This is a genomic window from Nocardioides sp. Arc9.136 (assembly GCF_030506255.1).
Taxonomy (GTDB): domain Bacteria; phylum Actinomycetota; class Actinomycetes; order Propionibacteriales; family Nocardioidaceae; genus Nocardioides.
Genome location: NZ_CP113431.1, coordinates 396,067 through 848,725, shown reverse-complemented (window position 1 = coordinate 848,725; position 452,659 = coordinate 396,067). Strand labels below are relative to the sequence as shown.

Sequence of the window (452,659 nt, the reverse complement as noted above, 5' to 3'; positions counted from 1 at the left end):
ACGGCCTCCGCGAGCCGGGTGAGCGCGGGGTGCGCGGCGGGCAGGTGCCGGCCGCTGGGGAGGAACACCAGGTCCTCGTCGTGGCGCAGGGTGTCGGTGAGCGCCTCGATCAGGTAGGAGAGCGGGACCTCCTCGCCGTCGACGTCGATGACGACCCGCAGGCTGAGCCAGTCGACCCGTCCCTCGCCGGCGCCTTCCTCGTCGAGCTCGAAGCGGATCTCCGGCTCCGCCTCGGCGGCGCGGTGGACGGGCTGGACGCCGACGTCCTCCACCTCGACGAGCGGGTCCTCCCGCAGGCGGGGAAGCACCTCGCCGACGAGGGTGAGCAGCCGGCTGCCGCGCACCTCGTGACGGCCGAGCAGCGTGCCGTCCTCGGCCCGCAGCAGCTCGTCGGCGGTCCCGCCGAGCTCCAGGCGGGCCAGGTGGGCACGCTCCAGCTCGGGACGGCGGACGGCGGCGGACGCGGACGCGGACGGGTCCAGCGCGACCCGCCGTTCCTCCTCGCCGGTGCGGTAGCGCCAGTCCCAGGAGACCTCCGCGGTGCCGGGCCCCTTCCAGGCGATGGTGAGCACCAGCGCGGGCGGCTCCTCCTGGGGCAGCGGCACCGAGCCGTCGGTCGAGGCGACCGGCAGGTGCCGGCGCAGCCGCGGGAGGTGGGTCTCGACGAAGACCGAGCCCTGGGTCGCGGGGATCCGCAGCGGGTCAGGCGTCTCCAGCAGTCGCCGGACGGCCTCGGGGACCAACCGGTCGAGCGGGGCGAGCACGAGGTCGCCGGTCTTCTCGTCGAGCAGCCCGATGCCGTGCCCGCGGCGCCCGACGACGAGGAGCTCGTCCTTGCTCCACCAGCGGTCGGCGTGCCAGACGCCGACGGTCAGCTCGGCCGGCGAGGAGTCGTCACCCGCGACGCCCTCGGAACGCAGCTCCGCCGTGAGCGACAGCGGCCGCCCGAGCAGGGCCACCGAGCCGATCTCGTCCCCGCCGACCAGCTGGACGCCGGTGGCGACGGCGCGCTCGAGCATCGCCCAGAGCCCCGGCCCGAAGTCGTCGAGCGGGGACTCGCCCGAGCCGTAGAAGTGCGGCGAGCGGCGGGCGGCCGCGAGCTCGAGCAGCGGGGCGAGCTGGTCGGGGTCGTAGGTGCGCGTGTAGGAGACCTTGGTCAGGTCGTCCCAGCCGACGCCGCGGCGGACCCACGTCCCCCGGGCCCCCTTGCCCAGCGGCCGCAGCCGCAGCGAGGGCCGGCGCGCCTGCACCTGCCACGACGGCGCCCTGCGGTGGGCCGAACCGCCCTCCCCCGGCCGCTCGAGGGAGACCTCGAGGCCGAGGGGCTGGGTCGTGCCACCGGTCGTGCCGCCGTCGAGCTCGCTGAGCACGCGCTCGAGCCGCTCGCTCCACGCCGGCCCGTCGTCGGGCCCGGCCGCACCGCCGTCGCGCTGGCGGCTCACGACGAGCGCCAGCGCGGCCCCGTGCTTGCAGCGGACCCCCACCGGGCAGGTGCAGTCGCTGTAGAGCTCCCACCGGTCGGCTCCGCGGACGGCGCACAGCTCCACCTCGTAGGGCTGCGGCTCCGTGCCCTGCACGACCGCCGAGAGCACGACCTCGTCGCTGTCGTCGGAGCGCACCACGACGTCCTCGACGCGGCCCTGCGCGACGTAGGACTGCGCCCGCGCCAGGGTCGCCGCGTCGAAGGACCGGCCGACCATCTCCTCGTCCAGGTCGGGCAGGGGTGAGCTCGTCACGGGGCCCTCCTGCCTGGTGGTGGTCGCTCGGTCGGCGTCGGTGTGCATCACCGTTGCTCAACGCTTTGTAGGCGTCGATCATGCCGGGCGTCGCCGACAACCGGGCGACCGGGCGCAGGGACCTGTGGAGAAGGCACCGGGGCCGGACACACGTCGACCCGCCCTCCGGGGGGACCGAGGGCGGGCCGACGTCGTTCCGTGTCGGGGACCGGCACGTCCTCCCAGGGGACCGAGGACGGGCAGACCTCCGTGGTGGTCCGTCGACCAGCCCCCGCAGGGGACCGGGGCCGGGCGACGTTCCGGAAGGTTGTTCACCCTCCACCTGTCGCCTGGCGTCCGAGGTGTTACAGCGGGTTCGCGCCGGTCTGGACCAGCGTGCTGTCGCCGCCCGCGGAGGTGGTCACGGACGAGAACGACCTCCGGCGGGGTAGTCACGGTCAGGAAAGTCCGTGACTACCTCGCCGCCCTCGCCGCCTCGCCGCCCGTGCCGGACCATCCCGCCGACCGGTCAGCGCCCGGGAGGCCTGCCGGGCCCGTAGACCCGGATGCCGGCGGGGTCGTCGAGGTTCTGCTTGAGCTCGAAAGTACGGCGGTAGCCGGTGTGCCGGATCCGCCAGCCGTCGGCGGTCCGCACGTAGGTGTCGGTGTAGAACGCGCCACCCTCGAGGGCGAAGCGGTAGGCGTCGACGATGACCCTGTCCTGGAGGTACCAGGTGCCGGTGGCCCGGTCGCGGTCCTCGGGGTCGAGGTCGATCTCGGGGTGGTGGGCCTGGTGCAGGGTCAGCACGCCCTCGCCCATGTTGGTGCGCATGTAGTCCACGACCGAGTCGGGGTCGTCGAAGACCAGCCCGTTGTAGTCGGCGGTCGCGTCGTCGGCGAAGCAGGCGGCGAACCCGTCCCAGCTCTTGGTGTCCAAGCACCGCAGGTAGCGGTACTTCAGCCGCTCGATCGCTGCGATGTCGGTCAGCGTGCTCATGTCCATCTGCTGCATCCGGTCCGTCCTGGTGGTCATCCGAAGAACGCCTGCCCGCCGTCGAGCGGCACGGTGGCGCCGGTGAGGTAGCGCAGGTCGGGCCCGACGAGGGCGACGACCGCGCGACCGATGTCCTGCTCGGGGTCGCCGATGCGGCGCATCGGGATCGTGGCGATGAACTCCTGGGCCTCCTCCGGGTTGTTCTCGGTCCACCATTGCAGGCCGGGCGAGAGGGCGTGCGGGGCGATGGAGTTCACCCGGATCCCGTCGGGCGCCCACTCGACGGCGGCGGTGCGGGTCAGCGACCGCAGGGCCTGCTTCGCCGCGGCGTACGCGCCGTACGTCGTGGGGTCCCAGCGCACCATCGCGGAGGTGACCAGGTTGACGATCGAGCCGTCGCCGGTCGCCTTCAGGTGCGGGTGGGCGGCCCGCATCAGCGCGAACGCCGCGAACGGGCCGGTCTCGAACCCCTTGCGGAAGGCGCGGTCGCTCAGCTCCAGCAGCGTCCTGCCCTGCGCGCCGGCGTAGGCGTTGTTGACCAGCACGTCGAGCCGCCCGAACCGGGCGGCGACGGCGTCGACGACCTCCGGCAGCCGCTCGTGGTCCCCCACGTCGCAGGCGAACGGCTCGGCCTCGACGCCACGGTCGCGCACGAGCCGGCAGGTCTCCTCGAGCTTCTCGGGGGTCCGGCCGAGGACCGCGACCGAGACGCCCTCGGACGCCAGCGCGAGCGCGATGCCCTGCCCGACCCCCTGGCCGGCGCCGGTCACCAGCGCCACCCTGCCCTGCAGCGGTCGATCCGCACCCATGTGTCCTCCTGCCGTACGACGCACCTCGGGCCTCGGATCATCCGAGGCCCGAGGGGAGGGGTACGCCGCGGCGTCCCGGTGACCGGTACGCCGGCCCGGGGGTCAGCCGGAGGTCAGCCGGGGGTCAGCGGACCCGGCCGAAGAAGTGGCTGCGGGTCCAGATCTGCGCGCGGGTGACGTGCTTGCCCGAGCCGGGGGCGTGCCAGATGCGGTTGCCGCCGGCGTACACCGCGACGTGGTAGACGCCGCCGCCGTCGTGGAAGAACACCAGGTCGCCGGGGCGGGCGGCGGCGCGGCTGATCCGGCGGGTGCGGCCGACCTGGGCGCCGGAGTTGTGCGGGAGCCGCTCGCCAGCGGCGACGCGGTAGACGAACTGGGTCAGGCCCGAGCAGTCGAAGCGGTTCGGCCCGGCGGCGCCGTACGCGTAGGCGTCGCCGTTCTGGCGGCGGACGGCGCGCAGGACCTTCTGGCCGCGGGTGAGGCGGTGCTTGCGGGTCTTCTTCCGTGCGGTCGGCTGCTGGTCGACCTTGTCGCCGGTGCTCGCGCTCGTGCTGGAGGCGGGGGCGGCGCTGGCGGTGGGTGAGAGGGGGCTGACGCCGACGGCGAGGCTCAGGGTGAGCGCGGCGGTCAGGGCGACGAACAGCAGACGGGCGCGCAGCAGCGCGCCGGTGAAGGCGTGGTTCACGGTCGTTCCTCGGCGATCGCCTGCGGAAGTGGTCCTGTCGGATTCGGGCGCCGTGCCCGGCCGAGCGCTGCTCGGCTTCACCCCAAGCCCGCTCCCCTGCGTGGTGCACCAGGGGGTGGGCGTCCTGCTCGGGTCTCCCGCGCCCGTCTCTGCTTCCTGTGTCGGTGAGACCTGGCGACGTGACGGGCCTCGGCGCGGTCCAGGTCGGTGCATGGGTCGCCGCCCCGGTCTGGACCGGCGGCAGCGCCGTCCACGGTCACACCCAAGACCGCTCTCACCTAGTCGCCGCGCCCGTGACGTCCCTCACCCGTCGCCGGTTCGGAGAGGCGCGGAGTCCTCGGTACCGTCGAAGGAGATGGCTGACGACGACACCACCCGGTCCGAACCCGCGCTCGACATCGACTGGCTCAAGACCATCGCCGGAGCGCTCGCTGCGATCACGACGGCGGTGCTGCTCTCGACCCTCGGCGCGGCCGGCACGCTGCTCGGCGCCGCGCTGGGCAGCGTCGCGGCGACCGTCGGCACGGCGATCTACAGCCAGGGGCTGGCCCGCTCCCGCGCGAAGCTCGCCGCGGTCCAGGAGCAGGCCCTGAGCAAGGTCGGCGCCGCGCAGTCGGAGGTACGCCGCGCGAGCCGCCGCGACGACGCCTCCCGGCTGTCGCGCGCCGAGCAGCAGCTGGCCGAGGCCGCCGACATGCTCGACCAGGGCGAGGTGCCCGACGCGGCCGAGCCCGTCCGGTGGCGCGAGCGGCTGGCGGGGCTGCCGTGGAAGCGGATCGCCATCGCCGCCGCCGGGCTCTTCCTCGTGGTCGTCGTGGTCATCAGCGCCTTCGAGGCGCTCACCGGCCGCACCGTGTCCTCCTACACCGGCGGGTCCGACAAGGACGGCGGCACCTCCATCACCCGGATCACCGGTGGCGGGTCGTCCTCCGAGCAGGACGGCGGCGACCGCGACGGCGACCGGGATCCCGGCCAGTCGCCCCAGCAGGGCAACCCCTCCGACGGGGCGGAGCCGGACGACGGCACCGCGCCCACCGGCGAGCCGTCGGAGGAGGCGCCCACCGAGGAGCCGAGCGAGGAGCCGTCGGTCGAGCCCACCCCGCTGGCGCCGGCGCCCACGCCGTCGACCGTGCCGTCGGCGCCCGCGCCGACCGCCCCCGTCGAGTGATCGCGACGGGCTGAGCGTCCGGGCCGCGACGGGGTACCGCCGCTGCATGGCCGGCTCCCACCGCGGACACGACCGCGACCACGACACCGTCGCCGCTCTCCTCGAGCGGCACGGCACGACGTACGCCGAGGACGCCGGCATCAGCCTCGACGACAAGCCGGCGGCGTTGTGGCAGCTGCTGGTGCTGAGCCTGCTGCTGTCGGCGCGGATCAGCTCCGACATCGCGGTGGCCGCCGCCCGCGAGCTGCTCGACGCCGGCTGCACCACACCCGACCGCACCCGGGACACCCCGCGTCGTACCCTCATCGCCGCCTTCGGCCGCAGCGGCTACCGGCGCTACGACGAGCGGACCTCCACCCAGCTCGGCGAGCTCGCCGACAAGGTCCTCGACGACTGGTCCGGGGACCTGCGCAAGCTCCACGAGAAGTGCGACGACGCGGCTGCGATCGAGCAGGCGCTGCAGGAGTTCAAGGGCATCGGCCCCGCCGGCGCGGCGATCTTCCTGCGCGAGGTGCAGGGCGTGTGGCCCGATGTCGCGCCGTACGTCGACGACCTGGCCGCCCGGGGCGCCGACCGCCTGGGGCTCCCCACCTCGCCCGACGGGCTCGCCGACCTGGTTCCCGCCCAGGACCTCCCCCGCCTGGTCGCCGCCTGCGTCCGTGCGGCCCGGGACAAGGACGTGGCCGAGGACGTGCGGGACGCCTGACGGTCGACCGGGCAGGCGCACCGGCCCCGGGTACCGACCGCTCGTGCTGCTCCTCCTCGTCTACGCCGTCGGCGCCTCCCTGCCGCTCACCGCCGGCGCCCTGGTGGGCGTCCGCTGGCGGGTCCCCCAGCCCCTGCTCGCCGCTGCGCTCGCCTTCGCCGCGGGCGCGCTGATCGCGTCCGTGGCCTTCGAGCTCTTCGAGCCCAGCTACCGCGACGGCGGACCGGTGCGTGCGGGGCTGCTCTTCGCGGCGGGGGCGCTGGTCTTCACCACGGCCGACTACTTCCTCGACCGGTACGTCAGCGGCACCGTCGCCGGCTGGGCGCTGCTCGCCGGGGTCACCCTCGACGGCATCCCGGAGAACGCCGCGCTCGGTGTCTCGCTCAGCGGCTCCGGCAGCGTCGCCCTGCTCGTCGCCGTCTTCGTCAGCAACTTCCCCGAGGCGCTGGCCGGTGCCCGGACGATGCAGGACCGCGGCCGCAGCGCGCGTTCGGTCGTGGCGCTGTGGGCCGGCGCCACCGTCCTGCTCGCCGCCGCGGTGGTGCTGGGCCGGCTCGTGTTCGCCGGTGCCTCGCCGGAGGCGCTCGCCTACCCGCTCGCGTTCGCCGCAGGCGCCGTCCTGGCCTCGGTCGTCGCGACGCTCGCGCCCGAGGCGTTCGGCAAGGGCGGCCCGCTCGTCGCCCTCGGCAGCGCCGCCGGGTTCCTCACCGGCTTCCTGCTCGGCGGGTGAGGTCGCCCGCCGCCACGCCCTCGGCTCAGCCCTCCTTGAGCTGGGCGATCCGGACGTGGTTGCCGAAGGGGTCGCGCAGCCCGAAGTCGATGCCGTACGCCTGCTCGGTCGGCTCCTCGGTGAGGTCCACGCCGCGCGCCTGCAGCTCGGCGTACGTCGCGTGCGCGTCGTCGACGGCGAAGAACAGGTGGCCGCCGGCCGCGCCCTTGCTCACCATCTCGCGCACCTGCTCGGCGGTCTCCTCGCCCATCGACGGCGGGCCGGGCCGCTCGAGGAGGATCTTGCGGTCCGGGTCGCCGGGCACGCGGATCGTCAGCCAGCGCATGAAGCCGAGGTCGACGTCGCTGTCGACCTCGAGGCCGAGCTTGCCGACGTAGAAGTCGAGCGCCTGGTCCTGGTCGAGGACGTAGATGCCGGAGATGTTCAGTCGTTTCATCATGCGGCCGAACCTAGGGCCCGCCGCCGACCGCGCGCTTCTCCGAAATCGCCCTCCTGGTCGGGCGCTGGCCGGCTCAGCCGATCGGGCGCATCCACGCCCTCGCGAAGCAGCTCGGCACCGGCCCCAGCGGCCCGCGCCGGCGGTGCTGGGTCGGGGTCTCGCCCATGATGTCGCGGAAGACCCGGCTGAACGTCCCGAGGCTCGTGAACCCGACGTCGAGGCAGATCTCGGTCACGCTCCGGTCGGTGGTCCGCAGCAGCCAGGCCGCCCGCTCGACCCGGCGGCGCTGGAGGTAGCGGTGCGGCGTCTCCCCGAAGGCGGCGCGGAAAGTGCGGATGAAGTGGGACTCCGACACGTGCGCGACCCGCGCCAGCGTGGGCACGTCGAGCGGCTCGGCGTAGCTGCGGTCCATGAGGTCCCGCGCCCGGAGCAGCCGCCGGTTGGTCTCCTCGGCGGCGCGGCTCACCCGCGCGCCGCTCCCATCCCGAGCACGGCCGCGAGCCCCAGTGCGCTGCGCGGCGCGTAGGCCGTGCGCCACAGGCCGCCGTGCGCCGCGGCGTACGCCTCGTCCTGCCAGGGGTGCTCGTGGCGCGGGCCTCCCCCGGTGTGCAGGTCGTGGACCAGCAGCGCGGCCATCAGCACGTTCGACGTCGAAGGGTCGAATACCTCGACGCCGAAGCGGTGGGCGCCGGCGTACGCCGCGGCGAGGGCGCGGTTCTTGACCACCGAGCGGGTGCGGGTCGGCGGCGCGACGTTCATCGACACGGTCGCGCCCTCGTGGCGGGCCACCGTCGCGCGCCAGCGCTGAAGCCGCTTGGCGAGCGCGTAGTTGGGGCCCTGCTGCGGCACCAGCGAGTCGTTGACGCCGGGGTCGGAGTCCGGCGCGTACGGGCGGCGCAGCAGCCGTCCGCCCGATGCGGCGCGCAGGGGTCGGCCGAGCGTCTTGGCGGCCCGGGACCGGGTCTCGTACCGCTCGGTCGCCTGCTCCACCGCGTCCCGCGGCACCGCGAACACGTCCGTCGGCGTGGCGAGGAACGCCAGCGCGACGTCGTCCCTGCTGCCCAGCAGGCGGCGGCTCAGCTCGTCGACGGCGGTGCTGACGCGGACGTTGGTGGCGCCGTCGGCGTACACGTAGTTGCCGACCACCAGGGTCCCCGGCTGCTCGGCCAGCCACTCGGCCAGAGCCGGTACGTCGGCGAGCAGGTCCGCCCCGGGCGTACCGTCCTCGCCGCCGGCTGCCCGCGGCGCCACCACCGTGCCGGCGCCGGCGCTCGCGGTGTCCGCGACGCGGTCCCAGAGCCCGGCCTTGGGCAGGTCGACCGCCGCCACCCGCGCGCCCCACCGGGTCAGCGCCTGCAGCGGACCCATCTCCGAGGCGGCGCCGACCACCGCGACGGTGTGCCCCTCGAGCCGGAGCCAGTCGGGGTTGTCGAGCACCGCGCCGACCGCGTCGACCACCGACGGCTCGACCACGCCGGCCTCCACCCAGCGGTCGACCTGGCGCCTGATCTCGTCGCCACGCAGCCGGTCGCCGCGGTAGGGGAGCACGAGCTCCTCGACCGGCTCTCCGGCTCCAGGCACCTCGATGCGCTCGAAGCGCTGGGCCCCGCGCGGCCACTCGGCCAGCGGGACCTCGCCGTCCTCGCCGAGCACCCGCATCCGGTCGTGCAGCGAGTCGAGCCCCGCCCGCGCGATGCCGAGCGCGTCCTCGGGTGCCCCGAGCCCGGCCTCGACGAGCCGCCGGAAGTACTGCAGGTACTCCCCGCGCCACGCCGTCTCCCGCTCGGCCGCCCGGGCACCCACCGGGTCGGCGGCGCCCAGCGCATCGGCCACCACCGCCCGACCCACCGCGGTCGTGCTGCGCCGACCTTCGTCGTCGCTGGGGAAGACCAGTCCGTGCTGCTCGTCGACCATGGCGACATCTTGCCCCGGCACTGCAGAGCCAGCCTTCACCCCTCGGACGGTCACCCACGATCGGACAGAGGGACGGGGCTCGTCAGCAGCCGCCCGGCGCGCGGATGACCCGCGTTCGCTCAGACCAGGACGGGTCAGTACGCGAAGACGTGGGCGCTCAACACGTCGATCTCCCGACGAGGGTCTCCGAAGAAAGCCCCCAATCGGCGCGCGACCGTCTGAAAAGGACGCTCTCTCGGCGTGCCGTCCTCGCGCCAGTTGTTCCACGGGACGACGAGGAACAGGTGATGGGCGTCAGGAGCCACGTGCGCCTTCCAGAGGTCCTTCAGGTCGTGGTTGTTGGTGATGGTGCCGCCCCGCTCGACCTCGGCAACGATCCCCCGGCTCTCCTCGATTCGGTAGAAGAAGTCTGGGCGCGCTTGGGTCACCAAACCCGTCTGAGGCGTCAGCACGACCTCTTCTCTGAACCCGAGATCTCGGCACAGCAGTTGCTCGAAGTGATCTTGGATCGACTTGCTCTTGGCCCCGTGGACGTGGATGCGGGCCAGCTCGTCCCGAGTCCCCTCGATGTGTCTGAACAACTGACCAGCCAATTGGTCGACCGCAGCCAACTCCGCCGTACGACTCGGCGGAACGGTCGCCTTGACATGCCGTACGTACCCGTCCACGCGGCGCAGCTTGGCAGCCGCATCCTCGGGAAGCTAGTCGGTCGCGGACCGATCGGTTTGAGTGCGAACGACGAACGGCCCCGACACCTCGCGGTGTCGGGGCCGTCGTACGAGCGGCTAGCGGTCAGCTGCAACCGGAGGTGCTGCCGCAGCCCTCGCAGACGTAGCAGGAGCCGGCGGGGCGCATCTTGGTGCCGCAGGTGAAGCAGAGCGGCGAGTCGATCGCGGTGCCGCTGATCTTCTCCAGGAGCTCGGCCGTGGTGTGGGCCTCGCTGGCGGGCTTGGCCGGGACCTCGCGGGCCTCGGCGCCGCGGGTGTCCTTGGTCTCGACCTCGACGTCGTCGGCCACCTCGGCGTCGACGACGGCCTGGGACGTCGGGCCGGCGTCGATGAGCTCGGCGGCGCCGCCGGTCTCCTCCACCGGCTCGTACGAGCCGGTCTCGAGGTGGCGCTGGCGCTCCTCGGCGGAGTAGATGCCGAGGGCGGAGCGCTGGTCGAAGGACAGGTAGTCCAGAGCAAGGCGGCGGAAGATGTAGTCCATGATCGACTGCGCCATCCGGACGTCCGCGTCGTCGGTGAGGCCGGCCGGCTCGAAGCGCAGGTTGGTGAACTTCGAGACGTAGGTCTCCAGCGGCACGCCGTACTGCAGGCCGATCGAGACGGCGATCGAGAAGGCGTCCATCACGCCGGCCAGGGTCGAGCCCTGCTTGCCGAGCTTGAGGAAGATCTCGCCGAGCTCGCCGTCGTCGTGCGCACCCGAGGTCATGTAGCCCTCGGCGCCACCCACGGTGAACGAGGTGGTCCGCGAGACGCGGGACTTCGGCAGGCGCTTGCGGGTCGGGGCGTAGACGACCTTCTCCACGACCTTGGTCGCCGCGGCCTCGGTGGCGGCCGCCGCGTCGGCGGCGTCCTTCTTGGCCTTGCCGCCGCCGTCGGCCAGCGGCTGGCCGACCTTGCAGTTGTCCCGGTAGATGGCGGTCGCCTTCAGGCCGAGCTTCCACGACTGGAGGTAGACCTCCTCGATCTCCTCGACCGTGGCCGTCTCCGGCAGGTTGACGGTCTTGGAGATGGCACCCGAAAGGAACGGCTGGGCGGCGGCCATCATCCGCACGTGGCCCATCGGCTTGAGGGAGCGGGCGCCCATCGCGGTGTCGAAGACCTCGTAGTGCTCGGTCTTGAGGCCCGGCGCGTCGATGACGTGGCCGTGCTCGCCGATGTAGGCGACGATCGCCTCGACCTGCTCGGGCTGGTAGCCGAGCTTCTTCAGCGCCCGCGGGATCGTCTGGTTGACGATCTGCATCGAGCCGCCGCCGACGAGCTTCTTGAACTTCACCAGGGAGAAGTCGGGCTCGATGCCGGTGGTGTCGCAGTCCATCATGAAGCCGATGGTGCCGGTGGGCGCGAGCACCGAGGCCTGAGCGTTGCGGAAGCCGTTGGTCTCCCCCAGCGCGATGACGTCGGCCCACGCCTTGGTGGCGAGCTTGTGGACCTGGGCGTCGGCGATGTGGACGGTGCGGACCGCGTCGTTGGCCGCCTGGTGCTTGCGCATGACGCGCTTGTGGGCGTCGGCGTTGCGGGCGTAGCCGTTGTAGGGGCCGACGATCGCGGCGAGCTCGGCGGAGCGCTTGTAGGAGGTGCCGGTCATCAGCGAGGTGATGGTCGCGGCCATCGAGCGGCCACCCTCGGAGTCGTAGCCGAGGCCCATCGCCATCAGCAGCGCGCCGAGGTTGGCGTAGCCGATGCCGAGCTGGCGGTAGTCGACGGTGGTCTGGCCGATCGCCTCGGTCGGGAAGTCGGCGAAGCAGATGGAGATGTCCATCGCGGTGATGATGAACTCCACGGCCTTCGCGAAGAGCTCGCCGTCGAAGGTGTCGTCGTCCTTGAGGAACTTCAGCAGGTTCAGCGACGCCAGGTTGCACGAGGAGTTGTCGAGCGACATGTACTCCGAGCACGGGTTGGACGCGGTGATCCGGCCGGTCTCGGGGTTGGTGTGCCAGTCGTTGATCGTGTCGTCGTACTGCAGGCCCGGGTCGGCGCACTCCCAGGCGGCGGTGGCGATCTTGCGGAACAGGTCGCGGGCGTCGACCTTCTCGATGACCTCGCCGGTCATCCGGGCACGCAGGCCGAACTCGGTGCCGTCCTCGACCGCACGCATGAACTCGTCGGAGACGCGGACGGAGTTGTTGGCGTTCTGGTACTGCACCGAGGTGATGTCGGCGCCGCCGAGGTCCATGTCGAACCCGGCGTCGCGCAGGGCGCGGATCTTGTCCTCCTCGCGCGCCTTGGTCTGCACGAACTCCTCGATGTCGGGGTGGTCGACGTCGAGGACGACCATCTTCGCCGCGCGGCGGGTGGCGCCACCGGACTTGATGGTGCCCGCGGAGGCGTCGGCACCGCGCATGAAGGAGACGGGGCCCGAGGCGGTGCCGCCGGAGGAGAGCAGCTCCTTGGAGGAGCGGATGCGGGAGAGGTTCAGGCCGGCGCCGGAGCCGCCCTTGAAGATGAAGCCCTCCTCCTTGTACCAGTTCAGGATCGAGTCCATCGAGTCGTCGACGGAGAGGATGAAGCAGGCGGAGACCTGCTGCGGCGACGGGGTGCCGACGTTGAACCAGACGGGGCTGTTGAACGAGAAGTACTGGTGGACCAGGAGCCAGGTGAGCTCGTGCTCGAAGACCTCGGCGTCGCCCTCGGTGGCGAAGTAGCCGTGCTCGCGGCCGGCCTTGGTGTAGGTCTTGACGACCCGGTCGACGAGCTGCTTGAGGCTCGTCTCGCGGGCGTCGGTGCCGACGGCGCCGCGGAAGTACTTGGTGGTGACGATGGTCGAGGCGTTGACCGACCAGAAGTCCGGGAACTCCACGCCGCGCTGCTCGAAGACGGCCGCGCCGGTCTTCCAGTTCGTCTGGACGACGTCGCGACGCTCCCAGGTGATCTCGTCGTAGGGGTGCACGCCGGCGGTGCTGAACACCCGCTCGATCGTGAGGCGCTTGCCTGCCGCTGCGCCGCTGGTGGCTGCGCCGCTCACCGTCTCCGTCATGCCGTCTCCCTTGTCCCGTGCTGCTTCGTGTCGGCTGTGTGCTGAGTAGGTGCTGAGTCGGGCTCAGCGGTCCGTCGGTGGCTCCACGTCCATGGTGGCGGGCGCCACCGACAGTCCTGCGGGGGAAGGATTGGTGCGCCCGGCACGCAGCTTCCCCACTACGTGCCGGGCGGTCTGTGGTCAGCCCGTGGGCTGGGGCTCGTGGTCGACCGCGGGGCGGTCGGCGCGGAGCTTGGCGATCTCGTCCTCGAAGTCGTCGGCGCTCTCGAAGGCGCGGTAGACGCTCGCGAACCGCAGGTAGGCGACCTCGTCGAGCTCGCGGAGCGGGCCGAGGATGGCCAGGCCGACCTCGTGCGCCGGGATCTCCGCGGCCCCGGCGAGCCGGAGGGCGTCCTCGACCGCCTGGCCGAGGCAGGCGAGCTGGTCCTCGGTGACCGGGCGGCCCTTGCAGGCCTTCCGGACGCCGGCGACGGCCTTCTCGCGGGTGAACGGCTCGGTGGCGCCGCTGCGCTTGAGCACGGTCAGCTGCATCTGCTCGACGGTGGTGAACCGCTTCGAGCACGACGAGCAGGTACGGCGCCGGCGGATCGAGCCGCCGTCGTCGGCGACCCGGGAGTCGAGGACCCGGGTGTCGGTGCCACGGCAGTACGGGCAGTGCATGCGGGTCCTCCTTCCGGGCGCGCCTCGGACACCCTGCGAGGGGTGTGCCGGCCTGTGGATCGTCTGGGGATATCCGGCCCGTCCCTGTGTAGAACAACGGGCCTTCTGTGGGGCTTCCACCCTGGTGCTGTGCACTAGATGTGGATAACTACATCCGTGTAAGTACTAGATGTGGTGGAACCGTACGCCGGGGTGGAGCGGGGCGCAACCTGATCGGCGTGTCTCGCCGGAAGTCCGTGGGGACCGGTCCGGACCACTCCGCGTACCCGCAGGTCAGACGGCTGCACGGTCACCCGGCGACAGGCGCGGTCGCTTCCGCGGCGGCGTGCTCGGTGGCGTCGTACCGGAGCCGGAGGGTGCGCCCGCCGGTGCGCTCGGCCACCACCTCGAGGGTGTTTGGCAGGGAGGCCCGCTTGCCCGTGGTCAGGTCGCGGGCCACGACGCTCCCCCGGCGACACGGCACGGCGCTCCCCCCGAAGCCGTAGCCGCCGTCCTCGTCGCTCGCCTCCACCGCCAGGCTCCACCTGGTCCCGGGGCGGCAGTGGACGTGCGCCCGCGTGAGCCGCCTCCGCGGCCCCGGCGTGGCGACGACGACGCCGGTGCGGCGGTCGCCGACCACGACGAGGTCGTCGGCCTCGGAGTACGCCACCGAGCAGGCGCCGCCGCTCGGCGCCCCGAGGTCGAGCACGCCACCGATGCCGGAGCCGTCCACCTCGAAGGTCGTCTCGAACCCGTGCCGGCGGGCCCGCACCGACACGCGCGTGTCGTTCGTGTCGTCGACGCCCACCTCGAGCAGGTGCTCACCGCGCCAGCGCCCGTTCGCGATCCCGCGCGCCCGGACCGTCACCGTGGTGGTCTCCGGCCCGACGTCCTGGCGCAGGACGACCCGACCGTGCCGGACGCAGTCGCCGCGGACGGTGACGGTGCGCTCAGTCACGGTGCGCTCGGTGGCGGTGCGCTCGGTGGCGGCGGGGGACGTCGGGTCACCGGGCGCGGCGGTCGCCGCGGGGGCGGCGGTGGCGGTGGTGCCGGCGAGCAGGAGGGCGAGGGCGGCGAGGCGGGCGGAGCGGCTCATAGGTCCATCCTGCGCCCCGCTCAGCCCGGCGACGAGCCGTCCGACGAGCCACCCGGGACGCCGCAGATCATCGCCAGGTCGCGCCACCACGAGAGCCGGTTGGGGCGGCCGTCGTAGTCGCGGCGCTGGTTGGCGCCCGACGGCCCCGGGAGCACGAACACCTGGGCCGGACCGACGTACCAGTCCTGGACGCCGAGGTGCGGGCGACCGCGACGGCCCAGCGCCTTCGAGGCCTCGTGGGCGGCGCCCTTGCCGGTGATTGCCAGCCACTCCGGCTCCCACTGCTCCACCTGCTCGACGAGCCGGTCGATCTCCACCCAGCGCGGGTCCCAGTGCCCGACGAGGTCGGTGAGGCCGAGCGCGGTGCCGGCGACCGGCTCGGCGAGGAGGCGGTCCTCGTGCGGGGCGAGCTCGCGCGGGGTGAAGCCGGCCAGGTGGAGCGACTGCCAGAAGCTGTTGCCCGGGCCCTCGTAGTAGTGGTCGCGGTGCTTGGTGCTGGCCGCACCGGCCAGGCCGCAGAAGACCGCGACCGGCTCGGGCGCCACGATCGGCGGGAGGACCATCACCACGCGCGGCCGGTGACCAGGCCGTCGACCGGGCACACGTTCCGAGCAGGTCCCCCGCGGGCACCGGCGTCGACATGGACGCTCTGCGCGGGCTGCTCGGCCTGGTCGTGCTGGTGCTGGTGGCCGTGGCCTTCTCCAAGCACCGGCGCGGGATCTCCTGGCGCACGGTCGGGGTCGCCCTGGCCCTCCAGGTCGCCTTCGCAGCACTGGTGCTGCGGTGGGGGCCCGGCGAGCGGGCGCTGGACTGGCTCTCGGACCGGGTGGCCGCGCTCATCGGGTACGCCGAGGAGGGCACGGCCTTCGTCTTCGGCCCGCTGACCGAGGTCGGCGAGGAGGGCGAGACGGTCTTCGCGCTGTCGGTGCTGCCGGTGATCGTGTTCCTCGGCGCGCTGGTCGGGTTGCTGTACTACCTGCGGGTCGTGCAGTGGGCGACGTACGTCGTCGGCGGCGCGCTGTCCTGGCTGCTGCGGGTGAGCAAGGTGGAGTCGCTGTACGCCGGCACGGTGGTCTTCCTCGGCCAGAGCGAGGCGCCGCTGATGATCGCGCCGTACCTCCGCTCGCTGCGCAAGGGCCAGCTCTTCACCGTGATGGCCGCCGGGTTCGCCGCGGCGGCCGGCTCGACGCTCGTGGGCTACTCCCTGCTCGGCGCGCCGCTGGAGTACCTCCTGGCCGCGACCGTGATGAACGCTCCCGCCGCCCTGCTGATGGCCAAGATCATGTGGCCCGACAGCACGCCGGACGAGCCGTTCGAGGCCGCCCGCGCGGGGGACGACCGGGAGGTTCCCGACCTCGACGAGCTCGACGTGCGCAGCGTGCGCGACACCGAGTCCCGCAACGCCATCGACGCCCTCGGCCGCGGCGCGATCGCCGGCGGCCGGATCGCGGTGACGGTGGGCGCGCTGCTGATCGCCTTCATCGCCCTGATCGCGCTGGCCAACGGCATCCTGGGCGCGGTCGGCGGTTGGTTCGGCGCCGAAGGGCTGACCTTCGAGAAGATCCTCGGCTGGGCGCTCGCGCCGCTGGCCTGGCTGCTGGGCGTGCCGTGGTCGGAGGCGGTCGACGCGGGCTCGTGGATCGGTCAGAAGACCGTGCTCAACGAGTTCGTGGCGTACGCCGACTTCGGCCCGCAGGTCGACTCGCTCTCGCCGGTGACCGTCGCGGTGGTGACCTTCGCGCTGGCCGGCTTCGCCAACATCTCCTCGATCGCCATCCAGATCGGCACCATCGGCTCGCTCGCGCCCGAGCGCCGCTCGGCCGTCGCGGAGCTGGGCCTGCGGGCACTCCTGGCCGGCAGCCTCGCCAACCTGTCCAACGCCGCCATCGCGGGCGTGGTCATCGGCATCGGGACCTAGCGGCCCGACGCGGCGCGAACGGCCTCAGCCGGCGGCGACCGCGTCGGTGCGGGCGTAGGTGCCGAGCTCGAGGGTGAACCAGACGGTGGTGCCGGTGACGTCGCGCTCGGATCCCCACCGCTGGGAGAGGGCGTCGACCAGCTGCAGGCCGCGGCCGTAGACGCGCAGCGGGTCGAGGTCCTCGGAGGGGTGCGGCTCGCCGCCGACGGCGGGCTTGCCGAGGCCGCCGAGGTCGCGGACGGTCACCGTCAGCACGCCGTCGTCCAGCACGACCCGCAGCTCCGATGCCGTGCCCGCGTGGACGACCGCGTTGGTCACCAGCTCCGAGAGGCACAGCTGCGCGTCGTCGACCGGCTCGTCGTCGACGCCCCAGGCGCGTAGGTGCTCGCGGAGGAACCGCCGCGCGGCGCCCGTCGCCCGCGGGTCGCCCTCGAGCAGCACGCTGGTGGTCAGCGCGCCCTCCGGGATCGCCGGCTCCTCGGGCACCGCGTCGGAGCCCTGGCGCCCGGAGACCAGCCGGACCCGGCGTACGGCGTCCGAGGCGCGGCGGGCCAGCTCGGTGAGCGCGGCGACCCGCGCGGCGTCGAGCGCCTCGGCGTCGGAGAACCAGACCAGCAGGCCACCGATCGGCGAGCCGGTCCCCGGCAGCGGCACGGCCGCCAGCGCCCGCACCTCGCGCTCGCGCTGGGCCTCCAGCAGTGCGACGTACCGACCGGTGAAGTCCTCGAGCCGCCCGTGCACCGCCTCACCGGTCCGCACGACGGTGGTCAGCGGTACGTCGTCGTAGGCGTCGATGTGGCACCAGCGCAGGTCCGCGGGGTCGGCTGCCGCCGCGCTGTCGACGAAGCGCAGCCGGCGACCACCGCCCTCGCTCAGCGCCAGGGCGGCGCGCTGCACCCCGTCGTGGGCCCCGACCCGGGCCAGGACCGACCGGGCGACGTCGTCGACGTCGTGGGCCTGCGGGAGCGCTCCGTCCGGGTGGTACGACTGCGGAGTCGACGCACCGGGAGCTCCACCCGGCGCCGACGACGTCCCCACTTCGCCCTGCACGAGGCACAGCGTAAAGCCTCCGAGCCGATCCGGCTCGGCACGATCACCGCGTCGCGCCCGACGGGCCGGAACCGGGGGCCGACGACCTGCGGGTCGACTGCACCCGGCCGCCACCGATCAGCGATGATGTGCCACGTGGCGACGGGCAAGCGGGCGGGCGCACGGCGGGGCGACAAGCGCCGTGCCGGTTTCTCCCCGCGCCTGGCCCTCCTCGCCCTCGGCATCACCCTCCTGGTGGTCGCCTGGGGCTACCTGGTCTACGCCGCGATCGACTTCGGCGCGACCGCGCGTGGCGGCGAGTCCGGCGCGTGGGCCTTCCTCGCCCTGGCCTCGGTCGGTGCCGTCGCCTGCCTGTTCGTCGGACTGATGCTCGTCGCCCGACTGCTCCGCGAGCTCGGCATCACCTCTCCCCCGGCCTCCCGCGAGCCGCGGTCGGAGCAGCAGCAGCCCGCCGCTCCCGGCGGGCGGCGCGCCGCTCGCTGACCCGCTCGCCGAGCCGCTCCCGGGACGGGTCGAGCCTGCTCGATCTTGTTGAGTGGGCGTCGTCGAGCGGTCCCGGCGGGCGACATTTCATCGGCCGGCCGCTGAACCTGTCGGTTGGCCGATGAAGTTTCAGCGGCCATCCGGGAGCTTCATCGGCTGGCCGCTGAAACTTCCGCGGCCGCGCCGGCGAGCGCGTCCGGAGACGCCGCAGGGGCGGGGCCGCGAACGGCCCCGCCCCTGTCTTCCCCGGATCGCCAGCCGGGGTCGAAGCGGCTGGCGACGTCTGTGTCGGTGCTGGCGAGTGCCTTACTGCACCGGGACGATGAGGCGCTGGCCCGCGGCGAGCACCGCGGAGTCGAGGGCGTTCAGCCGCTCGATGTGGGTCATCATCTCGCGCACCTCGCCGTCCTCGGCGAGGTCGGCGGCGATCCCCCACAGGGTCTGGCCGGTGCCGACCATCACCACGCGGGTCGGCTCGGGGGTGCCGGCCTCGTCGGTGGCCACCGAGCCTGCCGCGATGGCCAGGCCGAGGCCGAGCACGATCGCGAGCGCCAGGAGGAACACCACGAGCCGGCCCCGGCGGGTGAGCCGCACCTGGCCGGAGCGGCGGGTGCTGCCGGTCGTGCGCGGCAGGGCGGTGGGGGTGGCGGTGATGGTGCTCATGGGGACCTCCTGGGGAAGTGGCGGTCAGCCTCGGGTCGTGTCGATCTCGGTCTGAGCAGATGTCTAACCGCGGCCACCGACAGTGGCTGGCCCGGTTGACGATCGAGCAGACGTTCGATCGAACATGTGTACGACCGTAGAGCACGTGTTCGAACAGTTCAAGGACCTGGGCGAACAAATGTTCGAAGGAACCGACCCGCCTCCCCGGCGACTACCGCAGCCGGCGCCTGCCCTGGGCCGCGAAGACCGCGAGCGCCGGCCCGGACACCGAGGGGGCGAGCTGGCCGACGCGCATCGCGGCACCACGCCACCCGGGGAGGGTCCGCAGGACCCGGCGGGACCCGACCAGGTCGACGGCCGCCTGCGCGGTCTCCGCCACGCCCAGCATCCGGCCTCCCGAGGCGACGAGCTGCTTGCCCATCCCGTCCTCGCGCATCGCGGCGACCATGTCGGTGGCCACGCCGTCGGGGCACAGGGCGTGCACCCGCACACCCCGCGGCGCCTCGAGGGCGACCGAGGAGGCGAGCGAGACGACCGCGGCCTTGGTCGCGGCGTACAGGGAGAGGCCGGGGACGGGACCCAGGCCCGAGAGGGACGCGGTGAGGACCAGGTCGCCGCCGCGCGGGCCGAACGCGGCGAGCGCCGCGCGGGTGCTCCAGACGGCGCCGAGCAGGTTGACCTCGACGAGGCGGCGGACCTGCTCGTCGGTCAGGTCCGCGAGCTTCCCGTCGTCACCCACGCCGGCGTTGGCGAACCACGCCACGAGCGCGCCGTGCCGCGCGGCCGCCTCGGCAGCGGCGGTGTGCGAGGCGGCGTCGCGGACGTCCTGGCCGAGGCCCTCGGCGGCGCCGATCTCGGCCGCGGTGCGCGCCGCGCCCTCGGCGTCGATGTCGGTGACCACGACGCGGTGCCCGCGCGCGACCATGAGCTCGGCGATACCGCGGCCGATGCCGCGGGCCGCTCCGGTGACGACACAGCTGGTGGGTTCCATGCACGCATCCAAGCAGCGGCCCGGGCCGGGCGCCCACCGCGCGACACACCTTCGAACAGGTGTTTGAACACGGCCCGCGGAGGCTCTACCGTGCTGCCAGCAGCACCCCTCGTCCTCGCGCATCCCGGAAGGCACTCCACCCATGGCGAAGAACCCCGGTCCCAAGGTCTCCGAGCTGCCCGACGGCGCACCCGACGTGACCGGCCTGACCCCTCGTCAGACCCGGATCCTCGCCCACATCCGCGACAGCATCGAGGGCCGCGGCTACCCGCCGAGCATGCGCGAGATCGGCGACGCGGTGGGCCTGACCAGCTCCTCGAGCGTGGCCCACCAGCTCAAGGTCCTCGAGGAGAAGGGCTTCCTCAAGCGCGACCCGCACCGCCCGCGGGCGCTCGAGGTGTTCCTGCCCGAGGTGATGGCGGCACGGCGCGCGATGTCCAGCGGTGAGGAGGCCTCGGTCGACGAGACGGGCGTGGGCGACGTGCTGCCCGAGGCGCAGTACGTCCCGATGGTCGGCCGGATCGCGGCCGGCGGCCCGATCCTCGCCGAGGAGCGCGTCGAGGACGTCTTCCCGCTGCCCAAGCAGCTGGTCGGCGACGGCCAGCTGTTCCTGCTCGAGGTCGCCGGCGACTCGATGGTCGACGCCGCGATCTGCAACGGCGACTACGTCGTCATCCGGCAGCAGCCGACGGCGAACAACGGCGAGATCGTGGCCGCGATGATCGACGGCGAGGCGACGGTGAAGACCTTCCAGCGCAAGGACGGCCAGGTGTGGCTGCTGCCGCACAACGCGGCGTACGACCCCATCGACGGCACGCACGCGACCATCCTGGGCAAGGTCACCGCGGTCCTGCGGCGCGTCTGAGCGCACCGCCGGTCCCGGGCCCTACCGGACCGCGGCGCGGCTGATCGGGGAGAAAGGGCCCGGTCGGGTGGCGCCTCACCCCCAAGAATGGGCAAACGGGGGGCGACTCGGGGGTAAGCCGGATGCTTCTCGGGGGTGGGATACGGCAATGTTGGAGCCGTGAGTCTCCCCAGCAGCACCACGAGGCACCCGCGCCTGCGGCGTGGCGTGGCCGAGCTGGCGCTCATCCTGACCCTCTACGTCGTCTACAGCGGGTCCCGGCTGTTCGCCGACGACGCCCTGGGCCCCGCGCTCACCCGGGCACGCGAGCTGCTCGACGTGGAGCGGCTCATCGGCCTGCACTGGGAGGCCTCCCTCAACCAGTTCTTCGTCGACACGCGGGTCCTCGGCCTGCTCTCCAGCTACTGGTACGCCACCGCCCACTACGTGGTCACCGCGATCGCGCTGGTGTGGCTCTACCGCCTCGGCGAGCGGCGCTACGTGCCGGCCCGGCGCGCACTGGTGGCGGCCACCCTGATCGGCCTGGCGCTCTACCTCCTGCTGCCGACCGCTCCCCCACGCTTCGTCGACGGGTACGTCGACGTCCTGTCCCTGCACGCGGCCGACGGCTGGTGGGGGTCCGAGGCATCGGCGCCCAAGGGCCTGGGCGGGCTGACGAACCAGCTCGCGGCCTTCCCCTCCCTGCACGCCGGCTGGGCGCTGTGGGTGGCGGTGGTCGTCCAGCAGCACGCCCGCCGCCACTGGGTCCGCGGCCTGGGCTGGGCCCACGCCCTCATCACCGCGGTCGTCATCGTCGGCACCGGCAACCACTGGGTCCTCGACGCCCTCGCCGGGTGGCTGGTGATCGGCCTGGGGTTCCTGGTCTCGGCACGGCTGGGCCGGCTCGTGGAGCGCCGGCGTGAGCGACCGGACCCCGCGCCGGCCGCCCCGGAGAAGATGGTCCCGACGGGCCATGCGGAGCAGCACGAACCTGCGGTTGGCTGAGCGCTGACCTCGGGACCTCCGGGGAGCGCCCCGGTCGGTGACCCCCGGGCACCGCCGAGCATCCCCGGAGAACTCATGCGTCGCGCACGTCCCCTGGCCGCCCTCGCCCTCGTCCTCGCGACCGGGCTGTCCACGCTCACGGGGGTCACCACCGCCACCGCTGAGGCCCCGGACGGGCGCCCGGACGCCGAGCGCGCGGGGGCGCAGGACTCCTCCGCCCTCCTCGCCCCGGGCACCGTCACCGCCGCGCGCAGCCTCGCCGCCGCGCGGTCCGCCCTGGCCGGGGACGGCCGGGACGCCACCGAGGCCCTGCGGCAGCTGCGCATGGCGCGGCCGGCGCTGGCGCCCGCCGACCGGGCCGCGGCCGGCCGCCTGCTGGCCCGCCCGGCGCAGGACAGGAAGAAGTGCACGGTGGTGTGCGTCCACTGGCGCACGAGCGGCAGGCACCGGGCGAGCGCGTCGTGGGCCAGGAAGGTCCTCGCCACGGCCGGCAGCGTGCACCGCACCTTCGTCGGCGCCGGCTACCGGGCGCCGAAGCGCGACGGCAGGGCCGGTGGCAACGCCAAGACCGACATGTACGTCCAGGACCTCGCCGGTGGTCTCTACGGCTACTGCACCAGCGACCAGCGCACGCGGGCGGAGGACGTGTGGGCCTTCTGCGTCGTCGACAACGACTACCGCGGCTTCCCCACCGGCACCCCGCTGCAGAACCTCCAGGTGACCGTCGGGCACGAGTACTTCCACGCCGTCCAGTTCGGCTACGACTCCTACGAGGACCAGTGGCTCCTCGAGGGCACCGCGGCCTGGGTGGAGGACGAGCTGTTCGACGACGTCGACGACAACCGGCAGTACCTCGCCGCCAGCCCGCTGTCCGACCCCGCCCGCCCCATGGACCGTGGCGGCGACGACGGCTTCCACTACGGCACCTGGCTGTTCTTCCGCCACCTCAGCGAGCGGCTCGACCAGCGCGCGGGCACCCTGCCGACGGTCGTCCGCGACATCTGGCGCCAGGCCGACGCCCGCGCCGGCGCACCCGACCTCAGCTCGGTCGACGCCGTCGCCGCGGTCCTCGAGGACCGCGGCCCCCGGCTCCCCGTCGCCTTCGCCCAGTTCGCGACCGGCAACCGCCGCCCGGCCCAGGCCTACGACGAGGGCAGCGCCGCGGAGTACCGGCCGGCACCGCTCGCGAGGTCGGCGACGGCGGCCACCGGTGGCGCGGCCGTCTCCTGGAGGACCGAGCTGGCGCACCTGAGCAGCGCGACCCTCGAGGTGCGGACCCAGCCGTCCGCGACCGGTGTGCGCGTGGAGGTCGACCTGCCCGCGGGCGGCGCCACCCGCGCGGTGGCGACGCTCGTGGGCACCGACGGTGCCGCGGAGAGCCGCCTGGTCGAGCTCGACGCCTCGGGGAACGGCGCGGTCACCGCCTCGTTCCGCGCCGGGACCGTCGCCTCGGTCGAGGTGACCGTCGCGAACGCCGACATCCGCTACGAGTGCTGGAAGCGCACCGACTACGCCTGCCAGGGCACCCCGCTCGGCGACGGGCAGGCCACGGCGGTGCGCGTCTCGGCCAGCTGAGCCGCCGGCCGCCCGGCGACGCCGCGGCGTACGCCGCCTGAACAGGTGGTGCACACCCGCGCACACCCATCACGCCGGGCGCCGATCGTCGTTGGATGAGGCGTGACCACGACCCAGCCCGGCCGGCCGACCCCCGTCAGCACCCTCGGCCGCCGCACCGTCGTCGCCACCGGGGCCGCCGGCCTCGGGGTGGCGGCCGTCCCGACCAGCACCGGCCACGCCGCCGTACCGACGGGTGCCGCGGCCCGGCACCGCGTCTTCCAGCACGGTGTCGCCTCGGGCGACCCCCTGCCGGAGTCGGTCGTGCTGTGGACCCGGGTGACCCCCACCCGCGGCGCGACCCCGGGCTCGGGGCGCGGGCCCCGGACCGACGTGCGGTGGGAGGTGGCGACGGACCGGGCGTTCCGCGACGTCGTGCGCCGCGGCAGCTTCGTCACCAGCGCCAGCCGCGACCACACCGTGAAGCTCGACGTGACCGGGCTGCGCCCGGCGCGGTGGTACTTCTACCGCTTCACCGCGGCCGGCCAGCGCAGCCGCGTGGGCCGCACCCGCACCGCCCCCGCGCACGACGCGACGCCCTCGAACCTCCGCTTCGGCGTGGTGTCCTGCGCCAACTGGCAGGCCGGCTGGTTCAGCGCCTACCGCCACCTCGCCGCCCGCGACGACCTGCACGCGGTGCTGCACCTGGGCGACTACCTCTACGAGTACCCCGCCGGGGAGTACGGCGCCGGCGACGTCATCGTCCGGCGCCACGAGCCGGCCGGGGAGATCGTGCAGCTCGCCGACTACCGCCGGCGGCACGCGCAGTACAAGACCGACCCCGACCTGCAGGACCTGCACGCCACCGCGCCGTTCGTCACCGTCTGGGACGACCACGAGACGGCCAACGACGCGTGGCGCGACGGCGCGGAGAACCACACCGCGGGCACGGGCGAGGGCGGGGAGGGCAGCTGGCAGCGGCGCCGCGCCCGCGCGCACCGGGCGTACGACGAGTGGATGCCCGTCCGGCTGGACGGGACCGCCCGACTCGGTGACGGCACCCGCCTCTACCGCCGCCTGCGCTTCGGCCGGCTCGCCGAGCTGAGCATGCTCGACCTGCGCACCTACCGCAGCCAGCAGGTCTCCGCGCCCGTGCTCGACCCCGCGGTGAGCCGGCCCGACCGCACGATCACCGGCACCGCCCAGCTGGCCTGGCTCAAGGACTCGCTCGCCCGCGACACCGCCCAGTGGAAGCTGGTGGGCAACCCGGTGATGATCGCGCCGGTCACCTTCGCCGCGCTCCCCGCCGACCTGGTCACACCGGTCAACGACGTCACCGGGCTCCTCCCGCAGGACGGCCTGCCCTACAACGTCGACCAGTGGGACGGCTACACCGACGACCGCCGCGAGCTGTTCGCCCACATCCGCGACCGCGGCATCAAGGACACCGTCTTCCTCACCGGCGACATCCACTCCGGCTGGGCCGCCGACCTCCCCTTCGACCGCGGGCTCTACCCGATCGCCTCGGAGACGGCCGGGGTGGAGCTGGTCTGCTCCTCGGTCACCTCCGACAACCTCAAGGACATCCTCGGCGTGCCACCACGCACCGCGAGCGTCGGCGTCGAGCAGCTCATCCGCGCCGCCAACCCGCACGTCAAGTACCTCGACTTCGACTCCCACGGCTACTCCGTGCTCGACGTGACCCCGGCCCGGGTGCAGATGGACTGGTACGTCATCGGGTCGCGCACCGACCGCCGCACGCCGGCCACCTGGTCGCAGTCCTTCGCCACCCGCGCGGGCACGAACAAGCTGGTCGCCGTCGACGGGCCGGTGCGCTGATGAGCACGCCGACCCCGCCGGTCCCCGGCCACCCGACCGACCGGCGCACCCTGCTCAAGGTCGCGGGCGCCGGGGGCCTCGCGCTCACCTTCTCCACCGCCACCGGCCAGCCGGCGTACGCCGCCCCGAGCCGGGACCGCCGCCGTGCCTACGTCCTCGTCGTCGACGGCTGCCGGCCCGACGAGATCGACAGCGGCCTGATGCCGAACCTCGCCGCCCTGCGCGCGGACGGGCGGCACTTCCCCCGGGCGCACTCGATGCCCGTCATGGAGACGGTGCCGAACCACGTGATGATGATGACCGGCGTCCGGCCCGACCGGAGCGGCGTGCCCGCGAACGAGATCTACGACCGGGCGCTGGGCGCGACCCGCACGATGGACCGGCCCACCGACATCCGCACCACCACCGTGATCGAGCGGCTGGGCAGGCAGGGCTTCCGGACCGGCACGGTGCTGAGCAAGGACTACCTGTACGGCGTGTTCGGCGAGCGCGCCACGCACCGGTGGGAGCCGTTCCCGCTGCTCCCGGTGACCGACCACGCCCCCGACGTCTTCACGATGGAGGCCGCACTCACCATGGTCGAGGAGCTCGACCCGCACCTGGTGTTCGTCAACCTCGGCGACGTCGACCGGGTCGGCCACAGCGACCTCACCGGCGGCACGCTGCAGGCCCTCCGGCGGGCCGCGCTGGTCTCGACCGACCTCCAGGTCGGCCGGTTCCTCGACCTGCTGCGGTCCACCGGCCGCTGGGAGCGGTCCATCGTCGTCGTGCTCGCCGACCACTCGATGGACTGGTCGCGGCCCGACCGGGTGGTCTCGCTCACCGGCCCGCTGGGCGAGGACCGGCTGCTGGCCGGCAAGGTCGCGGTCGCCCAGAACGGCGGCGCCGACCTCCTCTACTGGACCGGCCCGGACAGGCAACGGGCTCGCGCCGTCGAGCGGATGCTGAGGATCGCCCGGGCCACCGAGGGCGTGCTCTCGGCGCACGACCGGGCCCGCACCTCCTGGCTGCGGCTCGGCCCGAACGCCGGCGACGTCGTCGCCTACTGCCGCGCGGGCTGGCGGTTCAGCGACCCCGACGTCGTCTCCAACCCGATCCCCGGCAACCACGGCCACCCGGCGACCCGCGCGATCCCGTTCTTCATCGGCGGCGGTCACCCGGCCGCCGCGCGGGCGGTCTCCTCCACGCTGGCGGCCACCGTCGACGTCGCGCCGACGATCGCGGAGTTCTTCGGGATCCGGGGCACGCCGCGGGGCGGCTGGGACGGTCGCTCGCGGATCTGAGGCCCGCTGCCGCTGGTCGAGCGGCGAAGGCGTCCTGCGCCTGAGCGTCGGACCCGGTGTGGGCTCGGCGCTGCGACCCCGGTCACCGGGTCTCGACGACGGCTCGCCGGCGCTCGCCTGCTCGACCAGCCGGGGTCAGGAGCCGGCCGTGGCCGAGAGCCGGGCGAGGGCCTTGCGGACGACGGCGGGGTCGGTGGTGGTCCACATCGGCGGGAGGCTGGCCTTGAGGAACCCGCCGTACCGAGCGGTCGCCAGCCGCGGGTCGAGCACCGCGACCACGCCGCGGTCGGTGGTCGTCCGGATCAGCCGGCCGGCCCCCTGCGCCATCAGCAGCGCGGCGTGGGTCGCGGCGATCTGCATGAAGCCGTTGCCGCCGGCCTGGTCGGCGGCCTTCTGCCGCGCCGACATCAGCGGGTCGTCGGGCCGCGGGAACGGGATCCGGTCGATGAGCACCAGCTGGCAGGTGTCACCGGGGACGTCGAGGCCCTGCCACAGCGACAGCGTCCCGAACAGCACCGTGTGCGGGTCCTCGACGAACTGCTTGGCCAGCTCGGGCAGCTGGGCGTCGCCCTGGGCGAGCGTGGTCAGGTGCGGCAACCGCTCGCGGACCGCCTCGGCCGCGGTCTCGGCCGCGCGACGCGAGGAGAACAGGCCGAGCGCCCGCCCGTCGGCGGCGTCGATCAGCTCGACGATCTCGTCGAGCTGTGCGCCGACGAGGCCGTCGCGACCCGGGGCGGGCAGGTGCCGCGCGACGTACAGGATCCCCTGCTGGCCGTAGTCGAACGGCGAGCCGACGTCGATGCCGCGCCAGGGCAGCACGGTGTCGGTCCGCTGGGCGTCGGATGCCTCGTCCACGACCCGCTCGGAGGGCTTGAGCCCGACGCCGGTCGCGACGGACCCGAAGTCGCCGCCGAGCATCAGCGTGGCGCTGGTGAAGACCACGCTCTTCTCGCGCAGCAGCTTGTCGCGCATCGGCCCCCACACCTGCAGCGGCGCGACGCACAGCCGCGGCGGCATCCGCTCGCTGCCCTCGGTCAGCCACAGGACGTCGGAGTCGAGGTCGGCGGCCATCCGCTCGGCGGTCGCGAAGACCTCCTGGACCGAGCCCTTGGCCTGGGTCAGGCCGGGGTCGGCGCCCTTGTCGCCCTTGTCGTCGCCCTTGGGGTACGCCGAGAGGCAGGCGCGCGCGGCGTCGCGGACCAGCACGAGCGCGTCACCGAGCTCCTGCGGCATCCGCTCGAACCGGCCCGGCCGGGCGTCGGTGATCGCCGCCCGCAGCGCCTCGGCCGCGTCGGAGAGGTCGTCGGCCTCGGAGTCGACGTGCCGCTGGCTGCGCCGCGCGGCCCGCTCGACCTCGGCGGCCCACAGCTCGTCGGTGGCGGCCTGGGTCACCCGCGCGGTGAGCTCGTGCGCCTCGTCGATGACGACCGCGTCGTACTCCGGGATCATTGGGACGCCCTCGATCGCGTCGATCGCGAGCAGGCTGTGGTTGGTGATGATCAGGTGCGAGCGCTGCGCCTTCTCCTTGGCCAGCTCGGCGAAGCACTCCTGGCCGAAGGGGCACTTGGCGGCGCCCAGGCACTCGCGGTGGCTCACGCTGACCTGCCGCCACTCGCGGTCGGTGTGCCGCGGGGCGTTGTCCCGCTCCCCGCTGCCGCCCTCCTCGGCCTGCTCCTCGGCCCAGGAGCGCAGCTCGAGGACCTTCTGGCCCATCGACCCCTCGGGCATCTGCACCAGGGTGCCCTGGTCGTCCGGGACGCCCTCGCGGACGCGGTGCAGGCACGCGTAGTTGGACCGGCCCTTGAGCACGGCGTAGGAGGTGTCGACGTCGCGCGCCGCCTCGTCCTTCGCGACCGCCTGCACCAGGCGCGGGAGGTCCCGCTCGACCAGCTGGTGCTGGAGCGCCAGCGTGGCCGTGGCGACCACGACCCGGTCGGGGTGGAGCAACGCGGGCACGAGGTAGGCCAGCGACTTGCCGGTGCCGGTGCCGGCCTGGACGAGCAGGTGCTCCTCGTCGGCGAGCGCCCGGCCGACCGCCTCGGCCATCCGCACCTGCCCGGTCCGCTCGGCGCCGCCGAGCGCCTGCACCGCGCCGGCGAGCACCTCGCTGACGCGGGTGGTCGACGAGGTGGCGGTGGAGGGGGTCCCGGGCACCCGAGAACCCTAACGGCGCCCGCCGACACCGGTGCGGGGCTCGACGGCTGCGCCTGTGGACAGGTGACGTGCGCCGCGCCGGGCCAGGCCGGGCCGGGCCGGGCCGGGCCGGTTGTCACGCGACGTCCGCTGCACCGTCGACACGTTCCCACCACTGTCGGCACGCTGCAGCGTGCCGACGCAGCGGCGAACCTGTCGTCACAGCCCGGCCGCCACCCCCGCCGCGACGACCCCGGCCGCGCCCGCGTCGGCGACGCGCGCGCCGGCCCGGTCGATGTGCTCGGGCGAGAGCACGTGGCCGATGGCGAGCGCGGCGGCGCCGATGACGCCGGCCCGCTCGCCGGCCCGCGACGTGGTGACCGCGAGGTGCTGGGTCGCGAGCGGGAGGGAGCGCTGGTAGACGACCTCGCGGATGCCCGCCAGGAGGCTCTCGCCGGCGTCGGCCAGCGAGCCGCCGATGACGATCGCCGAGGGGTTGATCATGTTCACGAGCGTGGCCAGCACCTCGCCGAGGTCGCGGCCGGCCTGGCGCACGGCCTGGACGGCCCGGGGGTCGCCGCTGCGCACCAGCGCCACGACGTCCGCGGAGCCGGCGGCGTCCACGCCGGACTCGCGGAGGGCGCGGGCGACCGCCGGCCCGGCCGCCACGGCCTCCAGGCACCCCTGATTGCCGCACCGGCACAGCACCTCGGCGGCGCGGGCGACGGCCACGTGGCCGAGGTCGCCCGCGGTCCCCTGGGCGCCGCGCTGGAGCTGGCCGCCGGAGATGAGACCGGCGCCGATGCCCGTGCTGACCTTGATGAAGACCAGGTCGGCGGTGTCGGGCAGGTGGGCGTGCTGCTCGCCCAGCGCCATGATGTTGACGTCGTTGTCGACGAGCACGGGCACGTCGAAGGCCCGCTGCACGTGGCCCGGCACGTCGTACTCGTCCCAGCCCGGCATGATCGGCGGGTTGATCGCCCGGCCGCTCGAGTGCTCGACCGGTCCCGGGAGCCCCATGCCGATCGCGGCCAGCTCGCCGACCTCGCGCCCCTGGTCGGCGAGGAGGTCGGCGACCACCCGCTCGACCCAGCCGAGCACGTGGTCGGGCCCGAGCGCCACGTCGAGGTCGGCGCGGCGCTCGGCGAGGATGGTGCCGCTGAGGTCGGAGAGGGCGGCGGTCGCGTGGCTGGCGCCGATGTCCACGCCGGCGACGACCCACGCCCCCGGGTTGAGCGCCAGCAGCGAGGGCGGGCGCCCCCCGGTCGAGACCCCGCCGCCGTACGGCGCCACCAGGCCCAGCCGCAGCAGGACGTCGATCCGCGACGCGATCGTGGAGCGGGCCAGCCCGGAGAGATCGGCGAGCTGCGCACGGGTGCGGGGCTGCCCGTCCCGAAGGAGCTCGAAGACGTCGCTGGTCCGCACGGCCGGAAGTGTTCCACGCGGACTTCTGAACGTCCAGCAAGCAACTTTTGACGAGACCTCGACAGAAGTGAGTGACGCGTGCCACAGTGCGCTCGTGACCACCACGTCGCCGACCGAGAGCCCGGGCACCCCCGGCAGCCCCGGCACGCCCTCCGGAGGCGCCGCCCACGCGGGCGCCGTCGTGCTGCGGGCCAGCGGGCTGGCCAAGGCCTTCGCCGGGCACACCGTGCTCGAGGACGTCGACCTCGAGCTCCGCGCCGGCCAGGTGCTCGGCCTCGTGGGCGAGAACGGCGCGGGCAAGTCGACCTTGATGAAGATCCTCGCCGGCGTGCACTCCCCCGACGCCGGGACCGTCGAGGTGGGCGGCGAGCACGTGTCGTTCACCCACCCCGTCCAGGCCCAGCAGGCCGGCCTGTCCACGGTCTTCCAGGAGTTCAACCTCCTGCCCGAGCGCTCGGTCGCCGAGAACGTCTACCTCGGCCGCGAGCCCCGCCGCCGCGGCCTGGTCGACGTCGACCGGATGCACCGCGACACCGAGGAGCTGCTCGAGGGGCTCGGCGTCACCGGCCTCCGGGCCGGCCAGCGGGTGCGCACGCTGTCGGTCGCCGAGCAGCAGCTGGTCGAGATCGCCAAGGCCGTCAGCTACGACGCCCGGGTGATCCAGATGGACGAGCCGACCGCCGCCCTCGCCGAGCACGAGGTCGAGCTGCTCTACTCCGTCATCGCCCGGCTCACCGCCCGCGGGGTCGCGATCGTCTACGTCTCCCACCGGCTCAAGGAGATCTTCGACCTCTGCGACACCATCACCGTCCTCAAGGACGGCCGCCAGGTCACCACGCGACCGGCCGGCGAGCTCGACGACGCCGAGCTGGTCCGGCTCATGGTCGGCCGCTCGATCTCCTCCTTCTTCCCCGACCCGCTGCCCGGCACCGAGGTGGGCGAGCCGGCGCTGGAGCTGCTCGACGCCGGCAACGGGTACGTCGACGGCGTCGACCTGACCCTCCGCGCCGGCGAGGTCGTGGGCATCGCCGGCCTCCAGGGCTCCGGACGCACCGAGCTGCTCGAGGCGGTCTTCGGCGTGCGTCCGCTGACCCGGGGCACGATGCGCGTCTGCGGGCGCGACGTACGCCCCGGCTCGCCGCGTGCGGCCATCCGCGCCGGCCTCGCGATGGTCACCGAGGACCGCAAGGCCACCGGGCTGGCGCTGAACCAGACGATCCTCGACAACGCGCTCGGCGTCGTGCGGGCGGTCTTCCCGCGCCGCACCGGTCCCGCCCGTCGCGAGCTGCCCGGGCTGCTGTCCTCGCTGGAGGTCTCCGCCCGCGCGATGGACCAGGAGGTCCAGTTCCTCTCCGGCGGCAACCAGCAGAAGGTCGTGCTGGCCCGCTGGCTGACCACCGACCCCCGCGTCGTGCTGATGGACGAGCCCACCCGCGGCATCGACGTCGGCGCGAAGCACTCCATCTACGAGCTGATGCGCGCCCTGGCGGCCCGGGGCGTGGCCGTCCTGATGGTCTCCAGCGAGCTGCCGGAGGTGATCGGCATGTCCGACCGGATCCTCGTGATGCGCGACGGCCGGCTGGCCGGCGAGCTGCCCGCGGGCGCCACCGAGGAGCAGGTGCTGCAGGTCGCGACGGGGGTGGGCGGATGAGCACGCTCGCCCGGCGCCGGGCCCCGCTGACCTCCACCGGCATCGTCCTGGTGCTGCTCGCGCTGAGCCTGGTCGTCGGCTTCGTGCTGACCGCCGTCGAGGGCCGCAACTTCCTCAGCCCCGGCAACATCTCCGCCCTGCTGACCGGCATCAGCATCCTGGGGTTCATCGCCATCGGCCAGACGCTGGTCATCCTCGTCGGCAGCCTCGACCTCTCGGTGCCGTACGTCGTCAGCCTGGTCAGCGTGCTCGCGGCCGGCACGATGGCCGGCCAGGACGGCAAGGTGGTCCCGGCGGTGCTGCTCGCCCTGCTGGTGGCCGCGGCGGTCGGCCTGGTCAACGGCGCGATCGTGGCGTACCTCGGCGTCCACGGCTTCATCGCGACCCTCGGCACGGGCCTGGTGATCAGCGGCTACCTCGCCACCAACTACCAGGGCAGCCACGGCTCGGCCCCGCGCTCGTTCCGGCTTGTCGGCGCCACCCAGGTCGGCCCGGTGCCGCTCTCGACGCTGATCCTGCTCGGCTGCGCGGTGCTGGTCGTGCTGATGCTGCGGCGCACCCGCGTCGGCCACCACCTCTACGCCGTGGGCGGCAACCGCGAGGTGGCCCGGCTCTCCGGCATCCGCACGTCGGTGCCGGTGCTCGTCGCCCACACCCTCTCCTCGGTGCTGGCCGCCCTCGCCGGGCTGCTGCTGGTGGCCCGGCTCAGCGTCGGCAGCCCCACCATCGGCAGCCAGGGCGACTACGACCTGATGTCCATCGCCGCGGTCGTCCTCGGCGGCACGCTGCTCGCCGGCGGCAAGGGCAACGTCGTGGGGACCCTCGCGGGCGTCGCGATCTTCTCCGTCCTCGACAACGTCATGGGCGTCATGGGCGTCAGCGCCTTCCTCCAGGACGTCGTCCGCGGCCTGGTGATCGTCATCGCGGTCGCGGTCTACGCCCGCCGCGAGATCGACCGCCGGCCCGCCAGGTTCGAACGACCGACCGGCCTCGACGCCGCACTGCAGGAGGCGAAGTGACCACCTCGACCCCGCTCCTCGAGCGCGCCGAGCGACCTCCGCTCCCCGACCACCACCGCAGCTGGGGCGGGCGGGCCGCAGCGGCGCTCGCCACCCCGGGCGGCGCGGTGTACGTCCTCGTCGTCGCGCTGCTCGTCGCGACGGTCCTGGCCAACCCGAACTTCGGCGACCCCGGCGTGGTGATCCGCTTCCTGGGCCGCACGGCGCCGATCGCGATCGCCGCCATCGGCCAGTACTACGTGATCGTCTCCGGCGAGTTCGACCTCTCCATGGGCGCGGTCGTCGCCGCCCAGGTCGTCATGGCCGGCAACCTGATCGGCGAGGACGAGAGCCGGATCCTCCCGGTCACGCTGCTGATGCTGGCCGTCGGCGTCCTGATCGGGGTGCTCAACGGCCTCGGCACGACGCTGCTCGGCGTCCCGAGCTTCATCGTGACGCTGGGGATGATGCTCGCGCTCGGCGGCCTGGTCGACCACCTCACCGGTGGCGCCGCGACCGGCAACCCGGCCGACTCCTTCCGCGAGATCGGCCGCGGCGGCATCCAGGACGTACCGGTCGTCGACGTCATCCCCTACCCGCTGGTCATCCTGGTGGTGCTCGGCGCGCTCGCCTCGTGGTCGATGCGCCGTCCCTTCGGCCGCAGCCTCGTGGCCGCCGGCGACAACGCCGACGCCGCCCGCGTCTCGGGCAGCTCGCTGTGGTGGCTCAAGACCCGCGCGTTCGTGATCTCCTCGCTCTCGGCCACCGTCGCCGGGATCATCCTGGTCGGGTACGCCGGCGTGCACCCCTCGGTCGGCCAGGGCTACGAGTTCACCGCCATCACCGCGGTGGTCCTCGGCGGGGTCGTCCTCGGCGGCGGCCGCGGCTGGGTCCTCTCCGCCGCCGCCGGTGCGGTCGCGCTCGAGCTGCTCTTCGTCCTGCTGACCGCGCTCGGCGTGGAGTCCACGTGGCGCGCCACCGTCCAGGGCCTGATCATCATCGCCGCCGTCGCCGTGGCCGGCCGCGCCTGGCAGCGCGGCCGCCGGCCCACGCGCCGTACCGCCTCTCCCGCAACCCCGTCTCGGCACCCCACCCAACCGCCCTCCCCGGGCACAACCACAGGAGACAACTGATGCGCACACCGTTGCGACGCAGGTCGCTCAGGGGCGCCGTGGCGTCCGTCGCTGCCCTGGCCGCCCTGGCCGCGTGCAGCACCGACGAGTCCATCGACGACCCCGCCCCGCAGGCGGGCGAGGAGTCGGCCTCCGAGACCGAGGGGTCGGGTGAGGAGTGGTTCGTCCAGGCCGACTTCGACGAGCAGGACGAGCAGCGCTCGGCGACCTTCGAGGGCGACCCCGAGCAGCCCTACCTGCAGTACATCGACGGCGAGATGACCGACACCTCCGACTACGCCTCGAAGGAGCCGCAGAAGGTCTGCTTCGCCAACGCCTCGATCTCCAACCCCTGGCGCCAGACCGGCTGGATCACGATGAACCAGCAGCTCAAGGCGCTCCAGGACGAGGGCGTCATCTCCGAGATGGAGACCCGCGACGCCCAGGACGACGACAACACCCAGATCGCCGACATCGACTACTTCATCAGCGAGGGGAACTGCGACGTCTTCGTCATCTCCCCCAACTCCACCGCCGCGATGACGCCGGCCGTCGAGCGCGCCTGCGAGACCGGCAAGCCGGTCATCGTCTTCGACCGGGGCGTGGAGACCGACTGCTACACGACGTTCATCCACCCGATCGGCGGCTACGCCTGGGGCATCGACACCGCCACGTTCCTCTCCGAGAACCTCGAGGAGGGCGACAAGGTCGTCGCCCTGCGGATCCTGCCCGGCGTCGACGTGCTGGAGACCCGCTGGGCCGCCGCGGAGAAGATCTTCGAGGAGAACGGGATCGAGGCCGTCGACTACTTCACCGGCGCCGACCCCACCAAGATCAAGGGGATCATCACCGACGAGCTCACCAAGGGCGACGTCGCCGGGGTGTGGATGGACGCCGGTGACGGCGCCGTCGCCGCGATCGAGGCCTTCGAGGACCAAGGCGTCGACTACCCGGTGATGACCGGCGAGGACGAGATGAGCTTCCTGCGCAAGTGGGAGGAGACCGGACTGACCGGCCTGGCCCCGGTCTACTCCAACTTCCAGTGGCGTACCCCGCTGCTGGCGATCCAGAAGATCGTCGCCGGCGAGGAGATCCCCAAGGAGTGGGTGCTCCCGCAGACGCCCATCACCGAGGAGGAGCGCGGCGACTTCCTCGCGGCCAACGAGGGCATGCCCGACGGCCACTACGCCAAGTTCGGCGGCGAGGACCTGCCGGGCTACCCGAAGGTCTGGCAGGACCGCCAGATCCCGTGAGCCCGACCGGCCGGGGGTGGACGGACCCACCCCCGGCCGGTGCTCCTGCTCCCGCTCCTCCTCCCCCTCCCTCCGACCGGAAGGTGTGCCCGTGCGCGCGCTCGACCGCCCCCTCGGCGTCAACACCTGGGTCTGGACCTCGCCCCTGACCGACGCCGACCTGCCCCGGATGCTCGACCTCGTCGCCGGCCTCGGCTTCGACGCCGTCGAGCTGCCGCTGGAGGCGCCGGGCCACCTGGACCCGGCGCGGACCGCCGCCGCCGTCCGCGACGCCGGCCTGGCGCCGTACGTCGTCGGCGCGATGGCCCCCGGGCGCGACCTCGTCGGCACCGACCCCGCGACCGTGGCCCGCACCCAGGACTACCTGCGCAGCTGCATCGACCTCGCCGCCGCCGTCGGCGCGCCCAGCGTCTGCGGGCCCTTCTACGCCGCGACCGGGCGGGTGTGGCGGATGACGCCGAACGAGCGGCACGCGACGTACGACGAGTGGCGCCGCAACCTCGCGCCGGTCGTCGAGCACGCCCGCGACGCGGGCGTCACCGTCGGCATCGAGCCCTTGAACCGCTACGAGACCTCGCTGGTCAACACCGTCGACCAGGCGCTCGCCGCCCTCGGCCCGCTGCTGGGACCGTCCCTCGGGCTCGCGCTCGACACCTACCACCTCGGGATCGAGGAGCGCTCCAGCGCCGACGCCGTACGCCGCGCCGGCCGGCACCTGGTGCACCTCCAGGTCTGCGGCAACGACCGCGGCGCCCCCGGCCACGACCAGACCGACTGGCCCGCACTGCTCGCCGCGCTCGACGAGGTGGGGTACGCCGGCGCGCTGAACATCGAGAGCTTCACCCCCGACAACGCCGCCATCGCCGTGGCCGCCTCGATCTGGCGACCGCTCGCCGCCTCGCCCGACGACCTCGCCCGGGACGGCCTCACCTTCCTCCGGTCGCTCACCGCGACCGACGCCCACGCCGCAGGAGGCACCACCCATGACTGACCGGACCGCGGGCGGCGCGCCCGCCCTGGGGGTGGCCGTCGTCGGCTACTCCTTCATGGGCAAGGCCCACTCCAACGCCTGGCGCAACGTCGCCGCCTTCTTCCCCGACGCCCCGGGCGTGCGGCAGCAGGTGCTCGTCGGGCGCGACCCGGCGGCGCTGAAGACCGCCGCGGACCGCTACGGCTGGGCCGACACCGCCACCGACTGGCGCGACGTCGTCACCCGCGCCGACGTCGACGTCGTCGACATCTGCACCCCGGGCCACCTGCACGCCGAGATCGCCCTGGCCGCGCTGGACGCCGGCAAGCACGTGCTGCTCGAGAAGCCGCTGGCCAACACCGTCGCGGAGTCCGAGGCCCTCGTCGCCGCGGCGAGGGCCGCGGCGGAGCGGGGCGTGGTGTCGATGACCGGCTTCAACTACCGCCGGGTGCCCGCGCTGGCGCTCGCGCGCCGGATGATCACAGAGGGGCGGATCGGCACCGTGCGCCAGGTCCGGGCCAGCTACCTGCAGGACTGGCTCGTCGACGAGGCCGCACCGATGACCTGGCGGCTGCGCCGCGAGTCGGCCGGCTCCGGCGTGCTCGGCGACCTCGGCTCGCACCTCGTCGACCAGCTCCACCACCTGCTCGACGAGCCGGTGGTCTCGGCCAGCGGCCACCTGCGGACGTTCGTGCCCGAGCGCACCGGCGACCACGGGACCGAGCCGGTCACCGTCGACGACGCCGCCTGGGCCACCCTCGAGACCGCCTCGGGCGTGGTCGCCAGCCTCGAGGTCAGCCGGATGGCGACCAGCCGCAAGAACGCCCTGCAGATCGAGGTGTACGGCACCACCGGCTCGCTCTCCTTCGACCTCGAGCGGCTCAACGAGCTCGGCGTCGACGACCGCGGGCTGGACCCGGACGGCGGCGTACGTCGCGTGCTGGTCACCGAGGCCACCCACCCCTACCTCGACGCCTGGTGGCCGCCGGGCCACACCCTCGGCTGGGACAGCACGTTCACCTCGCAGGCGGCCGACTTCCTCGCCGCGGTCGCGAGCGGCAACCAGCCGTCGCCGTCGTTCGCCGACGGCCTCGCCGTGCAGCGGGTGCTGGCGGCGATCGAGGAGAGTGCGGGACGCTCGGGCGCCCGCGTCGACGTACCCGCACCGCACCCCGCCGCGCACCAGCAGGAGGACTGAGATGGGCAAGCGCTTCACCCTCTTCACCGGCCAGTGGGCCGACCTGCCGCTCGAGGAGGTCGCGCGGCTCGCCGCCGGCTGGGGCTACGACGGCCTCGAGATCGCGGTCTCCGGCGAGCACCTCGACGCGTGGCGGTGGGACGAGCCGGGGTACGTCGAGGGCCGGCTGGAGATCCTCGAGCGGCACGGGCTCGGCGTGTGGGCCATCTCCAACCACCTCACCGGCCAGGCGGTCTGCGACGACCCCATCGACGACCGCCACCGCGCGATCGTGCGCGAGCGGGTGTGGGGCGACGGCGACGCCGAGGGGGTGCGCACCCGGGCCGCGGAGGAGATGCGGCTGACCGCGCGGCTCGCGCAGCGGATGGGCGTGTCCACCGTCGTCGGCTTCACCGGCTCCTCGATCTGGCCCTACGTCGCGATGTTCCCGCCGGTCCCGGCCGCCCGGATCGAGGCGGGCTACCAGGACTTCGCCGACCGGTGGAACCCGATCCTCGACGTCTTCGACGAGTGCGGCGTCCGGTTCGCCCACGAGGTCCACCCCTCGGAGATCGCCTACGACTACTGGTCGACCGTCCGCACGCTCGAGGCGATCGGCCACCGCGAGGCGTTCGGTCTCAACTGGGACCCCAGCCACATGCTGTGGCAGGACCTCGACCCGGTCGCGTTCATCTCCGACTTCGCCGACCGGATCTACCACGTCGACTGCAAGGACACCCGGCTGCGCGTGGGCGGGGGCCGCAACGGCCGGCTCTCCTCGCACCTGCCGTGGGGCGACCCCCGCCGCGGCTGGGACTTCGTCTCCACCGGGCGCGGGCAGGTGCCCTGGGAGGACTCCTTCCGGGCGCTGGCCGCCATCGGCTACGACGGACCCGTCTCGGTGGAGTGGGAGGACGCCGGCATGGATCGCCTCCACGGCGCCCCCGAGGCGCTGGCGTTCCTCAAGCGGTTCGACTACGACCCGCCCGCCGCCGCCTTCGACGCCGCGTTCAGCTCCTAGCGCCGGGCTCCGGACGGCTGCGGCGCGCCGGGTGGAGCTGCGCGCCCGCTCAGACCCCGGCGGCAGCGATCGCGGCAGCGACGGCGTCACCGAAGGCCCGGTGGCCCTCGGGGGTCAGGTGCAGCCGGTCCTCGAGGTAGTCCAGCGCGAGCCCGCTCGTGGGGACGTACGCCGCCGCGTGCTGCTCGGCGAGGTCGGCGAGCAGCCGGTCGACGCGCGGCACCCGACCGGCCCGCGAGGGAGCGGTCGCGGGGCCCACGACCACCACCCGCTGGCCCTCGAGCCGGCGCATCAACCGCTCGAACCCCGACCGGATGGCCGCGTCGGTCTGGTCGACGTCGTTGAGCCCGCCCTCGACGACCACCAGGTCGGCGCCGGCACCGAGGGCCGCGCTCGCCCGGGCCGCGAACGACACCTGCGGGCCGCACGCGCTGGCGCCCGAGCTGAACCCGGACCCGGAGAACCCGGCGACCCGCACCCGGCCCTCCAGCCGCGACGGCCACGACGTACCGACCTCGTCCAGGCCGAGCCCGGCCGACCAGGAGTCGCCGATCACGAGCACGTCGCGCCCCTCGCCGGTGACGACTGCGGCCCGCTCCGCGGAGCCCGCCGCGAACCGCTCGCACCGGCTCGCGTCCGAACCGCGCGCCCGCTCGGCCAGCTGCAGCACGAGCACGCCGATGACGAGCAGCAGGCAGGCGGCCAGGGCGATCGATCGTGCCGAGGAGCGACGGGCGAGGAGCACCCATCGATGGTGCGCCCTTCTGCGCCGATCTGCCGGAGTTGTTGCAGGACCGTTGCGGATCCGCCGGAAATCCCGCCCGACTCCTCAGGGGAAACCGGCACTTCTCAGGGGATGCATCGCCCGAGAAGTGCCGGAATCCCCGGGGCCCCGGGGATTCCGGCGGGACCCCACGCCGCTGCAGGAGTCCCCGGTTCACCGGGGACTCCCTCGCTTACCGGGGTAGACCTACCCCGGAAAGCACGAGGGTCCCCGGTTGACCGGGGACCCTCGCACCTGCCCGCACCGGGCAGTGACCACTCAGACCAACGCGTACGCCGCCAGCTCGCCGGCGAGGTCCTCGTTGGCGCGCCCGCGGACGATGGTGCCGTCGCCGGTGTGCTCGAGGGAGTCGATCTCGCCCTGCTGGTGGAGCCGGTTGATCAGGTCGCCCCGCTCGTAGGGCAGCAGCGCGGAGAACTCCACGCCCGGGCGGGGCAGCTCGCCCTCGACGACGCCGAGCGCCTCGGCGATGCCCTCGCCGGTCTTGGCGCTGACCACGACGCAGTGCGGCTCGCGCTGCTGGAGCCGGGCCAGGACCATCGGGTCCGCGGCGTCGGCCTTGTTGATGACCACGAGCTCGGGCACCTGGTCCGCGCCGATCTCGGCGAAGACCTCGCGCACCGCGGCGATCTGGCCCTCGGGGTCGGGGTGGGAGCCGTCGACGACGTGGAGGACCAGGTCGGCATCGGCCACCTCCTCCAGCGTGGACCGGAACGCCTCGACGAGCTGGTGGGGCAGGTGCCGCACGAACCCGACGGTGTCGCTCATCGTGTAGACGCGGCCGTCCGCGGTCGTCGTGCGTCGCGTGGTGGGGTCCAGGGTCGCGAACAGCGCGTCCTCGACCAGCACCCCCGCCCCGGTGAGCCGGTTGAGCAGCGAGGACTTGCCGGCGTTGGTGTAGCCGGCGATCGCCACGGCCGGCACCTGGTGACGACGGCGCTCCTGGCGCTTGGTGTCGCGGGTGCCCTTCATCTCGCGCAGCTCGCGGCGGAGCTTGGCGATCCGGGTGTTGATCCGGCGCCGGTCGGTCTCGATCTTCGTCTCACCGGGACCACGGCCACCGATGCCGACACCGCCGGCGGCGCGACCGCCGACCTGGCGCGACAGGTTGCCACCCCAACCACGCAGGCGCTGCTTGAGGTAGGTCAGCTGCGCCAGCTCGACCTGCGCCTGGCCCTCCTTGGACTTCGCGTGCTGGGCGAAGATGTCGAGGATCAGCGCGGTCCGGTCGACGACCTTGACCTTGAGCCGGTCCTCGAGGTTCCTCAGCTGGCTGGGCGCGAGCTCGCCGTCGCAGATCACGGTGTCCGCGCCGGTGGCGGCGACGATCTCCTTGAGCCCCTCGACCTTGCCGCGGCCGATGTACGTCGCGGGGTCGGGCTTCTGCCGGCGCTGGTAGATCGCGTCGAGCACCTCGGAGCCGGCCGTCTCGGCGAGCAGGGCCAGCTCGGCCATCGAGTTCTCCGCGTCCTCGACGCTGCCCTCGGTCCAGACGCCGACGAGGACGACGCGCTCGAGGCGCAGCTGGCGGTACTCGACCTCGGTGATGTCCTCGAGGTCGGTGCGCAGGCCGGCGACGCGGCGCAGCTCGTGCCGCTCGGCCAGGTCGAGCTCACCGGTGGTGAGCTCCTCGGGATCCGGCTCGTCGGCGTACCCGGAGGTGAAGTCCTCCACCTCGTCGTGGTCGTCGTGGTCGTCGTGGTCGTCGTCGGACCGGTCGCGCTCGTCGACGGCGAGGACCTCGTCCTCGTCCCAGCCGACGGTCTCCTCCAGCTCGGTGTCGAGGGAGAAGTCGCGTGCGTTCGCGTTGGTCATGTGCCTCCGTGTCGTGACTGCCATCTCGGAGAGCACAACGCCTCCGGGCCCTCCACTATGCCCGCTTGACTGGGCACGTGGACATCCATTTCCCCACCCCGCCCGTCGGCATCCGCCTGCTCGGGCTCACCGGGGCGCCCGGCGTCGGCAAGAGCACGGCCGCCGCGGCGCTGGCCGCCGAGCACGGTGCGGCAGTGGTGCCGATGGACGGCTTCCACTACGCCGACGTCGAGCTGGCCCGCCGCGGCCTGCTCGAGGTCAAGGGAGCCCCCGACACCTTCGACGCCGAGGGGTACGCCGCGCTGCTGCGGCGCGTGCGCGGGTGCGAGCCGGCGGTGGTCGCCCCGGCGTTCGACCGCGACCTCGAGCAGCCCCTTGCCGGGGCGATCGCGGTGCCGCCGACCGGCACGGTGGTGACCGAGGGCAACTACCTGCTGCTGGACCAGCCGCGCTGGCGCGGCGTGCGCGCGGAGGTCGAGGAGGTCTGGCACCTGCACGTCGACGCCGACCTGCGGCGGGAGCGGCTGGTGGCGCGCCACGTGCGGCACGGGAAGTCCCCCGACCAGGCGCGGGCGTGGGTGGACCGCGTCGACGAGCCGAACGCCCGCCTCGTGGAGGCGGCCGCCGAGCGGGCCGACCGGGTCCTCGACCTGACCGCCTGGCACCGACCCCCACGGACGGTCGGCCGCTGAATCCGCGCCTCGGCCCCGGGTACCGGCCCCAGGTCCCCCCGCACCCCACTCCATTGGAGGAACCGAGCCATGGCTGACGCCACCCGCTCGCTCACCACGCGGCAGGGCCACCCTGTCTCCGACAACCAGAACACCCGCACCGTCGGCGCCCGCGGTCCCGCGACGCTGGAGAACTACCAGTTCCTCGAGAAGATCAGCCACTTCGACCGCGAGCGGATCCCCGAGCGCGTGGTGCACGCGCGCGGCTTCGTCTGCTACGGCGAGCTCGAGGCCACCGGCCAGTGGGGCGACGAGCCGATCGCCCGCTACACCCGCGCCAAGCTGTTCTCCGAGGCCGGCAAGAAGACCCCGCTGGCGATCCGGTTCTCGACCGTCATCGGCGGCCGGGACTCCTCCGAGGCCGCCCGCGACCCGCGCGGCTTCGCGGTGAAGTTCTACACCGAGGACGGCAACTGGGACCTCGTCGGCAACAACCTGGGTGTCTTCTTCATCCGCGACGCCATCAAGTTCCCCGACGTCATCCACTCCCTCAAGCCCGACCCGGTCACCTTCCGCCAGGAGCCGGCGCGGATCTTCGACTTCATGTCGCAGACGCCGGAGTCGATGCACATGCTGGTCAACCTGTTCAGCCCGCGCGGCATCCCGGCCAGCTACCGCACCCAGCAGGGCTTCGGGGTCAACACCTACCGGTGGGTCAACGCCGAGGGCGTCTCGCACCTGGTCAAGTACCACTTCTACCCGCACGAGGGCGTGAAGTCGCTGACCGAGGAGGACGCCGCGAACATCCAGGCCGGCGACCTCGGGCACGCCTCGAAGGACCTCTACGAGGCGATCGAGGCGGGCAGCTTCCCGAAGTGGGACCTCAAGGTGCAGATCATGGAGGACCACGACCACCCCGAGCTCGACTTCGACCCGCTCGACGACACCAAGGTCTGGCCCGAGGAGCTCTTCGAGCCCAAGCTCGTCGCGACCATGACGCTCAACCGCAACGTGGCCGACCACCACGACGAGAACGAGCAGATCGCCTTCGGCACCGGCGTGCTGGTCGACGGCCTGGAGTTCTCCGACGACAAGATGCTCGTCGGCCGCACGTTCTCCTACAGCGACACCCAGCGCTACCGAGTGGGGCCGAACTACCTGCAGCTGCCGGTCAACGCCGCCAAGGTCGACGTCCACACCAACCAGCGCGGCGGCCAGATGTCGTACGGCGTGGACCTGGCCGAGGACCAGAACCCGCACGTGAACTACGAGCCGTCGACGATGGGCGGCCTCGAGGAGGCCGAGGGTGGCGGGTCCGCGGAGGTCGGGCCGGAGCTCAGCGGCCGGCTCACCCGGGCCCGGCTGCCCCGCACGAACGACTACGCGCAGGCCGGTGAGCGGTTCCGCCTGATGGAGGACTGGGAGCGCGACGACCTGGTGGAGAACCTGGTCGCCAACATCTCCGAGGCCACCCGGGAGGTCCAGGAGCGGATGGTCTGGCACTTCCTCATGTGTGAGGACGAGCTGGGCCAGCGCGTGGGCGAGGGCCTCGGCATCACCGCCGACGACGTCCGCGGGCTCCCGCCGCTCGCGACCCAGACGCTGTCGGAGGAGGAGCTCGACCGGGCCCGCAACCTGGGCAAGAACGGTCCGCGCGACGTCGAGGGCCACACCATGACGCACTGCGTCCCCAACGAGCGGGTGGTCGTCGAGCGCTGACCCGCGCCGCCCGTCCGGACGCAGGAAGGCCCGCTCCCCCGAGGGAGCGGGCCTTCGTCGGTCCCGGTCGCGTGGCGGCCGGTCCTAGCTCTTCTTCTTCAGCGCACCTGGCTTGTGCACGGCCTCGCCGCCGGACTTCTCGCTCTTCACGAGGTACTGCGGGTCGTCCTTGCTCGCCTTGACGTCACGCTTCGCGGCGTGGGTGTCGGAGGTGATCTTCTTCTCCACCTCGCCCTCGGCCGTGCCGCCGTGTGACTTCCACTCGACCTTGTCGCCCTTCTTGAACTCCTTCGTCATGCGCGCCCGGTACCCGATCGCCCGCGATGACGACCGCCTCGTGATGCCAGGCGCGCGCCGGGGCGCTCGCTGGGCATCACGAGGCGGAGGGGGTCACTTGGGAGGCATCCGGATGCCGCCGTCGACGCGGATCGTCTCGGCGTTCATGTAGGAGTTGGTCAGGCACTCCATCACCATCGACGCCAGCTCGTCGGGGGTGCCGAGGCGCTTGGGGAACAGCACGCTCTCGCCCAGCTTGGCCTTGAACGCCTCCGCGCCCTCGCCCTCGCCGTAGATCGGGGTCTCGATGAGCCCCGGGGCGACGGTGTTGAGGCGGATCGCGGCGGCGGACAGGTCGCGGGCGACCGGGAGGGTCATCCCGACGACGCCGCCCTTGGAGGCGGAGTACGACGCCTGGCCGATCTGCCCGTCGAACGCGGCGACCGAGGCCAGGTTGACGATCGCGCCGCGCTCGCCGGTCTCGGTCGGGTCCTGGGTGCTCATGACGGTCGCGGCCTGGCGGACCATGTCGAAGGTGCCGACCAGGTTGATCGCGACGACCTTCTTGAAGGCGTCGAGGTCATGGGCGGACTCCAGCGTGCCGTCGCGGCCGATGGTGCGCGAGGCCCAGCCGATCCCTGCGGAGTTGACGACCGCACGCAGCGGCGCGATCTCGGCGGCGGCGCGCACGGCGCCGGCGATCTGCTCGCTGTCGGTCACGTCGACCTGGGCGAAGACACCGCCGATCTCCGAGGCGAGGGCCTCCCCCTTGTCGGCCTGGAGGTCGGCGACGACCACGACGGCCCCGCGGGCGGCGAGCTGGCGGGCGCAGGCAGCGCCGATGCCCGACGCTCCGCCCGTGACGATGGCACTGGCTCCGTTGAGTTCCATGCAGCGGACTGTAGTGGCCCGCCACCCCTCACAGGGCGGTGGATCCGCTCGCCACGACGACCGCCGGACCGCTCATCAGCACCCGGTCGTCGGCGGTCCAGCTGATCTCCAGCGTCCCGCCCGGCAGGTCCACGCGGTACGTCGCGTCCACACCGGAGCGGCCGTCGGCCAGCGCCGTCGCGACCGCCACCGCGCACGCGCCGGTGCCGCAGGACCGGGTCTCCCCCGACCCCCGCTCGTGCACGCGCATCGCGACGTGGCCGGCCCCGCGGCGCTCGACGAACTCCACGTTCACCCCGTGCGGGTAGACCTGCACGTCGTACGCCGGCTCCTCCAGCAGCGGGCCGACCGGGCCGTGCGCGTCCAGCGGCTGGCCCTCGGCGAGGAACGCCACCGCGTGCGGGTTGCCCATGTCGACGTGGGTCGCCGCCCACCGGGTCGACCCGACCGCGACCTCGGTGGCGCCGAGCAGCCGGGGCCGGCCCATGTCGACGGTGATCCGGTCCCCGTCGACCTCGATCACCTTGACGCCGGCGCGGGTGCCGACCGGGATCGGCCGGCCGGGCTCGACGAGCCCCTCCTCGAGCAGGTGCCGGGCGAAGACCCGCACGCCGTTGCCGCACATCTCCGAGAGCGACCCGTCGCTGTTGCGGTAGTCCATGAACCACTCGGCCTCGGCGGGGTCCACGTGCTCGCGCGCCGCGGCGTACGCCGCCGTCCGGACCACCCGCAGGACGCCGTCGCCGCCGATGCCGGCGCGCCGGTCGCAGAGCCGCGCGACCCGCGCCGGGTCGAGGTCGCCGTGGAGGGTGCCGTCGTGGTCGGGCAGCAGGACGAAGTCGTTCTGGGTGCCGTGCCCCTTGAGGAACGGGTACGGCGAGCCCTCGGCGGGGCGCTCCCGCTCACTCATAGAGGCTCTTCCCGTAGTTCTCCGGCTTGTAGTAGTCGTCGAGCTGCGCGACGTCCATCCCGTGCGCCTCGACCTCCTTGGCGATGAGGGCGCGCCGCGGCACCCTCCCCTCCGGGTCCCACGTCTCCGGCTGCCAGAGCTGGCTGCGCAGGAACGCCTTCGCGCAGTGGAAGAAGAGGTCCTCGACGTCGACCACGACCGCCAGCAGCGGCCGGTGCCCCTTGACGACGAGCTGGTCGAACCACGGCGCGTCGCTCACCAGGCGCGCTCGACCGTTGACCCGCAGCGTGTCGCCGCGGCCTGGTATGAGGAAGTTCAGCCCGACGTGGGGGTTGGCCAGGATGTTGCGGTAGCCGTCGGCCCGCCGGTTGCCGGGCCGCTCGGCCAGCGCGATCGTCGTGTCGTCGAGGACGTGGACCAGCTGCCCGGCCGGGTCGCCCTTGGGCGAGGCGTCGCAGCGGCCGTCGGCGTCGCTGGTGGCCATCACGCAGAACGGCGAGGCCGCGAGCCAGTCGCGGTCCACCGGGAGCAGCGCCGGCCGGGACTTGTCCCGGGCCCGCTGGTTCGGCTCACCCAGCAGGGCCACGAGCTCCTCGACGGTGGTGATCTCGGTGGTGATCTCGGTGGTCGCGGGTCCGGGCACGCCTCCACGGTAGTGCCCGACGCCGTGCGGCTCACCCGGGTTCCACCGGACCGGGGCCGGCCCGGTCCCGGCCCGGTCCCGGTCCGGTCCCGGTTCAGTCCCGGCGCCGGACCACCCCGGCCGAGCCGCCGCCGCGCCGGGTGGGCTCGGCCACCGCGGTGAGCAGCCCGCCCGGTCCGATCTCGATCGCGGCCGCCGCGCCGATCTCGGCGGCGCTGGTCAGGGCGTCACCGGCCGGGGTCAGCTCGTGCCCGTAGGCCTCGAGCAGAGGCCCGTAGGCCTCGATGAACGCCGGCTCGGCGGTGACCGTGGCGGTGTTGCGCTGGGAGGCCCGCGGCGCGGCCATCGCCTCGGCGATGCTGCGCCCGCGGTCGAAGCGCTCGACGAGCAGCTGCAGCACGGTGGTGATGATCGTGGAACCGCCCGGCGACCCGACCGCCAGCACCGGCTTCCCGTCGCGCAGCACGATCGTCGGCGACATCGAGCTGCGCGGCCGCTTGCCCGGCTGGATCCGGTTGGGGTCGGCCGGGTCGTACTCCGCGGTGAAGTCGGTCAGCTCGTTGTTGAGCAGGAACCCGCGGCCCGGCACGACGATGCCGGAGCCGCCGGTCTGCTCGATGGTCAGGGTGTACGACACGACGTCGCCCCAGCGGTCGACGACGGTCAGGTGGGTGGTCTCGACGTTCTCGGTGTCGGGGACGTCGACGGGCTCGACACCCCCGCCCGTCGCGCACTCGCCGTCGTAGTCGTCCACGTCCCCCGGCTCGACCGGCTTGGTCGACGCGCGGTCCTCGTCGACGGTGCAGGCGCGCTCGGCGGCGAAGGTCGGCGAGAGCAGGTCGCGCAGCGGCACGTCGACGTACCGCGGGTCCCCGACGTAGGCGGCCCGGTCGGCGAAGGCCCGGGCGCTCGCCTCGAGGTAGAGGTGCAGCGCCTGCACGTCGTCCATCGCGGCGAGGTCGTAGCGCTCGAGGATCTCCAGCGCCTCGCCGACCGTCGAGCCGCCGCTGGAGGACGGCCGCATGCCGTAGACGTCGAGGCCGCGGTAGCCCGTGCGCGTGGCCTGCTGGTTGCGGACCTCGTAGTCGCGCAGGTCGCGCCGGGTCAGGAAGCCCTCGGGCACCGGCAGGTCCGTGCTCGCGGTGACCGGGGGCCTGCGGACCGCCCGCACGACCTCCTCGCCGATCGTGCCGCGGTAGAACGGCGCGAGCCCGTCGGCGGCGATCCGGTCGTAGGTGCGGGCGAGGTCGGGGTTGCGGAACCGGGTGCCGACCACCGGGAGCCGGCCGCCGCGCAGGAAGAGCTGCTTGGTCGAGGTGAACGCCCGGAACCGCTCGCGGTTGTCCTCGGTCTGCTGGCGGAAGGTCTGGTCGACCACGAACCCGCGCCGCGCCAGCGCCGCGGGCCGCCCGAGCACCTGCCGCAGCGAGCGGCTGCCCCAGCGGTCGAGCGCCCGCTTCCACGTGGCGAGCGTGCCGGGGGTGCCCACGCTGACCCCGCTGGTGACGAGCTCGGGGGTGAAGGGGTAGGTCTCGCCGGTCGCGGGGTCGACGAAGGCGTCGTCCGGGATGCCGCGCGGCGCCGTCTCCCGCCCGTCGATCGTGGCCACCCGGCCGGTCGAGGCGTCGTAGTGGACGAAGTAGCCGCCTCCGCCGATGCCGGCGCTGTAGGGCTCGGTGACGCCGAGCGCCGCGGCGGTCGCGACGGCGGCGTCGACGGCGTTGCCGCCGGCGCGCAGCACCGCCAGGCCCACCCTCGTCGCCTCGGGGTCCACCGAGCTCACGGCACCGCCCGTGCCGACCGCCGTCGGCACCTTGGGCGGCACCGGCTCCGCGGCCGCGGGCGTCGCCGGCAGGGCGACGAGCGCGGGCGAGAGCAGGGCCAGGACGGGGACGACGGCGAGACGGCGCATGGTTTCCTCCCGAGAGCTCCGCGACGAGGCGGTCCGTTCACTGTGGACCCGACCGCCGACAGTTGTCGAGGTGCCCGCTGCGGGCAGGTCTCAGGCGTCTGCCCCCGCACTGGCCGCGAGCGGCCCCACCACGTCGTACGTCGCGCACAGGAACGCGCCGTTGCGGCCGTGGGAGGTGAGCCGCAGGTCCAGGCGCCGCGGGAGGAGCGGCCGCCCGGCGCCGAGCACCACCGGGGCGATCGAGACGAGCACCTCGTCCAGCAGCCCCGCGTCGGCGAGCTGCCCGGCCAGGTCTCCCCCACCGACCACCCACACGTCCCGCCCGGCGGCCGCCTCCACCATCGCGGCGTGGACCGCGCGGACGTCGCCCGAGGCGATCGTGACATTCTCCGCCGCCGGCGGCAGGTCGCGGTGCGTCATCACCCAGGTCGGCTGCTCGTAGGCCCACGGGTCGCCGGTGCGCGCACCGTGGTCGAGCACCCACTGGTACGTCGTCGCCCCCATGAGCAGGGCGCCGATCCCGCCGATGAACTCGTCGTGGTCGAGCATGCCGCCCTCGTCGAGCGGCTGGCTCAGCAGCCAGTCCAGCGAGTCGTGCTCGTCGGCCAGGAAGCCGTCGAGCGTGGTGGCGGTGTAGTAGACGGTCCTCGTCATCGGGTGCTCCTCCGGGTGCGGTTCCAGGTGATCGGGTCGCCGTCGGCGACCTCGACGCCGAGCACCCGCAGCACCAGCCGCGCGAGCTGGCGCCGGTGTGCGGCGTACGTCAGGACGTGGGCGACGACCTCGCCCAGCACGAAGCTCTCCGGCGGCTCGCAGAGCGCGTCGACCAGCCGGTCGTCCCAGGCCCCGCGCCGGTCGACGTCGCGCACGAGGGCCAGCCAGCGCGGCGCGACCGCGTCGTGCCGCTCGAGCAGGCGGGTGACGTCGCCGTCGCCGCGGACCGGGGTGTCCAGCCCCTCGATCGAGGCCAGCCACACCTCCTTGCCGAACACCTGGCTCTCCAGCACCGCCGCGAGCGAGGCCTCCTCGCCGTCCCACTCCAGGACCCGGGCGCCGGGGAGCACCTCGCGGTGCAGCTGCTCGGCGGTCAGCCCCTTGGCGACCTCGAGCAGGGACCGGGTGTCGTCCAGGTCGTGCTCGACGAGGTGCCCGGTGACGGCGTCGCCGGCCCGGCCGCCCGGGGACCCGCCGGCATCGACCCACAGCGAGGTCGGCGGGTGGAAGTGGATGCCGTTCGGCGCCGGCAGCCAGTGGTCGCGCGGCCCGCCCGCGGCCACGGCCGACGGCAGCTCGCCGTACGCCCGGGTGAAGGCGCGGCTGAACCCCTCGACGCTCTCGTATCCGGCGGCGAACGCCGCGTCCGTCACGCTGGCCCCGCGCCGCAGCTGCCAGGCCGCCCGCTCCAGCTCGACCCGTCTCCGCATGGCGACCGGCGGCTCGCCGGCGTCGCGGCTCAGCTGCCGGGAGAAGTGGTACGGCGAGGCGTACGCGCCGCCGGCCATGTCGGCCAGCGTCCGGTTGTCCTCGTCCAGCACGGCGTCCAGCAGCTCGCGCAGCCGGTCACGCCCCGGCACCCGTCGGTCCATGCCGACCAGTCTGGCCGCGCCGCCCCGTCCCGCGCCCGACCGTTCTTGCGCTGGTGCGGGAACGTCGCCTCACAGCTCCGGCCGGGCCGCCGCCCCGCCCGCTGCCGCCACCGCGGCCCGCAGCAGCAGGATCCCGAACCCGGTGAGCCCGCGGGCACGCGCCGACAGCACGACGACCGACACCCCGAGGTCGGGCCTGGAGCCGGCGAACGAGCGGTACCCGCCGGTGCCGCCGTCGTGGAACAGCATCCCGGCGGGGCCGACCAGCCAGCCGAGGGCGACCTTCGCGGGGCCGACCCGGCCCGCCGGGTGCCGCGGGGTGCACGCGTCGGCGGCGGCCGCGGCCAGCGGGCCGTCGTACGCCGTGTCGAAGGCGGCGACGTAGCGCTGCAGGTCCGCGGCGGTCGACACGACGCCTCCGGCTCCGGCGAGCAGCGCGAGGTCCCAGCGGCCGGCGGGCCGCCCGCGCCACCCGTGGCCGGGCGCGAGCCGGTGGGCCTGCTCCGCGGGCAGCTCGACGCCGGTGTCCGCCAGGCCGAGCGGCCCGGTCACCCGGTCGGCCAGGAGCGTGGCGTAGTCGGTGCCGGCCGCCCGGGCGAGCGCCCAGCCGAGGAGCCCGCCGCCGAGGTTGGAGTAGCCGAACCGGCGGCCGGGCTCGACCTTCGGCCGGGTGGCGAGCACCGCGGCGGACAGCGTCGCCTCGTCGTAGCGCGCGTAGGGGTCGTGCCGCTCGCTCGTGATCGCCGGCCACAGCGACCCGTGCGGCAGCCGCGGCAGCCCCGAGTGGTGGGTGGCGAGGTCGAGCAGCGTGATCGGCCGGCCCACGACCGGCGGGGCCACGGGCAGGTGGTCGGCGACCGGGTCGTCGAGGCCGACGAGCCCGTCGCGGGCCAGCTCGGCGAGCAGCAGGGCGGTCATGGTCTTGGTGACCGAGCCGATCTCGAGGATCGAGGCGGCGCCGTCGGGCAGCTCGCCGCGGGCGTGGTACGCCGTGCCCTCGGGCGTGCGGACGGCGACGACGACGCCGGTGCCGTCGTCGGTGCGGCGGGCGAGGAGCTCGTCGACGGTCGGGGTCGGGCGGCTGCGTCTCATGCGACCACCCTCTCCACCGCCGCCAATGCCTGCTCCACCCGGTCGGGGTCGTCGTGGCGGACCCAGACGACGCGGGGGTCCTTGCGGAACCACGCGTCCTGCCGGCGGGCGAAGCGCCGGGTGGCGACGACGGTCCGCTCGCGGGCCTCGTCGAGCGACAGCCCACCGGCGAGGTGGGCCACCACCTCGACGTACCCGATCGCGCGGCCGGCGGTGCGGCCCTCGGCCAGCCCCTCCTCGAGCAGCCGGGCGACCTCGTCGACGAGGCCGGCCGCGAACATCGCGTCGACGCGCTGCTCGATCCGGGCGTCGAGGGTCGGTCGGTCGATGTCGACGCCGACCTGGACAGTGTGAGGGTCGACGTACTCGAGCCGCGGCAGGGAGGCGCTGAACGGCCGGCCGGTGATCTCGACGACCTCGAGCGCCCGGACGGTGCGTCGGCCGTTCTCGACCAGGATCCGTGCGGCCGCCTCGGGGTCGACCTCGGCGAGCCGCGCGTGCAGCGCGGCCGGGCCGACCTCGGCGAGCTCCGCCTCGAGCCGCGCGCGGACCGCCTCGTCGGTGCCGGGGAAGTCGAAGCGGTCGACCACCGCGCGGGTGTACAGCGCCGACCCGCCCACCAGCACCGGCGTGCGGCCGACGGCGCGGAGCTCGGCGATCGTCGCCCGCGCCCAGCCCTGGAACTCCGCGACCGACGCCGGCTCCCGCACCGACAGCCGGTCCAGGAGGTGGTGCGGGATGCCCCGGCGCTCGGCCGGCGGGAGCTTCGCGGTGCCGACGTCCATGCCGCGGTAGAGCTGCATGGCGTCGGTGTTGACGACCTCGCCGCCTAGCCGCTCGGCGAGGTCCAGCGACAGCGCGGTCTTGCCGCTCGCGGTGGCGCCGACGACCGCCACGACCGGGACGGCGGCCGGGATTGAGGTCGACCGCATGTGGCTAGTGTGACAAGGAACCGCAGCCGAGCGACTGGAGGGCACCATGACCGCGCCGATACCCGAGGAGCGCAACGAGCCCGTGCTCGACACCGACCAGGACCCGCCCGGCGAGCACGGGAGCGAGCTCCCCGACGGGCAGGACCCGTCCGTCGCCGAGGAGGCCGTCCGCGAGGAGAACGCCGAGACGTCGTTCCCCGAGCCGAGCCAGTGAAGGAGACCGACGCATGAGCGAGACCAGCCCCGAGCAGGCCGTCAACGAGGCCGACGAGTACACACCCGCCGAGCCGGAGTCCCCCGACACCGGCACCGTCTACGAGGCGGCGACCGGCGAGCCCGAGGTGACCCCGAACGACGAGACCCCCGACGAGGAGGAGCTGGCATGAGCGACCACGGCACCGGCGACCCCGAGACCCCCGCCCCTCCGGGCACCCCGCTGCGCGAGGACGAGCCGGCCGCACCGACCGGCGCGTCGCGCGAGCCGCGCGGGGAGGTCGACGAGTCCCACCTCGAGGAGCCGGTCGCCGGCTCCGAGGCCGACCACCGCCACGGTGACCGCCCTGAGTGACGCCGGCGCGGGGGCGACGCACGGACGCTTCGTCGTCGTCCCCGCGGCGTACGTCTTCCTGCTGCGCACCGACGACGCCGGGCGGACCGAGGTGCTGCTGCAGCTGCGCCGCGGCACCGGCTACATGGACGACCACTGGGCCGCCGCGGCCGCCGGTCACGTCGAGCGCGGCGAGACGGCGTACGACGCGGCGCGGCGCGAGGCCGAGGAGGAGCTCGGCATCCACGGGCTCGACCTGGAGCTCGTCACCGCCATGCAGCGCACCGGCGGCGGCGAGCCGATCGACGAGCGGATCGACTTCTTCCTGACCGCCCGCCGGTGGACCGGGGAGCCGCGGATCGTCGAGCCGGACAAGGCCGCCGACCTCCGCTGGTGGCCGCTCGACGCCCTGCCCGACCCGGTCGTGCCCCACGAGGCGGCCGTGTTGGCGAGCATCCGGTCGGGTACCAGCACGGCGTACTCGACCTTCGGCTTCGACGAGCCGAGCCACCCGAGCAACCCGAGCCAGGAGGACTGATGTCCGAGGAGACCCGCACCGACACCGGGACGGGAGAGCTCGCGGCGATGCCCGAGCCGCAGATCGAGCCCGGCGAGCCGAACCCGGGCGGCGCCGACGCGATCGACGACCCGGTCGCCGAGGCCGACGAGCGCACCATCCCGGACCTCACGCCCGACGAGAACCCGGCCATCGACGACAGCACCCCCGACTCGCTCCAGGAGCAGATGTCGGGGTCCGAGGACACCTCGACCGAGGCGACCGAGGCCAGCCCCGACGAGGCCGGCGCCCAGGACGAGGGCGCCGCCGAGCAGGGGAAGGCGGAGTGAGCGAGCGGTCCGGCGACCTGCCGGGCGAGCCCCCGGTCGACCCGGACCTGGCCGAGCCGCTGCGCGCGTCGCAGCCGGGTGCCACCGGCCCCGACGCGGCCGCGGGCGGGATGGGCGTCAGCTCCGAGCGGGTCGGCCACGCCGGCCCCGGGCAGCGGAGCACCGACGGCGTCCGCGACAGCTCGGTCACCGAGGCGGGCGCCGACGCGCCTCCCGAGCAGTCCGCCGGCGGGCCGGAGGACAACCCCGACACCGTGCTGCCGAAGGCGGGCTACCCGAGCAAGGACCCGCGGTCCGCGGAGCACCCGTTCCAGGCCAAGCCCGACATCTGAGCCCCGCGTCCCGGACGGGCGCGGTCAGCCGCAGGCCGGCGCTGCGGGCAGCGGCGCGGGCACGCCGACCGCCGGCATGCCCAGCGAGACCCCGGTGGGCGCCGCCGGTGCCGCGGTCCGGGCCTCCCAGGCGTCACCGGAGCGGGTACGCCGGACCGCGAGCACGCGGTCGGCGACCAGGTGGTGCGGCGCGGCGTAGGTGACCTCGGCGGTCACCATGTCGCCGGGACGGACGGGCGCGCCGTGCTCGGGACCCGGGGCGGCGAAGTGGACCAGCCGGTTGTCCGGCGCACGTCCGGAGAGCCGCAGCGTGGCGGCGTCCTTGCGTCCCTCGCCCTCGGCGACCATCAGCTCGACGGTGCGGCCGACGATCGCCTTGTTCTCCTCCCAGGCGATCTCGTTGACCAGGTCGACCAGGCGGCCGTAGCGGTCCTTGACCACCTCGGGCGGGACCTGGTCCTCGAGGACGGCGGCCGGGGTGCCGGGGCGCTTGGAGTACTGGAACGTGAACGCGCTGGCGAACCGCGACTCGCGCACCACCCGCATCGTCTCGAGGAAGTCCTCCTCGGTCTCGCCGGGGAAGCCCACGATGATGTCGGTGGTGATCGCGGCGTGCGGGATCGCGGCGCGGACCCGGTCGATGATGCCGAGGAACTTCGTGGACCGGTAGGAGCGGCGCATGGCGCGCAGCACCCGGTCCGAGCCGGACTGCAGGGGCATGTGCAGGCTCGGCATGACGTTCGGCGTCTCGGCCATCGCCTCGATGACGTCGTCGGTGAACTCCGCCGGGTGCGGGCTGGTGAAGCGCACCCGCTCGAGGCCCTCGATGTCGCCGCAGGCGCGCAGCAGCTTGGAGAACGCCTGCCGGTCGCCGAACTCCACGCCGTAGGCGTTGACGTTCTGGCCCAGCAGCGTCACCTCGGTGACGCCCTCGGCGACCAGCGCGCGGACCTCGGCGAGGATGTCGCCGGGGCGACGGTCCTTCTCCTTGCCGCGCAGCGCCGGGACGATGCAGAACGTGCAGGTGTTGTTGCACCCCACCGAGACCGAGACCCACGCGGCGTACGCCGACTCGCGCTTGGTCGGCAGCGTGCTCGGGAAGACGTCGAGGCTCTCGAGGATCTCGACCTGCGCCTCCTCCTGGACCCGCGCCCGCTCCAGCAGCACTGGCAGCGAGCCGATGTTGTGGGTGCCGAAGACGACGTCGACCCAGGGGGCGCGCTCGGTGATGGTCGTGCGGTCCTTCTGGGCCAGGCAGCCGCCCACGGCGATCTGCATGCCCGGCCGGGCGGCCTTGACCGGCGCCAGGTGGCCGAGGTTGCCGTAGAGCTTGTTGTCGGCGTTCTCACGGACCGCGCAGGTGTTGAAGACGACGACGTCGGCCTGCTCGCCCGCGGGCGCGGCGGCGTACCCGGCCCCCTCGAGCAGCCCGGTGAGCCGCTCGGAGTCGTGGACGTTCATCTGGCACCCGTAGGTGCGGACCTCGTACGTGCGTGCGCTGCTCATGACCGATCCAGGGTACGGCGGCCCGGCGGGCGCCGTGGAATCGTCCGGGTCAGCGCTTCTTCGGGGTCACCCAGAGCCGGATGACGCCCTCGACCACGACGGTGCCGTCGTCGCGCACGCCGCGGACGCGGACGGGGAGGTCGGCGCCCTCGTCGGGCAGGCCGGTCCACTGCTCGGGGTCGGTCTCCGCGGTGCAGGTGATGTCGCTGGTGGCCTTGGCGGTGTAGCTGACCTCCATCCCCTTAGGGATCCACCGCTTGTCGGCAGGCACGGTCGCCTCGGCCATCGCGCCCATCGCCGCCTCGAGCCCGTTGCACAGCGCGATCGCGTGGACGGTGCCGAGGTGGTTGTGCACCCTGCGCCGCTTGGGGATCACCAGCTCGGCGCGGTGCGGCCCGATCTCGGTGAACCGCGGCCGGATCGTCGCGAAGTACGGCGCCTGCTGGGAGAACAGCAGCGAGAACGCCCGCGCGCCCACCCGCGGCCCCACCACCGGCAGGCTCGTCGTCGTCTGCCACATGCTCAGGACCCGGCTCATGCGGCACACGTTACCCGACGGTAACCACGGGCGGGCGGGGCTCAGGCGAGGGAGAGGAAGAACTTCTCCAGCTTGGCCAGCTCGGGCTCGCCGACGACGGCACCGTCGACGACGCTCTGGCGCAGCTCTGCGGCGATGAGCGCGAACCCGGCCCGGTCGAGGGCGCGGGAGACGGCCTTGAGCTGGTGGACCACAGCCTCGAGGTCCCGGCCATCCTCGATCATCCGCAGCACGCCGCCGAGCTGGCCCTGGGCCCGCTTCACCCGGTTGACCACGGCCGACATGTCGACCTCCTGGACCGGGACGGCAGGCACTGCAGGGACGGCGGGGGCGGGCTCGCGCATCTCGGTCGGCGCTTGCTGGGTGGTGTCCGGACGGTCGGCGAGGTCGGTCACGGGGGTGTCCTTCGACAGGGAGGCAGGTCGTCCGGGGCCGAGTCCCCGCACCGGCGCGTTCGGGGGCCGTGCCGGTCGCCCTGACAACGCCCCATGTCGCGCCGGGTTACGCCGTGCGGTGCGCCTCAGGCGCGGGGCTTCCGGGCGACGACGAAGACGCGCCGGAACGGCAGCACCACGCCCGCGGCCCGCTCGGGGTACGCCGTCCGCAACCGGGCCCGGAACTCCTCCTCGAAGGCCGGCCTCAGGTCCTCGGGCAGCGCCTGCAGCGTCGGTCGGGCGCCCGTGCCGGACACCCAGGTGAACACGGGGTCGGGCCCGGTGAGCACGTGCAGGTACGTCGTCTCCCAGGCGTCGACCTCGCAGCCGAGCCCGCTGAGCACGTCGAGGTACGTCGCGGGGTCGTGGCTGGCGGGCACGGCGACGTCGCGCAGGTGCTCGGCGTACGGCGCCCGGGCGGCGAGGTCGCGGCGGATCGTGTGGCTGGGCTCCTCGAAGTTGCCCGGCACCTGGAACGCGAGCCAGCCGTCCGCCGCGACGTGGTCGAGCAGCCGCGGCAGCAGGTCGAGGTGCTCGGGGAGCCACTGCAGCGTGGCGTTCGAGACCAGCACGTCGACCGGGCTGGCCGGCGACCAGTCGCGCAGGTCGGCGACGTCGTACCGCACGCCGTCCTCGCGCTCCCGCGCCCGGCGCACCATCTCCGGGCTGGAGTCGACGCCGGTCACCTCGGCGTCCGGCCACCGCTCGCGCAGCAGGCCGGTGAGGTTGCCCGGACCGCAGCCGAGGTCGGCGACGGTCCGCGGGCCGGCGGCGCCGACGCGGGCGAGGAGGTCGACGAACGGCCGCCCCCGCTCGTCGGCGAAGGTGAGGTACCGGTCGGGGTCCCAGGTGTGTGCCATCCCGCCATGCTGCGCCGCACATATCTTGATGTCAAGATTCTCGACCTCCGTTAGAGTGCGGACATGCGGGACGAGGTCGACGAGCTGGTCGAGGCGTGGGCGCGCGAGCGCCCCGACCTCGACTTCGACGGCGTCGCGGTCTTCAGCCGGATCTCCCGGCTCGCCCGCCACCTCGACCTCGCGCGCCGGCAGGCGTTCACCGAGCACGGCATCGAGTCCTGGGAGTTCGACGTCCTCGCGGCGCTGCGCCGGGCCGGCGCGCCGTACGAGCTCTCCCCCGGCCGGCTCCTGCGCGAGACGCTCGTGACCAGCGGGACCATGACGAACCGGGTCGACCGGCTGGCCGCCCGCGGGTTCGTGGAGCGCTACCCCGACCCCGACGACCGGCGCGGCGTCATCGTGCGCCTCACCGCCGAGGGCAAGAACGCCGTCGACGGCGGGTTCACCGCCCTGCTGCGCGCCGAGCACGGCCTGCTCGCCGACCTGCCCCCGGCCGACCGCCAGCAGCTCGCGGACCTGCTGCGCCGGCTGCTCGCGCCCTTCGCCTGACCCTGCCGGGGTCTCCAGCGACCGTACGGTCGCTCCACACGCGGTACTGCGTTTGTGCAGTGACCAGCGGACGCTGCCGGCTTGTAACGCGCTGTTCGTGCATCTACCGCGCCGTTGGACCGGCGCGGTAGACATGCCAACGGCGCGCCAGTACGTCGAACGGCGCGTTGCATGTCGCATCGGCGCGGTGGACGAACCGCGGCGGAATGCTCGGTCAGGCCGCCAGTCGGCGGCGGGCGGTGCGCGGCCGGTACGGCTCGAGGTCGACCAGGTGGTCACCGGACATCTCGCAGGTGGGGCCCCAGCCGGGCTACTCCAGCGCCTCGGCCGCCTCGAGCCACTCCAGCTCGAGCTGCTCCTTCTCGTCGGCCAGCTCCTGCAGCTCCGCGCTGAGCCGCGCGAGCTCGGTGTAGTCCTGGGCGTGCTCGAGCACCCGGGCGTTGAGCCCGGCCTCGAGCTCGGCGATCCGCGCCAGCCGCTTGTCGATCCGGTTGATCGTCTTGCGGGCGGCGCGCTCCTCGGCGCCGCCGACCTTGGCCTTCGCCGGCTCCGCGGCGACCACCCCGCCGGACGCGCCGGAAGCCCCGGCCGCCCCGGAAGCCCCGGACGCCACCGGGTCCGGCCCGGTCGGCACCTCGACGCCCTGCAGGTGGAGGGACGCGGCGCGGCGCTCGAGGTACTCGTCGACCCCGCGCGGCAGCATCGAGACCTGGCCGTCGCCGAGGAGCGCAAAGACGGAGTCGGTGACCCGCTCGAGGAAGTACCGGTCGTGGCTGACCACGACGAGCGTGCCGGGCCAGCCGTCGAGGAAGTCCTCGAGGACGTTGAGGGTCTCGATGTCCAGGTCGTTGGTCGGCTCGTCGAGCAGCAGGACGTTGGGCTCGGTGAGCAGCAGGCGCAGCAGCTGGAAGCGGCGCCGCTCGCCGCCGGAGAGGTCGCCGATGCGGGCGGTCAGCCGGTCGCCGGTGAAGCCGAACCGCTCCAGCAGCGAGGTCGCCGTCAGCTCCTGGCCCTCCAGGGTCTTGGTGACCCGCCGGATGGACTCCACCGTGGGCAGCACGCGCCCGCTCGGGTCGAGGTCGTCGAGCTGCTGGGTCAGGTGCTGCAGCGCGACGGTGCGGCCCTGCTTGACCCGGCCGACGCTCGGCGCGAGCTCGCCGGAGAGCAGCGCGAGCACCGAGGTCTTGCCGGCGCCGTTGACCCCGACCAGGCCGATCCGGTCGCCCGGCCCGATCCGCCAGGTGGCGTGCGAGAGCAGCGTCCTCTCGCCGCGGACGAGGTCGACGTCCTCGACGTCGATGACGTCCTTGCCCAGCCGCTGGGTGGCGAAGCGCTGCAGCTCGAGCCGGTCCCGCGGGGGCGGCACGTCCTCGATCAGCTGGTTGGCGGCGTCGATGCGGAACTTGGGCTTGGAGGTCCGGGCCGGCGGGCCCCGCCGCAGCCAGGCCAGCTCCTTGCGGACCAGGTTCTGCCGGCGGATCTCCGAGGCCGCCATCTGCCGCTGGCGCTCGGCCTTGGCCAGCACGAAGGCGGCGTACCCGCCCTCGTAGGCGTCGACCTGGCCGTCGTGGACCTCCCAGGTCCACTGGCAGACCGCGTCGAGGAACCACCGGTCGTGGGTGACGACCACGAGCGCGGACGGGCGGCCGGCGAGGTGCTGGGCGAGCCAGGCGACCGCCTCGACGTCGAGGTGGTTGGTGGGCTCGTCGAGCACGACGAGGTCGTGGTCGCCGAGCAGGAGCGCGGCCAGCGAGCACCGGCGGCGCTCGCCGCCAGAGAGCCCGACCACCGCGCGGTCCAGCGACACCCCGGCGAGCAGCACCTCGACGATCTCGCGGGTCCGGCCGTCGGCGGCCCACTCGTGGTCGTCGAGGCCGCCCAGCACCGCCTCGCGGACGGTGTGGGTGTCGTCGAGCTCGTCGCCCTGGTGGAGGTAGCCGACCAGCAGGCCGCGCTGGCGCGAGACCCGGCCGGTGTCGGGCTCCTCGATGCCGGTCATCACCTCGAGCAGCGTGGTCTTGCCGTCGCCGTTGCGGCCGACGATGCCGATCCGGTCGCCGGCCCCGACGCCGAGGGAGACGTCGGTGAGCAGCGGGCGCACGCCGTAGGACTTCGAGACGCGCTCGAGGTTGAGGAGGTTGCTCATGAGGGTTACGCGTACTCCACCAGGTGGGCGCCGGCCACCGGTCCGTTGGCGACCAGGACCAGCGGGTGGTCCTGCTCGAGGGAGGCGGCCACCGACCGGGCGTGGTCGGCGGACTCGCAGAGGAACACGCACGTCGGGCCGGACCCCGACACGAGCCCACGGAGGGCACCCACGCCCTGGCCGCGGTCGATGAGCTCGCCGAGGTCGGGTCGCAGGTCGATCGCGGGCAGCTGCAGGTCGTTGTGGAGGACGTCGGCGAGCCGGTGCGGGTCGCAGGACGCCACGGCGGCGAGCAGCGCGTCGGCGCCGCACGGCTCGGGCGCCGCGTCGGGGAACATCTCGTCGAAGTGGCGGTAGACCGCCGGCGTGGAGAGCCCCTCGTCGGAGGGGACGACGACCCACCACCAGGTGCCGTGGTCGGCGACCGGCTCGACGACCTCGCCCCGCCCGGTGCCGACGGCGGTCCCGCCGACGAGGGCGAACGGCACGTCGCTGCCCAGCTGGGCGGCGATGGCGAGCAGGTCCTCGTCGGAGGTCCGGACGTCCCAGACCCGGTCCAGGGCGACCAGGGCGGCCGCGGCGTCGGCCGACCCGCCCGCCATGCCGCCGGCCACCGGGATCGCCTTGGTCACCGACACCAGGCCGGTGAGCGGGATGCCGTGGTGCGCGGCGAGCAGGGTGGCGGCACGGTCGACGATGTTGGCGCCGTCGGCGGGCAGGTCCGCGGCGCTGACCCAGTCGGGCACCGCCATCGAGACGCCCCACCCGTCGGCCGGCGTCGCGGTGACGTCGTCGCAGAGGCCGACCGCGTGGTAGACGGTCGTCAGCGGGTGGAACCCGTCGGGGCGCGGCGCGCCGACCCCCAGGTGGAGGTTGATCTTCGCGGGGGCGCGCACGGTCACCGCGCTCATCCCGCCGTCCCCGCCCCGGCCAGGCCCTGGGCGATCCGCGCGAAGTCCTCCACCCGCAGCGACTCCCCGCGGGCCAGCGGGTCCACGCCGGCGTGGGTCAGCGCGGCGTCGACGGCCTCGGCGGAGCCGGCCAGCCCGCGCAGCACGCCGCGCAGGGCCTTGCGGCGCTGCGCGAACGCCGCGTCGACGACCGCGAAGACCTGCTCGCGGGTGGCGGTGGTGGCCGGGGGCTCGCGCCGGCTCCAGGCGACCAGCCCGGAGTCGACGTTCGGGGCGGGCCAGAAGACGTTGCGGCCGATCGCGCCGGCGCGGCGGACGTCGGCGTACCACGCGGCCTTGACCGACGGGACGCCGTACACCTTGGAGCCGGGGGCGGCCGCGAGCCGGTCCGCGACCTCCGCCTGCACCATGACCAGGCCGCGCTCGAGGGAGGGCAGCAGCTGGAGCAGGTGCAGCAGGACCGGCACCGAGACGTTGTACGGCAGGTTCGCGACGAGCGCCGTCGGCGGCGGCCCGGGCACGTCGGTCACGCGCATCGCGTCGGCCAGGACCACCTCGAACCGGTCGGCCTGGGCGGGCGCGTGCTCGCGGATGGTGGCGGGCAGCGCGCCGGCGAGCCGCTCGTCGACCTCGACCGCGACGACCCGGCCGGCGACCTCGAGCAGGGCCAGGGTGAGCGAGCCGAGGCCCGGCCCGACCTCGATGACGACGTCCTCGGCGGTGACGCCGGACTCGCGGACGATCCTGCGCACGGTGTTGGCGTCGATGACGAAGTTCTGGCCGCGCTGCTTGGTCGGGCGGAGGTCGAGCGCCGCGGCGAGCGAACGCACTTCCGCCGGCCCGAGGAGCCTCGGACCGGCGGAGGTGTCAGACATGGGCCTCAGGTTACTGAGGCAGCCCGAGGGACTGTGAGCAGTGGGGCCAGGAGCCGTACCCACCGGTCGCAGCACGGACCTTCTCGGCGATCGCGATCTGCGTCTCGCGGCTCTGCTGGTGCGGGTAGCCGGGACCGCCGTACGCCTGCCACGTCGACAGCGAGAACTGCAGGCCGCCGTAGTAGCCGTTGCCGGTGTTGATGGCCCAGTTGCCGCCGGACTCGCACTTGGCCAGGGCGTCCCAGACGGTGCCGCCGGAGGCGTAGTTCGGCGCGGTGACGGCCTCGGGCTCCGGCTCGGGCTCCTTGGTGCCGACCTTGACGATCGCGTCGACCGGGGCGCGGGTGACCTCGGCGCGCTTGACGACGCGGCCGACGAGCTTCCCGTTGCGGTAGGTCAGGCGGTACGTCACGTCGCGCACGCCGGCGCGGCCGGCCCGGACCGTGCTGGTCTCGCCCTCGGTCATCGTGCCGTCCTCGCGCCGGGTGGTGGTGAAGTCGATCGACTCCGCCCGCACGCGCTTGGTCTCGACCCGCACGTCGGTGAAGACGATCCGGTCGCCGTCGGCGACCTCGGCGTCGAGCGCCGGCTTGGTCTCGTCGCGCTTGCCGAGGTCCACGCCGAGCTGGTCGAGCGCCTCGGAGACGGTGAGCGCGGTGACGGTGCGCTTCTTCCACTCCTTCGCGCCCAGCTTGACCTTGAGCGTCTTGGGGGTGACCACCTCGAGGGCCAGGCCCTCGCGGTCGATCGACCCGCCACGGCTGGCCGACAGGTCGGCGCCGTCGAAGCTGCGGCCGATCTGGCCGAGGGCACCGGACACCTCGGTGGCGGTGACCCAGTGGGTGGAGGTGTCGCCGTCGACGGTCAGCTCGACCGGCCGGGCGAAGCGGACCGAGATCTCCATCCCGTCGCTGACCTCCTCGTCGAGGCTGGGCGCGACCTCGTCGCGCTCGCCGACCTCGACGCCCTGGTCCTCCAGGACGTCGCCGACGGTCGCTGCCATCGAGCTGACGTCCGAGGACTCACCGTCGAGGCTGAGGGTCACGGACTTGCTGAGGGCCGAGTAGCCCAGGGTGGTCCCGGCGACTGCCAGGGCGACGACGGCGGCCAGGGCCACCATCACGGGGCGGCTGCGGCTGGACCGGGCCACCCAGTGTGCGATCTTGCTGCGCACGATTCTCCGAACGTCGTACTCCCCGGGTCTCGGGTTGCCGTGCGTCCCGCGCGAGCGCCTTCCAGCGGCTCGCGACAGGCCCGAGTCGACTGCGTCCGAGGGCTTCCCCACCCATGGTCGTCCGCGCCTCGCGCACTGGCGTGATCGTCCCGATCCCGGCCATCAGTGCTCCAGCACAACAGGCCGGAGAGACGATCGCAAACCCTCGTCCACCGTTGTGGGCAGGCTCTCAGTGCATTGATCAGGGCTCTCAGGGGCGGCCCGACCGGGTCACCAGGGCCCTCCGAAGGCCTCCTCGGTCGAGGCGTCGATGGCCACGCAGAGGTCCTCGAGGTCGTCCCCGCGGACCTCCGCCATCGCTCTGACGGTGAGCGGGACGAGGTAGGAGGCGTTCACCTGGCCGCGGTGCGGGTGCGGGGTGAGGTACGGCGCGTCGGTCTCCACGAGCACCCGGTCGCGCGGGGTCACGACCAGCGCGTCGCGCAGCGGCTGGGCGTTCCTGAACGTCACGGTGCCCGCGAAGGAGAGGTAGGCCCCGCGGTCCAGGCAGGCGCGCGCGAAGGCGGCGTCGCCGGAGAAGCAGTGCATCACCCAGCGCTCGGGCGCGCCCTCCTCGTCGAGGACGCGCAGCACGTCCTCGTGGGCGTCGCGGTCGTGGATGACGAGGGTCTTGTCCAGCCGCTTGGCCAGGTCGATGTGCCGGCGGAACGACTCCACCTGCACCGCGCGCCCCTCCTCGCCGGTCCGGAAGTGGTCGAGACCGGTCTCCCCCACCGCCCGCACCTTCGGGTGAGCACCGGCCAACGCCTCGATCTCGGCCATCGCGGTGTCGAGGTCGGTGCCCTGCGCCACCAGCCGCGGCGCCTCGTTGGGGTGCAGCGCGACCCCGGCGACGAGCGCGTCGTACGTCGCCGCCGCCTCGACCGCCCACCGGGCGCCGGGCAGGTCGCAGCCGATCTGGACGATCCGGGGCACGCCGACCGCCGCGGCGGCGGCGATCGCGGGGGCCACGTCGACCTGCGCGCCCGGGCCGTCCGGGGCCTCGCCCCGGGTGATGTCGAGGTGGCAGTGGTTGTCGACGACAGGCGCCGGGAGCGGGTCGGGGACGGGCGGGCGGTCCGAGGGCCGCCCGCTCACGTGCCGGCCACCCGCTCGAGGACCGCCTCGGCCAGCGCCTCGGGCGCGTGCGTCGGGATCCAGTGGCTGACCCCCTCGAGCACGACCAGCTCGTACGGCGCGTCGACGTGCTCGCCGGTCAGCTCGGCGCCGCGGCGGTCCAGCGCGGTGTCGCCGCTGCTCCACACCAGCGTCGTAGGGACCCGGACGGTGCGGCCGAGGACCGAGCGGTCCGAGAGCGGGAGCGCCCGGTAGTAGCCGAGCGCGTGCGGCAGCGCCCCGGTCGCCACGACCTCCTCCTGGACCCGCGAGACGTCCTCGCGCGACATGCCGGTCGCGATCATCGCCCGCTCCAGGAAGCGCCCGCCGGAGAGGCCCAGCAGCAGCTCGGGCAGGCGCGGCACCTGGAAGAGCCCGATGTACCAGGACCGCAGGGCCTGCGGCGAGGAGGTCATCGAGCGACGGAACGCCGCGGGGTGCGGGACCGAGACGGCGGTCAGCGTCCGGATGAGGTCGGGGTGAAGACCGGCGACGGTCCAGGCGACGATCGCCCCCCAGTCGTGGCCGACCAGGTGCACCGGGCGGCCGATCGTGCGCACCAGCGCCTCGACGTCGCCGGCGAGCAGCTCGGTGCGGTAGTGCCTGCGTCCCTCGGGCCGGGCGCCCGGGGAGTAGCCGCGCTGGTCCAGCGCGTAGGTCCGCAGGCCGGCCGCGTGCAGCAGCGGCTCGACGTGCCGCCACGACGTCGCGCGCTCGGGGAAGCCGTGCAGCAGGACGACGGGGTCGCCGTCCTCCGGGCCGCTGTCGTGGACGTCGAAGGTCAGGCCCTCGTGGTGGAACCGCTCCAGTCGTGCGCTCATGCTCATCCCTCTCCCCGGTGGACCAGGTCGTAGACCTCCCGCTTCGGCACCCCGGCCAGGCGGGCCACCTCGACGATGGCCTCCTTGCGGCTGGTGCCGGCGGCCTCGCGCTCGGCGACGGCCGCCCGCAGGCTCGCCGGGTCGGTGCCCACCTCGGCGACCGGCGACGCGCCCTGCACGACGACGGTCACCTCGCCCCGCACGCCCTCGGCCGCCCACGCGACGAGGTCGGCGAGCGGGCCGCGGCGTACCTCCTCGTGGGTCTTGGTCAGCTCGCGGCACACCGCGGCGGGCCGGTCCTCGCCGAACGCCTCGGCCATCGCGGCCAGCGCCGGCCCCGTGCGGTGGGGGGCCTCGAAGAACACCATCGTCCGCTCCTCCGCGGCGAGCCCGGCGAGCCGCCGCGCCCGCTCGCCGGCCTTGCGCGGCAGGAAGCCCTCGAAGCAGAACCGGTCGACCGGCAGCCCGGAGACCGCCAGCGCGGTCAGCACCGCGGAGGGCCCGGGCACGGCGGTCACGTGCACGTCGTGCTCGACGGCCGCGGCGACGAGGCGGTAGCCGGGGTCGGAGACGCTCGGCATGCCGGCGTCGGTCACGAGCAGCACCCGGTCGCCGTTCAGCAGCGCCTCGAGCAGGACCGGCGTGCGGGCGGACTCGTTGCCCTCGAAGTACGACACCACCCGGCCGCCGACGGTGACGCCGAGGTCGGAGGTGAGCCGCTTGAGCCGCCGGGTGTCCTCGGCGGCGACGACGTCGGCGCCCGCGAGCTCCTCGGCCAGCCGGGGCGGCGCGTCGGCCACCCGCCCGATGGGGGTGGCGGCGAGGACGAGGACGCCGGTCATGGGCCGATCATGGCAGCCGCCCGTCAGCGCCCCGACGGTCGTGTCCTCCCCCGTAGAGTCCTGCCCCGTGGCGGCGGCGAGGACGGTCCGGGCGCGGGTCGAGGACCCGGTGGTCTCGTGGACCGCGGCGATCGCGCTCGCGCTGGTCGCGCTGGCCCTGCGGCTGTGGAACCTCGGCGAGCCGCGCGAGTTCGAGTTCGACGAGACGTACTACGCCAAGGACGCCTGGTCGCTGGCCAACCACGGCTACGTCCGCGACTACGTCGACGACGCCAACGAGCAGATCCTCGCCGGGACCACCGAGGGCCTGTGGGAGTCCGAGCCCTCGATGATCGTCCACCCCGAGGTGGGCAAGTGGCTGATCGGGCTCGGCGAGCGGCTCTTCGGCATGGACCCGTTCGGCTGGCGGGTCGCCTCCGCCGTCGTCGGCGCGCTGATGGTGCTGGTGATGGTGCGGCTCGTCCGGCGGATGACCGGCTCCACGGTGCTCGGGCTGACCGCCGGGCTGCTGCTGAGCCTGGACGGGCTGCACTTCGTGCTCTCCCGGCTCGCGCTCCTCGACATCTTCCTGGCCTTCTTCACCCTCTGCGCCGTCGCGTGCGTGGTCGCCGACCGGGACTGGTACCGCGCCCGGCTGGCCGCGCTCGCCCCCGACCCGGTCGCCAGCGGCTGGGGCCCGGTCCGCGGGCTGCTGTGGCGGCCCTGGCTGCTCGGGGCCGGGGTCTGCTTCGGCCTGGCGCTCGGCACCAAGTGGACCGCGGCGTACCCCCTGGCCGCCTTCGGCATCCTGGTCTGGGCCTGGAGCGCGGGGGCCCGCCGGGCGGCGGGCGTGCGGCGGGCGACCCTGCGCTCGGCGCTCGTCGACGGCGTCCCGGCGTTCGCGTGGATGGTGCTCGTCGCGATGGTCGTGTACGTCGCGTCGTGGACCGGCTGGCTGGTGCACGCCCCGGAGTACGAGCAGAGCCTGTCCTCCACCCAGTACACCCGCTACTCCGGCACCGGCCAGTGCGAGGGCGACTCGTTCGTCGACGGGGCGCCGGCGGAGGGGAGGCGCTGGCCGACCGCCACCGAGCCCGACGCCTCCGGCCCGGCCGAGGCCGTGCAGTCGCTGAGGTCGCTGTGGAGCTACCACCAGGACCTGTTCACCTTCCACACCCACTTCCTCAGCTGCAGCTCGCACACCTACGCCTCGAAGCCGTCGGGCTGGCTGCTGATGAACCGGCCGGTCGGCGTCGCGGCCGACACCGGGATCGAGCCGGGCACCCGGGGCTGCGACGCACCGGAGGGCAGCGACTGCCTGCGCCAGGTGCTGCTGCTGGGCACCCCGGTCCTGTGGTGGGGCGGGCTGCTCGCCCTGCTCGTCGCCGTCGCCACCTGGGTCGGCGCCCGGGACTGGCGGGCGGGCGTGGCCGTGGTGGGGACGGCGTCGACCTGGCTGCCCTGGCTGCAGTACGACGACCGGCCGATCTTCCTGTTCTACGTCTCGCTCTCGCTGCCGTTCGTCGTGATCGCGATCGTGCTCGCCATGGGCAGGTTGGTCGGGCCCTCGCGCGTCCCGACCCCACGCCGGACGGTCGGCGTGGTGCTCTCGGGCTCCTTCGTCGTGCTGGTGCTGCTGAACTTCGCCTGGTTCTGGCCGGTCTACACCAACGGGCTGCTCACGCACTCGGAGTGGCTCGACCGGATCTGGTTCCAGCGCTGGATCTAGCGCCGGATCGAGCGCTGGGTCCAGCGCTGGGTCCGGCCGGACGGGTGCCCGCCCGCCGGCGGGTAGCGTCACCGTCCGTGAGCTCCTTCCGGCCCGGTTGGTCGTCCCTGCCCGCCCCGCTCGCACAGATGTGGACCGAGCGGCACCTGTGCACGCTCACCACGCTGCGGCCCGACGGCCGCCCGCACGTCGTCCCGGTCGGCTGCGCGCTGGACCCGGAGCAGCAGTGCGCCTGGGTGATCTCCTCGCGCACCTCCCGCAAGGTGCGCAACCTGCTCGCCGCCCCCGGTCCGGTCGCGGTGTGCCAGGTCGACGGGGCCCGCTGGTCGACGCTCGAGGGGACGGCCGTGGTCACCTCCGACGCCGGCGACGTGGCGCGCGCCGTCGAGCGGTATGCCGGCCGCTACCGCCAGCCGCGCGAGAACGCCGAGCGGGTGGCGCTGCGGATCTCCGTCGACCGGTTCCTGGGGTCGCGCGGGCTGTTCTGACCGTCTCGGCCGGGGGCCGCCCCGGCCGGCTCCCACCGGGGGCGGCCCAGCGCGGGTCGATCCGCACCAGTCCGGCCACCGCCAGCGCGCCGAGCGCCAGCCCGCCGACCGCGAGGTACGGCGCGGCGAGGCCCCAGCCGAGCAGCGCTCCCTGGTAGCCGGTGAAGGCCAGGCCGTCGCCCACGACGCGGGCCTCGACGTCCTCGCCGGCGCGCGGCTCCGGCCCGCCGTACCGGTCGCTCACCTCGCCCTCGACGACCGCGTCGCCGTCCCGCCACGTCGCGTCGCAGGTGCGTGGGTCCCCCGGCGGCGGCCCGGTGCGGCACTCGGCACCGGCGGCGACCCGGGCGAGGACCGTGCGCTCGTCGGTCCACCCGGAGGCCGAGCCGTGCATGAACGCCCACACCGGGGCGCCGAGCAGCACCAGGGTCACCGCCAGGACCAGCAGCCCCAGCAGCACCCGCGCGAGGGGCGGGGAGGGGTCGACGGGCGCGTTCACGCCCGCATCGTCCCAGGTCAAGCCCGCCGCGGCGGCGGGCGGTCAGGCACCCGCGGGGGACGGCTCCGTCGGCGGGGTGTCGGGCGTGGGGATCGGCGAGGTGGCCGGGTCGGTGCTCGGCACGATGTCGGGATCGGGGTCGGTCAGGGGCTCGGGGGTCAGCGGTTCGGTGGTCATGCCCGGTCCGGTACCCGCCGGCACCGCTGCGCACCGGCGGATCAGTAGTCCGCGAGGTTCCCGCAGCTGGTGCCCCCGGGCCCGTCGACGACCAGGGCTGCGCCGTCCTCGAGGTCCGCCATGGTCAGGTCCAGCTCGGCGTCCAGCAGGCCCGAGCCGGTCTCCCCCACCTCGAGGTCGGGGAGGTCGGGCAGGCCGGCGCCCTGCTCGTCCTGGCCGGCCTCCGCCTGCTCGTCGCAGGTCGTGCCCGGCAGCAGCGCGACGGTCCAGGTGCCGGTGTCGGCCTCCTTGACCCGCACCTCGAGCCGCACGCCGTCGCCGGACGGCGCGATCTCGGCGCGGCCGAGCGCGGGTCCGTCGCCGTCGGGCGTCGGCAGCGTCGCGGTGATCCGCTCGGCCGACCGGTAGGCGCCCGACCCGTCCGGCCCGACCGGCAGCGGCTCGGGCTCGGAGGAGCAGCCGGCCAGGGCCAGCGCCGCGAGCACCGCCACGGCGCCCGCGCCCGTCGTACGACGCCGCCGGCCGGTCCGCATCAGGCGGCGTCCCCGCGCTTGACCAGCGCGTCGGTCAGCATCGCGACCAGGGCCTCGAGCTGGATGTCGGCGCTGTTGGGCAGCTCGGTGTCGGACCCGTCGAGCGCGCGGGCGGCGAGGCCGGCCTTGCTGTCGATGAGCTCGGCGATCCGGGTGTCGAGGGTCTGCGCGGCGATGATCCGCCAGGCGGTGACCGGCTCCTCCTGCCCGATGCGGTGGATGCGGTCGATCGCCTGGGTCTGCTCGGCGTCGGTCCACGACAGCTCGGCCAGCACCAGGTTGGAGGCGACCTGCAGGTTGAGCCCGACGCCGGCCGCGGTCAGCGAGCAGACGACGATCTCGACCTCGGGGTCGTTGACGAACGCGTCGATGTTGCGCTGCCGGGCCTGGGAGGTCTGGTCGCCGCGGATGGAGGAGTACCGGATCCCGCGGCGGGCGAAGGTGTCCTCGGCGACGTCCATCACGTCGACGTGCTTGGCGAAGAACACCACCTTGCCCACGTTGCGCGCGAGCTGGGCGGCGTAGTCGGCGGCGAGCCCGGCCTTGGCCTGGCCGATGCGGCGCATCATCCCGAAGACGTTCTCGCCCGAGGTGTTGTCGGTGGTGTCCTCGCGCTCCCACGTCGCGACGCGGCGCACCAGCTCGTGGTCGATGCCCTCGACTGTCTGGCCCGACGTGCGGGTGGCCAGCGCGGTGTCGTACCGCTCCACGAGGCGGCGCGCGAGCTCGCGCTCGGCGGCGCGGATGGAGCGGCCGGCCTCGTCGTCCAGCTCGACCGGGAGGTCGGCGACCCGGCGGGCGGGGATGTCGGCGGCGACGTCGACCTTGCGGCGGCGCACGATGCCCATGTCGATGACGCAGCGGCGCGCCGCGGGGTAGAACGGCGGGTCGGCCGGGGTCAGACCGGTGTCCTCGAGGGCGTCCATGAGCCGGCCCAGCGGGCGCTTGTCGTCGATCCAGCCGAGGAACTGCCAGATCGCGCGGAAGTCCTCGATGTCGTTGATCAGCGGCGTGCCGGTCAGCGCCATCATCAGCGGCCGGCCGATGCGCTGGCGGATCCGGTCGGAGAGCTGCAGCACGTGCTGGGAGCGCTGGGAGGTCTTGTTCTTGATGAAGTGCGCCTCGTCGACGACCATCCCGCGGAAGCCGAAGTCCCCGAGCCAGCCGACGTGGCGGTCGAGCACCTCGTAGTTGACGACCACGATGTCGGCGAAGCCGTCGACGTTCGCGCCGTCGCCGTGGATGACGGTCACGGGGCGGTTGGGCACCCACAGACCGGCCTCGCGGGCCCAGTTGGTCTTCACGACGTTCGGCACGACGACCAGCAGCGGGAACGCCTCGGCGGCCTGCGCGGCCAGCAGGGCCTGCGCGGTCTTGCCCAGGCCGGGCTCGTCGGCGAGCAGGAAGGTGCGGTGTCCCTTCGCGGCCGCGGCCACCAGCTGCGCCTGGTGCGGCATCAGCTCGCGGTCACCCGGGACCTTGACCTCCTCGGGGTCCGGGAGCGGCATGCAGGACACGGCCCCGGCGCCGCCGTACTCGAAGGAGCGGAAGAGCGGGCCGAGCAGCTCCCAGGTCGCCAGCCGGCGGGGGTGGCTGGCACGGGCCTCGGCGACGCTGAAGTCGGGGGCCAGGAACGGGTTGGCGAGCTGGCGGGCGATGACCGACTGCGGCACGACGCGGCGCTCGGTGACCGGTGTGCCGACCAGCGCCTCCTCGGCCTCGGGCTCGGGCTCGGGGTCCGGCTCCATCCCGGCGGCGCGGAGCATCCGCAGCTTCAGCTCGTGGGCGGAGTCGGAGACCTGCGCGTCCTCGGCCAGCAGCGAGAGCAGCGAGGTGTCGCGGGCGGTGGTCTTGGCCAGGATCGTGCCGATGCCGTCGAGCCGCTTGAGCTGCTCGGCCTTCTGGGCCTCGGTCTGCTCGGTGTCGGCCTTGACGCGCGAGCGCTCCTCGCGGGCGAGCAGGGCGACGACCTGGAACTTCGTGCGCGCCGACGGGCTGACCGTGCCGCGCTGGGCACTGGCCTCGACCTCGCGCACGGCGCGGGCGAGGACCGGGATTAGTCCCTCGTTGTCGAGCTCCCGTGCGCGGCGGCGCGGGGCGTTGCGGGGCGCGCCGGTCCGGCGCTGGCCTCCTCGAGCCAAAGCCTTCTCCTCCCGGTGCCGTGCACAAGCACGGCGGGACACCGACACCGCACGCGCTGCCGGCCGCTGCTGCGGGGGCGAGGCGACGACTGGCGAGGCAGACGTCCGCACGCGGTGTGGATCTGGCGACCACCGGTCGGTGGCCGCGGCTCCGGTCCTGCGACGACGGCGGAGGTACGTCGCGGACCGGCCCGTCCACTGTAGCGCGCGGTCACCCCGCGTGCGGGATCGGCGTGCCTACCGGTGGGTACCAGGACCGCACACCACCGTCCGATGCGTCCAGGAGGCCACGATGCCCGCCAAGGAAGAGCTGCCCTCGACCATCCAGCGCTCGCCGAAGAAGGCCCAGCGCACCTGGTCCAAGGCCCACGACAGCGCTGTCGACGAGTACGGCGAGGGCGAGCGCGCGCACCGCACCGCGTTCGCCGCGCTCAAGCACTCCTTCGAGAAGGTCGGCGACCACTGGGAGGCCAAGGACGGGAAGGGCCCGTCCGACAAGCAGGCGAGCAAGTCCGGCGGCTCCGCGCGCGAGGGCGGGGGGACCGCCGAGGGCGTCGACGCCAACGCCAGCAAGAAGCACCTGATGGACCTCGCGAAGAAGCTCGACATCTCCGGCCGCTCGACGATGAAGAAGGACGAGCTGGTCGAGGCGATCAAGAAGGCGAACCGCAAGGAGACCCGCAAGAGCCGGTCCTGAGCCGGTCCTGGGCCGGCCCTCAGCCGGGCCGGCCCGCTAGTCCACCGTCGTCCGGGACGCGCACCCCGCGGCCGGCTCGGTGAGGGTCGCGCCGGCCAGCGCGTCGTCCGCGCGCGACCGCCCGAGGTTCCACTCCCACACGTCGCCGTCCTGCCCGGTCCGCTCGCGGCCGGCCAGCACGCCCGCGCGCAGGTCGTCGGGCAGGTCCGCGGAGCGGTCGACCAGCGCGGGCACCGCGTCGTCGGAGAGCCCCTGCAGGTAGGCCGGGTCGAGGCGGCCGGTGTCGGCGTACCGCTCGAGGTTGTGCTCGGCCACCCAGGCGTCGGGGTTGACCGCGGCCAGGCCGAGCAGCGCGACGACGCCGCTGACGAGCGCGAACCGCGGGAACCAGGTCGTCCGCCGGCCGACCAGGCAGGCGAGGAGCACCGCGAGCACGAGCAGCCCCAGCCAGCCCTCGACGACGTCGACGAGCAGGCGCAGGCGGGTGAAGCCGTAGGCCTCCTGGTAGAGGTGCATCCGGTACAGCGCGGAGGCGACCACGACCAGGGTCTCCAGGCAGAGCAGGCCGAGGGCCCCGCGCAGCCACGCCCGGTCGGCGGGGGTCGCCCGGGGCGCCTTCCGGGCGGCGGCCCACACCACCAGGAGGGTGAGCGCGGTGGCGACGGTCAGCTGGCCGAACCCCTGGTGGACGTACTCCGCGTAGGTCAGCCCCGTCGTCCGCCGCAGGTGGTCGTGCCCGGCGAGGACGACGGTCGCCTGCGCGGCGAGGAACACCGCGAAGACGCCGATGACGACCAGGACCGGAGCCAGCCACTCGAACCGGCGCGCGACCGGGCGCGGGCCGCGCTCGGTGCGGTCGACACGCGGGGGGTCGAGGGCGAGGTACGCCGCGGCCAGCACGACGCCGCCGACCGCCACCGTGAGGAAGACCCGCGCCACCAGCAGGTCGGAGGTCAGGTCGGGCACCACCGCGTCGGCCCACCGCGCGAGCAGGGCGTCGGCGGAGACGAGCAGCGCGCCGAACACCACCAGGCCGAGCACCGACCACACGACGGTGCGCAGCACGGCGGCGCCCCGGCCGAGCCCGGTGAGGGTCCCGACCGTGCGGCCCAGCCAGGGCAGCCCGCGCAGGCCGGCCAGCGGCCAGGCCAGGCCCGAGAGCACGATCCCGGCCGCGGTGCGGGCCCGCGTGGCCCCGCACAGCGCCGTGGCCACCCCGGCGAGCAGGCAGAGCACGACGAGCCACTCCGCGTCGCGCAGCAGCGCGGTCGCGGCCAGCAGGAGGGACAGCGCGGCGCAGGCCGCCGTCCAGGGCTCGCGGCGGTGCGGGCTCGCGGCCACCAGCACCCCGCCGGCGGCGAGCAGCACGAGGAACGTCCCGAGGCCCAAGCCGCGGTCGGGCAGCAGCGCCGCCGCCAGCACACCGGTGGCGACCGCGCCGGCGAGCAGCCCGACCCGCGGCGGCACGGCGCGGGCCGGCCAGAACCCCGCGAAGAGCTCGTCGAGCAGGCCGGGCGGGGCCACCGGTCGGTCAGCCGGGTCCGGCCCCTCGGCCGGCTCCTCGGCCGGCTCCTCGGCCGGCTCCTCGGCCGGCTGCTCGGGGGGCTCGCCACCCGGCGCCGGGGAGGAGGGAGCCGTGACGGTCACCCGCTCCCGCGGCGCCAGCGGCAGGTCGACCCGCACCCGGGCGCCGCTCCTGTCCGCCTCGGGGTCGACGAACCCGATCGTCCCGCCGTGCAGGTCGCTCACCCACCGGGCGATCGCGAGCCCGAGGCCCGTGCCGCCGGTGCCGTCGCCGGCACCACCGAGGGTGCCGAACCGCTCGAAGACCCGCTCGCGGTCCGTCGTCGGCACGCCCGGTCCCTCGTCGGCGACCTCCAGCAGGTAGCGCTCCCCCGCCTGCACGCCGCTCACCCGCACCTTCGCCCCCGCGGGACTGTGACGCGAGGCGTTGTCGAGCAGGTTCGCCACGAGCTGGCGCAACCGCGCCGGGTCGGCGGCGACGACCAGGTCCGCCGGCTCGACGCGCACGTCGTACGACACCGGGCGGCCGAGCACCTTCGCCTCCGCGACGGCGTCGGCCAACAGCCCTGCGAGCCGGACCGGCTGGGGGGTGAGCGGGGCGCGGCCGGCGTCCACCCGGGCGAGGTCGAGGAGGTCCTCGACCAGGCCGCTGGTGCGCTCGGCCTGGTCCAGCGCCGCCTGGAGCGCCGCGGGATCGGCGGGACCGACGCCGTCGACGAGGTTCTCCAGCACCGCCCGCAGGCCGGTCAGCGGCGTCCGCAGCTCGTGGCTGACGTTCGCCACGAGCTCCCGGCGCTGCCGGTCGACGCTGGCGAGCTCGCGGGCCATCGTGTTGAACGCCCGCGCCAGCTCGCCCACCTCGTCGCGCGAGGTCTCCGCCACCCGCACGGCGTGGTCGCCGGTCGCCATCCGCCGCGCGGCCGCCGTCATCTGCCGCAGCGGCGAGGTCATGCCGACCGCGAGCAGCTGGGTCACCGCGAGCGCGAGGGCGACGGTGACCGGGATGCCCAGCCAGGCCGGCACGCCCGCGGCCCGGCCCAGCGTGGCGACCGTCGCCGCGACCAGCACGCTGGCCGCGACCAGCAGGCCGAGCTTGACCTTGATCGAGCCGACCGGCGCGAGCGGCTGCGGCGTCACGACGCACCATCCGGGGCGGTCTCGAGGGCGTACCCGACGCCGTGCACGGTCCGGACCCGGTCCGCCCCGATCTTCGCCCGCAGCCCCTTGACGTGGCTGTCGACCGTCCGCGTCCCGGACGCACCGCCCCAGCCCCACACCTCCGCCAGGAGGCGCTCGCGGGTGACGACCGCGCCGGGCGTCGCCGCCAGGCACAGGAGCAGGTCGAACTCGGTCGGCGTCAGCCGCACCTCCTCCTGCCCGCGCCACACCCGCCGGGCCGGTGCGTCGACCCGCAGGTCCCCCACCTCGAGGGCCCGACGGCCCGCCAGCTCACCGGCCCGCTCGACGCGGCGCAGCAGGGCGGCCACCCGGGCGACCAGCTCGCGCATCCGGAACGGCTTGGTCAGGTAGTCGTCGGCCCCGACCGCCAGCCCCACGAGGACGTCGGCCTCCTCCGCACGCGCGGTGAGCATCAGCACCGGCACCGGCCGGTCGGCCTGGATCCGCCGGCACACCTCGTGGCCGTCGAACCCGGGCAGCATCAGGTCGAGCACGACCAGGTCGGGCGCGTGCTCGGCGTACGCCGCCACGCCGCCGGGCCCGTCGACGGCCCGGACCACGTCGTACCCCTCCGCGGTCAGCCGGTCGGCGAGGGCCTGGTTGATCACCGGGTCGTCCTCGACGACGAGGACGCGACGGCGTGCGCTGCTCATGACCGCGAGCGTAGGAGCGCGGGGCGCCGGGAGCAGGGGACGACGTGTGCAGATCCTGTGCAGATCGGCCGACAGGGCGGGCCGGGTGGGGCCCAGCGGGTCAGCCGGTGGCCCCGGTGGTGGCCTCGTAGTGGACGAAGTAGTCGCCCTCGGAGTCCACCGTCACGCCCACGATCACCGGGGTGCTGCGGTCGCCGTCGGACCAGGTGCCGGTCCCCCGGCAGGTGAGCACCGTCGCCTCCTCCGGGCCGGTCGGCACCTCGACGCTCCCGCGCGCGTCCACGACGACCTCGACGTCGCGCACGTCGAGCAGGCGCACCGGCGGGGCCTGCTCCTCGCTGATCCGCACCGCCTCCTCGACCGTGGTCCCGCACGCCTCCTCGACGCCCAGGTCGGCGAAGGCGGGGTCGCCGGAGGCGGCCAGGTCGTCGCCCCAGACCACGAGGGCGATCGCGACCCCCACCGAGGCCAGGGCGAAGACCGCGGCGCCGAGGCCGATGAGGACCTTGGCGGTCCGACTGGTCCCCGGGACCGCGTGGGTCGGGAGGTGGGCCGGGAGGTGGGGCGGGTACGACGGGTAGGCGGGGTGGTGGGCGGCCGGCTGGGCCGGGTGCGCCGGCTGCGGCCGGACGGGGGCCGTGTGCGGCGTCCAGGCCCGGCCGTCCCACCAGCGCAGCAGCGCCGGCTCGCTGGCGTCCGGGTACCAGCCGGGCGGCGGCGGGGTCGAGGTCACGGCCGCACGCTAGCGGCCCCGGCCGGGCGCCACACCGGACGCGCGACGCCATGGGCCCCGCGCTGCTCGCGCTGCGAGCTCGACGCCCCGGTGAGCAAGGGCTACTTCCGGGGAGCCGAGCTGCACGCGCCTCCGTGATCGGCGGAGCCTCGAGCCAACCCCGAGCCGTCGCACGAGGCACGCCCTCGAACACCACCTAACGGCAGACTAGGAACGAGGCGCGCCGGGGCGCATCCCGCATCTGGGGTAGGACTACCGCGCGGACGCCCCGGGCGGGAAGCGCGGCCCCAGCGGGAGCAGGCACTGCTTCCGCACGCACCTCGTCACCATCGGCCAGGGCAGCTCGCCGCCCCCGACCGCGAACGTCGTCAGGCCCCCCGGCTCGCGGTGCCTCTCGACCTGGCGCCACCCCAGCAGGATCTCCGGGGCGAGCGGGCCGCGGAACGCCGTCGACCCGGTGCCACCTCGGGTGCCAGACAGGTCCCGCCGCCGAGATGCAGAACCGCCCCCCGCCTGCTTCGCAGGTGGGGGGCGGTTCTCTGTCTGGTGGAGCTGAGGGGATTCGAACCCCTGACCTTCTCATTGCGAACGAGACGCGCTACCAACTGCGCCACAGCCCCAGTGCGATCCCTGGGCTGGACCCGGGACGCGAGGGAAGACGTTAGCACCCGCTCCGGCGGGCGCCGAATCAGGACCCGACAGCGCGGTGGTCGTCCTCGGCGGAGGCCGCTCCGGCGGCCTTCGCGGCGCGCGCCGCCTGGTCGGCCTCGCGGGCGATCGCCGCGTCGGCGTCGGTGCGACCGGAGGTCCAGACGCCGGTGGCGTCGAGGTCGATGGTGCGGACGGTACGGCGCGGGGCGGCCGGCTTGGTGACGTACGTCGGCAGCGTCACGGGGACCGGCTCCCACAGGGTGGGGTCGACCTCGGCCCGCTCGACCCGCGGCTGGTCCTCGACACGGACCGCGTCGAAGCCCTGGGTGTCGTCGGCCACGGGGGCCTGCACAACGGGCTCGGCGACGGGCTCCCCGGCGGGTGCCTCCTCGGCGGGCTCCTCGTCGACCTGCTCCTCCTCGGCCGTCGCGGGAGACGCTCCGGGACGTCGCAGCTGGCCGAGGCCGCGCTCCTGGCGGACCATCAGCCGGCAGGCGACGAGCCACGCGACGAGCACGGCGACGGGCGCGAGGACCCACCAGGGCGAGACCACCGAGGTCGCGGCGAGGGCGACCACCACGGCGTTGAGCACCAGCACGCCGCCGAGCACGCGGCGGCGCCGACGGGCGGCCTGGGCGGCCGCCGCGCGGCGTACGCTCGGCGCGCCGGCGGGGACGGTGACCGACGGCTTGGTGACCACCACGGCGTTGCTCGCCGGGCGGCCCGGGGTGACGACGAGGCGGGCGCCGCGACTGTCGACCGGGTCCCGGCGCGCGAGCACCCGCATGGTGTCGGAGAAGCGGTCGACCGACCGGCTGCGCTGCACGTCGTCGTGGTGCTTGAGCGCCTTCGGGATCAGGTAGACGGCCCAGGCCACCGCCAGGGCGACGAAGATGAGTGCGCTCAGGTCCACGGGTCCGAGACTAGGGAGGCGGGCGACGACTGGGGCGGATGTCAAGAGGTGTGTCGCAAATTGCTCCTGTGACTGGAGTGACCGCTGGGTTTCGACGCCGCATGCAACGCGCTGTTCACCCCGGTGTCGGAACGCTGCCGCGTGCCGACACAGCAGCGGACGTCGCGTTACCGCTGCGGCGCGGCGTCCAGCCGGGCGAGCAGCCCGCCGGGGCACTCCTCGCTGGTGATCGCGTAGAGGCGGTGGTCGCGCCAGGCGCCGTCGATGTGGAGGTAGCGAGGGGCGTAGCCGATCTCGCGGATGCCGAGCTTCTCCACGACGCGCAGCGAGTTGGAGTTCTCGGGCCGGATCGCGACCTCGATCCGGTGCAGGCCGACCGGCCCGAAGCAGTGGTCGATCGCGAGCGCGACGGCCCGCGGCATGATCCCCCGGCCGGCGAAGTCGCGGTCGATCCAGTAGCCGATCGAGGCGAACAGCGCCGAGCCGCGGACCACGTTGTTGACCGTCACCTGCCCGGCGAAGGTGTCGTCGACCTCGACGGCGAAGGGGTACGTCGTGCCCTCCCGGGCCTGGCGGTGCAGGCGCCGGACGAGCGCGCGGTACGACGTGGGGCGGGGGTCGCTGCCCGGGGGGACGGTCGCGTCCCACGGCTGCAGCCAGGCGGCGCTGCGCAGGCGGGCCGCGCGCCAGGGCCCGGCGTCGGCGTAGGACAGCGGCCGCAGCGTGACGCCCTGCGAGGTGAGCCGCGCCGGCCAGGCCCGGGTCACCCCTGGCTCCCCGCGCTCCGCTCGTGGTCGCTGCCGACGACCTGCTCGACCGCGTGCACGAGCAGCGGCTCGAGCACGGCCAGGCCGTCCTTGACGCCGCCGCGCGAGCCGGGGAGGTTCACGACCAGGCAGGTACCCACCACCCCGGCCAGCCCCCGCGACAGCGAGGCGGTCGGGACGCCGTTGGCGACGCCCCGGGCGCGGATCGCCTCGGCGATGCCGGGGACCTCGCGGTCCAGCAGCGGGCGGGTGACGTCGGGCGTCCGGTCGGTGGGCGTCAGGCCGGTGCCGCCGGTGGTGAGCACGACCCGGGCCCCGGCGGCCACGGCGGCGCGGACCGCCTCGCCGACGGGTCCGCCGTCGGGCACGACGACCGGCTCGCCGACCTCGAAGCCGAGGTCACGGAGCGCCGCGACAATCAGGGGCCCGGTGGTGTCGTCGTACACCCCGGCGGCCGCGCGGTTCGAGGCCACCACCACGGCGGCCGGCAGGCCGGCGGCCTGAGCGGGCCCCGCGTCGGGGCTCACGGCCGGGCCCAGTCGCCCGACTTGCCGCCGGTCTTGGTCTCGACGCGGACGTCGGTGATGACGGCCGCCTTGTCCACGGCCTTGACCATGTCCACGACCGTCAGCGCGGCGACCGACACCGCGGTGAGCGCCTCCATCTCCACGCCGGTGCGGTCGGCGGTGCGCACCGTCGCGGCGATGTCGACGGAGTCGTCGGTGACGCTCAGGTCGACCGTGACCGCCGACAGCGCCAGCGGGTGGCAGAGCGGGATCAGCGCGGAGGTCTGCTTGGCGCCCATGATGCCCGCGAGCCGGGCCACCGCGAGGGTGTCGCCCTTGGGCACGCCCGCCCCGCGGAGCAGCCCGACGACGTCGGCGGAGACCAGCACCCGTCCGGTGGCGGTGGCGGTGCGGGCGGTGACGTCCTTGGCGGACACGTCGACCATCCGGGCGGCGCCGGCGTCGTCGACGTGGGTGAGCCGGTGCTGCTGCTCGGGCGCGGCCATCAGAACTCCTGGTCCAGGCGGACGACGGAGACGGTGTCGCCCGGCGCCAGCGAGGTGACGTCCTCGGGCACGACGACCAGGCAGTCCGAGGCGGCCAGGTCGCCGATCAGGTGCGAGCCCGGGCCGCCGACCGGAGCGACCTGCAGGCCGGCGCCGGAGTGGTCGAGCGCGCCGCGCAGGAACTGCCGCTTCCCCGCCTGCGAGGTGACGGCGTGGGTGAGGCGTGCGGTCACCTGCGGCCGCGAGCACGGAGCCAGGCCCATCATCTTGCGCAGGGCGGGCAGCACGAAGGTCTCGAAGGAGATGTAGGACGAGACCGGGTTGCCCGGCAGCGTGAAGATCGGGACCCGGTCCTCGCCGACGTGGCCGAAGCCCTGCGGCTTCCCGGGCTGCATCGCGACGGGTCCGAACCACACGCCGCGGGGCCGCAGCGCCTCCTTGACGATGTCGAAGTCGCCCTGGGAGACGCCGCCGGAGGTGACCACGACGTCCGCGCGGACCAGCTGGTCCTCCAGCGCGTCGAGGAACGCCCGCGGCTCGTCGGGGACGATCCCGACCCGGTAGGCGATCGCGCCGGCCCGGCGGGCGGAGGCGGCGAGCAGGAAGGAGTTGCCGTCGTAGATCGAGTCGGTGCCCAGCGGCTGGCCGGGCTCGCGCAGCTCCGAGCCGGTCGAGAGCACGACCACCCGCGGCCGCGGCCGGGACACGACGGTCGGGCGGCCGACGGCGGCGAGCAGCCCGAGGTGGCGCGGGCCCAGCACGGTGCCGGCCTCGACGAGCAGGTCGCCCTCGGCGACGTCCTCCCCCGCCCGGCGCACGTGCTGCCCCAGCGCGGGAGCGCGGTCGACGCGCACCTGCGCGACGCCACGGTCGGTCCACTCGTACGGCACCACGCAGTCGGCCCCGGAGGGCACCGGCGCGCCGGTCATGATCTTGGCCGCCGTGCCCGGGGGCAGGGCGAGCAGGCCGGTGGACTGCCCGGCGCCGATCTCGCCGACCACCGGCAGGTGCACCGGGTGCTCGGCGCCCGCGGTGACCACGTCGGCGTGCCGCACGGCGTACCCGTCCATGCCGGAGTTGTCGAAGCCCGGCAGCCGGAGCGTCGAGACGACGTCCTCGGCGGCGGCCAGCCCGAGCGCGTCCATGAGCGGCTGGGGGTGGGCGGCCAGCGGCTCGATGTCGGCGAGCACCCGCTCGAGGTGCTCGTCGACCGAGCGCGGTGCGGGGTCAGCCATGCCTGGCCGCGCCCCCGGAGGTCCCGGCGCCCTCGGCCCCCAGCACGGTGCCGGCGTCGACGCGGCGGTTGGAGCCGCCGTCGAGCGCGACGTCGCCGACGACCTGGACGCCCTTGAGGAACGTCCAGTCGCCGTTGACCCGCAGCGAGGACGCCTCGCGCATCGACGGCGCACCCTCGGGGAAGCGCTTGTCGAACTCGCCGACGAGCTTGTAGTGCTCGGGGTCGAGGTCCACGAACGGGATCCCCTCGGAGACCTGGTCGAGCACGAAGTCCTGGCCGATGTCGTAGACGTCCGAGCGGAGCACCAGCAGGTCGTTGGTCGTCTTCACCGGGACGAACCGGTCGCGGCCGACCTCGATGAGGGTCGAGCCCTCGAAGACCTCGATCGCCGCACCCATCGCGGTCTCGATCTGCACCACCTCGGGCGAGGTCTTGTCGCCCGGGTCGACGTTCTTGACGTTGCGGATCATCGGCAGCCCGAGGATGCCCTCGCGGACGTCGAGCGCCTCCTTCATCGCGCGCAGGTCGAACCACAGGTTGTTGGTGGAGGTGAACCGGTGCCGCTCGAGGTCGGCGAGCGCGGCCTTGTCCTCCTCCAGCGTCTGCGCGGTCTCCCGCAGCACGATCCGGCCGTCGGAGCGGCGGCGGGCGAAGTGGCCGCCCTTGCGGTCCGAGGCGGTGCGCCGCACGGCCTCGATCGCGAACGGCGCGCCGGACTGGGCGAACCAGCCCGCGACGGTCGGGTCGGGAACCGCGCCGAGGTTGTCGGAGTTGGAGACGAAGACCCGCTCGTAGCCGGCCTCGACGAGCCGGTCGAGCAGCCCGGTGCCGCGCAGGGCGGTGTAGAGGTCGCCGTGGCCCGGCGGGCACCACTCGAGCGCGGGGTCGCGCGGCCAGGAGGCCGGGGTGAGGTCGTCGACCAGCAGCTTGGGCTCCTTGTTCTGCAGGAACTCCAGCGGCAGGCCCTCGACGGGCAGGTCCCCGTAGCGCGCCAGGGCGGCCATGGTGTCGCCCGAGGTGCGGAAGCTGTTCATGAAGATCAGCGGCAGCGTCGCGCCGTGCACCGTGCGCAGGTGCAGCACCTGGCGGGCGATGATGTCGAGGAACGACAGCCCGCGGCGCACGCACAGCAGCGACTTGGCACGGTCCATGCCCATCGACGTGCCGAGGCCGCCGTTGAGCTTGATGACCGCGGTCGTGCGCAGCGCCTCCGCGCCCACCTCCGCGGGCAGGTCGACGTCGGCCAGCGACTCCATCTCCACCGGCTCGATCGTCGACTCCGGGATCATCCCGGTCTCTCCGTGCTCGAGGAGCCGGTAGTAGTGCGCGAAGGTCTCGATCGCGACCTCGTCCACGCCGGCGGCGAGCATCTTCTCGCGGGCCTTCTGCAGGCCAGGACTACCCATGCCGTCGATCGTAGGCTCGTCGCGTGGACAACCGGCAACTGCCCGCCAAGACGGCCCTGCGCGACCAGGTCCTGGCCGACCGGCGCCGGCGTCCGCTGCTCGAGCTCGGCGAGGCCGCCCGGGCCACCGCCGGCCACCTGCTCGCCGCCCCGGAGGTACGCCGCGCGGCCACCGTAGCGGCGTACGTCTCGATCGGCGTGGAGCCCGGCACGGCCGCGCTGCTGGACGGCCTGACGGCGGCCGGCAAGCGGGTCCTGCTCCCCCGCCTGCTCCCCGACGGGGGCCTGGACTGGGGCACCTGGCGCGGCGACACCGCCCTCGCCCCGGCCAGGATGGGCCTGCTGGAGCCGGTCGACTCGCTCGGCGTCGAGGCGGTCGCGACCGCCGACGTGGTGCTCGTGCCGGGCCTGGCGGTCTCGTCGACCGGGATGCGCCTGGGCCGCGGGGGCGGCTCCTACGACCGGGCGCTGGCCCGCGTGCCGGTCGGCACCTGGACCTGCGTGCTGCTGCACGACGGGGAGGTCGGGCTCGACGTCCCCGTCGAGCCGCACGACCGGCCGGTGCTCGCCGCGGCCACGGCCGGCGGGATCACTCGGTTCGGCCCGGCACCAGCCTGAGCACGTCCTCGCCGGCCTCGTCGACGGCCTCGGTCGAGAACGGCCAGGCGATCGTCTCCCCCGTCGCCCACAGGTCGGTCTGGTCGGTGTAGTGCCCGCTCGCGGGGTGGCCGGAGACCCCGGTCAGGTTGATCCAGCGCGAGTCGTCGAGGTCGGCGAGCGACACGACCATCCGCATCGAGGGCACCGCGGTGACGCCGTACCCCTCCGCGGCGTCCCAGGAGGTCGCGTCCACGACCGAGGAGCCGCCCCCGACCTCCCAGTCGCCGCGGTTGACCAGCGCCTCGACCGGCCCGATCCCCGACTCCCCCAGCGTCGCCGAGCGCAGCTCCAGGGTGTGCAGCCCGCCCCACGACCAGTCCTCGGGGTGCAGCGACTGCAGCCGGGTGATCTCGTCGCGGGCGTCGAGCAGCGCCTGCCGCAGGACGTCGTCGCGCCGCTCGACGACGTCCTCGGTCGTCACGTCGTCCCACCATGGGTCGGCCGGCGCGCCCACCAGGCGCCCGACGACCGCGAACCAGCGCTGGCCGCCGTCGGGCCACAGCTCCTCGGGCAGCTCGTCGTGGAAGGTGCGCTCGAGCAGGTTGCGCCAGACCACGTTGTAGTACGCCGCGGGCGCACTGTCGGCGGGCTGGGAACCGTCCCAGTCGGCCAGCAGCTCCTGGCCGTCGGAGGCGTAGCCGGGGCGCAGGTCGATGTCGAGCAGGTAGGGCACGAGCGTCCCCGCCATCGGGTTGAGGTCGTCGAGCTGCACGTCGAGCATCTCCTCAACGGTCAGCTCCCCCTCCTCCTCGAGCAGGTCACGGATGCGCTGGGCGCGGTAGCCGCGGTCCCAGTCCTCGGTCAGCGCGTAGGGGTAGTCCGGGCCGATGACCGCCTGGTTGGCCGTGACGACGAAGCCCTCCTCGGGGTCGAGCACGTTCGGCAGGCCGTCGAACGGCACGCTCTCCTCCGTCCAGTCGTCCTCGGGCCGCCAGCCCTCGGCCGGCCACCGGCCGTCGTTGCCGGACTTGCGCACCGGCACCACGCCCGGCGCCTGGTAGCCGATGTGCCCCGCACGGTCGGCGTACACCAGGTTCTGGGCCGGGACGGCGAAGGAGGAGGCGGCCTCGCGGAAGGACTCCCAGTCCGTCGCGGTGTTCATCGCGATGATCGCGTCGGCCGTCGTCGTGGGCTCGAGCGCCGTCCAGGCCAGCGCGACGCCGTACTCCTGCCCGGCCGCCGCCCCGGTCGCGGCGTCCTCCCCGATCGCGGCGAGGTCGTCGTCGACGTCGGAGAGCAGCGGGCCGTGCCGGGTGGAGCGGACGGTGAGGGTGACCGGGTCGGCGTCGCGGACCTCGATGGTCTCGGTCCGCGTGCGCAGCGGCCGCACCTCCCCGTCGTAGCGGTAGCCGTCGCCGACGACCCGCTCGAGGTAGAGGTCGGTGACGTCCGGGCCGAGGTTGGTGAAGCCCCAGGCGATGTCGGCGTTGTGGCCGATCACCACCCCCGGGACGCCGGAGAAGGTGAAGCCGGCGACCTGCAGCGGGCAGGCCTCCGAGACCGTGCGGCAGTGCAGGCCCATCTGCATCCAGACCCCCGGCACCGACGCCCCGAGGTGCGGGTCGTTGGCCAGCAGCGGCTCACCGGTCGCGGAGTGCTCGCCGTCGACCACCCAGCTGTTGGAGCCGATGCCGTCGCCCCGGCCCAGCCAGGACGGCACCGCGTCCAGCGCGTCGCGCACCCGGCGCAGCGCCGCCCGCTGGCCCGCGCGCGCGTCGGCCCGCCAGGCCGGCCGCTGGGGCAGCCGGGTGCCGCCGGTCGTGGCGTCGGCCTGGAAGACCCCGTCGACGACGGCGCCGCGGCCGACGATCGGCTCGTGCCGGTCGAAGGGGTACGCCGGCCACAGCTCCTCGGCGCGCTCCTCGCCCACCGCGGCCGCCGTCAGCGCCCGGTCGACCTCGTCGCCCATGTTGCCGCGCAGGTCCCACGCCATCGCCTTGAGCCAGGCCAGCGAGTCGACGGGGGTCCAGTCCTCGGGCCGGTAGCCGAGGCCGGAGGCGTTCAGGACGGTGTACTCCACGGCCAGCTCCGACGCCGAGCGCTCGTGGAGGTAGCCGTTCACGCCGGCGGCGTACGCCTCGAGCAGCTGGCGGGTCCGCGGGGCGATGACCGCCAGCTCGCGCTCGGCCACGCGCCGCCAGCCCATGGTGCGCACCGCCTCGTCGCTCTCGAGCGCGTCCTCGCCGAACATCTCGGCCAGCCGCCCGGCCGTCGCGTGACGGCGCACGTCCATCTCGAAGAACCGCTCCTGGGCGTGGACGTAGCCCTGCGCACGCACGAGGTCCTCGAGGCTGTCGCCGTAGAGCTGCGGCACGCCGTGCTCGTCGCGCACCACCTCCACGTCGCCCTCGAGGCCGGTCAGCTCGGCCGAGCCCGACGTCTGCGGGAGCGGCCGGCGCACCAGCACCCCGACCGTCACGGTGGCGGCGAGCAGCACCAGGACCAGCCCGCCGGCGACGTACGTCGACAGGCGGGCCCACCGCGGCCAGGCGCGCAGCGCGGCGAGCGGACGGCGGCGGCGCCGCGTGCTCGCCCCGGCCTCCGGCGGGGAGGTCGGACGGTCGGCCTGCTGGTCGGACATGGTGTGTCATTCTGCCGTGTCCTAGAATTGGCAGTCGCACCACGAGAGTGCCAAAGAACCGTGCTCAGACCCCCGGAGTTGACGTTGCCGACCTACCAGTACGCCTGCACCGAGTGCGGCCACGCCTTCGAGCAGTTCCAGAGCTTCTCCGACGACGCGCTGACCGAGTGCCCGGAGTGCTCGGGCCGCCTGCGCAAGCTGTTCAACGCCGTCGGCGTCGTCTTCAAGGGCTCGGGCTTCTACCGCACCGACAGCCGCTCGAGCAGCTCCTCCAGCGACACCCCGGCGTCGGCCAGCTCGTCCTCCTCGTCCGGCTCGGGCGGCTCCGACAGCTCCTCCTCGACCAGCTCCACGGCCGGCTCGAGCTCCTCGAGCACCTCGGGCTCCTCGTCCAGCAGCACCGCCGCCGCGTCCTGACGCCCACCCGCTGAGCCTGTGGAGAGCGCGCCGCACGCCGGCGCGCACTCTCCTACGGTCGGGGGATGCGCCTGCCCGACCGCCTGACCCGACCCGCCCGCGCCGTACGCCGGGGCGTGCTCGCGCGACGCCGGTTGCTCGCCGCGGTCCTCACCGCCGTCGCGGTCGCCGCCGGCCTGCAGGCGACCGCCGAGCCGCCGCCCGCCACGGTGGCGGTCACCGTGGCCGCCCGCGACCTCCCGGTCGGCACGGTGGTGACGAGCCAGGACGTGGTCCGCGCCGCCTGGGCGCCCGGCAGCGCGCCGACCGGCCTGCCCGACCCCGTCGGGCGGGTGCTGGCGGCACCGGTGCGCCGCGGCGAGCCGGTGACCGACGTGCGGCTGGTCGGCCCGGGCCTGACCGACGGCCGACCGGACCTGACCGCCGTGCCCGTCCGGCTGCCGGACGCCGGCATGGCCGACCTGCTCGAGGTGGGCGACGAGATCGACCTGCTGGCCGCCGACCCCCGCTCGGGGGGCGCCGCGGTGGTCGCGACCAGCGTGCCCGTCCTGGCGCTGCCCGTGGACGTGGAGCCCGCGGTCGGCGGGAACGGGCTGACCGGCCGCCTGGTCGTCGTCGGCGCCGCGACCGCCGAGGTCACGGCCGTCGCCGACGCCGCCACCCGGTCCTTCCTGACCTACGCCTGGAGCCGCTAGCGTTCCGAGGTCCCTCGCTCCCGCCCCCTGGAGGCACCATGCTCGGCGGCTTCAAGAACTTCCTGCTCCGCGGCAACCTCGTCGACCTCGCGGTCGCGGTCATCATCGGCACGGCGTTCACCGCCGTCGTGACCGCCTTCACCGGCATGCTGATGTCGGCCATCGCCAAGATCACCGGCGGCAAGCAGCCGAACTTCGACGACTTCGCGCCCGGCGACGTCCTCGTCGGCCCGTTCATCACCGCGGCCGTCGCGTTCCTCATCCTGGCCGCGGTCGTCTACTTCTTCGTGGTGACGCCCTACGTCAAGGCCAAGGAGCGCTACTTCCCGAGCGCCCCGGCAGGCACGCCCGAGGACATCCAGCTGCTGCAGGAGATCCGCGACCTGCTCGCCGCGCAGGGCTCAGGCCAGCGACCGCAGGCCTGAGCCCGCGGCGTCCACCGCCAGCCGCTCTCAGCCGCCCTCAGCCGCCGTGGTGCGGCGGCACCTGCTCCTGCAGCCAGGTGTCGCCGTCCCGGCGCTCTCCCCGGCGGTCGTCGTCCCGCTCGTCGCGGGTCGTCTCCGGCAGGGCCTCCCCGAAGACCTCGGCGCGGCGCCGCGCCCGCTCCCACTCGGTGAGCGGCTGTCCGCTCACGTGCACAGCCCCGCCGCCTCGAGCTGCTCGGTCCGCTCCTCGTCCTCCGGACCGGCCGAGGGGCTCGACGACGGACTGCCGGACGGGCTCCCGGACGGGCCCGTGCTCGAGCCGCCCCCGGTGCCGGGTACGTTGCCGGCGGTGATCACGCCGTCCTGCAGCCGGCGGCTCAGCGGCTCGTCGTTGGCGACCCGGTCCCAGACGCGCTGCGCCTCCGGGAGCCACTCGACGCGGCCGGGGTCGACCTCGCTGTACTGGAACGGCACGGTGATGAACTTGATGTTGTCCAGCCCGATGTGCTGGAAGCTGTAGCCCACCCGGCCGATGTCCCAGAGGTTCTCGAAGTCCGTGGTCAGCGAGCCGATCGCGGCCTTGAGGAAACCCACGACCCGGTCGGGCCGGGCGAGCACGTTGCCGGAGACGACCTTCTTCGCCATCGCCGCGATGAAGGCCTGCTGGCGCTTGATCCGGCCGATGTCGGAGCCGTCGCCGAGGGTGTAGCGGGCGCGGACGTAGTTCAGCGCCTCCTTGCCCTCGATCTCCCGGGTCCCGGCGGGGATGTTGATGCCGTGCGCGGGGTCGGAGATGTCCTCGGGGATGCAGACCTCGACGCCGTCGATGGCGTCGACCATGTCCTGGAAGCCCTGGAAGTCGACGACGACGTAGTTGTCGAGGCGGACCCCGGTGAGCTGCTCGAACTGCCGCATCGTGCACGCAGGACCACCGACGGAGTACGCCGCGTTCCACATGACGCCCTCCTCGGCCGGGATGGTGTCGCCGTCGTCGGTGTAGCACTCGGGGCGGTCGACCAGCGAGTCGCGGGGGATGCTCACGCCGTAGGCGTTCTCGCGGTCCGCGGACAGGTGGAAGAGGATCGTGGTGTCCGAGCCGCCGCCGGCCTCCTGGTCGATCGCGTTGCCGGCGCCCTCGCGGGTGTCGTCACCCATGACCAGGATGTTGAGCGGCTTGCCCGGGTCGTCGATGGTCCGTGCGGCGGGCCGGTCCGCGCCGAGCTGCTCGTCGAGGTCCTCCACCGTCAGGTCGCCGTTGAGCGACCGGTAGAGGAAGACGACGGAGAGCCCGGTGACCATCGCCAGGACCACCGTGGTGATGCCCAGCACCCGGGCCACGGTGTGCCGGCGGCGCCGCCGGGCGCGGCGGCGGCCCGCCCGGCCGCGGCTGTCGGGCTTGCGTCGGGCCTCGGCGCGCGGCGTGCCGGAACCCGGCGGGGCAGGCTGCTCGGACTGCTCGTCGGGCATGGGTCACCTTCGCGTGTGCGGGAACGTCCCATTGTGACCAGCACCGGCGGGTAACCCCAAAAACCCTCAGCCGGTTCTCAGCCGCGCGGATCCCCGCGGCGGTCGCCGCGCCGGTCGCCGGGCGGGCGCGGCGGCGGCCCCAGGTCGACCCGGCACTCCTCGCCGGAGCAGTCCTCGAGCGCCGCCAGCCGCTGCCGCATCTCCCGCAGGACACCGCGGTGGCGCCGGTCGCGGGCGAGGTTCTGCAGCTGGTAGGGGTCGCGCCGGTTGTCGTAGAGCTCGAGGAAGCCGGTGTCGTCCCACCGCACGAACGTCCACCGCTCGTTGCGCACGCCGCGGTACCACCAGGGGGTCGGCGATTCGTCGGGCCGGCCGCCGGCCTGGATGAGGATGTCGGAGTCGGGGCGCGGGCGGTCGCGGTCCCGGGCGAACGGCAGCACCGAGCGACCGTCGACCACCCGGCCGGGCTCGACCCCGGTCACGTCGAGGATGGTCGGTGCCAGGTCGACGGTGGTCACGACCTGGTCGCGCACGCCGCCGGCCGGGATGCCCGGCCCGCGGGCGAGGAGCGGCACCCGGATCGACTCCTCGTAGGGGAGGATCTTGCCGCGGTAGCGGTGCTCCCCCAGCAGGTAGCCGTTGTCGGAGGTGAACAGCACGACGGTGTCGTCGAGCTCGCCGGTGCGGCGCAGCGCCTCGAAGGTCTGGTCCACCCCCTGGTCGACCGCTGCGAGCGCCCGGATGCGCTGGCGGTGGAGGTACGTCACGGAGCGGCGCCCGACCTTCTCGCGCTTGCGGATCTCGCGGCTCTTGTCGCGCACGTCGTCCTCGTCGAAGGACGGCTTGCCCAGCGAGGGCACCGCGGAGCGGCGGTACAGGTCGCGGTGCCGCGGGGCCGGGACCGGGGGCTTCGCGCACCCACCGGTGTCCTGGCAGAGCCCGTGGGGTGCGTAGTAGGAGGACCAGATGAAGAACGGCTGGTCGGCCTCCGACCACTGCTCGACGAGGTCGACGGTGTCGTCGCGGATGACGTCGCTGGAGTACTCACGGGTGTGGAAGACCGGCTCGCCGTTGCCGTACATCGGGTAGCGCTCGTAGCCGAACTCGTTGGTCGTGGCGACGTTCCAGAAGTCCCACCCGTCCGGGACGCCCTGGGTGGCGTCGTACTGGTTGAGATACTTGCCGCTCATCCCGACCAGGTAGCCGGAGTCCTGCAGCCAGGCCGCGATCGTGTTGTCGGGCTCCCGCAGCGCCCCGGCGCCGCCGTACGGCCCGGCGTTGGTGTGCACGCCGTTGTTCTGGGCGAACTGGCCGGTGAGGATCTCCGCCCGGGCCGGGCAGCACAGCGGGTGCGGGGAGAGCATGTTGCGGAACGTCACGCCACCGCGCGCGAGCCACCGCCTCGTCCGCGGCATCCAGCGCATGTCGCTGAGCGCCTGGTCGTCGGTGGTGATCAGCACGACGTTGGGCCGGTCGTCGCCGGCACGGCGTGCGTCGGGGCGGTGCCGCGGCTGCTCGTACTCGTAGCCCTGCGGCGTCATGCCCGAGCGCTGGCCGGCCGTCGGCGCGCTGGGGAGCCGCTCGGCGGGCCGGTCCTGGCGCGCGGGCGAGGCCAGCGCCGCCGTCACCAGCACGCTGACGCCGAGGACGATCACCAGGAGGACCACGACACGACGAGCCACGACGCCCCCTTCCCCTCGGCCACGACCGGGACCTCGGTGCCCCTCGGTCCGCTGCTTTCCCCTCGCCCACAAGGTTAAGGAATCGACCGGCCGACCCTCACATCGCGGACCGACCCCCCGCCTGCCAGGATGGTCGCCGGCCCCAGTAGCTCAGCGGATAGAGCAGCCGCCTCCTAAGCGAAAGGTCGCAGGTTCGACTCCTGCCTGGGGCACCCGGTTCCCCTCAGTCGAGGACCTCGAAGCGGAGCCCCGCGGCCTGCAGGCGGGCCAGCAGGTGCTCGCCCATCGCCGCGGCCGTGGTGACCGACCCCGAGGTGGGCGGGTTGTCGTCGAGCGCCAGGCACATCGCGGACTCGGCGAGCATCGTGGCGGTCTCGCCGTACCCGGGATCACCGCCCGAGACGCGGGTGCGCACGGTCCGGCCACCGGACTCGCCGACGAAGTCGACGGTGAACCACGACCTCTCCCGCCGCGCCTCGTCGGGGCCCTCGCCCTGCTTGATCCGGCTCAGCAGGAGGTTGCGCACGGGGCCGACCTGCGCGGCGGCGGCCAGCGCGGTCACGCCGACGGCTCCGCCCGCGGCGTACCGCAGGGTCTTGGTGCCGGCGTAGTGGGAGTAGCGGAACTCCGGACCGTACGCCGCGAGGGCGTCGCCGCTGCGCGCGACGATGAACGGGTCGATCGTGGGCAGCGGGAGCAGCCAGTAGCCGGTGACCGGGTCCTTGTGCGGCTTGCCGGCGACGGCCCGCGACGAACGGCCCTCGGGCCGCTGGCCGAGCCGCTTCTCCAGCGCCCGCCGCTCGCTCGACGCCGTGCGCATCTGCCGGGCGCGGGAGAACTGCGTCATCGCGGAGTGGAAGGTGCCGCCGGAGACCGTGCCACTGCCGCGCACCACGCCACGCAGGCTGAGCGGGCCGTCGACCGGCGCGAGCTGCTGGACGGTGAAGAAGGCGCCGAGGTCGTGCGGGACGGAGTCGAAGCCGCAGGCGTGCACGATCCGGGCACCGCTGCGCTGGGCGGCCTCGTGGTGCGCGGTGAACATCCGGTCGACGAACTCGGGCTCGCCGGTGAGGTCGAGGTAGTCGGTGCCGGCCTCGGCGCACGCGGCGACCAGGGGCTCGCCGTGGGTGAGGTACGGCCCGACGGTGGTCACGACGACCCGGGTGGAGGCCGCGAGGTCGGCGAGCGAGGCGGGGTCGGTGCTGTCGGCCGTCAGGAGGGGTAGGTCGGCCAGCCGCGGCTCGATGCGGGCCAGCCGGTCGCGCACCCGCGCCAGCTTCTCGGCGTTGCGCCCGGCGATCGCCCACCGCAGCCCCTCGGGGGCGTGCCGGGCGAGGTACTCGGCGGTCAGCCCGCCGGTGAAGCCGGTGGCGCCGAGGAGGACGACGTCGTGGGCGCGGTCGGGAGCGCGGTCGCTGGCCATGGCTGAAACGTACGCTGGAGGCATGTGCCGGAACATCCGCCCCCTCAACAACTTCGAGCCGCCGGCGACCGGCGACGAGGTCACCGCGGCGGCCCTGCAGTACGTCCGCAAGGTCAGCGGCACCACCAAGCCCTCGCAGGCCAACCAGGCGACGTTCGACCGGGCCGTCGCCGAGATTGCGCACATCACCCAGCACCTGCTCGAGGACCTCGTCACCACCGCACCGCCGAAGAACCGCGAGGTGGAGGCGGACAAGGCGCGCGCCCGGGCCGCGCTGCGCTACGGCCGATGACCCCGACGGCCGAGCACCCCACCGGGCACGACACCGGGTACGACGCGGCGCTGGCCCTCCTCGGGGCCGGACCGCTCGTCGTGCTGACCGGCGCCGGGCTCTCGACCGACTCCGGCATCCCCGACTACCGGGGCCCGGGCCGGCCGCCCCGCTCGCCGATGATGTTCGCGGAGTTCGTCTCGGGACCTGCGGCGCGGCAGCGCTACTGGGCCCGCAGCCACCTCGGCTGGGGCCGGATGCGGCACGCCGACCCCAACCCCGGGCACCAGGCGCTCGCCGAGATCGACCCCGAGCTGCTCATCACCCAGAACGTCGACGGCCTGCACGAGCGGGTCGGCCAGCGGCGGCTGGTGACCCTGCACGGCCGGATCGCCGAGGTCGTGTGCCTGGACTGCCGGACGGTCTCGGCCCGCGCGGACCTGCACGACCGGATGACCGCGGCCAACCCCGGGTTCGCCGAGCAGCACGCGGCGGTGGCGGTCAACCCCGACGGCGACGTGGAGCTCGACGACCCCCAGGTGGTCGCGGGCTTCGTCGTCCCCGCGTGCGAGGAGTGCGGCGGGGTGCTCAAGCCGCACGTGGTGTTCTTCGGCGAGAACGTGCCGCCCGACCGGGTCGAGCGCTGCTACGCCGCCGTCGACGACCTGGCGGCGACCGGGGGGACGCTGCTGGTGGCGGGGTCCAGCCTGACGGTGATGAGCGGGTTCCGGTTCGTGCGGCGGGCGGCCAAGGCCGGGACGCCGCTGGTGATCGTCAACCGGGGCGCGACCCGGGGCGACGAGCTGGCGACGTGCCGGCTCGACGTGGGCTGCAGCGAGCTGCTCAGCGAGCTTGCCGCACGACGCGGCGCCGCAGCTGGCCGAGGAGCTCCATCACGGCGGTGACGCCCTCCTCGCCGGCGGGCTCGCCTGCGCCGGCGACCAACCGGTCCGCGGTCTCCGGCGGCACTCGGGCGCCGACCTCGAGCACGTAGACGGTGTCCTCGAGCTCGAACTCGATGTCGGCCACCACGGCGAGGTGCTGCTCGCCGTCGGAGCCGGCCAGGACGACCGCCTCGTGCGGCTCCAGGCCGTGGCTCAGCGATGTCGACGAGTGCGCCACCCGCACGCGGCCGGCCCCGGTCGCGCGGTCAGGCGTCATCAGACGGTGCACGGTCTCTCCCCTCAGAGAACGGTCGCCGCCCCCGGCGACCGTGCCTACAACGCACCGCGGGGGGAACGGTGACGCCGGTACCCACTTTAGGGCGATGGTGTCCAGACCGGAAGGGACCCTCGGCACTGGTCGGGACCAGAACGCTCAGGTCCGGCCGGCCGGTGCCGACGAGAGGGGGAGGTCCGACCCTCCGGGGCTTCGTGCCCGCTGCGCCTCAGAGCTGGCGGACGAAGATGTGGTTCGCGGCCTCGGGGACGATCTCGGCGGTCTCGCCGCCGGAACCGATCAGCACGCCCTCGCCGGTCGCGATCACGGTGACGGTCTTGTCCGGCAGCGCGCCGACGCGGCGCAGCGCGCTCATCAGGACCTCGTCCTTCTGCATCTCCTCGGAGATGCGGCGCACCAGCACGCGACCCTCGGCCGAGCCCGCGGCGCGGGAGAGCGGCTCGACGCCGTCCATGAAGCTCTCGGGGAGCGACTCCTGGCCCAGCTCGGCCAGGCCCGGGATGGGGTTGCCGTACGGCGACTCCGTGGGGTGGTCGAGCAGCTCGAGCAGGCGGCGCTCGACGGTCTCGGACATGACGTGCTCCCAACGGCACGCCTCCTCGTGGACCAGCTCCCAGTCCAGGCCGATGACGTCGGTCAGCAGCCGCTCGGCCAGCCGGTGCTTGCGCATGACCCGCACGGCGAGGCGCCGGCCCTCGTCGGTGAGCTCCAGGTGGCGGTCGCCCTCGACGGTCACCAGCCCGTCCCGCTCCATCCGGGCGACGGTCTGGGAGACCGTCGGGCCGCTCTGGTGGAGACGCTCGGCGATCCGGGCACGCAGCGGGACGATCCCTTCCTCGACCAGCTCGTAGATGGTCCGGAGGTACATCTCGGTGGTGTCGATCAGGTCGCTCACGCCGCTCATTGTGTCCCATCGGCCATGCCGCGGCACCTCGCTGGGCACCGGAGGGGCGTGCCAGACGTGACCTCAGACTCTCCGGCCAGCACGGACCCCGACGGGCGGCGCACGATCATGTGGTTCCGGCGCGACCTGCGGCTGCGCGACAACCCGGCGCTGCTCGAGGCGTGTGCGGAGGGGGCGGTGCTCCCGCTGTTCGTCCTCGACCCGCACCTGTGGGGGCCGGCCGGGCCGAGCCGGCGCGCCTACCTGGCCGCCTCGTTGCGGGCCCTCGACGCGGGCCTGCGCGCGCTGGGGGCACCCGGCCTGCAGGTGGTCCGCGGCGACCCGGCACGCCGCGTGCCCCTCGCCGCCCGGGCCGTCGGCGCCGCCCGGGTGCACGTGGCGGCGGACTTCGGTCCCTACGGCCGCCGGCGCGACGAGGCGGTCGAGCGGGCGCTGGGCGAGGCCGGCGTCGAGCTGGTCCGCACCGGGTCGCCGTACGCCGTGCCGCCCGGCGAGGTCGTCAACGGCTCGGGCGACCACTACCGCGTGTTCACGCCGTTCTACCGGGCCTGGCAGCAGCAGGAGCGGCCCGACCCGGTGCCGGCACCGCGCCACGGGGCGTGGGTGGCGCTCGAGGCGGACACCACCGGGATCCCCGACCCCCCGCTCCCCCCGGGGCTCGAGCTGCCCGAGGCCGGCGAGGACGCCACCCGGGACCGGTGGGCCGACTTCCTCGAGCACCGGGTCGACGACTACGACGAGGAGCGGAACCTCCCGGGCACGGACGGCACCTCGCGGATGTCGGTGCACCTGAAGTACGGCGAGGTGCACCCCCGGCAGCTGCTGGCCGACCTCGCCCGGAGGCGGAGCACCGGCGCGGCGACGTACGCCAAGGAGCTGGGGTGGCGGGAGTTCTACGCCGACGTGCTCTGGCACCAGCCGCGCACCGCGCGGGAGTACTACAAGACGCAGTACGCGAACCTCGCCTACGACGAGCCCGGCGAGCTGTTCGCGGCCTGGCAGGAGGGTCGCACCGGCTTCCCGGTCGTGGACGCCGGGATGCGGCAGCTGCGCTCGGTCGGCTGGATGCACAACCGGGTCCGGATGATCACCGCGAGCTTCCTGGTCAAGGACCTGCACGTGGAGTGGCAGCACGGCGCCCGGCACTTCCTGCACTGGCTGGCCGACGGCGACCTGGCCTCCAACAACCACGGCTGGCAGTGGGTGGCCGGCTCCGGCACCGACCCCTCGCCGTTCTTCCGCGTCTTCAACCCCACCGGCCAGGGCCGCAAGTTCGACCCCGACGGCTCCTACGTCCGGCGCTGGGTCGCCGAGCTCGCCGACCCCGAGCAGGTGCCCGACCCGCACGAGCCGTCGAGCGAGGTGCGAGCGGCGGTGGGCTACCCCGAGCCGGTCGTCGACCACGCCGAGGAGCGCCGTGAGGCGCTGGCCCGGTGGGAGCGGATCCGGTGAGGTCGGCAGACTGCCCCGGGTGACCACCTCCACCTCGCCCGGCGCCGCTCCCCTGCTCGTCCCCGCCCGCTTCAACGGCCCGCCGGGCTCGGGCAACGGAGGTTGGTGCGCCGGGGCGGTCGCGGCGCGGGTCGGCGGGACCGGAGCCGTCGAGGTGCGGCTGCGCAAGCCGCCGCCGCTGGAGGAGCCGATGGAGGTCGCCGAGCGCGACGGCTGGACGGTGGCGCTGCGGGGCGGCGAGGTCGTCCTGCAGGCCCGGCCGGCCGCCGAGCCGCTGCCCGACCCGCTCGAGCCGGTCGCGCCCGAGCACGCCCGTGCCGCCGCGGCGGCGTACGCCGGCTTCGGCAGCCACCCGTTCGGCCACTGCTTCTCGTGCGGCACCGAGCGGGCCGCCGGCGACGGCCTGCGGATCTTCCCCGGGCCGGTCGCCGACGGCCTGGTCGCGGCGCCCTGGACCCCGCACCCCGACCACACCTCGGTCGAGGCGACCTGGTCCGCGATCGACTGCGCCGGCGCGTGGGCGGCCGGGATCGGCGAGCGCGCGATGGTGCTCGGCTCGATGACCGCGCGGGTGGTGGCGCTGCCAGAGGCCGGCGCCGAGCACGTCGTCACCGGCGCGGTGCGCCGCCGCGACGGCCGTCGCCACCACACGGCGACCGCCCTGCGCACCGGCGACGGCGAGCTGCTCGCGGCCGCCGAGCAGGTGTGGTTCGAGATCGACCCGGCCACCTTCGGCTGACGCTCCGGTGGGCGAGCGCCGTCTGGTTTCATGGAGGGCATGGCTTTGAACGATCCAACCCATGCGTCCGACGCCGGAGCCGGCTCCGAGTGGTGGCGGCACGCGGTCACCTACCAGGTCTACGTCCGCAGCTTCGCCGACAGCGACGGTGACGGCATCGGCGACCTGCCCGGCATCACCTCGCGGCTGCCGTACCTGCGCGACCTCGGGGTGGACGCCCTGTGGATCACGCCGTTCTACACCTCCCCGCAGCACGACCACGGGTACGACGTGGCGGACTACTGCGACGTCGACCCGCGCTTCGGCACCCTCGCCGACGCCGACACCCTCGTCGCGACCGCGCACGACCTGGGCCTGAAGGTGATCGTCGACCTGGTCCCCAACCACAGCTCGAACGAGCACGTGTGGTTCCAGGCGGCGCTCGCCGCGGAGCCGGGCAGCCCCGAGCGTGCCCGCTACATCTTCCGCGAGTCCCCCGCCGACCGCCCCGGCGAGCCGCCGAACAACTGGCTCTCGGTCTTCGGCGGCCCGGCGTGGACCCAGCTGCCCGACGGGCAGTGGTACCTCCACCTCTTCGACTCCAGCCAGCCCGACTTCGACTGGCGCAACCCCGAGGTCGGCGACATGTTCGCCGACGTGCTGCGCTTCTGGCTCGACCGCGGCGTGGACGGGTTCCGCGTCGACGTGGCCCACGGGCTGGTCAAGGAGGAGGGCCTGCGCGACCAGGAGGTCGGCGAGGGCGAGGAGCTCGGCAGCGGCGCCCCGATCAACGAGGAGCACTCGATGGTCGAGCGCACCCTGCGCGACGAGCCGATGTGGGACCAGCCCGAGGTGCACGACGTCTACCGCCGCTGGCACGCCGTCCTCGAGGAGTACGACGGCGACCGGATGATGGTGGCCGAGGCGTGGACGCAGACGCCGGAGTCGATGGCGCGGTTCGTGCGGCCCGACGAGATGCAGCAGTCGTTCAACTTCGCCTGGCTGCTCGCGCCGTGGTCGGCCAAGGCGTTCGCCGACGTCATCACCGGCACGCTCGAGGCGGTCGCCCCGGTGGGCGCCTCCCCCACCTGGGTGCTCAGCAACCACGACGTCGTCCGGCACGTCACGCGGTACGGCGGCGGCGCGACCGGCCTGGCGCGGGCCCGCGCCGCGACGCTGGCGATGCTCGCCCTCCCCGGCTCCTCCTACCTCTACGAGGGCGAGGAGCTCGGCCTCGAGCAGGTCGACGTGGAGCCGGAGTTCCGGCAGGACCCCTCGTGGTTCCGCACCGGCGAGGTCGGCCGCGACGGCTGCCGCGTCCCGGTGCCGTGGAGCGGCGACGCGCCGCCGTTCGGGTTCGGCCCGGGCACCGAGCAGCCCTGGCTCCCCCAGCCGTCGGACTGGGCCCCGCTGAGCGTGGAGGCCCAGGCGGGCGACCCCCACTCCACGCTGGCGTTCTACCGCTCGGCGCTGGCCGCGCGGCGAACCTTCGCCACCACCGCGGGCGACGACGTCGAGGTCCTGGCCAGCGGCCACGACGACGTGCTGGCCTTCCGCCGCGGACCGGTCACGGTGGTGGTCAACTGCGGCGACGAGACGGTGCCGCTGCCCGAGGGTGAGCTGCTGCTCGCGAGCGGTCCGGTCGTGGACGGCCTCGCGCCCGACACCGCCGCCTGGCTCGCGGGCTGACCCCCGACGCACGTGATGCCCAGCGCGCGCCGGGGCGCGCGCTGGGCATCACGAGGCGGGTCGGACGGGCCTACTCCAGGCCCAGCGTCCGGTTGTAGCGGGCGAGGGTGTCCGCGAAGTCGGCGAGCTCCTCGTCGGACCAGTCACCGAGCCGCTCGTCGAGGTACTGGCGCCGCATCGCGGCGACCTCGTCGAGCCGGCGCACCGCGTCCTCGCTGGCCGACAGCAGCGTGGCCCGGCCGTCCTTCGGGTCCGGCGACCGGTCGATCAGCTGCAGGTCCATCAGGTGCTGGACCTGCCGGCTGATCGCGCCCTTGTCGATGCCGAAGACCTCGGCCATCTCCGAGGCCCGCAGCTGGCCGCGGTCGACCAGGTAGCTGAGCATGAGGTACGACGAGGGCTGCAGGTCCGGGTGGACGGCCCGCGCGCGCTCGCCGATCACGCGGCGCACCCGGCGGATGACGACGCCGACCTCCTGCTCGAGCCGGCGCACCGACTCGCCGCGGTCGGTCACGGCCGGCTGCCCACCGGCGGGTGTCGAGGCGACCGTGGTCATCGTGCGCTCAGCTCGTCGGTCGCCTCGGGCGCCTTGGTGTCCGGCACGTCCGCGGTGCTGGTGCGCAGCGGCACCTCCTTGATGAAGAGCACGCACAGGAGGGCGACCACCGCGAAGGGCACCGAGACCATGAAGAGGTGGCCGGTCGCGTCGCCGAAGCTCTGCTCGTAGAGCGAGCGGATCGGGGCGGGCAGCTGGTCGAGGTCCGGGATGCTGCCCGAGCCGCCGGCCGCACCCGGGTCGACACCGAGCCGGCGCAGGCCGGAGGCCATGTGGTCGGAGACCTGGTGGGCCAGGAGCGCACCCAGGGCGGACACGCCGATCGTGCCGCCGATGGAGCGGAAGAACGCGACGACGGAGCTGGCGGCGCCGAGGTCGGCGGCCTTGGCGTTGTTCTGCACGGCCAGGACGAGGTTCTGCATGGTCGCACCCATGCCGACGCCGAGGACTGCCATGAACAGGCCGACGACGGCGAGGGAGGTGTCGGCGTCGATGGTCGCGAGCAGCGCGAAGCCGGCGACGACGAGGACCGAGCCACCGACGAGCCAGCGCTTCCACAGGCCCGTGGCGGTGATGACCTTGCCGGAGACGATGCTCGAGACGAGCAGGCCGCCGACCATGCAGATCGACATCAGGCCCGCGTGGGTCGGGGACATGCCCCGCGACATCTGGAAGTACTGGCTCAGGTAGACCGTCGAGCCGAACATCGCGACACCGATCATCACCGAGGCCAGCGTGGCCAGCGACGTGGTGCGGTCGCGGAAGAGGCGCAGCGGGACGACCGGCTCGCTGGCGACCTTCGCCTCGACGTACAGCGCGGCGGCGATGACCACGGCCGCGGCGACGAGCATGACCGCGGTGGTGGCGGAGGCCCAGGCGAACTGGTCGCCGGCCAGGGAGACCCAGATCAGCAGGATGGAGACACCCGCGACGATCAGCGTCGCGCCGGTGTAGTCGATCTTGACGTCCCGCCTGACCACCGGCAGATGCAGCTTGAGCTGCAGCACGACGAAGGCGAGCAGGGCGACCGGGATGCCGACGTAGAAGCACCCGCGCCAGCCGAGCGGGGAGTCCACGATCAGGCCGCCGAGCAGCGGGCCGCTCACGGTCGCGGTGGCGAAGACGGCACCGATGTAGCCGGAGTAGCGGCCGCGCTCACGCGGGCTCACCATCGAGGCGATGACGACCTGGACCAGCGCGGTGAGACCACCGACGCCGAGGCCCTGGAAGGCCCGGGCGCCGATCAGCACCTCCATGTTGGGGGCGAGACCGGCGATGAGCGAGCCGATGGCGAAGATGACGAGCGCGACCTGCACCAGCATCTTCTTGCTGAACAGGTCGGCGAGCTTGCCCCAGATGGGCGTCGTCGCGGTCATCGTCAGCAGCGTCGCCACGACGACCCAGGTGTAGCCGCTCTGGCTGCCCTCGAGGTCGGTGACGATGCGTGGCAGGGCGTTGCTGACCACGGTGCTGGAGAGCATGGCGACGAACATCGCCAGCAGGAGGCCGGAGAGGGCCTCGAGGATCTCGCGGTGGGTCATCTCGCCGGACTGCGCAGCAGTCGGCGCGGGTGGTGCCTGGGTCACGGGTTCTCGCTTCGTCGGTACGGGTGCTGCAGTCATGCTCAGTCAAAGGTTGACGGAGGCAACTTTATTCCGTCCTCGCCCCACGACCAACTCCCCGCGCACCGGACCCGGCCGGAAATGCAGCGACCCGCAGGTGTGGCCCCCTGTCGGGGGCCGAGCCGGCGGACGGGGCCGGTTCACCTGCGGGTCGGGCAGCTGCTTGGGATTCGCCAGCAGCGTCAGGGCTCGTGGCACGAGCCCGTCGTCCTGCTGGGGCTGCTAGCGGGCAGCCACCTCACGCGTCCAAGAAGAACTCATTCTCCGGACCACCTCCTTTCCCGTGTACGGCAACGGTAGGTCGCGCACCGGGGACGCTCAAGGGGATTACGGGGCCAACCGCTGCGTCCGCCACGCGTCACCCGATCGGGTGTAGACCAGCCGGTCGTGCATCCGGCCCGGCCGGCCCTGCCAGAACTCCACGGCCTCGGGCCGCACGACGTACCCGCCCCACTCCTCGGGCACCGGGAGCCCGCCGTCCGGCACGTCGGCGAAGCGCGCCTCGACCTCGTCGTACGCCGCGGCGAGCTCCTCGCGCCCGGCGACCGGGCGGGACTGGTGGGAGGCCCAGGCACCGAGCTGGGAGCCGCGCGGACGGACCGCGAAGTAGTCGGCGACCGCCTCGCGCGACAGCGGCTCGGCGACACCGTCGACGCGCACCTGCCGCTCGAGGAGGTGCCAGGGGAAGAGCAGCGCGCACCGGGGGTTGGCCGCGAGCTCGGCGCCCTTGCGCGAGCCGGTGTTGGTGAAGAAGACGAAGCCGCGCTCGTCGAGGCCCTTGAGCAGCACCATCCGCGAGGACGGCTGCCCGTCGGCGGAGACGGTGGCGACCACCATCGCGTTGGGCTCGTGGACGGCGTCCTCGACCTCCGCGAACCAGCGCCGGAACATCGTCACCGGGTCCGGCGCCAGGTCGTCCTCGGCCAGCCCGGCCGCGGCGTACTCGTGCCGGAGGCTGCGCAGGTCCAGCTCGCCTCGTGCGGGGTCTCGTGCGGGGTCGGCCATGCCGCCAGCGTAGGGATGGGTACAGAATGCCCGGGGCCCACCCGTCCGGGTGCGTCACGCACTGCGACAAGGAGTCAGGACGATGGTGGACGTGCACCACGGGCTCGAGGGCGTCGTCGCCTTCGAGACGGAGATCGCGGAGCCCGACAAGGAGGGCTCGGCGCTGCGCTACCGCGGCGTCGACATCGAGGACATCGTCGGGCGGGTGCCGTTCGAGAACGTCTGGGGCCTGCTCATCGACGGCTCCTTCGACCCCGGCCTGCCGCCGGCCGAGGCCTACAACATCCCGGTCCACACCGGCGACGTGCGCGTCGACGTCCAGGCCGCGATCGCGATGCTCGCGCCGGCCTTCGGCTTCCGCCAGACCTACGACATCTCCGACGAGCAGGCCCGCGCCGACCTCTCCCGCGTCGCCGTCATGGTGCTGTCCTATGCCGCGCAGTCCGCCCGCGGCCTGCACCAGCCCGTCGTGCCGCAGTCGGTCGTCGACGAGGGCTCGACGCTCGCCGAGAAGTTCCTCGTCCGCTGGAAGGGCGAGGCCGACCCCAAGCACGTCAAGGCGATCGACGCCTACTGGTCCTCGGCCGCCGAGCACGGCATGAACGCCTCGACCTTCACCGCCCGCGTCATCACCTCCACCGGCGCCGACGTGGCCGCCGCGTTCTCCGGCGCCATCGGCGCGATGTCGGGACCGCTGCACGGCGGCGCGCCCTCGCGGGTGCTCGGCATGATCAGCGACGTCGAGGAGTCCGGCGACGCGACGGCGTACGTCAAGGGCCTGCTCGACCGCGGCGAGCGGCTGATGGGCTTCGGCCACCGCGTCTACCGCGCGGAGGACCCCCGCGCCCGCGTGCTGCGCCGCACCGCTCGGGAGCTCGACGCGCCTCGCTACGAGGTCGCCGAGGCGCTCGAGAAGGCCGCGCTCGCCGAGCTGCGCGAGCGCCGGCCCGACCGTGTGCTCGAGACGAACGTGGAGTTCTGGGCCGCCATCGTCCTGGACTTCGCCGAGGTCCCGGCGAACATGTTCACCTCGATGTTCACCTGCGCCCGCACCGGCGGCTGGTCGGCGCACATCCTGGAGCAGAAGCGCACCGGCCGGCTCATCCGGCCCTCCGCGGTCTACACCGGCCCCGCCGCGCGCGGGCCCGAGACCATCGAGGGCTGGAAGGCCGAGTGGGCGGAGTGAGCCGCACCGCCTGACCGCACCGCCTGAACGACCACCGCCGGCCGTCGACCCCTCCGGGTCGGCGGCCGGTGTCGTCCTCCGGTGCCGTCGGGGGCGGCCGCTCAGCCGGCGTCGACCCGCCCGGCGTACCAGGACGTCCTCCCGCGACCGGCCTTGCGGGTCAGCGAGATGTGCACGTGGTCGCGGTGGCGCAGGGTGGCCGAGCACTTCGCGCGCTTGCGGCACGAGGAGCTCAGGTAGGGCTCGGGCTCGAAGGCGTCCCACGCGGCGTACATCCGGTCGTCCCAGATGACGTACATGATGCCCATCCGGCGGGCCTTCGCGTGCTCGCGTCCCTTCGCGTCGGCGGCGAAGGCGTCGCGGAGGAACGCGCGTGCGGTGCGCCGCCCCTGCTTCGTGCTCGCGTCCAGGGTCCAGTCGAAGGCGCGGCCCTCGGCGTGCTCGGAGGTGCCGCTGCCGCAGCCGCGCGAGACCCCGCCCCAGGACCCGCCGTAGCGGCGCACGAGCCACCGGCCGAGTGCCTCGGTGCCGGGCTTGGCGTGCGGCGAGCACCTGGTCTGCGGTTGGTACGGCGCGTAGTCCTCGAGACCGGCGGCGGGCACGCTCGGGGCGAGCACGGCGACCAGGAGAAGGAGGGGCAGGACCAGGCGTCCCAGCAGGCGTCGGAGCAGTCGTCGGAGCACCGCAGGAGGGTACGGACGCGACCGGCCCGGGCGTGGCCGATCGGCGCGGACTCCCCCGGTCGGCCGCCGCGGACCGCCCGAGCGGGTCAGGTGCCGGTCACCGCGCGTCGTACGCCGCGCGGGCGGCCAGCACCTCGTCGAAGTGCCCGCGGGTCCACGCCTCGAGGGCGGCGACCGCCTCGACGAGGCTGCGACCGAGGTCGGTGAGGGTGTACTCCACCCGCGGCGGCACCTCGGCGAAGACCTCGCGGGTCGCCAGGCCGTCCCGCTCCAGGGCCCGCAGCGTCTGGGTCAGGACCTTGGGGCTGATCCCCTCGATCCCGCGCGCGAGCTCGGTGAACCGGTGGCTGCGGCGGGCCAGCAGGAGGAGCACCAGCACGGTCCAGCGGTCGCCGATCCGGTCGAGGACGGACCGGGTCGGGCACTCGGCGGAGAACGGGTCGGCGGCGGGTGCGGTGCTCACCTGGACACTATCCACCAGGTACCCAGTGCACTTCAAAGTGCCTCCTATCCGAAGGGAAGCAACATCTGACCTGCCCGGTTGGGGAGGGCGACCACCCCGCACACTCCCCAGGAGGACCCATGTCCATCGTCGTCACCGGAGCGACCGGCCACCTCGGCCGGCTCACCGTCGAGGCCCTGCTCGAGCGCGGCGTGCCCGCCGCCGACATCACCGCCACGGGCCGCGCCACCGAGCGGATCGCCGACCTCGCCGAACGCGGCGTCCGCGTGCTGCGGGTCGACCTCGGCGACCGCGCCGCCGTCGACGCCGCCCTCGCCGGCGCCGAGAAGGTGCTGCTCGTCTCCGGCACCGAGCCCGACCGGGTCGCGCAGCACGGCACCGTGGTCGACGCCGCCGTCGCGGCGGGCGTCGCGCACCTCGTCTACACGTCCGCGCCCCGCGCCACCACGACGTCGATGCTGCTCGCCGGTGCGCACCGCGAGACCGAGGAGCTGCTCGCCGCGAGCGGGCTGGCCACCACGGTGCTGCGCAACGCCTGGTACGTCGAGAACTACACCGGCCAGGTCGACACCTACCGCGAGCACGGCATGCTCGGCGCCGCCGGGGAGGGCCGGGTGTCGGTGGCGCTCCGCTCGGAGTACGCCGAGGCCGCCGCCGCGGTGCTGGCGGGCGAGGGCCACGAGGGCCGGACCTACGAGCTCGGCGGCCCCGCCGTCACGCTCCCCGAGATCGCCGCGGCCGTCTCCGGCGCGATCGGCCAGGAGGTGGCCTACACCGACGTGCCCGTCGAGCAGCTCCGCCAGGTGCTGGCCGGCGCCGGCGTGCCCGCACCCATGGACGCCGTGCTGGCCGACGTGGACCGCGCCATCTCGGTCGGTGAGCTGGAGGTCGACCCCGCCGACCTCGAGTCCCTGCTCGGCCGCCCGGTGACCCCGCTCGCCGAGGCCGTGCGCCGCGCCCTGGGCTGACCCCTCAGGCCGGGGTCAGCACCTTGGCGTAGCAGCGGGACAGCGGGGCGTCCTTGTAGTAGCCGAAGCCCGGGACCGAGGCGTAGCCGCACGACTCGTAGAGCGCCATGGCCTCGGGCTGGCGCAGGCCGGTCTCGAGGACGAGCGCCTCGTACCCCGCCTCGGCGGCCGTCCGCTCGAGGTGGTCGAGCATCCGGCGGGCGTGGCCGCGGCGCTGGGCCGCGGGCACGACGTACATCCGCTTGACCTCGGCCGTCCCGGTCGTCCCCAGCGCCTCGACGCCCGAGCGGCGCCAGGCGCCGGTGGCGACCGGGGTGCCGCCGACGTACCCCACGAAGAAGCTGCCCGTCGGCGGCACGAACATCTCCGGCTCCACCGGCGACTCGTCGCGGCCGCCGTACCGCGCGACGTACTCCTCCTGGACCTGCTCGATCAGCGCGACCGCGTCCGGGTGGCCGTAGTCGACGCGGACGACGCGCAGTCGGTCCCCGCCCGCCTCAGGCGAGCGAGCCTCCACAGCTGTCACAGAACCTCGCATCCGGGTCGTTGCGCACGCCGCAGGAGCGGCAGTACGGGCCGGCCGCCGGCGCCCCGCGGGTCTGCGGGCCGTCGTCGACGGTGCGGCCGGCACCCATGATCCCCTGCCCGTCGGAGAGGTACCACGCGGAGTCCTTGAGGACGGGCACGGTCTCGCCGGCGCCGTACCGGGCGGCCACCCCGCCGAAGCCGGCCTGCAGGCACAGCACCCCGACCATGAGGACCAGGAAGCCGCCGACGAAGCAGGCGATCCCGGTGGTCGGCGCGTCCCAGCCGTCGTGGCCGAGGAAGGAGGCGAAGCCGTAGCCGGAGACCGCGAGGCCGACCGGCGCCAGGACGCAGCCGGCGACGCGGAAGGACGTGCGGGCGCCGGACTGGTGGCGCAGCCCGGGGTGGTCACCGGTCATGAGGTCCTCCGATTCCGTGGAGCCCCGGGCCTGCTGAGAGACTCGAGGAGCGCTGACAGCGTCGTCAGGGAGCACCTCCTACCCACCCGGAAGGCAGTTCATGACCGACGTGGCCCACCTGGAGTCGCCGGACCGGCTCCGCATCCCCGCCGACCTGCTGCCCGCCGACGGCCGCTTCGGCGCGGGGCCCTCGAAGGTGCAGGCCGAGCACCTCGACGCCCTCGCCGCGACCGGCACCTCGCTGATGGGCACCTCCCACCGCCAGGAGCCGGTGCGGGCGGTCGTCCGGCGCGTGCGCGAGGGGCTGGCCGAGCTGTTCTCGATGCCGGAGGGGCACCAGGTCGTGCTCGGCAACGGCGGCGCGACGGCGTTCTGGGACGCCGCGACGTACGGGCTCGTGGAGCGGCGCAGCCAGCACCTGGTCTTCGGGGAGTTCTCGCAGAAGTTCGCGACCGCCGCCACCGCCGCACCGTGGCTGGAGGAGCCGAGCGTCGTCACCGCGCCGCCGGGCTCGCTGCCCTCGGCCGTGGCCGAGGAGGGCGTCGACGTCTACGCCTGGGCGCAGAACGAGACCTCCACCGCCGTCATGGCCCCCGTCGTCCGGCCCGCCGGCACCACCGCCGACGAGGCGCTGGTGCTGGTCGACGCCACGTCCGGCGCCGGCGGGCTGCCGGTCGACCTCACCCAGGTCGACGCCTACTACTTCGCACCGCAGAAGTGCTTCGCCTCCGACGGCGGGCTCTGGCTGGCGGTCATGTCGCCCGCCGCGCTGGAGCGGGCGGCGCGCGTCGCCGCCTCCGACCGGTACGTCCCGGCGTTCTTCGACCTGCCCACCGCCATCGAGCAGTCGGCCAAGGACCAGACCTACAACACCCCGTCGGTCGCGACGCTCTTCCTCATGGCCGAGCAGCTGGACTGGATGCTCGCCAACGGCGGCCTCGCCGGCATGGTCGAGCGGACCACGGCCTCCTCCTCGGCGCTCTACGGCTGGGCCGAGGCCTCCCCGCTCGCCTTCCCGTACGTCGCCGAGCCGGCGCACCGCTCGCTGGTCATCGGCACGATCGACTTCGAGCCGCAGGTCGACGCCGCCCGCCTCGCGGCGGTGCTCCGCGCCAACGGCATCGTCGACACCGAGCCCTACCGCAAGCTCGGCCGCAACCAGCTGCGGATCGCGATGTACCCCGCCGTCGACCCCGCCGACGTCGAGGCCCTCACCGCCTGCATCGACTGGGTCCTCGAGCGCCTCACCTGACCGCGACGGGTGGGGGGTCGAGCCGCGAGCTGATGGCGTCGTACGCCCGCCGGCCGAAGGCGACCATCCGCGCCTCCTCGACGGAGGTGCGGGTGGTGCGGAGGGTCTCCAGGGCGGCGTCGACGGCGTCGCCGAGCGGCCACCCGTAGACACCGGCGGAGACCAGCGGGAAGGCGACCGACCGGGCGCCGAGCTCGTCGGCGACCTCGAGGGCCCGGCGGTAGCAGGAGGTCAGGAGCGACCGGTCGGTCTCCCCGGCGGTGCGGTTCGGGCCGACGACGTGGATGACCCAGCGGGCCGGCATCCGGCCGGCGGTGGTCCAGCCGGCGTCGCCGGTGGCCAGGCCCCGGGGGAAGCGGCGCTCGCAGTCGGCCAGCACCTCCGGGCCGCCCGCGGCGTGGACGGCGCCGTCCACCCCGCCCCCGCCCCGCATCCGCCGGTTGGCGGCGTTGACGACCGCGTCGACGTGCTGCTCGGTGATGTCGCCCTCGACGACGGTGATCCGCATCTGCTCACTCTCCCCGGAGCAGGTCGAGGGTGGCCCGCTCGAGGCCGGCCTGGCGCTCGTCGGGCGAGTCGTACTCCTTGTCGGTGGCCTCGTGGATGGTCCGCCCGCCCTCGTAGGCCTCGATCACCCGCGGGTCGACGTAGGAGGACCGGGCGAGCGTGGGGGTGTTGCCGAGGAACGACGACACCTCCTTCATCGCACCGGAGACCGCCCGCTTCCGCGAGGCCGCGCTCTCCCCGTGCTCGGGGGTGGCGGCGAGGGCGGCGGCGGCCAGCACCGTCGCGTGCCAGGTGCGGAAGTCCTTGGCGGTGGCCTCGAGCCCGGTCGAGGCCCGGACGTACTCGTTGACGAGCGCGGGGAGGACGTCGCGCCAGGAGCGGCCCTCCTTGTACGACAGCAGCCGCCCCGGCCCGCCACGCCTGCGGCGCATCGACTCGATCGTCTCGATCACGATCGCGTCGTCGATCTCGATGCGGTGCTGGACGCCGGACTTCCCGACGAACGCGAAGACCAGCCGGTCCTGCCGGCGCCGCACGTGCCGGCGCTCGAGGGTGGTGAGCCCGAAGCTGCCGTTGGTGTCGGCGTAGACGTCGTTGCCGATCCGGAAGTAGCCGAGGTCGAGCAGCCGCACCGCGGCCGCGCACGCCCGCTCCAGCGGCATCCCCTCGCGACCCAGGTCGGCGACCACCAGCTCGCGGGCGCGGGTGAGCGCGGCGCCGAACTCCTCCATCCGCGCGAACTTCTCCGCGTCCCGCCGCTCGCGCCAGGCCTGGTGGTAGAGGTACTGCCGCCGGCCGGCGTCGTCGGTCCCGACCGCCTGCAGGTGGCCGTTGTCGTACGGCGTGACCCACACGTCCTTCCACGCCGGGGGGATCACCAGGTCGCGGATCCGCCCGACCGCCTCCTCGGGCAGCCGCTCGCCGTGCTGGTCGAGGTAGACCCAGCCCTTGCCGGCGCGCCGACGCGTCCAGCCGGGCTGGTCCGGCGACGTGCGGCGCAGACGGGGCATGCCGCGACGGTGTCCCGCCGGACCGAGGGGCAAACCGGCTCAGCGGGGCCGCATGGACCGGAGCAGCGCGACGAGCACCGCCACCGCGAGGAACCCGCCGATGAACCACGGCCACTCCGGGCGCTCGGCCTCCTGGACCTCGGTCAGGTCCACGCCCAGGCCGCCGCTCCCGTCCGGACGGGTGTCCGTGGCGTTCACGGTCGCGCGCAGGTCCGCCGGGAGCGGGACCTGCAGCACCGGCGCGCCGACACCCTCGCTGCTGACGTAGACCCGGCCGCGGCCGTCGACGGCGATCCCCTCGCCCTGCTGCTGGTCGGGCAGCTGCACCTCGCCGACCTGCTCCAGGTCGGGCCAGGTGTAGACCACCGCGCGGGCGTAGTCGCGCAGCACCAGGTGGCGGCCGTCGGGGAAGAACGCGCCGTCCGTCGCGATCGGCAGCCCGGCACCCACCGGCACCAGCTCGTTGTCGACGCCCTCGCGCAGCCGCTCGGGCGCCTCGAGCACCTCCGCGCCGAAGATCGTCTTGCTGACCACCACCAGCCGGCCGGTCCCCGGCTCGACCAGCAGCGACTCGGCGTCCTGCGGGCCCTCCGGGTGCACCAGCGTGTACGTCGCCACGTCGGTCGTCCCGGTGACGGACCGCTCCCCGCGGCCGACGGGGACCCGGGCCACCGTGACCGAGGACCGGGTGCCCGGGTTGTCGCCGATGTCGCCGACCCACACCGACCCGCCGCCGGCGGGCGCCACCGCCTCGACGTCGACCGGGTCGTCGGCCCACGTGGTCACCCCGACCGTGTCGCCGGTGGCGGGGTCGACCGTGAAGACCCGGCCGGTGTCGCCGGAGTCGTTGACGGTGACGAACAGCCCGTCGACGACGGCCAGCCCGCTGGACTCGACGATCTCGGGGTCGGTGAAGCGGAAGGCGACCTCCCCGTCGGCACCCGCGGGCGCGGACGCGGCGCCGAGCAGGAACGGCACGACGGCCAGCGCGGTCAGCGCCCGCTCCAGCGGCATCAGCCCGTCCCGGGCAGTCCGGGCAGTCCGAGCAGCTCGGCCAGCTTCGGCCGGATCGACCAGGTGGTGACGAGCTCGTCGTACTCCTTGCGCACCCCGCCGCCCTTGACCGGTGAACCCGTGCGCACGGCGCGGAGCATGGTGTTGCGCGGGGTGTGCTGGGACTCCACGAACTGCACGACGTCGACGCGGTAGCCCTGCATCCGCATAAGGGCGGCGCGCAGGCCGTCGGTGAGGGTGTCGGCGAGCCGTTCGCGGAGGATGCCGTGCCGGGTGAGCAGCGCGTAAGGCGCGGGGGTCGGGGACCGCCGCAGCTGCGCGGCGATGTCGTGGTGGCAGCAGGGCGCGGCGAGCACCAGCTGGGCGTCCCACTCCACCGCGCGGGCGAGCGCCTCGTCGGTGGCGGTGTCGCACGCGTGCAGCGCCAGCACCACCTCCGGGGCCGGGTCGAGCTCGGCGCCGGCGATCGAGCCGACGACGAACTCCGCGTGCACGCCGAGCTGCGCGGCGACCGCGCTGTTGTGCTCGCGCGACTGCTCCTTGACGTCGACGCCGGTGACCACGACCGGCAGCCCGCGCACCTCGGAGAGGTAGCGCTGCGCGGTGAAGGTCAGGTAGGCGTTGCCGCAGCCGAGGTCGACGACGCGCAGCGGCTCCTCGGCGGTCGGCCGGCGCAGGTGGCCCTTGTCCATCGCGTCGGTCACCGAGGAGTCGAGCAGCCGGAGGAACTCCTCGACCTGGCGCAGCTTGGCGTGCCGGCTGGGCTTGAGCCGGCCCTGCGCGTCGGCCAGTCCGAGCGCGCGGAAGACCGGGTCGTCCTCGGGCAGCAGCCGCTCCTTGTCGCGGTCGTGGCCGCGGTCGGGCTCGACGGCCTCCTCGCGGGCGGTGGTGTGCACGACCGCCTCGAGCTTCTTGGTGACCCGGACCTGGTGCGACTCGGTCGTGGTCTCGACGTGCCAGCTGGCGAACGGCTCGTCGAGCAGCTCGTCGACCGCGTCGCGGGCGGCGTCGCCGACGGCGTGGTTGGCGGTGTGGGCCTGCGTGGCGTCGTACGCCGTGACCTGGAGGTGGCGCCCGGCCTTGATGTCGACGTAGCGCAGCTCGACGCGGCGCCAGCGCGGCTGCTGGCCCTTCTGCTTGCCCGAGGCCACGGCCTTGACGAGCACCTCGGGGTCGAGCAGGTGGCCCCGCATCCGGGCCAGGACGCGCAGGAGCGGCTCGCTCACCGGTTCACCACGGCCGAAACGACGACGATGACCAGGAGGACCGCCAGCGCGACCGGGATGACGAGTCTGCGGTGGCGCGGGTTCACCCCTCGAGCCTACTGGCGAGCAGTTCGGCCAGGTGCAGCGCCGGGACGTCCGCGAGGTCGTCGAGCTGGATCTTGCACGACATCCCGTCGGCCAGCACGACCGCCTGCGGGTTGGCCCGCACGGCGGGGAGCAGGTGGGTCTCCGCCACCGCCACCGAGGTCTCGTAGTGGCCCTTCTCGACGCCGAAGTTGCCGGCCAGCCCGCAGCAGCCCGGCACCCGGGTGACGGTGGCGCCGGCCCGCTCCAGCAGCCGCTGGTCCGCGGCCCAGCCGAGCACCGCCGACTGGTGGCAGTGCGGCTGCGCGACGACCTCGACGCCGGTGAGGTCGGGCAGCGCGACCTCGAGCCGCTCGAGCAGCTCGGCGAAGGTCAGGACTCCCCCGGCCACCACGGCCGCCCGGGGGTCCTCGGTCAGCTCGGCCAGGTCGCTGCGCAGCGAGGCCAGGCAGGAGGGCTCGACGCCGAGCACAGGCACCCCGCTCTCGACGTACGGCGCGAGCGTGGCCGCCGTGCGCGCGGCGATGCGCCGGGCCTTGTCCAGCTGGCCGGTGGTGATCCAGGTCAGCCCGCAGCACGCAGACTCCGGGATCACGCGCACCCGCAGCCCGGTCGACACCAGGAAGCGGATGGCCGCCAGCCCGCTGCCGGGCTGGAAGTGGTCGGTGAAGGAGTCCGCCCACAGCCACACGTCCGGCGCCTCCGCGCCCGCGACCTGCCCGCTCTGCCGGCCCTGCTGCCGGCCCTGCTGCCGGCCCTGCTGCTGGGCCTGCTGCTGGGCCTGCTGCTGGGCCGCCTGCTTGCGCAGGGTGCGCTCGGCGAAGAGCGGGACCGAGCGCCGCTGGTCGATCCCGGCGGTCGCCTTCGCCACCCGGGCCAGCGTCCTGGACCGCATCATCTTGTTGACCGCCGGCGCCATCGGCGCGGCCAGCGCGGCCCACCTCGGCAGCCGGCCCAGGGTGTAGTGGGTCAGCGGCCGCCGGCGGCCGGAGTAGGTCTGGTGCAGCGTCTCGGACTTGTAGGTCGCCATGTCGATGCCGGTCGGGCAGTCCGAGGCGCACCCCTTGCACGACAGGCACAGGTCGAGCGCCTCGTGGACCGCGGGGTCCTTCAGGCCGCCCACCAGCGAGCCGTCGAGGGCCTCCTGCAGCACCCGGGCGCGGCCGCGGGTGGAGTCCTTCTCGTTGCGCGTGGCCAGGTAGGAGGGGCACATCACGCCCGCGCCGGGCAGGGAGGGCACCACGCACTTCCCGACGCCGGTGCAGCGGTGCACCGCGTCACCCATCGAGCCCTCGTCGTGGAGGAACCGCAGCGCGGTGCGCACCCGCGCCCGCGGCTGCTCGGGGCGCAGGTGGGCGTCCAGGGGGTCGGGGTCGACCAGCACGCCGGGGTTGAGGATCCCGTCGGGGTCGCAGATCGCCTTGACCGCGCCGAAGAGCCGCAGCGACGCCTCGTCGTACATCAGCGGCAGCAGCTCCGAGCGCGCCCGGCCGTCGCCGTGCTCGCCCGACAGCGAGCCGCCGTAGTGCGCCAGCCGCGTCGCGCTCGCGACCAGGAACTCCCGGAACCGCGAGTCCCCGCCACCGCCGGGAGTGAAGGGGAAGTCGATGCGGACGTGCACGCAGCCGTCGCCGAAGTGGCCGTAGGGCACCCCGTCCAGGTCGTGCTCGCGCAGGAGCTCGTCGAAGTCGCGCAGCCAGGCACCCAGGTGCTCCGGCGGCACGGCGGCGTCCTCCCACCCCGCGTGCGCCGGCCGCGCCAGCGAGCGCGCCGCCAGCCCGGCGCCGTCCTCGCGGATCCGCCACAGCGCCGCGGCCTCGGCCGCGGACTCCACGACCCGCGACTCCAGGGCACCGGCGACCGCCACGACCGGCGCCAGCAGGCCCGGGTCGCTGACCTCCACGAAGAGCCACCCGGCGCCACGCGGCAGGTCGGGCACCGCTCCGCCGCGGGCGCGCACCAGGTCGACGATGCGGGCGTCCAGGCCCTCGCACGCCACGAGGCCGCCGCGCTCGACGCCCACCGAGGCGTCCACGGGCCGGCCCGAGGCGGCCAGGATCGCCGGCACCGCGTCCGCGGCGTCGACCATCGAGGGGTAGCCGAGCACCACCAGCTGTCGCGGGGTCTCCTCGACCAGCCGGACCGTGGCCTCGCGGACCACCGCCAGGGTGCCCTCGGAGCCCGCCAGGAACCGGTCGACCGAGCGGCGCTCGGGCAGCAGGTGCTCCAGGGAGTAGCCGCTGACCTGGCGGGAGAACCGGCCGAACGTCGTGCGGACGTGCCCCAGGTGCTCCTCGGCCAAGGCAGCCAGCCGGGCCGGTACGTCGTCGGCGGCCGTGCCCCAGACCGGGTCGATCGCCACCACGTTGTCGGAGGTCCGGCCGTAGCCCAGCGCGCGGGAGCCGCAGGCGTTGTTGCCGATCATCCCGCCGATCGTGCAGCGGGTGTGCGTCGAGGGGTCCGGCCCGAACCGCAGCCCGTGCGGCGCGGCCGCCTTCTGCAGCACCTGGTGCACCACGCCCGGCTGCACCCGGGCCGTGCGCGCCTCGGGGTCGACCTCGAGCACCCGGTCCAGGTGCTTCACGGTGTCCACGACCAGCCCGCGGCCCACCGCGTTGCCGGCGATCGAGGTGCCCGCGCCGCGCATCGTCAGCGGCACCCGCAGCGCCCGCGCCACGTCGACCACCGCCGTCAGCTCGTCGGCGTCGCGCGGGCGGACCACCGCCTGCGGCACCACCCGGTACAACGAGGCGTCAGAGGAGTACAGCGCCCGGGTCAGCGTCGAGTCGTCCGCGTCGGTCACGCCGCGCCGACGCAGCTCGGCGAGCAGGTCGGCGCTGGTCACGGTGCCGGTCTCGGGGCCGGTCTCGGGGCCGGCGGGAGCGGGGTCGGTCACGGTCACGTGTCGGTCCTCGGGCGGTAGCGGGTGCGCAGCGACCAGGCCGTCCAGCCGGTCACGAAGGTCAGGTAGCAGGCGAGGCCGGCGAGGAAGAGGGGCCCGAGGGCCGGGTCGTCCGACCGGGCCGCGCCGGTCGTGGCGGCCACGACCACCACGAGCAGCAGCATGGTCGCGGCGGCGATGGCGTAGAGGTCCGTGCGCATCATCGACCGCACCCGGCGCTCCCGTGCGGGCGTGGCGATCCACCAGGCCTTGTGCGGGACGTTGAGGTGGACCACCGGGACCATGTCGACGAGGGCGGCGCCGCCCCCCAGCAGGAGGGCGAGCAGCCCGCCGCCGAGGCCCATCGTCACCAGCGCCTCGGTGCGGCTCCCCCACCGGTCCGGCTCGCCCGAGCCGCCGAAGTGGAGCGGCACCTCGGCGGGCAGCAGGAGACCCGCGGACACCAGGGCGAGGAGGAAGCAGACGACGGAGCCGGCGAAGGTGAGGCGAGCGGTCACCAGTGCTCCATCGACCCGCGGAAGACCGACGCGAGGTCCTCGCCGGTCACCTCCCGCGGAGCGGTCGCCAGCAGGCGCTGCTGCTTGAGGGCGCCGTCGACGAGCGGCTCGACGTCGCCGTCGCCGTACCCGACCTCGGCCAGGCCGTTGGGGATGCCGATGTCGCGCATCAGCCGGGTCAGCACCCCGGGCAGGACGTCGGGGCCCGCGCCGAGGTCGGTGTCGGGCTCGAGCAGGCTCGCGGCACGCAGGTGGCGCCCGGGGTCGGCCGCGAAGGTGAAGCGGAACGCCTCCGGCGCGGTCAGGGACACCGCCATGCCGTGCGGCACGATCGGCTCGTCGGCCGGGTAGCCCTCGGGGCGGAAGTCACGGACGCGGCCGGCGATCGGGTAGGCGTTGGCGTGCGGGATGTGCACGCCGGCGTTGCCGAAGCCCAGGCCGGCGAAGGTCGCGGCGAGCGCCATCTGCTCGCGCGAGACGGTGTCGGAGCCGTCGCGGACCGCCGTGCGGAAGGCGCCGGCCAGCAGCGACAGCGCCTTCTCCGACCACATGTCCGCGACCGGGTTCGCACCGCAGTACGGCACCCGCTGCTCGGGCTGCTTGGCGTCGAAGTCGGCGTACCAGCGCGCCGTGTAGCTCTCCAGTGCGTGGCACAGGATGTCCATGCCGGACGCGGCGGTCACCATCGCGGGCTGGGTCATCGTCAGCGCGGGGTCGACCACGGCCAGCCGGGGCCGGAGCGCGGGGTGGCTGATCCCCGTCTTCACGTGCAGCGCGAGCACGTCGAGCACGCAGATGGTGGTGCTCTCCGAGCCGGTGCCGGTGGTGGTCGGCACGGCGACGAGCGGGAGCAGCGGCTCGGTGGGGGCCAGCGCCTTCCCGACGGGGGCGTTGACGTAGTCCATGAGCTCACCGGGGTTGGTGGTGAGCAGGTTGACCGCCTTGGCCGTGTCGATCGCCGAGCCGCCGCCGACCGCGACCACGGCGTCGAAGGGACCGGCGTCGCGGGCGAACTCGATCGCCTCGACCAGGGAGGTGTCGGTCGGCTCGACGCGGGCGCGGTCGTACGTCGTGACCTCGAGGCCGCGGGCCGCGAGCTGCTCGGCGATGCGCGCCGGGTGGCCGGTGGCGGCGACGCCCGGGTCGGTGACCAGCAGGACCCGCTGCGCGCCGTACGAGCGCAGGTCGTGGCCGATCTCGTCGGAGGCGCCGGTACCGAACTTCAGCGCCGGTGCTGCGTAGGTGAAGACGGTCTCGGACACGCCCTCAATCTAACCCTCGGGCATCCTCGAAACTCCGCGGTCCCACGGATGCGGACCTACGATGACGCCCGGGAGAGGGGGGCTCCGTGGTCCGTCCTGCGCGTCGGGTGCTGCGTTGGCTGGTGCCGGCGGTCGTGCTGCTGCTCGTCGGCGCCGCCGCCGTGGCGGTGGCCCTGCGAGGCGACCCCGCCGACGACCCGGCCGGCGGCGCGGCCCACGTGCGTGTCGACGGCGACCAGCTGGTCGACTCCCGCACGGGTGCGACGTTCACGCCCCGCGGGGTCAGCTGGAGCAGCTTCGAGTACGCCTGCGCCCAGGGCTGGGGCTACTCCGCGCTCGACTCGCTCCTCGGCGGCGACCCCTACACCGGTGAGGCCGAGGCGATCGCGCGCTGGGGCGCGAACACCGTGCGCCTGCCCCTCAACCAGGACTGCTGGCTGGGCACCCGCGGCGCCCCGGTGAGCGACGAGCACGACGAGCGCAGCCCGCAGGGCTACCGCGCCGAGGTGCGCCGCTTCGTCGACGCCCTGCACCGCGCCGGGCTGGTGGTGGTGCTCGACCTGCACAGCCGCAAGCGGCTGACCGCCCCGGAGTTCGGCAACCTCGCGATGCCCGACCCCGAGTCCCTCGCCTTCTGGACCTCGGTGGCCACGGCGTACCGCGACGACCCCTCCGTGATGTTCGACGCGTTCAACGAGCCGTACAGCCGCTACGACGGCGCCGACCGGCTGGTCTTCGAGCTGACCTGGCCGTGCTGGCGCGACGGCGGCTGCGGCGCACCGGTCGAGGACGACCGGACGGCGACCGACGGGCGGGTGACGTTCCCCGTGCAGGGCATGGCCCGGGTGGTCTCCACCATCCGCGACGCCGGCGCGGAGCAGCCGGTGCTGCTGGGCGGGCTGGACTACGCCAACGACCTCGAGCACTGGCTGGAGTTCGCGCCCGACGACGACCAGCTCGTCGCGTCCTTCCACGCCTACGACTTCAAGGCCTGCGCCGACCGCGCCTGCTGGGACCGGGTGCTGGCCCCGCTGGCCGACAGCGTCCCGGTCATCACCGGCGAGCTCGGCGCCGAGGACCCCCTCGACGGCTTCGTCGAGGACTACCTGGCCTGGGCGGCCGACCACGGCATCGGCTCGTTGTTCTGGGTGTGGGCCGACCACGCCGGCGACCCGATGTCGCTGCTCGCCGAGGCCCCGGCGGAGCCGACCGAGTGGGGTCGGCTCGCGGCGCGGCTGATGGGCGGCAGCGCCGCCGTGCCCTCCGCGCCGGCGTCCCCGGCGTCCCCGGCGTCCCCGGCCGGGTAGCAACCGACCCGCCCGCGCGTGCCGTCTTGAGGAAAAACGGAGGAAGGGCCCGCATCGGTCCAGTCCGCTCGGCCGTGAAACGCAAGAGGTCCTCAAAGAAGCCCCTGACCAGGGCTTTCCGTCCCGCCGGCCCCTCCGCGACCTCCTAGGGTCGCGTGCTGACAGCTCGGGAGCGGTCCCCTCGTCGGGGCCGTCGCCGCAGCAGCACAGGGGGGATCCACATGTCGGTGCAGAGGTCTGCGCCCAAGCCGGGGGGCACGTCGGTCGGAGCGGCCGGGGTGGGCCTCGTCGTGACGCTGCTCGTCTTCGTCGTCGTCTTCGTGACCTTCCTCGTCGCGCCGCTCGTCGCCCTGCTCCTGGCCTTCCTCGTCTACACCGTGATGCGGCCCCGCTCCGGGCGCACCCCGGCCGCCCCGGCCCTCACCGCCGGTGCCGACGCCGGGGCGCAGCCGCCGGCAGCGCACGGCTTCGGGGCCGGCGCCCGATGACGACCACCGCGGAGGGAGCGCCCCGCGCCGCGACCCCGGCCGGCACCGTCGTGCCCCGCCTGGCGCAGGGCACCGACCCGGCCGTTCGGGCACTGGTCCCAGAGGGCGTCTGCCGGACCTTCCGGGTGCTGCCGTACGCCGTCTCCGAGGGCACCGTGCTCGTCGCCGCGGCCGACCCGGGCGACCCGATCGTCGCCGAGGTCGTCGCCGAGCAGGTCGCCGGCCGCACCGACCGGCCCGTGCGGCTGGTCAAGCACACCGTCAACGAGGTCACCGCCGCCATCGACGCGGCCCACCCGTCGCTCCCCGCCGACGTGGAGACCCCCGAGGGCCGCCGCGCACGCCTCCAGCTGGCCCAGATGCTCACCCGCAGCGGGCTGGTCACCACCGACCAGCTGCGTGTGGCCATGCTCGAGCACGCCCGCACCGGCGACCCCCTCGGCGACATCCTGGTCGCCCACGAGGCGGTCCCCGAGGACGTCCTCGTCGCGGCGCTCTCGGAGATCCACCAGATGCAGCGCGTGGGGCTGGTCGACGTCGAGCCCGACCTCGAGCTGGCCCGCCGCGTCCCCGAGCCGGTCGCGCAGCGGCTGCGGGTCCTCCCCGTCGCCGAGGCCGACGGCACGGTGCTCCTCGCCGTCGCCCGGCCGCTCGACGCCGAGGCGACCGCCGAGGTCGAGCGCGCGCTCGGCCTGCCGGTCCGCCCGCTGCTCGCCAACCGCACCGACCTCGACCAGCTCCTCCAGCGGGTGCACGCCGCCCACTACGCCGACGTGGCGACCACCGGCCTGATGGAGGCCCGCCCGGAGTCCTCCGCGCACGTCGTCATCTCCGGGACCCAGAAGGCCGTACTGGTCATGGCGCTCGCCGCCACGGTCATCTGCCTGGCGATCTGGCCGACGGCGACGCTGATCGGTCTGGTCGGGCTCTGCAGCGCGATCTACCTGGTCGTCTCGGTCTACAAGTTCCGGCTGACCCTCCGCGCGCTCGGGACCCACCTGGAGACCGACGTGAGCGAGGAGGAGGTCGCGGCCCTCGACGAGCGGCGGCTGCCGGTCTACACGATCCTGGTCCCGCTCTACAAGGAGGCCGGCATCGTGCCGCGGCTGGTCCGCGACATCAACGCCCTGGACTACCCGCGCACCCGGCTCGACGTGAAGCTGCTGTGCGAGGAGGACGACACCGAGACCGTCGAGAAGATCCGCTCGATGGCGCTCCCGCCGCACTTCAGCATGGTCGTCGTCCCCGACAGCCAGCCCAAGACCAAGCCGAAGGCGTGCAACTACGGCCTCCAGCTCGCGACCGGGACGTACTGCGTCATCTTCGACGCCGAGGACCGGCCCGACCCCGACCAGCTGAAGAAGGCGATCATCGCCTTCGACCGGGTCGACCCGAACGTCGTGTGCATCCAGGCCAAGCTCAACCACTTCAACCAGGACCAGAACCTGCTGACCGCCTGGTTCGCCAACGAGTACTCCATGCACTTCGAGCTCGTGCTGCCAGCGATGGGCGCCTCGGAGTCGCCGATCCCGCTCGGCGGGACCTCCAACCACTTCCGCACCTCGGTGCTGCGCGAGCTCGGCGCCTGGGACCCCTTCAACGTCACCGAGGACGCCGACCTCGGCATCCGGCTGCACCGCGAGGGCTACCGCACCGCGATGATCGACTCCACCACGCTGGAGGAGGCCAACTCGGTCGTCCCGAACTGGATCCGCCAGCGCAGCCGCTGGAACAAGGGCTACTTCCAGACCTGGCTGGTGCACATGCGCAACCCCGCGGCGCTGCTGGCGCAGACCGGCGTCCGGGGCTTCGCGAGCTTCAACCTGACGATGGGCAGCGCGTTCGTGCTGCTGATGAACCCGGTCTTCTGGGCCCTCACCACGCTCTACGTCCTGACCCAGTGGGGCTTCATCCAGCAGCTGTTCCCCGGGATCGTCTTCTACGCCGCGAGCGCGATGCTCTTCGTCGGCAACTTCATCTTCGTCTACCTCAACGTCGCCGGCTCGCTCCAGCGCGGGGAGTTCGGCATCACCCGGACCGCGCTGCTGTCGCCGCTCTACTGGGGGCTGATGAGCTGGGCCGCCTGGAAGGGCTTCATCCAGCTGTTCACGAACCCCTTCTACTGGGAGAAGACCGAGCACGGCCTCGACGAGGCGCACGGATGAGCGCGACGACCCAGGCCCCGGTTCCCGGCCCGCCGCCGGTCCCGGGCACGCCGCCGAGGGTGCTCAGCAACCGCGAGCGGCTGGCCGGTGTCGTCCAGGCCGTCGGCCGCCGGCCCGCCGACGTACCGCGCCGGCGCTGGGAGAGCCTGCTCGTCCTGGGGCTGTCCACCCTCGCCTACGGCTGGTTCGGCTACTGGCTGGTCGTGGAGAAGCACGTCGTCGGCTTCGAGACCCTCGACCGGCTCAACCGGGCCCTCATGGTGTGGCACAACGACCCGACCAAGCTCTCCGCGCTCGGCTTCGACTACCCGCCGCTGGCCACCCTGCTGCTCACGCCGCTCACCGTGCTCAGCGGGCCGGCCCGCTCGCTGGTCGTCGTCCCGCTCGCCTCGGCGGTCTTCGCCGGCCTGACCCTGATGACGCTCAACACCATGATGCGCCGCGCGCAGGTGCTCGCGCCGCTGCGCGTCGCGGTGCTGCTCGCGCTCGGCGCGAACCCGCTGGTCGTGCTGTACGCCGCGGGCGGGGCCCGCCACTTCATCTGGATCTCGTTCGTCGTGGTCGCGCTCGGCGCGCTCTTCGCGTGGTACGTCACCGCCGACATCCGGTTCGTCATGATCGCCGGGCTGGCCTACTCGGTCGCCGCCCTCGCCGGCTACTCCAGCCTGCTGTGGTTCGTGCTCTCGCTGCTGATGGTCGCCGCCGTGCTGGCCCGCCTCGGCGCGGACGGCACCGAGGTCGAGGGCACCGCGGTCGGCTTCGCCGCGCCCACCGTCTACGTCATCGCGCTGTGGACGGCGTTCAACGCGCTGCTGCTGATGGACCCCTTCAGCTGGATCACCGACAGCAGCGACGTCTCCTCCTCCGGCGGCCTGCCGTCGTTCAGCCTGGTCGAGCTCGCGGCCGCGACCGGCCGGCTGGTGCTGCACGGCGCGCCGCTGGCGATCGTCGTGCTCCCCGTCCTGGTCTTCGCCGGCGTCGCCCGCCGCAACACCTTCGCGCTGTGGCTGGGCATCATGCTCGCCGCGGCCGTGCTCACCCCCGCCCTGGCCGTCGCGCTGCGGCTGACCGACTCCCCGCTGCTGATGCGCAACGCGCTGCCGATCCTGCTGCTGTCGGTGATCGGGGCGATCTGGCTGGCCCGCTCGGCCGGCGAGGGCAGCACGCTGGTCAGCGCGGTGCTCGTGGTCGGCCTGCTGGCGAGCATCCCGTGGACGTTCCAGGCGATGAAGACCTACGAGTACCAGAACCTCGAGTCGACGTTCGCCGCGGCCGTCTCCACCGGCGAGTCCCAGGAGGGTGCGCGGACCCTCGACGGCTCGACGGTCGGGATCATGTCCGAGGAGGCGATGGCCGGCTGGATCCGCGACAACGTCTCGCGGCGCAGCTCGATCCTCACCGACAACGCCCAGACCTACGGCGTCATGCTGCTGACCGGCCGACCGGACCTCTTCTTCGACCGCGTCGACGCCTCCGACGGGCCCTGGCTCGCCGCCGCCAAGGACCCCGCCCGCCACGTCGACTTCATGCTGCTCAGCACCGGCGCGGGCGAGGACCTGCTCAGCCAGCTCTACCCCGAGGCCGCCGACGGCTCCGACGCGCTGCTGACCGTCGCCTACACGACCCCGCGCTACACGCTGGTCGCCGTGCCGTCCGGCTTCGAGCGCGGCGAGGAGTCCCTCACCGACGACCCCGCCGCCCGGTCCACCACCGAGTCCACCACCGGCTCCACCACCAGGGAGCCCGTCGACGTGCCGGAGGTGACCCCGTGACCGCCGGCGACCTGCCCATCGCTCCCCCGCCCTCGCTCGACGACATCCTGTCCGCCGGCGGCCCGCGCGGCCGCGGCGGGGAGCGCATCGGTGCCGTCGACTTCAGCCACCTCCTCGCCCCCGAGCCCGAGCGGGAGCTGGAGCCCGAGCCCGAGCCGGAGCCCGAGCCCGAGCCCGAGCCCGAGCCGGACCCAGAGCCGGACCCAGAGCCCGAGCCGGTGGAGGAGCCGCCGAGCGAGGCGGTCACCCTCGTCCACCCGCCGATCGACCCGCCCGCCGCGGACCCGCTCGAGGACGGCCGCCACCTCAGCGCCTCCGTCGCGGAGGTCGCGGCCCAGGCCCTCGCCCGGATCCGCGCGACCGAGGAGGCGGGCCGGCTGCACGTGGCCGCGATGGAGGCCGAGGCCGCCCGCCGGTGCGAGCAGCTGATGGCGCAGGCCGAGCTCGACGCCGAGCTGGTCCGGCTGCACGCCCGCCGCGAGGCGCACGCGATCCTCGCCGCCGCCCGCGCCCGGGCCGGGGTGGCCGACCCCGCGGCCGACGACGGCCGCCGGTTGGCGCAGGTCGGCGACGCCCTCGACCGGTTCGCCCGGCTGGCCGACCCCTACGCCAGGACCGGCACGCCGTCCGGGCACCCCGCCGACCTGCCCCCGATGCGATGAGCCGCCAGATGCGCACCCGCCCCACGCCCCGACGTACCCGCGCGGCGCTCGTCCTGGTCGCCGCGGCCGCGCTCCTGCTCGCCGGCTGCGGCGGCGAGGACGACGCCGGCTCCGGCCGCACCCCGGACGCCGCCGACGTCACTATCGACCCCCACGCCTCCGACGGTGGGCTCGAGCCCGGCGAGCAGGTGTACTTCGCGCCCGACTCGCCCTGGAACACCCGTGTCGACGGCGCCCCGGTCGACCCCAGGTCGGAGCGGATGATGGACCTCGCCACCCTGCGCGTCGGCGTCCGGGAGACCGGCGACCGCGTCGTCACCCAGCCGCGCCGGATCGAGGACCCGGTCTACATCAACACCGAGGCGTGGACCACGCCCGTCGTCGCGGGCGGCGAGCCGACCGACGTCGTGTGCCGCCAGGCCCGGTGCGGGGACGGGGACGACACCCTCGTGCTGGACATCCCCGCCGACATCGACCCCGACCCCCGGTACGACGGGTGGTTCACGATCTTCGACACGGCCGAGTCCGTGGCCTACGACCTGTGGCGCGCCCGCCGCGAGGACGACGGCTCGATCTCCTACCACTTCATGCGCGAGTGGGACCTCGACGGCCCCGGCTACAGCGAGCCGCAGGTCGTGGGGGCCCGCGGCTCCGGGCTGCCGCTGTTCGCGGGCCTGATCCGGCCCGGGGAGCTGCAGGCCGGGGAGATCGACCACGCGCTGGCGATCAGCGTGCCCGGCCCGGCCGAGGGCTCGTTCGTGCAGCCGGCCTCCTCCACCGACGGCAACGGCTCCGCCGAGTCGCTGCCGGAGGGCGCGCGGATCCGGCTCAAGGCCGACGTCGTGCCCGCGACGCCGGTCGACCCCGACAGCGGCGAGCCGATCCGGCTCAGCGCCCAGCAGCAGCGGCTGGCCGACGCGATCATCGTCGCGCTGCGCACCTACGGCGCGATCGTGGTCGACCGCGCGCAGGTGCCCACGCTCTACGCCCAGCGCGACGTCACCGCCGACCTGATCTCGGGCAACGAGCTGCAGGGGCTCTTCCTCGACGACTTCGAGGTCGTGGAGCTGCCCGACCGCCGCTACCAGTACCCGCCGGAGCGCGACTCCGACCCCAGCGGCCTGCTCCCCTCCCCCGCACCGACCGACACCGGAGGGCTCTGAGATGCGCGCACCCCACACCCGGGCCGTGCTCCCGGCGGTCCTGCTGGCCGCCGCGGTGCTCCTCGCCGGCTGCTCCGACGACGGCGGGGAGCAGGCGACCGCGGTCGTCGCGCGGCAGCAGGCCGCGCAGGTCGAGGCCGAGACCAGCGAGCAGGAGGCCATCGAACGGCGCAACGCCGCCCTCCCCGGTCGGCCCGCCGGAGTCGTCCAGCTCGACGGCACGCCCGGGGGCTCCCTCACGCCGGCCGCCAGCGACGCGTTCCGCGACACGGGCACGTCGGTCACGGTCGAGGCGGGGGACAACGGCGAGGAGGTGGCCTTCCAGGAGCTGTGCGCCGGCGAGATCGACCTGGTCGACTCCGCCCGGCCGATCAGCCGCGCCGAGTGGGACGTCTGCCGCAGCGTCGGCCTCGACGTCGTCCAGCTCCAGATCGCGGCGGACGCGGTGGTCGTGGCGATCAAGTCCGAGTCCGACGTCGGCGGCGACTGCCTGACCACCGAGCAGGTCCGCGACATCTACCGCGCCGGCTCGCCGATCACCAGCTGGGAGCAGGTCGGCCTCGACGACGTCCCGCTGGTCGTCGGGGGGCCCGACGCCGACAACAACGCGTTCAGCTTCTTCGGCCGCAACGTCCTGGACGCACCGCAGCCCGGGATGACCAACCTGCGCTCGGACTACCAGGCCTCGGAGTCCGACCAGGGGTCGCGGTTCTTCGTCGTCGGCGACGACGAGGACGAGCGGCTGGCGCGCGAGTACGCCGACCGCGCCCGGGTCCGCGACGCGGCACGCAGCTCGCTGGTCACCCGGCAGCAGGTGCTCGACGACGCCCAGGACGAGGTCGAGGCCGCCTGGCGGGAGCGGGCGAAGGGGATCGCCGACCGGCGCAGCCCGGCCGACCAGGAGCGGGACCGGCAGCGCGTGCGCGACGCCGTCGCCGCCCGCGACGACGCGCGCGCCGACCGGGACGAGGTGCGTGCCACGTGGGCGCGCGTCCGCGACCGGTTCGTGCAGGCCCGCGACGCACGGCGCCGCGACGAGCAGGTGCGCGGGCACGTGGCGTACTTCCGGTTCAGCTACTACGAGCTGTTCGAGGACCAGCTGCGTCCCTTCGAGATCACCACGCCCGCGGGCGAGCGCAACTGCATCTTCCCCAGCCAGCGCACGATCACCAGTGGGGAGTACCCGCTCGCGCGCCAGCTGCTGATCACGACCACCACCCGCTCCCTCCAGCGCCGCGAGGTCCGGGCCTTCCTCGAGAGCTACCTCGGTGACGCCGACCGGCTCGCCGAGGACACCCAGCTGGTCCCGCTGCCCGAGGCCGCAGTCCGCACCCAGCTGTCCTGGCTCACCGGCGACGCGCAGCCGGTGCTGGTGAGCCCCGGCGAGGAGGCGGCCCTCGAGCCGACCGCCGGGCCGGCCCCGGCGGAGAACCCGGCACGGTGACCCGGCTGCGCGCGCTCGCCGGCGTCCTCGCCGTCCTGGTCGTGGCGGCGGCGGTCGGCGTCTGCGGGACCACCGCGCCCGCGTCGTACGCCGCCGGCCCCGGCAGGGGCACCGGTGCCGAGGACCTGCGCGTCCAGCGGGTCACCGTCGCGTGGAACGGCACCGCGAGGAAGAAGGTCTTCACCCGGACCGCGGTCGTCCCCGGCATCGGCACGCTCACGCTGGTGTGCCGGCCCGACGCCACGCTCGTCCGGCTGCGGGCCAACGACCGGAGCGCCGAGACGCAGATGTGGATGGCCAAGCACGAGACGAAGAACGACCGCGCCGTGGTCGCGGTGAAGACCGCACGCGTCTACCGGTACGCCACGGCCGCCGACGACGGTCGCGGGGGCACCGGGGCGTACGCCGGGGAGGGCCTCAACCAGCGCGCGTCCATCGAGAACTACTCCTCGGGGCACCTGGACGGTGTCATCAGCCAGCGCCCGGGCCGGCACCGCCCGGCCGACGGCGTCTCCCCGAAGCCGGTGACGTCGTTCGAGGTGAACTGGTGGTGGACCGGTTTCGAGCACCCGATGAGCTGGCGCTCGTGCCGGATCGACGCCGTCCTCCGCACCCGCCTCGACCAGCGGATCGGGGTCAGCTGGCACGGCGCCGCCGACGCCGCGCGCGGCTCCTCCCAGGTGACCTCCGTCCCCGGCCTCGGCGACCTGCACCTGCGCTGCGACGCCGGCAGCGGGGGCCCCGGCGAGCCGGACGGCGAGCGGTCGATCGCCCTGGTGCCGCGCTCGCCCGACGCCCACGTCCACGTCGAGCAGGTGCAGGGCGAGGGGCTGGTCGAGGACCACGTCGAGGAGCTGGACCTGCCCCTCGACCCCGAGACGGGGATGCTCGGCCCGCTGCCGCTCCCCCGCAACGGCATGCTCCGGCTGTTCTTCACCGTCGACGGCGTCCAGCGCGGCTACGTCGTCTCCAGCTACGTCGTGGTCAACGACGAGGTCCGTCCCGAGCTCAACGTGTGCGAGGTCGCGGCCGCCCAGCTGTGAGCGGTCGGTGCGACTCCCAGGGTCACCGGGGACGTCGCACCGCCTCCAGCGCCGCCCCCACCAGCGGGTGCACCGGCACCGAGCCGTCCTCGACCGCGGCGACCGGGACCCAGGCGACGGCGTCGGAGGTGCCGGCGACCTCGGCGACGGGCTCCAGGCCGGCCGCCTCGTCGGCGACCGTGGCGGCGAAGACCAGCTGGATGCCGTGGAAGTCCTCGTCGCGGCCGTTGGGCGCCGTCCCGCGGATCGACTCGTCGGCGACGTGCAGCACCCGGCCGACCTCCACCGCCAGGCCGGTCTCCTCGACGACCTCGCGGGCGGCCGCGGCGACCGGCGTCTCGCCGTGCTCCACGCCGCCGCCGGGAAGGGTCCACAGGCCGGTGTGGAAGCCGCTCGCCGAGACCCTGCTCAGCAGCACGGCCGCGTCGCCGTCCGCCACCGCGCCCCGCACCACCAGCGCGTACGCCGCGGTGCGCTGCAGCCGCGTGGGCCGGTGCACCCGCAGCGCCTCCGCCACCAGCGGCGTCACCGGCACGCGACCGGCCGCCACGTCGGCCACCGGCCACCAGCGCGCGTCCGCGGTCGTGCCGCCCACCTCGAGCACCCGCGGGGCCGGCGCGTCGACCGGGACGTGCCCGTCGTACACCAGGCGCACGGAGTGCACGTCGAGCCGCCGCCCGTTCCACCACGCGTTCGGCCGCCGGCCGGTCTGCACGCGCGCGGTCTCGCCGACCGTCACGTCCAGGCCGGTCTCCTCGCGCACCTCGCGGACCACCGCCGCGCGCGGGTCCTCGCCGTGGTCGACCCCGCCGCCGGGCAGCGTCCACGCCTCCTGCCGGCTGACCCGCGGCGCCAGCCGGGTGAGCAGCACCTCGCCGTCGCGCAGCACGACGGCGTACGCGGCCAGCCGCTGCAGCCGGCGGCGCTCCCTGCGCTCAGCCACGTCCCGCTCCCGCCCGCACCCTCAGGCCTCCGGGTCAGGAGAACGGCGGGCGGGCGTCGAGGGCGATCGAGCGACGGCCCGCCCAGCGCCACACGCGTGCGGCGCGGTCGCGGTCCTCGTCGGTGACCAGGTTGCCCATCCAGCGCAGGGCGAGGGTCATCAGCCAGTCCGAGCGCATGCCGGCCGGGCCCAGGGCCGGCAGCAGTCGCGGCACGGTGACCAGCCCCGCCAGTCGCCGGGCGATCGAGAACGCCTCGCCGTAGTGCTCGCGCAGCAGCACGGGCCAGACGGTAGCGAGGTCGCGGTGCTCGGCCATCACCTCGGCGACGAGCCGGCCGGTCTCCAGGCCGTAGTCGATCCCCTCCCCGTTCAGCGGGTTGACGCAGCCGGCCGCGTCGCCGATCAGCGCCCAGTTCGGGCCGGCGACACCCGAGACCGCGCCGCCCATCGGCAGCAGCGCGGAGGTCTTGGCCCGCAGCTCGCCGCTGAGCCCGAAGTCCTCCCGGCGCTGCTCGGCGTAGAAGTCCATCAGCGGCTTGATCGCGACGTTCGCGGGCCGCTTCGCGGTGGCGAGCGTCCCGACGCCCAGGTTCACCTCGCCGGTCCCCAGCGGGAAGATCCAGCCGTACCCGCTCAGCACCGACCCCTCGGCGTCGCGCAGCTCGAGGTGGGAGGAGATCCAGGGGTCGTCGCTGGAGTCCGAGGCGACGTAGGAGCGCCCGGCCACGCCGTACACCGTCTCCCGGTGCCACTCCCGGCCCAGCAGCTTCCCGAGCGGGGAGCGCACGCCGTCGGCGACGACCAGCCGGTCGCACGCGACCTCGAACCGCTCGCCCGCGCGCTCCAGGACCACCGCGGCCACCCGCTCGCCGTCGCGTCGTACGTCGACCGCCCGCGCGCCGTCGACCGCCAGCGCTCCGGCCTTGGTCGCGGTGGTGCGCAGGTGGTCGTCGAGCTCGGTGCGGGCAACCGCGGAGCCCCAGTCGGGCAGCGTTCCTCCGGGCCACGGCAGGAGCAGCGTCCGGCCGAACCCGTGGGCGCGCAGGCCCTGGTTGACCGTGTGGGCCCGCAGCCAGTCCTCCAGGCCGAGCCTCGAGAGCTCGCCGATCGCCCGGGGCGTCAGGCCGTCGCCGCACGTCTTGTCCCGCGGGAACGTCGCCGCGTCGACGAGCAGCACGTCGGCGCCGCCCTTCGCCGCCCAGGCGGCCGCGGCGGACCCGGCCGGGCCGGCGCCGACCACGAGGACGTCGGTGCGGGTCGGTGTCGTGCTCACCCCCCGATTCTCGCAGGCACGCGGTGAGGGAGCGGCAACGCCCGCCCACGCAGTGCGTGGGCGGGCGTCGTGGCGCTTCCCCGGTGACCCGGGCTACCGGTCGGTCAGGACTGGTAGGAACCGAAGTCGAAGTCGTCGAGGGCCACGGCCTGGCCCCCGTTGGCTCCGAACTCGTAGTCGTAGGAGTCGTAACCGGTGACGGAGTACGCCGCGGCGCGGGCCTCCTCGGTGGGCTCCACCCGGATGTTGCGGTACCGCTCGAGGCCGGTACCAGCCGGGATCAGCTTGCCGATGATCACGTTCTCCTTCAGACCGCGCAGGGAGTCCGAGCGGCCGTGGATCGCTGCGTCGGTGAGGACGCGGGTGGTCTCCTGGAAGGAGGCCGCCGAGAGCCACGACTCGGTCGCCAGCGAGGCCTTGGTGATGCCCATGAGGACCGGGCGACCCGAGGCCGGCTTGCCGCCCTCGGAGACCACGCGACGGTTCTCCTCCTCGAAGATCACGCGGTCGACGAGGTCGGACGGCAGCAGGTTCGTGTCGCCGGACTCGATGACCGTGACCCGGCGCAGCATCTGCCGGACGATGATCTCGATGTGCTTGTCGTGGATCGCCACGCCCTGCGAGCGGTACACGTTCTGCACCTCGTCCACCAGGTGCTCCTGGGCCTTCCGGACACCCAGGATCCGCAGGACGTCCTGCGGGTCGGGGGTACCGGAGGTCAGGTGGTGACCGACCTCGATGTGGTCGCCGTCGGCCACGTTGAGGCGCGAGCGCTTCGACACGGCGTACTCCTGGACCTCGGAGCCGTCGTCGGGGGTGACCAGGACCTTGCGGGCCTTGTCGGTCTCCTCGATCTCGACCCGACCGGCCGCCTCGGCGATCGGCGTGCGGCCCTTGGGCGAGCGGGCCTCGAAGAGCTCGACCACGCGGGGCAGACCCTGCGTGATGTCGTCCGCGGAGGCCACACCACCGGTGTGGAAGGTACGCATGGTCAGCTGCGTGCCGGGCTCACCGATCGACTGGGCGGCGATGATGCCGACCGCCTCACCGATGTCGACGAGCTTGCCGGTGGCCAGCGAGCGGCCGTAGCACTTGGCGCAGGTGCCGGTGCGGGCGTCGCAGGTCAGCACGGAGCGGACCTTGACCTCCTCGATGCCGGCGGCCACGAGCTCGGCGATCTTGACGTCGCCGAGGTCGCCGCCCGCCTCGACCAGCACCTCGCCGGTCTCGGGGTGGGTGACCTCGACGGCCGCCGAGCGGGCGTACGCCGCGGTCTCGGAGTTCTCCGCCTTGACCACGGTGCCGTCCTCGCGGCGCTCACCGATCCGCTTGGGCAGGCCGCGCTCGGTGCCGCAGTCGTCCTCGCGGATGATGACGTCCTGGGAGACGTCCACCAGACGACGGGTCAGGTAGCCCGAGTCGGCGGTCCGCAGCGCGGTGTCCGCCAGACCCTTGCGGGCACCGTGCGTCGCGATGAAGTACTCCAGGACGGTCAGGCCCTCGCGGAAGTTCGACTTGATCGGGCGCGGGATGATCTCGCCCTTCGGGTTCGCCACGAGGCCACGCATCGCCGCGACCTGCCGGATCTGGTTCATGTTTCCGGAGGCACCCGAGTCGACCATCATGTAGATCGGGTTGGCGCGGTCGAAGTTCTTCTCCATCGCCTTGCCGACCTCGTTGGAGGCCTCGGTCCAGATCTCGATGAGCTCCTGGCGACGCTCCTCGTCGGTGACCAGACCACGCTCGAACTGCTTCTGGACCTTCGCCGCCTGCGCCTCGTAGGAGGAGAGGATCTCCTTCTTGTCGGCCGGGGTGACGACGTCCTCGATCGAGACGGTGACACCGGAGAAGGTGGCCCAGCGGAAGCCGGTGTCCTTCAGGGCGTCCAGCGACGCGGCGACCTCGACCTTGGTGTAGCGCTCGGCCAGGTCGTTGACGATCGCGCCGAGCTGCTTCTTGCCCACCTCGTAGTTCACGAACGGGTAGTCGGCGGGGAGGGTGTCGTTGAAGAGCACCCGGCCCAGCGTGGTCTCCAGCGTGAACGCCTTGCCGTCCTCGAAGCCCTCGGGGAGGGCGCCGGCCGGCGGCAAGGCGTCGTCGAGGCGCACCTTGATCCTGGACTGCACCGAGATCTCGCCGCGGTCCAGGGCCATGATCGCCTCGGCCGGGGACGAGAAGGCACGACCCTCGCCGGGCTCGCCGTCACGGTCGGTGGTGAGGAAGAACAGGCCGATGATCATGTCCTGGGTCGGCATGGTCACGGGGCGACCGTCCGAGGGCTTCAGGATGTTGTTCGTCGACAGCATCAGGATCCGCGCCTCGGCCTGGGCCTCGGCGGACAGCGGCAGGTGCACCGCCATCTGGTCACCGTCGAAGTCGGCGTTGAACGCCGAGCAGACGAGCGGGTGGATCTGGATGGCCTTGCCCTCGATCAGCTGCGGCTCGAAGGCCTGGATGCCGAGGCGGTGCAGCGTGGGCGCACGGTTGAGCAGCACCGGGTGCTCGGTGATGACCTCTTCCAGGACGTCCCACACGACCGGGCGCGCGCGCTCGACCATCCGCTTGGCGGACTTGATGTTCTGCGCGTGCGACAGGTCGACGAGCCGCTTCATGACGAACGGCTTGAAGAGCTCCAGGGCCATCTGCTTGGGCAGACCGCACTGGTGCAGCTTCAGCTGCGGACCCGACACGATGACCGAGCGGCCCGAGTAGTCCACGCGCTTGCCGAGCAGGTTCTGGCGGAAACGACCCTGCTTGCCCTTGAGCATGTCCGAGAGCGACTTCAGCGGCCGGTTGCCCGGGCCGGTGACCGGACGACCACGACGGCCGTTGTCGAACAGCGAGTCGACGGCCTCCTGGAGCATCCGCTTCTCGTTGTTGACGATGATCTCGGGCGCGCCGAGGTCGAGCAGCCGCTTGAGGCGGTTGTTGCGGTTGATGACGCGGCGGTACAGGTCGTTGAGGTCGGAGGTCGCGAAGCGGCCACCGTCGAGCTGCACCATCGGGCGCAGGTCCGGCGGGATGACCGGGACGGCGTCGAGGACCATGCCCTGCGGCTTGTTGCCGGTCTTGCGGAACGCGTCGACGACCTTGAGCCGCTTGAGCGCCCGGACCTTCTTCTGGCCCTTGCCGTTCGCGATCGTGTCGCGCAGCGACTCGACCTCGGCGGCGATGTCGAAGGACTCGAGGCGCTTCTGGATCGCCGTGGCGCCCATGTGGCCCTCGAAGTACTTGCCGAACCAGTTCTTCATCTCGCGGTAGAGCATCTCGTCGCCCATCAGGTCCTGGACCTTGAGCGACTTGAAGGTGCTCCACACCTCGTCGAGGCGGTCGATCTCGCGCTGCGCACGGTCGCGCAGCTGCTTCATCTCCCGCTCGGCGCCGTCCTTGACCTTGCGGCGCTGGTCGGCCTTGGCACCCTCGGCCTCGAGGGCAGCGAGGTCCTCCTCGAGCTTCTTGGCGCGGTCCTCGATGGAGGTGTCGCGACGCTTCTCGAGGCGCTCGCGCTCGAGCTGCACCTTGCCCTCGAGCGAGGACAGGTCGCGGTGACGCGCGTCCTCGTCCACGGAGGTGATCATGTACGCCGCGAAGTAGATGACCTTCTCGAGGTCCTTCGGCGCCAGGTCGAGCAGGTAGCCCAGCCGGCTCGGGACACCCTTGAAGTACCAGATGTGGGTCACCGGAGCGGCGAGCTCGATGTGGCCCATGCGCTCGCGGCGCACCTTGGAGCGGGTCACCTCGACGCCGCAGCGCTCGCAGATGATGCCCTTGAAGCGCACGCGCTTGTACTTGCCGCAGTAGCACTCCCAGTCCCGGGTGGGACCGAAGATCTTCTCGCAGAAGAGGCCGTCACGCTCGGGCTTGAGCGTGCGGTAGTTGATGGTCTCCGGCTTCTTGACCTCGCCGTGGCTCCACGTGCGGATGTCGTCCGCGGTGGCCAGGCCGATCTGGAGCTGGTCGAAGAAGTTCACATCGAGCACGATGGCTGTTGTCCTTCGTTAGTTCTGGAAATCAAGCTGTGGACCGAGGGGGGCCGGCGCGCTCCCGCGCGCCGGCCACGCACCTCAGACTTCTTCGACCGAGCTGGGCTCGCGACGCGACAGGTCGATGCCGAGCTCCTCGGCGGCGCGGAAGACGTCCTCCTCGGCGTCACGGAGCTCGATCTGCGAACCGTCCTGGCTGAGCACCTCGACGTTCAGGCAGAGCGACTGCATCTCCTTGACGAGCACCTTGAACGACTCCGGGATGCCCGAGTCGGGGATGTTCTCGCCCTTGACGATCGCCTCGTAGACCTTGACGCGACCAGGCACGTCGTCGGACTTGATCGTGAGCAGCTCCTGCAGGGCGTAGGCGGCGCCGTACGCCTCCATCGCCCAGACCTCCATCTCGCCGAACCGCTGGCCGCCGAACTGGGCCTTGCCGCCCAGGGGCTGCTGCGTGATCATCGAGTAGGGGCCGGTGCTGCGCGCGTGGATCTTGTCGTCCACGAGGTGGTGCAGCTTGAGGATGTACATGTAGCCGACCGAGACCGGGTCCGGGAACGGCTCGCCGGAGCGGCCGTCGAACAGGTTCGCCTTGCCGGACTCGTCGATCATCCGCACGCCGTCGCGGTTGGGGATCGTCGAGCCGAGCAGGCCCGTGATCTCGTCCTCGCGAGCACCGTCGAACACCGGGGTCGCGACCTTGGTGTTCGGGTCGGCCTTGTCGACGCCGATCTTGATCAGGCGCTGCTTCCACTCCGAGCTGTCCGGGTCGCCGGAGAGGTTGAGGTCCCAACCCTGCTTGGCGAGCCAGCCGAGGTGGAGCTCGAGGATCTGGCCGATGTTCATCCGTCGCGGGACACCGAGGGGGTTCAGCACGACGTCGACCGGGGTGCCGTCCTCCATGAACGGCATGTCCTCGATCGGCAGGATCTTCGCGATGACGCCCTTGTTGCCGTGGCGACCGGCGAGCTTGTCGCCGACGGAGATCTTGCGCTTCTGCGCGACGTAGACGCGGACCAGCTGGTTCACGCCCGGCGGCAGCTCGTCGCCCTCCTCGCGGTCGAAGACCCGGACGCCGATGACGGTGCCCGACTCGCCGTGCGGGACCTTCATCGAGGTGTCGCGCACCTCGCGCGCCTTCTCGCCGAAGATCGCGCGGAGCAGGCGCTCCTCGGGGGTCAGCTCGGTCTCGCCCTTCGGCGTCACCTTGCCGACGAGGATGTCACCGGTGGTGACCTCGGCGCCGATGCGGATGATGCCGCGCTCGTCGAGGTCGGCCAGCATCTCCTCGGAGACGTTCGGGATGTCCCGGGTGATCTCCTCGGGGCCGAGCTTGGTGTCGCGGGCGTCGACCTCGTGCTCCTCGATGTGGATCGAGGTGAGGACGTCCTCCTGCACCAGGCGCTGGCTGAGGATGATCGCGTCCTCGTAGTTGTGGCCCTGCCACGGCATGAACGCCACGAGCAGGTTGGTGCCCAGCGCCATCTCGGCGTCGTCGGTGCACGGGCCGTCGGCGATCGGGCTGCCGACCTCGAGCCGGTCACCCTCGCTCACCAGCGGGCGCTGGTTGATGCAGGTGCCCTGGTTGGAGCGGCGGAACTTCGCCAGGCGGTACGTCGAGTAGCTGCCGTCGTCGTTCATCGTCTCGACGATGTCGGCGGAGACCTGCTTGACCACACCGGCCTTCGTCGCGGTGACCACGTCACCGGCGTCGACGGCGGCGCGGTACTCGATGCCCGTGCCCACCAGCGGGCTGTCGCTCGTGATGAGCGGGACGGCCTGACGCTGCATGTTGGCGCCCATGAGCGCGCGGTTGGCGTCGTCGTGCTCGAGGAACGGGATCAGGGCGGTCGCGACCGAGACCATCTGGCGCGGCGAGACGTCCATGTAGTCGACCTCGGCGGCGAGGATCTCGGAGACCTCGCCGTCGCGCTGACGGACCAGCACGCGCTCCTCGACGAACCGGCCGTCCTCGTCCATGGCGGCGTTCGCCTGGGCGATGACGTAGCGGTCCTCGTCATCTGCGGTGAGGTAGTCGATCTGGTCGGTGACCCGACCGTCCTCGACCTTGCGGTACGGCGTCTCGACGAACCCGAAGGGGTTGATCCGGCCGTAGGACGCGAGCGAGCCGATCAGGCCGATGTTCGGGCCTTCCGGGGTCTCGATCGGGCACATGCGGCCGTAGTGCGACGGGTGGACGTCGCGGACCTCCATGCCGGCGCGGTCACGGGACAGACCACCGGGGCCGAGCGCCGAGAGGCGACGCTTGTGCGTCAGGCCGGCGATCGGGTTGGTCTGGTCCATGAACTGCGAGAGCTGCGAGGTGCCGAAGAACTCCTTCAGCGCCGCGACGACCGGACGGATGTTGATCAGGGACTGCGGCGTGATGGCCTCGACGTCCTGGGTCGTCATCCGCTCGCGGACCACCCGCTCCATGCGCGCCAGACCGGTGCGGAGCTGGTTCTGGATCAGCTCGCCCACCGTGCGCATGCGGCGGTTGCCGAAGTGGTCGATGTCGTCGGCGCTGATGTCGAGCGCACCCTGGGGCGCCTCGAGCTGCTCCTGGCCGTCGTGCAGCGCGACGATGTACTTGATCGCGGCGACGATGTCGTCGATCGTCAGCGTCTGCTGGTCGAAGGCCTCGGTCAGGCCGAGCTTCTTGTTGATCTTGTAGCGGCCGACCTTGGCGAGGTCGTAGCGCTTGGGGTTGAAGTAGTAGTTGTTCAGCAGCGTCTGCGCCGCCTCGCGCGTCGGCGGCTCGCCCGGGCGCAGCTTGCGGTAGATGTCGAGCAGCGCGTCGTCCTGCGCCTGGGTGTTGTCCTTCTCCAGGGTCAGCTCGATCGACTCGTAGACCGAGCCGTCGGGACGGCGGAACTCCTCGAGGATCTGCTCGGTCGTCATGCCGAGCGCCTTGAGCAGCACCGTGACGTTCTGCTTGCGCTTGCGGTCGAGGCGGACGCCGACCAGGTCGCGCTTGTCGATCTCGAACTCCAGCCAGGCGCCGCGGCTGGGGATCATCTTGGCGGTGTAGATGTCCTTGTCGGACGTCTTGTCGGCCGAGCGCTCGAAGTAGACGCCCGGGGACCGGACGAGTTGGCTGACGACGACACGCTCGGTGCCGTTGATGATGAACGTGCCCTTGTCGGTCATGAGCGGGAAGTCGCCCATGAAGACCGTCTGGCCCTTGATCTCACCGGTGTCGTTGTTGGTGAACTCGGCGGAGACGTAGAGCGGGGCGGAGTAGGTGAAGTCCTTCTCCTTGCACTCGTCGACCGTGTACTTCGGGTCGTAGAACACAGGGTTCTCGAACGAGAGCGACATCGTCTCGGAGAAGTCCTCGATCGGCGAGATCTCCTCGAAGATCTCCTGCAGACCGGACTTGCTCGAGACGTCCTCGCCCTCGGCACGCCGGCGCTCGACGGCGGCGTTCCACTTGTCGTTGCCGATCAGCCAGTCGAAGCTGTCGGTCTGCAGGGAGAGGAGCTGCGGGACCTCGATCGGGTCCTGGATCTTGTTGAACGAGATGCGGCGGGGGTTGCCAGAGGTGGTGCGCGCGGCCAAGAGGTGTCCTTCGAGGATCGCTGCCAGAGTGGCGCCCGAGCCCCCCACTAGATCAGCCACCGGGCAGGCCGAAATGCATCTGAGGGCAGGCGCAAAGCGCTACGATACACGAAGTCCGGGCACGCCACAATGGCTGCGTGCGTCTGCTCGACGAGCGTCCCGACGATGATGCGTCGTGGGACCCATCGGGTCAAGCACCACCGCCGGTCCGGCCCGGCGCTCAGTCCAGCGGCGTGGTGTCCAGGCCGTCGACGAGCCAGTCGCCGTCGCGCTCGACCATGGTCACGGTGACCTGGTCGTAGCTCACCTGGGGCTGCGCGAGGTCCTTGCGCTGGGTGCTCCGGTCCACGAAGAGCAGGACGTCGACGCGGGTGCCCTCGTCGTCGGTGCGCACCAGGCCGGAGCCCAGCACCTCGCCGGTCACGACCGTCCGGGTGCTCGGCGCGTTGTCGCTGATGACCCCGAAGAGCTTGTCGTACTCCTTGCGGTAGGCCGGCGTGAGGTACGAGCGCGCCCTCGCCTGGTCCTCCTCGAGGTTGCGGTAGTCGAAGGAGAGCACCGGCACGATGACCCGCTCCGCGGTCGACTGCGCGGCCCGGGCGGCGTCCTCGACCGACTCGCCGTCGCCGCGGACGTCGGCGACCAGCCAGGCGGCCAGGCCCACCGAGGCGGCGGCCAGGACGGCGACGACCGCCAGCAGCCAGCCCGGCACCACGCGTGGGGCCCGGCCGGCGGTCGGGCGGGTGTCCGCTCCCCCGTCGGTCGTCGTCGTGGTGGTCGTGGTGGTGGGGGTCGTCGGGGCCGGGCTCGCGGCCGCGGTCACCGGGTCGGCCTCGTGCGCGGGCTCGGGCTCCTCGGCCGCGAGCTGCGCGTCGTGCACGGCGCGGCGGTCGGGGTCGAGGAGCACCTCGGCGGCCTGGTTGGCCGAGCGGAACCTGCGGTCGGTCGGGTCGAGGTCGGCGATCGCGGCCTTCCATGCCGCGCGGATCTCGGCCTCGGACGCGGTCGGCTCGACGCCGAGGACGTCGTACCAGCTGGGGGTCACGGGGTGCTCCCTCCGCTCGCGCCGGGGCTCGGGACCGGGGCGGGCGCCTGGCCGGCGTCCTCCTCGGCGACCACGGGGTCGAAGTCGTCGACGAGCCACGTGCCGTCGCTGCGGACCAGCTCGACCTGGACCCGGAAGACGACCGGCTCGTCGTCGACCCGGGGGCCGTCGGGCTTGCGCGCGTCGCGCGGGTAGCTGTTGGTGAAGGAGCCGGCGACCAGCGCCGTGGCCTTGTCGCCGTCGAGGTCGGAGACGCCCGCGGAGAACACCTCGGCCTCGCGACCGACGGCCGCCTCGGCGACGGTCGACTCCGCCGCCGCGACGCCCTGCTCGAAGGAGGTGCGGAACTTGGGGGTGATGACCTCGCTGACCAGCTCGCGGTACTCCGGCATCTGCTCGCCCTCGAGGAGGTCGGGGCCGTAGGTGTTCAGGCGCAGCATGAACTGCCGGGCCTGGGCCATCACGGCCTCGCGCTCCTGCTGGACCCCGTCGGAGTCGTCCCCGATCGCGCCCGTCGCCCGCAGCCCGCCGAGGACGGCGGAGGCGACCAGGCCGACGACCAGGACCGCGGCCAGCACGAGCAGCAGGACCACCCGGAACCGGCTGCCGGTGGCGTCCGGCTGACCGTCGGCCTGGTGGCTCGCGTCAGCCGTCGGGTCGCTGGCGGTGCCGGTGGTCGGGTCGTCGTTCACCTCTGCGGTGCCATCAGCGGTGCGAGGTACAGCCACTTCCACGAGTCCTCTCCGAGCGTCGAGGGCGCCACGCTACTGGCCGGCGCCTGCCTCGACGCGGCCCGGTCTCCCCAGGTCAGCTCACCGGTCTCCTGGTCGTAGGAGGCCACGACCGGCGCGCGGTAGGTGGCACCGGCCGGCTTGTCGAGGTTCTGGGCGCCACGCGCGTTGGCCACCGCGGCCGGCTCGGTGCAGCGTGCCTGCTCGTTGACCGGCCGGTTCTCGCCGTCCTGCGGGACCCGCCGGTCGGTGCCCTCGTACCCGGCGCGGCAGACCTTCTTGGTCGTGAGCACGAGGCCGAAGTGCGCGTCGTACAGGCCGGTCTCGGGGGTCTTCGAGACCACGGTGAACCCGCCCTCGACGACGTAGGGGTAGATGACGAGCAGCTGCTTGATGCCGTCGAGGTGGCGGACGGTGACCTGCCCGGTGGTGACCAGGTTGTTGATCAGGTCCCCGAGCTCGACCTCGTTCTGCTCCAGGAAGGTGCGCAGCTGGGTGGCGGTGGCCGAGCCGGTGTCGATCAGCCGGCGCAGGTCCTGGTCCGCCCCGGCCAGCGAGCCGCTGAACAGCGAGAGCTGGGAGGCGAAGGTGCGCAGCGCGCTCTGGGTGTCGAGCTGGGTGCCGAGCACCGTGTTGCTGTCGCGGATCAGCGAGGTGGTCAGGTCGAAGTTGGCGTTCGCCTCCTGGATGAAGGAGTTGCCGGTGTCGATGATCCGCTGGAGGTCCCGGCCGGTGCCGTCGAAGGCGGTGCCGAGCTCGTCGACGGTCGTGCGCAGCGCCTCCTGGTCGACCGAGGAGGCGGTGTCGGAGATGTCGGTCAGCAGCTTCTCGGTCCGGATCGGGGTCCGGGTGTCGTCGACGTCGATCTCCGAGCCGTCCTCGAGGAGCGGCCCCTCGTCGACCTTCGGCTGCAGCTCGACGTACTGCTCGCCGACCGCGGAGCGGTTGCCGACCAGCGCCATGCTGTCGGCCGGGATCTCGTCGTACTCGTTGTCGATCTCGAGGTGGACGTCGACGCCGGAGCCGGTGAGGACGAGCTTGTCGACGCTGCCGACGCCCACGCCCCGGTAGGTCACCTCGCCGCCGGGGAAGATGCCGCCGGACTCCTCGAAGTGCGCGACGACGGTGTAGGCGTCGTCGATGACCAGCCGGTCCAGCCGGGCGTAGCGGGCCCCGACGAAGCTGACGCCGACGAGGGTGATGACGACGAAGACCAGCAGCTGGATCTTGGTACGGCGGGTGATCACTGCGCGACCTTCCTCTGCACCAGCGACGGGACGAGCAGGGTGACGAGCGCCGGGTCGTAGACCGCGGCCAGCTGGCCCATGGTGGGACCGCGGTCGGCCGCGGCGCTCCCCCCGGACCCGGTGCCGGACCCGGCGCTGGGTCCGAACGGCGCGCGCGGGAGTCCGAGCAGGTCACCGATGGCACCGAGGCCACCGCCGTCGCCGTTGCCGTCGGCGTCGCCACCGAGCGGGAGCGGGAGGCCCGGGATCTGGTTCAGCGCCGAGCAGACGACGGTGTTCTTGTTCTTCGGCTTCTGGCACTCCTCGCGCAGCTCGAGCAGCAGCTGGACGTTGGAGAGCACCTTCTGGCACGCCTTGCTGCCCAGGTCGAGGCTCTGCAGGCACTTGAGCACGTTGCCGACCACCGCGGTGGGGTCGAGCTCGGTCGGCAGCAGGGTCGGCAGCGAGGTCGGGAGACCCGTGGTGCCGCCGCGCAGGTCGATGTCGAGCTCGGCGGACAGGTTGGTGTAGTCGCCCATGTGCAGGTTGCGGGCGACCTGCGGGTCCCGGCCCACGACCTCGTCGACGAACGGGTAGGTCAGGAAGACGTGGAAGGCGTCGACCAGGGCGTCGCCCGAGTTCGCGAGCTGGGTCAGGACCGGCTGCAGCTGGCGGACCGACTCGATCGTGGCGTCCTTGGATGCCTTGATGACCCGCACCCCGACGTCGCCGAGGTCGTCGAGCGCCCGGAGCATCTTGACCAGGTCGCCGCGCTGCTTGTCGAGGGACACCAGCGCGCTGGGGAGCTCGTCGAGGGCGAGGTCGATGGTGTCCTGCTGCTCGTCGACGTCGATGGCCAGCTGGTTGACCGACTCGATGGCCGCCACGATGTCGGCCTTGTTCTCGTCCAGGGTGCCCACCAGCGTGCGGACCTGGGTCAGCACGGAGCGGGCGGAGTCCTCGCGGCCCTCGAGGGCCAGGTTCAGCTCGCCGGCGATCGTCTTGAGCTGGGCGATGCCACCGCCGTTGAGGACCAGGCTCAGCGCGCCGAGCACCTCCTCGACCTCGGGGTTGCGGCCCGTGCGCTCGAGCGGGATCTCGTCGCCGTCGGCGATGGTCTGGGTGCTGGCGCCCTCCTCGGGCGCCTCGAGGGAGACGAACTTCTCGCCGAGCAGGCTGGTCTGGCGGATCTCGGCGCGCGCGTTCGCGGGCAGCTCGGTGTCGTCGCGCAGCTCGAGGGTGACCACGGCGGTCTCCCCCTCCAGCGCCACGTCGGTCACCTTGCCGACGCTCACGTCGTTGACCTTGACCGTGGACTGCGGCACCAGGTCGAGGACGTCGGTGAACTCCACCGTCAGGGTCATCGGGTCCGAACCGGTGTCGGTGCCGCCGGGCAGCGGCAGCTCGTAGACGTCGAAGTCGCAGCCGGTCAGCAGCACCGAGCCGAGCGCGACGGCCACGACCGCGCGGGTCAGCCTCCGCAGCCTCATCCGGTCACCTCCACGAGCCCACCGAGGGTCAGGTCGAACCGCTTGCCCGAGGACGACCCGGTGCCGGCGCCGAACGGCGCCGAGCGCGGCAGGATGGAGTCGATCAGGCCGCACAGCGACTCGCTGTCGTCGACCTGGTTGACCAGGCTGCACAGGAAGATCGAGGGGTCGTTGATCAGCTCGTCGGCGATGTTGCCGATGTTGGCGTTCGTGTCCAGCGTGCCGGCCTGCGGGTTGTAGGCCAGGGCCAGGTTGTTCAGCGCCAGCGGGGCGTTGGCGAGGGTCTCGTCGAGCGCGGTGCGCTGCTTGACCAGCACCTTGGCGACGCGGTTCAGGCCGGTGATGTTGCGGCCCAGCGACTCCCGGTTGGTCTTGACGAAGTCGCCGACCTGCCCGAGCGCCACCGACAGGTTGCGCAGCGCCGCGGTGAGCTCCTCGCGCTCCCCCGCCAGCACGGTCGAGACCGAGCCCAGCGACTGGTTGAAGTCGCGCACCGTCTTGTCGTTGCGGGCCAGGGTGCCGATGAAGCCCTCGAGCTCCCCGAGGGAGCCGAAGAGCTCCTCCTTGTTGTTGTCCAGCGTGGTGGAGAACCGACCGAAGTCCTTGATCGTCTGGTTCAGCTTGGCGCCCTCGCCGCCGAAGTTCTCGGCGGTCACCTCGAGCAGGTCGGTGAGCGCACCCTCGCGGTTCGCGCCGTTCGGGCCGAGCGCCACGGTCAGGTCGTCGAGGCTGGAGTAGATGTCGTCGAGCTCGATCGGCACCTCGGTGCGCCCCACGTCGAGCACGGTCCCGTCGGCGAGCGTGTCGCCGCCGTCGTACGCCGGGGTCAGCTGGATGTAGCGGTCGCCCACGATCGACGGCGCCACGATGACCGCGTCGGCGTCGGTGGGCAGCTTGACGTCGCCGTCGTAGCGCATCGTGACCTCGACGCTGGTGCCCGTCGGCTCGACCGACTCCACCTCGCCGACCGGCACGCCCAGCACGCGGACGTCGCTGCCCTCGTAGATGGAGATCGCTCGGGGGAACTTGGCGACCAGCGTCTTGGTCTCCGACCCGCCGAGGACCGTGACCGCGAAGAAGACCACCAGCACGAGCAGCAGCAGGGGCACGAGCGCCCGCTTGAGCAGCGTCATCCGAGGCCACCTCCGTTCGCGAGGTCGGGGACGGGCGGGAGGTTCTGGATGTAGGTGTCGAACCACGGTCCGCCGCCCAGGGTGTTGGCGAAGACGCGGTAGAACGGCGCCATCAGCCGCAGGCTGTTGTCGATGTTGTCCTCGTTCTTGGTCAGCACGCCGACCACGCTCTCGAGGTTCGACAGGGCCGGCGCCAGGTCCGCGCGGGTGCCGCGGACCAGCGCGGTCAGCTCCTCGGAGAGGGTCGAGGTCGAGACCAGCAGCCGGTGCACCGACTGGCGGCGCTGCACGAGCGCCCGGAAGAGCACGTCGGCGTCCTTCATCAGGCTGACCAGGTCGCCGTCGCGCTCGTCGAGCACCGAGGAGACCCGCCGCAGGTTCTTCAGCAGCGAGTTGATCTGCGTGTCGCGCGACGCGACCGTCTCGGAGAGCGCCGAGACCCCGTCGAGGGCCTCGCGGAACTCCGTGGGCGTGTTCCGGGTGAGGTCGGCCAGCGTGGTGAGCGAGGCCGCCAGCTGGTCGGTGTCGATGTCCGCGGAGGTCTCGGCCAGGCCCTCGAACGCCTCGACGACGTCGTACGGCGAGGTGGTCCGCTCCTGCGGGATGGTGGCGCCGGCCTCCAGCTGGCCCTCGCCCGCCGGCTCGAGCGCCAGGAACATCGAGCCCAGCAGCGTCTTGACCCGGATCGAGGCCTGGGTCAGGTCGCCGAAGTCGGAGTCGGTCTTGATCTTGAACGTCACGTCGACCTCGCCGTCGCGCAGCTCGACGCTCTCCACCTTGCCGACGCGGACGCCGGCGATGCGGACCTCGTCGTCGGCCTTGAGGCCGCCGGCCTCGGCGAAGCGGGCGTGGTAGGTCTCGCCCCCGCCGATGATCGGCAGGTCCTGGGCGCGGAACGCGGCCATCAGCAGCGCGACCAGCACCAGGATGCTGACCAGGCCGATGATCACCGGGTTGCGCTCGCGGAAGGGCTTCATCCGAGGTCACACCTCTCCGAGCCGACGGAGTAGGTCAGCGGGATCGAGATGTTCGCGGGCAGCCGGATCCGTCCCTGGAAGTGGCACAGGTAGAAGTTGAAGAACGAGCCGTACGTCGCCGTCCGGCCGACCTTGTTGAGCTTGATCGGCAGCACCTGCAGGGCCCGGTCGAGCTCGGCCTTGTTGGCGTCGATGTTCCCGGTGACCCGGCGCAGCTGCTTGATGTCCTCGATGAACGGGGTCCGGATGCCCTCGACCAGGCCCGCGGTCTCGACCGAGAGGTCGGAGATCTGGTCCAGCGAGGACAGGATCGCCTGCCGGTCGGTCTTGAGGCCGCCCACGAAGGTCCGGAAGTTGACGATCAGCTCCGAGAGCTGGTCGTCCCGGTCGCCGAGCCGGTCGAGCACCTGGTCGAGGTTGTCGATCAGGTCGCCGATGACCTGGTCGCGGTCGGCGAGGGTCTGGGTCACCGAGGCGGTGCTGGCCAGCAGCCCCTCGAGCGTGCCGCCCTCCCCCTGGAAGACCTGGACGATCTCGTAGGACAGCTTGTTGATGTCGTCGGGCGACAGCGCCTGGAACAGCGGCTTGAAGCCGTTGAACAGCACCGTCAGGTCCAGCGCCGGCGACGTGCGGTCGACGGGGATCGTCGCGCCGTCCTCGAGCTCGTCGGTGGCGCCGATCCCCTGGCTCAGCGAGATGTAGCGCTGCCCGACGAGGTTGCGGTAGCGGATCGAGGCGTTGGTGGCCTCGCTGAGCGAGGTGTCCTCCTCGACGGAGAACGTCACCTGCGCACGGGTGCGGTCGACGATGTCGATGCCCTGGACGGTGCCGACCTTGACGCCGGCCACGCGGACGTCGTCGCCCTTGTTGACGCCGGTGGCGTCGACGAAGACCGCCTTGTACTCGCGCGTGGCGCCGAAGGAGAGGTTGCCGATCACGACGATCAGCAGGCCGGTGGCCAGCGCGGTGGTCACCATGAAGACCAGCAGCTTGGTGAGGTCGCCGGCGGTGCGCTTGTCGAGCAGGCTCATCGGACCGACACCTCCGCCCCGCGGGCCATGGGCGCGACCAGCAGCGGGCCCAGGTCGTCGACGGACTCGGTCGTGGTGCCGAGGCCGGGTGCCAGCAGGCTCTTGAGCACGACCGACTCGGCCTCGCTGCCGGCGTACCCGGGGCCGCCGAGGTAGCCGGGGGCGACCCGCGAGGTGCCCTTGCCGGTGGCCTCGTCGACGCCGTCGTTGAAGTCGGGCTGGTGGCGCACGGGGTTGTCCTGGTTCCAGGGCGGGTTGGGCAGGTGCAGGCAGCTGCTCGGGCCGCGGTCGTCGTTGAAGACCGGCTTGTCCTCGGGTCCGTAGGGGCGCGGCTGGTTGGGCAGCGTCTCGAGCACGATGTGCAGCTCGAAGCCGCGGAACGCCTCGGCCTGCCGGTTGCCGGCGTTGACGATGCCCCGCAGCAGGCACGGGAAGTCGGTGGAGTAGCGCGCCAGCGCCCGCAGGAACGGCTCGCTGACCTCGCCGAGCTCGATGAGGTTCTCCTCGTTGTCGTCCAGGAAGCCGCGCGCGGTGCCGGAGAAGGTGGTGACGTCGTCGAAGAGCGCGTTGAGCTTGGCCTCGCGGTCCTCCAGCGTCCCGGTCGTCAGCACGGTGTCCTCCAGGATGGAGCCCACCTCGGGCAGCACGTCGGAGTAGACCTGGGAGACCTCGGCGGTCAGCCGGAGGTCCTCGACCAGCTGGGGGATCTGCGGGTTGATCCGCTTGAGGTAGCTGTCCAGGGTCTCGAGGTTCTGGCCCAGCGCCTCGCCCCGGCCCTCGAGCGCGGTGGCGATGGCGGTCAGGGTCCGGTTGAGCTGGGCGGGCTGGACGGTGCGCAGCAGCGGGTAGAGGTCGGAGAGGACCTCCTCCACCTCGGTGGAGACCTCGGTGCGCTCGATCGTCGCGCCCGGCTCGATCGCGTCGTCGGCGGCGTCCTCGGGGATCACCAGCGACACGTACTTCTCGCCGAAGAGGGTCTTGGGAACGATCGAGCCGGTGACGTTCGCCGGGATGGTGTCCCGCTTGCCCTGGTAGAGGCCGAGGGTCACCTCGGCGCCGTCGGAGTCGGAGGTGAAGTCGAGGACCTCGCCGACGATGACGCCGCGGATCTTGACGTCCGCGCGCTGCGGCAGCTGCAGGCCGATCGACGAGGTCCGCAGGGTCACCTCGTCGTACTCGGAGAACTTCTTGGTGAAGATGCCGTAGACGAGCCAGACCGACAGCACGATGAACGCCAGGAAGGCGACGCCCAGCAGCTTGGTGCGACGAAGGATCACGACCTCACCCCGCCAGTCTCACGGTCGTGGTGGTGCCCCAGATCGCCATCGACAGGAACAGGTCGATGACGTTGATGGCCACGATGCTGGTGCGGACGGCGCGGCCCACGGCCACACCCACGCCCGCGGGCCCGCCGGAGGCGTTGTACCCGTGGTAGCAGTGGATGAGGATCACCACGACCGCGAAGACCAGCACCTTGCCGAAGGACCACAGCACGTCGCCGGGTGGCAGGAACTGGTTGAAGTAGTGGTCGTAGGTGCCGGTCGACTGCCCGTAGAACTGGGTCACCACCAGGCGGCTGGCGAAGTACGACGACAGCAGCCCCACGACGTACAGCGGGACGATCGCGATCAGGCCGCCGATGACGCGGGTGGCCACGAGGAACGGCATCGAGGGGATCGCCATCACCTCGAGGGCGTCGACCTCCTCGGAGATCCGCATCGCGCCGAGCTGGGCGGTGAAGCCGCAGCCGACGGTGGCGGCCAGCGCGATGCCGGCGACGAGCGGGGCGATCTCGCGGGTGTTGAAGTAGGCCGAGACGAACCCGGAGAACGCGGCGGTGCCGAGCTGGTTCAGCGCGGCGTACCCGGAGAGGCCGACCTGCGCCCCGGTGAAGAAGGTCATGCCGATGATGACGCCGACGGTGCCGCCGATGACGGCGAGCGCCCCGGAGCCCAGCGTGACCTCGGCGAGGATCCGCATGATCTCGCGCGGGTAGCGCGTGATCGACCGCGGCGTCGCCTTGAGGACGCGCACGTAGAACGCGAGCTGGCCGCCGAGGGTGTCGAGCTGGCCCAGCGGTCGCTGGAGGACGGACTTCATGCTGGCCACGCCCTCACCCGGTCTTCGGTGGCACGAGCTGGAGGTACAGCGTGCTCAGGACGAAGTTGACGACGAACAGGAGCAGGAACGTGATCACGACCGACTCGTTGACCGCGTCGCCCACGCCCTTGGGACCGCCACCGGCGCTCATCCCCTTGTACGACGCGACGATGGCCGCGATGAAGCCGAAGACCAGCGCCTTGACCATGCCGATCCACAGGTCGGGCAGCTGCGCGAGCGCGGTGAAGCTGGCGAGGTAGGCGCCGGGGGTGCCGTCCTGCAGCACGACGTTGAAGACGTAGCCGCCGGCGACGCCGACGACGCTGACCATGCCGTTGAGGAAGACCGCCACGAGCATGCAGGCCAGCACGCGGGGCACCACGAGACGCTGGATCGGGTCGATGCCCAGCACCATCATCGCGTCGAGCTCCTCGCGGATCTTGCGCGCGCCGAGGTCGGCCGCGATGGCCGATCCACCGGCGCCCGCGATGAGGAGCGCGGTGGCGATCGGGCCGGCCTGCTGGATCACCGCGAGCACGGACGCCGAGCCGGTGAAGGACTGCGCGCCGAACTGCTTGATCAGGCCACCGACCTGCAGCGCGATGACCGCGCCGAAGGGGATGGCGACCAGGGCCGTCGGGATGATGGTGACCGAGGCGATGAACCAGGCCTGCTGGAGGAACTCCCGCAGCTGGAACGGCCTGCGGAACAGTCCGCGGCCGACGTCGAGGCCGAAGGCGAAGAGCTTGCCTGCGGTGCCGACCGGCCGGAGGACGCGGGTGGCGGTGAGCTGGGCCAACGTCGCCTCAGCCGCCCGTGACCATGGTCATGTTCTCCTCGAACGACCCCGGAGGAGGTGTCACGCCGTTCTCCCGGCACCAGGCGCCGGGCTCGCGCTGGCTGCGGCGGGGGATGCCGTTGGACGGCTCCAGCTGCAGCGGGATCGGCGGCAGCGGCGGCATCTCCAGGCCGGCCTCGGCGGCGAGCTCGTCGGCGTCCTTCTCCTCCGACATGCCGATCGGGCCGACGGTCTGGGCGTTGAGGAACTGGCGCACGACCGGCTCCTCGGAGCTCAGCAGCATCTCGCGCGGGCCGAACATGGCCAGGTGCTTGTGGTACAGCAGGCCGATGTTGTCCGGCACCGTCCGCGCGGTGTTGATGTCGTGGGTGACGATCAGGAACGTCGCGTCGATCTGCGCGTTCAGGTCGATGAAGAGCTGGTTGATGAACGAGGTGCGGACCGGGTCGAGGCCGGAGTCGGGCTCGTCGATCAGCAGGATCTCGGGGTCCAGCACGAGCGCCCGGGCGAGGCCGGCGCGCTTGCGCATGCCGCCGGAGATCTCGCCGGGCAGCTTGTCCTCGGCGCCGATCAGGCCGACGAGGTCCATCTTCTCCATGACGACGGCGCGGATCTCGGACTCGGACTTCTTGGTGTGCTCGCGCAGCGGGAAGGCGACGTTGTCGTAGAGGCTCATCGAGCCGAACATCGCGCCGTCCTGGAAGAGCACGCCGAAGAGCTTGCGGATCTCGTAGAGCTCCTTCTCCGAGCAGCTCGCGATGTCGGTGCCCTCGATGAGGATCGAGCCCCGGTCGGGCTTGAGCAGACCGATCAGCGCCTTGAGGAAGACCGACTTGCCGGTACCGGACGGGCCCAGCATCACCGAGACCTCACCGGCCGGGATGCTCAGGGTGACGTCGCCCCAGATGAGCTGCTTGCCGAAGGACTTCGTCAGCCCGTCGACCTTGATCTCCACGCCCATGCCAGCACCTCTCCCCGAACCGAGTGGTCCGCCGCGCCCGACGAGACGGGCCGAGGCGGACGCACGGCTTCCCCACTCACGAGTAACAACGGAGTTACCGCGGCGAGGTTACGCGACGAGGCGACGTGCGTCACGTGACCGATCTCTCCTGAGACGGAATCGAGACGATCGCCTCGGTTCCGACCGGGATCCGGCGGTGACCTGCGGGAACGTCGCCGGGCGCGCCGGGAAATGCAAAGAGGCGGCCACCTCCCGCAGGAGGTGGCCGCCCCGGTGCGACGACCCTCGCCGGTCACCCGGCGGGGGTCGACGGGGTCACTTGAGGGTGACGGTGGCGCCGGCGCCCTCGAGGGCCTCCTTGGCCTTGTCCGCGGCAGCCTTGTCGACCTTCTCGAGGATGGCCTTGGGAGCCGACTCGACGAGCTCCTTGGCCTCCTTCAGGCCGAGCGAGGTCAGGGCGCGGACCTCCTTGATGACGTTGATCTTCTTGTCACCAGCGGACTCGAGGACGACGTCGAACTCGTCCTGGGCAGCGGCCTCGTCGGCACCGCCAGCGGCGCCGCCGGCGGCGGGGGCAGCGGCGACGGCGACCGGGGCGGCCGCGGTGACGCCGAAGGTGTCCTCGAACTGCTTCACGAACTCGGAGAGCTCGATGAGGGTCATCTCCTTGAACGCGTCGAGGAGCTCGTCGGTGGTGAGCTTCGCCATGATGGCAACCTTTCCAATCGGTTGGCCCGCCGCGTCGCAGCGGCCGGGCCGGGTTTCAGGTGGTGGTCCTCAGCCCGGGTCAGGCTTCGGTGGTCTCGTCCGCCTCGGCGGTGGCCGGAGCGGCCTCCTCCTCGGCGGCCGGGGCCTCCTCGGCGGCGGCCGGCGCGCCGGCACCACCTGCGAGGATCGAGGGGTCCTCCTCGGCCTTCGCCTGCAGCGCGCCCGCGAGACGGGCGGCCTGGGCGAGAGGGGCGTTGAGGAGGTAGACGGCCTGGCTGAGCGACGCGAGCATCGCGCCGGCCAGCTTGCCCAGGAGCACCTCGCGCGACTCGAGGTCCGCCAGCTTGGCGATCTCGGAGGCGTCGAGGGGCTTGCCGTCCAGGACGCCACCCTTGATGACAAGGGTGGGGTTGGCCTTGGCAAAGTCACGCAGACCCTTGGCCGCCTCGACCACGTCGCCGTTGATGAAGGCGATGGCGGTCGGACCGGTCAGCAGGTCGTCGAAGCCGGAGATGCCCACCTCGGTGGCGGCGATCTTGGCCAGCGTGTTCTTGACCACGGCGTAGTTGGCGTTCTCGCCGAGGGAGCGCCGCAGTTCCTGCAGCTGCTTCACGGTGAGACCGCGGTACTCGGTCAGCACAGCACCGGCGGAACCGTTGAAGGACTCAACGATCTCCGCGACGGCTGCCTGCTTGTCTGCCCGCGCCATGGGTCTCCTTCCGGGTGTCGACCACCGCGTCAGGCCCCGGAACGACGAACGCCCCGAGCGCGGGCGCTCAGGGCGTGGTGCGATCCTCGGAGGGATCTCGCTCTGCTCACCTGCGCTGGTCGTCCGCTTCCGCGAACCTTCGGTCGTGGTGCTGATGCGCCACGGCAACCGGCGGTCTCTGGTTTCAGGGCAGAACTGTACGGCGGGCCCGGGACGCGACCAAATCGGCGGCCGCCGGTCAGGTGAGCACCCGGACCGGCTCCCCCGCCAGCCAGGCCGCGACGTCCTCGGCCGCCTCGGTGAAGAACGTGCGGTAGTTGTCGGCCGTCACGTAGCCCAGGTGCGGCGTGGCCAGCACGCGCGGGTGGGTCCGCACCGGGTGGTCGGCGGGCAGCGGCTCGGTGTCGTGGACGTCGAGGCCCGCGCCGGCGATCCCGCCCGCGTCCAGCGCCGCCAGCAGGGCGTCGGTGTCGACCAGGCCCGCCCGCGCGGTGTTGACGAGGTACGCCGTCGGGCGCATCCGCGCCAGCTCGTCCGCCCCGAGGGTGCGGTGGGTGCCGGGACCGAGCACCAGGTGGAGGGTCACGACGTCGGCGGACGCGAGCAGCTCCTCCTTGCCCACCGCCCGGACCCCCGCCGCGGCCGCACGCTCGGCGGTGAGGTGGGGGCTCCAGGCGACCACGTCCATGTCGAAGGCCTGCCCGAGGGCGGCGACCCTCGACCCGATCCGCCCCAGGCCCACCACCCCGAGCGTGGACCCGGCCAGGTCGGTCCCGACCGTGGTCTGCCACCCGCCGCCGGCGAGCGCGCGGGACTCCGGCAGCAGGTGCCGGGCCAGCCCGAGCACCAGCGCCCAGGTGAGCTCGACCGTGGGGGTGGCCAGCGCGGAGGTCGCACAGACCGTGATCCCCCGCTCCCGGCAGGCGTCCAGGTCGATGGAGGGGTTGCGCCGACCGGTCGTCACCAGCAGCCGCAGGTCCGGGAGCCGGTCGAGCAGTGCCGCGTCGAACGGCGTCCGCTCGCGCATCGCTACCACGACGTCCGCCCCGGCCAGGGCGGCCACCAGGTCCTCACCGGCCAGGTGCTCGCGCACGGCGGACACGTGGACCCCCTCGAGCCGCGACCACGCGACGTGCTCGAGCGCGACGCCCTGGTAGTCGTCGAGCACGACGCAGCGGTGGCTCACGGTCGCGAACGTACGCCGCCCCGGTCACCTGCTGGTGACCGGGGCGGCGAGTGCTGCTGGTGGGACTCAGGCCGTGGCGGCCTCGTCCTCCTGCGCGACGTTCTTGATGCGGTTCGGGTCGACCTGGATGCCGGGGCCCATCGTCGTGGAGACGGTGACCTTCCGCAGGTAGCGGCCCTTGGAGCTGGCCGGCTTGAGACGGAGGATCTCCTCCAGCGCCGCGGCGTAGTTCTCCGCGAGCTGGGCCTCGGAGAACGACGCCTTGCCGATGATGAAGTGCAGGTTGGCGTGGCGGTCGACGCGGAACTCGATCTTGCCGCCCTTGATGTCGGTCACGGCCTTGGCCACGTCCGGCGTCACGGTGCCGGTCTTCGGGTTCGGCATGAGGCCGCGGGGGCCGAGCACGCGGCCGAGGCGACCGACCTTGCCCATCATGTCGGGGGTCGCGACGACGGCGTCGAAGTCGAGCCAGCCGCCGGAGACCTTCTCGATCAGCTCGTCGCCACCGACGACGTCAGCGCCGGCCTCGCGGGCGGCCTCGGCCTTGTCACCGTTCGCGAACACCAGGACGCGGGCGGTCTTGCCGGTGCCGTGGGGCAGGTTGACGGTGCCGCGGACCATCTGGTCGGCCTTGCGGGGGTCGACGCCAAGGCGCATCACGACGTCGACGGTCTCGTCGAACTTCTTCTTCGAGGTCGACTTGGCCACCTTGATGGCCTGGAGCGGGGCGTGGAGCTCGTCCTTGTCGAACTGCTCGGCCGCCGCGCGGTAGGTCTTGCTGCGCTGCATGTCTGGGTCTCTTCTCTTCCAGTGTGGTCAGGTGGGCCAGCGCGGCCCTGCCACGGGGGTGTACGGGGTGCCTGTCACCAGGCGGGGAGCGACTGGATCAGTCGGTCGTGACGCCCATGGACCGGGCGGTGCCCTCGACGATCTTCATGGCCGCGTCGATGTCGTTCGCGTTCAGGTCGGGCAGCTTGGTCGTGGCGATCTCGCGCACCTGGTCCTTGGTCAGCTTGCCGACCTTCTCCTTGTGCGGGACGCCCGAGCCCTTCTGCAGGCCGGCGGCCTTCTTGATCAGCTCCGCGGCCGGCGGGGTCTTCGTGATGAAGGTGAAGGACCGGTCCTCGTAGATCGTGATCTCGACCGGGACGACGTTGCCGCGCATGGACTCCGTCTGGGCGTTGTACGCCTTGCAGAACTCCATGATGTTGACGCCGTGCGGACCGAGGGCGGTACCGACCGGCGGGGCCGGCGTCGCGGCACCGGCCTGCAGCTGCACCTTGACCAGCGCAGCGATCTTCTTCTTCGGAGGCATGCTCTGTCTCTTTCTCTTCCGTGGTCATGACGAGGGCGTACGTCGCCCTCTGCCACCTGCTGTTGCTCGAGCAACCGCACCATTCTGCGCGGCGCGGCGTGGTGTGTGAAATCCGTGGCCCGTGACCGGGCCGGTCCTCAGACGCGCTGGATCTGGGAGAACGACAGCTCGACCGGGGTCTCGCGGCCGAAGATCTCCACGAGCGCCTTGACCCGCTGGGACTCGGCGTTGATCTCGGTGATCGTCGCGTGCAGGGTGGCGAACGGGCCGTCGACCACCATGACCGAGTCGGCGACGTCGAAGTCGGCGACCTCGACGGGCTTCTTCGCGGTGGTGGCGCTGCCGGTCGCGGGGGCCGCGGTGCCGGCGGCGGCCGCCTCGGCCTCGGCGCGGGCGACGACGGCGGGGGCCAGCATGTTCTCGACCTCGCTCATGCTCAGCGGCACCGGCTGGTGGCTGTGGCCGACGAAGCCGGTCACCGACGGCGTGTGGCGCACGGCGGCCCACGACTCGTCGGTCAGGTCCATGCGGACGAGGACGTAACCGGGCAGGACGGTCCGCTTGACCATCTTGCGCTGGCCGTTCTTGATCTCCGCGACCTCCTCGGTGGGGACCACGATCTCGTGGATGTAGTCCTCCATGTTGAGGGAGATGATGCGGTTCTCCAGGTTCGACTTCACCCGGTTCTCCATGCCGGAGTAGGTGTGCACGACGAACCAGTCACCGGGCTTGGCCCACAGCTCGCGGCGGAACGCCTCGAGCGGGTCCTCGTCCTCGGCGTCGTCGGAGACCTCCTCGTCGGCGGCCTCCTCGTCGGACGCGTCGGCCGGGGCGTCGTCGTCGGCGGCCTCGAGGGCGTGGTCCGCGTCGACCTCGTCGGCGGAGGGCAGGTCGAGGTCGACACCCATCGCCTCGTCGGTGTCCTCGTCGGTGACCTCGGTGTCCAGCGCCGGGTCGAGCTCGATCTCGGAGCCCTCGTCGGGCTGGCCGAAGACGTCCTCCAGCGACGGCTCGTCCGCCGTCGGGGTCGCCTCGGTCTCGTCGTACTGCTCCGACACGTGGTGCTCCATCAGTTGGTTCGTCAGGTGGGTCGTGATCTGGTCCGGCAGCGCCGGGCCGGGGTCACTGGTCGCTGTTCCCCGCGAAGACCTCGAACGCCAGCTGGCCGAAGCCGAGGTCCAGGAGCGAGACGATCGCCATCAGCACGAGGACGAAGACCAGGACCACGAAGAAGTACGTGACCAGCTGCTCCTGGGTCGGGTAGACGACCTTGCGCAGCTCGGCGACGACCTGGCGGTAGAAGGTCGCCGGCCCCGTGCGCGGCTTGTCAGCCTTGCCCTCTCGGGTCCCACGGACCGCGTTGCCGTCCGACACGCCGGTCACCTCTTCCGATCTCTTGTGGTGCTGCTGATCTGCAGGGCACGAGGGACTTGAACCCCCAACCTTCGGTTTTGGAGACCGATGCTCTGCCAGTTGAGCTAGTGCCCTCCGGTGGAGCTTCCGGGCATGCCAAGGCATGGAGCGGAAGCCACCAGTCATGGAGTCTACGGGGAACACCGAGGCCGAGTCCAAACGCCCCTCGAAACCCCCGGGAGCGGGTGGGCACCGCGCCCCTACGATGGGCCCATGAGCTCCCAGCCCGGACAGCCCGTGACCACCAGCCCGCGCGAGCGGCGCGTCTCCCGCCGCATCGGCGCGATCGCCGAGTCGGCGACGCTGAAGGTCGACGCGAAGGCCAAGGCGCTCAAGGCCGAGGGCCGGCCGGTCATCGGCTTCGGCGCCGGCGAGCCGGACTTCCCCACCCCCGACTACATCGTCGAGGCGGCGGTCGAGGCGTGCCGGGACCCCAAGAACCACCGCTACACCCCCGCCGGCGGCCTGCCGGAGCTGAAGAAGGCGATCGCCGCGAAGACCAAGCGCGACAGCGGCCTCGACGTCGACCCCGCGCAGGTGCTGGTCACCAACGGCGGGAAGCAGGCGATCTACGAGGCCTTCGCCGCGATGCTCGACCCGGGCGACGAGGTCATCGTGCCGGCGCCGTACTGGACCACCTACCCCGAGTCGATCCAGCTGGCCGGCGGCGTGCCCGTCGAGGTCCTGGCCGACGAGACCCAGGACTACAAGGTCACCGTCGAGCAGCTCGAGGCGGCGCGCACCGAGAAGACCAAGGTGCTGCTGTTCGTCTCCCCGTCCAACCCGACCGGTGCGGTCTACACCGCCGACGAGATCCGCGCGATCGGCCGGTGGGTCGAGGACAACGGCCTCTGGGTGCTCACCGACGAGATCTACGAGCACCTCGTCTACGACGGTGTCGAGACCGGCTCGCTGCCGGTGCTGTGCCCCTTCCTCGCCGACAACACCGTGATCGTGAACGGCGTCGCGAAGACCTACGCGATGACCGGCTGGCGGGTCGGCTGGATCATCGCGCCGACCGACCTGGTCAAGGCCGCCGGGAACCTGCAGTCCCACGCCACCTCCAACGTCGCCAACGTCTCCCAGCGCGCGGCGCTCGCCGCCGTCGAGGGCGACCTCGCCGCCGTGGAGGAGATGAAGAAGGCCTTCGACCGCCGGCGGAGGACGATCGTCTCGATGCTCAACGAGATCGACGGCGTCGTCTGCCCGACGCCGACCGGCGCGTTCTACGCCTACCCCTCGGTCAAGGGCCTGCTCGGCAAGGAGTACGACGGGAAGGTCATCGACACCTCCGTCGACCTGGCCGAGTACATCCTGGAGAAGGCCGAGGTTGCGGTCGTGCCGGGCGAGGCCTTCGGGTCCCCGGGCTACCTGCGGCTCTCCTACGCCCTGGGCGACGACGACCTGGTCGAGGGCGTCTCCCGGCTGCAGAAGCTCTTCGCTTGATCCCTCCCGCCGAGCAGCCCGCGGGTCCGCGCGACCTCCGCGGGCTGCCCAAGGCGCACCTGCACCTGCACTTCACCGGCTCGATGCGGCACTCGACGTTGCTCGAGCTCGCCGAGCGCGACGGGATCCGGCTGCCCGACCAGCTGGTCGCGGACTGGCCGCCGCAGCTGAGCGCGGCCGACGAGAAGGGCTGGTTCCGGTTCCAGCGGCTCTACGACGTCGCCCGGTCGGTGCTCCGCACCGAGGACGACGTGCGCCGGCTGGTACGGGAGGCGGCCGAGGACGACGTCGGCGACGGCGGCCGCTGGCTGGAGATCCAGGTCGACCCCAGCGGGTACGCCGCGCGGTTCGGCGGGATCACGGCGTTCACCGACCTCGTGCTCGACGCCGTGGCGGACGCCTCGCGCAGCACCGGCCTGGGCATCGCCCTGGTCGTCGCGGCCAACCGCACCCGGCACCCGCTCGACGCGCGCACCCTGGCCCGGCTGGCGGCGCAGTACGCCGGCCGTGGCGTGGTCGGCTTCGGCCTCTCCAACGACGAGCGGCGCGGCACCACCGCCGACTTCGAGCGCGCGTTCGGGATCGCCGAGCAGGCGGGCCTGGCGCTCGTCCCCCACGGCGGCGAGCTGCGCGGGCCCGAGCACGTGCGGGTCTGCCTGGACGCCCTGCACGCGGACCGGCTGGGCCACGGCGTGCGCTCGGCCGAGGACCCGGCGCTCCTGGAGCGGATCGTCGAGGCCGGCGTCGCGCTCGAGGTCTGCCCGGTCTCCAACGTCGCCCTCGGCGTCTACTCCGACCTCACCTCCGTGCCGCTGCCCACGCTGCTCGCCGCCGGCGCGACCGTCGCGCTGGGCGCCGACGACCCGCTGCTGTTCGGCTCCCGCCTCGCCGGGCAGTACGCCACCATGCGCGCCGCCCACGACCTCCCGGACACCACTCTCGCCGAGCTCGCCCGGATGTCGTTCCGTGCCTCCCGCGCACCCTCGGACGTCGTCGCCGCCGGGCTGGCGGGGGTCGAGGAGTGGCTGGCGCAACATCCCAAGTGAACCTGGGATGTTGACGCTTCGCGGCCTTTGCAACACCCGCGGAGCGTGGAGATCCCACGTTTACTTGGGATGTTGACGCTTCCCTGCCGATTCGACCGCCGGAGCGCGGCTAGAGCTCGCAGCCGACGAGCACCGGCTCGTTGACCAGCCGGATGCCGTACGCCGCCTCGACGCCGTCGCGCACCTCGCGGGCCAGGTCGAGCAGCTCGGCGGTGGTGGCGCCGCCGCGGTTGGTCAGCGCGAGGGCGTGCTTGGTCGACAGCGACACCCGGCCGGCGCCGTACCCCTTGCCGAAGCCGGCGTGGTCGATGAGCCAGGCGGCGGAGGTCTTCACCAGGCCGTCGCCGGCGGGCCACGCCGGCGCACCGTCGGGCACCCGGTCCGCGGGGACGACGGGGTTGGTGAAGAACGACCCGGCGCTCCAGGTGTCGGGGTCGGCGTCGTCGAGGACCATCCCCTTGCCACCGCGCAGCGCGAGGACGGCCTCGCGGACCTCGCGCAGCGGCGCGCGCCGGCCCAGCTCGACGCCGAGGGCGCGGGCCAGCTCGGCGTACTGCACGGGCGCGCCGAGGGTGCCCTGACGCAGCTGGAAGGTCACCGAGAGGACGACGTGGCGGCCCGGGTCGGCCTTGAAGCGGGAGTGCCGGTAGCCGAACCCGCAGTCGGCGTTGGCGAAGGTGCGCACGCCCCGCAGGACGCGGTCCCAGACGCGCACCGACGCGATGGTCTGGGAGACCTCCTGCCCGTAGGCGCCGACGTTCTGGACCGGGGTGGCCCCGACCGAGCCCGGGATGCCCGACATCGCCTCGACACCGACCCAGCCCCGCTCCACCGCGACCTCGACCAGGTGGTCCCAGGACTCCCCCGCCGCCACGGTGACGAGCACGCCGCCGCAGGTCGGGTCGTCGTCCTCGACGTCGGCGCTGATGCCGGTCGTGGCGACCTTGACGACGCGGCCGTCGAAGCCCTCGTCGGCGACCACGAGGTTGCTGCCGCCGCCGAGGACCAGCACGGGCCGGTCGGTGTCCAGCGCGGCGAGGAGCTCCTCCTCGGAGGTCGCGACGACGAGCTCGGCCGCGGGACCACCGAGCCGGAGCGTGGTGTGGTCGCGGAGCAGGTCAGGCACGGACGACGGCCTTCGGCATGCCCAGCACCTTCTGGCCGCCGGAGGTGACGACCAGGGCGATGGCGACGCGGCCGTCCTCGACCGAGGAGACCGTGCCGGCGACCTCGATCTCGACGCCGGTGTCGTCGTCGGGGACGACGACGGGGTTGGTGAACTTCGCGCCCAGCTCGACGACCTCGGCGTCGTCGGTCCAGGTCGCGACGGCCCGCGCGGCGAGGGCGAGGGTGTACATCCCGTGCGCGATCACGCCGGGCAGTCCCACCGCGGTCGCGACCCGGTCGGACCAGTGGATCGGGTTGAGGTCACCCGAGGCGCCGGCGTAGCGCACCAGGTCGGCGCGGCGGACGACGTACCGCTGGGTCGCGAGCTCGGTGCCCGCCTCGAGGGTCATGCGACGCCCCGGTGGACGAGGGTCGCGCTGGTCGCGCAGACCAGCGCCCCGTCGGCGTCGACGACCTCGCTGGTGGTGCCGATGATCTCGTTGCCGCCGATCGAGCGGACGCTGGCGACGGTGAGCGCGGCGGTCAGCACGTCGCCGACGCGGACCGGCCGCTCGTAGCGGAACTTCTGGTCGCCGTGGACGATCCGCGACAGCTCGATGCCCTCGGAGTCGAGGAAGGCGTTCATCGCCTCGAAGGCCAGCACGATCGGGAACGTCGGGGGCACCGGACCGCCGTCCCAGACGGCGCCGGTGGTCGCGGCGAGCTCGCGCACCTTCTCCTCGGAGACGGTGTAGGGCCGCGTGGGCGGGAAGGTCCTGCCCACGAGGGAGGGGTCGACCGGCATGCCCTCGACCCTACCGGCGCCCTCGGCGCTCAGCCGAGCGGGACGAGGGACACCGCCACGAGCGGGCGGTCGCCCGGGCCGACCTCGCCGACGGGGGCGAGCGCGGGGCCCAGGGTCGTCACCAGGCCACCCTGCACGCCCGCCTGCGGCGCCGGCAGCACCCGCAGCTCACAGGTGCGCTGCAGCGCCGCGGTCGGCCGCCCACGGTCCACGCAGCGCCCCTCGGCCTGCAGCTCGACCCGGTCACCTGACGGGCCGGTGACGCGCAGCACCGCCGTCAGCAGGCCGTTGGCCTCGAAATTGCCGGTGCAGCTGACGAGCAGGCCGACGCGCCGTCCGGAGCCGGTCGGCACGGAGCCGGTCCGGCCGCGGGTCGCCACGCGGTGCAGCGAGCTCTCGTGCGGCGTGCCCGCGCAGCGCGACGGCGGCGGGTCGGCGATCCGCCGGCCACGAGCCACGACGTACGTCGCGCGCGGGCCGGGGCCGGACCCGGCCAGGGTGCCGGGGACGAGGGGCGCCGCGGGAGCCGGCCGCGGCTCGGTGCCGGCACGCGTCTCGACGTACGCCGTCCACAGCGACCCGGAGGGCTGCAGGTCGCCGACCGGCGCCAGGAGGGTGTTGGTGGCGAGGGCCCCACGGACGACGCCGGTCCGGCGGTCGGGCAACAGGTCCAGCCGGCAGGCCACGTGGACGGCTCCCACCTGGGCCAGGGCGGGCACGAAGGCGCACCACCCCTCGGCCTCGACGCGCCCGACGGTGGGCAGGTGGAGCCGGGCGTACGCCGCGCCGCCCGCACCCTGCTCGTCCACGGCGGCCCGCGGGTCGGGCGCGAGCACGCAGAGGTAGCCGCTGCCGAGGCGTCGGCGCGTCTCGTCGACCACGCGACCGTCGGCCTCGGACGTGGTCACGCTGAAGAGCCTCGAGCCGAGCTCGAGCGGGACGAGGGCCCCGCGGGCGCCGGCCCGCTCGCGGCAGGCGGCCGCGTCGGCGGGCCGGGGGCCGTCGTCGCCCTCCACGGTGCGCAGGACGAAGGAGCGGCCCCGGGTGTCGCCCGCGCCCGCCGACTGCCCGGCACCGGCGGGGCCGGCGAGGGGGACGGCGAGGGCGACCGCTGTGCTCGAGGCGACCGCCGAGGCGAGGAGGAGGGCGGCGAGGCGGCGTGTGACCATGCCCACACAACGGCCCTCCACCCGGCTCGGTTACTCCCGCGCGCGGAGTCGTCGTCGGAGGGGTCGGCGGAGCCGTCGGAAAATGCCGAACGACCCGCCCGGCGTGCCGGGCGGGTCGTTCGAGGAGAGCGGGGGTTGCGTCAGCGGGTCTCGCGGTGAGCCCGGTGGCAACGGCAGCGGGGGCAGAACTTCGCCAGCTCGAGCCGGTCGGGGTCGTTGCGGCGGTTCTTCTTCGTGATGTAGTTCCGCTCCTTGCACTCGACACAGGCGAGCGTGATCTTGGGGCGAACGTCGGAGCTCTTGGAGGCCACGGGAAGTCCTTCTGGGTCGGGGTGCTGCGGTGCTGCAACGTGATCCGGGTGCTGAGTGGGGATCAGCGGTGGTTCGAAGTAGCGGGGGCGGGACTCGAACCCGCGACACCACGATTATGAGCCGTGTGCTCTAACCACCTGAGCTACCCCGCCACCGGGACAGGGCTGCACCGGCCAGGTTACCGGCCGATGCAATCCCGCTTCCCAGAGCCCCTTTACGGAATCGAACCGTAGACCTTCTCCTTACCATGGAGACGCTCTGCCGACTGAGCTAAAGGGGCAACGACGGAGAACCATACAGACGTCATCCGGGACCACAAAATCGGGCCCACGACCGCGGTCAGGAGGTCCTTCCGAGGCCCGCGGAGCCGGTGATCCGAGCGGGCGGCGAGGCCTCCTCGAGCTCCAGGGCGAGCTCCAGCAGCAGCTGCTCGCGCCCCGCTCCGGCGCCGAGCATCATCCCCTGCGGGAGCCCCTCGGCGGTCGTCGCGAGGGGCAGGGAGACGGCCGGCTCGCCGGTGACGTTCTGCCAGGGCGTGAAGGCCACCCACTGCAGCACCCGCTCCATCACCTCCTCGTAGCCCACCGAGGCGTCGAGGTGGCCGACCAAGGGCGTGGTGGTCGCCAGGGTCGGGCTCAGCACGACGTCGTACCGCTCGTGGAACGCCGCGCCCAGCGCCGGCGCCCGGCGCAGCCGCCTGACCGCGGCGGGCAGGCGGTGGAGGTTGCGGGTGGCGAGCCGGTCCAGGCCCCGGGTCAGCGGGTCGCAGCGGCTGAGGTCCCAGGAGCGGCCGTGGGTGGCCCGGCCGGTGCGGACGATCGCGGTGGCGAGCAGGCCCCAGTGCAGCAGGAAGTCCTCGGCGAAGGTCGGCGGGGCCGGCGAGGCCGTCTCCTCGACGTGGTGGCCGAGGCCCGCCAGCAGGTCCGCGGTACGGCGCGTGAGGGTCGCGACCTCCGGGCTCGCCGTCCGGCCGGCGGCCGCGGTGACGACGCCGACCCGGAGCCGGCGTCGCCCGGGCCGGGTGACGTCGCCGATCGGCGGCAGGTGGAGCGCCCGGTAGACCCGCTCCGCCTCGCGCAGGAACGCCGCGGTGTCGCGGACGCTGCGGGTGACCACCCCGTCGGCGACGATCCGGACCGGCATCGTGCGGTGCATCGCGTCCTGGGCGAGGCGGCCCCGGGTCGGCTTGAGGCCGACCAGCCCGCAGACCGCGGCCGGGATGCGGATCGAGCCGCCGCCGTCGTTGGCGTGGGCGATCGGCACGGCACCGGCGGCGACCAGGGCCGCGGACCCGGCCGAGGACGCGCCGGCCGTGTGGTCGGTCGACCAGGGGTTGCGCACCGGCCCCAGCCGGGCGTGCTCGGCGGCCGGGGAGAAGCCGAACTCCGAGAGCCGCGTCTTGCCCAGCGGCAGCAGGCCGGTGGCGAGGTACATCCGGGCAAGGTCGCCGTCGCGCCGCGGTGGGCGCGCCACGAAGGCGTCGCTCCCGTGCTGGGTGGGCATCCGGGCGACGTCGACGTTGTCCTTGAGGAAGGTCGGCACACCGGCGAAGTAGCCGCCCCGGGGGTTGCGCGCCTCGGCCCGCGCCCGGTCGTGCGCCCGGTGGGCGACGGCGCCGAGCGCCGGGTCGACGGCCTCCACCCGGGCGATCGCCGCGTCGACCACCTCGCGGGCGCTCGCGGCCCCGCGGTGCAGCGCCTCGACCAGTCCGACGGCGTCGTGGTCGGCGAGGGCGTCGTCGCGGAAGGCGTGGATGCGGGGTCCCGGGGGCACGGCGACAACCTCCCACAGCGACGCCCGCGGAGGCTGGAGCCCGGGCTAGAGCAGGAGCGGGAGCAGCAGCGGCAGCAGGAGGCTCGTGGCGAGGGCGGAGAGCCCCATGGCGAGCCCGGCGAACGCGCCCTCGGTCTCGTCCTCGGCGAGCGCCCGCGAGGCGCCGATGCCGTGCGAGACGGCGCCCAGGGCCAGGCCACGCGCGCGCCGGTCGGTCACCCGGGCCAGCGTCAGCACCGCCGGCCCGGCCACCGCGCCGAGGATGCCCACGGCGATGGTCAGCGCGGCGGTCAGCGACGGGACGCCACCGACCGTCTCGGAGAGCGCGATCGACACCGGCGTGGTCGCCGCCTTGGGGCTGAGCGTGCGGGCGAGCACCTCGTCGGCACCCGTCCAGCGGGCGAGAAGCACCACCGAGACGACCGACACCACGGCCCCGACGGGGATCGCGACCAGCATCGGCACGACGAAGCCCCGCAGCCGGGAGACCTGCCGGTGCAGCGGCACCGCCAGGGCGACCGTCGCGGCGCCGAGCCAGAACGAGATCACCTGCACCCCCTCGGCGTACGTCGCCGCGTCCACGTCGAGGGCGACGATGGTGCCGCCGGTCAGCACGACCGCGACCAGCACCGGCTGCGCCAGCGCGTGCGCGCCGGTGAGGTCGCGGACCCGGCGCCCGAGCTGGTAGGTCACCAGCGTGAGCGCCAGGAGGAACACCGGCGACTCGACCAGCTCCCTCACGCCCGCTCCTCCGGGGGTCGGCGCTCGAGCAACCGGGTCGTCCAGCCCACGGCGACCAGGCCGAGGACCCAGGAGCCGGCGACCGACACGACGATGGGCACGGCGTCCTGGCGGACCACGCCGAGGTACCCGACGACCCCGACGCCGGCCGGCACGAACAGCAGCTGCAGGTGGCGCAGCAGCGCGTCCGCGGCCCGGACCGGGGCGTCCTGCTCGGTGTCGTGGCCGCGCCGGCGACGCACCTCCAGGGCGAGGAGGAGGACCACCATCCCCACCACGGGCGCGGGCACGGGTGCGTCGGTCAGCCGGACCAGCACCTCCCCGAGGAGCTGGCACACGACGAGCCAGGTGATTCCGACGACGAGGTCTGCGCGCACCCCCGCATCCTGCCGGTCAGGTCCCGCGGCGGTGGCAGCCGACCAGGTGCGGGTCGAAGATCCCGAGGGCCTCCATCAGCGCGTGCATGGTCGTGGGGCCCACGAAGACGAAGCCGCGGCGCTTGAGCTCCTTCGACATCGCCACCGAGCCCGGCGAGGTCGTGGCGACCTCCTCGGTCGTCGCGGGGGCCGGCGGGACCTCCGGGGCGTAGGACCGGAGCAGCCCCTCGAGCCCCTCGCGCTCGCGCAGCGCGACCGTCGCGCGGGCGTTGGTGATCGCCGCGTCGACCTTGAGCCGGTTGCGGACGATCCCGGCGTCGGCCATCAGGCGGGCGCGGTCGGCGTCGTCGTACGCCGCCACGACGTCGGCCTCGAAGCCCGCGAACGCCGCCCGGAACGCCTCGCGCTTGCGCAGGATCGTCGCCCAGGACAGCCCGGACTGGAACGCCTCGAGGGTGAGCCGCTCCAGGTGCGCCGACTCCCCCGCGACCGGCTTGCCCCACTCGACGTCGTGGTAGTCGCGCATCAGTCCCGGAGCCCCCGCCCAGGGGCAGCGCGGGACGCCGTCCTCCCCGACGACCGGTCCCGTCACCGGCGCTCCCGGAGACGGGCGTTGGGCAGCGGCGGCGCCGGGATCGGCGGGAGCTCCTGGCCCGGCACCACGCCGAACCGCCCGGGACGGACGTCCTGGCCGCTCGCGACGACCCGCTGCTCGGCGGCCGGCCGCTCGGGCAGCCCGCCCGCCGCGTCGGGGTGCTGCTCGTCGGCGGGCGTCCCGGGGCCCGCCAGGACCTGGCCCTGCCAGGCCTCCCGGAAGGCGACGACCTCCTCGTGCGAGCGTCCGACGAAGTTCCACCACATGACGATCGCCTCGCCGAACGGCGCCCCGCCGAGCAGCAGCAGCCGGGCCGGCGCGTCACCGGCCCGCAGGACGAGCCGCTCCGCCCCGGGCGGGAGGTAGCACAGCTCGTCCTTGCCGACCGGCTGGTCGCCGAGGACCACCGCGCCGGCGTCGACGAGCACGCCGTGCTCGAACCCGGGGTCCACCTCGAGCGCGGCCTCGGCACCGGGGTCGAGCAGGAGCTCGGCCCCGAGCAGCGGGGTGAACGTCGGGACCGGCGAGGTGCTGCCGAGCAACGAGCCGAGGAAGACCCGGGCCACGAAGCCCGCACCGGCCACCGGCTCGGGCACGTGGTGGACGAAGCCCGGGTCGGTGTCGCGGTGCGCGTCCGGCAGCGCCACCCACAGCTGCGCGCCGTGCAGCACGCTGGTGGTCGCCGGCGACACCTCGGAGTGGCTGATGCCGTGGCCGGCGGTCATCAGGTTGACCTCTCCTGGCCGGACCGTCGCGACGTTCCCGGCGCTGTCGCGGTGCTCGATCTCGCCGGTGAAGAGCCAGCTGACCGTCTGCAGCCCGGTGTGCGGGTGCGGCGGCACCACCATCCCGCCGGTCTCGGCGACGTCGTCGGGGCCGTAGTGGTCCAGGAAGCACCACGCGCCGATCAGCGTGCGGTCGCGCTGGGGCAGCGTCCGCCGCACGGTCATCGCGCGTGGCCCGCCCAGGGGCACGTCGCGCGGGGTCAGCACCTCGGGTCCGGTCACCCGCCCATCATGGCCCGGCGCGCCGACGGTCGCTCCTCGACCGCCCCGACCCACCGGTCAGAGGCGTCGTCCCGCCCAGGACCAGGCGTAGTCGGGGTCCTCGCACGCCAGCCCGCCCTCGCCGAGCTCGAGCGGGGCGAAGGTGTCGACCATGACCGCGGTCTCCTCGAACCTCTCGGCCCCCAGGGACGCCTCGATCGCGGCGGGCTGGGGTCCGTGGGCGTGCCCACCCGGGTGCAGCGAGACCGACCCGAGCCCGATGCCCGAGCCCTTGCGCGCCTCGTAGTCGCCGGCGACGTAGAGCATCACCTCGTCGCTGTCGACGTTGGAGTGGTAGTAGGGCACGGGCATCGCCAGCGGGTGGTAGTCCACCTTCCGCGGCAGGAAGTTGCACACCACGAAGCCGTGGCCCTCGAAGACCTGGTGCACCGGCGGCGGCTGGTGCACCTTGCCCGTGATCGGCATGAAGTCCTCGATGTTCAGGGTGTAGGGGTAGAGGCACCCGTCCCACCCGACCACGTCGAAGGGGTGCGTCGCGTGCACCAGGCGGGTGCCGACGATCCCGGCCGAGGTGCGGTGCCTGACGAGCACCTCGACGTCGGTGCCCTCGACGAGGAAGGGCTCGTCGGGGCCGTGCAGGTCGCGCTCGGAGTACGGCGCGTGCTCGAGCAGCTGCCCGTAGCGGGAGAGGTACCGCTTCGGCGGGGCGACGTGGCCGCTCGCCTCGATGCAGTAGAGGCTGCTCGGCTCGGCCGGCACCCAGCGGTGCGTCGTCGCACGGGGCAGCACGACGTAGTCGCCGGCGCGGTAGGGCACGACGCCCAGGACGGTCTCGACCACGCCGCTCCCGGACTCCACGAAGACGCACTCGTCGCCCACGGCGTCGCGGTGGTAGGCCGAGGGCTCGGTGCCGGTGACGACGTAGGAGATCCGGACGTCGCCGTTGCCCAGCACGAGCCGGCGGTCGGTCACCGCGTCGGGGCCGGTGACCAGCTCGTGCAGCCGCAGGTGGCGCGGCTTGAGCGGGTGGTTGGGCACCCGCGCCTGGTCCGGCAGCGTCCACACCTCGGAGGCCACGACGGCCGACGGCACGCCGCGGTGGTGCAGCAGCGAGGAGTCCGAGCTGAACCCCTCCTCCCCCATCAGCTCCTCGGGCAGGAGGCGCCCCTCGGCGTCGCGGTGCTGGGTGTGCCGCGTGCGCGGGACGTCGCCGACGGAGCGGTAGTAGGCCATGGCACGACTCCTTCGCGTGCACGCGCCCTCCGATAGTCGGACGCGTGTGTCCGGTATGTGCGTCGACGCTATCGTGGCCGCCGTGACGACGGAACACTTCTGGACCGGCCTCGTCGACGACGCCGCGGTCTTCCCGCCCGGCGACGCCGACCTCACCACCGCCGTCCGCGCGTACGTCGACCGCACCGGCGAGCCGGCCGCGCTGGTCGGCTCGTTCGTCCTCCGCGACACCGACCTGCCGACGCTCCCGGCCGGCTTCTCCGGACCGGTGACCGTCGTGGTCACCGGCGGGGCGGGCCAGCTCGCCGGCCCGGCCGCCCTCTGCGGCAAGCGGGGCCTCGCTCTCGCCGGGCTCGACGTGGCCCTGCGCGACCTCGACGACCCCGCGGGCAACGCCCGGCGCGTCGTCGCGGCCGTCGACGCCGCCCGGGCGGAGGGAGTGCTCGCCGAGGACGTGCCGGTGCACGTCGAGCTGCCGCAGTCCGAGGCGTCGTACGCCTGGCTGGCCGCGGCCGACGAGGTCGCCGCCGCGGAGCTGCGGCTCAAGCTGCGCACGGGCGGGCTCGACGCGCACCAGGTGCCGTCCCCCGCGCTGCTCGCGTCCTGGGTCGACGCCGCGCTCGACCGTGAGACGCCGTTCCGCTGCACCGCCGGGCTGCACCGGGCGCTGCGCCACACCGGCGACGACGGGGTGGACCGGCACGGGTTCCTCAACCTGCTGACCGCCACCCGGCGCGCCTTCGACGGCGCCACGACCGCCGAGGTGGTGGCCACGCTCGAGGACCGCGACCTGCAGCCGGACGTCGCCGAGCTGGCCGGGGCCCGGCGGTGGTTCACGTCGTTCGGCTCGTGCAGCATCGATGAGCCGATGGCCGACATTCGGGCACTGGGGCTCGCGTGACCACCGGATTCGGCCTCGACCACCTGCCCTACGGCGTCTTCTCCGTCGCCGGCGGCCAGCGCCGCGTCGGCGTGCGCCACGAGGACCGCGTGCTCGACCTCGCGGCCGCGACCGGCCGCCCCGAGCTCGCGACGTCGTCGCTCAACCCGTTCATGGCGCTCGGCCCGGAGGTGTGGCGGCAGACCCGCGAGGAGGTCCGCGCGCTGCTCGAGGGCGGCGCCGAGACGATCGCGCTGGACGAGGTGGAGCTGCACCTGCCGTTCGAGGTCGCCGACTACGTCGACTTCTACGCCTCCGAGCACCACGCGACCAACGTCGGCCGGATCCTGCGGCCGGACTCCGAGCCGCTGCTGCCGAACTGGCGGCACCTGCCCGTCGGCTACCACGGCCGGGCGGGCACGGTCGTGCCGAGCGGCACGCCGGTCGTGCGGCCGTGCGGCCAGCGCGGCGGCCCCGACGGCCCGACGTGGGGCCCGACCGGGCGGCTCGACGTCGAGGCGGAGCTGGGCTTCGTGGTGGGTGCGCCGTCCTCGATCGGCGACCCGGTGCCGTACTCCGCCTTCGGCGAGCACGTCTTCGGGGTGGTCGGCCTCAACGACTGGTCCGCGCGCGACCTGCAGGCCTGGGAGTACGCACCGCTCGGGCCGTTCCTGGGCAAGTCGTTCGCCACCTCCGTCTCGCACTGGGTGACGCCGGTGGCCGCCCTCGAGGCCGCGTGGTGCGACCTGCCCGAGCAGCGCCCCGAGCCGCTGCCCTACCTCGGTGCCGGGCAGGTCCGCGGGCTCGACGTGTCGGTCGAGGTCGAGCTCGACGGGGAGGTCGTCAGCCGGCCGCCGTACCGCTCGATGTACTGGTCGCCCGCCCAGATGCTGGCGCACCTGACCTCGAACGGCGCGTCGGTGCGCACCGGCGACCTCTTCGCCTCCGGCACGATCAGCGGGCCCGCGGAGGACCAGCGCGGCTCGTTCCTGGAGCTGTGGTGGGGCGAGCGGTTCCTCGACGACGGCGCCGAGGTCGTGCTGCGCTACTCCGCGCCCGGCGTGGACGGCGGCTCGATCACCCTCGGCGAGGTCCGTGGACGGGTCGAGCCGGCGCGCGCCTCGCTGGTCTAGGTTGCCGGGCATGGGTCTGCTCACGCCGCTCGCGGTCCGCATCGGGGCGATCTCCTGGATGCCCAGGCTGCTGCCCCAGGTGGTGTGGACCGACAGGCGGCTGCAGTCCGCGACCCGTGGCCGGGTCAGCATCCTCGACGTCGCCGGCCTGCCGAACCTCACCCTCACCGTCCCCGGGCGGAAGTCCGGCGTGCCGCGCAGCACGCCGCTGCTGTGCGTGCCCCACGACGGCGGCTGGCTCGTCGCGGGGTCCTACTTCGGGGACCCGAAGATGCCGATGTGGGTGCGCAACCTGCGCGCCACCGATCCCGCGGCCGGGGCCGTCACCGCCGCCCTGGGCGGACGCACCCTGCCGGTCGCCTGGCGCGAGCTCGAGGGCGAGGACCGGGCGAGGGCCTGGGCGGTGATGCTGCGGACCTGGCCGAACTACGCGACGTACGAGGAGCGGACCGACCGCACCATCCCGGTCTTCCTGCTCACGCCGCTGGACGTCCGCGGCGGGCGCTGAGCGTCAGCCGCGCGAGGAGCCCGAACGACAGCACCTGCAGCACCGCCACGCACCCGGTCAGCAGCAGCGGGTGGTCGGTGGCCAACGCGCCGGCGAGCGCCCCGCCCGCCAGCGCACCGAGGCCCTGCACGGCCGCGAACACGCCGTACGCCGTCGCCCGGCGCCGCGACGGCACGAGCTCGGCGACGCAGGCCTTGACCGTCGAGTCGAGCACCCCGGTGGCCAGGCCCCACAGCACGACGCCGGCGAGCACCGCCAGCAGCGTGGGACCGAAGACCAGCGGCGGCACGGCCGCCACAACGAGCGGCACCACCAGCAGCACCCGCCCGCCGTGCCGGTCGAACAGGTCACCGGTGGCCAGCGCCGCCACCGCCTCGACCGCCATCGCGGCGGCGTAGACCAAGGGCACGGCGGCGAGCGCGACGAGACCGTCCTCGACGAAGCGGTACGACATGACGCCGAACGTCATCAGGCCGGCGGTCGCGAGCGCGGCCGCGAGCGAGAAGAGGTGGAGCTCGCGGGGCAGGTCCGCGCCGACCATCCTGCGCACCAGCCCGTCGCGCCCCTCGCCCGCGAGGTCGGGGGCGGGGCGCTCCGCGGCGTCGTCCGGGTCCGGGTCGGCCACCGCCGGGACGCGGCGGCGGAGCTGGAGGAGCAGGAGGAGGCAGATCGCGCCTGGGACGGCGAGCAGCGCCAGGCCCGGCCAGAGCACGCCGGTCGCCGCGGCGACGCCGGCGAGCAGCAGCGGCCCAGCGAAGGCGCCGACCTGGTCCATCGCCTTGTGCACCGCGAAGCCGCGGCCCCGGCCGGTGGAGGCGGCCATCCGCGCGAGGAGCGCGGACTTCGCCGGGCTCCGGACGGCCTTCCCGGCGCGCTCGAGGAGGATCAGCGCTGCCGCGACCGCCACCCCGGCGGCCCCGAGGGCGGGCGCCACGGCGAGCAGCGGCACGCAGACGGCCGTCATCGCGTAGCCCACGACCGTCAGGCGCCAGTGCCGGCCGCTGTGGTCGGCCCACGGCCCGGTGACCAACCGCAGCACCAGCGCGACGGCCTCGCCGGCGCCGGTCACCAGTCCGACGGTGAGCGCGGAGGCCCCGAGCGTGCCGAGGAAGGGCCCGGCGACCGAGCGCATGCCCTCGTAGACCATGTCCGCGAACAGGCTGACCAGGCCGAAGGCCACCACCGTCCGCCAGGGGGTCCAGGGGCGCCGCGCAGTCTCGGTCACGGCGCGCATCATGGCAGCGCCCGTCCCGGCCGGCCCACGTGGCCGGCCGGGGCCGGGGTCAGGGGGTCGTGGGGGCGGCGTAGTCCGAGGAGTCGCCGGTCAGCACGACGTAGAAGCGCTTGCGGCTGGTGGGGGTCGTCACCGAGCCGTCGCTGTTGCGCGGGCTGACGACGAACGAGGTGTTGTTCTGGGCCGCGGCCGGTGCGCAGTTGGTGGGGATGCCGGTCGCGCCGGTGAAGCTGCACAGGCTGGCGCTGATCTCGCCGGAGAACTCCGGGTTGGCGTCCGCGCCCGGGGCTCGGCCGCTGGTGACGGTGTCGCCGTTCTGGTCGACGGTGTTCTGCAGGGCGACGGTGGCCACGATGCCGTTGTCGGAGAGGTCCTCGTTGGCGTCGATGTAGACGTTGCCGTTGGCACGCAGCGCGTTGTCCGGGCTGCCGGCCGGCGCGGTGTTCGGGAGGGTCGGGTAGGCGGTGACGATCTCGAAGCCGCCGGACTGGGCGACGATCGTGCCGGCCGCGTCGACCAGCAGCCAGCGGCCCGCACCGTCCTTGCCGGCCGGGCCTGCCGGCCCCTGCGCGCCCGCGGGGAGCTGACCGGCACGGAAGTCCTTGGCCTTGAGCGTGCCGTCCTTGACGTCCTGGCTGCGGACCGAGTTGTCCTCGATGTCGGCGGAGCCGATCGTCATGGCGGCGTACGACGTGCCGCTGGTCGCCACCACCAAGGCGGCGACGGAGATGAAGAAGGAGGGGGTGGGTCGACGCACGGGAGGCACCTCTCTGTGAGGCAGGCCACACCGGCCCACCGGGTGCTTGGCGTTCGACACCGCCGGCCGTCCGGATTGGTCCGCGCAGGCGACCGCGGCCGCGTCGGGTGCAGTTTGTGGATCGTCCTACTACGCTTTTGGCATGGAGCGCCGGCCCGACTTCCTGCTCGTGGGTGCCCCCAAGGCCGGGACCACGGCCCTGCACGCTGCCCTCGCCCAGCACCCCGACGTGTTCACGACGACCCCCAAGGAGCCGAAGTACTGGCTCTGCGACGACGCCCCGCCCCCAGCCTGGCGCGGCCCGGGCGACAAGCACTCGCAGCAGGAGTGGGTCTGGCGCCGCGACGACTACGAGCGGCTCTTCGAGGCGGCGGCGCCGCACCAGGTCCGCGGCGAGAGCACGCCGTTCTACCTGTGGAGCCGCAGCGCCCACCGCCGGATCGCCGAGGAGCTCCCCGGCGTCCGCCTGGTCGCGGTCGTCCGCGACCCGATCGACCGCGCCTACAGCAACTGGATGCACCTGTGGTGCGACGGCCTGGAGCCCGAGGGCGACTTCGAGCGCACCATCGGGCTCCAGGAGCAGCGGGTCCGCGACGGCTGGGCGCCGTTCTGGCGCTACGTCGAGCTCGGCAGGTACGGCGCGCAGCTCGCCCACCTGTACCGCCACGTCGACCGCGACCGGGTGCTCCTCCTGCGCTACCGCGACCTCGTCGACGACCCGACGGGGGCGGTGGACCGGACCTGCCGCTTCCTGGGGATCCGGGAGGGCCAGGTCGGCTCCGTGCCCCAGGACAACAGCCGCTCCTTCGTCACCCCCGGCTGGCGGCCCGCACTGCTCGGGCCGGCGGTGCGGACCGGCGCCCGACTGGGCCAGTTCGGCCCGCCCCGGCTGTGGCGGCGGGCCAGCGCGCCGCTCACCGCCGCCCTGCGCGGCCCCCGGGTCGTCCACCGCCCGCGCCTGGACCCGGCGGTCCGCGAACGGCTGCTCCCCCAGTTCGCCGAGGACGTCGACCTGCTGTGCCGGGTCACCGGCCAGGACTTCTCCGACTGGCTCTCGACCGCCGACCGGGGCTCGTTCCGCGAGCGCAGCGCCGCCGACTGAGGCCCTCCCGCCCCTCCGACCCCGGAGGGGCGGCGCTCAGCGGACGAGGGTCAGCAGGTCGTGGGCGCCGTCGGCACGGGCCGCCTCGACGTAGTAGCGGGTCCGGCCGTCGGGGAGCGGGACCGCACTGAGGTAGCGGAACGCTCCGTCGGACCACGGCGAGCGGATGGGCCCGAGAGCGTCGTCCGGCACGAAGCGGGACCCGTCCCAGCGCGCCACGCCGGTGGTCTCGAACCAGTTCGACGCGGCGTCGGGGCGCCCGTCGTAGAACGCGACCGCGGGCGCGCCCCCGGACCCCGGCAGCACCGCCGCGACCCGTGCGCCGCGCTCGTCCCAGCGCCCGGGGCGACCGGCGAGCACCTCGCCCCGGTCAACCCAGGCGAGACCGTCCGCGCTGGTCAGGTGCCGGGTCGTCATCCGGTCCTCGTGGCCCGCCTCGCTCAGCGGGTGGCAGCACAGCCACATGTCCCACCCGTCCGGACCGACCGTCACAACGGGGTCCTTGACCGCGATCCGGTCGTCGCCGGGGAGGACGACCCGGCGCTCGCCCGCCGCGATCGCCTCGACCGTCGGCGCGGTGAGGCTGTCGACCCACCAGTGCTTGGAGCCGGGCGTCGCGCACGAGAGGTAGAGCCGCCACCCACCGTCGGCGAGGGCGACCAGCACGGGGCGCTCGAAGGACTCCGCCCCGAAGGCCTCGCGCCGCACCTCGGCCACGGGCTCGAAGGTCTCACCGTCGTGCGAGCGCGCGACGACGACGGCCACGCCGCGGCCGTCGGTCAGCGGCCGGCGCACGCGCCAGGTGAGCCAGAACGTGCCGTCCACGAGGACCGCGCTGGCCGCTCCCGCCCAGTTGCCCGGGCCCTCCCCCGGCGCAGGCACGACCACGCGCGCGTCGTCGTACGACGGGAGGGACAGGGTGCCGGCGGCCATGCCGCCAGCGTAGTCGAGCGGTCCAGTCGACAATGAGTGCCGCGCTGGCGCGAAATGACTCGACGCCCCCGGCCGGCAGGCCAGGGGCGTCGGTGGCAGGTGAAGGATTCGAACCTTCGAAGGCAAAGCCGACGGATTTACAGTCCGCTCCCATTGGCCGCTCGGGCAACCTGCCGGGGTGCCGCGTCCGGGGGCGATTGGCCCTCGGTGTCGACGAGGCGAAACAATAGCGCAGCCGCAACCGCTAGGAAAAAACGTCACCGGGAGGGACAGATGGCCGACTCGTCGTTCGACATCGTCAGCAAGATCGACCGGCAGGAGGTCGACAACGCGCTGGGGCAGACCGCGCGCGAGATCGCGACCCGGTTCGACTTCAAGGGCACCGGCGCGACGATCGAGTGGTCGGGTGAGCAGGTCATCGAGATCAGCGCCTCGGCCGACGACCGCGCCAGCGCGGTCCTCGACGTGTTCAAGGGCAAGCTCGTCAAGCGCGACGTCTCGCTGAAGGTGCTCGACGCCTCCGAGCCGCGCCCGTCGGGCCAGACGTCGAAGATCACGGTGACCCTCAAGGAGGGCATCTCCTCGGAGGACGCCAAGAAGATCTCCAAGTTGATCCGCGACGAGGGCCCCAAGGGCGTCAAGGCGCAGATCCAGGGCGACGAGCTGCGGGTCTCGTCGAAGAAGCGCGACGACCTGCAGGCCATCATCGCGCTGGTCAAGCAGCAGGACTACGACTTCGCGGTGCAGTTCACCAACTACCGCTGAGGCCACGCAGCGGAACCCCGTGAGCGGGAGGTGGACGCCCGCCCGAGCCGGGTGCACGGCTCGGGCGGACGCCCGGTCTCAGCCGGCGACCGGCTCCGTGGCGGAGCGGTCGGACCGGTCGCCGGCGACCACGGTGGTGGCGCCGGCGGCGGGGGCCAGCCAGACGGCCGACCCCTGGTCGAGCCCGAGCGAGCGGGCGTGGGTGCGGGTCAGGGTGACGGTCACGTCCGGGCCGGCCTCGAGGGCCACCGTGAGGCGTACCTCGAACCCGATCCGCAGCAGCCGGGACACGGTGCCCCGGACGGCGCCGGGCGCCGGCGCCGTCGTGACCTCGATGTCGTGCGGGCGCAGGTGCACGCCCCCGAGCACCGTGACCTCGCCGAGGAAGCCCATGACGAAGTCGTTGGCCGGCTCGTCGTAGAGCTGGTCGGGCGTGCCCACCTGCTCCACGCGCCCCTGGTTGACGACCACGATCTCGTCGGCGACCTCGAGGGCCTCCTCCTGGTCGTGGGTCACGAAGACGGTCGTCACGTGCACCTCGTCGTGCAGCCGCCGCAGCCAGTCGCGCAGCTCCTTGCGGACCTTCGCGTCCAGCGCACCGAACGGCTCGTCGAGCAGCAGCACCTTGGGCTCCACCGCGAGCGCGCGGGCGAGCGCCATGCGCTGGCGCTGACCGCCGGAGAGCTGGGCGGGCAGGCGGTGGCTGAACTGCTGGAGGTGCACCAGGCGCAGCAGCTCGTCGACCCGGGCGGCGATCTCGGCCTTCGGCTTCCGGCGGATCTCCAGGCCGAAGGCGACGTTCTTGGCCACCGTCATGTGCTTGAAGACCGCGTAGTGCTGGAAGACGAACCCGACGCCGCGCTTCTGCGCCGGCAGGCCGGTCGCGTCGACGCCCTCGATCTCGACCCGGCCGGCGTCGGCGGAGTCGAGGCCGGCGATGATCCGCAGCAGCGTCGACTTGCCGCCACCGGAGGGGCCGAGCAGCGCGGTCAGCTGGCCGGACGGGATGGACACGGAGACGTCGTCGAGCGCGACGAAGTCCCCGAACTTCTTGGTGACACCGGAGACCTCGATGCTCATCGGGACTTCCTTCCGGACGAGGCGTGCTGGGGACGGAGGAACGCGACCACGACCAGGCAGGCGATGCTGACCAGGATCAGCAGGAAGGACGTGGCGTACGCCGTGTCCTGCTGGAAGTTCTGGTACTTCGCCTCGACCACGAGGGTCGCGGTCTGGGTGCGGCCGGTGATGTTCCCGGAGACGATCTTCACGGCGCCGAACTCGCCGACGGACCGGGCGAGGCTCAGCACCACGCCGTACACGACCGCCCACTTGATGCTGGGCAGCGTGATCCGCCAGAAGGTCTGCGGGGCGTTGGCGCCCAGGCTGCGGGCCGCCTGCTCCTGGTCGTCGCCGATCTCGGTGAGCACCGGCACGACCTCGCGGATGACGAGCGGCAGGGCCACGAAGCAGGTGGCCATGATCATGCCCGGCGAGTTGAAGATCAGCTGGAGGCCGTTGTCCTCCAGCGTGGGGCCGAACCAGCCGGTCCGGCCGTTGTAGGCCAGCAGGAGGGCGAGCCCGACCACGACCGGCGAGACCGACAGGGGGAGGTCGATGAGCGCCGAGAGGACGCGCTTGCCGGGGAACTGGTAGCGCACCAGCAGGATCGAGATCGTCACGCCGAAGACCAGGTTGATGACGACCGCCCAGAGGGCGATGATCGCGGTGAGCTGGAGCGCACCGGTCACCTGCTCGTCCGACAGCGCGTCGGTCAGCGAGGAGAGGCCCTGGCCGAAGGTGTTCCTCACCAGCAGCGCGACCGGCCAGGCCACGAGCAGGAAGACGTAGCCGACCGCGAGCACGCGCAGCAGCCAGCGCACGGGGAGCGAGGTCCTCACCATCGTCGCGACACCCGCCTCTGCACGATGTCGAGCGCGACGATGACGACCAGCGCGACCGCGAGCATCACCGAGGCGAGCGCCGCGGCGGACGCGGTGTTGCCGTTCTCGATGAAGGTCAGCACGCGCACCGAGACGACCTCGGTCTCGAAGGGCTTGTTGCCCGAGAGCAGGACCAGCGAGCCGTACTCGGAGATCGCGCGGGCGAACGACAGCGCGGCGCCCGCGGCGATCGCCGGGGCGAGGGACGGGAGGATGATCCGGCGGAAGACCGTGACCGGGCTGGCGCCCAGCGAGGCAGCCGCCTCCTCCACGTCGGTCTCGAGCTCCTCGAGGACCGGCTGCACGGTGCGGACGATGAACGGCAGCGTCACGAAGGCCAGCGCCAGCGTGACGGCGTGCTCGGTGAAGGCCCAGTGGACCCCGAGCGGGCTGTTGGGGCCGTAGAGGGCCAGCAGGACCAGGCCGGCGACGATGGTGGGCAGCGCGAAGGGCACGTCGATGACGACGTCGAGCAGCGACTTGCCCCAGAAGCGGTCACGGACGAGCACCCACGCGATGACCGTGCCGATGACGACGTTGATCAGCGTGACGAGCAGGGACTGGCCGACCGTCAGGCTGACCGCGGCCCAGGTCTGGTCGTTGCGCAGCACCGACAGGTACCGGCCCCAGCCACCCTCGGCCGCCGCGGCGACCACGGCGGACAGCGGAAGCAGCACCAGGACGCTGAACCACACCATCGCGATGCCGAGGCCCAGTCCCGCGCTTCGGTTGAGCGTGTTCCTCGGAGCGGTACGACGCGCGCGCCGCGGCCGGCGGGACCCCGGGGTGGGGTCCGCCGGCCGGGCCGCGTCGATGGTCGCCCCGGAGAGGGCGGTCGACACTACTCCTCGCCGACCTTGCCGGTGCTCTGCTGGATCTCGGTGATGATGCCGAGCGGGTTGCCGTCCTCACCGTCGCCGAAGAACTTGTCGGCCGCCTCGCCCCAGCCGCCGAAGTCGTCGTCGAGGGTGAACAGCTTCGCCGGGGTCGGGAACGGGTCACTGGGGTCGTTGGCTCCGTCGACCTCACCGATCTCGACGCCGTCCACGACCGGCCGGAAGCCGGACTGGGCGTAGTCGGCCTGGGCCTCCGGGGAGGTCATGAACTCCAGGAACGCCTCGGCGGCGGCGCTGGCGTCCTCGGTGACGGCGGCCGGGTTCTGGATGAGGAGGGTGTCCTCGGGCACGACGTAGTCGATGTCCGCGCCGCTCTGCTTGGCGAGGATCGCCTCGTTCTCGTAGGACAGGAGCACGTCGCCGCTGCCGTCGGTGAAGGCGGTGGTCGCCTCACGGCCGGAGCCGGGGAGGGCGATGGTGTTCTCCAGCAGGCTGGTGACGAACGCGCGGGCCTCCTCCTCGGTCCCGCCGTTGCCGCTGACGTGCGCCCACGCGGCGAGGATGTTCCACCGGGCCGAGCCGGAGGAGCCGGGGTTCGGCGTGATGATGTCCACGCCGGGCTCGACCAGGTCGTCCCAGCCCTCGATGCCGTCCGGGTTGCCCTTGCGGACCACGAAGACGACGACCGACGAGGTCGCGATCCCGTCGGTGGCGTTGTCCTTCCAGTCCTCGGCGACCAGGCCGGCATCGACCAGGCGGGTCACGTCGGTCTCGAGGGAGTAGTGGACGACGTCCGCGTCGGCCCCGGCCTCGACGGCGCGGCTCTGGTCGCCCGAGGCGCCGTACGACGTCTGGAACTGCGCGCCCTCCCCGTCAGAGGTGGCCTGGAAGTCCTCGAAGACCGGCTCGTTGGCCGCCTCCATCACCGAGAACGCATTGATGCTGACCGTCTCGCCGTCCGAGCCCGAGCCGCCCTCCGCAGAGGAGCCACACGCGGTCAAGGTCAGCACCCCCGCGGCGAAACCGGCCACGGCAACCTTGATGTTCATGTCTGTCCCGACTTTCTCCAGCCCCGGCACGAAACCGAGGTCCATTGCTTATCTCGAGCAGACTAGGTCACTTAACCCACAAAGTCGCCCTTCGACACGTGTGTCCGGACTCACTGGTCTGGTCCGGGTCCAGCAACGGAGACGACTTCGGATGCGCCCGCGCGGTCTCTATCGTGGAGAGGTCGCGCCGGCCGACCGTGGAACTGGAACGCGTTCCAGTTCTGCTCGTTGAGCCCTACGATCGACTCCCGCAACGGACACGAACCGTCCGAATAGACGCAGCAAGGAAGTGGGCCTGAGGTGTCCAGCCAGGTACAGAAGCAGGTCAAGCAGCTCGACCGGGTGATCATCCGGTTCGCCGGCGACTCCGGCGACGGCATGCAGCTGACCGGTGACCGGTTCACCCAGGAGTCGGCCGTCTTCGGCAACGACCTGGTGACCCTGCCGAACTTCCCGGCCGAGATCCGCGCCCCCCAGGGCACGCTCCCCGGCGTCTCCTCCTTCCAGGTCCACTTCGCCGACCACGACATCCTGACCGCGGGCGACGCGCCCGACGTGCTGGTCGCGATGAACCCCGCCGCGCTCAAGGCGAACCTGCCGGACCTGCCGAAGGGCGCGACGATCATCGTCGACACCCACGACTTCTCCGGTCGCAACCTGACCAAGGCGGGGTACGGCGCCAACCCGCTCGACTCGCTGGGCGACGCCGGCTCGGCGCTGGGCGAGTTCGCCGTGCACCCGGTGGACCTGACGGGCATGACGGTCGAGGCGGTCAAGGAGTTCGGGCTCTCCCGCAAGGACGCCGCCCGCGCGAAGAACATGTTCGCGCTCGGCCTGCTGTCGTGGATGTACGGCCGCCCGACCGAGTCGACGACGGCGTTCCTCAACAAGCGCTTCGCGAAGGTGCCCGCGATCCGCGACGCCAACATCGCGGCGTTCAAGGCCGGCTGGAACTTCGGCGAGACCACCGAGACCTTCGTGGTCTCCTACGAGATCAAGCCGGCCCCGGTCTCCGCGGGCACCTACCGGAACATCTCGGGCAACCTGGCGCTGGCCTACGGCCTGGTCGCCGCCGGCGTGCAGTCCGGCCTGCCGGTCTTCCTGGGGTCCTACCCGATCACGCCGGCCTCCGACATCCTCCACGAGCTGAGCAAGCACAAGGCGTTCGGCGTGACCACGCTGCAGGCCGAGGACGAGATCGCCGGCGTCGGCGCCGCCATCGGCGCGTCGTTCGTGGGCCACCTCGGGGTCACCACCACCTCGGGTCCGGGCATCGCGCTGAAGTCCGAGGCCATCGGCCTGGCCGTCATGACCGAGCTCCCGCTGGTCGTCGTCGACGTCCAGCGCGGCGGCCCCTCGACCGGCCTGCCGACCAAGACCGAGCAGGCCGACCTGCTGCAGGCGATGTTCGGGCGCAACGGCGAGGCCCCTGTCCCGATCGTCGCGCCCCAGTCGCCGGGTGACTGCTTCGGCGCCGCGATCGAGGCCGCGCGGATCGCGGTCACCTACCGCACCCCGGTGATGCTGCTCTCCGACGGCTACCTCGCCAACGGCTCCGAGCCCTGGCGGATCCCGGAGATCGCCGACCTCCCGGTCATCGAGCCGAACTTCGCCACCGAGCGCAACCACGTCGTGAAGCCCGCGGCGACGCTCGAGGACGGCACGGTCACCGAGGAGGAGACCGACTTCTGGCCCTACCTCCGCGACGAGGAGACCCTCGCCCGGCCGTGGGCGGTGCCCGGCACCCCCGGTCTCGAGCACCGCATCGGCGGCCTGGAGAAGGGCGAGGGCCACGGCAACATCTCCTACGACCCCGCCAACCACGACTTCATGGTCCGCACCCGCCAGGCCAAGGTGGACCGGATCGCGGAGTCGCTCCCGCCGCTCGAGGTCGACGACCCGTCGGGTCGCGCCAAGGTGCTCGTGCTCGGCTGGGGCTCCACCTACGGCCCGATCGGCGCCGGCGTGCGCCGCGTCCGCAAGGCCGGGTACGACGTGGCGCAGGTCCACCTGCGCCACCTCAACCCCTTCCCCAAGGACCTCGGGGAGATCCTGGGGCGCTACGACAAGGTGCTCGTGCCCGAGATGAACCTCGGCCAGCTCTCCATGCTGCTGCGCGCCCGCTACCTCGTCGACGCGATCGGCTACAACCACGTCCGCGGCCTGCCCCTCAAGGCCGCCGAGCTCGCCGAGGCGATCGGCGGCCTCGTCGCCGACGCCGAGGGCATCGAGGTCGACCTCACCACCACCGCCACGGAGGCAACCAAGTGACCGCCCAGCCCCTCACCGGGACCTCGGGCACCGAGCTCCCCTTCCCGGGCCTGCGCTCGGGCGTCGAGCTGGTCCCGACCAACGACCAGCCGCAGACCGGCAAGGACTACTCCTCCGACCAGGAGGTGCGCTGGTGCCCCGGCTGCGGCGACTACGCCGTGCTCAAGGCCGTCCAGGGCTTCCTGCCCGACCTCGGCCTGCGCCGCGAGAACATCGTGTTCGTCTCGGGCATCGGCTGCTCGAGCCGGTTCCCGTACTACCTCGACACCTACGGCATGCACTCGATCCACGGCCGCGCGCCGTCGATCGCGACCGGCATCGCCACCGCGCGCGAGGACCTCTCGGTCTGGGTCGTCACCGGTGACGGCGACGCGCTCTCGATCGGCGGCAACCACCTGATCCACGCGCTGCGCCGCAACGTCAACATGACGATCCTGCTGTTCAACAACCGGATCTACGGCCTGACCAAGGGGCAGTACTCCCCGACCTCGGAGCCGGGCAAGGTCACCAAGTCCACCCCGATGGGCTCCGTCGACCACCCGTTCAACCCGGTCTCGCTGGCCCTGGGCGCCGAGGCGTCCTTCGTCGCCCGCACGATCGACTCCGACCGCAAGCACCTCACCTCGGTGCTCTCCGCGGCCGCCGCGCACCGCGGCACCTCGCTGGTCGAGATCTACCAGAACTGCCCGATCTTCAACGACGGCGCCTTCGACGCCATCAAGGGCAACGACACCAAGGCCGACGCGATCATCCCGCTCGTCCACGGCGAGCAGGTCCGCTTCGGCACCCCGGGCGAGGACGGCCGCGGGTCGAAGGTGGTCGTCCGCGACCACGTCACCGGCGGGGTCAAGGTCGCCCTCGCCGCCGACGTGGAGGAGTCCGCGATCCTCGTCCACGACGCGCACGCCGCCGACCCCTCGACCGCCTTCGCGATCAGCCGGCTCACCGCGGCCGACTACCTGCACCAGGCGCCGATCGGCATCTTCCGGGCCGTGGAGCGGCCGACGTACGACGACCAGGCGCGCGCCCAGGTCACCACCGCCCGGCAGGACGCACCCGGCGCGCCGGCCGACCAGCTCGCCGCGCTCATCGGCTCCGGCGACACCTGGACGGTCGTCTGACCCGTCTGACCGCCGGAGCGCGGCACTGGCGCCGCCGAGACGCACGAAGGGTCCCCGCCCGAGAGCGGGGACCCTTCCTGCTGTTCCGGCGGCCCGAGAGCCGGCCCGGCGTACGTCTCAGAGCTTGACGATGCACAGGCTCCGCGAGAACGAGGTCTTGTACTTGGAGCTCGAGGGCGCCTTGACCTTGTAGCAGACCTTCTGGCTGCCGCGGCCCGGGCCGACGACGCGGACGCGGAACTTGCTCTTGGCGTCGGTCCGGAAGGTCTTGTAGGTCGTCCACTTCTTCGAGCCGCCCGGCTTCTTCATCATGACGAGCTTGGCCTTCGGGTAGGACCCGGTCTCGACCCCGCCCTTGATGAAGAAGCGGTTGGGCTTGGGCTCGATGCCCTGGACGCTGATCTCGCGCTTGACCTTGTCGGCGGCGGTGGCCGGCGCCGTGAGCGCCAACGGCGTGGCGGCCATGACGACCAGTGCGATGAGGGTGGCAACGACGCGGTTCGTGCGCATGGGGGTGATCTCCTCCAGGAGTCCGTGGGGCATGGAACCCCAACCTGCCCACGGGCGCTCGCCGACAAACCCCTATCCTCGTCCGGTGTCAGACGCGCGCCGCGGCCTCCTCCTCGGCGTGGCCGCCTACCTGGTCTGGGGCGGCTTCCCGCTCTACTTCCCGCTGCTCGAACCGGCTGGTGCGGTCGAGGTCCTGGCGCACCGGATCCTCTGGTCGGCGGTCACCATGGGGCTGCTCGTCGTCGTGCTCGGGCGGGGGTCCCACCTCCGGGCGCTGCTGCGCTCGGGCCGGACGATGCTGCTGCTGACGGTCGCGGCGGTCACGATCAGCGTCAACTGGGGCACCTACATCTGGGGCGTCAACAACGACCGGGTCGTGGAGTCCTCGCTCGGCTACTTCATCAACCCGCTCGTGACCGTGCTGCTCGGCGTGCTGGTCCTCGGCGAGCGCCTGCGGCCCGCGCAGTGGGTCGCCGTCGGCGTCGCCACCGCCGCGGTCGCCGTGCTCACCCTCGACTACGGCCACCCCCCGTACGTCGCGCTCGTGCTGGCCGTCTCCTTCGGCACCTACGGGCTGACCAAGAAGACCGCGAACGTCGGCGCCGTCGAGAGCCTGGCGGTCGAGACCGCCGTGGTCGCACCCCTCGCCGTCGCGTACGTCGCGGTGCTGGTGGCCACCGGCGAGTCCGGCTTCGGCCAGCACGGCCTGGGCCACGCCGTCCTCCTGATGAGCAGCGGCATCGTCACCGCCATCCCGCTGATCGCCTTCGGCGCGGCCGCGACGCGCGTCCCGCTGGTGACCCTCGGCCTGCTGCAGTACCTCACCCCGGTCCTGCAGTTCGCCCTCGGCGTGCTGTGGTTCCACGAGGAGATGCCGCCCGCCCGGTGGGCCGGCTTCGCCCTGGTCTGGGTCGCGCTGGTGGTCTTCACCGTCGAGGCCAACAACCACCGCCGCCGCCAGCTCCGGCTGCTGGCCGCCTCCAGCACCGCCGCCTGACGCCGCCCGTCCTGCGCGGCGGGGTCGGCCGACGGCCGTCCCCTCGGCGTTCACCTGCGGGTCACCGTTCCCTCCCCGGCGGTTGACCCGTCCTGCCTAGCGTCCGCGCCATGACCACCGCCTCGCGCGAACCGCGCACGCTGCTCCCCCTCCTCACCTCCGGGCCGCACGGCTCGCGCAGCCACCTGACCTGCCAGTTCCGCTGCGGCAACGCCTGCGACCAGCCGGTCCCGAACACCAGCACCAACGGCCACGTCCGCGACGAGATCAGCAAGGCCGTCGCCCGCCGGTCGGTCCTGCAGGGCGCGGCCGTCGGCACCGGCGCGATGGTGCTCGCCGGTCTCGGCTCCGCTCCCGCGGCGGCCGTGCCGGCCACCACCCCCGCGGGCGTGGCCCGCGCGGCGGTCGGCAAGGACCTCGGCCGGACGTCCTTCCGCCCGGTGGCGCCGAACAAGCGCGACGCGGTGGTCGTGCCGGAGGGCTTCCGCAGCGACGTCGTGGCCAGCTGGGGCGACCCGGTCGAGAAGGGAGCGCCGCGCTTCGACGTGCGCCGCCAGACGCCGGACTCGGCGGCCAAGCAGTTCGGCTACAACTGCGACTACGTCGGCGTGCTGCCGCTCAAGGGCGACCGGGCGCTGCTCGTGGTCAACCACGAGTACACCGACCCGAACCTGATGTTCCCCACCGACCTCTACCCCGAGGACACCCAGAAGGAGATCGAGATCCTCAGCCACGGCATGTCCGTGCTGGAGATCAAGCGCGGCCGCACCGCGGGCTCCTGGCTGCGGGTCTCGCCCTCCGGCACCCGGCACAACCGCCGGATCAGCACCCGCACGGCGTTCGCCGTGACCGGCCCCGCCGCCGGCGACCCCCGCCTCCGGACCTCGGCCGACCCGTCGGGCCGCAAGGTCATGGGCACCCTCAACAACTGCGCCGGCGGCATGACGCCGTGGGGCACGGTGCTCTCGGGCGAGGAGAACTTCAACCAGTACTTCGACGCCTCCGGGGACCTCGACCCGCGCTACGCCGACTCCTACAAGCGCATCGGCGTCACCGGCGCCGGACGCGGCTGGTCGTCGGTCGACCCGCGCTTCGACCTGACCACCGAGCCGCACGAGCCGTTCCGCTTCGGCTGGGTCGTCGAGCTCGACCCGACCGACCGCACCTCCACCCCCCGCAAGCACTCGATGCTGGGCCGCTTCAAGCACGAGGGCGCGAACGTCGCCCTGGCCAAGGACGGCCGCGCGGTGGCGTACATGGGTGACGACGAGCGCGGCGACTACCTCTACAAGTTCGTCTCCCGCGACAAGATGAAGAAGGGCCGGGGCGCCGCGGCCCGCCGCCACAACCTGACCCTCCTCACGCGCGGCACGCTCTACGTCGCGAAGCTGACCGGCGACGGCACCCAGGACGGCTACGACGGCACCGGTGAGTGGATCCGGCTCACGAGCGACACCACGTCCTACGTGGAGGGCATGAGCGTCGCCGACGTCCTCATCGACACCCGCCTGGCCGCCGACAAGGTCGGTCCGACCAAGATGGACCGTCCCGAGGACGTCGAGCCGAACCCGGTGACCGGCAAGGTGTACGTCGCGCTGACCAACAACTCCAACCGCGGCACCGCGGCGCTGCCGGTCGACGAGGCCAACCCGGTCGGGAAGTCGATGACGCGTCCCGCGCTCGGCGAGCCGCTGCGCGAGCAGTCGGGCAACCGCAACGGCTACGTGCTCGAGCTGACCCCCGCCCGCGGCGACCACGCCTCCACGACCTTCACCTGGGACCTGATGCTGGTCTGCGGGGACCCGGCCGCGCAGGAGACCTACTTCGCCGGGTTCGACAAGTCGCAGGTCAGCCCGATCAGCTGCCCCGACAACGTCTCCTTCGACTCCGAGGGCAACCTGTGGATCTCCACCGACGGCAACGTCCTGGGCTCCAACGACGGCATCTTCCGGGTGCCGACGAAGGGCGCGCTGCGCGGCAAGGTCGAGCAGTTCGTCACCGTCCCGCGCGGTGCCGAGGCCTGCGGGCCGCTGATCACCGACCAGGACCGCTCGCTGTTCGTGGCCGTCCAGCACCCCGGTGAGGTCGACGGCGCGACGTTCGAGACGCCGGCCAGCACCTGGCCGCACACCGACGACTTCCCGCGCCCCTCGGTCGTGGTGGTCCACAAGCACGCCTGACCCGCACCGCACCTCGCCGAGCCGGCGCCGCCCAGGAGTGCGGCGCCGGCTCGCGCGTTCACAGCACCGTGGTGAGGACGCCGCCGTCGGCCCGGAGCGCCGCGCCGTTCGTGGCCGACGACAGCGGGCTGGCGAGGTACGCCACCAGGTGGGCGATCTCGGCCGGGTCGATGAACCGCTGCAGGAGCGAGGTCGGGTTCCCGGCCACGACCGCGTCCCTGACCGCCTCCACCGGCGCACCCTGGGACCGGGCCACCTCGGCCACGGCCGCAGCGACACCGTCGGACCACGTCGGGCCGCCGAGGACGGTGTTGACGGTGACCTCGGTGCCCCGGGTCAGCTTGGCCAGCCCGTTGGCGAGCGCGAGCGCCGCGGCCTTGGTCGCCCCGTAGGGCACCATGTCGGCGGGGACGTCCACGGCGGACTCGGTGCCGACGAAGACGACCCGGCCCCAGCCCCGCTCGAGCATCCGGGGCAGCAGGTGCCGGGAGAGCCGGACCCCGCCCATCAGGTTGACCTCGACGTAGTGCTGCCACTCCGCGTCGGAGACCTCCGCGAAGGCGGCGAGCCCGAAGACGCCGGCACAGCTGACCAGCACGTCGACGTCCCCGAGCTCCGCCAGCAGCCGCTGCACCTGGGCGGGGTCGGCCAGGTCGGCGGCGATCCCCGAGACGTCCGCGTCCGGCACCGCCGCCCGGAGATCCTCCACCACCGCGCGCACCCGCGTCCCGTCGCGCCCGCTGACGACGACGGCGGCCCCCTCCGCGAGCAGCGTCTCCGCGATCGCCCGTCCGATCCCCTGGGTGGAGCCGGTCACGAAGGCGGTCCGCCCCCTCAGCTGCAGGTCCATGCGTCCGTCCCCTCCGTTGCGGCGCCGTCGCCGATCACTTGCTCAGTCAAGTGAAAGGTACGGTGGATGACTTTCCCGATCAAGTCAGGACGGCTTATCCTCGTGCCGTGCCCGACTCCCCTGACCCGCCCCCGCTCACCGGCGAGGATCTCGAGACCTGGAGCGCCCTCGCGACCGTGCTCGAGTGGCTCCCGGCCGCGCTCGACGCACAGCTGCAGCGCGACGCCGGCCTCACCCACTTCGAGTACGGCGTCCTCTACGCGCTCGCGTCCGCACCGGACCGGACGCTGCGGATGAGTGTGCTGGCGGGCTACGCGAACAGCTCGCTCTCCCGCCTCTCCCGGGCGGTGTCGCGCCTGGAGACCCGCGGCTGGGTGGTGCGCGCACCCGACCCCGCCGACGGTCGCTACACCCTCGCGACGCTCACCGAGCAGGGCCGGGAGGCGCTCGACGCGGCCACCCCCGGCCACGTCGCCACCGTGCACCGGCTGGTCCTAGACCCGCTCACGCGCGCCCAGGCGCGCCAGCTGCGGGAGGTCAGCCGGCGGGTGGCCCGGGCGATCCGGGAGGAGGACGGGTGGCGGCCACCCGTGCAGGAGGGACCCGCCTGAGGACGACCCGGGAGCGGCGAGCCGGGCGCCGCCCCTCGCCGGCGGCTCAGGCGGAGCGGACCGCCACGACGTCGGCGAAGGCCTCCAGGGCGTCGCGCACGGGACCCTGCGGGAGGACCGTGAGCAGGTCCTTGGCCTCGGTGGCGCGGGCGACGACGTAGGCCCGGGCCTCCTCGAGGGCCGGGTGCTTGCGGAGCAGGTCGAGGGCCTCGGCGTGCAGGGCGTCGTCGGTCAGGTCGGCGTCCAGCAGCTCGAGCAGCCGGGCGTCGGCGGGGTCGGTCGAGGCCCGGGCCATCAGCACGGGCAGCGTCGGGACGCCCTCGCGCAGGTCGGTGCCCGGGGTCTTCCCGGACTCGGCGGACTCCGAGGCGATGTCGAGGATGTCGTCGGAGAGCTGGAAGGCCGAGCCGACGATCTCGCCGTACGCCGTCAGCGCCTCCTCGACCTCCGCGGACGCGCCACCGAAGCGCGCGCCGTACCGGGCGGAGGTGGCGATCAGCGAGCCGGTCTTCCCCGCCACCACGTCGAGGTAGTGCGCGAGCGGGTCCTCGCCCTCGCCGGGCGGCACGGTCTCGAGGATCTGGCCCTCGACGAGCCGGCTGAAGGTCTCGGCCTGGATCCGGACCGCGTCCGGGCCGAGCTGCGCGGTCAGCTCCGAGGACTTCGCGAACAGGAAGTCGCCGGTCAGGATCGCGACGTGGTTGTCCCAGCGCGCGTTGGCGGAGTCCGCGCCGCGGCGCAGCGCGGCCTCGTCCATGACGTCGTCGTGGTAGAGCGAGCCGACGTGGGTGATCTCCACGACGCACGCGGCGGTCAGCACCTCGGGGGCCAGCGGCTCGGGACCCGCCTCCGCGGCCAGCAGGACCAGCAGCGGGCGGAACCTCTTGCCCCCGGCGTCGAGCAGGTGGCTGGCGGCCTCGGTGACGTAGGGGTAGCGGCTCCGCACGTGGGCGTAGAGCGCTTCCTCGACCTCGGCCATGCGGTCGCGCAGGCGCGCCCCGAGGGCCGGGTCGGTGACCGGCAGGGCCAGACCCGCAGACGAACTGGTGCTCACCTAATGAAGTCTCCCGCACGGGCCGCGAGATCGAGAACCGGGCCCGGCACGACGCCGATCACGACGGTCGCCACCACGCCCGCCGCGATGGTCGCGGAGGTCAGCAGCGACGGCGTCGTCACCGACGCGACCTCGCCGAGGTCCGCGTCGGGCTCGGCGAAGAACATGATCCGGATGTAGCGGACGTAGAAGAAGATCGCGATGATGCTCGACGCGATCGCGGTCAGCACCACCGGCCACGCCCCGGCCGACATCGCGACCGTGAAGACCGCCCACTTGCCGACGAAGCCGGCCGTCAGCGGGATGCCGGCCATGGAGAGCAGGTACAGCCCGAACGCCGCGGCCAGCCACGGCGAGCGGCGGCCCAGTCCGGCCCACCGGTCGAAGTGGGTGGCCTCGCCGTTGGAGTCGCGGACGAGCGTGACGATCGCGAACGCGCCGAGCGTCGCCACGCCGTACGTCGCGAGGTAGAACAGCACCGCCTGCAGCGAGGTGACCTGGCCCTCGGCGAGGTCGCCCGCGCCCTGCACGCCGAGCACCCCGGTGAGCAGGAAGCCGGTGTGCGCGACCGAGGAGTAGGCCAGCATCCGCTTCACGTCGGTCTGGGAGACCGCGACGACAGCGCCGACCACCATGGTGAGGATCGCGACGACCCACATCATCGGCTGCCAGCTCCACCGGTCGGAGCCGAAGGCGACGTAGAAGAGCCGCAGCAGCGCACCGAACGCCGCCACCTTGGTCGCGGCCGACATGAAGGCCGTGACCGGGGTCGGCGCGCCCTGGTAGACGTCGGGCGTCCAGCCCTGGAACGGCGCCGCGCCGACCTTGAACAGCAGGCCGACGGCGAGCATGCCCATGCCGACGAGCAGCAGGCCCTGGTTCTCGGTGTCGTTGCGGACCGCCTCGGCGATCGCGGAGAGCTGCATCGACCCGGCGAAGCCGTAGACCAGCGCGACGCCGTAGAGGAAGAAGCCGGAGGAGAACGCGCCGAGCAGGAAGTACTTCAGCGCCGCCTCCTGGCTGAGCAGGCGCCGTCGCCGGGCCAGGCCGCACAGGAGGTAGAGCGGCAGCGAGAGCACCTCGAGCGCGACGAACATCGTGAGCAGGTCGTTGGAGGCCGGGAAGAGCAGCATGCCGCCGACCGCGAAGAGCAGCAGCGGGTAGACCTCGGTGTGCTCCCAGCCGCGGGTCGAGATCTCCCGCTCGGCCTCGGTGCCGGGCAGCGCCGCGGCCTGGCCGGCGAACGCCGAGACCCCGCCCTCGACGCGGCGCTCGGCGAAGAGCGCGACGCCGCCGAGGGAGAGCAGGAGGATCAGCCCCCACAGGTAGAGGGTCGGGCCGTCGACGACGACGGTGCCCTCGGCGGCGAGCAGCCCGCGGGCGGCGCCGTCGGCGACCTCCTCGAGGTCGGTCGCGAGCCAGATGGTGGTGGCCAGCGCCGCGAGCAGCACCAGGGCGCTGAGGACGACCTGGACGAGGCGGCGCCGCTCCCGCGGCAGGAACGCCTCGACCACGACGCCGAGGCAGGCGCCGCCCAGGACGATCAGGAGCGGGGCGAGCTCGGCGTACTCGATGGTGGGCTTGACGAAGTCCATCTCAGTGTCCCTCTCCAGCGTGCTCGCCGGCCGGCTCCACGACGGTGCCCGGGGGTACGGCGGGGGCGTCGTCGTCGACGTCGACGCGGGCCATCAGGTCCTCGACATAGGGGTTGGCCACGTCGAACAGCGGCATCGGGTAGAAGCCGAACAGCACCAGCCCGACCATGAGCGGCGCCAGCACCGCGACCTCGCGCGGTCGCAGGTCGCGGGTCTCCCGCACGGCCGTGGCCCCGGTCGTGGAGGCGGGCCGGGTGGCCGTCGCGGTCGCCGTGCCGCCGGCGGGCCGCTCGGAGGCGTCCGAGCCGTGCCCGGCCGGCTCGCGGTGGGCCGGGTCGTCGAGGTGCTCCCCCGCGCCGTCCGCCCCGTCCGCGCCGTCCGCGCCGGCGAGCGGGCCGGGACCGGTCATCACCCGCTGGTACATCCACAGCACGTAGATCGCGGCGAGCACGATGCCGGTGACCGCCGCCGCGCCGACCCACCAGTGGTAGTCGAAGGCCGCGATGATGACGAGCACCTCGGAGATGAACGGGCTGAGCCCGGGCAGGCTCAGGGTCGCGAGGCCCGCGACGAGGAACAGCCCGGCCAGGACCGGCGCGAGCCGCTCCATGCCGCCCATCCGGCGGATCGAGGAGGTGCCGCGCCGCTCGATGACGTGACCGGCGGTGAGGAAGAGCGCTGCCGTGCCGAGCCCGTGGTTGACCATGTAGAGGATCGCGCCGGACTGGCCCTGGCTGCTCATCGCGAAGATGCCGAGGGTGATGAAGCCGAAGTGGCTCAGCGAGGTCAGGCCCACCAGCCGCAGCAGGTCGTCCTGGCCGATGGCCAGCAGCGCGCCGTACACGATCGAGATCAGCGCGATCGTGACCACCAGCGGGGTGGCCCACTTCGAGGCCTCGGGGAAGAGCTCCAGGCAGAAGCGCAGCATCCCGTAGGTGCCGATCTTGTCCAGCACGCACACCAGCAGCACGCTCGTGCCGGGCGTGGCCTTCTCCGTGGTGTCGGCCAGCCAGGTGTGCAGCGGGAACAGCGGCGCCTTGACCGCGAACGCGATGAGGAAGCCGGCGAGGATCCACCGCTCCGCGGAGGTCGACATCTCCAGCCCGGCGAGGTCGGAGGTGAGGTACGACGGCTCGCCGGCCTGCGCGGAGACGACGTAGAGCCCGATCACCGAGCCGAGCAGGACCAGGCCGCCGCCGAGCTGGAACATCAGGAACTTCACCGCCGCGGCGCCGCGACCGGCCTTGCCGAAGCCGCCGATGAGGAAGTACGCCGGGATCAGCGTGGCCTCGAAGACGACGTAGAAGAGGAAGACGTCGGTGGCGAGGAACACCGCCAGGGAGAGCGCCTCGAGGGCGAGCGCCCAGGCGAAGAACGAGCGGGTCGACCCGCTCGCGCCGGTGCCCTCGTCGGCGTGGGTCCAGGAGTAGGCCAGCACGATCGGAACGAGGACGACGGTCAGCAGGACCATGAGCAGCGAGAGCCCGTCGACCCCGAGCGCGTAGTGGACGCCGAACGCGGCGATCCAGTCGTGGGTCTCGGTGAGCTGCATGCCACCGCCGAGCTCGTAGCGCAGCGCCACCGCGACACCGAGCGCGAGGGTCAGCACCGAGACGGCGAGCGCGACCAGCTTGGCCAGCTCGGCGCGCGGCACCGCGGCGACGACTGCCGCGCCGACGAGGGGCACGGCCACGAGGACGGTCAGCCAGGGGAGGTCGTTCATGCGAGGTTCACCGCCAGGAGTGCGAGGACGACGAGCAGGACGCCGCCGAGGACGGAGAGCGCGTAGGAGCGGACGAAGCCGTTCTGCAGCCGCCGCAGCAGGTCGCCGACGGCCTTGACCGCCCCCGACCCGCCGGAGAAGGCCCCGTCGACGACCGTGCGGTCGGCGGTGGTGAGCCCCCGGACCGTCGCGGCACCGGGCCGGACGACCAGCACGTCGTTGATCGCGTCACCGTAGACGTCGGCGCGGGCAGCCCGGGTGGCGAAGGAGACGTCCTGCGGCGGGGTCAGCGGCACCTCCCGCCTGCCGACGAGGAACCACGCGGCGGCGACGCCGACGGCCACGACCGCGACGGTGAGCAGCGTGATCACCATGACCGGCAGCGGCGGCTCGTGGTGCGGGGCCTCGCCGACGACCGGCGCCAGCCAGTCGACGATCCAGTCGCCGAGCAGCAGCACGCCGCCGAGCACCGACAGGGCGGCCAGCACGACCAGCGGCACGGTCATCAGGGCGGGCGACTCGTGCGGGTGCACGTCCTCCTTCCACCGCTTGGTGGTGAAGAAGGTCAGCAGCATCAGCCGGGTCATGTAGAAGCCGGTGATGCCCGCGCCGAGCAGGGCCAGGACGCCGACGACCCAGTTCTCGGCCAGGGCGGTCTCGATGATCTTGTCCTTGGACCAGAAGCCCGAGAAGCCGGGGAAGCCGATGATCGCGAGGTAGCCCATCGCGAAGGTCAGGAAGGTGACCGGCATGGCGTGCCGCAGCGCGCCGTACCGCCGCATGTCGACGTCGTCGTTCATGCCGTGCATGACCGAGCCGGCGCCGAGGAACATGTTGGCCTTGAAGAAGCCGTGCGTGATCAGGTGGAAGATCGCGAAGGCGTAGCCCGCGACGCCGAGACCGGCGCCGAGCATCATGTAGCCGATCTGGCTCATCGTGGAGCCGGCCAGCGCCTTCTTGATGTCGTCCTTGGCGCAGCCGATCACCGCACCCCACAGCAGCGTGACGGTCGCGACGACGACCACGACGGTCTGCGCGTGCGGCGCGAGCTCGAAGATGAAGTTCGACCGGACCACGAGGTAGACGCCGGCGGTGACCATGGTCGCGGCGTGGATGAGGGCCGAGACCGGGGTCGGGCCCTCCATCGCGTCGAGCAGCCAGGCCTGCAGCGGCACCTGCGCGGACTTGCCGCAGGCGGCCAGCAGGAGCAGCAGGCCGACGGCGGTGAGCGTGTCCTCCTCGGCGGCGCCGGAGACCGCGCTGATCGCGGAGAAGCTGGTCGTGCCGAAGGTCGTGAAGAGCAGCGCGATGGCCAGGGCCATGCCGATGTCGCCGACGCGGTTGATGACGAAGGCCTTCTTCGCCGCCGCGGCCGCGGAGTGCTTGTGCTGCCAGAAGCCGATGAGGAGGTACGACGCGAGGCCGACGCCCTCCCAGCCGAGGAACAGCCCGAGGTAGTTCTCGGCCAGGACCAGCATGAGCATCGCGGCCACGAACAGGTTGAGGTAGCCGAAGAACCGGCGCCGCCGCGGGTCGTGCTCCATGTAGCCGATCGAGTACACGTGGATCAGCGAGCCGACGCCCGTGACCAGCAGCAGGAACAGCGCCGACAGCGGGTCGTAGAGCAGGTCCATCCCGACCTGCAGGTCACCGACGGACACCCAGTCGTAGAGGTGCTGGCCGACCGACCGGTCTCCCTCCTCGCGGCCGAGCAGCTCGAGGAACATCAGCACGCTGATGACGAAGGAGCCGATCGGCATCAGCGTGCCCAGCCAGTGGCCCCACCGGTCGGTGGCGCGGCCGCCGAGCAGCAGCACGGCGGCACCGATCAGGGGCAGGCCGATGACCAGCCACATCAGCGAGAAGACGCCGTCGGCGGCGCTGGGCTCGATCACCGGCACCTGGTGGGCGGCCTCGGACAGTGAGTACATCCGCTCTCTTCCTCAGTACTTCAGCAGGCTGGCGTCGTCGACCGAGGCCGACCGGCGGGTGCGGAAGATGGTCATGATGATCGCGAGGCCCACGACGACCTCGGCCGCCGCGACGACCATGACGAAGAACGCCGCGATCTGCCCGTCGAGGTTGCCGTGCTGCTTGGCGAAGGCCACGAGCGCGAGGTTGCAGGCGTTGAGCATCAGCTCCACGCACATGAAGACCACGATCGCGTTGCGGCGGGTCAGCACCCCCACGCAGCCGATGCTGAACAGGATCGCCGACAGCACGACGTACGGCGTCACGTCGGTCACCGGTGTGCCTCCTCGTCCGTGCCCGGGCCACCGGTGCCGGTGCTCGGGTTCTCGGTGTTGTGGCCCGAGCCGGCGGAGCCGTCCGCGGGCGTGCCGGAGCCTCCGGGGACCCCGCCCAGCGAGCGCTGGACGTCCTCGATGTCGTCGGCGAGGTCGGGGGCGGAGCGGATCGTGCCGCGGGCGGCCAGCGTCCGGGAGACCGAGGACTCCGAGGGCGTGCCGTCGGGGAGCAGCGCGGGGGTGTCGACCGCGTTGTGCCGCGCGTAGACGCCGGGCGCCGGGAGCGGGCCGAGGTGCTCGCCGCGCTCGGCGAAGTCGCGGACCCGCTGGGCGGCGCGGACCGGCTGGGTCGGCTTGGGCCCGAGCCGCTCGCGGTGCGCCAGCACCATCGCGCCCACCGCGGCGGTGATCAGCAGCGCGCTGGTCGTCTCGAAGACGAAGACGTAGCGGGAGAAGAGGATGTTGGCCAGCGCCTCGATGTTCCCGCCCTCGTTCGCGGCGTCGAGGCCGACGACCGTGCCCAGGGTGATCTGACCGACGCTGGCGACCAGCACCACGCCCAGGCCGATCCCGAGGACGACGGCCATCGTCCGCTGGCCCCGGATCGTCTCGACGATCGAGTCGGAGGCGTCGACGCCGACGAGCATCAGCACGAAGAGGAAGAGCATGAGGATCGCGCCGGTGTAGACGATGATCTGCACCGCGAAGAGGAACGGCGCCTCGAGCACGGCGTACAGCACCGCCAGGCTGATCATCACGACCGCCAGCAGCAGCGCGGCGTGGACCGCCTTGCGCACGACGAGGATGCCCAGCGCCGCGAGCACCATGACCGGCGCGAGGATCCAGAACGCGGTCACCGGCCGGCCTCCCGCAGCGTCGCGTCGTCGTCGGTGGGCACGCCGGGGGCGGTGCCGGTCGAGGGCGACGGCGGTGCCGCGAAGGTGCCGCGGTAGTAGTCGCCCTCGTCGCTGCCCAGCAGCATCGGGTGCGGCGGCTGCTCCATGCCGGGCAGGAGCGGGGCGAGCAGGTCGGACTTCTCGTAGATCAGGTCCGCGCGGTTGTCGTCGGCCAGCTCGTACTCGTTGGTCATCGTCAGCGCCCGGGTCGGGCAGGCCTCGATGCACAGCCCGCACAGGATGCAGCGCAGGTAGTTGATCTGGTAGACGCGCCCGTACCGCTCCCCCGGGCTGAAGCGCTCGGCCTCGGTGTTCGAGGCGCCCTCGACGTAGATCGCGTCCGCGGGGCAGGCCCAGGCGCACAGCTCGCAGCCCACGCACTTCTCCAGCCCGTCGGGCCAGCGGTTGAGCTGGTGCCGGCCGTGGAAGCGCGGCGCCGTCGGCTGCTTCTCGAAGGGGTACTGCTCGGTGACGACCTTCTTGAACATCGTGCGGAAGGTGACGCCGAAACCCGCGATCGGGTCCCAGAACTGTTCCTTGACGGTGGCCATCAGCTCTCTCCTGCCGTCGACCGGGCGGTCGTCGGGTGGTCGAAGGTCAGCGGTGCGGCGGCGCCGCGCACCGGGCCGCCGGCCGGCATCGCCGGGACCGGGAAGCCGCCGGAGGCGCCCGCGCCTCCGGGCCGGTCGGCCGCCCGCCGGTCCTCGGTGGGCTCCTCACCGGAGTCCCCGACGAAGAACAGCGCGAGGAAGAGCACCGCCAGCACACCGATCCCGATGAGGAGGTACCGGCGGTCGATGCCGCCCTCCAGCGAGGTGGCGCGGATCGTGGCGACCGCGATGATCCACACCAGCGCGACCGGGATCAGCCGCTTCCAGCCGAACGCCATGAACTGGTCGTAGCGCAGCCGCGGCAGCGACCCGCGCAGCCAGATGAAGCCGAAGATGAAGAAGAGCACCTTGCCGAAGAACCACAGCACCGGCCAGTAGCCCTCGTTGAACCCGCCGTACAGCTCGTCGATCCAGAACGGCGCGTGCCAGCCGCCGAGGAACAGGGTCGTGGCCAGCGCCGAGACGGTCGCCATGTTGATGTACTCGGCGAGGAAGAACAGCGCGAACTTCAGCGAGGAGTACTCGGTGTGGAACCCGCCGACCAGCTCGCCCTCGGCCTCGGGGAGGTCGAACGGCGCGCGGTTGGTCTCCCCGACCATGGCGATCAGGTAGATGACGAACGACGGCACGAGGATCAGCCCGAACCACAGGTCGTCCTGGGCCGCGACGATCTCCGAGGTCGACATGGACCCGGCGTAGAGGAAGACCGCCACGAGGGCGAGCCCCATCGCGACCTCGTAGGAGATCATCTGCGCGCTCGAGCGGAGCCCGCCGAGCAAGGAGTACGTCGAGCCGCTGGACCAGCCGCCGAGCACGATGCCGTAGATGCCGATCGAGGCGATCGCCATCACGAACAGCACGGCGACCGGCATGTCGGTCAGCTGCAGCGGCGTGCGCTCCCCGAAGAAGCTCACCTCGGGCCCGAAGGGGATGACCGCGAACGTCACGAACGCCGGCACCACCGCGATCACCGGGGCGAGGAGGAAGACCGCCTTGTCGGCGGCGGTGGGGATGATGTCCTCCTTCAGCGCCAGCTTCACGCCGTCGGCCAACGACTGCAGCAGGCCGAAGGGCCCGTTGACGTTGGGGCCGATGCGGTGCTGCATCCGCGCGACGACCCGGCGCTCCCACCAGATGTTGAACAGGGTGAGGAGCACCAGGACGACGAAGATGAGCAGCGTCTTCACGAGGATGACCCACCACGGGTCACCACCGAACGCCGAGAGGTCCGGCCCGTCGGCCGCCATCGCGATCACTGGCTCGCTCCCTTCACGGTCACGCGCGACCCGGGTGAGGCCAGGCCGGCCAGCACCCCGTCGCCGAACGAGTTCGCCGGGACCCAGACCACGCCGTCGACGAGGTCGGAGGTGATCTCGGCCGGCAGGGTCACCGAGCCGCGGTCACCGGTGAGGGTCACGGTCGGGCCGAGCGCGTCGTACGTCGCGGCGGTCACGCGGGCGACCGGCATCCGGGCGGTGGCCCGCAGGGCGGCGTCGCCGTCCTGCATCGTGCCCAGGTCGAGCATCTGCTTCCAGGTGGAGAGCACGAAGCCGTCCTGCCCGCCCTGCCCGCCATGGCCGGTCGGCGCCGACGACACCGGGACCGCGGGGTCCGCGGCCGGCCTACCGCGCTCGCCGTCCCAGCCGCCGAGCTCCTCCATCCGGGCCCGGACGTCGGCGACGGTGCGGAACCCGAGCGGTCGGCCGCGGCCGAGCAGCGCCAGCTCCTCGGCGACGCCGGCGAGGACGCGCAGGTCCGGCAGCGAGGCCGGGTTGGTGAAGACCGCCTCGAAGGGCCGGGGCCGGCCCTCCCAGGTGATGAACGTGCCCGCCTTGTCGCTGACCGGGGCGACCGGGAAGACCACGTCGGCCTCCCGGGTCACGTCGGTCTCGCGCACCTCCAGCGCCACGACGAAGCGCGCGGCGCGCAGCGCGGCCCTGGTCGCGGCCGGGTCGGCGGTGTCGTCGGGGTCCACGCCGCCGACGACCACGCCCCCGAGCTCGCCGGTCCGGAGGGCGGCGACGATCCGGTCGGCGTCGCGTCCGGGCGCCTCGGGCAGCGACGGCACGCCCCAGGTGGTGGCCGCGTCGACGCGGGCGGCGGCGTCGGCGACCGGGCGGCCGCCGGGCAGCAGGTTCGGCAGGCAGCCCGCCTCGACCGCACCCCGGTCGCCGGCGCGGCGCGGCACCCAGGCCAGCCGGGCGCCGGTGCGCCGGGCGAGCGCCGCCGCCGCGGTGAGGGCGCCGGGCGAGGTCGCGAGCCGCTCCCCCACCAGGACCACGGTGTCGGCGTCGACGCCGTGCTCGGCGCGCTCGGCGAGCGACTCGATGACGGCCGCCTCCGTGCCGGGCGCCGCGGGCAGGAGCACGCCGTTCATCTTCCGCAGGCCGCGGCTGCTGAAGGGCGCGACGGAGAGCACGCGGGTGCCGCGGCCGGACGCCTTGCGCAGGCGCAGGAAGATCGCGCCCGCCTCGTCCTCCGGCTCGAGCCCGGCGAGGACGACGGTCCGCGCGGACTCCAGGTCGGCGTACGTCACCGCGCCGCCCCAGGGGCCGGTCAGCACGACCTCGGAGGCGAGGAAGTCCGCCTCCTCCGCCGAGAGCGGCCGGGCGCGGAAGTCGACGTCGTTGGTGCCGAGGGAGACGCGGGCGAAGACGCTGTAGGCGTAGGCGTCCTCGGCGGTGAGCCGGCCGCCGGGGAGCACGCCGACCGCACCGGCTTCCGCGAGGCCGCGGGCCGCGACGGCGAACGCCTCGGTCCACGACGCCGGGCGGAGGCCGCCGTCGGCGTCACGGACCTGCGGGTAGGTCAGCCGGTCGGGCTGCTGGGCGTAGTGGAACGCGAAGCGGTCCTTGTCGGTGATCCACTCCTCGTTGACCTCGGGGTCGTTGCCCGAGAGCCGGCGCATCACCTTGCCGCGGCGGTGGTCGACACGGATCGCGGACCCGCAGGCGTCGTGCTCGGCGACGGCCGGGGTGGAGACGAGGTCGAAGGGGCGCGAGCGGAAGCGGTACTCCGCGCTGGTCAGCGCCCCGACCGGGCAGATCTGGATGGTGTTGCCGGAGAAGTAGCTCTCGAAGGGCTCCTTCTCGTAGATCCCGACCTGCTGGAGCGCGCCGCGCTCGACCAGGGCGATGAACGGGTCGCCGGCGATCTGCTCGGAGAAGCGGGTGCACCGGGCGCACAGCACGCAGCGCTCGCGGTCGAGCAGCACCTGCGCGGAGATGTTGATCGGCTTGGGATAGGTCCGCTTGATGCCGCCGGACGCCGCGAAGCGGGACTCGCCCCGGCCGTTGGACATCGCCTGGTTCTGCAGCGGGCACTCCCCGCCCTTGTCGCAGACCGGGCAGTCCAGCGGGTGGTTGATCAGGAGGAACTCCATGACGCCCTGCTGGGCCTTGTCGGCCACCTCGCTGGTCGCCTGGGTGGTGACCACCATCCCCTCGGCGACCGGCAGCGTGCAGGAGGCCTGCGGCTTGGGGAAGCCGCGTCCGTTGCCGGCGTCGGGGACGTCGACCAGGCACTGGCGGCAGGCGCCGACGGGTGCCAGCAGCGGGTGGTCGCAGAAGCGCGGGATCTGCACGCCGACCTGCTCCGCCGCGCGGATCACCAGGGTGTCCTTCGGGACGCTCACCTCGACGCCGTCGATGGTCAGCGTGACCAGGTCGGTCCGCTCGGCCTCCGCGGCGCGGGCCTTCTCCGGGGTCGTCGTCATGCCGTCGCTCCCACGGTCCGGTCGGACCACGCGGTCGAGGCGGCCGGGTCGAACGGGCAGCCGCCGTGGGTGAGGTGCGCGAGGTACTCCTCGCGGAAGTGCTTGATCGAGCTGGAGATCGGGCTGGTCGCGCCGTCGCCCAGCGCGCAGAAGGAGCGGCCCAGGATGTTGTCGCACTGGTCGAGCAGCAGGTCGAGGTCGGCCTCGGAGCCCTGGCCCTTCTCCAGCCGGGCGAGGGTCTGCACCAGCCACCACGTCCCCTCGCGGCACGGGGTGCACTTGCCGCAGGACTCGTGCTTGTAGAACTCCGTCCAGCGCAGCACCGCCCGCACCACGCAGACGGTCTCGTCGAAGAGCTGCAGCGCGCGGGTGCCGAGCATGGAGCCGGCCGCACCGACCCCCTCGAAGTCCAGCGGCACGTCGAGGTGCTCGGGGGTCAGCAGCGGCGTGCTGGAGCCGCCGGGGGTCCAGAACTTCAGCTCGTGCCCCTCGCGCATCCCGCCGGCGAGGTCGATCAGCTGGCGCAGCGTGATGCCCAGCGGCGCCTCGTACTGGCCGGGGCGCTGCACGTGCCCGGAGAGGGAGAAGATGCCGAAGCCCTTGGACTTCTCGGTGCCCATGCCCGCGAACCACTCGGCACCGTTGGCGATGATGCTCGGCACCGAGGAGATCGACTCGACGTTGTTGATGACCGTCGGGCTGGCGTAGAGGCCGGCGACCGCGGGGAACGGCGGGCGCAGGCGCGGCTGCCCGCGGCGGCCCTCGAGGCCCTCGAGCAGCGCGGTCTCCTCGCCGCAGATGTAGGCACCGGCGCCGGCGTGGACGACCACGTCGAGGTCGTAGCCGGAGCCGTGGATGTCGCGACCGAGGTGGCCGGCGGCGTACGCCTCGGCGACCGCGGCCTGGACCCGGCGGATGACGTGGAGGACCTCGCCGCGGATGTAGATGAACGCCGTGTGCGCCCGGATCGCGAAGCTGCTGAGGATGACGCCCTCGACCAGCGTGTGCGGGCTGGCCATCATCAGCGGGATGTCCTTGCAGGTCCCCGGCTCGGACTCGTCGGCGTTGACGACGAGGTACTTGGGGTTGGGGTTGTCCTGGGGGATGAAGGACCACTTCATCCCGGTGGGGAAGCCGGCGCCGCCGCGGCCGCGCAGGCCCGAGTCCTTGACCGCCGCGATGACGGCGTCGGGGCCCATCGCGAACGCCGTGTCCAGCGCGCGGTAGCCGCCGCGCCGGGTGTGGGCGTCGAGGGTCCAGGACCGCTCGTCGGCCCAGCCGGCGGTGAGGACGGGGGTGAGGGTGTCGGTCACTTCGCGTCTCCCTTCTCGGCGGCCGTCTCGGTCGTCGGGCTCTCCTTCTCGACCACGGCGGCCTCGGCCTCCTTGGTCCCGGCGTCCGCCGTGGCGGCCGCCTCCTGGCGGGGCTCCTCGGCGACCGCGTGCCGGCCGTCGCGCTGGTCCGGGTCGCCCTGCGGGGCGGTGTCGGGCGAGGGCGCGGACCAGCCGCGCTCGGCGGCCAGGCCCAGCCCGACCAGCGAGGCGGGTCCCGCGCTCGGGCCCTCGTCGACGCGACCGTCGGGGAAGCCGGCGAGCACGCGCGCGGCCTCCTTGAACGTGCAGATCCGCGGGCCGCGGGTGGAGCGGACCTCCACGCCGGAGCGCAGGTCGTCGACGAGCCGGACGGCCGACTCGGGGGTCTGGTTGTCGACGAACTCCCAGTTCACCATCATCACCGGCGCGTAGTCGCAGGCCGCGTTGCACTCGAGGTGCTCGAGGGTCACCTTGCCGTCGGCGGTGGTCTCGTCGTTGCCGACGTCGAGGTGGTCCTTGAGCCGGGCGAAGATCTCGTCGCCGCCCATGACCGCGCACAGCGTGTTGGTGCAGACACCGACGTGGTAGTCGCCGACCGGCTTGCGCTTGTACATCGTGTAGAAGGTCGCGACCCCGCTGACCTCGGCCGCGGAGACGCCGAGCACGTCGGCGCAGGCCTCGATGCCCTCGGGGGTGATCCGGCCGTCGACGGACTGCACGAGGTGCAGCATCGGGAGCAGCCCCGACCGCGGCTGCGGGTAGCGCGCGGCGATCGCCCGCAGCTCGGCGTAGGTGTCCTCGGTGATCTCCGACCGGGTGCTCATCGGTCGACACCTCCCATCACGGGGTCGATGGAGGCGATGGCGACGATGACGTCGGCGACCATGCCGCCCTCGCTCATCACGCTCGTGGCCTGCAGGTTGGTGAACGAGGGGTCGCGGAAGTGCACGCGGAAGGGGCGGGTGCCGCCGTCGGAGACGACGTGCGCGCCGAGCTCGCCGCGGGGGCCCTCGACGGGGACGTAGGCCTGTCCGGCCGGGACCCGGAAGCCCTCGGTCACCAGCTTGAAGTGGTGGATGAGCGCCTCCATCGACTCGCCCATGATGTGGCGGATGTGGTCGAGGCTGTTGCCCATGCCGTCGCTGCCGATGGCCAGCTGGCTGGGCCAGGCGATCTTCTTGTCCTCGATCATCACCGGGGCGCCCTCGAGGCCGGCCAGCCGGTCGGCGGCCTGCTCGACGATCTTCAGCGACTCCCACATCTCGGCCAGCCGGATCCGGAACCGGCCGTAGGAGTCCGCGGTGTCCCAGGTCTGCACGTCGAAGTCGTAGGTCTCGTAGCCGCAGTAGGGCTGGGTCTTGCGCAGGTCCCAGGGGTAGCCGGTGCTGCGCAGCACCGGGCCGGTGAGGCCGAGGGCGAGGCACCCCTCGAGGTCGAGGTGGCCGACGTCGACCAGCCGCGCCTTGAAGATCGGGTTGGCGTTGCACAGCGCCTCGTACTCCGGCAGCCGCTTGCGCATCAGCGCGATGAACGCGCGGATCTCGTCCAGCGCGCCCGGCGGGAGGTCCTGGGCGACGCCGCCGGGGCGGATGAACGCGTGGTTCATCCGCAGGCCGGTGATCAGCTCGAAGAGGTCCAGCACCAGCTCGCGCTCGCGGAAGCCGATCGTCATCACGGTCAGCGCGCCGATCTCCATGCCACCGGTGGCGATCGCCACCAGGTGGGAGGAGATGCGGTTGAGCTCCATGAGGAGCACCCGCATGACGTCGGCCTTCTCCGGGACCTGGTCCTCGATGTCGAGCAGCCGCTCGACGCCCAGGCAGTACGTCGCCTCGTTGAAGAACGGCGAGAGGTAGTCCATCCGGGTGCAGAACGTGACGCCCTGGACCCAGGAGCGGAACTCCATGTTCTTCTCGATGCCGGTGTGCAGGTAGCCGATGCCGCAGCGGGCCTCGGTCACCGTCTCGCCCTCGAGCTCGAGGATCAGCCGGAGCACCCCGTGAGTCGAGGGGTGCTGGGGGCCCATGTTGACGACGACCCGCTCGGAGTCGTCCTCGGCGAGGCCCTCGGCGATCTGGTCCCAGTCCTGGCCCGAGACGGTGAAGACGCGGCCCTCGCTGGTCTCGGTCGAGCCGGCGTAGATGTCGTGCTGAGCGGTCATGGCTGCGTTCTCCGGGACGTCGGGGTCCCCGCGGCGTCGTCGGCCGGAGGAGCGAAGCGGGGGAGGTCGGGGACGTCGTGGGGTGACATCAGCTGTAGCTCCGTCGCTGGTCGGGCGGCGGGATGGTGCCGCCCTTGTACTCCACGGGGATGCCGCCCAGCGGGTAGTCCTTGCGCTGGGGGTGGCCGGGCCAGTCGTCCGGCATGAGGATCCGGGTCAGGGACGGGTGGCCGTCGAAGACGATCCCGAACATGTCGTAGGTCTCGCGCTCGTGCCAGTCGGCCGTGGGGTACGTCGCCACGATCGACGGCAGGTGCGGGTCGGCGTCGGGCACGGCCACCTCGAGGCGGACCCGGCGGTTCCAGGTCATCGAGAGCAGGTGGTAGACCGCGTGCAGCTCCCGGCCGTTGTCGTCGGGGTAGTTCACCCCGCTGACACCGGTCATCAGCTCGAAGCGGAGGCTCGGGTCGTCGCGCAGCGCGCGGGCGACCGCCGGGAGCGCGTCGCGCCGCACGTGGAAGGTGATCTCGCCGCGGTGGACCACGACGCCCTCGACGCCGTCGGTCACCCCGGCCGCGGCGAGCGCGGCGTCGAGCGCGGCGGCGACCTCCTCGTGCCAGCCCTCGAGCGGGCGGCGCGCGAGCCCGGGGTACACCACGGGCTGGACGAGACCGCCGTACCCGCTGGTGTCGCCGGAGCCCTTCGTGCCGAACATCCCGTGGCGGGCACCGACGGCGCGCACCTCGGGGTCGAGCGTGGCCGGGGCGTTCTCCGGGGACTCCTCCACGGCCCGCTGGTCGGGTGCCTTGCCGGGATCGCTCATCGCAGCATCCCGCGCATCTCGGAGGTGGGCAGGGCCGCGAGCGCGGCGTTCTCGCGCTCCTCGACCTCGCGGGCCCGGTTGGCACCGAGCTTGGTCTGCTGGACCTGGTCGTGCAGCTTGAGGATCGCGTCGATCAGCATCTCCGGCCGCGGCGGGCAGCCGGGGAGGTACATGTCGACGGGGACGACGTGGTCGACGCCCTGGACGATCGCGTAGTTGTTGAACATGCCGCCGCTGGAGGCGCACACGCCCATGGCCAGGACCCACTTGGGCTCGGGCATCTGGTCGTAGATCTGGCGCAGGACCGGCGCCATCTTCTGGCTCACCCGGCCGGCCACGATCATCAGGTCGGCCTGGCGCGGGCTGGCGCGGAAGACCTCCATGCCGAACCGGGCGAGGTCGTACTTCGGCCCACCGCTGGTCATCATCTCGATCGCGCAGCAGGCCAGGCCGAAGGTCGCCGGCCAGAACGACGCCTTGCGCATGTAGCCGGCGACACCCTCGACCGTGGTCAGCAGGACGCCGCTGGGGAGCTTCTCCTCGATACCCATCAGGAGATCCCTTCCGGAAGGACGGATGGTGCCAGGGGTTGTGTGTTCGGTGTCGAGCGCAGCGGACGTGCGGAGCGCAGCGGACGTGCGGAGCGCAGCGGAGCGGTCGCCGACCGAGGAGAACGCAGGCAGGTGCGGTGCATCGCGGCCCGTGAGGGTCGCGAGGCGTCGTGCATGCCAAGGCCGACGAGGGAAGGCGACCTTCGTGCGGAGCGCAGCGGAGCGGTCGCCGACCGAGGAGGACGCAGGCAGGTGCGGTGCATCGCGGCCCTCAGTCCCACTCGAGGCCGCCGCGGCGCCACACGTAGGCGTAGGCGACGAAGACGGTGGCGATGAAGACGACCATCTCGACGAGCCCGAAGAAGGCCATCGCGTCGAAGTGCACGGCCCACGGGTAGAGGAAGATGATCTCGATGTCGAAGACGATGAAGAGCATGGCGGTGATGTAGTACTTCACCGGGAAGCGGCCGCCGCCGACCGGCTGCGGGGTGGGCTCGATGCCGCACTCGTAGCTGTCGAGCCGGGCCCGGTTGTAGCGCTTGGGCCCGACCAGGGCGCTCATCGCCACCGACCCGACCGCGAACAGGGTGGCCAGCGCGACCAGGGCCAGCACCGGTGTGTACAGCTCCACGGGCTCTCCTCCGCTACGTCGCTCGGGTGTCGCTCACGCGCCCCATGTGACCTTGTGAACTGAATCACTAAGTGGCGCGGAACACATAGTGCCACTGCCGGACGGCTGGCGCACGCAGGGGGTGGGAACCGGCGAAACCGCGTCTGACCTGGGCATTTAGGTCACGCAGGCATGGCGATATTGCAAAGCCGCTCTGACCTGCGAGAACGGCACTGCGGACGCGTGTGTGGCGCAGGACACGCCGGACGGTCGGCGCGGGCGCACCCGTTCCGGCGGTGCACCGCCGGGGCGGGCCGCGGCGGGGCCGCTGCGGACTACTTCGTCGCGCGGTGGAGGGCGACGATGCCGGCGGAGAGGTCGCGCCACTCGGGGCGCTCCCAGCCGGCCTCGGCCACGAGGTCGGCGAGACCGCGCTGGTCGGGCCAGGCGCGGATGGACTCGGCGAGGTAGACGTAGGCGTCGGGCGAGGAGGAGACGGCGCGCGCGATGGTCGGCAGCGCCTTCATGAGGTACTCGAGGTAGACGGTGCGGAACGCCGCGCTCGTCGGGTGGCTGAACTCGCAGACCACCAGCCGGCCACCGGGCTTGGTGACCCGGCGCATCTCGCGCAGCCCGGCGAGCGGGTCGACGATGTTGCGCAGCCCGAAGGAGATCGTGACGGCGTCGAAGGTGTCGTCGGCGAAGGGCAGGCGCGTGCCGTCACCGGCGGTGAAGGGCAGGTGCGGCCGCGCCTGCTTGCCGATCTGCAGCATGCCGAGGGAGAAGTCGCACGGCACGACCGTGGCGCCGCGGTCGGCGAAGGGCTGGCTGGAGGTGCCGGTGCCCGCGGCCAGGTCGAGGACCAGGTCGCCCCACCCGGCGTCGACGGCCTCGATGACCTCGTGCCGCCAGCGGCGGTCCTGCCCGAGCGAGAGGACGTCGTTGGTCACGTCGTAGCGACGCGCGACCGCGTCGAACATCCGACGGACGTCGGTCGGCTGCTTATCGAGCTCTGCACGGGCCACGGCCGAACCCTACGGGGGCCTCGCGCCGGCCCGCACCCGCGGCTCAGGCCACCGACTCCCAGGCGGCGTCGACGAGCGCCACGAGGTCCTCGGGGGCGATCGAGGAGGCGGTCGCCTGCACGGTGAGCTCGTCCTCGCTGCGCTGGCACTCGACGTACGACGGGGTGTCGGCGTCGGCGGGTGCGCCGGCGGCCGGGTCGACGGCCTGGCGCTGGACGATGCAGACCGCGTCGCCCTCGCGCACGAGCTCCTGGGTGGCCGCACCGGTCGAGCCGGCGCCCTCCTCGGAGATCATCTCGGGGGCGAACGCGCCGCCGGCGGCGCGGAACGCCTGGACGAACACGGCCTGGGAGAGGTCCTCGCTGGCGTAGGTCCGGCTCGCGGCGGCGTGGTCGTAGACCTCGCCGAGCACGTCGTCGGCGTGCTCGCGGGCCGAGGCCTGGCGACCCGACAGCGTCTCTGCCTGGTCCTCGTCGTACTGCCCGGCGAACGCCCGGTCGAGGTCGGCCGCCACGTAGCCGCCCGGCAGCGTGTCCGGCAGGCCGAGGGGCTCCTCGGCACCGGCGCCGTCGGTGGTCCGAGGCAGGAGCACCGCGAAGACCACCAGCAGCGCGAGCACCGCCACACCGGCGAGGATGCCGAGCCAACGGGTCGTGGACGGGGACGGCGTGCTGCTCACGGGGTGGCTCCTCGATCGGGTGCTTCGGTCTGGACGGGCCCGACCGCGTGCGCCGGACGCCCCCGGGACGCTAACCCGCCGGCCTGAGGCGCACCTGAGCGGGTCCGGCCGCCCGCCGGGCGCTGGGTACGCTCGGGGGGTGACCACCCGTACGGCTCCGGACGAGCAGGTGTCCGCGGGCCCGCTGGTCGCGCGGACCGTGGCGCTCGACCCGGGCACCGCCTCCTCCCTGGTCGACCTGCTCCCCGCGGACGCGCCGGTCACCTGGCTGCGCCGCGGCGAGGGCCTGGTCGGGTGGGGCGTCGCGACCCAGGTGCGCACCCAGGGGCCGACCCGCTTCGCCGACGCCGCCAAGTGGTGGACCGAGCTCGTCGGGCGGACCGACGTGCTCGACGAGGTGCAGGAGCCCGGCACCGGCCTCGTGTCGTTCGGCACCTTCGCCTTCGCCGACGAGCCGGGTGACTCCGTGCTCGTCGTGCCCTCGGTCGTCGTGGGCCGCCGCGGCGACCGGGCGTGGGTCACCACCGTCTCCGCGGCCGGCGGGCCGCCGGTCTCCCCGGACGTCCGGGTCCGCGACGTGCCCCCGCCGCCGGTGGGGCTGACCTTCGCTGACGGTGCCCTGGACGGCGAGCGCTGGATGAGCGTCGTCGCCGACGCCGTCGCCCGGATCGGGGCCGGCGAGCTGGAGAAGGTCGTGCTGGCCCGCGACCTGGTCGCGACCGCGACCGAGCCGCTGGACGTGCGGTGGCCGCTGCGGCGGCTCGCCGCCGGCTACCCGATGTGCTGGACGTTCCACGTCGACGGGATGTTCGGCGCGACCCCCGAGATGCTCGTGCGCCGCGAGCGCGGGCTGGTCACCTCCCGCGTGCTCGCCGGCACCATCCGGCGCACCGGCGACGACGAGCGCGACCTGGCCCTGGCCGCGACGCTCGCCCGGTCCTCCAAGGACCTCGAGGAGCACGAGTACGCCGTCCGGTCGGTCGCCGACGCCCTCGAGCCGCACTGCTCGTCGATGAACGTCCCCGAGGCGCCGTTCGTGCTCCACCTGCCGAACGTCATGCACCTGGCCACCGACGTGAACGGCGTCGTCCACGACGCAGCCACCGTCTCCTCGCTGCAGCTCGCCGAGGCGCTCCACCCCTCCGCCGCGGTCGGCGGCACCCCCACCCCCGAGGCGACCGCGCTCATCTCGCGGATCGAGCGGATGGACCGCGGGCGGTACGCCGGACCGGTGGGCTGGATGGACGCCTCCGGCGACGGCGAGTGGGGCATCGCCCTGCGCTCGGGGTTCCACGACGGCGACACCGTCCGCCTCTTCGCCGGCTGCGGCGTGGTGGCCGACTCCGACCCCGAGTCCGAGCTGGCCGAGTCGCAGGCGAAGTTCGTGCCGGTCCGGGACTCGCTCGCCGACTGACGCCGCCGCCCGTCACCGGAGAGGTGACCGGGCGGGTCAGAGGTCCTCGCCGTCGGCGAGCCGGGTGTAGGCCTGGCCGCGCGGCTCGAGGAACCGCTCCAGGTGCCCGCCGACGACCCCGAGGCCGACCTCGGAGTAGATCCGGTCGTGGATGGCGAGGTTGCGGCGCGCGCCGACCTCGCGGGCGAAGTCGATCGCCTCGGCGACCCGCAGCCAGGGCGCGGAGACCGGCAGGAGCAGCACGTCGACGTCCTGGCCGGGCCCGGTGAGGGCGTCGCCGGGGTGGTAGACCGACGTGCCGCCGGCCTCCAGCACGTAGCCGCAGTTCGTGATCCGCGGGAGCTCGGGGTGGATGACCGCGTGCAGCTCGCCGACGGCCCGCACCGAGACGGCTCCGACCTCGAACCGCTCCCCCGGCGAGACGACGTGCAGCCGGTCGACGAGGTCCGGGGCGTCCTCGCGCACGTGCGCCGCGACGCCCTCGATGGTGTGCACCGGCGCCTCCGCGCGGCGCAGGGAGCCGGCGGCGTAGTGGTCGGCGTGCTCGTGGGTGACCAGCACCGCGTCGACGCCGTCGACCGCGTCCGGGTCGGTGAAGCCGCCGGGGTCCAGCACGACCGTCGTGCCCTCGTGCTCGATCCGGACGCAGGCGTGGCCGAGCTTGGTGATCCGCATGACGTCACCGTAATCGGGCGGCAATCCCCTGACCGACGCCGTCCGGGCGCTCCATACGATGAGTGGATGACCTCCTCCGACCGCTCCGACGGCGTCACAATCCGGCCGGCGGTCCTCGACGACGCCGACGCGCTCGGGCGTCTCCACGTCGCCTCGTGGGAGGAGGCCTACGCCCACCTGGTGCCCGAGAAGGTCCGTCGGGACAAGGAGCAGCACCTCGCCGAGCGGATCGAGGTGTGGCGCGAGATGGTCGCGCTCCACGACCGGACCCTGGTCGCCGAGGCGCCCGAGGGACTGGTCGGCTTCGCCGGCGCGGGCGAGCCCGACGAGCTCGGCCTGCCGCTGCTCGCGCTCTACGTCCGTGCGCACTGGTGGGGCACCGGCCTGGGCCACCTGCTCTTCGTGGCCACCGTCGACGACGCTCCGTCGTACCTGTGGGTCCTGGAGCCGAACAAGCGGGCGATCCGCTTCTACGAGAACCACGGCTACCACCCCGACGGCGCGTTCGAGCAGGCCGAGGAGGGCCTCCACATCCGCATGGTCCGGCCGTGACCGGCCGCCGCCGGTTCGACCTGTCCGACCCGGCCTTCGACGTCACCTCGGCGGAGGTCCACGCCGCCCGCGAGGAGGACTGGTACGTCGAGACGACCTGGGGCTGGGCGGTCCTGCGGTACGACGAGGCGTCGGCCGTCCTCCGCGACCGCCGGTTCCGGCAGGGCAACGCCCGGTGGCCCGAGCAGAACGGCATCCACTCCGGCCTGTTCAGCGACTGGTGGGGCGAGACGCTGCTGAGCCTGGAGGGCGACGACCACGCCCGGATCCGGCGGCTGATGCTGCCGGCGTTCCGCAAGCGCGCGATCGAGGCGATGGTGCCGGGCTTCCAGGCGCTGGCCGAGGAGCTCGTCGACGCCTTCGCGCCGCGCGGACTCGTCGAGCTGGTCGCGGAGCTCGCCGAGCCGTACGCCGCCCGGGTCATCTGCCGCCTGCTCGGCCTCGACGAGGCGCACTGGGAGCAGGTGGCGCACTGGGCCGACGACCTCGGCGCGTCGTTCTCGATCGACGTCGGTAACCAGGTGCCCCGGATCGAGGCGGCGATCGAGGGGCTGACCGGCTACCTCGACGAGGTCGTGGCCGACCGGGCGGCGCACCCGCGCGAGGACCTCGTCACCGCGCTCGTGCAGGCGAGCCAGGGTGGCGAGGGCGGCGAGCGGCTGAGCCGCCGCGAGCTCGACGTCGCGCTCGTCTTCCTCGCCTTCGCCGGCATGGAGACCACCCGCAACCAGCTCGGGCTGGCCGTGCAGACCCTGCTCGAGCACCCCGACCAGTGGCGGCTGCTCGGCGAGCGGCCCGAGCTCGGGCGCAACGCCGTCGAGGAGGTCATGCGGGTCAACCCGACGGTCACCTGGGTGACCCGCGAGGCCGTCGAGGACGTCGACCTCCACGGCCTGCACGTCCCGGCCGGCGGCATCGTCCAGGTGCTCTCCCACAGCGCCGGCACCGATCCCCGCGCCGTGCCCTCACCGGCGTTCGACATCACCGCCGAGCGGCCGCCGCACCACGGCTTCGGCGCCGGCATCCACCACTGCCTGGGCCACTACGTCGCCCGCACCGACATGGCCGTCGCGCTGCCCCTGCTCGCCCGCCGGATGCCGGACGCCGTCCCCGACGGCCCCGGCCGCTGGCTGCCGGTCTCCGGCAACACCGGCGCGCTGTCGTTCCCCGTGCGGTTCACGCCGGGGCACTGAGGGCGGCCGCTGGGGGCCGCCGCTCCCCGCCCGACGGACGCTCAGGCGGTGGTGTGGTGCACGTAGCACCAGCGCCAGTCCTCGCCCGGCTCGGCGGACTGCATGACCGGGTGGGCGGTGTCGTGGAAGTGCCGGGTGGCGTGCTGGCGCGGCGAGGAGTCGCAGCAGCCGACGTGGCCGCAGTCGAGGCACTGGCGCAGGGCGACCCACTGGGTGCCCTCGGCGAGGCAGTCGGCGCACGCCGGGTCCTCGGCCGTCTCGACCGACGGGTGGGCGTCGAGCTCCTCGCAGCCGGCACCGGTACGACGCGCCTCGCGCTGGACGAGCTTGAGCTCCGCCCGCTCCTCGCTGGCGACGGTCAGCATCGACTCCTCCACGTCGAGCATGGAGAGCACGTCGGCGACCACGTCGGCCGGCGTGGAGCCGGAGCCGCGGATCTCGAGCACGCGGCGGCGCTCGGCCTCGATCATCGCCATCCGCACGCGGGCGTAGAGGTCGCTGGGGCTCTCCTGGTCGGGGGTCGTGCCGAGCCGCTCCCAGGCGGCGAAGTTGCGCTGGTCGACCCGCTGGCGGATCAGGTCGACGACGCCGTGCTGGTCCTCGTACTCCAGCCGGTCGAGCTCCTCGAAGGCCGCCTTCGACGCCTGCTGCAGCAGGGTGGCGCGGGCCAGGGCGTCCTCGGCCGGGTCGGGCGCCGGCACCTGCAGCCGCCGGGCGAACCACGGCAGCGTCATGCCCTGCAGGAACAGCGTCCCTGCCACGACCGTGAAGGCGGCCAGCAGCAGCACCTCGCGGTACGGCGTGTCCTCGGGCACCACGAACGCCGCGGCCAGCGTGACCACGCCGCGCATGCCGGCCCAGCCGAGGATGAAGGTGTGCGTCCACGGCGGCGGCTTGCCGGTCTCGAGCTCGGGCCCCGGACGGACCAGCAGGTAGCGCGACGGGAAGACCCACACCATCCGCAGCACCACGACCGCGGCCAGCACCGCGAGGCAGAACGCCGTGATCCGGCCCAGGCCGAGGTCGCTGTCCGCGGCCCCCTCGACGATCCACCAGGCCTGGAGGCCGATGAGCAGGAAGACGGTGTTCTCCAGGACGAAGGCGATCGTGCGCCAGTTGAGCCGCTCGGCGATCCGGGACTGCGCGCTCTGCAGCACCGGCGCCTTGTGGCCCAGCAGCAGGCCGGCGACCACCACGGCGAGGACGCCGGAGGCGTGCACCTCCTCGGCGGCGAGGTACGCCGCGAACGGCACGACCAGCGACATCGCGCTGTCGATCAGCGGGTCGGTGACCAGGCGCCGCACCTTGGCGACGACCAGGAAGAACACGACGCCCACGAGCACTCCCCCGCCGGCGGCGACGGCGAAGTCGAGGGTGACCCCCCACGCGTCCAGGCCGGTGCCGGCGGCGACCGCGAGGGCGGTGCGCAGGGACACCAGCGCGGTCGCGTCGTTGAGCAGCGACTCCCCCTCGAGGATCGTCACGACCCGGCGCGGCAGGCCGATCCGCCGCCCGATCGCGGTCGCGGCGACCGCGTCCGGCGGCGCGACGACGGCGCCGAGCGCGAGCGCCACCGCCCACGGCAGGTCCGGCAGCACCAGCCGCGCCACGACCGCGACCCCGGCGGCGGTGAAGACCACCAGGCCCACCGACAGCAGCAGGATCGGCCGGCGGTTGGCGTTGAAGTCGACCAGCGACGTCTGCTGCGCCGCGGCGTACAGCAGCGGCGGCAGGAGGCCCAGCAGCACCACGTCGTGGTCGAGGTAGACCTGCGGGACCTGCGGGAGGTACGACGCCGCGACGCCGACCGCGATCAGCAGGAACGGCGCCGGTACGTCGATCCGCTCGGCCACCGCTGTCGCGACGAGGACGGCCACGGCGATGCCGCAGAGCAGCAGGGCGATCTCCACCGCACCATTGTCCGCTAGGGACGAAGCGACCTGATCCGCTCGTCCAGGTCACGACGCGTCCGGCGCTCCACGACCGCCTCGACGACCTCGATCCCGCCGTTCGGGCTGGCCAGGGCGTGCTCCAGTTCGGCGAGGGTGTCCACGCGCCAGTGCGGTGTGCGGGTGGCCGCGCAGAGGCTGGCCAGGTCGACGCCGTGCGGGGTCCCGAAGAGGGTGTCGAAGGGCTCGGCGTGCTCGGGCGCCCCCTGCTCGAGCATCGAGAAGATCGCGCCGCCGTCGTCGTTGACCACCACGATCGTCAGGTCCGGCCGCTCCTCGCGGGGTCCGAGGACGAGCCCGGTGCTGTCGTGCAGGAACGTCACGTCGCCCATCAGCGCGAGGTTGCGGGTGCCGTGGGGCCGGCCGAGCGCGGCGCCGACCGCCGAGGAGATCGTGCCGTCGATGCCGGCGAGCCCGCGGTTGGCGACCACCTTGCGCCGGTCGCCGACCTCGTAGCGGGCGACGGTGAGGTCGAGGTCGCGGATCGGGCTGGACGCGCCGACGTACAGCAGCCCGCCGGGAGGTGTGCCGCGGCTCACCGCGGCGGCGACCTGGTGCGGCGTCAGCGCCGGCTCGGCGGCCAGCAGCCGGTCCAGCTGCCGGGCGACCGACCGGTCGGCCTCGCGCCAGGCGTCCAGCCAGCCGGGCTGCTCCTGCCCCTCGACGACCGGGCGCACGACGTGGCGGTCGACCGGGAAGGGCCGCTCGGCCCAGGCGCCGCGGGCCGGCACCGCGACCACCTCCACGTCCGCGCGGGACAGCAGCCGGGTCACCGGGCGGGACAGGGTCGGGTGGCCGGCCACGACCACCCGCTCGATGCTGCGGCCGAGGTCGGTGTCGAGGAGCAGGCGGTAGCAGCGCAGGGCGTTGTCGCCGGTGCGCGAGCCGGAGGTCGGCTCGGCCAGCAGCGGCCAGCCGGCGCGCTCGGCCAGCACCCGGGCGGGCGGGCCCGCGTCGTCGCCGGCCACGACCACGGTGCGCGGTCCCAGCGGCAGCAGGTCGCCGGACGCGCCGGGCGTCGGCCCGGCGGCGCTCGCGGGAGCGGGCGGGGCCGGGGACGGGGCAGGGGTCGGCGGCGTCCACCGGTCGGTGGGGACCAACGGCTCGTCGAGCTGGACGTTGAGGTGGGTGGGGCCGTCGGCCTCGAGCACCAGCGGGTCCACGGGCAGGTCCCGGGTCCGCACGAGCCGGCCGAAGACCCCGACCTGGTCGGTCGTCTGGTTCGCGCCCGTCCCCCGCAGCCGCGCGGGCCGGTCCGCGGTGAGCACGACCAGCGGCAGCCCGGTGTGGGCGGCCTCGAGCACGGCCGGGTGCAGGTTGGCGACGGCCGTGCCGGAGGTGCACAGCACCGCGGCCCGGGCACCGACCTTGGTCAGGCCCAGGGCGAGGAACCCGCCGGTGCGCTCGTCGATGCGGGTGTGCAGCCGGAGCAGCCCGGCGGTGGCCGCCTCGTGGACCGCGAAGGACAGCGGCGCGTTGCGCGAGCCCGGCGAGAGGACGACCTCGGTGACGCCGGCCTCCAGCAGGGCCGTCACCACGGACCGGGCCAGGTCGGTCGACCCGGCGCTCATCGGCGGTCCCCGCTCGTGCCGCGCCGTGCGTCGCGCAGCGCGCGGACCTCCGCGAGCCGGGCCTCCCAGTGGGCGACGCGGTCGGGGGTGGCGAGGGGGTGGGCGGGGTCGAGCGGCGGCACCCGGACGGGCAGCTCGCCGTCGACGGGCAGCAGCGGGTCGGCGGTGGTGTCGGCCGCGAGCAGCTGGGCGGTGGCCAGCCCGCAGGCGTACGGCAGCTCGGGCAGCGCGGCCGCCAGCGCGACGCCCGCGGCGAGCCCGACCGAGCTCTCCAGCGCCGAGGAGACGACGACCGGCAGGCCGATGTCCTCCGCGATCCGCAGGCAGGCGCGCACCCCGCCCAGCGGCTGCACCTTGAGGACCGCCACGTCGGCCGCCTCGAGGTCGCGCACGCGGTAGGGGTCCGCCGCGCGCCGGATCGACTCGTCCGCGGCGACCGGGACGTCCACCGCGCGCCGGACCGCGGCGAGCTCCTCGACGCTGGCGCACGGCTGCTCGACGTACTCCAGGCCGCCCGCCGCCCGGTCGAGGACCGGCAGCCGCTCGAGGGCCTGCTCGACGCTCCACAGCCCGTTGACGTCGACCCGGATCCGACCGCCGGGCCCGAGCGCGTCGCGCACCGCCTCGACGCGCGCCTGGTCGTCGGCGGGCGACTGGCCGGGCTCGGCGACCTTGACCTTCGCGGTCGAGCAGCCGCCGGCCCGCACGACGTCGTGCGCCCGCTGGGCATCGACTGCGGGCACCGTGACGTTGACCGGCACGCTGGCCCGCACGGGGTCCGGCCAGTCCCCCGCGGCGGCCTCCTCCGCGCACCGCAGCCACGGCTCGGCCACGGCCGCGTCGTACTCCAGGAACGGCGACCACTCGCCCCAGCCCGCCTCGCCCTCGAGGAGGACGCCCTCGCGCACCGTGATGCCGCGGAAGCGGGTGTGCATCGGCAGGCTGAAGACCCGCAGCGCGCTCACGACGCCTCCCCTGCCAGGCGGCGCAGCGCGAGCCGGTCGGGCTTGCCGTTGCCGAGCAGCGGCACCTCGTCCAGGGCGACGAGCTGGCGCGGTGCCCACGACCGCGGGTGGGCGGCGCCGACCCAGTCGCGCAGCTCCGCGAGCGGCACCTGGCGGTCACGGCCGACGACGAAGGCGACCAGCCGGTTGCCCCACTCCTCGTCGGGGACGCCCAGCACCTCGGCGGCCCGCACGCCGGGGTGCTCGAGGAGCCGGGCCGCGACGGCGGGCGCGGGGACGTTCACGCCGCCGGTGACGACCACGTCGTCGAGGCGGCCGAGCACCTGCAGCCGGCCGTCCTCGTCGAGGCGCCCGGCGTCGGAGGTGAGGTACCAGCCGTCGACGAGCACCTGCGCGGTCAGCTCAGGGTCGGCGTCGTAGCCCACGAAGAGGGTGGGCCCCGCGAGCCGGATCCGGCCGTCCCGGTCCAGCGCGAGGCCGACGCCGTCGAGCGGCACCCCGTCGTAGACGCAGCCGCCCGCGGTCTCCGCGGCGCCGTAGGTCGCGACCACGCGCACGCCGGCCTCCGCGGCCCGGCGGCGCAGCGCGGGGTCGACCGGTCCGCCGCCGACCAGGACGGTGTGGAACGAGGCGAGGGCCGCCGCCTCCTCGGGCACCTCCAGCATCCGGCGCACCTGGGTCGGCACCAGCGAGGTGAACCGGTGCTCGGCGGTCATCGCCGCGGCCGCCGCGGTGAACGAGCCGTGCTCCTCCAGCCGCACCGGCTCGTGGCCGGCGACCACCGAGCGCGCGACGACCTGCAGGCCGGCGACGTAGCCCTCCGGGAGCGCGAGGAGCCACTGGCCGCTCGCACCGAGGCGGCGGGCCGAGGCGTGCACCGACGCCAGCACCGCCGGATGCGGCAGGAGCACGCGCTTGGGACGGCCGGTGGAGCCGGACGTCTCGACGACCCAGGGGTCGGGCTCCGCCTCCGCGGCGAGCCACGCCTCGAGGGTCGGAACGGCGGCAACCACACGACGAACGCTAGTCCTCCGCGCCGGGGTCGCCGCCCGCGCCCCGTCTCCAGTCGGGTTCAATCGTCCCTCGTGGCATCTGCATCCGACTGGGTCGCCGGCGCGCGACCGCGCACCCTCCCCGCTGCCGTCTCGCCCGTCCTCGCGGGCACCGGCGTCGCGGCGTACGTCGACGAGTGGGTGTGGTGGAAGGCGCTGCTCGCCCTGGTGGTGAGCCTGGCGCTCCAGGTCGCGGTGAACTACGCCAACGACTACTCCGACGGCGTCCGCGGGACCGACGACGTGCGCGTCGGCCCGATGCGCCTGGTCGGCTCCGGCGCGGCCGCCCCCGGCGCGGTCAAGCGCGCGGCGTTCCTCGCCTTCGGCGTCGCCGGGGTCGCCGGCGTGGTGCTCGCCGCGACGACGGCCTGGTGGCTCGTGGCGGTCGGGCTGGTGTGCGTGCTGGCCGCCTGGGGCTACACCGGCACCTCGCGGCCCTACGGCTACCTCGGGCTCGGCGAGGTCATGGTCTTCGTCTTCTTCGGCCTGGTCGCGGTGGTCGGTACGACCTACGTCCAGACCCGGACGTGGGAGCCCGCCGCGCTCGCCGCGGCGTTCGGCGTGGGTGCGCTCGCGTGCGCGATCCTCGTCGCCAACAACCTGCGCGACATCCCCACCGACACGGTCGCGGGCAAGCGCACCCTCGCGGTCCGCCTCGGCGACCGCTCCACCCGGCTGCTGTACGCCGCGCTGGTCGCCGTCGCGGCCGTCGCGGTGGTCTCCGTCGCGGCCCTCACGTCGTGGTGGGCGCTGCTCGGCCTGGGCTTCCTCGTGCCGGCCGGCACCGCCACCCGTGTCGTCCTCGGCGGCGCGGGCGGGCCGGCGCTCATCCCGGTGCTGCAGCGCACCGGTGGCGCGGAGCTGGTGTGGGCGGCGCTGGTGGCCGTGCCGCTGTTCCTCGCCGCGTAGGGCGCACGCCCGGGCCGGCGTGGGGCGCCGGCCGTAGGCTGGCGCCATGGGTTTCCTGGTCTTCGTCGCACTCGTCGTCGTCGCCGTCGTGGCGTGGAGGATGCGGGTGCAGCTGCTCGCCAAGGTCCTCGGCCAGTCCGAGGCGCGCGTCCGGCGTCAGCTGGACGCCCGCAAGCGCCGCTGAGCCGGCCGGGACGTCAGTCGACGTCCTCCTTGGCCTTCATCTCCTCGAACGCCTTGGACGCGCGCGCCGCGCGCTCCTGGACCCGCATGGCGAACGCCTCGCGCGGTCCGTTCAGCAGCCACAGCGAGCCGAGCCCGCTGAGCACGAACGCGATCACGACGGCCCACAGCACCAGCACCTCGCCGGCGACGAGCCACCAGATGCCGAAGACGAGCGCCAGCGACCCGAGGAACAGGGCGATGCGCAGGGCGGTGTAGACCACGAACTCCTTCACGACCTCCAGGGTAGGCGCTGTGGGCCCGCGACCTACATTGGAGGTGTGCTGAAGCTCCTCCTGGTCGTCGCGCTCTTCGCGCTCGCGACGTACGTCGCCATCCGGGTGATCGAGCGTCGCGGCCTGGCCCGCGGCGGTGGCGGTCGGGGCGGCCCGGTCCGTCCGACGGGCCCGCGGCGTGCGCCCCGTCCCCCGGCCCGTCCGCTCGGCCCCGACGACGACCCGGACTTCCTGCGCGACCTCGAACGGAAGCGCCGGCACCCCGAGCACCCCGAGGACCCGGACGCCTGACATGAGCCGCCCCACCCCGACGCGCGCCCGGCTCGGCGCGCTCCTCCTCACGGCCCTGCTCACCACCAGCGCCTGCACCGGCGACAGCGGTCCCCCCGACGGCGGCGAGGACGACGGGCCGGTCAGCCTGGGCTGGACCCGGCTCGAGAAGCCCGTCGAGGTCGACCTGCCCGGCGGCGAGCCGATCCGCGCGGCCGGCGGGGAGGCCGTGGACGGCGCCAAGCCGGTGCTGCTGAACTTCTGGGCCAGCTACTGCGGGCCGTGCCGCGCGGAGATGCCGCTGCTCGCGGACGTGGCCGACCGCGACGACGTGGAGGTCGTCGGCGTCTCCCTGGACCGCTACGAGAAGTACGCCGTGGAGTTCCTCGACGAGACCGGCGCGGACTACCCCAGCTGGCGCGACCCGGACATGGAGCTGATGCTCAGCTACGCGCCCGCGGTCAGCCCCAGCCGGCTGCCCTCCACCGTCCTCATCGTCGACGGGGAGGTCGTGGCCTCCCACCCCGGTGAGTTCGAGTCGGCCACGGACCTCTCAGCCCAGCGGCTGCGGGAGCTCGCCGAGGGCTGAGCCGGGCTGCCCGCTTCCGACGGCCGCGGGCTCGACCACCGCCGGCGCCGCGTAGGAGTGCTGGCTGTTGGTCGAGAAGAAGTTGATCCCGATGAAGTTGAACCACAGCGTGGCCAGGCCGAGCAGCGCCAGCATCGCGGCGTTGCGGCCCTTCCAGCCGGCGGTCGCCCGGGCGTGCAGGTACGCGGCGTACACGACCCAGGTGATGAACGCCCAGACCTCCTTGGGGTCCCAGCTCCAGTAGGACGACCAGGCCTGGTGCGCCCAGATCGGGCCGGTGATGAGCACCGCGAAGGTCCAGACGGGGAAGCCGAAGGCGTGCATCCGGTAGGAGATCCGGTCCAGCGCGGCCGGCTGCGGCACGCGCGCCAGGTAGCCGGTCGTGGTGTCGGGGCGGCGCTCCTTGAGCAGGTAGAGCACCGAGCAGATGCCGCCGAGGGTGAACGCGCCGGTCGCGATGACCGCGGACACGACGTGGATCACCAGCCAGGGCGACTCGAGCGCCTCCGACAGCGGCGCGACCGGGTCGTAGAGCCAGATCACGTCGACCATCAGCAGCACGAGGACGAACGCCACGATGATCGGCGCCATCCAGGCGAGCCCGAAGCGGCGGTGGGTCAGCAGGTAGCCCGCGCTGACGACGAACGTGCCCGACAGCGTGAACTCGTACATGTTGCCCCACGGCACCCGGTTGGGGTCCGCGGCCATGCCGCGGCCCACGAGGGCGACGAGGTGGACCACCGTGGCGATCACGGTCAGCAGCAGGCCGAGCCGCCCGAAGAGCGCCGTGCGCCGCTCGGTGTCGGGCTCACGGGCCGAGAGGTCCTGCACGACCGGCGAGGCGCCCGCGCCGACCGGGACGCGCGCCTCGGCCACCGCGGCGTCGCTGCCGACCGGCAGCCTGCGCAGCGCGGACCACTCCACGAGGTGGGCGATCAGGGCCAGGAAGTACACGACACCGCAGGCGGCCACCGCCTGGTTGCTCAGGGTCTCCCACGCAGCATCGGTCACGACTCATCCCTCTTCGTCTCGTGGGGCCGGTCGCCCCGTGGTGCGTCACCGCGCAGCGCGGTCACCAGGTCCTCGAGGACCGGGGCGACGTCGCCGCCGCCCGAGCGGTCGAGCGCGGCGACCTCGACCAGTGTGCCGTCCCCGTCCTGACGGGCGCGGACCCAGACCCGCCGGGGCCGGATGAACAGCGAGCCCAGCAGGCCGACCAGCGCCATGACCACGCCGCCGAGGGCGACGAGCTTGCCAGGCGTCTGGCTGATCTGGATGCGCTGCCAGTCCTGGACGCTGTCGAAGGTGACCGAGCCCAGGCCGTCGGGCAGCTCGACGGTCTCGCCCAGCCGCAGGTCCAGGCGCAGCGGCTTGCCGTCCTCCTGCATGACCTGGTCCGCAGCGGACTTGTCCAGGACGTAGACCGACTGGGACGGGCCGGAGTCCATGCCGAGGTCGCCGGCGTACACCGAGAGCGACAGCAGCGGGTTCGCGTCGTCGCCGAACAGGTTGACCGGGTCGCCCTCGTCGCTCATGCCGAACGTCGGGTAGAACACGCCCTCCAGGCCGATCTCCTGCGGCTCCGCGGAGGCCGCCTTGACCACGCCGAAGGAGAAGAGGCTCTGGTCCTGGGGCAGGAAGATCGTGGGGCCGCTGTAGGCGACCTCCCCGTCGCCGTCGCGGATCGTCACGACCGGGGCGTAGCCGTGGCCGATGAGGAAGATGTCGGTGCTGCCGATGGTGAGCGGGTGGTTGACCCGCAGGTCGTACCGCTGCTCCTCGGCGCCGGGCTCCTCGCGGTAGCGGACGTCGGCCTCGAAGCCGCGCGCCTGGCCGGCGGCCCGGCCCTCGGTCAGCCACTTCACCTCGAAGTCGTCGACGGTGAAGGTGAAGGGGTCCAGCTGCTCGGGGGTGAACAGCCGCCCCGGCACGAAGTCGTCGTAGGAGGACAGGGAGTTCCCGAACCCGTCCTCGGTGACCAGGATGACGCCGCCCTTGTAGCCGAACAGGCCGCCGACGGCGAAGCCGACGAGCACCACCACGACCGAGAGGTGGAAGAGCAGGTTGCCGGCCTCGCGCAGGAAGCCGCGCTCCGCGCTGACCGCGCCCTCGGTGGCGGTCGCGCCGTCGTCGGCCCTGCGCACCCGGTGGCGACGACCGAGCACGGTGCGGGCGCGGGCGAGCACCTCCTCGACGCTCTCGTGGGTGCGGTACGACGTGGCGTCGGGCAGGCGGGAGAGGTTCCGGGGGGCGCGGGGCGGCTGGGCGCGCATCGCGCGCCAGTAGACGATCGTGCGGGGCACGATGCAGCCGACCAGCGAGAGCATCAGCAGCAGGTAGATCGCGGAGAACCACACCGAGCCGTAGACGTCGAAGAGCCCGAGCTTCTCGTAGACCGGCGCGAGCCTCGGGTGGTCCTCCTGCCAGCGCGAGGAGGCCAGGGCGTCGACGCCCTCCTGCGGGACGATCGAGCCGGGCACGGCGGCGAGCGCCAGCAGCAGGAGCAGCACCAGCGCGGTGCGCATCGAGGTGATCTGGCGCCAGCCGAAGCGGAGCAGCTCGCGGAAGGTGAGCTCGCCGGCGCGCCGGCCGGCGGGCGAGGTCTCGTACTGGGTCTCGCGGGGGTCGCTCACACCGACGTCCTCGTGGAGGAGACGACCTCGGTCTGCACCCAGGTGACGGCCTGGTCCCACCAGCCGGTGACCAGGAGGACGCCGACGACGACGAGCATGCCGCCGCCGATCCTGACGACCAGCGTCTGGTGCCGGCGGAACCACGCGAACGCACCGAGCGCACGCCGGTAGGCCAGGCCCGCGAGGATGAACGGGATGCCGAGGCCGAAGGCGTAGAAGCCCGACAGCAGGGCGCCCCGGCCCGCGGTCGCCTCGTTCACCGACAGGGTGGAGATGGCGGCCAGCGTCGGGCCGATGCAGGGGGTCCAGCCGAGGCCGAACAGGAAGCCGAGGAGCGGCGCAGCGGCGAGCCCCACCGCGGGGACGCGGTGGATCCGCCAGTCGCGCTGGAGCAGCGGGACCGCCCCGGCGAAGCTCAGCCCCAGGACGATCGTGAGCAGGCCGAGCACGACGGTGAGCTCGCGGCGCCAGGTCACCAGCCAGTAGCCGACCTGCCCGGTGAGCGCGCCGAGGGCGACGAACACCACGGCGAAGCCGAGCACGAACAGCACCGAGCCGAGCAGCATCCGGCCGCGGCGCGTCTCCGCCTCGCCGCTGGCCAGGTCCGCGCCGGACAGCCCGGTGGCGTAGGAGAGGTAGCCGGGCAGCAGCGGGATGACGCACGGGGAGAAGAACGAGACCAGGCCCGCCACGAGGGCGACGGGCACGGCGAGGACCAGCGACCCGGACAAGGCCTGGTCGCGGAACCAGTCAGCCACGGGCGGCCCCGCCTGCGTCCTGCTCGCCGCCGCGCACCTCGTCGACGAGGTCGACCAGCGTCTGGGTGGACGGCAGCTCGCCGAGGATGCTCGCGGCGACGCGGCCCTCCTCGTCGAGCACCACGAACGCCGGCACGGTCTGGGGCGTGAGGGTGCCCGGGAACGACACCAGCGCGGTGCCGTCGTCGACGATCGAGGGGTACGGCACGTCGAACTCACGCTCGAAGCCGCGGGCGGAGCCCTCGTTGTCGCGGATGTTGACGCCGACGAAGCTGGCGGTGTCCTCGAGCTCCTCGGCCGCCGCGACGACGTCGGGCGCCTCGGCGCGGCAGGGCACGCACCAGGAGCCCCACACCGGCAGCACGACCGGCTCGCCGCGCAGGTCGGCGAGGTCCACCTCCTCGCCCGCGAGGTCCTCCCCGGACAGCTCGACCGGCGCGTCGCGCTCGTCGGGCTCCAGGACCGTCACCTGGCCGTCACCGGTGACGTACCCCTTGTTGCCGGTGCCCTCGGTCTCGGTGCACCCGCTCAGCGCCGGGCCGAGGGTCGCCACCCCCACCAGCGCGGCGAGGGCGACGGTGCGGCGGACCCGGGGCCGGGCGCGGGGTGCGTGGGACGTCATGCGGGGGGCCGTTTCTCCTCGGGCGCGCCGCCCGCCGAGAACGGCGACTGCTTGTCCTGGACCGGGATGAGGTCGCCGGCGGGCTCGCTGTAGGAGACCTGGGCGACCCGGTCGCCGACGAAGTGGAGCGAGGTCACCGAGCACAGCGTGCACTGCCGCTTGCGCGGGTCGTGCAGGAACGAGCGTCGCTCGACGTGCAGGCGGGTGATCCAGATCGGCAGCTGGTGGGAGACGACGACCGCCTCGTGCCCCTCCGCGGCCAGCCGCGCGTCGTGCACGGCCGACATCATCCGGGCGACGACCTGCTTGTAGGGCTCGCCCCACGAGGGGCGCGCCGGGTTCCACAGGTGACGCCAGTTCCGCGGGTCCCGGAGCGCGTTGCCCCTGCCGCCGAACTGGGCGCCCTCGAAGACGTTGCTGGACTCGATGACGCGCTCGTCGACGACCGGCTCCAGCCCGCGGGCCAGCGCGAGCGGCTGCGCGGTCTCGCGGACCCGCTCCAGCGGGGAGACGCGCAGGTGGACGATGTCGCGGTCCTGCAGGGCGCCGGCGACCTTCTCGGCCATCTGCCGGCCCAGGTCGGAGAGGTGGAACCCGTCGCGGCGCCCGTAGAGCAAGCCCTGGGGGTTGTGGACCTCGCCGTGGCGCAGGAGGTGGACGACGGTGTCCGGGGTGCCGCTCATCGTGCGCCCCCGGCGGTGTCCATCGCGGCCGCCGCGGCGCGGGCGGCGTGCGGCAGCGCGTCGAGGACCGTCGAGACGGCCCGGTCGTCGTGGGCCGAGGAAAGGAACCACGCCTCGTACGCCGAGGGCGGGAGGTAGACGTGGCGCTCGAGCATGGCGTGGAAGAACGCGGCGTACCCGGCGGCCGAGGTGCGCGAGGCGTCCTCGAAGTCGCGCACGGGCCCCTCGGTGAGGAAGACCGAGAACATCGTGCCGGTGGACTGCACCGTGTGCGGCACACCCGCCGCGGCCAGCGCCTCGCCGGCGGCGCCCTTGATGACGTCCGCGGCCCGGCCGACGTGGTCGTAGACCTCCTCGGTCGCGAGGCGCAGGGTGGTGAGGCCGGCGGTGGTGGCGATCGGGTTCCCCGAGAGCGTGCCGGCCTGGTAGACCGGCCCCTCCGGCGCGAGGTGGCCCATCACGTCGGCGCGCCCGCCGAACGCCGCGGCCGGGAAGCCGCCGCCCATCACCTTGCCGAAGGTGACCAGGTCGGGGCGCCAGCCCTCGTGCGCGCCGTCCAGGCCCCACTGGCCCTGGCGCGAGGCCCGGAAGCCGGTCATCACCTCGTCGCTGACGAACAGCGCACCGTGCTGGGCGCAGGTCCGGGCGAGGAACTCGTTGAAGCCGGGCTCGGGCGGGACCACGCCCATGTTGCCCGGCGCCGCCTCCGTGACCAGGCAGGCGATCCGCTCGCCGTGCTCGGCGAAGACCTTCTCGACCGCGGCCCGGTCGTTGTAGGGCAGGACCAGCGTCAGCTCGGTCGAGGAGGTCGGCACACCGGGGGTGCCGGGCACCGCGAACGTCGCGAGGCCGGAGCCGGCCGAGGCGAGCAGCGGGTCGACGTGGCCGTGGTAGCAGCCGGCGAACTTCACCACCACGTCGCGGTCGGTGAAGCCGCGGGCCAGCCGGATCGCGGACATGGTGGCCTCGGTGCCGGAGGAGACGAACCGGACCCGGTCGACCGGCGTGCGGGCGACGATCTCCTCGGCCAGCTCGACCTCCGGCTCGGTCGGCGTGCCGTACGACGTGCCGCGCGCGACCGCGGCCTGGACGGCCGCCAGGACCTCGGGGTGGGCGTGGCCCAGCAGCATCGGCCCCCAGGAGCAGATGAGGTCGACGTACTCGTTGCCGTCGTGGTCGGTCAGCCAGGCACCGGCGGCCGAGCGGATGAACCGGGGGGTGCCGCCCACCGCGTTGAAGGCGCGCACCGGCGAGTTCACCCCGCCGGGGGTCACCGCACGGGCACGCGCGAACAGGTCGGCGGAGGCAGCGGTGTCGAGAGGCACCCGACCATTGTCGCCGAGGAGGCGAAACGCGCCATGTCGGGTGCGCCACGCCCGGCTCGCGCGAGTGACCGGTTTCACGCGACACCGTGTTGGGCAACCTGCGCTCGGGCCGCGCACGAGGGCGGCCCGGCGTCCACGAAGCGGACACACGCGTAACCCCGCTGTGACACTCTTCGTTGTGGACGTCACACCCGCCCGTCGAGGGAGAGCGGTCGGGTCGGCTACTACCGGGAGAGAACCCCTTATGTCCGTGAAGCGTTTCGGTCGCTGGCAGCGAGCGACGGCCCTGGTGCCCCTCGCCGTCCTCTCGACCGCGTGGACCGCGAGCCTGGCGGGCGTGGGAGCCCCCGTCACGGTGTCCGCGGAGACCCCGGCGTCCGAGTCCCTGCCCGACGGCACCTCGGTCCCGACCGAGGCCATCGAGGCACCCGCGAGCGTCTCCTCCGGTGCGGCCGGCTCGGTGGCCCCCGGGGTCCAGGGCGACAAGACCGAGGTCGTCCGCACGGCCTCGACGAACGCGATCCCCTCCGCGGCCCTCGCCGCCTACCAGCGGGCCGAGACGGTCATCAACTCCGCCGACAAGTCCTGCAACCTCGCCTGGCAGCTGGTCGCGGCCATCGGCCGGGTGGAGTCCGACCACGGCCGGTACGGCGGCAACGCGCTCGACGACGACGGCGTGGCCACCCCGGGCATCTACGGCATCGCGCTGAACGGCAAGAACGACACCCAGTCGATCCGCGACACCGACGCCGGCCAGTTCGACAACGACGGCGTCTGGGACCGGGCGGTCGGCCCGATGCAGTTCATCCCCTCGACGTGGTCGGTCGTGGGCGTCGACGCCGACGGCGACTCCCAGCGCAACCCCCAGGACATCGACGACGCCGCCCTCGCGACCGCCGTCTACCTGTGCTCCGGTGGCGACGACCTCTCCACCGACTCCGGCCGCCGCGCCGCGGTCTACCGCTACAACCACTCCAGCAGCTACGTCTCGCTGGTCCTCTCGATCATGGACGCCTACCTCGAGGGCGACTTCATGTCGATCCCGAACGGCACCGCGGCCGCGGGCGTCATCGCTCCCTCCCCCGCGCCGGTCGTCCCCGGGCCGGGCGCCGGCCCGGTGGGCGGTGGCCCGCAGGGCGGTGGCGGCGAGACGGTCATCGCGCCGTCCGCCGGCCCCTCGACCTCCCCCGAGCCCTCCACGGCGCCGCAGCCCCAGCCGGGCACCGGCACCGGCGGGGACACCGGCCAGGACGACGGCGGCAAGGGCGACGGCCCGAAGGGCGGGCTCGGCGTCCCCGGCCTCCCGACGCCGTCGCTGCCCCCGCTGCCCTCCACCGGCGTCGGCACCGTCGACGGCGTCCTCAGCGTCGCCCAGGCCATCGTGCAGTGCGCGCTGGACGGCTACGTCGACAACCTGTTCAAGAAGGACGACCCGTTCGACCAGTGCGTGAAGGACTACACCTCCTAGTCCCCCGTGCTCGAGGGCCCCGCACGTACGCCGTGCGGGGCCCTCGTCACGTCGGCGGGCGGACCGGCCCGTTCCTCAGGGCTTGAGCACCAGCCGGATCGGGTTGCCCTCCTTGCGCTGCAGGCGCTCCAACGCCCGCGGGGCGTCGGCGAGCGGCAGCACCTCGGTGATCGAGCGGCTCAGGTCGAGCCGGCCGTGCGCCGCGAGGTGGACCAGGCGCACGACGTGCTGCGGCTCGGAGCCGTAGGAGCCCAGCACACGCTGCTGGAAGTAGGTGAAGACCGTGTCGTTCGGGATGGTCACCGGCGTGCCGGCCAGGCCGACGAGCACCAGCCGGCCGCGGGCCCCCAGTGCGGCGAGCGCCTGCTCGCGCACCGGCGCGGCGCCGGCGAAGTCGAAGGCCACCGAGAGCCCCAGCCCGCCGGTCGCCGCCCGGACCGCGTCGGCGAAGTCCGGCGCCGTCGGGTCGAGCGCGACGTCGGCACCGAACTCCAGGGCGCGGTCGCGTGCCGCGGCCACCGGGTCGACGGCGATGATCGGCGCCGCCCCGACGAGGCGGAGCAGCTGGACCCCGTGGGTGCCGAGGCCGCCGAGGCCCCACACGCCGACGGCCTCGCCGGGCTCGGTGGCGGCGGTCGCGGTGACCGCCGCCCACGGCGTCGAGACGGCGTCCGGGACGATGCACGCCTGGTCGAACGGGAGCGAGTCGGGGATCGGCACCACCGTGTCCTGGCGGGCCAGGGCGTACTCGGCCCAGCCGCCGTCGTAGTCGACGCCGCGGGTCAGGACCGTGCCGTCGTGGTGCTCCTGCCCGGCCTGCAGCAGGACGCGCTGGCCCTCGGTGACGCCGACGACACCCGGCCCGAGCGCCTCGACGGTGCCGGCCACCTCGTGCCCGAGGGTCACCTCGTCACCGGGGAGGAACAGCGGGTTCAGGGTCCCGTCGACCAGGTGCACGTCGGACAGGCACACGCCGGCCGCCTCCACCTTGATCCGCACCTCGCCGTGGCCCGGCTCGGGCACCGGCACCTCGGTCATCGTGAGCTCGTGGGTCCTGGTGTTCAGCCGTCCGGCCAGCATCGTCGCCATGCGTCCTCCTGGGTTCTCGGGGTCGCTCCACCGGTGCCCCTCCCGCGGCACGGCAGCCCCGAGCTGCGGCCCGGGGCCCGGTCAGGAGCCGGCGCAGCGCTGGGGCGGCAGGTTGTCCCGCGCCCAGTCGGTGAGGGCGGACAGCGCGGGGGCGAGCGCCCGGCCGGCGTCGGTGAGCTCGTAGGTGACCGACGTCGGCGGCCCGGGGTTGACGCTGCGGCTGACCAGCCCGGCACCGGTGAGCTCGGCGAGCCGGTCGGAGAGCATCGAGTCGCTGATGCCCGGCACGTTGCGCCGGATGTCGGCGAAGCCGGAGGAGCCGCGCAGCAGCGTGGCCAGCAGCACGCCGTTCCACCGCTTGCCGAGGAAGCCGAAGGCGCGGGCCAGCGCCGCGTCGCACGCGCGCGGCTCGTGCTCGGTCCCCGTCTCACCCATGCAGACAGCCTAACCCCGCTCGCACGACCGATGCTGCTACGGTTTTCCTAGTAACCTTTCATTCCGTAGCAGCCCTTCGACGATCGGAAGCCGCCATGACCGTCCACACCGAGCCCGCCACCCTCGCCCCCCTCGACAAGCGCGGCCGCGCCGCGCTCTTCACCGACGCCCGCACCGCCAACACCTTCGCTCCCGTCCCCGTCACCGACGAGGAGCTCCGCGAGGTCTACGACCTCGCCAAGATGGGCCCGAGCGCCGCCAACCTGCAGCCGCTGCGCGTGCTGTTCGTCCGCACGCCCGAGGCCAAGGAGGAGCTCGCCGGGCACATGAGCGAGGGCAACCGCGCCAAGACGCGGTCGGCGCCGGCCGTCGCCGTCCTCGCGTGGGACACCCGCTTCCACGAGCACGTGCCGACGGTCTTCCCGATCCGGCCCGAGATGCAGGACGCCCTCGAGGCCGACCCCGGCATGCGCGAGGGCATGGGCCGCTTCAGCGCCACCCTGCAGATCGGCACGTTCATCCTCGCCGTGCGGGCGGCCGGCCTGGCCGCCGGCCCGATGGCCGGGTTCGACGCCGCGGGCATCGACGCGGCGTTCTTCGGCGACGGCCGCTGGCGGACGCTGCTCGTCGTGAACATCGGCCACCCCGGGGAGGGCGCCTGGTTCGACCGGCTCCCCCGCCTCGACGCCGAGGCCGCCGTCGCCTGGGCGTGAGCGACCGGCCGGGCCGCTCGCCGCGCGGAGGACCGGGCCGGGGCCCGGCCCTCAGCGCAGCAGGCGAGCGGCCTCGGCGGCCCAGTAGGTCAGCACGACGTCGGCGCCGGCCCGGCGGATCGAGGTGAGCGCCTCGATGATCGCCGGCTCCCGGTCGATCCAGCCCTGGGCCGCGGCGGCCTCGAGCATTGCGTACTCGCCCGAGACGTTGTACGCCGCGACCGGCACGTCGACGGCGTCCCGCACGCGGTGCACGACGTCGAGGTAGGACAGCGCCGGCTTGACCATCACCAGGTCCGCGCCCTGCTCGACGTCGAGCAGCGCCTCGCGCACGCCCTCGACGGCGTTGGCCGGGTCCTGCTGGTAGGTGCGCCGGTCCCCGACCAGGGAGGAGTCGACGGCCTCGCGGAAGGGCCCGAAGAAGGCCGAGGCGTACTTCGCGGAGTAGGCCAGCACCGAGACGTCGGTGTGCTCGGCGGCGTCCAGGGCGGCGCGGACGACCGCGACCTGGCCGTCCATCATCCCGCTGGGGCCGACCATGTCGACCCCCGCGTCGGCCTGGGCGAGGGCCATCTCGGCGTACCGCTCCAGCGTCCGGTCGTTGTCGACGCGACCGTCGGGGGTCAGCAGCCCGCAGTGGCCGTGGTCGGTGAACTCGTCGAGGCACAGGTCGCTCATCACGGTGAGCGCGTCACCGACCTCGGCCACCACGTCGGTGATCGCGAGGTTCAGGATGCCGGCGGGGTCGATCGCGCCCGACCCGGTGGCGTCCTTGGACTCGGGGATGCCGAAGAGCATGACGCCGCCGAGACCCAGCTCGGCCGCCTCGGCGACCGCACCGAGGAGGGAGGAGCGGGAGTGCTGGACGACGCCGGGCATCGAGGAGATCGGCACCGGCGCGTCGAGCCCCTCGCGCACGAAGAGCGGCAGCACGAGCTGGCGCGCCTCGAGGGAGGTCTCCGCCACCATCCGCCGCAGCGCCGGCGTGGTGCGCAGGCGCCGCGGCCGGACGACGGGACGCAGCGAGCCGGTCTCGGGAGCGGCCTCGGTCATCGCGAGGACGTCGCCTTGGTCCGGCGGGCCGACGGCTTGCGCTCCGAGGGGCGCGTGACCGGCTGGCCGGCCTCGAGCATGCTCGCCCGGCGGCTCGCGCCGAAGTCGGCGAGCGCGTCGACGAGCACCTCGACGTCCGGCTTGGGCGCCATCACGTCGACCCGGAGGCCGTGCTCCTCGGCGGTCTTGGCGGTCTGCGGGCCGATGACCGCGATGACCGTCGAGGGGTGCGGCTTGCCGGCGATGCCGACCAGGTTGCGCACCGTCGAGGAGGAGGTGAAGACGACCGCGTCGAACTTGCCGGTCTTGATCGCGTCGCGCACCGGCGCCGGCGGCGGGGTGGCGCGGACGGTGCGGTACGCCGTCACGTCGTCGCACTCCCAGCCGAGGTCCACCAGGCCGGCGACGAGGTTCTCGGTGGCGATGTCGGCGCGGGGCAGGAAGACCCGGTTGATCGGGTCGAGCACCTCGTCGTACTCCGGCCACACCTCGAGCAGGCCGGCCGCGGACTGCTCGCCGGTCGGCACCAGGTCCGCGCGCAGGCCCCAGGCAGCGATCGCCTGGGCGGTCTTGTCGCCGACCGCCGCGATCTTCAGCCCGGAGAAGGCACGCGCGTCGAGGCCGTACTCCTCGAACTTCTCCCGGACCGCCTTGACCGCGTTCACCGAGGTGAAGGCGATCCACTCGTAGCGGCCCTCGACGAGGCCGCGGACGGCCTTGTCCATCTGCAGGGGGTTCCGCGGCGGCTCGACGGAGATCGTCGGCACCTCCTCGGGCACCGCGCCGTAGCCGCGCAGGCGGGCAGAGAGCACGCCGGCCTGGTCCTTGGTGCGCGGGACGAGCACGCGCCAGCCGAACAGCGGCTTGGTCTCGAACCACGACAGCGTCTGGCGCAGGTCGACCACGTCGCCGACGACGGTGATGGCGGGCGGGGCCATCCGCGCGGCGCGGGCGTCGGCGGCGATGTCGGCGAGGGTCGAGCAGACCGTCGACTGGCCGGTGGTGGTGCCGACCCGGGTCATCGCGACCGGCGTCTGCGGGCTTCGGCCGGCGGCGACGAGCGCCTTGGCGATCTCACCGATCTGGCCGACGGCCGAGAGCAGCACCAGCGTGCGGTCGTCGGCGTACTGCGTCCAGTCGACCTTGTCGCCACAGGTCACGACCGCCATCTCGCGGTGGTCCTTGGTGGTGAGCGGGATGCCGGCGTACGCCGGGACCGCGCTGACCGAGGAGACACCGGGGACGACCTCGAAGGGGATGCACGCCTTGGCGCAGGCCTGCGCCTCCTCGGGCCCGGAGGCGTAGAGGAACGGGTCGCCGGTCATCAGGCGCGCCACGCGGAGCCCGCGCTTGGCCTGCTTGACCACGACCTTGGCCCGGGCGGCGTGGGTCAGCGGCTGGCCGTCCTCGCCGAAGCCGCCGTCGACGATCTCGGGACCGACCGGCTCGCCGGTCTCCTGCCCCTCGACCGGCTCGGGCAGGCCGAGCAGCGAGCGGACGAGCGTGACGTGCTCGGGCGCCTCGGTCACGACGACGTCGGCCTGGCGGATCAGCTCCACGGCGCGCACGGTCAGCAGGTCCGGGTCGCCCGGCCCGCTCCCGACGAACGACACCCAACCGGGCGTGGTGGTGGCGGTGGTGGTCTTGCCTCGGGTCATGCGTTGCGCACCTGTTCTGGCTCGAGTCGTGGCTGGCCGTGCTGGTCGTGCTGGGATTGCTGGTACTGCTGGGGGTCGAGGTCCGCGGCGCCGTCGGCGAGCATCTCGCCGGCGAGCCGGGTGCCGACGCCGACGGCGTCGGCGAGGGTCCCGGAGGCGGACATCCGCACCGAGAGCGCCCCGTCGGGCGAGAGCGCCACGGCCCGCACCCACAGCTCGTCGCCGTCCTCGCCCTCCACGACGTCGGCGAGCGCGCCGATCGGGGCGGTGCAGCCGCCCTCGAGCGTCGCCAGGACGGCGCGCTCGGCGTCGACCGCGGCGCGCGTCGCGTGGTGCTCGAGGAGGACGAGCTCGGCGAGCAGCGGGTCGTCGCTGCGGCACTCGATCGCGAGGGCGCCCTGCCCGGGGGCGGGCAGCACCTGCAGCGGGTCGAGCACCTCGGTCGCCTCCTCGAGCCGTCCGATCCGGGCCAGGCCCGCGCGGGCGAGGACGACGGCGTCGTACTCGCCACTGCGGACCTTGGCGATCCGGGTGTCGACGTTGCCACGCACGCCGACCAGGTCCAAACCGAGGCCGAGCGCGTGCAGCTGGGCGACGCGGCGCGGGGAGCCGGTGCCGACGCGGGACCCCACCGGGAGCTCGCCGAGGGTCAGCCCGTCGCGCGCCACGACGACGTCGCGCGGGTCCTCGCGCACCGGCACGGCGGCCAGCGTGATCCCCGGGGTGGGGTAGGTCGGGATGTCCTTGAGCGAGTGCACGGCGACGTCGACGTCGCCGGCGACGAGCGCGTCGCGGAGCGCGGCGACGAAGACCCCGACGCCACCGGCCGCGGCGAGCGGGGTGCCCGCCGCCTGGCTGCGGTCGCCGTCGGTGCGGACCTCGACGAGCTCGACCTCACGGCCGAGCCGCTCGCGGATCATGTCGGCGACGTGGCCGCTCTGGGTCGTGGCGAGGAGGGACGCGCGGGTCCCGACGCGGATGGGGTCGGTCACGCCAACCCCTCCGGCCGGGTCACCGCGGTGACCGCCTCGGGGTCGAGCGCGAACAGCTCGGCCAGCGCCGCGGCGTACGACACCGCGCCGGTCTCGTTGGCCAGCTCCTTGACCCGGACGGTCGGCTCGTGGAGCAGCTTGTCGGCGACCCGGCGGACGGTGTGCAGCACCTCGGCGCGGGTGGCGGGGTCGAGGTCGGGCAGGCGGTGGTCCAGGCGCGTCATCTCGGCGTCGACGACCGAGGTCGCCATCGACCGGAGGGCGACCACGGTCGGGGTGACGCTGGCGCTGCGGCGGGCGGCCAGGAACGCACCGACCTCCTCGGTGACGATCCGGCGCACCTCGAGCACCTCGCGGCCCGCCTCGGAGGCGTGCAGCGCCTCGGCGAGCGAGGCGAGGTCGACGAGGGTGACGCCGGGGAGGTCGGCGACCGCCGGGTCGACGTCGTGCGGCAGGGCGAGGTCGACGAACGAGATCGGGCGCTGGACCGGGCGGGAGGCCACCATGTCGGCGGTGACCAGGACCCCGGTCGCGCCGGCGCAGGTCACGACGAGGTCGGCCTCGGCGAGCTCCGCGCCGAGGTCGGCGAGCAGCGCCGGGCGGGCACCGTGCTCCTCGGCCAGGCGTGCGGCCCGCTCGGCGGAGCGGTTGACGACCACGATGTCCTCGGCGCCGAGCCGGGCGACCGTCGCGGTCGCGAGGCCGGCCATCGCGCCGGCGCCGACGACCACGACGCGCTTGCCGTGGACCGACGCGCGCAGGTCGCCCTCCGGGCCGTCCCCGGGGCCGCCCCCCGTGCCGCCCTGCGCGCCGTCGCCGACGCGCTCGAGCGCCGCGGTGACCAGCGATGGCGCCGCCCGGTCGATGCCGGTCTCGGCGCGCGAGCGCTTGCCGACGCGCAGCGCCTGCTGGAACAGGACGTTGAGGGCGGACCCGACGGTGCCGAGCTCCTGGCCCAGCCGCAGGGCCTCGCGGGTCTGGCCCAGGATCTGGCCCTCGCCGACGGCCATGGAGTCGAGGCCGGCGGCGACCTGGAAGAGGTGGGAGACCGCGCCGTCGTCGTAGTGCACGTAGAGGTGCGGCAGCATCCCCGCGGTCGTCTCGCCCGCGCGGTCGACCAACAGGGTGGACAGCTCCTCGACCGAGCCGTGGAAGCGGTCGACGTCGGCGTACAGCTCGAGGCGGTTGCAGGTCGCGATGACCGTCGCCTCGTTGACGTGCGCGCACGTGGACGCGTCGTGGATCAGCTTGGGCACCTCGTCGCGCGACATGGCGAGCCGCTCGAGCAGCGCCACCGGTGCGGTGTTGTGGGAGATGCCGACGACGAGGACGCTCACGAGAGTTCTCCCTGGGCCTTGCGCTGCTCGTGGTAGGCGAGGACCTGCAGCTCGACGGAGAGGTCGACCTTGCGTACGTCGACCCCGGTCGGCACCGAGAGGACGCCGGCCGCGAAGTTGAGGATGCTGGTGATGCCGCACGCCACCATCCGGTCGGCGACGGCCTGGGCCGCGACCGCCGGGGTGGCGATGACACCGATGGCGACGCCGTGCTCGGCGACGATCGACTCGAGGTCGGAGAACGGCTGCACCTCGATCCCGGCCACCACCTCGCCGTGGCGTGCCGGGTCGGCGTCGAGCAGCGCGACGGTGCGGAAGCCGCGGCTGCTGAAGCCGGAGTAGTTGGCCAGCGCGTGGCCCAGGTTGCCGATGCCGACGATGACCACGGGCCAGTCCTGGGTCACGCCGATCTCGCGGGCGATCTGGTAGCGCAGGTAGTCGACGTCGTAGCCGACCCCGCGGGTGCCGTAGGACCCGAGGTAGGAGAGGTCCTTGCGCAGCTTGGCGCTGTTGACACCAGCCGCCGCGGCGAGGGCCTCGCTCGAGCACGTGACGGTGCCGGCCTCGGAGAGGGCCGTCAGCGCACGGAGGTAGACGGGGAGTCGCGCGACCGTCGCCTCGGGGATGTCCCGAGCACTCTCGGTCGAAGTCCGTGCAGTCACGTGCAGCTCTTCCCAGCCATGCCGTGGCGGGGGCCGTTCCGGGCCCGGATTCGCACAGCGGCCCAGCCACTGTAGGAGTTTGTGAACGGGAGAACAAAACGGACGAGGGCCGTCGAGGGCCCCTGGCCTAGCACATGTGAGAAGCCCAACACGCACGGGGGTCGACGGACGCCCGCGCCGCAGGTCAGCCGGGGGTGAGCGCGGCGCGGAGCCGCTCGGCGTCCACCCGCCAGAAGGTGTGCTGCCGGCCGTCGACGAGCACGACCGGGATCTCCTCGCCGTACCGCTCGAGGAGGTCGGGGTCCTCCAGGATCGAGTGCTCGACGTAGGTCTCCCCCACCTCGCCGCAGACCCGCGCGACGACCGCGCGGGCGTCGTCGCACAGGTGGCAGCCGGGCTTGGAGTAGAGCGTGACCCGCGGCCCCGCCTGCCGCCGCCCCCACCTCATCGGGCGCACCTCATCGGGCGCACCTCATCGCGCCGGCCTCACTCCAGGAGCCCCAGCGTGCGGCGGCGCTCGATCTGGCGCAGCCGCCCCTTCTGCACCTTGCCGGTCACGGTCAGGGGCAGCTCGGCGACGACCTCCACCCGGCTCGGACGCTTGTACGGCGCCAGCCGGGCCGCGCAGCGCTCGACCGCGGCCCGCTCGACCGTCGCGGGGTCGGCGTCCGCGGCGGCCACGACGTACGCCACGACCGCCTCGCCGGAGACGTCGTCCGGCGTGCCGATGACTGCGGCCTCGGCGACGCCGGGGACCTCCTTGAGGACGTCCTCGACCTCGACCGGGAAGACGTTGAAGCCCGAGACGATGACGACCTCCTTGACCCGGTCGACCAGGGTCAGGTCGCCGGCCTCGTCGAGGATGCCGACGTCGCCGGTGCTCCACCAGCCGTCGGGGGCCGGCCCGTCCGCGCCGTCGGGCCAGTAGCCGCTGAACAGGTTGTCTCCGCGCACCTGGATCTCGCCGGGGTCGCCCTCGACGGGACGGCCGGCGGCATCGACGAGCCGGACCTCGATGCCGGGCAGCGGCGCGCCGACCGAGGCCGGCGCCGGCGCGCTCGAGCACAGCGTGCTGGTCACCACGGGCGCCGCCTCGGTCAGGCCGTAGCCCTGGTGCACCGGCACTCCGGTCGTCGCGGTGAACTCCTCGACCACCTCAGGGGCGAGCGGCGCCGAGCCCGAGAGCACCAGCCGGACCGGGCCGAGCCGCTCGGCCAGGCCGTCGACCCCGCGCCAGTGGGCGAAGACGGGAGGCGCGACCGGCACGACGCTGCAGGCCTCGTCCTCGACCAGGTCGAGCGTGCCGTCGGGGTCGAACCGGTCGACGAGCACGAGCTTCGCGCGGTGGCGCAGCACGCCGCCGAGCACGGCGTTGAGGCCGTAGACGTGGAAGAGCGGGAGCACGCCGAGCACCACGTCGTCGCCGTGGATCATCGGCGGCTCGACCCCCGCGACCTGCTCGATGTTCGCGAGCAGCGCCCGGTGGGTGAGCATCGCGGCGCGCGGGCGGCCCGACGTGCCGCTGGTGTAGAGGAGGGCCGCCAGCTTCTCGGGGTCCTGCAGCGGGGGGACAGGGCGCGCCCGGTCGGCGCGCAGGTGGTCGTAGGAGCGCTCGCCGGGCTGCAGCGTGCCGCCGACGACGACCAGCCGGGGCGCGGTGGCCGGTCCGGCGGGGTCGAGCAGGGCGTCGCGCACCGCGCGGACGGTGCCGGGCTCGGCGAGCACCATCCGGGACCCGGAGTCGGCGAGCACGCGGGCCAGCTCCCCGGAGGTCGAGCCCGGGTTGACCGGGACGGCGACCGCCTGGGCGCGCAGCACCCCGAGGTAGCTGGTCACGAACTCGATCCGGTTGCCCAGCACGAGCATCACCCGGTGCCCGGCCACCACACCGGCGGCGCCCAGCCCGGTGGCGACCCGGCCGACCTCATCGTCCAGCTCCGCCCAGGTGACGCTGCGACCGCCGGCCTCCACGAGCGCGAGCTTGTCGGGGTTCTCGCGCGCGGCGACCGCCACCAGGTCGGCCACGTCCTGGGCGCGCCGGGCGGTTCCCACGGACGGACCGGACGAGGCAGGCATGGACGGATACTTCCACACCGCGCGAGGCCCCGTGGGCGTCCGCGTGCAGGTCTACGCTGACCCGCGTGAGCCCGCCCGAGCGCCCCCGGATCCCCCTGGACCTGCGCCAGCGGTCCGCCCTCGCGGGCGAGGCGGCCGCCTCGGCCGCCGAGGTCGAGCGGGCCCTCCACCAGCCGGCGGACCCGAGCGCGGCGGCCTTCTTCGACGTCGACAACACCGTCATGCAGGGCGCGAGCATCTTCCACCTCGCGCGCGGGCTGCACCGGCGCGACTTCTTCACCAGCCGCGAGATCCTCGGTGCCGCGTGGAAGCAGGCCTACTTCCGCCTGGTCGGCGTGGAGGACCCCGACCACGTCGCCGAGGCCCGCAGCTCGGCGCTGAGCTTCATCGCGGGGCACACCGTGACCGAGCTGCAGGAGCTGGGCGAGGAGATCTTCGAGGAGGCGATGGCGCACCGCATCTGGCCCGGCACCCGGGCCCAGGCCCAGCTCCACCTCGACGAGGGCCAGCGGGTGTGGCTGGTGACCGCCGCCCCCATCGAGATCGCCCAGATCATCGCCCGGCGCCTCGGGCTGACCGGCGCGATGGGCACCGTGGCCGAGCACGTCGACGGCGTCTACACCGGCCGGCTGGTCGGCGACATGCTGCACGGCCCGGCGAAGGCCGAGGCGGTCCGCGCCCTCGCGGCGCGCGAGGGGCTCGACCTCGCTCGCTGCTCGGCGTACTCCGACTCCTACAACGACCTGCCGATGCTGGAGCTGGTCGGCGACCCGTGCGCCATCAACCCGGACTCGCGGCTGCGGGCGCACGCCCGCCAGCAGGGCTGGCGGGTGCGCGACTACCGGACCGGGCGCAAGGCCGCCCGCGCCGGCCTCCTGCTCGGCGCGGTGGCCGGGGCCGCGAGCGGGACCGTCGCCGCGGGGGTTGCGCTGCGCGGGCGGAACAAGTGACCATCCGGTAACAGCAGTGCGTCGGTCACGTGTCGATGGTCTGGACCTGTCTTGGGTGATTTCGTTCCCAGGCGGCGATGTGCGGGCCTACCATCGAGGTGCTCCGGGGGGAGCTGCGGGCCGGGAGGGGTTGCACAGATGCCGTGGGACGGTGCTGACGTCGCGCGCGGGCTCGACGCCCTGCGCGCCGAGGTCGTGCGCCTGCTCGCCGGCACCCCCGCCCTCGCGGTGGCCGACGGCCCCCAGGTGGGTCCCCACCTCCTGCTCACCGAGGCGCTCGCCGGCGGCGGCCTCGGCACCCCCGACGGGCCCGGTCCGGCGTACGACGACGGCGCGCTGGCCACCTCCTCGGAGGAGTCCGAGGCCGACCGGACGCGGCTGATCGCCCTCGTCGAGCTGGCCCGCGGCGGCGACGCCGACGCGTTCGGGCTGCTCTACGACCACTACCAGGGCTCGGTCTACCGCTTCCTCTTCTACCGCACCCGCTCAGTGGCGCTCGCCGAGGACCTCACCTCCGAGACCTTCTTCCGCGCCCTGCGCTCGATGCAGAGCTTCCGCTGGCAGGGCAAGGACTTCGGCGCCTGGCTGATGACCATCGCCCGCAACCTCGCCACGGACCACTTCAAGGCCGGCCGGACCCGCCTGGAGATGACCACCGAGGACATGGGGCAGCACGACGACGCCACCGAGGGCCCGGAGTCCGCGGTGCTGGCCGGTCTCACCAACGAGATCCTGCTCAAGGCGCTCACCGAGCTGCCCGACGAGCAGCGCGACTGCCTGGTGATGCGGTTCCTCCAGGGGATGAGCATCGCCGAGACCGCCGCGGTCCTCGGACGCAGCGACGGGGCGGTCAAGCAGCTGCAGCTGCGCGGCGTCCGCAACCTCGCCAAGCTGATGCCGGAGGGGCTCCGTGACTGACCTCCGCGCCCCCCGGGCGGCCCTCGCGACACGTGACGCGCACCGCGTCGAGGGCCCCGTAACCTCCGTCGTCGACCCGTCGTTGTGCCGGGTGCCTGCGCATCGTGGCGCGGGCACGACCCAGACGACAGGACTGATCCGATGAGCCCCGTGTTCGCGGCGCGACGGCGCGCCGAGGAGTTCGACGCCCTGGTCGAGGGCGCCTCGACCCGCGAGCTGCACGACACACGGACCGTCCAGCTGGCCGAGCTGGTGGGCGCCCTGCGGGCGACCGCCCCGGTCGAGCCGCGCCCGGCGTTCGTCGCCGACCTGCGCGAGCGGCTCGTCGCCGAGGCCGCCACCGCGCTCGTCGCCGCTCCCGCCCGTGGGGGCAAGGACGTCGAGAGCCGGCTCACCGTCTCGCCGCGCCGCACGGCCCGCGACCGTCGGATCGCCGCGGCCGTCGGCGGCTTCGCCATCGTCGGCGCCACCACGTCGATGGCGATGGCGGCGCAGTCCGCCCTCCCGGGCGACACCCTCTACCCGCTCAAGCGGGCCATCGAGAACGCCCAGACCGGGTTCAGCGTGAGCGACAGCCAGAAGGGCAGCGCACTCCTGGCCAACGCCGAGGACCGCCTGCACGAGGTCGAGGAGCTCACCCGCTCCGAGGAGGCCGCCGGGCCCCTCACCACCGACACGATCGCGACGACGCTGGCGGAGTTCAGCGACCAGGCGAGCGCCGCCTCCGAGCTCCTCATCAGCGACTACGAGGACAACGGCCACGCCGAGGCGATCGCTGAGCTGCGCGACTTCACCGGCGAGTCGATGGACGCGCTCGCAGGCCTCGAGGCCGTCCTCCCCGAGGGGGCCCGACCCGCGCTCATCCAGGCCGCCCAGCTGCTCACCCAGATCGACGCCCAGGCGGCCGCGCTCTGCACGGTCTGCGGCGGCGACGGCATCTCGGTCATCCCGCCCTTCGCCGTCCGGGCGGTCGAGGAGGCCCTCGGCGGCCTCGTCGGCGCGCTCGTCCCCCCGAAGGCCACCGAGGCCGGTGCCCCCGCCCCCGGCTCGGGGAACGGCAAGGGCTCCGGCGCCGCGGGCGCGGACGACCGGGGCGAGGGCGCCGAGGTCCGCTCCGACGGCGGCCAGACCACGCCGACCGACACCCCGACCCTGCCCCCGCTCGTCGGCGGTGGCGGCGGGCAGTCGACCGGTCCGAGCAGCGGGCCCTCCACCCTCGGCGACGTGGTCGGCGGCCTGCTCGGCGGCGGCAACGGCGGCGGGGACGACGGCACGAAGGGCGGCAAGGGCGGCGGGACGACCACCTCCGGCCCGACGACGCTGCCGGAGGTCATCGACGACGTGCTCGGCGGTGTCGGCGACCTCGTCGACAGCCTCCTGCAGCCCCCGAAGCCGACCGGGAAGCCCTGACCGACTGACGCGCGGGGCCTCCACGGGTCGGACCGGCGGCCCGCGCGAGCGGGGTCAGCGGAAGACGGACTGCCGCTGCATCAGCAGGGTGTAGAGCGTCTGCTGGATCGACTCGCGGATCTGGTCGGTCACGTTGAAGACCAGCATCGGGTCGTCGGCCGCGCCCTCGTCGTACTCGTCGGTGCGGACCGGCTCGCCGAACTCCAGCAGCCACTTCGAGGGCAGCGGGACGAGACCGAGCGGCCCGAGCCAGGGGAAGAGCGGCGTGATCGGGACGTAGGGCAGGCCGAGCAGCCGCGCCAGTGCCGGCACGTTGCCGACGAGCGGGTAGATCTCCTCGGCGCCGACCACGGAGAGCGGGACGATCGGCACGCCGGTGCGGATCGCGGCTGAGACGAACCCGCCACGACCGAAGCGCTGCAGCTTGTAGCGGTCGGAGTAGGGCTTGCCGATCCCCTTGAAGCCCTCGGGCCACACGCCGACCAGCTCGCCGCCGCGCAGCATCCGCTCGGCGTCCTCGTTGCAGGCCAGGGTCGCGCCGCCCTTGCGCGCGAGCGTGCTCAGCAGGGGCGTGCGGAAGACCAGGTCCGCGCCGAGCGGGCGCAGGAAGCGGCCGGTGTGGTCGTGGATCGACACCATCGTCATCAGCCCGTCGACCGGGATGGTGCCGGAGTGGTTGGAGACGACCAGGGCGCCGCCCTCGGCGGGGATGTTCTCCAGCCCGCGCAGCTCGATGCGGAACCACTTCTCCGCGACGGGTCGCAGCGCGGCCATGAAGAACCGCTGGGTGACCTCCTCGTCGAAGCCGTACTCGTCGACGACGTAGTCGCCGGTCACGCGGCGCCGCAGGAACGCCAGCAGCCGGGCGAGCTGGGGCTCCCACTGGTGGCCGAAGACCTCGCGGGCGGCGTGCTGGAAGGCCGCCAGCCAGTCGGAGAGGGGTACGCCGCGCGCGTCGCGCTCCTCGGTGGTCACCGGCGGGCGCGGGGCCGGGGCCGGGCCCGGCTCGACCGGGACGGCCGCCGGCGTCGGGGCCTGCTCCGCGGCCTGCTCGGACGTCTGCCCGTCGGGCCGGTCACCCTCCGCGGCCGCCGGACGCCGGGGGGCCGGCTTGCGGGCCCCGCCGGCGAGGTCGCGGGCGGCGGAGGACGGCTGCTTGCCGGTGCCGCGGCCGGGTCGGCCGCGGGTCCCGATCGGGATGATCTCGGCGTCACCCATGGTCGGCCCCCGTCGTCGGTCCTGGAGCCGCGGGCGCCGCCGGGTGGGGCAGCACCGACGGCGGCGGCGCGGGCAGCGGCCGGGACGGCCCGCGGTCCAGCGCGCCGCGCTCGAGCTGGTCCTGGACGGCGCCGAGCACCCGCTCGGTGTGCCCACCGGTCGGCGGCAACGAGCGACCGAAGTCGGCGAAGGCCTCCGCGGTGGTGTAGGCCGGCTCGTAGCCGAGCACCGACCGCATCCGCGTCGTGTCGACGCCGCGCCCATAGGTGAGGAAGGCGATCTGCTCGGGCGAGAAGTCCGCGAGGCGGGCCTGCCGGAGCACCGAGCCCAGGCTGCCGACCGCGAAGCCCGGGAGCGCGACGCTCGGCCGGCGCAGGCGGCGTACCGCCTGGGAGAGCATGAGGATGCCGTCACCGGCGACGTTGAACGTGCCGGGGACGTCCTCGACGGTGGCGTGGCGCAGCACCGCGAGCAGGTCGTCCTCGTGGAGGAACTGCAGGCGCGGGTCGTAGCCCACGACGGTGGGGATGACCGGCAGCCGGAAGAAGGAGGTGATCGGGCTGGTGACGTGCGGGCCGATCACGTTCGCGCAGCGCAGCTGGGTGACGCGCACGTCGGAGCGGCGGCGGGCGAACCCGCGGACGTACCCCTCGATCTCCGCGACGTCCTTGGCGTACCCGCTGCGCGGGGCGCGCCGGGGCTCCATGTCCTCGGTGAACATGGCGGGGTCGCGGTTGCTGGCGCCGTACACCGTGGTCGTCGACTTCACGACGAGGTGCTGGACGCTCGGCGCCTTCTGGCACGCGGCGAGCAGCTGCATCGTCCCGATGACGTTGAGCTCCTTCATCGTCCCCCGCCCGCCGGCACTGGCGGGGGTGGAGATGACGCTCATGTGGACGACGGTGTCGACGTCCTCCTTGGCGATGATCTTGGCGATCACCGGGTTGCGGATGTCCGCCCGCACGAAGGAGACGTCGCCGAGGTCCCCCCGTGGGGGGACGACGTCGACGCCGATGACGCGTCCGACGGAGGGCTCAGCGGCGAGCGAGCGCGCGAAGCGCCGACCGAGGTCTCGGGAGACCCCGGTGACGAGCACGACCCGGCCGCTGGTCACCACACCGCCGTGCGCAGGCCTACTTGCCGAGCTTGCGACGCTGGACGCGCGTCTTCTTCAGCAGCTTGCGGTGCTTCTTCTTGGCCATGCGCTTGCGCCGCTTCTTGATGACAGAACCCACGGGATACCTTTCGACAGCCTTGCGTCACCTCGGGAGTCGCCCGAGGGACCGGGACAGCGTATCCGCCGTGCCGAACTGCGCAGAATCGGTACCGCGGGCTGGTCCCGCAGGCCCCTCGCCGAGCGTGTCGCCGGTCGTGCCGCCGGCGCGCGCGCCGAGCTCAGCCGGCGTCGTAGAAGCTGCGCCGAATGTACTCGTTGGCGTCCTCCTCGCGGACCCGGAAGGACCGGCCGACGCGCACCGCGGCGAGGTCGCCGTTGTGGACGAGGCGGTAGACGGTCATCTTCGAGACCCGCATCATCGCCGCCACCTCGGCGACGGTCAGGAACTTCGCGTCGGAGATGTCTCCGGGCGGGTTGGCAGCCATGGCACACCGTGCTTTCTCTGCGCCCGCCACCGACTTCCCCAGCGGTGATCACACGGGCGCGCTCCGGTGAGAATAGGGGCACGTGTGACTGGTGGGGAAGGGGAAGACGAAAAAAGATCCTGGCGCTCGGCGTGTCCGCTTGCGCCACGACCGACCGGACCCCGCGATCGCGCCCGCTCAGGGCATCGGGTCCAGCCCGTGGCAGGGGAACGCAGCCATCCGGGTGGCGTGGATCGCCCGGTCCAACCAGGTGTCCGGGTCGTACCCGTCGCGCCAGTCCCGGTAGGCCGGCGTACGGCCGTCGGTCATGAGGTACGGCGCGGTGCGGTCCAGCCGCTCGCGCACGTGCTCGCGCCAGCCGCCCGGCGTCTCCAGGTGCGGGTCGAGCGGCGCGCCGCCGACGATGGCGAGCAGGTGCGTCCACGCCCGGGGCACGACCTCGACCAGGGCGTAGCCGCCGCCCCCGGTCGCCACCCACCGTCCGTCGGCGACCTCGTGGGCCAGGTCGTGGAGAGCGAGGTACGCCGCGCGCTGGCCGTCGACGCTGAGCATCAGGTGGGCGAGCGGGTCCTGGGCGTGGGAGTCGCAGCCCTGCTGGGTGACCAGCACGTCCGGGTCGAACTCGCGCAGCAGCGGCGGGACGACGGCGTGGAAGGCGCGCAGCCAGCCGGCGTCCGACGTGCCCGGCGGCAGGGCGACGTTGACGGCCGACCCCTCCGCCCCGGGCCCACCGAGGTCCTCGGGGAAGCCGGTGCCGGGGAAGAGCATCTGGCCGGTCTCGTGCAGGGAGACGGTCAGCACGCGGGGGTCGTCCCAGAAGATCCGCTCCACCCCGTCGCCGTGGTGCACGTCGACGTCGACGTACGCGACCCGCTCCGCGCCGCTGTCGAGGAGGTGCTGGATGCCGACCGCCACGTCGTTGTAGATGCAGAAGCCGCTCGCCCGGTCGGGCATGGCGTGGTGCAGCCCGCCGGTGACGTTGGCGGCGTGCAGCGACTCCCCGGACCAGACCTGGCGGAAGGCCTCGACGCTGGCGCCGACGACGTGGGCGGCGGCCTGGTGCATGTCGCGGAAGACGGGGTTGTCCTCGGTGCCGAGGCCGAACATCTCGTCGGGCCCCACGGTCCGCCCCGCCCGCTCGACCGCCTCGATGAGCGCGGGGTCGTGGACGGTCGCGATGAGGTCGCGGTCGGCGACCGGCGCCGGGACCACGCGGAGCCCGGACCCGCCGGCGCCGACCACGCCGAGCTCGGTGGCGAGCCGCATCGTGAGGTCGACGCGGAGCGGTGACATCGGGTGCGAGGGACCGAAGTCGTACTGCGCCAGGGTCTGGTCGAACACGACGGTCGAGGGCCCCTGACAGGTGGACATGGGCGCGACGCTACTCGGCCGTGCCACCACCGACCCGTCACGTCCAGCCGTCCCTCCGCCGGGCTGGACGCACACGTCGAGACACGCCGCGTCTTGAACCTGTTCAAAAGTCGCCTTATGGTCAGGACGTCAGGACTTGAACACGTTCAACAACGGAGGAACCCATGGACTGGACCCTCGGCACCTACGCCGTCTACCTCGCCGTCGCACTGCCCCTCACCGTCTGGGTGGCGAGCACGCTCTCCCGCAACGGCCGGCTGTTCCTCGAGGACGTCTACGCCGGCAACGACGCGCTCGCTGGCGCGGTCAACCGGCTCCTCGTCGTCGGCTTCTACCTGCTCAACCTCGGCTTCGTCAGCCTCTACCTGCGGATCGGGACCGAGGTGCCCGACCTGCGCGGGCTGGTCGAGGAGCTGAGCGTGAAGATCGGCGTGGTGACGGTCGTCCTCGGCGTCGTCCACTTCCTCAACGTCTACGTCTTCAACGCCATCCGCCGCCGGCACCGGATGGAGGAGCTGCGGCGTGCGCCCGTCGAGCCGCAGGCCTACGTCGCGGCGCCGTTCCCGGCCGCCCCCGCTCCGGGCCGGTGAGCGGGCGTGCCGGGACCGGTGACGGCACCGACGCCCACCGGGCTGACCGTGCTGTACGACGCGGCCTGTCCCCTGTGCTCGCGGTTCCGCGACTGGCTGGCCGTCCAGCCGGTGCTCGTGCGGCTGGACCTGCTGCCGGCGGGCTCGGCGCAGGCGCGGGCCCGGTTCCCCGGCCTCGACCACGACCGGACGCTGCGGGAGGTCACGGTGGTGGGCGACGACGGTGCGGTGTGGACCGCCGAGCACGCCTGGGTGATGTGCCTGTGGGCGACGGCGCGGCACCGGGCGAGCGCCGAGCGCCTCGCCCGGCCACAGTGGCTGCCGCTCGCCCGCGCCGCGGCCTGCTCGGCCGCCGGCGTGCGGCACCTGCTCGGGCGGGCCGAGCTGCGGGAGGGGGTCGACGGTGGTGACTACCCTGGGCGCTGTGCCGGATCCTGCCCCCCGATCGCCCAAGGCTGAGCAGACCAGGGCGGCGATCGCGGAGGCGGCGATGCGGCTGTTCCGGGCCGAGGGCTACGACCGCACGACGATGCGGGCGATCGCCCGGGAGGCCGGCGTCTCGGTCGGCAACGCCTACTACTACTTCGGCTCCAAGGAGCACCTGGTCCAGGCGTTCTACGACCGGATGCAGGTCGAGCACGCGGCTGCGGCGCAGGAGGCGCTGGAGAGCGAGCGGACGTTCGCCGGCCGGCTCCGCGCCGTCCTGCTGGCCTGGCTCGACGTCGCCCGCCCCCACCACGCCTTCGCCGGGCAGTTCTTCCGCAACGCCGCGGACCCGGCCAGCCCGCTCTCGCCGTTCAGCCCGGAGTCCGCGCCCGCCCGCGAGGCGAGCACCGCGATCTTCGAGCAGGTCGTGTCTGGGTCGGACCTCAAGGTCGCGACCGGCCTGCGCCGGGAGCTGCCCGGGCTGCTCTGGCTGCTGCAGATGGGCGTGGTGCTGTTCTGGGTGTACGACGCGAGCCCGGACCAGCAGCGCAGCCGGGTCCTCGTGGAGCGGTTGGTCCCGGTGGTCGACCGGCTGGCCCGGCTCTCCCGGCTCCCGGTCGTGCGCGGGGTCGTCGACGACGTGGTCGGGCTGATCGGCTCTCTGCGCGAGGTGTGAGCCTCAGCGGTGCTGCCGCCGGCTGCCGCCGTGCCAGTCCTCCTCGGCGCCGGTCCCCTGCGGCTCCACGCCGAAGGAGCGCAGCTGGGGCCGCTCCCGCAGGCTGCGCTTGAGCTCGGCGAACCCCGGGAACGACGCCAGCCCGACGACGTGGTCCCACAGCCGCACGGCGTCCTCGGGCGCGGGCAGCCGGCTGATGACCGGCCCGAAGAACCCCACGCCGTCCCCGACGGCGATGATCGGCGTGCCGACGTCCTTGCCGGTCAGCGCCAGGGCCTCGTCGGTCTCGGCCTGGACCTGGCCGTCGCGCGACTCCTCCTCGAGCGCCTCGACCAGGTCCGCCGGGAGCCCCGCCTCCTCGAGGGCCGGGGCGAGGAACGCCGCCGTGCCGCGTGTCTCCCGGCCGGTGGGCTCGGCGTCGTGGATCCGGTGGCCGAGCACCTCGTAGAGCCGCGCCACGGCGTCGGGACCGTGCTCGTCGCGGACCCGGGCGCAGACCCGGAGCAGCCGGAGCCCGGCGGTGTGGCCGGCCTCGTAGTCCGGCGGGAACTGCGCGTCGTAGTCGACGTCCTTGTTCAGCAGCCGCAGCGAGATGAACCGCCACTCGACGTCCAGGCCGCGCTCGCGCTGCACGGTGCGCACCCACTCGCTGGTCAGCCAGGCGAACGGGCAGACGGGGTCGAACCAGAACCGGACCTGCGTGTCGGCGGCGGGCATGCACCCGATCCTGCCAGGCGCCCCTCGTCCCTCAGGCGCAGCCGATCGGCTCGGTGCTGGCCGGCCAGCGCTCGACGTCCTCCGGCTCCTCGGTGCTCACGAGGTACGCCGCGTCCCCGGCGAGCCAGAGCCGCCGCCCGTCCCGCGACCAGCCGGTGTCCCGGGCGCCGGCGGGGAGCGTCGCGTCCGCGGCGAACCGGCCGGCGGTGAGGGCGGCGAGCTCGCCGTCGACGTCGCGCAGGTACTCCCGCCCGCCGGTCTCGAGGAAGGTGATGTCCTGCCAGTCGCAGTGCTCGGGCCCCGGCCGCGACCCGACCCGGTCGGTGGGCACCCGGCGGCCGTCGGCGTCGGTCCACACCTCGAGGCCCAGGGCGTCGGAGACCTCGGCCGGGAGCTCGGAGACGTCGCACTGCGCCCAGGCCTCGACCCCCCAGCCGGTCTCGCCGCGGAAGTCCCGCACGCCGTCGTGCACGACGACCGCGACCCGCGTCCGCTCCCCCACGTCGTAGGACAGCAGGACCCGGTCACCGTCCGCGCGCTCGGCCCGGTAGCCCGTGGTCGGCAGGTGGCCGACCGGGTCCTGGTCGAACCAGGTGCTCAGCGCCGCGTCCGGGCTGTCCGCCACCTCGGCGAGGCCGCTGTCGTAGTCGGCGCCGCCGCCGTCCCAGGGCCGCCCGTCGCACTCCAGCGCGAGCGCGGCAGCGCCGGACCGCTCCCGGACGCCGGCCTGGTCGGCGTGCGAGACCGGCGCGCTCATCGGTCCGTCGTACGGCGACGCGACGGGCGCGCCGTCGAGGACGACGCCGCCGGTGCCGCAGCCGCCGGCCGACAGCACGAGCAGGACGAGCGGCGCGAGCGCGGCGGCGGTCGTGGGGTGCCTCACGCGGGTGGGACGGGTGCGCGGGCGGGAGGGTTCCGCCTCAGGACCCCTCGGCCAGCTCGCGGGAGCGGTCGCGGGCGGCCTCCATGGCCGCGAGGAACGCGGCCCGGACCTTGTGCACCTCGAGCTCGCGCAGCGCCGAGGCCGTCGTGCCGGCCGGGGAGGTGACCTGCTCGCGCAGCACGGTGGGGTGCGTGCCGGTCTCCCGGAGCATCTTCGCCGAGCCGACGAGGGTCTGGATGACGAGGTCGGAGGCCGTCGCCCGGGGCAGTCCCAGGTGCACGCCGGCCTCGATCATCGACTCGACGACGAAGAAGATGTACGCCGGTCCGGAGCCGCTGATCGCGGTGACGGCGTCCTGCTGGCGCTCGGGGATCCGCAGCACCCGGCCGACCGAGCCCATGAGCGACTCGACCTCGGTGAGGTCGGCCTCGGAGCAGTGCGACCCCGGCGAGATCGCCGCCATCCCCTCGTCGACGAGGGCCGGGGTGTTCGGCATGACCCGCACGACCGCGACCCCCTCGGGGACGCGCAACTCGATGAAGGCGGTGGTGGTGCCGGCCGCCAGCGACACGACCAGCTGGCCGGGGCGGAGCACCGGGGCGATCTCGGCGAGCACGTCGCCCATGTCCTGCGGCTTGACGACCAGCACGACGGTGTCGGCGCGGCGGGCCGCCTCGACGTTGGCGACCACCGCGACGCCGTACCGCTCCTCGAGCTCGCGGGCCCGCTCGGCACGCTTCTCGCCGACGAGCAGGTCGTCGACCCGCCGCCCGGCGCGGACCAGGCCGGACAGGAGGGTCTCCCCCATGACGCCGGCACCGAGGATCGCGGTCTGCGACACAGCTTCGCCCCTACTTCTTCGAGATCAACGAGCGGAGGAAGAATGTCAGGTTCTTGGGGCGCTCGGCGAGGCGGCGCATGAGGTAGCCGTACCACTCGCCGCCGTAGGGCAGGTAGACGCGGACGGTGTCGCCCGCGCGGGCGAGCCGGCGCTGCTCCTCGGGGCGGATGCCGTAGAGCATCTGGAACTCGTAGGTCCCCTGCTCGCGGCCGTACCGGCTGGCCAACGAGGAGGCGATCTCGACCATCCGCGGGTCGTGGGTGGCGATCATCGGGTAGCCCTGGCCGGCCAGGAGGATCTTGAGGCAGCGGACGTAGGCGGTGTCGACGTCGAGGCGGGTCTGGTAGGCGACCTCCTCCGGCTCGTCGTACGCGCCCTTGCAGAGCCGGACCCGCGAGCCCTCGTGGGCGAGCTCGCGGCAGTCGGCCTCGGTGCGGTGGAGGTAGGCCTGCAGCACCGCACCGGTCTCGGGGAAGTCCTTGCGCAGGTCGCGCAGGATCGCCAGCGTCGAGTCGGTGGTGGTGTGGTCCTCCATGTCGAGGGTGACCGTCGTGCCGGCGTTGCGGGCCGCCCGGCAGATGGTGCGGGCGTTCTCCAGCGCGACGTGGTGACCGGTGCCGCGCTCGGAGGTGGGCAGCGCCTGCCCGATCGCGGAGAGCTTCACCGACACCTCCGCGTGGCGGGCCAGGCCGCGCGCCGAGAGCTGGCCCAGCAGCTCGACGTAGGCCTGCACCGTCGCGTCGGCCTGGGCCAGGTCGGTGGTGTCCTCGCCAAGGAAGTCCAGGGTCACCTTGAGGCCGTCGTCGACGAGCCCGGCCGACGTCGCCACCGCGGCCGCGGTGGTCTCGCCGGGGACGTAGCTGCGCACGATCCCGCTGGAGACCGGCAGGGTGCTGACGAGCTCGCGGACGGTGGTGCTGCGGGACAGCGCGAGGAGCGGCTGGCGGAGCAGGGACATGGTGTGGAGGGTACGTCGCGGCGCCGCCGCCGCCTGCAGGGAGGAGCGCCCCCGGCTCCTCAGGCGGTTCGCCGGCGCAGTGTCGCGGCACCGAGGGCCAGCCCGGCGAGCGCGAAGCCGGCCACCACCGCCAGGTCCTTCCACACCTCCCCCGTGGTCGCCGACCTGCTCAGGTGCAGCATCGCGTCGGTCGCGTAGGACAGCGGCAGCAGGTCGCTGACCACGCCGAGCGCCCGGGGCAGCAGGTCGCGCGGCACGAACAGGCCGCACAGCAGGATCTGGGGGACGACGAGCGCGGGCATGAACTGCACCGCCTGGAACTCGGTGCGCGCGAAGGCGCTGACCAGCAGCCCGAGCGCGGTGCCGAGGACCGCGTCGGCGATCGCGACCACCCCGAGCAGCCACACGGCCCCGACGACGTCGAGGTCGAGCAGGCCGACGCCTACCCCGACCGCGAGCGCCGCCTGCACCGCGGCCACCAGGCCGAAGGCGAGCGCGTAGCCCACCAGCAGGTCGAGCCGGCCCGTCGGCATGGCCAGGAGGCGCTCGAGGGTCCCGCTCGAGCGCTCGCGCAGCGTGGTGACGCTCGTGACCAGGAACATCACGACGAAGGGGAAGATCGCGAGCAGCGAGGGGCCGACCCGGTCGAACGTCTCGCCGCCGACGTCGGCGTACATCCAGGCCAGCAGCGCGACCAGCAGGCACGGCAGCACCAGCAGCATCGCCAGCGTGCGGTGGTCGCGGCGCAGCTGGAGCAGCACCCGGCCGGCCACGGCGAGGGTGATCCGCGCGCTCATGCGGCACCGCCCTCGACCAGGGCCAGGAACGCGCCCTCGACGTCGGCCGCGCCGACGCGCCGCTTGACCCCGGCCGGGCTGTCGTCGGCGATGATCCGCCCCTCCCGCATCAGCAGGAGCCGGTCGCACCGCTCGGCCTCGTCCATGACGTGGCTGGAGACCAGCACCGCCGCGCCGTCGTCGGCCAGGCGGTGGAACAGGGACCAGAGGTCGCGCCGCAGGACCGGGTCCAGCCCGACGGTCGGCTCGTCGAGCACCAGCAGGTCCGGGGAGCGCAGGAGCGCGACGGCGAGGCTGGCCCGGCTGCGCTGGCCGCCCGAGAGCCTCCCGACGACCGCGTCCCGGTGCGCACCGAGGCCGACGGCCGCGACCGCGCGCTCGACCGCGTCGGGCCCGGCGTCGAGGACGCGAGCGAAGAAGCGCAGGTTCTCGGCGACGGTGAGGTCGTCGTAGACCGACGCCGCCTGGGTCACGTAGCCCACCCGGTGCCGCAGCGGTCGGCTGCCCGCCGGGTGGCCGAGCACCTCGACGGTCCCGGCGGCGGTGCGCTGCACGCCGACGAGCGCGCGCAGGAGCGTGGACTTGCCGCACCCGGACGGCCCCAGCAGGCCCGTGACGCCGGCCCCCACCTCGAGGTCGAGGCCGTCGAGGACCGCCCGCCCGCCGCGCACGACCCGGAGCCCCCGTACCGCCACCACCGAATTCATCATGTGTTGAATTGTGCGCCCGCGACGCGATCCCCGCAAGGGCGGAACCCGTGCGGGAGCGGTACCGGGCGGGCTAGGGCAGGGGGTCGGCGAGGAACCGCTGCACGACCGGGGCGTACGTCGCCACCAGCTCCTCGCGGCCCGCCGACGCGAGCGGCTCGGCCTCGAGCAGGTAGCGCAGCACCACCACGCCGACCAGCTGGGTGGCGAGGAGCGCCGCCCTGCGCTCGGGCTGGTCCACGCCGAGGCCGGCGACCACCGGGCCGAGCACCATCCGCAGCACGCCGTCGCGCAGGAGCCGCTGGCCGCTGGGCTCGCCGATCCCCCGCAGCACCGCGAGCAGCGGCAGCCGCGTCTCCTCCTCGTCCCAGACGTCGAGCAGCACGTGGACGAGCCGCTCGCCGGCCCCGGGCAGCCCCGCCTCCACGACCGGTCGGAGGACGGCGCGGGGATCGACCCGCAGCTCCAGCGCCGCGAGGAAGAGGTCGTCCTTGGTGCCGAAGTAGTGGTGCACGAGGGCGGCGTCCACGCCTGCCGCCGCGGCGACCGAGCGGACCGACGTCCCCGCGAACCCGCCCTCGGCGAAGCGCTCGCGCGCGGCGGCGAGGATCGCCGCGCGGGTGTCCGGCGCGCCCGGCCGCCGCCCGCGGGGGCTCACGCCCGGACCGCGAGGTGCTCGCGGGCGAAGTCGAGGGACTCGCGCAGGTCTGCCTCCCGCTCCTCCCGCGTGCTGCACCGGCGGGTGTTGATCTCGAGGACGACCTCGCCGGAGAAGCCGGAGCCGGCGAGGTGGCGCAGGAAGCCGGCGGCGTCCATGGCGCCACGACCGGGCACGAGGTGCTCGTCCTTGGCCGAGCCGGTGCCGTCGGTGAGGTGCACGTGGCGCAGCCGGGGGCCCAGCCGCTCGGCCATCGCGACCGGGTCGGCCTGGGCGATCGCGGCGTGCGAGAGGTCGATGACGGTGTTGGCGTAGGGCTCGGTGGAGGGGTCCCAGCCGGGGAGGTACATCTCCACGCCGCGCCGCTGGCTGGCCCGCCAGGGGTACATGTTCTCGACAGCGAACGCGATGCCGGTCGACTCCTCCAGCGCCGCGATGCCGTCGACGAACCCGGCGGCGTACTCCTTCTGCCAGCGGAACGGCGGGTGCACGACCACCACCTCGGCGCCGACCTCGTGGGCCATGTCGGCGGAGCGCTGGAGCTTCGTCCACGGCTCGGTGCCCCAGACCCGCTGGGTGAACAGCAGCGTGGGCGAGTGGATCGCCGAGACCGGGACCCCGTGGTGCTCGGAGAGCCGCCTGACCATCTCCGGCTGCTGGCTGACCCGGTCCAGCGCCACCATCACCTCGACCGCGTCGTACCCCAGCCGGGCGGCCCAGCCGAAGGCGTGCGAGGCCGACTCGGGGTAGACCGAGGACGTGGAGAGGCCGATCCGGGGCGTGCTCACCGCTCGCCCAGGACGCTCATCCGGTCCAGCCGCTCGAGGATGACGCCCTCGCGCAGCGCCCACGGGCACACCTCGAGCTCGGACAGCTCGAAGATGTCCATGCAGGCCTCGGCCACGAGCGCGCCGGGCACGATCTGGTGGGCACGGCTCGCCGAGACGCCCGGCAGGTCCGACAGCTCGGCGAGGTCCATCGCGGCCAGCTTCGGCACCCACGCCGCGAGGGCGTCCAGCGGCAGCGTCCGGCGCACGAGCGGCCCCTCGGCCGACGGGGCCGCCCCGCAGATGCGCGCCAGGGAGCGGAACGTCTTCGACGTGGCGGCGGCCCGGTCGGGGCGTCCGGCACGCAGCAGCTGGCCCGCGTCGCGGGCGACGGCGGCGCGCACCTGCTTGCGCAGCGACCGCACCGTCGCCTCGTCCGCGCCGGCGGCCCCGCCGTGCAGGTAGGTGCGCGCCAGGCGTCCGGCGCCCAGGGGCAGGGACCGCGCGATGTCCGGCGCCTCGTCGGGGCCCGCGGCGATCTCCAGCGACCCGCCGCCGATGTCGAAGACCGCCAGCCGCCCGGCCGACCACCCGAACCAGCGACGCACCGCCAGGAAGGTCAGCCGCGCCTCGTCCTCCCCGGGGAGCACGCTGATCGCGGCCCCGGTGCGCTCGCGCACGTGGGCCAGCACCGCCTCGGAGTTGGTGGCGTCACGGACGGCGGAGGTGGCGAACGCGAGCAGGTCCTCGCACCCCTTCTCCTCGGCCACCACGAGCGCCTCCGCGGTGAACGCCGTGAGCGCGTCGACGCCGGCCGGGGTGACCGCACCCGCGGCGTCGAGGTGCTCGGCGAGCCGCAGCGGCTGCTTGAAGGAGTACGCCGGCAGCGGCGCCGCTCCCCCGTGGGCGTCGACGACCAGCAGGTGACCGGTGTTGGACCCGATGTCCAGGACGCCCAGGCGCATGGTCCTCAACCTACTGCGGTGGTCCCGGGCCGTACTGTGGCGCCCGTGCCGGAAGTGGACCTCGACTTTCCCCGCGCCTGGGTGGAGTTCGTCAACCCCGACGACCCCTCGGAGGTCATCCGGGGCGACCTGACCTGGCTGACGTCGGCGTACACGTGCATCTTCGGGAACGGCTGCGCCGGCATCTACGCCGACGCCCCCGACGTCGGCTGCTGCACGCTGGGCGCCCACTTCGCCGACGAGGCCGACGAGGAGCGCGTGGCGGGCTTCGTCGACCAGCTCGACGAGGACCTCTGGCAGCTCAAGCCGGCCGGCCGGGCCGTGGACCGCGCCGACTGGGTCGAGGTCGACGACGAGGGCGAGCGCAAGACGCTGACCGTGGTGGTCGACGGGCAGCAGGCCTGTGTCTTCCACAACCGTCCCGACTTCGCGCCCACCTCCGGCGGGCCGGGCAGCGGCGGCGCCGGGTGCGCGCTGCACGCGCTGGCCTACGTCCTGGGCCGCAACCCGCTGGAGACCAAGCCCGACGTCTGCTGGCAGCTGCCGCTGCGCCGGACGTTCCGCGACGTCGAGCGCCCCGACGGCACGACCTACACCGAGGTCACCATCGGGGAGTACGACCGCCGCGGGTGGGGCCCCGGCGGGCACGACCTGGACTGGTACTGCACCGGCAACACCGAGGCGCACGTCGCCGTCGAGCCGCTCTACCTCACCTCGGCCGCCGAGCTGGTCGCGCTCCTCGGCCAGGCGGCGTACGACGAGCTGGTCCGGCACTGCGAGGCGCACGTGCGCTCTCGCTCGGCCCTCGCGCTGCACCCGGCCGACCCGGGCGCGGTCCCCCGGGCCTGACCGCCCGCCCGCCCGGCCCGGGTGGTCACGGACACACAAGTCCTCTCGACGTCAAGAGACCTCCACCCCAGTGTGGGGGTGATCTGCGCCTCTCGCGCACAATGCCGACATGCGCTTGGACCATCTCTCGTACGCCGCAGGACCCGATGGCCTGGCCAGCACCGCCCAGCGCATCGGGGGACTGCTCGGCCGGGAGTTCAGCGACGGAGGCGTGCACCCGCGCTTCGGCACGCGGAACATGACCCTCGCCCTCGGTGGCGGCACCTACCTCGAGATCGTCGAGGTGCTCGACCACCCCGCCTCGGACAAGGCCCCCTTCGGCCAGGCCGTCCGCGCCCGCTCCGCCCTCGGCGGCGGCTGGCTCGGCTGGGTCGTGGCCGTCCCCGACATCACCCCGGTCGAGGAGCGCCTCGGCCGGCAGGCCGCACAGGGCAACCGGCACCGCCCCGACGGCACCGAGCTGCGCTGGAAGCAGATCGGCGTCAACGGGCTGATCGCCGACCCGCAGCTGCCCTTCTTCGTCCAGTGGGAGAGCCCCGCCGAGCTCCACCCGTCCGCCGGCGCCGACGTCGACTGGTCCCTGGCCTGCCTGGAGATCGCCGGCGACCCGCAGCGGGTCAGCGAGTGGCTCGGCGAGACCGTCGACGCGCCGCTCGAGGACGTCAAGGTCGAGTGGGTCGCCCCGCACGGCACGCCGGGCATCATCGCCGCGCAGATCAACACCCCGAACGGCCTGGTCCGCCTCTGACGGTCGTGCCGGGTGCGGTGCCCAGCCCCAACATCTGGCACCACACCGCGACCTACGAGGTCGAGAACCGCGCCGTCGACCCCGAGGGCCGGATCGAGGCCGCGATGGCCGCGGTCGCGCCGTGGGCCGGACGCACCGTCCTCGACCTCGGCTGCGGCTCGGGCTTCCACCTGCCGCGGTTCGCCGCCACGGCCGCCCACGTGGTCGGCGTGGAGCCGCACCCCGACCTCGTCGCGCTCGCCCGGCGTCGTACCCGCCGGGCGGGGAACGTGACCGTCTCCCCCGGCACCGCGCAGTCCGTCCCGCTGCCCGACCGCTCCGTCGACGTCGCGCACGCCCGCTGGGCCTACTTCTTCGGCCCCGGCTGCGAGCCCGGCCTCGCCGAGCTCGCCCGCGTCGTGCGCCGCGGCGGCACCGCGTTCGTCATCGACAACGACGCCTCGCGCTCGACCTTCGGGCGGTGGTTCCGCCGCGGCTTCCCGCACCTGCCGGAGCCGGCGACGGTCGAGCGGTTCTGGGCCCAGCGGGGATGGACCCGCGTGCCGCTGGACGTGGGCTGGTCCTTCTCGTCCCGGGCGGACCTCGAGGCCGTCGTGCGCATCGAGCTGCCCACCTCGGTGGCCGAGGAGGTGCTCGCCGAGCACGAGGGCACCACCGTCGACTACGCCGTCAACCTGTGGTGGCGGACCTTCTGAGCGGCGGGAGCGGCGGGAGCGGCGCGGCGAGTGCCTAGGCGCCGAAGCCGACGGCGGAGGACGAGCCGCGCACGGTGAGCGTCGGGGTGAGGAGCACGCCCGGCCCCACGGCCGGAGGGTGGGCGAGCAGTCCCTCGAGCGCCTTGACCACCTCCACGGCGACCTCCTCGAGCGGCTGGCGCACCGAGGTCAGCCCCGGCGGGACGACCTGGGAGACCTGGGAGTCGTCGAACCCGACGACCGCCACGTCGCGCCCTGCCACCAGCCCGCGCTCGGCGAGCGTGTGGAGCACGCCCATGGCGAGGGTGTCGGAGGCGCAGACGAACGCCGAGGGCCGGGCCTCGTCGAGCAGCACCGCGCTCGCGCCCCGCCCGGAGGCGACGGTGTCCTCGACGCGGGAGGCCAGGCCCGTGGTGGCCAGCCCGCGCGCCCGCATGGCGCGGGTCCAGCCGCTGCGGCGGTCCTCGCCGATCCAGGAGTCCTTGCGCCACCCGATCCACGCGATCCGCTGGTGGCCCTGGTCGAGCAGGTGGGTCGTGGCCAGGTCGCACCCGGCGGCCCCGTCGACGTCGACCCAGGGATGGTTCGCCCCCGGGTTGTCCCAGGGCCGGCCGAACGCCACGAACGGCGCCCGCCGCGCGCCCAGCCACGTCGCCTGCGGGTTCCCGAGGTAGGTGTCGGTGACGACGAAGGCGTCGACGGCGGTCGAGCGCAGCAGGTCGTCGTAGCCGGCGAGCGGGTCGAGCGGGTCCCCGGCGAAGAGCAGGACGTGCTTGCCGGCCTCCCGGGAGGTCTCCACGAGCGAGTGGACGAACCGGTCCATGATCGCGCTCGCCGTGCCCTCCTGGACCGGGTTGATGCGCAGGCCCACGAGGTGCGAGGCCCGCGTGCGCAGGTTGCGCGCCGCACGGTTGGGCAGGTAGCCGAGCTCCTCGATGGCCTCCTGCACGCGCACCAGCGTGTCCGAGCGCAGCAGGTCGGGGTTGTTGACGGCGTTGGAGACCGTCTGGCGCGAGACGCCCGCCCGCTCCGCGACGTCCGCGAGGGTCGGCGGCGCGGTGGGCTGTCGCCCGGGGATGCGCGCCACCCTCGACCTCCGCCGTCACGTCGCTGCTCTGGATCGTTCCAAAGGCAATATAGCCGCGGTACGCCGCACGCGGGCCCCGTCCGTCCAGTGACGCTCGGGCGGCGCGCCCTCCACAGCCCCGCGGCGGGCCCTCCCCGGCGTTGTCGGCGGGCTCGCCTAGCGTTCGCGCCATGCCCAAGCCGCCGCGCCCGACCTTCCGCTGCTCCGAGTGCGGCTGGGAGACCCCGAAGTGGGTGGGCCGCTGCAGCGAGTGCCAGGCCTGGGGCTCGGTCGCCGAGGCGGCGGCCTCGCCCTCGCCGAGGCAGGCCGCCACGCCGGTCACCGCCCCCGCGGTCCCCATCGGCCAGGTCGACGTCCAGGACGCGACGTACCGCTCCAGCGGCGTGCCGGAGCTCGACCGCGTGCTCGGCGGCGGGCTGGTGCCGGGCGCCGCGATCCTGCTGGCCGGCGAGCCCGGCGTCGGCAAGAGCACGCTGCTGCTCGAGGTGGCGGCGCAGACCGCTCGCTACCAGCACCGGACGCTCTACGTCACCGGCGAGGAGTCCGCGTCCCAGGTGCGGCTGCGCGCTGACCGGACCGGCGGCGTGCACGACCAGCTCTACCTGGCCGCGGAGACCGACCTGGGGGCGGTGCTCACCCACGTCGAGCAGGTCCGCCCCACCCTGCTGGTCGTCGACTCGGTGCAGACGATCGGCGCCTCGGGCGTCGAGGGCGTCCCGGGCGGCGTCACGCAGGTCAAGGAGGTCTCGGCGGCGCTGGTGCGGATGGCCAAGACCCGCGGGATCACGACCGTGCTGGTGGGCCACGTGACCAAGGAGGGCTCGATCGCCGGCCCCCGGGTGCTCGAGCACCTCGTCGACGTGGTGCTGCACTTCGAGGGCGACCGGGGGTCCCGCTTCCGCATGGTCCGGGCCATGAAGAACCGCTTCGGCCCGGTCGACGAGGTCGGCTGCTTCGACCTCGGCCCCGACGGGATCACCGCCGTGGCCGACCCGACCGGGCTCTTCGTCGAGCACCACCACGCCGGTGTCCCGGGCACCTGCGTCGCGGTGACGATGGAGGGCCGTCGCCCGATGCTGGCCGAGGTGCAGGCGCTGGCGACCCTGTCGGCCCAGGAGCGCCCCCGCCGCACCACCTCCGGCCTGGACTCCTCGCGGCTGGCGATGATCCTCGCCGTCCTGCAGCAGCACGTCGGCCTCCGGCTGGTCACCCACGACGTCTTCGCCTCGACCGTGGGCGGGGCGCGCCTGCACGAGCCGGCCGCCGACCTCGCGGTCGCGGTCGCCCTCGCGTCGGCGACCCTGGGCAAGCCGCCTCCGGCCGGCGTGGTGACGATGGGCGAGATCGGGCTGTCCGGCGAGCTGCGCCGCGTCCGCGAGATCGACCTGCGCCTCGCCGAGGCGGCGCGGCTCGGGTTCAGCACCGCGCTGGTCCCCCGACCCGCCGGCGCGCCGGTCGACCCCCGGGAGGAGACCGCCCGCACGGTCGAGGGCATGCAGGTCGTCGAGGTCCCCTCGGTCCTCTCCGCCCTGCACTACCTCGGGCTGACGGCCGTCCAGGCCCGCCGCCTGCCGTCCATGGGCGAGTGAGGGCCCGCGTCGCTTAGGCTCTAGCCGCGCCCCGTGCGCGCCCGCCTGTCCCGCCAGCCCTGCAGCACCAGTCCGAAGGAGGACGCGCGTGGTGGCCAACGACCGCTCCGAGGACGTCCTCCGGCTGCGCGCCACGCTGGCCTCCATCGCACCGGGAACGGCGATGCGCGACGGCCTGGAGCGCATCCTTCGCGGGCGCACCGGCGCGCTGATCGTGCTCGGCAACGACAAGTCGGTCGAGTCGATCTCCACCGGCGGCTTCGTGCTCGACGTCCCCTTCACCGCGACCGGGCTGCGTGAGCTGGCCAAGATGGACGGCGGCATCATCGTCGACAAGGACCTCACCCGGATCCTGCGGGCCGCGGTCCACCTGATGCCCGACCACACGATCCCCTCCGAGGAGACCGGCACCCGGCACCGCACCGCCGACCGGGTCGCCCGCCAGACCGGGTTCCCGGTCATCTCGGTGTCCCAGTCGATGCAGATCATCGCGGCGTACGTCGGCGAGACCCGGCACGTGCTCGAGGACTCCGGCCAGATCCTCTCCCGCGCCAACCAGGCGCTGGCGACCCTCGAGCGCTACAAGCTGCGCCTCGACGAGGTCGCCTCGACGCTCTCCGCCCTGGAGATCGAGGACCTGGTGACCGTGCGCGACGTCGCGGTGGTCGCCCAGCGGCTCGAGATGGTGATCCGGATCGCCCGCGAGATCGAGGACTACGTCCTCGAGCTGGGCACCGACGGGCGCCTGCTCTCCCTCCAGCTCGAGGAGCTGGTGACCGGTGTCGACGCCGAGCGGGAGCTGGTCATCCGCGACTACCTGCCGGCCGGCAAGCGCAGCAAGAGCCCCGAGGAGGTGATCGCCAAGCTCGAGGCGCTCACCCCCACCGAGCTGGTCGACCCCGCCTCCACGGCGCGCGTCCTCGGCCTGGGCACCGCCGAGCACCTCGACGGCGCGGTCGCGCCGCGCGGCTACCGCCTGCTCGCCAAGGTCCCCCGTCTGCCCGCCGCGGTCGTCGACCGTCTCGTCGAGCACTTCGGGACCCTCCAGAAGCTGCTCTCCGCGGGCATCGACGACCTGCAGGCCGTCGACGGCGTCGGCGAGCTGCGCGCCCGGTCGGTCCGCGAGGGCCTCTCCCGGCTCGCCGAGTCGACCATCCTCGAGCGCTACGTCTGACCCGCAGCCGCCCTGCCGGCAGCCGTCCGGGCAGCCGTCCGGGCAGCCGTCCGACGGGCCGTCCCGGGCGGCCTAGCGGCGCTGGGGCTCGGCGGTCCTGGTGACCGTCGGGGCGACCGGCGCCTCGAGCAGGAACCGGGCGTCGCTCGGCTCCCCGCCCAGCGCGGCCGCGGTCGCGTGGTAGGTGCCCGGCAGCGCCCACTCGGCGATCCCCGAGCAGTCCTCGTCCATCCGGGCGGCGTTCTTCCAAGTGATCGGCACCGCGGTGGTGACGTTGTTGCGGACGACGACGTCCTCGCCCGGCAGCGCCTTCGGGCACCGACGGGTGGACCAGATGTCGTCGCTGCCCGAGGTGATCGACAGCGTCACGTTGCCGGTGTTCACCCGCCAGGTGCAGGCGGGGGTGGTGACCGTGCGCAGGTTCAGCACGACGGTGACGTCCTTGCCGGCGACGGCGTCCTCGACCTCGGGGGTGACCGCGACGTCGGTGCCCTCGCAGCGCCCGACCGGCGCCGCCAGCACCGGCTCGGCGCTGGTCGACTGCCCGGGCTTGCCGGGCTTCCCGGACCCGCCGGCCGCGCCCGGCGTGGAGGCACCCTCGGTGACCGTCGCACCGGCGGTCACGTCGGTGGCGGCACCCGGGGTGGCGCTGCCGGAGGGCAGCACGGTCACGGTGGCCGTGGGGCTGGTGTCGGCGGCGGCCGGCGCGGCGCGGTCGGGGTCCGAGCCGTCGCTCCCGCTGCCCAGCACCTTGCCGATGCCCAGGACCAGGACGAGCGCGACCGAGAGCAGCACCAGACGGCGCCGCCAGTACACCGCAGCCGGCAGGGGCCCGCGGGTCAGCGTCGTCATGGCGAGGAGGTTAGCCAGCCGCGGCGGTCGAACCGGGGTGCCACACCGGACGTGCCCGCCGCCCGGTCAGAATGTCGCGGTGAGCGCCCTCCACGAGCCCGTCCTGCGCTGGTACGGCGCGCACGCGCGCGACCTCCCGTGGCGGCGGCCCGAGGCGTCGGCGTGGTCGGTGATGGTCTCGGAGCTCATGCTCCAGCAGACGCCGGTGGCCCGCGTGCTGCCGGTCCACGAGCAGTGGCTCGACCGGTGGCCCACTCCCGCCGACCTGGCCGCGGAGCCCGCCGGCGAGGCGGTGCGGATGTGGGGCCGCCTGGGCTACCCGCGCCGCGCCCTGCGCCTGCACGCCGCCGCCACGGCGATCGTCGAGCGGCACGGCGGCGAGGTGCCGGCCGACCGGGACGCGCTGCTGGCGCTGCCCGGCGTGGGCGACTACACCGCCGCCGCGATCGCCAGCTTCGCCTTCGGCCAGCGCCACGTCGTGCTGGACACCAACGTCCGGCGGGTCCTCGCGCGCACCGTCGGCGGGGTCGAGCTCCCGGCCCAGCACGTGACCCGGGCCGAGCGCGAGGCCGCCGTGGAGCTGGTGCCCGAGGACGAGGCGACCGCCGCGACGTGGGCGGTGGCCGTCATGGAGCTCGGCGCGCTGGTCTGCACCGCCGCCCGGCCGCGGTGCACCGAGTGCCCCGTCGCCTCGCTGTGCGCGTGGCGCGCGGCCGGCCACCCGGCGTACGACGGGCCGCCGCGCAGGGTGCAGACCTGGGCCGGCACCGACCGGCAGTGCCGGGGCCGGCTGCTGGCCGTGCTGCGCGACACCGAGGGCGCGGTGCACCGCAGCGCCTTGGACGCGGCCTGGGCCGACGAGGCGCAGCGGCTGCGGTGCCTGGCGGGGCTGGTCGAGGACGGGCTGGCGGTCAGGACCGACGCAGGAAGCTACGCGCTCCCCTGACCGGGCCGCGCCCGCCGGCGGCGCGCGCCAGGATCTCCTCGACCGCCGCTGCCGGCTCCCCGGGGTGGAAGGGCCGCTTGGGCTCGCCGCGCACGGCGTCGAGCAGCGCCCGGAGGTCGGCGAGGCCGCCCTCCGGCGGGTCCGCCGGCACGTGCCGGCCCTCGCGCGGGTCGATCTCCACCAGCAGGCCGAGGTCGCGCAGGGTGTCGAAGTCGTCCTCGGTGGTGCGCTCGAAGATCCGCATGAGGTACGGCGCGGCCTGCTCCTCGGTGAGCCCCTTGGCGATGAGGGCGCGCAGGGCCACCGCGGTGGGCTCGCGGGCGGGGCGGAAGTTCGCCATCGGGCCGGCCGCCAGGATCGAGGTCCACTTCCGGACGAAGTCCTCGCCGGAATAGGACTCGTAGTGCAGCAGCCGGAGCCGGTCGGCGTCGGTGTGCGCCGGCAGCTCCTCCTTGGCGGCGTCGACCCCGTGGTGGAGGGTCAGCCACACGTCGGTCGCGGGGCGCACGCCGGACTTGCCGTCGACGTGGCCGTGGAAGTGGGCGCCGTTGGAGGGCCGGTCGATCACGCCGAGCGTCTGCAGCAGGGTCAGGTCCGGCTTGCCGAGCAGCCGCTTGAACCAGGTGGGGTCGCCGTCCCAGTGCTTGCGGCTGACCGCCTCCAGCGGCGTCAGCCGCACGACCCGCGTCTCGGCGGGCACGGCGGCCAGGACGTCCCGGTCGAGCTGCACGATCTCGTCGGCGTCGACGTGGAAGACCCACTCGGCCCAGTCCAGGCGGCTCAGCACCGCCTTGACGACGTTCGCGTTGATCCGCTGGCGCACGTTGAGCTCGGCCGGCCGCTCGCCGTTCCACCAGGAGGAGTCGGTGCGCACGCAGGTGACGTGCGGGTGCTCGTCGAGCCACGACCGGACCTCGGCGTCGCCGGCGTCGAGGAAGACGACCATGTGGTCGATCCCGCCGGCGAGGTTGCCGGTCACGAACCGCTGGATGTTGGGCAGGGTGTCCTTGACGGTGCTGGCGGTGAAGACCACGTCGCCACCCTAGGCGGTCCTGTCCGGGCGCCGGGCGCCAGGAACGCCGCACGGGCGGCACCCGGAGTGGGTGCCGCCCGTGGCGGGTGCTGCGGTGTGCCGGTCCGGCTCAGTCGTCGCCGCCCGAGCGGGGGACGTCCGTGCCGGAGGCCTCGTCGTTCGGGCCCTCGCCCTCGACCGGCGTCGTCTCGATGCTGGTCTCGACGCCCGCCGTCTCGAACGGCGGCATGTCGGGCAGCTCGCCGACCTTCTGGCCCTCGAAGGTGAAGGTCGCGGTCGGACCCTCGCCCTCGACGTCGACCAGCACGATCATGCCCGGGCCGACCTCGCCGAAGAGCATCTTCTCGGCCAGGACGTCCTCGATCTCACGCTGCACCGTGCGGCGCAGCGGTCGGGCACCGAGGACCGGGTCGAAGCCACGCTGGGCCAGGAGGTTCTTGGCGTTCTGCGTGAGCTCGAGCTTCATGTCGCGGTCGCGCAGGCGGACCTCCACGGAGGCGACCATGTTGTCGACCATCGCGACGATCTGCTCCTGCGACAGCGGCGGGAACACGATGATCTCGTCGACGCGGTTGAGGAACTCGGGGCGGAAGTGCTGCTTGAGCTCCTCCGAGACCTTGTTCTTCATCCGGTCGTAGTCACCGGGGCCACCGGCGGCACCGGCGAAACCGAGGTTCATGCCCTTGGCGATGTCGCGGGTACCGAGGTTGGTGGTCATGATGATGACGGTGTTCTTGAAGTCCACGACCCGGCCCTGGGAATCGGTCAGGCGACCTTCCTCCAGGATCTGCAGCAGGCTGTTGAAGATGTCGGGGTGGGCCTTCTCGACCTCGTCGAAGAGGACGACGGAGAACGGCTTGCGCCGCACCTTCTCGGTGAGCTGGCCGCCCTCCTCGTAGCCGACGTAGCCCGGAGGCGAGCCGAAGAGCCGCGAGACGGTGTGCTTCTCGCCGAACTCCGACATGTCGAGCTGGATGAGCGCGTCCTCGTCGCCGAAGAGGAACTCCGCGAGCGTCTTGGACAGCCACGTCTTGCCGACGCCGGAGGGGCCGGCGAAGATGAACGAGCCGCCGGGCCGCTTGGGGTCCTTCAGGCCGGCACGGGTACGACGGATGGCCCGGCTGAGCGCCTTGACCGCCTCGTCCTGGCCGATGACGCGCTTGTGGAGCTCGTCCTCCATCTTGAGCAGCCGCGTGGACTCCTCCTCGGAGAGCTTGACGATCGGGATGCCCGTCGCCACGGCGAGCACCTCGGCGATGAGCTCCTCGTCGACCTCGGCGACCTCGTCCATGTCACCGGCACGCCACTGCTTCTCGCGCTCGGACTTGGTGAGGATCAGCTGCTTCTCCTCGTCGCGCAGGCGCGCGGCGGCCTCGAAGTCCTGGCCGTCGATGGCGGCCTCCTTGCGCTGGCGCACCTCGGCGATCTTGTCGTCGTACTCCCGCAGGTCGGCCGGGGCCGTCATGCGGCGGATGCGCAGGCGCGAGCCGGCCTCGTCGATGAGGTCGATCGCCTTGTCGGGCAGGAACCGGTCGGAGATGTAGCGGTCGGCCAGCGTCGCCGCCGAGACGAGCGCCTCGTCGGTGATGGTGACCCGGTGGTGCGCCTCGTACCGGTCGCGCAGGCCCTTGAGCATCTCGATCGTGTGCGCGATCGAGGGCTCGGCGACCTGGATCGGCTGGAAGCGGCGCTCGAGCGCGGCGTCCTTCTCGAGGTACTTGCGGTACTCGTCGAGGGTGGTCGCGCCGATCGTCTGCAGCTCACCGCGCGCCAGCATCGGCTTGAGGATGCTGGCGGCGTCGATCGCGCCCTCGGCCGCACCGGCGCCGACGAGGGTGTGGATCTCGTCGATGAACAGCACGATGTCGCCGCGGGTGCGGATCTCCTTGAGCACCTTCTTCAGGCGCTCCTCGAAGTCGCCGCGGTAGCGGGAGCCCGCCACCAGCGCGCCGAGGTCGAGGGTATAGATCTGCTTGTCCTTCAGTGTCTCCGGCACGTTGCCCTTGACGATGTCCTGGGCCAGGCCCTCGACGATCGTCGTCTTGCCGACGCCCGGCTCGCCGATGAGGACCGGGTTGTTCTTCGTGCGGCGGGACAGGATCTGCATGACCCGCTCGATCTCCTGCTCGCGACCGATGACCGGGTCGAGCTTGCCCTCGCGGGCGTCCTGGGTCAGGTTGCGGCCGAACTGGTCGAGGACCAGCGAGGACGACGGGGCGTCGCCGCCCGCGCCCGTCGCGCCCGCGGCGGACTGCGAGGACTCCTTGCCCTGGAAGCCGCTGAGCAGCTGGATGACCTGCTGGCGGACCCGGTTGAGGTCGGCGCCGAGCTTCTGCAGCACCTGGGCCGCGACGCCCTCGCCCTCGCGGATCAGGCCGAGCAGGATGTGCTCGGTGCCGATGTAGGAGTGACCGAGCTGCAGCGCCTCGCGCAGGGACAGCTCGAGCACCTTCTTGGCGCGCGGGGTGAAGGGGATGTGGCCGCTGGGTGCCTGCTGGCCCTGGCCGATGATCTCCTCGACCTGGGCGCGGACGGCCTCGAGGGAGATGTCGAGGCTCTCGAGCGCCTTCGCGGCGACGCCCTCGCCCTCGTGGATGAGGCCGAGCAGGATGTGCTCGGTCCCGATGTAGTTGTGGGAGAGCATGCGGGCCTCTTCCTGGGCCAGCACGACCACCCGGCGAGCTCGGTCAGTGAACCGCTCGAACATGCAACGCTCCTCAAGTTCTGGGGGACCGCCCACCACATCCGGGGTGGACGGGACATGAGGCTCAACCCCGCGGACAGCCTACGCGTTCCCCAACAACGCACCCGGGGCATCCGCTGAGAGCGAACACGCTCTGGGCGGATGCCCCGGGTGGGACGTGGTGTGGTGCTGGGGGTGGTGCGCGGTGGGTCAGTGCGCGGCGTCGTACGCCTCACGGACCTCGGCCGACACGCGACCTCGGTCGGGGACCTCGTACCCGTTCTCCCGCGCCCACTCACGGATCTCCTTGGCGCTCGGGCCGCCGGAGCCGTTCGAGCCGCCGCCGGCGCCGCCGCCGGACTTGCGGCCGGCGCCGCCGCGGCGGGCGCCGCTGACCTTGCGGGCGTGGCCGACGTACGTCGCGAGCGTCTCGCGCAGCGCCGAGGCGTTCTCGTCGTTCAGGTCGATCTCGTAGGAGGTCCCGTCCAGGCCGAAGGAGACCGTCTCGGTCGCCTCGCTGCCGTCGAGGTCGTCCTCCAGCACGATGTGGATCTTCTGGGCCATGTCTATTCCTGACGTCGCTGTCCGAATTCGGGGGATAAAGCCGCCGCCGAATTGATCGGGGGATGTGCCGGCGAGGCGTCGGGCGCCGCACCGACATCATTCGGCGACATTGATCCTGCCAGACGAAAGCGACGGCGCCAATTCAGTGAATTGCGCGGCGACAATTCTTTACCTGAGCGACCGTCGCGTTCAACTATTGCGGCGGAATACCAGTTCCAGTCCCTGCAGCGTCAACCACGGCGAATGCGTCGTGAATGCCGAGCACTCATCGAGGACGAGGGGTGCGAGGTGCCCGGTCGCTATCACGCGGACGTCGGCGGCTTCCGCACCGAGCTCGGCGGTCATCCGGGCCACGATGCCCTCCACCTGGGCCGCCACGCCGAAGACCATCCCGGACTGGAGCGCCTCGACGGTGTTCTTGGCGATGACGGTGCGGGGCCGGGCCAGCTCGACCTTCCGCAGCTGGGCGCCGCGACGCCCCAGCGCCTCCAGGGAGATCTCGATGCCGGGCGCGATCGCCCCGCCGACGTACTGCCCGCGCTCGCTGACCACGTCGAAGGTCGTCGCGGTGCCGCCGAAGTCCACGACGATCGCCGGCCCGCCGTGGAGGGTGGCGGCGGCCAGCGCGTTGATGATCCGGTCGGAGCCGACCTCGCGCGGGTTGTCCATCAGGACCGGCACGCCCGTGCGCACGCCGGGCTCGACGACGAGGCACGGCAGGTCGGCGAAGTGCCGCGCCAGCATGTCGCGCCACTCGTGCAGGACGGCCGGGACCGTCGAGCACACGCTCACGCCGTCGACGGTCGCGGCGTCGGGGCCGAGCAGCCCCCGGATCAGCACCGACCACTCGTCGGAGGTGCGGCGCTCGTCGGTGCCGACCCGCCAGTGCGCGGAGACCTCGCCGTCCTGGACCAGGCCCAGCACGGTGTGGCTGTTGCCGATGTCGGCGGCGAGCAGCGGCACGGCTAGTCCTCCTCCTCGCGCAGGTCCAGGCCCAGGTCGAACACGTCGACCGAGTGGGTCAGGGCACCGACCGAGATCAGGTCGACGCCGGTCTCCGCGACCTCCCGCGCCCGGTCGAACGTCAGCCCGCCCGAGGCCTCCAGCCGGGCCCGGCCGGCCGTGATCCGCACCGCCTCGGCCATGACCTCGGTCGGCATGTTGTCGAGCAGGATCTCCTCGCAGCCGGCGTCGAGGAGCTCGCGCAGCTGGTCGAGGTCGGTCACCTCGACCTCGACGCGCAGGTCGGGGTACGCCGCGCGGACGGCGCGGTAGGCGGGCACCACCCCACCGGCCGCCACCACGTGGTTGTCCTTGACCATCGCGCGGTCCGAGAGGCTGGTGCGGTGGTTGCGGCCGCCGCCGCAGCGCACGGCGTACTTCTGCAGCGCGCGGTAGGTCGGCAGCGTCTTGCGGGTGTCGAGCACCTCGGCGCGCGTGCCCTCCAGCGCGTCGACCCATGCCGCGGTGGCGGTGGCGACACCGGAGAGGTGGCTGGCGTAGTTGAGCGCGGTCCGCTCGGCGGTCAGCAGGCCGCGGGCCGGCCCGGCGACCCGCATGACGACGTCCCCCGGCCGCACGCGGGTGCCGTCGGGGAGCCGGTCGCTGACCTCGACGTCGTCGCCGAGGACGAGGTGGAAGACGAGGGCGGCGATGCCGAGGCCGGCGACCGTGCCGGCCTCGCGCGCCCCGAAGTCGCCGGCCGCGCGGGCGTCCGCGGCGATCGTCGCCACGCTGGTGACGTCCTCGGTCGGGACGTCCTCGGCCAGCGCCTGCAGCACGTGGTCGTGGACCGCGCGCGGGTCCAGCCCGCCGGCCTCGAGCTCGGCGAGCAGGCCCGCCGGCAGCGCGTCGTACGGCGTGGGGGTGATCATCGGCCGGCTCCTCCGTCGGTGGCGGGCGCTGGGTGGTGCTCGATCGTGGTGGCCCCGTCGGTCATGGCCACGTCGAGGTGGCCGGCCCAGCGGGCGTCGTCGCGCTCGGGGTGGTCCTCGCGCCAGTGCGAGCCGCGGGTCTCCTCCCGCAGGGTCGCCGCGTCGGTGAGGGCGGCCGCGATCGTGAGCAGGTTGGTGGTCTCCCACGCGTCGAGGTCGACGAGCCCGGCACCTGTGCCCGCCAGGCCGCCGAGCACCTCGGCAGCGTCGGCGAGCCCGGCCGCGCTGCGCAGCACGCCGACCCGCTCGGTCATCACCTCCTGCAGCCGCGGGCGGACCGAGCCCGCGACGAGCCCGGCCGGCCGCTCGTCCGGGACCGGCTCCGCCCACGGGCGCAGCTCGCCCGGGAGCGCGGTGGCGATGCGGCGGGAGAACACCAGGCCCTCGAGCAGCGAGTTGGAGGCCAGCCGGTTGGCGCCGTGCACGCCGGAGCACGCGACCTCGCCCGTGGCGTAGAGCCCCGGCACGTCGGTGCGGCCCCACAGGTCGGTGCGCACACCGCCGGAGGCGTAGTGGCACGCCGGCGCCACCGGGATCGGCTCGGTCACCGGGTCGACGCCGTGCCGCCGGGCGGTCGCGAGGATGGTCGGGAAGCGCCGCTCCCAGAACGCCGCGCCGAGGTGCCGGGCGTCGAGCCACACGTGCGGCCGGCCGGTCTCGTGCATCCGCCGGGTGATCGCCTTGGCGACGACGTCGCGCGGGGCGAGGTCGGCGAGCTCGTGGACCCCCTGCATGATCCGGTCCCCGGCGTGGTCGACCAGGAAGGCGCCCTCCCCGCGGACCGCCTCGGAGATCAGCGGCTGCTGGCCGCGGGAGTCGGGCCCGAGGTACATGACCGTCGGGTGGAACTGGACGAACTCCAGGTCGCGCAGGGTCGCCCCCGCGCGCAGCGCGAGCGCGGTGCCGTCGCCGGTGGAGACCGCGGGGTTGGTGGTCTGGGAGAAGACCTGGCCGAGGCCACCGCTGGCAAGGACCACGGCGCGGCAGTGCACGGCGCCGATGCCGTCGCGCTCGCCCTCCCCCATCACGTGCAGCGTCACGCCGGCGACACCGCCGTCCTCGGCGAGCAGCAGGTCGACCGCGAGCGCGTGCTGGACGACCTCGATGTCGGGGGCCGCCGCCACGGCCGCGATGAGGGCCCGCTGGATCTCCGCGCCCGTGGCGTCGCCGCCGGCGTGCGCGATCCGGTCGCGGTGGTGCCCGCCCTCCCGGGTCAGCGCGAGCAGCCCGGTGGCGTCGACGTCGAACCGTGCCCCGAGCGCGATCAGCTCGTGGACCGCCTCGGGGCCCTCGCCGACCAGCACCCGGACCGCGTCGAGGTCGCAGGCACCCGCGCCCGCGACCAGGGTGTCGACCTCGTGCTGCTCGGGGGTGTCGCCCTCCCCCAGCGCCGCGGCGATCCCGCCCTGCGCCCACTGCGTGGAGCCGGCGGCCAGCACGTCCTTGGTGACGACGAGGACCTTCTCGACGTGCTCGCGCAGCCGCAGCGCCGCGGTCAGCCCGGCGATCCCCGACCCGATCACCACGACGTCCGCGCGGGTGGACCACCCCGGGTCCGGTGCGCTGAGGCGTCCCGGGAGGCGGCGTACCGGTGCGGCCGGCGCGGGGGCCGGCGCAGTGGTCAGGGGGCCGGGCATGGCCGCAGGCTACCGAGCCGCGGAGGTGTCGCCGCGGACCAGACCGGCGCCGCCGAAGGTCTCGGCGGGGTCGAAGCCGGTCGCCATGATCTTGTTGTCGGCGTCGACGAAGACCACGTGCGGCTGGTGCTCCTTGGCCTCGGCGGTCTCCATCTGGCCGTAGCCGATGAGGATGACCAGGTCGCCGGGGTGCACCAGGCGGGCCGCGGCGCCGTTGATGCCGATCACGCCCGAGCCGCGCTCGCCGGCGATCGTGTAGGTCTCCAGGCGCGCGCCGTTGGTGATGTCGACGATGTGCACCAGCTCGCCGGGCAGCAGGTCGGCGGCCTCGAGCAGGTCCTCGTCGACAGTCACCGACCCCACGTAGTGCAGGTCGGCCTGGGTCACGGTGGCCCGGTGGATCTTGCTCTTCATCATCGTGCGGAGCATCAGCGCTCTCCCTGCTGGTCGTGCGCGCCGTCGGGGTGACCGACGACGAGCGGCATGTTGTCGATGAGGCGGGTGGTCCCGAGCCGGGCGGCGACGAGGACGCGTGCCTCGGTGCCGGCCGGGACGGGGTCGGGCAGGGCCTCGAGCCCGGGGGTGGTGACCTCGAGGTAGTCCAGGTCGAGGGTCCTGGCGGCGCGCAGCTCGGCCCGCGCCGCGTCGAGCGCCGGGCCGAGGCCGTACGTCGCCGCCTCCTGCGCGGCGCGCAGCGCGCGGCTCAGCGCGAGCGCCTCGGTGCGCTGCTCCTCGTCGAGGTAGCGGTTGCGGCTGGACAGCGCCAGCCCGTCGGGCTCGCGGACCGTCTCGGCGCCCACGACGTCGACCCCGAGGCAGAGGTCCGCCGCCATCCGGCGCACGAGCGCGAGCTGCTGGTAGTCCTTCTGGCCGAAGACCGCGACGTCGGGACGCACCAGGCCGAGGAGCTTGGCGACGACCGTGAGCACCCCGCGGAAGTGGCCGGGTCGGCTCCGGCCCTCCAGCACGTCGGCCAGCGGTCCCGGCTCGACGGTCACCATCGGGTCACCGCCGGGGTAGACCTCCTCGACGCTCGGCGCGAAGACCACGTCCACGCCCTCGCGGGCGCACACCTCCAGGTCGGCGTCGAGGGTGCGGGGGTAGCGGTCGAGGTCCTCCCCCGCACCGAACTGCAGCGGGTTGACGAAGATCGAGACGACGACCGGACCGTCGCCGACCCGGGCACGGGCCTCGCGCACGAGGCTGGCGTGCCCCTCGTGCAGGGCGCCCATCGTCGGCACCAGGCCGACCGGGCGGCCGGCCCGCCGGGCCTCCGCGAGCAGGGCTGAGAGCTCCTCGCGCGTCGGCGCGAGGACGGGCGTGGTGGTCATCGGCCGGCGGTGCCCGTCGTCCGGGCGGTCCACGCGGCGCGCTGGGCCGCGGCCACGGTCGCGCTCGCGTCCTCCAGCAGGTCGTGGATCTTGACCGCGCGGATCGGCAGGAGCCGCCCGTCGGTGACGGCCCGGTCCAGCGTGGCGCGGGCCATGGCGACGTACGACGGCAGCGTCTGCGGCGCGTTGGCCACGAGGTCCCGGAGGTGGGCCTCGACGGTGCCGACGTCGCCGCGGACGATCGGGCCGGTCAGCGCGGCGTCGCCGTGGGCGAGGGCGTTGTCCAGGGCGGCGGTCAGCAGCGGGCGCAGCGTCGCGGAGGGGTCGTCGGCACCGGCCGCGGCCAGCATCTCCATCGCCTCGGTCACCAGCGTCACCAGGTGGTTCGCGCCGTGGGCGAGACCGGCGTGGTACAGCGTCCGCATCTGCTCGGGCACCCACATCGGGCGGCCACCCAGGTCGGCGACGAGGGCCTCGGCGACCGCGCGCTCGTCGGTGCCGGCGGTCAGCCCGAACACGCACCCGGTCAGCCGCTCGAGGTCGAGCGCGGTGCCGGTGAAGGTCATCGCCGGGTGCATCGCGACCACCCGCGCACCGACCTCGCGGGCCGGCTCCAGCACGGCCAGCCCGTGCCGGCCGGAGGTGTGCACGACGTACTGGCCCTCGCGCAGCGCCCCGCTGGCCGCCAGCACGGACACGACGTTGCCGAGCATGTCGTCGGGCACGGTCAGCAGCAGCACGTCGCACGCGCGCGCCACGGAGGTCGGCTTCTGGACCGGGACGCCGGGCAGCAGCGCGGCGATGCGCGCGCGGGAGGCGTCCGACTCGCCGGCGGCGGCGACCACGGGGTGGCCGGCAGCGCCGAGGGCAGCGGCGAGGACGGCGCCGACGCGACCAGCGCCGACGACGCCCACCCCGAGGGGTTGGTGCGTCATGGTGTCGAACCTTTCGTTCCAGTCCCTCCGACCACCCGCTCGCCCGGTTCTCGGGTCCGTGGGCCGGTGTGGGTACCGGACGGTGTGCTCGTGTCCTGAGTGGTGAGGGTGCCGTACCCCCGATCGGGCGGGTCCAGCGCCGACAACCGTACGCCGGTCCAGTCCTCCCGGAGAACGGTGGGCCGACGTGACCTGGGCGACACCGGTGGGGCCGGCCTGCAGGAGTCCCCGGTGCACCGGGGACTCCCTCGCTTCCCGGGGTAGATCTGCCCCGGGAAGCGAGGGACTTCCCCGGGAGGCGGCCGCCGGGCCGGGACGTCATGCGGGCGGAGCAAGCGGGTGCTCCCTCGGCATGACACATCCGCCAGAGCGCGGCTGCGTCGACCGGCGGGGGGGTCAGCGGCGCTGCGGACCCACGTCGAGCGGGCGCGGGGCGCGCGGGAGCCACTCGTGGGTGACGTGGTCGACGATGTGGGTGCCGACGGGCGCCTCGATCCGGACGACCCCCTGCGGGACCGTCCCCTCGCGCAGGGCGTTGAAGACCTCCCACTCGCGGCGCTTGCGCTTGTTGCGCCACGAGGTCGCGAAGGACTCGGGGTCGGTCCAGTGCGCGAACTCGTCACCGTCGAGGTACTTCAGCTCCACGCACAGCCCGAACGGCAGCCCGATCGACCGGACGTCCTCCGGCGTCGTGCGGATCTCCCACTCGAAGGCCTTGGTGTAGACGAAGTCCGGGCCGATCGGGAAGCCCCACTCCTCGGCGTTGCGCAGGCCGAGGTCGAGGTACCCGAGGGAGTCGGAGGCGAGGAAGAGCGGGTGGCGCGGCACCCGGACGATCGTCTGCACGTCGCCCACCTGCCAGCCGAGGTCGGCGATGGAGACCTCGCCCTCGGTGGTCAGGACCATGTCGCCGTCCCACTTCCAGGAGTAGCGGGTGCCGACCTGGGCGAAGCACCAGTTGTAGAAGTACGACAGCGAGTGCACCGACAGCTCGTGGACGGCCAGGTGCTCGGCGCCGGCGCGGGCGACGGCGAAGGGGTACGACGTGAGCGTCAGGCGGTCGGCGTACCCGTGCCGCTGCGCGGTCTCGCGGACCACCTCGGGCGTGCCGTCGGTCGAGCCGTTGTCGACGACGAGCACGTGGTCGCACGCGCGCAGGAGCGGCGGCAGCACGAACGGCAGCGACGGCGCCTCGTCCTTGACCCGGAGCACGGCGGTGGTGCCGGGCCGCAGCCCCTCGGGGCGGGTCCAGGGCCAGGTGATGTCGAAGTCCGTGTGGCCCTCGAGGTTGGCCAGGCCGGTGCGGCCGAGGTGCGCGGTCACGGGCGGGTCTTGCCGACGGCCTTGCGCAGGCCGCGGCGGACCGACGGCGGGACGGCGGCGCGCAGCCCGTGCGGCAGCCGGTCGGCGAGGGCGCCCGGGGGCGCGGCAGCCGGGGCGGGTGCCCCGCCGGGCCGGCCGGCCGGCGTGCGGCCCTTCAGCTCGCGGCGCACCCGCTGCTCGGCGGCGACCACCGACGAGCGCGAGATCGCCTCGGACTCCTCGTAGAGCTCGACGTAGGACTCGCGCAGCTGGTCGAGGTTGCGGTGCACCTCGGGGACGTCGCCGCCGGGGTCGGCGAGCTTGTTCAGCTCGGTCCAGGTGTCGGCGGTGAGGTCGTGCAGCCGGCGGGGCAGGCCGAGGTCCTCCAGCGACTGGGTGACCCGGCGCAGCGAGGGGTCGACGAAGCGGTGGCCGTCACGGATCTGCTCGCTGCGCGCGTGGAGCACGTGCTGCAGGCCGAGCGTCTCGCCGGCGTGCATGCAGGTCCTGGTCCAGTCGTCGAGGAGGTCGCCGTACCGCACGAAGACGCGGGCGCTGCCGTCGACCGCGCCGTCGGTGCCCCCGTCGGTCGAGCCGCGGGTGGCGCGCTCGGTGTGCAGCAGCATGTTCAGCCAGGACGCCGCCAGGTGGGCCGAGCCGAGCCGGTTCTTGTAGTAGGTCTGCTTGCTGCCGACGACCTCCGCCGGCGGGCGCAGCATGGTGGCGAAGACGGGGGTGGCGCCGGTGCGGACGGCGGCGACGCGCCACAGGGAGAGGAACCAGGCCAGGCGCGGGTCCTTGACGACCAGCTCGCTGCTGACCGCGAAGTGCGACTCGAGCCACTCGGCGGTGGTGATCCGCTCCTTCTCCCGCGTCGAGACCCGGCCGGTCTCGAACCACGCGTCGGGGCGGGAGTCGCTCACCTGCACGCCGGCCTCCTTGAGGAGGCGGTCGTGGTGCTCGACGGCCCAGGCCGGCTCGCCGAACCCCTTGGGGTTGGTCTCGTCGGCCACCACCTCGGGCTGCGGCACGTGCAGGCCGAGGATCTGCATGAGACCGGCCATCGTGCTGGTGCCGCTGCGGCCGGCACCGGCCACGAACAGCACCTTGCGCGGGTACTCGGCGGGGTCGACGGCGGACGGGTCCACGGGCGGCTGCGCGGAGGGGGCGGCGTCGGGGGCACTCACGACCGGTGAGCCTATCGCTCACTACTGTCGGCCCATGCAGCTGCGACCGTGGGCGCGATCCCGGGCCCGGGTGAGCGTCGTGGTCCCGGTCTACGACGTCGAGCGGTACGTCGCGGAGTGCCTGGACAGCGTGCTGGCGCAGGCCTCGCGCCGCGTCGACCTCGAGGTGGTCGTCGTCGACGACGGCTCACCGGACGCCAGCGGGGCGATCGCGGACTCCTACGCCGAGCGAGACGCCCGCGTGCGGGTCGTGCACACCGCCAACCGCGGACTGGGCGCGGCCCGCAACGAGGGCCTGCGGCACGTGACCGGCGACCTGGTGACGTTCGCGGACTCCGACGACGTCGTCCCGCCCGGCGCGTACGACACGCTGCTGGACCACCTGCGGCGCACCGGCAGCGACTTCGTCACCGGCTCGGTCGCCCGGTGGGAGGACGGCCGGCTCACCGAGCCGCCGTGGATGCGGCGGCTGCACCGCGACCGGGCGGCGCTCGCCGTCGAGGACCACCCGGAGGTCCTCGGCGACGTCTTCGCGTGGAACAAGCTGTTCCGGCGGGACTTCTGGGAGGGCGCCGGGCTGTCCTGGCCCGAGGGCGTGCGCTACGAGGACCAGCCGACCACCACCGACGCCTACCTGCGCGCCCGCCGGTTCGGCGTGCTGCCCGACGTCGTCTACCACTGGCGGATCCGCCACGACGGCACTTCGATCACCCAGCAGCGCTCGTCGACCGACGACCTGCGCGACCGGTGGACGACCAAGCGGATGGCGCTCGCGAGCGTGGAGGCGCACGGCTCGGAGGAGGTGACCCGGGTCTTCCGCGACCGGGTGCTCGCCGGCGACCTGCACCGCTACTTCAGCGAGATCCCCGGCTGCTCCGAGGAGTGGTGGGACCTGCTGCACGCCGGCGTCGTCGAGCTGTACGGCGCCCGCTCGCTCACCCACTCCGGCCTCACGCCGGCGTACCGGCTCGTGGGGTGGCTGGTCGAGCAGGGCCGGCGCGAGGAGGCCGCGGCCGTCGTGGCGCTCGCCGCGGAGGGGCCGCTGCCCCGGGTGCGGACGCCCGCAGGGCCGCGGCTGGAGGTGCCGGTCATCGACCTGCGCACCGTCGCACCCGCGGCCCTGGAGCTGCGTCCGCACGAGGCCTAGAGCAGGCCCTCCTGCTCGAGGAAGTCGCGGGCCACGTCCTCGGGCTTCTCCCGGTCCACCGCGACCCGGCCGTTGAGCTCGGTGAGGTTCTCGGTGGTCAGCGCGTCCATCAGGCCCCCGAGCAGGTCCTCGACGTCGGGGTGCTCCTCGAGGAACGCGGTCGACACGGCCGGCACGAGGTTCTGCGCGGGCTGGATCTGCTTGTCGTCCTCGAGGACGACGAGGCCCTGGGACTCCAGCGTGCCGTCGGTGGTGCTGGTCTCGCCGAGCTCGGCCTCGCCGTCGAGCACCGACTGGTAGGTCTGGTCGCTGGCGTAGCCGAGCGGCAGCACCTTCGTGACGTCGATGCCGTACTCGTCCACGAGGCCGCCCTCGCAGTCGAGGCGGCCCTCGCAGTCCGGCGCCGCGGCGAGGGTGACGGACTCGCCCTCGAGGTCGGAGAGCTTGGTGACGCCGTTCTCCTCGGAGTACTCCTGGGTCACGAAGAACGCGTTGGTGTCGGTGGCCTCGGAGACGTCGAGCAGGGTGATGCCCGCCTCGTCGAGGAGCTCCTCGCCCTGGTCGGCGAGCTCCTCGCCGTCGCCGGCGGTGAACGGCTCGGCCTTGTCGCCCAGCTTGCGGGCGTTGAGCTCGTTGACGATGCCGCCGACGTACTCCGGGACGATGTCGACGTCACCGGGGAAGGTCTCGATGTAGACGCTGCGCGAGTCGACCAGGCGCACGGTCGGGTCGTAGCCGGCGTCCTCGAGCAGCTGCTCGTACATCGAGGCGACCAGCGTGGCCTCGGGAAAGTTCTGCCCCGAGATGCTGACGGGGCCGCCTGCGGTGGCGGCCGAGGAGGAGTCGTCGTCCGAGGGCTCCTCGGCGAGGTCGTCGCCGGCGCAGCCGGCGAGGAGGAGGGAGCCGGCCGCGATGGCGGCGGCGAGAGGGCGTCGTACCTGCATGCTGGTGGTTCCTTCTGTGTCCCGCGGCTCTGCTCGCCGCGCGTGTCCGGATGAGCAGGGTCACCCGACCGGGTGGAGCCCCGTCGACACAGTAGCCACGCGGTCCCGACGTCCGGGGGCGGCGAGCCGCTGCACGCCCGCCGCGAGCAGCTCGAGGAGGAGCGCGACCGCGGCCACCACGACCGCGCCGGCGATGCCCTGGCCGTACTGGCTGCGGTAGAAGCCGTCGGTGATGACCCGCCCCAGGCCCGGGCCCGCGACGAGCGCGGCGATGGTGGCGGTGGCCCACACCTGGACGAGCGCGAGCCGTACGCCGGAGGCCACCAGCGGGGTGGCCAGCGGCAGCTCGACCCGCCAGAACCGCTGGGCGCCGGTCATCCCCATGCCCGTGGCCGCCTCGTTGACCTCGTCCGGGACCTCGCGCACCGCCACGTAGCCGTTGGTGATGATCGGCGGCAGCGCGAACAGGGTCAGTGCCAGGAGGGTCGCCACGCCGGCCCGGCCGTAGGGCCCGAAGGAGTCGGTGCCGGGCCAGTCGAGGGTGACCAGCACGGCCAGCAGCGCGAACGTCGGCACCGCGCGCCCGACGTTGGAGACGTTGACGGCGAGGAACCCGCCCCGCCCGAGGTGGCCCAGCCCGAGCGCCACCGGCAGGCCGACCACCAGCGCGAGCAGCAGCGCGGTCACCGTGAGCAGCAGCTGCTGGCCCAGCAGCTCGAGCATGCCGCCGTCACCGGTCCAGCTCGACCCGGTGAGCAGGTGGTCCCAGGCGTCGCGGAGCACCCTCATGCGCTCGCACCCGCCGTCCCGCCGGTGCGCGTCCAGGGGGTCAGCACGCGTTGGGCGAGCACGATCAGGGCGTCGAGGGCGAAGGCGATCACCACGCACAGCACGGCGGCGGTGAGCAGCTCGGCGCGGAAGTTCGTCGTCACGCCGTCCCGGATCAGGTTGCCCAGCCCGCCGTAGGACACCAGGGAGCCCACCGTCGTCAGGGCCACCGTCGACACGGTCGCGACGCGCAGGCCGGCCATCACCACCGGGAGGGCGAGGGGCAGCTCGACGCGCACGAGCAGCCGGCCGGCGCCGTACCCCAGGCCGCGGGCGGACTCCCGCACGTCCTCGGGCACCGAGCGCAGGCCCTCGAGGAACGCCCGGACCAGCACGGTCAGCGCGTAGAGCGCCAGCCCGATCACCACGGTGGTCATGGACAGCCCCGTGAACGGCACGAGCAGCGGGAACAGCGCGATCGAGGGCACCGTGTAGAGGCCGGTGCTGAACCCGAGCACCGTCGACTCCAGCCGCGGCAGGCGGCGGGCGAGCAGCGCCAGCGGCACGGCGACCACGACGCCGAACGCGACGGCGAGCACGGTGATGAGCAGGTGCTGGCCGGCGGCGTCGAGGATCTCCTCGCGCCGGTCGCTGACGTAGTCCAGGCAGAACCACTCGTTGGTGACCCGGCTGTAGCAGCTCGGCCCGGGTGCAGGCGCGGATGCGGCCGCCGCCAGTACTGTCACGCGCATGGACGCTACCGGCCCAGCGGGCGGGACCGCGATGATCCGGCTCTCGGGTGTCGGCAAGACCTACGCCGACGGCACGGTCGCCGTGCAGGCGCTCGACCTCGACGTGGCCGCCGGTGAGCTGCTCTGCCTCGTCGGGCCGTCGGGGTGCGGCAAGTCGACGACGCTGAAGATGATCAACCGGCTGATCGAGCCCAGCACCGGCCGCATCGAGATCGACGGCCGCGACGTGACCGGCGAGGACCCGGTGAAGCTGCGGCGCGGCATCGGCTACGTCATCCAGCAGGTGGGGCTGTTCCCGCACCAGAAGGTCGTCACCAACGTGATGACCGTGCCGCTGCTGTACGGCGAGTCGCGCGCGACCGCCCGCGCGCGGGCCACCGAGCTGATGGAGCTCGTCGGGCTCGACCCGGCGACGTACGCCGACCGCTACCCCCACCAGCTCTCCGGCGGCCAGCGCCAGCGCGTCGGCGTGGCCCGGGCCCTGGCGGCCGACCCGCCGGTGCTGCTCATGGACGAGCCGTTCGGGGCGGTCGACCCCGTGGTGCGGGTGCGGCTGCAGGACGAGTTCCTCCGCCTCCAGCGCGAGCTGGGCAAGACGGTCGTGCTGGTCACCCACGACATCGACGAGGCGGTCCGGATGGGCGACCGGGTCGCGGTCTTCGCCGCCGGCGGGCGGCTCGCCCAGCACGCGACCCCGGCCGAGCTGCTCGCGCGCCCGGCCGACGACTTCGTCGCCGACTTCGTCGGCTCCGAGCGCGGGCTGCGCCGCCTCTCGGTCACCACCGTCGACCGCGACCACCTCGAGCCGCTCGACGGCGTGCGCCTCGGCGACCTCGGCGCCGCGGTCGACGTCGGCGCCACCCTCGAGGAGGCGCTGGCCGCGATGCTGCGCAGCGACCACGCGATGGTCGCGGTGAAGGACGGGCCGGTCTTCCTCGGCGTCCTCACCCCCACCGGCGTCCACCGCGCCCTGCGCGCCTCGCTCGCCGGCTAGGCGGTGCCGGGCGTCCTCGGCCACCGTGATCGTTCAATTGCGCCATCCGGGTGGTGCGGCGTTCCTGGCCCCGGGTCACCGCAATCGTTCAATTGCGCGGTTGCGACGGGTGGAAGCGATTCCATCCCGCCAGTTCCCAGCAATTGAGCGATTCCGACGCCGCGCCCGCGATGGCCGGCGCCACCACGATCGTTCAATTGAACGATCCCGGTGGGACGCGAGGGATCAGTCGACGACCACGTCGCGGTGCCAGGACTCGGTGACGTACTTCGTCACCCAGCCCATCGAGGTGTAGAGGCCGTCGGCGCCGGTGGAGGAGTCGGCGTCGACCTCGAGCCCGACGCGGTCGCGCCCCCGGTCGGCGGCGTCGGCGATGATCGTGCGGAGCAGGCCCTTGGCGACGCCGCGGCCGCGGGCGGCCTCGAGGACGCCGAGGTACTCGACGTAGGAGCCGTCCGGCCCGCCGCCGGAGCTCTCCGAGACGGCGCCGACGAGGGTGCCGACCGGGGTGCGGCCGCCGTCCTCGACGAGCTCGGCGAGCCACCAGTGGTCCCAGCGGTGGCCGGGGTCCTCGCGGAGCCGGTGGACGAACTCCTCGAAGGTCTCCTCGTGGTGGTTGAAGTGGTCGACGAAGGCGCCCTCGAGCACGTCGTGGACCTTGCGCAGGTCCTCGGCGTCGGGCATCCCGCCCTCGGGCGCGCGGCGGACCCGCCGGAAGACAACGCCCTTCGCCTCGTCCTCCCAGCGGGCCGCGGAGGGCACCAGGCCAGCCTCGTCGGGGGTGACCGGGCGGCTCATCTGCCACCAGGTGCGCACCCGCTCGAAGCCCGCGTCGGCGAGCCAGGCGTGCTGCCGGTCGTCGTCGGCGAAGGCGCCGGTGTCGATCTGCTGGGACTGCAGCCCGCGTGCGGCGCCGAGGACCTTCGCCTGGCCGACGGCCCACTCGAAGAGCACGTCGGAGCACGCCGCGGCCACCGGCCCGGGCAGGTCGCGCTCGACGATGTGGACGAAGAGCATCCGGCCCGCGGCGCGGTCGTGCGCGCTCCCCCAGGCCCGGATCTCGCCCTCGGGGTCGCGGACGACGACGTTCTGCCGGGTGCGCAGACCGTGCTCGGAGACCTCGACGAGCACGTCGTCGACCCCCGCCCCGGCCCAGCCGCGGCCGTGCCGCTCGTGGGCGCGCAGCAGGTGCGTGAGCCGCGCGACGTCGAAGCGGTCCGCCGGGTCCGGGGTCCCCACCTCCCACCCGCTCGGCAGCCCGGGCGCCTCGGCCACGAGCTCCTCAGGGTCGTTCTCGAACCGGGACTCCTCAGGGATCACGAGGGTCGATTGTGCCCCACGGGGGCGCCGGCCGGACCGGCAGGTGACGCGCGACCGACGGTCGGTCAGGCGCGCTTGCGGGTCGCCTCGGCGGTGCGCCACGCGGCGGTGACGACCTCGAGCTCGGCACGCAGGACGTCGACCTCCTGCTCGAGCTCGGCCATCCGCACGATGGCCTCGGCGGCCCGCTCCTCCGCGGCGTCGAGGTCGGCGGCGAGGTCGGTGCGCGCGCGGTCGGCGGCGTCGGCCCGGCGCGCCTCGGCACCGAGCTTGAGGGTCGCGTCCGCGACGCGCTGCTGGGCGTCGGTCAGGCCCTGCTCGAGGTCGGCGATGGTCGCCTCGCGCTCGGCGATGCGGCGCTCGACGGTCTCGACGTACGACGCGTGCTCGGTGGCCCGCTCGTCGGCCATCCGGCGGTAGGCCTGGGCCTGCTCGGCGCGGTCCCGGGCGGCGTCCCGGCGCGACTGCGCGAGCTCGGCGTGGGTGATCCGGGTGGCGGCCGCGCCCAGCACGACGGCCAGGACGGCCGCCGCGGCGGTGAGCCCCCACGAGCCGGTCGCGAGCGCGACGGCGACGACCACGGCGGCGAGGACCAGGAGCGCCACGGCGACGGTCAGCCGCGTCGAGCGCTGACGACGGCGTGAGGCGGAAGTGACCGGAGTTGCCGCAGGGGAAGCCATGACAGCAGGTTAGGGCGCCGGGGCGTCGGACCGGACGCGACACGCGCGCTCGAGGAGCACCGCGGCCACCGCCACCCCGGCTCCGGCCAGCGCGGCGGCACCGGAGCGCCAGGCGCGCTGCTCGGCGAGCTCGGCCGGCACGCCCAGCCAGGACACGGCGTAGCCGAGGTAGCCCCCGGCGGCGAGGGCGCCGACGTACGCGCAGGCCCGTGCCAGCACGAGCCGGTTGACCGCCTGCTGCGGGTCGAGCCGCTCCCGGCGCACGTGCACCTGCCGGTAGGTGACCCAGGCGGTCGCGGCCAGGATCGCCACGACCAGGACGAGGGCCAGCGGCTGGGCCCAGGTGACGATCGGCGGGGTGCCCCAGCGGTCGGCGACCGGGTGCACCAGCCACCCGCCGACGAGCCCGACGACGGCCCAGCCGGTGAGGGCGGCGGGAGAGGTGGGCCGGAGGTTCCCGCCCGGCTCCTCCCCCGACGGTCCGGGCGAGCCGAGCGGGTCGCTCACTCGACCTCGAGCCGCAGGTCCTCGCGCGGGGTCAGGCCGTCGGTCCCGAGGTTCGCGAGGAGCTCGGCGATCGGGCCGTGGCCCGGGAGCTCGGCGTCGGGCTCGAGGTCGAACCACGGCTTGAGCACGAACGCGCGCTGGTGCGCCCGCGGGTGCGGCAGCTGCAGGCTCGGCTCGTCGCTGCGGCGGTCGCCGACGACGACCAGGTCGACGTCGAGCGTGCGCGGCGCGTTGGGGACCTCGCCGCGCTCGCGCTCGTAGGCGTCCTCGACGGCCAGCGCGCGGTCCATCAGCCGGGTCGCGGCCAGCGTGGTGTCGATGAGCAGCACGGCGTTGAGGTAGGGCTTGGCGTCCGGCGGCGAGTCGACCGGCTCGGTCTCGTAGACCGGGGACACCGCCGTCACCCAGACGTCGGGGGTGTCGGCGATCGCGTTGACCGCTCCCTGCAGGCTCGCCATCCGCTCGCCGAGGTTGGACCCCAGGGCCAGGACCGCACGACGGATCGGACGCATCTCCCCGGTGAGGGTGTCGGCGTCGATGATGTGCGGGTTGGGGGTCTCAGTCACGGGCGGCCCTCCGGGTGATCGTGAGTGCGACATCGGCGAACGTCGCGTCGACGGGTGCGTCCGGCTTGTGGACCGTGACCCTCGCCCAGTCCACGCGGGCGTCGCCGAGGCAGACGTCCGCGATGCGCTGGGCCAAGGTCTCGATCAGGTCGACCGGATCGTGCTCAACGGCGGTCTTGACCGCCGCGACGAGACTTCCGTAGTCCACGGTGTCGTGCAAGTCGTCACTGGCCGCCGCGGGGGCGGTGTCGACGCCGAGCGCGAGGTCGACGACGAACGGCTGGCCGTCCCTCCGCTCGAAGTCGAAGACCCCGTGGTGGCCCCAGCACTCGATGCCGGTGACGGAGATCTCGTCGGTCATGGCGTGTCCTCCTGCGGTGGCTGGTGCCCTGCTCCCTGCCGCGGCTCCTCCAGCGCGGAGACGACCGCGATCGCGTCGCGCGCGGCACGCACGTCGTGGACGCGCACGCCCCACACGCCCTGCCGGGCGAGGTGGGCCACGACCGCGGTGTGGGCGTGCTCGCGCTGCTCCACCGGGCGCGGCTCGTCGCCCTCGGCCAGCAGCCGGCCGAGGAAGGACTTGCGGCTCGCGCCGACGAGCACGGGCTGCCCGAGCGCGGTCACCGGGTCGAGGTCGCGCAGCAGCTCCCAGTTGTGCTCGCCGCGCTTGGCGAACCCGAGCCCCGGGTCGAGCACCACCCGGGCCGGGTCGACCCCGGCCGCCAGCACCGCCTCGAGCCGCTCGGCGAGCTCCTCGGCGACCGTGCCGACCACCCCGCCGGGCCCGTCGTACGTCGCGAAGTCGGCCATCCGGGTGCTGTGCGCGCGCCAGTGCATCGCGACGTACACCGCGCCGGCGTGGGCGGCGACCTCGAGGATCCGCGGGTCGGCGAGGCCGCCGGAGACGTCGTTGACGATCGTGGCGCCGGCCTCGAGGGCGGCCTCGGCGACCTCGGCGCGCATCGTGTCGACCGACACGACCGCGTCCCGGGCGAGCTCGCGGATCACCGGGACGACCCGGTCGAGCTCCTCGGAGACCAGCGGCCGGGTGGCACCCGGGCGGGTCGACTCGCCGCCGATGTCGAGCAGGTCGGCGCCGTCGGCCAGCAGCCGGCGTCCGTGCGCGACGGCCGCCTCGGGCTCGACGTACCGGCCACCGTCGGAGAAGGAGTCGGGAGTCACGTTCACGACGCCCATCACGCGCGGTCGGCCGAGCGGCACGAACAGCGCGCCGGCCGCGGACGCCCGGTCCCGGGGAGCCACCGCCGCCGTCCTCAGCGGGTGCCGCCGCGGATCAGCGACATCGCCTCGGCACGCGTCGCGGGCTCGGTGAGGAAGCTGCCGCGGACCGCGGAGGTGATGGTGCGGGCGCCGGCCTTGCGCACGCCGCGCATGGTCATGCACAGGTGCTCGGCCTCGATCACCACGATGACGCCTCGCGCCTCGAGGATGGAGACCAGGGCGTCGGCGACCTGCGTGGTCAGCCGCTCCTGGACCTGCGGGCGCCGGGCGTAGACGTCGACGAGCCGCGCCAGCTTGGAGAGCCCGGTGATCTTGCCGGACTCGGCCGGGATGTAGCCGACGTGCGCGACCCCGGTGAAGGGCACGAGGTGGTGCTCGCACATCGACCACAGCTCGATGTCGCGGACCAGCACCATCTCCTCGTGACCGATGTCGAAGGTGGTGGACAAGACGTCCTCCGGGCGCATCCGCAGGCCGGCGGTCACCTCGGCGTAGGCCCGGGCGACCCGGGCCGGGGTCTCCAGCAGGCCCTCGCGGTCGGGGTCCTCCCCGATCGCGACCAGCAGCTCGCGGACCGCCGCCTCGGCCCGGGCCTGGTCGAACGCGGGGACCTCGGAGGGGTCACGCTCGACCTGGCTGACCGGGTCGGTCATGCCGTCCCGCCGGGGTAGGGGCCGGGGGACGGGGGCGCCGGCGGGTCCATCGGACCGACCGGACCGGCACCGGGACCGCCGTGCACGTCGCCGCCGGGGCCGGGCGGGGTCACGATCGACCCGCCCTCGCCGCCGGTCGACACGGTGCCGTTGGCCTTCGCCCGGTCGCGGATCTCCTGGGGAATCTCGATCGGGGGGATGGCCGAGGGGTTCCGGGTCGGCGAGCCGGTCCACGCCGGCCGTGCCGCACGCCGGCGCAGCGGCTCGAAGATCCGGGCCACCTCCGCCTTGTCCAGCGTCTCCTTGTCGAGCAGCTCGAGGACCAGCGCGTCCAGGACGTCGCGGTTCTCCTCGAGGATGTCGAAGGCCTCCTGGTGCGCGACGGCGAGGAACTGCTTGGTCTCCTCGTCGACGATCGCCGCGACGTCCTCGGAGTAGTTGCGCGAGTGGCCCATGTCGCGGCCGAGGAACGGCTCGCCCTGGGTCTCGCCGAGCTTGATCGCGCCGAGCCGCTCGGTCATGCCGTACTGGGTGACCATCGCGCGGGCGAGCGAGGTCGCCTTCTCGATGTCGTTGCCGGCACCGGTGGTCGGGTCGTGGAAGACCATCTCCTCGGCCGCCCGGCCGCCCAGCATGTAGGCGAGCTTGTCGAGCATCTCCGAGCGGGTCTGGGAGTACTTGTCCTCGTCGGGCAGCACCATCGTGTAGCCCAGCGCCCGGCCACGCGGGAGGATCGTGATCTTGTGGACCGGGTCGGTGCCCGGGAGCGCCGCCGCGACGAGGGCGTGGCCGCCCTCGTGGTAGGCGGTGATGAGCTTCTCCTTCTCGCTCATCAGGCGAGTGCGGCGCTGCGGGCCGGCGATCACGCGGTCGATGGCCTCGTCCAGTGCCTCGTCGGTGATCAGCTTCTGGCTGCTGCGCGCGGTGAGCAGCGCGGCCTCGTTGAGCACGTTGGCCAGGTCGGCGCCGGTGAAGCCCGGCGTGCGGCGCGCGACGCTGATCAGGTCGATGTCGGGCGACATCGGCTTGCCGCGGCTGTGCACCTGGAGGATCTGGTGGCGGCCGGCGAGGTCGGGGGCGTCGACCTGGATCTGGCGGTCGAAGCGGCCCGGGCGCAACAGCGCCGGGTCGAGCACGTCGGGGCGGTTGGTGGCCGCGATCAGGATGACCCCGCCGCGGACGTCGAAGCCGTCCATCTCCACCAGCAGCTGGTTCAGGGTCTGCTCGCGCTCGTCGTGGCCGCCGCCCATGCCGGCGCCGCGGTGGCGACCGACGGCGTCGATCTCGTCGATGAAGACGATGGCCGGGGCGTTCTCCTTGGCCTGCTCGAAGAGGTCGCGGACGCGGCTGGCGCCGACACCCACGAACATCTCGACGAAGTCGGAGCCGGAGATGGAGTAGAAGGGGACGCCCGCCTCGCCGGCGACGGCGCGCGCGAGCAGCGTCTTGCCGGTGCCCGGGGGTCCGTAGAGCAGGACGCCCTTGGGGATCTTGGCGCCGACCGCCTGGAACTTCGCGGGCTCCTGCAGGAACTCCTTGATCTCGCCGAGCTCCTCGATGGCCTCCTGCGCGCCGGCGACGTCGTTGAACGTCGTCTTCGGCATGTCCTTGGAGATCAGCTTGGCGCGGCTCTTGGCGAACTGCATGACGCCGCGCCCGCCGCCGCCCTGCACCTGGTTCATGAGGAAGAGGAACAGCAGGATGATCAGGGCGAACGGGAGCAGCGTGGCGAGGATCGAGCCGAGCAGGCTGGGCTGGGGGTTCTCGGAGTTCGACTTCGCGATCGTGCCCTCGGCGCGCTGCTCGTCGACGGCGTCGATGATGTCGACCTGCTGACCCAGCACGTAGTGGGTCATCACCTTGTCGCCGTCGTCGCGGACACCCTCGTCGAGGGTGGCCTCGATCTTCTGGTCCCCGTCGATGAACGTGATCTCGTCGACGTCGCCGTTGGCGATGTACTCCTCCATCTGGGAGGTGTCGATCTCGTCGTACCCGCCGTTGGGGGCGAGGTACTGCAGGGCCAGCAGGACGCCGACCACGGCGACCACGATCCAGATCCAGGGACCCTTGAATATCCGCTTCACAGGCTTCTTCCGACGCTCGACTTGAACCTCTGACGGTACAGGTCCGCGGCAACGCGGAGCAGGGCCGGTCCGCCCTGCTCAGGGACTGTTCAGGAACAGGTCAGGAGTAGACGTGCGGAGCGAGCGTCCCGATGTCGCGCAGGTTGCGGTAGCGCTCCTTGTAGTCGAGGCCGTAGCCGACCACGAACTCGTTCGGGATGTCCCAGCCGACGTACTTGACGTCGACCGGCATCTGCAGCGCCTCGGGCTTGCGCAGGAGGGTCGCGATCTCGACGCTCGCGGGGTTGCGGCTGCTGAGGTTGGACGTCAGCCAGGACAGGGTCAGGCCGGTGTCGATGATCTCGTCGACGATCACGACGTGGCGCCCCGAGATGTCGGTGTCGAGGTCCTTGAGGATCCGGACCACGCCGCTGGACTTCGTGCCCGACCCGTAGGAGGAGACCGCCATCCAGTCCATCTCCACGTGCCGCGAGAAGCTGCGGGCCATGTCCGCCATCACCATCACCGCCCCGCGGAGGATGCCGACGATCAGGAGGTCCTTGTCGGCGTAGTCGCGCTCGACGTCGGCGGCCATCTCCTTGATCCGCGCCTGGATCTCGGCCTCGGTGTAGAGCACGTTGAGCAGGTCGTCCGACACGTCAGCAGCGTCCATGTCCGGAAGCGTATTGCGTGCCCGTCGACCTCCCCCGCGCCGGGTCGGGCCGTCAGCCGGGCGGGGAGTCGTGGCCGAGGACGAGCCGGCCGTCGAGCCGCCGCGCGCGCAGGTGCCCGGGCAGGTCGACCCACTTCTGGCCGTGCCAGGCGGTGAGCAGGGCGTCGACGGCGAGGACGTGCTCGTGGAACAGCTCCGAGGCCGGGGCGCCGGCGGCGAGGGCGGCGAGCCGCAGGACGCGGTGGCGGACGGCGGGGTGGTCGGCGAGCAGGTCGGCGACGGCGAGCGAGCCGTCCGGGGCGACGAGCGCGGCGTGGCGCGCCTCGGCGAGGTCGTCGAGGTGGTCCACGTCGTGGCGGACCTGGTCGGCGGTGCGCGCGAGGGTCGCCGCGACGCCGGGGCCGAGCTGGTCCTCGAGGACGGGCAGGACGGTACGGCGCACGCGGACCCGGGCGTAGCCGGGATCGGCGTTGTGCGGGTCGTCCCAGAAGGCGGTCCCCTCGACCTGGCAGGCGGTGACGGTGTCGTCGCGGGTCACGTCGAGGAGCGGGCGCACGAAGGATCCGAAGGACCGGCGCATGCCGGCGAGCGAGCGCCCGCCGGACCCGCGGGCCAGCCCGAGCAGGACCGTCTCGGCCTGGTCGTCGCGGGTGTGGCCGAGCAGCACGGTGGCCGGCCCCTCGGCGGTGGCGAAGTGGGCCGCGACCTGCTCGAGCACGGCGTACCGGGCCCGCCGCGCCGCGGCCTCGACCCCGAGCCCGGCCGGGTCGACCTGCACCCGCGCGGAGAGCGTCTCGTCGGCGCCGAGGTCGCCCATCTGGGCGACGACCCGGGCTGTGTGCTCCGCGGAGCCCTCCTGCAGGCCGTGGTCGACGACCGCGCCGACGACGCGCAGCCCGGCCTTGTGCCCCTCGAACACGGTGGCGGCGAGCAGGGCGAGGGAGTCGGCTCCCCCGGAGCACGCGACGACGACGGGCACGCCGGGCGGCAGCGGGGCGAGCGCGGCGCGCACGCCGCGGCGTACCGCCGCGACGGAGGGGTGCAGGGACATCAGCGCGTCACAGGACCCGCGACACCCACCGGTCGGGGTCGGCGACCTCGTCGCGGGTGGGCAGGTTCTCCGGGCGCTCCCACACCGCGTTGAACTCCCCCATCCCGACCTTGTCGACGACGCCGCGGACGAAGCGGGCGCCGTCGCGGTACTGCGCCATCTTGGCGTCGAGGCCGAGCAGGCGGCGCAGGATCCGGTCGAGCGTGCCGACGCCCTTGCGGCGCTCGTCGAAGCTCGCGCGGATCTTCGCGACGCTGGGGATGACGGTCGGGCCGACGCCGTCCATGACGACGTCCGCGTGCCCCTCGAGCAGCGACATGACCGCCGTGACCCGGTCGAGGATCTCCTTCTGCTCCGGCGACCCGACGATGTCGATGAGGCTCCCCGCGCCCGGGCCCTGGCGGAACGCCTCCACGGCGCGCTTGAGGCCGTCGTCGAGCAGCGCGGTCGGCTCCATCGTCGCGGCCAGCGCCTCGACCTGGGCGAAGAGGTGGTCGCGCATCCACGGCACGGCGGTGAACTGCACACGGTGGGTCTCCTCGTGCAGGCAGACCCAGAGCCGGAAGTCGGTGGGGTCGGCGCCGAGCTCGCGCTCGACGTGGACGATGTTCGGCGCGACGAGGAGCAGCCGGCCGTGCGGGTCGTGGAACGGGTCGAACTGCCCGAGCACCTTGCCGGCGAGGAAGCCGAGCAGGCCGCCGACCTCGGCGCCGGTCACCTTGGAGCCGATCGCGGAGGAGATCGCGCCGGGCGGCTTCTTCTCGGTCAGCTTGTCGACGACGGGGGCGAGCACGGTCTGGAAGGCGTCGGCGTTGGCCTGCACCCAGCCGGCGCGGTCGACGACGAGCACGGGAGCGGTGCGCTCCTCGGCCACCAGGCCGGTGAAGTCCCGGACCAGGCCGGTCGAGCGGTCGGCGTCGGCGCGCAGCTCCGCGACGGCGGCGGCGGCCTCGTCCCGGCTGACCACCGGGCCCTCGCCCGCGATGCGGGTGCCCAGGGAGACCGCCAGGCCCCAGTCGACCATGGCGTCCACGCGATCGCTCATGGCTCGAAACTATCCGCAGCGGCAAGCGCCGAGCGCCGCGGCGGCGGCGTCCATGGCGTCGCGCGCCTCCAGCGTGTCCTCGACCCGGACCTTGTCGGCGAACATCGCGAAGACCATCAGCCGGCCCTCGCGGTCGGCCGCGAGGCCCGCGAGCGAGGTGATGCCGGTCAGCGTCCCGGTCTTCGCCCGCACCCGCCCCCGGCCCTCCGGGGCGCCGGTGTCGAAGCGGTCGCTGAGCGACCCGGTGAACCCGGCGACCGGCAGGCCGGTCAGGACCGCGCGGAGCCGCGGGTGCTCGTCGGCGGCGGCCAGGCGCAGGACGTCGAGGAGGGCGGCGGGGTCCATCCGGTTCTGCCGGGACAGGCCGCTGCCGTCCCACAGCACGCTCCGGCCGAGGTCGACGCCCGCCTCCCCCAGCAGCCGTACGACGCCACGCCGGCCGGCGGCGAAGGAGCCCTCGCCCTCGGCGGCCAGCCCCACGTGGCGCAGCAGCACCTCGGCGGCCTCGTTGTCGCTCACCTCGAGCACCTGCTCGACGACCTGGGACAGCGGCGCGCTGCCCACCGAGGCCAGCTCGACGGCGCCGTCGCCGGCGGCGCGCTCGCGGGGGACCCCGACCACCTCGATCCCGCGCCGGGCGAGCACGCCGGCGAAGACCGTCGCCGCGGTGAGGGCCGGGTCCTCGACCCGTCCGAACCCCTCGGCCGGCCGACCCTCGTCGACCCACAGTGCGGTGATCGGCGAGACGACCCCGTCGGGGAGGTAGTCCGCGCGCCACCGCGGGCTCGCCTCCGGACCGCTGAACAGGGAGGTGTCGTACCCGACCCGCACCCGGGTCCGGCCCTCGGCCGCCAGCGCGTCGGCGGTCGCCCGCGCCAGCGTCGTGACGTCGGCCCGCTCGGGCCAGACCGGCCCGTCGGAGGAGTCGGGGGCGTCGGGGGCGTCGGGGGGCTCGCTGGCCAGGAACGGGTCCCCGCCGCCGACGAGGACGATCCCGCGGGCGCCGTCCTCGACGACACGGGTGGTGAACACTGTGTCGGGGTCCATCGCGAGCAGGGCGGCGGTCGAGGTCACGACCTTCGTGGTGGAGGCCGGCACCGCGAGCGGGGAGCCGGAGCCGGTGCGCACGAGCACGCCGGCCCCCTCCAGCGGGGCGACGGCGGCCAGGACGTGGCGCCCGAGGTCCTCGTCGCGCAGGTCGCCGGCGATCGCGCGGCGGACGGCCGCCGCGGCGACCGGGCCGGGCGCGGCCAGGGGCTCGGCGACGGCGGCCGGCTCCACGGCCGGGGGCAGGGCGAGGTCCTCGGGCGGCGCGATCGCTGCCGGGTCGGCCGGCCGGTCCGGCTCCAGCCACCGGTCGAGGACGTCGTAGCGCCAGGCCGCGGCCGCGGCCACGGCCAGCACGAGGAGGGCCACCAGCGGGAGCAGGCGCGCGCGCCGGGACCCGTGGCGTGCGTCACGTCGCGCCACGTTTCCTCCCTCCGGATGAGCGTTGCGGCCCATTCTGCGGGACACTGTGCTCCTGGCCCGTCCCGGGCCGTCCTGAAACGCCCCCGGAGCCAGCGGAGGAAACACGTGCTCGAGTTCGACGTCCTGGTCGAGATCCCGAAGGGTCAGCGCAACAAGTACGAGGTCGACCACGAGTCCGGGCGCCTGCGCCTGGACCGGACCCTGTTCACCTCGACGCAGTACCCCGCCGACTACGGCTACATCGAGGACACCCTCGGCATGGACGGCGACCCGCTCGACGCGCTCGTCATCCTCCAGGAGCCGACGTTCCCCGGCTGCCTGATCAAGTGCCGCGCGATCGGCATGTTCCGGATGACCGACGAGGCCGGCGGCGACGACAAGGTCCTGTGCGTCCCCTCGACCGACCCGCGCCTGGAGCACCTGCGCGACATCAGCCACGTCTCGAAGTTCGACCGCCTCGAGATCCAGCACTTCTTCGAGGTCTACAAGGACCTCGAGCCCGGCAAGTCCGTCGAGGGCGCCGAGTGGGTCGGCCGCGCGGAGGCCGAGGCCGAGGTGCACGCCTCCTTCGACCGGTTCAAGGAGAACGGCGGCCACTGAGCCCCGCTCACCCCAGCACGTACGACGACCGCCCGACCCCCTGGAGGGGCCGGGCGGTCGTCGTTGGTCGGCCGTGCGCGACGTACGCCGTCAGGCCGGAGGCCACTCCAGCAGGTCGGGCGAGCGGAGCATCTCCCGCGGCACCGCGAACGCGTCGACGAGCTCGTCGGCGATGGGCCGGATCCGGCGGCACAGGCTGCCGATCTCGCGGCTGATCGCCTTGGACCGGGCCACCGAGAGCCGGCCGTGCTCCATGAACCAGGCGCGGTCCGCCTCGAGCGTGCTGAGCGCGTACAGGTCGCACAGCAGGTTCAGCGCGACCTTGTCGTCGCCCTCGGGCATCGCGGCGACCTTGGCGGTGAACGCCTCGAGCACCAGGCGCTCGACGTGGGCCCGGCCGGCGGCGATCACGTGGTCCTGCACCCGGGAGAACACCTCGCCGGGGTTCATCCCGCGGTCGATGCCGCGCTTGAGGCGCCGGGCGACGCCGGAGACGATGTGCTCCTCGCGGAACCGGAACATCGCCAGCTGGTAGTCGGGGTCGAGCAGGCCGGCCTCCTGGTCCCCGTCGTCGGCGCCGGGGAGCACGTCGCGGATCCGCTCGAGGAGCTTGTTGACCGCGGTCCGCTCGATGACGGTCTCCACCGCCAGGCCGGTGACGAACCGGACCATGCCCAGCTGGTCCATGTCGCCGAACTCGCTGGCGTAGTCGGTGAGCAGGCCCTTGGCGACCAGCTGCAGCAGGACGGTGTTGTCGCCCTCGAAGGTCGTGAACACGTCGGTGTCGGCCTTGAGCGCGGCGAACCGGTTGACCGCGAGGTAGCCCGCGCCGCCGCAGGCCTCGCGGCACTCCTGGATCGTGCGGGTCGCGTGCCAGGTGCCGAGCGCCTTGGTGCCGGCCGCGCGCCCCTCGAGCTCGCGCTGGGTGTGCTCGTCCTCGACCACCCCCGACAGCACGTCGTGCAGCTGGGAGGCGAGCTCCTCCTGGGCGAAGTGCAGCGCGTAGGTGCGGGCCAGCAGCGGCAGCAGCCGGCGCTGGTGCATGCCGTAGTCGAGGAGCAGCTCCTCGGTGTCCTCCTGGGTCGCCTCGAACTGGCGGCGGCGCAGGGCGTACTTGACCGCGAGCGTCAGGGCGACCTTCGAGGCGTTGATCCCGGCGCCGCCCACGCAGACCCGGCCCTGGATGAGGGTGCCGAGCATGGTGAAGAAGCGGCGGTTCGGGTTCTCGATCGGGCTCTCGTAGACCCCGGCCGGGGTCACGTCGGCGAACCGGTTGAGCAGGTTCTCCCGGGGGATCCGCACCTGGTCGAACCAGATCCGCCCGTTGTCCACGCCGTTGAGGCCCATCTTGCGGCCGTCGTCCTCGATCCGGACGCCGTCGAGCACGGTGCCGTCCTCGTCGCGCACCGGGACCACGAACGCGTGCACGCCGTGGGACTCCCCCGCGACCTCGAGCTGGGCGAAGACGACCGCGAGCCGGGCGTGCTTCGCGGCGTTGCCGATGTAGTCCTTGCGCGCCGCCTCGTGGGTCGTGGTGACGACGAACTCCTGGGTGGCCACGTCGTACGTCGCGACCGTGCCGAGCGCCTGGACGTTCGAGCCGTGGCCCGACTCGGTCATCGCGAAGCAGCCCATCAGCCGCCCGGTGACCAGGTCCTCGAGGTAGGCGTCGTGGTGGTGCTTGCTGCCCAGCTGCAGGATCGCGCCGCCGAAGAGGCCGAACTGCACGCCGACCTTGACCAGCACCGACAGGTCGCCGTACGCCAGCGTCTCGAAGGCCGCGATCGAGGCGCCGATGTCGCCGCCGCCGCCGTACTCCTCGGGGAAGCCCATGCCGGTCTGGCCGGTCGAGGCCATCTCGACCACGACCTCCTTGACCCGCTCGCGGAAGTCGTCGGTCGACATCGTCTCGGCGTCCTCGAGGATCGAGGAGTACTCCGCCAGGTTGGTGCGGACCAGGTTGCGGACCTCGGCGTACTTCCCGTCCAGCAGGCGGGTGAGCACCTCGACGTCGACCTGCGGCTGCCGGTGGCCCGCCTTGGAGTCGACCTGCGCGTCGGTGTCGGTCTGCGGGACCCCGCCGGGCTCGGCGGGGACGTCCTCGGCCGAGGACGGGGGCACGGTGTCGGTGGCCATGCCGTCCAAGTTACCCGCGGGAAGCATCGCTCACGCAGGGTGCGAGCAGGCTCACGGAGCGGTCTGGACGCCTGGCCGCACCGGTCCGGTCACCGGCTCAGGGACGCGCGAACAGGTCCGGCGGCCAGGCCCACATCGACTCCTCGACGACCGGCCGGCCGGTCCGCGGGGCGTGGATGATCCGGCCGTTCCCGGTGTAGAGCGCGACGTGGTAGATCGAGGAGGGCCCGCCGTCGCTCCAGAACACCAGGTCGCCAGGGCGCAGCTGGCCCGCGGTGATCGGCGTCGACTGCGCGTACTGCGCGACTGAGTAGTGCGGCAGGGTCGTGCCGCCCCGAGCCCAGGCCCCCGCCGTCAGGCCGGAGCAGTCCCAGGCCGACGGTCCGGCAGCGCCCCAGCGGTACGGCTCGCCGAGCTGGGCCCGTGCGAACGCGATCGCCGCCTGGGCGCCGCTCGCCGGCGCGGGGGCAGGCTGCGGGGCGGGCTGCGGGGCGGGCTGCGGGGCGGGCTGCGGCGCCTGCTCCGGGGTGGGCTCCGGAGTGGGCTCCTGGGTGGGGGCCGGTGCCGGCGCCTGGTCCGGGGCCTGGTCGGGCTCGGGAGACGGGTCCTGGGTCGGGTCCGAGGGGGCGGGCTGGCTCGGCGGCTGCGCCGCGCCCTGCTCCTGGGCCTGCTCCTGGGCGGCCTGCTGGGCCTCCTCCTCGGCGGCCTGGGCGGCCGCCTCCTGGGCACGCTGCTCGAGCGCGGCCTGCCGCTGCGCGGCCAGCTCGGTGCTGATGCCCTGGAGGCGGGCCAGGTCCGCCACGAGCGCGTCGCGCTCGTCGGCGACAGACTGTGCCTCGGCCGCGGCCGACGCGGCCGCGGCCGACGCGGCGTCGCGGGCGGCCCGGGCGTCGGCCTCGGCGGCCTCGGCGTCCCGCTGCGCGCGCTCGGCCTGGTCGCCGGCGACCTCGGCGAGCGTCACGGCCGCCCGGAACTCGTCGTACCGGCCCTCGAGCGCGTCCGTCGCATTCCGCACGGTGGCCGAGCGGCTGAGCACGCCGTCGATGCCGCCCTCGGAGGTGAGCGCGGTGAGCGAGCTGAGCCCCGGCGAGAGCTGGTAGGAGGTGGTCACGGCGTCGGCGTAGGCGTCGCGCTGCCCCTCGAGGTCGCGGCCGGCCTCGGCCGAGCGCCGCTCGGCCCGGCGTACGTCGCGTCGCGCCTCGGCCGCGCGCCAGCGGGCGCCGTTCCAGGCCTCGGCCGCGCGGGCGGCGTCGAGCCCCGCCCGGTCGAGCCGGGCCTGGGCCACGACCAGCCGCGCCCGGACCGCCGCGACGTCGCCGACCCGGTCCTCGGCAGCCTGCTCGGCCCGCTCCACCTGTCGCCGGCTCGGGGCGTCGTCGCCGTCCGCCGCGAGGGCGACGGTGGCGGTCGCGGAGAGGCCGCCGACCACGATGGTCAGGGCCAGGGCAGCCGTTCCGAGGGAGCGCACCTGCGGCAACTTAGACAACTTCCGTCACATCTGCCACATCTGGACCAACTTTTCCACCGATTATCGGCGTGTCGGCTTGCGAACTACATCCATGTAGTTCTATCAGCGCCCGCGGTTGCCGGTCGCTTCATCAAGGGATGCAGACGAGCCGCCGCCTCCCCGTGCGAGCTCCGCACGGGAAGCGACGGGATCCCTGCATCCCTTGATGGACCGGCCGCCCGGAGGGCAGCCCCGGAGCGCCCCGGCTCAGTCCGGGCTCAGTCCCTCTCGACGGGTACGGCGGCGGTGGTGGTGGTCGGGTGCGAGGAGAGCCCGTGCCGGTCGAACTTCTGACCGGTGGCACGACCGGCCACGTAGAAGGAGAAGAGCGCGATGAACACGCCGGCGATGTCGTCGGCGACGTAGTGCCAGCCGAAGTAGAGGGTCGCGATCACGGTGAGGGTGAAGTTGACCCAGAACAGGATGCGCAGCGCGCGGCTCTGGACGGTGTACTGCACCATCAGCGCCCACAGCAGCGAGATGCCGGTGTGCAGGCTCGCGAAGCCGGCGACGGTCTGCGCCTGGCCGTCGCTCCACAGCACGTTCTGGCGCGCGTTGACCAGGGAGTTCATCAGGTCGGTGGTGCCGGTGTGGGCCAGGTCGTAGAGGTGCGGGTACTCCAGGCCGGGGCCGAGCGTCGGCAGCGCGTAGTAGGAGATGGTGCCGAGGGTCCACGCCAGGCCCTGGGAGGTGACGAACCACCAGCCGAAGGAGAGGTTGCGCGACCACACCACCCAGACGGTCACGAGGATCGCGACCATCGGGATGAAGAGGAGGTAGAAGGTCGAGAGCACGTGCGCCACGACGGTGTCGCCGAAGATGCCGTGGATGACCGCGGCCGGCTCGTGGCCGAAGAAGAGGATCCGGTCGACCAGGTGCAGCTCGCGGTCGTACATCCGGTCGCTGACCAGCGGCAGGAACGACTTGAGGTTCCGGTAGCAGACGTAGATGACGTAGAAGCAGACGATGCCGAGCATCACCAGCAGCACGCGGTCGCGGTTCCAGTGGCTCCGGAGCCGGTCCCGCACGATGTCGGGCATCTCCTTGACGCGTCCCTTGGAGAGCCACAGCGCCCGGGGCACCAGGTCGAGCAGCAGCGCGCCGAGGCACAGCAGCGGCAGGCGCAGCCAGGACGGCCCCAGGAAGCTGCCCTCGGGGTCGATCAGCGGCCGGTCGATGGCGATCGCGGTGATCACGGCCCAGGCACCGATCGCCAACGCCGTCGCGACGAGCAGGGCGTAGGCACGGCGGTACACGGAGGTCAGTGTAGGTAGGTCGTCACACCGACGCTCAGCCGACGCCCGCACCGACCACCGCGAGTCTCGAGGCGTCCACCGCGAGGCGCACGCCGGCGCCGAGCGCGGGGCGCCGGTCCAGCGGGGCGACGGCGTCCACCTCGCCGAGGCCGGCCACGTCCACGACGAGCCGGACCTGGGTCGGGGTGGCGCGCGCGGCGCGGACGGTCCCCTCCAGCCGGCCGGCGTCGTCGACGACCAGGGCGGAGCGGCGTACGGCGACCGCGGGGGCCGGCCGGCCGAGGACCAGCTCGGCGGCGGCGCCCTCCAGCACGCGGGCGTAGCCGAGGAAGAGCGCGGTGTCCCGGTCGGCCGGCGCCCGCCACACCTCGTCGATGGCGCCCTGCTGCACGACCCGGCCCGCACGCATCACCGCGAGCCGGTCGGCCACGGTGAACGCCTCCTCGTGGTCGTGGGTGACCATCAGCGCGGTGGTGCCGGCCTCGCGGAGGATCCGGCGCAGGTCGACGGCGAGCCGCTCGCGCAGGCCCGCGTCGAGGGCGGAGAGCGGCTCGTCGAGGAGCAGGAGGCGCGGCTCGACCGCGAGCGCGCGGGCCAGGGCGACCCGCTGGCGCTCGCCGCCGGAGAGGGTGGCGGGCAGCCGGTCGCCGTACCCGACCAGTCCGACCAGCTCGAGCAGCTCCTCGACCCGGGCCGCGGCCGACGGCGCGCGGCGCAGGCGCAGCGCGTAGCCGACGTTGCGCGCGACGGTGAGGTGCCCGAAGAGCTGGCCGTCCTGGAACATCAGCGCGAAACCGCGCTTGTGCGTCGGGACCCGGGTCAGGTCGGTGCCGTCCCAGGAGGTCGTGCCGTCGGCCGGCTCGAGGCCGGCGACCGCGCGCAGCAGCGTGGACTTGCCGCACCCGGACGGACCGAGCACCGCCAGCACCTCGCCGTCGGGGAGGTCGAGGGTCACCTCGCGCACGGCGGGCACGCCGTCGTAGGAGACCGAGACGTCGGTGAGCGAGAGCATGGTCAGAGGACTCCGAGGGACGGGACGCGGAGCCGCTCGACCGCGAGCATGACCACCGCGGTCGTGGCGGCGAGGACGACGGAGGCGGCCAGGGCCATGCCGTAGTTCATCGCACCCGGGCTGCCGATCAGCCGGAAGATGACGACCGGCACGGTGGCGCGGTCGTCCCGGGCGAGGAACGACGTGGCGCCGAACTCCCCCAGCGACGCCGCGAACGCAAACCCGGCGGCGGCCAGCAGCGGACGCCAGACGACCGGCAGGTCGACGGTCGCCAGCGTGCGCAGCGGTCCGGCGCCGAGCGAGGCAGCGGCCTGGCGCTGGCGGTCGTCGACGCCGGCGAGCACCGGCACGATCGTCCGCACGACGAGCGGCAGGGCCACCAGGGCCTGGGCGACCGGCACCAGCAGCCCCGAGTCGCGCAGGTCCAGCGGCGGCCGGTCCAGGGTGATGAGGAAGCCGAAGCCGAGGGTCACCGCGGAGACCCCCAGCGGCAGCATGAAGAAGCCGTCGAGGACCGACCGCACCCGGCGCTCGGCCGGCGTGCGGGAGCGGCGGGTCACGACGACCGCCACGACCAGCCCGAGCAGCAGCGACATCCACGTCGCGTCGACCGCGGTCCGCAGCGAGGTGACCAGCGCCTCGGTCACCGGCACCAGCAGCGCGCCGTCGCCGGTGGACTGCAGGGCCCGGTAGTTCCCCAGGCTCCACGCGTCGTCGACCCGCAGCGAGCCCAGCACGAGGGTGCCGATCGGCGCGGCGACCAGCAGCAGGAGGACGAGCGTCGCGGCGACCTGCGGCCAGTCGGAGCGGCGTACGGCGCGGGGCCGGGCGGTCCGCCGCGCGACCGTCGGGTCGGGCACCGTCCGCAGGCGGGCGGCCAGCGCGAGCAGCGCGGTGATCGCGACGAGCTGGACGACCGAGAGCGCCGCGGCAGCCGGGAGGTCGAGCAGGTTGGTGGTGAGCAGGTAGATCTCGGTCTCGACCGAGGAGTACCGCAGCCCGCCGAGGGTGAGCACCACGCCGAAGGACGTGGCGCAGAAGAGGAACACCACGCTGGCGGCCGAGACCACCGCCGGCCGCAGCGCCGGCAGGGTGACGGTGCGCAGCACCTGCGCGGGCGAGGCGCCCAGCGCGGCGGCGGCCTCGGCGGGCCGCGGGTCGAGCGACTCCCACGCGGCCCCGACGCTGCGGACGACCACCGCGACGTTGAAGAACGCCAGCCCCGCCACGATCGCGACCGGCGTCCCGTCGAGGCCGAGCCCGCCCAGGGGCCCGGCCTCGCCGAGGAGCTGGCGGAACGCCACGCCGACGACGACGGTCGGCAGCACGAACGGCACGAGCAGCGCGGCCCGCACCACCCGCCGCAGCGGCAGGTCGAGCCGGTGCAGGGCGTACGCCGCCGGCAGGCCGAGCAGCACCGAGACGACGGTCGCGACGGCGGAGGACCACACGGTGAACCACACGACGCGGCCGGTCCGCGGCCGGGTCAGCACCTCGAGCACCCCGCCGGGGTCGAAGCCGCCACCGGGCCAGAAGCCGCGGGCGACCATGCCGGCGACCGGCAGCACGAAGAACACGCCGAGCACGAGCACCGGCCCGAGGGCCAGGCCGAGCAGGGCGAGGACGCGCCTCATCGGGTTCGGTCCGCGCGGGCCGTCACCGGGTGGTGACGTCGGTCCACTCGCGCAGCCAGGTGTCGCGGTTCTCCGCGATCTCCGCCGGGTCGACGGCGTACGGCGCGTCCGGCTGCTGCGCGAACCGGGCCCAGTCGGCGGGCAGGTCGACGTCGTCTCGGACCGGGAAGACGTACATCGAGTCCGGCAGCGCGGCCTGCACCTCCGGGGTCAGCAGGAACTCCAGCAGCTCCTCGCCGCCCTCGGGGTTGGCCGCGCCCTCCAGGACCCCGGCGTACTCCACCTGGCGGAAGCAGGTGTCGAGCAGCGCGCTCGTGGTGGTGCCGCCCTCGCCGTCGACGGTGAACGCCGGCGAGGAGTCGTAGGAGACGACGACCGGCCGGTCGCCCTTCCCCCCGCCCTGGGTGAAGTCGACCTGGTAGGCGTCGGACCAGCCGTCGACCAGCTTCGCGCCGTTGGCGACCAGCCGCTCCCAGTAGCCGGGCCACTCGTCGCCGTACTCCGCGACCGTCGCCAGCAGGAAGGCCAGGCCGGGCGAGCTGGTGGTCGCGCCGGGCACGACGAGCAGGTCGCGGTAGGCCGGCTCGGTGAGGTCCTCCAGGCTGCGCGGCGGCTCGACGCCCTCGCGCCGGAACCAGGTGTCGTCGACGTTGACGCACACGTTGCCGGTGTCCACGGGGACCAGGTCGTCGCCGCCCTCGCCCTCGAGGTCGTACGCCCCTGCTCCGGCGGGACGCTCGACGTCGGTGTCGGCGACGACCCCCTCGTCGAGCGCGCGGGAGGCGAAGGTGTTGTCGATGCCGAAGGCGACGTCGCCGACCGGGTCGTCCTTGGTCAGCACCAGCCGGTTGGTGAGCGCCCCGGCGTCGCCGGCGCTGCGGACCTCCAGGCGGTAGCCGCTCTCCTCCTCGAAGGCGGCGAGCACCTCGTCGGGCAGGGTGAAGGACTCGTGGGTGACCAGGACGACCTCGTCGGCCGCGGCCCGCTCGCGGTCGCCCTCGTCGTCACCCCCCGCCAGCGAGCAGGACGTGGTGGCGGTGCCGATGGCGCCGACCAGCAGGACGGACGCGAGCGCGCGCACGGATCTCATGGTGACTCCCTTCGCCGGTGCTAACCGGAGCAGGTTCGAGGGTCTGCAGCTCTTCTGCACTCTCAGCACGCCTGCGCGTGCTCCCCTGTCGTGTCCGCACAACCTAGCGCGCCAGCACCACCGGCCCGTCGGGGTGTCCGAGCCGCTCGAGCTTCTCGGGGTTGCGGACGACGTAGATGCCGGTGACCGCGCCGTCCTCGACCAGCAGCGTGGCCACCGTGTCCAGGACGCCGTCGATGACGAAGCGCAGCGCGGGCGAGCCGTTGACCTCGACCGCGTCCATCCGCACGTCGCCGCCCTCGGGCACGACCCCCAGCAGGAACCGCAGCACCTTGTCGCGGCCGGTGATCGGCCGGCGCGCCGCGGAGCGCAGGCCCCCGCCGTCGCTGGTGAGCACCACGTCGGGTGCCAGCGCCTCCACCAGCGACGCGAGGTCACCGGTCCTCGCCGCGGCGAGGAACCGGTCGACCACGGCCCGCTGCTCCGCGCGGCTCACGCTGACCCGCGGGCGGCGCGCCTCGACGTGGCTGCGCGCGCGGTGCGCGACCTGGCGCACCGCGGCCGGTGACTTGTCCACGGCGGCCGCGATCTCGTCGTACGGCACGTCGAAGACCTCGCGCAGCACGAACACCGCCCGCTCGGTCGGTGTGAGGGTCTCCAGGACGAGCAGCATCGCGGTGGAGACGCTGTCGGCCAGCTCGACGTCCTCGGCGACGTCGGGGACGGTGAGCAGCGGCTCGGGCAGCCACGGGCCGACGTAGGCCTCCCGGCGCCGGGCGAGGGTCCGCAGCCGGTTGAGGCCCTGCCGGGTGACGACGCGGACGAGGTACGCCCGCGGGTCGCGCACCTCCGCGAGGTCCACCTCGGCCCAGCGCAGCCACGCCTCCTGCAGCACGTCCTCGGCGTCGGCGGCCGACCCCAGCAGCTCGTAGGCGACGGTGAAGAGCAGGTTGCGGTACGTCGCGAAGTCGTCGGCGTGCGGATCGGCGTGCGTCACGGACGGACCGTAGCCAGCGGCAGCTCGCAGACGTCGGAGAAGCCCTGGCTCTGCAGGCCGGCGGCGGCGTTGAACCGGGAGCGCATGTTCTCCAGCGCCACCATCTGGGTCAGCTCGACGACCGCCTCCGCGCCGAGCCGCTCGACGAGGCCGGCCACCATCGCGTCGGTGACCCGCAGCGGCGTCTCGCTCATCGCCTCGGCGTAGTCCATGACGTCGCGCTCGAGGTCGGTGAAGACCTCCGAGGTGCGCCACCGCGGCACCTCGCGCACCTTGGCGGTGTCCAGGCCCTCGTCGTGGGCGAGGAAGTAGCCGAAGTCCAGGCACCAGCTGCAGCCGATCGTGCCTGCGCTCGCGAGCAGCGCGTAGGACTTCAGGTGCGCGTCGAGGGCGTCGAACCGGGCCACCTTGGACTCCAGGGACAGCACCGCGCGGAGGGCCCTGCGGTGGTGCCAGAGGACGTAGGCGTTGTCGGGCACCTGGCCGTAGGTGCGGCGGGCGTAGGCCTCCATGACCCGGCCGTAGAGGCCGGTGACGGTGGCGCGGGGGATGCGGAACGTGCTGGGCATCGGAGCTCCTTCTCTCGGGTCTGCCCTCCAGACACCGGCCGGGCGGCGCGTGTGACATGCCGGTCCCGCGGACGTGTGAGAGTTGGCCCGTGCCGTCCCTGACCCACCAGGCCCTCGCGTGGGCCCTGCCCCGGCTCCGCCGCTCCCGCGACCTCGACTCGCCCGAGGCCGAGCGCGCCCGGCTGGAGCGGTGGCACGTCGGCACCGTCGGCCGGCCGCTGCCGACCAACGCGGTCCCGCGGTTCGCGCGGCGGTTCTCGGTGGTGCGGGAGGAGGTGCCGACCGACGGCGGGTCGTTCGCGTCGTACGTCCTCACCGCGCGGGGGACCTCGCCGACCCGGACGGTGGTCTACGTGCACGGCGGCGGGTACACCGCGGGGATCGACCCCTTCCACGTGCGGTACGCCGCGCGGCTGGCCGACCGGCTCGGCGTGCGCGTCGTCCTGCCCGACTACCCGCTCGCGCCCGAGCACACCTGGCGCGACTCCCACGACGCGCTGATCCGGCTGGCCGCGGAGTGGGGCGAGCGCTCCCCCGGCGGCACCGTGCTGGCCGGCGACTCCGCGGGCGGCGGGCTGGCGCTCGCGCTCGCCCTGTCCCTGCGGGACCGGGACCTGCCGCAGCCCGACCGGCTGCTGCTGCACTCACCGTGGGTGGACCTCAGCACCAGCACCCCCGAGACCGAGGCCTTCGACGCGGTCGACCCCTGGTTGTTCCTCGGCAAGCTCCGCGCGTACGCCGCGTGGTGGGCCGGCTCGCCGGACGACCTGGCCCGCCCCGAGGTCTCGCCGGCGCTCGGCGACCTCGCCGGCCTGCCGCCGGCCCTGGTCTTCCAGGGGACCCGCGACCTGCTCACCCCGGGCACCCGGCTGCTCGTCCGGCGGGCCCAGGAGGCCGGCTGGCCGCTGACCTACGTGGAGGAGCCGGACCTGCTCCACGTCTACCCCCTGCTGCCGCTCGTGCCCGAGGCCCGGCGCGCGTGGCGACGTACCGAGGAGTTCCTGCGATGACCCCCCGCACCCTGGTCGTGCCTTTCACCGACCTCTCGGCCACCGACGTGTACGCCGTCGCACGGCTGCGCCAGCAGGTCTTCGTGGTCGAGCAGGAGTGTCCCTACCCCGACCTCGACGGCCGCGACCCCGAGCCCGGCACCCGGCACGTGCTGCTCCTCGACGACTCCGCCCTGGTGGGCTACGCCCGGGTCCTCGACGACGGCGAACTGTGGCGCATCGGCCGGGTGCTGCTCGCCGTCCCCGCGCGCGGGCAGGGGCTCGCCGACGTCGTCATGCGCGCGGCGCTGGAGTCCTGCCCCGGCCGCGATGTCGTCCTCGACGCCCAGGCGCCCCTGGCCCGGTGGTACGCCACCTTCGGCTTCGCGCTCGACGGGCCGGAGTTCCTCGAGGACGGCATCCCGCACGTGCCGATGCGGCGACCTGTCGCGTGACTTCTGTGACTAGTGGGGTGGCTGTGACACGCAACATCCCAAGTAAACCTGGGATGTGGACGCTTCCCTGCCATTGCAACAGCCGCGAAGCAGCAAGATCCCAAGTAAACCTGGGATTCTGAACCGCCTCACACCGCCGAGAAGACGACCCCGTCGGAGGTGTCGGTGCGGGTGGCGCGGCCGCGGGCGACGAGCAGCTCGAGGTGGGCCTTGGTCTCCATGGCGGCCATGCCGCGGCTGAAGACGTCGAGGGTGTCGTACGCGTGCTCGTGGCGGGTCCAGCCGAGGTGGCCGGCGACCTGGTGGGCGGTGAGCGGTCCGGAGGAGAGCGCGGCCAAGGAGTCGGCGAGGCGGGTCTCGTGGTGGGCGAGCAGCTCGTCGACCCGGGTGTGGGAGGACGGCGCGACCGGCCCGTGCGCGGGGAGGATGGTCAGGTCCGGCAGCGAGCGGACCTTGGTCAGCGAGGCCATGAAGTCGCCCAGCGGCTCCTGGTCCATCGGCATGGTGAAGCCGATGGAGGGGGTGATCGTCGGCAGCACGTGGTCGCCGGCGAACAGCAGGCCGGCGTCCCGCTCGGCGTACACGTAGTGCCCGGGGGTGTGGCCCGGGGTGTGGACGGCGTCGACGGTGCGCGGGCCGACCTCGATCCGGGTGTCGCCCTCGAGCCAGGTGTCGGCGAACGCCCAGTGCGTCGGGTCCGGGAGCCGGTCCTCGTCGGACTCCTGCCCGGGGCTGTTCCACTCCTCGGCCAGCTCGGCGGCGCCCGCCGTGCGCAGCGCACCGGCGAAGGGGTTCTCGGTCATCGACGCCGCGTCCTGCATCAGCTCCAACGCCGGCCGGTCGCCCCGGCCGAGCGTGACGTCGACGCCGAGCTCGGTGCCCAGCACGCGGGCCAGGGTGTAGTGGTCGCGGTGCACGTGGGTGACGAGGAAGCGGCGGATATCGCCGAAGCCGGCGCCGATCTGCCCGAGGCACCGGTCGAGCAGCTCGCGGGCCTGCGGGATCGCCCACCCGCCGTCGACGAGCGTCAGCCCGTCGTCGGCGACGAGCACGTAGACGTTGATCGCCCGCAGCCCGTCCATCGGCAGCGGCAGCGGGATCCGGTGGATCCCCTCGGCGACCTGCCAGGCACCCTCCGCGGTCCAGTGCTCCCCGGAGTCGGGCGAGACGGCGTGCGCGGTCGAGGTGGTGGAGGAGGTCACCCGGCGGACCCTACGTCCCGGTTCACCCGGAGACGTCCGGCAGTCCCAGGTCCAGGTTGGGCGCCTGGATCCCGCCGTCGACCTCGAGCAGCTTGCCGGTGACGTACTGGCCCGCGCGCGAGCTGAGGTAGACCACCGCGGCGGCGACGTCCTCGGCCTCGCCGACCCGCCCCAGCGGGGTCTTGGTCTCGAGCTGGTCCATCATCTCCGGCACCCCGGCGACGAACTCCAGGGCACTGGTCATCACCGAGCCGACGTAGATGCCGTTGACCCGGATCCGCGGCGCGAGGTCGGTGGCCGCCAGCCGCGACCAGTGCGCGAGCGCGGCCTTGGCGGTGCCGTACGCCAGGTAGCCGCGCCCCGCGGAGCGGCCCATCATCGAGGAGATCGTGGTGATCGACTTCTGGCCCTCGGACCCCTTGAGCATCAGCGGCACCGCCGCGACGCTCAGCGCGTGGGCGGTGGAGACGTTGAAGTGGAACGCCTCCTCGAGGTAGTCGACGCTCGTGTCGAGGAAGGCGTTCGGGATGGTGCCGCCGACGTTGTTGACGACCGTGTCGAGCCGCCCGAACGCGTCGTACGCCGCGTGCGCGAGGCCGGCGACCGCGTCGAGGTCGCTGAGGTCGGCCGGTACGACGACGGCCCGGCGTCCCACGGCCCGGACCTGCTCCGCGACCCGCTCGAGTTGGTCGGCAGTGCGGGCGGAGACGACCACGTCCGACCCGGACTCGGCGAGCGCGACAGCGGTCGCCGCACCGATCCCGCGGCCGGCGCCGGTGACGACAGCGACCTGGTCGGTGGTGGTGAACCGGTCGAGGATCGTCATCGACCGGCACCCGTGACCAGGCCGCGACCGGTGACCAGCGGCAGGTCGACGGCGCGGACGATGCCGGGCTCGGCGGCGACGACGGCGGGCAGGGCGTTCACGATCCGCTGCGCGGTGGTGATCATGCCGCTGACGTTGTGGTCGCCGTGCTCGCCGTGGTGGAGGAAGTCGACCTGCATCATCGGCTCGCCGGTGATGCGGACGCGGTAGCAGCCGTCGGTGCCGGCCGGCGGGCGCTCCCAGTCGTCGTGCTCGGCGGCGTCGGTGCGGGTGACGTGCTCGAGCACCACGCGCGGCACGCCATCGACCTTGCCGATCACCTGGAAGCGCACCGCGCCCAGGGTCCCGGCGGCGATGTCGCCGGAGACCGAGCTGGTGTCCCGGGCGGCCGGGCGACGGTCCACCTCCTCGGTCAGCGGCTCGTCGAGGGTGACGTCGAGGGCGGCCGCGATCTGCCGCACGACGCTGCCCCACGCCATGGTGAGGATGCCGGGGTGCCAGAGCATGCCGAGCTCCTCCATCGGCTTGCCGAAGCCGAACATCTCGCCCATCACCACCGGCTGGTAGTAGGTCGAGTAGTCGCAGACCTCCAGCACGCGCACCTCGTCGATGCGCTGGGACAGGCTCGTCATCACCAGCGGCAGCACGTCGTTGGCGAACCCGGGGTCGATGCCGTTGACGTGCAGGCTCGCGCCCCCGCGGCGGCAGGCGTCCTCGATCCGCTCGATCATCTCCGGCGGCAGGATCCCCTCCGGCCACTGCAGCAGCACGGGTCCGCTGCTGGTCACGTTGATCCCCGCCTCGACGAAGCCGACCAGGTCCTCGATGCACTCGAAGACCCGGTCGTCGGCCATCGCGGTGTGCACGATCGCGTCGGGCGCCAGCGCGACCAGCGCGTCGCGGTCGGTCGTCGCCAGGATGCCCAGCTCGCGGCCGAGCTCGGCCAGCTCGCCGGCGTCGCGGCCGTCCTTGGCCGGGTTGGAGACCCACACCCCGACCAGCTCGAGGTCCGGGTGGGCGTCGATGCCGGCGATCGCGTGCCGGCCGATGGTCCCGGTCGACCAGACGACGACGCGCAGGGGCTTCTCGGGGATGACCTGTGACATGGGGCACAACTTAGAACACGTTCTAGATTTGCGGAAGGGTCGCCGACGTTGCTTGCAACGCGCCGTTCGCGGGTCTACCGCGTCGATCGGTCGGCGCGGTAGATCGTCGAACAGCGCGTTACAAGCCGCTCAGGCAGGCGAGGCGGTCAGCTCGAGGGCGACCGGGCAGCGAGTGCCGCCGTCGGCGTAGATGGTGGGCATGCACCGGTTGCAGTGGATGCAGACGCCCTCGACGGCGCGGCCGGCCTGCATCCGCGCCAGCAGGTCCGGCTCGCGGAGCAGGGCGCGGCCCAGGGCGACGTACTCGAAGCCGTCGGCCATCGCCTGCTGCATCGTCTCCAGCCGGTTGACCCCGCCGAGGAACATCAGCGGCATCGACAGCGCCTCACGGAACCGCAGGGCCTTGTCGCGGAAGTAGCCCTCGTGGAACTCATAGGACTTCATGAACGACCGGCCGACCGGCGTGCGCATCCCGAGCCGCACCGGCAGCGGCATGGCGGCGGCGAACTCCGCGACCGGGGTGCCGCCGCGGAAGAGGTACATCGGGTTCATCAGCGAGCTGCCACCGGAGAGCTGGAGCGCGTCGAGGTTGCCGTCGGCCTCGAGCAGCCGCGTCACCTCGAGCCCGGCCTCGGTGGTGACCCCGCCCTTGAAGCCGTCGGAGGTGGACACCTTCGCGGTCACCGCGACCTCGTCGCCGACCTCGTCGCGGACCGCGCGGGCGACCTGGCGGGCGAGGCGGGCACGGTTCTCCAGCGAGCCGCCCCAGCGGTCCCCGCGGCGGTTGAGGCCGGGCGCGAGGAAGGAGGAGATGAGGTAGCTGTGCGCCATGTGCAGCTCGAGCACGTCGAACCCGGCGCGGATCAACGTGCGCGCGGCGGCGACGTACGCCCGGGTCACCCGGGTCAGGTCGGCCTCGGTCGCCGACCGGATCATCTGCATCGACAGCGGGCTCGGCATGCCGCTGGCGGCGATCGCCCGGACGCCGTTGGAGCGGCCGTTGGCCACCGGGCCCGCGTGGCCCACCTGGCCCGCGATCGCGGCACCCTCGGCGTGCACGGCGTCGGCGAGCCGGGCCAGCCCGGCGAGGGTGTCCTCCCCGACCACGATCACCTCGCGGTGGGTGCGCCCCTCGGGCGCCACCGCCAGGTAGGCCACCGTGGTCAGCGCCACGCCGCCACGGACCGGCGCGAGGTGGTAGTCGATGAGCTCGTCGGTGACCTGCCCCTGCGGGGTGCGGCCCTCGAACGTCGCGGCCTTGACCGTCCGGTTGCGCAGGCGCACCGGGCCGAGGGTGGCGGGGGCGAAGACGTCGGGAGCGGTCACCCGCGAAACTGTAACGCGTTCCAGTTCTGCGGGCAGCCGTCACAATGACGGCATGACGACGGCGAGCACCGTGGTGGCGCGGCTGCGCGCCGCCGGGTGCGTCTTCGCCGAGGAGGAGGCCGAGCTGCTGGTCGGCCAGGCCGCCGACGCCACCGACCTCGACCGCCTCGTCGCGGCCCGCGTCGCCGGCCTCCCGCTGGAGCAGGTGCTGGGGTGGGCGGAGTTCGCCGGGCTGCGGGTGGTGGTCGAGCCGGGCGTCTTCGTCCCCCGGCGGCGTACGACGCTGCTGGTGCGGCTCGCGCTCGACCGGCTGGCGCGGCGCGCGGCCGGCGCGGTGGTCGTCGACCTGTGCTGCGGCTCCGGCGCGGTGGCCGCCGCCGTCCGCGCGGCCCGGCCCGACGCCGACGTGCACGCGGCTGACCTCGACCCGGCGGCCGTCGCCTGCGCGCGGCGGAACCTGCCCCCGGCCACGGTGCACGAGGGCGACCTCTTCGACGCCCTGCCGCGCCACCTGCTCGGCCGGGTGGACGTGCTGGTCGCGAACGCGCCGTACGTCCCGACCGGCGACGTCGCCCTGATGCCGCCCGAGGCGCGCGACCACGAGCACCGCGTGGCCCTCGACGGCGGTGGCGACGGCCTCGACGTCCAGCGCCGGGTGGCCGCCGGCGCGACGCCGTGGCTGGCGCCCGGCGCGACCGTGCTGGTCGAGACCGGTCGCCACCAGGCGGAGCGCTCGGCCGCGCTGCTGCGCGCCGCGGGCCTGCGGACCGAGATCGTCCTCGACGACGAGGTGGGCGGCTGCGCCGTGCTCGGACGGTAGACGTTTCAACCGTCCGCGGCCCGGGGAGGACTCGTCCGTCGACGGCTCCCGTCCGGGGAGGCTGCGCAGGGCCATGGGGGGCGCACTGCGCGGAGGGAGCCGTCGGCGGAGGACCAGCGCGACGCGAGCACCCGGCGGGGATACCGTCGCCCGCATGACCCCGGACACCCACGAGCACCCCTCGGCCACGCGGCCGCTCGAGGCGGGTGTGCGCACCGACTTCCACGGCGCGATGAGCTACGGCCGCTACCTCGACCTGGACCGGCTGCTCGCGGCCCAGCACCCACGCAGCCGGCCCGAGCACCACGACGAGCTGCTCTTCATCATCCAGCACCAGACCTCCGAGCTGTGGCTGAAGCTGGTGCTCCACGAGCTGCGCGAGGCGCGGGCGCTGATGGACCGCGACCAGCTCGCCCCGGCGCTGAAGTGCCTGGCCCGGGTCAAGGCGACGATGCGCACGCTGATCCAGCAGTGGTCGGTGCTCGCGACGCTCACGCCGCGGGAGTACTCCGAGTTCCGCGGCGCCCTCGGCAGCAGCTCGGGGTTCCAGTCCCACCAGTACCGCGCGGTCGAGTTCCTGCTGGGCAACAAGGCGCCCGGCATGCTGCGGGTCTTCGAGTCCGAGCCCGAGGCGCACGCCCTGCTGTCCACGCTGCTGGAGGAGCCCACGCTGTACGACGCGTTCCTGCGGCTGCTCGCCCGCCAGGGCCTCGCCGTGCCGGCCGACGTGCTGGAGCGCGACGTCCGGGAGCCGTGGACCTTCCGCGAGGACCTGGTGCCGGTCTTCCGGCGGGTCTACGAGGAGCGCGACCTGCCCTGGGGCCTCTACGAGGCGTGCGAGGACCTCGTCGACCTCGAGGACGACGTCCAGGAGTGGCGCTTCCGGCACCTGCGGACCGTGCAGCGGACCATCGGCTTCCAGCGCGGCACCGGCGGGTCCTCCGGCGTCGACTTCCTGCGCCGGGCGCTGGACCTCACCTTCTTCCCCGAGCTGTACGCCGTGCGCAGCGAGGTGGGCGCGTGAGCGCGCGGCCGACGTCGGCCGAGCTCGACGCGCGCGACCCGCTCGCGGCGTACCGCTCCCGCTTCGTCGGCGCCGAGGACCCCTCGGTGGTCGCCTACCTCGACGGCAACTCGCTGGGCCGGCCGGTGGCGACCGTGGCGGGGCGGCTGGCGGAGTTCGTCGAGGGCGCGTGGGGCGACCGGCTGATCCGCAGCTGGGACGAGTCCTGGATGGACGAGCCGACGCGGGTCGGCGACCGGCTCGGCCGGGTGGTCCTCGGCGCCGGCCCCGGCCAGGTCGTCGTCGGCGACTCGACCTCGGTGCTGCTCTACAAGCTCCTGCGGGCGGCCGTTGACGCGCGGCCCGGCCGGCGCGAGGTGGTCGTCGACCGCGACAACTTCCCCACCGACCGCTACCTGGTCGAGGGGGTCGCCGCCGAGTGCGGGCTCGAGGTCCGCTGGGTCGAGGCGCACCCCGACGCCGGCGTCACCGCCGACGACCTCGTGCCTGCGCTCGGCCCGCGGACGGCCCTGGTGCTGCTCAGCCACGTCGCGTTCCGGTCCGGCCACGTGGCCGACGGGGCGGCGCTCACCACCCTGGTCCACGACGCCGGCGCGCTCGTCGTCTGGGACCTCAGCCACTCGGCCGGGTCGGTCGAGGTCGAGCTCGACGCGTGGGGCGCGGACCTCGCGGTCGGCTGCACCTACAAGTACCTCAACGGCGGCCCCGGCTCCCCCGCCTTCGCCTACGTCCGCGCCGACCTGGTGCCGGAGGTCCAGCAGCCGCTGTGGGGCTGGATGGGCCACGCCGACCCGTTCGCGATGGGGCCGGGCTACGAGCCCGCCCCCGGCATCCGGCGGATGCTCACCGGGACCCCGCCGGTGCTCGCGATGCAGCCGCTGCAGGCGATGCTCGACCTCGTCGAGGAGGCCGGCATGCCGGCGGTCCGCGCGAAGGCGATGGCGCTGACCGAGCACGCGGTCGCGCTCGCCGACGAGCGGCTGGCGACGTACGGCGTCCGGCTGGCGAGCCCGCGGGACCCCGCCGGGCGCGGGGCGCACGTGATGCTCGAGCACCCGGCATTCCGGGAGGTGACCGCCCTGCTCTGGCAGCGGGGGGTCGTGCCCGACTTCCGGCCGCCGTCGGGCCTCCGGGTCGGGCTCTCCCCGCTCAGCACGAGCTTCGTCGAGGTCGAGCGGGGGATCGACGCCGTGGCCACCGCGCTCGGGGAGCTCACCGCCTGAGCGGGCGGGTCACCCCTTCGTCGGGTCGTGGCCCCAGTTCATCAGCGAGTAGCGCCAGTCGCTGTGCTCGACGTCCTTGTCCGGCCCCTGGGCGAGGTGGCGGTGCACGTAGCCGACGACCTTGCGCATGTGCGCGACGTCGGCGTCGGTCAGGTCGCCCTTCTTGGTGCGCAGGATCCCCACGATGCGCTTCCCCGACTTGTGGCCGGTGGACTCGCCGCCGCCGGACTTCTGGCCGACGCGCCGGGAGTCGTCGCTCTCCAGCCACGACTCCAGCTCCGAGGCGGTCATGTTGACCGCCTCCTTCCAGTCGTCCCAGACCTCGTCGAGGCCCTCGGCGCTCATCGCGCGACCTGGACGGGCTGGACGGGCTGGACGACCGGCGCCATGGTCTTGCCGAAGTCGGCGTCGTCGTCGCCCTCCTGGCTGTCCACGCCGAGGCAGACCAGCAGCACGGCGCCGATCGTGGCGACGGCGAGGATGCCGTGGATCGCCATCGCCGAGGTCGGGATCCGGTCCTCGACAGTGTGCTCGGCGTCCTTGCGGGAGCCCAGCGTCTTGACCAGCAGGACGTCGCCGATGCCGGCGCCGGCGATCAGCACGACCAGGGTGATCCACGCCAGCGACTGCTGGCCCGCGGCGAGGTAGGCGATCCACAGCGCCAGCCCGGCGAGCCCGAAGAGCGGGTGCACGAACGTGGCGAACGGCGGCAGCTTGCTCGTGAGCTGACCGGGCTCGGCCTCGGCCCGCGAGCGGGCCGCGCCGAGGGTGAAGCTGAACATGTAGGCACCAAAGAACGCCGTGGCCGCCCACAGCCCGAGCACCAGCTGTGCCATGTGCATGTCCTCCTGAGACGGTTCGTGAAGTCCTCCGGGCGGTGCCCAGGGAGTGCCCGGCGCACTCCTCCCCGCCGGGGTGGGGCTGGTCGTGCGGCCGCGGGGTACCCCCGGTATGTCCCCGACCCGATCAAGGAAGGAGCCCGTGATGGATGCCACCCACACCGGCCCGGCCGGACCGTCCAAGGCCGTCCCGTTCCTCCGCACCGCCGCGCTCGTGTACGGCGCGGTCTTCCTGCTCGTCGGCATCGCCGGCTTCATCCCCGGCATCACGACGAACTACGACCAGCTCGAGATCGCCGGCCACGAGAGCCACGCGAAGCTCCTCGGCGTCTTCCAGGTCTCGGTCCTGCACAACGTCGTCCACCTGCTCTTCGGCGTCGTCGGGCTCGCCGTGGCCCGCAAGGCCACCGCCTCCGCGGCGTACCTCGCCGGCGGCGGCCTGGTCTACCTCCTGCTGTGGGTCTACGGCCTCGCGATCGGCCACGGCAGCGACGCGAACTTCGTGCCGCTGAACAACGCCGACAACTGGCTGCACCTCGTCCTCGCCCTGACGATGCTCGGCCTCGGCTTCGTCGGCTACCGCGCGCTGCGCGGCCCGGTCGGCGGGCAGTACCCCGCCTGACCGACGGCTCGTCGGTCACGGGGGCCTACCCTCGGCGCCCGTGACCGACCACGAGCAGCTGATCGAGCTGCACAGCGACGACCTCCACCTCGCCCTCGCCCCGCTCGGCGCCCGCGTCCACCGGCTGCGCGCCCGCGACGGCGGGGGCGCGTGGCGTGACGTCGTCCTCGGGCTGCCGCGGGTGGCCGACCACCTCGACGACGACCGCTACCTCGGCGCGACCGTGGGCCGGTACGCCAACCGGGTCGCGCGCGGCGAGCTGGTCGTCGACGGCACGACGCACCAGCTGCCCATCAACGACCGCGGGCACACCCTGCACGGCGGCCCGGACGGCTACGACCGGCGCACCTGGGCCGTCGTCGCCTCCAGCCCGACCTCCGCCGAGCTGGAGCTGGTCAGCCCGGACGGCGACCAGGGGTTCCCCGGCACGGTGACGGTGCGCGCTCGCTTCGAGGTGCGGGACCGCACCCTGCGGACGTCGTACGCCGCGAGGACCGACGCCCCGACGGTGGTCTCGCTGTCCAGCCACGCCTACTACCGCCTCGGCGGGGAGACGGCGGCCGACCACGAGCTGACGCTGCACGCGGACGCCTACCTCCCGGTCACCGACGGCGTGCCGACCGGGGAGGTCGCCGACGTCGCCGGCACGCGCTTCGACCTCCGGTCGGGCGGCCGGCCCGGCGACCTGGACCACCCCTTCGTGGTCCGCGGGTGCGAGAACGGCTGGTCCCCCGGAGGTCCGCTCCGCGAGGTGGCCCGGCTGCGCGGCCACGGCCTGGTGCTGGAGCTCGCCGCCGACCAGCCCGGCGTGCAGGTCTACACCGCCGGGGCCTTCGACCGCCCGCCGCACGCGCCGTACGCCGGCATCGCGATCGAGCCCCAGCTGCACCCCGACACCCCGCACCACCCGGAGTGGCCCTCGGCGGTCCTGCGCCCCGGGGAGACCTACCGGTGGACCAGCGAGGTCACGATCACGCCCGACCGTTGACATTAGTTCGAGTGTCGTACTTAATAGCCGGGTGACCCTCGTCCTCGGCGTCGACACCTCGACCCAGTCCACCAAGACGCTGCTCGTCGACGCCGCCGACGGCACCGTCGTCGACAGCCGCTCGGTCGCCCACCCGCCCGGCACCGAGGTCGACCCGCGGGCGTGGCCCGCGGCGTACGACGAGGCCGTCGCCGGCCTCGGCGCGCGGGCCGGCGAGGTCGCCGCGGTGGCGATCGGCGGCCAGCAGCACGGCATGGTCGCCCTCGACGAGGCCGGCGAGCCGGTCCGCGACGCGCTGCTCTGGAACGACACCCGCTCCGCGTCGGCCGCCGCCGAGCTGATCGCCGAGATGGGCGGGCCACAGGCGTGCGCCGACGCGATCGGCAGCGTGCTGGTCGCCTCGTTCACCTCCACCAAGCTGCGTTGGCTGCGCGACGCCGAGCCGGAGAACGCCGCCCGGGTCGCGCAGGTGCTGCTCCCCCACGACTACCTGTCGCGGCACGTCGCGGCGCCCGGCACCGAGGCATTCACCGACGGCGGCGACGCGTCGGGCACCGGCTACTTCGCCACCCCGGAGGGCCGCTGGCGTCCCGACCTCGCCGAGGCCGCGCTCGGCCGGCCCTTCGCGCTCCCGCGCGTCGTGGCGCCGGGCGCCGTCGCCGGGGAGACCGCGACCGGCGCGGTGCTGGCCGGCGGCACCGGCGACAACATGGCCGCCGCCCTCGGCATGGCGCTCGAGCCGGGCGACGTCCTGCTCTCGATCGGCACCTCCGGGGTCGCCTCCGCGATCAGCGCGACGCCGGTGGCCGACGGCAGGGGCGTGCTGACCGGCTTCGCCGACGCCAGCGGCGGCTTCCTGCCGATGGTCACCACGATGAACGCCGCCGGGATCCTCGACCTCCAGGCCCGCTGGCTCGACGTCGACCACGCCGGGCTCGCCGACCTCGCCCTGGCCTCCACGCCGGGCGCCGGCGGGGTCACCCTCCTGCCGTACTACGGCGGCGAGCGCACCCCGAACCGTCCCGCCGCCACCGGAACCTGGACCGGGCTCACGCCGGCCACCACCCGCGCCGACCTGGCGCGCGCGGCGTACGAGGCCCTGCTCTGCTCCCTCGCCGACGCCGTCGACCAGCTCGTCGCCGCCACCGGCACCGACCCGCGCCGCGTGCTGCTCGTCGGTGGCGCCACCCGCAGCCCCGCCCTGCAGGCGCTCGCCCCGGCCGTCCTCGGCCGCCCGGTCACGCTCCCGCCGCCCGGGGAGTACGTCGCCCTCGGCGCCGCCCGGCAGGCCGCCTGGGCCCTCGCCGGCACCGACGCCCCGCCCACCTGGCCACTGCCGGGCACCCGGCTGCTCGAGGCCGACCCCACCCCGCACGTGCGTGAGGCGTACGCCGCCCTGCGCGACCGCCCCTGACCACCCGTCCGTCCCCGTCCGTCCCCGACCGTCCCCCGACCAGCCGGAACCACCTCCGGACCCACCCCTCGGAAGGCACCCCATGAGCATCGAGATCCCCACCCCCACCCCGGAGGACAAGTTCTCCTTCGGCCTCTGGACCGTCGGCTGGCAGGGCGTCGACCCGTTCGGCACCGCCACCCGCCCGCCGATGGACACCGTCTACGCCCTCGAGAAGCTCGCCGGGCTCGGCGCCTACGGCGTGAACTTCCACGACGACGACGTGATCCCGTTCGGCAGCGACGACGCGACCCGCCAGCAGATCATCGACCGGTTCAAGAAGGGCCTGGCCGACACCGGGCTCGTCGTCACCACCGCCACCACCAACCTGTTCACCCACCCGGTGTTCAAGGCCGGCGGCTTCACCAACAACGACCGCGACATCCGCCGCTTCGCGATCCGCAAGGTGATGCGCAACGTCGACCTCGCCGCCGAGCTCGGCGCGAAGGTGTACGTCGCCTGGGGCGGCCGCGAGGGAGCGGAGTACGGCGCCTCGCAGGGCACCGCGACCGCGCTGGACCGGATGAAGGAGGCCTTCGACCTGCTCGGCCAGTACGTCGTGGACCAGGGCTACGACCTGCGCTTCGCGATCGAGCCGAAGCCGAACGAGCCCCGCGGCGACATCCTGCTCCCCACCGTCGGCCACGCGATGGCGTTCATCGAGCGCCTCGAGCGCCCCGAGCTGGTCGGGGTGAACCCCGAGATCGGCCACGAGGAGATGGCCGGGCTCAACGCCGCGGCGGGCTACGCCCAGGCGCTGTGGCAGGGCAAGCTCTTCCACATCGACCTCAACGGCCAGAACGGCCCGAAGTACGACCAGGACCTCCGCTTCGGCGCGGGCAACGTCCGCGGTGCGTTCTGGGTGGTCGACACCCTCCTCGCCGGCGGCTACGACGGCCCGGTGCACTTCGACTACAAGCCGGTCCGCACCGAGGACGACAACGGCGTGTGGGTGACCGCCGAGGCGAACATGCGCAACTACCTGATCCTGCGCGAGAAGGTGAAGGCGTTCCGCGCCGACCCGGAGGTGCAGGCGGCGCTCGAGGCCGCGAAGCTCCCCGAGCTGGCCCAGCCCAGCCTCGGCGACGGCGAGGGCTGGCAGCAGCTCCTCGAGTGGGACCTCCCCGACCCCGAGGTCCTGGCCCAGCGCGGCGCCGGCTTCGAGCTGCTGGACCAGCTCGCGCTGGAGCACCTGTACGGCGTGCGCTGAGCGTGACCACCGGCCCCGGCGGCGGCACCGGCCAGCTGCGCCGCGCCAACACCGCGGCCGTGCTGCAGTCGCTGCGCCGGCTCGGACCCGCCTCGCGGGCCGAGCTGGCGCAGCGCACGGGGCTGGCCAAGGCGACGGTCGGCGCGATCGCCGCCGACCTCGAGGAGGCCGGCGCCGTCGTCGAGGAGCCGCCCGCCCCGGCCGGTCCCGGCCAGCCCGCCCGGGGCCGGCCGAGCCGTCCGCTGTCCCTGCGCGCCGGCGCCCACCTGGGGCTGGGTCTGGAGCTCAACGTCGACTACGTCTCGGCCGTCGTGGTCGACCTCGCCGGCGGCGTGCTGGCCAGCGAGTCGCGCCCGGCCGGCGAGGACCGGCTCGAGGTGCTGCTCGCGCTGGCCGCCGAGCTGCGCGCGGCGCACCCCGGGCGCCTGCTGGGCGCGACCGTCGCGGTCCCCGCGCTGGTCCGCGACGACGACCGCACGGTCGCCTGGGCGCCGAACCTCCCGCTCCGCGGCGACACCCTGGTCGCCCACCTGGCCGAGGCGCTGGGCTGCGAGGTCCGCGTCGTCAACGACGCCAACTGCGCGGCGTACGCCGAGGCCCACCACGGCGCCGCCCGCGGCGTCGACCACGCGCTCTACCTGACCGGCACCGTCGGGATCGGCGCCGGGATCGTGGTCGGCGGGCAGCTCGTGCAGGGGGCCGCGGGCTTCGCCGGCGAGGTCGGCCACATGCCCGTCGGGGACCCCGCAGCCCCCTGCGGCTGCGGGCGCCGCGGCTGCTGGGAGGCCTCGATCGGCCTGCACGCCGTGCTGGACGCGCTCGGCATGCCGGAGCTGGACACCCCGCTCACCACCGCCGCCGCGGTCGCCGCCCGCGCCGTCGACGACCCGGCCGCCCGCGCCACCGTCGAGCGGGTCGGCCACGACCTCGGGCTGGGCCTGGCGATCCTCACCGGCGTGCTCGACCCGGCCGTGGTCGTCCTGGGTGGGTACTTCGTGCCGCTCGGCGACCTCGTCCTCGACCCGGCCCGCCGGGTGCTCGACGCGCGCCTGGCCTCCGACGTCCAGGTGCGGCCCGAGCTGCGGCTGGGCACGCTCGACCTGCGCGCCGCGGCGCTGGGTGCCGCCGAGCAGTCGCTCGCCGGCGTCCTCGGCGGGACGGCCGACCTGCCCGCCTGCGAGCTCGCCGGCGGCTAGCCGGCGAGCTGGTCGCCGACGCCGACGAGGGCCGTGCCGAGCGCGGCGACGGGGTCGACGAAGAGCGGCTCGAGCGCGATCTCCGCCGCGCCCTGGAGCACCGAGTCCGAGCCCAGCCCGGGCAGGGAGAGGGTGACCGACTCCAGCGGGGCCGGCAGCGCGCGCTCGGCGAGGGCGCCGTCGACCTCGTGGCGGACCAGGGCGTAGAGCGAGTCGAGGTAGCCGCCGAGGACGACGAGCCGGGGGTTGAACGCGTTGACGATCGAGGCCAGGCCGTAGCCCAGCGCCTTGCCGGTCGCTCCGAGCGCGCGGGGGGACCCGGCGTACTCGTCGAGCACGTCGCCGAGGGTGACCACCTCGGACTCCGGGCACCCGATCGCCTGCGCGATCGCGTGGGCGCCGACCTCGGTCTCCCAGCAGCCGATGTTGCCGCAGTGGCACAGCCGGCCCTCGGGCGCGAACGGCAGGTGGCCGACCTCGCCGGCGTACCCGCCCGCGCCCTCGAGCCGGACGCCGCCGGTGATGACGCCCGCGCCGACGCCGACGTTGCCGGAGATGTAGATCAGGTCGTCGACCCCGACCCCGGCGCCCCGGCGGTGCTCCGCGAGCGCGCCGAGGTCGGCGTCGTTCGCGAGCTGCACGGGGATGTCCACGCCGAGCGCGGCCAGCACGATCGCCCCGAAGGAGACGTCCTGCCACTCGAGGTTCGGCGCCAGGCGGACCAGACCGTCGCTGCGGCGGACCAGGCCGGGGATCGAGATGCCGATGCCGATCAGCGGCGCCGAGGGCGGGGCCGCCTCGACCACGCGGCGGATCAGGCCGGCCACCGCTGAGCCGACCTGCCACGCCTCGCTGCCGCCGGTGGGGATCGGGACCGAGCCCCGCTCCACGACCTCGCCGCCCAGGGCGACGCGCGCGACGACCGCGCGGTCGACGCCGAGGTCGACCGCGACGACGTACGGCCCCACGCCGGCCAGCCGCACCTCCGCCGAGGGCCGGCCCGCCCCCGAGCGGGCCCCCACGGGGAGGGCCCGCTCGACGACGCCGAGCGACTCCAGCTCGCCGACCAGGTCGGCGATCGTGCTGCGGTTGAGCCCCATCGAGGTGGTGAGCTCGGCGCGCGAGATCTGCCCCGCGCCGTGCACGTGGCGCAGCACCGTGCCGAGGTTGTGTCGCCGCACAGCCTCCTGGTTGGTGCCGAGGCCGGCGCGCCGCGGGGTGCTCACCCCGTCCCTAGACGCCGGCCGCGGACCGACGACGGCGCGAGACCGCGTCGACGCTGGCTGCCAGGAGCAGGACCCCGCCGGTGACGAGGAAGTTGATGTAGCTCGCCTGGTTGAGCAGGCCCAGGCCGTTGGGGATGGTCGCGATCACCAGGCCGCCGACGACGGCGTCGATCGCGCGACCGCGACCGCCGAAGAGGCTGGTGCCGCCGATGACCGCGGCGCCCACGGCGTACAGCAGCTCGTTGCCGCCACCGGAGCCCGGGGAGACCTTGCCGGTGTACGACGCGGCGAGCAGGCCGCTGATGGCCGCCATCGAGGAGGCGATCACGAAGGCCGCGATCTTGATCCGCGTGACGTTGATGCCGGCGCGGCGGGCCGCCTCGGCGTTGCCGCCGACGGCGTAGAGGTGCCGGCCGAAGCGGGTCCGGGTGAGGACGAAGGTCCAGAACAGCAGCAGCGCGATGACGACCGGGGCGACCCACGGGATGCCGCTGATGGTGAACAGGTCCGGGTTCGGGGCGCGGTTGGCGCTGAGCAGCGCGGTGAGCCCGAGGACGATCACCGCGAGCACGACGATCTGGATCACCACGAGCGCGATCGGCTTGTGGACCAGGCCGCGGGCGGCCCGCGAGCGGTACTGCACCAGCGAGATCGCCGCGAAGCCCAGGACGATCGCCGCAGCGGCTATCCACCCGGCGGTGACCGGGACGTTCTCGATCGACAACCCGCGCAGGACCTTGTCGTCGAAGCGCAGCGAGCCGCCGGAGCCGATGAGCTTGAGCGGCACGGCCTGCAGGGCGAGGAAGAACGCCAGCGTGACGACGAACGACGGGATGCCGAGGAACGCCACCAGCGAGCCGATCACGGCGCCGATGAGGGCACCGACCGCGATGCCGGCGATGGTGGCGAGCCACCACGGCCAGTCGTGGTCGATCATCACCAGGGCGCTGATCGTGGCGGCGGCGCCGCCGGCCACACCGGCCGACAGGTCGATCTCGCCGAGGAGCAGCACGAAGACCAGGCCCATCGCGAGGACGCAGATGGAGCCGGCCTGCACGACCAGGTTGGCCATGTTGTACGTCGTGAGGAACCGGTCGTGGAGCGAGGCGAAGACGACGAACAGCACGACGAGGCCGAAGATCGCGGGGAGCGAGCCCATGTCGCCGCCGCGGATCCGGTTGAGGTAGTCGCGCGCCGAGTCGCCGATCGTCGCCGCCTGGCGGTTGTCGTTGTCGAAGCCGGCGGCGGCTGCCGGTCGCTGGTCGGTGGTGTCCGACTGGAGGGTCATCTGCTCGTCCTCAGATCGTGGCGGTCGCGTTGTCGCGGATGCCGAGGTCGCCGGAGCGGCCCGCGGTGATCAGCTCGACGACCTGGCTGTGGGTGACGTCCTTGGTCGGGACGTCGGCGGCGACGCGGCCGAGGTAGAGCGCGGTGATGCGGTCCGCGACCTCGAAGACGTCGCCCATGTTGTGCGAGATGAGCACGACGCCGAGCCCGCGGTCGGCCAGCCGGCGCACCAGGTCGAGGACCTGGCGGGTCTGGGCGACGCCGAGGGCTGCGGTCGGCTCGTCGAGGAGGACGACCTTGGAGTTCCACAGGACGGCCTTGGCGATCGCGACCGTCTGGCGCTGGCCGCCGGAGAGGCTCGAGACGCTCTGGCGCACCGACTTCACCGTGCGCACCGACAGCGACGCGAGGGTCTCGCGCGCCCGGGCCTCCATGGTGACCTCGTCGAGGCCGATGCCCTTGGTCTCCTCGCGGCCGAGGAACATGTTCTCGACGATGTCGAGGTTGTCGCACAGCGCGAGGTCCTGGTAGACGACCTCGACGCCGAGGCCCGCGACGTCGCGCGGCCCGTGGACGTTGACGGTCTCGCCCTCGAAGACGTACTCGCCGCTGTCGCGGCCGTAGATGCCGGCGATGATCTTGACCAGCGTGGACTTGCCGGCGCCGTTGTCACCGACGAGCGCGGTGACCTGGCCCGGGTAGACGGCGAAGTCGACGTCGTGCAGGACGTGCACCACACCGAAGCTCTTGTTGACCCCGCGCAGCTCGAGCAGCGGTTGTGTCATGAGGTCCTACTCCCTCGGAAAATGTTGTTCGAGTGAACGAAAGACGCCCGGGCCGCGGTGCGGCCCGGGCGCCGATCGGGGCAGGTCGCCGGCCGGTGGGCCGGCGACCTGCGGTGCCTGAGCAGCAGGCGTCAGGAGATGCCGGCGTCGGCGCAGAGCTTCTTGAACTCGCCGGTGCAGACGTCCTCGGCCTTCTGGCCGCCGTCCTCGATCACGTCGCCGACGTTGTCCTTGGTGATGGACTGCGGCTCGAGCAGGATCGACGGCACGTCGCGGCCGCCCTCGCTGTCGGTGGTCGTGCCGGTGGTCTCGGCCTCGTCACCGTTGACCAGCGCGATCGCGGCCTCGGCCAGCGCGTTGGCCTCCTGCGTGGCGGACTTGTAGACCGTCATGCACTGGGTGCCGGCGAGGACGTTCTGCAGGCCCTCGACGGTGGCGTCCTGGCCGGTGACCGGGACCTTGCCGGCCTGGCCGTTGCCCTCGAGGATGCCGATCGCGGCACCGGCGAGGCCGTCGTTCGCGGCGAGGACGCCGTCGACCTTGCCGTTGGCGGCGGTGTAGAGCTGCTGGAAGATCGTGGCGGCCTCCTCGTTGTCCCAGTCCGGGACGGCCTGCTCACCGACGACCTTGTAGTCCTTCTCGTCCAGGACGCTGTGGGCGCCCTCGGCGAAGAGGGTGGCGTTGTTGTCGGTCGGCGAACCGTTCAGGTAGACGATGTTCGCCGCCTTGTCGCCCAGGCAGTCGGCCAGGCCCTGGCCCTGGAGCTCGCCGACGACGGTGTTGTCGAAGGAGACGTAGTACTCCGCCGAGCCGCCCAGCGTGAGCCGGTCGTAGTCAATGGTGGCGACGCCCTGCGAGGACGCCTTCTCCTGGATCGCCGCGCCCGACTCGGAGTCGAGGTTGACGATCGCCAGGACGGTGACGCCGTTGCCGATCATGGAGTCGGCGATCTGGGTCATCCGCTCCGCGTCGCCCTCGGCGTTCTGGATGTCGTACTCGACACCGGCCTCGTCGAAGGCCGCCGCCAGTGCCGGGCGGTCGGCGCTCTCCCAGCGCACCGACGACTCGGTGTCGGGCAGGATGACGCCGATCTTGCCGTCGGCGCTGGCGCCCGAGGACGAGCTCTCGCCGCTGCTGGCGGTGTCCCCGCCGTCGTCGTTCCCGCAGGCCGTGACGGTCATGGCCAGCCCCATCAGGGCTGCCAGGGCCAGGCTGTGCTTCCGCTTCACGCGATCCGCCTCCTCAGCGATCTCCGCGCCCGCTCTACCGACCTCCGGAGGGCATCGCGCGTTTGTTGTGCGGCACAACATATGAGGTGACCGCAGTCACGTCCAGAGGTAGCGCCCAGGTTGTCCGGACGTTTCCAAACCGTTACTTGACGCCTCGTGGCCGCGGCGGCCCGTCCGGCCCGGCTCAGGCGCTGTCGGCGACCGCGCGGCTGATCGCCCCGGCGATGGCGTGCGGGTCGCCGACCTCGACGACCAGCTCGTCGTGGCGCTGGCCCGCCAGCACCACGCGGAGCGCGGGGCGGCGCGGCCGGACGGCGACCAGGAGCCGGGAGGAGCCGCGCCAGGTGCCGACGAGGCGGTGGCCCGGCAGCGCGTAGCCCGGCGCCCGCACCCCGCGCACCGCGGTGCGGGCGGGGTCGACCACGTCGACGGAGGTCACCGCCGAGATCGGGACGTCCACGTCGCGGAGCAGGCCGAGGATCTTCTCGGCCCGGGTGAGCCGCAGGGAGAGGACGTCGTCGTGCACGGTCACGGTGGCCACGACCCGATCCTCCCCCAGACGGGTCGGCCCGGCGACGTACTCTCGAGGAGGTGAGCGTCGCACCCTCCCCCACTGTCCGCCTCGGCCACCGCTTCGCCGACGAGCTGCCCGAGCTGGCCGTGCCGTGGCAGGCCGCCGAGGCCCCCGAGCCGCGCCTGCTGGCCCTCGACGAGGAGCTCGCGGCCGACCTCGGCCTCGACCCCGCCTGGCTGCGCGGCCCCGAGGGGCTGGGGCTGCTGACCGGCACCGTGGTCCCCGAGGGCGCACGGCCGGTGGCCCAGGCCTACTCCGGCCACCAGTTCGGCGGGTTCTCGCCGCGGCTCGGCGACGGGCGCGCGCTGCTGCTGGGCGAGCTGGTCGACGGCCGGGGCCGCACCCGCGACCTGCACCTGAAGGGCTCGGGGCGCACGCCCTTCGCCCGCGGCGGTGACGGCCTCGCCGCGGTCGGGCCGATGCTGCGCGAGCACGTGGTCGCCACGGCGATGCACGCCCTGGGCGTCCCGACGACCCGGTCGCTCGCCGTCGTCGGCACCGGCCGCAAGGTGCAGCGCGAGACGGTGCTCCCCGGCGCGGTCCTGGCGCGCGTGGCGTCGAGCCACCTCCGCGTCGGAACGGTGCAGTACACCCGCGCGACGGGCGACACCGAGCTGCTGCGCCGCCTCGCCGACCACGCGATCGACCGGCACCACCCCGCGGCGCGGGAGGCCGCCGCGCCGTACCTCGCCCTGCTGGAGTCGGTGGTCGCGGTGCAGGCGGCGCTGGTCGCCCAGTGGATGTCGATCGGGTTCGTGCACGGCGTGATGAACACCGACAACATGACGCTCTCCGGGGAGACCATCGACTACGGCCCGTGCGCGTTCATGGAGGCCTTCGACCCCGCCACCGTGTTCAGCTCGATCGACGAGGGCGGGCGCTACGCCTACGGCAACCAGCCCGTCGTCGCCGAGTGGAACCTCGCCCGCCTCGCCGAGGCGCTGCTGCCGCTGCTCGACGAGTCCGAGGACCGCGCCATCGAGATCGCCACCGAGGCGCTCGGGGCGTTCCGGAGCACCTACAGCGCGGCGTTCACCGAGCGGATGCGCCTGAAGACCGGCCTGCCCGCCGGGCTCGCCGAGGACGTGCTGGTGCGCCTGGTCGACGAGCTCTTCCCCATCCTGCGGTCCGGGCACGTCGACTGGACGTCGTTCTTCCGCGCCCTCTCCGCCGCCGCCCGCGGGGACGCCGAGCCGGTCCGCGGGATCGTGCTCGACCTCCCGGTCCTCGACGACTGGCTCGAGCGGTGGCGCGCCCTCGGGCCGGACGCGGACGCCATGGACCGGGTCAACCCGGTCTACGTCCCGCGCAACCACCTTGTCGAGGAGGCGCTCGACGCCGCCACCGCCGGCGACCTGGGGCCGGTCGAGCGGCTCGTCGACGTGCTGCGCGCGCCGTACGACGAGCGCCCGGGGCTGGAGGCGTACGCCGCCCCCGCCCCGCCCGACTTCGGGTCGTACACGACGTACTGCGGGACGTGAGCGGGCGGGCGGCCGGAAGCTTCAGCGGCTGGCCGATGAAGCTGTCGGTCGGCCGCTGAAGTTTCAGCGGCCAACCAGGAGTTCCAGCGGCTGGCCGATGAACCATCCGGCCGGCGCGAGCCTCAGCGACCCAGCTTGACGTTGATCTGCTTGGTCTGGGTGAAGCCCTCGATGGCGCCCTCGATGGAGAACTCCCGGCCGATGCCGGAGGACTTGTAGCCGCCGTAGGACTGGCCGATCACCTGGCCGCCGCCCTGGTTGACCTGCACCCAGCCGGACTCGATGCGGTGGGCGAGGCCGAGGGCCTGGTCGATGTCGCGGGACCAGACGAACGCCGCGAGGCCGTAGTGGGAGTCGTTGGCCATCGCCACGACGTCGTCCTCGTCCGTCCACGGGATGACGACCAGGACCGGGCCGAAGACCTCCTCGCGGGCGATCCGCCAGTCGTTGGCGACCCCGGCGAGGATGGTCGGGCCCTGGTAGTAGCCCTCGAGCCCCTCGGGGACCTCGCGCGACATGTCCAGCGCGACCCGGACGCCGGGCTGGGACTTGCCGTCCTCGATGTAGTCGAGGACCTGCTCGTACTGCGAGCGGTTGATGATCGCGCCCATGTCGGTCTCCTCGGCGAGCGGGTCGCCGACCTTGAGCGCCGAGACCTTCTCGACCAGCACGCGCAGGAACTCGTCGTGCACGTCCTCGTGGAGGAACAGCCGCGAGCCGGCCGTGCAGGACTGGCCCTGGCGGGTGAAGCGCATCGCGAGCAGCACGCCCTCGGCGGTCGCCTCGATGACGTCGGGGGCGGCGGCGGAGGGGCAGACGATGTTGGGGCTCTTGCCGCCCAGCTCGAGGGACTGGTGGGCCAGCCGGCCACCGGCGGTCGCGCCGACGACCCGCCCGACCTCGGAGGAGCCGGTGAAGGAGACCTTGTGGATGCCCGGGTGCTCGGAGATCGCCTGGCCGACGGTCTCGCCGACGCCGGTGACGACGTTGAGCACGCCGGCGGGCAGGTGCTCGGACATCACCTGGGCGAGCAGGAGGATCGTCAGCGGGGCGTCCTCGGCGGGCTTGACCACGAGCGTGTTGCCCGCGGCCAGCGCGGCGGGGAGCTTCATCGCGGCGATCATCAGCGGGGAGTTCCACGGCAGGATCGCGCCGACCACGCCGAGCGGCTCCAGCCGGGTGTACTGAAGCTGGTCGTCGCCGGCCGGCAGCACGGTCCCCTTGAACTCACCAGCCACGCCGCCGAAGTACCGGAACAGCGCCACCAGCGTCGCCGACTCCGGCCGCGCCTGGGTGCGCAGCGCGTTGCCGGTGTCCTGGGCGGTCAGCTGGGCGAAGTCCTCGGCGCGCTGCTCGAGCGCGTCGGCGATGCGCAGCAGGATCGTGCCGCGCTCGCGGAAGTGCAGCGCCCGCCAGGCCGGCAGCGCCGCCGTGGCGGCCGCGACCGCGCGGTCGAGGTCCGCCTTCGTGCTCTCGGGGACCCGGGCCAGGACCTGCTCGGCGCGTGCGGGCGTGACCACGTCGCGCCACTCGCCGCTCTCCGAGGGGACCCACTCCCCGCCGATGAGCATCGGCCAGTCGGGGGTGCCGGCGTCGGGTGCGTCGATGGTGGTCTGCAGCTTCACGGGTGCGGTCTCCTGGGCTCGGTGGTGCGCCGGACCGGTACAGGTTCGCCCACCCGGCCGCCGGGGACAACGCCGACCCGCGCACACCGGCTGTGCGAGGATGCACAGCCGATCGACGCCGGAGGAGGTACGGCGATGCGGGCCGACGACCTGGTGGTGCTGCTCGAGGTCGCCCGCACCGGCAACCTCAGCTCCGCCGCCACCGCGCTGGGGCTGACCCACTCCACGATCTCGCGCCGGCTCGACGCGCTCGAGGCCACGGTCGGCGCGCCGGTCGTCTCCCGCACCACCCGCGGCTGCCACCTCACCGAGCTCGGGCGCTCCCTGCTGCCCGCCGCGGAGTCGGTGGAGCGCGCGGTGACGACGGCCCGGCACGCGCTGACCCGCGACGGCGACGGTGCCGAGGGTGAGCTCGCCGGCCTGGTGCGGGTCTCGGCACCCGAGGCGTTCGCCGCGGTGTACGCCGCGCCGGCGCTCGCCGCGCTGCGCCGGCGGCACCCCCGGGTCACCGTCGAGCTGACCGCCGCGACCCGCCCGATCGTGCACGGCAGCGGGGCCGACGTCGAGGTCGGCGTGGGCGAGCCGCTGTCCCCGCGGGTGCGCACGATCGACATCGCGGCGTACGAGCTCGGGCTCTTCGCCGCGCCCGCCTACCTCGACGACGCCGGCCGGCCGCGGTCGCTCTCCGAGCTCGACGACCACGCGCTCGTCTACTACGTCGAGGGATCCCTGCGCGTCAGCGACCTGCAGCTGGTCGACCGGCTCTTCGCCAAGCGGGCGGTCCAGCTGGGCTCGACGAGCGTCTTCGCGCAGCTCGAGGCGGCCCGGGCCGGCGCCGGGATCGCTCTGCTGCCCAAGTTCCTCGCCCGCCGCTCGACGGGCCTCGAGCCGGTGCTGCCCAGCCGGGTGCGCGTCGAGCTCACGTTCGTGGCCGCCCTCGCCAGCGCGAGCGTCCGTCGCGCGCCCGCGGTCGCCGCGCTCGCCGCCATCCGCAGCGAGGTCCAGGCGCGGGCGGCCGAGCTCCGCTGAGGGGGCGTTCAGCGACCTTCTTGTCGCTGGGCACGCGTCCTGCCGCGTGTGGAGCGACCACACGGTCGCTGGAGACCCCCCCCGGCCCGGTCAGCCGCAGAGCACGCCGGTGTCGGTCTCCTCGTGGCGACCGCGGAGGACGACCGGGTCGTGGCGCTTCCAGTGCTTGGCCTCCTCGGCCGTCGCCGCCTCGACGGTCGCCCAGGCGGCGAGGACGCAGCCGGGGACCTCCTTGGCCAGGTCGGTGAGGCGGGCGGCGCTGTTCACCGCGTCGCCGATCACGGTGTACTCCAGCCGGCTCGCCGCGCCGACGTGGCCCGCGACCGCCTCCCCGGTGGCGACGCCGATGCCGGCGTCGATCTCGGTGACCTCCGCGGCCAGCCGGCGCGCCATCGCCCGGGCCGCCGAGAGCGCGGCGGTGGCGTGGTCGGGGTGGTCGACGGGCGCGCCGAAGACCGCGAGCACGGCGTCGCCGATGAACTTGTTGACCAGCCCCTGGTGCCGGTCGACCTCCTCGACCACCACCCCGAAGAACCGGTTGAGCGTGTCCACGACCTCCGCCGGGTCGTGCCGGGTTGCGTACGTCGTGGAGCCGACCAGGTCGACGAAGAGCACCGACACCACGCGCGACTCCCCGCCCAGCTCGACGCCGCGGGCGGCCGCGGCCAGCGCGACGTCGCGGCCGACGTGGCGGCCGAACAGGTCGCGCAGCTGCTCGCGCTCGCGCAGCCCCTGGGCCATCGCGTTGAACCCCGCCTGCAGCGAGCCCAGCTCGGTGCCGTCGAAGACGACGACCTCCCGGTCGAGGTCGCCCTGCTCGACGTCGAGCAGCGCGTCGCGCACCGAGATGACCGGCGCGACCACCGACCGGGCGTTGAGCACCGTGGTCAGCAGGCCGAAGACGAGCACGACCGCGCTGATCGCCAGCACGGTGAACGGGAGCCGGCCGCGCGCGTCGTCGTCGCCGGCGAGCCCGACGATCGAGGCAACCACCATCCCGCCGACGGGCGCGGCGGTGCCGAGGCACCAGAAGAGCACCATCCGGCCACCGACACCCGCGCCGCGGGGCCGGTCGGTGACCGCGAGGCCGTCGAGCGCGCGGGCCGAGATGGGCCGCATCACGAAGTCGGCGAGCAGGAAGGCGATGCCGCACGCCACCAGCCCGGCGATGCCGACCGCGACGCCCGACCCGAGCGCCCGCTCCGGCTGCAGGACCAGCGACAGCGTCGTGAACAGCACGGTCGCGCCGAGCCACAGCGCGCCCTGCATGACGGTCAGCCACAGCGGCACGCGGAGCGCGGCGAGCCGCTGCCTCAGGTCGGGCTCGGCGCCCTGGGTCGCCCAGCGGAGCGCCCGCAGGCTGAGCCGGGTGCCGACCCCGAGGCCGATGACGACCGCCACGCCGACGTACGTCGGCACCGCGATGGCCAGGGAGACCAGCGTCCCGCCGGTCGGCCGGGGCGAGGGCACGACGAAGGAGGCGATGAGGAAGACGACGCCGGCCGCGATGACGTTCGTGCTCACCAGCATCACCGTGAGCAGCAGCTGGACGCGCAGCCGCAGCGACCGCACCGACTGGTCCGGGCGGCCCAGGACGCGCGCGCCGAACGGTGCCGAGCGCCTCGCCATGCCCCACCTCCGCCCGGTCCCGGTGCCTGGTCAGGTCCGTTGGTCCCACGGCGTGCCCGTGGTGGCCAGACCGTACCGGGGTCCGCGGCGGGGACCGGCGGCGACACGTAGGCTCGCCGCACCGCCATGCGCCCACCACCCGACCGCCCCCGCAAGCTGCTCCTCGCCGTCGACGCGCCGTCGCTGCTGCACCGCAACCACCACGCCCGGGCCCACACCGACCTCCGCGACCGCGGCGGGCGACCCGCGTGGGCGCTGCACGGCATGCTGCGCCAGATCCTCGAGACCGTCGACCAGTTCGCGCCCGACGCGGTGCTCTTCGGGCTCGACGACCGGCGCACCTCGCAGCGCGAGACGGCCTACCCGGCGTACAAGGCCGGCCGCGCGCCCAAGGACCCGCACCTGGTCGACCAGCTCGAGCGCGCCGGCGCGCTGCTGGACGCGCTGGGCCTGCTGGCGGTCACCCCGCCGGGGCTCGAGGCCGACGACGTCAACGCCTCCGCCGCGACGTGGGCCGAGCGCGAGGGGTGGAGCTGCGTGCTGGTCACCTCCGACCGCGACTCCTTCGCCCACATCAGCGAGCACACCTCGGTGCTGCGCCTCATCGACGGCGGCATCAGCGCCTCCCCGCTGCTCAACCCGCGCCGGCTGCACGCGATGTACGGCGTGGCGGCGACGAGCTACTTGGAGTTCGCCGCGCTGCGGGGCGACGCCAGCGACAACCTCCCCGGCGTCCCGGGCATCGGCGAGAAGACCGCTCCGGTGCTGCTCGAGCAGCTCGGCTCGATGCAGGCCGTGTGGGCCGACATCGACCACTGCGCCGGCGAGAACCTCGTGGCCGCCGTCGACTCCTGGTGCGAGGAGACCGGTGCCTCCCGGATGGGCCGCCGGCTGCTCGCCCGGCTGACCGCCGAGGGCGCGCGGGAGCGGTACGAGTTCAACCTCTCGATCATGCGCGGGCGCGAGGTCGACCTCGGCCTCACGCCGGACGTCCCCGGCTCGCCGGGCCTGCTGCCGCTCGACCCGGACCGGGTCACCCGCGTGGTCGGACACCTCGGTGTCGAGGCGACCACGGCGCTCGCGCTGCGCGTGCTCACCGAGCCGCCGGCCTCGGTCGGGCTCGGGGGTCCGTGAGGTCGGGGCCGTCGGTTCCGACCAGCCCGCGGCCCTCCGGAGCTCAGCCCAGGTGCCGGGCCAGCCACTCCCACAGCACGTCGTACGCCGCGGCGCGCGGCGCGGGCAGGGAGAGGAAGACGTCGTGGCGGGCGTCGGTGATCGGGACGACCGTGGTCTCGCCGCCCAGGCAGCCGGCCCAGCGGGCGATCTGCTTCACGTCGAGGACGGTGTCGGCGCGGTCGCTGGCGTCGGTGTGCTCGCGGGCGTAGTGGGTCTTGTCCGAGCGCAGCACCAGCGACGGCACGCCCACCTCGAGCCCGCGGTGCAGGCGGGCGTGGCCGCGGCGCACGGCGTTGAGCCAGCCGACCGTGACCGGGAAGCCCTCGAGCGGCTTGAGCACGACGTCGTAGTCCCACTCGCCCTTCCCGCTGACGTGCAGGGAGGTGCCGTACACCGCGCTCTTCGGCAGGTCCAGCGCGCGCAGCGGGGCGACCTTCGCCAGCACCCGCAGCACCTGGGTCACCGGCCCGCGCAGCACCGCCTGCCCCTGCAGGTCGAACCAGGGGCTGTTGAGCACCAGGCCCGCGACCGGGGCGGTGCGCCCGGCGCGACGACGGCGGTCGAGCCACAGCGGCGTGATCAGGCCGCCGGTGGAGTGCGCGACCACCACGACCGGGGCCTCGGGCCCGTGGTCGGCGGCGATGATCGCCATGGACTGCTCGAGCTCGGCGTCGTAGTGCTCGAGGTCCGAGGCGTAGTGCGCTGTCTGCCCGTCGCGGCGGGCCCGGCCGGACTTGCGCAGGTCCAGGCCGTAGAACGCCAGGCCCCGCTCGGCGTGGAAGTCCGCGAGGTCGGTCTGGAAGAAGTAGTCGGAGAAGCCGTGCACGTAGAGCACCGCCCCGCGCACCTCCTCCCCCGGCCGCACGCCGCGGCGGACGAGGACCGCACGGACGTCGCCCTCCCCGTCGGGGTCGGGTCCCAGCTCGAGCACCTGCTGCTCGTAGCCGTCCCCCAGCAGGTCGGGCTCCCAGGTGCCGGTCATGCGCCCACCTCCACCATCTCCTCGCTCGCGTCGCCGGTCACGTCCGCGCCGCGCTGCGCGGCCCGGGGACGGACCGGCGCGAGCGTGCGGGACAGGTCGGTGCGCAGCGTACGGACCGAGTCGAGCACGTAGTTCTGCCGGACCAGCCACGGGGCGCGGTCGCCCTGGCGGGGGAAGGCGCCGATCGAGCGCTGGACGTACCCCGCGGCCAGGTCGAGCAGCGGCCGCGGTGACAGCTCGCCGTCCGGCTGCGGCACGACGGCGCGCTCGCCGGTGCGCTCCATCCAGGCGAGCACCTTGGTCACCAGCCGGTGGGTCAGGTCGGCCCGCAGGGTCCAGGAGGCGTTGGTGTAGCCGATGCAGACCGCGAAGTTCGGCACGCCGGTCATCATCGCGCCGTTCCAGACGAACTGCTCGGCGAGGTCGACCCGCTCCCCGTCGACGTGGGGCTCGATCCCCCCGAAGGCGAGCAGCTTCAGCCCGGTCGCGGTCACCACGACGTCGGCCTCGAGCACGCGCCCGGACTCCAGCCGGATGCCCTCGGGCACGAACGACGCGATCCGGTCGGTGACCACCTCGGCGCGGCCGTCCTTGACGACACCGAAGAGGTCGGCGTTCGGCACGGCGCACAGCCGCTGGTCCCACGGGTCGTACGACGGCGTGAAGTGGTCCGCGACCAGCTGCGCGTCGCCGAGGATGCGGGTGGAGAGGCCGGTCAGCAGCTTGCGCGCCTGCTGCGGCCGGCGCTGGCAGAACTGGTAGAAGGCCGTGCTGAACGCGATGTTCTTGGCGCGGATGACGTGGTGGGCCGCGCCGGCGGGCAGCACCTTCTTGATCCGCTCCGCCTTCTTGTCCTTCGCCGGGACCGCGCTGATCCACGTCGGCGTGCGCTGGAGCATGGTCACGTGCGCGGCCCCGCCCGAGCCGCCCGAGCCGCCGGAACCGCCCTTGAGCAGCGAGGGCACCAGCGTCACCGCGGTCGCCCCCGACCCGATGACGACGACCCGCTTGCCGGCGGTGTCGAGGTCCTCGGGCCAGAACTGCGGGTGCACCAGCTCGCCGGCGTAGGACTCCACGCCCGGCAGCTGCGGGTCGTGCGGGTGGTCGTAGTCGTAGTAGCCGGCGCAGGAGTAGAGGAACCCGCACGTCATCGTGCGCCGCTCGCCGCTGACGGTGTCCTCGACCGTGAGCGTCCAGCGCGCCTCCGCGGTGTCGAAGTCGGCGCCGACGACCTTGCTGGAGAAGCGGATGTGCCGGTCGATGCCGTGCTCGGTCGCGGTCTCGCGGATGTAGCGCAGGATCGAGGGGCCGTCGGCCAGCGACCGGCCGTCGCGCCAGGGCTTGAAGGAGTAGCCCAGCGTGTACATGTCGGAGTCCGACCGCACGCCGGGGTAGCGGAAGAGGTCCCAGGTGCCGCCGAGGTCCGCGCGCGCCTCGAGGACGGCGTACGTCGTGCCGGGCCGCTCGGTCTGCAGGCGGTACGCCGCCCCGACCCCCGACAGACCGGCTCCGACCACCACGACGTCGACGTGCTCGCTCTGCTCCATGCCTGCCATCCTCCGCCAGCCGCTCGCCGCAGACTTGCCCCCGCGCGACACGAACTTGCCCGATCGCGACAGCACCGCCAGGCTGGACCGGTGAGCCACATCCGCTCCGCAGGCCTCCGGGGGCTGCGTGCGACCGTCGCGGAGCTCGGCGGGGACGCCGAGCGCCTGGCCCGTGCCGCGCAGCTGCCCGTCGAGGCGCTCGACCGCGACGACGTGCTCGTGCCGGAGCAGGCCGCGGCGACCGTGCTCGAGCTGGCCGCCCGGGAGCTCGACGCCCCCGACCTCGGCCTGCGGATCGCGCGGCGGCAGGACCTCACGATGCTCGGCTCGCTCGCCGTCGCGATCCAGCACTCGCCGACGCTCGGCGACGCCCTCGCCTGCACCTCGCGGTACCTCTTCGTCCACGGCCGCTCGCTCAGCCTCACCGTCGGGCCCGACCCCTCGGGCGACCGCTCCTCGGCGGCGCTGCTCTACGGGCCGGCGACGAGCGCCGGCCCGGTCCAGGGCACCGACCTGGGCGTGGGGTTCGTGCACCGGACGATCACCTACCTCGTCGGCGGGCCGTACGGCCTGCGCAGCGTCGACCTCCCCTACCGGCCGCCGGCGCCGGCCGCGGCGTACGAGGACTTCTTCGGGGCGCCGGTCCGGGTCGGGCGCGACGTGCCGGCCGCGGTGCTGCGGGTGCCCCGGGAGCTGTCCCAGCACGTGCTGACCGGGGTCAACGACAACCTGCGGCTGCTGGCGCTGGCCTTCCTGGCCGAGCAGTCCCCCGGCGTCGAGCGCCGGCTCGCGCCGCGGGTGCGCGCGGTGGTGCAGGAGGCGCTGGGCACCCGCCCGGTCGACGTCGGCACGGTGGCCTCCCTGCTGTCGATGCACCCGCGGACGCTCCAGCGCCGGCTCGAGGCCGAGGGGACGACGTTCGGGGCGCTGCTCGACGACGTACGCCGCCAGGCCGCACTGCGGCTGCTGACCGGCACCGACCTGCCCCTCGGCCAGGTCGCGGGCATGGTCGGCTTCGCCGAGCAGTCGGCCCTCTCCCGCTCCGCCCGGCGCTGGTGGGGCCGCACGCCCCGGGCCGTCCGGCGCAACGGCGCCGCTTGAGCGGCGGGGGGTGACCCGCCGCGAGATGGACTGCCCCGGTCGCTGATGTGGGGGGGGACCGACCGGGACAGCCCGACGGGGCACGGAGGCAACCCGTCCTGCTGGTGCCTTGCGGCAGTCATGCTCCCTCCAGCAGGCCCGCCTCCTGCCCGTCCGCGCGGGCGCCCAAACCCCGGTCCGGACCACCCCGGACCACCCCGCACGACTCAGGGCCGGAGCCGGGTCGGGCGGCGCTCAGTCCTCGGGCTCGCCGTCGGGGCCGGGCTCGGCCCGGCGGAGCGCGGACTCGAGGACCGCCTCGGCGAGGTCGGTGAGCTCCACGCCGGCCCGGGAGGCAGCCTCGGAGAGGCGGCCGCGGGCGGCGTCGACGTCCACCCCCAGCTGCTCGCTGACGATGCCGACGGCCGTGTCGACCAGGCGCTGGTCCGCGAGCCGCTGGGGCGCGCGCCGGGCCTCTGCCCGGGTGCTGAAGGAGAGGTCCGCGTTGGTGACCGCGCCGGGGGCCCAGGCGCCGAACACCTCGGCGAGCTCCTCGTGGTGGCCGGTGAAGGCGTGGGACGAGGCACCGTAGAGGTTGACCGTGCCGACCACCTCGCCAGCCTCGACGATCGGCAGCGTGAGGGTGCTGCGCACGGCCTTGGCCGCGGAGGTCCGGGCGAAGAGCTGCCACCGGTCCTCGTCGAAGAGGTCGGCGTGCTGCTCCTCGAGCACCGACTCGGCCGCGGCCGCGTCCACGCAGGGGCCGCCGGCGAGGTACTGCACCGCGTCGAGCACGGCGACGTCGACGTCGCTGGCGACCAGGGTCAGCACGACCCCCTCGCGGAGGTAGCCCAGGCTCAGCCCGAGGCAGTCGGGCACGACGCGGCGCACCTCCGCCGCCGCGGCGAGCAGCCGGTCGAGCAGGTCGGTGTCGGTCCCCTCCAGGTCCGCGTCGAGCTCGTCGATCGCCCGACGCGTCTCCGGGATGGGCTCCATCGAGGGCATCGGCTCCGTCTCCTCGGGTACGGCGTCAGCTGGCGAGCCGGGGGTACCCACTCCTCCACGCGGGAGCCGCTACTGCACCATCCGGAACTGCGGGCTGGTCGGCTCGACCACCTCGACCCGGATGCCGGACGTCGACATCCGCTCCAGCAGCGGCGCGTAGTCGGCCGGCCGCTGCAGCTCGATGCCCACCAGCGCCGGGCCGGTCTCGCGGTTGGACCGCTTGACGTACTCGAAGAGCACGATGTCGTCGTCGGGGCCGAGCACGTCGTCGAGGAACATCCGCAGCGCACCCGGTTCCTGGGGGAACTCCACGAGGAAGTAGTGGCGCAGCCCCTCGTGCACGAGCGCCCGCTCGACCACCTCGGCGTACCGGCTGACGTCGTTGTTGCCGCCGGAGAGCACGCACACGACGGTGGCGCCCGGCTCGGCGACCGGACCGCCCGCGGAGGAGTCGCGGAGCGCGGCGGTGGCCAGGGCCCCCGCGGGCTCGGCGATGATCCCGTCGGACTGGTAGAGGTCGAGCATCTCGACGCAGACCAGTCCCTCGGGGACGGTGCGCACCTCCGGTCGGTGCTGCGCGGCGACGGCGTGGGTCCAGTCCCCCACGCGGCGCACGGCGGCCCCGTCGACGAAGGAGTCGACGGCCTCGAGCTCGACCGGCGCCCCGGCCGCGAGCGCGGCCGTCATGGACGCCGCGCCCGCCGGCTCCACCCCGACCACGGCGACCCGCGGGGCCCGCTCTGCGAGGACGGTCAGCGTGCCGGCCAGCAGGCCGCCGCCACCGACCGGCGCGACGACGGCGGCGGGCGCGCGGCCGAGCTGCTGGAGGATCTCCAGGGCGACCGTGCCCTGGCCGGCGATGGTGCGGGGGTCGTCGAACGCCGGCACGACGACCGCACCCGTCGCCTCGGCGAGCTCGCGGCTGCGCAGGGCGGCGTCGTCGTAGGTGTCGCCGTCGACGACGACCTCGACGAACCGGCCGCCGAGCGCCGCGATCCGCGTGCGCTTCTGCCGGGGCGTGGTCCGGGGCAGGAAGATCGTGGCCCGCACGCCCAGCCGGGAGCAGGCGAACGCGACGCCCTGGGCGTGGTTGCCGGCACTGGCGCAGGTCACCCCGCGCTGCTGCTCCGCGGCGGACAGTCCCGCGATCAGGCTGTAGGCGCCGCGGCCCTTGTAGGACCGCACCTCCTGCAGGTCCTCGCGCTTGAGCCACACGTCGAGGCCGGTGGCGGCGGAGAGCCGGGCGGAGTGCTGCAGCGGACTGGTCCCGACCACCCCGCCGAGCAGTCCCGCCGCTCGCTCGACGTCCGACGCGGTTGGCAGCTGCACGCCCGCGACCCTAGTCCCGGCCCGGCGCGCCTCGTCGCGCAGGCCGGGCCGGGGCGCCGTCACGCCCTCAGGTCGAAGTCGTCGTCGCGGTACTCGGTACTGGGGCGCTGCTGGGCGACCTCCACCTCCCGGGCGCGGAGCTCGACGCGGCGGATCTTGCCGGAGATGGTCTTGGGCAGCTCGAAGAACTCCAGCCGGCGCACGCGGAGGTACGGAGGGAGCTGCTCGCGCGCGTGGGCCAGGATCGACCGGGCGGTCTCGGCGGTGGGCTCGTGGCCGGGGGCGAGGGCGACGTACGCCTTGGGCACCGCGAGCCGGACGGCGTCCGGGGCCGGGACGACGGCCGCCTCGGCGACCGCCGGGTGCTCGATCAGCACCGACTCCAGCTCGAAGGGCGACACCTTGTAGTCGGAGGCCTTGAAGACGTCGTCGGTCCGGCCGACGTAGGTGATGTAGGCGTCCTCGTCGCGGTCGGCGACGTCGCCGGTGTGGTACCGGCCGCCGCGCATCGCCTCCGCGTGGCGGTCGGGGTCGCCCTGGTAGCCGGTCATCAGCGTCACCGGGCCCGCCGCGAGGTCCAGGCAGATCTCCCCCTCGCCGGGTCCCTCGACCACCTCGTCGGTGGCGGGGTCGACCAGGACGACCGGCACTCCGGGCAGCGGGCGGCCCATCGACCCGGCCTTGACCGGCTGGCCCGGGGTGTTCGCGATCGAGGCGGTGGTCTCGGTCTGCCCGAAGCCGTCGCGGATGGTCAGCCCCCAGAGGTCGCGCACCTGCTTGATCACCTCGGCGTTCAGCGGCTCGCCGGCGCCGATCGCCTCGCGCAGGTCGCCGGGGCCGCCGCTCAGGTCGGCGTTGATGAGCATCCGCCACACCGTCGGCGGCGCGCAGAACGTCGTCACCCGCTCCTCCCGGATCGCCCGCAGCATCGTGACGGGGTCGAAGCGCCGGTAGTTGTGGACCAGCACGGTGGCCTCGGCGAGCCAGGGCGCGAAGAAGTTCGACCACGCGTGCTTGGCCCAGCCGGGGCTGGAGACGTTGAGGTGCACGTCGCCGGGCCGCAGGCCCAGCCAGTACATCGTGGTGAGGTGGCCGACCGGGTAGGAGCGGTGGGTGTGCTCGACCAGCTTGGGCCGGCTCGTGGTGCCGCTGGTGAAGTAGAGGAGCAGCCGGTCGTCGGTGCCGTTGCCCGGGTGGGGGACCGGCCGCGGCTCGAGCTCGTAGGCCGCGCCGTGGTCGAGCCACCCCTCCGCGCCACCCACGGCGAACTGGAGGAAGTCGCCCTCGATGCCGTCGAGCTTGGCGGTGTCGGCGGGGTTGCAGACCACCGCACGCGCACCGCCGCGGCGGATCCGGTCGGCGAGCTCGGCCGTCGTGACCGCCGTGGTCGTCGGCATGATCACCGCGCCCACCTTGGTCAGCGCCAGCATCGTCTCCCACAGCTCGACCTGGTTGCCGAGCATCACCAGCACCGCGTCGCCGCGGCCGATCCCGTAGGACCCGAGCGCCGCCGCCACCTGGTCGGAGCGGTCGACCAGCTCGGCGAAGGAGTACGACGCACGGGTGCCGTCCTCCTCCAGGATCACCAGCCCGGGGGCGTCGTTGCCGCGGGCGAACGGGTCGAACCAGTCGTGGGCGAAGTTGAAGGTCGCTCCGACGTCGGGCCAGGAGAAGTCGGCGACGGCATCGGCGTACCGGGTGCGGCGCTCGACCAGGGCGTCGCGGACGCGGCGCAGCTCTGCGGTGGCGGTCATGGCACCAGCGTCATCGCCGGGAGACGGTCGTCACACCCCCCGATGGGGGTGCCCCGTCGGTGCCGCGTCAGGGCAGGAGCCCGCGGCGGCGCGCCTCCGCGACCGCCTCGTGGCGGCCGTGCGCACCGAGCACGACGAGCAGGTCGCGCATGTAGGACTTCACCGTCTGGGCCGAGAGCCCCAGCCGCTCCGCGACGACCGCGTACGGCGCGCCGGTGGCCACCAGCGCGAGCACGTCGACCTGCCGGGGCGAGAGCGGCGGCGCGGCCGGCGCCTCCTCGACCATCGCTGCGGCGATCCGCTCGAGGCGGGCGCCCAGCGCCGGGTCGGTGGTGCTCGCGGCCAGCTCGCGCAGCTCCGCGTGCGCACGGCCGAGCGAGACCGCGGAGCGCGCCTCCTCCGCCTGCCGCGCGGCGACCCGCCGCTCGACCTCGTCCTCGACGGCGATCTCCCGCGCCAGGTGCCGGGCGGCGCCGGTCGCCGCGGCCCGCAGCCGCAGCACGTGGTCGGAGCGGCCGGGCGCGCCGCGCAGGCCGGCGTACACCACGCCCCGCACCGAGCGGCCGACGACGACCGGTGCCCCGACGACGGTGCGCAGGCCCTCCGCGGAGACCGCCGCGTCGTAGTCGTGGGTGATCTCCGAGGCCAGCCCGTAGTCCTCGACGACCAGGACGTCGGACTCGCGCAGCACCCGCCCGCCGAGGCCGGAGCCGGCGCGGACGACGAGGCCGTCGAGCGAGCCGGTGCGCGCGCCGACGAAGTGGGTCAGCCGCAGCCCGCCGGTCCCCACGGGCCCGCCGAAGACCATCGGCGCCCCGCTGCGCTCCCGCAGGTCCGTCAGCGTCGAGCGCCAGGCCCGGCTCGCACCGCTCGCGTCCACGGCCACCTCCTGCTGCTCGGCCCGCAGCAGGGTAACCCCGCCCGGCCGGCACGATCGGCGTCGAGCCGCTCAGCCCAGCCCGAGCTCGGAGGCCGACCGCTCGCGCATCTCGACCTTGCGGACCTTGCCGGTGACCGTCATCGGGAACTCGTCGACGACGAGGACGTAGCGCGGCACCTTGAAGTGCGCCAGCCGACCCTCGCAGTAGGCCCGCACCGCGGCCGCGTCGAGCGGCTCCGCCCCGGCACGCACCCGGATCCAGGCGCACAGCTCCTCGCCGTACCGCTCGTCCGGCACCCCGACGACCTGGACGTCCTCGACGTCGGGGTGGGTGTGCAGGAAGTCCTCGACCTCGCGCGGGTAGATGTTCTCGCCACCCCGGATCACCATGTCCTTGATCCGACCGACGATCGTGCAGTAGCCGTCCTCGCGCATCACCGCGAGGTCGCCGGTGTGCATCCAGCCGTCGGCGTCGACGGCCTCGCGGGTCTTCTCCTCCTCCTCCCAGTAGCCGAGCATCACCGAGTAGCCGCGCGTGCAGTACTCCCCCGGCTCGCCCCGCCCGACGGTCTCGCCCGAGACCGGGTCGACCACCTTGATCTCGAGGTGGGGGTGGACCCGCCCGATGGTGGCCGTGCGCCGCTCGACGTCGTCGTCGACCCGGGTCTGGCAGGAGACCGGCGAGGTCTCGGTCATGCCGTACGCGATCGACACCTGGGTCATGCCCATGTCCTCGATGCAGCGGCGCATCACCTCGACCGGGCACACCGAGCCGGCCATGATCCCGGTGCGCAGCGTCGAGAGGTCGTGGTCGGCGAACGTCGGGTGGTGCTGCATCGCGATGAACATCGTCGGCACGCCGTACACGCCGGTGCAGCGCTCGGCGGCGATGGTGGCCAGGGTGGCCTCGGGGTCGAACGCCGGCGCCGGGATGACCATCGTGGTGCCGTGGCTGGTGCACCCGAGGTTGGCCATCACCATCCCGAAGCAGTGGTAGAAGGGCACCGGGATGCACAGCCGGTCCTCGGGGCCGAGCGCGATCAGCTCGGTGGTGAGGTAGCCGTTGTTGAGGATGTTGCGGTGGCTGAGCGTCGCGCCCTTGGGGCGGCCGGTGGTGCCGGAGGTGTACTGGATGTTGATCGGGTCGGCGGGGTCCAGCTCTGCCATCCGCTCGGCCACCGCGCCGGCCGGCAGCGGCTCGCCCTCGGCCAGGAGGGCCGCCCAGTCCTCGGTGTCGAGCAGGACCACCCGCTCCAGCGCCGGGCAGTCCGCGCGGACCGCGGCGACCATCGCGGCGTAGTCGCTCGTGCGGAACCGGGAGGCGGCGACGAGCAGCCGCATCCCCGACTGCTCGACGGCGTAGGCGAGCTCGTGGGTCCGGTAGGCGGGGTTGACGTTGACCAGGACCGCGCCGACCTTGGCGGTGGCGTACTGGGTGAGCGTCCACTCCGCGCAGTTCGGCGCCCAGATGCCGACCCGGTCGCCGCGCTCGATCCCGGCGGCGAGCAGGCCGCGGGCCAGGGCGTCGACGTCGGCGTCGAGCTCCGCCCAGGTCCAGCGACGGCCGGTGGCGACCTCGACGAGGGCCTCCCGCTCGGCGTGGGCCGCGACCGTGCGCTCGAGGTTCGCGCCGATCGTCTCCTCGAGCAGCGGCGGCTCGGCCCCGCCCGCGGCGTACGACAGCCGCGCCCCCTGCGGCTCCGGCTGTGCTGCGTCCTGACCGGCCATGGTTCCTCCCCAACGCGTCCTGTCCCCGCACTCTAGGGTGAGCCGGGTCACGTCGGGACGGCTCCCGCAGGTAATCTTGACTTGATCCAGAAAACCCGCGATGCTCGTGCCATGACGACGCCGGACCGCCAGCCGGGGCCCTCCGCGGGCACCACCCCGGACTTCACGGCCGAGCTGCGTGAGGCCGGACTGAGGGTGACCAAGCCCCGACTGGCCGTGCTCACCGCGGTCCACGACCACCCGCACGCCGACACCGACACGGTCATCGGCCAGGTCCGCGCGGACCTCGGCGCGGTGTCCCACCAGGCGGTGTACGACGTCCTGCGTGCGCTCACCGACGCCGGCATGGTCCGCCGCATCCAGCCGGCCGGGGCCACCGCCCGCTACGAGTCCCGGGTGGGCGACAACCACCACCACGTCGTCTGCCGCTCCTGCGGCGCGATCGCCGACGTGGACTGCTCGGTCGGCCACGCCCCGTGCCTCACCGCGTCCGACGACCACGGCTTCGTGGTCGACGAGGCGGAGGTCGTGTACTGGGGCACCTGCCCCGACTGCGCGGCCGCCCGCACCACTGGCAGCACCACTGGCAGCACCACCCGCACCACCCCTGCCTGACCCCTCCACCAGCACCACCACCGGAAGGACATCGATGACCCAGGACGACAACGCCCCCGTCAGCCCCCAGGGGGTGGACCGGAAGGCCGAGGGCGGCTGCCCGGTCATGCACGACTCCGCCGCCGCGCACGGCAGCGAGAGCGAGAACCCGGCGATCGACTCGCCGACGCCCAAGACCGGTGGCCGCCCGCACACCAACAAGGACTGGTGGCCCAACAGCCTCGACCTCTCGCCGCTGCACGCCCACTCCTCCAAGAGCAACCCGCTCGGTCCGGACTTCGACTACTCCGAGGAGTTCAAGAAGCTCGACCTGCAGGAGCTGCGCCGCGACATCGTCGAGGTCCTCAACACCTCCCAGGACTGGTGGCCCGCCGACTTCGGCCACTACGGCGGCCTCTTCATCCGGATGAGCTGGCACGCCGCCGGCACGTACCGCATCTTCGACGGCCGCGGCGGCGCGGGCGAGGGCTCGCAGCGCTTCGCCCCGCTCAACAGCTGGCCCGACAACGCCAACATCGACAAGGCCCGCCGCCTGCTGTGGCCGGTCAAGCAGAAGCACGGCCAGAAGATCTCCTGGGCCGACCTGCTGGTGTACGCCGGCACCGTCGCGCTCGAGGACATGGGCTTCCAGACCTTCGGCTTCGCCTTCGGCCGCGAGGACATCTGGGAGCCGGAGGAGATCATCTGGGGCCCCGAGGACACCTGGCTGGGCGACGAGCGCTACTCCGGCGAGCGCGAGCTCGAGGAGACCCTGGGCGCGGTCCAGATGGGCCTGATCTACGTCAACCCCGAGGGCCCGAACGGCAACCCGGACCCGCTGGCCTCGGCCCGCGACATCCGCGACACCTTCGCGCGGATGGCGATGAACGACGAGGAGACCGTCGCGCTCATCGCCGGCGGCCACACCTTCGGCAAGACCCACGGCGCCGGCGACCCCGACCTGGTCGGCCCCGAGCCGGAGGCCGCGCCGATCGAGGAGCAGGGCCTGGGCTGGAAGAGCGGCTTCGGCTCCGGCAAGGGCGCCGACGCGATCACCTCGGGCCTGGAGGTCACCTGGACCTCCACGCCGACCCGGTGGAGCAACGACTTCTTCAAGTTCCTCTTCAAGTACGAGTGGGAGCTGGAGAAGAGCCCGGCCGGCGCCTGGCAGTGGGTCGCCAAGGACGCCGAGGCGATCGTCCCCGGCCCGGCCGCCGACTCCCCCAAGCGCAAGCCGACCATGCTCACCAGCGACCTCGCGCTGCGCTTCGACCCCGAGTACGAGAAGATCTCGCGCCGCTTCCTGGAGAACCCCAACGAGTTCTCGCAGGCCTTCGCCAAGGCCTGGTACAAGCTGCTCCACCGCGACATGGGCCCCATCGAGCGCTTCCTCGGCCCGTGGGTGCCCGAGGCGCAGCTGTGGCAGGACCCGGTCCCGCCGGTGCAGGGCGAGCTCGTCGGCGACGCCGACGTGGCGGCGCTGAAGTCGGCCGTGCTCGAGTCCGGCCTCACCGTCTCCGAGCTGGTCTCCACCGCGTGGGCGTCGGCCGCGTCGTTCCGCTCCACCGACAAGCGCGGTGGCGCCAACGGTGCGCGGATCCGCCTCGAGCCGCAGCGCGGCTGGGCCGCCAACCAGCCCGAGCAGCTCGAGCGGGTGCTCGAGCGGCTCGAGGCCGTCCGGGCGGAGTTCAACGGCCGCGGCGGCGCGCAGGTCTCGATGGCCGACCTCATCGTCCTGGCCGGCTCGGCCGCGGTCGAGAAGGCCGCCCGGGACGCCGGTGTCGAGGTGACCGTGCCGTTCCACCCCGGCCGCACCGACGCCACCCAGGAGCAGACCGACGTCCACTCCTTCCGCGTCCTCGAGCCGCGTGCCGACGGCTTCCGCAACTACCTGCGGTCCGGCGAGAAGATGCAGCCGGAGGTCCTCCTGGTCGAGCGCTCCTACATGCTCGACCTGACCGCTCCCGAGATGACCGTCCTCGTCGGCGGCCTGCGGGCGCTCGGCAACAACGTCGGCGGCGTGCAGCACGGCGTCCTCACCGACCGGCCGGGCGTGCTCACCAACGACTTCTTCGCCAACCTGCTCGCCCCCGGCACGCAGTGGAAGGCCTCGGAGTCGGAGGAGAACGTCTACGACATCCGTGACGCCGCGACCGGCGAGCCGAAGTGGACCGCCACCGCGGTGGACCTGATCTTCGGCTCGAACTCCCAGCTGCGTGCCCTCGCCGAGGTCTACGCCAGCGAGGACGCCCGCGACAAGTTCGTCCAGGACTTCGTCCGGGCCTGGACCAAGGTCATGGAGCTGGACCGCTTCGACCTGGAGTGAGCCCGACCGCCTGACCCCGCTCGAGCCCGGTCGCCCCACCACGGGGCGGCCGGGCTCGTCGCCGTCCGGGGCACTACCGTGCGGCCGTGCTCCCGGACGTCCTGGTCGAGGCGACCGCCGCCGCCTGGACGACCACGTGGCCCGTGCTCGCCTTCCTGCTCGTCATCACCCTGGTGAGCGACCTGTGCGCGGACGCCCGGCTCTTCGACGTCGCCGCCCACGCCGTCGCCCGGCTGGCCGGTGGCCGCACGCCGCTGCTCTTCGCGGCCCACTGCCTGCTCGCGACCGTCACCACCGTGCTGCTGGGGATCGACACCACCGCGGTGATGCTCACCCCGGTCTCCCTCGCGCTCGCCGCCCAGGTCGGGGTGGCGCCGCTGCCGTTCGCCTTCGCCACGCTGTGGCTGGCCAACGGCGCGAGCCTGCTCTTGCCGATCTCGAACCTCACCAACCTCCTGGCCGTCGAGCGCACGGGGCAGTCGGCCGGTGCGTTCGTCGCCGACCTCTGGCTGCCGCAGGTCGTCGTGCTGGCCGTCGTTGTCACGGTCCTCGCGCTGCGGCACCGGGCAGCGCTCACCGGCACCTACCCCGTCCCCCGCACGCTCCCGGCGTACGACGCCGTGCTGGTCGCCGGCAGCGCGACCGTCGCGCTGGGGATCGCGGTGGCGACCGTGCTCGGCGCCCCGGCCTGGGCCGCGGCGACCGGCGGGCTGGCCGTGCTCGTGCTGCTCGCCGTCGTCCGCGACCCGGGGCTGGTGCGGCCAGGCCGGCTGCTGCGCTCGGTCCCGGCGGTCATCCTCGTGGGCACCTTCGCGCTGTTCACCCTGGTCGAGGTCGCCCTGCGGGTGGTCGACGTCGAGCGCCTCGACTGGCCCGGCCCGGTCGCGGTGGCCGCCGCGGCGGCCCTGCTCGCCAACGCCGTGGACAACCTCCCGGCGTGGCTCGCGCTCGCGCCGCTGACCGACGACGGCCTCCAGCCGGCCCTGCTGGTCGGGGTCAACGCCGGCGGCATGCTGCTGCTCTGGGGCTCGCTGGCGAACCTGCTCTGGCGGCGCCGCTGCCGCCTCGCCGGCCTGCACGTCACCTGGACCCAGTTCCTCCGCGAGGGCCTGCTGGTGGTCCCCCTCTGCGTCGTCCTCGGCGCCCTCGTCGCCTGACCGCTGGTCGAGCAGCGAAGGCGCCCAACGCCTGAGCCGGCGACCGCTGGCCGAGCAGCGAAGGCGCCCAACGCCTGAGCCGGCGACCGCTGGTCGAGCAGCGAAGGCGTCCAACGCCTGAGCCGGCGACCGCTGGTCGAGCAGCGAAGGCGTCCAACGCCTGAGCCGGCGACCGCTGGTCGAGCAGCGAAGGCGTCCAACGCCTGAGCGTCGTCGAGACCCCCGCACCTCCCCACCACCGCAACCACCCTCACCGGGTCTCGACGACGGCTCGCTGGCGCTCGTCTGCTCGACCAGCGGCCCGCTGGTCAGGCCGGGTCGTCGGTGGAGGGCGCGCCGGCGGTGAGGCCGGGCCAGAGCCGGAGCTGGAGGCCGACGGCGAACCGCTGGGCGGGGTCGAGCAGGTCGAGGCCGCCGACCTCGCGCACGCGGCGCAGGCGGTAGCGGAAGGTGTTGGGGTGCACGTAGAGCGCCTCGGCGGCGCGGTTGACGTCGCCGAACGCCTCGAGCCAGGCGTGCAGGGTGGCGACCAGGCTGCCGTCGTGCTCCTCGTCGTAGGCCACCAGCGCGGCGAGCGGCCCGGTGACCGGCTCGCCCCGGGCGAGGACCCGGTCGCGCAGCTCCATCAGCAGCGACTCGGTCTGGACGTCGACGAGGCGGGCGACCGGGCCGGCCGACGGGTCGTCGCGCAGCACCCGCAGGACCCGGTCGGTCGTCTCCCGTGACCGGCCGATCTCGCTCAGCGAGGTCGCGACCGGCCCGACGGCCACCACCGTGCGCAGCCGCTCACCGATCCGCTCGAGGAAGTCGCCGGCGACACGCACGGCGCGGGCCTCGCCCTCCCCGGCGGGACCGGCGTACGCCGCCAGGGCGTAGGTGACCCCGCCGACCGGCGCGGTGGCCGACCGCGGGTGCACGGCGCTGAGGTGGACGGCGAAGGCGTCGCTGAGCCGCTGCCGCTCGTGGGCGAGGACGGGGTCGTCGCCGGTCTCCGGGTCGGGGTCGGGCACCGCCAGCGCGAGCACGAGCAGCGGGCTGTCGGCGAGGCCGAGCCGCTCCAGCGCCTCCCGGGCACCGGGGCCGCCCTCGAGCACCGAGCCGACGAGGTCCGCGCGCACGCGGCGCTCCACATCGGCGCCGGCACGCACGCGCAGCAGGTGCAGGGCGACGAGCTTCGCGGCGTCGCGCAGGGCGTCGGTGCGCTCGGGCGACAGTGGTCCGGGGACGGCGGCCCAGATCGAGCCGAGCACCTCGTCGCCGGCCCGGACCGCGACCGCGACCCGGGGCATGACGAAGACCTGGTCGGCGTCCGGCGTGGGGTCGACGAAGATCGGCTGGTCGCTGCGGTGCAGCTCGCGGAAGACCCCCCGCTCGCTGAGGATCCGGGAGTAGCGCTCGGGCACCTGCCGGCCCAGGATCGTCTCCACCCGCGAGGGGTCGGCCTCGTCCTGGCGGCCGGAGAACGCCAGGACCCGCGAGTTCCGGTCCTCGATGGTGATGGGCGCGTCCAGCAGCGAGGCGATCGCGTTGGCGACGGCGAACAGGTCGCCGGAGGGCAGCCCGCCCAGCGACTCCGGGGCCACCGCACCCACGTCGCCCTCGACGAGCAGCGAGCGCAGCATGGCGGCCAGGTGGGCCCACGGGGCGCCCCGGCTCAGGCCGAGCACCGGCACCCCGGCGGCCTCCGAGGCGGCGCGCACCTCCGGCGACACCGGCACCGGCGCCCGCAGCACCAGCGCCGCGGCGTCCCGCCGCCCGAGCTCGCCGAGCAGCTCGGCCACCCGGTCCGGCTCCTCCACGCCGACCCCGAGCACGAGCGAGCGGCGCGGCAGCACGGGCGCGTCGAGCGGGTCGTGGATGACCACGCCGCTGATCTCCTCCGCGCGACCGGGGTCGCCGTGGACCAGCTCGAGCAGCGTGCTCCCGAGGTCGTCCAGTACCCGGGCGAGGCTGGCCCGCGCCCGGGGGCCCGGGACCGCCGAGGACTGCACGACCCGGACCCTAGCGGCGTACGGCGCTCCTCACGCCGACAGCCACTCCGTCCGCGTGGTGACGGCCGCGAGCCGGTCGGCGTCGGGGGTGACCCCGATGCCGGGTCCCTCGGGCACCGCGAGCGTGCCCTCCTCGAGGACGAACGGGTCGGTGACGTCGGTCGAGTAGTACCGGTCCGAGGCCGAGGTGTCGCCGGGCATCGTGAACCCGGGCAGCGCGGCGAGCGCGACGTTCGCCGCACGGCCGATGCCGGTCTCGAGCATGCCTCCGCACCACACCGGCACGCCGTGGGCGCGGCAGACGTCGTGGATCCGGCGGGCCTCGAGGTAGCCGCCCACCCGCCCGGGCTTGATGTTGACCACCGAGCAGGCGCCGAGCGTGATCGCCGCCGCGGCCGACTGCGCGGAGACGATCGACTCGTCGAGGCACACCGGGGTGGTGATCAGCTGGGCGAGGCGGGCGTGCCCGAGGACGTCCTCCTCCTCGAGCGGCTGCTCGATCAGCAGCAGGTCGAACGGGTCGAGGCGAGCGAGGTGGCGGGCGTCGGCGAGCGTGTACGCCGTGTTGGCGTCGACCTGCAGCAGGACGTCGTCGCCGAACCGCTCCCGGACCGCCCGGACCGGCTCGACGTCCCAGCCGGGCTCGATCTTGAGCTTGATCCGGACGTACCCCTCGGCCAGGTAGCCCTCGACCGCGTCGAGCAGCTGGGGGACGCCGTCCATGATGCCGACCGAGACGCCGGCGGGCACCCGGTCGCGGACCGCGCCGAGCTCGCGCGCGAAGGAGCGGCCGCCGGCGCGCAGCTCGGCGTCCAGGACGCCCATCTCGAGGGCGGCCTTGGCCATCCGGTGGCCCTTGAACGGCGCCAGCACGTCGGCGACCCGGGAGGCGTCGAGCGGGCCGGCCGCGGCGAGGGTCGGCACGAGGTAGCGGCGCAGCACGTCGGCCGCGCCGGCGACGTACTCCGAGGAGTACCGCGGGTCGACCATCGTCACGCACTCCCCCCAGCCCTCGCCGGCGTCGGTGTCGACGCGGAGCACGAGCAGGTCGCGCGTCACCTGGGTCCCGAACGAGGTCCGGAACGGCGACACGAGGGGCATGGACACGTGGAGGAGCTCCACGCCGTTGAGCTTCACAGGTCTCTCCGAACGACGTACCAGCCGGCAGGGTCGAAAGCGGTGATGCGGGCGCCGTCGGCGAGGAGCGCCGCGAGCGCCTCGCGCACGCTGGTCCGCCAGCGGTGCGCGAGCACGGGGTCGGTGACCCGGAGGCCACTGATGTCGCGCGGCACGGCGACGCGGAGGACGGCCGCGTCGAGCCGTCCGGGCACCGGGGAGCCGTCGTCCCCGACACCCACGGCGGTGACCACCTCGCCGTCCGGGCCGTCCGGGCCCTCCGGGCCGGCGGGGAACGGCACCCGGGTACCCGAGCAGGCGGCCACGACGGCCGGGTCGAGCAGGCGCCACCGCACGAGCAGGCGGTCGGTCTCGTCCTGGCCGTTGAGGGAGTCGGGCATCAGGCCGTAGAAGTTGGTGAGGTACTCCACCGGACGCGCGGCCAGCTTGCCGACGTTGAAGTAGGCGTTGCGGCTGACGAGCGGGTCGAAGGTCCAGGCGATGTCGGAGACGCCGCGCAGCAGCGCCCAGCTGCGCTGGTGCAGCTTGAGCGCGAACCCCACGCTGCGGCCCACCACCTCCGGCGAGACACCGGCGATGTGGCTGTGCAGCGCGTCGTCGCCCGGCGCGTGGAAGAACCCCACGCAGGCGCCGACGAGCCGGCCCTCGGCGAAGGCGCCGCCGACGTAGTTGCCCGCCTTGGTGAACGCCCGGAGCAGCTCGAGGGTGACCGGCGGGTTGGTGCTGCGGCCCCAGATGCCGGCGTAGAGGTCGACGACCTGCTCCAGCTCGCCGAGGCCGGCGAGCTCGCGCACGGTCACCCCGGAGGCGAGCGCGGCGGCCTCGGCCACCCGGACGGCCCGGTCCAGCTCGGTCGCCGGCTCGGGTGCCCGCTGCGGTGCGGCGGCGAGGTCGGTCACGTGGCCGATGCTCCCGGCCTTCTCGGGCAGCGTCATGGTCGCGCCCCACAAGTCGCGCGGGCCCGGTTCGTCGGCACGGCCAGCAGGTCCTCGACCAGGGCGCGCAGCAGCGTCGTGCGCCCGACGAGCGGCGCGAGCAGGACGTGCTCGTGGTCGGCGTGCGCCCCACCGCCGACGGCGCCCAGGCCGTCGAGGGTGGGGGTGCCGACGCCGGCGGTGAAGTTCCCGTCCGAGGCGCCCCCGACCGCGGTGGCCTCGAGCGGCGGCAGCCCGAGCCGGGCGGCGAGCCCCTGTGCCCGCTCGAGCAGGGCGGCGGAGGACGACGCCTCCAGCGGCGGCCGGTTGGGGCCGCCGTGGACCTCGACGGCCGCTCCGTCGAGCACCGGCCGCAGCGCGCGGACGGCGTCGTCGACCCGCTGCTGCTCGGCCAGCGAGCGCACCCGGACGTCGACCGCGAACGACCCCTCGGCCGGCACCGTGTTGGTGGTCTGCCCCGAGCGCGCCGCCGTCGGCGTGACCGTCGTGCCCGCGGCCGGGTCGGCCAGCGCGGCCACGGCCAGCGACTGGTGGGCCAGCTCGAGCGTCGCGTTGACCCCGCGCTCGGGCTCCAGGCCGGCGTGCGCGGCGCGGCCGAGCAGGCGCACGTCGTACAGCGAGACGCCCTTGCGCTCGCTCTTGAGCGCGCCGCCGTCGGCGGCGGCCTCGAGCACCAGCGCGGCGCCGGCGGCGCGGGCCTCCTCCTCGACCAGGCCGCGGGAGCTCGGCGAGCCGAGCTCCTCGTCGCCGGTGACCAGCAGGGTGACCCCGTCCTGGCCGGCGGCGGCGTGGAAGGCCATCGCGAGACCCACCTTCATGTCCAGGCAGCCCGGGCCGCGCAGCACCCCGCCCTCGGCCGCGTCGGTGACGGCGCAGGGGTGGGTGCCCAGGGAGCCGATCGGCCAGACGGTGTCGTGGTGGCCCAGCAGCAGCACCCGCGAGGCACCCTCGCCGAGCCGCCAGCGCAGGTGCGTCCGGCCGTCGAGCACGATCCGCTCCGGGGCCCGGCCCAGCCGGCGCTCGCCGACCCGGGCGACGACGTCCGCGGACCGGGCGACCGCCGCGAGGTCGGTCGAGGGCGACTCGCAGCCGATCAGCTCGCGGGCGTCGGCCAGCAGCTCCTCCAGCAGGTCCATCAGTCGACCCGCGGCGTCGCGCGGGCACCGAAGTGGAGGTACCGCTCGCCGGTGGGCAGCTCGAAGAAGGTGACCGGGAACCACGTCTCGGCGCCCTCGGGCCGGGTGAGGAACATGCCGGGCGCGTAGGCGACCAGCGGGTGCTCCTCCACCGGGTCGGGGACCATCTCGGCCAGCGGCCCGAGGACGGTCGTCCGCAGCCGCGGTCCGGGTCCGCCGTCGAGCACCTCCATCCGGACCCCGGCCCGGGCGTAGGTGCCGACGTACGGCGCGAGGTCGACGTCCGCGGGCGGCTCCGGCGGCAGCAGCCGCGGGGTCATCCGCACGCCGGCGAGCTCGTCGAACAGCTCGCGGTAGAGGTCCTCGTAGAGGTCGCGGCTGCCGTCGTTGTTGGTCAGCAGCGTCACCGCGAGGCCGGCCTCCGGCAGGACCCGCAGGAACGCCGCCTGGCCGATGGTGTTGCCGTCGTGGCCGTAGAGCCGGTGGCCGTCCCAGCCGAACCGGATCCAGCCCAGGCCCCAGGAGTCCCCCAGGGAGTGGACGTCGGGCAGGTCGGCCTGGTGGGCGGCCATCGCGCGGGCCGACCCCTCGCCGAGGACACGGGTGCCGTCGGGGGCCAGGCCCTCGGTCAGGTGGAGCCGGGCGAAGGCGAGGACGTCCGCGGCGTCGGCGGTGACCAGGCCCGCGGGCCCGACCGACCGCGGCAGCTGCCAGATCGGCACCACCTGCTTGCGACCGTCCTCGGTGGCGTGGCCGACCGCGGCGGCCTGGAGCAGCGCGTCCTCGGGGAGCGTGAGCGCGCGCCGCATGCCCAGGGGGGCGAAGATCCGGTCGCGCATCGCCTGGTCCCAGGTGGTGCCGGTGAGCACCTCGACCACCCGGCCGAGGACCGAGAAGCCGGCGTTGCAGTAGGACCAGGTCGCGCCGAGCGGGTGGTTCTGGGTCTGCTCGTGGAGCAGCGCGACGTACTTCTCCAGGCAGTCGTCGCCGCGGCCGGTGTCGGTGAAGACGTCGCCGTCGATGCCGCTGGTGTGGTTGAGCAGGTGGCGCAGCGTGACCTGCTTGGTGACGTCGGGGTCGGCGAGGCGCAGCTCCGGCAGCACCTCCACCACCGGGGCGTCGAGGTCGGCGAGCCCCTCGTCGACCAGCTGCATGACGAGGGTCGCGGTCCACACCTTGGTGATCGACCCGATCTGGAAGACCGAGTCGGGGGTGACCGGCGCGCGGGTGTCGACGTTGAGGACACCGTGGGTCGCGACGACCACCTCGTCCTCGGCGTCGGGCCCGCCGAGGCGCAGGATGCCCAGCTGCGCCCCGGGCACGCCGTGCTTCTCGGCGAGGGCCGAGAGCCGCCGCTGCCAGTGGCCGAGATCGAGGCGGGGCCGACCGTCGCGGAGGACGTGCTGCTCGACCCAGTCCACGACGCGGCGTGCGTAGTCGAGGCGCTGCGAGGGCCGGCCGAGCAGGATGAAGGCGTGCGCGGCCCCCGGGTAGAGCACGAGCTCGGTGGGCACGCCGCGGTGGCGCAGGGAGGTGTGCCACTGCTGGGCCTGGCCGACCGGGCAGGTGAGGTCCTCGAGGCCGTGCAGCACCAGCGTGGGCGTGGTGACCCGGTCGACGTGGGTGATCGGCGACATCGCGGCGTACGCCTCGGGCTGCTCCCAGGGCGTCCCGCCGAGCTCGTAGGAGCTCATGCAGGTGCCGTCGTCGCAGGTGCCGTACATGCTGACCATGTCGCTCACCACGCCGCCGGCGACGCCGGCCCGGAACCGGTCGTCGTGGGCGGTGAGCCAGCAGGTCGTGAAGCCGCCGTAGCTGTAGCCGGTGACCGCCAGCCGGTCGGGGTCGGCGAGGCCCTCGGCGACGAGCGCGTCGATCGGCTCGAGGAAGTCCTGGGCGTCGGCGACCCCCCAGGCCCCGTTGACGCCGTCGTAGAACTCCTCGCCGTAGCCGTCGCTGCCGCGGGGGTTGACCAGCAGCACGACCCAGCCCCGCGCGGCGAGCTCCTGGTGGTAGGGGTGCATCTCGTCGGCGGCGGCGTTCCACGCGTTGTGCGGGCCGCCGTGCACGTCGAGCAGCAGCGGGCGCGGGCCGGAGCGGGCGGGGTCCCGGACCAGCCAGCCCTGGACCTCCACGCCGTCGGAGACGGTGAACGTCCGCTCCTCGGGGACGAACAGCTCGACGTCGGCGAGGCCGGCCCCGTGGTCGGTGAGCACGGTCTCGGTCCCGCTCGCGAGGTCGAGCGCGACCAGCTCGCCGTACGACGTCGGCGTGGTGAGCGCGACGACGGCCGTGCCGCCGACGACCGACAGCCCGGAGACGACCCGCCCCTCGCCGGCGAGGACCGGCGTCGCGGCGGGCGCGGGGTCGGTGGGCTCGAGCGCCCACAGGTGGGTGCAGCCGCGGTCGCGGACGGCGACGAGGACCCGGCCGTCGGCGAGCACGTGCGGCCGGGCGCCGGGGTACGCCGGCCCGCCCGCCATCACGTTGCGGTCCAGGTGGCCGGTCAGGTCGCGGGTCGCGCCGCCGTCCAGCGGCACGCGCAGCAGGTGCTGGTGCCCGACGGGGTCGCCGGGGTGGCCGATGACGAGGAGGCTCCGGCCGTCCGGGGCGTACGACACCGCGCCGGCGAGCCCGTCGGCCAGCGCGACGACCCGGGGCTCGGCCTTGCGGTCCTCGGCGTCGAGCACGTGGACGGCCGTGCGGAACGTGAGGTCGCTGTCGTCGCCGACCTTGCGCAGGAAGGCGATCGAGCGGCCGTCGGGCGACCAGGCCGGCCCGTCGGCGTGCTCACGCCCGTCGGTCAGCTGCCGGCACCGGCCGGAGTCGACGTCGAGCACGTGCAGCTGGCGGCGTGCCGCCCCGAGCAGCCCCGCACCGTCGGACTGGTAGTCCAGGCGCCGGGCGACGAGCGGCTCCGCACCGTCGGTCGGGTCGACCGGGGCCGGGACGAGCAGCCGGGTGCCGTCGGGGCTCCACGCGGGGGTCCCGGCCACGCCGCACGGCAGGTGCCCGACCTGTCGCGGCTCGCCGCCGGTCGCCGCCAGCACATGCACCTGGCCGTCGCGGACGAACGCGATCCGCGACCCGTCGGGCGACCAGGACGGCGCGGTGTCGGCGGGCCCGGCGGTCAGCGGACGCGCGTCGCCGCCGGCGGTGCCGACCAGCCAGAGCCGGTCGACGGTGCGGTCCTCGGCCGTGTCGAGGGTCCGGACCACGTGGGCGACGGTGCCGCCGTCCGGGGAGAGCGCCGGCTGGGAGGGCACGGCCAGGGCCGTGAGGTCGTCGATGCGCATGGTGCGGGTCATGGGTGGCTCCTTGGGGAGGCGCTGGAGGTTCCGGCGGTGGCGCCGGGGGTGCTCCCGGAACGGCCGGGGACGGCGGCCAGCAGGTCGCGCGTGTAGGTCTCGGTCGGCTCGGCGAGCACCCGGGCGGTGGGGCCCTGCTCGACGACCACGCCGCGGTGCATGACGGCGACGTACGACGCGACGTACCGCACGACGGCGAGGTTGTGGGAGATGAAGAGCATGGAGAGGCCCAGCTCGCGCTGGAGCTCGCGGACCAGGTTGAGGACCGTGCCCTGCACCGACACGTCGAGCGCCGAGGTGATCTCGTCGGCCACGACGACCGCGGGGCGGGCGGCCAGCGCGCGGGCCAGCGCGACGCGCTGCCGCTGCCCACCGGAGAGCTCCGCGGGGCGCGCGTCCGCGCGGGCCGGGTCCAGGTGCACCAGCTCGAGCAGCCGGCCGACCTCGGCACGCCGCTGGGCGCGGCCGACGTCGCGCGGCATGGCCTCGGCGATGCTCTCCGCGATCGTCATCCGCGGGTCCAGGGAGGAGAACGGGTCCTGGAAGACCATCTGCACCGGGCGGCGCCGGCCACGCGTCGGGACCGGCTCGCCGTCGAGGAGGATCGCCCCGCCGTGGAGCGGGGCCAGCCCGACGGCGGCGCGGGCCAGGGTCGACTTGCCCGAGCCGGACTCCCCGACCAGGCCCACGACCTCGCCGGGCGGGACGACCAGGGAGACCCCGTCCACCACGGTGCTCCGCCCGTAGCGGACCGACACGTCGTCGAAGCGCAGCTCGCTCACGGGACGTCCACCTCCGCCAGCGGACGGGGACCGAGCTCGAGGTCGACCGCCTCGTCGGCGTGCCAGCAGGCGACCCGGTGGGCCGTGCCGTCGGCGACCAGCGGCGGGTCCTCGGTCCGGCACCGGTCGGAGACCAGCGGGCAGCGGGCGGCGTACGGGCAGCCCGGCGGGACGTCGGCGGGATCGACCGGGCGGCCGGGGATCACGGTGAGCGGCCGGTCGAGGTCGGTGTCCATGGCCGGCACGGCGGCGACCAGCGCGCGGGTGTAGGGGTGGCGCGCCGCCGTGGTGAGCTCGGCGGCCGACAGGTCCTCCACGATGCGGCCGGCGTACATCACCAGCACGCGGTCGCAGACGTCGCCGACGACGGTGACGTCGTGGCTGATCAGCACCAGGGCGACGTCGTCGGCGCGGCGGATGGACTGCAGCAGGTCGAGCACCTGCTGCTGGACGGTGACGTCGAGGGCGGTCGTCGGCTCGTCGGCGACGATGAGCGACGGCGTGCCCATCAGGCCCATGCCGATCATCGCGCGCTGGCGCATGCCGCCGGAGAACTCGTGGGGGTACTGGCGCGCCCGCCGCTCGGCCTCGGGGATCCGGACGGCGTCGAGGCGGTCGACGGCGCGGGCGAGCGCCTCGCGCCGGTCCATGCCCTGGTGGTGCCGGGCGACCTCCGCGAGCTGGGTGCCGATGCGGGTGGTCGGGTTGAACGACGACATCGGGTCCTGGAAGACCATCGCCAGCGAGGTGCCGAGGTGGTGGCGGCGCGCCGGGCTGTCCCCCGTCGTGAGGTCCTCGCCGAGGAGGTCCAGCCGGTCCGCCCGGACGTCGGCGTGGTCGTCGAGCAGCTGGGCGACGGCGAGCGCGGTCAGCGACTTGCCGGACCCCGACTCCCCGACGATGCCCACCGCCTCGCCGCGGCGCACCGAGAACGTCACGCCCCGGACCGGCTCCACCGGTGACCCGCCGTCGCGGCCGGGGAACCCCACGCGCAGGTCGCGGACGTCGAGGACCACGTCGGGCGCGCCGGCGTGGGCGTCCGGCTCGGTGACCGGCGCGTGCGGCACGCCGGTCGCGCGGGTCCGACCCCGTCTGGGGGCCGCGGCCAGGTCGCCGGGCGACGCCATGCCGACGGCCTTGGCGACCGACTCGCCCAGCAGGTTGAGCACCAGGCCGGCGAGCAGCACGGCCGCGCCGGGGGCGAAGGCCGCCGCGGGGTTGACGTACAGCGAGCCGACGCCCTCGAACAGCAGCCGCCCCCAGTCGTAGGACGGCGCCTGCACGCCGAGGCCGAGGAAGGAGAGCCCCGCGAAGGAGAGCAGCGCCGAGCCGGCGCCGATCGTGGCGTTGACGATGAGCGGCTCGGCGATGTTCGGCAGCACGTGCCGCACCAGGATGCGCAGCTCGCCGACGCCGGCGACCCGCGCGGCCGAGACGTAGTCCCGGGAGGCCACGCCGGCCACCAGGGTCTGCACCAGGCGGGCGAAGCTGGGCGCGCCGGCGAGGCCGACGGCCAGCACCGCGCCGGTGGCGCCGACGCCGAAGACGACGGCGAAGAACAGCGCGAGCAGCAGCCCGGGGAAGGCGACGGCGATGTTGACGCCCGCGACGACCATCCGTCCCGAGCGGCGCCCGAGCAGCAGCGGGGCGGTGCCGAGGACCAGCCCGACGAGCACGGCGATCGCGGTCGCGCCGAGCGCCAGCTGGAAGGAGAGCCGGGCGGCCACGAGCGTCCGGAGCAGGATGTCGCGGCCGAGGTTGTCGGTGCCGGCCCAGTGCTCGGCGGACGGCCCGGCCAGGATGTCGTCGGTGTCGACGGCGTCCGCGGCGTCGGCCCACAGCAGGGGGGCGACCACGGCCAGGACGAGCATCGCGGCGGTGAGGACCGCGGTGGCCAGGCCCAGCGGAGTGCGCACCACGCCGGCCCAGCGGGGCGGTCGGCGACCGTCTCGGCTCATCAGTCCTCCTTGATCATCGACCGCGGGTCGAGCAGGGCGAGGACCACGTCGACCAGCGTGTTCACGAGCAGCACGCCGATCCCGTAGACGAGGACGATCCCCTGCACGACCGGGTAGTCCTTGTTGAGGATCGAGGAGACGATCGTGCTGCCCAGGCCGGGCCAGGCGAAGACGTTCTCGACCAGGACCGTGCCGGCGACCATCGACCCGAGCAGCAGCCCGCACAGGGTCAGGCTGGCCGTCAGCGCGTTGGGCAGGGCGTGGCGCAGGTGGACGGTGCGGGGCGGCAGGCGCTTGGCGCGCGCCGTACGGATGAAGTCCGCCTGCAGCACGGTGACCATCTCCACGCGCAGGACCCGCGCCAGGATCGCGGCCGGGCCGATCGCCAGCGCGAGGACCGGGAGCACGAGCGAGGAGAGCGTGTCGTTGCCGGCCACCGGCAGCGCGCCGAGCCGGACGCCGAAGACGTAGACCAGCGCGACGCCGACCAGGAAGTCCGGGATCGTGCCGAGCACCACGCTGGTGCCGGTGAAGGCCAGCTCGGTGCGGCGCCCGTGCCCCCGGCGGGTCAGCACGCCGGCGACGACGCCGACCGGCACCGCGACGGCGACCGCCACCGCGAAGCCGAGGACCGCCAGCCACAGCGTCGCCGGCAGCCGTTGGGCGAGGACGTCGGCGACCGGCACCTGCGAGATCAGCGAGGTGCCGAAGTCACCGGTGACGACGCCGCGCAGGTAGTCCAGGTACTGCACCGGCAGCGGGTCGTCGAGGCCGAGCGCCGCGCGCTTGGCCGCGACGAGGTCCGCGGGCGCGGTGGGCCCGAGGGCTCCGCGCACCGGGTCGCCGGGGATCAGGTGCGTCATCAGGAACGACGCGGTCAGCAGCACCCACAGCGACACCAGGAGCCGGCCCGAGCGTCGCAGCGCGAACCGCAGCCAGGGCCGCGACTCCAGGGTGCGCGCCGGCCGGCCGACGCCCGGGATCGCCGTGGTGGCCACGGGTCACTCGGCCAGCATGCGGATGCTGGTCGGCACCATCTGGCCGGGGTACTCGAACTCCGCACCCTGCTGCCACGTCTTGCCCACGGTGTTGGCGAAGGGCACCACGTCGGCGGCGGCGACCAGGTTCGACTCCGCCTCCAGCCAGGTGTCGCAGCCCTCCTGCCCGACCATCGCGGAGGCGTCCTGGACGCCGGCCTCGTAGTCGTCGTTGGCGATGCCGGCGAAGTTCGTCCCGCCCTCGTCGATGCCGGGCCCGGAGAGGAACGGCACGAGCTGGTCGGGGCTGTTGACGTTGAGCGGCAGCCAGGCGATGTCCCAGTCGCCGGTGCCGAAGACGGTCTGCTGGATCGCCGTGCCGTTCTGCGGCTTGGGCTTCACCGTGACCCCGGCGGCCTTCCACTGCTGCACCGCCAGCTCCGCCGCGGCGCCGACGCCGCTGCCGCCGCTGGGGTCGAAGAGGAAGGTCAGCTCCGGCAGGTCGGCGGCGGAGAGCACCTGCGCGGCGGCGTCGGTGTCCTGCGCGGGGAGCGCCCCGCTCACCGAGTCGCCGGGGCAGGCGACCGGGTCGAGCGCGGCCAGGGTCGTGGCCGGACCGCCCTCGCCGGAGGTGAGCACCCGCTGCAGCTCCTCGAGGTCCAGCGCCTGGGTGAGCGCGAGGCGCACCTCCGGGTCGCTGGTGGCACGGCCCTCGGCCTGGTTGTAGAACTGCTCGCCGCTCAGCGTCGCGGTGTCGTACGACGTCAGGCCGGCGCCCTCGAGCCGCTTGGCGTCGGGCCCGGTGACGACGGCCCCGTTGAGCTGGCCGGACAGCAGCAGGTTCGCGGCGGTCGACTCGTTCTGCACGATCTTGACCACGATGGTGTCGGGCATGCCCTCGGTGTCGGTCGAGGCGCCGTCGGGGCCCCACGTGTAGCCCTCGCGGATGGCGTAGGTGTAGCTGTCGCCCGGCGCCGCCTCGGTGAGCTCGTAGGGACCGGTGCCGTTGCTCTGGTCGGCGAGGGACGCGCGGTCCTCCAGCCCGGCCGCGCAGATGATCGGCACGTTGGCCAGTCCCTGCAGGGCGAACGGCGCCGGCTCGGCGAGCGTCACGGTGACCGTGCCGGCGGCCTCGTCGGCCGTCGCCTCGACCCCGACCGGCAGGAACGTGCCGAGGAAGGGGCTCTTGTTCTTCGGGTCCGCGACGTGCTCGAGATTGGCGACCACGTCGGCCGCGGTCAGCTCCGAGCCGTCGGAGCAGGTGATGCCCTCCTCGAGGGTGAGCTCGATCGTGGTGCCGTCGACCTCCCAGTCCGACGCCAGCCCCGAACGGATCTCGCCGCTCTCGAAGTCGATGTTCAGCAGCCGGTCGTAGGGCAGCTGGCTGACGCTGAACAGCGCGCTGGACACCGACGACTGCGGGTCGAGGTTCCCCGGGTCGGCGTTGATGGCCATCGTGAAGGTCCCGCCGTCCACGACGTCGCCGCCACCGCCACCGCCCTCCCCGCCGCCGCCCGAGCCGCCGCCGGTGGCGCCGCAGCCCACCAGTGCGGCCGCGGCCAGGCACAGTCCCAACGGTGCAGCCATTCGGTTCATCGCGGTTCCCCTGTCGGTGGTGGAGATCTGGGTGGTGCGGGTGGGTGGTGCGGGGGTGGAGGTGCGGGTCAGGCGCGCTGGAAGGCGCGGCCGAGGTGCAGGTAGCGGGCGTGCCCCGAGCCGTCGTCGCCCAGGAAGTTGTGGGGCATGTGCATCCCGCGGTCCGGCTCGAGCGGGATCAGGCTGTCGGGCCCGAAGGGCACCAGCTCGGTCGGCGGCTCCGGGGGCATGTCGGCGAAGACACCCTTGTACACGGTGTCGAGCCAGATCCGCTGGTCGTCGTCCTGGCGCACGACCAGGTCGAGCACCTCGGCGGAGTAGGTGCCGACGTACCGGCTCGCGTCGACCGGCTCGTGCTCGAGCGGCGGCGTGGGCAGCGTGGGGATGGCGGTGCCGCCGAGCTCGGCGACCAGGCGCCCGACGACGTCGTGGTAGAGCGCGAAGACGTCGCCGCCGTTGGTCAGCAGCGCGACGGCCAGGCCGGCCTCGGGCACCATCCGCAGGAAGGCGCTCTGCCCGATGGTGTTGCCGTCGTGGCCCACGACGTCGCCCTCGGGCATGTCGAAGCGCTCGAAACCCAGGCCCCACGAGGAGCCCATGATCCCGGTGTACGGGACCTCCACGGCGCGGGCCTGCATCCGCGCGGCGGTCCCGGGGGCGAGCACCTGCTCGCCGGTGGCGGAGCGGCCGTCCTCGAGGTGCATCCGGGCGAAGGTCACCAGGTCGCGCGCCCGCATCGAGAGCATCGTCCCGGCCGGGGAGTTGGACCGGGCCATCGCCCAGATGGGCGCCGGCTCGTACGGCGCGTCGGGCGCCGGCTGGACGTGCCCGACGGCGGCGCGGAAGAGGATCGCCTCGTAGGGGCTGGTCGCGGCGTGGGTGAGCCCGAGCGGTGCGAAGAGGTGCTCGCGCAGGCACGCGTCGTACGTCTTCTCGCGCAGCACCTCGACGAGGCGGCCGAGCAGGCAGTAGCCGGCGTTGTTGTAGGAGAACTGCTGGCCGGGCGGGAAGAGCTGCGGCACGTCGGCCAGCACCTCGACGTACTTCTCGATCGCGTCGTCGCCGGGGCCGGTGTCGGTGAAGATGTCGCCCTCGAACCCCGCGGTGTGGTTCAGCAGCTGGCGCACCGTGATCGACGCGGCGGCGTCGGCGTCGCGCAGCCGCAGCGCCGGCAGGTGCTGCTGGACCCGGTCGTCGAGGTCCAGCAGGCCCTCGTCGACCAGCTGCATGACCAGGGTGCTGGTCCACAGCTTGGTGATCGAGCCGATCTGGAAGACCGAGTCCGTGGTGGCCTCGACGCCGGTGGCCGTGCTGAGGAGGCCGGTCGCGCCGTCGACGACCGCCCCGTCCTTGAGGACGGCCCAGGCTGCGCCCGGGACGTCGTGCTTCGCCAGGAGGGCCGGCATCGACTCGTCGAGCCAGCGCTGCACGTCGCTGAGTGAGGTCACCTCCTGGACGCTAGGAGCCGCCCCCGCCGCCGTGTTGGTCGAGCCGCACGACTTCGGCGGCGCCTGTCTGTCGCCGCCGACAAGGCGCTCGTCACGCCGGCGCCACCTCGGCGTCGAGCACGCCGGCCCGGGACTGGAGCGCGCAGAGGACCGAGCGCACCCGCTGGTCGCGCCCGCGGACCACCGCCTCGAAGCGCAGCCGGCCGCCGTCGTCCTCGACCAGCGACGCGGAGCGGACGTCGAGCGCGCGCCGCGCCATCAGGGAGGAGACCACCAGCAGCGGGGCGTCGCAGGTGGCGTCGAAGACCACGCTGAGCCGCTCCCAGGCGGGCGTCGTCCGGGTCGGCGTCATCGTCATGGCGGCTCCCTCTGTACGGCGGGGGCTCCCGCCGGGCGATCTGGAGGCCTCAGCGTGCGAGGGCGCTGCAGGGAGGTCAAGCCAGCGCGCGACTAGTGTGCATCCTGCCAACCAAGCGCTCCCCGAGCCGGACGGAAGTGGTCACCGTGCCAACCATCGATCGTCTCGACGTCGAGATCCTCGCCCGGCTCACCGCGAACGCCCGGGTCGGCGTCGCCGAGCTCGCCTCGGCCCTCGGCGTGAGCCGCACGACGGTGCAGCTGCGGATGCGCCGGCTCGAGACCGAGGGGATCCTGCTCGGCTTCCAACCGGTCATCGACCTCTCCCGCGTGGGGCTCCCGGTGCGGGCCACGGTCACCCTCGAGATCGACCAGCGGCTGATGGGCGCGATCGTCGAGGGGCTCAGCGCCCTGCCCGAGGTGCTGGAGGTCCGCATCCAGGCCGGCCGCGAGGACCTCCTGGCCCAGGTCGCGATCGCCTCCCTCGAGGAGCTGCAGCAGCTGACCGCCTCGATCGTCGCGATCGACGGCGTCCGCAAGACCACCTCGACGTTCACCGTCGCCACCCCGGTCCCCCACCGCGTGCAGCCGCTGCTGGACAAGCTCACCCGCACCGCCGGCTGGGGACGCTCCACCCCCACCGCCCCGGGCGGGTGAGCGGCCGGATCCGCCTCGACCCCCGTCAGGGGACGCGGGCCGCCGCGGCGTCCTGGGCGGAGCGGGGCCGGAGGTCCAGGGTCCCGAGGGCGAGGTCGGCGACGACGAGCAGCAGCACCCCGACCATCGCGTCGAGCCACCAGTGGTTGGCCGTCACCACCACGATCGCGGTGGTGAGCACCGCGTGGCCGGCCGCGACGACCGCCAGCCACCGCGGACCGGTCCGCGCGACGACGTACGCGATGAGCACCGCCCAGCCGACGTGGAGGCTGGGCATGGCGGCGAACTGGTTGGCGACGTCCGCGCTGGCGCCCTCGTACGGCGAGGGGCCGAAGCGCGTCATCGTGTCGACGAACCCCAGCTCGGGGAACATCCGCGGCGGCGCGAGCGGGAACAGCGTGTGGATGGCCAGCGCCGCGCCGGTCTGGATGGTCAGCAGGTTGCGGGCCCACCGGTACTCCGCGCGCGAGCGGCGCGCGAAGCCCCAGACGAGGAACGCGACCATCAACGGGAAGTGCACGGCGGTGTAGTAGCTGTTCGCCGCCCGGAACAGCGCCTCGGACGCCACCGCCGCCTGGATCGCCGCCTCCGACGGCAGCCGCAGGACCGTCTCGGCGTGGTGCACGAGCTCCCCGTGCTGCAGCGCGAGGGACTCGCGGCCGGCGATCAGCCCGCGGCCCGCCTTGTAGAGCCCGAAGAGCACCAGCACGAGCAGCAGCTCGGCGGCCGCGTCCCGGACGAGTCGCAGCCGCGACCGGCTCGGAGGGGCGGTCGGTTCGGCGGCGAGGTCGGTGCGGACGGCGGACATGGTGTGGCGGCGGGCTCCCGTGCGGACGGCGATGTCGACCTCCCACTGTGGGCTCGCCCGGCCCGGTCCGTCCAGGGCGGACACCCGTCTTCTTGGTCACCAGCCCGGTGCAACGCCGGAACGGCCCCCGCTCAGCCGGGCTGGTGCTGCAGCCGCCCGAGCGGGGCCGCGGCGTTCACGGCCTCGTCGAGCAGGTCGGCGGCCACGCGGGCCGCCTGGACCCGGATCTCCGGGATCGCCGTGGACTCCCAGAGCTCGCCGCGCCGCAGGGCGCCCAGCGTCCACACCGGCTGCAGGTCGCCGGTCGCGTCGACGACCCGGCCGTCCAGCGTCGCGAGCCCCAGGCCGAGCGGGTCGGTCGCGGCGAGGGCGGACGTGCCGTCCAGCCCGAGCAACGAGTCCAGGACCGGGTCGCCGAGGCGGCGCAGGTCCGAGCGCGGGCCGGTGCAGTTGACCAGCCAGCGGGCGGTGACCCGCTCGCCTCCGGCGAGCTCCACGACCCAGCCGTCGCGGGCGGGCTCGACGCCGACGACGCCGCCGGCGCGGACCTCCAGGCGGCCCTCCTCGGCGGCCTCGTCGACCACCGACGCGGTCGACGGGGGCATCCGGTGTCGGTGCACCCCCCAGGTCCCCGCCACCTCGCGGAGGAACGTCGCCCGGTCGGCGGCGTCCAGCCGCGCCCAGAGGTCGGCCACGCGGTAGCGGATGCCGTCGACCGCGGGTCGCCAGTCGCCCCGGGTGGCCACGACGTCGTCGAGGTGCTCGGCGACCGCCGCGCGCACCTCGGCGAGCGTGCCGCCCCAGCCGGTCACGTCCGGGACGACCTCGCCGAGGTAGCTCCCGGCGTGCGGCTGCGGCAGCCGGCCGGCGCGCGAGCAGGCGACCACGCGGCGCTCCGGCGAGGACCCGAGGATGCTCACGGCCACGTCCACCATCGTCAGGCCGGTCCCGACCACGACGACGTCGCCGCCACCGTCCACGACCGGCGCGAGCGCGCCGGGGAGCCAGGGGTCGGCGACGTACCGCTCCTGGCCGGTGAGGTCGCGGGGCGCCCAGTCCTCGCCGACGCTCGGCAGCCCGGTGGCGAGCACCAGCCGGTCGCCGTCGACGACGGCGCCGTCCGCGAGGGTCACCCGGACGCCGTCGCCGGCGCGGTCGACGGCGGTCGCGGCGCACCGCACGTGCCGCACGGAGACCAGGTCGCCGGCGTCCGCGAGGGCCGCCGCGAGCCGCTCGCGCAGGTAGCGCGCCCACTCGCGCCGCGGTGCGAACCAGTACGGCGCCGCCCCCTCGGCCAGCAGGCCCTGGGTCACGCACCAGTCGACGAAGTCGAAGCGGTGCTCGGCGTCCACGGACATGCCGGACGCCGGGACGTTGAGCAGGTGGCGCGGGTCGGTCGTGCTGAACGCCGCGCCGCTGACCTGCTCGCCCGGGTCCAGCAGGACCACGTCGACCGGCTCGAGGGGGCCCCCGCGCCCGTCCCGGTGCGCCACCGCGCCGCGGGCGAGGTGGAGCAGCACCAGCGATCCGGCCGCGCCGCCGCCGACGACCACGACGCGCATCAGCGGGACCTCCGGAGCGAGGACGGGACGACGTGTTCCAAAGTCACCTTGTTCACTCTACTCCAGCGACTTGGTGACAGCACCGGCCGGCGGCCCGGCGCGTCGGCCGCTCGTCGTGGACGTCCCTACCGCTCCGGGTCGACGGGGTCCGTGCGCGGCCTCCGGCTCGATCCCGCGCCGGCCCCGATCGCGAGGCCGACCCCGATGCCGATGGCGACGAAGGCGGCGTTGCCGGTCATCACGAAGAGCCCGATGCCGAGCGCGGCGCCCACGCCCAGCCCGTTCTCCGCCGGGGTCGACTCCCTGCCTCTCCAGTCCATGCCGGCGACCGTACGGCACCGCCCCCGGGCGCCCCGGACGACGAGGAGCCGCGTGCGCGGCTACTCCGCGCGCCCGGCGGGGCCTGGCGCGCGCCACCGGCGCACGGCGAGCACGAGCCAGAACACCGCCACGGCCGCCCACGCGACCGCCCGGAGCACGTCCCCGTCCTGGACCTGTCCGACAAGGACGACCAGGCTGGACACCACCAGCACGGTCAGCAGGAGCCGCTTCGGCGCGCTCGCCCACCGCCGCGTCACCCGGCCGGGTGGAAGCGGTAGCCCATGCCGGGCTCGGTGGTGAACAGCCGCGGGTGCGCCGGGTCCGCCTCGAGCTTGCGGCGGATGCTGGCCAGGTGCACGCGCAGGTAGTTCGTCTGCCGCGCGTACGCCGGCCCCCACACCTCGTGCAGCAGCGTCGACTGGCGGACGAGCCGGCCGCCGCCGCGGACCAGCTGCTCGACGATGCGCCACTCGATCGGGGTCAGGTGGACCTCGACGCCGTCGCGCAGCGCGCGGGAGTCGGTCACGTCCAGCACCAGCCCGTCGACCTCCACGCGCAGGGGCGGCTCCGCGGTGCCGGCCCGCCGGGCCGCCGCCCGGACCCGGGCCAGCAGCTCCTCGACCGAGAACGGCTTGGTGATGAAGTCGTCGGCGCCGAGGTCGAGGGCCTCCACCTTGTCGTCGGAGCCGGTGCGCGCCGAGACCACGATCACCGGGACCTGGCTCACGGCCCGCAGCCCGCGCAGCACCGCGGTGCCGTCCAGGTCGGGCAGGCCCAGGTCGAGCAGGACGACGTCGGGCTCGCGCTCCCCGACGACCTGCAGGGCCGAGCGACCGTCGGCCGCCGTCTCGACCTCGTAGTCACGCGCGCGCAGGTTGATCGAGAGGGTGCGACGCATCGCGGGGTCGTCGTCGACGACGAGGACGAAGGTCATGGCTGCTCCTCGCAGGGCACCGGGACCGGCGCCTGCAGCTCGAGGACGAAGGTCAGGCCACCGCCCGGCGTCTCCTCGGTGCTGATCGTGCCACCCATGGCCTCGGTGAAGCCCCGGGCCACGGCCAGCCCGAGCCCGACGCCGTCCCTGCCGGGGACGTCGCCGAGCCGCTGGAACGGCGCGAAGATCCGCTCGTGGTCCTCGCCGCCGACCCCGGGCCCGCTGTCGGCGATGCGCAGGGTGACCCGCTCGGGCCCGACGGCGGCGTCGATCCGGATCCCCGCCTCGGGCGGGGTGTACTTCAGCGCGTTGTCGCAGATGTTGGCCACCACCCGGTCGAGGAGGCCGGCGTCGGCCAGCACCGCGACGTCGTCGGCCACCTCGACCAGGACCCGGCCGCCTCCGTCGAGCACCCCGACGGCGCCGCGCACGACCGAGGCGAGCGAGACCTCGGCGAGGGCCACCCGCAGCGTGCCGGTGGCCAGCCGGCTCATGTCGAGCAGGTTGGAGACGAGCGCCGCGAGGTGGTCGGTGGAGTCCTCGATCGTCTCCAGGAGGTCGGTGCGGTCCTGGTCGGACAGCCGCAGCTCGGGGGTCCGCAGGGTGGAGACCGCGACCTTCACCGCCGCCAGCGGCGAGCGGAGGTCGTGGGACACCGCGGCGAGCAGGGCGGTGCGGGTCCGGTCGGTCTCGGCGAGCCGCAGCCGCTCGACCTCCGCGGACGTCGCGCGGCGGCGGTCGTCCATGACGCGGGCGTACGCCGCGTAGGCGTTGAACAGCCCACGGTCGGTCGCCGGGAGGTCGGCGCCGGCGAGCACCAGCGTCGTGCGCTCGTCGATCGCGGCGACCATGGCTGCGCCCTCCGGCGTCGTCGGCACGTCGCCGTGCCCGGCGACCACCTCCTCGGCGCCGTCGTCGCCGCGGCGCAGGACGGCGGCCCCACGGGCACCGAAGAGCTCGCAGGAGGACGCGAGCAGCCCGTCGAGGTCGTCGCTGGCGGTCAGCAGGCTGTGCGAGAGCGCGGTGAGGGCGTCGGCCTCGGCGCGCGCCCGCACCGCCTGGGCGGTGCGCCGCGCAGCGGTGTCGACCACGGTGGCGACCGCGATGCCGACCAGCACGAAGATCAGGATCGCGACCGCGTTCTCCGGCTCGTCGATGGTGAGCGTGTAGAGCGGCGGGGTGAACAGCACGTTGAGCAGCACGCCGCTGCCCACCGCGGAGACGACGGCCGGGACCAACCCGCCGACCAGCGCGGTGGCGACCACGACGACCATGAGCACCATCGCCTCGGTGGGCAGCCCGTGCACCTCGTCGGTCCAGGCCAGCAGGGCGCTGACCAGCAGCGGCCCCAGCACGCCGAGCACGAACCCGGCCAGGCGGCGGCGCCGGCTCAGCGCCTCCGGCGGCCGCCACGTCGTCCGGGCCCGCGCGTGGTCGTGGGTGACGATGTGGATGTCGATGTCGCCCGCCCCGGCGATCACCCGCTCCCCCACGCCGGGCCGCAGCAGGGTGGAGACCCGGCCGCGCCGGCTGGCGCCGACGATGAGCTGCGTGGCGTTCTCCGCGCGGGCGAAGGCGAGGATCGCCTCGGCCGGGTCGTCCCCGACCGCGGTGTGCAGCGTGCCGCCGAGGTCCTCGGCCTTGGCCCGCAGCGCCGCCAGCCGGTCCGGCGAGGTGGCGCTCAGCCCGTCGTTGCGGGCGACGTACAGCGCCCGCCACTCGGTGCCGGACCCCCGCGACGCGATCCGGGCGGCGCGCCGCATCAGCGTCGCCGACTCCGGGCCGCCGGTGACGGGGACGACCAGGCGCTCGCGCGCCGGCCACGTGGAGTCGATGCGGTGCTGGCTGCGGTAGCGCTCCATCCCCTCCTCGACCCGGTCGGCCAGCCACAGCAGGGCCAGCTCCCGCAGCGCGGTCAGGTTGCCCTCGCGGAAGTACTTCGCCAGGGCGGCGTCGACCTTCTCGGGGGCGTAGACGTTGCCGTGCGCCATCCGCCGGCGCAGCGCCTGCGGGCTCATGTCGACCAGCTCGATCTGGTCCGCCGAGCGCACCACCTCGTCCGGCACGGTCTCCCGCTGCCGGACGCCGGTGATGGCCTCCGTGGCGTCGTTGAGCGACTCCAGGTGCTGGATGTTGACCGTCGTGACGACCTCGATGCCCGCCGCCCGGATCGCCTCGATGTCCTGCCACCGCTTCTCGAAGCGGCTGCCGGGGACGTTGGTGTGGGCGAGCTCGTCGACGAGCACCACGGCCGGCGACCGGGCCAGGACGGCGTCGAGGTCCATCTCCTCGTGCGCCGTGCCCCGGTAGGTCATCGTGCGGCGCGGGACCACCTCGAGCCCCTCGACGGCCTCGACCGTCCGGGGCCGCTGGTGGGTCTCGACGTACCCGACCACCACGTCGGTGCCCCGCTCGAGGCGCCGGTGGCCCTCGTCGAGCATCGCCATCGTCTTGCCGACGCCCGGCGCAGCGCCGAGGTAGACGCGCAGCCGGCCTCGCTCGGGGCGCGCGGCGCCGTCCCCCCTGCCGCCCACGCCGTCCTCCACGGGCTCCATCCTGCCGGGGGTCACCCCCGCCGCTCGACGAGGGCGAGGTTGAGCTCGAGCACGTTGACCCCGGGCTCGCCGAGGAAGCCGAGCCCGCGGCCGTCGGTGTGCTCCTCGACCAGGTCCTCGACCTCCGCGAGGTCCAGGCCCGCGGCGCGGGCGACGCGCGGAGCCTGCAGCGCGGCGTACTCCGGGGAGATGTGCGGGTCGAGGCCGGAGCCGGACGCGGCGACCGCGTCCGCGGGCACCTCCGCCGGGTCGACGCCCTCGCGCTCGGCCACCTCGGCGCGGCGCTCGGCGATCAGGTCCAGCAGGTCCTCGTTGGAGGGGCCGAGGTTGCTGGGCGCGGACGCGAGGCTGTCGTGGTCGTTGGCCGAGGGCCGGGAGCGGAAGAGCTCGTCGTCCTCGAACTGCTGGCCCAGCAGCCGGGACCCGACCACCTCGCCGTCGAAGGTGACCGGCTGGCCGGCGGCGCGGTCGCCGAGGACCTGGCCGACGCCCCACACGGCGGTCGGGTAGCCGATGCCGAGGACGACGGTGAGGACGAGCAGGAGACGCAGGCCCGCGAGGCTCTGGCGGGCGAGGTCGGTGAGCAGTGTGGTGAGCATGGTGGTCAGCCGATCCCTGGGATGGTGGAGACGACGAGGTCGATGAGCTTGATGCCGACGAACGGCACGACGACGCCGCCGACACCGAAGACGAGCATGTTGCGGCGCAGGATCGCGGTGGCCGACGCGGCGCGGAACCGCACGCCGCGCAGGGCGAGCGGGATGAGCGCGACGATGACCAGCGCGTTGAAGACGACCGCCGAGAGGATCGCCGACTGCGGCGTGGCCAGCCCCATGATGTTGAGCGCGTCGAGCGAGGGGTAGGCCACCACGAACATCGCCGGGATGATCGCGAAGTACTTCGCCACGTCGTTGGCGATGGAGAACGTCGTCAGCGCGCCGCGGGTGATGAGCAGCTGCTTGCCGATCGCGACGATGTCGATGAGCTTGGTCGGGTCGGAGTCGAGGTCGACCATGTTGCCGGCCTCCTTGGCCGCCGCCGTCCCGCTGTTCATCGCGACGCCGACGTCCGCGGCGGCCAGCGCCGGGGCGTCGTTGGTGCCGTCGCCGGTCATCGCGACCAGCCGGCCACCGGCCTGCTCCTTGCGGATGTAGGCCATCTTGTCCTCGGGCGTGGCCTCGGCGAGGAAGTCGTCGACACCCGCTTCGTCGGCGATGGCACGGGCGGTCAGGGCGTTGTCGCCGGTGATCATCACCGTGCGGATGCCCATCGAGCGGAGCTCGGCGAACCGCTCGGTCATGCCGTCCTTGACGACGTCCTTGAGGTGCACGACGCCGAGCACCCGGCCCGGGCCGCCCGCGGCGCCGCCCGGCTTGCAGGCGATGACCAGCGGCGTGCCGCCGGCGCGCGAGATCTCCTCCACGGCGTCGGTCACGGCCGGCTCCGGCGTGCCGCCGAGCCAGGTCGCGACGGCGGTCGCGGCGCCCTTGCGGACCTCCGTGCCGTCGGCCAGGTCGACGCCCGACATCCGGGTCTGGGCGGTGAACTCGACGAACGTCGCCCCGGAGGGAAGGTCGCCGTCGTCGGCGCCCTGCTGGAGGGCCAACTCCACGATCGAGCGCCCCTCGGGCGTCTGGTCGGCGATGCTGGACAGGCGGGCGGTGTCGCGCAGCTCGCCGTCGCTGACCCCCGGCGCCGGGAGGAACCGGCTGGCACGCCGGTTGCCGTAGGTGATCGTGCCGGTCTTGTCGAGCAGCAGCGTGCTGACGTCGCCCGCGGCCTCGACGGCCCGGCCCGACATGGCCAGCACGTTGACCCGCACCAGCCGGTCCATGCCGGCGATGCCGATCGCGGAGAGCAGCGCGCCGATGGTGGTGGGGATCAGGCAGACCAGCAGGGCGACCAGCACCACCAGGTCCTGCGGCGCGCCGGCGTACTCCGCCATCGGCGCGAGCGTCGCCACCGCGGCGAGGAAGACCAGCGTCAGGCTCACCAGGAGGATCGACAGCGCGATCTCGTTGGGGGTACGGCGCCGGGAGGTCCCCTCGACCAGGGCGATCATCTTGTCGAGGAACGTCTCGCCCGCGGCGGCGGTGATCCGGACGACGATCCGGTCCGAGAGCACCGTGGTGCCGCCGGTGACCGCGCTGCGGTCGCCGCCGGCCTCGCGGATGACCGGGGCGGACTCGCCGGTGATCGCCGACTCATCGACCGAGGCGATGCCCTCGACGATCTCGCCGTCACCGGGCACGACCTCGCCGGCCTCGACGACCACCAGGTCGCCGACGCGCAGCTGGGTGCTGGGGACCTGCGTCTCCGCACCGCCCGCGGGGTCGAGCCGGCGCGCCTGGGTGTCGCTCCGGGCGGCCCGCAGCGAGGCGGCCTGCGCCTTGCCGCGCCCCTCGGCGACGGCCTCGGCGAGGTTGCCGAAGACGACGGTCAGCCAGAGCCAGACCGCGAGGCTGACGGCGAACACGCTGGGGTCGGCGACGGCGGCGACGGTGGTCGCCACCGACCCGAGCCACACGAGGAACATGACCGGCGAGCGCCACAGGTGCCGCGGGTCGAGCTTGCGCAGCGCCTCCGGGAGCTGCTCGAGCGCCTGGCCCGCGAGCAGGCGCAGGGTGAGGCGGGGAGCCGGACGGCGGTTCTGCTGCGCCGGCGCTGGGGTGACGGTCATGCGAGGGCCTCTGCGATGGGTCCGAGGGACAGGGCGGGGAAGTAGGTGAGGCCGGTGAGCACGAGGATCACGGCCACGAGGAGCGCCGCGAACAGCGGCTTGTGGGTGGGCAGGGTGCCGGCGGTCGTGGGCACCGTGGCCTGCTCGGCGAGCGAGCCGGCGAGCAGCAGCACCAGGACGATCGGGACCAGCCGGCCGAGCAGCATCGCCAGCCCGATGGTGATCTGGAAGAAGTCCGAGGTGACGGTGATGCCGCCGAAGGCGCTGCCGTTGTTGTTGGCGCCGGAGGTGTAGGCGTAGAGCACCTCGCTGAAGCCGTGGCCGCCGGGGTTGCCCATCGCGTTGGGGGTCGAGCCGAGCGAGATCGCGACGCCGGTGCCGACGAGCACGAGGGCGGGGGTGGTGAGGGTGTAGAGGGCGACGTACGTCATCTGCCGCGAGCCGATCTTCTTGCCGAACAGCTCCGGCGTGCGGCCGACCATCAGCCCGGCGATGAAGACCGCCACGACGGCCATCACGAGGATGCCGTAGATGCCGGATCCCACGCCGCCGGGCGTGATCTCGCCGAGCATCATGTTGACCATGACCGAGCCGCCGCCGGTCGGGGTGAAGGAGTCGTGCGAGGCGTTCACCGCGCCGGTCGACGTACCGGTGGAGACCATGCCGAAGAGGGCCGAGGCCCACTCGCCGAACCGGGTCTCCTTGCCCTCCATCGCCGCACCTGCCGCCTGGGCGGACTGGCCGCGGCCGCCGGCCTCGGCCGCGGTGAGGACGGTCAGGGAGACCGCCATCAGGAACACCATCGTGCCGAGGACCGCGAGGCCCTGCCGGCGGTTGCCGAGCATCGTGCCGAGGGTCCGGGTGAGGCTGATCGGGATCACCAGCATCAGGAAGATCTCGAGCAGGTTCGTGTAGCCGTTGGGGTTCTCGAAGGGGTGCGCGGAGTTGGCGTTGTAGAAGCCGCCGCCGTTGGTGCCGAGCTCCTTGATGGCCTCCTGGCTGGCCACCGGGCCACCGGTCAGCACCTGGCTGTGCCCGGCGAGGGTGTCCATCGTCGAGTCCGAGAAGCTCTGCACGACGCCGCCGGCCATCAGCAGGACGGCCGCGAGGAACGCCATCGGCAGCAGGATCCGCAGCGTGCCGCGGGTGAGGTCGACCCAGAAGTTCCCGATCCGGCCGCTGCGCACCCGGGTGAAGCCCCGGACCAGCGCGACGGCGACCGCGATGCCGACCGCTGCGGAGAGGAAGTTCTGCACCGCCAGGCCGGCCATCTGGGCGGCGAAGCCGAGGGTCGACTCACCGCCGTAGGACTGCCAGTTGGTGTTGGCCACGAACGACGCGGCGGTGTTGAAGGACATCCAGAAGCCCATGCCGGGCAGGTCCCGGTCGAAGGGCAGGTACGCCTGGCCGAGGAGGATCCCCATCAGCACCACGAGGCTGACGAGGGAGAACCCGACCACGCTCACGGCGTAGGACTTGGCCGTCTGGTCGGCCTGGGGGTCGACCCCGGTCAGGCGGTAGAGCGCGCGCTCGGCGCGCAGGTGCTTGCTGCTGGTGAAGACCCGGGCCATGTAGTCGCCGAGGGGCACGTGCACCAGTGCCAGCAGGAGGACGAGGGCCGCTACCTGCAGCAGCCCCGCGACGGTGTCGGACACTAGAAACGCTCCGGGAGGATCAGGGCCGCGAGCAGGTAGGCCGCGATGGCGACGACTGCTGCGACGAGAAGGCCGCTCTCAAGACTCATGCGGCCCAGACAAGACCCGCCGCGGTGCCCCGGACGCCGTCTTGACGCGTTCTTGACGGCCATTGACGCCGTCTTGCCGACGGTGTCGGCCGCGCCACAGCCCGGCTCGTCCCGCGGGTGTGGGCGGGCGTCAGTGGGCGCCGGGCGGGTGTGGGCGGGGCGCGTCGGCGGGGTGCCTCGGACGGGGCGTCAGGTCGGCGTCACGGGGGCGTCAAGGACCCGTCAAGGGCCTTCCGGCGGCGCTGCGCGGACCTAGCGTCGAGGACATGTCCTCCTTCGTGTCCTCCCTGAACACCGGCCTCGTCACCCTCGGCCGGTACGGCGGCGTGCTGCTCCTCGCCGCGGCGGGCTCGCTGGCCGCCGTCCTCGCGATCCTCATGCGCGTCCTCGTCGGTTGAGCCGGCCGCACCGGGCGCTCGCTACGCTCGCCGGGCTCGCCGGGCGCACCGGCGGGGAGCCGGACGAGGGGACGAGGGGGTGGGTACGTCGCCGCACGGACCGAGCCCTCGCACCCGCCGCGCCGCGCTGCTCGCCGTCGGCTGCGCGGTCGTCTCGGTCGGCACCCTCCTGGCGACGACCGCGCTCGAGGCCGAGGACGCCGCCGCCCTGCCCGCGACCGGCGGTACGGCGTGGTGGGTCACGGTCGTGGCCCTCCTGGCGCAGGCGGGGGCGCTCGCCCGGGCCCGGCTCCGGCCGCGGACGGTGCTGGTCGCGACCGGCGTCGCCGCCCCGCTCGCCGCCCTGGCCGGGGCGCGTGACGCCACCAGCCTGACCACCCTGGCGGTCGTGCTCGCCGTGTACGTCGCGGTGACCACCCGCCCCCTGCGCACGCTCGTCCCGGCTCTCGCCGTGACCGCGGTGCTCGTCGCCGCCGGCGGGGCGCTCGCCGGTCGCGACTCCGGCCTGGCCGTCGGGAGCGCGATCGGGCTGGCGGTCGTCCAGACCGTCGGGACGCTCGCCCTCGTGCTCGTCGTGGCGAGCTGGGTGGCCGCCGTCCGCGAGAGCCGGCGGGCCCGCGAGGACGAGCGGCGCGCGGTCGCCCGCGAGCAGAGCGCGCTGGTCCGGGCGGCCGTCGACCGGGAGCGGACCGCCATGGCGCGCGAGCTGCACGACATCGCCGCCCACCACCTCTCCGGGATCGCCGTCATGGCCTCCGCCCTCGAGCGCCAGGTCCTGACCGACCCCGACGGCGCCCAGGAGGCCGCGCGCCAGGTGCGCCAGCAGAGCAGGTCGGTCCTGCGCGACCTGCGCAGCCTGGTCGGCCTGCTGCGCGAGGGCGACCCCGCCTCCGACGCGCGCCCGGAGACGCTGGCCGGCGTCCGGGCCCTGGTGGCCGACGTCGCCGCCACCGGCCGCGAGGTCGCCCTGGCGGTGCTGGGCGACGAGCAGGCCGCGGCCCGCGAGGTCGGCCCGCTGGCCCAGCTCGCGGCGTACCGCGCCGTCCAGGAGGCTCTCGCCAACGCCGCCCGGCACGCCCCCGGGGCGGCCTGCTCGGTGACCGTCGACGCGCGCGACGACCGCGTCGTCGAGGTGGTCGTCCGCAACGGACCGGCCGACGGCGCGGCGGCGGGGTCCGCCGGGTCGCCGGGAGCCGCCGGGGGCTTCGGTCTCGTGGGGATGCGGGAGCGCGCCGCGCTCACCGGCGCCGACCTCGACGTCGGCCCCACCGATGATGGCGGGTGGCAGGTGCGGTTGCGGCTGCCGCGGGAGGGGGAGGTCGCGTGACTGGTCCTGCGAGTGGTCCTGTGGGTGGTCCTGTGGTCCGGGTGGTCGTCGCCGACGACCAGGCGCTGGTGCGAGCCGGCCTCGTGACCCTGCTCGGCGCCGAGCCGGACATCGAGGTCGTCGGCACCGCCGTCGACGGCCGCGAGGCGGTCGAGGTCGCCCGCCGGCTGCGCCCGGACGTGGTCTGCATGGACATCCGGATGCCGGTCATGGACGGCATCGCCGCGACCCGCGCCCTGGCCGGGCCCGGCGTCGAGGACCCGGTTCCGGTGCTGGTGCTGACGACGTTCGAGATCGACGACTACCTGTTCGGGGCGCTCGAGGCGGGTGCGGCCGGCTTCCAGCTCAAGGACGCCGAGCCCGAGGTGCTCGTCCGCGCCGTCCGCTCCGTCGCCGCCGGCAACGGCACGCTCGACGACTCGCTCACCAAGCGCGTGGTCGGCGAGGTGCTCGAGCGCCGTCGCAGCCAGCCCGTCACGGTCGCCCGGGGGACCGACCTGCTCACCGCACGCGAGCTCGACATCGTGCTGTTGCTCGCGCAGGGCATGTCGAACGACGAGATCGCCCAGCAGCTCGTCCTCGAGGTCTCCACCGTCAAGTCCCACCTCGCACGGATCCTCCCCAAGCTCGGCGTCCGCTCCCGCCTCCAGGCCGCCGTCTGGGCCTACCAGAACAAGGTCGTCGACGTCCCCGACTGACGCACGCAGCGAGCCCCGGCGAGCGTCGTCGAGACCCCCACCGCTGGTCGAGCAGCGAGCCCCGGCGAGCGTCGTCGAGACCCCCACCGCTGGTCGAGCAGCGAGCCCCGGCGAGCGTCGTCGAGACCCCCGCGCTGCCGGTCGAGCAGCGAGCCCCGGCGAGCGTCGTCGAGACCCCGCACCGCTGGTCGAGCAGCGAGCCCCGGCGAGCGTCGTCGAGACCCCGCACCGCTGGTCGAGCAGCGAGCCCCGGCGAGCGTCGTCGAGACCCTGCACTGCTGGTCGAGCAGCGAGCCCCGGCGAGCGTCGTCGAGACCCCAGGCAGCCGACCTGCGGCCTACGTGAGGTGGGTGGTCGCGGTGGTGGCGGCTACAGGACGGGCACACCGTGGGTCGCGCACCGTCGCCAGCCCGCTGCTGGTCGAGCAGCGAGCGTCGTCGAGCCCCCGTCGCCAATCCACAACGTCGCCGCACACCTTCCATTCGAACACACGTGCGAGTAGAATAAGGCCATGGCCCTCCCCGCGACGCTCGAGCACCCGCTGGACACCCCAGCCGACGTGCTCGCCGCTGCACGTGCGATCCAGCGCGCGGCGAACGCCGCCGAGGCAGAGCTGCTCCAGGCGGCGGTGCAGTGGTGCGTGATGCACCCCGCCGAATCAATCAGCACCGCCTCGGCGTGGTCGACGCTGAAGGGGTTCGGCGACAAAGCCGTCGGCCTCGCCGGGGACGGCGCACCGTTGGTGAGCGAGTTCGCCGTCATCGAGTTCGCCGCCGGGATCGGGAAGTCCGAGGACGCCGGCCGCGCCTACCTCGCCGAGGCCCTCGAGCTGCGCTACCGCCTCCCCCGGACCTGGGCGAAGGTCACCAACCTCGCCCTCCCGGCGTGGAAAGCGCGGTCCATCGCCCGGCGCACCCTGCACCTGCCCAAAGCCGGTGCGGGGTTCGTGGACACCCACGTCGCCCCCGTCGCCGCCACCATCGGCCCCGCCGCGCTCGACCGGCTCCTCGACGAAGCACTGGTCCGGTTCGACCCCGCCGAAGCCGAACGGGTCCGGTACGAACGCACCGAAGCACGCCACTTCACCATCCAGACCCGACAGGTCTCCTACGACGGCCACGTCGACATCTGGGGCACCCTCGACCTCGCCGACGCCCTCGACCTCGAGGACGCGATCACCAAGGGCGCCGCCCGCCTCGCCCAGCTCGGCTCGAAAGAGGCTGAGGGCGCGCGGCGGGCGATGGCCGCCGGCGACATGGCCCGCCGCCAGCTCCAGCTGCAGTTCGACACCGACCCCACACCCCTGGTCGTCCACGTCCACCAGAAGGCAGATGGTGAACTCGACCGCGTCACCCGGGTCGAAGCCACCAGGGGGTTCGTGCTCACCACCCAGCTCGCCGAGTGGTGCACCCGCGCCGCCCGCGACGGCGCACCCATCACCGTCAAGCCCGTGATCGACCTGAACGAACGGATCCACGTCGAGGCCTACGAGGTCCCCGACCGCCTCTCCGTCCAGACCCGGCTGCGCGACCACCACTGCGTCTTCCCCTGGTGCACCCGCCCCGCCCACACCACCAGCAAGGTCGACGACGACCACGTCATCCCCCACAGCAGGGGCGGACCCACCGCGACCGAGAACATCGCCCCCCTGTGCAGGCGCCACCACCGCGCCAAGACCCACACCGTCTGGCACCAACACACACCCCGACCAGGGACCTACCTGTGGCGCAGCCCCACAGGGCTCACCTACCGCGTCGACCACCACGGCACCCACGAGACCACCGACCCGCCCGACCAGTAGCCGCCCCGCCCCACACCCCGCCGGAGCAACCAACCGGCGGGGCACAGGCACGCCCGGCCAGCTCCTCGACGGGCCGAGCGCACCCCGTCTCTGCTTGCTCCGGCGTTCGCACACTGACGGGCCCGAGGAGGTGAGCCGTGGGACTGCGGATGAGGCCGGTCGACGGCGCACGCTGCTCCCCGCCCCGGCCCGCGGCGCCTCGACCTGGACCCGGCGGCTCACGGAGCGAGCGGCCGACGGGGTCCTGCTCAACCCTGCCTACCGGAGCGCGAACGCGTCCCACCCGCCGCAGACCAGGGGTGGCCCGGACATTGCGGCGGCTCGGACTGACGAGCAGCGCCGCTGCGCTCAGTGGAACGGGTCGATCTTCACGACCTCGCAGTCGTGGACGATCGGCCGGGTGGGGTCGGGCTCGCCGACGTCGCCGCCGTTGGGCAGCAGCACCTCGTCACGACCGGGACCGCACCAGATCTCCATCCGCTTCGGGTTGACCGACGTCGGGCGGATGACGTCGTCGCCGGCGCCCGCCCGCATCCGGTCGCCGCCGTAGACCAGCGCGTGGTCGTCGCCACCCCCGGTGAGCACCAGGTCGTCCACGCCGTCGGGATCGGCCCACACCTGGTCGGCGCCGGCACCGCCGACGATGACGTCGTACCCCGCGCCGCCGAACAGGTTGTCGCGCCCCGGGCCGCCCATCACCCGGTCGTCCCCGTCGCCGCCGTACAGGCCGTCGCGTCCGTCGCCGCCGACGATCCGGTCGTCACCGGCGAGCCCGCGCGAGCCGTCGTTCCCGCCGTACAGGCGGATCACGTCGTCCTGCGCCGTTCCCGGCAGCCGGTCGCGACCCGGCGTGCCCTCCAGGACGGCGGCGTCGGCCCGCGGGACGAGGCCGAGGGGTGAGGTGGCGAGCAGCACCGCGGTGAGCGCTGCGGTGCCGAGGCGGGTCGGGAACGTGGTCATGCGAGGTCCTCTCCAGGTTGCTGTTCCGAGTGGTTTCGCGGGTACGACGCCGCCGGCTCCGGAAAGGTTCGCGGGCCGTCGCGGGCCACCTCCATCGAAGGATGCAACCGCGCAGGTTGGTCCTTTGGCGGCTCGTGGCGGGGGCCGCCGGTTCCTAGCGTCGTGGACATCCCCACGACGACCCCAGGAGCACCGATGCAGACCCCCACTCCCACGCTCAGCACGACCCGCACCGCGACCGCCGTCCTCCTCGACGACGTCCGCCACACCTACGCCGGCCCCGAGCCGGTGCACGCGCTGCGGGGGCTCTCGCTGGCGCTGCCGGCCGGCTCGTTCACCGCGGTCGTCGGCGCGTCCGGATCGGGCAAGTCGACCTTCCTGCACTGCGCCGCCGGCCTCGAGACCCCGACCAGCGGACGCGTCCTGGTCGGCGACCACGACCTGGGCGGCCTGTCGCCGGACGCGCTGACGCGGTTGCGCCGCCGCTACGTCGGCTTCGTCTTCCAGGCCTACAACCTGGTGGGCCACCTCTCGGTCGCCGACAACATCGCGCTGCCCCTGCTGCTGGCCGGGGCGTCGACCGACCCGGCCTGGCAGGCCGAGCTGGTCGCCGCGCTCGGCCTCGGCGGCCTCGAGCAGCGCCGCCCGGTGGAGCTCTCCGGCGGCCAGGCGCAGCGCGTCGCCATCGCCCGGGCGCTGGTCACCCGCCCCACCGTCGTGTTCGCCGACGAGCCGACCGGCGCCCTCGACTCCGCGACGGGCAAGCAGGTGCTCGCCGCGCTGCGCTCCACCGCCGACCGGTTCGGCCAGACCGTCGTCGTGGTCACCCACGACCCCCACGTCGCGGCCACCGCCGACAGCGTGCTGGTGCTGGCCGACGGCCGGCTCCGCGACCGGATCGACCACCCGACGGCCGACCTGGTCGCCGCCGCCGCCCTGCGCACGACGGCGGGTGCCTGACATGTGGCGCCTCGCCCGCTCGGCCGTCGCCGCGCACCCCGGATCCCTTGTCGGCACCCTCCTCGCCCTGGTCGCCGCGGCGGCCCTGCTCTCGGCCGGCGGCGTCCTCGTCGAGTCCGGCCTCCGCACCGGGCCGTCGGTCGACGGCGGCCCCGACGGCGCCACCCTGGTCGCGCTCGCCAGCTCCTACCTGGGCACCGCGCTGGTCGTCGTCGTCCTGGTCGTCGCCGCCACCGTCGTGCTCGCCATGCGGCCCCGGCAGCGCGACCTCGCCGTCCTGCGCGCCGTCGGCGCCACGCACGGGCAGGTACGCCGCGTGGTGACCGCCGAGCTGCTGCTGCTCGCAGCCGTCGCCGGCCCGGTCGGCTCCGTGGCCGGCCTCGTGGCCGCCCGGTGGACCACCCCGTTGCTGGTCGACGCCTCCCTCGTCCCGGCCGGCTTCACCCCGACCGTCTCGCCCTGGCCGGCACTCTCGGCCGTGCTCGTCCTCGGGGCGGTCGCCGTCGTCGCCGGGCGGCTCGCCGCCCGCGACACCCTGCGGCTGCCGCCGACCGCCGCGCTGCGCTCGACGCTGGTCGAGCCGCGCGAGGTCGGCCGGGTGCGCCGCACCGCCGCCCTCGGGACCGCCGTCCTCGGGCTGGTCGCGGCGGGCTCGCCGCTCGTGGTCCCGGGCACCGTCGGCGGCGCCACCGCCGCCACCTCGGCCATGCTGCTGGTCGGCGCCGCCGCCCTGGCCGGCCCGCTGCTCGTGCAGCGCGTCCTCGCCTCCGCCGGGACCGGTGCCCGCCGCTCCCCCGTCACCCGGCTGGCCCTCGCCGCGACCCGCGGCTCGGCCCGCCGGCTCACCGCGGTCGTCGTGCCGCTCGCGACCGTCGTCGCGGTGGGCACCGTGCAGACCAGCACCGGCGAGGCCGTCCACGACGCCGCCGTCCAGCAGCTCACCGCAGGCATCTCCGCCGACCTGGTGGTCACCGCACCGGACGGGCTCGACGACGCCGGCCTCGCAGCCGTGTCCGGCGCACCGGGCGTCACCGGCACCACCCCGGTCGCCACGGTCCCCGCCCGGGTCCGCACCGACGACGAGGACGTCCCCGGCCTGGAGAGCCTGTCGTGGGAGTCCGCCGCGCTGCGCGTCCTCGCCGAGGGCACCGACCCGGCGGCGTACGACCCCGACGTCGTCGACGGCTCCCTCGCCGCCCTGGACGAGCCCGGCACGGTCGCCGTCAGCACCGACGCCCGCCTGCTCTCCGGCGCCGGGACGGGCGAGACCGTCGCCGTCCGCGTCGCCGGCGGAGGGACGGCCGAGCTGCGGGTCGCGGCGGTCTACGACCGGGGCCTCGGCTTCGGCGACTACACGGTGGGCACCGCGACCACCGCCGCCCTCGGCGTCGAGACCAGCGCCGACACCGTGCTCGTCGACACCGACGACGCCGCCGCGACGACCGCCGCGCTGGACGGCGCCGCCATCGATGCGACCACGACCGTGGCGTACGTCGCGTCGGCCACCAGCGCCGACGCCGCCGAGCAGCGGCTCTCCACCGTGCTGCTGCTCGCCCTGCTGGCCTTCGTGCTCCTCGGCGCCGGCAACGCGCTGGTGATGTCGACCGTCGGCCGGCGCGACGAGCTGCGGCTGCTGGGCCGGATCGGCGCCACCCGGCCCCAGCTGGTGCGGATGGCGTTCGTCGAGTCCCTGCTCGTCGCCGTCGCCGCCGTCGCGATCGGGACCCTCGCCGTCGTCCCCGCCGTGCTCGGCACGTCCTTCGGGCTGCTCGGCGCCGCGGTGCCGGCGCTCGACGTCACGGCGTACGGCGTGCTGCTCGGCCTGGTGCTGGTGGTGAGCGTCGCCGGCACCGTCCCGACGGTCGCCGCCCGCGTCGCCCGCCCCTGACCCACCCCATCCCACCGATGAAGGAGAACTCGATGTCACCCACCACCCTGCTCCGCCGCACCGCCCTCGCCGCCACGGCCGCCGTCCTGCCGCTCGGCCTGCTCTCCACCGCCACCGCCACCGCCACCACGACGGCCCAGCCCGACGCCGCCGACGACGCCGGCCTCCAGCGCCGGCTCGACCGGCTCGTCGACCGGGCCGGCTTCCCCGGCGTGGTCGCCACCGTCCGCGGCTCGGACGGGAAGGTCCGCACCTACCGCGCCGGCGCCGGCGACCTCGAGACCGGCGCGCCGCTGCCGAAGGACGGCCGCGTGCGGATCGCGAGCAACACCAAGATGTTCACGGCCACCGTCGTGCTCCAGCTCGTCGCCGAGGGCGAGGTCGACCTCGACGCGAAGGTCGAGCGGTACCTCCCCGGCGTCGTCCGCGGCCGCGGCGGGGACGGGCGCCGGATCACCGTGCGCCAGCTGCTCCAGCAGACCAGCGGCCTGCCCGACTACGACACCCTGGTCATCGAGGGCGGCGGCTCCCTGCGGTCGGTGGCGCACACCTACTTCGAGCCGCACGACCTTCTCGACGCCGCCCTCGCCGAGGACCTCGCCTTCACGCCCGGCAGGCGCTGGGCGTACAGCAACACCAACTACGTCGTGCTCGGGATGCTCGTCCAGCGCGTCACCGGACGCCCGGTCGGCGAGGAGATCCGCAAGCGGGTCGTCGCTCCGCTCGAGCTCGACGACACCTACTGGCCGCACCCGGGCGAGCAGCGGATCCGCGGGACCCACGGGCACGGGTACCACAGCGACGAGCGGGGCGGCCGCTGGCACGACCTGACCCGGATGGACCCCTCGCTGGGCTGGGCGGCCGGTCAGCTGGTCTCCTCGCCGCGCGACCTCGGCCGGTTCATGCAGGCCCTGCTGGGCGGTGACCTGCTGCCGGCCGCGCAGCTGGCGGAGATGAAGGAGACCGTGCGCGCCCCCGGCTTCGACGCCGACCCGGGCTGGCGCTACGGCCTGGGCCTGGCCGAGCACCGGCTCGGCTGCGACGTCACCGGCTGGGGCCACGGCGGGGACATCCAGGGCTTCACCACCCGCAACCTGGTGACCGCCGACGGCCGGTGGGCCGTCGTCACCGTCAACGCGCTGCCGCACGACCTCGAGCAGCTGGCGGCCGTCAGCCGCACCGTCGAGGCAGCGATCTGCCGGTCCTGAACCCACCGGCGACCGGGTCCACCCCGGGACCGCGGCCCCGGCGCCCGCTCAGCGGGTGGGCGGGGCCGCGCCGTCGAGGTCGAGGCTGTACGACGTCTGGGCGAGGACCGTGCGCGCCAGCTCCGGGTCGTCGCTGAGCCGGCGGCCGTAGCTGGGGATCGCCTTCTCCAGCGAGGGACGCCAGTCGGCCATCTCGTCGGGGAAGCAGCGGGCCATCACGTCGAGCATCGCCGGGACGGCGGTCGAGGCGCCCGGCGAGGCGCCGAGCAGGCCGGCGATGCTGCCGTCCCGGGCGGTGATCACCTCGGTGCCGAACTGCAGCACGCCCCCCTGGCCCGGGACGTCCTTGATCACCTGGACGCGCTGGCCGGCGGTGATCTTCTCCCAGTCCTCCGCGCGGGCGTCGGGGAAGAACGCCTGGAGCTCCTTCAGCTGAGCCTTCTTGCTGGCCAGCAGCTGCTGGACCAGGTAGACGACGAGGCCGAGGTTGCGCAGGCCGGCCTGCAGCATCGGCCGCAGGTTGTGCAGCCGCACCGACCGCAGCAGGTCGAAGAGCGAGCCGTGCTTGAGGAAGCGCGGGCTGAAGCCGGCGTACGGCCCGAACATCAGGCTCGGGGCGCCGTCGACGACCCGGGTGTCGAGGTGCGGGACCGACATCGGCGGGGCGCCGACGGCGGCCTTGCCGTAGACCTTGGCCTGGTGCCGGGCGACGATCTCGGGGTTGGTCGTGCGCCAGAACTCGCCGCTGACCGGGAAGCCGCCGTAGCCGCGGATCTCCTCGATGCCCGAGCGCTGGAGCAGGGTCAGCGCCTGCCCGCCGGCGCCGACGAACACGAAGCGTGCGGTGGTGTCGAAGTCGTGCGTGCCGGTCACGTGCCAGCCCTCGGGGGTGCGGGTCAGCCGGCGCACCTCGGTGCCGAGGTGCAGGCGCACGGCCCCGCTGTCGGCGAGGCCGGTGACCAGCTGCCGGGTCAGCGAGCCGAAGTCGACGTCGGTGCCGCCGAGGGCACGGGTCGCCGCGACCGGCTCGGAGCGGTCCCGGCCCGCCATCAGCAGCGGCGCCCACTCGGCGATGACGTCGGGGTCCTCGGTGAGCTCGATGCCGGCGAAGAGCGGGTGCTCGGCGAGCAGCGCGTGGCGGCGGCGGAGGTACTCGACGTTCTCGGCACCCCACACGAACGACAGGTGCGGGCTGGGGTGGATGAACGTCGAGGGGTCCGGCAGCGCGCCGTTCTCGACGAGGAAGGACCACAGCTGCCGGGTGACCTGGAACTGCTCGTTGACCTCGATCGCCTTGCTGACGTCGACCGACCCGTCGGGCCGCTGCGGCGAGTAGTTCAGCTCGCACAGCGCGGCGTGCCCGGTGCCCGCGTTGTTCCACGGCCCCGAGGACTCCTGGGCCAGCTCGTCGAGGCGCTCGACGATGCCGATCCGCCAGGTCGGCTCGACCTGGTGCAGCAGCGTCGCGAGGGTGGCGGACATGATCCCGCCGCCCACGAGGAGCGCGTCGTACGCCGCCGACGACCCTGCCGCGCCGGGCGGCCCGTCGTGGGCGGGACCGCTCGTGGCGGAGGTGCTGTGGACGTCGTTACCGTCAGGCTGCACGGGTCGTTCTCCTGATCGCTCAGCGCAGGGCTTCCTTGCCGACGACCCACTGTGACGGGGCCATACCGCACCCTTGTCAGTGCCCCGGTCGGGAGGGTCCCGGGCTGAGAGGTGCGCCACAGCAGCGGTGCAGCCCGGTGCGGCTCCGGTGCCGCCGGGTGCCGGGGAACGCCCGCGCGACGCCGCGCTCCCGTAGGGTGCCGGGCACGCCTCTCGCACAGGAACCCGGTGAGACTCCGGGGCGGTTCCGCCACTGTGACGCGGCCTCCGGGCCGTCAGCCAGACACTTGCGCTGGGGCTCGATCCGACCGTTCGACGGGGCGAGAACCCCGGAGGAGGAACCCGGCCATGGCCGCGTCCACGCGCATCTGCCTGCTCTCCACGTCCGACACCGACCTGCTGTCGGCCCGCGCGAGCGGCGCGGACTACACCTTGGCGAACCCGTCCCGGCCCGGCCACCAGTCGATGGCCGAGACCATCGAGGGCGCCGACCTGGTCGTCGCCCGCATCCTCGGCGGGCCGCAGGACCTGTGCGGGGGGTTCCGGCGGATCCGGGAGACCGGGGTGCCGGTGGTGGTGCTCGGCGGGGAGCAGCAGCCGAGCGCGGAGCTGATGGAGCTGTCGACCGTGCCGATCGGCGTGGCCGCCGAGGCGCACCGCTACCTCGCCGAGGGCGGCCCGGACAACCTCGCCCAGCTGCACGCGTTCCTCTCCGACACCGTGCTGCTCACCGGCGAGGGCTTCGAGCCGCCGGCGCAGATCCCGTCCTGGGGCCTCGCCCAGCGCCCGCAGGCGGCCGACCGGCCCGTCGACCCGTCCCTCCCCCGGGTGGGCGTCCTGTACTACCGGGCCCACCAGGCCAGCGGGAACACCGCCTTCGTCCACGCCCTGGCCGACGCGATCGACGCGACCGGCCGGGCCGTCGGGGTGCCGGTCTTCGCCGGGTCCCTGCGCAGCGCGCCCGACGAGCTGTTCGAGGCCCTCGGCGAGCTCGACGCGCTCGTCGTCACCGTGCTCGCGGCGGGCGGCAGCGTGCCGGCCTCGGCCAGCGCCGGGGGCGACGACGAGAGCTGGGACGTGGAGCGGATCGCCGCGCTCGACGTCCCCGTCCTGCAGGGGCTGTGCCTGACCAGCAGCCGGGCGGAGTGGGAGGCCAACGACGACGGGGTGACGCCGCTGGACTCGGCCAACCAGGTCGCGATCCCGGAGTTCGACGGCCGGGTCATCACCGTGCCGTTCTCGTTCAAGGAGATCGACGCCGACGGGCTCCCCCGCTACGTCGCCGACCCCGAGCGCTGCCGCCGCGTCGCCGGCCTGGCGATCAACCACGCCCGGCTGCGCCACGTGCCCAACAGCGAGAAGAAGCTGGCGCTCGTGCTCTCGGCATACCCCACCAAGCACGCGCGGATCGGCAACGCCGTCGGGCTCGACACCCCCGTCTCGACCGTCCGGCTGCTGCGCCGGCTGCGCGACGCCGGCTACGACCTCGGCGGCCCCGGCGCCGTCCCGGGGCTCGACCTCGAGGACGACACCGAGGCCGGCGACGCGCTCATCCACGCGATGATCGCCGCCGGCGGCCAGGACGAGGAGTGGCTGACCTCCGGCCAGCTCACCGACGCCCACGTGCGGATCACCCCCGAGCAGTACGCCGCGTGGACCGCCGACCTGCCGGCCGCGCTGCGCGACGGGATGGCCGAGGCCTGGGGCGAGGCGCCCGGCACCCTGTTCGTCAACGACGCCGGCGAGATCGTGCTGGCCACGCTCGTCGCCGGCAACGTCGTGCTGCTGATCCAGCCGCCGCGCGGCTTCGGGGAGAACCCGGTGGCGATCTACCACGACCCCGACCTCGCCCCCACCCACCACTACCTCGCGGCGTACCGCTGGCTCGAGGCGCCCGCGGCCGAGGGCGGCTTCGGCGCCCATGCCGTGGTGCACCTGGGCAAGCACGGGTCCCTGGAGTGGCTGCCGGGCAAGAACGCCGCGCTGTCCGCGGCCTGCGGCACCGACGCGGCGCTCGGCGACCTGCCGCTGTTCTACCCCTTCCTCGTCAACGACCCCGGGGAGGGCGCGCAGGCCAAGCGCCGCGCCCACGCCACGATCGTCGACCACCTCGTCCCGCCGATGGCGCGGGCGGAGTCCTACGGCGACATCGCCCGCCTCGAGCAGCTGCTCGACGAGCACGGCAACATCGCCGCGATGGACCCGGCGAAGCTCCCGGCGATCCGCGGTGAGATCTGGGCCCTCATGCGCGCCGCCGAGCTGCACCGCGACCTCGGCCTCGAGGAGCGGCCCGAGGACGACGACTTCGACGACTTCCTGCTGCACGTCGACGGCTGGCTCTGCGAGATCAAGGACGTCCAGATCCGCGACGGGCTCCACGTGCTGGGCCAGCCGCCGACCGGCGAGGCGCTGGTCAACCTGGTGCTGGCCATCCTGCGCGCCTCGCAGGTCTGGGGCGGCGTCGGGCACGCCGTCCCCGGCCTGCGGGCCGCGCTCGGGCTCACCGAGGGCGCCGGCACGGCCGAGGTGGACGCCTTCGAGGAGCGGGCCCGGGGCCTGGTCACCGCACTCGCCGGGGCCGGCTGGGACCCCGCCGCCGTCGACGGGCTGCACGAGGACGCCGACGTGCGCGCGGCGCTGCGGTTCGCCGCCACCGAGGTGGTCCCCCGGCTCGCGGCCACGACCGACGAGATGGACACCCTGCTGCACGCGCTCGACGGCGGGTACGTCGCCGCCGGCCCGTCCGGCTCGCCGCTGCGCGGCCTGGTCAACGTGCTGCCGACGGGACGCAACTTCTACACCGTCGACCCCCGGGCGGTGCCGTCGCGGCTGGCCTGGCAGACCGGCCAGGCGATGGCCGAGTCGCTGGTGCAGCGCTACCTCGAGGAGACCGGGGAGCACCCGACCTCGGTCGGCCTCTCGGTGTGGGGCACCAGCGCGATGCGGACCTCCGGCGACGACGTCGCGGAGGTGCTGGCGCTGCTCGGCGTGCGGCCGGTGTGGGACGAGATGTCGCGGCGCGTCGGGGAGCTGGCGGTGATCGACCTCGAGGAGCTCGGCCGGCCCCGCATCGACGTCACGGTCCGGATCTCGGGGTTCTTCCGCGACGCCTTCCCCCACGTGGTCGCCATGCTCGACGACGCGGTGCGGATGGTCGCGGCCCTCGACGAGCCCGACGACGTCAACTTCGTCCGCGCGCACGCCCGGGCCGACCTCGCCGAGCACGGCGACGAGCGCCGGGCCACCACGCGGATCTTCGGCTCCAAGCCCGGGTCCTACGGCGCGGGCATCCTCCAGGTCGTCGAGTCCGGCAGCTGGCGCGACGACGCCGACCTGGCCGAGGTCTACACCGCGTGGGGCGGCTTCGCCTACGGCCGCGGCCTCGACGGTGCGCCGGCCGCCGACGACATGCGCACGGCGTACCGCCGGATCAAGGTGGCCGCCAAGAACGTCGACAGCACCGAGCACGACATCGCCGACTCCGACGACTACTTCCAGTACCACGGCGGGATGGTCGCCACCGTCCGCGCGCTGACCGGCGCGGACCCCAAGGCGTACGTCGGCGACTCCACCTCCCCCGACGCGGTGCGGACCCGCAGCCTGCAGGAGGAGACCAACCGCGTCTTCCGGGCCCGCGTGGTCAACCCGCGCTGGATCGCCGCGATGCAGCGGCACGGCTACAAGGGCGCCTTCGAGCTCGCCGCGACCGTGGACTACCTCTTCGGCTTCGACGCGACCGCCGGGGTGGTGCACGACTGGATGTACGAGTCGCTGGCCGCCTCCTACGTCCTCGACGAGACCAACCAGGACTTCCTGCGCCGCTCCAACCCGTGGGCGCTGCGCGGCATCGTCGAGCGCCTGCACGAGGCCGCCGACCGGGGCCTGTGGGAGGTGCCGGACCCCGAGACGCTCGCCTCCCTGCAGAAGGTCTACCTCGAGGTCGAGGGCGACCTCGAGGACGACGGCGCCGGCGAGGGCGCGGGCGGGCCGCGGTGACCCACGTCCACGTGGTGGGGATCGGCATGGGCCCCCACCACCTGACCCGCGAGGGCGACCGGGCGCTGCGCGGTGCCGACTACGTGCTGGCCGCGCGCAAGAGCGGCGAGGACGAGCTGCTGGAGGTGCGCCGGCAGGTCTGCGCCGAGCTCGACCTCCCCCTGGTCGAGGTGACCGACCCCCGGCGCGACCGGGAGCGACCGCCGGACTACCCCGCCGCCGTGCGGGCGTGGCACGCTGAGCGGGTCGAGCTGTACGCCGCGGAGCTGGCCGCCCGCGGCGGGACCGCGGCGTTCCTGGCGTGGGGCGACCCGTCGCTCTACGACTCCACGCTGCGGGTGGTCGAGCAGGCCGCCGAGCGGACGCCGCTGACCTGGGACGTGGTGCCGGGCATCAGCGCCCCGCAGGTGCTGGCCGCCCGGCACCGGGTGGTGCTGCACGACATCGGCCAGCCGGTGCACCTCACCACCGCGCGCCGGCTGGCCCAGGACGTCCTGGCCGGCCAGGAGAACCTCGTGGTGATGCTCGGCTCGGGCGCGAGCCTGGACGGGCTGGTCGCCCTGGCCGACTGGCGGATCTGGTGGGGCGCGAACCTCGGGGCCGTCGGCGAGCGCCTCGTCGCGGGCCGGGTCGGGGACGTGCTCGCCGACGTCCGGTCCGCCCGGGCCGAGGCGCGCCGGGAGGCCGGCTGGGTGATGGACGCCTACCTCCTGCGCGCGCCGGCCGAGCAGCCCGCACGGCCCGCGCGGTGAGCGGCCTGCTCGTCGCCGGCACGACGTCGGACGCCGGCAAGTCGGTCGTCACCACCGGCCTGTGCCGCGCGTTCGCCCGCCGCGGGGTCGCGGTGGCGCCGTACAAGGCCCAGAACATGTCCAACAACTCCATGGTGTGCCTCGACCGGGACGGCGCCCCGGCCGAGATCGGCCGCGCCCAGTGGGTGCAGGCGCTGGCCGCCCGGGTCGCCCCGGAGCCGGCGATGAACCCGGTGCTCCTCAAGCCCGGCTCGGACCGCCGCAGCCACGTCGTGGTGATGGGGCGACCGGCCGGGGAGGTGGCCGCGACCGACTTCGCGACCGGCCGCCGCCACCTCGCGGCGGCCGCGCACGCGGCGTACGACGACCTGGCCGCGCGGTTCGACGTCGTGGTCGCCGAGGGCGCCGGGAGCCCGGCGGAGGTCAACCTGCGCGCGAGCGACTACGTCAACCTCGGGCTGGCCCGGCACGCCGACCTGCCGGTGGTCGTCGTGGGCGACATCGACCGCGGCGGGCTGTTCGCCGCGATGCTCGGGACCCTGGCGGTGCTCGACCCGGCCGACCAGGCGCTGGTGGCGGGGTTCGTGGTCAACAAGTTCCGCGGCGACCTCGGCCTGCTGCGGCCCGGGCTGGAGCGGCTCGTAGAGCTGACCGGGCGCCCGGTCCACGGCGTGCTGCCCTGGCACCCCGACCTGTGGCTGGACTCCGAGGACGCCCTCGACCTCGAGGGTCGCCGTGCGGGCGGTGCGGCCCGCGTCCGGGTCGCGGTGGTGCGGCTCCCGCGGATCAGCAACTTCACCGACGTCGACGCGCTCGGGCTGGAGCCGGACCTCGACGTCGTCTTCGCCTCCGACCCGCGCGACCTGGCCGACGCCCACCTCGTCGTGCTGCCCGGCACCCGTGCCACGCTGGCCGACCTGGCCTGGCTGCGGGACCGCGGCCTCGACGTGGCCCTCGAGCGGCACGTCCGCGCCGGGCGGCCGTTGCTGGGGATCTGCGGCGGCTTCCAGATGCTCGGCACCGAGGTCCTCGACCCCGACGGCGTCGAGGGCCCGGCCGGGGCGCGCGCCGCCGGGCTCGGGCTGCTCCCGGTGCGCACCACCTTCGCCCGCGACAAGGTCCTCCGGCTGCCGGCCGGCGCGGCCCTCGGGGCCGCCACGAGCGGCTACGAGATCCACCACGGGCGGGTCGCGCGCGACGACGGTGCGGAGGAGTTCCTCGGCGGCGCCCGGTCCGGGCACGTCCTGGGGACGATGTGGCACGGCAGCCTGGAGGGGGACGACTTCCGGGCGGCGCTCCTCGCCGACCTCGTCGGGGTCGAGCCGTCCGGGGTGTCCTTCGCCGCCGCCCGCGAGCACCGCATGGAGCTGCTGGCCGACCTCGTCGAGGAGCACCTCGACGTCGACGTGCTGCTGGACCTCGCCCGGCACGGGGCGCCGGCCGACCTGCCCACGCTCACCCTCGGCCTGGACGGGTCGAGCCGGTGAGGGTGCTGCTGCTCGGGGGCACCGGCGAGGCCCGCGAGCTGGCCCGGGTGCTCGTCGACGGCGGGGTGGACGTGACGTCCTCGCTGGCCGGCCGGGTGGCGCGGCCCCGGCTGCCGGTCGGCCCGGTGCGGATCGGCGGCTTCGGCGGGGTGGACGGCCTGCGCGCCGCGCTGGCGGCGTACGACGTGGTCGTCGACGCGACCCACCCCTTCGCCCGCGGGATCAGCGCCAACGCCGTCGCGGCGTGCGCCGCGGAGTCCGTGCCGCTGCTGCGGCTGGAGCGACCCGGCTGGGAGCGGGACCCGGCCTGGCACGTCGTCGACACCCACGACGGGGCCGCCGCGCGGGCGGCGGCGCTCGGCGCCCGGCCGTTCCTGACCGTCGGCCGCCAGGAGCTGGCCCGCTTCGTGCCCGACCTCGGCCCGCTCGCCGTGCTCGCCCGGGTCGTGGACCCGCCCGACCTCGAGCTGCCCGCGGCCTGGCGCCTGCTCGCCAGCCGGGGGCCGTACACGCTCGACGGCGAGCTCGCGGTCATGCGCGAGCACGGCTCCGACGTGTTGGTGACCAAGGACTCCGGCGGCTCCCACACCTGGCCCAAGCTGCAGGCCGCCGCCCACCTGGGCGTGCCGGTCGTCGTGATCGCGCGCCCCGCGCCGGACCCGCGGACGCCGGTCGTGGACGCCGCGGGACCGGCCCTGGAGTGGGTGCTCGCCCAGCCGGCCCGACCCGCCGCGGACCGTGCCGGTGGCGCCGACGCCACGGTGGTACGTTCCGCGTGCCGTGGTGCACGGGAAGCCGGTGCAAGACCGGCGCGGCCCTCGCCACTGTGAGCGCGGAGTCCCGCGACCTCACTGACACCCCAGGTGTCAGGACCACTGGGCGCAAGCCTGGGAAGGTCGGTCGTCGGACGTCGATGCGCGAGCCAGGAGACCGGCCACGGCGCTTCACCTCCACGAGGGTTCCTGGAAGAGAGCACCACCGATGATCCGTCGTACCGTCCTGCCCACCCGACCCCCCGCGGCCCTGCTCGCAGCGGCCGTCCTCACCACCGGGCTGCTGTCCGGGTGCACCGGCGCACCGGCCGCCGAGCCGGCCCCGCCCGGGGCCGCCGACCGCCCGGTCACCGTCACCAGCTGTGGCCACGAGGTCACCGTCACCGAGCCGCCGAGCGAGGTGGTCACCCTCAACCAGGGCGCCACCGAGGTCGTGCTGGCCCTCGGCCTGGCAGACCAGCTCGCCGGCACCGCCTACCTCGACGACGCCGTGCCACCGCGGTGGCGGGCGGCGTACGACGCGGTGCCGGTGCTGTCGGCGGAGTACCCCACGAACGAGCAGCTGCTGGCCGCCGGTCCGGACTTCGTCTACGCGTCCTACGCCAGCGCCTTCGAGCCCGCCGTCGCCGGCACCCAGGAGGACCTCGCCGCCGCGGGCGTGGGCTCCTACCTCTCGCCCTTCGGCTGCCCCGAGGCCGGCGACCGGCCGGGGGCGTCGTTCGAGGCGGTCTGGGGCGAGGTCGAGGACGTCGCGACCGCGCTGGGCCACCCCGAGGCGGCCGACCGGCTCCGGGCGGAGCAGGAGGACCGGCTCGCCGACCTCGAGGAGGAGGCGGCCGGCTCGGGCCTGGACGTCGTGTGGTGGGACGGCGGCACCCGGTCGCCGAACGTGGGCGCCGGCGAGGGCGGGCCCCAGCTGGTGCTCGACGCGGTCGGCGCGGACAACGTCTTCGGCGACCTCGACGGCTCCTGGGCCGAGGGCAGCTGGGAGGACGTGCTGGCGGCCGACCCCGACGTCATCGTGCTCGTCGACGCCGCCTGGGATCCCGCCGCGGACAAGCGGGCCTACCTGGAGTCCGACCCGGTGCTGAGCCGGCTGACCGCGGTCCGGGAGCGGCACTACGCCGTGGTGCCGTTCTCGGAGTCGACCGCCGGGGTCCGGCTGGTCGACGGCGCCGCGTCGCTCGCCGACCAGCTCGGCGAGCTCGGGCTAGCTGGGTGAGCCTGCGGAGCGCTCGCGGCCGGGGCGGCCGGGGCCTCCTGGCAGTCGGTGCGCTGCTCGTCCTGCTCGGCAGCTGCGCGGTCGCGCTGGGCGTCGGCTCGGTTGACGTGCCGGTCACCCGGGTGCTGGCGGTGCTGGCGCGCCGGGCGGGCCTCGGCGAGCTCGACGTGAGCCTGCTGGAGGACCAGCTGGTCTGGCAGCTGCGGCTGCCGCGGGTCCTCGGCGCGGTCGCGGTCGGCGCCGTGCTCGCCTCGTGCGGCGCGGTGCTGCAGTCGCTGACCCGCAACGACCTGGCCGACCCGTTCCTGCTCGGCGTCTCCAGCGGCGCCGGGGTGGGGGCGGTCAGCGTGATCGTCCTGGGCCTGGGCGTGGGCGGGCTCGCCGCCGGCGCCGTGCTCCCGGCCGCGGCGTTCCTGGGCGCGCTGGCCGCGCTCGCGGCCGTCCTGCTGGTCGCCTCGGCCGGCGGCGGCGCGCTCCGCCCGCACCGGACGGTGCTGGCGGGGGTCGCGGTCGCGCACCTGTGCGGGGCCTACACCTCGGTCGTCGTGATCATGCACGGCCAGGGCGACACGGCCCGCCGGGTGCTCGCCTGGACCCTCGGCTCGCTCGCGGGGCTGCGCTGGAGCAGCGCGCTGGTCCTCGCCGCGGCCGCCCTGGTGGCGCTGGTGTGGTTCCTGGCCTACGCCGAGCGGCTCGACGCCTTCGCGTTCGGCGAGACGTCCGCGCGCTCCCTGGGCGTCCCGGTGACCGCGACCCGGTGGGTGCTGATGGTGGGCACCGCCCTGGTCACCGCCACGACCGTGGCGTACGCCGGGGCGATCGGCTTCGTGGGCCTGGTCGTGCCGCACCTGGTGCGACCGCTCGTCGGCTCCCGGCACCGCGACCTGCTCCCGGCCTCGGCGGTCGCGGGTGCGGTGCTGCTGGTCTGGGCCGACACCGCCGCGCGCTCGCTGGTCGACGGGCAGGAGGTGCCGATCGGGGCGCTGACCGCGCTCATCGGCGTCCCCGTCCTGGTCTGGCTGATGGCGAGGAGGACCACCGCATGACCCACCGCTCGAACTGCGTCCACCGCGGCGCCCACGGCGAGCTGGCCGACCTCGTGGCCGAGGGCGTCACCGTCCGGCTCGGCGACCGCACCGTCCTCGACGGCGTGGGCCTGCGGGCCGAGGGCGGCCGGCTGACCGGGCTGCTCGGGCCCAACGGCTCGGGCAAGACCACCCTGCTGCACGTGCTGGCCGGGCTGCGGCGCCCCGCCGCCGGGACCGTGCGGGTCGGCGGCACCGACCTGCGCGGGCTCCCCGACCGCCGGCGGGCCCGCACCGTCGCCCTGGTGGAGCAGCACGCCGCCACTACCGTCGACCTGACCGTCCGCGAGGTCGTCACCCTGGGCCGGCTGCCGCACCGCGGCCGGCTGGGCGGCGCCGCGCGCGACCCGCACGGGGCGGACGTCGTCGAGGACGTGCTGGGGATGGTCGGGCTCACCTCGCTGGCCGAGCGACCCTGGGCGACGCTGTCCGGCGGCGAGCGGCAGCGGGCGCACCTGGGGCGCACCCTCGCCCAGGAGCCGGAGGTGCTGCTGCTCGACGAGCCCACCAACCACCTGGACCTCGGCCAGCAGCTGCGGTTCCTCTCCCTGGTCCGCGAGCTCGGGCTCACCGCGGTCGCGGCGCTGCACGACCTGGAGCTGGCCGCCGCCTTCTGCGACGACGTGGTGGTGCTCGACGGCGGCCGCGTCCGCGGCCACGGCCCGGTCGGGTCCGCCCTGACCGCCCCGCTGCTGGGCGAGGTGTACGGCGTCCGGGCGTCGCTCGCCCCGCACCCCCGGCTCTCCCGCCAGCACCTGGTGTGGGACGGCCCCGTGGAGGAGGCCCCGTGACGGCGTTCGTCCTCGTCGGCACCTCGCCGGGCGACCCGGCCCGGCGCGGGGAGCTGCTCGGCCTCGCCCGCCGCGTGGGAGCCGAGCTGGCCTTCCTGCAGCTCGGCTCGCCGGGCCTCGGCACCACGCTCACGCGGCTCGCCGACGACGGCGCGACCCGCGTGGTCGTGGTGGGGGTCGGCGGCGCGACGGGCCCCGGGGTGTCGTGGCTGCGCCGGGTCGCGGCGCACTGGTGGGCGACGTACGGCGCCGGCGCGCCCGAGCTGCTGACCGCCCCGGCGTACCTCACCGACGAGACGGGCTGGGACGACCTCGTCTCCCGGGCGAGGCCGGTCACCGACGGCGGCGCCGGGCTGCGGTCCGGGGCCTGGGAGGACGTCCCGCGGCACCGCCACCAGGTGCTCGTCTGCCGCGGTCCGCGGTGCACCGCGGCGGGTGCCGAGGAGTCCGCGGGCGCGCTGGTGCTGGCGCTGGCCGAGCACGGCCTCGGCGACGACGACGTGCTGCTCACCCAGACCGGCTGCCAGTTCCCGTGCAACCGGGCGCCCGTCGTCACGGTCCACCCCGACGACGTCTGGTACGGCACCGTCGACCCGGCCGGGGCCGCGGCCCTCGTCGCGGAGCACCTGGTGGGCGGGACGCCGGTCGAACGGCTCCGTCTTCGGCGAGTGACGAGCCGGGACGACCGCCCATAAGTCACGATGGTCACATGATTGAAAGGTTTCACGCCGTGCACCCTGCGGTCACCGCTGCCCTCGGCCCGGCGCTCGGCCTCGACGAGGCGGTCCTCTCCGAGGTGCTCTCGGCGTTCGAGGTCCGCCACCTCGACCGCCACGACCGGCTCTTCGAGCAGGGGGAGCCGGGCCGCAGCCTGTGCCTGGTGCAGGAGGGCAGCCTCAAGCTGACCCGCACGACCGCCACCGGCCGGCCGAACATCCTGGCCGTCCTCGGCCCCGGCGACACCGTCGGCGAGATGTCCCTGCTCGACGGCAGCGATCGGCACGGCACCGTCACCGCGCTCACCGCGTCGGTGGTGCTCGAGCTGTCCCAGGCACGGTTCGACCGCTGGCTCATCGAGCAGCCGGCGGCCGCCCCGCTGCTGCTGCGCCACCTCGGCCGGCGGCTGCGCGCCTCCAACGACGTGATCTCCGACCTCGTCTTCGCCGACGTGCCCACCCGCGTGGCGCGGTTGATCCTCAAGCTCGCCGAGCAGTTCGGCGTCGAGGACGACCGCCGTGTCGTGGTCGTCGAGCACCAGCTCACCCAGGAGGAGCTCGCCCAGCTCGTCGGCTCGGCCCGCGAGACGGTCAACAAGGCGCTGTCGAACCTCGCCGGCCGCGGGTGGATCGAGCTGGGCCGCCGGTCGATCGCGATCCTGGACGGCGACCGCCTGCGGCGCTTCGCCCGCTGAGGCCCGCGCCCGCTGGGACGCGGCCCGTCCGGCGCCGTCACCTCCCCGACGCGCGCGCTTCACCCCCCGCTCACCGCACGCCCCACCCACCGCCGCCGGAGCCTCCTAGGTTCGCCCGGACCGGCGAGGGGAGGGCGCATGACACGCAGGACGAGGTCGACCGTCGAGCGCGGCGGCGCCCGGGTGCTGTCGGTGTACGACGGCTTCTTCACCGGTGGTGCGCGCATCCAGCACACCACCGTGGTGACCGGCCTGCACGCCACGACGCAGCAGCGGCACAGCGTGCTGGGGCTCGCCCGGACCACGACGCGGGAGGGCACCACCCAGACGGCCGACCGGGACGGCAGCTGGCGGCGCCTCGCCGGCGCGGGTGTCCCCGTCGGGGCGCTCGACCGGGCCTCGGGCTCGGCCCTGCGGCGCCACCACCTGGCCGCGCTCGAGCGGGCCGTGGGCGCGGCCGACCTGGTCCTGTCGCTGAAGGAGCAGCCGCTCGCGGCGCTGCGCCGGATCGACGCCGCCGGCACCCCGGTCGTCGTCTCCCTGCACCGCTCGGACCCCGAGCACCACGAGGCGGCCGTGACCGACCTCGTGGACCTGGTCGACCGCGGGACCGTCGCCGCCGCCGTCTGCTGCGCCCGGTCCACCCAGCGCGCGTACCACGCCGCGACCGGCATCCCGCTGGCCCAGCTCCCGGTCGTCCCCAACGGTGTGGACCTGCAGCGGTTCCGGCCCTCGGCCTGCGAGCGCCGCGACGTGCGCCGCGAGCTCGGCATCGACCCCGCCGCACCCGTCGTCCTCCTCTCGGCCCGCTTCGACCCGATGAAGGACGTCCCGCTCTTCCTGCGGGCGGCCGCCGCGTTCGCGCGCCGCCGCCCCGACGCCCACGTGGTGCTCTGCGGTGCCGGCATGTCGGCGGCCAACCCGGAGCTGGCCGGCCTGGTCTCCGCGACGCTGCGCGGCTGGTCGGGCGCCCAGGACCGGGTGCACCTGCTGGGGATCCGCGCCGACATGCCGCGGCTGCACAACGCCGCCGACGTGGTCGCGCTGACCAGCGCGTACGGCGAGGCGGCGCCGCTCTCGCTCCTCGAGGCCATGGCCAGCGGCACGGTGCCGGTCACCACCGACGTCGGCGACGCCGCGGCCATGGTCGGCGACGCGCGGCTGGTCACCGGCCGCGAGCCCGGGGCGGTCGCGCTCGCGTGGGAGGCGGCCCTCGACGCGAGGGAGGAGCACCTGGCCCGCATCCTGCGGGACCGGCCGGGGCTCTCCGAGCGCCACTGCGTCGACGCGTACGCCGCGATCGCCGAGCGGCACGCGCTGCGCGACGTCCTGCCCACCGCGGTCTGAGCTGAGCCGGGCCCGGGGCGTGGACCGACCCTCCGGCGCTCGCAGCGTGGTGCTGGGCCTGGCCGCCGTCGCGGCCGTCGTGGCAGCGGTCGTCGAGGCCTGCTGGTCGCCGGCGTTCGTCGACCTGTCGGTCTACCGGTTCGGCGGCGCGCAGGTGGCCCGCGGGGAGGACGTGTACGCCGGCACCGACCCCGCGAGCGGGCTGCCGTTCACCTACCCGCCGTTCGCGGCGCTGCTCTTCCTGCCCCTCGCGGCGCTCCCCTCGCCCCTCGCGGCCGGCCTGCTCACGGGCGCGTCGGTGGCGGCGCTGGGCTGGACGGTCCGGCTGCTCGCGCCGCGGCTGGCTCCCGCCGCCCTGGCGCTGCTGGTGGTCGGGTTGCTGCTGCTGGAGCCGGTCGAGCAGACGCTGTCGTTCGGGCAGGTGAACCTGCTGCTGATGGCGCTCGTCGCGGCGGCCGTGCTCGAGCCGGACCGGGCGCGCAGCCCCTGGCTGCTCGGGGTCGCGGCCGGCGTCAAGCTCACGCCCCTCGTCCTCGTCGTCCACCTCGCCCTGACCGGCCGCGTGCGCGAGGCCGGGACGTCGCTGGCGGCGTTCGCCGGCACCGTGCTGGTCGGCGTGGTCCTGCTCCCCGCGCAGGCGGCGGACTTCTGGACCGCGGCCGTCTGGGACTCCGGCCGGGTCGGCGGCGTGGCCTTCGCCAGCAACCAGTCGGTCAACGGCCTGCTGGCCCGTCTCGGCGACGGGGACCCGCCCACCGTGCTCTGGCTCGTGGTGGCCGGCACGGCGTCGCTCGCGGCGCTGGCCTGCGCCGTCGGCTGGCACCGGCGCGGGCACCCGCGCCTCGGGCTGGCGCTCGCCGGCGTCTCGATGCTCCTGGCCTCGCCGATCTCGTGGAGCCACCACTGGGTGTGGGTGGTCGTCGTGGTCGTCGCCCTGCCCCGCACCGCGCCGCTGGTCGTGGCCGTCTTCGCGTCCCGGCTGCTGTGGTGGCCCCCGCACCGCGACGACCGGGAGCTCGGGTGGGGCCCCGTCGAGCAGCTCGCCGGGAACAGCTACCTGCTCCTCGCGCTGCTGCTCGTGCTCGGCTCGGCGGCGGCCCTGGTCCGCGACCACGCGGGCCGGTCCGGCCCCTCAGCCCCACAGCCGGAGCAGCGCCCAGGTCCAGAAGACGACGGTGAGGGTCCCCAGGACCACCACCGTGACGACGCTGCCGCTCACGGCACCCCATCCTGAGCGCCCCGGGCCACCGGCACGGCACGGTCCGGAGGACCGCGGGCGTGCAGCCGGCGAACACCCGGCGGCCCGGCCCGGCGGGCGCACCTATCGTCGGGGCCGTGGGGACGGGTGGTCCGGAGCGACGCGAGCGGGCGGGGAGGGGAGCGCTGCGCGCGCTCGCCGAGCGCCTCCTGGTGGCGCACACCGGCGCGACCGGCGTCGTCCGGCTGTGCCCGCACTGCGGCGGCGGGGACCACGGCCAGCCGGTGCTGACGGGCGCCGGCCCGCTCCCCCGCGTCTCGATCGGGTACGCCGACGGCCTGGTGGCCGTGGCGTGGAGCCGCGAGGGGCCGGTCGGGGTCGACGTGGAGGCCGACGGCCCGCCGGTCGGGGCGTACGGCGACCGTCGGTCGTGGACGCGGACCGAGGCGCTGCTCAAGCACGCCGGCACGGGCCTGGCCCACGACCCGCGCGACGGCCTGCCGGCCGGCGTGCCGACGTACGACCTGGCGGTGCCGGAGGGCTACGTGGGGACCGTCGCGGGTCGCGGGGTCAGCTGGTGCCTGGCCGGTCCGGCAGCGGCGGGAGAGCAGGTTCGTCGAGCCACGACCGGAACAGGCCGCCGAGGTCCTGCCCGGTGACCTCGCCGGCCAGGGCGACCAGCTCGGTGGTGGTGACCGACCCGCCGCAGTGCCGCTCGCACCAGGTGCGCAGCAGCTCGAAGAACGACTCGTCGCCCACGGTCAGCCGCAGGGCGTGCAGGGTGAGCGCGCCGCGCTTGTAGACCCGGTCGTCGAACATCGTCCCCGGCCCCGGGTCGGAGAGCACGAGGTCCTGGTCGGACTCGGCGAGGCGCTCGTGGTGGGAGCGGGCGTGCACGTCGGCGGGGTCGCCGCCGGAGCGCTCCGACCACAGCCACTCCGCGTAGCAGGCGAAGCCCTCGTGCAGCCAGATGTCGCGCCAGCGCGCGAGCGTGACCGCGTTGCCGAACCACTGGTGCGCCAGCTCGTGGGCGACCAGCCGGACCGAGCGCCAGTCGGGGTCGAGGAAGTTCGCGCCGAAGGTGGAGAGCCCCTGCGCCTCGAGCGGGATCTCCAGGTCGTCGGCGGTGACGACGGAGGTGTACGCCGCGAACGGGTAGGGCCCGAACAGTTCCTCGAAGGCCGCGACCATCTCCGCCTGCCGGCCGAACCCGGCGGCGAACGCCTCGTCGCCGGTGTCGGTCCCTTCCGGCACCGCGGCGCGGACCGGCACCCGGGCGCCGTCGAGCTCGTGGACGTCGTACCGCCCGACCTGCACGGTGGCGAGGTACGTCGCCATCGGCTCGCGCTGCTCGTGCACCCACCGCAGGCTGGAGCCCTGCCGGGCGCGCTCGGTCCGCTCGCCGTTGGCGACCACGACGTACCCCGGCTCGGTGGTCACCGCGATGCGGTACGTCGCCTTGTCGTCGGGCCGGTCGTTGCAGGGGAACCACGTCGGGGCGCCGTGCGGCTGGCCGGCCACGATCACGCCGTCCTCCAGCTCCTCCCAGCCGGCGTCGCCGTGCACGTCGTCGACGAGCGGTCGGGGCGTGCCGGCGTACTTCACGACGACCCGCAGCTCCGTCCCCGCCGCGAGCGGCTCGGCGAGCGAGACGACCAGGCGGCTGCCGCGGGTGGTCCACCGCTTCGGGCTGCGGCCGTCGACGGTCACCTTGTCGACGTCGAGGCCGGCGAGGTCGAGTACCAGGCGGTCGAGCCCGTCGGTCACCGCGACGGCGTCGATGGTGGCCCGGCCGCGGAGCCGGTTGGGCGCGAGGTCGTAGTCGAGGTCGAGGTCGTAGTGGCGGGCGCTCCAGGCGGGGTCGCCGTGGCCGGGGACGTAGTCGTCGGCGGTGGGCAGGCCGTGCTGTCCGGGCAGCTTCACCTCTCCGCCGTCCAGGGGCCGATCGGGTTGCCGATCCAGGTGGTCTTGTCCGGCACGGACTCGCCCCTCATCACCAACGACACGGGGCCGACCGTAGCGTGGCGGCCCAGCGTCGCCGCGGGGAGGATGACGCTGTTCGGGCCCAGGGTCGCGCCCCGCAGGAGGGTCACCGTGTCGGTGCTGAGCATCCGGTCGTGGAACAGGTGGGTCTGCACCACGCTGCCGGCGTTGACGGTGGCGCCGTCGCGGAGGTCGACGAGGTCGGCCTCGGGCAGCCAGTAGGTCTCGCACCACACCCCCCGACCGATCCGCGCGCCCATCGTGCGGAACCACGCGGTCAGCAGCGGGGTGCCGACCGCCGCCCGGGCGAACCAGGGGGCGGCGAGCACCTCGACGAAGGTGTCGGCCAGTTCGTTGCGCCACACGAACGAGCTCCACAGGGGGTGCGCCCCCGGGCGGGTCCGGCCCACGAGGACCCACTTGGCGGCGGTGGTGACCGCGGCGGCGACCAGGCCGCCGACCGCGAGGATCGGTCCGGCGAGGAGGAGCGCCGCGAGCACGCCCCACCGGTCGAGCAGCGCCACCAGCGCCACCGCGACCACGAGGGTCAGCGCCACCGCGAGGACCACCGGGACCAGGCGGCACAGCTCGACGGCGGCCCGCGCCACGAGCAGCCGGGTGGGCGGCTCGTAGGTGCGCCCGCTGTCGGTGTCCTGTGCGACCCGGCGCAGCGGGGCGGGCGGGCTGCCGAGCCAGGACTCGCCCGACCGGGCGCGTGCCCGGCGCGGTGCGGCGGAGAGCACCGCCACCAGGGACGCCTTGGGCACTTTCCGGCCGGGCGCGGCCATGCCGGAGTTGCCGACGAAGGCGCGCTTGCCGATCTTCACCCGCTCCACCCGCAGCCAGCCGCCGCCCAGCTCGTAGCCCCCGATGAGGGTGTCGTCGGCCAGGAACGCCTGGTCGTTGACCTGGGTCAGCGAGGGCACCAGCAGCACCGTCGAGGCCTCGACGTGCCGACCGATCCGTGCCCCGAGCGCCCGCAGCCAGACCGGCGTGAGCAGCGAGGAGTAGAGGGGGAAGAGCCAGGTGCGCGCCTCGTCGAGCACCCGCACCGTCGTCCACACCGCCAGCGCGGGTCCGCTGCGGACCGGGTGGACGCCGGGCCGGACGGCGAGCGCGGCCAGGCGGACGACCAGCCACACCAGGGCGGCGAGGACCACCAGGCCGACCAGGGTGGCGAGCGGCACCCAGGGCAGGAGGCCCGCGAGCGCGGCGCGCGGGCCGTCGTACGACGCGGGGCCCAGGGCCAGCAGCACGGCCCCGCCCGCGGCGACCGCCACGACCGGCAGCAGCGCCAGCAGCGCCGCCACGGCGGCGTACGCCGCGACCCAGGCGCGGGAGGTCTCCGGCCGGTCCGACCACGGGCCGCGGGCGGCCTCGCTGACCCGCGCGGCGGGCGCACCGGACCAGAACTCGCCGTCCGGCACGGCCCCGAGGACCGCCGAGCCGGGCGCGACCTCGGCGGCCCGCCCGACCTCGGCGCCGGGGCACAGCGTCGAGCGCGCGCCGACCTTGGCCCGGGCGCCCACGGAGACCGCGCCGAGGTGCACGACGTCGCCGTCGACCCACCACCCCCGCAGGTCGACCTCCGGCTCGACCGAGCAGCCCCTGCCGAGCCGGAGCAGCCCGGTGACCGGCGGGAGGGAGTGCAGGTCGACGTCGCGGCCGACGTCGGCGCCGAGCAGCCGGGCGTACCAGGTCATCGCCGGTGCGCCCGCCAGCCCGGTCGCGCCCAGCTCGTCCGCGGCCCGCTCGGCCAGCCACAGGCGCAGGTGGACCTTGCCGCCGCGCGGGTGGTCGCCGGGGCCGACGCCCGCGAGCACGAACCGGGCGGTGCCGGCCGCGAGCAGCATCCGGCCGGGCGGGCTGAGGAACAGCAGCCACCCGAGCAGGACGAGCGGCCACGCCGGCAGCGGCAGGCCGTCGACGTCGAGCAGGGCGGCGACGTGGCAGGCGATCGCCGCCCAGGTCAGCCAGCGGGGGCCGGCGAGCATCCGCAGGGCGACCGTCGCGACGACCTGTCCGGACTGGGTCTTCAGCGGCACGGCCGGGACCGTGCGGTCGCTGGTGGCGCCGGGTGCGGCGAGCCCGTCGAGGTAGCCGGCGAGCGCGCCGAGGGTCGGCCGCTCGTAGATGTCGCCGACCGCGACCTCGGGGTGCCGGGCCCGGAGCCGCGAGACCATCTGCGCGGCGGTCAGGCTGCCTCCGCCGAGGTCGAAGAAGTCGTCGCCGCGGCCGGTCGCGCCCGCCCCGAGCACCTCCCGCCACAGCTCGGAGACCCACGACTCGGTCGCGGTCAGCCCGGCGGTCGGCGCCTCGGCCGCCGCGGGCAGCGGCCAGGGCAGCGCGTCGCGGTCGACCTTGCCCGACGTGCGGGTGGGCAGCGTGTCGACCACCGCGAGGCGCGGGACGAGTGCGGCCGGGAGCGCCCGGCGCAGCTGGTCGAGCGCGGCCGCCTGGTCGAAGGTCGCGTCGACGGCGACGTACCCGACGAGCAGCTGGTTGCCGGCGGAGGTACGGCGCACCGCGGCCGCCGCGCCGGAGGCCCCGGGCAGCCCCAGCAGGGCGCTGTCGACCTCGCCCAGCTCGATCCGGCGGCCGCCCAGCTTCACCTGGTCGTCGGCGCGGCCGCCGAAGAGCAGCCCCTCGGGGTCGAAGACGACCAGATCGCCCGAGCGGTAGGCGCGGTCCCACCCCAGCGTCGGCATCGCGGCGTACTTCTCGGCGTCCTTGGCCGGGTCGAGGTACCGCGCCAGCCCGACGCCGCCGATGATCAGCTCCCCGGTCTCCCCCGGGGCGACGTGCCGCCCCTCGGCGTCGACGACCGCGAGGTCCCAGCCGGCCAGCGGGAGACCGATCCGCACCGGCCCCTCGCCGGTCAGCTCCGCGCCGCACGCCACCACGGTGGCCTCGGTCGGCCCGTAGGTGTTCCACACCTCCCGGCCCGGCGCGACCAGGCGGGCGGCGAGCTCCGGCGGGCAGGCCTCGCCGCCCATGATCAGCAGGCGCACCTGCGCGAGCGCCTCCGCCGGCCAGAGCGCGACCAGGGTGGGCACCGTCGAGACCACCGTGACCGCGTTGGCCACCAGCCACGGACCGACGTCCACTCCGCTGCGGACCAGCGCGCGGGGTGCGGGCACCAGGCACGCGCCGTACCGCCAGGCCAGCCACATCTCCTCGCAGCTGGCGTCGAAGGCGACCGACAGGCCGGCCATCACCCGGTCGCCGACACCCAGCGGCGCGTCCTGCAGGAACAGCGTCGACTCGGCGTCCACGAAGGCCGCCGCGCTGCGGTGGGAGACCGCGACGCCCTTCGGGGTGCCGGTCGAGCCCGAGGTGAAGATGACCCACGCGTCGTCGGAGAGCCCGGGCTCCTCGACCGCGCGCGGGACCTGCGCCGCAACGGGACGCCGCGCGACGACCGCGAGCCCGTTGCCGACCACCGCCGCGACGTCGGCCTCGCCGAAGACCAGGCGGGCGCGCTCGTCAGGGTCGTCGGCGTCGACCGGGACGTACGCCGCGCCGGCCAGCAGGATGCCCAGGATCGCGACGTAGAGGTCGGTGGTGCCCGAGCTGACCCGCACGCCGACCTTGTCGCCCGGCCCGACCCCCAGCTCCGCCAGCCGCGCCGCGAGGGCGTCCGCGGACTCCTCGAGCTCGGCGTAGGTGAGCACCTCGTTGCCGGTGTCGACGGCGGGGTCGTCGGCCGCCTGGGCGACCGTCGACCGGAAGACGTCGACGAGCGTGCGCGGCGTGGGCGCCTCCGCGCCTCGGCGCAGCGGCAGCGTGAGATCGGTGAGCACGGGCGAACGCTGTCCGGGACAGGTGAACGGGAGGTGTCCGTGTCCGCCGCGGGCCCTCCGCCGGCGGGGCGGCCGCATCGGCGCGCGGCCCACGGTTCACCCGATCGGCACCCGCCGTTCCCCCTCCCGGACACCCGGCGGCGGCACCGTGGACGCGCTGCGGCGGCCTCCCACGCCGCAGCCCCACTCGGAAGGATCGCCATGCACGAGCACGACCACGGGCACGACCACGGGCACTCGCACGGGCACTCGCACGGGCACGACCACGGGCACTCGCACTCCCACGAGGTCGACGACGTCACCGCCGTCGCCGCGGACACCTCGGTCCCCGACCACGACCTCACCCCCGCCGAGCTGTCGCGCCGCGGCCTGCTCCGGGCGGCCGGCATCAGCGGGGCCGCCGTCGCCGGCATGGCCGGCATGCGCGGCGTCACCCCGGCGATGGCCGCACCCGCGGCCGCGCCCGCCCGCGGCGGGAAGCCCGGGCCGGCCGCGCCGCGCCACTGGCTCGCCGGCGACCACCACATCCACACGCAGTACTCCTCCGACGGCCAGTACCGCGTCATCGACCAGGCGCAGCACGCCGCGGCGTACGGCCTGGACTGGCTGGTCATCACCGACCACGGCGGTGCGACCCACGCCCGGATCGGCGTCGACCTGGTCAACCCCGACATCAAGGCGGCCCGCGAGGAGCTCCCGGGCACCCTCATCTTCCAGGGCCTGGAGTGGAACATCCCCGCCGCCGAGCACGGCACCGTCTTCGTGGCCCCCGGGCCGAACGAGGTCGCGGTGCTCAAGCAGTTCGAGAACGCCTACGACGGCTCGGTCAAGGGCGCCTCGGGCAGCTCGCCGGCCAACGAGGCGCTCGCCGTCGCCGGCGTGCAGTGGCTCGGCCAGCAGGTCGACCGCAAGCGGGTCGCCGACGCGCTCTTCCTGGCCAACCACCCGGCCCGCAACGGCATCGACAGTCCCCACGAGATCCGCGCCTGGCGCGACGCCGACCCGCGCATCGCGATCGGCTTCGAGGGCGCACCCGGCCACCAGGCCGCCGGCCTGCCGAAGGGGTACGGCCCCGGCTCGGCCCGCGGCTACTACGGCAACGCGCCCGGCGCGGCGTCGTTCGCGGGCTACCCGCCCGAGAGCTACCGCACCTGGGGCGGCTTCGACTGGATGACCGCCACCGTCGGCGGGCTCTGGGACTCCCTCCTCGCCGAGGGCAAGCCGTGGTCGATCACGGCGAACTCCGACTCCCACGTCAACTGGACCGACACCTCGCGCCGCCCTGACGGGTCGGGCTCGGAGCAGTTCAACCGCGACGGTCGGTACGGCGATCCGGTCTACGCGGGCCGGATCAACCTCGACGCCGGCGACTTCTGGCCCGGCTTCTACAGCCGCACCCACGTCGGCGCGGCCTCCCGCGACTACCGCGCGGTCATGCGCGGCATGCGCGACGGCCGGATCTGGGTCGACCACGGCGGCCTGGTGAAGTCCGTCGACGTCACGGTCCGCAGCACCGGTGGCCGCGGACGGGACCGGAACGCCTCCGAGACGCTCGGCGGCACGCTGCTCGCTCGCCGCGGCAGCCGGCTCGAGCTCGTCGTGCGGATCACCGCGCAGGACGTGCCCAACTGGTCGCAGTTCGTCCCCTCGCTGAACCGTGTCGACGTGGTCCGCGGCCGGGTCGAGACCCCGTCCCGGTCCGCCGACCGGGACCGGTTCACCGCGCCGGACACGAAGGTGGTCGCGCAGACCGACACCTCCGGCCGCACCGGCACCTACACGCTGACCTACGACCTCGGCCGGGCGGAGGAGCCGTTCTACGTCCGCCTGCGCGGCACGGACGGCAACCGCTCGCAGCCGGGCTACCTCGGCGCCGCGGTCGACCCGGCCGGCCCGCAGATCGACGTGGTCGGCGACGCCGACCCGTGGGTGGACCTGTGGTTCTACACCAACCCGATCTGGGTCGTGCCGACCCGGTGACGACCACCCCCGACGTGCCGGCGTCCACGGTCCTGGTGGCCGTGGACGCCGGCACGCGCGACCACGCCGGCGCCGAGCACGTCGTCCACCTGCTCGACGGGCTGCTGCCGGCCGGCGACGCGACGTACGTCGCCAGCACGCACGTGGTCGCCACCGACGACGGCCCGCACACGGCCGTCGCCGCGACCTGGTCCGGTGCCGCGGCCGGCGGCCCCCACGCCGCCGGCGAGCTGGTCGGGCTGCTGGCCGCGGCCGTCGGCGAGCGGGCGGGCGTGCTCGTGGTCGCGGCCGGCGACGAGGCCGTCGCCGGCCCGGCCGCGGCGCTCGCCGGTGCCCGGGCGGCCGCCGGGCAGCACGTCGACCGGGCCGCGGGCCGGCTGGTGCGCTTCGCCGGCCGGGCGGAGGTCGAGCGGCCCTGCACCGTCGCCGACGTCGTCGCGCTCGACGCCGTGGACGCCGTCGAGGCCCTCGCCGGCACCGACGTCCGGCCCGAGACCCCGCTCGACCTCGGCGAGTGGGCGCGGCCGACCTGGCGGGCCGGGCGGTCGGTGCTGCTCGTGCAGCCCGGACGGGGCGGGCTCGTGCCGTTCGAGTCGCGCCACCAGATCGCCTGCTGCGCCGACCACTGAGCCACCCTCCACGGGAGCCGATGAGTCGGCGCCGTCCGCCGGGTCGGTGCCACCATGACGCGCTACTTCATCTCCTTCGACGACGGCGCCATGACCTTCCCCGAGGAGGACCTGCCGGCGGTGTCCGACGCCTCGCACGCCGTCGTCGAGGAGGCGAGGGCGGCCGGGGTGTGGGTGACCGGCGGCGGGATCGGTGAGGACCGGGTGAGCGTCGTCGACACCGACGGCACCGTCCGGGAGGACCCCTACCCGGCGGACCACCGCCGCGTCGGCGGCTTCTGCGTGCTCGAGGTGGCCTCCCGCGAGGAGGCGCTGCACTGGGCTGCGAGACTCGCGGCTGCCTGCCGCTGCCCCCAGGACGTGCGGGCGCTCATCGACGACCCGGCCGCCTGACCACCCCGGCCGGGCTGCGGACAGGAGACACCACGCCCGTGCCCCTCACCTCGCCGCCGCCCGCCGCCGACGAGCAGGAGCGCGCCCGCGTCCAGCGCCGGACCCTGCGCGCCGTCGTCCTCGCCCAGGTGCTGGGCGGCGCCGGCCTCGCCGCGGGCGTGACCGTCGGGGCGCTGCTGGCCCAGGAGATGCTCGGCACCGAGGGGCTGGCCGGGCTGCCGACGGCGCTGTTCACGCTGGGCTCCGCGCTCACGGCGTACCTCGTCGGGCGGGTCAGCCAGCGCGCCGGCCGCCGGGTCGGGCTCGGGCTCGGCTTCCTCGCCGGTGGCGCCGGCGCGGCCGGGGTCGTGGTGGCCGCGGCGGTCGACAGCGTGCCGCTGCTGCTCGTCGCGCTGCTCGTGTACGGCGCCGGCACGGCGACCAACCTGCAGGCGCGGTACGCCGGCACCGACCTCGCGGCGCCCGCCGCCCGCGGGAAGGCGATCAGCGTCGCGCTCGTCTCCACGACGGTCGGCGCGGTCGCCGGTCCGAACCTCGTCGAGCCGCTCGGCGACCTCGCGACCGGGCTGGGGCTGCCGGCGCTCGCCGGGCCGTTCCTCCTTGCCGCCGTCGCCTACACCGCCGCCGGTGCTGCGCTCTTCGCCCTGCTCCGCCCGGACCCACTGCTCCTCGCCCGCCGCCTGAACGCGGCCACCGCCACCAGGTCCGTCGCCGCCGGCGCCACGGGCCCCGCGGCGCCGACCGGTCGTCCGCGGCCGGGACGCGGCGCGTACGTCGGCGCGACCGTCATGGTCCTGACCCAGGTCACGATGGTCGCGATCATGACGATGACGCCGGTGCACATGCGGCACCACCACCACGGGCTCGGCGACGTCGGGATGGTCATCGGCCTGCACATCGCCGCGATGTACCTCCCCTCCCCCCTCACCGGGCTGCTGGTGGACCGGCTGGGCCGCACGGCGGTCGCCGCCGCCTCCGGCGCCGTCCTGCTCGCCGCCGGCGTCACCGCCGCGGTGGCGCCCGGGGACTCGCTCCCGCTGACGGTCCTCGCGCTCGTGCTCCTCGGGCTGGGCTGGAACCTCGGCCTGATCTCCGGCACCGCGCTCGTCGTGGACGCGACGACGACCGCGGACCGACCGCGCGTGCAGGGCAGCATCGACGTCCTCGTCGCCCTCTCGGGTGCGGCCGGCGGCGTGCTGTCCGGCGTCGTCGTGGACGCCGCGGGCTTCGCGGCGCTGTCCCTCGGCGGCGGTGTCCTGGCGCTCGCGCTGGTGCCCGTGCTGGCCTGGGCCCGGCCGCGCGCAGCGGTCTGAACCGGCTCCCGCGAGTTCGTCACAACCCCTGCCGGCCGTCGTCGCACCGCCGCATCATGGGCGGGTCATGCCTGCCCCGCCCGAGCCCGCCGCCACCCACGCTCCGTGGCGGGTCGAGCGCGCCCGGCCGACCGACCGCGGGCTCGTCGCCCGGCTCGTCGAGGCGGTCGTCGCCGCGGACCCCGCGGTCGCACCGCCGGTCGCCGACGGGACGCTGCGGGCAGCGCAGTGGCTGCAGCAGGAGCGACCCGCCTGGGAGGGCGTCGCGGTACTGGGGCCCGAGCCCCGCCGCGTCGTGGGGTACGTCGCCGCGCCGGCCGGTCCCCGGGCGGCCCCCCGCGTCCTGCTCCACCCGGACCACGGCGACCCCGCCCTCCGGGACGAGCTGGTCGCCGCCGCCCGTCGCGGCCTGGCCGAGGCGCGCCGCCGCCCGGCCGTCCCCGCGCCCCTGCCTCTGCCCCTGCCCGCGGACCGGCCGGCCATCTCCGCTGCTCCCCCCGCCCCACCGGGGCGACGCCGTCTCCGCGACCGGCTGACCGAGCCCGTGGGCGCCGTCGCGATCCTCGCCGGCGGCACCGCGGCGGTGCTCGCCGTCCAGGTCGGCGCCGGCCCGCTGTCCGACGTCGTGCCGTTCCTCCGTCCCGACCGGGAGGGGCCGGCCGCTGCTGCCGAGCCGTCCCCGGGGCCGCGGCCGGCACCGCCGACCCCGACCGAGCTGCCCCGGGCCGTCGCGCCGACGCCCGCGGCAGGACCGGCCGGCGCGCCCACCACCGGTGCGGCCACGCCGACGCCGCCCGCAACCACCGCTCCACCTGCCCCGGCCGCCCCGTCCGTCGACCCGCCCGCACCAGCGGGTCCGCCGCCCCCGCGGCAGACACCGGAGCCCACCTCGGCCCTCGTCGACCCGCTGGTCACCGAGGTGCTGGGGGCCGTCGACGGCGCCACCGGCGGCGCGCTCGCTCCGGTCACGGCGACCGTCGGTGGGGTCGCCGGCACCACCACCGACGTCCTCGACGGCCTCCTGGGCCTGCTGGTGCCGCCGCGCTGAACGGCTGTGGTTGGCTGGTGCCATGGCGAGCCGCACGGTCCTGGCCCTGGCGGCCCTGGCCCTCGCGGCCCTCACGCTGAGCTCCTGCGACGCCGGCTCGGGGCAGGGCCCGCAGGCGGTGGCTCCCTCGACGCCCGCGACCTCCGAGGCGCCCCGGGCGGCCGCCGACCTGGTCCCGGACGAGGGTGCGTGGTTCGGGGCCTCGATTGACTGGTCGCAGGACTCCCTCGCGGCGTACGCCGAGCGCCTCGGCCACGCGCCCGCGGTCGCCGTCTCCTTCTACGACCTGCCGATGACCGACCAGCAGCGCACCTGGCTCGACCAGGCCGTGGAGCAGGCGCACGAGCTCGGCACCATGCTGCTGGTCACGCTGGAGCCGAAGGACGGGCTGGCCGCCGTCACCCGGCCGGTCGCCGAGAACCTGGCGCGGACCCTGGACGGCCACAACCGCGCCGGCACCCCGGTGCTCCTCCGCTTCGCGCACGAGATGAACGGCTCCTGGTACGCCTGGGGCCAGCAGCCGGCGGCGTACGTCGCCGCCTTCCGCCGCGTCGCCGAGGCCGTCCACCGCGGGGCGCCGGGGACCGCGATGGTGTGGGCGCCGAACTACGGCGGCGGCTACCCCTTCGCCGGCGGCGCCCACCAGGCCGCACCCGGCTCGCCGGACGCGCGGGTGCTGGACACCGACGGCGACGGGTCGGTCACCCGGCGCGACGACCCCTACGCGCCCTACTGGCCCGGCAGGCAGCACGTCGACTGGGTCGGCATGTCGATCTACCACTGGGGCGCGCGCTACCCGTGGGGCGAGAACGAGGTCCCCGAGCCGGGCAAGTTCACCGACCTGCTGCGCGGGACGTACGACGGCGCCGCGGGCGACGAGCGCGTGGTCCCCGACTTCTACGCCGAGTACGGCGAGCGGCGGGGCCTCCCGGTGGCCGTCACCGAGACCGGTGCGCTCTTCGCCCCCGGCCGCGGTGGGGCCGACGAGCTGGCGGTCAAGCGGGCCTGGTGGCGCCAGGTGCTCGCCGCCGACCACGACCAGACGCTGCCGCTGGTGGGGATGGTCAACTGGTTCGAGTGGGACAAGCAGGAGCCCGAGGTCGACGGACGGGTGGACTGGCGGGCCACGGTCGGACCGGTCGGCGAGGCGTTCCGCACGGACCTGCCCGACTGGCTGCGGTTCGCCGGCGACTGACGTCGACGGGCACTACGGTGCCGAGGTGTCCCCGCTGCGCAACGGCACCCACGGCTACGGGACCGTCACCCGGGTCCTGCACTGGGTCACGGTCGTCCTGCTCGCCGTCCAGGTCGTCGTCGGCTACACGATGGGCGCCTCCGCGGACCGCGCCGCCGACCGCGCCGAGCAGCGGCTCGAGGCGTTCGAGGAGCGCGGCGAGGAACGTGCGGAGCGCGCGGGCGAGGCGGCCGAGGAGCGGTTCGAGCGCGAGGTCGAGCGGCGCGAGGGGGCGATCGACGCCGAGGAGGATGCCCCCTCCGGCCTCCACGTCGCCCTCGGGCTGGCCCTGCTCGCGCTCGCGGCCGCCCGGCTGGCGTGGCGGCGCGCCACCCCGCTGCCGCCGTGGTCGGACCGCCTCTCCCCGCGCGACCGGCGGGTGCAGGGGCTGCTCGAGAAGGCGTTGCTCACCCTCCTCCTGGTCGTCCCGGCCACCGGCCTGGCGCTGCTCCTGCGGGACGACTGGGTGGCGCTCCACGTCGCCGCGCACGTCGCGCTGTACGCCGTCGTGGCCGCGCACGTCGGGCTGGTGCTCGTGCGGGGCACGACCCGGCGGATGGTCACCGGGCGGGACCGGCCACCGCGGTAGCCGGCCAATCCGTGTGCCGGCGCGGGTCCGAAGCACCTCGGTCAGAGCACCTCCCCGACGACCGGCGGACGCCCCGATCCCCGACCCGCCGCGCGGGTACCGGCGGGGCACCGACGGAAGGAGAACCGCATGACCGATGTGACCGCCAGCTCCGGCCTGCTCCACACGACCAAGGTCCATGTCGACGACACCGGAGGGACGGGCCGCCCCGTCGTCCTCATCCACGGCTGGCCGCTCTCGGCCGAGTCCTGGAAGGACCAGGTGGGCGCACTGAGCGCCGCCGGGCACCGCGTCGTCGCCTACGACCGCCGCGGCTTCGGCCGCAGCGACAAGCCCCGCGGTGGCTACGACTACGACCAGCTCGCCGACGACCTCGCCGGTGTCCTGGACGAGCTCGACCTGCGTGACGTCACCCTCGTCGGCTTCTCGATGGGCGGCGGCGAGGTTGCCCGCTACATCACCCGCCACGGCGAGGAGCGGCTGCACAGCGTCGTCTTCGCGGCGGCCGTTCCGCCGTACCTCATGCAGACCGACGACAACCCCGACGGCCCGCTGCCGCCCGAGCAGGCGCAGGGCATGGCGGCGGACCTGGAGAAGGACCGGGACGCGTTCTTCGACGACTTCACCCGGCAGTTCTTCTCCGTCGACGGCGAGCTCAAGGTGACCGAGCAGCAGCGGCAGGACGCCATCGCGCTGTGCCACCAGTCCGACCAGAAGGCGGCGCTCGCCTGCATGGAGGCGTTCGGCGGCACCGACTTCCGCGACGACCTCCCGAAGGTGACCGTCCCGACGCTGGTCGTCCACGGCGCCGGCGACGCCACCGTGCCGTTCGAGGGCTCCGGGAAGCGCACCCACGCCGCGATCCCGCACAGCCAGCTGGTCGTCGTCGACGACGCCCCGCACGGCTTCAACGTCAGCCACGCCGAGGAGTTCAACCGGGCGCTGCTCGACTTCCTCGCCCGCTGACCCGGGTCGGCAGCGGCCGCCCCGGCAGCGTCAGCGGATCTCGTTGTCGGGGTGGTCGAGGTCGTAGGACTCGCGCGAGCGGGCGATCTCGGCCCGGTGCTCGAGCGACCAGTCCGCGAGCGCCTTGACGAGGTGTGTCAGGCTCGCACCCGTCGCGGTCAAGCGGTAGTCGACCTGCGCCGGCACGGTCGGGTAGACCGTCCGCAGGACGAGGCCGTCGCGCTCCAGCCGCCGGACCGTGAGGGTCAGCATCCGCTGCGAGATGCCCTCGACCGCGCGCTGGAGCTCCCGGAAGCGGCGCGGGCCGCCCGCGAGCTCGACGACGACCAGCACCGACCACTTGTCGCCGACTCGGTCCAGCACGTCGCGGATCCCGCAGTCGGGGTGGTCCTTCGCCCCGCACGGCTCGAGCTCGGCGGGGCCGGCGGTTACCCCGGTGTGCGTCACGGACACAGGACTGCCTCCTTGTGGGCCGACCCGGCCGGCCCAAGACTCCTCCGTAGTTACCGAAGAGAACCACGGAAGAGGACGGACCCGCAATGATCATGGTGACCGGTGCGAACGGACAGCTCGCCTCACTCATCCTCCACGAGCTCGGCGTGCGCCGCGCGCCCGCCCTGGGCGGCACGCGGTCGCCCTCCGCCGGGCAGCGCCGGCTCGACTTCGACGACCCCGGAAGCCTCGACCTCGGCGGGGTCTCGACCCTCGTCCTCGTCTCGGCCGGCTACGCCGAGGACGACCGGGTCGTCGCCCGGCACGGCGCCGTCCTCGACGCGGCGGTGCGTGACGGCGTGGGCCACGTCGTCTACACGAGCCTGACCGGTGCGGGCGACCACCTCGGCTTCGCCGCCGCCCACCGGGCCACCGAGCGGCTCGTCACGGCCAGCGGCCTGGGCTGGACGATCCTGCGCAACGGCCTCTACGCCGAGCTGTTCGGGGCGCTCCTGACCTGGACCGGTGACGGCCTGGAGTCGGCGTTCGGCGACGGCGCCCTCGCCGCGGTCGCCCGCGCCGACCTGGCCGCGGCCGCCGCGGTCGTCGCCGCCGACCCGGCCACACACGCGGAGACGACGTACGACCTCGTCGGCGAGCCGATCACGGCCGCCGACGTCGCCGCGCGGCTGGGGGTCGAGCACGCGACCACCGGGCTCGGGGAGTACCGCGCCCGGCTCCTGGCCGACCACACCCTGCTGCCGTTCCAGCCACCGATGCTCGCCTCGATCGCCACCAGCGTCCGGCACGGCTTCCTCGGTGCCGGCGGCCCGGACCTGGTGCGGCTGCTCGGCCGGCCGGCCACCGACCCGCTCGCCGTCGCCGCGGACGTCGCCGCGTCGATGCGGCCCGCCGCCGCCTGAGCCGACCGCCCGCCCGCGCGTCCGTCCGCTCTAGGTCACGGTCAGCCCCACCAGCGCCACGTTGAGGGCGATCACGGCCGCCGCCACCACGACTGCCGCCACCGTCGTCGTGCGCCGGTTGACCAGCGAGCCCATCACGTCGCGCCGGGCGGTGAACAGCACGAGCGGGACCAGCGCGAAGGGGATGCCGAAGGACAGGACGACCTGAGAGAGCACGAGCGCGCGGGTCGGGTCCACCCCGGCCGCCAGCACCGCCACGGCCGGGACGAGCGCGACCAGCCGCCGCAGCGTCAGGGGGATGCGCACACGCAGGAACCCCTCCATCACCACCTGCCCGGCCAGGGTGCCGACGCTGGAGGAGGCGAAGCCGGACGCCAGCAGCGCGAGCGCGAACAGCAGCGCGGCGACCGGCCCGAGGGTGGCGCCGAGCTCCGCGTGCGCCCCCTCGATGGTGTCGATCGGCGGCTCCGGCCCGGACAGGGCCGACGCCGCGACCACCAGCAGCGCGAGGTTCATGACCCCCGCGATCCCCATGGCGAGGACCACGTCGACGCGCTGGCTGCGCAGCAGCGCCGCGCGCTCGCGCTCGTGCGGGCGGCCGTAGCGCGTGCTGGTGAGCGCTCCGTGGAGGTAGATCGCGTGCGGCATGACCGTCGCGCCGAGCATCCCCGCGGCCAGCAGGATGCTGTCGGGCCCGTCGAACCGCGGGACGGTTCCCTCGACGAGCGCCAGCGGCTCGAGCCCGCTGCGGGCCAGGTCGTAGACGAAGCCGACCAGGATGACCGCCAGCAGCCCGGTGATGGCGTACTCGAAGGGCCGGTGCCCCCGGTTCTGCACGAGCAGGAGGAGGAAGGCGACCACCGCGGTGATCACGCCGCCCACCAGCAGCGGGAGCCCGAACAAGAGCTGCAGCGCGATCGCGCCCCCGACCACCTCGGCGACGTCGGTCGCGATGGCGACGACCTCCCCCTGGACCCAGAGGCCGCGGCTCACCGGGCGGGGGAAGTGCTCGCGGCACAGCGCGGGCAGGCTGGCCCCGGTCGCGATGCCGACCTTCGCCGAGAGGTACTGCACCAGCATCGCCATCAGGTTCGCGACGACCACCACCCACACGAGCAGGTAGCCGTACGTCGTGCCGGCCGTCAGGTTGGTGGCGAAGTTGCCCGGGTCGACGTACGCGATGGCGGTGACGAACGCCGGCCCCAACAGGGGCAGCGACCGGCGCACCAGGGCTCCCGGGCGGCCTCCCGGGAGCGACCGTTCCTGGAACATGCGCTGCTCCTTCGCGCTGGGTGCGTCGGTCGGCAAATATCGTCGATTGTGGTTCGGAGCGACGCCGGGATCGGATTGAAGAGAATTCGGCGAATGGGCGACAAATTCCCCTCCGAGACGGTGACAAAGCCCCTGGCACGTGCTTAGCGTGAGTCCCGTTCGGGTGCTGGAACGGCGCTGAGAAATAGGCGTTGACCAGCACCGATGGGTGCGACCTCAACCAGGAGCTGCCAGCCGCACCCCCGGCGCGACCGTCGTGGAAAGAATTCTGGCGAATTCGGACCGGCGGCGCGAGAAATGGTCCTGCAATGGAGCCTCGTCGCCAGGGCGACGCCTGCGCCATTGCATTCTTCTGCATGCCTTCTCGCATGCATCGACGATCAAGGGAGAACCGATGTTCGGCAAAGCAGTGGTGCGCGACATGATCAGCCGTTCGGCCGAGAACGAGGCCGACCGCCGCCTGTTCCTCAAGTCCGCGGGCGTCGCGGGACTCGGCGCCGTCGGCGCCGGCGCCGGGGTCCTCGGCACGATGTCCGCGGCCGAGGGCGCGATCAGCGACGGGGCGGTGCTCAACTTCGCGCTGAACCTGGAGTACCTCGAGGCGGAGTTCTACCTGCAGGCCGTCACCGGCGAGGGCCTCGGCGACAAGCTGACCAACGGCAAGGGCCGGCGGGGCGGTGTCGTGGGCGGTCGCAAGGTCGAGTTCACGACGCCGGCGATCCGCAAGTACGCCCGTGAGATCGCGATGGACGAGCTGGCGCACGTCAAGTTCCTGCGCACGGCGCTCGGGGGCGCCAAGGTCGCTCGCCCTAGCATCGACATCAGGAACAGCTTCACCGCGGCCGCGCGTGCGGCCGGTCTGATCGGCGCGAACCAGACCTTCGACCCCTACGCCAACGAGAACAACTTCCTCCTCGCGGCGTTCATCTTCGAGGACGTCGGCGTGACGGCGTACAAGGGCGCCGCCCCGCTGATCGACAACAAGACCTACCTCGAGGCCGCGGCCGGGATCCTCGCGGTGGAGGCGTACCACGCCGGCATCGTCCGCACCACGCTCTACCAGAAGGGCCTCTTCGACCAGGCGGCGAAGATCTCCAACGCCCGCGACAGCCTCGACGGCAAGGGCAACCGGGACCAGTACATCGGTGGCCGCATGATGGCCAACCTGGTGCCCGCCGACCGCAACGCCGTGGCGTTCAGCCGCTCCGCCCCCGAGGTGCTCAACGTGGTCTACCTCAACCCGAAGTCGGTGCAGAAGGGCGGCTTCTTCCCCAGCGGCGTCAACGGCTCGATCAACCGCAGCGGGGCGAACGCATGAGCCTCGTGGAGGTCGTCGGCGCCCTGGCCCTGACCTGGGTGCTGCTCCGTGCCATGTGGCTGCTCGTCCACCCGCCGCGGGGCTCGGCCCAGCACTGACCCCGCCGCCCGACTGACGGCGCCGGCGCGGGGACAGTCACGGACGTTTCCGACCCTGACGGGACCCGTGGGGGGCGGAGACGTCCGTGACTACCCCGTCCCGGCCGTGTCCGTACTGACGCCCGGGTGGATGTCCGTGTCCTCCGGCACCAGGTCGGCCAGGACGCCGAGCGGAGTGGGCTTGACGGGAAAGCGTCCCGAGAAGTGTCCGCTGTCGGCGGGGGCCTGGTCCCGGGCCTGCGACACGAGCGCACCGACGGCGCCCTCGCAGTAGCGGCCCTGGCAGGGACCCATCCCGGCGCGGCACTCCAGCTTCACCGCGCTCGCGGTGGAGAGGAACGGGTTGTCGGCGAGGACCTGCTCGACCGTGCCGCGGGTGACCAGCTCGCACCGGCAGATCGTGGTGTCGTGGTCGGCCCACGAGGCCATCCCGGCGCGGTCGGGCTCGAAGAGCTCCTGGACGACGCCCGCGAACCGGCCGGCCCGGCGTACGTCGTCCTCGGCGGCCCCCAGGTCGTCCGCGGAGACGGCGTGGGGGTCGGCGTCGCGCGCGAGCGCGAGCCCTGCCAGCCGACCCTCGGCGCGGGCCTGCTCGGCGCCGCCGACACCGGTCGGCTCGCCCGCGACCCACACCCCGGGGAGGGAGGCGGCGAAGGACTCGTCGTGCCGCACGACCCATCCGCCCCGCGGCGAGCTCCACTCGACCTCGCACCCGGCCTGCCGGGCCAGCTCGGTCGAGGGGGTGAAGCCGTAGCCGACGACCAGCGTCGCCGCGGCGCGGGTGCGCCGCCGGCCGGTCTGCCGCCAGGAGGAGTCGATGCGGGCCAGCTCGACGCTCTCGACGCCGTCGCGGCCGTGCGCGGCGACGACGGCCGTGCGGGTGCTGACCCGGACGCCGTGGGCCACCAGGTTGGCCACCGCTCGGGCCGTCTCGGCGAGCACCGCGGCGTGCCCGGGCACCGCGCGCCGGGCGCGGACCGACTCGGTCGGGGTGGGCAGGCCGCGGGCGAACGCGACCTCGACGACGTCGGCACCCGCGGCGCGGAGCTGCTCGGCCACGACGATGAGCAGCGGGTGCGACCCGGCGACGACGACCGGACCCGCCACCCGGACGTGCTGGCTCTTGAGCAGGCTCTGCACGCCACCGGCGGTCATCACGCCGGGCAGCGTCCAGCCGGGGAAGGCGACCGGCAGGTCGTAGGCGCCGGTCGCCAGGACCAGCCGCGGCGCGCGGAGGTTCACGCCGCCGGCGGGGGTCGAGACCGCCACGGTGAGCACGGCGCCCCGCTCGTGCGGGGCGTCGACCTCGCGCAGGACGCCGAGCGCGCTGCTGGAGGGCCGGTGGTCGACCAGGGGGTGCGACTCGAAGTCGCGCAGCAGCGGGAGCGCCCACCCGTAGCCCGCGCCGGGGCGCACCCCGACGCCGGCGAACTCCTCGGGCGGCTGCCGGAAGATCTGGCCGCCGGCACGGCGCTGCTCGTCGACGACGGCGACACGGAGACCGGCGTCGGCGGCGGCCACGGCGGCAGACATCCCGGCGGGGCCGGCGCCGACCACCACGACGTCGTGGGTCACCTGGTCCACCGCTGGACCTCCATCCCGTCGCGGACCTCGGTCAGGCAGGACCGCGTCAACGGCACCCCGTCCACGACGAGCGCGCAGTCGAAGCAGGTGCCCATGTTGCAGAACGGCGCCCGCGGGCTGCCGTCGGGCATGGTGCTGAAGACGACGTCGCCGGCGACCAGCAGGGCGGCGGCGAGGGTCTCCCCGGCGTGGCAGGCGATCGGGCGGCCCTCGTAGGTCAGGACCACCTGCTCGCCGCGCGAGGTCGGGACTCGTTCAGCCGACACGGGCTCCTCCTCGGTAGCGGCGGGGGTCGTACGGCGTCAGGTCGGTGCCGGCCGGCCGGCCCTGCACCAGGTCGGTGAGGACCTGGGCGAAGCTCGGCCCGAGGGTGAAGGCGGAGCCGCCGGTGGCCACGAAGGCACCGGGGGCGTCCGGCACCGCACCCACCAGCGGCAGCTGGTCGGGGGTCACGGTCGTGGTCCCCACCCAGGTGCGCAGCACGGGGACGTGCGCGAGCTCCGGGACGGCAGCGACCGCCGCCCGGGCGTTGCCGGCGACCGAGCCGGCGACGATCTCCGGGGAGCGCGCGAGGTCGGCCTCCCCGAGCGGGCCCCGGCCCAGGCGGGCGGGCCACCCGCCACCGATGAGCACGTTCCCGTCCCCGGCCTGCTTCAGCGACAGCCGGGTGCCGGCGTGCTGGACCAGGTGGGAGATCAGCGGCGGCCGGCGCACCGTGACGCTCATCGTCAGCGCGAGCGGGATGGTGGGGAGCTCGGAGCCGATCATGGCCCCGAGCTCGGTCGTCCAGACGCCGGCCGCCAGCACGACGGCGTCGGCCTGGACGGTCCGCTCGGTGCCCGCGGGGCCGGCCGGGCCAGCGCCGCGGGACCGCAGGGTCGCGGTCCACCCGCCGCCCGCACGCGCCAGGCGCACCACCTCGCACCGGCCCTGCACGTCTGCGCCGAGCCGCGCGGCGGCGCGCGCGAGCGCGGGTGCCGCGAGCCGGGTGTCGGCCTTGCCCTCGATCGGGCAGTGGCTGGCGGCGCGCACCGTCGGGGAGAGGTACGGCGCCTCCGCGAGGACCGCCTCGCGGTCCAGGACGCGCACGTCGAGGCCCCAGGCCCGCTCCACCTCCGCCTTGGCGTGCAGGAGACGCTCCTGCTCGGCGGTGTGGGCGAGCATCAGGCCGCCGGTCTGGGACACCCCGAGCGGCTCGCCGACCTCCTCGGTGAGCCGCTCCCACCACTGCGCCGCCTCGAGGTGCAGCGGCATCGCCTCGGCGGCCAGCTTGGCCGCCTCGATGCCGCGCTCGATCATCCGGTACTCGAGCTGGAAGTGCAGGCTGCCGGCGTTCTGCCCGGAAGCGTGCTGGTTGACCTGGTCGCGCTCGACGAGCAGGACGTCGGCTCCCTCGCGGGCGAGCATCCATGCCGTCGCGCAGCCGAGGAACCCCCCGCCGACGACGAGGACGTCGACCCTGTCCACCGGGCTCAGCGGACCGTCTCGATGTCCAGCGAGGCCAGCGTCGAGGCGATCAGGTCCACCTCGTCGGCGGAGAGCTCGAGCAGCGGGCGGCGGACGTGCCCGGCCGGGACGCCGCGCAGCCGCAGGGCGGTCTTCATGATCGCCTGCTGGTTGCCGAACCGCACTCCGTAGTCGGGGGTGAACCACGCCTGCATGACGACCCGGTCGCGGGCGCCCAGCTCGACGGCGCGGTCCCGGTCGCCCGCGTCGACGGCGTCCCAGAAGCCGGGGTGGTCGCTGCCGAGCACGCCGCCGGAGCCCATCAGGCCGTCGCCGTGGCCGAGCAGCGCCAGGTCGGCGCCGAGCGGGCTGGTCGGGAGGCCGAAGTAGCGCACCCGGCCCTCGAGGGCGTACATCCCGGCGAGGAAGGAGGCGAAGTCGCCGGTGGAGTTCTTGATCGCGACGACGTTCTCGATGTCGGCCAGCTCGCCGAGCAGGTCGGGCCCCATGTCGACGACGCAGCCGCGCGGCCAGTTGTAGACGCACATCGCGATGTCGGTGGCGTCCGAGACGTCGCTGTAGAACTGCACGACCTCGCGGGGGTTCGGCACGACGTACGGCGGCGGGGTGAGCAGGATGCCGTCGAGCCCGACCCGCTCGGCCGCCCGGGCGTGGACGACCGCCTCCGCGGCGGTGAAGGCGTTGCACGCACCGATGACCACGAAGTCCTCGGCGCGGTGGCGCGCGGCGGCCGCGAAGAGGTCGGCCCGCTCCTCGGTGGACAGGCTGAACCACTCGCCGCTCGTGCCGGCGACGACGATGCCGTGCAGGCCCTCGGCCCGGTACCAGTCGATCTGCTGGTGGAGCGCGGGCAGGTCGAGCGCGCCGCTGCTGTCGAAGGGCGTGGTGATCGCGGGGATGTACCCGCGCCAGCTCACCGAGCTGCGGTCCATGGTGTCCTCCGGGACGGACGGGTCCCGTGTGGGACGTGCGTGTGGGGGCGGGGCGTGCGGGGCGGGGCGCCGGTCACGGCACGGGCGGCGTGACCGAGACGGTGATGCTGGCCGGCTCGTCGCTGACGTTGCTGAACCGGTGCGGCAGGCGGGAGTCGAAGGTGACGGCCTCGCCGGCCACGAGGTCGTACGTCGCCTCGCCCACCTCGATGCGGACCGTCCCGCCGAGCACCAGCACGCACTCGGTCGAGGCGTGCCCGCGCGGCTCGGCGGAGCTGGTGTCGCCGGGCGCGAGGTCGGCGCGCAGCACCTCGAGCTCGCCACGGCCCGGCGTGAGCCGCTCGTAGGTGATCCGGCCCTGCGGTGCCGAGATGGTGGTGCGCTGCCCGGGTCGGCTGACGTAGACCAGGGGCGCGTTCGGCTCGGTGAACAGCGAGGCGATCTCGGCGTCGAAGACGGCCGAGAGCTTGCGCAGGGTCGCGAGGCTCGGGTCGGTCGTGCCGTTCTCGATCTGGCTCAGCAGCCCGACCGAGACCTCGGCCTGGGCGGCCAGGCCCTTGAGGGTCAGGCCCCGCTTCTGCCGCAGCTCGCGCAGACGGTCACCCAGCACGTCGCTCACCTCCCCGGTGACCGGTGGTCGTGGTCGTCACGGAGCGACCTGCTCCGCGTGGTGGTGCACGATCCGCCAGTGCCCATCGCTGCTGCGCAGCACGTCGGTCACCCGGAACAGGTCGCCGGTCGGCTCCCCGGTCAGCTGCTCGACGCCGAGGTCGTAGCGGACCACGCCGGTGTCGCCGTACACGTCGACGACGAAGCCGCGCGGCACCGGACGCACCGTCGGCGGCGCCGGCGTCTCGCCGTTCCGGCCGCCCCGCAGCCCGTCGAGCGCCTCCACTCCGACCAGCATGTCGGTCTGGTCGGACTCCCAGATCGTGATGCCGGGGTCGAGGTGGGCGTCGAAGCGCTCGGGGTCGCCGTAGGAGGCGTAGAGGTCCTTGATGAAGGACCGCAGCGCGTCCTGGCCGTTCTCACTCATGTGCGTCTCCGTTCGTGCCCGTGTCCTCGGCCAGCAGCAGCTCCTGCAGCGGCCCCAGCCCCATCGGTCCCAGCTCGAGCGCCTGCCGGTGGAACCGCTTGAGGACGAAGTCGGCCCCCTGGCGCTGCTCCTGGTCGGCCCGGGCCTGCTGCCACAGCCGGGCGCCCGCCTTGAAGGCCAGCGCCTGGCCGGGCCAGCCGAGGTACCGGTCCACCTCGAACTGTGCTGTCTGGGGGTCCACCCCCGCTACCCGGTGGAGGAAGTCCACGGCGAGCTCGGGGGTCCAGGTGGACTCCTCGGTGAAGCCGTTCCCGCGCGGGACCGGCAACGAGAGGTGCAGGCCCATGTCGACGACGATGCGCGCGGCGCGCCACATCTGGGCGTAGAGCATGCCGAGCCGCTCGCGCGGGTCGTCGAGCAGCCCGAGCTCCACCGAGACCTGCTCGGCGTAGTGGGCCCAGCCCTCGGCGTACCCGTGGACGTGGCACAGGTGGCGCTGCCAGGGGTGCAGGTCGTCGAGCCCGAGGGTCACGGCGTACTGCAGGTGGTGCCCGGGCAGGCCCTCGTGGTGCACGGTGCTGACCTCGCGCCAGGTGGGCAGCGCGGCGGTGCCGGCCGGCACCGACCACCAGACCCGGCCGGGCCGGGTCAGCGCGTGGTCCGGCGGCGCGTAGTACATGACGCCCGACCCCGCGGTGACCATGCGGGCCTCGACCGGCGCGGTGTGGGCGGGGACGTCGAAGTGGGTGCCGTCGAGGTGCGCGGCCACCCGGTCGATGCGGTCCTGGAGCCACCGCACGAGCGGCTCGCCGGCCTCGACCTGGCCCGACGGGTCGCCGTCGAGCACCGCCAGCGCGCGGTCCAGGTCTGCCTCGCCGGTGATCGAGCGGGCGAGGCTGCGGCTCTCGGCGTCGAGCCGGCGCAGCTCCTCCCAGCCGTAGGCGTGCAACTCGTCGAGGTCCACCGTGGCGCCGAGGAAGGCGCGGCTGGTGACCTCGTAGACCTCGCGGCCGACCCCGTCCGGGGCGGTCGCGGTCGGCGCCAGGTCGGTGGTGAGGTAGTCGGCGAACGCCGCGGTGGCCGCGGCGGCCGCCTGCGCCGCCGCCCCGAGCCGGCCGGCCAGCGCGCCGTCGTGGCGGGCGACGAGCGACCCGTAGAAGTCGGTGCCCCGGGGGTCGACCCAGGAGCGGCACTGCCGGGCCAGCCCGAGCGCCTGGCGCGGGGCGAACCGCCGGCCCTCGGCGCGGGCCTGCTCGAGCGTGCGGGTGTACGCCGCCAGGCCGGCCGGCACCGAGTCGAGCGTGTCCGCGATGCGGGCCCAGTCCTCGTCCGAGCCGGTCGGGAGGTCGTCGAAGACCTGGCGCATCGCGTGCACCGGGGTGGCCAGCGGCGCGAGCAGGGTGGTGGTGAACCCGGCGTCGTACAAGTCCACGTCGCTGCCCAGCCGCTCGACCATGGTCGTGGCGAGGCGCCGGTCGCCCGCCGGCACCTGCTCCGTCGTGGCCACCGCGTCGCGCAGCGCCGCGACCGTGCGGCGGTCCAGGTCGGCCCGGGCGGCGAAGGCCTCCGGCGAGAGGTCCGGGACGGGCGCGGCGCCCTCGTGGCCGAGGACCGCCGCGGTCTCCGGGTCGAGCGCCGCCTTGTCCTCGAGGTAGCGGTCGGCGACGGCGCGCACCGCGTCGGGGCCGGCGGGGATCACCGGACCACCACGCCGGCGAACCGGGAGAGGTCGTCGCGGTGCAGGACGCCGCCCTTGAGCACGGCGTCGATGCCGCGCAGCGCGGAGATGTCGGCGACCGGGTCTTCGGCCATGACCACCAGGTCGGCGCGGCGGCCGACCTCGACCCGGCCGAAGAGCTCGGACCCGAGCCACTCCGCGGGCCGCTCGGTCGCCGAGCGCATCACCTCGAGCGGCGTCATCCCCGCCTCGGCCATGAACTCCATCTCGCGGACCGTGGCCGTGGTGCCGTCGAACGGCGCGAACGGCGGCATGTCGCTGCCCATGGCGATGGTGACGCCCGAGGCGATCGCGTTCTGCAGGCTCCGCCAGTGCGCGGGGCCGGCGGCGAGCGCCCGGTCCATCATCCACTGCGGGACCCGGTTGGCCTCGAAGAACTCCTTGCACCGGCTGACGGTGATGGTGGGGACGTACCAGACGCCGTGGGCCGCCATCAGGTCGGTGAGCTCGCGGGTCATCTGGTAGCCGTGCTCGACGCAGTCCAGGCCGAGCCGCACGGCCCGGGCGATGGTGTCGCTGGGACCGGCGTGCGCGGTGACCTTGCGACCCCAGTCGTGGGCGGTCGAGATGACCGCCTCCATCTCCTCGTCGGTCAGCTGCGGGGTGTGGATCTGCTCGTGCTCCCCGGCGATGCCGCCGGAGACGCAGACCTTGATCAGGTCCGCGCCGGCCCGGATCTGCTCGCGGGTGGCCCGGCGGAACCCGTCGGCGCCGTCGGCCTCGAGGCCGTCGGCACCGTGGCCGTGGCCGCCGGTGCAGCACAGCGCGTGGCCGGCGGTGTAGATGTGCGGCCCGTCGACGGCGCCGAGGTCGATCGCCTTGCGCAGCGCGAAGTCGGCGTACCGGGTCTCCCCGACCAGCCGGACGGTGGTGACGCCGGCGTGGAGGGTGCGGCGGGCGGAGTCGGCCATCAGCAGCACCAGCTCGGCGGGGTCCGCGGAGGAGACGGCGTCCTCCAGCGGGCCGGGGAGGCCCAGGCCGAGGTGGACGTGCATGTTGACCAGGCCGGGCGCCACCACGGCACCGTCGAGGTCGACGACGCCGACCGACGGGTCCGCGGCGCGGGCGGCGGCCAGCACCTCCTCGGTGCCGCCGACGCCGGCGATCGTGCCGGCCGCGTCGATCCAGACCGCGGTGTCCGGACGGGTCCGGTCGCCGTCGTACACGCGACCTCCCGTGAGGACGACCGCCTGGGGGCTACGCATTGCTCTCCACCTCTCCTGTGATCGACATGTCGAGCTCCTCGGCCCGCCAGCAGGCCGCCTCGGTGCCGCCCACCCGCACCAGCGGCGGCTCGGCACTGCAGATGTCGATCGCGTGGCGGCAGCGCGGCGCGAACCGGCAGCCGCTCGTGATCGCACCGGCGTCCGGCACCTCGCCGGCGAGCACCGTCGGCATCACCCGGGTCGCGGAGACCTGCGGGACCGCGGCGAGCAGCGCCTGGGAGTAGGGGTGGCTCGGCGCGCGCATCAGCGTCTCCGTCGGGCCGGTCTCCACGACCTTGCCGAGGTACATCACGGCGGTCCGGTCCGCGACCTGGTGGACCAGCGTCAGGTCGTGGGAGATGAACAGCATCGCCATGTCGAGGTCACGGACCAGCGACATCAGCAGGTTGATCACCTGCGCCTGCGCGGAGGCGTCCAGCGCGGTGACCGGCTCGTCGGCGACGATCAGCGACGGCTCCGGTGCCAGCGCGCGGGCGATGGCGAGCCGCTGGCGCTGGCCGCCGGAGAACTGGTGGGCGTAGCGCGTCATCGCCGCTGCCGACATGCCGACCCGCTCGAGCAGCTCGACGGCGCGGTCCTTGCGGGCGGACCCGGTGACGGAGGCCGCGACGCCGTCCAGCATCTGGTCGCCGACGGTACGACGCGGGTTGAGCGAGGCGTAGGGGTTCTGGAAGACCATCTGCAGCCGGGTCTCGGCGTCCGAGCGTCGCCGCCAGCCGACCGGGCGCACCGGCCGGCCGTCGAAGCGCACGCTGCCGCCCGCGGGCTTGCCGAGCCCGACCACGGTGCGGGCCAGGGAGGACTTGCCGCAGCCTGACTCACCGACCAGGCCGACGACCTCGCCGGGCTGCACCTGCAGGCTGACGCCGTCGACGGCGTGGACGGTGCCACGGCCGCGGGTGCGGTAGCGGACCTCGAGGTCCTCGATGTCGAGCAGGCTCACGGCGCCACCGTCCTCTCGCTGGTCGTGCCGGTCCCGTCGGTGCTGGTGCTGGTGCTGCCGGTGCTGCTCGCGGCGATCGTGGCCCGCGCGGTCCGGCCGGAGACCACGTCGCAGGCGAGCGACCGGCCGGGCACCGTGGGCACGAGCGCGGGCACCATCTCGCGGCAGGCGTCGACCGAGAACGAGCAGCGCGGCTCGAACGGGCAGCCCGGAGGGGCCTGGCCGGGGACGACGGGCTCACCGGGGATGGCGCGCAGGGTCGTCCGCGCGCTGATCCCGTGGGGGCGCGAGTCGAGCAGCGCCTTGGTGTAGGGGTGCAGCGGCTGGGTCAGCACCTCGCCGGTCGGGCCGGACTCCATCACCCGGCCGCCGTAGAAGACGTAGGACCGGGTGCTGATCGCGGAGAGCACGCTGAGGTCGTGGGTGATGAAGACGACCGACAGACCCGACTCCGCCCGCAGCTGCTCGAGCAGCGCGAGGATCCCGGCCTGGACGGTGACGTCGAGCGCCGTGGTGGGCTCGTCGGCGATGAGCAGCCGCGGGGACCCGGCCAGCGCGCTGGCGATCGCGATCCGCTGCCGCATGCCGCCGGAGAACTGGTGGGGGTAGGCGCGCAGCGCGGCCCGCGGGTCGGGGATCCGCACCCGGTCCAGCAGGTCGCAGGCCTCGGTGCGGGCGGCCTTGCGGGACAGGTCGCGGTGGACGCGCATGTGCTCGGTGAGCTGGCGGCCCACGGTCAGCATCGGGTGCAGCGCGGCGGTCGAGTCCTGGAAGACCATCGCGATCTCGCCACCGCGGATCCCGCGCATCGTGGCCTCGTCGAGGCCGACGAGCTCCTGCCCGTCGTACCGGATCGAGCCGCCGACCTGCGCGCCCTCGGGCAGCAGGCCGAGCAGGGCGCGGGCGGTCAGGCTCTTGCCCGAGCCGCTCTCGCCGGCCAGGCCGACGATCTCGCCCGGCCCGACTCGCATCGTGGCGTCGTGGATGACCGTCACCCGGCCCTGCTCGGTGGGCAGCGAGACGGTCAGCCCGTCGAGGTTCACCAGGTCGGTCATCGCGCACGCCTCCACGACTGCGGGTCGAGGCGGTCGCGCAGGGCGTCGCCGAGGACGTTGAAGGCGAGCACCACCGTGAGGATGGCCAGCCCCGGGAAGACGCTCACCCACCACGACGCGAGGTCGTTGGAGCCGAGCGCGATCATCGCGCCCCACTCGGGCGCCGGCGGCCGCGGACCGAGGCCGAGGTAGGACAGCGCGGCGAGCATCAGGGTGGCGTTGCCGAGCTCGAGGCTGGCCAGCACCACCGCGGGGCCGACGCTGTTGGGCAGCACGTCCTTGCGCAGCGCGCGGAACGACCCGACGCCGAGCAGGCGCGAGGAGCTCAGGAAGTCCTGGCCGCGGATGCTGAGCACCGCCGAGCGCACCACCCGGGCGTAGACCGGCCAGGAGACGATCACCAGGGCCAGCACCGCGTTGCGGCTGCTGGGGCCGAAGGCGGCGGTGACCGCCATCGCCAGGATGATCTGGGGGAAGGCGAAGACCAGGTCGGTCAGGCGCATCAGCACCTCGTCGATCCAGCCGCCGAAGTAGCCGGCGACCAGGCCGAGGACGCCGCCGATCGCGAGCGCCAGGGCGACGATCGTGGCCGAGAGCGGCAGCGAGAGCCGGGTGCCGTGGATGACCCGGGAGAGGACGTCGCGGCCGAGCTCGTCGGTGCCGAACGGGTGCGCGCCGGAGGGGCCGGCGTACAGCTCGCCGGACTGCTCGAGCGGGTCGTGCGGCGCGATCCAGGGCGCGAGGAGCGCGACCAGGACCCACCCGACGAGCAGCACGAGCGCCAGCAGCGCGAGCGGGTCGCGCAGCGCCTTGCGGGAGCCGGCGAAGAGCCAGCCGCGGCGGGCCAGCGACTTCTGCACGGCGGGGTCCTGCAGACCCAGCGTCTCGACGGGGGCGGGTGCCACCTCGTCGGCGGTCCGGCCGCTCATCCGCGGATCCTCGGGTCGATGACGCCGTAGAGGAAGTCCACGACGAGGTTCATGAGCATGTAGATCAGCGCGACGAGCAGGCAGACGCCCATGATCGAGGGCAGGTCCAGGCTGCTGGCGCTGCGGTAGGCGTACTGCCCCAGCCCGGGCCAGCTGAAGACCTGCTCGATCAGCACGGTCCCCGAGAGCATCGAGGCGAAGGCCAGGCCGCTGACGGTCAGCACCGGCGCGAGGCCGGCACGGAGCACGTGCCGCCCGAGGACGGTACGACGCGGCAGGCCCTTCGCCGTCGCGGCGGCGACGTAGTCCTGCTGCATCACCTCGAGCATCGAGGAGCGCACGAAGCGGATCAGCATCGCGACGGTCAGGCAGCTCAGCACGAGGACCGGCAGCATCAGGTGCTGCACGGCGTCCCACCACACCGTCCACTGCCCGGCGAGGGCGGCGTCGACGGTGTACATCCCGGTGACCTCGGGCGGTGGGGCGAACTGCGGGCTGAGCCGCCCGCCGTTGGGGGCGATGCCGAGCACGAAGAAGAACACGTAGAGCACCACGATCGCGAGCCAGAACGACGGCGTGGAGAGCCCGACCAGGGCGCCGAAGCGGATCACCTGGTCGGTCACGCGACCGCGCTTGACCGCACCGAGCATCCCGATGCTGACCCCGAGGACGACCGCGATGAGCATCGCGGGGATCGCCAGCTCGAGGGTCGCCGGCACGTAGTCGCCCAGCGACGTCGCGACCGAGCGGCCGTCGACCTGGGAGACGCTCAGGTCACCGTGGAGCAGGTTGCCCATGTAGGTCAGGTAGCGCTCGACGATGGAGTCGTCGAGGCCCCACTTGTCGCGGTACGCCGCGACCACCTCGGGGTCGGCCTGCGCGGCCTCGGACAGGTTCGCCGAGGCCGCGTCGCCCGGGACCAGCTGGACCAGGGAGAAGGTCACGATGGTGACCCCGACCAGCAGGACCAGCGTGACGCCGAGGCGCCTGGCCACCAGGCCGGCGAGCTGTCGCCAGCGCGCCGCCACGGGTCGCGTGCTCATGGGTGCTCCGTCTCGTGCATCGCCCGCGGACTACTTCTTGCCGACCGCGGCGACGTCGAGCTGCCAGCCGGCGGGCGAGTACTCCGCGCCGGTCAGGTCGGGGGTCGCGACGACGGTGCCGGCGTTGTAGGCCAGCGGGATGTACGGCGAGTCCTCGTTGAGGACGCGCTGCCACTCCTGCAGGGCCGTCACCTGGGCCTCGGGGTCGAGCGTGCCGAGCACGTCCTCGCCCGCGGCGATGGCCTCGGGGGTGGCCCGCTCCGGGGTCCAGCCGGTGGTGGCGGCGGTCGACTGCCCGGGCGCGAGGTTGTTCACCAGCGACGCGGCGACGGGGTAGTTCAGGCTCTGCGGGCTGAAGCGCATGGCGACCTTGCCGCCGCTCTGGGCGTCGAGGAACGCGGCGATCGGCTGCGGGTTGAGCTCGATCTCGATGCCGGCCTTCTTCGCGTCGCCCTGGATCTTGGCGGCGATGGTGCCGAGGTCCACGCCGCGGTAGGTGATCGAGGGGTACATCAGCGAGACCTTGGGCTGGTCGAGGCCCGCGTCGTCGAGGAAGTCCGCGGCGGCGTCGAGGTCCTGCACCTGCGCGTCGGCCTCCTCCAGCGCGCCGGGGAACGCCGGCGGCACGACACCGGCGGCGGGCTGGGCGTTCTCGCCGAACAGCTTCGCCACGCCCGCGTAGTCGATCGAGGCCCGCAGCGCCCGCACGAAGTCGAGGTTCGAGGTGACCTCGTCGACGGCCGGGTCCTGGTGCAGGGTCAGGAAGTAGTAGGTGTCCTGCGCACCGGACTGCTGCAGCGACTCGGGCAGGCCCTCGAGGGAGGAGCCGGACAGGTCGAGCGCGACGGTGGCCGACGTCGCCTTCGAGACGGTCAGCTTCTGGTTCTGCACGTCCATGTTGCTGATGACGACGCGGGAGAACTCGGGCGCCTCGCCCCAGTACTCCGGGTTCGCCTTGAGCACGACCTGCGAGGAGGGGTCGAAGCTCTCCAGGACGTAGGGGCCGCTGCCGGCCGGGTTCTGGTCGAGGTACTGGGTGGCCGAGTCGGTCTTGGCGGCGTCCTCGGCGTCGGTCGCGCCGTTCTCCTTGGCGACCTTCGAGTTCACGATGCCGGTCGACGGCATGGCCAGGATGGTCGGCACGTTGGGGTTCGGCTCGTCGCTGGTCACCACGACGGTCGACTCGTCGGTGGCCTCGAAGCTCATCCCGGCGACGATGACCGACGGGCTGCCCTTGAGGTTCTTGAGGCGGTTGAGGCTGAAGACGACGTCCTCGGCGGTGACCGGGGTGCCGTCGGAGAACGTCGCGTCCTCGTGCAGCTTGAAGGTGAACGTCGTGGCGTCGTCCGAGGCCTCGAACGACTCGGCCAGCTCGCCCACCGGCTCGCCGACGTCGGAGCCCTCGAAGGTCACCAGCGTGTCGTAGAGCGCGTTCACGGTCAGCGCGCCGGTCGCCTCGTACTCCATCGCCGGGTCGATGTTCTTGATGACGAACGAGGTGTTGACGGTGAGCGTGTCGCTCCCGCCACCGCCGCCCGACGAGCCGTCGCTGCCGCCGGCCGAGCAGCCGGCGGTCAGGGCGGCGGACACGACCGCGGCGACGGCGATGCGAGCACCGCGGCCCACGCTGAGGTGACGAGACATATCGATCCCTTCGGAGGAGGACGGCCCCACTGCGAAGGACTGTTTAGTCACAGTGAACCGCGTTCAGCGTGAATAAAGCACACCGGTCCCACCGGCCACAAACCGCGACGTGCGTCACGCTCGTGCCGGACTAGACGGGCGCTTCGGTCTGGACGGTGGCGACGACCCGCCCGCGCTGCGTACCGTGGCCGGGTGCTCGACCTGCGCGACCTCGACGTCCCCGTCGTGGCGGCGCCGATGGCGGGCGGGCCCTCGACCCCCGCGCTGGCCGCGGCGGTCTCCGGGGCGGGCGGGCTGGGGTTCCTGGCCGCCGGCTACCGCACCCCCGACCAGGTCGCGGCGCAGGTGGCCGAGGCGCGCCGCGCCACCTCGGCCCCCGTCGGGCTCAACCTCTTCCTCGTCGAGCCGTACGCCGCGGACCCGGCCGCGCTGGCGGCCTACCGCCGCGCCCTGGAGCCGGAGGCCCGCCGGCTCGGCGTCGACCTCGGCACGCCCCGCTGGGACGACGACCACCGGGAGGCGAAGCTCGACCTGGTGCTCGACGTGCGCCCCGAGGTCGTCTCGTTCACGTTCGGGTGCCCGGGTGCCGACGTGCTGGCGCGGCTGCGGCAGCACGGGGTGCACGCGATGGTGACGGTCACGACGCCGGCCGAGGCCCGGGAGGCGGTACGCCGCGGGGCGGCGTCGCTGGCCGTGCAGGGACCGGCGGCGGGCGGCCACCGCGGCCGGTGGGACCCCGACGCGGCACCCGACGGCACCCCGCTGCTCGACCTGCTGGCCGAGGTGGTTCCGGCGGTCGACGTGCCCGTGGTCGCGGCCGGCGGCCTCGTCGACGCGGCCGGCGTCGAGGCCGTCCTGCGGCTCGGCGCGGTCGCCGGCCAGGCCGGGACGGCGTACCTCCTCGCCGACGAGGCCGGCACCCACCCGCTGCACCGCGCCGCCCTGACCGGCCCGGAGCCGACCGGCACCCGGGTCACCCGCGCGTTCACGGGCCGGTGGGCCCGCGGCCTGGCGAACCGCTTCATGGCCGACCACGCGGACGCCCCGGCCGGCTACCCGCACCTGCACCACCTCACCGCTCCCCTGCGGGCGGCCGCGGTCGCGGCCGGCGACGTCCAGGTGGCGCACCTGTGGGCCGGCACCGGCTACCGGAGCGCCCGCTCCGCACCGGCCGCCGAGATCACCCGGGCGCTCGCTCCCTGAGCCGCCGGCCGGGGAGGGGTCGTGTGCCCCACGACGCGCCCCGTCGCGTCCGCAGGCACACGACCGCGCCCGCCGCGCCGACCGCCCCGGCCGCGACCACCGCCGCCAGCCGGTCGACCCGGCGCGCGAGCGCGGTGGCGCGCGGCACGTCGCCCGGCCGCACGGGCCGCCCCGAGCCCAGCACCGGTCGGTGCTCGACGCGGTCGCCGTACCGGTTGGTGCCGCCGAGGGTGACCCCCAGCGACCCCGCGAACGACGCCTCGACGACGCCGGCGTTGGGGCTGGGGTGGGCCGCGGCGTCGCGCCGCCAGGCCCGCCACGCCTCGCCGGCCCGCGACGGCGCGGCGGCGAGCACGCAGAGGGCGGCGTACCGCGACCCCGGCAGCCCCAGCACGTCGTCGAGGCGCGCCGAGGCCCAGCCGAACCGCTCGTAGCGGGCGGTGCGGTGCCCGACCATCGCGTCGAGGGTGTTGGCGGCGCGGTGCGCGAGCAGGCCGGGCACCCCGCCGACGGCGCCCCAGACGAGCGGGACCGTGACGGCGTCGGAGGTGTTCTCCGCGACCGACTCGACGACGGCGCGGGCGACCTCGTCGGCCGGCAGGCCGGTGGGATCCCGGCCGACGAGGTGGGTGAGCCGCTGCCGGGCCGCGGGCAGGTCGTCGGCCGCGAGCAGGTCGTGCACGGCCAGCGCCTCCCGCTCGAGGGTGCGCCCGCCCAGCACGGTCCAGGTCGCCGCCGCGGTGGCGGCGGCGTGCAGGAGGGGCCGGCCGCCGGTGGCGTGCTCGACGGCCACGCCGATGCCGGCGCACCCGCCGACGAGGACGGCCGTGTGGACGGTCCCGCGCAGCCGCGAGTCGCCGTGCAGCCGGTGCTCCAGGCCGCGCGCCACCCGGCCGAACGCCGCCACCGGGTGGCCGCGCCGCGGGTCGCCGAGCAGCCGGTCGGCGGCGAAGCCGAGCAGCAGCCCGACCGCCCGGGACCGGCTCATGCCGGCGCGGACACGGCGTCCAGCGCCTCGAGCAGCAGGTCGGTGGTGGCCGGCGGCCGTACGGCGATCCGCACCCAGCCGCCGTCGAGGCCGGGGAACGTGTCCGCGCGGCGTACCGCGATCCCGCGCTCGCGCAGTGCCTCCCGCGCCCCCTCGCCCACCCGGGCCAGCACGAACGACGTCTCCGAGCCGACCACCTCCACGCCCCGCGCGCCGAGGCCGGCGAGCAGGTGCGCCCGCCACTGCGCGATCCGGGCGGTGCGCCGCGCGGCCTCGGCGAGCGCGCTCGGGCCGGTGCAGGCGACCGCGGCGCTGATCGCGGGGGTCGAGACCGACCACGGGACCTGCCGCGCCTCGAGGCCGGCGATGCTGCGCTCGCTGCCGACGACGTACCCGGCGCGGATGCCCGGCAGCGACCAGTGCTTGGTGAGGCTGCGGACGACGAGCAGCCCGCGGCGCCGGTCGCGGGCCAGCGACTCGCGCTCGCCCGCGACGGTGTCCATGAACGCCTCGTCGACGAGCACCACCCGCTTCGGGCGGCGCAGCCGGAGGATGTCGGCGGCGGGGTGCAGCACGCCGGTGGGGTTGGTCGGGTTGCCGAGGACGACGAGGTCGGCGTCCTCGGGCACGGCGGCCGGGTCCAGCCGGTAGCCGTCCTCGGGCCGGCACTGCACCACGGTCACCCGGTGCCCGGCCCGCTCGAGCGCGGCGTGCGGCTCGGTGAACTGCGGGTGCACGACGACCACGTGCCGCCACTGCTTCCACCGCGCGACCAGCTCGAAAGCCTCGGCGGCGCCGGCGGTCACCAGCACCTCGTCGGGCCGGCGGCGGTGCAGCTCGGCGATGGCCGCGCGGGCCGGCGCCGGGTCGGGGTAGCTCGTCGAGTCCCGCACGCCCTCGGCCAGCGCCTGCTCGAGCCAGGCGGGCCGGGGTTCGGGGTGCACGTTGACCGCGAGGTCGAGCAGGCCGGGTCCGAGCTCGCGGTCGCCGTGGTGGTCCAGCGGGTGCAGCAGCGGGTCGACCTCGGCCCGCTCGGAGGTGTCCGCGGCCGGCTCGGGGAGGGCGTCCTCGACGGGCGGCGCGACGACCGGCACCGCGGCGACCGCCGCCTCGGCGAACCGCTGGGCAAGCCGGGGGTGGCCGGCCCAGTGCACGTGGAGGTACGACGCGTGCAGGGTCGGCGACGCGACGCCGATCAGCTCCCCGTCGACGTCCCAGGCGGGCGTCCAGCCGCGCGCGGCCCGGGTCAGCGCGGTCCGGTGGAACTCGTGGCCGCGCACCTCCTCCCCCGTCCGCGCCAGCAGGCTGTCGCCGACCGCGCGGGCGACCGGGTAGCGCAGCGTGAGCCGCTCGGACATCGCCGCGCTGGTGCCGATCACGCCGGCCATCGGGGTGTCGTCGAGCGCGTCGAGGAGGTAGAGCAGGCCGGCGCACTCCCCGACCGTCGGCAGCCCGGCGCGGACCGCGTCGCGCACCTGGGCCAGCAGCGCGGTGTTGCGGGCCAGCTCGCGCACGTGCACCTCGGGGAAGCCGCCGCCGAGCAGCAGCGCGCGCGTCCCGTCCGGCAGCGAGCGGTCGGTCAGCGGGTCGAACCGCACCACCCGGCACCCCGCGGCCGCGAGCAGCTCCTCGGTCTCGGCGTAGGCGAACGTGAACGCCCGGCCGCCCGCCACCGCCACGACTGGCTCCTCGCCCGCGGCCGCCACGCGACGCACCTCCGCGGCGGGGTCCCACGGCACCGCGTCGAGGTCGGGCGCGGAGCGGGCGACGTCGAGGACGGCGTCGAGGTCGACGTGCTGGGCGACCCGTTCGCCGAGCCGGGCGACCAGCTCGGCGGCCTCGTCCCGCTCGCCGGCCGGCACCAGGCCGAGGTGCCGCGAGGGCGTGGCCAGCGAGTCGTCGCGCGGCACGACGCCGAGCACGGGCAGCCGCACCGAGCGGCGCACCTCCGCGACGTTGCGGGGCGAGCCGGCCCGGTTGAGGACGACGCCGGCGACCTCCACCGCCGGGTCGTACGCCGCCATGCCGGCCACCAGCGCACCGACCGACCGCGACATCCTCGAGACGTCGACGACGAGCACGACCGGCGTGCGGGTGAGCGCGGCGACGTGCGCCGTGGACGCGAACCCGTCGGTGCCGAGCCGGCCGTCGTGCAGGCCCATCACGCCCTCGACGACCGCGACGTCCGCGCCGCGGGCGCCGTGCAGGAGCAGCGGGGGGATCCGCTCCTCGCCGACCTGGTGCGGGTCGAGGTTGCGGCCGGGCCGGCCAGTGGCGACGGCGTGGTAGCCGGGGTCGATGTAGTCGGGGCCGACCTTGTGGCCCGACACCTCCAGGCCGCGGGCGCGGAGCGCGGCCATCAGGCCGGTCGCGATCGTGGTCTTGCCCTGGCCGGTGGACGGCGCGGCGACGACGACCCGGGGCAGGCCGGTGGGCAGGCCGCTGGAGGGCCCGGTCACCACTCGATCCCCCGCTGGCCCTTCTGGCCGACGTCCATCGGGTGCTTGACCTTGGTCATCTCGGTGACCAGGTCGGCGACCTCTAGCAGCTCGGGCGCGGCGCGGCGGCCGGTGACGACGACGTGCTGGCGGCCGGGGCGGTCGCGCAGGGTGGTGACGACGTCGTCGAGGTCGACCCAGCCCCAGGCGATCGGGTAGGTGAACTCGTCGAGGACGTAGATGTCGTGCGCCTCGGCGGCCAGCCGCCGCTTGATCTCGGCCCAGCCCTCGGCGGCGGCGCGGGCGTGGTCCTCGGCGTCGCCCTGCTTCTTCGTCCACGACCAGCCGGCGCCCATCTTGTGCCACTCGACGGGGCCGCCCTCGCCGGTCTCCCGGTGCAGCTCGCCGAGCCGCTCGAGCACGGTCTGCTCGCCGATGCGCCACTTGGCGGACTTCACGAACTGGAAGACCCCGACCCGCCAGCCCTGGTTCCAGCCGCGGATGGCGAGGCCGAAGGCGGCGGTGGACTTCCCCTTGCCGTCGCCGGTGTGGACCATCAGCAGCGGCCGGTTGCGGCGCTGGCGGGTGGTGAGCCCGTCGTCGGGCACGGTCAGCGGCTGTCCCTGGGGCATCAGCGGGTCTCCTCGAGCTGCCGGGTCGCGGTGGCGAAGGCGGCCACCTCGCCGATGACGGTGACGGCGGGCGGCGCGATGCCCTCCGCGGCGGTCGCGATGCCGACCAGGTGCGCCGTACGGACCTCCTGGTCGGGGTGGCCGCCGCGGGCGACGACGGCGGCCGGGGTGGTGGGCGGCAGGCCGTGGGCGAGCAGCTCGGCGGTGATCGCGGCGAGGTTCGCGACGCCCATCAGCAGCACCAGCGTCGTGCCGGACCGGGCGAGCGCGGCGTAGTCCAGCGTGCAGGTCGGGTGCCCCGGCGGCACGTGCCCGGACAGCACGCTGAACCCGTGCACCACGCCGCGGTGGGTGACCGGGATGCCCGCGAGGGCCGGCACGGCGACGGCCGAGCTGACCCCGGGCAGCACCCGGGCCTCGATCCCGGCCTCGGCGCAGGCGAGCACCTCCTCCATCCCGCGGCCGAAGACGAACCCGTCGCCGCCCTTGAGCCGTACGACGCGCCGCCCGGCGCGGGCGTGCTCGACGAGCAGCTCGTTGATCCGCTCCTGCGGCGTGGTCCGCCCGCGCGGCAGCTTGGCGACGTCGAGCACCTCGGCGTCGGGGCGGGCCCAGGCGAGCGCCTCCTGCGGGGCGAGGTGGTCGACGAGCAGCACGTCGGCCTGCTCGACCGCAGCGCGGCCGGCGACGGTCATCAGCCCGGCGTCGCCGGGGCCGCCTGCGACCAGGGTGACGGTGCCCGGGAGCAGGGGTGCGAGCGTGCCCATCAGGCGACGCGGCCCGGGGACCGGCCCGTGGACCGGCTGCTGACGACGTCGACGAGGCCGTCGGCGCTCACCTCGGCCATCGGCACGTGCTCGGCGCGCAGGTGGGCGGCCAGCACGTGCGCCAGCCCCATCCGCATCGGACCCTGCTCGCAGTCGACGACCACGCTCGGCACGCCCTGCGCGGCCAGGTGGGCGGCGGCGAGGCGGGACCGGTCGACGGCGTCCGGGCCGGAGGTGGCGCGGCCGTCGGTGACCAGGACGAGCAGCGGCCGGACCCGTGGGTCGCGCAGCCGCTCGCGGCGCAGCACCCGCTCGGCCTCGAGCAGCCCCTCGGCGAGCGGCGTCCGGCCGCCCGAGGGCAGCTCGTCGAGCAGCGCGGCGGCCACCTCGACCGACCCGGTGGGCGGCAGCAGCAGCTGCGCGTCCCGGCCGCGGAACCCGACCATCGCGACCTTGTCCCGGCGCCGGTAGGCGTCGGTCAGCAGCGACAGCACCGCGGTCTTGACCTGCGCCATCCGGCGCCGGGCGGCCATCGAGCCGGAGGCGTCGACGCAGAAGAGGAGGAGGTTGGCCTCACGGCCCTCCCGCACGGCGGTGCGCAGGTCGGCGCCCTGCAGCCGGACCCGTCCGCCGGCGGAACCGGCGCCCTCGCGGGCCGAGCGCTCCGCGGCCGCGCGCAGGGTCTCGACCAGGTGCAGCGAGCCGCGTCCGGTGCCGCTGCCGACCCGCCGGCCGCTGGTGCTGCGCGACCGGCTGCGCCGGCCGGGGCTGCCCTCGCCGACGCCGTCGACGGTCAGCAGCCGCGGGCGGTACGCCGCGCCGGCGCGCGCGGCGGCCTGGTCGCCGCCGCTGCCGCTGGGGGTCGGCGGGGCCTGCGGGGCGGGCTGGTCCTCGGGCTCCTGCTCGCCCGGCTGGTCGCTCGGCTGGTCGGGCTGCTGGTCGGCCTGGTCCTCGTGGCCCGGGGCGTCGGGGCCGTCCGTCTCCGGGGCCCCGCCCTGCGGGTCGTCGCCGCCTCCGGGCGGCTCGGGCTGCGGGTCGGGCTCGGGGTCCGGCTCGGGGTCCGGCTCGGGCAGCTCCTCGTCCCCGAGGATCCGGTCGAGCAGGTCCTCGTCGAGGCCGGGCGCGTCGAACGGGTTGCGCCGACGCCGGTGCGGCAGCGCCAGCAGCGCGGCGGCCCGGATGTCGGCCAGCGTCACCCGCTCGCGGCCGGCCCAGGCGGCGTGCGCGGCGGCGGTGCGGGTGGTGACGATGTCGGCGCGCAGTCCGTCGACCTCGAAGGCCGCGCACACCTCGGCGACCTTGAGCAACGCGGCGTCGGTGACCACGACCGAGCCGACCCGCGCGCGGGTGTCGGCGATGCGCCGGGTCAGGTCGGCCTGCTGGGCGGCGTACTGCTCGACGAAGGCCTCGGGGTCGGCGTCGAAGGCGAGCCGGCGGCGCACCACCTCGACGCGGAGCGCCGGGTCGCGCGGCGCCGCCACCTCGACGGTGAGGCCGAACCGGTCGAGCAGCTGGGGACGGAGCTCACCCTCCTCGGGGTTCATGGTGCCGATCAGCACGAACCGCGCCGCGTGGTGCAGCGAGATCCCGTCGCGCTCGATGCTGACCGTGCCGGTGGCGGCGGCGTCGAGGAGCAGGTCGACGAGGTGGTCGTGGAGCAGGTTGACCTCGTCGACGTAGAGCACGCCGCGGTGCGCCCGGGCCAGCAGGCCGGGTTCGAGCTCGACCGCGCCGGAGGTGAGCGCCTTCTCGAGCTGGATGGAGCCGAGCAGGCGGTCCTCGGTGGCGCCGACCGGCAGCTCGACCAGCCGGACCGGCCGGGTCAGCGTCGGGTGGCCGGCCCCGAACGGGCCGTCGGGCGAGGTCGCGAAGGCGTCCGCCGGGTCCGCGGAGAACCGGTCGCCCTCGTGCACCTCGATCGCCGGCATCACCTCCGCCAGCCCGCGCACGGTCGTGGACTTCGCGGTGCCCTTCTCGCCCCGCACCAGCACCCCGCCGATGCCCGGGCTGATCGCCGTCAGCACCAGCGCCAACCCCATCGGGTCCAGGTCGACCCGCCGGGCGTCCCGCTGGTCGAGCAGCGAGCCCCGGCGAGCGTCGTCGAGACCATCTCGCTGGTCGAGCAGCGAGCCCTGGCGAGCGTCGTCGAAACCCGGTGACGTACCCGCCAGCTCGTAGCAACCGACGACGGCAGAAAAGGGGTACTTCGGTGGCACGTGAGGCTCCCGCTCGCTTGGCCATGGATGGCGACGCGAGGCCGGTCTTCGGACTTGCCGGGTCACTCCTGGCGGAGTGCTCGGTTCACCGCAGCGGGCCTGTGCCGGAATCTCACCGGCTTCCCAGATTCTCCCCGTTGTCCGTCCCCACCGCGTGACGATGGTTGGGCCGCAGGGGCACCTCACGTTGTGCGAGGACGATAGCGTCCGGCCCCGTGCCCGACCCGACTCCCCCGCCCGACGTGGACACCTCACCGGTGGTCACCGTCGTCGGCGTCGGCGCGGACGGGCGCCTGGACGAGCACGCCGAGGCGCTGGTGCGCGACGCGGAGGTGCTGCTCGGCGGCCGCCGCCACCTGGCGGACCGCCCCGAGGTCCCCGGCCAGGAACGTCTCGCCTGGCCCTCCCCGCTGGCCGACGCCCTCCCCGCCCTCCTCGACGGCCTCCGTGGCCGCCGCGTCGTCGCGCTCGCCTCGGGCGACCCGATGGTGTCGGGGATCGGTACGACGCTCGTCCGCCTGCTCGGCCCCACCTCCGTCCGGGTGGTCCCCGCGGTGTCGTCGGTCGCCCTCGCCCGCGCCCGGATGGGCTGGTCGGCCGAGGAGTCGGTCGTCGTCACCCTCGTCGGCCGCCAGGAGGCGCGCCTGCTCCGCGAGCTCGCCCCCGGCCGCCGGATGCTCCTGCTCACCTCCGGCGCCGAGACCCCCGCCCGCGTCGGAGAGCTGCTCGCCGAGGCCGGCCACCCCGACGCCACCGTCACCCTCCTCGCCGACCTCGGCGCCCCTTCGGAGTCCCGCTCCGTCCGCACGGCGTCCGAGTGGGCCTCCGTTGCCGCGACCGACGTGCCGGCGCTGCACGTCCTGGCTGTCGAGCTGCCCACCACCCCCGGCCCGTGGTTCACCTGCTCCTGGGCCGCCGGCCTCCCGGACGACGCGTTCGAGCACGACGGCCAGCTCACCAAGCGCGACCTGCGCGCCTCCGCCTTGGCCCGCCTCCAGCCCGCGCCCGGCCAGCACCTGTGGGACGTCGGCGCCGGGGCCGGCTCGGTCGGCATCGAGTGGATGCGCGCCCACCCCACCTGCCGTACGACGGCCGTCGAGTCCCACCCCGACCGCGCCGCCCGGATCGCCCGGAACGCCGCCCGCCTCGGCGTCCCCGACCTCGTCGTTGTGGAGGGCCGCGCCCCGGATGCGCTCGCCGACCTGCCCGGACCCGACGCGATCTTCATCGGCGGCGGCGCCACCCGCCCGGGCGTCCTCGACGCCTGCCTCGCCGCCCTCGTCCCCGGCGGCCGCCTCGTCGTCCACGGCGTCACGCTGGAGACCGAGTCCCTCCTCGCCGACGCCTACCGCACCCACGGCGGCGAGCTGACCCGCCTCTCGGTCGAGACCACCGGCCCTGTCGGCACCTTCACCGGCTGGAGGCCTGCGCGCACCGTGACCCAGTGGTCCTGGAGGCGGTGAGCGCTCCAGCAACGGGCAACTGACCGCCGGCCAGCGCCCCTCAGGCAGACCTAGATAGGCGCCCACCCCGCCCAGAATGGGCTACCCGGTGCCAGCGCCCTACCGCCGAGGCTGACGCCGGGTCTTCGCGGGGATAACGTCGTCTTGGCGGGTTACGTGCAGGCATGCAGATTCACGGCACATTGAGCGCGTGAGCAAGCGAATCGCCATCTATGCACGCCTGTCCGTCTCCAAGGAGGAGTCGGTCTCCATCGCCCGCCAGCTCGAGGCCGGCGCGGACGACTACGCCTGGACCTCCACCGGCCGGACCGTCCGGGAGGCCTGGGAGTCCACCGGGGACGACCTGGAGAGGCGCGCGGTCCTCGCCGGCCAGTTTAAGGGCCGGACCGTCCGGATCCCGCGCGGCAGGGCGGCCGGTACCTCGACAGGTCGAGGGTGGCGATCGAGTGGGCGACCGGATTCCCGACGATCGCCGTCACGTCCTGACGGACTCTTCAGTCGATCCAGAAGTGATTGGTGCCCAGATAGACGTCGACATCCACCAGCCGCAGGTCCGTATCGTCCGCTGAGTCCCAGTCGAAGTCGAGCCTGAACGTGCCGGTCAAGAAAGCCCCACCAGTCGTGCCCTGCAGTTCGCCGTTGACGTCGTCCCGCTGAAGGTCCGCGGTCAGATCCCCCTCGAACTCTCCGAGGAACTCGAACTCGAAGAGGGAGCCGCTTCGCGCCATGCGAATAGTCCCAACCTGTAGGTCGAGGCGGTCAAACTCGGTATCGCCGGGGTAGATCTGGCCGACGCTCCCCCGCCACCCTTCGAAGCCGCCCTTCGCGTCAGCGACCAACTTCGCCTCGACTGCGCGGAGCGGCTCGGCAAGCGCAGCCTCGATCTCGACGGCGCAGACTTCCTCGAGGACTGTCAGCACGCGTTGGGCCGGAGGGGCGAGGGCCACCACGACCGTGCGCGGCTCCCATTGCCCAACCTCGACGTGCCTGAAGCTGACGTAGTCAAGCTGGCCGTCAGTAACGTACGCGAGCGCCCGAAGGAGACCGGGGCCGTGTTCGCGAAGGACCTCGCGGTCCTCCTCGGAGTCGACGTCCGCCAATTTTGCGCGGAGCATCGCCGCGGCAAGGTCGTTATCGCTGTGGAAGCGCTCGACATGCCGGATGACCTTCGACCGGAAACGACCGGCTTTCCGGAGTTTCGAGAGGATGCGGTCAGTCCTCGTGTAGTCGGTGGTTGATTTCTCCTGGTTGCACGCGCCGCAGATAGGTCCGAGGTTGCGCGGGTCGTGGACGTTGAAGTCCTCGTCCAGCCCTAGTTCCGCCACGAGCTCCGCAGCGCGCGCCGAGTGCTTGGGGGCCTTGGGCAGCAGGTGGTCGATCTGAGTGTGGCGGAACTTGATGGGCTCGCCGCACCACCAGCATTGAGACCCCCAGGCATCCCAGATTGCCGACTTAAGCACCTCGTTGTTGCCGTCTGGGACGTACACGACCTCGGCCATTACTGGTCCTCCTCACTTAGGAGACAGACTGCCCGATCGCGTCGCTGAACATCGGTCTTTCGCCTGAACGGCGTCCCCCAATGCAGGCCCGGCGTCGTTGTGCTCGTAGTCAGGGAGACGTGTTGGCGCGTGGCAGGACGTCTACTGGACCTCAAACGACGAGAGGGTCCGGGCTTAATGAAACGGCCCCGGACGGGTGCGTCAGGCCGTTACACGGCGTCGTCGTCCGGGCCAAGAGTGCTGGCGATGTCCTCGTGAGCCTTGTCGTAAGCCTCGAGAAAGCCCTCGTGCGCCTTCTCGGCGCGTGCCAAGAAGTCGTTCCAGTTCTGGCGCAGGACCCGCTTGTCGTCGGCTGCGGCGTTGAAGGCGCGGCGCTTGGTCCGGTCCCTCACGTTGACGTCGTCAGCGACTAGATCGATCACCCAGCCGTCCGAGAACACCCCTTCGACCCACTTGTGCGACTCGAAGAAGTCCTCGAAGGCCTCCAGATAGTTCTCCAGGCGCTCGTAGTCCTTGTCGTCGAACGCGTGACCAGGCTTCTTGATTTCGACGACGTGGAGTTGCAGCCCGACGTGCACCAAGGTGAAGTCGGGCCGCTTTTTCTCGAACGAGATCGCGATCTCAATCTTATCCCCGTACTTCTGCTCCCAGAAGGCAGCGAATTGGCTGCGGAAGGTCTTCAGGCTCTGGTTCTGCGTTATGACAGACCAGTCGGCCCGGATGAGCCAGGGGGCGCCGGCCAGAAGCTGCTGCAGGACACCCTCGTCCACTCCCTGCTTTGCCAGCGCCTCGCGAAGTTCGACCACGCTCTTCACCCGCTCGTGGGCGATCTGTGCGTAGCTCGCGAGCTCAGCCGTGCGCGTGTGCCGGAAGATGGGCAGGAGCTGATCGACGGTAGCGTCGGACAACTTGCTGATGGCCTTGAACGAGTTGATCAGGGCCTGATGGGGACCGACCTGGAGGATGATGTCGACTAGCGTGTCAACGTAGTCGGTGTCCTCGAGCTCGTCTTCGTGAGCGAGCCCCCCGATCTTCTTGCCGAAGTCCATCACGGCCTCAAGGACCGCGTTGTCCTCGCCGTACCGCTCCTTGGCGCGCTGCTCCAGCCTCGAGTTCTCGAGGAAGATCTTGACCTTGGACTCGCGGCGCGGACCCGCTGATGCTTTAGCAATCTGCTTGACCCGGGCAGCGCCCCAGGCCCGGAGGGCCTCGCCGTACTCCGAGTCCCAGAGGATGCCTTGCCGGTCCGTACGTACGAGGTCCTCGTCATTGTCAAGGTCGAGCCACTCGGCGTGCATCTCGCCGACGAGGTACGACCGGGCGGTGAACTCGCCGGTGAACCCGGCCGGCTGCTCGAAGTCGCGCGTGGTGGCGACGATCTTTCCGCGCGCGTAGATGCGGACGCCGGCCTCCTCCTCGTTCTTGATCGCCTTCTTGCCGAAGGCCATCCACCCGGTCACGGGCAGCACTTGGGCGCCGCACTCCACCGGATACGAGGCCACATCGATCTTCGTAGCCTCGTCGACCTCGATGTCAAACTTCGGGATCTCGAAATCCTCGCCGGCCCGAGTGTCGTTGATGGTGATGGTGAAGTCCGGTCGCGCTAGAGAGAACCGCCGCGCGACCTGACGCTCGAAGGTCTTGCGGGCTGGCACACGCTTCGGAAGGAAGTCCCTGAGGGTCACCACTGTCCCGGGCACCGGGTCCCAGGTCCGGTCGTCGGGCCCCCGCGGGATGGGGACCTCGGTCTCCTCGTCCCGGACTATGTTGTCGAACTCCAGGATGAAGTGGCTGACGAGGTAGCCACGATCTGTCTTATCGCCGCCCGCCGAGCGGACCTCGATGGTCTTGCAGATGCCGAAGGGCGCGAGCTTCCCGATCCCCTTGCGACCCATGACGGGCCGCCTCTTGCCGCGGGACAGCCCACCGACCTTCACCCCCTCGTCATCCTTGCGGGAGCGTCGGTCGGCACCGACGACCAGGAAAAACGACTGCGCCTCTTCGGGGGTCATCCCGTGGCCGTCGTCGACCACGGTCACGTCGTAGCCGTGCTCCGTGACGGCGCCGTCCTTCTTGGTGGCCAGCTCGGTCCCGAGCGGGAGCGTGACGATGACGGTCTCGGCATCGGCGTCGTAGCCGTTGGCGATGAGCTCCGCGACGACGGCGCTGGCGCGGTCGTAGAGCTTGACCCCGAGTTTGTCGACGGTCAGCCGCGACATCTTCATGGTGTAGTCCGAGGCGGGGTCATCAGCGGTGACCTGCTCGCCGGCCTCCACCAAGGCCACCTGCTGCTCGCTCACCAGACAGAGGCTAGGTCAAGACCAGGACGCGCGTCCGGGTTCTGGTCAGCCTGCCCCGAACCCGCGCCGCGGGTGCCATAAGGTTGCGCCGTGCGCACCGCGATCGACCTGTTCGCCGGCGCGGGCGGGGCGACCCAGGGCCTGCGCGACGCGGGCTTCGATGTGGTCGCCGCCGTCGAGAACGACGCAGCCGCGGCGGCGACCTGGCGAGCGAACCACCCGGGCAGGATGTTCGAGTCCGACATCAGGGCGGTCGACACCGACGATCTTCGCGGCGCGCTCCCCGAGGGCGCGCGGCTGGACCTCCTCAAGGCGTGCCCGCCGTGCCAGGGTTTTTCGTCTCTGCGGGGGGCCGATCCCGACCCGGAGCGCAACGACCTGGTGCTCGACACCCTGCGCCTCGTCGACGCCCTCCAGCCACGCGTCCTCCTCCTGGAGAACGTCCCCGGCCTAGCCCGCGACACTAGATTTTCAGCCCTCGTCGAGGGACTGGACGACCGCGACTACGCGGCCCGCCACTACGTGGTCGAGGCGAGCGAGCTAGGCGTACCTCAGCGCCGTCGGAGACTCGTGCTCATGGCGGTGCACCGGGACGAGGGCGCCGAACCGCCGGCGGAACTGGCCGATCTGCTGCCGCACGCCGAGCGCGCTCCCGCGACGACGGTGGGACAGGCCTTCTCCCAGCTGGTGCTTGACATGCCCGTCGACGACGAGTGGCACCGTTGGCGACGGAGCAGTGAGGCCGTCCGGGCCAGGATCGCGGCCGTGCCGGTGAACGGCACCCGGCTCGACCTACCGGAGGAGCACCAGCTGAAGTGCCACACCCGGTTGGGCACGAAGTCCGCCCTCGCCAGCTACGGCCGGATCAAGGCCGACGGGGTGTCCCCCACCATGACGACGAGGTGCACGACGCCGGCATGCGGATCGTTCATCCACCCCACCGAGCACCGAGGGATCTCCGTTAGGGAAGCGGCCGCGCTACAAACGTTCCCCGCGCGGTACAAGTGGACCGGTGGGTACGACAGCGTGGAGCGCCAGATCGGCAACGCCGTGCCGGTCCGGATGGCGGAGGCGCTCGGTCGCGCTGCCGGACGCCTACTCGACGGTTCAACGGCCTCCGCGTTGAGCGCGGGAAGCAGGCGTGGGCCCTCCAGTGAGAAAGGGACCCACGCCCCGAGGAGTCACGACTCCTTAGCCGCCTCGCGCTCGGCGCGCTTCTTCTCCGCGTAGTCGCGGCTGGCCTGACGGGCCTTCTCCAGCTTGGCCGGGTCCTTCCGGTACTCGCGGGGTGTAGTGCATCGTGCACATGCCCTTGGCGCTCGCGACGCGGTCGCGACCCCTCGCAGAACACTGCTTCTTCTTGGCGGGCGCGGCGGGCTTCTCGGCGGCCATCTCGGTTCCTTCCTCGTGTCGGGCTGACACGAGGAAGTTGCCGCGCCGTCGGGCGCTCGCGACCCCCGGCCCGGGCCGCGGGGGCGGACCCCCTGTTCCCCGCCAGCGCATGGGGTCTAGCGACCCCAACGTGTTTTTCGAACTCGGGGTGCGGACCTCGGTGAACAAGTCGATCGCGCTCGTGCGCTGCAACGCTGAGCGCCAATTCCCTTCGACGTGAGCGGCATCAACACGCACACGTACGACCCCTCGCCGAAGGCATGGCGGTTCGGGCCCGAGATCGAGGGGCTCACTGCCCATCTACTCCAGGCGGAGTCGAGCTGCGCCGACGAAAACCCCATGTGGCAGCAGTTCTGGAAAGTTCTGAAGGCCCAGGAGCCGACCCCGACGGGCACGAGGAAGGCCATTCTGGATGTCCTCAGTCAGCGGTCGACGACTTGGCTCACGGACTGAACGCCGTCTCGCATGGCCGGACCAGGTACGCGACGCCTGCCTTCCGCGACCCGGCCGACCCAGCCTCGCCTCTCACAACCAATGTCGGCGCCCTCGCCACGGGGATCGTCGCACTGGCATCGGAGACCGACCAGGTGGTCGACATCCACTTCGAACCGACCGAAGGCTTCGTCGTCAGCCATCTGACGCCGCTCAACAACGACAGTCAGACATTCAGGCATCAGGTACGCCGGGAACTCGAGGACTACTCCGTCTCCGTCCGATTCCTCACGGCCAAGGGCGCGAAGAAGATCGGCCTGATACGCGACTATCCCCCGCGACACCCACCGCGCACCGTCAACGTCCCCTCGGCTTGCCTGCTTGCGTCCCCGCCGGGGACCACAACATTGCGTCATACCGCCGCCTATGTGCCGGGCCGGTCGAACTCGACCGACGTCGCTGAGCCGACAGCACGCTCTACGGTGACCTCATGCCGACGGCCCGCAGACGACGGCTCCCCAGAGCCGCCGGTCTATCGTCCGCCTACTGGGGGGCGCTGGCGCTGCTCGTGCGACCGGCGTACATCGCGACGGAGTTGGTCGTCGCGGGCGCGACGACGGGCGGCTACAGCTTCCTCGCCGACTCGGTCAGCCGACTCGGAGAGGTCGGTTGCTCGGCGGCGTACTGCTCGCCGCGTCACGGGGTCATTAGCTGGTCGTTCATCGGGTTCGGTGCGTTGCTGGCCGGCGGCGCTGTGCTGATTCGGCGGGCTCTGGGGCCATCGGTGACGGGACTCCTCGCGATCTCTGGGCTCAGCTCGGTCGCCACGGGTCTCGCGCCTCTCGACCAGGACCCCACGCTGCACGCGATCGTCGCGGCACCCCTGTTCGTCGCTCAGCCGGTCGCGCTGGTCGTCCTCGGTGCCCGGTTGCGGCATGCCCGGCCTCGGTTGTCCCGGGCGCTGCTCGCCACGGGAGTCGTGACCGGCCTGGCGGCCGGGGCGTTCGTGCTCTCGGGTGATGGCCCCGTGTCGGGTGCCCTCGAACGCCTCGCCCTGTGGCCGGTGCTCGTCGGGCTGGCCGCGTTCGCGTGCACGTTGCTGACGTCCGATGACCGTCCGGGACCCGGTGGGGTCGGCGCGGACACCAGTCCGCCGCGTCCGGCGGACGCTGCGGGTGGACTCAGCGCCGAGGTGACGACCCAGCCGCAGACGCCCGCGGGCTGAGCGCACAGGTCTGGGCGAGACCGAGGGCCCAGCACGTCGGGCACCCGCGCAGCAGCACAGCCGCGGGGACGACGAGCAGGAGCGCGAGCGGTCCCAGCCACGGCACCAACACGAACGCCGCCACCATCATCGGCAGGCCCAGCGCCCCTCGGACGAGGTGCCGGCCGACGCTGCGGCTGGCGAACATGGTGTCGGGCTGGCTCATGCCGGGGATTCGACGCCGACGCGGCGAACGGATGGCGTGCCACGCTCGGTGGCTCACGGGTCCGAGCTCGCCAACGTGTCCAGGTCGCGGGCGCAGAACCCGTGGTGGGCCCACTCCTCGTCGAGCACCGTGCCCAGGCACTGCCGGACGGTGCGGCCCGCGGCGTACGGCGGCCACCTGCCGTCGTCCGGGACCGGCGCGGTCCGCGCGAGCTGGTAGGGCGTGACCCCGGCCAGCCACGTCTCGACCTCCGAGGCCTGCCGGTCGCGGACGGCAAGCACCTCGTCGAGGCTCGGGCGCGCGGCCGGGTCGAGCCCGATGCCCTCCTGCTCCATGACCGACGGCGGCCCCAGACCCATGGCCGTGAACGGCTCGGTGAGCCCGAGCACGCAGCGTCGGAACCAGGAGTCGTGCACGAAGACCAGGTGGCGCAGGGTCTCGACCATCGACCACTCACCGTCGACGGAGCGGTGCTCGCTGTCCTCGGGCATCGCCCGGACCCGCTCGGCGGTCGCCTCCCAGTCGTCGCACAGCTGCCGCCATCCCCGGCGCAGGTCGTCCGGGTCGTCGGAGCGGAGCAGCAGCCGCACCGGGTGACGGCGGTCGAGCTCCGCCTCGACGTACCCCATCACCTCGACCCCGTTGACCATGAGCCGGGTGACCAGGCCGTCGATCACCGCGTCCTGCATGACGACGCCGACCATCCGCGCCCCGCTCAGGTCGCACTCGCGGAACTCCGCGCCCGTGAGGTCCTCGTCGTCGAAGCGTCGCACGCCGTCACGCTAGGCCGTGCTCCGCCGAAACGCACTCGATCGGCGCGGCAGCGCGACCGGCCGGAGCGTCGTTCAGCGGCCCGTGTCACGCCAGAACGGCAGGCCGGCCCCCGCGGCCACCGCCTCGGCGGAGGTGGTGACGTCGACGCGGGGGTCGCCGGCGATGGCGAACAGCACGTCGGTGGCGATCGGCATCTCCAGGTCGCGCGGGTCACCGGTGATGGACGGCCCGGCGTAGAACAGCAACGCGGCGCTGTCGCCCTTCTCCACCACCACGTAGACCACGCCCGGGTCCTCCTCCGGCGCTTCGTCCTCCCACATCAGCACGCCCTCGTCGGTCTCCACGCACCCGGCGAGCGAAGCCGTCGCCCGGGCGTCGCAGTCGAGGAGGGAGGTGTCGAGCCCCTCGCCCACCGCCACCACCAGCACGTCCCCGTCGTACTCACCCGTGGAGCCGTACCGGAGCTCGGCCCCGACCCCGCCCCGGGCGAACTCCTCCGCGGCATCGCTCTCCCGCGCCGCCGAGTCCGGGGTCCCGGCGTGCTTAGCCGCGACGTGGGCGAGCGCCCGCGCCGTGGTCGGCTCCCGCCCTCCGCTGGCGGCGTCCGTCGGGGTCGCCCGGGTGCCGTCGCCGCAGCCGCTCAGCCCCAGGGCGAGCACGGCGCCGACCAGGACCGACGAACGCATCTCCATCGTGCTCCTCACCGGTCCGGGCTCAGCGGGCCCGGCCCCGGTCATCCCGAGCCGGCCGAACGGTCGCGTCCGCCGGTCGGCGACAGCCGGAACGTCCACTGCCGCCGATCTGCGGACGGCTGGCATCCTTCCACGGTGGCCAGGGGCGGTGAAGGCGAGCGGCGGTACGGCTGGTCGGTGCGGAACCGGGACGGAAGTCGGTCCTACTACCGGGGTGGGAGCAGGACCCCGCTACCCCGACCCGCGGCAGCCCCGGGCCCGATAGACGTCCGGGTGTTCGTCGATGACGCCTCAGGGGTCGGGCTGTGGAGGGGCGGAGCGACGTACCCCGACGAGCTGCCGCTCTCTGCCCGGCTCGCAGCTGACGTGCAGGCTTGGGTCGACGAATGGACGCTCGACTTCACCGCCCCGGACTTCGATGAGGAAGCGCACGACTGGCGGGGGCACGCCCTCAGCCTGCGCATCCAGGACGAGCTCGGCGACGGGTACTCGGTGACGTTCATCCCGCAGTCACGAGTGGTGACCGATGCCTTGCGCGGCAGCGCGACTGACTGAGGACCAGTACGTTCCCGGCGTTCGACGGTTGTCACCGATCCCTGACCCCTGTGCGCTCGGGACTCCTCGTCGTTCCGACCCTCAGTCCCGTTCGGGCCAGCGCCACGCGACCGTCATCGACGCTCCGATGTCGACGGCCCGCCACTGCTGTGACAGCGCGTCGAGGCGAGTGAGGACCCGGTCGAGGTCGGTGTCGTCGAGGTCGGTGGGCGGAGGGTCCTGACGGACGTGGTGGCTCCCGGGCAGGTGCCCGCTGCGTCGCAGCCAGCGTGGGTACACCTGGGCCGCGAGCTCCTCGGACCGCCCCATGTCACCCCCGGTGGACCTGTTGCGCCGCTCCACCCGGCGCGCCCACGCCTTCGTCCGCGGCTCCTCGGTCGGCACGAACGTCCCGGCGTTCCCGCCCGCGGCGAGCTGTCCGAAGATCCCGCTCCGCAGGCCGAGCTCCTCCTCGACCACTAGGTGCACCAGGTCGTGCGGGATCAGGTCCGAGTACCCGGGCGCCGGGTCCATGCGGAGGTCGCCGTGCTTCTCGCGGAGCACGGCGACGGCGTACCGCCGGTGCCCGGTGCGCTCGAACCTCACGTGCATCCCGGTGACGCTAACGGTGCCGTCCGAGCCCACCGACTTTTCACGCGGGTGCCGGCCGGCGGCGGCCGGCCGGATCAGCCGCGGGCGAGGTGCTCGCGGAGGTTGCCCAGGGTGGACCCGAAGGCCGCGGCGTGGTCCTCGCTGAAGATGCCGTCGGGGACGTCGGTGGCCGTGATGACGACGCGGGTCCCCTCCTCGACCGGCTCGAGCGACCAGGTCAGCGTCATGGTCCCGGCCAGGTCCGGGTCGTCGGAGACGAACTCCGCCTGCTCGACGAGCCGGTGGGGCGCGTCGAGGTCGAGGAACCTGACCTCGACGACGTCGGTGCCCCCGCCCGACTTCCCCCGGGTCGTCTCGTCGTCGTAGGTCAACGTCATCCGGTAGCCGCCGCCCGGCCTGGCGTCGAACCAGTCGAACCGTCCGGTCATCCCGGCGGGCGGCAGCCACGCGGTCCTGGCTGCCTCGTCGACCAGCGCGGCGAAGACCTCGGCGGGCGTCGCCTCGACGACGGCCTCCCCGACATCGGTGTGGGTCATCGGACGACCGTAGACCGGACCGGCGCGGAGGACCCTTGACAACTTTTCTCGTCAAGACGCAGAGTGGCGAGCATGCAGGACGTCGAGGTCATCGAGAGCACGGAGGCAGCCGCCGCCGCGCTGGACCCGGTCCGGGCCCGGCTGCTGGCCGAGCTCGCGGTCCCGGCGTCCGCCGCAGGGCTCGCCGCCCGGGTCGGCATCGCGCGCCAGAAGGTCAACTACCACCTCAAGGCGCTCGAGGCGCACGGGCTGGTGGAGCTGTCCGGCGAGCGCCGGCACGGCGGCATCACCGAGCGGGTGCTGCAGGCGTCGGCGGCGTCGTACGTCGTGTCGCCGGCGGCCGTGAGCGCGTCCGCGGCCGACCCCGACGCCAACGCCGACCACCTGTCGGCGGGCTACCTCGTCGCGCTGGCCGGTCGGCTGGTGCGCGAGGTCGGCGCCCTGGCGCGCCGGGCCGGCGCGTCCGGCAAGCGCCTGCCGACGCTGACCATCGACACGCAGATCGGCTTCCGGTCCGCCGCCGACCGGGCGGCCTTCGCCGACGACCTGACCGCCGCGGTGCTCGACCTGGCCGCTCGCTACCACCACGACGACGGGCGCCCGCACCGGCTCCTGGTCGCCGCCCACCCCCTTCCCGAGGAGAACCCATGAGCACCACCCCGAACGTCCCCTACCGCCTCGAGTTCAGCGTCGAGGTCCCCGGCACCCCCGAGCAGGTCTGGCAGGCCATCGCCACCGCCCGGGGCATGAGCGCCTGGTTCACGCCCACGACGATGGAGGAGCGCGAGGGCGGCTCCCTCCACTTCGACATGGGCCCGGACATGGGCTCGGACGGCCAGGTCACCGCGTGGGAGCCGCCGCGCCGTCTGGTCTACGAGGAGGACTGGGCCGCGCTCATGGGCAAGGAGCCGGACGCGCTCAGCCCGCTCACCTCGGAGTTCATCGTCGAGGCGCAGTCCGGCGGGACCTGCGTCGTGCGGGTCACCAGCAGCGGCTTCGGGACCGGCGCCGCCTGGGAGTCGGAGTTCTGGGACACCATGGCTCCCGGCTGGACGCCGTTCTTCGACAACCTGCGCCTCTACCTCGCGCACTTCCCGGGTCAGGAGGCCACCCACCTGGAGGCCACCGCCGCCCACGCCGGCGACGCCGAGGCGCTCTGGACGGCCGTGCGCGACCAACTCGGGCTGGGCCCCGAGGGTGCCGCGGTCGACGTGCGCGGCGCCACGGGCACGGTCGAGCGGGTCGGCGACCGGCAGGCGCTGGTCCGGCTCACCGCACCGGTGCCGGGGATGCTCAGCGTCTACACCTGGGACGACGGCGACGGCAAGGCCACCGCGGGCGTCCGGGCGTACCTGTTCTCGGCGGACGCGGCGGACTACGTGCGGCGCGAGCAGCCGGCCTGGCAGGACTGGCTGCAGAACCTCTCCGTCCCGGCCTGATCCGGCCGTCACCAGAGCGAACGTGAGGCCGGGCGGCGCGTCGCCCGCCCGGCCCCGTGCGGCTCACTGCTCGAGCAGGTGCTCCCGCAGCGTGCTGCCGGTGTACTCCGTGCGCAGCCGTCCGCGCCGCTGCAGCTCGGGGACGACCATGTCCACGAACTCCTCGAAGCAGCCCGGGGTGTACGTCGCGATGAGCATGAACCCGTCGGCGCCACCCTCGTCGGCGTACGTCTCGAGCTGGTCGGCGATGGACGACGGGGTGCCCACGAGGACCGGCATGCCCATGCCCTGGGCGTAGATCATCGCCGCCTCCGCGACCGTGACCGGCTCGCCGTTCTTGGCGTAGAGGATCGACTCGAAGAGGCCCTGGATGCCCGGCACCTCGATGTCCTGGATCTGGTCGTCGGGGTCGAAGGTGGAGAAGTCCAGGCCGAAGTGGCCCGACATCCAGGCGATCGCACCCTCGAGCGGGATGCAGGCCTTGATCCGCTCGTACTTGGCCTGCGCCTCCTCCTCGGTGGGGGCGACGACGGTCTGCACGCCGAACAGGTACTTCACGTCCCCGCGCTCACGACCGAACTTCGGCAGCCGCGAGGTGACGTCGTCGACGTACTCGCGCATCCGCTCGACGCTCGGGTGCACCGCGAAGATCGCCTCCGCGTGCTTCGCCGCGAAGTCGCGGCCCCGCGGCGACGACCCCGCCTGCCACAGCACCGGCCGGCCCTGCGGCGAGGGAGCGACGAAGTGGCGGCCCTTGCTCCGGTAGTACTCCCCCTGGTGGTCGACGACCGTGACCTTGTCAGGGTCGGCGTAGACCCCGGACTCGGCGTCGGCCACGATCGCGTCGGGCTCCCAGGAGTCCCAGAGCTTGTAGCAGAGCTCCATGTACTCCTCGAGCCGCTCGTAGCGGTCGGCGCGCGGCGTCATCTCCTCGCCGTAGGCCTCCCACTCGCTCTTGGAGTACGACGAGACGATGTTCCACGCGATGCGGCCGTCGGAGAGGTGGTCGAGGCTGGAGAGCCGGCGACACATCGAGTAGGGGTGCTCGAACGCCGTCGACAGGGTCACGCCGACGCCGAGGTGCTCGGTGGCGCGGGTGATGATCGGGACGATCGTCGACGGCTCGTGCGTCGGGCACTGCACGGCGTACCGCACCGTCGCGTCGGAGCTGTCCTCGTGCGTGGTGTACGGCGCGAGCTCGTCGGCGATGAACATCCCGTCGAAGCGCCCGCGCTCCATCGTCCTGGCCAGGTGCTCCCAGTACGCCGGGTCGGTGAACGACCAGCCGACCTTGTCCTGCGGGTGGCGCCACATGCCGGTGGCGTGGCTGTTCACGCCGTTCTGGATGAAGCCGAGGAGGTGCAGTTTCTTCGTCATGTTCCGTTCCGTTCCGGTGTCTGGGTGTGCGGCGCGGCTCAGTCGCCGCGGATGTTGTCGCGCAGGGTGGCCCCGGGGTAGCGGGTGCGGTAGCGGCCCCGGCGCTGCAGCTCGGGCACGACGAGGTCCACGAACTCCTCGAAGCACCCCGGGGTGTACGTCGCCAGGAGGATGAAGCCGTCGGCTCCGCCGTCGTCGAGGAGCTCCTCGATGCCGTCCGCGACGTCGGCCGGCGAGCCGACCAGGCGCGGCATCGAGAACCGCGAGGAGTAGGTGCGTGCCGCCTGCGCGACCGTGACGGCGGCACCCTCGGTGGCCTGCGTGACCAGGGCGTCCTTGACCCCCTGGATGCCGGGGACGTCGATGTCGACGAGCGGCGCGTCCGGGTCGACCGCCCCGAAGTCGACCCCCAGCTGGCCCGACAGCATCGCCAGCGCACCGCCGTCGGGCACCAGGGACTCCACGAGCGCCGCCTTCTCCTCGGCCGCCGCCCGGGTCGGGGCGACGACCGGCAGGATCCCGACGTAGATCCGGACCTGCTCGGGGTCCCGCCCGCAGCGGGCGATCCGCTCGCGCATGTCGGTCGTGTAGGCGCGGACGGCCTCGACCGTCGGCTGGATCGCGAAGACCGCGTCGGCGGTGGCCGCCGCGAAGTCGCGGCCCTGCGGCGAGGAGCCGGCCTGCCACAGGACCGGGGTCCCCTGCGGGGACGGCTTCACGAAGTGCCGGGCACGGCAGGTGAAGTGCTTGCCGCGGTGGTCGACCTCGCGGATCCGGGCGGGGTCGGCCCAGACCCCGGTGGCCGGGTCCGCCACCACGGCGTCGTCGTCCCACGAGGTCCACAGCTGCTGGCAGAGGTCGACGTACTCCGCGATCCGCTCGTAGCGCTCGGCCCGGTCCGGCATCACCCCGCCGTAGGCGTCCCACTCGCTCGGCGAGTAGGAGCCCACGACGTTCCACGCGACCCGTCCGCCGGTGAGGTGGTCGAGGGTCGAGAGGCGGCGCGCCATCGAGTACGGGTGCTCGAAGGCGGTGGAGAGGGTGAGGCCGATCCCGAGGTGCGACGTCGCCCCGCTGATGACCGGGGCGAGCGCGGCGGGCTCGTGGGTCGGGAACTGCACGGCGTACCTGACCGTCGCGTCCGAGGAGCCCTCGAAGGAGTTGTACGGCGCCAGCTCGTCGGCCAGGAAGATCCCGTCGAAGAGCCCCCGCTCCATCGTCCTGGCCAGGTGCTGCCAGTACTCCGGGCCCGCGAAGTCCCACCCCACCTTGTCCTGGGGGTGGCGCCACATCCCGACGACGTGGCTGCTCAGCCCGTGCTGGACGAAGCCCAGGAAGTGGGCACGCCTCACGCGCGGACCTCGTCGGCCCTGGCGGCGCGCGAGCGCCGGTCGACCACGAACGCGGTGACGACGGCGGCCGCGCTGCCGAGGCTGAGGACCGGCATGAGGTACCAGGCGTACGGCGTGACCCCCATCAGGACGACGCAGGTGAACGACGCCACGACGCCGCCGAGCGCCTTGACGGAGAACCGGAGGTCGCTCTCGGCCTCCACGACCTCCGAGACGTCCCGGTCCCCGCCTGCCTGCAGGTGGCGGAACTCCTTCACGCCCTCGGCGACGAGGGCGACGGTGATGGCGACTCCGATGACGGTCGCGATCCAGAACAGGGTCATCGCTCGGCCTTTGCAGTGAGGAGGGGCTCGGAGGCTTCGACGCGGTTGACGCGCTCGAGCCGCGCGTAGTCGAAGGTCGTGCGGGAGAAGGCGCTGCCCAGGACGAGGACGAGGAGCGACGTGGCGAGCAGGGTCGCGGTGCCCCACAGCTCGTCGACGTTCTCGCGCACCAGGTAGCCGGCGGTCGCGGCGGCGAAGATCGCGGCCACGAAGGCCGGGGCCGTCGTACGACGCCAGAAGATGGCGAGGGTCAGGGGCAGGATCAGCGCGCCCTTGAAGAAGTAGATGGTGTTGACAGTGGTGATGTAGTCGTTGCTCGCCAGGACCACGATCCCGCCGAGGACGCCGCCGGCGACGATGCTGCCCTTGGTGATCCGGAGGACCTGCTTGTCGGGCATGCTCGGCCAGCGCGGCTTCACGACGTCGGTCGCGACCAGCGAGGACAGCGCGGAGAACGCGCCGTCGATGGTGGAGTAGCAGGCCTGCAGGATGATCGTCACGTAGAGCGCCACCAGCACGGTCGGGAGACCGAGGTGGGTGATGACGTGCGGGCCGATGGCGCCGGCACCGTTGGCGCCGAGGTCGTCGAGGGTCACCCCCTGCGCGATGCCGATCAGGCCGAGCAGGCCCATGCACAGCGGGATCGGGTAGAACCACAGCCCCGCCCACAGGAACGTGCGCGACATGCTGGCCGGCTTCATCGACCAGGCCTTCTGCCAGAACGTCTGGTCGGCCATCGTCGAGGCGAGGAGGCCCAGGGCGAGCGAGATGCCGAACGCGGCGGCGGCCCGGGTGTCGACCGCGTCGAGGTTCGAGGCGTCGGCGTCCTCGACCGCCTTGAACACGGTGGAGGCGCCGCCGGCCTTCGCCAGCGCGTAGAGGGTGACGAGCGCGGCCGGGACCGTGATGCACAGGGTGCCGATGGTCCCGGTGATCGCGGAGGTCCACAGACCGCCGAAGTAGGAGTACACGGTCACCACGACCAGGGCGACGACCAGCACGGCGGTCGCCTGCAGGTCGAAGACGACGCCCATCACCAGCACGATGCCGAAGAGGTTGATGAGGACCTCGCAGATGATGACCGCGATCATCACCAGCAGGATCGCCGCGCTTGCGACCGGGCTCTCGAACCGGTGCCGGACGAACTCGACGATCGTGTAGCCCTCCGGCATCCGGCGGCGCAGCGCGACGGCGAACGGCACCATCAGGATCACGGCGAGGCCGTTCGGTACGACGAACCAGACCAGGCCGGACGTGCCGAAGGAGAAGGCCTGGGCGGAGGACATCATCACGGCCATGGACCACGTCCAGACCGCGATCAGCGCCCCGACTCCGTAGCCGAAGCCGATCTGGCGGCCGGCGATGATGAAGTCGCGGGTGCTGCTGACCAGGGTGCGGACCACGAGCGCGACGGCCAGCAGGCCGGCGCCGAGTCCGATCATGAGGGCATAGCCCAGCAAGGGGGAAAGCGTCACAGGGTCACCTCGAGGAAGGCGGGCAGAGGAACCGCGGCCCGAGCCGAGGTGGTGTAACCCTACTAATTCACTTGTCTAAGGTGACGACCGGTTCGACATGCGGGACGCCGGCGCCGATGGCAAGGAGACCTCCCGCTCGTCGGCAGGGAGGCGGTCGCGGCACGGCCTGGAGGCTGCGCGCCGCGAAATGAGAAGAACCGCCGGGGTCTCGGGTCCCCGGCGGTTCGAGAACGAGCCAACCACCGAGACCGCAAGATCACCTCGAGAAATCCTCAAGATCTCCGCAACGTGCACGCACGGCCGCCACCCAGGCATGCCCAATCGGGCAGTTCAAGTAGTCCATTGGTACTAGTCCCCGGCGCGTCCTGGGCCCCAGGGGTTCTACTTCTGGCCAGACACCAGAAGTTCCGCTTCTCTCGGGTGGTGCGAGTGTCCATGGGGGACCGATGTCCAAGTGCACCCAGCCCAGAGTCGTGGTCGCGGACCAACAGGCGATGCTCACCGAGTGCCTCGGGGTCGTCTTCGAGATGCGCCAGTACCAGTACCGCGTCGTCCCCATACCTCGCGAGCCGGCGAGCGTCGGGCACATGCTCAGCCAGGTCCTCAAGCTGCGACCCGACGTGCTGGTGATCAACGCCGACCTGGGCCCGACGTGCAACGGGGCGGCGCTGGTCGCGCCGATGACCCGGGCGGGCGTCGCGGTGGTCGTGCTCACCGACACCGTCGACGAGGCCCGCGCCGGCGAGTGCCTGCTGCAGGGGGCCCGGGCGGTGCTGCCGAAGAGCGAGTCGCTGGCCGTCGTGGTGTCCGTGATCCGGCGGGTCCTCGCCGGCGAGCCGGTCCTCGACCACGCCGAGCGCGATCGGCTCGTCGCCGCCTACCACCGGCGGGAGTCCCACGAGCACGGCCTGCGCGAGCGGCTCGACCGGCTCTCCCCCCAGGAGTCCGAGGTGCTGCGGCACCTCATCGCGGGCCGGACCACGCGCGAGGTCGCCCAGATGCGGGTGGTCTCCGAGGCCACGGTCCGCACCCAGGTCAAGGCGGTGCTCGCCAAGCTCGAGGTCAGCTCCCAGCTCGCCGCCGTCGCCCTCGCCCGGCGGGCGAGCTGGACGGCGTCGGGGACCGGCCCCCAGGCCGGCGCCGCCCGCGCGCCGCGACCGACCCGGGTCCGCGCCGGGCAGCCGCCTCATCCGCCTCAGCCGGTCGGCGGGACGGCGTTGCGGGCGGCGGCCGCGAAGGCCCCCTGACCAGAGGGGGCGGCCGGCGCGGCGTACGACTCCTCGTGGACGACGAGCGGCGAGCGCGAGCGCCAGCCGAACCGCTCGAGGTCGGGCACGTCGGGCAGCGCGGCCACCTCGCCGACGCAGAGCCACGCGACCGGCCGGACGTGGCCGGGGAAGCCGACGAGGTCGGCGAGGACCTGCTCACGGTAGAAGCTGACCCAGCCGACGCCGAGGCCCTCGGCGGTCGCGGCGAGCCAGAGGTTCTGGATCGCCAGGCACACCGAGTACAGCCCCGTGTCGGCGATCGCGTGACGGCCCAGGACCCGCTCGCCCGCGGTGGTCGGGTCGTGGCCGACGACCAGGCCCAGGCCGGCCTCGACGATCCCCTCGACCTTGATCCCCGAGAACGTCGCCGCGCGCTCGGGGTCGTCGGCGAGCGAGTCGGCGAAGACCTCCCGCTCGGCGGCGACGTGGTCGCGGAACGCCCCCAGCCGCGCCGGGTCGCGGACGGTGACGAACACCCACGGCTGGGACATGCCGACGCTCGGGGCCCGGTTCGCGGCCTCGAGGACGCGGGTGAGCGCCTCGTCGGACGGCGGGCCGGTGAACTCCGCGCGGGTGTCGCGGCGGCGCGCGATCGCGTCGTACAGCTCCACGCTCAGCGCCTCCGCTCGCGGTCGGGGCTGTAGAGGAACGACTCCCCGCCGTCGCGGGCGTCGCCGAGGGCGCGGCCGACCAGGACGACGGCCGCCTGGCGCAGGCCCGCCTCCTCGACCTGGTCCGCGATCGACCCGACCGTGCCGCGCAGCACGAGCTCCTCGGGCTGGCTGGCGCGGTGCACGACGACCACCGGGCAGTCCTCGCCCACGACGGGGGCCAGCTCGGCCGCCAGCTCGCGGGTGCGGGTGATCGCCAGGTGCAGCACCAGCGTGGCGCCGGTCGCGGCGAAGGCGGTCAGCGACTCACCCTCCCCCATCGGCGTGGAACGCGCGCGGGTGCGGGTGAGCACGACGGACTGGGCGACGTGCGGGACGGTGAGCTCGTGGCCGACCAGCGCCGTCGCGGCGGCGTACGCCGGCACGCCGGGCGTGACGTCCCAGGCGACCCCGGCCGCGTCGAGCCGTCGGGTCTGCTCGTGCAGCGCGGAGTAGAGCGACGGGTCGCCGGAGGTGAGCCGGACGACCGCCTCCCCCGCCCGCGCGCCGGCGACGAGGTGGGCGGTGATCGCGTCGAGGTCGAGGTCCTGGGTGTCGACGAGCCGGGCGCGCGGGCCGCAGTGAGCGAGCACGTCGGGGTCGAGGTAGGTGCCCGGGTAGAGCACCAGGTCGGCTTCGGCCAGCAGCCGCGCGGCCCGCAGGGTGAGCAGGTCGGCCGCGCCGGGCCCGGCGCCGACGAAGTGGACCGCGGGGTGGCCGGCGTGGTGACCGGCGGGGTGGCCGGTCACCGCACGTACCTCGGCGTCCACACGCCCGCCGGCGACACCCGCGTCGAGGAGGCGCCGACGATCAGCAGGCACTTCATGTCGATCGAGGCGGGGTCGAGCCCACCGAGGGTGGTCACGGTCAGCGACTCCTCGGCCCGGCCGACGTCGCGCCCGACGACGACCACGGTGCCCGATGCCCGGTGCTCGAGCAGCACCGCGCGGGCGGCGGCGACCTGGTCGGTGCGGCTGCGCGAGGCGGGGTTGTAGACGGCCAGCACGAGGTCGGCCTCCGCGATCGCGCGCAGCCGCTTCTCGACGACCTCCCACGGCTTGAGCCGGTCCGAGAGGCTCATGACCGCGAAGTCGGCGCCCACCGGGGCGCCCGCCCGGGCCGCGACGGCCTGCACCGCGCTCACCCCGGGCAGCACGCGCACCGGCACCGCGGCGTACGCCGGGTCCTCGGCCGCCTCGAAGACGGCGGCGGCCATCCCGAACACCCCGGCGTCCCCGCCGGAGACGACCGCGACGCGCTCGCCGCGGCAGGCCAGGTCGAGGGCCAGCCGGGCGCGGTCGACCTCGACGGTGTTGCCCGACGCGTGCCGGGTCAGGCCCGCCCGCTGCGGCACGCGTGCGACGTACGGCCCGTAGCCGACGACGTGGTCGACCTCCGCGAGCGCGGCCGACGCCTCCGGGGTCAGCCACCCCTCCGGCCCGGGCCCGAGGCCGACGACGAGCAGCTCCGCGGCGCCGCGCTCGGCCCGGCCGACCGCGGCGGGCGCGGGAGCGGCGAGGTCGCGGGAGCGCCGGCCGTTGAGGCTGTCGCCGGTGACGACGACCAGCGAGAAGTACGGCACGGTCGCCTCGTCGACCTCGGCCACCGGCCGCCACTGCTCCTCGGGCATCGAGGCCCGCTCGACGTAGAGCGCGTGGTCGAGCCGGCCCGCCTCGGCCAGCGCGCGGCGGACCGCGGGGAAGGTGCGGCCGAGCTTCATGATCACCGCGCCGTCGGTGTCGGCGAGGCGCCGGGCGAGCTCGGGCTCGGGCAGCGTGCCGGGCAGCACGGTCAGCACGTCGGTCTGGCGCACCAGGGGGCTGGCCACCGTCGCGGTCGCGGCCAGGAACGCGGGCACGCCGGGCACGACCTCCGCCTCGTAGCGGGCGGCCAGCCGGTCGTGCATGTACATGTAGGAGCCGTAGAACAGCGGGTCGCCCTCGGCCAGCAGCACCACGTCGCGACCGGCGTCGAGGTGCGCCGCCAGCCGCGCGGCCGAGGCCTCGTAGAACTCCGCGAGCGCGCCGGCGTAGCCGCCGGGGTGGTCGGTGGTCCCGGTCGTCACCGGGTAGGTCAGCTCCTCCTCGACGACGCCGTCGGGGATCAGCTCGGCGGCGATGCGGCGGGCGTTGGACCGCTTGCCGGCGGCGGCGTGGTACGCGACGACGTCGGCCTGCTCGATGAGCCGGGCGGCCTTGCGGGTGATCAGCTCCGGGTCGCCGGGGCCGACGCCGACGCCGGCGAAGCGGCCGGTCCTCACTCCTCCTCCTGGGCGATCGCGTTGAGCGCGGAGGAGGTCATCGCGGACCCGCCGCGGCGGCCACGGACGGTGACGTACGGGACGTCGATGCCGTGGTCGACGGCCAGGTCGACGAGCGCCTGCTTGGACTCCGCCGCGCCGATGAAGCCGACCGGGCAGCCGACGATCGCGGCCGGCCGCGGCGCGCCGTCGACGAGCAGCTCCATCAGGTGGAAGAGCGCGGTCGGGGCGTTGCCGATCGCGACGACGGCGCCCTCCAGCCACGGCTCCCAGAGCGAGACGGCGGCGGCGGTGCGGGTGGTGCCCCACTCCGCGGCCAGGCCCGGCACGCGCGGGTCCTCGAGCATGCAGAGCACCTGGTTGTCGGCGGGCAGCCGGCTGCGGGTGACCCCGCGGACGACCATCGTGGCGTCGCAGAGGATCGGCGCGCCGCCCTCGAGCGCGGCGCGCGCCGCCGGGACCAGCCGCGGGTCGACGAGGAGGTCCTCGGCCAGGTCGACCTGGCCGCTGCCGTGGATCATCCGCACAGCGAGCCGCTCCGCGCTGGGCGGCACCGCCGACAGGTCCGCCTCGCGGCGGATCGTCGCGAACGAGTCGTCGTAGATGGCCGGGCCGCGGTCGACGTAGTCGTAGCGGCGCCGGGGCCGGCGAGGCGTGATCATCGGGTCTCCTCGGGGATCGGCTCGGGGATCGGCTCGGGGATCAGGACGCCGCGCCACGGCGTGACGACGAGGACGGGTGCGGCGGCGCAGAGCCGCTCGACGGCGGCGCGGTCCAGGCCCTCGTCGGGCACCGGCTCGTGGACGCCGCCGGGCACCGCGCCGTACGGCAGGGCGGGTGCGGGCGGCGGGAGGTCGGGGTGGGGTTCCTGCGGCTCGACCAGCCGTACGCCGGGCGCGAGCTCCGCGACGTGCCAGGCGGCGTCCGGGCCGTCGCCGCGGACCTCGAGGAACCGCCGCGCCAGGTCGGCGAGCAGCCGGGGGACGTCGGCGAGCGCGACGACCGGGCCCCAGGTCTCCCCCACGCGCAGCTGCCCGCGCTCGGTGTCGAGGGCGACCACGCCCAGGTCGCAGGAGCGGTCGGCGAGGTCGCCGCGGTCGTCGAGGACGAGCAGGAAGCGTCCGGGCAGGGACGCCAGCCGGGGGTCGGCCCGCAGCTCGGCGTCGAGGGCGTCGACCACCGGCCGCAGGTCGGCGCGCCCGCCCGCGAGACCGGTCTGCGGGGAGGCCATCAGGTTCCGGGCGACGTCGTGGGCGCGGCTGGGCAGCAGGCCGGTCGCCTCGACGCCGGCCAGCACGTCGGCGGGCAGCCGTTCGGTGCCGGGTTCGGCGGGCAGCGCGCGGACCTGCAGGTTGGCGCGCCCGGTCACGTGCACCCGGCCGTCGCCGTACCGCTCGGCGACCGCGGCGAGCGCGCGCAGCGAAGAGGCCGGCAGCCGGCCACCGGCCGGGCGCAGCCGGACGAGGAGGCCGTCGGCCGCGGGCCAGGGGCGCAGGACGCCAGGGCAGCGGTCTGGTCGGTACCGGTCCACCGGGGGCTCACCTTGCTCGAGTCCGGGTCCAGTGCGCGGGACCCTCGATGACCCGACGACGGGCGTCGTCAGGGCCAGCAGGTCTTCGGACTCGGATCAACCGGGAGCGGACGCCTTCCCAGGACCCGAGGGCCCCAGTGGCTGCCGTTGCCGGCGTGTCCGTCCCGTCCCCTCACCGCTGCGCGTCAGCTCCGGATTCGCACCGGATTCCCTGACCCCACGTGGGAGTACGACTGGCTGCCGCGGACCATACCGGTCCGCGCCGGTCTCAGTCCTCCCGGTCCTCCTGGAAGCTCACCTCGACGGTCTCGAACCCCTTGTGCCGCTGGGCCCGCGCGTACGCCGCGTACGCCCGCCGGTCGGCGTCGGTGAGGTCGACCGCGTCGGTGAAGGGGGTCAGCAGCGCGCGCGGCCACAGCCGGCGGCGCAGCACGACGTTGAGCTCCATGCCGAGCACGGCCGACGTGGCGGCGACGTAGGTGACCGCGAGCAGGCCCAGCACCAGGCCGAAGGTCTGGTTCATCGACGACGCCTGGCTGCCCGCCTCCGAGGCGACCGAGGCGCTCACCACCTGCAGGACCTGCCAGAGCACCGCGGTCAGCACCGCGCCGGGCACCGCGGTGCGCAGCCGCTGGCGCCGGCCGCCGCCGACCCAGAGCATCACGGCCAAGATGCCCGCGACCACGCCGACCAGCGCCACGGTCAGCCCCCACTGCAGTGCCGCGGACCCGCCGAGCCGGGCGGCGAGGACCCGGTTGAGCGCGGCGAGGACCGAGAGCGCGACGAGCGCGAGGCCGCCGGTCGCGAGCAGGACCAGGCTGCGCACCCGCACGAGGAACGGGTTGGGCCGGCTGTTGCGCGGGACCGACCAGGTGGTGTTGACGGCGTTCTGGAGCGCGGTGCCGAGCCCCAGGGAGCCGTACAGCGCGGTCAGCCCTCCGACGACGATCGCGGTCACCGAGCCCTGTAGCCCCTCGGGCCGGCCGAGCTGGTCGCCCACGACCGGGAAGCTCGCGACCGCCGAGTCGAGGACCTGCGCCCGCAGCTCGGCGTCGCCCTGCAGCAGGAAGCCGAGGATGGACGTGGCCAGCAGGAGCAGCGGCACCACGGACACGAACGCGTAGTAGGTGATCAGGACCGCGAGGTAGGCGCCCTGGTCGTCGAAGAACTTGTAGACCACCGCGAGCGGGAGCGCCACCACCGGGTGCCGGCGCTGCCAGGCGTCCCACCGGCCGAGGGGACGCCCATCGTGCTCGACGCTCGGGGGCAGACCGGTGGCGCCCATCGCCCACCCCTCCCGTCGCAGCCCCGCACGGCCCCGCCGACTCGTTACCCGGCTCGGCGGCGCGGTAGCCGGAGCGGAGGTCGTCGTCGTGGGTGGTTGGGGCGGTGCTCAGCCCACGCAGAGGCAGAACGGGTGCCCGGCGGGGTCGAGGAAGACCCGGAACGTCGTGCCCGGCTGCTGCTCGGCCTTGGTCGCCCCCAGCTCGAGCACCTGCTCCTCGGCCTGGTCGAGGTCGTCGACCACGACGTCGAGGTGCATCTGCTGCGGCACCTGCTGGCCGGGCCAGTCGGGGGCGACGTACCCCTCGACCTGCTGGAAGGACAGGCACTGGCCGTAGTCGGCGCGGACGTCGGCCCACCCCTCGGAGGTCTCCACCTTCCAGTCGAGCAGCTTGCCGTAGAACGCCGCCAGCGCGGCCGGGTCGGGACAGTCGAGCACGACGCTCGGGAAGCGGGCGATGGCCATGGGTCCGACGCTAGACCCGACCACCCCCGCTCGTCACCGGTCCGGGGCGGGAGAGTCCGCCAGCCGCCGGGCGAGGTACGGCGCGGTCGCGCCCACCCCGGCGTCGGCGACCTCCCGCGGGGTGCCCGTCGCGACGACCCGGCCGCCCTCGTCGCCGCCGCCGGGACCGAGGTCGACGACCCAGTCGGCGGTGGCGATCGTGTCGAGGTCGTGCTCGACGAGGACGACGGTGTTCCCCGCGTCGACCAGCCGGTGCAGCTGGCGCAGCAGCCGGGCGGTGTCGGAGGGGTGCAGCCCGGCGGTCGGCTCGTCGAGAACGTAGAGCGTGTGGCCGCGGTTGGCCCGCTGCAGCTCGGTGGCCAGCTTGATCCGCTGCGCCTCGCCACCGCTGAGCTCGGTCGCCGGCTGCCCCAGCCGCAGGTAGCCCAACCCGACCTCGCGCAGCGCCTCCAGCCCGCGCGCCGCCACGGGCACGTCGGCGAGGAACTCCGCGGCCTCGTCGACCGGCATCGCCAGCACGTCGGCGATGCTGCGGCCGCGGTGGGTCACCTCGAGCGTCTCGGCGTTGTACCGCGCGCCGTGGCAGGTCGGGCACGGCGCGTAGGTGCTGGGCAGGAACACCAGCTCCACCGACACGAACCCCTCGCCCTGGCACGTCTCGCAGCGGCCCTCGGCGACGTTGAAGGAGAACCGGCCCGCGCCGTACCCCCGCGCCTTGGCCTCCGGCGTCGCGGCGTAGAGGCGGCGTACGGCGTCGAAG

General features: G+C 73.9%; 426 protein-coding genes, 6 tRNA genes, 1 pseudogene and 5 riboswitches (2 of these 438 running past the window's edge). Of the genes and pseudogenes, 142 read left to right on the top strand and 291 right to left on the bottom strand.

Annotated elements, in window-relative coordinates; translation table 11 throughout:
- The 4 genes from OSR43_RS04025 to OSR43_RS04010 form a co-directional block, all read right to left on the bottom strand.
- A protein-coding gene (locus OSR43_RS04025) for a DEAD/DEAH box helicase (protein ID WP_302269747.1) crosses the window boundary here: on the bottom strand, positions 1-1,736 show its 5' portion. Its footprint begins 1,582 nt before the window's first position; the window shows 1,736 of its 3,318 coding nt (coding positions 1-1,736); it begins with the start codon at positions 1,734-1,736; its stop codon lies off the left edge, out of view.
- Positions 1,737-2,244: 508 nt separating this feature from the next.
- On the bottom strand, positions 2,245-2,748 hold the full coding sequence (locus OSR43_RS04020; RefSeq protein ID WP_302269746.1) for a nuclear transport factor 2 family protein: 504 nt from the start codon (positions 2,746-2,748) through the stop codon (positions 2,245-2,247).
- A complete protein-coding gene (locus OSR43_RS04015) occupies positions 2,745-3,518 on the bottom strand; it encodes an SDR family NAD(P)-dependent oxidoreductase (RefSeq protein ID WP_302269745.1) in 774 nt (257 codons plus the stop codon). The genes OSR43_RS04020 and OSR43_RS04015 overlap by 4 nt, the downstream gene beginning before the upstream one ends.
- A gap of 124 nt (positions 3,519-3,642) precedes the next feature.
- A complete protein-coding gene (locus OSR43_RS04010; protein ID WP_302269744.1) occupies positions 3,643-4,203 on the bottom strand; it encodes a C40 family peptidase in 561 nt (186 codons plus the stop codon).
- A 355-nt stretch (positions 4,204-4,558) separates the two neighbouring features.
- Between OSR43_RS04010 and OSR43_RS04005 the strand changes: the two genes are divergently transcribed.
- From OSR43_RS04005 to OSR43_RS03995, 3 genes are read left to right on the top strand one after another with little or no spacing between them, the layout of a single operon-like run.
- Positions 4,559-5,371, top strand: a complete 813-nt coding sequence (locus OSR43_RS04005; protein ID WP_302269743.1) for a hypothetical protein — start codon at positions 4,559-4,561, stop codon at positions 5,369-5,371.
- 46 nt (positions 5,372-5,417) lie between these two features.
- Positions 5,418-6,077, top strand: a complete 660-nt coding sequence (locus tag OSR43_RS04000; RefSeq protein WP_302269742.1) for an endonuclease — start codon at positions 5,418-5,420, stop codon at positions 6,075-6,077.
- 43 nt (positions 6,078-6,120) lie between these two features.
- The gene (locus tag OSR43_RS03995; RefSeq protein ID WP_302269741.1) at positions 6,121-6,807 is read left to right on the top strand and encodes a ZIP family metal transporter; all 687 of its coding nucleotides are present in this window, start codon (positions 6,121-6,123) and stop codon (positions 6,805-6,807) included.
- 25 nt (positions 6,808-6,832) lie between these two features.
- Here the strand turns inward: OSR43_RS03995 and OSR43_RS03990 are convergent, their stop codons facing one another.
- From OSR43_RS03990 to OSR43_RS03955, 8 genes are all read right to left on the bottom strand, one after another.
- The gene (locus tag OSR43_RS03990) at positions 6,833-7,246 is read right to left on the bottom strand and encodes a VOC family protein (RefSeq protein WP_302269740.1); all 414 of its coding nucleotides are present in this window, start codon (positions 7,244-7,246) and stop codon (positions 6,833-6,835) included.
- Between the two features lie 73 nt (positions 7,247-7,319).
- A complete protein-coding gene (locus tag OSR43_RS03985) occupies positions 7,320-7,712 on the bottom strand; it encodes a helix-turn-helix domain-containing protein (RefSeq protein WP_302269739.1) in 393 nt (130 codons plus the stop codon).
- Positions 7,709-9,160, bottom strand: a complete 1,452-nt coding sequence (locus OSR43_RS03980) for a hypothetical protein (protein WP_302269738.1) — start codon at positions 9,158-9,160, stop codon at positions 7,709-7,711. The genes OSR43_RS03985 and OSR43_RS03980 overlap by 4 nt, the downstream gene beginning before the upstream one ends.
- Before the next feature lie 134 nt (positions 9,161-9,294).
- Positions 9,295-9,828, bottom strand: a complete 534-nt coding sequence (locus OSR43_RS03975; RefSeq protein WP_302269737.1) for a hypothetical protein — start codon at positions 9,826-9,828, stop codon at positions 9,295-9,297.
- 124 nt (positions 9,829-9,952) lie between these two features.
- A complete protein-coding gene (locus OSR43_RS03970; protein WP_302269736.1) occupies positions 9,953-12,862 on the bottom strand; it encodes a vitamin B12-dependent ribonucleotide reductase in 2,910 nt (969 codons plus the stop codon).
- 180 nt (positions 12,863-13,042) lie between these two features.
- Positions 13,043-13,522, bottom strand: coding sequence for a transcriptional regulator NrdR (nrdR, locus tag OSR43_RS03965; protein ID WP_302269735.1), 480 nt, complete (start codon positions 13,520-13,522; stop codon positions 13,043-13,045).
- Between the two features lie 289 nt (positions 13,523-13,811).
- Positions 13,812-14,597 carry a hypothetical protein gene (locus tag OSR43_RS03960; protein WP_302269734.1) on the bottom strand — a complete coding sequence of 262 codons (786 nt, stop codon included), beginning with the start codon at positions 14,595-14,597 and terminating at the stop codon, positions 13,812-13,814.
- A gap of 20 nt (positions 14,598-14,617) precedes the next feature.
- On the bottom strand, positions 14,618-15,160 hold the full coding sequence (locus OSR43_RS03955) for a mismatch-specific DNA-glycosylase (protein WP_367891525.1): 543 nt from the start codon (positions 15,158-15,160) through the stop codon (positions 14,618-14,620).
- Between the two features lie 77 nt (positions 15,161-15,237).
- Between OSR43_RS03955 and OSR43_RS03950 the strand changes: the two genes are divergently transcribed.
- The gene (locus OSR43_RS03950; protein ID WP_302269732.1) at positions 15,238-16,515 is read left to right on the top strand and encodes a NupC/NupG family nucleoside CNT transporter; all 1,278 of its coding nucleotides are present in this window, start codon (positions 15,238-15,240) and stop codon (positions 16,513-16,515) included.
- Positions 16,516-16,539: 24 nt separating this feature from the next.
- Here OSR43_RS03950 and OSR43_RS03945 read toward each other — a convergent pair whose 3' ends face one another.
- Positions 16,540-17,565: an ATP-binding protein gene (locus OSR43_RS03945; protein ID WP_302269731.1), complete on the bottom strand. Its 1,026-nt coding sequence runs from the start codon at positions 17,563-17,565 to the stop codon at positions 16,540-16,542.
- Positions 17,566-17,700: 135 nt separating this feature from the next.
- Here OSR43_RS03945 and OSR43_RS03940 point away from each other — a divergent pair, with 135 nt between their 5' ends.
- Positions 17,701-18,048: a hypothetical protein gene (locus OSR43_RS03940; RefSeq protein ID WP_302269730.1), complete on the top strand. Its 348-nt coding sequence runs from the start codon at positions 17,701-17,703 to the stop codon at positions 18,046-18,048.
- A gap of 306 nt (positions 18,049-18,354) precedes the next feature.
- On the opposite strand, the gene OSR43_RS03935 is transcribed toward OSR43_RS03940, so the two are convergent.
- On the bottom strand, positions 18,355-18,711 hold the full coding sequence (locus tag OSR43_RS03935) for a LysM peptidoglycan-binding domain-containing protein (RefSeq protein ID WP_302269729.1): 357 nt from the start codon (positions 18,709-18,711) through the stop codon (positions 18,355-18,357).
- A gap of 211 nt (positions 18,712-18,922) precedes the next feature.
- A complete protein-coding gene (locus tag OSR43_RS03930) occupies positions 18,923-19,702 on the bottom strand; it encodes an SDR family oxidoreductase (RefSeq protein WP_302269728.1) in 780 nt (259 codons plus the stop codon).
- A 142-nt stretch (positions 19,703-19,844) separates the two neighbouring features.
- Between OSR43_RS03930 and lexA the strand changes: the two genes are divergently transcribed.
- The 5 genes from lexA to OSR43_RS03905 all read left to right on the top strand — a co-directional run bounded on the left by lexA (position 19,845) and on the right by OSR43_RS03905 (position 26,227).
- Positions 19,845-20,567, top strand: coding sequence for a transcriptional repressor LexA (gene lexA, locus OSR43_RS03925; protein ID WP_302269726.1), 723 nt, complete (start codon positions 19,845-19,847; stop codon positions 20,565-20,567).
- A 159-nt stretch (positions 20,568-20,726) separates the two neighbouring features.
- A complete protein-coding gene (locus OSR43_RS03920) occupies positions 20,727-21,551 on the top strand; it encodes a phosphatase PAP2 family protein (RefSeq protein ID WP_302269725.1) in 825 nt (274 codons plus the stop codon).
- Positions 21,552-21,626: 75 nt separating this feature from the next.
- Positions 21,627-23,126: an MXAN_6640 family putative metalloprotease gene (locus tag OSR43_RS03915; RefSeq protein WP_302269724.1), complete on the top strand. Its 1,500-nt coding sequence runs from the start codon at positions 21,627-21,629 to the stop codon at positions 23,124-23,126.
- 102 nt (positions 23,127-23,228) lie between these two features.
- Complete coding sequence (locus OSR43_RS03910) at positions 23,229-24,944, top strand: alkaline phosphatase (RefSeq protein ID WP_302269723.1); 1,716 nt, start codon at positions 23,229-23,231, stop codon at positions 24,942-24,944.
- Complete coding sequence (locus OSR43_RS03905) at positions 24,944-26,227, top strand: alkaline phosphatase family protein (RefSeq protein ID WP_302269722.1); 1,284 nt, start codon at positions 24,944-24,946, stop codon at positions 26,225-26,227. The genes OSR43_RS03910 and OSR43_RS03905 overlap by 1 nt, the downstream gene beginning before the upstream one ends.
- A 135-nt stretch (positions 26,228-26,362) precedes the next feature.
- Here the strand turns inward: OSR43_RS03905 and OSR43_RS03900 are convergent, their stop codons facing one another.
- The gene (locus OSR43_RS03900; protein WP_302271574.1) at positions 26,363-28,273 is read right to left on the bottom strand and encodes an ATP-dependent DNA helicase; all 1,911 of its coding nucleotides are present in this window, start codon (positions 28,271-28,273) and stop codon (positions 26,363-26,365) included.
- Positions 28,274-28,579: 306 nt separating this feature from the next.
- A complete protein-coding gene (locus OSR43_RS03895) occupies positions 28,580-29,785 on the bottom strand; it encodes an ROK family protein (RefSeq protein ID WP_302269721.1) in 1,206 nt (401 codons plus the stop codon).
- A gap of 94 nt (positions 29,786-29,879) precedes the next feature.
- On the opposite strand from OSR43_RS03895, the gene OSR43_RS03890 reads away from it, so the two are divergent.
- From OSR43_RS03890 to OSR43_RS03860, 7 genes are all read left to right on the top strand, one after another.
- Positions 29,880-31,436, top strand: a complete 1,557-nt coding sequence (locus OSR43_RS03890; protein WP_302269720.1) for a sugar ABC transporter ATP-binding protein — start codon at positions 29,880-29,882, stop codon at positions 31,434-31,436.
- On the top strand, positions 31,433-32,455 hold the full coding sequence (locus OSR43_RS03885) for an ABC transporter permease (RefSeq protein WP_302269719.1): 1,023 nt from the start codon (positions 31,433-31,435) through the stop codon (positions 32,453-32,455). The genes OSR43_RS03890 and OSR43_RS03885 overlap by 4 nt, the downstream gene beginning before the upstream one ends.
- The gene (locus tag OSR43_RS03880; protein WP_302269718.1) at positions 32,452-33,567 is read left to right on the top strand and encodes an ABC transporter permease; all 1,116 of its coding nucleotides are present in this window, start codon (positions 32,452-32,454) and stop codon (positions 33,565-33,567) included. Before OSR43_RS03885 ends, OSR43_RS03880 begins: the two co-directional genes overlap by 4 nt.
- A gap of 38 nt (positions 33,568-33,605) precedes the next feature.
- A complete protein-coding gene (locus tag OSR43_RS03875; protein ID WP_302269717.1) occupies positions 33,606-34,799 on the top strand; it encodes a substrate-binding domain-containing protein in 1,194 nt (397 codons plus the stop codon).
- 91 nt (positions 34,800-34,890) lie between these two features.
- Entirely contained in the window at positions 34,891-35,790 is a 900-nt protein-coding gene (locus OSR43_RS03870; protein ID WP_302269716.1) for a sugar phosphate isomerase/epimerase, read from the top strand.
- Positions 35,783-36,967: a Gfo/Idh/MocA family protein gene (locus tag OSR43_RS03865; RefSeq protein WP_302269715.1), complete on the top strand. Its 1,185-nt coding sequence runs from the start codon at positions 35,783-35,785 to the stop codon at positions 36,965-36,967. Before OSR43_RS03870 ends, OSR43_RS03865 begins: the two co-directional genes overlap by 8 nt.
- A 1-nt stretch (position 36,968) precedes the next feature.
- Positions 36,969-37,967, top strand: coding sequence for a sugar phosphate isomerase/epimerase (locus OSR43_RS03860; protein WP_302269714.1), 999 nt, complete (start codon positions 36,969-36,971; stop codon positions 37,965-37,967).
- Positions 37,968-38,016: 49 nt separating this feature from the next.
- Here OSR43_RS03860 and OSR43_RS03855 read toward each other — a convergent pair whose 3' ends face one another.
- Both OSR43_RS03855 and hflX read right to left on the bottom strand, forming a co-directional pair.
- Positions 38,017-38,712 carry an SGNH/GDSL hydrolase family protein gene (locus OSR43_RS03855; protein WP_302269713.1) on the bottom strand — a complete coding sequence of 232 codons (696 nt, stop codon included), beginning with the start codon at positions 38,710-38,712 and terminating at the stop codon, positions 38,017-38,019.
- Positions 38,713-39,009: 297 nt separating this feature from the next.
- The gene (gene hflX, locus OSR43_RS03850; RefSeq protein WP_302269712.1) at positions 39,010-40,566 is read right to left on the bottom strand and encodes a GTPase HflX; all 1,557 of its coding nucleotides are present in this window, start codon (positions 40,564-40,566) and stop codon (positions 39,010-39,012) included.
- A gap of 77 nt (positions 40,567-40,643) precedes the next feature.
- Between hflX and OSR43_RS03845 the strand changes: the two genes are divergently transcribed.
- Both OSR43_RS03845 and OSR43_RS03840 read left to right on the top strand, forming a co-directional pair.
- Entirely contained in the window at positions 40,644-41,258 is a 615-nt protein-coding gene (locus OSR43_RS03845; RefSeq protein WP_302269711.1) for a nucleoside/nucleotide kinase family protein, read from the top strand.
- Positions 41,259-41,327: 69 nt separating this feature from the next.
- On the top strand, positions 41,328-42,956 hold the full coding sequence (locus OSR43_RS03840; protein ID WP_302269710.1) for a catalase: 1,629 nt from the start codon (positions 41,328-41,330) through the stop codon (positions 42,954-42,956).
- A gap of 84 nt (positions 42,957-43,040) precedes the next feature.
- Here OSR43_RS03840 and OSR43_RS03835 read toward each other — a convergent pair whose 3' ends face one another.
- From OSR43_RS03835 to miaA, 9 genes are all read right to left on the bottom strand, one after another.
- On the bottom strand, positions 43,041-43,253 hold the full coding sequence (locus OSR43_RS03835) for a DUF2945 domain-containing protein (RefSeq protein ID WP_302269709.1): 213 nt from the start codon (positions 43,251-43,253) through the stop codon (positions 43,041-43,043).
- Between the two features lie 93 nt (positions 43,254-43,346).
- Entirely contained in the window at positions 43,347-44,123 is a 777-nt protein-coding gene (locus OSR43_RS03830; RefSeq protein ID WP_302269708.1) for an SDR family NAD(P)-dependent oxidoreductase, read from the bottom strand.
- 28 nt (positions 44,124-44,151) lie between these two features.
- A complete protein-coding gene (gene dapF / locus OSR43_RS03825; RefSeq protein WP_302269707.1) occupies positions 44,152-45,033 on the bottom strand; it encodes a diaminopimelate epimerase in 882 nt (293 codons plus the stop codon).
- Positions 45,026-45,676, bottom strand: coding sequence for a pyridoxamine 5'-phosphate oxidase family protein (locus OSR43_RS03820; protein WP_302269706.1), 651 nt, complete (start codon positions 45,674-45,676; stop codon positions 45,026-45,028). The genes dapF and OSR43_RS03820 overlap by 8 nt, the downstream gene beginning before the upstream one ends.
- 94 nt (positions 45,677-45,770) lie before the next feature.
- Positions 45,771-47,588, bottom strand: coding sequence for a gamma-glutamyltransferase (gene ggt, locus OSR43_RS03815; protein ID WP_302269705.1), 1,818 nt, complete (start codon positions 47,586-47,588; stop codon positions 45,771-45,773).
- A 90-nt stretch (positions 47,589-47,678) separates the two neighbouring features.
- A complete protein-coding gene (locus tag OSR43_RS03810; RefSeq protein WP_302269704.1) occupies positions 47,679-48,242 on the bottom strand; it encodes a dihydrofolate reductase family protein in 564 nt (187 codons plus the stop codon).
- A complete protein-coding gene (locus OSR43_RS03805; protein WP_302269703.1) occupies positions 48,239-49,174 on the bottom strand; it encodes a helix-turn-helix transcriptional regulator in 936 nt (311 codons plus the stop codon). Before OSR43_RS03805 ends, OSR43_RS03810 begins: the two co-directional genes overlap by 4 nt.
- Positions 49,175-49,243: 69 nt before the next feature.
- On the bottom strand, positions 49,244-50,266 hold the full coding sequence (locus OSR43_RS03800) for a serine hydrolase (protein WP_302269702.1): 1,023 nt from the start codon (positions 50,264-50,266) through the stop codon (positions 49,244-49,246).
- Entirely contained in the window at positions 50,263-51,198 is a 936-nt protein-coding gene (miaA, locus tag OSR43_RS03795; RefSeq protein ID WP_302269701.1) for a tRNA (adenosine(37)-N6)-dimethylallyltransferase MiaA, read from the bottom strand. The genes OSR43_RS03800 and miaA overlap by 4 nt, the downstream gene beginning before the upstream one ends.
- Positions 51,199-51,244: 46 nt before the next feature.
- On the opposite strand from miaA, the gene OSR43_RS03790 reads away from it, so the two are divergent.
- Genes OSR43_RS03790 through OSR43_RS03765 form a run of 6 tightly spaced genes read left to right on the top strand, consistent with a single transcriptional unit; the run spans position 51,245 to position 52,923 of the window.
- A complete protein-coding gene (locus OSR43_RS03790; protein ID WP_302269700.1) occupies positions 51,245-51,412 on the top strand; it encodes a hypothetical protein in 168 nt (55 codons plus the stop codon).
- Between the two features lie 13 nt (positions 51,413-51,425).
- Complete coding sequence (locus tag OSR43_RS03785) at positions 51,426-51,584, top strand: hypothetical protein (RefSeq protein WP_302269699.1); 159 nt, start codon at positions 51,426-51,428, stop codon at positions 51,582-51,584.
- On the top strand, positions 51,581-51,766 hold the full coding sequence (locus tag OSR43_RS03780; RefSeq protein WP_302269698.1) for a hypothetical protein: 186 nt from the start codon (positions 51,581-51,583) through the stop codon (positions 51,764-51,766). The genes OSR43_RS03785 and OSR43_RS03780 overlap by 4 nt, the downstream gene beginning before the upstream one ends.
- Entirely contained in the window at positions 51,750-52,283 is a 534-nt protein-coding gene (locus OSR43_RS03775) for an NUDIX domain-containing protein (RefSeq protein WP_302269697.1), read from the top strand. Before OSR43_RS03780 ends, OSR43_RS03775 begins: the two co-directional genes overlap by 17 nt.
- Positions 52,283-52,591, top strand: a complete 309-nt coding sequence (locus OSR43_RS03770) for a hypothetical protein (RefSeq protein ID WP_302269696.1) — start codon at positions 52,283-52,285, stop codon at positions 52,589-52,591. Before OSR43_RS03775 ends, OSR43_RS03770 begins: the two co-directional genes overlap by 1 nt.
- Complete coding sequence (locus tag OSR43_RS03765; protein WP_302269695.1) at positions 52,588-52,923, top strand: hypothetical protein; 336 nt, start codon at positions 52,588-52,590, stop codon at positions 52,921-52,923. The genes OSR43_RS03770 and OSR43_RS03765 overlap by 4 nt, the downstream gene beginning before the upstream one ends.
- A 24-nt stretch (positions 52,924-52,947) precedes the next feature.
- On the opposite strand, the gene miaB is transcribed toward OSR43_RS03765, so the two are convergent.
- The 4 genes from miaB to OSR43_RS03745 form a co-directional block, all read right to left on the bottom strand.
- The gene (gene miaB, locus OSR43_RS03760; RefSeq protein ID WP_302269694.1) at positions 52,948-54,429 is read right to left on the bottom strand and encodes a tRNA (N6-isopentenyl adenosine(37)-C2)-methylthiotransferase MiaB; all 1,482 of its coding nucleotides are present in this window, start codon (positions 54,427-54,429) and stop codon (positions 52,948-52,950) included.
- 49 nt (positions 54,430-54,478) lie between these two features.
- The gene (locus tag OSR43_RS03755; protein WP_302269693.1) at positions 54,479-54,967 is read right to left on the bottom strand and encodes a hotdog fold domain-containing protein; all 489 of its coding nucleotides are present in this window, start codon (positions 54,965-54,967) and stop codon (positions 54,479-54,481) included.
- Between the two features lie 41 nt (positions 54,968-55,008).
- Entirely contained in the window at positions 55,009-55,251 is a 243-nt protein-coding gene (locus OSR43_RS03750; protein WP_302271573.1) for a metal-sensitive transcriptional regulator, read from the bottom strand.
- A gap of 236 nt (positions 55,252-55,487) precedes the next feature.
- A complete protein-coding gene (locus OSR43_RS03745; protein ID WP_302269692.1) occupies positions 55,488-56,261 on the bottom strand; it encodes a trans-aconitate 2-methyltransferase in 774 nt (257 codons plus the stop codon).
- A gap of 63 nt (positions 56,262-56,324) precedes the next feature.
- Here OSR43_RS03745 and OSR43_RS03740 point away from each other — a divergent pair, with 63 nt between their 5' ends.
- The gene (locus tag OSR43_RS03740; protein WP_302269691.1) at positions 56,325-56,810 is read left to right on the top strand and encodes a MarR family winged helix-turn-helix transcriptional regulator; all 486 of its coding nucleotides are present in this window, start codon (positions 56,325-56,327) and stop codon (positions 56,808-56,810) included.
- Between the two features lie 310 nt (positions 56,811-57,120).
- Here the strand turns inward: OSR43_RS03740 and OSR43_RS03735 are convergent, their stop codons facing one another.
- From OSR43_RS03735 to rsmI, 7 genes are all read right to left on the bottom strand, one after another.
- Positions 57,121-58,956: an ABC-F family ATP-binding cassette domain-containing protein gene (locus tag OSR43_RS03735; RefSeq protein ID WP_302269690.1), complete on the bottom strand. Its 1,836-nt coding sequence runs from the start codon at positions 58,954-58,956 to the stop codon at positions 57,121-57,123.
- A 5-nt stretch (positions 58,957-58,961) separates the two neighbouring features.
- Complete coding sequence (locus tag OSR43_RS03730; protein WP_302269689.1) at positions 58,962-59,867, bottom strand: 4-(cytidine 5'-diphospho)-2-C-methyl-D-erythritol kinase; 906 nt, start codon at positions 59,865-59,867, stop codon at positions 58,962-58,964.
- The gene (rsmA, locus tag OSR43_RS03725; protein ID WP_302269688.1) at positions 59,864-60,742 is read right to left on the bottom strand and encodes a 16S rRNA (adenine(1518)-N(6)/adenine(1519)-N(6))-dimethyltransferase RsmA; all 879 of its coding nucleotides are present in this window, start codon (positions 60,740-60,742) and stop codon (positions 59,864-59,866) included. The genes OSR43_RS03730 and rsmA overlap by 4 nt, the downstream gene beginning before the upstream one ends.
- Before the next feature lie 10 nt (positions 60,743-60,752).
- Complete coding sequence (locus tag OSR43_RS03720) at positions 60,753-61,916, bottom strand: resuscitation-promoting factor (RefSeq protein ID WP_302269687.1); 1,164 nt, start codon at positions 61,914-61,916, stop codon at positions 60,753-60,755.
- Between the two features lie 270 nt (positions 61,917-62,186).
- Entirely contained in the window at positions 62,187-63,053 is an 867-nt protein-coding gene (locus OSR43_RS03715) for a TatD family hydrolase (RefSeq protein ID WP_302269686.1), read from the bottom strand.
- Entirely contained in the window at positions 63,050-63,892 is an 843-nt protein-coding gene (locus tag OSR43_RS03710) for an alpha/beta fold hydrolase (RefSeq protein ID WP_302269685.1), read from the bottom strand. Before OSR43_RS03710 ends, OSR43_RS03715 begins: the two co-directional genes overlap by 4 nt.
- Before the next feature lie 2 nt (positions 63,893-63,894).
- A complete protein-coding gene (gene rsmI, locus OSR43_RS03705; protein ID WP_302269684.1) occupies positions 63,895-64,734 on the bottom strand; it encodes a 16S rRNA (cytidine(1402)-2'-O)-methyltransferase in 840 nt (279 codons plus the stop codon).
- A gap of 67 nt (positions 64,735-64,801) precedes the next feature.
- Here rsmI and OSR43_RS03700 point away from each other — a divergent pair, with 67 nt between their 5' ends.
- On the top strand, positions 64,802-66,442 hold the full coding sequence (locus OSR43_RS03700) for a dolichyl-phosphate-mannose--protein mannosyltransferase (RefSeq protein ID WP_302269683.1): 1,641 nt from the start codon (positions 64,802-64,804) through the stop codon (positions 66,440-66,442).
- A gap of 77 nt (positions 66,443-66,519) precedes the next feature.
- Positions 66,520-66,930, top strand: a complete 411-nt coding sequence (locus tag OSR43_RS03695; protein ID WP_302269682.1) for a pyridoxamine 5'-phosphate oxidase family protein — start codon at positions 66,520-66,522, stop codon at positions 66,928-66,930.
- A 541-nt stretch (positions 66,931-67,471) separates the two neighbouring features.
- Here the strand turns inward: OSR43_RS03695 and OSR43_RS03690 are convergent.
- From OSR43_RS03690 to OSR43_RS03680, 3 genes are read right to left on the bottom strand one after another with little or no spacing between them, the layout of a single operon-like run.
- Complete coding sequence (locus tag OSR43_RS03690; RefSeq protein ID WP_302269681.1) at positions 67,472-67,606, bottom strand: hypothetical protein; 135 nt, start codon at positions 67,604-67,606, stop codon at positions 67,472-67,474.
- A 41-nt stretch (positions 67,607-67,647) separates the two neighbouring features.
- Positions 67,648-68,139, bottom strand: a complete 492-nt coding sequence (locus OSR43_RS03685; protein ID WP_302269679.1) for a hypothetical protein — start codon at positions 68,137-68,139, stop codon at positions 67,648-67,650.
- On the bottom strand, positions 68,139-70,280 hold the full coding sequence (locus tag OSR43_RS03680; RefSeq protein ID WP_302269678.1) for a DEAD/DEAH box helicase: 2,142 nt from the start codon (positions 70,278-70,280) through the stop codon (positions 68,139-68,141). Before OSR43_RS03680 ends, OSR43_RS03685 begins: the two co-directional genes overlap by 1 nt.
- A gap of 292 nt (positions 70,281-70,572) precedes the next feature.
- On the opposite strand from OSR43_RS03680, the gene OSR43_RS03675 reads away from it, so the two are divergent.
- Complete coding sequence (locus OSR43_RS03675; protein WP_302269677.1) at positions 70,573-70,977, top strand: ChaB family protein; 405 nt, start codon at positions 70,573-70,575, stop codon at positions 70,975-70,977.
- Between the two features lie 36 nt (positions 70,978-71,013).
- On the opposite strand, the gene OSR43_RS03670 is transcribed toward OSR43_RS03675, so the two are convergent.
- The 10 genes from OSR43_RS03670 to OSR43_RS03625 all read right to left on the bottom strand — a co-directional run bounded on the left by OSR43_RS03670 (position 71,014) and on the right by OSR43_RS03625 (position 81,052).
- Positions 71,014-73,638 (bottom strand): DUF4153 domain-containing protein, encoded by a 2,625-nt coding sequence (locus tag OSR43_RS03670; protein WP_302269676.1) that lies wholly within the window; start codon positions 73,636-73,638, stop codon positions 71,014-71,016.
- Positions 73,635-74,333, bottom strand: coding sequence for a response regulator transcription factor (locus OSR43_RS03665; RefSeq protein WP_302269675.1), 699 nt, complete (start codon positions 74,331-74,333; stop codon positions 73,635-73,637). Before OSR43_RS03665 ends, OSR43_RS03670 begins: the two co-directional genes overlap by 4 nt.
- 100 nt (positions 74,334-74,433) lie before the next feature.
- A complete protein-coding gene (locus OSR43_RS03660; protein ID WP_302269674.1) occupies positions 74,434-75,066 on the bottom strand; it encodes a DUF2510 domain-containing protein in 633 nt (210 codons plus the stop codon).
- A gap of 544 nt (positions 75,067-75,610) precedes the next feature.
- Positions 75,611-75,686 (bottom strand) — tRNA-Ala (locus OSR43_RS03655).
- A 68-nt stretch (positions 75,687-75,754) separates the two neighbouring features.
- Positions 75,755-76,630, bottom strand: coding sequence for a hypothetical protein (locus tag OSR43_RS03650; protein ID WP_302269673.1), 876 nt, complete (start codon positions 76,628-76,630; stop codon positions 75,755-75,757).
- A 167-nt stretch (positions 76,631-76,797) separates the two neighbouring features.
- On the bottom strand, positions 76,798-77,397 hold the full coding sequence (locus OSR43_RS03645) for a GNAT family N-acetyltransferase (RefSeq protein ID WP_302269672.1): 600 nt from the start codon (positions 77,395-77,397) through the stop codon (positions 76,798-76,800).
- Entirely contained in the window at positions 77,394-77,888 is a 495-nt protein-coding gene (locus OSR43_RS03640) for a molybdenum cofactor biosynthesis protein B (protein ID WP_302271570.1), read from the bottom strand. The genes OSR43_RS03645 and OSR43_RS03640 overlap by 4 nt, the downstream gene beginning before the upstream one ends.
- 32 nt (positions 77,889-77,920) lie before the next feature.
- Positions 77,921-78,409 (bottom strand): cyclic pyranopterin monophosphate synthase MoaC, encoded by a 489-nt coding sequence (moaC, locus tag OSR43_RS03635; protein WP_302269671.1) that lies wholly within the window; start codon positions 78,407-78,409, stop codon positions 77,921-77,923.
- The gene (gene glp, locus OSR43_RS03630) at positions 78,409-79,644 is read right to left on the bottom strand and encodes a gephyrin-like molybdotransferase Glp (protein WP_302269669.1); all 1,236 of its coding nucleotides are present in this window, start codon (positions 79,642-79,644) and stop codon (positions 78,409-78,411) included. Before glp ends, moaC begins: the two co-directional genes overlap by 1 nt.
- Positions 79,637-81,052, bottom strand: coding sequence for a UTP--glucose-1-phosphate uridylyltransferase (locus tag OSR43_RS03625; protein WP_302269668.1), 1,416 nt, complete (start codon positions 81,050-81,052; stop codon positions 79,637-79,639). Before OSR43_RS03625 ends, glp begins: the two co-directional genes overlap by 8 nt.
- Positions 81,053-81,075: 23 nt before the next feature.
- Between OSR43_RS03625 and OSR43_RS03620 the strand changes: the two genes are divergently transcribed.
- Complete coding sequence (locus OSR43_RS03620) at positions 81,076-81,669, top strand: 5-formyltetrahydrofolate cyclo-ligase (RefSeq protein ID WP_302269667.1); 594 nt, start codon at positions 81,076-81,078, stop codon at positions 81,667-81,669.
- Here the strand turns inward: OSR43_RS03620 and OSR43_RS03615 are convergent.
- The gene (locus OSR43_RS03615) at positions 81,641-84,292 is read right to left on the bottom strand and encodes a penicillin acylase family protein (RefSeq protein WP_302269666.1); all 2,652 of its coding nucleotides are present in this window, start codon (positions 84,290-84,292) and stop codon (positions 81,641-81,643) included. The genes OSR43_RS03620 and OSR43_RS03615 overlap by 29 nt on opposite strands.
- An 84-nt stretch (positions 84,293-84,376) precedes the next feature.
- Here OSR43_RS03615 and OSR43_RS03610 point away from each other — a divergent pair, with 84 nt between their 5' ends.
- The 3 genes from OSR43_RS03610 (at position 84,377) to OSR43_RS03600 (ending at position 85,829) form a co-directional block, all read left to right on the top strand.
- A complete protein-coding gene (locus OSR43_RS03610; protein WP_302271569.1) occupies positions 84,377-84,709 on the top strand; it encodes an FmdB family zinc ribbon protein in 333 nt (110 codons plus the stop codon).
- A 65-nt stretch (positions 84,710-84,774) separates the two neighbouring features.
- Positions 84,775-85,404, top strand: a complete 630-nt coding sequence (locus OSR43_RS03605) for an SAF domain-containing protein (protein WP_302269665.1) — start codon at positions 84,775-84,777, stop codon at positions 85,402-85,404.
- Positions 85,405-85,442: 38 nt separating this feature from the next.
- Positions 85,443-85,829, top strand: coding sequence for an MscL family protein (locus OSR43_RS03600; RefSeq protein ID WP_302269664.1), 387 nt, complete (start codon positions 85,443-85,445; stop codon positions 85,827-85,829).
- A gap of 37 nt (positions 85,830-85,866) precedes the next feature.
- Here the strand turns inward: OSR43_RS03600 and OSR43_RS03595 are convergent, their stop codons facing one another.
- The 3 genes from OSR43_RS03595 to OSR43_RS03585 all read right to left on the bottom strand — a co-directional run bounded on the left by OSR43_RS03595 (position 85,867) and on the right by OSR43_RS03585 (position 88,978).
- Complete coding sequence (locus OSR43_RS03595; protein ID WP_302269663.1) at positions 85,867-86,037, bottom strand: hypothetical protein; 171 nt, start codon at positions 86,035-86,037, stop codon at positions 85,867-85,869.
- Positions 86,034-87,296, bottom strand: coding sequence for an LCP family protein (locus OSR43_RS03590; protein ID WP_302269662.1), 1,263 nt, complete (start codon positions 87,294-87,296; stop codon positions 86,034-86,036). Before OSR43_RS03590 ends, OSR43_RS03595 begins: the two co-directional genes overlap by 4 nt.
- 77 nt (positions 87,297-87,373) lie before the next feature.
- Positions 87,374-88,978 (bottom strand): sulfatase, encoded by a 1,605-nt coding sequence (locus OSR43_RS03585; protein WP_302269661.1) that lies wholly within the window; start codon positions 88,976-88,978, stop codon positions 87,374-87,376.
- 139 nt (positions 88,979-89,117) lie between these two features.
- Here OSR43_RS03585 and OSR43_RS03580 point away from each other — a divergent pair.
- Positions 89,118-89,190: transfer RNA gene (locus tag OSR43_RS03580), tRNA-Arg, on the top strand.
- 11 nt (positions 89,191-89,201) lie between these two features.
- On the opposite strand, the gene OSR43_RS03575 is transcribed toward OSR43_RS03580, so the two are convergent.
- Positions 89,202-90,401: a trans-acting enoyl reductase family protein gene (locus OSR43_RS03575; protein WP_302269660.1), complete on the bottom strand. Its 1,200-nt coding sequence runs from the start codon at positions 90,399-90,401 to the stop codon at positions 89,202-89,204.
- Positions 90,402-90,423: 22 nt separating this feature from the next.
- Here OSR43_RS03575 and OSR43_RS03570 point away from each other — a divergent pair, with 22 nt between their 5' ends.
- Positions 90,424-90,693 (top strand): DUF2277 domain-containing protein, encoded by a 270-nt coding sequence (locus tag OSR43_RS03570; protein ID WP_302269659.1) that lies wholly within the window; start codon positions 90,424-90,426, stop codon positions 90,691-90,693.
- On the top strand, positions 90,690-91,577 hold the full coding sequence (locus OSR43_RS03565; RefSeq protein WP_302269658.1) for a Sir2 family NAD-dependent protein deacetylase: 888 nt from the start codon (positions 90,690-90,692) through the stop codon (positions 91,575-91,577). Before OSR43_RS03570 ends, OSR43_RS03565 begins: the two co-directional genes overlap by 4 nt.
- Here OSR43_RS03565 and OSR43_RS03560 read toward each other — a convergent pair.
- Both OSR43_RS03560 and OSR43_RS03555 read right to left on the bottom strand, forming a co-directional pair.
- Positions 91,516-91,833 (bottom strand): hypothetical protein, encoded by a 318-nt coding sequence (locus tag OSR43_RS03560; protein ID WP_302269657.1) that lies wholly within the window; start codon positions 91,831-91,833, stop codon positions 91,516-91,518. The genes OSR43_RS03565 and OSR43_RS03560 overlap by 62 nt on opposite strands.
- A gap of 226 nt (positions 91,834-92,059) precedes the next feature.
- The gene (locus OSR43_RS03555) at positions 92,060-92,746 is read right to left on the bottom strand and encodes a metal-dependent transcriptional regulator (RefSeq protein ID WP_302269655.1); all 687 of its coding nucleotides are present in this window, start codon (positions 92,744-92,746) and stop codon (positions 92,060-92,062) included.
- Between the two features lie 66 nt (positions 92,747-92,812).
- On the opposite strand from OSR43_RS03555, the gene OSR43_RS03550 reads away from it, so the two are divergent.
- Genes OSR43_RS03550 through OSR43_RS03540 form a run of 3 tightly spaced genes read left to right on the top strand, consistent with a single transcriptional unit; the run spans position 92,813 to position 96,614 of the window.
- On the top strand, positions 92,813-94,207 hold the full coding sequence (locus OSR43_RS03550) for a deoxyribodipyrimidine photo-lyase (RefSeq protein WP_302269653.1): 1,395 nt from the start codon (positions 92,813-92,815) through the stop codon (positions 94,205-94,207).
- A gap of 19 nt (positions 94,208-94,226) precedes the next feature.
- A complete protein-coding gene (locus tag OSR43_RS03545) occupies positions 94,227-94,946 on the top strand; it encodes a hypothetical protein (protein ID WP_302269652.1) in 720 nt (239 codons plus the stop codon).
- Positions 94,947-94,985: 39 nt separating this feature from the next.
- Positions 94,986-96,614 (top strand): glycoside hydrolase family 13 protein, encoded by a 1,629-nt coding sequence (locus OSR43_RS03540; RefSeq protein ID WP_302269651.1) that lies wholly within the window; start codon positions 94,986-94,988, stop codon positions 96,612-96,614.
- Positions 96,615-96,684: 70 nt separating this feature from the next.
- Here the strand turns inward: OSR43_RS03540 and OSR43_RS03535 are convergent, their stop codons facing one another.
- The 3 genes from OSR43_RS03535 to pdxH all read right to left on the bottom strand — a co-directional run bounded on the left by OSR43_RS03535 (position 96,685) and on the right by pdxH (position 99,797).
- The gene (locus OSR43_RS03535; RefSeq protein ID WP_302269650.1) at positions 96,685-97,170 is read right to left on the bottom strand and encodes a MarR family winged helix-turn-helix transcriptional regulator; all 486 of its coding nucleotides are present in this window, start codon (positions 97,168-97,170) and stop codon (positions 96,685-96,687) included.
- Positions 97,167-98,756 carry an MDR family MFS transporter gene (locus tag OSR43_RS03530; protein ID WP_367891513.1) on the bottom strand — a complete coding sequence of 530 codons (1,590 nt, stop codon included), beginning with the start codon at positions 98,754-98,756 and terminating at the stop codon, positions 97,167-97,169. The genes OSR43_RS03535 and OSR43_RS03530 overlap by 4 nt, the downstream gene beginning before the upstream one ends.
- 363 nt (positions 98,757-99,119) lie before the next feature.
- A complete protein-coding gene (gene pdxH / locus OSR43_RS03525) occupies positions 99,120-99,797 on the bottom strand; it encodes a pyridoxamine 5'-phosphate oxidase (RefSeq protein WP_302269649.1) in 678 nt (225 codons plus the stop codon).
- 82 nt (positions 99,798-99,879) lie between these two features.
- On the opposite strand from pdxH, the gene OSR43_RS03520 reads away from it, so the two are divergent.
- Positions 99,880-100,983: a citrate synthase 2 gene (locus tag OSR43_RS03520; RefSeq protein ID WP_302269648.1), complete on the top strand. Its 1,104-nt coding sequence runs from the start codon at positions 99,880-99,882 to the stop codon at positions 100,981-100,983.
- A 101-nt stretch (positions 100,984-101,084) separates the two neighbouring features.
- Here OSR43_RS03520 and OSR43_RS03515 read toward each other — a convergent pair whose 3' ends face one another.
- Positions 101,085-101,666, bottom strand: coding sequence for a hypothetical protein (locus OSR43_RS03515; RefSeq protein ID WP_302269646.1), 582 nt, complete (start codon positions 101,664-101,666; stop codon positions 101,085-101,087).
- Positions 101,667-101,763: 97 nt separating this feature from the next.
- On the bottom strand, positions 101,764-102,129 hold the full coding sequence (locus OSR43_RS03510) for a helix-turn-helix domain-containing protein (protein WP_302269645.1): 366 nt from the start codon (positions 102,127-102,129) through the stop codon (positions 101,764-101,766).
- Positions 102,130-102,248: 119 nt separating this feature from the next.
- Here OSR43_RS03510 and OSR43_RS03505 point away from each other — a divergent pair, with 119 nt between their 5' ends.
- Positions 102,249-103,097, top strand: coding sequence for an NmrA family NAD(P)-binding protein (locus tag OSR43_RS03505; protein WP_302269644.1), 849 nt, complete (start codon positions 102,249-102,251; stop codon positions 103,095-103,097).
- Between the two features lie 4 nt (positions 103,098-103,101).
- Here the strand turns inward: OSR43_RS03505 and OSR43_RS03500 are convergent, their stop codons facing one another.
- The gene (locus tag OSR43_RS03500; RefSeq protein ID WP_302269642.1) at positions 103,102-103,614 is read right to left on the bottom strand and encodes a GNAT family N-acetyltransferase; all 513 of its coding nucleotides are present in this window, start codon (positions 103,612-103,614) and stop codon (positions 103,102-103,104) included.
- A complete protein-coding gene (locus tag OSR43_RS03495; protein ID WP_302269641.1) occupies positions 103,595-104,041 on the bottom strand; it encodes a zinc ribbon domain-containing protein in 447 nt (148 codons plus the stop codon). Before OSR43_RS03495 ends, OSR43_RS03500 begins: the two co-directional genes overlap by 20 nt.
- A 100-nt stretch (positions 104,042-104,141) precedes the next feature.
- On the opposite strand from OSR43_RS03495, the gene serC reads away from it, so the two are divergent.
- A complete protein-coding gene (serC, locus tag OSR43_RS03490; protein ID WP_302269640.1) occupies positions 104,142-105,293 on the top strand; it encodes a phosphoserine transaminase in 1,152 nt (383 codons plus the stop codon).
- Here serC and OSR43_RS03485 read toward each other — a convergent pair.
- The 7 genes from OSR43_RS03485 to OSR43_RS03455 all read right to left on the bottom strand — a co-directional run bounded on the left by OSR43_RS03485 (position 105,286) and on the right by OSR43_RS03455 (position 113,795).
- Positions 105,286-105,801, bottom strand: coding sequence for an O-acetyl-ADP-ribose deacetylase (locus OSR43_RS03485; RefSeq protein ID WP_302269639.1), 516 nt, complete (start codon positions 105,799-105,801; stop codon positions 105,286-105,288). The two genes, serC and OSR43_RS03485, sit on opposite strands and share 8 nt — an antisense overlap.
- Positions 105,802-105,805: 4 nt before the next feature.
- Positions 105,806-106,810: a DNA topoisomerase IB gene (locus tag OSR43_RS03480; protein ID WP_302269638.1), complete on the bottom strand. Its 1,005-nt coding sequence runs from the start codon at positions 106,808-106,810 to the stop codon at positions 105,806-105,808.
- A gap of 39 nt (positions 106,811-106,849) precedes the next feature.
- Positions 106,850-107,824, bottom strand: coding sequence for a hypothetical protein (locus OSR43_RS03475; RefSeq protein WP_302269637.1), 975 nt, complete (start codon positions 107,822-107,824; stop codon positions 106,850-106,852).
- Positions 107,824-109,050, bottom strand: a complete 1,227-nt coding sequence (locus tag OSR43_RS03470) for an SAM-dependent methyltransferase (RefSeq protein ID WP_302269636.1) — start codon at positions 109,048-109,050, stop codon at positions 107,824-107,826. The genes OSR43_RS03475 and OSR43_RS03470 overlap by 1 nt, the downstream gene beginning before the upstream one ends.
- Positions 109,051-109,132: 82 nt before the next feature.
- Positions 109,133-112,036, bottom strand: a complete 2,904-nt coding sequence (locus tag OSR43_RS03465) for an FAD-binding and (Fe-S)-binding domain-containing protein (RefSeq protein WP_367891512.1) — start codon at positions 112,034-112,036, stop codon at positions 109,133-109,135.
- Positions 112,033-112,533, bottom strand: coding sequence for a DUF1648 domain-containing protein (locus OSR43_RS03460; RefSeq protein WP_302269635.1), 501 nt, complete (start codon positions 112,531-112,533; stop codon positions 112,033-112,035). The genes OSR43_RS03465 and OSR43_RS03460 overlap by 4 nt, the downstream gene beginning before the upstream one ends.
- Positions 112,530-113,795 (bottom strand): hydroxyacid-oxoacid transhydrogenase, encoded by a 1,266-nt coding sequence (locus OSR43_RS03455; RefSeq protein ID WP_302269634.1) that lies wholly within the window; start codon positions 113,793-113,795, stop codon positions 112,530-112,532. The genes OSR43_RS03460 and OSR43_RS03455 overlap by 4 nt, the downstream gene beginning before the upstream one ends.
- An 86-nt stretch (positions 113,796-113,881) precedes the next feature.
- Here OSR43_RS03455 and OSR43_RS03450 point away from each other — a divergent pair, with 86 nt between their 5' ends.
- The 8 genes from OSR43_RS03450 (at position 113,882) to OSR43_RS03415 (ending at position 123,839) form a co-directional block, all read left to right on the top strand.
- Complete coding sequence (locus tag OSR43_RS03450) at positions 113,882-115,102, top strand: glycoside hydrolase family 5 protein (protein WP_302269633.1); 1,221 nt, start codon at positions 113,882-113,884, stop codon at positions 115,100-115,102.
- A 221-nt stretch (positions 115,103-115,323) separates the two neighbouring features.
- Complete coding sequence (locus tag OSR43_RS03445) at positions 115,324-115,590, top strand: hypothetical protein (protein ID WP_302269632.1); 267 nt, start codon at positions 115,324-115,326, stop codon at positions 115,588-115,590.
- The gene (locus OSR43_RS03440) at positions 115,587-117,755 is read left to right on the top strand and encodes a glycosyltransferase (protein WP_302269631.1); all 2,169 of its coding nucleotides are present in this window, start codon (positions 115,587-115,589) and stop codon (positions 117,753-117,755) included. Before OSR43_RS03445 ends, OSR43_RS03440 begins: the two co-directional genes overlap by 4 nt.
- Positions 117,752-119,527 (top strand): hypothetical protein, encoded by a 1,776-nt coding sequence (locus tag OSR43_RS03435; RefSeq protein WP_302269630.1) that lies wholly within the window; start codon positions 117,752-117,754, stop codon positions 119,525-119,527. The genes OSR43_RS03440 and OSR43_RS03435 overlap by 4 nt, the downstream gene beginning before the upstream one ends.
- The gene (locus tag OSR43_RS03430; RefSeq protein ID WP_302269629.1) at positions 119,524-120,189 is read left to right on the top strand and encodes a hypothetical protein; all 666 of its coding nucleotides are present in this window, start codon (positions 119,524-119,526) and stop codon (positions 120,187-120,189) included. Before OSR43_RS03435 ends, OSR43_RS03430 begins: the two co-directional genes overlap by 4 nt.
- 8 nt (positions 120,190-120,197) lie before the next feature.
- Positions 120,198-121,352: a hypothetical protein gene (locus tag OSR43_RS03425; protein WP_302269628.1), complete on the top strand. Its 1,155-nt coding sequence runs from the start codon at positions 120,198-120,200 to the stop codon at positions 121,350-121,352.
- A 1-nt stretch (position 121,353) separates the two neighbouring features.
- On the top strand, positions 121,354-122,796 hold the full coding sequence (locus tag OSR43_RS03420; RefSeq protein WP_302269627.1) for a substrate-binding domain-containing protein: 1,443 nt from the start codon (positions 121,354-121,356) through the stop codon (positions 122,794-122,796).
- A complete protein-coding gene (locus tag OSR43_RS03415; protein WP_302269626.1) occupies positions 122,793-123,839 on the top strand; it encodes a hypothetical protein in 1,047 nt (348 codons plus the stop codon). The genes OSR43_RS03420 and OSR43_RS03415 overlap by 4 nt, the downstream gene beginning before the upstream one ends.
- 22 nt (positions 123,840-123,861) lie before the next feature.
- Here the strand turns inward: OSR43_RS03415 and OSR43_RS03410 are convergent, their stop codons facing one another.
- The 23 genes from OSR43_RS03410 to OSR43_RS03300 all read right to left on the bottom strand — a co-directional run bounded on the left by OSR43_RS03410 (position 123,862) and on the right by OSR43_RS03300 (position 150,498).
- Complete coding sequence (locus tag OSR43_RS03410; protein ID WP_302269624.1) at positions 123,862-124,782, bottom strand: NUDIX domain-containing protein; 921 nt, start codon at positions 124,780-124,782, stop codon at positions 123,862-123,864.
- Between the two features lie 34 nt (positions 124,783-124,816).
- Positions 124,817-126,055, bottom strand: a complete 1,239-nt coding sequence (locus OSR43_RS03405) for a geranylgeranyl reductase family protein (RefSeq protein WP_302269623.1) — start codon at positions 126,053-126,055, stop codon at positions 124,817-124,819.
- A 104-nt stretch (positions 126,056-126,159) separates the two neighbouring features.
- Entirely contained in the window at positions 126,160-130,035 is a 3,876-nt protein-coding gene (locus tag OSR43_RS03400; RefSeq protein WP_302269622.1) for a DNA-directed RNA polymerase subunit beta', read from the bottom strand.
- 84 nt (positions 130,036-130,119) lie between these two features.
- The gene (gene rpoB, locus OSR43_RS03395; RefSeq protein WP_302269621.1) at positions 130,120-133,599 is read right to left on the bottom strand and encodes a DNA-directed RNA polymerase subunit beta; all 3,480 of its coding nucleotides are present in this window, start codon (positions 133,597-133,599) and stop codon (positions 130,120-130,122) included.
- 220 nt (positions 133,600-133,819) lie between these two features.
- On the bottom strand, positions 133,820-134,644 hold the full coding sequence (locus OSR43_RS03390) for a DnaJ domain-containing protein (protein WP_302269620.1): 825 nt from the start codon (positions 134,642-134,644) through the stop codon (positions 133,820-133,822).
- The gene (locus tag OSR43_RS03385; RefSeq protein WP_302269619.1) at positions 134,641-135,336 is read right to left on the bottom strand and encodes a hypothetical protein; all 696 of its coding nucleotides are present in this window, start codon (positions 135,334-135,336) and stop codon (positions 134,641-134,643) included. The genes OSR43_RS03390 and OSR43_RS03385 overlap by 4 nt, the downstream gene beginning before the upstream one ends.
- The gene (locus OSR43_RS03380) at positions 135,333-136,622 is read right to left on the bottom strand and encodes an MCE family protein (RefSeq protein ID WP_302269618.1); all 1,290 of its coding nucleotides are present in this window, start codon (positions 136,620-136,622) and stop codon (positions 135,333-135,335) included. The genes OSR43_RS03385 and OSR43_RS03380 overlap by 4 nt, the downstream gene beginning before the upstream one ends.
- Entirely contained in the window at positions 136,619-138,091 is a 1,473-nt protein-coding gene (locus OSR43_RS03375) for an MCE family protein (RefSeq protein ID WP_302269617.1), read from the bottom strand. Before OSR43_RS03375 ends, OSR43_RS03380 begins: the two co-directional genes overlap by 4 nt.
- On the bottom strand, positions 138,088-139,224 hold the full coding sequence (locus OSR43_RS03370) for an MCE family protein (protein ID WP_302269616.1): 1,137 nt from the start codon (positions 139,222-139,224) through the stop codon (positions 138,088-138,090). Before OSR43_RS03370 ends, OSR43_RS03375 begins: the two co-directional genes overlap by 4 nt.
- Positions 139,221-140,201, bottom strand: coding sequence for an MCE family protein (locus OSR43_RS03365; RefSeq protein ID WP_302269615.1), 981 nt, complete (start codon positions 140,199-140,201; stop codon positions 139,221-139,223). Before OSR43_RS03365 ends, OSR43_RS03370 begins: the two co-directional genes overlap by 4 nt.
- Entirely contained in the window at positions 140,198-141,232 is a 1,035-nt protein-coding gene (locus tag OSR43_RS03360) for an MCE family protein (RefSeq protein WP_302269614.1), read from the bottom strand. The genes OSR43_RS03365 and OSR43_RS03360 overlap by 4 nt, the downstream gene beginning before the upstream one ends.
- Positions 141,229-142,509, bottom strand: coding sequence for an MCE family protein (locus tag OSR43_RS03355; RefSeq protein ID WP_302269612.1), 1,281 nt, complete (start codon positions 142,507-142,509; stop codon positions 141,229-141,231). Before OSR43_RS03355 ends, OSR43_RS03360 begins: the two co-directional genes overlap by 4 nt.
- Before the next feature lie 4 nt (positions 142,510-142,513).
- Entirely contained in the window at positions 142,514-143,332 is an 819-nt protein-coding gene (locus OSR43_RS03350; protein WP_302269611.1) for an ABC transporter permease, read from the bottom strand.
- 13 nt (positions 143,333-143,345) lie between these two features.
- The gene (locus OSR43_RS03345) at positions 143,346-144,131 is read right to left on the bottom strand and encodes an ABC transporter permease (RefSeq protein WP_302269610.1); all 786 of its coding nucleotides are present in this window, start codon (positions 144,129-144,131) and stop codon (positions 143,346-143,348) included.
- Positions 144,132-144,138: 7 nt separating this feature from the next.
- On the bottom strand, positions 144,139-145,092 hold the full coding sequence (locus tag OSR43_RS03340; protein ID WP_302269608.1) for an ABC transporter ATP-binding protein: 954 nt from the start codon (positions 145,090-145,092) through the stop codon (positions 144,139-144,141).
- Positions 145,093-145,407: 315 nt separating this feature from the next.
- Positions 145,408-145,800: a 50S ribosomal protein L7/L12 gene (rplL, locus tag OSR43_RS03335; RefSeq protein WP_302269606.1), complete on the bottom strand. Its 393-nt coding sequence runs from the start codon at positions 145,798-145,800 to the stop codon at positions 145,408-145,410.
- Between the two features lie 79 nt (positions 145,801-145,879).
- Positions 145,880-146,509 (bottom strand): 50S ribosomal protein L10, encoded by a 630-nt coding sequence (gene rplJ / locus OSR43_RS03330; RefSeq protein WP_302269605.1) that lies wholly within the window; start codon positions 146,507-146,509, stop codon positions 145,880-145,882.
- Between the two features lie 238 nt (positions 146,510-146,747).
- Positions 146,748-147,695: a D-2-hydroxyacid dehydrogenase family protein gene (locus tag OSR43_RS03325; RefSeq protein WP_302269604.1), complete on the bottom strand. Its 948-nt coding sequence runs from the start codon at positions 147,693-147,695 to the stop codon at positions 146,748-146,750.
- Between the two features lie 66 nt (positions 147,696-147,761).
- Positions 147,762-148,484: a 50S ribosomal protein L1 gene (rplA, locus tag OSR43_RS03320; protein ID WP_302269602.1), complete on the bottom strand. Its 723-nt coding sequence runs from the start codon at positions 148,482-148,484 to the stop codon at positions 147,762-147,764.
- 97 nt (positions 148,485-148,581) lie between these two features.
- A complete protein-coding gene (gene rplK / locus OSR43_RS03315) occupies positions 148,582-149,010 on the bottom strand; it encodes a 50S ribosomal protein L11 (RefSeq protein WP_302269601.1) in 429 nt (142 codons plus the stop codon).
- A 137-nt stretch (positions 149,011-149,147) separates the two neighbouring features.
- Positions 149,148-150,080: a transcription termination/antitermination protein NusG gene (gene nusG / locus OSR43_RS03310; RefSeq protein ID WP_302269600.1), complete on the bottom strand. Its 933-nt coding sequence runs from the start codon at positions 150,078-150,080 to the stop codon at positions 149,148-149,150.
- 52 nt (positions 150,081-150,132) lie between these two features.
- Positions 150,133-150,384 carry a preprotein translocase subunit SecE gene (gene secE / locus OSR43_RS03305; protein WP_302269599.1) on the bottom strand — a complete coding sequence of 84 codons (252 nt, stop codon included), beginning with the start codon at positions 150,382-150,384 and terminating at the stop codon, positions 150,133-150,135.
- Between the two features lie 41 nt (positions 150,385-150,425).
- Positions 150,426-150,498: transfer RNA gene (locus OSR43_RS03300), tRNA-Trp, on the bottom strand.
- 138 nt (positions 150,499-150,636) lie between these two features.
- On the opposite strand from OSR43_RS03300, the gene OSR43_RS03295 reads away from it, so the two are divergent.
- Together OSR43_RS03295 and OSR43_RS03290 are read left to right on the top strand one after the other, a co-directional pair.
- Entirely contained in the window at positions 150,637-151,869 is a 1,233-nt protein-coding gene (locus OSR43_RS03295) for a pyridoxal phosphate-dependent aminotransferase (protein ID WP_302269598.1), read from the top strand.
- Complete coding sequence (locus OSR43_RS03290) at positions 151,866-152,915, top strand: adenosine deaminase (protein WP_302269597.1); 1,050 nt, start codon at positions 151,866-151,868, stop codon at positions 152,913-152,915. Before OSR43_RS03295 ends, OSR43_RS03290 begins: the two co-directional genes overlap by 4 nt.
- A 109-nt stretch (positions 152,916-153,024) precedes the next feature.
- Here the strand turns inward: OSR43_RS03290 and OSR43_RS03285 are convergent, their stop codons facing one another.
- From OSR43_RS03285 to OSR43_RS03225, 13 genes are all read right to left on the bottom strand, one after another.
- Positions 153,025-154,041: a UDP-N-acetylmuramate dehydrogenase gene (locus tag OSR43_RS03285; protein WP_302269596.1), complete on the bottom strand. Its 1,017-nt coding sequence runs from the start codon at positions 154,039-154,041 to the stop codon at positions 153,025-153,027.
- Positions 154,034-154,432, bottom strand: a complete 399-nt coding sequence (locus tag OSR43_RS03280) for a MaoC/PaaZ C-terminal domain-containing protein (RefSeq protein WP_302269595.1) — start codon at positions 154,430-154,432, stop codon at positions 154,034-154,036. Before OSR43_RS03280 ends, OSR43_RS03285 begins: the two co-directional genes overlap by 8 nt.
- Entirely contained in the window at positions 154,429-154,827 is a 399-nt protein-coding gene (locus OSR43_RS03275) for a MaoC family dehydratase N-terminal domain-containing protein (RefSeq protein ID WP_302269593.1), read from the bottom strand. Before OSR43_RS03275 ends, OSR43_RS03280 begins: the two co-directional genes overlap by 4 nt.
- A 29-nt stretch (positions 154,828-154,856) precedes the next feature.
- Complete coding sequence (locus OSR43_RS03270; protein WP_302269592.1) at positions 154,857-155,996, bottom strand: hypothetical protein; 1,140 nt, start codon at positions 155,994-155,996, stop codon at positions 154,857-154,859.
- 140 nt (positions 155,997-156,136) lie between these two features.
- Positions 156,137-156,307, bottom strand: a complete 171-nt coding sequence (gene rpmG, locus OSR43_RS03265) for a 50S ribosomal protein L33 (RefSeq protein ID WP_280610067.1) — start codon at positions 156,305-156,307, stop codon at positions 156,137-156,139.
- Positions 156,308-156,386: 79 nt separating this feature from the next.
- A tRNA-Met gene (locus tag OSR43_RS03260) sits at positions 156,387-156,460 on the bottom strand.
- A 55-nt stretch (positions 156,461-156,515) separates the two neighbouring features.
- Positions 156,516-156,588 (bottom strand) — tRNA-Thr (locus tag OSR43_RS03255).
- 59 nt (positions 156,589-156,647) lie between these two features.
- Positions 156,648-158,081 (bottom strand): amidase, encoded by a 1,434-nt coding sequence (locus tag OSR43_RS03250; protein WP_302269591.1) that lies wholly within the window; start codon positions 158,079-158,081, stop codon positions 156,648-156,650.
- A 45-nt stretch (positions 158,082-158,126) separates the two neighbouring features.
- Entirely contained in the window at positions 158,127-158,822 is a 696-nt protein-coding gene (locus OSR43_RS03245; protein ID WP_302269590.1) for an LrgB family protein, read from the bottom strand.
- Positions 158,819-159,199: a CidA/LrgA family protein gene (locus OSR43_RS03240; RefSeq protein ID WP_302269588.1), complete on the bottom strand. Its 381-nt coding sequence runs from the start codon at positions 159,197-159,199 to the stop codon at positions 158,819-158,821. The genes OSR43_RS03245 and OSR43_RS03240 overlap by 4 nt, the downstream gene beginning before the upstream one ends.
- Before the next feature lie 16 nt (positions 159,200-159,215).
- Positions 159,216-159,791, bottom strand: a complete 576-nt coding sequence (locus OSR43_RS03235) for a DNA-3-methyladenine glycosylase I (RefSeq protein ID WP_302269587.1) — start codon at positions 159,789-159,791, stop codon at positions 159,216-159,218.
- Positions 159,788-160,801, bottom strand: a complete 1,014-nt coding sequence (locus OSR43_RS03230; protein ID WP_302269586.1) for a pirin family protein — start codon at positions 160,799-160,801, stop codon at positions 159,788-159,790. The genes OSR43_RS03235 and OSR43_RS03230 overlap by 4 nt, the downstream gene beginning before the upstream one ends.
- Before the next feature lie 57 nt (positions 160,802-160,858).
- A complete protein-coding gene (locus tag OSR43_RS03225; protein ID WP_302269584.1) occupies positions 160,859-162,034 on the bottom strand; it encodes a homogentisate 1,2-dioxygenase in 1,176 nt (391 codons plus the stop codon).
- A gap of 82 nt (positions 162,035-162,116) precedes the next feature.
- Here OSR43_RS03225 and OSR43_RS03220 point away from each other — a divergent pair, with 82 nt between their 5' ends.
- From OSR43_RS03220 to OSR43_RS03210, 3 genes are read left to right on the top strand one after another with little or no spacing between them, the layout of a single operon-like run.
- On the top strand, positions 162,117-162,935 hold the full coding sequence (locus OSR43_RS03220) for a hypothetical protein (protein ID WP_302269582.1): 819 nt from the start codon (positions 162,117-162,119) through the stop codon (positions 162,933-162,935).
- Positions 162,932-164,047 (top strand): fumarylacetoacetate hydrolase family protein, encoded by a 1,116-nt coding sequence (locus tag OSR43_RS03215; protein WP_302269580.1) that lies wholly within the window; start codon positions 162,932-162,934, stop codon positions 164,045-164,047. The genes OSR43_RS03220 and OSR43_RS03215 overlap by 4 nt, the downstream gene beginning before the upstream one ends.
- A 10-nt stretch (positions 164,048-164,057) precedes the next feature.
- Positions 164,058-164,555: a nitroreductase family deazaflavin-dependent oxidoreductase gene (locus OSR43_RS03210; RefSeq protein WP_302269578.1), complete on the top strand. Its 498-nt coding sequence runs from the start codon at positions 164,058-164,060 to the stop codon at positions 164,553-164,555.
- Here OSR43_RS03210 and OSR43_RS03205 read toward each other — a convergent pair.
- Both OSR43_RS03205 and OSR43_RS03200 read right to left on the bottom strand, forming a co-directional pair.
- Entirely contained in the window at positions 164,524-165,789 is a 1,266-nt protein-coding gene (locus OSR43_RS03205) for an MFS transporter (RefSeq protein ID WP_302271565.1), read from the bottom strand. The genes OSR43_RS03210 and OSR43_RS03205 overlap by 32 nt on opposite strands.
- A gap of 49 nt (positions 165,790-165,838) precedes the next feature.
- A complete protein-coding gene (locus OSR43_RS03200) occupies positions 165,839-166,546 on the bottom strand; it encodes a hypothetical protein (protein WP_302269577.1) in 708 nt (235 codons plus the stop codon).
- Positions 166,547-166,688: 142 nt separating this feature from the next.
- Here OSR43_RS03200 and OSR43_RS03195 point away from each other — a divergent pair, with 142 nt between their 5' ends.
- Entirely contained in the window at positions 166,689-167,648 is a 960-nt protein-coding gene (locus tag OSR43_RS03195) for a sulfotransferase (RefSeq protein WP_302269576.1), read from the top strand.
- 36 nt (positions 167,649-167,684) lie between these two features.
- Here the strand turns inward: OSR43_RS03195 and OSR43_RS03190 are convergent, their stop codons facing one another.
- On the bottom strand, positions 167,685-168,581 hold the full coding sequence (locus OSR43_RS03190) for a hypothetical protein (RefSeq protein WP_302269575.1): 897 nt from the start codon (positions 168,579-168,581) through the stop codon (positions 167,685-167,687).
- A 93-nt stretch (positions 168,582-168,674) separates the two neighbouring features.
- Positions 168,675-168,756, bottom strand: a tRNA-Tyr gene (locus OSR43_RS03185).
- Positions 168,757-168,854: 98 nt separating this feature from the next.
- Here OSR43_RS03185 and OSR43_RS03180 point away from each other — a divergent pair.
- Entirely contained in the window at positions 168,855-169,346 is a 492-nt protein-coding gene (locus OSR43_RS03180; RefSeq protein WP_302269573.1) for a YajQ family cyclic di-GMP-binding protein, read from the top strand.
- Positions 169,347-169,424: 78 nt separating this feature from the next.
- On the opposite strand, the gene OSR43_RS03175 is transcribed toward OSR43_RS03180, so the two are convergent.
- From OSR43_RS03175 to OSR43_RS03160, 4 genes are read right to left on the bottom strand one after another with little or no spacing between them, the layout of a single operon-like run.
- Entirely contained in the window at positions 169,425-170,426 is a 1,002-nt protein-coding gene (locus OSR43_RS03175) for a sulfate/molybdate ABC transporter ATP-binding protein (RefSeq protein WP_302269571.1), read from the bottom strand.
- Positions 170,423-171,250: a sulfate ABC transporter permease gene (locus tag OSR43_RS03170; RefSeq protein ID WP_302269569.1), complete on the bottom strand. Its 828-nt coding sequence runs from the start codon at positions 171,248-171,250 to the stop codon at positions 170,423-170,425. Before OSR43_RS03170 ends, OSR43_RS03175 begins: the two co-directional genes overlap by 4 nt.
- On the bottom strand, positions 171,244-172,131 hold the full coding sequence (cysT, locus tag OSR43_RS03165) for a sulfate ABC transporter permease subunit CysT (protein ID WP_302269568.1): 888 nt from the start codon (positions 172,129-172,131) through the stop codon (positions 171,244-171,246). Before cysT ends, OSR43_RS03170 begins: the two co-directional genes overlap by 7 nt.
- Positions 172,131-173,174 (bottom strand): sulfate ABC transporter substrate-binding protein, encoded by a 1,044-nt coding sequence (locus OSR43_RS03160; RefSeq protein WP_302269566.1) that lies wholly within the window; start codon positions 173,172-173,174, stop codon positions 172,131-172,133. Before OSR43_RS03160 ends, cysT begins: the two co-directional genes overlap by 1 nt.
- A gap of 300 nt (positions 173,175-173,474) precedes the next feature.
- Between OSR43_RS03160 and OSR43_RS03155 the strand changes: the two genes are divergently transcribed.
- Both OSR43_RS03155 and OSR43_RS03150 read left to right on the top strand, forming a co-directional pair.
- Positions 173,475-175,445: a 2-oxoacid:acceptor oxidoreductase subunit alpha gene (locus tag OSR43_RS03155; protein ID WP_302269564.1), complete on the top strand. Its 1,971-nt coding sequence runs from the start codon at positions 173,475-173,477 to the stop codon at positions 175,443-175,445.
- A gap of 50 nt (positions 175,446-175,495) precedes the next feature.
- A complete protein-coding gene (locus tag OSR43_RS03150; protein WP_302271564.1) occupies positions 175,496-176,566 on the top strand; it encodes a 2-oxoacid:ferredoxin oxidoreductase subunit beta in 1,071 nt (356 codons plus the stop codon).
- Between the two features lie 117 nt (positions 176,567-176,683).
- On the opposite strand, the gene OSR43_RS03145 is transcribed toward OSR43_RS03150, so the two are convergent.
- Positions 176,684-177,109, bottom strand: coding sequence for a hypothetical protein (locus OSR43_RS03145; protein ID WP_302269563.1), 426 nt, complete (start codon positions 177,107-177,109; stop codon positions 176,684-176,686).
- A gap of 52 nt (positions 177,110-177,161) precedes the next feature.
- Here OSR43_RS03145 and rarD point away from each other — a divergent pair, with 52 nt between their 5' ends.
- A complete protein-coding gene (gene rarD, locus OSR43_RS03140; protein WP_302269562.1) occupies positions 177,162-178,073 on the top strand; it encodes an EamA family transporter RarD in 912 nt (303 codons plus the stop codon).
- A 110-nt stretch (positions 178,074-178,183) separates the two neighbouring features.
- Positions 178,184-180,253, top strand: a complete 2,070-nt coding sequence (locus tag OSR43_RS03135; protein WP_302269561.1) for a PhoX family phosphatase — start codon at positions 178,184-178,186, stop codon at positions 180,251-180,253.
- A gap of 58 nt (positions 180,254-180,311) precedes the next feature.
- Here OSR43_RS03135 and OSR43_RS03130 read toward each other — a convergent pair whose 3' ends face one another.
- Positions 180,312-181,103: an SDR family NAD(P)-dependent oxidoreductase gene (locus OSR43_RS03130; RefSeq protein WP_302269560.1), complete on the bottom strand. Its 792-nt coding sequence runs from the start codon at positions 181,101-181,103 to the stop codon at positions 180,312-180,314.
- Between the two features lie 107 nt (positions 181,104-181,210).
- Between OSR43_RS03130 and OSR43_RS03125 the strand changes: the two genes are divergently transcribed.
- Entirely contained in the window at positions 181,211-181,714 is a 504-nt protein-coding gene (locus OSR43_RS03125; RefSeq protein WP_302269559.1) for a MarR family winged helix-turn-helix transcriptional regulator, read from the top strand.
- Between the two features lie 46 nt (positions 181,715-181,760).
- Here OSR43_RS03125 and OSR43_RS03120 read toward each other — a convergent pair whose 3' ends face one another.
- The 17 genes from OSR43_RS03120 to OSR43_RS03040 form a co-directional block, all read right to left on the bottom strand.
- Complete coding sequence (locus tag OSR43_RS03120; protein ID WP_302269558.1) at positions 181,761-182,768, bottom strand: polyprenyl synthetase family protein; 1,008 nt, start codon at positions 182,766-182,768, stop codon at positions 181,761-181,763.
- Positions 182,765-184,363 (bottom strand): NADH-quinone oxidoreductase subunit NuoN, encoded by a 1,599-nt coding sequence (gene nuoN / locus OSR43_RS03115; RefSeq protein ID WP_302269557.1) that lies wholly within the window; start codon positions 184,361-184,363, stop codon positions 182,765-182,767. Before nuoN ends, OSR43_RS03120 begins: the two co-directional genes overlap by 4 nt.
- A 1-nt stretch (position 184,364) precedes the next feature.
- Positions 184,365-186,086: an NADH-quinone oxidoreductase subunit M gene (locus tag OSR43_RS03110; protein ID WP_302269556.1), complete on the bottom strand. Its 1,722-nt coding sequence runs from the start codon at positions 186,084-186,086 to the stop codon at positions 184,365-184,367.
- Positions 186,083-188,017, bottom strand: a complete 1,935-nt coding sequence (nuoL, locus tag OSR43_RS03105) for an NADH-quinone oxidoreductase subunit L (RefSeq protein ID WP_302269555.1) — start codon at positions 188,015-188,017, stop codon at positions 186,083-186,085. The genes OSR43_RS03110 and nuoL overlap by 4 nt, the downstream gene beginning before the upstream one ends.
- A 12-nt stretch (positions 188,018-188,029) precedes the next feature.
- Positions 188,030-188,323: an NADH-quinone oxidoreductase subunit NuoK gene (nuoK, locus tag OSR43_RS03100; protein ID WP_300959579.1), complete on the bottom strand. Its 294-nt coding sequence runs from the start codon at positions 188,321-188,323 to the stop codon at positions 188,030-188,032.
- 5 nt (positions 188,324-188,328) lie between these two features.
- Positions 188,329-189,189 carry an NADH-quinone oxidoreductase subunit J gene (locus OSR43_RS03095; RefSeq protein ID WP_302269554.1) on the bottom strand — a complete coding sequence of 287 codons (861 nt, stop codon included), beginning with the start codon at positions 189,187-189,189 and terminating at the stop codon, positions 188,329-188,331.
- The gene (gene nuoI, locus OSR43_RS03090; RefSeq protein WP_302269553.1) at positions 189,186-189,779 is read right to left on the bottom strand and encodes an NADH-quinone oxidoreductase subunit NuoI; all 594 of its coding nucleotides are present in this window, start codon (positions 189,777-189,779) and stop codon (positions 189,186-189,188) included. Before nuoI ends, OSR43_RS03095 begins: the two co-directional genes overlap by 4 nt.
- A complete protein-coding gene (nuoH, locus tag OSR43_RS03085; RefSeq protein WP_302271561.1) occupies positions 189,779-191,086 on the bottom strand; it encodes an NADH-quinone oxidoreductase subunit NuoH in 1,308 nt (435 codons plus the stop codon). Before nuoH ends, nuoI begins: the two co-directional genes overlap by 1 nt.
- 5 nt (positions 191,087-191,091) lie before the next feature.
- Entirely contained in the window at positions 191,092-193,554 is a 2,463-nt protein-coding gene (locus OSR43_RS03080; RefSeq protein ID WP_302269552.1) for an NADH-quinone oxidoreductase subunit G, read from the bottom strand.
- Positions 193,551-194,867, bottom strand: a complete 1,317-nt coding sequence (nuoF, locus tag OSR43_RS03075; RefSeq protein WP_302269551.1) for an NADH-quinone oxidoreductase subunit NuoF — start codon at positions 194,865-194,867, stop codon at positions 193,551-193,553. The genes OSR43_RS03080 and nuoF overlap by 4 nt, the downstream gene beginning before the upstream one ends.
- The gene (gene nuoE / locus OSR43_RS03070) at positions 194,864-195,691 is read right to left on the bottom strand and encodes an NADH-quinone oxidoreductase subunit NuoE (RefSeq protein ID WP_302269550.1); all 828 of its coding nucleotides are present in this window, start codon (positions 195,689-195,691) and stop codon (positions 194,864-194,866) included. Before nuoE ends, nuoF begins: the two co-directional genes overlap by 4 nt.
- Entirely contained in the window at positions 195,688-197,028 is a 1,341-nt protein-coding gene (locus OSR43_RS03065) for an NADH-quinone oxidoreductase subunit D (protein ID WP_302269549.1), read from the bottom strand. The genes nuoE and OSR43_RS03065 overlap by 4 nt, the downstream gene beginning before the upstream one ends.
- Positions 197,029-197,116: 88 nt before the next feature.
- Positions 197,117-197,851 carry an NADH-quinone oxidoreductase subunit C gene (locus OSR43_RS03060; protein ID WP_302269548.1) on the bottom strand — a complete coding sequence of 245 codons (735 nt, stop codon included), beginning with the start codon at positions 197,849-197,851 and terminating at the stop codon, positions 197,117-197,119.
- Positions 197,848-198,402: an NADH-quinone oxidoreductase subunit B family protein gene (locus OSR43_RS03055; RefSeq protein WP_302269547.1), complete on the bottom strand. Its 555-nt coding sequence runs from the start codon at positions 198,400-198,402 to the stop codon at positions 197,848-197,850. The genes OSR43_RS03060 and OSR43_RS03055 overlap by 4 nt, the downstream gene beginning before the upstream one ends.
- 271 nt (positions 198,403-198,673) lie before the next feature.
- A complete protein-coding gene (locus OSR43_RS03050) occupies positions 198,674-199,033 on the bottom strand; it encodes an NADH-quinone oxidoreductase subunit A (RefSeq protein WP_302269546.1) in 360 nt (119 codons plus the stop codon).
- A gap of 314 nt (positions 199,034-199,347) precedes the next feature.
- On the bottom strand, positions 199,348-200,037 hold the full coding sequence (locus OSR43_RS03045; protein ID WP_302269545.1) for a demethylmenaquinone methyltransferase: 690 nt from the start codon (positions 200,035-200,037) through the stop codon (positions 199,348-199,350).
- 43 nt (positions 200,038-200,080) lie between these two features.
- Positions 200,081-200,716 carry a hypothetical protein gene (locus OSR43_RS03040; RefSeq protein ID WP_302269544.1) on the bottom strand — a complete coding sequence of 212 codons (636 nt, stop codon included), beginning with the start codon at positions 200,714-200,716 and terminating at the stop codon, positions 200,081-200,083.
- Between the two features lie 139 nt (positions 200,717-200,855).
- Here OSR43_RS03040 and OSR43_RS03035 point away from each other — a divergent pair, with 139 nt between their 5' ends.
- Positions 200,856-202,130, top strand: a complete 1,275-nt coding sequence (locus OSR43_RS03035) for an isochorismate synthase MenF (RefSeq protein ID WP_302269543.1) — start codon at positions 200,856-200,858, stop codon at positions 202,128-202,130.
- Positions 202,131-202,166: 36 nt separating this feature from the next.
- On the opposite strand, the gene OSR43_RS03030 is transcribed toward OSR43_RS03035, so the two are convergent.
- On the bottom strand, positions 202,167-202,805 hold the full coding sequence (locus OSR43_RS03030; protein WP_302269542.1) for an MBL fold metallo-hydrolase: 639 nt from the start codon (positions 202,803-202,805) through the stop codon (positions 202,167-202,169).
- A 66-nt stretch (positions 202,806-202,871) separates the two neighbouring features.
- On the opposite strand from OSR43_RS03030, the gene OSR43_RS03025 reads away from it, so the two are divergent.
- Positions 202,872-203,357, top strand: a complete 486-nt coding sequence (locus OSR43_RS03025) for a GNAT family N-acetyltransferase (RefSeq protein ID WP_302269541.1) — start codon at positions 202,872-202,874, stop codon at positions 203,355-203,357.
- Positions 203,354-204,550, top strand: a complete 1,197-nt coding sequence (locus OSR43_RS03020) for a cytochrome P450 (protein ID WP_302269540.1) — start codon at positions 203,354-203,356, stop codon at positions 204,548-204,550. Before OSR43_RS03025 ends, OSR43_RS03020 begins: the two co-directional genes overlap by 4 nt.
- 41 nt (positions 204,551-204,591) lie before the next feature.
- Here OSR43_RS03020 and OSR43_RS03015 read toward each other — a convergent pair whose 3' ends face one another.
- Genes OSR43_RS03015 through OSR43_RS03000 form a run of 4 tightly spaced genes read right to left on the bottom strand, consistent with a single transcriptional unit; the run spans position 204,592 to position 210,048 of the window.
- Positions 204,592-206,460 (bottom strand): Na+/H+ antiporter, encoded by a 1,869-nt coding sequence (locus OSR43_RS03015; protein ID WP_302269539.1) that lies wholly within the window; start codon positions 206,458-206,460, stop codon positions 204,592-204,594.
- Between the two features lie 14 nt (positions 206,461-206,474).
- Entirely contained in the window at positions 206,475-208,070 is a 1,596-nt protein-coding gene (gene menD, locus OSR43_RS03010) for a 2-succinyl-5-enolpyruvyl-6-hydroxy-3-cyclohexene-1-carboxylic-acid synthase (protein WP_302269538.1), read from the bottom strand.
- Complete coding sequence (locus OSR43_RS03005; RefSeq protein WP_302271559.1) at positions 208,067-209,026, bottom strand: o-succinylbenzoate synthase; 960 nt, start codon at positions 209,024-209,026, stop codon at positions 208,067-208,069. The genes menD and OSR43_RS03005 overlap by 4 nt, the downstream gene beginning before the upstream one ends.
- Positions 209,027-209,031: 5 nt before the next feature.
- Positions 209,032-210,048: an AMP-binding protein gene (locus tag OSR43_RS03000; RefSeq protein WP_302269537.1), complete on the bottom strand. Its 1,017-nt coding sequence runs from the start codon at positions 210,046-210,048 to the stop codon at positions 209,032-209,034.
- 72 nt (positions 210,049-210,120) lie between these two features.
- On the opposite strand from OSR43_RS03000, the gene OSR43_RS02995 reads away from it, so the two are divergent.
- Positions 210,121-210,996, top strand: coding sequence for a 1,4-dihydroxy-2-naphthoate polyprenyltransferase (locus OSR43_RS02995; protein WP_302269536.1), 876 nt, complete (start codon positions 210,121-210,123; stop codon positions 210,994-210,996).
- Positions 210,997-211,042: 46 nt separating this feature from the next.
- Positions 211,043-211,180 carry a hypothetical protein gene (locus OSR43_RS02990; RefSeq protein ID WP_302269535.1) on the top strand — a complete coding sequence of 46 codons (138 nt, stop codon included), beginning with the start codon at positions 211,043-211,045 and terminating at the stop codon, positions 211,178-211,180.
- A gap of 13 nt (positions 211,181-211,193) precedes the next feature.
- Here the strand turns inward: OSR43_RS02990 and OSR43_RS02985 are convergent, their stop codons facing one another.
- Positions 211,194-211,454, bottom strand: a complete 261-nt coding sequence (locus OSR43_RS02985) for a DUF4229 domain-containing protein (RefSeq protein ID WP_302269534.1) — start codon at positions 211,452-211,454, stop codon at positions 211,194-211,196.
- Positions 211,455-211,499: 45 nt separating this feature from the next.
- On the opposite strand from OSR43_RS02985, the gene OSR43_RS02980 reads away from it, so the two are divergent.
- Complete coding sequence (locus OSR43_RS02980) at positions 211,500-211,745, top strand: hypothetical protein (RefSeq protein WP_302269533.1); 246 nt, start codon at positions 211,500-211,502, stop codon at positions 211,743-211,745.
- Position 211,746: 1 nt separating this feature from the next.
- Entirely contained in the window at positions 211,747-212,313 is a 567-nt protein-coding gene (locus OSR43_RS02975) for a TlpA disulfide reductase family protein (RefSeq protein ID WP_302269531.1), read from the top strand.
- Here the strand turns inward: OSR43_RS02975 and ccsB are convergent.
- The 6 genes from ccsB to hemL are packed head-to-tail and all read right to left on the bottom strand — an operon-like array spanning position 212,278 to position 218,334.
- Positions 212,278-213,324: a c-type cytochrome biogenesis protein CcsB gene (gene ccsB, locus OSR43_RS02970; protein WP_302269530.1), complete on the bottom strand. Its 1,047-nt coding sequence runs from the start codon at positions 213,322-213,324 to the stop codon at positions 212,278-212,280. The two genes, OSR43_RS02975 and ccsB, sit on opposite strands and share 36 nt — an antisense overlap.
- The gene (locus OSR43_RS02965; RefSeq protein ID WP_302269529.1) at positions 213,321-214,946 is read right to left on the bottom strand and encodes a cytochrome c biogenesis protein ResB; all 1,626 of its coding nucleotides are present in this window, start codon (positions 214,944-214,946) and stop codon (positions 213,321-213,323) included. The genes ccsB and OSR43_RS02965 overlap by 4 nt, the downstream gene beginning before the upstream one ends.
- Positions 214,943-215,704: a cytochrome c biogenesis CcdA family protein gene (locus OSR43_RS02960; protein WP_302269528.1), complete on the bottom strand. Its 762-nt coding sequence runs from the start codon at positions 215,702-215,704 to the stop codon at positions 214,943-214,945. The genes OSR43_RS02965 and OSR43_RS02960 overlap by 4 nt, the downstream gene beginning before the upstream one ends.
- Entirely contained in the window at positions 215,697-216,326 is a 630-nt protein-coding gene (locus OSR43_RS02955) for a TlpA disulfide reductase family protein (protein WP_302269527.1), read from the bottom strand. Before OSR43_RS02955 ends, OSR43_RS02960 begins: the two co-directional genes overlap by 8 nt.
- Positions 216,323-217,009 (bottom strand): histidine phosphatase family protein, encoded by a 687-nt coding sequence (locus tag OSR43_RS02950; RefSeq protein ID WP_302269526.1) that lies wholly within the window; start codon positions 217,007-217,009, stop codon positions 216,323-216,325. Before OSR43_RS02950 ends, OSR43_RS02955 begins: the two co-directional genes overlap by 4 nt.
- A complete protein-coding gene (hemL, locus tag OSR43_RS02945; RefSeq protein ID WP_302269525.1) occupies positions 217,006-218,334 on the bottom strand; it encodes a glutamate-1-semialdehyde 2,1-aminomutase in 1,329 nt (442 codons plus the stop codon). Before hemL ends, OSR43_RS02950 begins: the two co-directional genes overlap by 4 nt.
- Positions 218,335-218,671: 337 nt before the next feature.
- Here hemL and OSR43_RS02940 point away from each other — a divergent pair, with 337 nt between their 5' ends.
- Positions 218,672-219,802, top strand: a complete 1,131-nt coding sequence (locus OSR43_RS02940; RefSeq protein ID WP_302269524.1) for a lytic transglycosylase domain-containing protein — start codon at positions 218,672-218,674, stop codon at positions 219,800-219,802.
- Between the two features lie 75 nt (positions 219,803-219,877).
- On the opposite strand, the gene OSR43_RS02935 is transcribed toward OSR43_RS02940, so the two are convergent.
- Both OSR43_RS02935 and OSR43_RS02930 read right to left on the bottom strand, forming a co-directional pair.
- Positions 219,878-220,891, bottom strand: coding sequence for a zinc-binding dehydrogenase (locus OSR43_RS02935; RefSeq protein ID WP_302269523.1), 1,014 nt, complete (start codon positions 220,889-220,891; stop codon positions 219,878-219,880).
- Between the two features lie 81 nt (positions 220,892-220,972).
- Positions 220,973-221,326 carry a helix-turn-helix domain-containing protein gene (locus OSR43_RS02930; protein WP_302269522.1) on the bottom strand — a complete coding sequence of 118 codons (354 nt, stop codon included), beginning with the start codon at positions 221,324-221,326 and terminating at the stop codon, positions 220,973-220,975.
- A 95-nt stretch (positions 221,327-221,421) separates the two neighbouring features.
- Here OSR43_RS02930 and OSR43_RS02925 point away from each other — a divergent pair, with 95 nt between their 5' ends.
- On the top strand, positions 221,422-222,039 hold the full coding sequence (locus tag OSR43_RS02925) for a malonic semialdehyde reductase (protein ID WP_302269520.1): 618 nt from the start codon (positions 221,422-221,424) through the stop codon (positions 222,037-222,039).
- A 51-nt stretch (positions 222,040-222,090) separates the two neighbouring features.
- On the opposite strand, the gene hemB is transcribed toward OSR43_RS02925, so the two are convergent.
- The 7 genes from hemB to OSR43_RS02890 all read right to left on the bottom strand — a co-directional run bounded on the left by hemB (position 222,091) and on the right by OSR43_RS02890 (position 229,793).
- The gene (gene hemB / locus OSR43_RS02920; protein WP_302269519.1) at positions 222,091-223,092 is read right to left on the bottom strand and encodes a porphobilinogen synthase; all 1,002 of its coding nucleotides are present in this window, start codon (positions 223,090-223,092) and stop codon (positions 222,091-222,093) included.
- Positions 223,089-224,750: a uroporphyrinogen-III synthase gene (locus tag OSR43_RS02915; protein WP_302269517.1), complete on the bottom strand. Its 1,662-nt coding sequence runs from the start codon at positions 224,748-224,750 to the stop codon at positions 223,089-223,091. The genes hemB and OSR43_RS02915 overlap by 4 nt, the downstream gene beginning before the upstream one ends.
- Complete coding sequence (gene hemC / locus OSR43_RS02910; protein ID WP_302269516.1) at positions 224,747-225,742, bottom strand: hydroxymethylbilane synthase; 996 nt, start codon at positions 225,740-225,742, stop codon at positions 224,747-224,749. The genes OSR43_RS02915 and hemC overlap by 4 nt, the downstream gene beginning before the upstream one ends.
- Positions 225,739-227,079: a glutamyl-tRNA reductase gene (locus OSR43_RS02905; protein WP_302269514.1), complete on the bottom strand. Its 1,341-nt coding sequence runs from the start codon at positions 227,077-227,079 to the stop codon at positions 225,739-225,741. Before OSR43_RS02905 ends, hemC begins: the two co-directional genes overlap by 4 nt.
- Positions 227,076-227,741, bottom strand: a complete 666-nt coding sequence (locus OSR43_RS02900) for a redox-sensing transcriptional repressor Rex (RefSeq protein WP_302269513.1) — start codon at positions 227,739-227,741, stop codon at positions 227,076-227,078. The genes OSR43_RS02905 and OSR43_RS02900 overlap by 4 nt, the downstream gene beginning before the upstream one ends.
- 184 nt (positions 227,742-227,925) lie before the next feature.
- Positions 227,926-228,189 carry a glutaredoxin family protein gene (locus tag OSR43_RS02895; protein ID WP_302269512.1) on the bottom strand — a complete coding sequence of 88 codons (264 nt, stop codon included), beginning with the start codon at positions 228,187-228,189 and terminating at the stop codon, positions 227,926-227,928.
- Positions 228,190-228,227: 38 nt separating this feature from the next.
- Entirely contained in the window at positions 228,228-229,793 is a 1,566-nt protein-coding gene (locus tag OSR43_RS02890; RefSeq protein ID WP_302269511.1) for a class I adenylate-forming enzyme family protein, read from the bottom strand.
- A gap of 89 nt (positions 229,794-229,882) precedes the next feature.
- Here OSR43_RS02890 and OSR43_RS02885 point away from each other — a divergent pair, with 89 nt between their 5' ends.
- From OSR43_RS02885 to OSR43_RS02875, 3 genes are all read left to right on the top strand, one after another.
- Complete coding sequence (locus OSR43_RS02885) at positions 229,883-230,767, top strand: HAD family phosphatase (protein WP_302269510.1); 885 nt, start codon at positions 229,883-229,885, stop codon at positions 230,765-230,767.
- Positions 230,768-230,905: 138 nt separating this feature from the next.
- Positions 230,906-231,685: a sigma-70 family RNA polymerase sigma factor gene (locus tag OSR43_RS02880; RefSeq protein WP_302269509.1), complete on the top strand. Its 780-nt coding sequence runs from the start codon at positions 230,906-230,908 to the stop codon at positions 231,683-231,685.
- 141 nt (positions 231,686-231,826) lie between these two features.
- On the top strand, positions 231,827-233,095 hold the full coding sequence (locus tag OSR43_RS02875) for a DUF5667 domain-containing protein (RefSeq protein ID WP_302269508.1): 1,269 nt from the start codon (positions 231,827-231,829) through the stop codon (positions 233,093-233,095).
- A gap of 54 nt (positions 233,096-233,149) precedes the next feature.
- On the opposite strand, the gene OSR43_RS02870 is transcribed toward OSR43_RS02875, so the two are convergent.
- The 5 genes from OSR43_RS02870 to OSR43_RS02850 all read right to left on the bottom strand — a co-directional run bounded on the left by OSR43_RS02870 (position 233,150) and on the right by OSR43_RS02850 (position 237,286).
- The gene (locus OSR43_RS02870) at positions 233,150-234,313 is read right to left on the bottom strand and encodes a lysophospholipid acyltransferase family protein (protein WP_302269507.1); all 1,164 of its coding nucleotides are present in this window, start codon (positions 234,311-234,313) and stop codon (positions 233,150-233,152) included.
- Positions 234,306-235,430 (bottom strand): NAD-dependent epimerase/dehydratase family protein, encoded by a 1,125-nt coding sequence (locus OSR43_RS02865; protein WP_302269506.1) that lies wholly within the window; start codon positions 235,428-235,430, stop codon positions 234,306-234,308. The genes OSR43_RS02870 and OSR43_RS02865 overlap by 8 nt, the downstream gene beginning before the upstream one ends.
- A gap of 16 nt (positions 235,431-235,446) precedes the next feature.
- Positions 235,447-235,548, bottom strand: a complete 102-nt coding sequence (locus tag OSR43_RS02860; RefSeq protein ID WP_008356322.1) for an AURKAIP1/COX24 domain-containing protein — start codon at positions 235,546-235,548, stop codon at positions 235,447-235,449.
- Positions 235,549-235,708: 160 nt separating this feature from the next.
- Positions 235,709-235,915 (bottom strand): helix-turn-helix domain-containing protein, encoded by a 207-nt coding sequence (locus tag OSR43_RS02855; protein ID WP_154612902.1) that lies wholly within the window; start codon positions 235,913-235,915, stop codon positions 235,709-235,711.
- A gap of 177 nt (positions 235,916-236,092) precedes the next feature.
- On the bottom strand, positions 236,093-237,286 hold the full coding sequence (locus OSR43_RS02850; RefSeq protein WP_302269504.1) for an acetoin utilization protein AcuC: 1,194 nt from the start codon (positions 237,284-237,286) through the stop codon (positions 236,093-236,095).
- A gap of 164 nt (positions 237,287-237,450) precedes the next feature.
- On the opposite strand from OSR43_RS02850, the gene OSR43_RS02845 reads away from it, so the two are divergent.
- Genes OSR43_RS02845 through OSR43_RS02835 form a run of 3 tightly spaced genes read left to right on the top strand, consistent with a single transcriptional unit; the run spans position 237,451 to position 238,978 of the window.
- Positions 237,451-237,876 (top strand): hypothetical protein, encoded by a 426-nt coding sequence (locus tag OSR43_RS02845; RefSeq protein ID WP_302269502.1) that lies wholly within the window; start codon positions 237,451-237,453, stop codon positions 237,874-237,876.
- A gap of 18 nt (positions 237,877-237,894) precedes the next feature.
- Positions 237,895-238,335 carry a thiol-disulfide oxidoreductase DCC family protein gene (locus tag OSR43_RS02840; RefSeq protein ID WP_302269501.1) on the top strand — a complete coding sequence of 147 codons (441 nt, stop codon included), beginning with the start codon at positions 237,895-237,897 and terminating at the stop codon, positions 238,333-238,335.
- A complete protein-coding gene (locus OSR43_RS02835; protein ID WP_302269500.1) occupies positions 238,301-238,978 on the top strand; it encodes a TetR/AcrR family transcriptional regulator in 678 nt (225 codons plus the stop codon). Before OSR43_RS02840 ends, OSR43_RS02835 begins: the two co-directional genes overlap by 35 nt.
- A gap of 3 nt (positions 238,979-238,981) precedes the next feature.
- Here OSR43_RS02835 and OSR43_RS02830 read toward each other — a convergent pair whose 3' ends face one another.
- The 9 genes from OSR43_RS02830 to OSR43_RS02790 form a co-directional block, all read right to left on the bottom strand.
- Positions 238,982-239,695: a DsbA family protein gene (locus OSR43_RS02830; protein ID WP_302269499.1), complete on the bottom strand. Its 714-nt coding sequence runs from the start codon at positions 239,693-239,695 to the stop codon at positions 238,982-238,984.
- A 31-nt stretch (positions 239,696-239,726) separates the two neighbouring features.
- Positions 239,727-240,578, bottom strand: a complete 852-nt coding sequence (locus OSR43_RS02825; protein WP_302269498.1) for a hypothetical protein — start codon at positions 240,576-240,578, stop codon at positions 239,727-239,729.
- 37 nt (positions 240,579-240,615) lie between these two features.
- Positions 240,616-241,419 carry a pyrroline-5-carboxylate reductase gene (gene proC, locus OSR43_RS02820; protein ID WP_302269497.1) on the bottom strand — a complete coding sequence of 268 codons (804 nt, stop codon included), beginning with the start codon at positions 241,417-241,419 and terminating at the stop codon, positions 240,616-240,618.
- Positions 241,420-241,429: 10 nt separating this feature from the next.
- Positions 241,430-242,371 carry a proline dehydrogenase family protein gene (locus OSR43_RS02815; protein ID WP_302271557.1) on the bottom strand — a complete coding sequence of 314 codons (942 nt, stop codon included), beginning with the start codon at positions 242,369-242,371 and terminating at the stop codon, positions 241,430-241,432.
- 65 nt (positions 242,372-242,436) lie between these two features.
- Complete coding sequence (locus OSR43_RS02810) at positions 242,437-243,174, bottom strand: ABC transporter permease (RefSeq protein WP_302269496.1); 738 nt, start codon at positions 243,172-243,174, stop codon at positions 242,437-242,439.
- Positions 243,171-243,884: an ABC transporter ATP-binding protein gene (locus OSR43_RS02805; protein ID WP_302269494.1), complete on the bottom strand. Its 714-nt coding sequence runs from the start codon at positions 243,882-243,884 to the stop codon at positions 243,171-243,173. Before OSR43_RS02805 ends, OSR43_RS02810 begins: the two co-directional genes overlap by 4 nt.
- A gap of 70 nt (positions 243,885-243,954) precedes the next feature.
- Positions 243,955-244,539: a TetR family transcriptional regulator gene (locus OSR43_RS02800; protein WP_302269493.1), complete on the bottom strand. Its 585-nt coding sequence runs from the start codon at positions 244,537-244,539 to the stop codon at positions 243,955-243,957.
- Complete coding sequence (locus OSR43_RS02795) at positions 244,536-245,327, bottom strand: sugar phosphate isomerase/epimerase (RefSeq protein WP_302269491.1); 792 nt, start codon at positions 245,325-245,327, stop codon at positions 244,536-244,538. The genes OSR43_RS02800 and OSR43_RS02795 overlap by 4 nt, the downstream gene beginning before the upstream one ends.
- A complete protein-coding gene (locus tag OSR43_RS02790; protein WP_302269490.1) occupies positions 245,324-246,271 on the bottom strand; it encodes a Ppx/GppA phosphatase family protein in 948 nt (315 codons plus the stop codon). The genes OSR43_RS02795 and OSR43_RS02790 overlap by 4 nt, the downstream gene beginning before the upstream one ends.
- Positions 246,272-246,316: 45 nt before the next feature.
- Here OSR43_RS02790 and OSR43_RS02785 point away from each other — a divergent pair, with 45 nt between their 5' ends.
- The 3 genes from OSR43_RS02785 to OSR43_RS02775 all read left to right on the top strand — a co-directional run bounded on the left by OSR43_RS02785 (position 246,317) and on the right by OSR43_RS02775 (position 248,563).
- Positions 246,317-247,120: a hypothetical protein gene (locus OSR43_RS02785; protein ID WP_302269489.1), complete on the top strand. Its 804-nt coding sequence runs from the start codon at positions 246,317-246,319 to the stop codon at positions 247,118-247,120.
- A gap of 109 nt (positions 247,121-247,229) precedes the next feature.
- Complete coding sequence (locus OSR43_RS02780; protein ID WP_302269488.1) at positions 247,230-247,868, top strand: VOC family protein; 639 nt, start codon at positions 247,230-247,232, stop codon at positions 247,866-247,868.
- Positions 247,869-247,885: 17 nt separating this feature from the next.
- A complete protein-coding gene (locus tag OSR43_RS02775; protein WP_302269487.1) occupies positions 247,886-248,563 on the top strand; it encodes a class I SAM-dependent methyltransferase in 678 nt (225 codons plus the stop codon).
- A gap of 34 nt (positions 248,564-248,597) precedes the next feature.
- Here OSR43_RS02775 and OSR43_RS02770 read toward each other — a convergent pair whose 3' ends face one another.
- Complete coding sequence (locus OSR43_RS02770; protein WP_302269485.1) at positions 248,598-249,650, bottom strand: LacI family DNA-binding transcriptional regulator; 1,053 nt, start codon at positions 249,648-249,650, stop codon at positions 248,598-248,600.
- 170 nt (positions 249,651-249,820) lie between these two features.
- Here OSR43_RS02770 and radA point away from each other — a divergent pair, with 170 nt between their 5' ends.
- Positions 249,821-251,239, top strand: coding sequence for a DNA repair protein RadA (gene radA, locus OSR43_RS02765; protein WP_302269484.1), 1,419 nt, complete (start codon positions 249,821-249,823; stop codon positions 251,237-251,239).
- 91 nt (positions 251,240-251,330) lie between these two features.
- Entirely contained in the window at positions 251,331-252,413 is a 1,083-nt protein-coding gene (disA, locus tag OSR43_RS02760) for a DNA integrity scanning diadenylate cyclase DisA (RefSeq protein ID WP_302271554.1), read from the top strand.
- Between the two features lie 72 nt (positions 252,414-252,485).
- Here disA and OSR43_RS02755 read toward each other — a convergent pair whose 3' ends face one another.
- A complete protein-coding gene (locus OSR43_RS02755) occupies positions 252,486-253,265 on the bottom strand; it encodes a hypothetical protein (RefSeq protein WP_302269483.1) in 780 nt (259 codons plus the stop codon).
- 79 nt (positions 253,266-253,344) lie between these two features.
- Between OSR43_RS02755 and OSR43_RS02750 the strand changes: the two genes are divergently transcribed.
- On the top strand, positions 253,345-254,211 hold the full coding sequence (locus OSR43_RS02750) for an A/G-specific adenine glycosylase (protein ID WP_302269482.1): 867 nt from the start codon (positions 253,345-253,347) through the stop codon (positions 254,209-254,211).
- Here the strand turns inward: OSR43_RS02750 and OSR43_RS02745 are convergent.
- The 11 genes from OSR43_RS02745 to OSR43_RS02695 form a co-directional block, all read right to left on the bottom strand.
- Positions 254,177-255,244 (bottom strand): glycosyltransferase family 2 protein, encoded by a 1,068-nt coding sequence (locus OSR43_RS02745; RefSeq protein ID WP_302269480.1) that lies wholly within the window; start codon positions 255,242-255,244, stop codon positions 254,177-254,179. The genes OSR43_RS02750 and OSR43_RS02745 overlap by 35 nt on opposite strands.
- Before the next feature lie 109 nt (positions 255,245-255,353).
- Positions 255,354-257,951, bottom strand: coding sequence for an ATP-dependent Clp protease ATP-binding subunit (locus OSR43_RS02740; RefSeq protein ID WP_302269479.1), 2,598 nt, complete (start codon positions 257,949-257,951; stop codon positions 255,354-255,356).
- A 186-nt stretch (positions 257,952-258,137) separates the two neighbouring features.
- Entirely contained in the window at positions 258,138-258,491 is a 354-nt protein-coding gene (locus tag OSR43_RS02735; protein ID WP_302269478.1) for an Lsr2 family protein, read from the bottom strand.
- Positions 258,492-258,680: 189 nt separating this feature from the next.
- On the bottom strand, positions 258,681-259,454 hold the full coding sequence (locus tag OSR43_RS02730) for a type III pantothenate kinase (RefSeq protein ID WP_302269477.1): 774 nt from the start codon (positions 259,452-259,454) through the stop codon (positions 258,681-258,683).
- Between the two features lie 2 nt (positions 259,455-259,456).
- Positions 259,457-260,365 carry a carboxylating nicotinate-nucleotide diphosphorylase gene (gene nadC, locus OSR43_RS02725; protein WP_302269476.1) on the bottom strand — a complete coding sequence of 303 codons (909 nt, stop codon included), beginning with the start codon at positions 260,363-260,365 and terminating at the stop codon, positions 259,457-259,459.
- On the bottom strand, positions 260,362-262,062 hold the full coding sequence (locus OSR43_RS02720; protein ID WP_302269474.1) for an L-aspartate oxidase: 1,701 nt from the start codon (positions 262,060-262,062) through the stop codon (positions 260,362-260,364). Before OSR43_RS02720 ends, nadC begins: the two co-directional genes overlap by 4 nt.
- A 9-nt stretch (positions 262,063-262,071) precedes the next feature.
- The gene (gene panD, locus OSR43_RS02715; RefSeq protein WP_302269473.1) at positions 262,072-262,491 is read right to left on the bottom strand and encodes an aspartate 1-decarboxylase; all 420 of its coding nucleotides are present in this window, start codon (positions 262,489-262,491) and stop codon (positions 262,072-262,074) included.
- Positions 262,491-263,393, bottom strand: coding sequence for a pantoate--beta-alanine ligase (panC, locus tag OSR43_RS02710; RefSeq protein WP_302269472.1), 903 nt, complete (start codon positions 263,391-263,393; stop codon positions 262,491-262,493). The genes panD and panC overlap by 1 nt, the downstream gene beginning before the upstream one ends.
- A complete protein-coding gene (locus tag OSR43_RS02705) occupies positions 263,390-264,328 on the bottom strand; it encodes a Rossmann-like and DUF2520 domain-containing protein (protein WP_302269471.1) in 939 nt (312 codons plus the stop codon). The genes panC and OSR43_RS02705 overlap by 4 nt, the downstream gene beginning before the upstream one ends.
- A gap of 396 nt (positions 264,329-264,724) precedes the next feature.
- On the bottom strand, positions 264,725-265,651 hold the full coding sequence (locus OSR43_RS02700; protein ID WP_302269469.1) for a hypothetical protein: 927 nt from the start codon (positions 265,649-265,651) through the stop codon (positions 264,725-264,727).
- A complete protein-coding gene (locus tag OSR43_RS02695; protein ID WP_302269468.1) occupies positions 265,648-266,817 on the bottom strand; it encodes a sulfotransferase family protein in 1,170 nt (389 codons plus the stop codon). Before OSR43_RS02695 ends, OSR43_RS02700 begins: the two co-directional genes overlap by 4 nt.
- A 34-nt stretch (positions 266,818-266,851) precedes the next feature.
- On the opposite strand from OSR43_RS02695, the gene OSR43_RS02690 reads away from it, so the two are divergent.
- Complete coding sequence (locus OSR43_RS02690) at positions 266,852-267,964, top strand: glycosyltransferase family 2 protein (RefSeq protein ID WP_302269467.1); 1,113 nt, start codon at positions 266,852-266,854, stop codon at positions 267,962-267,964.
- Here OSR43_RS02690 and OSR43_RS02685 read toward each other — a convergent pair.
- Genes OSR43_RS02685 through OSR43_RS02675 form a run of 3 tightly spaced genes read right to left on the bottom strand, consistent with a single transcriptional unit; the run spans position 267,961 to position 270,422 of the window.
- Entirely contained in the window at positions 267,961-268,908 is a 948-nt protein-coding gene (locus OSR43_RS02685; RefSeq protein WP_302269466.1) for an ABC transporter substrate-binding protein, read from the bottom strand. The genes OSR43_RS02690 and OSR43_RS02685 overlap by 4 nt on opposite strands.
- 60 nt (positions 268,909-268,968) lie before the next feature.
- Positions 268,969-269,697: an ABC transporter permease gene (locus tag OSR43_RS02680; protein ID WP_302269465.1), complete on the bottom strand. Its 729-nt coding sequence runs from the start codon at positions 269,695-269,697 to the stop codon at positions 268,969-268,971.
- The gene (locus OSR43_RS02675; protein ID WP_302269464.1) at positions 269,694-270,422 is read right to left on the bottom strand and encodes an ABC transporter permease; all 729 of its coding nucleotides are present in this window, start codon (positions 270,420-270,422) and stop codon (positions 269,694-269,696) included. The genes OSR43_RS02680 and OSR43_RS02675 overlap by 4 nt, the downstream gene beginning before the upstream one ends.
- Before the next feature lie 37 nt (positions 270,423-270,459).
- Between OSR43_RS02675 and OSR43_RS02670 the strand changes: the two genes are divergently transcribed.
- The gene (locus OSR43_RS02670; RefSeq protein ID WP_302271552.1) at positions 270,460-271,422 is read left to right on the top strand and encodes an ABC transporter ATP-binding protein; all 963 of its coding nucleotides are present in this window, start codon (positions 270,460-270,462) and stop codon (positions 271,420-271,422) included.
- Positions 271,423-271,647: 225 nt separating this feature from the next.
- Here the strand turns inward: OSR43_RS02670 and OSR43_RS02665 are convergent, their stop codons facing one another.
- The 12 genes from OSR43_RS02665 to dacB all read right to left on the bottom strand — a co-directional run bounded on the left by OSR43_RS02665 (position 271,648) and on the right by dacB (position 282,692).
- Positions 271,648-272,742, bottom strand: coding sequence for a GNAT family N-acetyltransferase (locus OSR43_RS02665; protein WP_302269463.1), 1,095 nt, complete (start codon positions 272,740-272,742; stop codon positions 271,648-271,650).
- A gap of 65 nt (positions 272,743-272,807) precedes the next feature.
- Entirely contained in the window at positions 272,808-273,347 is a 540-nt protein-coding gene (locus OSR43_RS02660; RefSeq protein WP_302269462.1) for a hypothetical protein, read from the bottom strand.
- A gap of 84 nt (positions 273,348-273,431) precedes the next feature.
- Positions 273,432-273,929 (bottom strand): DUF3180 domain-containing protein, encoded by a 498-nt coding sequence (locus OSR43_RS02655; RefSeq protein WP_302269461.1) that lies wholly within the window; start codon positions 273,927-273,929, stop codon positions 273,432-273,434.
- Positions 273,926-274,495: a 2-amino-4-hydroxy-6-hydroxymethyldihydropteridine diphosphokinase gene (gene folK, locus OSR43_RS02650; RefSeq protein WP_302269459.1), complete on the bottom strand. Its 570-nt coding sequence runs from the start codon at positions 274,493-274,495 to the stop codon at positions 273,926-273,928. The genes OSR43_RS02655 and folK overlap by 4 nt, the downstream gene beginning before the upstream one ends.
- Positions 274,488-274,856, bottom strand: a complete 369-nt coding sequence (gene folB / locus OSR43_RS02645) for a dihydroneopterin aldolase (protein ID WP_302269458.1) — start codon at positions 274,854-274,856, stop codon at positions 274,488-274,490. The genes folK and folB overlap by 8 nt, the downstream gene beginning before the upstream one ends.
- A complete protein-coding gene (gene folP / locus OSR43_RS02640) occupies positions 274,853-275,692 on the bottom strand; it encodes a dihydropteroate synthase (RefSeq protein WP_302271551.1) in 840 nt (279 codons plus the stop codon). The genes folB and folP overlap by 4 nt, the downstream gene beginning before the upstream one ends.
- A 77-nt stretch (positions 275,693-275,769) precedes the next feature.
- Positions 275,770-276,390, bottom strand: a complete 621-nt coding sequence (folE, locus tag OSR43_RS02635) for a GTP cyclohydrolase I FolE (RefSeq protein WP_302269457.1) — start codon at positions 276,388-276,390, stop codon at positions 275,770-275,772.
- Positions 276,387-278,474, bottom strand: a complete 2,088-nt coding sequence (gene ftsH / locus OSR43_RS02630; RefSeq protein ID WP_302269456.1) for an ATP-dependent zinc metalloprotease FtsH — start codon at positions 278,472-278,474, stop codon at positions 276,387-276,389. The genes folE and ftsH overlap by 4 nt, the downstream gene beginning before the upstream one ends.
- Before the next feature lie 100 nt (positions 278,475-278,574).
- Positions 278,575-279,126: a hypoxanthine phosphoribosyltransferase gene (hpt, locus tag OSR43_RS02625; RefSeq protein ID WP_302269455.1), complete on the bottom strand. Its 552-nt coding sequence runs from the start codon at positions 279,124-279,126 to the stop codon at positions 278,575-278,577.
- Positions 279,127-279,178: 52 nt separating this feature from the next.
- Entirely contained in the window at positions 279,179-280,177 is a 999-nt protein-coding gene (gene tilS / locus OSR43_RS02620; protein ID WP_302269454.1) for a tRNA lysidine(34) synthetase TilS, read from the bottom strand.
- 7 nt (positions 280,178-280,184) lie between these two features.
- On the bottom strand, positions 280,185-281,222 hold the full coding sequence (locus OSR43_RS02615; protein WP_302269453.1) for a zinc-dependent metalloprotease: 1,038 nt from the start codon (positions 281,220-281,222) through the stop codon (positions 280,185-280,187).
- 9 nt (positions 281,223-281,231) lie between these two features.
- Positions 281,232-282,692, bottom strand: a complete 1,461-nt coding sequence (dacB, locus tag OSR43_RS02610; RefSeq protein ID WP_302269452.1) for a D-alanyl-D-alanine carboxypeptidase/D-alanyl-D-alanine-endopeptidase — start codon at positions 282,690-282,692, stop codon at positions 281,232-281,234.
- Positions 282,693-282,797: 105 nt separating this feature from the next.
- Here dacB and OSR43_RS02605 point away from each other — a divergent pair, with 105 nt between their 5' ends.
- The gene (locus OSR43_RS02605) at positions 282,798-283,292 is read left to right on the top strand and encodes an inorganic diphosphatase (RefSeq protein ID WP_302269451.1); all 495 of its coding nucleotides are present in this window, start codon (positions 282,798-282,800) and stop codon (positions 283,290-283,292) included.
- Between the two features lie 90 nt (positions 283,293-283,382).
- On the opposite strand, the gene OSR43_RS02600 is transcribed toward OSR43_RS02605, so the two are convergent.
- The 8 genes from OSR43_RS02600 to OSR43_RS02565 all read right to left on the bottom strand — a co-directional run bounded on the left by OSR43_RS02600 (position 283,383) and on the right by OSR43_RS02565 (position 293,493).
- The gene (locus OSR43_RS02600; protein ID WP_302269450.1) at positions 283,383-285,428 is read right to left on the bottom strand and encodes an acyl-CoA dehydrogenase; all 2,046 of its coding nucleotides are present in this window, start codon (positions 285,426-285,428) and stop codon (positions 283,383-283,385) included.
- Positions 285,429-285,525: 97 nt separating this feature from the next.
- The gene (locus tag OSR43_RS02595; RefSeq protein WP_302269449.1) at positions 285,526-286,896 is read right to left on the bottom strand and encodes a C40 family peptidase; all 1,371 of its coding nucleotides are present in this window, start codon (positions 286,894-286,896) and stop codon (positions 285,526-285,528) included.
- Between the two features lie 257 nt (positions 286,897-287,153).
- Positions 287,154-288,191, bottom strand: a complete 1,038-nt coding sequence (locus tag OSR43_RS02590; RefSeq protein ID WP_302269447.1) for a phosphatase PAP2 family protein — start codon at positions 288,189-288,191, stop codon at positions 287,154-287,156.
- Positions 288,192-288,225: 34 nt separating this feature from the next.
- Entirely contained in the window at positions 288,226-289,203 is a 978-nt protein-coding gene (locus OSR43_RS02585; protein WP_302269446.1) for an ABC transporter ATP-binding protein, read from the bottom strand.
- Positions 289,204-289,205: 2 nt separating this feature from the next.
- Positions 289,206-290,837: an iron ABC transporter permease gene (locus tag OSR43_RS02580; RefSeq protein WP_302269445.1), complete on the bottom strand. Its 1,632-nt coding sequence runs from the start codon at positions 290,835-290,837 to the stop codon at positions 289,206-289,208.
- Positions 290,838-290,859: 22 nt separating this feature from the next.
- Positions 290,860-291,927: a thiamine ABC transporter substrate binding subunit gene (locus OSR43_RS02575; RefSeq protein WP_302269444.1), complete on the bottom strand. Its 1,068-nt coding sequence runs from the start codon at positions 291,925-291,927 to the stop codon at positions 290,860-290,862.
- A riboswitch (TPP riboswitch) is annotated at positions 291,917-292,024 on the bottom strand. (Overlaps the previous gene by 11 nt.)
- 6 nt (positions 292,025-292,030) lie before the next feature.
- Positions 292,031-292,924 carry an RNA polymerase sigma-70 factor gene (locus OSR43_RS02570; RefSeq protein ID WP_302269443.1) on the bottom strand — a complete coding sequence of 298 codons (894 nt, stop codon included), beginning with the start codon at positions 292,922-292,924 and terminating at the stop codon, positions 292,031-292,033.
- A complete protein-coding gene (locus tag OSR43_RS02565; RefSeq protein WP_302269442.1) occupies positions 292,921-293,493 on the bottom strand; it encodes a carboxymuconolactone decarboxylase family protein in 573 nt (190 codons plus the stop codon). The genes OSR43_RS02570 and OSR43_RS02565 overlap by 4 nt, the downstream gene beginning before the upstream one ends.
- 89 nt (positions 293,494-293,582) lie before the next feature.
- On the opposite strand from OSR43_RS02565, the gene OSR43_RS02560 reads away from it, so the two are divergent.
- Together OSR43_RS02560 and OSR43_RS02555 are read left to right on the top strand one after the other, a co-directional pair.
- On the top strand, positions 293,583-294,503 hold the full coding sequence (locus tag OSR43_RS02560; RefSeq protein ID WP_302269441.1) for an alpha/beta hydrolase: 921 nt from the start codon (positions 293,583-293,585) through the stop codon (positions 294,501-294,503).
- Positions 294,500-294,937 (top strand): GNAT family N-acetyltransferase, encoded by a 438-nt coding sequence (locus OSR43_RS02555; protein WP_302269440.1) that lies wholly within the window; start codon positions 294,500-294,502, stop codon positions 294,935-294,937. The genes OSR43_RS02560 and OSR43_RS02555 overlap by 4 nt, the downstream gene beginning before the upstream one ends.
- A gap of 128 nt (positions 294,938-295,065) precedes the next feature.
- Here OSR43_RS02555 and OSR43_RS02550 read toward each other — a convergent pair whose 3' ends face one another.
- From OSR43_RS02550 to OSR43_RS02535, 4 genes are all read right to left on the bottom strand, one after another.
- Positions 295,066-296,139, bottom strand: coding sequence for an MBL fold metallo-hydrolase (locus OSR43_RS02550; RefSeq protein WP_302269439.1), 1,074 nt, complete (start codon positions 296,137-296,139; stop codon positions 295,066-295,068).
- Positions 296,140-296,161: 22 nt separating this feature from the next.
- Entirely contained in the window at positions 296,162-296,965 is an 804-nt protein-coding gene (locus tag OSR43_RS02545) for an SDR family oxidoreductase (RefSeq protein ID WP_302269438.1), read from the bottom strand.
- Positions 296,962-298,071 carry a diacylglycerol kinase gene (locus OSR43_RS02540; protein ID WP_302269437.1) on the bottom strand — a complete coding sequence of 370 codons (1,110 nt, stop codon included), beginning with the start codon at positions 298,069-298,071 and terminating at the stop codon, positions 296,962-296,964. The genes OSR43_RS02545 and OSR43_RS02540 overlap by 4 nt, the downstream gene beginning before the upstream one ends.
- Before the next feature lie 129 nt (positions 298,072-298,200).
- Positions 298,201-299,397, bottom strand: a complete 1,197-nt coding sequence (locus OSR43_RS02535; RefSeq protein WP_302269436.1) for an NADH:flavin oxidoreductase — start codon at positions 299,395-299,397, stop codon at positions 298,201-298,203.
- Positions 299,398-299,449: 52 nt separating this feature from the next.
- Here OSR43_RS02535 and OSR43_RS02530 point away from each other — a divergent pair, with 52 nt between their 5' ends.
- From OSR43_RS02530 to OSR43_RS02520, 3 genes are all read left to right on the top strand, one after another.
- Positions 299,450-300,217, top strand: a complete 768-nt coding sequence (locus OSR43_RS02530) for a putative protein N(5)-glutamine methyltransferase (protein ID WP_302269435.1) — start codon at positions 299,450-299,452, stop codon at positions 300,215-300,217.
- A 154-nt stretch (positions 300,218-300,371) separates the two neighbouring features.
- The gene (gene kynA, locus OSR43_RS02525) at positions 300,372-301,241 is read left to right on the top strand and encodes a tryptophan 2,3-dioxygenase (RefSeq protein WP_302269433.1); all 870 of its coding nucleotides are present in this window, start codon (positions 300,372-300,374) and stop codon (positions 301,239-301,241) included.
- Positions 301,238-302,464, top strand: a complete 1,227-nt coding sequence (locus OSR43_RS02520; protein ID WP_302269432.1) for a kynureninase — start codon at positions 301,238-301,240, stop codon at positions 302,462-302,464. Before kynA ends, OSR43_RS02520 begins: the two co-directional genes overlap by 4 nt.
- A gap of 9 nt (positions 302,465-302,473) precedes the next feature.
- Here OSR43_RS02520 and OSR43_RS02515 read toward each other — a convergent pair whose 3' ends face one another.
- Together OSR43_RS02515 and OSR43_RS02510 are read right to left on the bottom strand one after the other, a co-directional pair.
- The gene (locus OSR43_RS02515) at positions 302,474-302,809 is read right to left on the bottom strand and encodes a DUF3140 domain-containing protein (protein WP_302269431.1); all 336 of its coding nucleotides are present in this window, start codon (positions 302,807-302,809) and stop codon (positions 302,474-302,476) included.
- Positions 302,806-303,300: a hypothetical protein gene (locus OSR43_RS02510; protein WP_302269430.1), complete on the bottom strand. Its 495-nt coding sequence runs from the start codon at positions 303,298-303,300 to the stop codon at positions 302,806-302,808. The genes OSR43_RS02515 and OSR43_RS02510 overlap by 4 nt, the downstream gene beginning before the upstream one ends.
- Positions 303,301-303,448: 148 nt before the next feature.
- Here OSR43_RS02510 and OSR43_RS02505 point away from each other — a divergent pair, with 148 nt between their 5' ends.
- The 5 genes from OSR43_RS02505 to OSR43_RS02485 all read left to right on the top strand — a co-directional run bounded on the left by OSR43_RS02505 (position 303,449) and on the right by OSR43_RS02485 (position 308,772).
- Positions 303,449-303,925 (top strand): DUF4383 domain-containing protein, encoded by a 477-nt coding sequence (locus tag OSR43_RS02505; protein ID WP_302269429.1) that lies wholly within the window; start codon positions 303,449-303,451, stop codon positions 303,923-303,925.
- Positions 303,926-303,965: 40 nt separating this feature from the next.
- Complete coding sequence (locus OSR43_RS02500; RefSeq protein WP_302269428.1) at positions 303,966-304,913, top strand: aldose epimerase family protein; 948 nt, start codon at positions 303,966-303,968, stop codon at positions 304,911-304,913.
- A gap of 31 nt (positions 304,914-304,944) precedes the next feature.
- On the top strand, positions 304,945-306,327 hold the full coding sequence (xylB, locus tag OSR43_RS02495; RefSeq protein WP_302269427.1) for a xylulokinase: 1,383 nt from the start codon (positions 304,945-304,947) through the stop codon (positions 306,325-306,327).
- Between the two features lie 82 nt (positions 306,328-306,409).
- On the top strand, positions 306,410-307,576 hold the full coding sequence (gene xylA, locus OSR43_RS02490; RefSeq protein WP_302269426.1) for a xylose isomerase: 1,167 nt from the start codon (positions 306,410-306,412) through the stop codon (positions 307,574-307,576).
- A 2-nt stretch (positions 307,577-307,578) separates the two neighbouring features.
- Positions 307,579-308,772: an ROK family transcriptional regulator gene (locus tag OSR43_RS02485; RefSeq protein WP_302269425.1), complete on the top strand. Its 1,194-nt coding sequence runs from the start codon at positions 307,579-307,581 to the stop codon at positions 308,770-308,772.
- Here the strand turns inward: OSR43_RS02485 and OSR43_RS02480 are convergent.
- The 5 genes from OSR43_RS02480 to OSR43_RS02460 all read right to left on the bottom strand — a co-directional run bounded on the left by OSR43_RS02480 (position 308,769) and on the right by OSR43_RS02460 (position 313,840).
- Complete coding sequence (locus OSR43_RS02480) at positions 308,769-309,998, bottom strand: ROK family transcriptional regulator (RefSeq protein WP_302269424.1); 1,230 nt, start codon at positions 309,996-309,998, stop codon at positions 308,769-308,771. The genes OSR43_RS02485 and OSR43_RS02480 overlap by 4 nt on opposite strands.
- A 7-nt stretch (positions 309,999-310,005) precedes the next feature.
- A complete protein-coding gene (locus OSR43_RS02475; protein ID WP_302269423.1) occupies positions 310,006-311,286 on the bottom strand; it encodes a sugar ABC transporter permease in 1,281 nt (426 codons plus the stop codon).
- Between the two features lie 10 nt (positions 311,287-311,296).
- The gene (locus OSR43_RS02470) at positions 311,297-312,070 is read right to left on the bottom strand and encodes an ATP-binding cassette domain-containing protein (RefSeq protein WP_302269422.1); all 774 of its coding nucleotides are present in this window, start codon (positions 312,068-312,070) and stop codon (positions 311,297-311,299) included.
- 131 nt (positions 312,071-312,201) lie between these two features.
- Positions 312,202-313,299 carry a sugar ABC transporter substrate-binding protein gene (locus tag OSR43_RS02465; RefSeq protein WP_302269420.1) on the bottom strand — a complete coding sequence of 366 codons (1,098 nt, stop codon included), beginning with the start codon at positions 313,297-313,299 and terminating at the stop codon, positions 312,202-312,204.
- Positions 313,300-313,483: 184 nt separating this feature from the next.
- Positions 313,484-313,840 (bottom strand): hypothetical protein, encoded by a 357-nt coding sequence (locus OSR43_RS02460; protein WP_302269418.1) that lies wholly within the window; start codon positions 313,838-313,840, stop codon positions 313,484-313,486.
- A 50-nt stretch (positions 313,841-313,890) separates the two neighbouring features.
- Between OSR43_RS02460 and OSR43_RS02455 the strand changes: the two genes are divergently transcribed.
- A complete protein-coding gene (locus OSR43_RS02455) occupies positions 313,891-315,354 on the top strand; it encodes a YdiU family protein (RefSeq protein WP_302269416.1) in 1,464 nt (487 codons plus the stop codon).
- Between the two features lie 122 nt (positions 315,355-315,476).
- On the opposite strand, the gene OSR43_RS02450 is transcribed toward OSR43_RS02455, so the two are convergent.
- Positions 315,477-316,979 (bottom strand): aldehyde dehydrogenase family protein, encoded by a 1,503-nt coding sequence (locus tag OSR43_RS02450; RefSeq protein ID WP_302269413.1) that lies wholly within the window; start codon positions 316,977-316,979, stop codon positions 315,477-315,479.
- Positions 316,980-317,114: 135 nt separating this feature from the next.
- Between OSR43_RS02450 and OSR43_RS02445 the strand changes: the two genes are divergently transcribed.
- Complete coding sequence (locus tag OSR43_RS02445; protein WP_302269412.1) at positions 317,115-318,008, top strand: LysR family transcriptional regulator; 894 nt, start codon at positions 317,115-317,117, stop codon at positions 318,006-318,008.
- 90 nt (positions 318,009-318,098) lie between these two features.
- On the opposite strand, the gene OSR43_RS02440 is transcribed toward OSR43_RS02445, so the two are convergent.
- Positions 318,099-319,637, bottom strand: a complete 1,539-nt coding sequence (locus tag OSR43_RS02440) for an adenylate/guanylate cyclase domain-containing protein (RefSeq protein WP_302269410.1) — start codon at positions 319,635-319,637, stop codon at positions 318,099-318,101.
- Between the two features lie 126 nt (positions 319,638-319,763).
- On the opposite strand from OSR43_RS02440, the gene OSR43_RS02435 reads away from it, so the two are divergent.
- On the top strand, positions 319,764-320,771 hold the full coding sequence (locus OSR43_RS02435; protein ID WP_302269407.1) for a 5'-3' exonuclease H3TH domain-containing protein: 1,008 nt from the start codon (positions 319,764-319,766) through the stop codon (positions 320,769-320,771).
- A gap of 43 nt (positions 320,772-320,814) precedes the next feature.
- Here the strand turns inward: OSR43_RS02435 and OSR43_RS02430 are convergent, their stop codons facing one another.
- On the bottom strand, positions 320,815-321,795 hold the full coding sequence (locus OSR43_RS02430; RefSeq protein ID WP_302269406.1) for an alpha/beta hydrolase: 981 nt from the start codon (positions 321,793-321,795) through the stop codon (positions 320,815-320,817).
- The gene (locus OSR43_RS02425) at positions 321,792-323,342 is read right to left on the bottom strand and encodes an NAD(P)/FAD-dependent oxidoreductase (protein WP_302269405.1); all 1,551 of its coding nucleotides are present in this window, start codon (positions 323,340-323,342) and stop codon (positions 321,792-321,794) included. Before OSR43_RS02425 ends, OSR43_RS02430 begins: the two co-directional genes overlap by 4 nt.
- Positions 323,343-323,432: 90 nt before the next feature.
- On the opposite strand from OSR43_RS02425, the gene OSR43_RS02420 reads away from it, so the two are divergent.
- On the top strand, positions 323,433-324,443 hold the full coding sequence (locus tag OSR43_RS02420) for an AraC family transcriptional regulator (RefSeq protein WP_302269404.1): 1,011 nt from the start codon (positions 323,433-323,435) through the stop codon (positions 324,441-324,443).
- Between the two features lie 234 nt (positions 324,444-324,677).
- On the opposite strand, the gene OSR43_RS02415 is transcribed toward OSR43_RS02420, so the two are convergent.
- The 5 genes from OSR43_RS02415 to OSR43_RS02395 form a co-directional block, all read right to left on the bottom strand.
- A complete protein-coding gene (locus tag OSR43_RS02415) occupies positions 324,678-325,427 on the bottom strand; it encodes a GAF and ANTAR domain-containing protein (protein ID WP_302269402.1) in 750 nt (249 codons plus the stop codon).
- A 69-nt stretch (positions 325,428-325,496) separates the two neighbouring features.
- A complete protein-coding gene (ilvA, locus tag OSR43_RS02410) occupies positions 325,497-326,756 on the bottom strand; it encodes a threonine ammonia-lyase IlvA (RefSeq protein ID WP_302269401.1) in 1,260 nt (419 codons plus the stop codon).
- 59 nt (positions 326,757-326,815) lie between these two features.
- Positions 326,816-328,510, bottom strand: coding sequence for an AMP-binding protein (locus tag OSR43_RS02405; RefSeq protein WP_302269399.1), 1,695 nt, complete (start codon positions 328,508-328,510; stop codon positions 326,816-326,818).
- 67 nt (positions 328,511-328,577) lie between these two features.
- Positions 328,578-329,390, bottom strand: a complete 813-nt coding sequence (locus OSR43_RS02400; protein ID WP_302269398.1) for a LuxR C-terminal-related transcriptional regulator — start codon at positions 329,388-329,390, stop codon at positions 328,578-328,580.
- Positions 329,391-329,459: 69 nt separating this feature from the next.
- Entirely contained in the window at positions 329,460-331,118 is a 1,659-nt protein-coding gene (locus OSR43_RS02395) for an AMP-binding protein (protein ID WP_302269396.1), read from the bottom strand.
- 111 nt (positions 331,119-331,229) lie between these two features.
- Here OSR43_RS02395 and OSR43_RS02390 point away from each other — a divergent pair, with 111 nt between their 5' ends.
- The 3 genes from OSR43_RS02390 (at position 331,230) to OSR43_RS02380 (ending at position 335,195) form a co-directional block, all read left to right on the top strand.
- Positions 331,230-331,733 (top strand): Fur family transcriptional regulator, encoded by a 504-nt coding sequence (locus OSR43_RS02390; protein WP_302269395.1) that lies wholly within the window; start codon positions 331,230-331,232, stop codon positions 331,731-331,733.
- 34 nt (positions 331,734-331,767) lie between these two features.
- Entirely contained in the window at positions 331,768-334,038 is a 2,271-nt protein-coding gene (katG, locus tag OSR43_RS02385) for a catalase/peroxidase HPI (RefSeq protein ID WP_302269394.1), read from the top strand.
- A gap of 86 nt (positions 334,039-334,124) precedes the next feature.
- A complete protein-coding gene (locus tag OSR43_RS02380) occupies positions 334,125-335,195 on the top strand; it encodes an SLC13 family permease (RefSeq protein WP_302269393.1) in 1,071 nt (356 codons plus the stop codon).
- 308 nt (positions 335,196-335,503) lie between these two features.
- On the opposite strand, the gene OSR43_RS02375 is transcribed toward OSR43_RS02380, so the two are convergent.
- The 11 genes from OSR43_RS02375 to OSR43_RS02325 form a co-directional block, all read right to left on the bottom strand.
- A complete protein-coding gene (locus OSR43_RS02375) occupies positions 335,504-337,186 on the bottom strand; it encodes a CdaR family transcriptional regulator (RefSeq protein ID WP_302269392.1) in 1,683 nt (560 codons plus the stop codon).
- Between the two features lie 30 nt (positions 337,187-337,216).
- Positions 337,217-338,323 carry an o-succinylbenzoate synthase gene (gene menC / locus OSR43_RS02370; RefSeq protein WP_302269391.1) on the bottom strand — a complete coding sequence of 369 codons (1,107 nt, stop codon included), beginning with the start codon at positions 338,321-338,323 and terminating at the stop codon, positions 337,217-337,219.
- On the bottom strand, positions 338,320-339,258 hold the full coding sequence (locus OSR43_RS02365) for a GNAT family N-acetyltransferase (RefSeq protein ID WP_302269390.1): 939 nt from the start codon (positions 339,256-339,258) through the stop codon (positions 338,320-338,322). Before OSR43_RS02365 ends, menC begins: the two co-directional genes overlap by 4 nt.
- Positions 339,255-340,394 carry a M20/M25/M40 family metallo-hydrolase gene (locus OSR43_RS02360; RefSeq protein WP_302269389.1) on the bottom strand — a complete coding sequence of 380 codons (1,140 nt, stop codon included), beginning with the start codon at positions 340,392-340,394 and terminating at the stop codon, positions 339,255-339,257. Before OSR43_RS02360 ends, OSR43_RS02365 begins: the two co-directional genes overlap by 4 nt.
- Positions 340,394-343,702 (bottom strand): serine hydrolase, encoded by a 3,309-nt coding sequence (locus tag OSR43_RS02355; protein WP_302269387.1) that lies wholly within the window; start codon positions 343,700-343,702, stop codon positions 340,394-340,396. Before OSR43_RS02355 ends, OSR43_RS02360 begins: the two co-directional genes overlap by 1 nt.
- Positions 343,699-344,484: an ABC transporter ATP-binding protein gene (locus OSR43_RS02350; RefSeq protein ID WP_302269386.1), complete on the bottom strand. Its 786-nt coding sequence runs from the start codon at positions 344,482-344,484 to the stop codon at positions 343,699-343,701. The genes OSR43_RS02355 and OSR43_RS02350 overlap by 4 nt, the downstream gene beginning before the upstream one ends.
- Complete coding sequence (locus tag OSR43_RS02345) at positions 344,481-346,442, bottom strand: dipeptide/oligopeptide/nickel ABC transporter permease/ATP-binding protein (protein WP_302269385.1); 1,962 nt, start codon at positions 346,440-346,442, stop codon at positions 344,481-344,483. The genes OSR43_RS02350 and OSR43_RS02345 overlap by 4 nt, the downstream gene beginning before the upstream one ends.
- Positions 346,442-347,440 (bottom strand): ABC transporter permease, encoded by a 999-nt coding sequence (locus tag OSR43_RS02340; RefSeq protein ID WP_302269384.1) that lies wholly within the window; start codon positions 347,438-347,440, stop codon positions 346,442-346,444. Before OSR43_RS02340 ends, OSR43_RS02345 begins: the two co-directional genes overlap by 1 nt.
- Positions 347,441-347,443: 3 nt before the next feature.
- Entirely contained in the window at positions 347,444-349,006 is a 1,563-nt protein-coding gene (locus OSR43_RS02335) for an ABC transporter substrate-binding protein (protein WP_302269383.1), read from the bottom strand.
- 77 nt (positions 349,007-349,083) lie between these two features.
- Complete coding sequence (locus OSR43_RS02330) at positions 349,084-350,463, bottom strand: serine hydrolase (RefSeq protein ID WP_302269381.1); 1,380 nt, start codon at positions 350,461-350,463, stop codon at positions 349,084-349,086.
- A gap of 91 nt (positions 350,464-350,554) precedes the next feature.
- The gene (locus OSR43_RS02325) at positions 350,555-350,821 is read right to left on the bottom strand and encodes a hypothetical protein (RefSeq protein WP_302269380.1); all 267 of its coding nucleotides are present in this window, start codon (positions 350,819-350,821) and stop codon (positions 350,555-350,557) included.
- 146 nt (positions 350,822-350,967) lie between these two features.
- On the opposite strand from OSR43_RS02325, the gene OSR43_RS02320 reads away from it, so the two are divergent.
- Positions 350,968-351,477: an Lrp/AsnC family transcriptional regulator gene (locus tag OSR43_RS02320; RefSeq protein WP_302269379.1), complete on the top strand. Its 510-nt coding sequence runs from the start codon at positions 350,968-350,970 to the stop codon at positions 351,475-351,477.
- 25 nt (positions 351,478-351,502) lie between these two features.
- Here OSR43_RS02320 and OSR43_RS02315 read toward each other — a convergent pair whose 3' ends face one another.
- The 10 genes from OSR43_RS02315 to OSR43_RS02270 all read right to left on the bottom strand — a co-directional run bounded on the left by OSR43_RS02315 (position 351,503) and on the right by OSR43_RS02270 (position 362,081).
- Positions 351,503-352,369 carry a phosphatase PAP2 family protein gene (locus OSR43_RS02315; RefSeq protein WP_302269378.1) on the bottom strand — a complete coding sequence of 289 codons (867 nt, stop codon included), beginning with the start codon at positions 352,367-352,369 and terminating at the stop codon, positions 351,503-351,505.
- A gap of 47 nt (positions 352,370-352,416) precedes the next feature.
- Complete coding sequence (locus tag OSR43_RS02310; RefSeq protein WP_302269377.1) at positions 352,417-353,847, bottom strand: FAD/NAD(P)-binding protein; 1,431 nt, start codon at positions 353,845-353,847, stop codon at positions 352,417-352,419.
- A 125-nt stretch (positions 353,848-353,972) separates the two neighbouring features.
- Positions 353,973-354,167 (bottom strand): hypothetical protein, encoded by a 195-nt coding sequence (locus OSR43_RS02305; RefSeq protein ID WP_302269375.1) that lies wholly within the window; start codon positions 354,165-354,167, stop codon positions 353,973-353,975.
- Positions 354,168-354,227: 60 nt separating this feature from the next.
- Entirely contained in the window at positions 354,228-354,425 is a 198-nt protein-coding gene (locus tag OSR43_RS02300; protein ID WP_302269374.1) for a hypothetical protein, read from the bottom strand.
- Positions 354,422-355,102, bottom strand: a complete 681-nt coding sequence (locus OSR43_RS02295; RefSeq protein WP_302269373.1) for a response regulator — start codon at positions 355,100-355,102, stop codon at positions 354,422-354,424. Before OSR43_RS02295 ends, OSR43_RS02300 begins: the two co-directional genes overlap by 4 nt.
- Positions 355,099-357,648: an ATP-binding protein gene (locus OSR43_RS02290; protein WP_302269371.1), complete on the bottom strand. Its 2,550-nt coding sequence runs from the start codon at positions 357,646-357,648 to the stop codon at positions 355,099-355,101. Before OSR43_RS02290 ends, OSR43_RS02295 begins: the two co-directional genes overlap by 4 nt.
- 20 nt (positions 357,649-357,668) lie before the next feature.
- Positions 357,669-358,256: a potassium-transporting ATPase subunit KdpC gene (gene kdpC, locus OSR43_RS02285; protein ID WP_302269369.1), complete on the bottom strand. Its 588-nt coding sequence runs from the start codon at positions 358,254-358,256 to the stop codon at positions 357,669-357,671.
- Positions 358,257-358,261: 5 nt separating this feature from the next.
- Positions 358,262-360,337 (bottom strand): potassium-transporting ATPase subunit KdpB, encoded by a 2,076-nt coding sequence (gene kdpB, locus OSR43_RS02280; RefSeq protein WP_302269367.1) that lies wholly within the window; start codon positions 360,335-360,337, stop codon positions 358,262-358,264.
- A complete protein-coding gene (kdpA, locus tag OSR43_RS02275) occupies positions 360,334-361,992 on the bottom strand; it encodes a potassium-transporting ATPase subunit KdpA (RefSeq protein ID WP_302269365.1) in 1,659 nt (552 codons plus the stop codon). The genes kdpB and kdpA overlap by 4 nt, the downstream gene beginning before the upstream one ends.
- Positions 361,992-362,081: a potassium-transporting ATPase subunit F gene (locus OSR43_RS02270; RefSeq protein ID WP_302269363.1), complete on the bottom strand. Its 90-nt coding sequence runs from the start codon at positions 362,079-362,081 to the stop codon at positions 361,992-361,994. Before OSR43_RS02270 ends, kdpA begins: the two co-directional genes overlap by 1 nt.
- Before the next feature lie 266 nt (positions 362,082-362,347).
- On the opposite strand from OSR43_RS02270, the gene OSR43_RS02265 reads away from it, so the two are divergent.
- From OSR43_RS02265 to OSR43_RS02250, 4 genes are all read left to right on the top strand, one after another.
- On the top strand, positions 362,348-362,479 hold the full coding sequence (locus OSR43_RS02265; protein WP_302269362.1) for a hypothetical protein: 132 nt from the start codon (positions 362,348-362,350) through the stop codon (positions 362,477-362,479).
- A 79-nt stretch (positions 362,480-362,558) separates the two neighbouring features.
- A complete protein-coding gene (locus OSR43_RS02260; protein WP_302269359.1) occupies positions 362,559-363,806 on the top strand; it encodes a sensor histidine kinase in 1,248 nt (415 codons plus the stop codon).
- A 20-nt stretch (positions 363,807-363,826) separates the two neighbouring features.
- Positions 363,827-364,504: a response regulator transcription factor gene (locus OSR43_RS02255; protein WP_302269358.1), complete on the top strand. Its 678-nt coding sequence runs from the start codon at positions 363,827-363,829 to the stop codon at positions 364,502-364,504.
- 511 nt (positions 364,505-365,015) lie between these two features.
- Positions 365,016-366,305, top strand: a complete 1,290-nt coding sequence (locus OSR43_RS02250; protein WP_302269355.1) for an HNH endonuclease signature motif containing protein — start codon at positions 365,016-365,018, stop codon at positions 366,303-366,305.
- A gap of 348 nt (positions 366,306-366,653) precedes the next feature.
- On the opposite strand, the gene OSR43_RS02245 is transcribed toward OSR43_RS02250, so the two are convergent.
- On the bottom strand, positions 366,654-367,265 hold the full coding sequence (locus OSR43_RS02245; RefSeq protein WP_302269354.1) for a calcium-binding protein: 612 nt from the start codon (positions 367,263-367,265) through the stop codon (positions 366,654-366,656).
- 195 nt (positions 367,266-367,460) lie between these two features.
- On the opposite strand from OSR43_RS02245, the gene OSR43_RS02240 reads away from it, so the two are divergent.
- The 3 genes from OSR43_RS02240 to OSR43_RS02230 are packed head-to-tail and all read left to right on the top strand — an operon-like array spanning position 367,461 to position 371,321.
- Positions 367,461-368,225 (top strand): ABC transporter ATP-binding protein, encoded by a 765-nt coding sequence (locus OSR43_RS02240; RefSeq protein WP_302269353.1) that lies wholly within the window; start codon positions 367,461-367,463, stop codon positions 368,223-368,225.
- Between the two features lies 1 nt (position 368,226).
- On the top strand, positions 368,227-370,113 hold the full coding sequence (locus OSR43_RS02235) for an FtsX-like permease family protein (protein ID WP_302269352.1): 1,887 nt from the start codon (positions 368,227-368,229) through the stop codon (positions 370,111-370,113).
- Between the two features lie 32 nt (positions 370,114-370,145).
- A complete protein-coding gene (locus tag OSR43_RS02230) occupies positions 370,146-371,321 on the top strand; it encodes a serine hydrolase (RefSeq protein WP_302269351.1) in 1,176 nt (391 codons plus the stop codon).
- A gap of 48 nt (positions 371,322-371,369) precedes the next feature.
- On the opposite strand, the gene mqo is transcribed toward OSR43_RS02230, so the two are convergent.
- Complete coding sequence (mqo, locus tag OSR43_RS02225; RefSeq protein WP_302269350.1) at positions 371,370-372,926, bottom strand: malate dehydrogenase (quinone); 1,557 nt, start codon at positions 372,924-372,926, stop codon at positions 371,370-371,372.
- Positions 372,927-373,146: 220 nt separating this feature from the next.
- A riboswitch (cobalamin riboswitch) is annotated at positions 373,147-373,213 on the top strand.
- Between the two features lie 61 nt (positions 373,214-373,274).
- On the opposite strand from mqo, the gene OSR43_RS02220 reads away from it, so the two are divergent.
- The 12 genes and pseudogenes from OSR43_RS02220 to OSR43_RS02165 all read left to right on the top strand — a co-directional run bounded on the left by OSR43_RS02220 (position 373,275) and on the right by OSR43_RS02165 (position 387,647).
- Complete coding sequence (locus OSR43_RS02220) at positions 373,275-376,922, top strand: cobaltochelatase subunit CobN (RefSeq protein WP_302269349.1); 3,648 nt, start codon at positions 373,275-373,277, stop codon at positions 376,920-376,922.
- A complete protein-coding gene (gene cobF / locus OSR43_RS02215; protein WP_302269348.1) occupies positions 376,919-377,674 on the top strand; it encodes a precorrin-6A synthase (deacetylating) in 756 nt (251 codons plus the stop codon). The genes OSR43_RS02220 and cobF overlap by 4 nt, the downstream gene beginning before the upstream one ends.
- Positions 377,671-379,161, top strand: coding sequence for a cobyric acid synthase (locus tag OSR43_RS02210; RefSeq protein ID WP_302269347.1), 1,491 nt, complete (start codon positions 377,671-377,673; stop codon positions 379,159-379,161). Before cobF ends, OSR43_RS02210 begins: the two co-directional genes overlap by 4 nt.
- Positions 379,158-379,862, top strand: a pseudogene (locus OSR43_RS02205) (cobalt-precorrin-6A reductase); the annotation flags it as partial. The gene OSR43_RS02210 and the pseudogene OSR43_RS02205, both read left to right, overlap by 4 nt.
- Positions 379,863-379,925: 63 nt before the next feature.
- Positions 379,926-380,115: riboswitch (cobalamin riboswitch) on the top strand.
- A 27-nt stretch (positions 380,116-380,142) separates the two neighbouring features.
- Positions 380,143-381,156 (top strand): ABC transporter substrate-binding protein, encoded by a 1,014-nt coding sequence (locus tag OSR43_RS02200; RefSeq protein ID WP_302269345.1) that lies wholly within the window; start codon positions 380,143-380,145, stop codon positions 381,154-381,156.
- A 2-nt stretch (positions 381,157-381,158) separates the two neighbouring features.
- Positions 381,159-382,202 (top strand): FecCD family ABC transporter permease, encoded by a 1,044-nt coding sequence (locus OSR43_RS02195; protein ID WP_367891524.1) that lies wholly within the window; start codon positions 381,159-381,161, stop codon positions 382,200-382,202.
- Positions 382,199-383,032, top strand: a complete 834-nt coding sequence (locus tag OSR43_RS02190; RefSeq protein WP_302269342.1) for an ABC transporter ATP-binding protein — start codon at positions 382,199-382,201, stop codon at positions 383,030-383,032. The genes OSR43_RS02195 and OSR43_RS02190 overlap by 4 nt, the downstream gene beginning before the upstream one ends.
- On the top strand, positions 383,029-383,727 hold the full coding sequence (locus OSR43_RS02185) for a ferredoxin (protein WP_302269341.1): 699 nt from the start codon (positions 383,029-383,031) through the stop codon (positions 383,725-383,727). Before OSR43_RS02190 ends, OSR43_RS02185 begins: the two co-directional genes overlap by 4 nt.
- A 35-nt stretch (positions 383,728-383,762) precedes the next feature.
- Complete coding sequence (locus OSR43_RS02180; RefSeq protein WP_302269337.1) at positions 383,763-384,443, top strand: Crp/Fnr family transcriptional regulator; 681 nt, start codon at positions 383,763-383,765, stop codon at positions 384,441-384,443.
- A 138-nt stretch (positions 384,444-384,581) separates the two neighbouring features.
- Positions 384,582-385,790: a glycosyltransferase gene (locus OSR43_RS02175; RefSeq protein WP_302269335.1), complete on the top strand. Its 1,209-nt coding sequence runs from the start codon at positions 384,582-384,584 to the stop codon at positions 385,788-385,790.
- Positions 385,791-385,809: 19 nt separating this feature from the next.
- Entirely contained in the window at positions 385,810-387,024 is a 1,215-nt protein-coding gene (locus OSR43_RS02170) for a glycosyltransferase 87 family protein (protein ID WP_302269333.1), read from the top strand.
- A gap of 101 nt (positions 387,025-387,125) precedes the next feature.
- Positions 387,126-387,647: a 4'-phosphopantetheinyl transferase superfamily protein gene (locus tag OSR43_RS02165; RefSeq protein ID WP_302269332.1), complete on the top strand. Its 522-nt coding sequence runs from the start codon at positions 387,126-387,128 to the stop codon at positions 387,645-387,647.
- Here the strand turns inward: OSR43_RS02165 and OSR43_RS02160 are convergent.
- A complete protein-coding gene (locus OSR43_RS02160) occupies positions 387,559-388,911 on the bottom strand; it encodes a M1 family metallopeptidase (protein WP_302269331.1) in 1,353 nt (450 codons plus the stop codon). The genes OSR43_RS02165 and OSR43_RS02160 overlap by 89 nt on opposite strands.
- On the bottom strand, positions 388,908-392,774 hold the full coding sequence (locus OSR43_RS02155) for a Pls/PosA family non-ribosomal peptide synthetase (RefSeq protein ID WP_302269330.1): 3,867 nt from the start codon (positions 392,772-392,774) through the stop codon (positions 388,908-388,910). Before OSR43_RS02155 ends, OSR43_RS02160 begins: the two co-directional genes overlap by 4 nt.
- Before the next feature lie 201 nt (positions 392,775-392,975).
- Between OSR43_RS02155 and OSR43_RS02150 the strand changes: the two genes are divergently transcribed.
- From OSR43_RS02150 to OSR43_RS02115, 8 genes are all read left to right on the top strand, one after another.
- Entirely contained in the window at positions 392,976-394,754 is a 1,779-nt protein-coding gene (locus tag OSR43_RS02150) for a PHP domain-containing protein (RefSeq protein ID WP_302269328.1), read from the top strand.
- Entirely contained in the window at positions 394,751-395,383 is a 633-nt protein-coding gene (locus tag OSR43_RS02145) for a hypothetical protein (protein WP_302269327.1), read from the top strand. The genes OSR43_RS02150 and OSR43_RS02145 overlap by 4 nt, the downstream gene beginning before the upstream one ends.
- A gap of 54 nt (positions 395,384-395,437) precedes the next feature.
- Positions 395,438-395,776 (top strand): YciI family protein, encoded by a 339-nt coding sequence (locus OSR43_RS02140; RefSeq protein WP_302269326.1) that lies wholly within the window; start codon positions 395,438-395,440, stop codon positions 395,774-395,776.
- Positions 395,777-395,814: 38 nt separating this feature from the next.
- Positions 395,815-397,089: an MFS transporter gene (locus tag OSR43_RS02135; protein ID WP_302269325.1), complete on the top strand. Its 1,275-nt coding sequence runs from the start codon at positions 395,815-395,817 to the stop codon at positions 397,087-397,089.
- A 67-nt stretch (positions 397,090-397,156) separates the two neighbouring features.
- Positions 397,157-398,137 carry a hypothetical protein gene (locus OSR43_RS02130; protein ID WP_302269324.1) on the top strand — a complete coding sequence of 327 codons (981 nt, stop codon included), beginning with the start codon at positions 397,157-397,159 and terminating at the stop codon, positions 398,135-398,137.
- A 22-nt stretch (positions 398,138-398,159) separates the two neighbouring features.
- A complete protein-coding gene (locus OSR43_RS02125; RefSeq protein ID WP_302269323.1) occupies positions 398,160-399,332 on the top strand; it encodes a glycoside hydrolase family 26 protein in 1,173 nt (390 codons plus the stop codon).
- A 25-nt stretch (positions 399,333-399,357) separates the two neighbouring features.
- Entirely contained in the window at positions 399,358-399,960 is a 603-nt protein-coding gene (locus tag OSR43_RS02120; RefSeq protein WP_302269322.1) for a cytochrome b/b6 domain-containing protein, read from the top strand.
- A 129-nt stretch (positions 399,961-400,089) separates the two neighbouring features.
- Positions 400,090-400,926, top strand: coding sequence for an alpha/beta fold hydrolase (locus OSR43_RS02115; RefSeq protein WP_302269321.1), 837 nt, complete (start codon positions 400,090-400,092; stop codon positions 400,924-400,926).
- Positions 400,927-400,956: 30 nt separating this feature from the next.
- On the opposite strand, the gene OSR43_RS02110 is transcribed toward OSR43_RS02115, so the two are convergent.
- Positions 400,957-401,379, bottom strand: coding sequence for a helix-turn-helix domain-containing protein (locus OSR43_RS02110; protein WP_302269320.1), 423 nt, complete (start codon positions 401,377-401,379; stop codon positions 400,957-400,959).
- A gap of 86 nt (positions 401,380-401,465) precedes the next feature.
- Here OSR43_RS02110 and OSR43_RS02105 point away from each other — a divergent pair, with 86 nt between their 5' ends.
- Positions 401,466-402,281: an NAD(P)H-binding protein gene (locus OSR43_RS02105; protein WP_302269319.1), complete on the top strand. Its 816-nt coding sequence runs from the start codon at positions 401,466-401,468 to the stop codon at positions 402,279-402,281.
- Between the two features lie 30 nt (positions 402,282-402,311).
- Here the strand turns inward: OSR43_RS02105 and OSR43_RS02100 are convergent, their stop codons facing one another.
- A complete protein-coding gene (locus tag OSR43_RS02100) occupies positions 402,312-403,553 on the bottom strand; it encodes an Nramp family divalent metal transporter (protein WP_302269318.1) in 1,242 nt (413 codons plus the stop codon).
- Between the two features lie 394 nt (positions 403,554-403,947).
- Here OSR43_RS02100 and OSR43_RS02095 point away from each other — a divergent pair, with 394 nt between their 5' ends.
- Positions 403,948-404,871, top strand: coding sequence for a ferritin-like domain-containing protein (locus OSR43_RS02095; RefSeq protein WP_302269317.1), 924 nt, complete (start codon positions 403,948-403,950; stop codon positions 404,869-404,871).
- A 188-nt stretch (positions 404,872-405,059) separates the two neighbouring features.
- Here the strand turns inward: OSR43_RS02095 and OSR43_RS02090 are convergent, their stop codons facing one another.
- From OSR43_RS02090 to OSR43_RS02030, 13 genes are all read right to left on the bottom strand, one after another.
- On the bottom strand, positions 405,060-406,553 hold the full coding sequence (locus tag OSR43_RS02090) for an FAD-dependent oxidoreductase (protein ID WP_302269316.1): 1,494 nt from the start codon (positions 406,551-406,553) through the stop codon (positions 405,060-405,062).
- On the bottom strand, positions 406,541-406,819 hold the full coding sequence (locus OSR43_RS02085; protein ID WP_302269314.1) for a (2Fe-2S)-binding protein: 279 nt from the start codon (positions 406,817-406,819) through the stop codon (positions 406,541-406,543). The genes OSR43_RS02090 and OSR43_RS02085 overlap by 13 nt, the downstream gene beginning before the upstream one ends.
- Positions 406,809-408,020: an FAD-binding oxidoreductase gene (locus OSR43_RS02080; protein WP_302269312.1), complete on the bottom strand. Its 1,212-nt coding sequence runs from the start codon at positions 408,018-408,020 to the stop codon at positions 406,809-406,811. The genes OSR43_RS02085 and OSR43_RS02080 overlap by 11 nt, the downstream gene beginning before the upstream one ends.
- Before the next feature lie 5 nt (positions 408,021-408,025).
- Positions 408,026-408,952 carry a dihydrodipicolinate synthase family protein gene (locus OSR43_RS02075; RefSeq protein WP_302269310.1) on the bottom strand — a complete coding sequence of 309 codons (927 nt, stop codon included), beginning with the start codon at positions 408,950-408,952 and terminating at the stop codon, positions 408,026-408,028.
- Positions 408,953-409,025: 73 nt separating this feature from the next.
- Complete coding sequence (locus OSR43_RS02070; RefSeq protein ID WP_302269308.1) at positions 409,026-409,562, bottom strand: helix-turn-helix domain-containing protein; 537 nt, start codon at positions 409,560-409,562, stop codon at positions 409,026-409,028.
- Between the two features lie 36 nt (positions 409,563-409,598).
- Positions 409,599-409,988, bottom strand: coding sequence for a nuclear transport factor 2 family protein (locus tag OSR43_RS02065; RefSeq protein WP_302269307.1), 390 nt, complete (start codon positions 409,986-409,988; stop codon positions 409,599-409,601).
- The gene (locus tag OSR43_RS02060; RefSeq protein ID WP_302269306.1) at positions 409,981-411,687 is read right to left on the bottom strand and encodes a DUF885 domain-containing protein; all 1,707 of its coding nucleotides are present in this window, start codon (positions 411,685-411,687) and stop codon (positions 409,981-409,983) included. The genes OSR43_RS02065 and OSR43_RS02060 overlap by 8 nt, the downstream gene beginning before the upstream one ends.
- Positions 411,684-412,931 carry an amidohydrolase family protein gene (locus OSR43_RS02055; protein WP_302269305.1) on the bottom strand — a complete coding sequence of 416 codons (1,248 nt, stop codon included), beginning with the start codon at positions 412,929-412,931 and terminating at the stop codon, positions 411,684-411,686. The genes OSR43_RS02060 and OSR43_RS02055 overlap by 4 nt, the downstream gene beginning before the upstream one ends.
- Positions 412,924-413,895: an ABC transporter ATP-binding protein gene (locus tag OSR43_RS02050; protein WP_302269304.1), complete on the bottom strand. Its 972-nt coding sequence runs from the start codon at positions 413,893-413,895 to the stop codon at positions 412,924-412,926. Before OSR43_RS02050 ends, OSR43_RS02055 begins: the two co-directional genes overlap by 8 nt.
- Positions 413,892-414,950: an ABC transporter ATP-binding protein gene (locus OSR43_RS02045; protein ID WP_302269303.1), complete on the bottom strand. Its 1,059-nt coding sequence runs from the start codon at positions 414,948-414,950 to the stop codon at positions 413,892-413,894. Before OSR43_RS02045 ends, OSR43_RS02050 begins: the two co-directional genes overlap by 4 nt.
- Entirely contained in the window at positions 414,947-415,879 is a 933-nt protein-coding gene (locus OSR43_RS02040) for an ABC transporter permease (protein ID WP_302269302.1), read from the bottom strand. Before OSR43_RS02040 ends, OSR43_RS02045 begins: the two co-directional genes overlap by 4 nt.
- Entirely contained in the window at positions 415,876-416,922 is a 1,047-nt protein-coding gene (locus OSR43_RS02035; RefSeq protein WP_302269300.1) for an ABC transporter permease, read from the bottom strand. Before OSR43_RS02035 ends, OSR43_RS02040 begins: the two co-directional genes overlap by 4 nt.
- 30 nt (positions 416,923-416,952) lie before the next feature.
- A complete protein-coding gene (locus OSR43_RS02030; protein WP_302269299.1) occupies positions 416,953-418,566 on the bottom strand; it encodes an ABC transporter substrate-binding protein in 1,614 nt (537 codons plus the stop codon).
- Between the two features lie 192 nt (positions 418,567-418,758).
- Here OSR43_RS02030 and OSR43_RS02025 point away from each other — a divergent pair, with 192 nt between their 5' ends.
- Positions 418,759-419,769 (top strand): nitronate monooxygenase, encoded by a 1,011-nt coding sequence (locus OSR43_RS02025; protein ID WP_302269297.1) that lies wholly within the window; start codon positions 418,759-418,761, stop codon positions 419,767-419,769.
- Here the strand turns inward: OSR43_RS02025 and OSR43_RS02020 are convergent.
- Genes OSR43_RS02020 through OSR43_RS02000 form a run of 5 tightly spaced genes read right to left on the bottom strand, consistent with a single transcriptional unit; the run spans position 419,747 to position 426,810 of the window.
- Positions 419,747-420,757: a cobalamin biosynthesis protein gene (locus OSR43_RS02020; RefSeq protein WP_302269296.1), complete on the bottom strand. Its 1,011-nt coding sequence runs from the start codon at positions 420,755-420,757 to the stop codon at positions 419,747-419,749. The two genes, OSR43_RS02025 and OSR43_RS02020, sit on opposite strands and share 23 nt — an antisense overlap.
- Entirely contained in the window at positions 420,754-423,216 is a 2,463-nt protein-coding gene (locus OSR43_RS02015) for a cobyrinate a,c-diamide synthase (protein WP_367891511.1), read from the bottom strand. Before OSR43_RS02015 ends, OSR43_RS02020 begins: the two co-directional genes overlap by 4 nt.
- The gene (cobO, locus tag OSR43_RS02010) at positions 423,213-423,827 is read right to left on the bottom strand and encodes a cob(I)yrinic acid a,c-diamide adenosyltransferase (RefSeq protein ID WP_302269292.1); all 615 of its coding nucleotides are present in this window, start codon (positions 423,825-423,827) and stop codon (positions 423,213-423,215) included. Before cobO ends, OSR43_RS02015 begins: the two co-directional genes overlap by 4 nt.
- Complete coding sequence (gene cobA, locus OSR43_RS02005; RefSeq protein WP_302269291.1) at positions 423,827-424,594, bottom strand: uroporphyrinogen-III C-methyltransferase; 768 nt, start codon at positions 424,592-424,594, stop codon at positions 423,827-423,829. The genes cobO and cobA overlap by 1 nt, the downstream gene beginning before the upstream one ends.
- On the bottom strand, positions 424,594-426,810 hold the full coding sequence (locus OSR43_RS02000; protein WP_302269290.1) for a VWA domain-containing protein: 2,217 nt from the start codon (positions 426,808-426,810) through the stop codon (positions 424,594-424,596). Before OSR43_RS02000 ends, cobA begins: the two co-directional genes overlap by 1 nt.
- A gap of 21 nt (positions 426,811-426,831) precedes the next feature.
- A riboswitch (cobalamin riboswitch) is annotated at positions 426,832-426,980 on the bottom strand.
- Between the two features lie 45 nt (positions 426,981-427,025).
- On the opposite strand from OSR43_RS02000, the gene cbiE reads away from it, so the two are divergent.
- A complete protein-coding gene (gene cbiE / locus OSR43_RS01995) occupies positions 427,026-428,273 on the top strand; it encodes a precorrin-6y C5,15-methyltransferase (decarboxylating) subunit CbiE (protein ID WP_302269289.1) in 1,248 nt (415 codons plus the stop codon).
- Between the two features lie 494 nt (positions 428,274-428,767).
- Here cbiE and OSR43_RS01990 read toward each other — a convergent pair whose 3' ends face one another.
- Both OSR43_RS01990 and OSR43_RS01985 read right to left on the bottom strand, forming a co-directional pair.
- Positions 428,768-429,772 (bottom strand): HNH endonuclease, encoded by a 1,005-nt coding sequence (locus tag OSR43_RS01990; RefSeq protein WP_302269288.1) that lies wholly within the window; start codon positions 429,770-429,772, stop codon positions 428,768-428,770.
- Between the two features lie 209 nt (positions 429,773-429,981).
- Entirely contained in the window at positions 429,982-432,072 is a 2,091-nt protein-coding gene (locus OSR43_RS01985; protein ID WP_302269287.1) for an ATP-binding protein, read from the bottom strand.
- A 90-nt stretch (positions 432,073-432,162) separates the two neighbouring features.
- Here OSR43_RS01985 and OSR43_RS01980 point away from each other — a divergent pair, with 90 nt between their 5' ends.
- The 3 genes from OSR43_RS01980 (at position 432,163) to OSR43_RS01970 (ending at position 435,121) form a co-directional block, all read left to right on the top strand.
- On the top strand, positions 432,163-433,302 hold the full coding sequence (locus OSR43_RS01980; RefSeq protein WP_302269286.1) for a DNA cytosine methyltransferase: 1,140 nt from the start codon (positions 432,163-432,165) through the stop codon (positions 433,300-433,302).
- Between the two features lie 378 nt (positions 433,303-433,680).
- Positions 433,681-433,917 (top strand): hypothetical protein, encoded by a 237-nt coding sequence (locus OSR43_RS01975; RefSeq protein ID WP_302269285.1) that lies wholly within the window; start codon positions 433,681-433,683, stop codon positions 433,915-433,917.
- A gap of 469 nt (positions 433,918-434,386) precedes the next feature.
- On the top strand, positions 434,387-435,121 hold the full coding sequence (locus OSR43_RS01970; RefSeq protein WP_302269284.1) for a DUF998 domain-containing protein: 735 nt from the start codon (positions 434,387-434,389) through the stop codon (positions 435,119-435,121).
- Here the strand turns inward: OSR43_RS01970 and OSR43_RS01965 are convergent.
- The 3 genes from OSR43_RS01965 to OSR43_RS01955 form a co-directional block, all read right to left on the bottom strand.
- A complete protein-coding gene (locus OSR43_RS01965) occupies positions 435,078-435,326 on the bottom strand; it encodes a hypothetical protein (RefSeq protein ID WP_302269283.1) in 249 nt (82 codons plus the stop codon). The two genes, OSR43_RS01970 and OSR43_RS01965, sit on opposite strands and share 44 nt — an antisense overlap.
- A gap of 53 nt (positions 435,327-435,379) precedes the next feature.
- Positions 435,380-436,099, bottom strand: a complete 720-nt coding sequence (locus tag OSR43_RS01960; protein ID WP_302269282.1) for a DinB family protein — start codon at positions 436,097-436,099, stop codon at positions 435,380-435,382.
- A 72-nt stretch (positions 436,100-436,171) separates the two neighbouring features.
- Positions 436,172-436,792, bottom strand: a complete 621-nt coding sequence (locus tag OSR43_RS01955) for a hypothetical protein (RefSeq protein ID WP_302269281.1) — start codon at positions 436,790-436,792, stop codon at positions 436,172-436,174.
- A gap of 273 nt (positions 436,793-437,065) precedes the next feature.
- On the opposite strand from OSR43_RS01955, the gene OSR43_RS01950 reads away from it, so the two are divergent.
- Positions 437,066-437,347 carry a hypothetical protein gene (locus OSR43_RS01950; protein ID WP_302269280.1) on the top strand — a complete coding sequence of 94 codons (282 nt, stop codon included), beginning with the start codon at positions 437,066-437,068 and terminating at the stop codon, positions 437,345-437,347.
- A gap of 81 nt (positions 437,348-437,428) precedes the next feature.
- Here OSR43_RS01950 and OSR43_RS01945 read toward each other — a convergent pair whose 3' ends face one another.
- Positions 437,429-437,938 (bottom strand): hypothetical protein, encoded by a 510-nt coding sequence (locus OSR43_RS01945; RefSeq protein WP_302269279.1) that lies wholly within the window; start codon positions 437,936-437,938, stop codon positions 437,429-437,431.
- Between the two features lie 74 nt (positions 437,939-438,012).
- Positions 438,013-438,474: an SRPBCC domain-containing protein gene (locus OSR43_RS01940; protein WP_302269278.1), complete on the bottom strand. Its 462-nt coding sequence runs from the start codon at positions 438,472-438,474 to the stop codon at positions 438,013-438,015.
- Positions 438,475-438,546: 72 nt separating this feature from the next.
- On the opposite strand from OSR43_RS01940, the gene OSR43_RS01935 reads away from it, so the two are divergent.
- Together OSR43_RS01935 and OSR43_RS01930 are read left to right on the top strand one after the other, a co-directional pair.
- Positions 438,547-439,125, top strand: coding sequence for a helix-turn-helix domain-containing protein (locus tag OSR43_RS01935; protein WP_302269276.1), 579 nt, complete (start codon positions 438,547-438,549; stop codon positions 439,123-439,125).
- Positions 439,122-439,913, top strand: a complete 792-nt coding sequence (locus tag OSR43_RS01930) for an SRPBCC domain-containing protein (RefSeq protein WP_302269274.1) — start codon at positions 439,122-439,124, stop codon at positions 439,911-439,913. The genes OSR43_RS01935 and OSR43_RS01930 overlap by 4 nt, the downstream gene beginning before the upstream one ends.
- A gap of 63 nt (positions 439,914-439,976) precedes the next feature.
- Here the strand turns inward: OSR43_RS01930 and OSR43_RS01925 are convergent, their stop codons facing one another.
- The 4 genes from OSR43_RS01925 to OSR43_RS01910 are packed head-to-tail and all read right to left on the bottom strand — an operon-like array spanning position 439,977 to position 444,407.
- Positions 439,977-441,290, bottom strand: a complete 1,314-nt coding sequence (locus OSR43_RS01925; RefSeq protein ID WP_302269272.1) for an LLM class flavin-dependent oxidoreductase — start codon at positions 441,288-441,290, stop codon at positions 439,977-439,979.
- A gap of 38 nt (positions 441,291-441,328) precedes the next feature.
- Complete coding sequence (locus OSR43_RS01920; RefSeq protein ID WP_302269271.1) at positions 441,329-442,642, bottom strand: NtaA/DmoA family FMN-dependent monooxygenase; 1,314 nt, start codon at positions 442,640-442,642, stop codon at positions 441,329-441,331.
- Positions 442,639-442,965 (bottom strand): hypothetical protein, encoded by a 327-nt coding sequence (locus OSR43_RS01915; protein WP_302269269.1) that lies wholly within the window; start codon positions 442,963-442,965, stop codon positions 442,639-442,641. Before OSR43_RS01915 ends, OSR43_RS01920 begins: the two co-directional genes overlap by 4 nt.
- The gene (locus OSR43_RS01910) at positions 442,962-444,407 is read right to left on the bottom strand and encodes a hypothetical protein (RefSeq protein WP_302269268.1); all 1,446 of its coding nucleotides are present in this window, start codon (positions 444,405-444,407) and stop codon (positions 442,962-442,964) included. The genes OSR43_RS01915 and OSR43_RS01910 overlap by 4 nt, the downstream gene beginning before the upstream one ends.
- A 479-nt stretch (positions 444,408-444,886) precedes the next feature.
- On the opposite strand from OSR43_RS01910, the gene OSR43_RS01905 reads away from it, so the two are divergent.
- Complete coding sequence (locus OSR43_RS01905; protein ID WP_302269267.1) at positions 444,887-445,687, top strand: LuxR C-terminal-related transcriptional regulator; 801 nt, start codon at positions 444,887-444,889, stop codon at positions 445,685-445,687.
- Here the strand turns inward: OSR43_RS01905 and bluB are convergent.
- The 8 genes from bluB to uvrA form a co-directional block, all read right to left on the bottom strand.
- The gene (gene bluB, locus OSR43_RS01900) at positions 445,636-446,319 is read right to left on the bottom strand and encodes a 5,6-dimethylbenzimidazole synthase (RefSeq protein WP_302269266.1); all 684 of its coding nucleotides are present in this window, start codon (positions 446,317-446,319) and stop codon (positions 445,636-445,638) included. The two genes, OSR43_RS01905 and bluB, sit on opposite strands and share 52 nt — an antisense overlap.
- A 2-nt stretch (positions 446,320-446,321) precedes the next feature.
- On the bottom strand, positions 446,322-447,107 hold the full coding sequence (locus OSR43_RS01895; RefSeq protein ID WP_302269265.1) for a cobalt-precorrin-4/precorrin-4 C(11)-methyltransferase: 786 nt from the start codon (positions 447,105-447,107) through the stop codon (positions 446,322-446,324).
- Complete coding sequence (locus OSR43_RS01890) at positions 447,104-448,618, bottom strand: precorrin-2 C(20)-methyltransferase (protein ID WP_302269264.1); 1,515 nt, start codon at positions 448,616-448,618, stop codon at positions 447,104-447,106. The genes OSR43_RS01895 and OSR43_RS01890 overlap by 4 nt, the downstream gene beginning before the upstream one ends.
- The gene (locus OSR43_RS01885) at positions 448,615-449,280 is read right to left on the bottom strand and encodes a precorrin-8X methylmutase (protein ID WP_302269263.1); all 666 of its coding nucleotides are present in this window, start codon (positions 449,278-449,280) and stop codon (positions 448,615-448,617) included. The genes OSR43_RS01890 and OSR43_RS01885 overlap by 4 nt, the downstream gene beginning before the upstream one ends.
- A complete protein-coding gene (locus OSR43_RS01880) occupies positions 449,277-450,149 on the bottom strand; it encodes a nitrite reductase (RefSeq protein WP_302269261.1) in 873 nt (290 codons plus the stop codon). Before OSR43_RS01880 ends, OSR43_RS01885 begins: the two co-directional genes overlap by 4 nt.
- Positions 450,150-450,207: 58 nt before the next feature.
- Positions 450,208-450,402: riboswitch (cobalamin riboswitch) on the bottom strand.
- Between the two features lie 15 nt (positions 450,403-450,417).
- Entirely contained in the window at positions 450,418-451,434 is a 1,017-nt protein-coding gene (locus tag OSR43_RS01875) for a YihY/virulence factor BrkB family protein (RefSeq protein ID WP_302269259.1), read from the bottom strand.
- 108 nt (positions 451,435-451,542) lie between these two features.
- Positions 451,543-451,899, bottom strand: coding sequence for a VOC family protein (locus OSR43_RS01870; protein ID WP_302269258.1), 357 nt, complete (start codon positions 451,897-451,899; stop codon positions 451,543-451,545).
- A 33-nt stretch (positions 451,900-451,932) separates the two neighbouring features.
- On the bottom strand, positions 451,933-452,659 hold the final stretch of the coding sequence (gene uvrA / locus OSR43_RS01865; protein ID WP_302269257.1) for an excinuclease ABC subunit UvrA. The gene runs 1,748 nt beyond the window's last position; the window shows 727 of its 2,475 coding nt (coding positions 1,749-2,475); the start codon falls outside the window, past its right edge; the stop codon is at positions 451,933-451,935.

Excerpts from the sequence above, each read along its gene's own strand:
- OSR43_RS04020 (WP_302269746.1), bottom strand. The coding sequence starts at position 2,748 with ATGACCACCAGGACGGACCGGATGCAGCAGATGGACATGAGCACGCTG.
- OSR43_RS04015 (WP_302269745.1), bottom strand. The coding sequence starts at position 3,518 with ATGGGTGCGGATCGACCGCTGCAGGGCAGGGTGGCGCTGGTGACCGGC.
- OSR43_RS04005 (WP_302269743.1), top strand. The coding sequence starts at position 4,559 with ATGGCTGACGACGACACCACCCGGTCCGAACCCGCGCTCGACATCGAC.
- OSR43_RS04000 (WP_302269742.1), top strand. The coding sequence starts at position 5,418 with ATGGCCGGCTCCCACCGCGGACACGACCGCGACCACGACACCGTCGCC.
- OSR43_RS03990 (WP_302269740.1), bottom strand. The coding sequence starts at position 7,246 with ATGATGAAACGACTGAACATCTCCGGCATCTACGTCCTCGACCAGGAC.
- OSR43_RS03980 (WP_302269738.1), bottom strand. The coding sequence starts at position 9,160 with ATGGTCGACGAGCAGCACGGACTGGTCTTCCCCAGCGACGACGAAGGT.
- OSR43_RS03970 (WP_302269736.1), bottom strand. The coding sequence starts at position 12,862 with ATGACGGAGACGGTGAGCGGCGCAGCCACCAGCGGCGCAGCGGCAGGC.
- nrdR (WP_302269735.1), bottom strand. The coding sequence starts at position 13,522 with ATGCACTGCCCGTACTGCCGTGGCACCGACACCCGGGTCCTCGACTCC.
- OSR43_RS03960 (WP_302269734.1), bottom strand. The coding sequence starts at position 14,597 with ATGAGCCGCTCCGCCCGCCTCGCCGCCCTCGCCCTCCTGCTCGCCGGC.
- OSR43_RS03955 (WP_367891525.1), bottom strand. The coding sequence starts at position 15,160 with ATGGTCCTCCCGCCGATCGTGGCGCCCGAGCCGGTCGCGGTCTTCTGC.
- OSR43_RS03950 (WP_302269732.1), top strand. The coding sequence starts at position 15,238 with ATGGACGCTCTGCGCGGGCTGCTCGGCCTGGTCGTGCTGGTGCTGGTG.
- OSR43_RS03935 (WP_302269729.1), bottom strand. The coding sequence starts at position 18,711 with ATGAGCACCATCACCGCCACCCCCACCGCCCTGCCGCGCACGACCGGC.
- OSR43_RS03930 (WP_302269728.1), bottom strand. The coding sequence starts at position 19,702 with ATGGAACCCACCAGCTGTGTCGTCACCGGAGCGGCCCGCGGCATCGGC.
- lexA (WP_302269726.1), top strand. The coding sequence starts at position 19,845 with ATGGCGAAGAACCCCGGTCCCAAGGTCTCCGAGCTGCCCGACGGCGCA.
- OSR43_RS03915 (WP_302269724.1), top strand. The coding sequence starts at position 21,627 with ATGCGTCGCGCACGTCCCCTGGCCGCCCTCGCCCTCGTCCTCGCGACC.
- OSR43_RS03905 (WP_302269722.1), top strand. The coding sequence starts at position 24,944 with ATGAGCACGCCGACCCCGCCGGTCCCCGGCCACCCGACCGACCGGCGC.
- OSR43_RS03900 (WP_302271574.1), bottom strand. The coding sequence starts at position 28,273 with ATGGCCGAGGCGGTCGGCCGGGCGCTCGCCGACGAGGAGCACCTGCTC.
- OSR43_RS03885 (WP_302269719.1), top strand. The coding sequence starts at position 31,433 with ATGAGCACGCTCGCCCGGCGCCGGGCCCCGCTGACCTCCACCGGCATC.
- OSR43_RS03865 (WP_302269715.1), top strand. The coding sequence starts at position 35,783 with ATGACTGACCGGACCGCGGGCGGCGCGCCCGCCCTGGGGGTGGCCGTC.
- OSR43_RS03860 (WP_302269714.1), top strand. The coding sequence starts at position 36,969 with ATGGGCAAGCGCTTCACCCTCTTCACCGGCCAGTGGGCCGACCTGCCG.
- hflX (WP_302269712.1), bottom strand. The coding sequence starts at position 40,566 with ATGACCAACGCGAACGCACGCGACTTCTCCCTCGACACCGAGCTGGAG.
- OSR43_RS03840 (WP_302269710.1), top strand. The coding sequence starts at position 41,328 with ATGGCTGACGCCACCCGCTCGCTCACCACGCGGCAGGGCCACCCTGTC.
- OSR43_RS03835 (WP_302269709.1), bottom strand. The coding sequence starts at position 43,253 with ATGACGAAGGAGTTCAAGAAGGGCGACAAGGTCGAGTGGAAGTCACAC.
- OSR43_RS03830 (WP_302269708.1), bottom strand. The coding sequence starts at position 44,123 with ATGGAACTCAACGGAGCCAGTGCCATCGTCACGGGCGGAGCGTCGGGC.
- dapF (WP_302269707.1), bottom strand. The coding sequence starts at position 45,033 with ATGAGTGAGCGGGAGCGCCCCGCCGAGGGCTCGCCGTACCCGTTCCTC.
- ggt (WP_302269705.1), bottom strand. The coding sequence starts at position 47,588 with ATGCGCCGTCTCGCCGTCGTCCCCGTCCTGGCCCTGCTCTCGCCCGCG.
- OSR43_RS03810 (WP_302269704.1), bottom strand. The coding sequence starts at position 48,242 with ATGACGAGGACCGTCTACTACACCGCCACCACGCTCGACGGCTTCCTG.
- OSR43_RS03805 (WP_302269703.1), bottom strand. The coding sequence starts at position 49,174 with ATGGACCGACGGGTGCCGGGGCGTGACCGGCTGCGCGAGCTGCTGGAC.
- OSR43_RS03800 (WP_302269702.1), bottom strand. The coding sequence starts at position 50,266 with ATGAGACGCAGCCGCCCGACCCCGACCGTCGACGAGCTCCTCGCCCGC.
- miaA (WP_302269701.1), bottom strand. The coding sequence starts at position 51,198 with ATGCGGTCGACCTCAATCCCGGCCGCCGTCCCGGTCGTGGCGGTCGTC.
- OSR43_RS03790 (WP_302269700.1), top strand. The coding sequence starts at position 51,245 with ATGACCGCGCCGATACCCGAGGAGCGCAACGAGCCCGTGCTCGACACC.
- OSR43_RS03785 (WP_302269699.1), top strand. The coding sequence starts at position 51,426 with ATGAGCGAGACCAGCCCCGAGCAGGCCGTCAACGAGGCCGACGAGTAC.
- OSR43_RS03780 (WP_302269698.1), top strand. The coding sequence starts at position 51,581 with ATGAGCGACCACGGCACCGGCGACCCCGAGACCCCCGCCCCTCCGGGC.
- OSR43_RS03770 (WP_302269696.1), top strand. The coding sequence starts at position 52,283 with ATGTCCGAGGAGACCCGCACCGACACCGGGACGGGAGAGCTCGCGGCG.
- miaB (WP_302269694.1), bottom strand. The coding sequence starts at position 54,429 with ATGAGCAGCGCACGCACGTACGAGGTCCGCACCTACGGGTGCCAGATG.
- OSR43_RS03755 (WP_302269693.1), bottom strand. The coding sequence starts at position 54,967 with ATGAGCCGGGTCCTGAGCATGTGGCAGACGACGACGAGCCTGCCGGTG.
- OSR43_RS03750 (WP_302271573.1), bottom strand. The coding sequence starts at position 55,251 with ATGTCGGCCGTGGTCAACCGGGTGAAGCGGGCCCAGGGCCAGCTCGGC.
- OSR43_RS03745 (WP_302269692.1), bottom strand. The coding sequence starts at position 56,261 with ATGGCACACACCTGGGACCCCGACCGGTACCTCACCTTCGCCGACGAG.
- OSR43_RS03740 (WP_302269691.1), top strand. The coding sequence starts at position 56,325 with ATGCGGGACGAGGTCGACGAGCTGGTCGAGGCGTGGGCGCGCGAGCGC.
- OSR43_RS03735 (WP_302269690.1), bottom strand. The coding sequence starts at position 58,956 with ATGAGCAACCTCCTCAACCTCGAGCGCGTCTCGAAGTCCTACGGCGTG.
- OSR43_RS03730 (WP_302269689.1), bottom strand. The coding sequence starts at position 59,867 with ATGAGCGCGGTGACCGTGCGCGCCCCCGCGAAGATCAACCTCCACCTG.
- rsmA (WP_302269688.1), bottom strand. The coding sequence starts at position 60,742 with ATGTCTGACACCTCCGCCGGTCCGAGGCTCCTCGGGCCGGCGGAAGTG.
- OSR43_RS03710 (WP_302269685.1), bottom strand. The coding sequence starts at position 63,892 with ATGAGCGCACGACTGGAGCGGTTCCACCACGAGGGCCTGACCTTCGAC.
- rsmI (WP_302269684.1), bottom strand. The coding sequence starts at position 64,734 with ATGACCGGCGTCCTCGTCCTCGCCGCCACCCCCATCGGGCGGGTGGCC.
- OSR43_RS03690 (WP_302269681.1), bottom strand. The coding sequence starts at position 67,606 with ATGACCACCGAACCGCTGACCCCCGAGCCCCTGACCGACCCCGATCCC.
- OSR43_RS03685 (WP_302269679.1), bottom strand. The coding sequence starts at position 68,139 with ATGCGGACCGGCCGGCGGCGTCGTACGACGGGCGCGGGCGCCGTGGCG.
- OSR43_RS03675 (WP_302269677.1), top strand. The coding sequence starts at position 70,573 with ATGCCCGCCAAGGAAGAGCTGCCCTCGACCATCCAGCGCTCGCCGAAG.
- OSR43_RS03665 (WP_302269675.1), bottom strand. The coding sequence starts at position 74,333 with ATGAGCAGCGCACGCCGTCGCGTCCTCGTCGTCGAGGACGACCCGGTG.
- moaC (WP_302269671.1), bottom strand. The coding sequence starts at position 78,409 with ATGGCCGCGCCCGAGCAGCAGCACCGGCTCACCCACGTCGACGACGCC.
- glp (WP_302269669.1), bottom strand. The coding sequence starts at position 79,644 with ATGGCTGACCCCGCACCGCGCTCGGTCGACGAGCACCTCGAGCGGGTG.
- OSR43_RS03625 (WP_302269668.1), bottom strand. The coding sequence starts at position 81,052 with ATGGGTAGTCCTGGCCTGCAGAAGGCCCGCGAGAAGATGCTCGCCGCC.
- OSR43_RS03615 (WP_302269666.1), bottom strand. The coding sequence starts at position 84,292 with ATGTCCGACCAGCAGGCCGACCGTCCGACCTCCCCGCCGGAGGCCGGG.
- OSR43_RS03605 (WP_302269665.1), top strand. The coding sequence starts at position 84,775 with ATGCGCCTGCCCGACCGCCTGACCCGACCCGCCCGCGCCGTACGCCGG.
- OSR43_RS03600 (WP_302269664.1), top strand. The coding sequence starts at position 85,443 with ATGCTCGGCGGCTTCAAGAACTTCCTGCTCCGCGGCAACCTCGTCGAC.
- OSR43_RS03590 (WP_302269662.1), bottom strand. The coding sequence starts at position 87,296 with ATGCCCGACGAGCAGTCCGAGCAGCCTGCCCCGCCGGGTTCCGGCACG.
- OSR43_RS03575 (WP_302269660.1), bottom strand. The coding sequence starts at position 90,401 with ATGGCCAGCGACCGCGCTCCCGACCGCGCCCACGACGTCGTCCTCCTC.
- OSR43_RS03570 (WP_302269659.1), top strand. The coding sequence starts at position 90,424 with ATGTGCCGGAACATCCGCCCCCTCAACAACTTCGAGCCGCCGGCGACC.
- OSR43_RS03565 (WP_302269658.1), top strand. The coding sequence starts at position 90,690 with ATGACCCCGACGGCCGAGCACCCCACCGGGCACGACACCGGGTACGAC.
- OSR43_RS03560 (WP_302269657.1), bottom strand. The coding sequence starts at position 91,833 with ATGACGCCTGACCGCGCGACCGGGGCCGGCCGCGTGCGGGTGGCGCAC.
- OSR43_RS03540 (WP_302269651.1), top strand. The coding sequence starts at position 94,986 with ATGGCTTTGAACGATCCAACCCATGCGTCCGACGCCGGAGCCGGCTCC.
- OSR43_RS03535 (WP_302269650.1), bottom strand. The coding sequence starts at position 97,170 with ATGACCACGGTCGCCTCGACACCCGCCGGTGGGCAGCCGGCCGTGACC.
- pdxH (WP_302269649.1), bottom strand. The coding sequence starts at position 99,797 with ATGGCCGACCCCGCACGAGACCCCGCACGAGGCGAGCTGGACCTGCGC.
- OSR43_RS03520 (WP_302269648.1), top strand. The coding sequence starts at position 99,880 with ATGGTGGACGTGCACCACGGGCTCGAGGGCGTCGTCGCCTTCGAGACG.
- OSR43_RS03505 (WP_302269644.1), top strand. The coding sequence starts at position 102,249 with ATGTCCATCGTCGTCACCGGAGCGACCGGCCACCTCGGCCGGCTCACC.
- OSR43_RS03495 (WP_302269641.1), bottom strand. The coding sequence starts at position 104,041 with ATGACCGGTGACCACCCCGGGCTGCGCCACCAGTCCGGCGCCCGCACG.
- serC (WP_302269640.1), top strand. The coding sequence starts at position 104,142 with ATGACCGACGTGGCCCACCTGGAGTCGCCGGACCGGCTCCGCATCCCC.
- OSR43_RS03485 (WP_302269639.1), bottom strand. The coding sequence starts at position 105,801 with ATGCGGATCACCGTCGTCGAGGGCGACATCACCGAGCAGCACGTCGAC.
- OSR43_RS03480 (WP_302269638.1), bottom strand. The coding sequence starts at position 106,810 with ATGCCCCGTCTGCGCCGCACGTCGCCGGACCAGCCCGGCTGGACGCGT.
- OSR43_RS03475 (WP_302269637.1), bottom strand. The coding sequence starts at position 107,824 with ATGCCGCTGGAGCGGGCGCTGACCGCGCTGGCCGTCGTGCCGTTCCTG.
- OSR43_RS03445 (WP_302269632.1), top strand. The coding sequence starts at position 115,324 with ATGTCGGTGCAGAGGTCTGCGCCCAAGCCGGGGGGCACGTCGGTCGGA.
- OSR43_RS03440 (WP_302269631.1), top strand. The coding sequence starts at position 115,587 with ATGACGACCACCGCGGAGGGAGCGCCCCGCGCCGCGACCCCGGCCGGC.
- OSR43_RS03435 (WP_302269630.1), top strand. The coding sequence starts at position 117,752 with ATGAGCGCGACGACCCAGGCCCCGGTTCCCGGCCCGCCGCCGGTCCCG.
- OSR43_RS03425 (WP_302269628.1), top strand. The coding sequence starts at position 120,198 with ATGCGCACCCGCCCCACGCCCCGACGTACCCGCGCGGCGCTCGTCCTG.
- OSR43_RS03420 (WP_302269627.1), top strand. The coding sequence starts at position 121,354 with ATGCGCGCACCCCACACCCGGGCCGTGCTCCCGGCGGTCCTGCTGGCC.
- OSR43_RS03375 (WP_302269617.1), bottom strand. The coding sequence starts at position 138,091 with ATGAGGCTGCGGAGGCTGACCCGCGCGGTCGTGGCCGTCGCGCTCGGC.
- OSR43_RS03370 (WP_302269616.1), bottom strand. The coding sequence starts at position 139,224 with ATGACGCTGCTCAAGCGGGCGCTCGTGCCCCTGCTGCTGCTCGTGCTG.
- OSR43_RS03365 (WP_302269615.1), bottom strand. The coding sequence starts at position 140,201 with ATGAAGCCCTTCCGCGAGCGCAACCCGGTGATCATCGGCCTGGTCAGC.
- OSR43_RS03360 (WP_302269614.1), bottom strand. The coding sequence starts at position 141,232 with ATGAGCCTGCTCGACAAGCGCACCGCCGGCGACCTCACCAAGCTGCTG.
- OSR43_RS03350 (WP_302269611.1), bottom strand. The coding sequence starts at position 143,332 with ATGAAGTCCGTCCTCCAGCGACCGCTGGGCCAGCTCGACACCCTCGGC.
- OSR43_RS03340 (WP_302269608.1), bottom strand. The coding sequence starts at position 145,092 with ATGGGCGTGGAGATCAAGGTCGACGGGCTGACGAAGTCCTTCGGCAAG.
- rplL (WP_302269606.1), bottom strand. The coding sequence starts at position 145,800 with ATGGCGAAGCTCACCACCGACGAGCTCCTCGACGCGTTCAAGGAGATG.
- rplJ (WP_302269605.1), bottom strand. The coding sequence starts at position 146,509 with ATGGCGCGGGCAGACAAGCAGGCAGCCGTCGCGGAGATCGTTGAGTCC.
- rplA (WP_302269602.1), bottom strand. The coding sequence starts at position 148,484 with ATGCAGCGCAGCAAGACCTACCGCGCGGCGGCCGAGCAGTTCGACAAG.
- rplK (WP_302269601.1), bottom strand. The coding sequence starts at position 149,010 with ATGCCTCCGAAGAAGAAGATCGCTGCGCTGGTCAAGGTGCAGCTGCAG.
- nusG (WP_302269600.1), bottom strand. The coding sequence starts at position 150,080 with ATGGAGCACCACGTGTCGGAGCAGTACGACGAGACCGAGGCGACCCCG.
- OSR43_RS03295 (WP_302269598.1), top strand. The coding sequence starts at position 150,637 with ATGAGCTCCCAGCCCGGACAGCCCGTGACCACCAGCCCGCGCGAGCGG.
- OSR43_RS03280 (WP_302269595.1), bottom strand. The coding sequence starts at position 154,432 with ATGACCCTCGAGGCGGGCACCGAGCTCGCGACCCAGCGGTACGTCGTC.
- OSR43_RS03275 (WP_302269593.1), bottom strand. The coding sequence starts at position 154,827 with ATGCCGGTCGACCCCTCCCTCGTGGGCAGGACCTTCCCGCCCACGCGG.
- OSR43_RS03270 (WP_302269592.1), bottom strand. The coding sequence starts at position 155,996 with ATGGTCACACGCCGCCTCGCCGCCCTCCTCCTCGCCTCGGCGGTCGCC.
- OSR43_RS03225 (WP_302269584.1), bottom strand. The coding sequence starts at position 162,034 with ATGGCCTACTACCGCTCCGTCGGCGACGTCCCGCGCACGCGGCACACC.
- OSR43_RS03210 (WP_302269578.1), top strand. The coding sequence starts at position 164,058 with ATGGGTCTGCTCACGCCGCTCGCGGTCCGCATCGGGGCGATCTCCTGG.
- OSR43_RS03205 (WP_302271565.1), bottom strand. The coding sequence starts at position 165,789 with ATGCGCGCCGTGACCGAGACTGCGCGGCGCCCCTGGACCCCCTGGCGG.
- OSR43_RS03195 (WP_302269576.1), top strand. The coding sequence starts at position 166,689 with ATGGAGCGCCGGCCCGACTTCCTGCTCGTGGGTGCCCCCAAGGCCGGG.
- OSR43_RS03190 (WP_302269575.1), bottom strand. The coding sequence starts at position 168,581 with ATGGCCGCCGGCACCCTGTCCCTCCCGTCGTACGACGACGCGCGCGTG.
- OSR43_RS03180 (WP_302269573.1), top strand. The coding sequence starts at position 168,855 with ATGGCCGACTCGTCGTTCGACATCGTCAGCAAGATCGACCGGCAGGAG.
- OSR43_RS03175 (WP_302269571.1), bottom strand. The coding sequence starts at position 170,426 with ATGAGCATCGAGGTCTCCGGTGTCACCAAGAAGTTCGGGGACTTCGTC.
- OSR43_RS03170 (WP_302269569.1), bottom strand. The coding sequence starts at position 171,250 with ATGGTGAGGACCTCGCTCCCCGTGCGCTGGCTGCTGCGCGTGCTCGCG.
- OSR43_RS03160 (WP_302269566.1), bottom strand. The coding sequence starts at position 173,174 with ATGAACATCAAGGTTGCCGTGGCCGGTTTCGCCGCGGGGGTGCTGACC.
- OSR43_RS03145 (WP_302269563.1), bottom strand. The coding sequence starts at position 177,109 with ATGCCCCACGGACTCCTGGAGGAGATCACCCCCATGCGCACGAACCGC.
- OSR43_RS03135 (WP_302269561.1), top strand. The coding sequence starts at position 178,184 with ATGACCACCGCCTCGCGCGAACCGCGCACGCTGCTCCCCCTCCTCACC.
- OSR43_RS03130 (WP_302269560.1), bottom strand. The coding sequence starts at position 181,103 with ATGGACCTGCAGCTGAGGGGGCGGACCGCCTTCGTGACCGGCTCCACC.
- nuoN (WP_302269557.1), bottom strand. The coding sequence starts at position 184,363 with ATGGACTTCGTCAAGCCCACCATCGAGTACGCCGAGCTCGCCCCGCTC.
- OSR43_RS03110 (WP_302269556.1), bottom strand. The coding sequence starts at position 186,086 with ATGAACGACCTCCCCTGGCTGACCGTCCTCGTGGCCGTGCCCCTCGTC.
- nuoL (WP_302269555.1), bottom strand. The coding sequence starts at position 188,017 with ATGTACTCACTGTCCGAGGCCGCCCACCAGGTGCCGGTGATCGAGCCC.
- nuoI (WP_302269553.1), bottom strand. The coding sequence starts at position 189,779 with ATGGCCACCGTCAAGGAACAGTTCTGGGACCCGATCGCGGGTTTCGGC.
- nuoH (WP_302271561.1), bottom strand. The coding sequence starts at position 191,086 with ATGGCGGCCGACGGGCCGGACCTCTCGGCGTTCGGTGGTGACCCGTGG.
- OSR43_RS03080 (WP_302269552.1), bottom strand. The coding sequence starts at position 193,554 with ATGACGACGACCCCGGAGAAGGCCCGCGCCGCGGAGGCCGAGCGGACC.
- nuoE (WP_302269550.1), bottom strand. The coding sequence starts at position 195,691 with ATGAGCACCCGGTCGGAGATCACCGAGGACACCTACGCCGAGCTGCGG.
- OSR43_RS03065 (WP_302269549.1), bottom strand. The coding sequence starts at position 197,028 with ATGACCGCTCAGCACGACATCTACGCCGGCTCGACCGAGACCAGCGAG.
- OSR43_RS03060 (WP_302269548.1), bottom strand. The coding sequence starts at position 197,851 with ATGAGCGATCCCGGCAAGGCACCCGACCAGCGGGCCGTGGAGGAGTCC.
- OSR43_RS03055 (WP_302269547.1), bottom strand. The coding sequence starts at position 198,402 with ATGGGTATCGAGGAGAAGCTCCCCAGCGGCGTCCTGCTGACCACGGTC.
- OSR43_RS03030 (WP_302269542.1), bottom strand. The coding sequence starts at position 202,805 with ATGCGGATCACCAAGCTCGGCCACGCCTGCGTCCGGATCGAGCACGAG.
- OSR43_RS03025 (WP_302269541.1), top strand. The coding sequence starts at position 202,872 with ATGACCTCCTCCGACCGCTCCGACGGCGTCACAATCCGGCCGGCGGTC.
- menD (WP_302269538.1), bottom strand. The coding sequence starts at position 208,070 with ATGAGCGCCGGGTCGACCGACCTGGCCCGGTCCGTGGTGACGGCCCTG.
- OSR43_RS02990 (WP_302269535.1), top strand. The coding sequence starts at position 211,043 with ATGGGTTTCCTGGTCTTCGTCGCACTCGTCGTCGTCGCCGTCGTGGCG.
- OSR43_RS02975 (WP_302269531.1), top strand. The coding sequence starts at position 211,747 with ATGAGCCGCCCCACCCCGACGCGCGCCCGGCTCGGCGCGCTCCTCCTC.
- OSR43_RS02955 (WP_302269527.1), bottom strand. The coding sequence starts at position 216,326 with ATGACGTCCCACGCACCCCGCGCCCGGCCCCGGGTCCGCCGCACCGTC.
- OSR43_RS02950 (WP_302269526.1), bottom strand. The coding sequence starts at position 217,009 with ATGAGCGGCACCCCGGACACCGTCGTCCACCTCCTGCGCCACGGCGAG.
- OSR43_RS02935 (WP_302269523.1), bottom strand. The coding sequence starts at position 220,891 with ATGGCGACGATGCTGGCCGGACGGCTGAACACCAGGACCCACGAGCTC.
- OSR43_RS02930 (WP_302269522.1), bottom strand. The coding sequence starts at position 221,326 with ATGGGTGAGACGGGGACCGAGCACGAGCCGCGCGCGTGCGACGCGGCG.
- OSR43_RS02925 (WP_302269520.1), top strand. The coding sequence starts at position 221,422 with ATGACCGTCCACACCGAGCCCGCCACCCTCGCCCCCCTCGACAAGCGC.
- hemB (WP_302269519.1), bottom strand. The coding sequence starts at position 223,092 with ATGACCGAGGCCGCTCCCGAGACCGGCTCGCTGCGTCCCGTCGTCCGG.
- OSR43_RS02915 (WP_302269517.1), bottom strand. The coding sequence starts at position 224,750 with ATGACCCGAGGCAAGACCACCACCGCCACCACCACGCCCGGTTGGGTG.
- OSR43_RS02895 (WP_302269512.1), bottom strand. The coding sequence starts at position 228,189 with ATGAGGTGGGGGCGGCGGCAGGCGGGGCCGCGGGTCACGCTCTACTCC.
- OSR43_RS02880 (WP_302269509.1), top strand. The coding sequence starts at position 230,906 with ATGCCGTGGGACGGTGCTGACGTCGCGCGCGGGCTCGACGCCCTGCGC.
- OSR43_RS02875 (WP_302269508.1), top strand. The coding sequence starts at position 231,827 with ATGAGCCCCGTGTTCGCGGCGCGACGGCGCGCCGAGGAGTTCGACGCC.
- OSR43_RS02870 (WP_302269507.1), bottom strand. The coding sequence starts at position 234,313 with ATGGGTGACGCCGAGATCATCCCGATCGGGACCCGCGGCCGACCCGGC.
- OSR43_RS02855 (WP_154612902.1), bottom strand. The coding sequence starts at position 235,915 with ATGGCTGCCAACCCGCCCGGAGACATCTCCGACGCGAAGTTCCTGACC.
- OSR43_RS02850 (WP_302269504.1), bottom strand. The coding sequence starts at position 237,286 with ATGTCCACCTGTCAGGGGCCCTCGACCGTCGTGTTCGACCAGACCCTG.
- OSR43_RS02845 (WP_302269502.1), top strand. The coding sequence starts at position 237,451 with ATGGACTGGACCCTCGGCACCTACGCCGTCTACCTCGCCGTCGCACTG.
- OSR43_RS02830 (WP_302269499.1), bottom strand. The coding sequence starts at position 239,695 with ATGCCCGCCGCCGACACGCAGGTCCGGTTCTGGTTCGACCCCGTCTGC.
- OSR43_RS02810 (WP_302269496.1), bottom strand. The coding sequence starts at position 243,174 with ATGAGCGCGCGGATCACCCTCGCCGTGGCCGGCCGGGTGCTGCTCCAG.
- OSR43_RS02805 (WP_302269494.1), bottom strand. The coding sequence starts at position 243,884 with ATGATGAATTCGGTGGTGGCGGTACGGGGGCTCCGGGTCGTGCGCGGC.
- OSR43_RS02790 (WP_302269490.1), bottom strand. The coding sequence starts at position 246,271 with ATGCGCCTGGGCGTCCTGGACATCGGGTCCAACACCGGTCACCTGCTG.
- OSR43_RS02780 (WP_302269488.1), top strand. The coding sequence starts at position 247,230 with ATGCGCTTGGACCATCTCTCGTACGCCGCAGGACCCGATGGCCTGGCC.
- radA (WP_302269484.1), top strand. The coding sequence starts at position 249,821 with ATGCCCAAGCCGCCGCGCCCGACCTTCCGCTGCTCCGAGTGCGGCTGG.
- OSR43_RS02755 (WP_302269483.1), bottom strand. The coding sequence starts at position 253,265 with ATGACGACGCTGACCCGCGGGCCCCTGCCGGCTGCGGTGTACTGGCGG.
- OSR43_RS02740 (WP_302269479.1), bottom strand. The coding sequence starts at position 257,951 with ATGTTCGAGCGGTTCACTGACCGAGCTCGCCGGGTGGTCGTGCTGGCC.
- OSR43_RS02735 (WP_302269478.1), bottom strand. The coding sequence starts at position 258,491 with ATGGCCCAGAAGATCCACATCGTGCTGGAGGACGACCTCGACGGCAGC.
- nadC (WP_302269476.1), bottom strand. The coding sequence starts at position 260,365 with ATGATCACCCCCACGCCGTACGACGCGCTGCCGGCGGGCCTGCTCGCC.
- OSR43_RS02720 (WP_302269474.1), bottom strand. The coding sequence starts at position 262,062 with ATGCCCGGCCCCCTGACCACTGCGCCGGCCCCCGCGCCGGCCGCACCG.
- panD (WP_302269473.1), bottom strand. The coding sequence starts at position 262,491 with ATGCTCCGCACGATGATGAAGAGCAAGATCCACCGGGCCACCGTGACC.
- panC (WP_302269472.1), bottom strand. The coding sequence starts at position 263,393 with ATGACCACCACGCCCGTCCTCGCGCCGACGCGCGAGGAGCTCTCAGCC.
- OSR43_RS02705 (WP_302269471.1), bottom strand. The coding sequence starts at position 264,328 with ATGACGCACCAACCCCTCGGGGTGGGCGTCGTCGGCGCTGGTCGCGTC.
- OSR43_RS02690 (WP_302269467.1), top strand. The coding sequence starts at position 266,852 with ATGCAGCTGCGACCGTGGGCGCGATCCCGGGCCCGGGTGAGCGTCGTG.
- OSR43_RS02685 (WP_302269466.1), bottom strand. The coding sequence starts at position 268,908 with ATGCAGGTACGACGCCCTCTCGCCGCCGCCATCGCGGCCGGCTCCCTC.
- OSR43_RS02680 (WP_302269465.1), bottom strand. The coding sequence starts at position 269,697 with ATGAGGGTGCTCCGCGACGCCTGGGACCACCTGCTCACCGGGTCGAGC.
- OSR43_RS02670 (WP_302271552.1), top strand. The coding sequence starts at position 270,460 with ATGATCCGGCTCTCGGGTGTCGGCAAGACCTACGCCGACGGCACGGTC.
- folB (WP_302269458.1), bottom strand. The coding sequence starts at position 274,856 with ATGACCGACGAGATCTCCGTCACCGGCATCGAGTGCTGGGGCCACCAC.
- folP (WP_302271551.1), bottom strand. The coding sequence starts at position 275,692 with ATGGGCGTCGTGAACGTGACTCCCGACTCCTTCTCCGACGGTGGCCGG.
- folE (WP_302269457.1), bottom strand. The coding sequence starts at position 276,390 with ATGACCGACCCGGTCAGCCAGGTCGAGCGTGACCCCTCCGAGGTCCCC.
- hpt (WP_302269455.1), bottom strand. The coding sequence starts at position 279,126 with ATGGACGCTGCTGACGTGTCGGACGACCTGCTCAACGTGCTCTACACC.
- tilS (WP_302269454.1), bottom strand. The coding sequence starts at position 280,177 with ATGTCCCTGCACCCCTCCGTCGCGGCGGTACGCCGCGGCGTGCGCGCC.
- OSR43_RS02615 (WP_302269453.1), bottom strand. The coding sequence starts at position 281,222 with ATGAGCGATCGCGTGGACGCCATGGTCGACTGGGGCCTGGCGGTCTCC.
- OSR43_RS02600 (WP_302269450.1), bottom strand. The coding sequence starts at position 285,428 with ATGGCCACCGACACCGTGCCCCCGTCCTCGGCCGAGGACGTCCCCGCC.
- OSR43_RS02585 (WP_302269446.1), bottom strand. The coding sequence starts at position 289,203 with ATGCTCTCGCTCACCGACGTCTCGGTCTCCTACGACGGCGTGCCCGCC.
- OSR43_RS02580 (WP_302269445.1), bottom strand. The coding sequence starts at position 290,837 with ATGAGGCGCGTCCTCGCCCTGCTCGGCCTGGCCCTCGGGCCGGTGCTC.
- OSR43_RS02575 (WP_302269444.1), bottom strand. The coding sequence starts at position 291,927 with ATGAGATCCGTGCGCGCGCTCGCGTCCGTCCTGCTGGTCGGCGCCATC.
- OSR43_RS02565 (WP_302269442.1), bottom strand. The coding sequence starts at position 293,493 with ATGCCCAGCACGTTCCGCATCCCCCGCGCCACCGTCACCGGCCTCTAC.
- OSR43_RS02555 (WP_302269440.1), top strand. The coding sequence starts at position 294,500 with ATGACCCCCCGCACCCTGGTCGTGCCTTTCACCGACCTCTCGGCCACC.
- OSR43_RS02545 (WP_302269438.1), bottom strand. The coding sequence starts at position 296,965 with ATGACGATCCTCGACCGGTTCACCACCACCGACCAGGTCGCTGTCGTC.
- OSR43_RS02540 (WP_302269437.1), bottom strand. The coding sequence starts at position 298,071 with ATGTCACAGGTCATCCCCGAGAAGCCCCTGCGCGTCGTCGTCTGGTCG.
- OSR43_RS02530 (WP_302269435.1), top strand. The coding sequence starts at position 299,450 with ATGACGACGGCGAGCACCGTGGTGGCGCGGCTGCGCGCCGCCGGGTGC.
- kynA (WP_302269433.1), top strand. The coding sequence starts at position 300,372 with ATGACCCCGGACACCCACGAGCACCCCTCGGCCACGCGGCCGCTCGAG.
- OSR43_RS02515 (WP_302269431.1), bottom strand. The coding sequence starts at position 302,809 with ATGAGCGCCGAGGGCCTCGACGAGGTCTGGGACGACTGGAAGGAGGCG.
- OSR43_RS02510 (WP_302269430.1), bottom strand. The coding sequence starts at position 303,300 with ATGGCACAGCTGGTGCTCGGGCTGTGGGCGGCCACGGCGTTCTTTGGT.
- OSR43_RS02505 (WP_302269429.1), top strand. The coding sequence starts at position 303,449 with ATGGATGCCACCCACACCGGCCCGGCCGGACCGTCCAAGGCCGTCCCG.
- xylA (WP_302269426.1), top strand. The coding sequence starts at position 306,410 with ATGAGCATCGAGATCCCCACCCCCACCCCGGAGGACAAGTTCTCCTTC.
- OSR43_RS02475 (WP_302269423.1), bottom strand. The coding sequence starts at position 311,286 with ATGACCCTCCAGTCGGACACCACCGACCAGCGACCGGCAGCCGCCGCC.
- OSR43_RS02470 (WP_302269422.1), bottom strand. The coding sequence starts at position 312,070 with ATGACACAACCGCTGCTCGAGCTGCGCGGGGTCAACAAGAGCTTCGGT.
- OSR43_RS02445 (WP_302269412.1), top strand. The coding sequence starts at position 317,115 with ATGCGGGCCGACGACCTGGTGGTGCTGCTCGAGGTCGCCCGCACCGGC.
- OSR43_RS02440 (WP_302269410.1), bottom strand. The coding sequence starts at position 319,637 with ATGGCGAGGCGCTCGGCACCGTTCGGCGCGCGCGTCCTGGGCCGCCCG.
- OSR43_RS02435 (WP_302269407.1), top strand. The coding sequence starts at position 319,764 with ATGCGCCCACCACCCGACCGCCCCCGCAAGCTGCTCCTCGCCGTCGAC.
- OSR43_RS02430 (WP_302269406.1), bottom strand. The coding sequence starts at position 321,795 with ATGACCGGCACCTGGGAGCCCGACCTGCTGGGGGACGGCTACGAGCAG.
- OSR43_RS02425 (WP_302269405.1), bottom strand. The coding sequence starts at position 323,342 with ATGGAGCAGAGCGAGCACGTCGACGTCGTGGTGGTCGGAGCCGGTCTG.
- OSR43_RS02415 (WP_302269402.1), bottom strand. The coding sequence starts at position 325,427 with ATGCCCTCGATGGAGCCCATCCCGGAGACGCGTCGGGCGATCGACGAG.
- OSR43_RS02405 (WP_302269399.1), bottom strand. The coding sequence starts at position 328,510 with ATGACCGCCACCGCAGAGCTGCGCCGCGTCCGCGACGCCCTGGTCGAG.
- OSR43_RS02395 (WP_302269396.1), bottom strand. The coding sequence starts at position 331,118 with ATGGCCGGTCAGGACGCAGCACAGCCGGAGCCGCAGGGGGCGCGGCTG.
- OSR43_RS02390 (WP_302269395.1), top strand. The coding sequence starts at position 331,230 with ATGACGACGCCGGACCGCCAGCCGGGGCCCTCCGCGGGCACCACCCCG.
- katG (WP_302269394.1), top strand. The coding sequence starts at position 331,768 with ATGACCCAGGACGACAACGCCCCCGTCAGCCCCCAGGGGGTGGACCGG.
- OSR43_RS02365 (WP_302269390.1), bottom strand. The coding sequence starts at position 339,258 with ATGACGCTGCCCGAGAAGGCCGGGAGCATCGGCCACGTGACCGACCTC.
- OSR43_RS02360 (WP_302269389.1), bottom strand. The coding sequence starts at position 340,394 with ATGGACCTGCTGGAGGAGCTGCTGGCCGACGCCCGCGAGCTGATCGGC.
- OSR43_RS02355 (WP_302269387.1), bottom strand. The coding sequence starts at position 343,702 with ATGACCCGCACCATGCGCATCGACGACCTCACGGCCCTGGCCGTGCCC.
- OSR43_RS02345 (WP_302269385.1), bottom strand. The coding sequence starts at position 346,442 with ATGAGCCGAGACGGTCGCCGACCGCCCCGCTGGGCCGGCGTGGTGCGC.
- OSR43_RS02335 (WP_302269383.1), bottom strand. The coding sequence starts at position 349,006 with ATGGCTGCACCGTTGGGACTGTGCCTGGCCGCGGCCGCACTGGTGGGC.
- OSR43_RS02325 (WP_302269380.1), bottom strand. The coding sequence starts at position 350,821 with ATGACGATGACGCCGACCCGGACGACGCCCGCCTGGGAGCGGCTCAGC.
- OSR43_RS02310 (WP_302269377.1), bottom strand. The coding sequence starts at position 353,847 with ATGCGCGTCGTGGTCGTCGGCGGCGGCGCGGCCGGATCGCTGGTGCTG.
- OSR43_RS02305 (WP_302269375.1), bottom strand. The coding sequence starts at position 354,167 with ATGGACTGGAGAGGCAGGGAGTCGACCCCGGCGGAGAACGGGCTGGGC.
- OSR43_RS02295 (WP_302269373.1), bottom strand. The coding sequence starts at position 355,102 with ATGACCTTCGTCCTCGTCGTCGACGACGACCCCGCGATGCGTCGCACC.
- kdpC (WP_302269369.1), bottom strand. The coding sequence starts at position 358,256 with ATGCTCACCACACTGCTCACCGACCTCGCCCGCCAGAGCCTCGCGGGC.
- kdpB (WP_302269367.1), bottom strand. The coding sequence starts at position 360,337 with ATGACCGTCACCCCAGCGCCGGCGCAGCAGAACCGCCGTCCGGCTCCC.
- OSR43_RS02270 (WP_302269363.1), bottom strand. The coding sequence starts at position 362,081 with ATGAGTCTTGAGAGCGGCCTTCTCGTCGCAGCAGTCGTCGCCATCGCG.
- OSR43_RS02265 (WP_302269362.1), top strand. The coding sequence starts at position 362,348 with ATGTCCTCCTTCGTGTCCTCCCTGAACACCGGCCTCGTCACCCTCGGC.
- OSR43_RS02250 (WP_302269355.1), top strand. The coding sequence starts at position 365,016 with ATGGCCCTCCCCGCGACGCTCGAGCACCCGCTGGACACCCCAGCCGAC.
- OSR43_RS02245 (WP_302269354.1), bottom strand. The coding sequence starts at position 367,265 with ATGACCACGTTCCCGACCCGCCTCGGCACCGCAGCGCTCACCGCGGTG.
- OSR43_RS02240 (WP_302269353.1), top strand. The coding sequence starts at position 367,461 with ATGCAGACCCCCACTCCCACGCTCAGCACGACCCGCACCGCGACCGCC.
- OSR43_RS02235 (WP_302269352.1), top strand. The coding sequence starts at position 368,227 with ATGTGGCGCCTCGCCCGCTCGGCCGTCGCCGCGCACCCCGGATCCCTT.
- OSR43_RS02230 (WP_302269351.1), top strand. The coding sequence starts at position 370,146 with ATGTCACCCACCACCCTGCTCCGCCGCACCGCCCTCGCCGCCACGGCC.
- OSR43_RS02220 (WP_302269349.1), top strand. The coding sequence starts at position 373,275 with ATGGCCGCGTCCACGCGCATCTGCCTGCTCTCCACGTCCGACACCGAC.
- OSR43_RS02200 (WP_302269345.1), top strand. The coding sequence starts at position 380,143 with ATGATCCGTCGTACCGTCCTGCCCACCCGACCCCCCGCGGCCCTGCTC.
- OSR43_RS02190 (WP_302269342.1), top strand. The coding sequence starts at position 382,199 with ATGACCCACCGCTCGAACTGCGTCCACCGCGGCGCCCACGGCGAGCTG.
- OSR43_RS02175 (WP_302269335.1), top strand. The coding sequence starts at position 384,582 with ATGACACGCAGGACGAGGTCGACCGTCGAGCGCGGCGGCGCCCGGGTG.
- OSR43_RS02150 (WP_302269328.1), top strand. The coding sequence starts at position 392,976 with ATGCACGAGCACGACCACGGGCACGACCACGGGCACTCGCACGGGCAC.
- OSR43_RS02140 (WP_302269326.1), top strand. The coding sequence starts at position 395,438 with ATGACGCGCTACTTCATCTCCTTCGACGACGGCGCCATGACCTTCCCC.
- OSR43_RS02130 (WP_302269324.1), top strand. The coding sequence starts at position 397,157 with ATGCCTGCCCCGCCCGAGCCCGCCGCCACCCACGCTCCGTGGCGGGTC.
- OSR43_RS02125 (WP_302269323.1), top strand. The coding sequence starts at position 398,160 with ATGGCGAGCCGCACGGTCCTGGCCCTGGCGGCCCTGGCCCTCGCGGCC.
- OSR43_RS02115 (WP_302269321.1), top strand. The coding sequence starts at position 400,090 with ATGACCGATGTGACCGCCAGCTCCGGCCTGCTCCACACGACCAAGGTC.
- OSR43_RS02105 (WP_302269319.1), top strand. The coding sequence starts at position 401,466 with ATGATCATGGTGACCGGTGCGAACGGACAGCTCGCCTCACTCATCCTC.
- OSR43_RS02100 (WP_302269318.1), bottom strand. The coding sequence starts at position 403,553 with ATGTTCCAGGAACGGTCGCTCCCGGGAGGCCGCCCGGGAGCCCTGGTG.
- OSR43_RS02095 (WP_302269317.1), top strand. The coding sequence starts at position 403,948 with ATGTTCGGCAAAGCAGTGGTGCGCGACATGATCAGCCGTTCGGCCGAG.
- OSR43_RS02075 (WP_302269310.1), bottom strand. The coding sequence starts at position 408,952 with ATGGACCGCAGCTCGGTGAGCTGGCGCGGGTACATCCCCGCGATCACC.
- OSR43_RS02065 (WP_302269307.1), bottom strand. The coding sequence starts at position 409,988 with ATGAGTGAGAACGGCCAGGACGCGCTGCGGTCCTTCATCAAGGACCTC.
- OSR43_RS02055 (WP_302269305.1), bottom strand. The coding sequence starts at position 412,931 with ATGCGTAGCCCCCAGGCGGTCGTCCTCACGGGAGGTCGCGTGTACGAC.
- OSR43_RS02045 (WP_302269303.1), bottom strand. The coding sequence starts at position 414,950 with ATGACCGACCTGGTGAACCTCGACGGGCTGACCGTCTCGCTGCCCACC.
- OSR43_RS02040 (WP_302269302.1), bottom strand. The coding sequence starts at position 415,879 with ATGAGCGGCCGGACCGCCGACGAGGTGGCACCCGCCCCCGTCGAGACG.
- OSR43_RS02035 (WP_302269300.1), bottom strand. The coding sequence starts at position 416,922 with ATGAGCACGCGACCCGTGGCGGCGCGCTGGCGACAGCTCGCCGGCCTG.
- OSR43_RS02030 (WP_302269299.1), bottom strand. The coding sequence starts at position 418,566 with ATGTCTCGTCACCTCAGCGTGGGCCGCGGTGCTCGCATCGCCGTCGCC.
- OSR43_RS02020 (WP_302269296.1), bottom strand. The coding sequence starts at position 420,757 with ATGAGCCGGTCCCGGGCGGTCGGGCTGCTGCTCGGCTTCGCCGCCGAC.
- cobO (WP_302269292.1), bottom strand. The coding sequence starts at position 423,827 with ATGCCCCAGGGACAGCCGCTGACCGTGCCCGACGACGGGCTCACCACC.
- cobA (WP_302269291.1), bottom strand. The coding sequence starts at position 424,594 with ATGGGCACGCTCGCACCCCTGCTCCCGGGCACCGTCACCCTGGTCGCA.
- OSR43_RS01990 (WP_302269288.1), bottom strand. The coding sequence starts at position 429,772 with ATGGCCGAGGTCGTGTACGTCCCAGACGGCAACAACGAGGTGCTTAAG.
- OSR43_RS01970 (WP_302269284.1), top strand. The coding sequence starts at position 434,387 with ATGCCGACGGCCCGCAGACGACGGCTCCCCAGAGCCGCCGGTCTATCG.
- OSR43_RS01965 (WP_302269283.1), bottom strand. The coding sequence starts at position 435,326 with ATGAGCCAGCCCGACACCATGTTCGCCAGCCGCAGCGTCGGCCGGCAC.
- OSR43_RS01955 (WP_302269281.1), bottom strand. The coding sequence starts at position 436,792 with ATGGAGATGCGTTCGTCGGTCCTGGTCGGCGCCGTGCTCGCCCTGGGG.
- OSR43_RS01945 (WP_302269279.1), bottom strand. The coding sequence starts at position 437,938 with ATGCACGTGAGGTTCGAGCGCACCGGGCACCGGCGGTACGCCGTCGCC.
- OSR43_RS01940 (WP_302269278.1), bottom strand. The coding sequence starts at position 438,474 with ATGACCCACACCGATGTCGGGGAGGCCGTCGTCGAGGCGACGCCCGCC.
- OSR43_RS01935 (WP_302269276.1), top strand. The coding sequence starts at position 438,547 with ATGCAGGACGTCGAGGTCATCGAGAGCACGGAGGCAGCCGCCGCCGCG.
- OSR43_RS01930 (WP_302269274.1), top strand. The coding sequence starts at position 439,122 with ATGAGCACCACCCCGAACGTCCCCTACCGCCTCGAGTTCAGCGTCGAG.
- OSR43_RS01925 (WP_302269272.1), bottom strand. The coding sequence starts at position 441,290 with ATGACGAAGAAACTGCACCTCCTCGGCTTCATCCAGAACGGCGTGAAC.
- OSR43_RS01915 (WP_302269269.1), bottom strand. The coding sequence starts at position 442,965 with ATGACCCTGTTCTGGATCGCGACCGTCATCGGAGTCGCCATCACCGTC.
- OSR43_RS01910 (WP_302269268.1), bottom strand. The coding sequence starts at position 444,407 with ATGATCGGACTCGGCGCCGGCCTGCTGGCCGTCGCGCTCGTGGTCCGC.
- OSR43_RS01905 (WP_302269267.1), top strand. The coding sequence starts at position 444,887 with ATGTCCAAGTGCACCCAGCCCAGAGTCGTGGTCGCGGACCAACAGGCG.
- OSR43_RS01885 (WP_302269263.1), bottom strand. The coding sequence starts at position 449,280 with ATGATCACGCCTCGCCGGCCCCGGCGCCGCTACGACTACGTCGACCGC.
- OSR43_RS01875 (WP_302269259.1), bottom strand. The coding sequence starts at position 451,434 with ATGGGCGCCACCGGTCTGCCCCCGAGCGTCGAGCACGATGGGCGTCCC.
- OSR43_RS01870 (WP_302269258.1), bottom strand. The coding sequence starts at position 451,899 with ATGGCCATCGCCCGCTTCCCGAGCGTCGTGCTCGACTGTCCCGACCCG.